Here is a 446549-nt window from a genome sequence, read left to right as displayed (position 1 = left end):
GCAGACGCAGGCCGATGTGGTGGATGTCTTGGTTGGGACGGCTTTGGATCAGGGCGTCTGTGGGCAGTTCGCACAAGCTTTGGTAAGGCGAATCGGCCGCCACCGCCACCAATACTTCGTCGTAGCGGTTGATTGGGCGCACCAGCGGCAGCCAGCCTTGCTCGCGGATGAGGCGGGCGGCCAAAAAGGCATTGGCATACAGCAAGCCGATATTGCCTTCGGCCAGCAGGGAGTTCATTTCGGAGTGGGCGGCGGGCAGCTCCAAGGAGAGGGTGCAGCCGCTTTCGCGTTGGAGGTGGCTGCTGAGCAGATACCAGTGGCTGAAGTGGTCGGGCAGATAATCGGGCGCGATCAGAAAGGGGATGGATGATTTGTCAGGCATGGTTTTCCCGGCTTGATGAATAATGTGTGTGGCGTACGTTATATCTAAAGCAGCTAGAGAATGCAAGTGGCGAACCGCTTGTTTTGCAGAGTAAAACAGGCTACCTGAAAGCGGCGATTCCGTTGGATGCCGTGTTCAGGTAGCCTGTTTGGCCGGCCGGTGCGGATTATTGGCTGATGACGTCCACCCCTTGCGGCGGGGTGAAGCGGAAATGGTTGCGCGAGAGATTCGGGCGGGTGTTGAGGTTGGAGAAGCGGATGGTGGTTTGGTTGCCGAAGCTGTCTTTCAGGCGCATTTCGGCCAGTGCGTCGCCTTTGAAGCCGATGCGGATGTATTGGTAGCCGGCGTTGGAGCGCTTGGGGGTGGCCAATACATAGTCGATGCCGCCGGTCGAGCCGTCTTCTTTCAAAGTGTAGCTGGCTTCCAGTGCGTCTTTGTTCGACAAAATGGCGGCCGGGCTGTCGCCGATGGCTTGGTTTTGTGCGGTTTTGGTGATTTGGGCCAAGTCGATGTCGTACAGCCAAATGTGTTGGCCGTCGCCGACGATGGTTTGTTTGTAGGGCTGGTTGTATTCCCATTTGAACAGGCCGGGGCGCAGAATACTGAAACTGCCGCGCGCGCTTTGTGTTTTGTTGCGGCTCTGTACGCTTTGGCTGAAGCTGCCGCTGATGCCGTCGGTGTCGGCGTTGAACTTTTGCAGCGCTTCAATGCCGCCGGCTTGGGCGAGGGTGAGGCTGCCGGATAATACGGCGGCGGCCGCCAGTTTGATGAGCCATTTATTTTTCATCGGTTTGCCTTTGCTGGTGTCGGAAACAATGCGGCGCATTGTACCACCCTGCCGTACGGCGGCCAGCGGGGTGGCGGAATGTAAAGAAAACCGGCGTCGGTTTTTTTCAGCAAGCGCAAGCGCTTAGTTTGAAAACACGGCTGCACTTTTACCCCGATTTAATCTGCCGGCCGATAAATGCTGGTGCCTGTGAGGCCGGATGTGGGCAGGGCAGGGCGGTTTTCAGGTAGCCTCAGGGGGAGAGACGGCTGCTCGGCTTGCGGCTGCTGCTATATAATCCGCCCCCATGCAAGCCGTTTCTTATGCCGATATCGAGGCCGCCCTGTTAAGTAGCGAGCCGGAAGACAAAGCCGCCCGCGCGATGGCGCTTTACGACCGTGCCCGCGCGGCGGGTGTGGAGGCTTCTGTGCCTTTGCCGCATGATTTGAGGCGGGCGGGTTGTCCGCCGCGCCCCGAGTTGGTGCCGCCCGAAGCGGTGACCACCCGCAAAATGACCACGCCCGAAGGCTATGCCGCATTATTGCACTCGGTGTGCCACATTGAGTTCAACGCCATCAATTTGGCTTTGGACGCCGCTTGGCGCTTCCGTTCGCTGCCGCCCGCATTTACTTTGGATTGGCTTCAGGTAGCCTCGGAAGAGGCCCTGCATTTCCGCCTGATGCGCCAACGCTTACAGGCGCACGGTTTTGATTACGGCAGTTTCCCCGCCCACGGGCATTTATGGGAAATGGCCGACAAAACCGCCTACGATCCTTTGCTGCGCATGGCGTTGGTGCCGCGCGTGCTGGAAGCGCGCGGTTTGGACGTCACCCCCGCCATCCGCGCCAAAATCGAGCAGAAGGGCGATATCGAAACCTGCGCCGTGCTCGACATCATCTACCGCGACGAAGTGGGCCATGTGGCGGTGGGCAACCGCTGGTATGCCTATTTGTGCGCACAGCGCGGCCTAGAGCCGGTCGCCCTGTTCCGCCGCCTGCTGCAACGCTACGACCTGTTTATTTTCCGCGGTCATGTGAACCTCGAAGCCCGGCAGCAGGCCGGTTTCAGCGAATTCGAGCTGGCCATGCTGGAAAGTTTCGAGCGCGACCGCAAGGTTACCTGAAAACAAATTGGATTGAAAAACAAGGAACCCAGATGATTCAAGCCGTATTGTTCGACCTCGACGGCACTTTGGCCGACACCGCCCTCGATTTGGGCGGCGCACTCAATCGCCTGTTGGCCAAAAAAGGCCTGCCCGCCATGCCGATGAGCGCCATCCGGCCGATTGCCAGCCACGGCGCCAACGGCCTGATCCGCCTCGGCGCCGGCATCACTCTCGACCACCCCGAACATCCGCAGTGGCGCCGCGCCTATTTGGATGAATATGAGCAATGCTTCTGCCAAGACACCGTGCTGTTCGGCGGCATCAACGACATGATCGAAGGCCTACACCGTAAAGGCCTGGCTTGGGGCATCATTACCAACAAACCGCATACCTTCACCCACCGCCTGGTGCCCACTCTCGGCTTCAGCATTCCGCCTGCCGTGGTGGTGAGCGGCGACACCTGCGCCGCGCCCAAGCCCAGCGTGCTGCCGATGCACCACGCCTGCGACCAAATCGGCATTGCGCCGCAGCACTGCCTGTATGTGGGCGACGCCGAGCGCGATATGCAGGCCGGCCGCGATGCCGGCATGACCACGGTATTGGTGAACTGGGGCTATATCGCCGCCGACGATGCGGTGGACACCTGGCCGGCCGATTACCGCGTGGACCAACCGGCCGATATTTTGAACTTGGTTTGAGCGCCGCACGGGCTACCTGAAAACAGACAACGCTGTTCAGGTAGCCCGAATCCGGCCGGCTTGCTGTGCCGGCATTTTGAATGTAAGGAACTTATTATGTCTTTCGGCCTGATCATCATCGGCGACGAAATCTTGCACGGCGGCCGTATCGACCGGCATTTCGCTTTTTTCAAACAAGCGCTTGAGCAACGCGGCCTGCAACTGGCTTGGGTGCAGTATCTGCCTGACGAACGCCCTTTATTGGTGCGCAAACTGGCGCAGAGTTTTGCCGAGGGCCTGCCGGTATTCGTGACCGGCGGCATCGGTGGCACGCCCGACGACCATACCCGCCAGGCCGCCGCCGAAGCGCTGGGCCTGCCGATTGAGCGCCATGCCGAAGCGGCGGCGTTGATTGAGGGCGTGTCCTTGCAGCGCGGCGACGCTTTGGACAGCGAAGCGCACCAAATCCGCCTGCGCATGGCCGACTTCCCGCAAGGCAGCGCCTTGGTGCCCAACCCCTACAACCGGATTGCCGGCTTCGCCATCCGCGAACATTACTTCCTGCCCGGCTTCCCGGTGATGGCACACCCGATGGCCGAATGGGTATTGGACACGCTGTATCCGCAGCTGCACCACCAAGCCCGCCGCAGCCAGCGCGGCGTGCGTCTTTACGGCTTGCCGGAGTCGGCCATTACCGAGCTGATGGAGCAGATTGAGCAACAGCACGCCGGCATCCGCACCTTCAGCCTGCCCACACTGGCCGCCGAAGGCGAACGCTATTGCATTCTGTTCGGCCTCAAAGCCGAAGGTGCCGATGCCTGCGCCAAATTGCCTGCGGTGTGGGCTGATACTTTGGCGGCGCTGGCCGACTTGGGCGCGGAGATTGGCGAAGAACAGGCTGTCTGAAGAGCCTTTCAGGTAGCCTGTGTGCTGCTGGCAAATTAAAGATGAACGAATCGAGAAAGTAATCGGCGATGTGGTCCCTTCCTTTACGCATGATATGGTTTGCCTTGGCGGCTTTTGTTTTATTGCGCTTGGGCTTGTTGTGGGCTTATCCCGAACATTTTGCCGATTTGTCCCTTTGGCAAAAGGCCGGAGCGTTTGCCCAAGGCCTGCGCTTTGACGGCCAGTTGGCGGTATTGGCGTTTGCGCCATTTTTATTGCTGCTGATGATTCCGTGGCCGCGGTTGCAGCGGCGCGGCTTCCGCAAAACGGTGTCTTGGCTGGCGGCGGCGGTGTTGGCCGTATTATTGGGCATCGGGGTGGCCGATTTGGCCTACTTCGGCGAAGTGGGCCGCCATCTGGGCGGAGAGTTGTTTAGTCTGGGCGGCGACTGGGGCTTTGTCTGGCGGGCGGCGGTTTCTTCCCGTTTGGGCCACACCTTGGGCGGACTGGCTATGCTGTTGCTGGCTGGCTGGCTGTGGCAGCGTCTGGTGGCCGGCAAAGCAGTGGCTTGGAACGGAACATGGCAGCGCGGCGCGGCGCAATCATGTCTATTGCTGGTGTGTTTGGTGTTGGCGGCGAGGGGGACTTTGGGGGGCGGCAAGCCCTTGAGTACCATTGACGCATTCAAAGGCCAAACGCTGGCGCAAGCCAATTTGGCGATCAACGGGCCGCTGGCTGCGCTGAAAGCCGGTGACCAACAGGCCGCTCCTTTGGATCTGCTGTCTGCCGAAGAGATGGCGGCGGTGGCGCACACCCAGCCGGCACAGCCCTTTCTTTACCGGCCTGCGTCCAACGCGCCCAGCGGTAAAAACGTGGTGTTTATTTTGTTGGAAAGCTGGAGCAGCCGCTACATCGACGGTTTGGCCGGCAGTGCCTATGGCGCCACGCCTTATCTGGACAGCCTGATTCCGCGTGCGCAGGTATGGGATCGTTTTTACGCCGCCGGCCAGCGCAGCATCGTCGGTATCCAGGCGGCGCTCACCGCCGTGCCGGCGCTGCCCGGTCAGCCGAATCTCGGTTTCGGTTTGGAAGTCAACCGCATGAGCCGTATCGCCGCCTTGGCCGACGCACACGGCTACCGAACCCTGATGGCGCAGTCGTCTAAGCGCCGCTCCTTCTACATGGACGGCATCGCCCATGCGCTCGGCTTCCGCGAATATTACGGGATGGAAGACGTGCCGCTTTTGCGCAGTTATGCCGAGCAGGCGCCGTATGGCTGGGATTACGACACCCTGCAGTTTGTCGGCCGCAAGCTCAGCGAAGGCCGGCAGCCGTTTTTTGCCTTTGTGTTTACCGGCACTACCCACGAACCGTTTGCCGACCCCGGCCGCGAATTTCATCTGGCGCCCCATCAATCCAGCGGCGAACAGGGCTTTCTGAATACCTTGCGTTACAGCGACTGGGCTTTGCAAGAATTTATGACGTATGCCGAACAGCAGAGTTGGTACCGCAACACCGTATTTGTGATCAGTGCCGACCACACCCTCAATGCGGGCCCGGGCGGCCAAGGTGCGGAAGCCTTCCATATTCCGCTGTTGATTTTCGCGCCCGACGGCAGTTTGCCGCTGCAGCGCCACAGCCGCTTGGCCAGCCAATACGATTTATTGCCTACCTTCATCGACCTGTTGGGCTGGAATGAGCCCGTGTCCGCCTTCGGCCACAGCCTGCTGCGGCCCGATTCGCAACAACCGCTGATGATGACCAAGGGCGACATCAGTGTGATGCTGGCCGAAGGGGCCTACGCCGAGTTCAACCGCCGCCACCTGCTCACCGAAGAAGGCGGCGATGCCGAACCTCAACGGCGTTTACTGCAATGGCGTATGCAGACGGCAGATACTCTGCTGAGGCAAAACCGTTGGGCGGAGGAGTGAAGCATATTGTATTCAGTTGGCCGGACGGCTTTAATCAGGGAAAATCACCTCTACAAGAAGTATTTGAAAAGAGCGACCGAATATACTTTTCCAGCTTTCGCCGGCCTTGATTATGATATGGAAATCTCCTTGACCACTCATTTTCTCAGCGGCGGTTTGGCTACCTGAAGCTGCCATTGCCCAGCCGATTCTTTCATTTCTCTCAATTCTCATAAATCCTTCCCGCAGCCATTACGCCTAACCCCAAGTTAGACGCAATGCTTGAACATACCATGCCGCGCAAAGCGGCTTTCCTTAAGGCTCCGGTCTGATTTTCCTGCCAACCGCCCTGCCTTTTTCTTTTTTCTTCAAACAATAAGCAAAATAACCCGGATGGGTAGCCTATTTCAGCACATTGTCTTTTCAGGTAGCCTTCAGGTTACCTGAAAAGACAATTCACAATGGACACAACCAAGGAGCCATCATGTTGACATCTCGCCATTATGCACTCTGCCTGGCCGCCACGCTGTGGCTGGCGGGCTGTTTCGAATTGGAGCCGCTCACCCACCAAAGCTGGAAAGAGGAGGTGGAGCTGAGCGACGGCACGGTAATTTTGGTGGAGCGGCGGCTGGCATATAAAGAAGGCGGCTTCCTGCCGGACAGCAGCGCTAAGATTTTTAAAAATGAAGTGGAGGTGCTGGATGCCAAAGGCTTGCCCCCTCCGCCCGTATGGTCGGACAAATGGGAACCGATGGTCTTGGATCGGGATAAGGACGGGGTTTGGTTTATGGTGGTGATTCCCATTCATTGTTTCGACTGGAACAGCAGTTTCGCCTATCGCCAATACAAGGCTTATAACGGGGTTTGGCAACAGGTGGAATTCGATATGGGCTTGAATCTGCGCCGGCCGAATATCGAGTGGTATACCAAAAAAGAAATGCCGGAAATGCTGCGCTTGCGCGACAAACCGGAATGGGAGAAAGGGGGAGAAGCACATCCCAAATATCGAATTATCGATACTTCATACTATGTTTCTTGCTAGCTTATTAGATATAAACTTAACCAATCATTCAGCGTAGAAAACCCATGCTTACTGCAAAAGAATACGCCCAATTGGCCGTCCGAGCCAATGAGCGTACCCATGCCAATAAAATTGCGGTTAATCTACTTCAGCTTCTTTCTGTTGGTCCGTCTATCTGAGCAGTACGCTATCTAGAGGCAGGTGAAAAGCCATAAGGCTGGCGGGCGGAGAGGCATCAGCGCAGCTGCGGCATTACGGCGAGAATGGCGCTGAGCATGGCTTCGCCCAGGCGCAGGGAGCGCTGGCCGTTCCAGCCGAAATCGTCGTCGGGCAGGTTGTGGTTGTCTTTAAACGGCATTTCCAGGGTGTAGGCCAGGCAGCGGAAGGTTTCGCCCACGTAGGCGGTGGCCATGCCGAGGTTGGCTTGGCCGGGTGCGTCTTTTTCATAGCCGTGCTCGTCTTGGAAATCGGGGCTGGCTTGCAGCAGGGCGGTTTTGAAGGCGCTTTCCAAGTCGGCGATGCGTTCGTTGTAGGAAGGCACGCCCTCGGTGCCGGCCACGAAAACATAGGGCAGTTCTTCGTCGCCGTGGATGTCGAGGAACATATCGACGCCGGTTTCGTGCATTTTCTCGCGCACGTAATACACTTCGGGGCTGTGGGCTAAGGTAGGCTCGGCCCATTCGCGGTTGAGGTTGGCACCGGCGGCATTGGTGCGCAGGTTGCCGAGTACGGAGCCGTCGGGGTTCATATTGGGCACCACATAGAAAGTGGCGCGGTCGAGCAGGGCGCGGGCGGTGGGGTCTTGGTGGTCGAGCAGGCGGGCGAGGAAACCTTCGATAAACCATTCGGCCATGCTTTCGCCGGGGTGCTGGCGGGCGATGACCCAGATTTTCAGGTCGCTGGCTGCTTGGTTGCCGATGGTGAGCAGGTTGAGGTCGCGGCCCTGTACGGTGCTGCCCAAGTCGTCGATTTGGCACAGGCCGCTGCCTTGTGCTTCGCCGAGCAGGTTGAGGTGCTGCTCGTGGGAGTAGGGCTCGAAATAGGCGTAATACACGCTGTTGGCCAGCGGGGTGTGTTCGATGATGAGCTCGCCGTTTTCATAGCGGGTGGGCACGCGGAACCAGTTGCTGCGGTCGTAAGAAGCCACGGCTTGGTAGTCGGGCCAGGCATAGTGGTAGGTGGCGGTGCCGGCGTCTTCGATGCGCAGGGTACAGGGCTGGTAGGCCGCGCCTTGCAGGCGGAAGTAAAACCATTGTTTGAATTCGGAGGCGTTGTCGCCGCGCAGATTGAGGCGGATGTTGCTGCTGTCGGCGGCGTCGATCACGGTGATGGCGCCGGCATCGAAGTTGCTGCTGATTTTGGGCATGTCGGTTTCCAGCTTGTTAACTTGTTAAGAGGAAGAAAGGGGAACGGCGGCATTGTATAGCATCGGGCAGGCGGGGAAAATGCTTTTCCCGCCCCGGTGGGGCAGGATGTCTGGCTTATGTTGCGGGGCAAAAAAGCTGGATTTTTTCCGGCAGGGGTTCTAAACTGTGCAGCGCACAAAACAAACCGCTGGTCGGAACAAGGAGAAACGCCATGTCAGCCAAACACGTGATCAAAAAATACCCCAACCGCCGTCTGTACGACACCGCCATCAGCGGCTACATCACCTTATCCGATGTGAAACAGATGATTTTGGAAGGCGAAGACATCGAAGTGCGCGATGCCAAAAGCGACGAAGACCTGACCCGCCAAGTGCTGCTGCAGATTCTGCTGGAAGAAGAAACCGGCGGCCGCCCGATTTTGAGCAACGACATGCTGCGCCAATTCATCCGCATCTACGGCCACACTTCGCAATCCATGCTCACCCCGTTTTTAGAACAAAACATGCGCATTTTTGCCGACTGGCAGCAGGGCATGCAGAAACAGATGCAGGGCGGCGGCCAAAACTGGCTGCAACCCTTCGCCTTCCCGCCCGCCGCCGCTTCGCTGGCCGAATGGCAACAGCAGCTTCAAAAACAGTCGCTGCAGTTTTGGCAGACCATCGGCTGGTTGCCCAAAGAATAAGCGCGTACCGGCGGCCGTTTCGGCTGCCCGCCACGCAGGGTTCAGGCTACCTGAAACCCTTTCTGTCACCCACTACAACAGGAAATCCCCAATGAAAGTATTGTTACTCGGCGCGCCCGGCGCAGGCAAAGGCACTCAGGCGCAATTCATTACCGCCGCCTTCAATATTCCGCAAATCTCCACCGGCGATATGTTGCGCGCCGCCATCAAAGCCGGCACCCCGCTGGGCTTGGAAGCCAAGAAAATCATGGACGAAGGCGGTTTGGTGCGTGACGACATCATCATCGGTATGGTGAAAGAGCGCATTGCGCAAGACGACTGCAAAAACGGCTTTTTGTTCGACGGCTTTCCGCGCACGCTGGCGCAGGCCGAAGCCATGCGCGAAGCCGGGGTGGATTTGGATGCCGTGGTGGAAATCGACGTGCCCGACGACGTGATTTTGGAGCGCATGAGCGGCCGCCGCGTGCACCTGGCTTCCGGCCGTACCTACCACACCAAATTCAACCCGCCGAAAACCGAAGGCAAAGACGACGTAACCGGCGAAGACTTGGTGCAGCGCGATGACGACAAAGAAGAAACCGTGAAAAACCGTTTGGCGGTTTATCATGAACAAACCGCCGTCCTGATCGGCTTTTACAGCGGCTTAAGCGGCAGCAACGCGCCCAAATACATTAAGGTGGACGGCACCCGTCCGGTAGAAACGGTGAAAGCCGAAGTATTGGGTGCCTTGGGCCAATAATGTTTGCCTAGACAAGCTTTCAGGTAGCCTTTGCGCCTATTAAAAAAGGCTGCCTGAGTCATCAATATTCAATCGACAATTAAGACAAAGCCGATGCCGCATTACCCCATCCGCATCATCGATGCCTTTACCGACACTTTGTTTGGCGGCAACCAGGCTGCGGTGATGATATTGCCGCATTGGCTACCTGAAACGTTGATGCAGGCGGTAGCGGCGGAAAACAATCTGGCGGAAACCGCCTTTGTCGTTGCCGAAGGCGAAGCATGGCATTACCGCATCCGATGGTTTTCGCCGTTAACGGAAATCGACTTTTGCGGCCATGCCACCCTGGCGGCGGCTTGGGCATTGTTTGACGACCATCCGCAGGCGGAAACGCTGTATTTTCACGCCGAGGCGGTGGGCGAATTGGCGGTGACGCGCTATGCCGACGGTTTGCAGATGCGCTTCCCTCCGCGCCTTGCCGAAGCGGTGGATTCCGTCCCGGAAGCGCTGGGCAAGGGCTTGAGCATTGCGCCCCGCGAAGTGTTGCGCAGCCCGCAAGCCTATTTTGTTGTCTATCCGCATGCCGCTGATGTGTTGAATGTGCGCGCCGATGACCACATCCTGAAGCAGCTTGCCCCTTACGATGTGGTGGTGACAGCGGCGGCCGAGCCGGGTAGCGGGCATGATTTTGTTTCACGCTATTTTTGGCCGGCCAACGGCGGCAGCGAGGATGCCGTGACCGGCTCGATTCACGCCGGGCTGGCGCCGTTTTGGGCGCACCGATTGGGCAAAACCGAACTGACCGCCTATCAGGCCTCGGCACGTGGCGGCCGCCTGCATTGCCGTGTTACCGATGATGCCGTGTATATTACAGGCCGCTGCGTGGTTTATCTGGAAGGCAGGATAGATCTGCCCGCATCGTCCCCGCCTTTGGGTGCGTAACGCAAAGATTTGAGGCTAGCTGAAACCAGATTGAGAGTGACTGTGATGGATTTGAAAACATACCTGTTGCCGGCCGTACTCTGTCTGCCTTTGGCCGCTGCCGGGCAGGGCGTTTACCCGCAATGCCTGAGGCTGGTGCAAGACACGTGGCAGCTGATGGCTTTTATCCAAGTGTGCGATGAAAAAAGCCTGCCGTCGGATGCGGTGCTGGAAAATGTGGCCGAACAAATGGGCAAACAGATCGAAATCTGCGACCGGCAGCTGGATGAGTCGGCACAAAAACGGCTGCAACATGACTTGAGCACCTATCTTGAGCGGCAGCAGAGCCGCGGCATTGATGAAAACGCCGTGCGCCGCCAATGCAGCAACATCGACCGCACCTTGGACGATATGCTGAAGCGCTATCAAAGCCAAACCCAAGGCCGTCCGTAACAGCACGGGCCGGCTGTGAGGCTACCTGAAACCGCATCGATAGTTGCTGTAATGGGCTTAAAACATACCTACTTCCGGCCTTACTCTGCCTGCCCTTGGCCGCTGCCGTGTGAATGAAATTTTGAAACGCTACCAGCCTTGAGGATAATCTTGTGAACAGAAAACTGATTGTGATGCTGGCGCTGCTGGCTGCGCTGCCCGCTGCCGCCGAAGACTATATGCCGTTTACCGAGCGTTACGGCCACCAATTCGAAAACGAGCGGGCTTGGAACGAAGCGGCGGTTACCCTGCCCGACTATCCCGAGGCCGGGCGCGGCAACTGGTTTCAATTATATGTGAACCCAACCTATGCCAATCAGGCCGAAGTGCTGCTGCCTTTGGAAAAAGCCGCCGACGGCAGCCTGCGTTATGTGCTGGCCATCCGTTCGCCGGGCGGCCAGCCGAACTACACTTACGAAGGCATCCGCTGCCATGACCTGCATCAGCGCCCGTTTGCCTTTGGCGACAACAGCAACCGCCGCTGGATCGCCCCGCGCAACACGCAATGGCGGCTTTATGACAACTACCGCACCGCTGCCGACCCCGTGCGCGGCCGCCTGATGCGCATCTTGTGCGAAGACGGCATCCCGCGCAGTGCCGAAGAGGCCGAGCAGCTTTTGCACCGCTTCGGCAAACGCTCTTAAACCCCTGCCCATCAGGCTACCTGAAAACCAATCACGCGCATTTCTGCGCAGGTGGTTTTCAGGTAGCCTGAGACCTTTGCAACACCCCCGTCTGCGGCGCATTTCTGCGTTGTGCGTTTATGCCCTATGGGTACTGCTCGCTCGCTTAGAGCAATTTCGATTTAATTCATTACATACCCAGCTGATTTGAAGTAATTGGCACACTCTTGAGCCGAGAACAAATCAACCAGCTGCCCCATGCGCTGCCACAGCGCACCCACCGTGCGCTCGCCCGCCCTGCGCAGCAGCGCCTTGAACTTGGCAAACAGCTTCTCGATGGGGTTCAAATCCGGCGAGTACGGCGGCAGATAGCGAATGCTGGCGCCCACGCCTTCGATGGCTTCTCGCACGCCCGCCACTTTGTGGCTGGAGAGGTTGTCGGCAATGACGATGTCGCCAGGGCGAAGTGTCGGGCACCGAAAGGTTTTGACCCACGCCAGAAACACGGCGCCATTGATGGGGCCATCGGTCACCATGGGGGCCGTCAGTGCATCACAGCGCAAGGCGGCAATGAAGGTGCTGGTCTTCCAGTGCCCATGCGGGGCGCTGGCCACGCAGCGTTGACCGCGCGGGGCGCGCCCGCGCAGCGGCGTCATGCAGGTGCTGCTCCAGGTCTCGTCCAGAAATACCAGGCGCCTGGCATCGAGCCGGGCCTGCTGCTGTATCCAGCTCGCCCGTGCCTGCTGCACGTCTTCACGCTCCTGCTCGCTGGCGTGCAGCGTTTTTTTTGAAGCTCAGCCGCCATTTGTTGAGCTGGTGCCACAAGGCCGAGGGTTTGATGCTGATGCCATGCTCGCCCAAACGCTCGCACATTTGCACCAAGGTCAGATCGGGATCGGCCTTGATCCAGTCGCGGATCATGCCCTCTACTGGCGCCAGCCGGGAGATGCGCTTGCCGCCTTGCTGCCTGCTGCTGCGCTCGCCTTCTTTTTCGAAGCGATCACGCACCCGATATACCCACATGCGGCTGACTTCATAACGACGGGCAATGGCGCTGGGTCGCTCTCCGCGCTCCAGCGCTCCCAGTACTCGATCTCGCAGGTCTTGCGAATAGGCGCGCATCTCATGCTCCGGCTGCCAGAAAAAACCTATTATGTAACGTTTTTAGTCGAAGTTGCTCTAGCCTTGTAGATGATATGTCTGTCCCATAGGGATTCCTGGCGTTCACGTTCGCTGTGCTGCTACGCCTTGAACTGCATCCACATCTGGAGGTTTTGCAAAGGTCTCAGCCTGATTTTTAGGGTCGTTTTAGGTGTTTAGCTCTGGGCACCGCGTCGGCGTTCAATCACAATACCCACTTCGCGAACATCGGGCAAGATGCCCGGTTTGACCACGCGCAGGCGCACGCGTTCGCAGCGGAAATTGTTCAAAATCAGCGTGGCTACATATTCGGCCAAGGCTTCGAGCAGGAAGAACTGTTGCGCTTTGACGCCGGCGCGCACGGTGTCGGCCACTTCGCCGTAATGCACGGTGTCGTCCACTTCGTCGCTGGCGCCGGCGGCGGAGAGGTCGGTATGGATGTCGATGTCGAACAGGATGGTTTGGGGGCGGGTACGCTCCCAGTCGTACACGCCGATCAGGGTATCTACTTTCAAACCGTGTAGGAAAACGGTGTCGTTCATGGCTTGGCCCTCGTGATAGAATCCGCTTCCCATTTTATGCAAAGTAATAGCGCTATGTTGGATTTATTTTCTGCGGCCGATTGGGTGGCCGTGGCGGCGGCCTATTTGTTGGGTTCGCTTTCGTTTGCGGTGCTGGTGTCGAAATATTACGGTATGGACGATCCGCGCACCTACGGCTCGGGCAATCCGGGCGCCACCAATGTGCTGCGCAGCGGCCGCAAAAAGGCAGCGGCGCTCACGCTGTTGGGCGATGCACTCAAAGGCCTGGTGGCGGTGCTGCTGGCACGTTGGCTGCAAGATGCGGCGGGATTGAGCGATGCCGGCATTGCCGCGGTGGCGGTGGCGGCTCTGGTGGGCCATATGTGGCCGGTGTTTTTCGGTTTCAAAGGCGGCAAAGGCGTGGCCACCGCCCTGGGCGTGTTGTTGGCGCTGTGTTGGCCGGTGGCGCTGATTTGTGCCGCGGTGTGGTTGATATTGGCTTTCGGCTTGAAGATTTCTTCCTTGGCCGCGTTGGCGGCCACCGCCATCAGCCCGCTGGCGGCCTATTGGCTGGTGGACAAGCCCTCGTGGGTGTGGGCCGTGGTCATCATTGCCGTGTTGGTGCTGGTGCGCCACCACAGCAATATCCGCAATTTGTTGAGCGGCCGAGAAGGAAAAATCGGCGAAAAAGCGGAATAGAAACCATGCCTTTATTATTTTTACATCGCACAAACACATCACGGCGTATATGAGGGAGCTTGGGGCGGGAAGAAAAACAAGAAGAATAGTGACCAGGAGAAAATCATGATGAGCCGTAAAATTTTCGCCATCCTACACAAGCGTCTGTGGCCGCATTTGCAGGCGCAGGGCTTTCAGCACCATATCGGCCGCAGCTATTACCGTCTCGCTGACGGACAGGTGTGGTATGCCGCCAGCCGCGCATTGAATGCACATTTGCAGCATATCGGGCGGCCAAGCGCCGACAGCACCTTTGATTGCGTGGCTGGCATTTACCATTTCGATGCCGATGAGCAGGCCATTGTCGAGCGTTATTTGCAGGCGCGAGAGCCTTATTGGGGCACGCAATATCTGATGAGCGTGCAATGCGATGGCGCGCCAAGCCAGACCGGCGGCGGGCGCAAAAAGGATATGAGCCTCTGGCGTGTGGCGGCCGACGGCAGCAACCTTGATGCGGTGATGGACGATTTTGAAGCCGCCTTCGTGCAACAGGCCTTGCCGTTCTGGGTACGCATGAGCAGCGATGCAAACGCTGCCGCCGCTCGGCGCTACAACGCGGAAAAACGTGCGCAAGCCCAAGAGTTTCGCGAGGGCTATTTTGATGCCTTGGACAGCGGAAAAGCCAAGGAAGCCGAAGAATGCCTGCGCTACTGGCTGCTGCGCGATGCGCCCGATTATGTTGCCTATTGGGACGCTCACGGCGGCGACCCGCTGCGCAAAACCCAAAGGAGCACGCCATGACCCTGCCACTGCTTGCCAACCTTCTTGCACGTTTGAAGCATACACCGTCATTCTTCTCCAATACAATCCAGTTCGCACGGATATTGTTCTGGAGTTCAGCGACAGCCTCGCCGGGTATGCGCATCATTAAGACATGAAAGATACGGTGAGACAGGCGCAAATGGAAGGCCGCATTTGGCTTTTGGTAGCGGCTGCGGCGTCGGTGCTGATGATCACCATGGGCATACGTATGTCGCTCGGGCTGTTTGTGCAGCCGATTGTGAGCGACACCGCGCTCAGTATTTCTGCGGTGAGTTTCGCCATGGCGGTGACCCAGCTGATGTGGGGGGTGTCGCAGCCGGTAACCGGTGCGCTGGCCGACCGTTACGGTGCGTGGCAAGTGATGTTGTGGGGCACATTGCTGCTGGCCTTGGGCTGCGCTTTGGTGCCCTGGCTGCCCGGCACCTGGGGGCTGACGCTAACGGTGGGCGTGATGGTGGCCTTGGGTGCGGGCGCGGGCAGTTTTTCGATTCTGATGAGCCAGGTGGCCAACAAGGTGCCGCCGCATTGGCGCGGAACGGCCTCCGGCATGGTGAATGCGGGCGGCTCCTTCGGCCAGTTTTTGTTTGCGCCGCTGGTGCAGGGGCTGATTCTGCTGCCGGCGGCGGGCTGGCGCGGTGCAATGTATGTGTTGGCCGGCATCAGCCTGCTGGCGATTCCGGTGTCGCGCTTCCTGACCCGCGGCGATGCATCGCCCGAGCGGCTGCCCGCCGGCGCGGCGGCCGACGGCCAAACTCTGAGGCAGGCGCTGGCGCAGGCGTTCCGCGACCGCAGTTATATTCTGCTGCATCTGGGTTTTTTCACCTGCGGTTTCCATATTGCGTTTTTGGTGACCCATTTGCCGACAGAAGTGGCCTTGTGCGGGCTGCCGCCGGCGGTGGCGTCTTGGTCGCTGGCCATCATCGGCATGGCGAACGTGGTGGGCAGCGTGTTGGCCGGCTGGTGTGTCGGCCGCTGGCGCAGCAAATACATTCTGTTTTGGATGTACGCCTCGCGTGCGGCTTTGGTGGCGGCCTATTTGATGATGCCGCGCACTGATACCGTGTTTTACCTGTTTGCCGCCGGGCTGGGCTTGACTTGGCTGGCCACCGTGCCGCCAACGGCGGCGATTGTGGGCAAGTTGTTCGGCTTGCGTTATCTGGCCACTCTGTTTGGTCTCACCTTGCTGTCGCACCAAATCGGCGGCTTTTTCGGGGCTTATCTCGGTGGCTGGGCGATTACCCGCTTCGGCGATTACGGCTGGATGTGGTATGCCGATATGGCGCTGGCCGCGGCCGCAGCTTTGCTAAACCTGCCGATTCGGGAGCAGAAAGTCGCGCGCCAGCAGACGGCGGGCGGCTAAAGTGGTGGCGCCTGATGAGGAGTAGAGGCTACCTGAAAGCCTTGTTTTAGTGGAAATCCGAGTGATGCGTTTTCAGGTAGCCTGTTGTTTCTGTAATCTGTTTCGGCAAACCCACTTAGCAAGCGCCGCCATGCCCTGTTAAGGGAATGGCGGCGGTTTGCTTACTGCGTCCCAATACATACCCAAAATGCCACAGGCTACCTGAAAGTGTCTGCCGGCCGCAAACCGGCCCGCATGCTTTCAGGTAGCCTGTTGTGCCGGGTAGGCCTTATTGGTTGCGCAGTTTCCAGCCGGAATGCAGCACGGCGAAGGAAAACATGGCGGTGGCGGCGGTGAAGGCGGCTACTACGCCTAAGGAGAGCCAGGGCGAGATGTCGCTGGTGCCGAAGAAGCCGTAGCGGAAGCCGTCGATCAGGTAGAACACGGGGTTGGCGTGGCTCACGGCCTGCCAAAACGGCGGCAGGCTGTGGATGGAGTAGAACACGCCGGAGAGGAAGGTGAGCGGCATGATGAGGAAGTTTTGGAAGGCGGCGAGCTGGTCGAACTTTTCTGCCCAAATGCCGGCCAGCAGCCCCAAAGAGGCCATAAAGCCGCAGCCGCACAGGGCGAAGGCGAGCACGAACAGCGGCTGCTGCGGCCAAGGCAGGCCGAACCAGGCGGTGGCGAGCAACACGCCGCCGCCCACAACCAAGCCGCGCACTATGGCGGCGCCGGTGTAGGCGGCAAACAGGGTGAGCGAGGAGAGCGGCGGCAGCAGGATGTACACCAAATTGCCGGTGATCCGCGACTGCATCAGACTGGAGGAGGTATTGGCAAAAGCGTTTTGTGTCATGCTCATCATCGCCAGGCCGGGAATCAGAAAGGCGTTGTAGGCCACGCCGGGCAGGGCTTCGATGTGGCGGCCGACGGCGTGGGCGAAAATCAGCTGGTAGAGCAGGGCGGTGAGGATGGGCGCGCCCAGGGTTTGCAGCCACACTTTGGCAAAGCGCATGATTTCTTTACGCAGCAGGGTGTAAAAGCCGATGACGTTCATGCTTGCTCCTCCCCAGCGGTGAGGCTGATGAAAACCTGTTCCAAATCTTTTTCCAATACGGCGAGGTGTTCGACGGTGATCTGCTCTACTTTCAGGTAGCCTAAAATGTCGGCAATCTGGTTGTAGTCTTTCAAGAGCAGGGTGTATTCCGGTGCGGCGTCGTGGATGCAGGTGTCGCGCAGGCGCGGCGGCAGCGGGGCGGATAGGCGCAGCTGTACGCGCACGCCTTGGTCGTTGCGCAGCAGGCGTTCGGTTTTGTCCAAGGCCACCAACTCGCCGCGCCGCATGACGGCGATGCGGTTGCAGTATTGCTCGGCTTCTTCCAGGTAGTGGGTGGTGAGGATGATGGTGTGGCCTTGGCGGTTGAGGGTTTGCATAAAGGCCCACAGGCTGTGGCGCAGCTCCACGTCCACGCCGGCGGTGGGTTCGTCGAGGATGATCACCGGCGGGCGGTGCACCAGCGCCTGCGCCACCATCACCCGCCGTTTCATGCCGCCGGAGAGGTTGCGCGTGTTGGTGTCGGCTTTGTCGGCCAGCCCCAAATGGTGCAGCAGTTCGTCGATCCAGGCATCGTTTTTGCGGATGCCGAAATAGCCCGACTGAATCCGCAGGGCTTCGCGCACGGTGAAAAAGGGGTCGAACACCAATTCCTGCGGCACCACGCCGAGCAGGCGGCGGGCGGCATCGCTTTGTTTGACGACGTCGCGATCCATCACGCGGATGCTGCCGCCGCTCAGGCGGCTGAGGCCGGCAATGGCGGAAATCAAAGTGGTTTTGCCCGCGCCGTTGGGGCCGAGCAGGGCGAAGAATTCGCCCGCTTCCACGTCGAACGACACGCCTTTTAAGGCGGTGAAGCCGTTGGCATAGGTTTTGCGGGCATCGCGTATCTGTAATGCAGACATAAAGGCTACCTGAAAGCCGCTTCGGGGCGGCAAAACGGGGCATTATAACGGATGGGCGGCCGGGAAAACAGGCGGCGGCGCCGTCCATAAAAACAGCATGGCGGGCCGGCCATGCTGCGGAACAAACACTTGGGATGCTTATTTATTTTTCTTTTTGCCGCCTTTTTTCGTATCGGGCGCTTCTAAGCGGCCGAGCACGAAGTCGTGCAGCAGGTCTTTCTTTTCCCAGAAAAAAGTTTGCATTTTATTCAGCGAATAGATTTTTTGCACCATGGCGGGCAGGCCGGCGTGGATGATGGCGGCCACTTCGCGGTTGCTGTCTTCGTGATCCATGGCGGCTTTCAGGCTGAGGTTTTTGTCTTCCAGATAAGCCTGCAGCTGTTTTTTGACGTAGGCGTTGATTTCAAACTGTTTGATCATGTGGTGTTTCCGTTTTAGTAGATGGGTATTGGAAGGGCGCAAGGATAGTGGAAAAGGCCTCAGCCCGTCCACAACCGCCAGAGGGCGGATGCGCCGAATACGGCAAGCACAATCCATGCCAAATGACGGATGTGCCGCTGCCAGCGGCGGCGGAAGGCGGCCGGCAGCAGCGGGCGCAGCAGCCAAACGGCGGCGGCACACAGAGCAATCAGTTTCCAGAGCGTGGCAGACATGGGCGCTGAAGGCTTATTCTTTTGCCGCTTCTTTGGCCGACAGTAAATCGAGCATGTCGCGGAAACGCGCTTTGCCTTCTTCTTGGCTGACGATGGGCTCGCCGCCTTTGCGGCCGAGGAATTTCAAATCCTGCTGCGGCATTTCGTCGATGAAGCGGCTGGGTTCGGGAAAGTGCCAGTTGCCCTGTTTTTTGCGTTTGATGCAGTGGGTGAGGGTGAGGCGGTATTGGGCGCGGGTGATGCCTACATACATCAGGCGGCGTTCCTCTTCCAGATTGCCTTCCTCCACGCTGTCGGCATGCGGAAACAGCCCTTCTTCGCAGCCCACCAGAAACACATTCGGATACTCCAAGCCTTTCGAGGCGTGCAGGGTGGACATTTTTACCGCGTCGGTTTCTTCCCCGTCTTTGCCTTCCAATAAGGTCATCAGGGCGATGGTTTGGGCGATTTCGATGATGGTTTTGCCGTCCTGTTCGCCTTTTTTGGCCAGCCAGGCAGCCAAATCCTGTACGTTGCGCCATTTGATGTCGCCGCTTTTGCCTTCTTCCTGGGCATACAGGTAGCCTTCGTATTGGATGTCGGCCAGCAGGCCCTGTATCCATTCGCCGGCCGCTTCACTGTCGGCGCGCCGGCGGTAGTCGGCCATCAAGGCCATGAACTGCTGCAGGGCGTCTCGGCTTTTGGCGGGCAGTTCGGCCAGGGCGTCCATGCTTTCGGCGGCGTGATACAGGCTGCAGCCGTAGCGGCGCGCGTAGTCGTTCAGGTAGCCCAAGGTGGCGTCGCCGATGCCGCGTTTGGGCGTGGTGGCGGCGCGCAGAAAGGCGGGATCGTCGTCGGGGTTGGCGCACAGGCGGATGTAGGCGAGCACGTCTTTGATTTCGGCTTTGTCGAAAAAGCTCTGGCCGCCGGAGAGGCGGTAGGGAATGCGGGCGCTGCGCAGGGCTTCTTCAAACAGACGGGCTTGGTGGTTGCCGCGGTAGAGGATGGCGAAGTCGGCATAGGCTGCTTTGCCGCCGCTTTGCGCGTGCAGGCGGGCAATGGTGCCGGCCACCACTTCGGCTTCGTGCTGTTCGTTTTGGCAGGCCATCACGCGGATTTCTTCGCCCAGGCCGTATTCGCTCCACAGGGTTTTCGGAAACAGTTTGGGGTTGTTGGCGATCACGCGGTTGGCCACGCGCAGGATGCGGGCGGTGGAGCGGTAGTTTTGCTCCAGTTTGATCACCTTCAGGCGCGGGTAGTCGGTTTGCAGCAGACGCAGGTTTTCCATATTGGCGCCGCGCCAGGCGTAAATGCTTTGGTCGTCGTCGCCCACGGCGGTAAAGAGGCCGTCGCGGCCGGTGAGCAGCTTCATCAGGGTGTATTGGCAGGTGTTGGTGTCTTGGCATTCGTCCACCAGCAGGTAGCGCAGGCGCAGCTGCCATTTGTGGCGCACCGGGCTGTGGGTTTGCAGCAGCAACACGGGCAGGCGGATGAGGTCGTCGAAATCCACCGCCTGATAGCTTTCCAGCGTGGCTTGGTAGGCGGCGTAGAGTTGGGCGGTTTGCCGCTCCCATTCGTTGGCGGCGTTTTGCAGGGTTTGATCGGGTGTGAGCAGGTCGTTTTTCCACAGCGAAATCTGGTGTTGTGCGCGGAATACGGCGTCGCGGCCGCTGCTGCCCAAGAGTTCGGCGATGATTTTGCCGCTGTCGGAGGCGTCGAAAATGGAGAAGTGTTTTTTGTAGCCCAGCTGCTCGGCTTCCTCGCGCAGCATGCGCATGCCCAGCGAGTGGAAGGTGCACACGGTCAGCCCGCGGGTCTGCTTTTTGCCCAACAGGCCGTGGATGCGCTCCTGCATTTCTTTGGCGGCTTTGTTGGTGAAGGTGATGGCGGCGATGTTGTGCGGGGCATAGCCGGCCTCGCGGATCAAATAGGCGATTTTTTCGGTGATCACGCGGGTTTTGCCGCTGCCTGCGCCGGCCAGCACAAACAGCGGGCCGTCGAGATAACGCACGGCTTCGAGTTGTTGGGGGTTGAGCTGGGTCATGACAGGCTACCTGAAAGCGGAAACAAGGGCGCGATTATACGCAGCGGTGCGCGGTTTCAGGTAGCCTGATGAAGTGGTTTACGCTTGGGGCGGGCGGCAGCTAGAATGACCGCTCTGAATGGAAAAACAAGGGAGAACAAGATGAAATGGATGGATGTGTTGATACTGCCTTTGTCTGTTTTGGCCGGGTGGTGGATGAAGGCGGCGGGCTATTCCTGGGTGTGGGCGGTTTTGGTGTGTGCGGGCATGGGGCAGCTGCTTATGTGGCTGTATGTTTTTGTGTTGCTGTGGTGGTTTTATACCTTGCCGCAGCGGCCTCAGGCGGTGGCCTTGGCGGAAACGCGCTTGGTGAGGCTCAAACATTTCGACGCCCTGCAGGCGGATTTGGATGCGCTGGGCTACCGTTTCCGCACGGTGTTCCGCATGGGCGGCAGTTTTGACGGCGAGGCGGCCTGTTGGTTTCACGAGCGGGAACGGATTTTGGCCGTGGCGCAGGGCAACCGCTTGAGCAAACGGCCGGAATACCGCCTGATCCGCTATTTCGACGACGGCCATCCAATCAGCATGAATGCTGTGTTTGCCCCCGTGCCCGAGGTGTTTTGGGAGCCGGGCGGCGAGACCTATCTGTTTTTCAATTTCCCGCCGCCGGCGCTGCTGCACAAAGCCTTGCTGCAACAAAGCGGCGGCCGGCGCAGCGAGCGGTTTTGGCTGGCCGATGAGGCAGCGGTGTTGGCTTCGGAAGCGCGGGATGTGCGCTTGCTGGTAGAAAGACTGGCAGCGCAAGGCATGCTGCGCCCCGTGCAGGCAGACGGCCGGCAGCGGCTGAACCTGCGCGGGGTGTGGACGGTGTTCCGCCACCAAGTGTTTCCGTTTAGTTTGCCGGCCACGTTTCGCAGCGATGACAAAAGCCGCCCGGTGTTGGAGCGGGCGGCTAGGCCGTGAATTAAGTTTTTGCCGAGATATGAAGACAAAGGCTACCTGAAAGCGGGTTTCAGGTAGCCTGAGTGCATTGCTGTTATTGGCCGGCCTGCTTGGCGGCCACCCTGCGGCGGCGGTTTTCTTTGGGGTCGATGAGCAGCGGGCGGTACACTTCCACCCGGTCGTGCTGCCGCAACGGGGTGTCGTTGGCCACTTTTTTGCCGAAGATGCCGATAGGGGCGGCGGCAAAATCGACATCGGGAAACTCCGCCGCCAACGCGGACTGCAACACGGCTTGGCGGGCGGTGGTGCCGCAGGCTACCTGAAACGCCAGCAGGCGTTGTTTGCCGGGCGCGGCATAGGCCACTTCGATGTCAAGCATAGCGTTTGTCGGCTTCTTTGATGAAGGCGTCCACCAGCGTGCCGCTGATGTGGCTGAACACGGGGCTGATCAGGGCGGAGAGCACGCTGCTGGAAAATTCGTATTGCAGGCGGAATTCGATTTTGCAGGCGTCGTCGCCCAGCGGGATGAATGTCCAAGTGCCGCGCAGGGTTTTGAACGGGCCTTCGAGCAGGTTCATGCGGATTTCGCGGCCGGGGATATTGTGGTTGTGGGTGGCGAAAGACTGGCGCACTTTCATGTAGTCCATAAACAGCCGCGCCTGCAGCTCGTTTCCGCTGCGCGAGATGATTTCGGTTTTGCTGTACCACGGCAGAAATTGCGGGTAATCCTCCACTCGGTCCACCAGCTCGAACATCTGCTCGGCGGTGTGCAGCACCAGCACGTTTTTTTCTATGGTTTTGAGCGACATCACGCGATTCCGGCAACAGAAAAGGCGGCATTATATCGCCCGTCCGGTAAGGAATCCACCGCCACCGACTAAGGCTTTCAGGTAGCTTGAAAGGCGGCCGGACTTGGCGTGGGCCGGCTTTTAACAAAACTTAATCTGTCTTTGCTCGGCAGAATGGCAGGGGTGGCGGTTTTTCCCTATAATCCGAAACCTTTCGTTTGTTTTGCCGCCAGTTTCCCCGCCATGACCCACCCTTTCATCGAGATGCAAGACGTCGCTTTCGCTTACGGCGAGCGGCCGATTCTGAAAAATGTGAATTTTCAGATTGCACGCGGCGCGTTTGCCGCCGTGATGGGCGGCTCCGGTAGCGGCAAAACCACTTTGCTGCGCCTGATTACCGGCCAGGTAACGCCGACGGAAGGCCGGGTGTTGGTGAACGGACGCGATTTGGCCGCTTTTTCGGCGGGTGAGCTGTTTCAGCACCGCAAAAACATGGGCGTGCTGTTTCAGTTTGGTGCGCTGTTTACCGATTTGACGGTGTTCGACAATGTGGCTTTCCCTTTGCGCGAGCAAACGCGCCTGCCGGAAGAAGTGATCCGCGATTTGGTGTTGCTCAAACTCAATGCGGTGGGCCTGCACGGCACGGCCGAGCTGATGCCCAGCGAATTGTCGGGCGGCATGGCGCGGCGGGTGGCCTTGGCGCGCACCATCGCGCTCGACCCAGCGCTGCTGCTGTATGACGAGCCGTTTACCGGCCTGGACCCGATCTCGCTGGGCGTGATTGCCGAATTGGTGAGCAAAATCAACCGCGCCCTGCAGTCCACCAGCGTGATGGTGACCCACGACATCCGCCAATCTTTGGATATTGTGGATCAGGTGATTTTCGTGGCGCACGGCGAGGTGGTGTTTTCAGGTAGCCCTCAAGAAATGCGGCACATGGATTCGCCCTGGGTACACCAGTTTGTCAACGGTTTGCCCAACGGCCCGGTGGCGTTCCGTTATCCGGCGGAAAACAGTTTGCAACACACATTGCTGAAACGGTAGGGCATGGATTTCTTTCGTACAATCGGCCGCAAGGTCTTGGCTTTTCTACAGGAGTTGGGCAGCACCACGCTGTTTCTGTTCTCGGTGCTGGCCCGCTCCGGCACCTTGTTGCCGCGCTTGCGCTTGGGCATCCGCCAAATGTATTTCTCCGGCGTGCTCTCCATCGTCATTATTGCGGTGTCCGGCCTGTTTGTGGGCATGGTGCTCGGTTTGCAGGGCTATACCCAGCTGGCCAAATTCAAATCGGCCGACGTGCTCGGCTATATGGTGGCGGCTTCGCTGCTGCGCGAATTGGGGCCGGTGTTGGCGGCGATTCTGTTTGCCAGCTCGGCCGGCGGCGCGATGACTAGTGAAATCGGCTTGATGAAAACCACCGAGCAGCTGGAAGCGATGAAGGTGATGGCGGTGGATCCGGTGGCGCGGGTGGTGGTGCCGCGTTTTTGGGCCGGGGTATTGTCGATGCCGCTGTTGGCCTCCATCTTCAATGTGGCCGGGATTTACGGCGCCTATCTGATCGGCGTGAAATATTTGGGCCTGGATGCCGGGATTTTCTGGTCGCAGATGCAGGGCAATATCGATTGGACGTATGACGTGGCCAACGGCTTGATCAAATCGTTGGTGTTCGGCACGGCGGTGGCGCTGATCGCGGTGTATCAGGGCTTTCATTGCCAAAGTACGCCGGAAGGTATTTTGCGGGCCAGCACGCGCACCGTGGTCAGCTCCGCGCTGACGGTGTTGGCGCTCGACTTTGTTTTAACTGCCGTTATGTTTACCGGATAAACTGAAATGAAAAGAAGCACATTGGAATTGTGGGTGGGGTTGTTTGTGGCGCTGGGCATTGCGGCCGTGGTGTTTCTGTCTTTCCGCGTAGCCGGCGGGCAGGCTTTCGGCGGCAGCCGCTCGGCCTACACGGTTTCCGCCTATTTTTCCGACATTGGCGGCTTGAAAGTGAAAGCGCCGGTGAAGGCTTCCGGCGTGGTGGTCGGCCGGGTGTCCGGCATCCGTTTGGATCCGCAAAGCTATCAGGCACAAGTGATGCTGGAACTGAACAGCGAATACCGTTTCAGCAGCGATGTTTCGGCTGAAATCCTCACCTCCGGCCTGTTGGGCGAGCAGTATATCGGCCTGCAGCAGGGTGCCGACGAGGTGGAATTGAAAGACGGCGACACCATTGAAATCACCAGTTCCGCTTTGGTATTGGAGCAATTAATCGGCAAACTGATGACCAGTTTCGCCGAAAAAAATGCGGCGCCGAATCCGCCGGCCGCCGCTGAACAACCTTAACGCATCACAAGCCACGGCTGAGAACCGGCCCGCGCACATCCAAGAAGATCTGAGAAAAAAGAAGAAAGGACACCAAATGAAAAAATCCGCTTTTGTTTCCGCCCTGAGTATGGGCATTTTGAGCATCGGCTTAGCCTTTGCCACCCCGCAGCAGGCGGTGGACCAACTGAAGGAAAACAGCACTCAGGTGTTGAACATCCTCAGCCGCGCCAACGGCGGGAATGCCAACCAAGTACGCCGCCAGGCAGAAAATTACGCCATTCCTTATTTTGATTTTGCCCGCATGACCGAACTGGCGGTGGGCAGCCCGTGGCGCAATGCCAGCGCAGCACAGAAAACGGCCTTGACCGAGCAATTCAAAACCCTGCTGATCCGCACCTACTCCGGCACCATGTTGGAATACCGCAATGCGCGCGTGAACATCCGCCCCAATGCGGTGGTACGCGGCCGCAGCGTGATTGTGACGGCCGACATCACCCCTTCCGCCGGAGGGAAAGCAGTGGTGATGGATTACACCATGTACCAAAGCGGCAACAAATACCGTGTTTATAATGTGGCCGTGGACGGCGCGAGTTTGGTGACGGTGTACCGCCAGCAGTTCAACAACACCATCCGCCAAAAAGGCATCGATGGTTTGATTGAAGAATTGCGCAGCAAAAACGGCGCTTAAACCGATGCAGACGGAATGTCGTGATCATACGGTTTATGTGGGCGGCGAGGTAACGGTGAATACCGTGACCGCGCCGCTTTACCGCAATTACTGTCGCCAGCTGGCGGCGCTCGGTAACGAGGTCCGTGTGGATTTTTCCGGCGTCGTCAAAGCGGATTCGGCCTGCTTGTCGCTGTTGGCGGCTGCTTTGCGCTGTGGGGAGGAAAACGGCGCCGCTGTTTCGTTCCTCCGGTTGCCGGCCGCGGTGACCCTGCTGGCGGAACTGTACGAAGTGGATGATTGGATAAGAACATGATGAACAGGACTTTGACGCTGGCCGTGTTGTGCGGCAGTTTGTCTGCGTCGCCGGTGGTTTGGGCCGAAGGGGTGGCTTACGATCCGTATGAGGGCTATAACCGTTTTATGTTCGGCGTGAACGATGCGGTGGACCGCGCCGTGCTCTCGCCGGTGGCGCGCGGCTACCGTGCGGTGACGCCACAGCCCGTGCGCAGCGGCATCGGCAATTTTTTCAATAATCTGCGTGATTTGGTGAGTGCGGGCAACAATCTATTGCGCCTCGATATCGCCAAAGCCGGCACCGATTTGGTGCGCTTCGGTCTGAACAGTACGCTCGGTTTCGGCGGTTTGATCGACATCGCCGGAGCGGCGCAGATGCCGAACCACAAAACCACTCTCGGCGACACTTTTGCCTCTTGGGGTTGGAAAAATAGCAATTATTTTGTTTACCCGCTGCTGGGGCCGAGCACGGTACGCGATGCGGTCGGCACCACCATCAGCAATTTGTATCCGATCGAAGGCGTCGTGTTTACCCACGCGCCCACCCGCTGGACCGCCGTTGGCCTCAAAACCGTGGACACGCGCGCCAAGTTGTTGGAGCTGACGGATGGCGTGGAGCAGGCCGCCATCGACCGTTATGCTTATGTGCGTGATGCGTTTATGGCCGCCCGCGCCCGCCAAGTGGGCAGCGAATTGCCGGGCAGCGACGATTACGTACCGACCTTTGAAGAGGAAGGGGCGGCCGACTCTCAGCCCGTCGATTTCTCTGCTGCAGGCGCGGTCCAAAGCGAGGCGTTGCCGCAGGCTCAGGCCGGCGATGCCCCCTCTGTCGAAGCTCAGGCAGCAGAGTCCGCCGCCCCCGCCGAACCGGCAGACGGGCGGGACAGCGTCGTGATCCGCGATTTGCCGCCGAACACCATACACATCACCGTTTTGTCTGCAGAGTGAGTTTTCAGGTAGCCTGAGGCCGTTGCCAAACCTCCAGATGCGGGTGCAGTTCAAGGCGTAGCAGCGCAGCGAGCGAAGACATATCATCTAGATAGGCAAGCGAGCGAGCAGTACCCATAGGGCATAAACGCACAACGCAGAAATGCGCCGCAGATGGGGGTTTGGCGAAGGTCTCAGCCTGTACGGCTGCATCCGCCCCTTGCCCACATCTTGTTGAGGAGAACCTTCTATGTACGAAACCAACCGCAGTGTTTTCCTGCTGGTGCCCCAAGTTCCGTTTTGGAATTGGCTGACCAGCATTCCCGGTATCGATTTGGCTGATTTTACCTTGGAAGATTTGCAGGCCGATGCCAATGCCTATCTGGTGGACCCCTGCGACGATTTCGAGGAAGTGTGGGCCGAAATCGAGCCGAAGTTGGAAACCATTTTTGCGGCCGAATTGGCCGACTGGTGTGAAGACGAAAGCCTGTGGCCGGATCTGCACCCTGATATTTTTAACGAATGGTTCGATATCCAGCTTTCTTCCATCGTGACCGACCTTTCCAGCCAAGCGCTGGAGCGCGAAGCGTTCGTTCCGCTGCAAGTTCAATAAGCGAACAGCCGCTCTTCCCTCTGCTGCCGCCTGCCCATTTGCAGCGGCAGCATTTGAATCTCAGGCTACCTGAAACCGATTAAATCAAGGAATCCCATGCCCCATCACCTCTCTGTCAAAGTGCGCGGCTACCATCTCGATGTGTTCCAACACGTCAATAATGCCCGCTATCTCGAATTTCTTGAAGAGGCCCGCTGGTCTTATTTCGAGGATCGCGGCCTGACGCCGCTGTTCTTCGAAAACGGCTATGCCATGGCGGTGGTCAACATCAACATCCATTACCGCCGCGCCGCCCTATTGGATGATGTATTGGACATTGAAACCGCTTTTGCCGCCGTCAACCAGCGCAACGCCGTCATCCGTCAAACCGTGCGCAAGAGCGGCAGCCAAACCGTGGTGGCCGAGGCGGAAGTGGTATTCGTGGCGGTGGACACCGAAGCCAATAAGGCCATCGAATTTCCGCCCCAATTGCGCGAACGCTTGGAATCTCTGATTGTTGCGAAAGAAACCGCATGAAAAAATGGCTTCCTTTCATTCTGTTGGCCGCTTTGGCCGCCGCTGCGGCCTTTATTCTGTTTGCCCCCAAAGGCAAGCCGGCACCGGATTTTGCTTTGCAAAACCTGAGCGGCCAAACCGTTACCCAGGCACAGCTGAAAGGCAAAGTCAGCCTGGTGAATTTCTGGTTTCCTTCCTGCCCGGGCTGCGTCAGTGAAATGCCCAAGTTGATTCAAATGTCGCACGATTACCAAAGCCGCTCGCCGGATTTTCAAATCATCGGCATTTCCATGCAGATAAGGAGCGATCCGCTGCCGGTGGTCAAGCAATATGTGCAAACCCACCAAGTGCCCTTTACCGTGCTTTACGACGCCGAAGGCCGTGCCGGCCAAGCCTACAATATTGTGGCCGCGCCGACTTCGTTTCTGATAGACAAAAACGGCCACATCGTAAAAACCTTTGTCGGCGAACCGGATTTTCCGAGTCTGTACCGACAGGTGGATGGCTTGCTGGCCGAGTAAAGACAATATGGCTAACGGGCTGAAAGCTTTGCCAAACCCCAGATGCGGATGCCCTTCAAGGCGCAGCGGTCTAGCGAGTGTGAGTGTCAGGAATCCCGGTGGGGCAGACACATCAGATATAAGGCTAAGCGGGTGAGCCGTATCCCGAGGGCATCAACGTACAACACGGAAATGCGCCGCAGATGGGGGATTGGCAAAGGTTGCAGGCTAGCTGAAAACAGAAATGCATCTGTCCGCTAGAGTCTTGTTGCTGGCAGCGCATTGGTATGCGGCGGCTTTGCTCGGCTCTCTGACGGACATGACAAATAAAAACCGTGTCATGGCTGACACGGTTTTTTATTAGATTTGGCATCTAAATATTCATACACAGAACGGGCTGTCGCCGATTAGTTTTTGCTGAACCAATCATCCAGTTCTTTTTCGGCTTGCTCTTTGGTGTAGCCGTAGCGTTCTTGAATTCGACCGGCCAATTGGTCGCGTTTACCTTCTACGACTGTCCAGTCATCATCGGTCAGCTTGCCCCATTGTTCTTTGGCCTTGCCTTTTAATTGCTCCCATTTTCCTTCGATTTGATCCCAATTCATGGTGAATCCTTTCTTGATTGATGGTTATTGGTACTGCTAAATAAATTACATGAAAACACCGCTGGCGATTTCATGCCCCTTAGTTGGCGATAAAGGCGGATATTTAAAGCTTTATTCTGTTGTATTTACAAATGCAAGCAAATAATTTCCTTAATATAAGCGGGTTGGGATTTTATTTTTACGGAAAGCAACAAAAAAGCTTTTTCATGCCATTTTGTGAAATTTTTTAAATGTAGGAATATTGGGTTATATTCAGCTTAAGTTGAATGAAAAATAAGGAAATCATGTTAGTATGCACTGCATACGGGATGAATTCATTAAGAGTTTAATTGTTGGTTTTAACTCTGGTATGCATCAAACATTCTAAATTTTATACATCGCATAAGGAGCGAAAATCATGTTGCGTTATTCAGTTATCTTTTTTGTGATTGCCATTATTGCTGCCGTATTGGGTTTTGGCGGTATTGCCGGCAGCGCAGCCGGTATTGCCAAAATTCTGTTTATCGGCTTCTTGATTTTGGCGATTTTGTCTTTTATTTTCGGCCGCAAGCGCTAAATCATTGAGTCAGCTTTAAAGCCTAAAAGGCTACCTGAAAGTTTTCAGGTAGCCTTTTGTTTTGCCGGCTGTTGAATCAGGCGGTTTCCGCCATTTGCAGGGCTTGTTTGATGTCGACGGCCACGATGCGGGAAACGCCTTTTTCCTGCATGGTGACGCCGATTAACTGTTCGGCCATTTCCATGGTCAGGCGGTTGTGGGAGATGTAGAGGAATTGGGTGTGCGCCGACATTTCTTTGACCAGATTGCAGAAGCGCGCGGTGTTGGCGTCGTCCAGCGGGGCGTCCACTTCGTCGAGCAGGCAGAAGGGGGCGGGGTTGAGGCTGAACAGGGCGAACACCAGGCTCATGGCGGTGAGGGCTTTTTCGCCGCCGGAGAGCAGGTGGATGGTGCTGTTTTTCTTGCCGGGCGGGCGGGCCATGATGGAGACACCGGCCGACAGCAGGTCGTCGCCCACCATGTGCAGGGTGGCTTCGCCGCCACCGAACAGGGTAGGGAAGAAGGTTTGCACTTTTTCGTTGACGGCGTCGAAGGTGTCTTTGAAGCGGGCCTTGGTTTCGTCGTCGATTTGGGCGATGGCTTCTTCGAGCAGGGCGATGGCGGCTTGCACGTCTTCGCTTTGACTGCGGTAGTAGCCGTCGCGTTCGCGGGCTTCGGCCAGCTCTTCCAAGGCCGCTAGATTGACGGCGCCCAGCGCTTGGATTTTTTGCGCCAGCCGGCCGATGTCTTGGTTGAGTTCGCTTAAATTAGCCGAGGCTTGGGCTAAGGCGGCGAGGGCATCGAAATCGGCTTGGCGGCCCACCAGGTTTTCGTGGAAGCGTTTGGCGTTGAGCAGGGCTTCCTGTTGGCGCAGGAGGGCGTTTTGGGTGGCGTTTTGCAGGCGGGGCAGCGCTTGGGCAATTTCCTGCTGTTTCAGGTAGCTTGCACGGCCCTGCTCTTGGGTGTGTTGCAGCCGTTCTTGGGCGGCGTGGATTTGTTCTTGCAGGGTGAGGCTTTGTTCGCCGAGGATGTCGAGCTGTTCCTGCTGACCGTTGTCGTTTTGTTCGGTTTCGAAGGCCAGCGCCAACTCGGTTTGCCGCTCCTGCCAGTCTAGGGCTTGCTGTTCGAGTGCGCTGATTTGGTGTTGCAGGGTTTGGCGGCGTTGCTGCTGTTTGTGCAGGGCGACTTCCACCAAGCCGTATTGGCGGTTGGCCTCGAGCAGGGCCAACTGTGCCTGTTTGAGCGCGTATTGGCCTTGCTGGCGTTGGGCGCCGAGGTTTTGCTGTTGGCCGGCGAGGTCGGCAAGGGCGGCCTCCAGCGCGGCAATGTCGTCGTGCAGGCCGTCGCTGCCGTGTTCGAGCACCAGCTGTTCTTCTTCCAGCAGGGCCAATTCCTGCTCGATGTGCTGGCGGCGCAGCTGGCCCTGGTTGGTGCGGGCCAAGAGTTCGTTGGCTTGGGCTTGTGCGGTTTGCAGTTGGGCGGCGTGGTGGCGCTGCTGGTTTTGCTGGTGTTTGTATTGATGCTCTTGCTGTTGCAGGGCGGCCTGCAGGCGGCTGCGTTCGGCGTCGGCGGCGGCCAGGCGGGGGGCGAGGGCGTCGAGTTCGGCACTCAGTTCGTCGTGGCGGGCTTTGTGGTGGATCAGGTTTTGGCTGCTGTGGCGGTCGTAGAGGACGCCGCCGATGCGGTCGATGCGGTGGCCTTCGGGGGTGAGCCAGAGGTGGCCGGGCGGCAGTTCTTGTTGGCGTTCAAGCGCGTAATCGAGGTTGGGGGCGCACAGCACGCCGTCGAGCCAGTGTTGTAAGGCTACCTGAAAAGCGGGTTCGGCACGGATTTGGTGGATGAAGGCTTGGGCCGGCAGGGTTTTTTTGGCCGCTTGGCCGCCGGCGGTAAACCAGGCGGCGCGGCCTTCGGGCAGGGGCTGAGGCGGACGGAAGCCGGCCGGTACGGCACGGGCGTGCAGACGTTCGGCGAGGATGACGGAGAGGGCGTGCTGCCAGTCGTCGGGGGTGCTGAGGTGCTGCCAGAGCTCGCTGCCGGCATCGGTATCGGTGGCGGCCCAGAAGTCGCCGTCGCTTTGGCTGCTGTGCAGCAGTTGGGCCAGCGCCTGTTGTTGGGCTTGGGTGGTGAGGTGTTGCTGGTGCAGGTTTTGGTGGTGCTCGGCGGCTACCTGAAACTGCTGCCGGCCGACTTCCAAGGCGGCTTCGGCGTCTTGCAGGGCGGCTTCGCCGGCTTCGTACAGGCTTTGCCAGTATTCAGCCTGCTCGCGGGCGGTTTCGGTGTCGGCCTCGGGCGGCAGATTGAGGGCTTGGTTTTCCTGCAGCAGGCGGTCGCGGCGGTTTTGATGCTGGCGCCGGCTGTGGGCGGCGTGGGCGAGTTGCTGCTGTTTGAGCGCCAATTCGCGTTTGAGGCGGTTGCTTTCGTCCTGTTGGCTTTGGAAGGCGCTGTCTAAATCGTGTTGGGCGGTTTCCCGCTCGGGCAGGCCGTTTTCGTGTTCGGCTACCTGAAGCGCCCATTCTTCGAGTTCGGCTTGGGTGTCTTCGATTTCGCCGGCGAGGGCGGCCAGCTCGTGATGCAGGGTTTGCTGTTCTTGGTCGATTTTCTGCAGGGCGGCTTGGGCGGCCAGGCGTTCGCGTTCGCTGCGCTGAAGCAGGTTTTGGCGGGCGCGCAGCTGTTCTTCCAAACGGGCGGTTTGTTCGCGCAACACGGCGTGCTGTTTGTTGAGCTGGTGGACGTACTGTTGTTGTTCCTGTTCGGCTTCGCGCAGTTGGCGCACGGTGTCGGCTGCGGCTTCGCTTTCGGCGGCCAGCGCGTCTTGTTCGGCTTGGGCGGCCTGTTGCTGCTCGGTGGCGGCATCGGCTTGGGTCAAGGCTTCCTGCCACTGCACGTAGTCGAGCAGGTCTTGCTGTTGGGCGAGTTGGGCGCTGAGGGTTTGGTAGCGTTCGGCTTGGGCGGCCTGCTTTTCCAGCTTTTCCACTTGGCGGCCGAGTTCGCTTTGCAAGTCGGCCAACCGTTGCAGGTGTTCGCGGGTGTCTTTGAGGCGGTTTTCGGTTTCACGGCGGCGTTCTTTATATTTGGAGACGCCGGCGGCCTCTTCGATGTAGGCGCGCAACTCTTCCGGCCGCGCTTCGATGATGCGCGAAATCATGCCTTGTTCGATGACGGCGTAACCGCGTGCGCCCACGCCGGTGCCGAGGAAGAGGTCGGTGATGTCGCGGCGGCGCACCACTTGGTTGTTGATGTAGTAGCTGGATTCCCCTTGGCGCGTGAGCTGGCGTTTGATGCTGACTTCGGCATACTGGCCCCACGGCCCTTGCAGGCTGTGGTCGGCATTGCTGAACACCAGTTCCACCGAAGCGCGGGGCGCAGGGCGGCGGGTGGCCGCGCCGTTGAAGATGACGTCTTGCATGCTTTCGCCGCGCAGCTGTTTGGCCGAGGCTTCGCCCAATACCCAGCGCACGGCGTCGATTACATTGGATTTGCCGCAACCGTTGGGACCGATTACGGCCACCAGCTGGCCCGGCACGTGGATGGTGGTCGGGTCGGTAAACGATTTGAAGCCGGCAAGTTTGATGTGGGTGAGGCGCATGGGAACGGGCGGGGCGGAAAAAGGGGCGTATTTTACCCGAATCGGGGCAGGCGGGCATCGGCCGGCGGCTTTCAGGTAGCCTGTGCGGCTTGGCGGAATGCGGGATGGGGGTGTTGCAATCTTTCCAGTTTCCGCCGCGTGGGGGCGTTTTGTTTTGTCAGCCGGGGAGGTTTTATACTAAAATCGCAAGCTTTTGAATCCAATCACGAAGCGAATGAGTAAGCAGAAAAAAACCGTGACGGTGATGGTGCTGGACGAACAGCGCACCGAAACTTTTGTGATGAGTGCCGGCCGTTTGAAGGCCATCAAGCCCGCTTTGGTGGGCTTGTCGTTTGTTTCCGGCATCTTGTTTACCGGGCTGTTGGCCTTGGGCTGGCAGCATTATCAAAGTTATGATCGCCTCGCCGTACACGAACGGGAAAACGTGCGCCTGAGCCGACAAATCGAGGACTTGAAGCAGGCGCGCTCCGAAGAAATCACCGCCAGACTCGCCCAGTTGGCCCAATCCGAACAGGCGGTGCAACATCTGCAGCAGTATCTGCAGCAACGCGGCGTGAAAGTGGAGCTGCCCGACATTCCGGCTGCCCAGCCGGGTAAAGGCACGGCCCAGGCCGGCGGACCGGAAATCGTGCTGCCCTCGGCCGATACGCCCGAATTCAAACAAGCGTTGGACCGGCTGTTGCAAGCGGCTGAAACCGTGCCGCTGGGCCGCCCGGCCGCCGGCTCGATTTCTTCGGGCTTCGGCCCACGGCCCAATCCATTCAGCGGCCGCGGCAGCGAATTTCATAACGGTCTGGATTTCCGCGGCAGCATCGGCGATCCGATTATCGCCACGGCTAACGGCAAGGTGGAGTTTGCCGGTACCATGAACGGCTACGGCCAAGTGGTGCGCCTGCGCCACGGCCACGGCTACAGCACGGTGTACGGCCATCTTTCGGCGATTGACGTGCACGTGGGCCAGCAAATAGAAGCCGGCGATTTGGTGGGCAAGCTCGGCTCCACCGGCCGCTCCACCGGCCCGCACCTGCATTACGAAGTGCGTCTGAACGACGAGCCGCTTGATCCGGCCGGTTTTTTGAGCCTGGCCGCGCGTTAAAAACATGATTCGGAGAACATGATGTTTCACAGCAAAGGAAAAAAAGAGCTGCCGGTGGCGGTGGACGCCATCGACACCATTATCGGCGCGCAATGCCGGATTCAGGGCGATGTGCTCAGCCAGCAGTCGGTGAAGATTGACGGCGCGGTAGCGGGCAATGTGCAGGCCGGCGGCATGGTGATCATCGGCGAGGCCGGCGCGGTATGCGGCGACATCCGCTGCGGCGAGCTGATGGTATTCGGCCGGGTGGAAGGCTTGGTGGAGGTAAACAAACTGCAGCTGAAAGCCACCGCCCATGTGGCGGGCAACATCCGCACCCAAACCCTGCTGGTGGAAGAAGGCGCGGTGTATGCCGGCGACATCCGCATGGAGCAGGCCGCCTCGGGCGCGCCGCTGCCGCTGGAAAACAAATCGGACGCGGAAAGAGGAGCCGATCCGGTTTCTGCCTGAGAACCTGCTCACAGTCTCCGCTGACAAAATAAGGCTACCTGAAAACCAGCGACGCAGAAATGCGCGTGGCTGGTTTTCAGGTAGCCTTTTTGCCGGTTTGGCGCGGCGGATTAGCGTTTAGAGAAGTCAAGCAATTTGCCGTTTTGGTCGAAATCCAGGCTGTATTCGGCGCGGTCGGTTTCGATGTTGCTGGTTTCCCAAGAGCGTTTTTGGGTAGGGACAAACAGAGAGAAGTAAATGTGGTCGGCCTCGGTTTCTTTGGCCTGCACCTCTACGGCTTTTTCATGCCACACTTTGGCGATCTCGGCCACGGTGGCGAATTTGATTTGATCCAAGGGGGTCACGTTTGCCAACATATCGCCGTCGCCGGAAAGTTTTACCGGCTGCGGTTCGCTCCATTGGCCGTTTTTATAGATGTAGTGGTCGATGTTTTCCGGATTGTTCGGGTCTTGGATGTTGATTTTGATTTTCGAATCATAACTGCCGCCGTAGAAATGAACATTTTGGAACACATTCAGCGGTTTGCCGCCGAATTGGGGCAGGGCCTTGAGTGCGTCTTCCGCAGCCTGCAGGGCTTGGGCGTCCCGTAGCAGATTGACGGCCGGGGCTTCGGCTTGGGCGGACGCTTCGCTTGGTGCTGCTGCTTCGCTGCCGGATGTGCTTTGTGCAGGAGTTTGGGCATCGTTTTGGCTGCCGCAGGCCGCCAGGCCCAAAGCGGCAGAGATGCACAGTAACCACAGTTTTTGATTTATTTTCATCTTGTTGTCCTTTTCTTTTTTCGGTTGAGCGGCCGCGTGATGCCGCCGCGGGCGGTATTGTAAAGAAAAATAGAGTACTTAGCAAAAAGCAGTGTGCTGCGGTTTAAACGGCCACTTCCACGGTTTGCGGCTGCAGGCTGTGCAGGGCGGCGGCGGGAATGGCCACCAGAAAGCCGCGTTTGCCGCCGTTGATGTAAATGGTGTCGAGCGCCCAAATGCTGTGTTCCACATACACGGGCAGGGCGGTTTTGCTGCCGAAGGGGCTGGTGCCGCCCACCAGATAGCCCGTCCATTTGTTGGCCTGCTGGGGTGTGGCGGGCTCGATGTGTTTGGCACCGGTTTGGCGGGCCAGGTTGCGGGTGGAAATCTGGCGGTCGCCGTGCATCAGGGCAAACAGGCCGCGGCCGTTTTCGTCTTGCAGCACGATGGTTTTGATGACCTGGTGTTCGGCTACGCCGAGTGCGGCGGCGGAATGCGCGGTGCCGCCGTGTTCTTGATAGTCGTAAAGATGGGGCGTGAAGCCGATGCCGTGTTCGCGTAAAAAGCGGATGGCGGGGGTAACGGGGTATTTGCTGTTTTTCGACATGGGCGGTTTCAGGTAGCCTTTGGCTAGGCGCAAAAGCGGCATTATAGCGGCGCGGCTTTTCAGGCGGGGGCAAATCCGCTACGATGCGCGGCTGATTGATGTTGATTTAAGAAGGAGAAAAGCCATGACTGTGCAGCATTATCAGCCGACGCCGCGTTTGTCGGACGCCGTGGTGGCCAATGGTTTTGTGTTTCTGGCCGGCCAGGTGCCGACCAATCCCGAAGCGGATGTGACGGCGCAGACGGAAAACGTCTTGGCGCAGATCGACCGGATTTTGGCCGACTGCGGTTCCGACAAAGCCCATATCTGCGAGGCGGTGATCTACCTGCCCGATTTGGCCGACTACGACGGCATGAACCGGGCGTGGGATGCCTGGGTGACGCCCGGCAAAACGCCGGCCCGCGCTTGTGTGCAGGCCAAATTGGCGAATCCGGATTGGAAGGTGGAAATCAAGCTGACGGCGGTGCAGAAGTAAGCCGCGTTGTTTGAACAATGCCGAAAGGCTACCTGAAAGCCGCTGCCGTGTGGCGGAGCTTTCAGGTAGCCTTTTTCATTTTTGCGAGATGGGGTTCTTGGAGGCCTTAGTCTCTGTCTGTGTGTGCTATGCGGATGGCGGAGTTCCGCTTGGCCAATCAGAGTTTGGGCAGCAGGGCGCAGTCGAAAGGGTGGGCGAAAAAGGGGCGCAGCAGGCGTTGGTAATGGGGCAGTTGGCTGAGGTGCTGCGGGTCGCGGCAGTGGAAGGCGAGGTAGAAGCCGCTCAAGACTTCGGCCTGCTGTTCCATATTCAGGCTGCCGAAATCGGGCACGCCGGCTAAAGGCGGCAGGCGGTAGGCGCGGCGTTTCAGGTAGCCGCCGCTCAGGGCGATTTTGAGGCCGCCGAGCCAGACGGGAAAGCCGTTTTGGTATTGCCAGACGTGGGCCAGTTCGTGCATCAGCCAGCCGCGCAGGGCGGGTGTTTGGGCCGTAAAGTCGGCGCAGCTGCAGCGGGCGGGAAAGTGGATGTGCCCGGCGGGCGCCATGGCGGTGTGTCGGTCGGGCAGCCACCAGCTGCCGAAATGCAGGCGGATGCGGGCGTAGTCGAGGCCGTCGCCGTAAATCAGGCGGGCGGCGGCGGTTTCGGCGGCGGTCAGCGGGCGGGAGCAGGCGGGCATGGCGGGGTGGTCAATGGTTTCAGGTAGCTTGATGGGCGGGGTAAAAAAGAGCGGCACTGGGGTTCAGGGCGGTGTGCGAGTTGCTGCTCGGTCTTTAATTGTTTCAGGGTTTCAGTAGGTGTTAAGGGCGTGTTTTTCTGTTGCTTACAGGCTGAGACCTTTGCAAAAACCCCATCTGCGGCGCATTTCTGCGTTGTGCGTTTATGCCCTATGGGTACTGCTCGCTCACTTGCCTATCCGCATGATATGTCTGTCCCACAGGGATTCCTAGCGTTCACGTTCGCTGCGCTGCTACGCCTTGAACTGCATCCACATCTGAGGGTTTTGCAAAGGTCTCAGGCTACCTGAAAAGGTTTCAGGTAGCCTGTTTCCTGCGCTGCCAGCGGCGGATGGTGCGGTAGCGCCACAGCAGGCGCACGGCGGTGTAGCCGATGGCGGCCAGGCTGAGGCCGAGCACGGGCACGCCCACCAGCAGGGGTTTGCCGTATTCGGCCAGCCATTTGCCGATTTTGTGCCAATAGCCGGCCTGTTCCCAATCGGGCAGCGGCGGCAGGCCGGCGGCGGGCTGGCCGGTGAGCAGCAGGCTGCCGATTTGGTAGCCGGCGTAGTAGAGGGGCAGGTAGGTAAAGGGGTTGGAATAGAGGGTGGTGACCATGGCCAGGGGCAGGTGGGTGCGCAGCAGCCAGGCGATGACGAAGGCGGTGGCCATTTGGGTGGGGCCGGGCATCAGGCCGCCGAACAGGCCGATGGCCACGGAGAGGGCGGCGCGGCGGCGGTTGAGCGTCCAGAAGCAGGGGTGGTCGAACAGCGGGGCGAAAGGTTTGGCCCAGCGCGAGGCGAAGATTTCTTCGCGCTTGGGCAGCTTCCAGCCGAAAGGCAGTTTCATGCGTTTTTTCCGCAGCAGGCTTTGTATTTTTTGCCGCTGCCGCAGGGGCAGGGGTCGTTGCGGCCGGTTTTGTGGGCGCGGCGGGCGGGTTGCGGTTTGTTGATGACGGCCTGCCAGTAGCGGTAGGCGGCGGTGAAGACGTCGGGCAGCTCTTGGCGTAGCTCGGCCAGGTCTTGTTCGCTCAGCACCACTTCGCCTTCTTCGTAAACGTCGCTGAAGGCCATCACGGGAAAGAGCAGGTCTTCGAAGTTTTCGTCGTTGAGGGTGGCGAACCAGTCGGTGGGCAGGCAGTCGAGGGCGTAGAGGTAGGCGGCGCAGACGGGACCCCAGTCGGGCTGGCCGTTTTCGTCGGTAAAGAGGGTCAGTCGCGGCGATTCGTTTTGCTGCATGTCGTGGCGCATTTGGGCGGCGCAGGCATCCAAGAGGGCGGCGATTTCTTCGCGCTCTTGGGCGGTGAAGTCGTCGTCGCCCAAGATTTGGGGCAGCCAGAAAGCGGATCCGCTTGGATCGGGGCCGCTGATGCAGGCGATCAGGAAGCCTTGGGCTTCGTCTATCGGCATGGCTTCGCCGTGGTTGCCGTGTTTGTCGAGCAGGGCGCTCAGGCGTTCGGCCTGTTGCGGGGTGAAGAGGGACATGGCGGTACCTGTTATGGCGGTAGTAAGGAAAGGGGGATTGTCTGCCCAAATGGTGGCGGCCGGCGGAAAATCACGCGGCGGCCGTGTAATATTGTGTTCAGGCCGCAGTGTTGAGCAGGCGCAGGGCTTTCAGGTAGCCTGATTGTGCCTGAATCAGGCCGATAAAGCGGCCGCCGGGTGCGTAGGCGCGTAGGGGCGTGTGTTCGGGCGTGCCCTCGGCGGCGGGCGGGGTTTGGCCGTGGCACAGCCTTTGGGCGGCGGTGTCGTCCAGCGCTACGGCGGGCAGGTGTTGCACCAAGACGTCGCAGGGCAGCAGCAGGGCGTCGCGGGCGGCATCGTCGAGTTCGGCCAGTTGCGGCAGGGTGCGGCTGTCGGCGATGTCGAAGCCGGCGGTGGCGGTGCGGCGCAGGGCGGTGAGGTGGGCGAAGGTGCCCAGGTGTTTGGCCAGGTCTTCGGCCAGGGTGCGGATGTAGGTGCCTTTGCTGCAGCGCACGTCGATGACGGCGCGCGGCGGGGCGAATTCGCGGATGTCGATGGCGTAGAGGGTAACGTGGCGGGCGGGGCGCTCGATTTCGATGCCGCGGCGGGCGTATTCGTAGAGCGGGCGGCCTTCGTGTTTGAGGGCGGAAAACATCGGCGGCACCTGGCGGATGGGGCCGGTAAAGTGTGCGCAGGCGGCTTGGAATTCGGGCAGGGCGAGGGGCTGATCGGCGCGGGCGATGATCTCGCCTTCCGCGTCGCCCGTGGTGGTGGCTTCGCCCAGTTTGAGGGTGGCGGTATAGGCTTTGTCGGCGTCGAGCAGGTATTGGGCGAACTTGGTGGCCTCGCCGAAGCAGACGGGCAACAGGCCGGTAGCCAGCGGATCGAGCACGCCGGTGTGGCCGGCTTTGGCGGCGCGGTAAAGGCGGCGGGCCTGTTGCAGGGCGGTGTTGCTGGACACGCCTTGCGGTTTGTCGAGCAGCAGCACGCCGTTGAGCGGACGTTTGGCGGAAGACATGGGCAGAAACCGTTGTGGGAAAAGGGGGCGATTCTATTACATTTCCCCGTGCGGGGCGGGGAAATATCGGCGCCGGCTGTGGCGGCCGATTGGGGCCGGCGGGCCGGGCAGCAGCCTTTAGCGCGTTGATTTATTTCGGCCGTCCGACTAAACTGCGCGTTTTTTCGTCTGCCGGCGGTATCATGCCCGAATTGCCAGAAGTTGAAACCACCCGTTGCGGCATTGCGCCGCACATCGAAGGCAAAACCCTGCGTGCGGTGGCGGTGCGCCAGCCCAAGCTGCGCTGGCCGGTGCCGGACGATTTGGCGCGGCAGTTGGCGGGCAGCCGCATTCTGCGCATCCGCCGCCGCGCCAAATACCTGCTGTTTGAGTTTGCACACGGCGTGATGTTGCTGCATTTGGGCATGTCGGGCAGTTTGCGCGTTTACGCGCCCGAACACGCGCCGCCGCCGGGCAAGCACGACCATGCCGATTTCACCGCAGAAGATGGCACCGTGCTGCGCTTCCGCGACCCGCGCCGCTTCGGCGCGATTTTATGGTTTGCCGGCGCGGCCGAACACCATCCGCTATTGCAGAATCTGGGCCCCGAGCCGCTGGAGGAGACGTTTGACGCAGGCTACCTGAAAGCCGCGCTCGAGCGCCGCAAAAGCCCGATCAAAACTGCTTTGATGGACAATGCCGTGGTGGTGGGCGTGGGCAATATTTATGCCAACGAGGCTTTGTTTGCCGCCGGCATCTCGCCCTTCCGAGCGGCCTGCAGCCTCAGCCAAGCGGATTGCCGCCGCCTGTGCGAAGAAGTGCGCATGGTGCTGCGCCGGGCCTTGGCCGCCGGTGGCAGCACGCTGCGCGACTTTGTGAACAGCGACGGCAAAAGCGGCTATTTCCAACAGCAATACCAAGTGTACGGCCGCGCAGGCGAAGCCTGCCGCGTGTGCGGCACGCCGGTGGCCAAAGCGGTTTTGGGCCAGCGCAGCAGTTTCTATTGCCCGGTTTGCCAGCATTGACTTTTGTCTTTTCTTCCCCTGATTGATGAACGACTATTCCACTTCCCTGCCCGTGCGCTTTTGGCGCATTTTCCGTGTGTTGCTGTGGTTTTTTGCCGCATCGCTGCGCCTGTTTTTTTTGCCCGCCGACTACAGCGAAAGAAGCCGGGCCATATTGCAGCACACCGCCCGCCGCCTGTTGGCGATTCTGCACATCGAAGTGGACGGGCCGTCGCAGTTGTCGCTGCCGCCGGTGTTTCTGGGGGTGGCCAACCATGTGTCTTGGCTGGACGTATTCGCCATGATGGCGCTCTATCCCACCGTGTTTATCGGCAAACGCCAAATCCGCTCTTGGCCGCTGATCGGCTCGGTGGCGGCGCGGGCCGGCACGGTGTTCATCAACCGCGACAGCCGCAACGATGTGCGTCCGATCAACGAAGCCATCCGCCGGGCGCTGGCCGAAGGGCGCACCGTGTCTTTTTTCCCCGAAGCCAAAACCAGCCACGGCCTGAGCACCCTGCCGTTTAAGGCCGCACTGTTCCAGCCGGCGGCGGAAAGCGGTACGCCGGTGATGGCGCTGGGCCTGCGTTATTACGACCAGCTGGGCAACCGCAGCACCAAGCCCGCTTATGTGGGCGACATGAATTTGTTGGTATCGCTGTGGCGCATCGTGTCGGTGCCGGCCATCACCATCCGCGCCGATTTTTCCGAGCCGCTGCTGCTGGACGACGAAGACCGGATGGCGGAAAACGGCCGTTTCCTGCTGAAAGACCGGGCGGAAAGCTTTATCCGCGATACCGTGGCACAGCATTGATTTTATGTGTTTGAGTGACCTTGATTTGAAGAAAGGAAGTAACATGAATCTCCCTGCCCTGAACTTTCCGGATAAGAATTTAAAATTAAATAAAATTACGCAGAAATTTTCTTTTTTGGCGTGTATGGGGCTGCTGTGCGTGCTGATTTTTTTGGGCATGGCTTGGTGGCTGAAGGGAATGGCGCAGGAAATCTACGCTGACTACCGTATCGGCCAAAACCCGCAGGTATTGGCCGATGCCCGCATAGACGGCGAGTGCAAAACGCGTAAATTCGCCTTTACCGACTGCGCCGTGACCATTCAAGCTCAAGGCCGCACTTGGCAGAAATCTTTTGCCTTTTTCGATTTTTCCAATGAGGGTTACCAAGTGGAAGCCGTAGTCGCCGCAGACAATCCGGATTTGGTGAGCATTGATTTGGCGGTGGAAACTTTGGGCAACCGTGCCCTGTTTTTCGCTTTTTTTGCCGCGGTTTCCCTCTTCGCTTTGTGGGCGGCTTATTTCATGCTCTTCATCAGCCTGCCGCGCCAACGCCGGGTGGTGGCCGCTTTCAATCAAGCCGATGCCCGGCCTTGGCAAGTTGTGCCGGTGACCACGTTTAAGCAAGGCCAAAAATACCGAGTAACGCTGGACGGCGTGCAGCGGGATGTTGTGCTGCAATTCAATAAAGTCCAACCTTGGGTGCTGGAAGAAGGCGCGGAAGGGCCGGTTTTGCTCGGTATCGCGCCGCAAGGCGGCGGCAACCCCGTGCCGCTGGATCAAAAACTCTCCGCCATTGAAGGTTTGAGTAAAGCCGAACGGCAGCATCTGATTGCACAAATCCGGCAGCAGTTGGGCGGATAAACCGCTTTCAGGCCGCTTGCAGATTTCCGATACCGATTGACTCACGAGGTCTTGCTATGAACCGCAACGAACAGCTTTTTGAACGCGCCAAAGCCGTGATTCCCGGCGGCGTCAATTCTCCCGTCCGTGCCTTCGGCAGCGTGGGCGGCGTGCCGCGCTTTATCCGCAAAGCCGAAGGGGCGTATGTGTGGGACGAAGCCGATACCCGTTATATCGATTATGTCGGTTCGTGGGGGCCGGCCATTGTCGGCCATGCCCATCCCGAAGTGATCGACGCGGTGCGCGAAGCAGCGCTGGGCGGCTTGTCGTTCGGCGCGCCCACCGAAGGCGAAATCGTCATCGCCGAAACCATTGCCGAGCTGCTGCCCAGCGTGGAGCAGGTGCGGCTGGTGAGTTCCGGCACCGAAGCCACCATGTCGGCCATCCGCTTGGCGCGCGGCTTTACCGGCCGTGACGCCATCATCAAATTCGAAGGCTGCTACCACGGCCATTCCGACAGCCTGCTGGTGAAGGCCGGCAGCGGCCTGCTCACTTTCGGCAACCCCAGTTCCGCCGGCGTGCCCGCCGACTTTACCCGCCATACCCTGGTGCTGCCCTATAACGACGTGGCCGCCCTGCAGCAAACCTTTGCCGAGCTGGGCGACAGCATCGCCTGCGTGATTTTGGAGCCGATTGCCGGCAATATGAATCTGGTGCGCGCCACGCCCGAATTTGTGCGCGAACTGCGCCGCTTAACCGCCGAGCACGGCAGCGTGCTGATTTACGACGAAGTGATGACCGGTTTCCGCGTGGCCTTGGGCGGCGCCCAATCGCTGCACGGCATCACGCCCGACCTTACCACCATGGGTAAGGTCATCGGCGGCGGCATGCCGCTGGCGGCCTTCGGCGGCCGCCAAGACATCATGGCCTGCATCTCGCCCTTGGGCGGCGTGTATCAGGCCGGCACGCTGTCGGGCAATCCGGTGGCGGTGGCGGCCGGGCTGAAAACGCTGGAAATCATCCGCCGCGACGGTTTCTATGAACAGCTCGCCGAAAACACCCGCCGCCTGACGGCCGGTTTCCAGGCCGCCGCCGATGCGGCCGGCGTGCCGTTCAGAACCGACTGCGAAGGCGGTATGTTCGGCCTCTATTTCGCCGACTTCCTGCCTAATAACTACAAAGACATGGCGCGCACCGACACCGATGCCTTCAAGCGTTTCTTCCACGGCATGCTGGCGCGGCGGGTGGCCTTCGGCCCGTCCGCCTTCGAGGCCTGCTTTATGTCGGCCGCCCACACGCCCGAATTGATCGACGAAACCGTGGCTGCGGCGCGGGCGGTGTTTGCCGATATGGCCGCTTAAGCCGCATTGTCCGACAGGCTACCTGAACCGCCCGGCAGGCGTTCAGGTAGCCTGATACCTTTGCAAAACCCCATCTGCGGTGCATTCCTGCGTTGTGCGTTTATGCCCACGGATACTGCTCGCTCGCTTGCTTATCGTCTGATATGTCTGTCCCACGGGGATTCCCGGCGTTCACACTCGCTGCGCTGTTACGTCTTGAACTGCATCCACATCTGAGGGTTTTGCAAAGGTCTCAGCCTTTCCTTTTTCCGGCCCGCTTCCGTATAATCCGCCTGTTTTTGCCCCGTCCGATGGAGAATGCCGATGACGCCCGCCCCGCTCCCCGATGCAGACAGCCGCCCGCTCACGCCCGGCTTTCCGCCTCCAGTCCGTCCGCTGAAATTTTATGCCGTGGTGCCCGATGCCGATTGGGTGGCGCGCATGGTGGCGGCCGGCGCCGATACCGTGCAGTTGCGCAACAAAACCCTGAGCGGCGAGGCTTTGCGGCAGGAAGTCCGCCGTGCGGTGGCCGCCGCGGCCGGCAGCGGCAGCCAGCTGTTTATCAACGATTATTGGCGGCTGGCGCTGGAGGAAGGCGCTTACGGCGTGCACTTGGGGCAGGAAGATTTGGATGCCGCCGATTTGCCCACTTTGCGAGATGCCCGCATCCGCCTGGGCATCAGCACCCATTCCGATGCCGAGTTGGCCCGCGCCTTGGCGGTGCGGCCCAGCTATGTGGCCTGCGGCGCGATTTTCCCCACCACCACCAAAACCATGCCCACCGCCCCGCAGGGCTTGGACAATCTGCGCCGCTATGTGGCCCAGGCGGGCAACACGCCTACGGTGGCCATCGGCGGTATCGATTTGCACAATGCCGCCGACGTGCTGGCCACCGGCGTGTCTTCGCTGGCGGTGGTGCGCGCGGTGACCGAAGCGGCCGATCCGGCCGCAGTGGTGAAGGCGTTTCAGGCCTTGTGGCCGCAGTAGGGCCGGCAGCGTTTCAGGTAGCCCGCTTCAGCCGGGCGGTTCGGACATTGCTTAGCCGGAGCCGTTATCTGAGCGGGTTATGCCGGAGGGAAAATAAGCAAGACGGTTTCAGGTAGCCCGATGCTGCGTCGGCAGGCTACCTGAAAACATAAGAACCTGTTCATGGTCTCCGTTGCGGCGGTATTTTCGGTCAAAATTCCGCATCTGCCACGTTGAAAATACTTGCAAGATGTTCAATCTTTAGCGCATTTTCGCCTTGCATCTGCGGTTTTTTCCTCGAAAAACCGCTGCGCAAGAAGACTATGAACAGGTTCTAAGGGGCGACTGCCCTGTTGATTGGATCAGTTGAACAAAACGAAAGGAAAAACCATGCAAAGCAAAGCGATTTTGGGCGAACAGGAAGTGCAGGCCATTTTGGCCGCCGCCACCGCCGAGGCGAAGAAAAACGGTTGGAATGTGGCCATCAGCGTGGTGGACGACGGCGGCTTTCTGCTGGGCATGACCCGTTTGGACGGCTGCGCGCCGATGGGCAGCCTAGTGTCTTTGGAAAAAGCCCGCAGTGCCGCCATCAGCCGCAAAGAAACCAAAGTGTTTGAAGACATGGTCAACGGCGGCCGCTATGCGTTTCTGACTGCGCCGCTCTCGGGCTGCATGGAAGGCGGCGTGCCGGTGGTGGTGGACGGCCATACCGTCGGTGCGGTAGGCGTATCCGGCGTGGCCAAAGAGCAGGACGCACAAATCGCCAAAGCCGGCGTGGCCGCCGTTGCCTAAGCGTTTGGCCGTGGGCGAGCGCCACCGGTTTTATCGTCCGCCTGAGCTGCCGGGTTGGGAAATCCGCTGCGGTTCGGGCGGCGGTATCGTTTACGGCCTGCATACCCACGTTACTTGGTCGCTGGGTTTGGTATTGCACGGCCGCACGGTGTACCGTTGCGGCAGACACCATTATGCCGCCCGCACGGGCAGCGTGATGCTGATGCCGCCGGATACCCCGCATGCCTGCAACCCCTACGGCGGGCAGCCTTGGCATTATATGATGTGCTATATCCCGCCCGAAGCTTTCCGGCAGGCTGTCGGTAGTGGCATTCCGGTTTTGGCCGACGGCGCTCCTTGGCGCAGCCGTCGCTTGGTTGCGGCGATGCTGGCCTTGTTGCGTTCGGTCAGGCAGGCCGACGGCCGTGCCGAAGTATGCTGGCAGGCACTGGCTGCGGCGCTGAAGCGTGAGGCGGCTCAGGCAAGGCCGCAGTGTGCGCCTTGGCGCGGCTTAATCGACATTTTGGAGGCATCGAATCCGGCGATTCAAGATGCGGATGCTTGGGCGCAAGCGGCGGGCTTGAGCCGGCGCCAGTTGTCGCGCCGTCTTGAGACAAGCGGCATGAGTCCGCACCAATGGCTGCTCAGCCGCCGCATTGCCCAAGCCCAAGCAGCCATTGCGCGGGGCGCGCCGCTGGCGCAGGCGGCTCAAGATTTCGGCTTTGCCGACCAGGCGCATTTCCAGCGCCGCTTCAAACGCTCGCTGGCCGTGACGCCGGGGCGCTATTCACAGCATCAGCCCGATGCCCAACAGCAAGAGCACACTTAATAAACGGTTGAGGGCCCGCATCCGCCGTGGCGACTGCGCATGGCGGCGCAGCAGACAGCCCAAACCGATCCAAGCCGCCAAAGAAAGCCAACACACCGCGCCGTAGGCCGCCGTCAGCCAATACAGATGCTGCGGGTTGCCGCCGGCATACAGCCCCACTGCCGCCGCAGCGGCCAGATAGGCTTTGGGATTGAGCCATTGCAGCGCCAGACCGGTGTGCCAATCGGCCGGCCGACGGCGGGCATCGTCTAATTGCCCGCTGTCGCGCCACAGCAGCCAGGCCAGCCACAGCAAAAACAGCACGCCGCCGATGTGCAGCGCGGTCTCCAGCCACGGCCAGGCGCGCAGCAGCGGCTGCAGGGCGGTGCCGAGTATCAGCAGTTGCAGCATAAAGCCGACGGTGGCGCCGGTGATGAAGCGGAAGCTGCTGTTCAGGTAGCCCGATAAGGTATTGCTCAGGGTGAGTAGGTTCACCGGTCCGGGCGAAATGGAAGAAGCGAGGGCGAAGCTCAAAACCGAGGCCCACCATGTCCATGCGGGCATATCCGTCTCCTGTGTGGATTGTGCGGAATACGGATGGTGGCGCAAGAACAGGCGGGCGTATTGAAGAAAACGGCCGTACCGGTGCGGTGGTTTAGTCAGCCAATCAGGCGACCTGAAAGTATTCAGGTAGCCTGATTTTGGGTGAAAAGGTTTATCGGGCAGAGGGCGTGGCGGTTTGGTAGCGTCCGCCCATGGCTTTGTAGATCATCGCTTCATGTTTGAGCGTGGTATAGCGGGCTTGAAGCAGGCTGTGTTCGGCGGCGTATTCGCTGTTGAGTGCTTGCAGCCAGTCGCGCAGGCTACTACGGCCGTGCTGGTAGCGCACTTGGTGGTAGCGGCTGTTTTCCCGTGCCAGGCGCAGGGCCTCGCGTGCGTTTTCTTGTTGCTGCAGGCTGTGGCGGTAGAGGCGGTATTGGTTGTGGACTTCGTGCAGGCCGGTGAGCAAGGCTTTTTCAAAAGCCAGTTTGGCCTGCTCGAATTCGGTTTCGGCAATGCGGTTTTGCCAGCGCAGGGTGGGCCAGTTGAGAAAGGGCAGGCTGATGCCGATGCCGCCGCCGAGCACGGGCACTTCAAACAGATTGGCGGCGCGGTTGGCGCTGTGGCTCAGGGCGGCGTTGAGGGTGATGCGGGGATACCAGCTGCGGTATTGGGCGGTTTGGTTTTTGAGTGCGGCTTGCAAACGCGCTTCGGCGGCGAGCAAATCGGGGCGGTGGGTGAGGGCGGTAATGGGAATGTCCAGATTGGGGTCGCCGTTTTTGATTTCCGGCAGCTGGAAGTGTTCCGGATCGGGCCCGAACGACCAATTTTGTTCGGGGTCGCTGTTGAAGATTTGCGCCAACATACTGCGCGCGGCGTGGCGGTTTTCCTGTAGTTGGCGCAGTTGGTCTTGGGCGGAGAGCAGGGCCTGACGCGCCTGTACCGGCTCGTTGGCCGACACTTTGCCGTGACGGTGGCGGCTTTCGGCAATACGCAGGATGTTTTGGTAGTTGTCCACTGCCTGCTCTTGCAGACGGATGGCGCGGTTGAGGTAGGCAATGTGGAAATAGCCGTCCACCACATTGTTGATGACGGCCAGCCGCGTGGCGGCCAGGTCTTCGGCGGTGGCGCGCTGCACCCAGATTTGCGCCGAGGCGGCGGCATTGAGGCGGTGCCACAAATCCAGCTCGTAGCTCAAGCCGAGCTGGCTGCTGTAGCTTTTCGGGGTGTTGTTGCCGGTTTGCAGGTTGCGGCTTTGCGATACGCCCAGGTTGGCGTTGACATCCGGCACCAGATTGGCGCCGAGGATATTGGCCTGATAAAGCGCTTTGTTGACGTTGAGGGCGGCCTGTTTCAAGTCGGTATTGTGTTCGAGCGCCCGTTTGACCAAAGCGTCCAGTTTCGGGTCGCCGTAGGTTTGCCACCAATCGTGCTGCATATGCGCCCGATAGAATTCGGCGAGGGTGTCGTCGGCCACGACTGCATTGGGTCGTTCGCGCATGGCTTGGTGCAGGCCGATGCCGGTGTCGGGCGTGGTGTCGATGGCGCAGCCTGCCAAGCATAAGGCGGCGAGGCAGGCGGCGGAAAAGCGGGCGGAAGTCAAAGTCATGATGGATTACCGTTGGCGGTTTTCAGGTAGCCTTGGGTTGTGTGCGTGGCGGAGCGCTATTGGGCAACAGGCTACCTGAAAAGTTCAATCGCGCGACAAGGCCGCGATGGGGTTGAGTTTGGAGGCGTTTTTGGCCGGAATAAAGCCGAACAGAATGCCGATGGCGGAAGAGCAGAGCACCGCGGCGATGATCGACAGGGTGGAAAACGACATCGAAAATTCGGCGGCAAACAGATTGAACAGCAGACCCACCAGATAAGAGAGGGTGATGCCGATCAGGCCGCCGATCAGGCAGATGAGCACCGACTCGATGAGAAACTGTTGCAGGATATTGGCCTGCCGGGCGCCGATGGCCATGCGGATGCCGATTTCGCGGGTGCGCTCGGTGACCGATACCAGCATGATGTTCATCACGCCGATGCCGCCCACCACCAGTGAAATTAAGGCGATGCTGGAAATCAGCAGCGTCATGGCGCGCATGGTGCTTTCCACGGTTTTTTTCACGCTGTCGCTGTTGCTGGTGAAGAAGTCTTCCTTGCCGTGGCGCACGATGAGCAGCTCTTTCAGGCCCTGCTCGGCCACCGAGCTGCTGACGTGGTCTTTGATTTTGACGATCACCGAGTTGATGTGGCTGGAGCCGGTGATGCGCTGCATCACGGTGGTGTAGGGCGACCACATTTGCAGGTTTTCGCCCGCACCGAAGCTGTTGGGGTCTTCGATGGTGAGGCCGATGATGTGCAGCGGGCGTTTGTTGAACAAAATGGTCTGCCCCAGCGGGTTGCGGCCGTCGGGAAAGAGCTGCTTGCGGGTGTTGGGGTCGATCACCACCACTTGGGCGCGCTGATCGACATCGCTTTGGTCGAAAAACCGCCCTTCGGCCAGCTTGATGCCGCGCACGCTGAAAAATTGTTCGCCTGCGCCGATGATTTGGGCGCTCACGTTGATGTTGCGGTAGGTGGCGGTGCCGTTGCTGGCCGTCATCGGGGTGACGCTGTCCACATAGCCTTGTTTGCCGATGGCTTCGGCATCGCCCACCGACAGCGTGCGGATGCGGTGGCGCGTGCGGTCGCCGAAGCCTTTGCCGGGATAAACCGCGATGGTGTTGGTGCCGATGGCGCTGATGTCGGCCAAGATTTTGTCTTGCGTGCCGCGTCCGAGCGCCACCACCGAAATCACCGAAGCGATGCCGATGATGATGCCGAGCATGGTGAGCAGGGAGCGCATTTTGTGCGACATGATGGCCTGCACCGACATGCGGAAGGCTTCGGCAAATTGGTCTTGGTAAAAGCGCCAGGACGACTGTTCGCCGCGGCTCTCGATGCGGTGAACGGCCTGATGCGGCTGTTTGCTGGTGTCGGCCACGATGCGGCCGTCGTGGATTTCGATCACGCGGTTGGCGAAAGCGGCGATGTTGGGGTCGTGGGTGACCAAAATAATAGTATGGCCTTTTTGGTGCAGCTCCTGCAGGATTTCCATCACCATCACGCCGCTGGCCGAATCCAGCGCGCCGGTGGGTTCGTCGGCCAAAATGATTTCGCCGCCGTTCATCAGCGCACGGGCAATCGATACCCGCTGCTGCTGACCGCCGGAAAGCTGGTTGGGGCGGTTGTGTTCTTTACCGGCCAAACCGAGGTCGGCCAGCAATTGGGTGGCGCGCGCTTCACGCTCTTTCTGCGCCATGCCGGCGTATACGGCGGGCAGGGCCACATTGTCGCGCGCGGAAAGGGCGCCCAAGAGGTTGTAGCGCTGGAAAATAAAACCGAATTTGCGCCGCCGCAGTGCCGCCAGCTCGTCGGCGCTCATTTGGGCGGTTTCCACACCGTCTATGGTGTAGGAGCCGGAAGAGGCGCTGTCAAGGCAGCCCAGAATGTTCATCAGGGTGGACTTGCCGGAGCCGGACTGGCCGATGATGGCGATGAAGTCGCCTTTCTCAATGGTAAGACTGACGTCTTTCAACACGTGTACCCGGCTGTCGCCTTCGCCGAAAGAACGGTTGATGTTGCGGCATTCGATAAGACTCATGGGGGATTCTTTTGTTTTTCGATCAGAGGAAAAATCTATAAATCAGTGCGTTACAATATTGGCAATGGAGGCAGTGGTTATCGGTTTGATGTGGTTTTTCATCTCAAATAAAATCCGCATAAATAACGATATTCATGATTTCTAGAAAATGCAAGCGCATCTTTTTTTGAAACTAAGCATGGCCATCATTGATCAATAGGCCATAGAGGCAAGAAAAAGAGCGAATCCATGTCATGGATAGATGGTATGGTTTTCTATTAATCAATCAGACTGCGTTTATCTATTATGGGTAAAGAAACGGTGAATGAAATAAACCCCAGATTTGGAAAGTATAGTCTATCGGCTTTATGGATAAGTTCATTAATTCTTTTTATTTTACTGCTTGCCGCAGTGCTCTCAGATTCTTTATCCGATTTTTTGGGTAAAAAAAGCATATTGGCTATCATCGCTATGCTATTTATCTGGATCAATATGCATTTTACCAAAGTCGTCTCAATTCAAATAAGCGGAGATTGGATAAAAATAATTGATGAAAAATCCAATAAGGTTACGGTATTTTTAGAGAATAATATTGACAATTATCATTTCAGTATCTCGAAAAAAGGGTGGTTGGATGTTTTGAGAGTAAAAGTAGATGGAAAGAACAAATATTTCTGGTTGGGCGGCGTGGGTTTTAATGAGGCAGGTCAGGATGCGGTATTAAAAAATAAGAGATATTTATTAGAAAGGTTGGAACAAGCGCTGCCAACCAAGCATAAGGTTGAAACCATAGATTCCATCATATTGTTTTCAGGAACCAAGCTGCCGTATATATTGGCTGCTATTGCTATTGGAATGGTATTGTCTTTTTTGGTTTATGTTTTCTTTTATATGGAATAAAAAAATTTTTGACTTTGATAATATGAAGATATTGCGCAGTCCAAGATGAAAATCAATTTACATGAATCAAACAAAAAATATACCGGCGGATAAGCTCATAAAAAGGCTTCGTAAGGTGGCGAATCCAATGCGAGGCAATACGGTTTTCATAAAACGCTGTACGCATATCATTTACCCCAAAATCTGACCGGAAAAATGCGGTTCAAGCGTTTTCAGGTAGCCTGCAAGAGGTATCGGTGGCAGGGCGGTGTCGGAAGCCAACCCTGCCTGCTGTTGTTCTGCTATTCGCTGCTCAGCCAATGAATGGCAATGCGGCCGTTTTCCCGCCGCAGCGTGGCTTTGTTGAGGCCGAGGTTGCCGCCGCGGCCTTCTTGCGCCACCACTACTTCATTGGCCGAAACCCATTTGACATAGCGGAAGAAGGCATCATCGTTGGGGCGGATAATGCGGTTGCCGGCCGGCAATGCCGGCGGCCATTCGGCTGCCTGGGCATCCAGCTTGTGCCGCAGCGCCGCGTAGGCGGCTGGCAAGTCGTCCGCGGCGTATTCGCATTCCCATACTTGCATATCGGCTTCTTCTACTTTGGTGGTACAGGCCAGTTGGTTGTCGGCCGCTGCGGCGCTTAGGGCGGCTGTCAGTAGCAGGGGCAGGAGTAAAGGGCGGTAAGACATGGAGGCTCCTTTGTGGTTGCGGTTAGGGGCGGTGGTGGGGTTTCAGGTAGCCTCTGCGCAGGCTGAGACCTGTGCAAAATCCCCATCTGCGGCGCATTTCTGCGTTGTGCGCTGCTCGCTCGCTGTGCTGCTACGCCTTGAACTGCATCCACATCTGGATGTTTTGCAAAGGCCTCAGGCTACCTGAAGCGCTTACATCATCGGGCCGCCTTTCCAGGCTTTGATGTCGCCGTCGCTTTCGGACACGATTACTTCTTCGCCTTCTTTCAGGCCGGAGGTGATTTCGGTGCGCACGCCGTCGCTGATGCCCACGCTCACGCGGCGTTCTTCAGGCCGGCGTTCGGCGGTGAGGATGCGCACGAAGCGTTCGCTGCCACGCTGTTTGACGGCCATCGCCGGCACGGAAAGCACGTTCTGGGCTTGGTTGATGACGATGTTGTTTTGCGTGGTCATGCCGATGGCGAGTTTGCCGTCGTCGTTGGGCACCAGGGCGCGGGCGTAGTAGTAGATGGCGGTGTTGGTGGTGTCGGTGCTGGTGGTGTAGCCGCCCTGCGACATGGTGGTGAGGCCGGGATCCACGCTGTCCAGCTCGGCTTCGCGTTCGTGCTCGGGATCGGCCAGGGTGGTGAACAAGAGGCGTTGGCCGGCCTGCACTTTGGTAACGTCGCCTTCGGCAATCTGCATTTTATTGAGCATGCGGCTGAGGTCGGCAATCTGCACGATGGTGGGCGTGGTTTGGTTGGCATTGACGGTTTGGCCTTCTTCCACGCGTACGGACACCACGGTGCCACTGATGGGCGCGGTGATGCGGGTGTAGCCCAAGTCGGCCTCGGCAGTGTTGATGGCGATGCGGGTTTGGCGGATCAGCGATTGCAGCTCGGCCACCCGGGCTTTGGCCGCGGCATGGGCGTCTTGGGCGTTTTCCAGCTCTTGGCGCGAGGTGGCGTTTTCGGCCATCAGGGCTTGTTCGCGGTTGAGCTGGCGGCCGGCGGTTTGCAGGGCGATTTGGGCGGAAGCGAGCTGGGCGCGGTAGGTATCGAGCTTGGCGCGGTGGGTGTTGAGGGCGTTGGCCTGGGTGGTGGCGTCGATTTCGGCAATCAGGTCGCCTTGTTTTACCTGCTGGCCGATTTTAACGTGCATTACTTTGATTTGGCCGGAAGCTTGCGCGCCGACGTCCACCAGTTGGGCGGCGGAAATTTCGCCGGTGGCGGCCACGGTTTGGCGCAGGTTGTCGCGGCGGGCGGCTTCGGTCAGGTAATCGATTTGCGGCTCTTGGTTGCGGTTCATCCAAAAAAAGAGGCCGACAATCAGGGCCAGCAGAATAACGGCGCCTGCAATCCATTTGGTGCTTTTTTTCATGTTGCCAAAATACTTTCCGGCAGATGCCCGAGGAAAAGCGGTATTGTAGGCAAACTGCACATGGCGTTAAACCGCCTTAACATAGGATTACCCGCCATTGGCGCAATTGCCCGCCACAGCGGCCTCCAGTAAACTGCCGCCCGTTTTGGTGTTTCAGGTAGCCTGAAAATGTTTGATGAGCGACCCCTGCTGCGCGTGGTGGCAGGCATTGTGTATAACCATGAAGGCGAACTGCTGCTCACTTCGCGCCCGGCCGGCAAAGCTTACGCCGGCTATTGGGAATTTGCCGGCGGTAAGGTGGAGGCGGGCGAAACCGAATTCGCTGCCTTGCAACGTGAATTGGCCGAGGAGTTGGGCATCATGGTCCATCGGGCGCGGCCGTGGCTGGTGAAAATCCACAGTTACGAGCACGCCCGCGTGCATCTGCGTTTTTTCCGCATTCCCGCCGACGGCTGGCAGGGCGAGCTGCAGGCGAAAGAGGGCCAAGAATGGGCCTGGCAGCAGCCGGGGCGCTACACCGTGTCGCCCATGCTGCCGGCCAATGCCGCTTTATTGGCCGCTTTGGCGGTGCCTGATGCGCTTTCAGGTAGCCTGAGTGCCGGGCTGGGCGACGGTGCGGCTTATCGGGTGGTTCCTTATGCTTTGAGCGAACCCGGCCATGCGCGGGTGTTGCTGACGCGGGAAGAGGCGGCCAAACTCGGCCGTTTGCCCGCAGCCGACAGCGTGTGGCTGGCGGTGGCCGATGAAGCCGGTTTCGCGGCGGCGCAGGATGCCGATGTGGTGGTGTGGACGGTGGGCGACGATGCGGTGGCGGAAACGCTTTGCCGGGTAGTGTTGGCCGGTGTGGCGCTGCCGGTGGTGGCTTTGGCCGATGCTGTGCTGGCTGAGCGTTACCGCGAGTGCTGGTTGGCCGCCGGCGTGCACGGCGTGGCGGTGGCGCAAGAGCGTGCTGATTGTTGAGGAGCAGAGATGTCCCGTTTGGGTTTGAATCAGAAGAAAGCTTTGGCGGTGGCGGTATTACTGTTGGCGTTTGCCGCCGCCAAACTGTTGGCGCTGCAATGGTTTACCCAACAGAAACCCGCTGTCAGCCAAACCGCCGCGCCGTGCGTGCCGGCACAGGGCTGTACCTTGCCCGACGGCAGCCGCCTGCATTTTGCCGCCCTGCTCAAAGGGCCGTTCGACATCGAATTGCGCCAAGTGCCGAACGGGGTGGACAAGGTGTCGGTAAGCTTTTCCATGCGCGATATGGACATGGGCTTCAACCGCTATGATTTGCAGCCCCAAGCCGACGGCAGCTGGCGCGCCAAAGCCGTCCGCCTGCCGCTGTGCACCGACCAGCGCCGCGATTATTTGGCCGACATCACCGTAGGCCGACAAACGTTTCAGGTAGCCTTTGAGGCGCGATAGCGTGCTTAAACGGCAGTTTGAAACGGCCGCCTCCGTCAATCGCCTGCAACCGCTGTTCCTCCATACCCTGCATCTTCCACATCCCCGCTCGGGCCATGTAGAGAATGCAGGGAAATTTTATCCATACATAAATATAAGGAATTGAACTCAGTTCTGGAGGTTTTCAGGTAGCCTGAGACCTTTGCAAAACCCCCAGATGTGGATGCAGTTCAAGGCGTAGCAGCGCAGCGAGCGTGAACGCCAGGAATCCCTGTGGGACAGACATATCATACAGATAGGCAAGTGAGCGAGCAGTACCCATAGGGCATAAACGCACAACGCAGAAATGCGCTGCAGATGGGGGTTTTGCAAAGGTCTCAGCCTGCCAGCAAAACAGAGAGGGCGGCCAACACACAGGAAGGCCGGGTGAGGGCGCGGCGGATAAAAGCCGGTGACAGAAGGGCGCGCATCATCTTGAATTTCCTTGCTACAAAGTGGTTCAAAACAAGTATGCTACTGCTTTTGCGCCACCGCCGCCACATCGGCCTTGCCATTCTGCTTCAGGCTTGGAATAATCCGCCCGCTTGATTTTCAGGCGGGTAGCCGGCCGATATGCATAAGAGAAACGTCAAGATGCAGGCTGGGCGCCCCCCATACCAATAACACAGATACAGGAGAAATTTGATGAGCGCCATCAGCAGCGTGATCGTCTTGTCCAAAGACGGCATGAGCCCCCTCAAAGACCAAATGCACATCACCGGCAGCATGACGCTGGTGTTTGACAATTATCCCTTCGACGATTGGGAAACCGCCCTCAACGATCCGCGCGTGCAGGCCGTGGTGCTGGACGCCGCCAAACTCACGCAAAAGCAGCTCAAAACCATCGGCGATGCCCGCCAAAGCCTGAGCTGGCGCGCCGAAGTGCCGCTGTATCTGTGGAGCGACGACGAAGGCAAAGCCGCCCATTGCCCAGCCGCCCGCCGCCTGCCGCTGTCGCGCCGCGACGGCAACGCCGTGCGCGACGCCGTGGCCGCCGACCTGCAAAAACAAAGTGCCACCCCGTTTTATTCCGCCCTGCAAAGCTACGTCAACCGCAAGCCCGATTCCTGGCACACCCCCGGCCATTCCGGCGGCGATTCGCTGCGCCACAGCGCTTGGGGCAGCGATTTCTACCATTTTGTCGGCCAAAGCATGTGGCAGGCCGACTTGTCGGTTTCCGTGCAGAGCCTCGACTCCCTGCTGCACCCCGAAGGCGTCATCGAAGAAGCGCAAAATCTGGCTGCCCAAGCCTTCGGCGCCCGCCGCACCTATTTCGCCACCAACGGCTCCTCCACCGCCAATAAGGTGATTCTGCAAACCCTGCTCACCCCCGGCGACACCCTGCTGCTCGACCGCAACTGCCACAAATCGGTGCACCACGGCGTGATTTTGTCGGGCGCGCGGCCGGTGTATCTGGACAGCAGCACCAACGAAGCCCTCGGCCTGTTCGGCCTGGTGCCCAAGCAGACCATTCTGCGCGCCATCGAAGAACACCCCTACGCCACCGCGCTCATTCTCACCAGCAGCACCTACGACGGCCTCTGCTACGACCTCAAACCGATTATCGAAGCCGCCCACGCCAAGGGCATGAAGGTCATCATCGACGAAGCCTGGTACGGCTTTGCCCGTTTCCACCCCGCCTTCCGCCCCACCGCGCTGGAGCTGGGTGCCGACTACGTGACCCAAAGCACCCACAAAACCATGTCCGCCTTTTCGCAGGCCAGCATGGTGCATGTGAACGACCCGGCGCACGACCCGCACCTGCTGCGCGAAACCTTCAATATGCACGCTTCCACCAGCCCGCAATACAGCATCATCGCCAGCCTCGACGTGGCCCGCCAGCAAATGGTGATGGAAGGCTACGGTTTGTTGTCGCAAGCGCTGGGCATCGCCGCCATGCTGCGCGAACGGATCAACGCCCTGCATCATTTTCAGGTAGCCTCCATCGACGAACTGATGCCCGACAGCATCCGCCGCGACAATGTGCGCCTCGATCCCACCAAGATCACCATCGACACCCGCGCCAGCGGCTTCTCCGGCAACCAAATCCAACACATCCTGTTCGAGCGTTTCAATATTCAGGTGGAAAAAGCCACCTTCGCCACCGTCAGCGTGTTGGTGACCATCGGCACCACCGCCGAAAAAGCCATGCGCCTCATCCATGCCCTCAACACCCTGGATCAGGAGCAGCCGAAACGCAAAGCCAGCCTGAAAGGGCCGCCGCTCAAAGTGCCGCATTTCAGCCGCTTGGCCTGCCTGCCGCGCGACGCCTTCTACAGTGACGGCGAACGCCTGCCGCTGTTGAACGGCAAAAAAGCCAATCCCGCCCTGATCGGCCGCATCTGTTGCGACCAAATCGTGCCCTATCCGCCCGGCATTCCCGTGTTGGTGCCCGGCCAGGAAATCAGCGCCGACATCCTCGATTTCCTCGCCCGCATGCAGGCCGGCAGCGACGACAAAGAAATCCACGGCCTCACACCGGACGGCAGCATCCGCGTGTTGAGCACCGCCGAGCAGGCCGAACTTTCGGCCGAATAGGCCGTCCGGCTTGCCGCCTGACAATCACCTATCGGGCTACCTGAACAGCATTTTCAGGTAGCCCGATGTCGTTGCCGGCCCCGTCCGGCGGGCTTTGGTGTATGATGCCGCCGTAGCCCGCCCATTCTGAACACAAGGAGACCAACATGGCCACCCAAGACGATTTGAAACGCATTGCCGCCCAAAAAGCCGTCGATTTCGTGCCGGAAAACGAATACATCGGCATCGGCACCGGCAGCACCGTCAATTGCTTCATCGAGGCACTGGCCGCCAGCGGCAAGCGCATCAAAGGCGCGGTATCCACCTCGCAAGCCACCAGCGAGCTGCTGGCCAAGTTTGAGATTCCCGAAATCCGCCTCAGCGACGTGCTGGGCCTGCCCGTGTATATCGACGGCGCCGACGAAGTGAACCACACCCTGCAAATGATCAAAGGCGGCGGCGGCGCCCTGTTGGCCGAGAAAATCGTCGCCAGCGCGTCCGAGCGGTTTATCTGCATCGCCGATGAAAGCAAATACGTTTCGCGCCTGGGCAAATTTCCTTTGCCGGTGGAGGTGATTCCCCACGCCCGCTCGCTGGTGTCGCGCCAATTGCTCAAACTCGGCGGCGAACCCGAGCTGCGCATCGGCTTCACCACCGCCAGCGGCCACGAAATCGTGGATGTGCACGGACTGACCATTAACGAACCGCTCACCCTCGAAGACACCATCAACAAGATCCCCGGCGTGGTGGAAAACGGTCTCTTCGCCCGCCACCCTGCGCATGTTTTGGTGCTGGGCAAAACCGGCGGCGCGGAAGTGATCCAAATCGGCAGCTGGTAAACCGTTCTCCATTCTGTTTTTGGCAGACGCCATATCGTAAAACAGGCTACCTGAAGTTTTCAGGTAGCCTGTTTGTGTATTTAAAGAGGGAAGCGGGCTTCCCTGTTGGTTTATAGCAGCTCTGTCGGCACGGCCAGCAGGGCTTCGCCGCCGCGGGCGATTTGGGCGGCGTAGGTGTGGATTTGCGGCAGCACATAGGCGAAGTAGGCCTGCGCAGTGTGGCGGCGGGCATCGGCAAAGGCTTCGCCGAAGCCGCTGTCGCCGGCGACCAGGTATTCTTTGGCCAGTGCGGCGGCGCCGAGGGTGCAGCCCATTTGGTGCAGATAGGCGTGGGCGTTGGCGGCGGCCAGCTCGGGGTTGGCGGCGTATTGGGTAAGAATGGTGTCCACGCTGCTGCGGGCGGCGGCGAGGGCTTGGCGCAGGGTGTCGGCCAGGCCGGCGTCGGCAGCGGCCAGCTGCTCGGCCGTGCCTTGGGCTTCGTCCAGCAGGGCGTAGGCGGTGCGGCCTTGGTCGGCGGCGGTTTTGCGGCCCATCAGGTCAAGCGCCTGGATGCCGTTGGTGCCTTCGTAGATGGCGGTGATGCGTACGTCGCGCACCAGCTGGGCGGCGCCGGTTTCTTCGATGTAGCCCATGCCGCCGAATACCTGCATGGCCTGATTGGTGAGCGTGGTGCCGTTGTCGGTGCTCCAGGCTTTGACGATGGGAATCAGGTAGCCCAGGCGCGCTTGGGCGGCTTGGCGGGCGGTTTCATCGGGGTGGTGGTGGGCGAAGTCGATGGCGGCGGCGGCCTGCAGATAGAGAGCGCGTTGGGCGGCAAGGGTGGCTTTTTGCACCAGCAGCATGCGGCGCACGTCGGGGTGGTGGATGATGGTCACCGCGCCGCTGCCGCCGGCAATGCTGCGGCTTTGCACGCGCTCTTTGGCGTAGGCCAGGGCGTGCTGGTAGGCGCGTTCGGCCACGGCATGGCCTTCGATGCCCACGCCGAGGCGGGCGTGGTTCATCATGGTGAACATATAGGCCAAGCCTTGGCCGGCTTCGCCCACGAGGTAGCCTTCGGCTTCTTCAAACTGCATCACGCAGGTGGGGCTGGCGTGGATGCCGAGTTTGTGTTCGAGCATCACGGCGTGGGCGTTGTTGCGCGCGCCGAGGCTGCCGTCTTCGTTTACCAAATATTTGGGCACGATAAAGAGGGAAATGCCTTTCACGCCGGCGGGGGCGTCGGGCAGGCGGGCGAGCACCAGATGGACGATGTTTTCGGTCAGCTCGTGGTCGCCCCAGGTGATGAAGATTTTTTGGCCGCTGATGCGGTAGGCGCCGTTGCCGTTGGGCACGGCTTTGGCGGCCACTTGGGCCAGATCGGTGCCGGCTTGGGGCTCGGTCAGGTTCATGGTGCCGCTCCAGCGGCACTCGCACATTGGCGGCAGGAAGCGTTGTTTTTGCTCTTCGGAGGCGTGGGTGGCGATGGCTTCGACCGCGCCCAAGGTGAGCATGGGCAGCAGGGAGAAGGCCAGGTTGGCCGAACACCACATTTCTTCACAGGCGGCGGCCACGGCTGCGGGCAGTCCTTGTCCGCCGTATTCGGCAGGGGCGCGCACGCCGGCCCAGCCGGCTTCGCGGTAGGCTTGGAAGGCAGCGGCCAAGTCGGGATGCACGGTTACTTGGCCGTCTTTCAAAACGGCGCCGTTCAAATCGCCGGTGCGGTTGGTGGGCGCCAGCACTTCTTCGGCAAATTTGGCGGCTTCTTCCAGCACGGCGGCGGCGGTGTCTTCATCCAGGCCGCTGTTGCCATGGGCCAGCACATCGGCCAGCTGGCCGTGGGTGCGCAGGGCAAACAGCAGCTCGTTAACGGGGGCGCGGTAGTTCATGCTTTCTCCTTTGCGGATTTGTGATTGTTTGTGGGTTTGAGACTGGGCAGCATAGCAAAGGGCGCGGTGCTTGCAAAGGCAAAAAGCCGATGATCTACTCCAGTTTCCCGGTGCGACAAGGCTACCTGAAACTACGGTTTGCGGGGGCGGCGGCAAAGCGGGAATCGGCTTATAATCCGCCCTTTGTTTTTGCGTGTGGAATGATATGGACGACCGCCAGCTGCTGCGTTACAGCCGCCACATTTTGTTGGACCCAATCGGCATTGAAGGCCAGCAGAAACTTTTGGACGCCACGGTGCTGGTACTCGGTTGCGGCGGCTTGGGTGCGGCCGCGCTGCCGTATCTGGCCGCCGCCGGCGTGGGCCGTCTGCTGATTGCCGACCACGATACGGTGGACGACACCAATCTGCAGCGCCAGATTACCTACACCGAAGCCGACATCGGCCAAGCCAAAGCCGCCACCATGGCAGGCTACCTGAAACGGCTGAATGCCGACTGCCGCGTGGAAACCTACGGCCGCCTGGACGAAGACGGCCTGCGCCGTCTGCTGCCGCAATGCGATGTGGCCTTGGATTGCAGCGACAATTTCGCCGCCCGCCACGCCCTGAATGCCGCCGCCTGGGCCACCCGCACGCCGCTGGTGTCCGGCGCGGCGGTGCGTTTTGAAGGGCAGGTGGCGGTGTATCGGCCCGACCGGGACGGCCAGCCCTGCTATGCTTGTCTGTTCGACGGCAAACAGGCGGACGACGGCGCCTGCGCCACCTTCGGCGTGTTCTCGCCCTTGGTCGGCATCATCGGCACCACGCAGGCAGCAGAAGCCTTAAAAATACTGATGGGCCTGCCGGTTGAAAGCGGTGTGCTGCGTTGCTACCAAGCTTTGAGCGGAGCGTGGCAGCATTTCCGTTTGCAGCAAAATCCCGAGTGCCGGGTGTGCGGCGGGCGGTGAAAGCAATGCAAACAGGCTACCTGAAAACTTTCAGGTAGCCTGTTTGGTATCGTCATTAAAATAAGGACGGGACAGGGTTGTTTGCGCCTTGCCGTACGGTCTGCACCGTCTTCGGCTGGCCGCCTTGTTTCATGCAGTGTTATTCGACTGTAAAAGCGGTTTAGAAATCAAAATCCATCTGTTCCGGCAATTCGATTTGCGGGGCATTTTTTTCCGCCGCCAGCTGCAACAGTTTACGCTTGCGCATACGGCACAGGCGCAGCACGTTTTGTTTTTGCGCATCCGTCAGCTTCAGCCAGTACAACCGTTCCTCCCGGCTGCGCAAACAGCCTTTGCAGTAGCCTTTGTTGTTCACCTGGCAGACGCCGATGCAGGGGCTGGGGATGCTGAAAAATTCGAGTTGTTCCATGATGGCGTGGCAAGCAGGCGGCGGAAGACCGTATTGTAAGCGAAACCGCGCGCTGCGGCAGCGGTGGCGGCATATACAGCGGCTTTTATCCGGCCAAGGGAAAGTGATAAAATCCGCCCCCTGAAAAACCACACCCACAGGATAAAGATTATGGCCGGCCACAGTAAATGGGCGAACATCCAGCACAAGAAAGCCCGCGTTGATGCCAAACGCGGCAAAATTTTTACCCGACTGATCAAAGAAATCACCGTTGCCGCGCGTTTGGGTGGCGGCGACCCCGCCTCCAACCCGCGCCTGCGTTTGGCGATGGATAAAGCGTGGGACGCCAATATGCCCAAAGACAACGTGCAGCGCGCCATCGACAAAGGCACCGGCAATCTGGAAGGCGTGGACTACATCGAGCTGCGCTACGAAGGTTACGGCATCGGCGGCGCCGCGCTGATGGTGGACTGCATGACCGACAACAAAACCCGCACCGTGGCCGATGTGCGCCATGCCTTCAACAAATACGGCGGCAATTTGGGCACCGACGGCTGCGTGGCCTTCAATTTCGCCCACCAAGGCTATCTGGTGTATGCCGACGCCGATGAAGACGCACTGATGGAGGCCGCATTGGAAGCGGGTGCGGAAGACGTGATTGTGGACGAAGACGGCATCATCGAAGTGGTGACCGCGCCGGCCGACTGGGCTCAGGTAAAAGCTGCCTTGGAAACCGCCGGTTTTGAGTCGCAAGACGGCGACGTCACCATGCGGGCGCAAAACGAAACCGTGCTCAGCGGCGAAGAGGCGGTGAAAATGCAGAAGCTGATTGATGCCTTGGAAGATTTGGACGATGTGCAAAACGTTTACACTTCCGCCGTTTTGCAGTTTGAAGCATAAAGCGGAAACAGGCTACCTGAAGGCTTTTAGGTAGCCTGTTTCGCATGCTTGCCCGCTCTTTTGTTTTGCTTGGCGAAACCTTTGTTGCGCTGGCGGAATTTTGATTGACACCGCTGCACGGGAAGCGTACCTTACACCCGTTTCATTCCTATTGCCCGCCGCCGCTTTTCAGGCAGCCTGAAAAGCGGCGGTTCAAGCGTAATCCATCTGTTGTTACGATTTTAATGAAAAGGAGACCCTGATGACTTCAACAGCCGAACTGAACCAACAACGCAAAGCCGTTTTGCCCAACGGCTTGGGCGTAATGTGCGACTTTTTCGTGGAAAAAGCGCGTAACGCCGAGCTGTGGACCACTGAAGGCAAGCGCTACATCGATTTTGCCGGCGGCATCGGCGTATTGAATACAGGCCATCTGCATCCCAAAGTACAGAAAGCCGTAGCCGAGCAGTTGGAGCAATTCAGCCACACCTGCTACCAAGTGATTCCTTACGCCCTGTACGGCAAAGTGGCCGAGCGCATCGCCAAGGCCGCTCCGGTAGGCGGCAACGCCAAAACCTTCTTCGTGACCACCGGTGCCGAAGCCGTAGAGAACGCCATTAAAATCGCGCGCGCCAAAACCGGCCGCCGCGCCGTGATCGCCTTCCAAGGCGCCTTCCACGGCCGTACCAACTTTACCTTGGGCCTGACCGGCAAAGTGGCCCCCTACAAATTGAACTTCGGCCCCTTCCCCGGCGATATCTATCACATCCCGTTCCCGAACAAATTGCACAACATCAGCGAAGAAGAATCCCTGAACGCGCTGCACAAGCTGTTGAAAGTGGACGTGGCTCCCAGCGATGTAGCGGCCATCATCATCGAGCCGGTACAAGGCGAGGGCGGTTTCAATGTGGCCCCGTTCAGCTTCCTGAAAGAATTGCGCAAACTGTGTGACGAGCACGGCATCACCCTGATTTTCGACGAAGTGCAATCCGGTTTCGCCCGCACCGGCAAACTGTTTGCCACCGAACACACCGGCGTGGCGCCCGATCTGATTACCTTGGCCAAATCCCTGGCCGGCGGTTTCCCGCTGTCTGCCGTGGTGGGCAAAGCCGAGTTTATGGATGCCCCGCTGCCGGGCGGCCTGGGCGGCACTTACGCCGGCAACCCCTTGGCCTTGGCTGCCGCCGATGCGGTGATGGACGTGATTGAAGAAGAAAAACTCAATGAGCGCGCCACCGTATTGGGCGACAAAGTGAAAGCCAAATTCGAACAATTGAAAGCCGACATCCCGCAAATCGCCGATATCCGCGGCTTGGGCGGCATGGTGGCCGTAGAGTTCATGAACAACGGCCAGCCTGATGCCGATTTGCCGAAAAAAGCGCAAGCCATCGCTTTGGAAAACGGTCTCATCATCCTGACCACCGGCATGTACTACAACGTGATCCGCTTCCTGTTCCCGCTGACCATCGAAGATCAGGTATTCGAAGAAGCCATGGGCATTTTGGAAAACGCCCTGCGTCAAGCCGCCAAGGCCTGAGTATAGGCAGAAAAGGCTACCTGAAAGATTCACGGCTTTGCCGCGGCGCTGCTTTCAGGTAGCCTTTCTTGATGATGAATAAGGGCGCAAGGGATTCGGCTTTTGCCGGTGTTTTGCCGGTCGGTTGCGGCCGAAGCCCGAAGCGCGTTGAATTGTTCCGATGCCGAGGAAACCCACATGATTACCCAACTTAAAGACCCTTCCCTGTTCAAAACCCAATGCTATATCGACGGTCAGTGGTGCGACGCCGATAACGGCGCCACCATCGAAGTGACCAACCCCGCCACCGGCGAAGTGCTGGGCAGCGTGCCGAAAATGGGCCGCGCCGAAGCCAAACGTGCGGTGGACGCCGCGCAAAAAGCGCTGAAAGCCTGGCAAAACAAACCGGCCAAAGAGCGCAGCAATATTCTGCGTAAATGGTTTAACCTGATGATGGAAGCCCAAGAAGATTTGGGCATCCTGCTCACTTTGGAGCAAGGCAAACCCTTGGCCGAAGCCAAAGGCGAAATCGCCTACGGCGCTTCTTATTTCGAATGGTATGCCGAAGAAGCCAAGCGCATTTACGGCGACACCATCCCCGGCCCTTCGCCCGATAAGCGCGTGCTGGTGCTCAAGCAGCCCATCGGCGTGTGCGCGGCGATTACCCCCTGGAACTTCCCCAACGCCATGATCACCCGCAAAGCCGCGCCCGCTTTGGCTGCCGGCTGTACTTTCGTGGTGCGCCCCGCATCGCAAACCCCGTTCTCAGCCTTGGCGATTGCCGTGCTGGCCGAGCGTGCCGGCGTGCCGGCCGGCGTGTTCAGCGTACTCACCGGCAGCTCCACCGAAATCGGCGAAGTGTTCACCAAAGACGACATCGTGAAGAAATTCAGCTTCACCGGCTCCACCGAAGTGGGCCGTTTGCTGCAAGAACAGTGTGCCTCCACCATCAAGAAAACCTCGATGGAGTTGGGCGGCAATGCGCCGTTTATCGTGTTCAACGATGCCGACATCGACGCCGCGGTGGCCGGTGCAATGGCATCCAAATTCCGCAACGCCGGCCAAACCTGCGTCTGCGCCAACCGCATCTACGCCCAAAGCGGCATTTACGACGAATTCGTGGCCAAATTGACGGCTGCGGTGAACGGCTTGAAAGTCGGTAACGGCCTGGACGAAGGCGTGAACTTCGGCCCGGTGATCGACCAAAACGCGGTGGCCAAAGTGGAAGAACACATTGCCGACGCGGTGGCCAAAGGCGGCGAAGTGGTGGTCGGCGGCAAACGTCATGCGGCAGGCGGCCTGTTCTTCGAACCCACCATCGTACGCAACGCTACGCCCGACATGAAAGTGGCGCGCGAAGAAACTTTCGGCCCGCTGGCGCCGGTATTCAAATTTGAAACCGAAGAAGAAGTGCTGGCTTATGCCAACGACACCGAATTCGGCTTGGCTTCCTACTTCTATGCCCGCGACATCGGCACCATCACCCGCGTGTCCGAAGGTTTGGAATACGGCATGGTGGGCGTGAATACCGGCATCCTCTCCAACGAAGCCGCGCCTTTCGGCGGCGTGAAACAGTCCGGCCTCGGCCGTGAAGGCTCGAAATACGGCATGGACGATTATGTGGAGCTGAAATACGTATTGCTCACCATCTGATGTGTGGCTGTTCGGCAGCAGGCCGCTTGTGCCGGGGCGGATGATTCCGCCACGACAAACCCATCGGGATTTTTCCTGACCGCGGCAAAATGCCCATCAAAAAAGCAGGCTGGTACGCCTGCTTTTTCTTGTCTGCGGTCTCAGCCTGTTGGCAGGAAAGTGCGGCTCAGCCCAATTGCGGAAACAGATTTTTCAGGCCGGCGAGGATGATTTCGATGGCCAGGGCGGCCAACAGCAAACCCATCACGCGGTTGACGATTTTCATGCCGGTGTCGCCGAGCAAGCGGCTGACCTTGGTGGCGGCTTCTAGGCTGAAATAGCAGATGAGGGTAATCAGGAAGCCGGCGGCGAGAATGGCGCCGGTTTCATACCAGTTGCGCGCCTGGCTGCTGTAAATGATGACGGTGGAAATGCCGCCGGGGCCGATGATCATGGGCATGGCCAAGGGCACCACGGCGAAGGCGTTTTTGGTTTCCGGCGGCGCGATGCCGTCGGCCGAGGGTTTGGCCGGGTTGTCGTTGCCGTTCATCATGGCCAAGGCGATCAGGAACACCAAAATGCCGCCGGCGATGCGGAAGGAGCCGATGCTGATGCCCAGGATGCCGAGCAGGCGGTCGCCGGCCAGCGCAGCGATGCAAATGATGATGAAGACGCTCAACGAGGTGATGCGGGCGGTGTTGCGCCGTTCCTGGCGGCTGTGCTGGGCGGTGGCGCTGACAAAATAGCCCAGGGCGGCAAAGGGGTTGATCAGGACGAGAAAGGCGAGAAAGATTTTGATGATTTCGGCGCTCATGAAGTTTGGTCGCTAGGGCCGCCGGCAGGCGGTTTGGGTGGTGGATGGGAAGGGAAGGCAGGCTACCTGAAAGGCTTTCAGGTAGCCTGAGACCTTTGCAAAACCCGCAGATGTGGATGCAGTTCAAGGCGTAGCAGCGCAGCGAGCGTGAACGTCAGGAATCCCTGTGGGACAGACATATCAGACAGATAAGCAAGCGAGTGAGCAGCACACAACGCGGAAATGCGCTGCAGATGGGGGTTTTGCAAAGGTCTCAGCCTGTTTGTGGTATTGCCTGGTTATCAGTTACGTTTTTGGTTGGCAATCCCCATCAGCATGGCGATGATGATCATGATGGAGAGGGTGGCGGTACCGCCGTAGCTCACCAGCGGCAGGGGCACGCCGACCACCGGCAGGATGCCGCTCACCATGCCCATATTGACGAAAATATAGCAGAACAGGGTCATGGTGAGTGCGCCGGCGAGGGTGCGGCTGTAAAGGGTGGGGGCTTGGGCGGCGATGTAGAGGCCGCGGGCGAGAATAACGGTGTAAACGCCCAACAACAGGATGTTGCCGATGAGGCCGAATTCTTCGCCGTAAACCGCGAAAATAAAGTCGGTGGTGGCTTCGGGGATGTAGTCGAGATGGGTTTGCGTACCGTTGAGCCAGCCTTTGCCCCACACGCCGCCGGAGCCGATGGCGGTCATGGACTGCAAAATGTGGTAGCCGGCGCCGAGCGGGTCTTTGGTGGGGTCGAGCAGGGTCAGCACGCGGGTGCGCTGATAATCGTGCATGCCGTACAGCCAAATCAGGGGCAGGGCGGCGCAGAAACCGATAACGGCGGCGAACAGCGCTTTCCACGGCAGGCCGGCGAAGAAGATGACGAACAGGCCGGAGGCCATGATCAGGGTGGCGGTGCCCAGATCGGGCTGCTTCAAAATCAGAAAACCGGGCAGGCCCACCAACACCAAGGCGATGAGGTAGTGTTTCCAGCCCAAATGCGCCTCGTGCTTTTGCAGATACCACGCCACCATCATCGGTAGGGCGATTTTCATGATTTCGGAGGGCTGGGGGCGGATAAAGCCGAGATTGAGCCAGCGTTGGGAGCCGTTGACCGTGACGCCGAAAAAGTGGACCGCAATCAGCATCAGCAGGGCGAGCACATACAGCGGCGGGGCGAAGTTGCCCAACAGTTGCGGCCGGGTGCGGGCAATCAGCCACAGCAGGCCGAAGCCGATGACGGTGTGCACGGTTTTGCTTTCCAGCTGGCGCAGGCTTTGGCCGTCGGCGGAGTAGAGCAAAAACAGGCTCATCACGTAAATGGCCAGCATGCTGTAAAACAGCCAGAGATCCATGGGATCCCAGATTTTCTGCCAATAACGGCGGATGGGGTGTTCGGATTCGCGGTTCATGGTGCGATGCTTTCTGGAGCGGCAGGACGCGCGGGCGGGCTACCTGAAACCGTGCGGTAGGCCGCTTCGATGCGTGCGGCTTCGACAGTGGGGCCGCCGCCGTTGTTTTGGCTCATCGGTTCTACCAAGGCCACCGAGGGCTTGGGCAGCGGCAGCTCGCGGCCCGCCTCGCCGCGCAGTTGGAGCAGATAGAAGTCGCTCAATTGGCGCGCAATCGGGGCGGCGGTGGCGCCCCAGCCGCCATTCTCGAGCAGCACAGCGATGGCGATCTGCGGTTTGTTCACCGGAGCGAAGGAAATAAACCAGGCGTGGTCGCGGTGTTGTTCGGCCAGGGCGGCGGCATTATAGGTGGCGCCCTGCTTGATCTGCACCACTTGGGCGGTGCCGGTTTTGCCACCCATGCTGTAGCGCAGGCCGCTGCCCAAACGCCAGGCGGTGCCGCCGGGGCGCAGCACGCGCTCCATGCTGTGTTTGACGTATTCGAAATATTCGCGCTTGAAGGGCAGGGTAGCGCTGGGGCGCGGCTCAACCAAGGTGCGGGTTTGGTTTTGGTGGTCGAGCAGTTCCTTGACCAAATGGGGGCGGTACATCACGCCGTCGTTGGCCAGCACGGCGGTGGCATGCGCCAGCTGCAGGGGGGTGTAGGTGTTGTAGCCTTGGCCGATGCTGATGGTCACCATGTCGGCGGCTTTCCAGCGGCGGGTGGCTTCGTTGGCGTTGGCAAAACGCCGCGCTTTCCATTCGGGGCTGGGCAGAATGCCTTTGTATTCGTTGGGCAGGTCGATGCCGGTGGGCTGGCCGAAGCCGAATTGGGCCAGGTAGGGGTAGGTTTTTTCTATTCCCATCTCATAGCCCAAGCGGTAGAAAAAGGTGTCGGACGACACTTGGATGGCTTTGCTCAAATTGGCCGAACCGTGACCGCGACGCACCGAATCGCGGAACAGGTGGCTGCTGCCGGGAATGCTCCAGGCGCCGGGAGAGGGCAGCACGGTGTCCATGGTGATGTGTCCGCTTTGCAGGGCGGCCATGCCCATAAAGGGTTTGAAGGTGGAACCGGGAGGATAGAGGCCTTGGGTCACGCGGTTGATCAGGGGGCGCTGCCAGTCTTCGTTGAGTGCTTTCCAAGTATCGCTGTCGATGCCGTCGATAAACAGATTGGCGTCGTAAGTGGGCTTGGATACCAGAGCCAAAATACCGCCGGTTTGCGGATCGATGGCCACCAAGGCGCCGCGGCGGTTGCCCAACAGGTCGCTGGCTTTCTGCTGCATGCGGATATCGAGCGACAGGCGCAGGGTTTGGCCGCTGGCGGGCGGCACGCTTTTGAGGGTGCGCACGATGTTGCCTTGGGCGTCTTTTTCCACTTCCCGATAGCCGGGCAGGCCGTGCAATTGGCGCTCGTAGAAATTTTCCAGCCCCATTTTGCCGATGTGGGTGGAGCCTCGGTAGAGTTCGCTGCGCGCTTCTTCTTCCAGCTTCTGCATGTCGCGGTCGCTGATGCGGCCGATGTAGCCGAGGATGTGGGTGGTCAGCTCGCCGTAGGGGTATTCGCGGAAGGTGCGGGCGTTGACTTCGACGCCTTTGAAACGGAACAGAACGGCGGCCAGGCGGGCGGCTTCCTCGGTGCTGAGTTTCAGTTTCAGCGGTATGCGTTCGTAGGAGCGGGATTCGGCGCGGAAACGGCGGAAACGGCGCAGGTCGCCTTCGCTGATGTCGGCATAGGGACGCAGCGCTTCCACCAGCTCTTCGATTTTCATCTCCAGCTCGTTGGGGATCACCTCAAGCGAATAAGCCGGGTAGTTGTGGGCCAAAACCACGCCGTTGACATCGGTGATTTCTCCGCGTATCGGCGGGGTGGGGATCAGGGAAATGCGGTTGGTGGCCGCTTTGGCCACAAACTCTTCATGTTTGGCTACCTGAAGATAGACGAAACGGGCAATCAAGACGGCAAACAGCAGCAGAATCAGGGTAAAAGCCGCCATCAGACGGATGATGTGGTCTTGCTGCCGCCGGCGCGGCTGCTTGGAAGTAAAGTGGCGCGAAGCGTTCATGAGCGGGTACGGCGGTAATGGGCCAAGGCCAGCATCATTTTATTCAACAAGGGCCAGATCAGGCCGGCAAACAGCGGCGGCAAGCCAATCGCCAGCCAATCGGGCTGTTGCTGTTGGAACAGGGTCACCAAGGTGCTGACCGATTGGCAGACCAAAAGCGCCAAAGCCACGGCCACGGCCTGCAGGCCGAAAGAATACAGCACGATTTGGCGCTGTTTGTGTTGGATCAGAAAAGCGGTCACCGTATAGGCTAGCGCATGCTGGCCTAAGGCGGAGTTGGTGCCGATGTCCATCAGCAGGCCGAGCAGGAAAGCAGCACCGATGCCGATAAACTGGGGCCGGTGCAGCAGCCAGTAAATCAAGAAGATGGCCGAGGCCTCCGGCAAGATATAGGCCAAGGGGGCGGGCAGGGGGATAAAATCCAACAGCAAGGTCAGAAAAAAGCTGAGGACGACCAACCGTTTCGGGGTGGCGCCGCGGAATTCGTCCATTTCGGTCATGACTACTCTTGCGGGCTGCTGGCCGGGGCGGCGGGAAGAGCGGCCTCAGCGGAGGTTTTTTGCGGAATAACCAATACATAGCGGCTGCTGTGCAAGCCTGCGGCGGCTTCGATGGCGGCACGGTAGTAAGGGGTGCCGGAATTGCGCTCTGCTTGGGTGACCCTGGCAACCGGAATGCCGGGCGGATAAATGCTGTCGATGCCGGAGGTGACCAATAAATCGCCGGCCGCCAGCTCGGCGGAAACCGGGAAATAGCGCAAATCCAAGCCGCCGCCGCGGCCGTAAACCAAGGTGCGGATGCCGCTTCGGGCAAGCATGGCCGGAATCACAGCTTGGTTGTGGCTGATCAGGGTGACTTCCGCCGCTGCGGGCTGGACGGAAGTGATTTGGCCGAGCAGGCCGTGCTCATCGCTGACCGGATCGCCTACCCTTACGCCGTCGCGGCTGCCGCGGTTGATCAGGAAACGGCCGGATTGTGCGCTGCTGGCCTTGGAGACGATTTCGGCCACCATCACGTTGGGCATCAGCAGCGGTTGCAGGCGGTGTACGCTTTTCAATTCGCCCAATTCGCGCACGGCAGGTTGCTGCAATTGCAACTGCATACTCAAACGGATGTTTTCGCTGCGCAGTCGGGCGTTTTCCCGCAGCAGATTGTGCTTGTCGCCCAACATATCCGTACCGTAGCGCACCCATTCCACCGGCTGGTTGGCCGCCCATTGCAGGGGATAGAGCGCGGTGGCTACATAGGCTTTGGCCTGTTGCAATGCGGCGTAACGGCTGTCGAGCACCAAGAGGGCGATCGACAGCATGCTCAGCAAAACCAATTTGCCGGCCGGGCCGACGGCGGGTTTGACGAAATGGAGTTCTTGCGACATAAGGGCAGGCTACCTGAAAGGCATCAGGGATTGGCCACGAAAACGGAATTCATTTTGCCGATCATGTCTAAGGCTTTGCCGCTGCCGCGCACCACGCAGGTGAGCGGGTCTTCGGCGATGGTCACGGGCAGGCCGGTTTCCTCGGCCAGCAGGCGGTCTAAGCCGCACAGCAGGGCGCCGCCGCCGGTGAGCACCAGACCGCGGTCGGCAATATCGGCGCCCAATTCCGGCGGTGTTTGCTCCAGGGCGTTTTTCACCGCCTGTACGATTTGGTTGAGCGGCTCGGCCAAGGCTTCCAACACTTCGTTGGAGCTGATGGTGAAGGCGCGGGGGATGCCTTCGGCCAAGTTGCGGCCTTTGGCTTCGATTTCGCGCATGGTGTGGCCCGGGAAGGCGGAGCCGATGGCTTTTTTGATTTCCTCGGCGGTGGCCTCGCCGATCAACATGCCGTAATTGCGGCGTACATAGTTGATGATGGCTTCGTCAAACGCATCGCCGCCCACACGCACGGAATGGGAATACACCACGCCGGACAGGGAAATGACGCCCACTTCGGTGGTGCCGCCACCGATGTCCACCACCATGGAGCCGGTGGGTTCTTCAATCGGCAGGCCGGCACCGATGGCGGCGGCCATCGGTTCTTCAATCAAATACACGGCCGAGGCGCCGGCTCTTTCGGCTGAGTCGTGGATGGCTTTGCGTTCTACTTGGGTGGAGCCGCAGGGCACGCAGATGACGATGCGCGGCGCGGCGGCAAAACGGCTGTTGTTCACTTTGCGGATAAAGTGCTTCAGCATTTTCTCAGTGACATTGAAATCGGCAATCACGCCGTCTTTCATCGGGCGGATGGCTTGGATGCTGCCCGGTGTGCGGCCCAACATGCGTTTGGCTTCCACGCCAACGGCCACGGCAGCATTTTTATTGTGAAAGTCGTTGGGCATGGCCACCACGGAAGGTTCGTCCAGCACGATGCCGCGGCCCTTAATGTAAATCAGGGTGTTGGCGGTGCCTAAATCAATGGCCAGATCGTTGGAAAAATATTGGGTGAGAAAACGGAACATGGGAGGATTCCTAAATAGGGTGTTTTTCAGATTTGGGCGCACGACCGCGCGGCACGCTTTCAGGTAGCCTGCTCGGGCCGCCATGTTTTGAATTGGGTTTTGGGCTATAATCCGCAGCCGTCTTAGGCTGTCGGCCTTGTCAAAAAACGCGCAATGATACCCGAGATTGGGTGTTTTGCTAAAGATAATTTAAGGAAATTTTATGTCGCTTACACTTTCCGATGTGGAAAAAATCGCCCGCCTGTCGCGCCTGAGTTTGAGCGATGCGGAACAGCAGCAGAGCCTGCAGGAATTGAACGATATTTTTGCCTTGGTGGAAAAGATGCAGGCGGTCGATACCGACGGCATCGAGCCGATGGCCCACCCGCACGAAGTCGCCCAGCGCCTGCGCGACGATGTGGTTACCGAAACCGACCATGCCGCCGAATATCAGGCGGTGGCGCCCGAGGTGCGCAACCGCCTGTATATTGTGCCGCAAGTGATTGAAGAGTAATCTGCCGGCCAAAACCAGCTGCCGGGCGGCGATGAGGCCAACGCCGTTCGCTCGCTTGAGGCCGTTGCGGTGGCGCTTAACTTAAAGTGTGGCAGGCACACCGCGCAGCGCACAAAACTGGCACTTCGATATGGTTGCAGGCGGCGCGGCCGCAACGGCGACGGCGCACCGGCCTGGCTCGTCGGCTTGGCATTCACGATATTGCACACCAACTGAGCCATGGTTAAGCGGCAAGCCTATTTGCTTTTCAGGTAGCCCGTTTACAGCATGAGGCTACCTGAAACATCTCATTACATCCAAATCATCCAGAAACTATTGACATTATGGTTCATTACACCCTGAAACAAGCCAGCGAATTGCTGCAAGCTAAAAAAATTTCCGCCACCGAGCTGGCGCAAGAATACCTCAACGCCATCGACACCCGAAACCCCGCCATCAACGGCTACACCACTCTGAATAAAGAACTAACGCTTGCCGAAGCCAAGGCCGCAGACGAACGCTTGGCCGCCGGAAACGCAGGCATCCTCACCGGCGTACCCATTGCCTTTAAAGACATCTTCTGCCAACAAGGTTGGAGAAGCGCGTGTTCCAGCAAAATGCTCGATAACTTCGTTTCCCCCTACACTGCCACCGTCGTACAAAACCTGCTCGACGAAGGCATGGTAACGCTCGGCCGCACCAATATGGACGAATTTGCCATGGGTTCGACCAACGAAACTTCGTTCTACGGAGCCACCAAAAACCCGTGGAACGTGGAAAACGTGCCCGGCGGCTCTTCCGGCGGTTCCGCAGCCGTGGTAGCGGCCCGTTTGGCACCGGCGGCATTAGGTTCCGACACCGGCGGCTCCATCCGCCAACCCGCTTCGCATTGCGGCATTACCGGCATCAAACCCACCTACGGCATCGTTTCCCGTTTCGGCATGGTGGCTTACGCCTCCAGCTTCGACCAAGCCGGCCCGATGGCACAAACCGCCGAAGACTGCGCCATTCTGCTGAATGCCATGGCAAGCTTCGACGAACGCGATTCCACCAGCTTGGAACGCGCCAAAGAAGACTACACCCGCAACTTAAACCAACCCCTCAAAGGCTTGAAAGTCGGCCTGCCCAAAGAATACTTCGGCGAAGGCATGAGCGCAGACGTACAAAAAGCCATTCAAGCAGCCATCGACCTGCTCAAAGCACAAGGCGCAGAAATGGTAGAAGTGAGCCTGCCGCAAACCGAGCTTTCCATCCCCGCATATTATGTTTTGACCTCGGCCGAAGCCAGCACCAACCTATCCCGCTACGACGGCGTACGCTACGGCCACCGCGCCGCCCAATTCGGCGACTTGGAAGAAATGTACAGCAACACCCGCGCCGAAGGCTTCGGCAGCGAAGTCAAACGCCGCATCATGATCGGCACCTACGTTTTGAGCCACGGCTATTACGATGCCTACTACCTCAAAGCCCAAAAACTGCGCCGTTTAGTCACCAACGATTTTCAGACGGCCTTACAGCAATGCGACATCATCCTCGCGCCTACCGCCCCCACCGCCGCGCCCAAACTGAACAGCAACATTAACGACCCTGTGCAGATGTACCTTTCCGACATCTACACCATCGCCGTCAACCTCGCCGGCCTCCCCGCCATGACCCTGCCCGCAGGCTTCTCTTCAGACGGCCTGCCTATTGGCGTACAGTTAATTGGCAATTATTTCGCCGAAGCGAAATTGCTGGGCGTGGCGCATCAGATGCAGTTGGAAAGTGATTGGCATATGCAGTCTCCGGTTTGAGCTTTCAGGTAGCCTGAGACCTTTGCAAAACCCCCATCTGCGGCGCATTTCTGCGTTGTGCGTTTATGCCCTATGGGTACTGCTCGCTCGCTTGCCTATCTAGATGATATGTCTTCGCTCGCTGCGCTGCTACGCCTTGAACTGCATCCACATCTGGCGGTTTTGCAAAGGTCTCAGCCTTTAAATATACTGAATAGCGAAAGAATTATTGGAAAAGCTTAATTAGCAAGAAAGATCTCCTATGACCTGGGAAACCGTAATCGGACTGGAAATCCACGTCCAATTGAATACCAAATCCAAAATTTTCAGCGGTGCTTCCACCGCTTTCGGTGCCGAGCCGAACGCTCACGCCAGTGTGGTGGAATGTGCTTTGCCGGGCGTGTTGCCGGTGATGAACCGCGAGGTGGTGGAAAAAGCCATCAAACTCGGTTTGGCTTTGGATGCAACAATCAACCAAAAAAACGTGTTTGACCGTAAAAACTATTTCTACCCCGACTTGCCCAAAGGCTATCAAATCAGCCAATTGGATTTGCCGATTGTGGAACACGGCAAGTTGGAAATTGTGGTGAGCGACGAAGTCAAAACCATCAATGTAACCCGTGCGCACATGGAAGAAGATGCGGGTAAATCGGTGCATGAAGGCTTGAGCGGTGCAACGGGCATCGATCTCAACCGCGCCGGTACGCCTCTGCTGGAAGTGGTTTCCGAGCCGGAAATGCGTTCCGCAGCCGAGGCTGTGGCTTATGCCAAAGCTTTGCACGGCTTGGTAACGTGGCTGGATATTTGCGACGGCAATATGGCGGAAGGCTCGTTCCGTATCGATGCCAACGTATCGGTGCGCCCGAAAGGCCAACAGGAATTCGGTACGCGCCGCGAAATCAAAAACTTAAACTCTTTCCGCTTTTTAGAGCAGGCGATTAATTATGAAGTGGAAAGCCAAATCGAGATTATCGAAGACGGCGGCAAAGTGCAGCAGGCAACGATGCTGTTCGACCCCGATAAGGGCGAAACCCGCGTGATGCGCCTGAAAGAAGACGCGCACGACTACCGCTATTTCCCCGACCCCGATTTATTGCCGGTAATGATTTCAGACGGCCAGCTTCAAAAAGCGAAAGACGAAATGCCTGAGCTGCCGTCTGAAATGGCACAGCGTTTCGTAGCCGATTTCGGCGTAAGCGACTACGATGCCCGCTTGTTAACCGCCAGCCGCTCTCAAGCCGCTTTCTTTGAAACCGCCGCCCAAGCCAGCGGACAAGGTAAATTGGTAGCGAACTGGATGAACGGCGAATTGGCCGCTACATTGAATAAAGAAGCTTTAAGCCTGTCTGAAAGCCCGATTCAAGCCGACCGCTTGGCCGGATTGGTGGCGAAAATCGCCGACGGCACCTTAAGCAACAAACTCGCCAAACAGGTGTTTGAAGCGATGTGGGGCAGCGATTTGGATGCTGAAGCCATTATCGAACGCGACGGTTTGAAACAGATGACCGACACCGGCGCGATTGAAAAAATCATCGACGAAGTGTTGGCCAACAACGCCAAATCGGTGGAAGAATTCAAAGCCGGTAAAGAAAAAGCCTTTAACGCGCTGGTGGGTCAAGTGATGAAAGCCAGCAAAGGCAAAGCCAATCCGCAACAGGTGCAGGAATTGCTGAAAGCGAAACTGGCTTGAGCAAAATCGGCTTGCAGAGACGGAGCCGAGCCATTAGGCTACCTGAAAGCTGCTTTCAGGTAGCCTGAGACCTTTGCAAAACCCCCATCTGCGGCGCATTTCTGCGTTGTGCGTTTATGCCCTATGGGTACTGCTCGCTCACTTGCCTATCTATATGATATGTCTGTCCCACGGGGATTCCTGCGTTCACGTTCGCTGCGCTGCTACGCCTTGAACTGCATCCACATCTGGGGATTTTGCAAAGGTCTCAGCCTGATTCTATGCGGCACACAATGGAAGGACGAATCCGAAATGAACAAATACATTCCTCTGGCCTTGGCGGTATTGCTTTCCGCTTGCGGTTTCCGCTTGGCCGGTAGCGATCCGGCGGTGTCGGCCGAGCTGTCGCAGCGCGTGTGGGCGGTGCAGGGCGGGGCCATGCAGCAGGTGTTGGAAACCGAGCTGCTGCGCCGCCATGCGCGGGTGGACAATGCGTTTGCCGGTGCGCTGCTGCAAGTGAAAGATGTACAAACGCGGCGTGATATCCACAGCATCAATTTGTCCGGCACGGTGAAGGAATATATGCTGGTGTTGCGGGTGAAGGCGGAAGTGCGTTTTGAAGGCCGCGAGACCGTGCACCCGTTGGATGTGACCGTGCGCCGCCCATTGGACTATCACGACCGCGATATTTTGGGCAAACAGGAAGAAGAAGCGCTGTTGTGGGCGGAAATGCGGGTGGATGCCGCCGAGCAGCTGGTGCGCCGTTTGGGCTACCTGAAAGCCGAATAATGGCTGCTTTGGACATTAGCCGTCTGGAAGAAAGCTTGGCCGCGCCGCTGCATCCGCTGTATGTGATTCACGGCGAAGAAGATTTGCTGCGGGTGGAGGCGCTGGATGCTTTGCGGGCCGCCGCCAAGGCGCAGGGCTACCTGAACCGCGAAGTCTATACCGCCGACAGCGGATTCGATTGGCAGGAACTGTTGGCCTCGGCCGGCAGCATGGGTCTGTTTGCCGATTTGAAACTGATTGAGGTACACATCCCCAACGGCAAGCCGGGCAAACCCGGCGGCGAGGCTTTGGAGCGGCTGGCCGCCGATCTGCCGCCGGATACGGTGCTGCTTGTGATGCTGCCCAAGCTGGAGCGGGCGCAGCTGCAAAGCAAATGGTTTACCGCGCTGGCCAAAGCGGGCACCGTGGCGGAAGCCAAGCCCGTGGCCGGCAACGCTTTGCCGGCTTGGTTGCGCGGCCGTTTGCGGCAGGCCGGTTTGGCTATCGAAAACGAAGCGTTGGCCTTGTTTGCCGCCAAGGTAGAGGGCAATTTGTTGGCCGCCAAACAGGAGGTGGACAAACTAGCCTTACTTTATCCGGCCGGGCATTTGCTCACTGCCGAGGAAACCGAGCGCACGGTGGCCGATGTGGCCCGCTTCGATGCCTTCCAGCTCACCGAGGCTTGGATGTCGGGCGAGGCCGAGCGCGTGTTGCGCCTGCTCGAAGGGCTGCAGGCGGAAGGCGAAGAGCCGGTGTTGCTGTTGTGGTCGGTGGCGGAAGACGTGCGCACCCTGATTCGTTTGGCTGCCGCCTTCAAGCAAGGGCAAACCGTGGCACAGGTGCGCAACAGCCTGCGCTTGTGGGGCAGCAAACAGCAGTTGGCTCCGCAGGCGGTGCGCCGCATTGCCCCCGCCCGCCTGGTGGCCGCCCTGCAGCAATGCGCGGCGATTGACCGCATGATCAAAGGTGCGGAAGAGGGCGATGCTTGGTCGGCGATGCGCACTTTGTTGGTGGAACTGGCGGCGTAGGCTCCGCCGGTTAAGGCCTACGGCAAGCTACCTGAAACCTCAGGGCGGTCTGCCGTTTGCCCGGCCACGACAAAACGCGAAAGTGTGGTACACTCGCGCTTTTCATTTTTTGCCGCCGGCCGAGATCGGCGGCCAACTGAATCTCCCGTACGGGCGCAGCCCCGGCGGAATCTTTCATTTCATTAAGGATTAACCATGAGTATCACCGTAGAAAAATTGGAAGGTCTCGAGCGCAAGCTGGTGCTGGATTTGGCATGGAGCGACGTAGAAGCCGCCGTACAGAAAAAACTGCAAGCCACCCAACGCCGCGCCCGCGTGGACGGCTTCCGTCCGGGCAAAGCGCCGCTGCGTATGATCGAGTCCATGTACGGTGCCGGTATCCGCGATGAAGTGTTGAACGAACAACTGCGCCAAAAATTTGCGCAAACCGTTTCCGAAGAAGGCATCAAACTGGCCGGCCTGCTGGCGTTTGACGCTTTGGAACAGCAAGACGACGAGAAAAGCTTTAAAGTGGCCGCCACTTTCGAAGTGTTCCCCGAAGTTAAGCTGGGCGATTTGAGCGGCAAAGAAATCGAAAAAGTTACCACCGAAGTGGGCGAAGCCGAAGTGGAAAAAACCATCGACATCCTGCGCCAGCAGCGCACCCGCTTCAACCGCGTGGAGCGCGAAGCGCGCGACGGCGACCGCGTGATCATCGATTTTGCCGGCAAAATCGACGGCGTGCCTTTTGACGGCGGTTCTTCGCAAAACTACCCCTTCATTCTTGGCCAAGGCCGCATGCTGCCGGAATTCGAGTCCGGCATTTTGGGCATGAAAGAGAATGATGTGAAAGAAGTGGAAGTGAACTTCCCCGAAGACTACCACGGCGCCGATGTGGCCGGTAAAACCGCGGTATTCGTGATCACCCTGAAAAACGTGGCCGAAGCCGAATTGCCGCCGGTTGACGAGCAATTCGCCAAATCTTTGGGCATCGCCGACGGCGACGTGGTCAAAATGCGCGAAGAAGTGAAGAAAAACGTGCAGCGCGAAGTGAGCCGCCGCGTAGAAAACCAAACCAAAGAAAACGTGATGCAGGCACTGCTGGACGTGACCGAAATCGAAGTGCCCAAAGTGTTGGTGCGCGAAGAGGCCGCCCGCTTGGCCGACGATATGCGTCAAAACTTTGCCAACCAAGGCATGGACACCAAAAACCTGGATCTGCCGGCCGATATGTTCAACGAGCAGGCCGAGCGCCGCGTGGCCTTGGGCCTGATTTTGGCCGAGCTGGTGAGCAGCCAGAAGCTGGAACCCAGCGAGGAGCAGATCAAAGCAGTGGTGGCTGATTTCTCCGAAAGCTACGAAGACCCGCAAGAAGTGGTGGAATGGTATTTTGCCGACCGCAGCCGCCTGCAAGGCCCCACTTCTTTGGCCGTAGAAGTCAATGTGGTGAAGTATGTGTTGGAGCAGGCCAAAGTGAACGAAAAGGCTTTGGCTTTCGACGAGGTGATGGGCCAGCAGGCTTAAGCAGCCGTCCCGAATCGGGCTACCTAAAATCTTTTGCTGCGCAGAAATCCGCGCGTCTCGTTTTCAGGTAGCCTCACAACCTGCTCACCATCTTCTGTGCAGCGTTGCCGAATCCGCACGGCTGTCGAACAGAAGAGGGTGACAGGTTTTTAACCATTATGGAGAAGCCCATTATGTTGCCCGAAATCACCAATAGCTATCTGGTGCCCACCGTCATCGAGCAGAGCGGCCGCGGCGAGCGCGCCTTCGATATTTATTCGCGCCTGCTCAAAGAGCGCATTATTTTTCTGGTCGGCCCGGTCAACGACCAAACCGCCAATCTGGTGGTGGCGCAGCTGCTGTTTTTGGAAAGCGAAAACCCGGATAAGGAAATTTTCCTCTACATCAACAGCCCCGGCGGCTCGGTGACTGCCGGCATGTCGATTTACGACACCATGAATTTCATCAAGCCTGACGTGTCTACTTTGTGCCTAGGCCAGGCGGCCAGCATGGGCGCGTTTTTGTTGTCGGCCGGTGCCAAAGGCAAGCGTTTCGCCCTGCCCAACAGCCGCATCATGATCCACCAGCCGTTGATCAGCGGCGGCTTGGGCGGTCAGGCTTCCGACATCGAAATCCATGCCAAAGAGCTGCTCAAGCTGAAAGCCAAGTTGAACGAATTGATGGCGCAACACTGCGGCCGCACCTTGGAAGAGCTGGAGCGCGACACCGACCGCGACCACTTTATGTCGGCCGATGAAGCCAAACAATACGGCCTGATCGACCAAGTATTGAGCAACCGCAGCGAAGTGAAGTAAACGGAATAGGGCGGTTGTCAGAGAGTATTGCCGCTTGCAGGCTACCTGAAAGCAACAACGTTTGTTGCTGCGATTGCCCGCCATCGGCCAGTCAGGCGGCCGCCCGCTGTGAAGCCGCCGCTTTTGTAACGGAAATTGTCTATGTCAGCCGTTTTGATCCGCGATTATCTACGCACTCAGGGCCTGAAGCTGCCGCTGGAAGCCGTTCAGGTAGCCTTGCTGACCGCCCAAACCGTGATGGCGGGCGGCCAGGCCTCGATTGAACCGCAGCTGCTGTGGTATCGGCACGCCGATGCCGGTTTGACCGAGCATTTGCCGGAAACGCCCGAGCACACCGATTTGTTGCGCCGCGTGTTTATGGCGCTGGATTCTTTCCACGAGGCCGCGCCGGCCAGCCTGGCTGCGGTTTATTGGCTGGCGGCACCGGACAAATTGGTGCGCTTGTGCAGCCGGGGTGAAGAGGCGGAAGACGTGGTGGCGGCCGAGCAGGATTTGGCCGCAGAGGCCGTCCGCCATTTGGCGGCGCGCAGTGCGCAAACCGGCTGGCTGAACCAAATCGACGACGTGGCTGCTTGGCTGCGCAGCGGCGATTTGGCCGGTGCCAGACATCAAGACGGCAGCCAACTGGCCGTGCCCGTGTGCCAAAGCAGCGGGCGGGTGTTGGGCGTCGTGTATTTGGAAAGCCGTCGTCTCTCGGGTTTTGACGACCAGGCCCTCAGCCATTGGAGCGGTTTGGCGCTGGCCTTGGCCGAGCCTTTGGCCGGATTATCGTCGCCCGCAACTTCAGCACAAGAAACAGAATGAATCACTCCGACACACACACACAAGGCCTGCGCTTTGTTGCCGCCTGCCGCTTGCCTACCGAATACGGCCTGTTTTCGCTGCACGGTTTTGAAGAAATCGCGAGCGGGCAGGAGCATGTGGCTTTGGTCATGGGCGATGTGGCGCAAGGCGGGCCGGTATTGTCGCGCATCCATTCCGAATGCCTGACCGGCGATGCGCTGTTTTCGCAGAAATGCGACTGCGGCCCCCAACTGCAGGCCGCGATGCGGGCGGTGCAGGCCGAAGGACGGGGGGTGATTGTGTATCTGCGTCAGGAAGGGCGCGGCATCGGCTTGATCAATAAAATCCGCGCCTACAAGCTGCAGGATGCCGGCATGGATACGGTGGAAGCCAATTTGGCTTTGGGGCTGCCGATTGATGCGCGCGATTTCACCCTGGCCCGCGATATTTACCGCCACCTCGGCGTAGAAGAAGTGCGCCTGCTGACCAACAATCCGGAAAAGCTGGCCACCATGCGCCGCAACGGGATTAATGTGGTGGAGCGGGTGCCGCTGCAGGTGGGGGTGAATCCGGAGAATGAAGGCTACCTGAATACCAAGGCCGAAAAGCTGGGCCATTTGCTCAAGATTGCCGAGTAAGGTCACGGCAGGGCGTGCAGGCACACCTTGAGACCTTTGCAAAACCGCCATCTGCGGCGCATTTCTGCGTTGTGCGTTTATGCCCTATGGGTACTGCTCGCTCACTTGCCTATCTATGTGATATGTCTGTCCCACGGGGATTCTTGGCGTTTACGTTCGCTGCGCTGCTACGCCTTGAACTGCATCCACATCTGGGGGTTTTGCAAAGGTCTCACCTTGCTCATACCGGCCGCCCATTTGTTAAACAGCATCCGCAGCCGCCATGCCTTGTGAGGCTTGGCGGCTGTTGATTTCGGGCCAAGATTACGATTGGGGCGGAGGTTCTTTGGGGTCTTTCCCGTAAACTTGATTGAAAAAACGGCATTCATCCGTTTCATCCTGCCATTTTTGCCGGCGCAGTTGGCGGGAGTAGAGAAACAGCAAGACGAGCAGCAGCAAGACGAGCAGCAGCAAGATCAGAAGCAGAGCATACATCATGATTTTCCCACACAGATATTGTTATTGATTTTCGGCTGTCGTGCAGCTTGTTGCCGATTATAGCGGCATGTTTTCTGACCCGTCCACGCCGTCGGGCGGGAAGAGGGGAATCCGTGTTGCGCATAAAAACGAGAAGGGGTGCCGGAGTCAGGCCTGCCATGGCGCAAAGGCAGTGTAGAGCTGCCACAGCGCCCAAGCGGCCACGCACAAACCGGCGCCTAAACGGAACAGGCGGTTTTGCAACAAGGAGCGCAATTGGCCGGCAAACCAGCCCATCAGCAGCAGATTGGGCAGCGTGCCCAAGCCGAAAGCCAGCATCAGCAAGCCGCCGTCGATCAGATGGCCGCTGCCCAAGGCGTAGAGCGAGGCGCTGTACACCAAGCCGCAGGGCAGCCAGCCCCACAGGATGCCGACAGCCAGGCAGCCGGCATGGCTTTTGATGGGCAGTAGGCGGTTGAGCAGCGGGTTGAGCCGCCGCCAAACGGGGCGGCCCAGGCGTTCGATGTGCACAGCGGCGTGGTTGAGGCCGGCCAAATACAGGCCCAGCAAGAGCAGCAGCACATTAGCGGCGGCAAACAGGACTGTTTGCAGGCTGCGGGTGTGGTCGAGCGAAATACCGAATTGACCGAGGCCGCCGAGCAGCATGCCGATCAGCACATAGCTGCCGATGCGGCCGATATTCGTCAGCAAAATCAGCCGCCAGCGCGGCAGATGCGGCGGCAATTGCAGGGCGAAGGCGCTGCTGAGGCTGCCGCACATGCCGGCGCAGTGGCCGCCGCCGAGAAAGCCGACGGCGGCAAGGGAAAGCAGGGTAGCGGTTTGCATGGCGGGTATGGGGGATGGCGGGGAGGCGATTATATAGCGGGATGCGGGCAGGCGCACGGATGGCTTATAATGCACTGCCTGCAGGCAGCCTGCACGGTTGGCGGCCGGATGTGCCGGCCTGTTGCCGTGATTGGATCTAAGGAAACCGACATAAAACATAAAAAAGGAGAGGGACATGAAAGCGGTGATTCGTATTTTTACCTGTGCCGTATTGCTGTTTTTATCCAATGTCGCGCTGGCGCAACAACCGGCAGGGGCGGCAATACAGGAAATCCACCGACGCAGCAACCCCAGTCATCCCGGTTATGATGGTGATACTGCACCAGTCCAGCCTAGGGAGGTCTGGCAAAATAAATATGGTGCATTGGCTGCTGATTTTGAAGCAGGTCGCTCTGGTACATCAGAAGATGAGGACAGCATTCAGGCTGCTCGTAGAAATGCCTTGCAGCGCTGTGGGACGAGAAATTGCAAGATAGTTGGTTCAATTACAAATGGCTGTCTAGCTGTTGTTCACGGTAATGGAATTACGGGGATAGTGGGAGGAGAGACAGCTAGACAAGCAGTGAGTGAGGCGATGCGAAAATGTCAATCAGATGGTCGTTCTTGTGAAGTCCAATACTCTCATTGTAACTTTCCTGTCCTTATCAGAGTCAGATAAAAGCCAATGCTCATGAAGATGCTTGGGTGGTAAGGCAAAAGGCATCAAGGAAACCGATAGGAAGATGATTGTTCGTATTGCTCTGCGTTTGGGTTTGGGTATGGGCATCTAGAGCCCGGCGCAGCAACAAGTCGGCCTGAGACCTTTGCAATAGAAGACGGTTCCGGCCGGTGCTGTATGATGCCCGGCCGCTATCTGATGAAGCCGCCATTTTGACCGTTTGTTTTTCAGGTAGCCTCAGCCGCTGCCCAATCCGCCTAAATACACCATGACCCGTTTAGACAATATCCTCCCTTTTGCCCACCGCCTGTGGGCGGCTTGGCTGCCGGAAGGCGGCTGTGCGGTGGATGCCACCGCCGGCAACGGCCACGATACGCTGCGTTTGGCGCAATTGGCTGGGACAAACGGCTTGGTATATGCGTTTGATGTGCAGGCCGCGGCTTTAGAAGCCACCCGGGCGCGTTTGCAGGCCGCGGGGCTGGACGACGGGCGGGTTTGTCTGGTTGAGGCAGGCCACCAGACCTTGGCTGATTATGTGGCGCGGCCGGCCGATGTGGCCGTTTTCAACTGCGGCTATCTGCCCGGCGGCGACAAAAGCCGCACCACCCAAACCGACACCACCCTGCAGGCCGTGGCACAGGCCTTGGCGGTGCTGAAGCCCAGCGGTTTGCTGACCGTGGCGCTGTATCCCGGTCACGAAGAAGGCGCCCGCGAGGCGGAGGCGGTGCGGCAATGGCTGTCGGCGTTGCCGCAGCAGGCGTATGCGGTGCTGCATTACGGCTTTCTCAACCGCCGCAACCGACCGCCGTATCTGTTGGCGGTGGAAAAACTGGCGGCGGCGCATCCGGCGACCTTGCGGTCGCTTGACACTTAGGGCGTGGCATCAGGCGCGTTACGGCGGTATGGGCGCTGAAAAATCATGCCTGCGGTATTGCCGATGTTGGCCGGGTGTCCGGCTGTTTGGCGCCCATTTCGTGCGGCATACGCGGTTTTTAGCGCGAAACCGCTTCCTCAAGCATGCCGTTGCGCTGCCGACAGAGCCAAAACCGTTTATCCGGCACAAGCGGGCTGCTTTCAGGTAGCCTCAAAAACAATCAGGAGTAGGAATCATGATGTATGTAGCGGCCAAACACAGCCATTTATTGTTTGTCGTCATCACGGCGTTGCTGTTTAATTTGCGTTTCTGGCTGCGCTTTTTCCGGCCGCAGCGGCCGCTGCCCAAAGCACTGCGGATTTTGCCGCATGTGAACGACACCCTGCTGCTGCTCACCGGCCTACTGCTGATGTTGGCCGCCGGCTGGGTGCCGTTCGGCAATGCGGTGTGGCTGGGCGTGAAGTTGGTCTTGGTATTGGTGTATATCGGTTTCGGTTTTCTCTGCATTAAAAACCCGCCGCGTTCGGCCAAATCGAATGCCGGCTATGTGTTGGCCATGTTGTGCTTGGCCGTCATTTATTATCTGGCGCGTTACAAACCCTTGTGGTTTTAATGCGGTATCCTTTATAAGGAGCAGGCCGTGCGTTTGTTGTTGGCGGAAGACGACCGCATGATTGCGGAGGCGGTTTCAGGTAGCCTGCAGGATGCCGGCTATGTGGTGGACCGGGTGGCAAGCGGCACGGAGGCAGTGGCGGCGCTGGCCGGCCAGCCTTATGATTTGATGCTGCTGGATTTGGGTCTGCCGGGGCAGGACGGCCTGCAGGTGCTGCAGGCTGTTCGCGGCGGGCGCAACCCGGTGCCGGTGCTGATTGTGACGGCGCGCGACGATTTGGGCAGCCGCCTGGCCGGCTTGGACGGCGGCGCCGACGATTACATTGTGAAACCTTTCGATATGGCCGAACTGCTGGCCCGCATCCGTGCGGTATTGCGCCGCCACGGCGGCCAAACGGCGCGGCAGCCCGGCAACGGCGTGCTCACGCTGGACCCGGCCACTTATCAGGTGTGCATTCTCGGCCGGCCGGATGCCGTGTTGTTGAGCAATAAAGAATTTGCCGTGCTGCAGGCCCTGCTGATGCGCCCCGGCACCATTCATTCGCGCAGCGATTTGGAAGACAAGATTTACGGCTGGGGCGAAGAGGTGGAAAGCAATGCCATCGATTACCTGATCCACGCCCTGCGTAAAAAAATCGGCAAAGAACACATCAAAAACATCCGCGGCGTCGGCTGGATGGTGGCGAAAGAAGGGCAATCGGCTACCTGAAAACATTCTGAAAATATTTGTTTTGCCCTGACTGCCGCCGTTTCGTTTTCCCGCCCGTCCCTCTCTCTTTTCTTTATGACCGCTCCCCTTGCCCCGCCCTCGCGTTGGTTGCCGATTTTGCTGGCGGTGTCCATCTTTATGCAGATGCTGGACGCCACCATTCTCAATACCGCGCTCCCCGCCATGGCGGCCGATCTCGACGAATCGCCGTTGCGGATGCAGTCGGCGGTGGTGTCTTATGCGCTGACGCTGGCCTTGCTGATGCCGATGAGCGGTTATTTGTGCGACCGCTACGGCACCAAAAAAGTGTTTGCCGCCGCCATGCTGCTGTTTGTGGTCGGCTCGCTGCTCTGCGCCGCTGCGCCCAGTCTCAACCTGTTGGTGGCGGCGCGGGTGGTGCAAGGCATGGGCGGGGCGATGCTGGCACCGGTGCCGCGCCTGGTGATGCTGCGCAGTTACGACAAAACCCGCCTCTTGGGGGTGATGAATTTCGTCATCATGCCTGCCTTGCTGGGGCCGATTTTAGGCCCGCTGGTGGGCGGCTATCTGGTGGACTATGCCAGCTGGCATTGGATTTTTTTGATCAATGTGCCGGTGGGGCTGGCGGGCTTGTGGATGATCAGCCGCCTGATGCCGGATTTTTACGCGCCCAACGGGCAGGTACCGCGTTTCGATGTGCACGGGTTTCTGCTGTTCGGCAGCGGCGCGGTGAGTTTGAGCCTGGCGGTGGAACTGCTCACCCATCCGCAGCGCGGGCCGTTTGCCGTGTGCTGTGCGGTTTTCGGGGGAGTGGTTTTGTGGCTGTATTGGCAGCACGCACGCGAAGGCGGGGAACAGGCGCTGTATCCCTTGCAGCTTCGGTTGGTACGCACCTTTCGTTTGGGTATTTTGGGCAATTTGTTTTGCCGCTTGGGCATGGCGGCGGTGCCGTTTCTGCTGCCTTTGCTGTTACAGGTAGCCTTCGGCCGCAGCGCCAGCGTGGCGGGTTGGCTGCTGGCGCCGGTGGCCTTGGCGGCCTTGGTGAGCAAGCCGTTTATCCAGGCCTTTATCCGCCGCTTCGGCTACCGGGCGGTGCTGGTGTGGAATACGCGCCTGATCGGACTGATGATTATGGCCTTGGCGCTGCCCACCGCCCAAACGCCGCTGTGGCTGCTGGTGCCGCTGCTGTTTGCGCTGGGCATGTGCAATTCGCTGCAGTATTCGGCCATGAACACGCTGACCATTGCCGATTTGCGCCCGCAGCAGGCCGGCAGCGGCAGCAGCCTGATGGCGGTAAACCAACAGTTGGCCATCGGTTTCGGCATTGCCTTGGGCGCTTTGTTGTTGAATGTGATCGGCAGCCGTTTGCCGGCGGATGCGGGCATCCATATTGCGTTCCGCCTCACCTTTCTGTTGATCGGCGGCATCACGTTTTGCGCCAGCTGGGTGTTTGCCCGCCTGCATCCGAGCGACGGCGACAATCTGGTGCGCCAAAATTGAGCGGGCCGGTCCCAAATTTTCCTTGCGGGGTGTCCGGTTAATCTCTTGAGCCTATTTCCGCCTTGCCCTGAGGTTGTGCATTGAAAACCGTTGCGCACGAACATGATGAACAGCTTCTGAGGGAAAGCCGATGAAGATGCTGCCCTTCCTTTCAGGCTACCTGAAAGCCGCTTTGCTGCTCTGCTGCTGCCTGCCGGTATGGGCGCAGGCGGCGGAACAGGGCGAGGTGGTGCGGGTGTGGGACGGCGACACGCTGCACCTTCGCGATGCCGACGGCCGCCGACGCAAAATCCGCCTGGCCGACATCGACGCCCCCGAAATCAAGCAAGCCGAAGGCCGTGCCTGCCGCGACCGTTTGGCCGGCCATTTGCTTTACCGGCAGGTGCGCTTCGAAGTGGTGGCGCAAGACCGCTACGGCCGCGAGGTGGCACGCATTTGGCAAGGCGGGGACGATGCCAATCTGCGCCAGATTGCGGAAGGCTGTGCCTGGCACGACCGCCGCCGCGCCGCCCGACGGCAGCCACCCGAGCAATATGCCCGCTATGCCGCCGCAGAGCAGGAAGCCAGATGGCAGCGCAGCGGTTTGTGGCAGCGCCCGCGTCCGCAAGCGCCTTGGCAATACCGCCGCCGTCAGGCGCAGAGGAGGGCAGACAGCCCCTAAATGCCGGGCTTTATCTGAACAGCGGCGGTTTGTGTCCCGCTGCAGGCTACCTGAAAACGCGGTGCGGCAAAATCCGCTATAATCCGCCGCCTTGTTTCCGTAAAGAACCGCCCGCCATGCTTCAATTTACCCTGCACAAAAAAGACGGCCACGCCCGCCGGGGCACGCTCACGCTCAACCACGGCAGCATCGAGACGCCGGTATTTATGCCGGTGGGTACCTACGGCTCGGTGAAGGCGATGACGCCGCAGAATCTGCACGACATCCAAGCGCAGATTATCTTGGGCAACACCTATCACTTGTGGTTGCGCCCGGGTTTGGACGTGATCGAACAATTCGGCGGTCTGCATCAATTTATCGGCTGGAACAAGCCGATTCTCACCGATTCGGGCGGTTTTCAGGTGTTTTCGCTGTCCGATATGCGTCAGCTCACCGAAGAGGGCTGCACCTTCAAAAGCCCGATCAACGGCGACAAACTGTTTCTGTCGCCCGAAATCTCGATGAAAATCCAAACCGTGCTCAATTCCGACATCGCCATGCAGCTCGACGAATGCACGCCCGGCGAAGCCACGCACGAGCAGGCGAGACAATCGCTGCAAATGAGCCTGCGCTGGGCGGAGCGTTCTAAAAAAGCGTTTGAAGATTTGAACAACCCCAATGCCCTGTTCGGCATCGTGCAGGGCGCGATGTATGAAGACTTGCGCGAAGAGTCTTTGCGCGGTTTGGAAGAGTTGGATTTCCCCGGCTTGGCCATCGGCGGCCTTTCTGTGGGCGAACCCAAGCCCGAGATGTACCGCATGTTGCGCGCGGTCGGCCCGATTTTGCCCGAGCATAAACCGCACTACCTGATGGGCGTGGGTACGCCCGAAGATTTAGTGTACGGCGTGGCGCACGGCATCGATATGTTCGACTGCGTCATGCCCACCCGCAACGCCCGCAACGGCTGGCTGTTTACCCGCTTCGGCGACATCAAAATCAAAAACGCCAAGCACAAGCACGACACCCGCCCGCTGGACGAAAGCTGCAGCTGCTACACCTGCCGAAACTTCAGCCGCGCCTATCTTTACCATCTGCACAAAGCCGGTGAAATCTTGGGTGCGCAATTGAACACCATCCACAATCTGCATTTCTACCAAGTGATCATGGAAGAAATGCGCGAGGCCATCGAGCAGGGCAAATTTGCCGATTGGCAGGCGCAATTCCATGAAAACCGGGCAAGAGGGAGCGATTAAAAAGGCGGCTGTGTATGCCGCCAAGAAGTGTTTAGCATCACTAAAATGTAAAAATTTGTTTTGTTTTGTTTTGTTTTGTTTTGTTTTGTTTTGTTTTGTTTTGTTTTGTTTTGGTAAAATTTTGTCTTTTAAAAATAATATATGTTTAACAAAGAGTTATTTCGATTAAAAACTTTCTGCCAGCAATGAGTTAACGTTTGGTTTACAGTATAATGCTCTACGTTTGCTTTGCTTCCCATTGCAAGGACAGACATTTTCCCCTTCGCCGCTGCTTCCTCCCTGAGCAGCGGCATTTTTATTGATTTCGGATAGTCAACAGCCCTATGGATTCGCCCGCATGGCGGCCAGTACGGGGGCGGTGTCGGGGCGGAAGCCGCGCCACAGATAGTAAGATTCGGCGGCCTGTTCCACCAGCATGCCCAAGCCGTCGGCGCCGCGGCGGGCACCGGCCTGTCCGGCGAAGCGCAGAAAGGCGGTGGGTTCGGCGGCGTACACCATGTCGTAAGCCAGCTCGCAGGCCGACAGTACGGCGGGGGCAATTGCCGGCAGCTCGCCGCTGAGGCCGCCGGAAGTGGCGTTGATCACCACGTCGAAGCCGCCGGCGGGCAGGTCGGCCAGTGGGCAGGCTTGGGCACCGAACGCTTCGGCCAATTCCTGCGCTTTGCCGGCGGTGCGGTTGGCCACCGTCAGCGAAGCCGGGCCGGCCTGCAGCAGCGGCAGCATCACGCCGCGGGCGGCGCCGCCCGCGCCGAGCAGCAGTAGGCGTTTGCCGGCCAAGGCTACCTGAAGATTGGCAGTGATGTCGCGCAACAGGCCGGCGCCGTCGGTATTGTCGCCCGTGATGCGGCCGTCGGCCTGTTTGATCAGGGTATTGACCGCGCCGGCGGCGCGGGCGCGTTCGGAAAGGCTGTCGGCCCAATGGCAGGCATCGGTTTTGAACGGCACGGTAACGTTTGCGCCCTGCCCGCCGGTGGCAAAAAAGTCGGCGGCGGCCTGCCCGAACGCACCGGGTTCGGCCAGAATGCGTTCGTAACGGATGGCGGTGCCTTCCTGACGGGCAAACATTTGGTGGATCAGCGGCGAGCGGCTGTGGGCAACGGGGTTGCCGAAAACGGCGTAAAGAGGGGCGGACATGGCGGTTCCGAAGGCTGGCAAAGCGCGGATTATGCGCCATTGCCGGCCGGGAGGCTACCTGAAAAAACAACACGGGCGGCTTGCAAAAAGCGCAAGCGCCACCATTTGCCGGTCTGTTGCGGTTTTTCACGCAAGTGGCGGATTTGCTGTTACAATCCCATCCCTGTTTAGAGCTTGCTCTCATCAAAACTGTTTCATTCCAATAACTCTGTAACCACATATTAAAAGGAGCCTTTATGCAACCGCGTAATGCTTACGACTACACCGAAGCCGGCCGCAGTGTTTCCGCACAAAACACCGTGCTGCGCAAAACCTACGGTCTGCTCGGTTTGTCTTTCATTCCTGCCGCCGCCGGCGCGTTTACCGCCATGAGCACCGGCCTGAGCATTTACAGCTTTGTCGGCAACCGCTGGATTGCCTTGGCTGTTTTCTTTGCTTTCTTCTACGGCATGAGTTTTCTGATTGAGAAAAACCGTTACAGCAATGTGGGCGCTGCCCTGCTGATGGTGCTCACCTTCGGTCTGGGCTTTACCCTCGGCCCGATTCTCAACTACAGCCTCGCTTTGAGCAACGGCATCGAGTTGGTGGGCATCGCCGCCGTGATGACCGCGGCCGTGTTCCTGACCATGGCGGCGCTGGCGAAAACTTCCGCCATCCAAACCAGCAGCCTGGCCCGTTTTGTGACCATCGGCTTTGTGGTGGCCGTCATTGCCATGGTGGCCGGTTTCTTCGTGCAAGTGCCGGCACTGGCGCTGACCGTATCCGCTTTGTTTGTGCTGGTGAGCTCGGCTTTGATCATGCTGCAGGTACGCATGGTGATTGAAGGCGGCGAAGACAGCCACATCAGCGCGGCGCTGACTTTGTTTGTGGCCATTTACAACATCTTCAGCAGCTTGCTCAACATTCTGTTGTCTTTTGCCGGCGAGGATTAATTTGCCGCTTTAGCCATCGCCAATAGGCCCGCAGGCTACCTGAAAGGTTTCAGGTAGCCTGCGGTTTTTTTATCCCCTTTATCGGCGGCGGACTAAGGCAACAGCTTGCCCAGTTCGGCCACAATGGCGGCGGCGGTGTCGGGCTTGCTCATTTCGGGCAGGGCGGTTTCCCGATGTTCGCTGATGAGGGTCACTTGGTTGACGGTTTTGCCCATGGTTTGGGCCACTTGGTTGGCGATAATCAGCGGGATGCCTTTTTTCAGCCGTTTGGCGCGTGCGTATTCCACCACGCGTTCGCTTTCGGCGGCAAAGCCGACGCAGTAGGGGGCGTGGGGCAGGGCGGCCACGCTGGCCAGAATGTCGGGGTTTTCGGTCAGCTCGATCACCGGCGGCCGGCCGGAGCCGTCTTTTTTCAGTTTTTGCGCGCTGCGGTTGCCGACCTTATAGTCGGCCACTGCGGCCACGCTGATGAAGACGTCGCAGCCGGCAATCCGTTGGTGCACGGCGGCAAACATGTCGTCGGCGCTGTCGGCGCGCACGGTTTCGGCCAAGCCGGCGGGTAAGGCTACCTGAAGCTGGCCGTGTATCAGGGTAACTTCGGCGCCGGCGGCGCGGCAGGCGCGGGCCAGTGCCACGCCCATTTGGCCGCTGGAGAGGTTGGTGATGCCGCGCACGGGGTCGATGGCTTCGAAGGTGGCGCCGGCGGTCAGCAACACGCGCTTGCCGGCCAGGGTTTTCGGCGTCCACAGATCGGGAATCAGCTCGGCCAGTTCGGCCGCCTCGGGCATACGGCCCACGCCGGTTTCGCCGCAAGCCTGTTCGCCGTATTGCGGTTGGATCACGGTGATGCCGTCTTGTTGCAGCCGGGCGATGTTTCTTTGGTTGGCCGGGTTGTGCCACATTTCCACGTTCATGGCGGGAGCGACCGCCAGCGGGCAGTTGCGGGCGGCGGCCAAATTGGTCAGCAGATTGTCGGCAATGCCGTGGGCGATTTTGGCCAGGGTATTGGCGCTGGCCGGCGCGATCAGCATCAGGTCGGCGCGGCGGCTGAGGTTGATGTGGGCCATGCCGTTGCCTTCGTGGCGGTTGTCGTGGGTGTCGGTGAGCACGGGTTGGCCGCTCAAGGCCTGGAAGGTGAGCGGAGAAACGAATTCGGCTGCGGCGCGGCTCATGGCCACGCTGACGGTGTGGCCCTGTTTTTTCAGCAGGCGCACGAGTTCGCAGGATTTGTAGGCGGCGATGCCGCCGCTGATGCCGAGCAGAATGTGTTTGGCGGTCATGGGCGTGGGGGAATGAGATGAAGAAAGGCGGCATGGTATCACTAAGGTGCTTGGGATGCAGCCGCCTTGTCGGGCGCGGTATTCGGGCTACCTGAAAAGAGATGTCATTGCCGCAAGGGCGGATTTCGGTCATTTAATGTCCATGCCTGGGCGGAATGAGCTGCTGGAGCGGCAGAAAAAAGCAGTCAGATGGCTTCTGGGCATTGCCCTGAGGGGGCGGCTCTAATACAATCCCTTCTTTGTTATGCAATGTAAAGGCGGAACGTGCCGCCGTTTGCTGTTTGCGTTCACCGACTTCACCCACAATGGAGCCCATGCCACCATGACCGAAAAACATTCCGGTGCTACCCAAGCCGCCCCGTATCTGCAGATTCAGGGCTTGGTGAAAACCTTTGGCGACCAATACGCGGTCGATCACGTGGATTTGAGTATCGACAAGCATGAAATTTTTGCGTTGTTGGGCAGCTCGGGCAGCGGCAAATCTACGCTACTGCGCATGCTGGCCGGCATGGAAACCCCGACTCAGGGCAAAATCATTCTCGACGAACAAGACATCACCCATCTCGCGCCTTACGAGCGCCCCATCAATATGATGTTCCAAAGCTACGCACTGTTCCCGCACATGACGGTGGAGCAGAACATCGCCTTCGGCTTGAAGCAGGACAAAATGCCGAAAGAGGAAATTGCCGCCCGGGTGGAAGAAATGCTGCGCTTGGTGCAGATGAGCAAATACGCCAAGCGCAAGCCGCATCAATTGTCGGGTGGCCAACAGCAGCGCGTGGCGCTGGCCCGTTCGCTGGCCAAACGGCCCAAGCTGCTGCTGCTCGACGAGCCTTTGGGCGCATTGGACAAAAAACTGCGTCAGCAAACCCAGCTCGAATTGGTGAACACGCTGGAAGAAGTGGGCGTGACCTGCATCATGGTGACCCACGATCAGGAAGAGGCGATGACCATGGCCACCCGCATTGCGATCATGTCGGAAGGCCAGTTGCAGCAGGTGGGCACGCCCAGCGAAATTTACGATTTCCCCAACAGCCGCTTCACCGCGGAATTCATCGGCGAAACCAATATTTTCGAAGGCAAGGTGGTGGTGGACGAAGCCGACCACGCCGAGATTGCCTGCGGCGAATTGGAGCACCGCATCCTGCTCAACCACGGCATCACCGGCCCGGAAGACCAAACCGTGTGGGTGAGCATCCGTCCCGAAGACATCAATATGCACAAAGCGCCGCCGGCCGGCTTGGGCGAGCACAACCGCGCCGCCGGCACGGTGGAAGAGATCGCCTATCTGGGCAGTTTTGCCATCTACCACGTGCGCCTGCCCAGCGGCCGCATCATCAAGAGCCAGGTGCCGTCTTCGCGCTGGTATCTGCAAAACGAAACCCCGCCCACTTGGGAAGAAACCGTGTACCTGAGCTGGCCGGCCAACCAGCCCGTACCGCTCACCCGCTAACCGATAAGGCTACCTGAACATGAAGTGGAACGATTTGAAAACCAAGTTCAAGCCCGGTCAGGGGCTGGTAATCGGCATTCCCTATCTGTGGCTGCTGGTGCTGTTTCTGATCCCGTTTTTCATTGTGCTGAAAATCAGCGTGGCCGAGCAGGCAATCGCCATTCCGCCCTATACGCCGCTTTATACGGTGGACGAAGATTTCGGCCGGGTGAACGTGGCGCTCAGCTACATGAACTATGCCGATATTTTCGACAATTTCTGGTCTTCGCTGTGGCTGGAGCTGAACCCGTTTACCGAGGAAAAAGGCAGCAATCTGTATGTGCGGATTTATCTGTCTTCCATCATGACCGCGCTCACCACCACCCTGATCTGTCTTTTGGTGGGTTATCCGGTGGCCTATGCAATTGCGCGCTCCGGCGAAAAATGGCGCAATGTGCTGCTGCTGGCGATCATGTTGCCGTTTTGGACTTCGCTGCTGCTGCGGGTGTACGCCTGGATGGGCCTGCTCGGCCAAAACGGCATCATCAACAATATGCTGCTGCAGGCCGGCATCATCAGCCAGCCCTTGGATATGTTTTACAACGCCTTCTCGCTGAATCTGGTGATGGTGTACACCTATCTGCCGTTTATGATTCTGCCGCTCTACACCCAGCTGCTGAAAATGGATTTGCGCCTATTGGAAGCCTCTGCCGATTTGGGCGCGGGCCCCATCAAATCTTTCCTCACCATCACGCTGCCTTTGTCGAAAAGCGGCATCATCGCCGGCTCGATGCTGGTGTTTATTCCCGCAGTGGGCGAATTTGTGATTCCCGAGCTGGTGGGCGGGCCGGAAAACCTCATGATCGGCAAAGTGTTGTGGCAGGCATTCTTCGCCCAAAACAACTGGCCGCTGGCTTCCGCGCTGGCCGTGATCATGGTCTTGCTGCTGGTGGTACCGATTGCGCTGTTCCACCATTATGAAACCCGTCAGTTGGAAGGAGTGGGCCGTGGCTAAAAGGCTGTCTTTCTCATCGCTGTTTTTGAAAGCCTCGCTGTTGTTGGGTTTGGCTTTCCTGTATATCCCGCTCGTGATGCTGGTGGTGTATTCTTTTAACGAATCGCGCTTGGTAACCGTGTGGGGCGGTTTCTCCACCCAATGGTACGGCCGCCTGTTGGCCAACCGCGAAATTCTGGATGCGGTGTGGCTCTCGGTGCGTATCGCCCTGATTTCCGCCTTCGCCGCCGTGGTGCTGGGCACCATGGCCGGCTATGCCTTGGCCCGCATCAAGCATTTCAAAGGCAGCACTCTGTTTGCCGGCATGGTGTCGGCGCCGATGGTGATGCCCGACATCATCACCGGCCTCTCGGTGGTGATGCTGATTTACCAAGTGCAATCGCTGTTGCAGGGTGCAGCCGTTTCCTGGCTGCAGTTCGAGCGCGGCTGGTTTACCATCTGGCTGGGCCACACCACGCTGTGCATGGCCTATGTAACGGTGGTGATCCGCGCCCGTCTGGCCGAGTTGGACCAGTCGCTGGAAGAAGCGGCCAAAGATTTGGGCGCCAAGCCGTGGAAGATTTTCTGGGTGATTACCCTACCGCTGATTGCGCCGGCCATCGCCTCGGGCTTTCTGCTGTCGGTTACCCTGTCGATGGACGACTTGGTGATTACCTCCTTCCTTTCCGGCCCCGGTTACACCACCCTGCCGCAGTTGATTTTTTCGAAAATCCGCTTAGGTTTGGACCCGCAGATGAACGTATTGGCCACCATCTTGATTGCCGTGGTCGGCACCTTGGTGGTCGCCGGCAATTATCTGATGATGCGCCAGATCACCAAGCGTGAGCGCGAAACCGCCCAAGCCTACCGGCAAGCGGCTGCCGAAGCCGCTGCGCAAACCCGTTCTTGATTCAGCCTGCAACGCCGCTGTGTGCGGCGTTGTGTTTTTTCAGGTAGCCCGATAGGCTACCTGAAACCCACAGATTGCCATTCAGGAGGACGTCCATGAAGCCCGCCGATTCCTATTACGCCGCCAGCTGCGTCTATCCCGACCGCTATCCGCCGCTTATGGACGACATCGAAACCGACACCTGCATCATCGGCGGCGGTTTGGCCGGCGTGTGTACCGCGCTGTCATTGGCTGAAGCCGACACCCGCGCCGTGTTGCTCGAAGCCAAACACATCGGCTTCGGCGCTTCCGGCCGCAACGGCGGCCAGGTGATTCAGGATTACGCCTGCGGCATGGACAAGCTGGAACGGCTGCTGGGTGCCGAGCGGGCGGGCGATTTGTGGCAGTGGAGCGGCGAAGCGGTGGATTTGGTCGAGCAGCGCGTCCGCCGCTACGCCATCGACTGCGATTGGCAGCGCGGCTATGCCACGGTGGCCGTGAAACCGCAGCACATGGCGGCCCTGCAGCAGTGGCGCGACACCGCCGCGCAACGCTACGGCTATCACGGCTATACCGAATGGGACCATGGCGAAGTGTGCCGCCACATCGGCAGCAACCGCTATTGCGGCGCCCTTTACGACACCGATTCCGGCCACCTGCATCCGCTCAACTACACCCTCGGCCTGGCCAAAGCCGCCGCCGGGCAGGGCGCGCTGCTATTCGAGCAAACGCCCGCCGTCAAGCTGAGGCGGCAGGAAGGCCTGTGGCGGGTGGAAACCCCGCAAGGCAGCGTGGTGGCGCAGCATGTGGTGTTGGCGGTGAACACCTTCCCGGTCCGTTTCGGTTTTGCCGCGGCCGACCAATACCGCAGCCGTTATATATTGCCGGTGGGCACTTATGTGATCGCCACCGAGCCTTTGGGCGAGTGGAACGGCGATATTCTGCCCGGCAACATCGCCGCCTGCGACACCCGCTACGTGCTCGACTATTACCGCAAAAGTGCCGATGGCCGCTTGCTGTTCGGCGGCAAAGTGAACTACCGTCAGGCCGAGCCGGACGCCGAAACCCTGCGCCGCAGCATGAGGCAGGACATGCTGAAAGTGTTTCCGCAGCTGGCCGAGGTGAACATCGATTTTGTGTGGGGCGGGCGGGTGGACATCAGCATGAACCGCGCCCCCGATTTCCGCCGCATCGGGCCGGAGCTGTATCTGTTGCAGGGCTTTTCCGGCCACGGTGTGGCGCTGACCGGCTTGGCCGGCCAAGTGTGCAGCGAGGCCATTCTCGGGCGGGAGCAGCGCTGGCAGGTATTTGAATCCATCGCCCACCGCGCCTTTCCCGGCGGCATATTGCGACAGCCTGCGCAAATGGCCGGTTTGGCTTGGCATCGGTTTTTGGATTTGTTATGACCGTTTGGCAAGCCGACTCATGATTCTAGAGCCAATAAAAATCGCTGAAAGCGCCATAAATAGGCGCTTTCAGCGATTTGCTTACCCAAGCATGCCGGATATAGGCAACAACAGGCCCCTGCCTCCCGCTGCCCGCAGCGCCGCCTCTGCGGGATAAGGGAAATGCCGCCGGCCGGTTTGATAGGCTTAGAGCAACTTCGACTAAAAACGTTACATAATAGGTTTTTTCTGGCAGCCGGAGCATGAGATGCGCGCCTATTCGCAAGACCTGCGAGATCGAGTACTGGGAGCGCTGGAGCGCGGAGAGCGCCCCAGCGCCATTGCCCGTCGTTATGAAGTCAGCCGCATGTGGGTATATCGGGTGCGTGATCGCTTCGAAAAAGAAGGCGAGCGCAGCAGCAGGCAGCAAGGCGGCAAGCGCATCTCCCGGCTGGCGCCAGTAGAGGGCATGATCCGCGACTGGATCAAGGCCGATCCCGATCTGACCTTGGTGCAAATGTGCGAGCGTTTGGGCGAGCATGGCATCAGCATCAAACCCTCGGCCTTGTGGCACCAGCTCAACAAATGGCGGCTGAGCTTCAAAAAAAACGCTGCACGCCAGCGAGCAGGAGCGTGAAGACGTGCAGCAGGCACGGGCGAGCTGGATACAGCAGCAGGCCCGGCTCGATGCCAGGCGCCTGGTATTTCTGGACGAGACCTGGAGCAGCACCTGCATGACGCCGCTGCGCGGGCGCGCCCCGCGCGGTCAACGCTGCGTGGCCAGCGCCCCGCATGGGCACTGGAAGACCAGCACCTTCATTGCCGCCTTGCGCTGTGATGCACTGACGGCCCCCATGGTGACCGATGGCCCCATCAATGGCGCCGTGTTTCTGGCGTGGGTCAAAACCTTTCGGTGCCCGACACTTCGCCCTGGCGACATCGTCATTGCCGACAACCTCTCCAGCCACAAAGTGGCGGGCGTGCGAGAAGCCATCGAAGGCGTGGGCGCCAGCATTCGCTATCTGCCGCCGTACTCGCCGGATTTGAACCCCATCGAGAAGCTGTTTGCCAAGTTCAAGGCGCTGCTGCGCAGGGCGGGCGAGCGCACGGTGGGTGCGCTGTGGCAGCGCATGGGGCAGCTGGTTGATTTGTTCTCGGCTCAAGAGTGTGCCAATTACTTCAAATCAGCTGGGTATGTAATGAATTAAATCGAAATTGCTCTAGCGCGTCAAAACACCTTTTCGAGTCTACCCGGCATCTGCGGATGATTCCTCAGAAAACCGCTGCGCAAGCCTGCTGACCACAGCGCTTAGCGCAAACCGAGCCGGTCTAAGGCCTGTAGCAGATCGGCCGGTTGCCAGCGGTTGGCGGCGGCCAGCATCATCAGCACGGTGGCGGTTTCGGTGTTGCAGCGGCCGCCGGCCAAAGCGCCGGCGGCCGTTAGCGGACTGCTTTGGGCATAGCTGCTGTCGGCACGGCCGTGCGGAACCTGGCTGATGTTGAGCAGCAGGTGTTCACGGGTGAAGCGGCGGACGGCGGCGAGCAGGGCTTCGTCGGCAGGGGCGTTGCCGTGTCCGTAGCTGTGCAGCACGGCGGCCTGTTGCGGGAAGTGGCTGAGGCTGTGGGCGGTCATGGCGCTGTTGCAGCCGGGCACCAGCCAGTGGTGGCCGACGCAGATGTTCGGATCAAACTGCCTCGGCAGCGGGCCGAGCGAGACGGCAGACCGGCCGGGTTGCCAGCTGCCGAAGTGCGGGTTATGGAAGCCGGCGGCGGTTTCGGTGCTGCATTTGCTGCTGCCGACGGCGGGAAAAAGTTGGCCGTTGAAGGCGATCAGGGTTTCGTGCACGTCTGGGCGCAGGAGGGTGGACACGGCGGTGTGCAGATTGTGCGGGGCGTCGCTGCCGGTTTGGCTGTAGGGCTGTTGCGAGCCGGTGAGAACGACGGGTTTGTGTTGGTTGTCGAAAGCGAGTGCCAACAGGTTGGCGGTATAGGCCAGGGTGTCGGTGCCGTGCAAGAGCAGGATGCCGTCGCAGCGGGGCAGGGCATGCTCGAGAATCTGCAGCCATTCTATCCAGTGTGCGGGGGAGAGGGCGGAGCTGTCGATAAGCGGCTGGCAAACGTGCCAGTGGAAGCGGGCGTGGCGGCCGAAGGGCGTCAGCGCGGTTTCGACCAGGGCGGTGTCGGGGGTAAGGCCGTTGGGTGTTTGCCGCATGCCGATGGTGCCGCCGGTATATAAAACGAAGATGCGTTTCATGTCGGGAACAGGGGAGATGATGAAGAATCAAGCTGAGACCTTTGCAAAACCCCCAGATGTGGATGCAGTTCAAGGCGTAGCAGCGCAGCGAATGTGAACGCCAGGAATCCCCGTGGGAAAGACATATCATCTGGATAGGCAAGTGAGCGAGCAGTACCCATAGGGCATAAACGCACAACGCAGAAATGCGCCGCAGATGGGGGGTTTGCAAAGGTCTCAGGCTACCTGAAAATGTTCAGGTAGCCTGATGGCGTGGGGCGGCTTATTGGCCGACTTTGATCAGCTGTACGTCGAAAATCAATACGGAGTTAGGCGGAATGCTGGGGTTGCCCTGTTCGCCGTAGGCCAGCTCGGCGGGGATGTAGAAGGTGTATTCGCCGCCTTCTTTCATCAGCTGCAGGCCTTCGGTCCAGCCTTTGATGACTTGGTTGAGGGCGAAGCTGGCGGGCTGTCCGCGTTTGATGGAGCTGTCGAATACGGTGCCGTCGATCAGGCGGCCTTCGTAGTGAACGGTTACGGTGTCGGTGGCTTTGGGTTGTTTGCCGCTGCCTTCGGTTTTTACGCTGTACTGCAGGCCGGAGGCGGTGGTTTTCACGCCTTCTTTGGCTTTGTTTTCATTCAGGAAGGCTTGGCCTTTGGTCACGTTGTCTTTGGCGGCTTCCTGCTGGCGGTTTTGCAGTTTGGCCATTTGGTCTTCTTGGAATTTTTGCATGATGGCCAGTGCTTCTTCTTCGGAGAATGCCATCGGTTCGCTGGCCAAGGCGGCGTTCAGGCCGGTGATGAAGGCGCTTTGTTCCACTTCCAAGCCGTTTTTCTTCATTTCTTGAACGGAAGCGCCGATTTCGTAGCCCATCAGGTAGCTGGCTTTTTGTGCATCGGTATCCAAACCGGCGGCCGGCGCGGAAGCGGCGGGTGCGGAGGCGGTAGCCGGTGCGGAAGCGCCGGTGGGGGTGGAAGCTGGTTGGTTGCAGGCGCTCAGGGCCAGCAGGGCGGCGGCCAGCAGGCCGAGACGGGCGGTGTGTTTCATGAACTGTCCTGTAGAGGCTGAAATGTAAAGATCGCGATTACAGCACAGTTGCCGCGGCTTTTTCAAACGGTTTTACCCGAATTAAGGTTTTGCCTGCATGGCGAGGCCGGGCGGATTTTCAGGTAGCCTGCAGCGGGCGCGGCGGGCTTGTCAAATCTTCGGCTTTGGTGCAAAGTGCACGCCGTTTGCCCGCTTTGTTTTGCCACTGTGTTGACGAAAAACGCGCCCCATGTCTGAATTTTCTTCCCATCACCGTTTGGATACTTTGCTGAAGGTGGAAACGCCGGAGGCGGTGGACATCTATCTGCGGCCGGCATCTGTGTTTGCCCGCGCCCGCGCCTATGCGGTGGATTTGCTGATCCGTGTGCTGTGGTTTGTGGTTTCCACTTCTTTTTTGGTTTCGATGTTGGGCTTCACCGAGACAGGACAGCATATGTTTATTTTTTTTATGCTGCTGAACCTGTTTTTTGTAACCTGGCTGTATTCCGTGTTGTTTGAAGTGATGTGGAACGGGCAGACGCCGGGTAAAAAAATCTTCGGTTTGAAAGTGGTCAACGACAACGGCACCCAAGTGAGCTGGTCGGCTTCGCTGTTGCGCAATCTGTTGCGTCTGTTTGACGCGCTGCCTTTTTTCTACGGCGTGGGCATGACGGTGGCGCTGAGCAATCCGTACGGCCGCCGTTTGGGCGATTTATTGGCTTCCACCGTGGTGGTGTATGTGGACAAAACCCGCGGCAAAATCGAGCGGCTGGATTTGGGCGAAGTAGAGGCGTTACCGCCGCCGGTGGCGCTGACCCGCGAAGAGCAGCAGGCGGTGTTGAGCTTTGTGGAGCGCCGCCGTTTCCTTACCCGTGCGCGCACCGAGGAGTTGGCACAGATGATGGCCCTGTCGATTTTCGGCCGCGAAGAGGCCAATGCCGAGCGCCTGCTGTTGGGTTTGGCCAAATATTATGCCGGTGAAGAAAGAAAGGATGCGGTGTGAGACAGTTGTTTTTCGAAGAGCAACACCGTCCGTTTTGGCAGGCTTTCGAGCAGGATTTGCAGCAATTCGAGAGCAAACGCGTTACCCCGGCACCGGACAAAATCACAGCTTTTATGCAGGATTACCGCACCGTCTGCCACCATCTGGCGCTGGCGAACGACCGCCATTATTCGGGCGGCTTGACCGACTATTTGCAATATTTGTGCGAACGGGCGCACCAGATTTTATACAGCAGCCAGAAAACGTCGCTGGCCGCCCGTTTTACCGCTTTTGTACGGCGCGATTTCCCGCGGGCGGTGCGGACCGAGAAAAAGCTGGTGTGGCTGGCGCATGCTTTGTTTTATGTGCCGCTGATGGCGGCGTTTCTGCTGGTGGCCTTTCTGCCCGAGAGCAGCGATAAAGTGGCCGGCTTGGGAGGCGGCGAAGGTTTGGCCGAAGCTTATGAAGAAATGCGCCAGCAGTATGAGGACCGCACCAACCGCGAGGCTTGGCAAAATTGGGTGATGTTTGCCTATTATGTGTGGAACAACATCAGCATTGCCTTTCAGAGCTTCGGCAGCGGCATTTTGTTCGGTTTGGGCACGGTGTATGTAACGGTATTCAACGGCTGGGTGATCGGCGGGGCGATGGGCTATATGGTGCATCAGCCCGCCGGGCCGGCCTTTTTTTCGTTTGTCGGCGCCCACGGCGCGTTTGAGCTAACCGGTATTGTGCTGGCCGCTGCCGGCGGTTTGCGCTTGGGTGCGGCCTTGTTGAGGCCGCAAGGCTTGTCGCGCCGCGATGCCTTGCGTATTCAGGGTAAACAGGCGGTGATGCTGATGAACGGAGCGTTTCTGATGCTGTTTATTGCGGCCTTGATTGAAGGATTCTGGTCGCCGCTCACCAGTATTCCGATGTGGCTGAAATATGCGGTGGCAGCCGTTTTGTGGCTCTTGGTGTATGCTTACCTGCTGTTTGCCGGCCGCAAAGGTGCGGGAGGTGCGGCATGAATATTTGGGAAGCCCGCCTCAATTTCCGCCCGCGCAGCAATTGGGAAGCCTTGGATTTGGGCACGCGCCTGTTTCAGGAACGTCCGTTTCTGTATATGGGTTTGTGGGCCACCTTTTCTCTGCCGCTTTATTTGGTGTTGACGGCCGTGTTGTGGCAAAACCCGTTCCTGGCCGGTGTGCTGATTTGGTGGCTGAAGCCGCTGTTTGAAGGGCCGATTTTGGCCGTGATGTCGCAGCAGGTGTTTGAGGCGCCGCCGTCTTACCGCGAATGCGTGCGCTTGGGTTGGAAACGGCTGTTCCGCCCGCGACTGTTGGGCGATCTGACTTGGCGGCGGCTCAGTTTCCGCCGTACGCTGGTGCTGCCGGTGACCATGTTGGAGGGTTTGAGCGGTAAGGCGCACCAGCGGCGCTGCAATGAATTGTCGCGCCAGAGCGGGGCGTCTGCGGCCTGGCTGGGCTTTTTCGGCATCCATTTCGAAATGATTGTGGCCTACGGGCTGTTGGTGGCGGTGTTTTGGCTGTGGTTCGACAACCCGGCTGAAAACGTGGTGGGCCATCCTTTCAGCAATCTGCGCGCCATGGCCACTTTGGAGGAGTTGGAGCGGATGTTTGATCAGGACGAAGGCCGCCTGTTCGCCCATGTGCTCAACGCGGCTTATGCGCTGTTGCTCTGCTTTTGGGGCCCGCTGTTTACCGCCTGCGGCTTTACGCTGTATCTGAACACCCGTACCCGTGCCGAAGGCTGGGACATCCGCTTGGCGGCGCGCAAAATCCAAGAGCGGCTGGCCGGATCGCGTTCGGCTTTGTGGGGCGTGTTGCTGGCGGTGCTGTTGGGCATCGGCTTTTCAGGTAGCCTGGAAGCGAAAAACCTGCCCGACCGGCAGCAGGTGGAGCAGGTGCGCGAGCAGGTGTTGAACCGGCCGCCGTTTCCGCATATCGGCGAGGAAACCGAATATTGCTGGCGCAGTTGCGATAAAAGCAGCGGCCGTCCGCCGTCTTTGTCTTGGGACAAGCAGCCGGTCCGGCAAGCGCCGGCCTGGTTTAATGCGGTGATGTATGCCTTGGTGGGGTTGTTGTTGGCCGTGGTGCTGTGGTTGCTGCTGCGCTGGTATCGCGAAAACGGCGGTTTCTCTCGGCACGGCGGCGAGGAAGTGCCGGAAACCCTGTTCGGCATGAAGATTACGCCGGAAAGCCTGCCGGACGATGTGGCTGCGGCGGTGTTGGCCGAATACGAGCGCGACCCGCGTGCGGCGTTGAGCCTGCTGTATCGCGCCAGCCTCTCCCAAGTGGGTCACCGCTACGGCCTGCCGCTGCGGGCCAGCGACACCGAAGGCCAGGTACTCAAAAGGGTGCGCCAGCGCCAGCCGCAGTTGCTGGATTACTGGCGGCTGCTCACCGATAATTGGGTGGCGCTGGCTTATGCCCACCGTCAGCCGGGGCGTGAAACCGTGCACGAATTGTGCCGGCAATACCGCGCAGTATTGGGGCGCGTGCCGCTTTCAGGTAGCCTGCCGGCGGCAGGGAAGGGGGGCGCATGAGCCGGGCGAAAAAAATAGGATTGGGGCTGTTGTTGGTTTTGCTGGCCGGCGCGGTGTTGGTGGCGGCCAATCTGGTGACCGAAAGCCGGCGCGACTGGAAGGAAATGGATCAACAGGCGGCGGTGAAAGAGGGCTCGTTTTACGGCCTCAAGCGGCTGTTGCAGGCTTACGATTCCGAGCTGGAGGTGGAGTCGGCCAGGGTGCTGACCGGCTGGAGCAAAGCCTACGGCGACAACCAGCTGATGGTGGTGGCACAGCACGATTTGGGCACCCGCGAAGATGCGCAAGACCTGCTGGCTTGGGTGGCGCGCGGCAACCACGTGGTCTTGCGCCTGCGCCACTACGAAACCGATACCGGGGATGCCGACCATTTCGTCCGCGTGCTGACCGACAGCCTGCGCGTGAAAGCGCAAGCCGGGCAGGAGCTGGAGCAGGAAGACAGCGACAAACAGCGGGTGGCGATCGAGCCGGCCTGCCGTGCCGATATGCAGCGGCGCTTGGAAGCAGCCCGCGCGGTGGCGCGCGATGCCATGGATGAGCAAACCCAGCGCCTCGAAATCCGCTCCTGCAGTTACCGCCTTAACCGCATCCGCCTGCCCGAGGGCGGCACGCTGCACGTTTTGCCGAGTGAAAACGATTGGGACGGCACCCGCTATGTGCCGCAGCAAAACAGCTCGGTTTGGTTTCGGGGAGAGTCGCAAAACGGTTCGCAGCTGGTGGCTTTGCGCCACGGTAACGGCAGTGTGGTACTGAGCAGTGACTTGGATTGGCTGGAAAACCCGCAAGTGCCGATGTGGGACGAAGCCAGCCTCAATCTGTATGACCACGCTTATTTGGCGGCGTATCTGGCAGAGGGTGTGGATAAAGTGTGGCTGGTGCAGCGTTTGCGCAGCGCCCAGCCGCCGCTGCACCAGCCGATATGGCTGAAGCTGTTGGTGGCGCAGCCGGCAGCGGTATTGCTGCTGTTGCTGATGGGCGGCGTGCTGTTGTGGCGGATTGCGGCCCGCGTCGGCGTGGTGCGCATCTTGCCGCCGGCGCCGGAACGCTACCTGAATCAGCATCTGTTGGCACAAGGCCGCTTCCTCAGCCGCCATTTGTCGCGCGAGGCGATTTTGAAAGACTTGCAGCGTGAGCTGCTTACCCAGCTCCACCGCCGCCACCCCGGCTGGCAGAAGATGCCGCTGCACAGCCAAGTGGCGCTGTTGTGCCGCCAAACTCAGCTGCCGCCGAAAGTGGTGGAACCGTGGCTGAAAAAACTGCCCGAGCGCGTCAGCCGTGCCGAATGGCTGGCCATGCTCGACAGCCACCAACGGATCATGCGCCATCTGCCGCAGTCTTGGTATTAACGAGCCGATAAACGCTTTTCAGGTAGCCTGCAGGCTACCTGAAAGCCCGCAGCCATTGTGATGAATGTGATGATTGGATTTTCAAAAAGGATGACTCGATGACGGACATCAATCTTTCCCGGCCGGCCCAGGCCCCCGCCTCGCCCGCCATGCAGCAGGGCGTCCGTGCCGTTCAAGTGCTGCGCCAGCGCCTCAATGACGTGCTGATCGGCCAGGCGCGGGTGGTGGACGAAGTGCTGACCGTGTTTCTGGCCGGCGGCCACGTGCTGCTCGAAGGCGTGCCCGGCGTGGGCAAAACCCTGCTGGTGCGCTCCTTGGCGCAAACCTTTGCCGGCGAATTCCGCCGCATCCAGTTCACGCCCGACCTGATGCCTTCCGACGTTACTGGCCACTACCGCTACGATGCCCACAACAACCGTTTCGAGTTGCGTCAAGGCCCGGTGTTCACCCACCTGTTGCTGGCCGACGAAATCAACCGCGCACCGGCGAAAACCCAATCCGCGTTGTTGGAAGTGATGCAGGAGCGCAGCGTGACGCTGGACGGCCACACCCATCCGCTGCCGCGCCCGTTTATGGTGTTGGCCACCCAAAACCCGATTGAGCAGGAAGGCACTTATCCGCTGCCCGAAGCCCAGCTCGACCGCTTTATGTTCAAGGTGCTGATCGGCTACCCGAACCCGCAAGACGAAGCGCGCATGGTGTCGGCCGTGATCAACAGCCAGGGCAACGATATTCTGAAAGACAACCGGCCGCGCCATGTGTTCCAGCCCGGTCAAATCGAGCAGCTGCAGAAGCTGGTGACCCAAGTGGCGGTGGACCCGCAAATCATCGACTACGCCGTGCGCTTGGTCACCGCCACCCGCGATTGGCCGGCGCTGTCGGTTGGCGCGGGGCCGCGCGCCGGCATTGCCCTGATCAGCTGCGCCCGCGCCTACGCCCTGATTGCTGACCGCGACTATGTGACGCCCGACGACATCAAAGCCATCTGGCTGCCCGCCATGCGCCACCGCGTGCGCCTTTCCACCCAGATGGAGATGGAGGGCATCGAAGTGGAGCAGGTGCTGAACGAGTTGGCCGCTTCCGTGCCCGCGCCGAGACTGTAAGGCCCGCCGATGAGACCTTCCAAACTGCTGGTGGCGCTGGCGGCCGCCTTGGCGGCGGTGGCCGTGGCCGGCGTGATTTTAGGCTACCTGAACCAAGACGCGGGCCGCTGGCTGGCCCGCGGCTGCGGCATCGGCGGCGGGTTGTTGGCCTTGGCCGCGCTGGCCGACGCTTTCATGGGCCGCCGCCATCCCGCCCCCGTGATTGAGCGCCAGCTGCCGCACCAGTTTATCCAAGGCCGTCCGCACACGGTGGAAATCAGCTTCATTCCGCCGGAAAAAGGGCTGTGGCGGCGGCCGCAAAACCTGCTGCTGGCCGATCTGTTTCCGCCCGATTGGGACACCGATACGCCTGAATTGGTGTTGGATACGCTGCCCGGCCGCATCAGCACCGTGCGTTACCATCTCACCCCGCGCCGGCGCGGCCATGCCGTTTTTCAGGGCGTGGAGTATTGGCTGAACAGCCCATTGGGTTTGTGGCAGCGCAAATACCGCCGGCAGGTGGCCGATCCCGAATCGGCCAAAGCCGCCGTGTTGCCTGATTTCAGCCGTATTCTCGGCGCCGATTTGATCGGCCTGCAGCGCTGGCTGAATCTGGTGGGGGTGAAAAAACTGCCGCGCCGCGGCTTGGGGCAGGACTTCCACCAACTGCGCGATTACCAAGACGGCGACGACATCCGTAACATCGACTGGAAAGCCACCTCCCGCATGAGCCGGCCGATTGTGCGCACTTATCAGGACGAACAAGACCAGCAGCTGATTTTCTTGCTCGATTGCGGGCGCAATATGCGCCTGCAGATGGAAGGCAAAAGCCATTTCGACCATGCCCTGCAGGCCATGCTGCTGCTCTCCTACACAGCGCTGAAGCACGGCGATGCGGTCGGCCTGCTCACTTTTGCCCATGCCGAGAGCCGTTTTGTGCCGCCGCACAAAGGCATGGAGCAGCTGGGGCGTTTGGTGCAGGGCGTGTTCGACATCGAGCCTTCCCAGCAGGCGGCCGATTTTGAAAACGCGGTCAATCTGTTGCTGCAAAAGCAGAAGCGCCGTGCTTTGGTGGTGGTGCTTTCCCACCTCAACCATGATGACGACCGGCATTTGATGCAGCACATCCAACGCCTGCGCAAACACCATATGGTGTTGTTCGGCGGTTTGCGCCCGCAGGCGCCGGAGCAGGTCCGCCGCACCCCGTTGCGGGTTGAAGAAGACGCTTTGTCTTATCTGGGAGCCTTGCAGTATGAGCGGCACACGGCCGAAGCAATCCGAAAATTCGACATCGCCCGCATCCACGCCGTGCATGTGCTGCCCAGCCAGCTGAGCACCGAGCTGATCAACCGCTATTTGCAGTTGAAACGGCGTCAGGCCTGGTAGCCTGCTGCTGTGTTTTGGCGATATAGAAAACCGCTTATCTGACCGTTTCAGATAAGCGGTTTTTGTCGTATCGGGTTTAAACCGAGAATGAGGAGCCGCAGCCGCAGGTGGTGGCGGCATTCGGGTTGCGGATGACAAATTGCGAGCCGTGCAGGCTTTCGGTGTAGTCGATTTCCGCGCCCACCAGATATTGATAGCTCATGGGGTCGATGAGAAAGACCAGGCCGTTTTTTTCAATTTGGAAGTCGTCGTCGTTGGTGATTTCGTCGAAAGTGAAACCGTATTGGAAACCCGAACAGCCGCCGCCGTTCACAAAAACGCGCAGTTTCAGATCGGGATTGTTTTCTTCCGCAATCAAATCGGCCACTTTGGTGCAGCAGCTTTCGGTAAAGATGATGGGGCTTTCGTCTGGGGTGGACATGGTGATTCCTTTTCAGTGTGTGGGTGCAGAATTGTCGCCCAAACCGAAGGCGGGGGCAAGTCTGCGGGGATGCCGGCCAGATAAGGGCGGTTTGTGTTTCTTAAAGGGGCCAGCCATGGGCGGTGTTGAAGGTTGAAACAGGCTACCTGAAAGCGTGAGCTCGCTTTCAGGTAGCCTGTTGCTGCGTTGGATGGTTTTCAGCGTTGCTGGCGTTTGGGGTCGTTGGGACGCCATTGGGCGGCCAGCTTGTCGAGGATGCCGTTGATGAATTTGTGGCTGTCGGTGCCGCCGAAGGTTTTGGTGACTTCGATGGCTTCGTTGATGATCACCGGATAAGGCGTTTCCGGCATCTCGCGCAGCTCGTAGGCGGCCATCAGCAGCACGGCGCGCTCGATGGGGTTGAGGTCTTTTTCGTCGCGGTCGAGCAGGGGACGCATGGTCTGCATCAGTTCGCGCTGTGCCTGATGGGCGCCGAAGAAGACGTTGGTAAACAAGGCATCGTCGGCTTTGGCGAAGTGTTCGTTTTCGCGAATGTTTTTGGCCGCTTCGGGCGCGGGGCTGCTGTTGAGCGCGGTTTGGTACAGCGCCTGCACCACGTATTCGCGGGCGCGGCGGCGCGGGGTTTTATTGGTTTTCATGACGTGTCCTCGGCAGGGCGGGCATCAGGCGGGGAAGTTTTGGCTCAGGCGGTTGACCAGATTGGCGCATTCCACCGCCACCACCGCGGCATCGTCGGCTTTTTCGCGGATGCGTGCGTGGGCCTGCTCGTCGTTTTCGGTGGTGAGAATGGCGTTGGCAATCGGGATGTTGAAGTCGAGGCCGACCCGGCTCACGCCGGCGCCCGATTCGTTGGAAACCAGCTCGAAGTGGTAGGTTTCGCCGCGGATGACGGCGCCCAAGGCAATGAGGGCGTCGTAATCGCCGCAAGCGGCCATGTTTTGCAGCACCAAAGGCACTTCTAAGGCGCCGGGCACGGTGGCCACGGTGATGTCGGCTTCGGCCACGCCGAGAGCGATGAGTTTTTCGGTGCACACGGTCAGCATGGCGCTGCCGATTTCATTGGAGAAGCGGGCTTGTACGATGCCGATGCGCAGGCTGGTGCCGTCGTGGTCGGGAGAAATGATGTTCATGCGGGTTCCTTGCAAATGGAAATGGGGTGGATGGCTCGTGCCGGACTCGAGACGCCCGGCATCGCCGCCGTTTGTCGGATGGATGAAAGGGAGGGCGGTGAGGCTACCTGAAAGCCTATGGGCGGGAGGATTGCGGTTGCCAGTCGGGGGCGGGAACAAAGCCGTTTTCGGCTTCGCTCCATTCCCAAGCGCCTTCTGCTTCCTGCAGCAAGGGCTGGATGTCCGGATGGCGTTCGCTGATGTCGGCCATGCTGCAGACGGCGAAATTATCGGGGTCGGCGGCGTATTCGTCGCTTTCGTCGCCGGCGAAAAAGCGCCAGCCGCTGTCTTGCTCGAACACCGGCGTTTCGCGGTAGAGAAAGCCGATGCGGCGGCCGTGTTCGCTGATTTCTTTGCTGGCGATGCAGCGGCCGAGGGCGGCGGAAAGGGCTTGGGCAAAGGGATTCATGAGAAGGGAGCAGCGGGAAGCAGTTTGAACAGACAAGGGGCCGAATTCTACACCAAACGGCGGGTGAGAGGTGTTTAACCTTGTTTTGTTCATATTCCCGCCTGAACTGTGCAGTTTTGTCGTCAGGGTGCAGTATCGGTTCGTTATCAATATCAATATCAATATCAATAGATACCGGCTGAGTCTGATATTGGGCTTCTTAATGGGTCGGCGTAACCGGCAGCGGCGGGTTGGCGATAAAAATCCGCAGATACACCGGCAGGTAGAGCATGAATGCCAGCAAAAGCAAAACGGCCGGCAGATAAAAAGCCAGCCATTCATAATATTGCAGCCAGTAGGCGGCAGCGGCGCTGCGGCTGAAGGCAGCCCCCGTAATCAGCAGCAAGCCTGTGCGGCTGGTAAACAGATAATGCAGTTTGAGGTTGCTGTGTACGGCTCCGTTGATGCTGAACACCTGCATCAGCATTGCGCAGATATCCGATAATGCAACAAGCGAAAGGAGCGGCGCAAAAAGGGCAACAGGCGCATCAACCATAATCCTAAGCGGCCGATCCGTTTCCATTCGGGAAAATCGGTAAGCATATATTTGGCAGAAACCAAATGCAGATTCGGTGCCCAAGTTTCCATTTCGCGATCATCGTCGCAACCGAACAGAAAACGGGCGCGGGTGTGTTTGACGGTATCGTGGCGGTCGGAATGACGTGCTGCCCAGTTACTGCAAACATCAAACAGGATTTCGCTTTTTGGGAAGCGCTGTGCCAAATCCACCATCAGTTGCCGCACGGTTGCTTCGGGAAAATACATCAGTACGCCCTCAATTACGAATAAGAACGGAGATTGCGGATATTGACAACGCAATTCATCCATCCACGCCGTATCAAATGCCGATGCAGCCAACAGGGTTTCATTGCTTCGCGGCGGCAACAGGTGCTCTCGTAAAGCGATCACCTCAGGCAAATCGAGCTGGTAAAAGGGGGAGTGCTGTGCAACATCACCGATTCGCTGGCAACGCCCGTCCAACCCGCAACCGAGTATGACCACCACGCCGTTAGGATGGCGACAGATGAAATCGGCCGTGCATTGGTCAAAATAGCGGGCGCGAATGGCCGTGCCGATAATGCTGCCTTTTGCTTGATCGAATTTAGTAAAGTCATAATCCAGCTGCGGTACCAGTCGCATAGCGGTTTCGTCGTACAGAATCGGGTCGGGCTGCTGCGCGGCGAGATATTTCATATACAGCGGAATCAGTAGGGTTTCACTGACGGTATTGTTTATTTTCAACATCGTTATTCCTTTCTTACTGCTTTCGGTTAAGGCATTGGGTAAAACAGACGGGCTACCGAGGCGGCCAACAAGTTGAGACGGAACATACGGTGCCGGGGCATGATTCACTCCTTATTACTTTCGTCAGAATATGTAAAATATACTATCTATAATAATGATTATCAATAAATATTAAGTATAAAAATTTTTCTAACTAACAGATTTAACAATATTTTAATTTATCTATTCCTGCATCGGTTACAGATGTATGAACAATACAGTGCGGTAGATTTGGACAAACAGTGCATCGCGACAAGGCCTTGGTTTAAAGAACCTACGTATTGGTACAAAAATAACCGGCAAATGCCTTAATCTTGACCACTTAGTTGGCTTGACTGCCAAAGTTGTCGGCCGGTCTTTTGCGAAGCAGGGGAGCGCTATCTAAAAGAAAGCTTTTCTTTTGTATGCAGGGCCTATCGGAGCAGCCGCAGTCACGTATAATGCACCTTTCCGAATTTCGTTCCGAGGAAGACCGATGAGCCTGCCGCAAATGTCGCCGCAATACCAGCAGCACCTGCTGGATTTCGAAACCCTGCTGCTGAGCAAACAAACTGCCATCGAAGCGTGGTTCCGCGCCCAGTGGCGGCGCCACAAGCCGCCGTTTTATGGTTCGGTGGACATCCGCAACAGCGGCTACAAAATGTCTTCCATCGACATGAACCTCTTTCCCGGCGGCTTCAACAATCTCAATCCGCGCTTCAGTCCGCTGGCCGCTGCCGCGGCCACCGATGCTGTGGAGCGCGCCTGCGAAACCGCCCGTTCGGTGCTGATCGTGCCGGAAAACCATACCCGCAACACCTTCTATTTGGAAAACGTGTATGCGCTGAGCAATATTCTGCGCCAAGCTGGTTTCGAAGTGCGTTTGGGCAGCCTCAATCCCGACATCACCGAGCCCACCGAATACCAAACCGCATTGGGCAATACCATTGTGCTGGAGCCGCTGCAGCGCACCCGCGGCCGCGTGCATTTGGCCGACGGCTTTTCGCCCTGCTTGGTGTTGCTGAACAACGATTTGTCCGGCGGCGTGCCCGAAATCCTGCAGGACTTGGCGCAAACCGTGTTGCCGCCCCTGCACGGGGGCTGGACCACCCGCCGCAAAACCGCCCATTTTGCTGCTTATAATCAGGTGGCTGCCGAGTTTGCCGAGCTGGCCGGCATCGACGAATGGCAGATCAATCCCTATTTCGAGCGCATCAGCGGCCTGGATTTCCACGAGCGCGAAGGCGAGGACGCATTGGCCGAGGCGGTGGAACGTATTTTGGCCAAGATTCAGGCCAAGTACGACGAAAAAGGCATTCCCGATGCGCCGTTTGTGATTGTGAAAGCCGATGCCGGCACCTACGGCATGGGCGTGATGAGCGTGAAATCGGCCGACGAAGTGCGCGGCCTCAACCGCAAAAACCGCAACAAAATGGCCACGGTGAAAGAAGGGCTGGCGGTGAGCGAAGTGATTGTGCAGGAAGGTATTTACACCTACGAAACCTTGGGCGGCGCGGTGGCCGAGCCGGTGGTGTACATGATCGACCGTTTCGTGGTGGGCGGTTTTTTCCGTGTGCACGAAGGGCGCGGCGCCGATGAAAACCTGAACGCCAGCGGCATGCGTTTCGTGCCGCTGGGCCAGAATATGCCGCAAACCGACAGCAGCGCGGACGACCCCGACGCGCTGGCCGGCAGCAAGCGCGTGTTCGAGCAGTGGGAAACCCTGGGTGCGCCCGACGGCAAACAGACGGGCGATTGCGAAAGCAACCGCCTGTATGTGTACGGCGTGATGGCGCGGCTGTCGCTGTTGGCGGCGGCGATTGAGCTGGAGCAGACTGCTCCTTAATCCGCAACAGGCTACCTGAACAGGCGAAACCGTGTGGAACGGCCTTTCAGGTAGCCTGAACACCATGTTTTTTATTGTTTTCTTTGATTGATTCCAGCATGAGTTTTTCTTCCGAACAGCGGCAGGCGGTGGCCGATTTTTTGTCTGAGCTGCAAACGCGCATCTGCACGGCCTTGGCCGAGGTGGACGGCACACAGGATTTTCTGGCCGACGAATGGCAGAGCCGGCTCGGCCGCGGCTGCAGCCGGGTGTTGAAAGCGGGCGCGGTGTTCGAGCAGGCCGGGGTGAATTTTTCCCATGTGCGCGCAGACGCCATGCCGGCGGCCGCCACCGAGCGCCGCCCCGAGTTGGCGGGAGCGCCGTTTGAAGCGATGGGCGTTTCGCTGGTGGTGCATCCGCGCAATCCCTATGTGCCCACCAGCCATGCCAATGTGCGCCTGTTTGCCGCTTATCCCGAAGGGCGCGAGCCGGTGTGGTGGTTCGGCGGCGGCTTTGATTTGACGCCGTTTTATCCGTTTGAAGAAGACGTCCGCCATTGGCATGCCTGCGCGCGCGCAGCCTGTTTGCCTTTCGGCGAGGCGGTGTATCGGCGCTACAAGCAGTGGTGCGACGAGTATTTCTACCTGCCGCACCGCCGGGAAGCGCGCGGCGTGGGCGGCCTGTTTTTCGACGATTTGAACGAATGGGGCTTCGATGCCTGCTTCGATTTTGTGCGCGCAGTGGGCGAGGGCTACCTGAAAGCCTATCTGCCGATTGTCGAACGGCGCAAACACACGCCTTACGGCGAGCGCGAGCGGCAGTTCCAGCTCTACCGGCGCGGCCGTTATGTGGAATTCAATCTGGTGTGGGACCGCGGCACCCATTTCGGCCTGCAAAGCGGCGGCCGCACCGAAAGCATTTTGATGTCGATGCCGCCGGCCGTGCGTTTCGAATACGGCTACCAACCGGAGCCGGGCAGCCCGGAAGCGGCCTTGGCAGGCTACCTGAAAGCCCGCGATTGGTTGGCCGAAAGCGATAAACAAGAGGAGCAATAAAGATGCAAACCGAAGCCGTGATTCAACATATTGTCGGCTGGCTGGCCGATTATGCCCGCCAAGCCGGCGCGCGCGGGTATGTGGTGGGCGTCTCCGGCGGCATCGATTCCGCCGTGGTGTCCGCCCTGTGCGCCCGCACCGGTTTGGAAGTGTTGTGTTTGGCGCTGCCCATCCGCCAAAAGGCGGATCAAGTCAGCCGCGCCGACATCCACATGGCCGATTTGCAGGCGCAGTTTGCCCAAGTGCGCGCCCTTAATGTGGATTTGACGCCTACTTTTGAAGCCTTTGAAGCCACGGTGGCTAACACCGAAGCCGGCAACAAGGCGCTGGCGCTGGCCAACACCCGCTCCCGCCTGCGCATGGCGGCCCTGTATTATTACGGCCAGATCAACGGCCTCTTGGTGGCCGGCACCGGCAATAAGGTGGAAGATTTCGGCGTCGGTTTTTTCACCAAATACGGCGATGGCGGCGTGGACGTCAGCCCGATCGGCGATTTGCTGAAAACCCAGGTTTACCGTTTGGCCGATGCGCTGGGCGTGCACGAAACCATCCGCCGCGCGGTGCCCACCGACGGTTTGTGGGACGTGGAGCGCACCGACGAAGAGCAGATGGGCGCCAGCTATCCCGAATTGGAATGGGCGATGGAGCAGGCGGAAGCGGGGCGGACGGCGGCCGAGTTTACTGGCCGCGAGCGCGAGGTGTTGGAGATTTACACCCGCCTCAACCGCGCCACCCAGCATAAAATCCGACCGATTCCGGTGTGCGCCATTCCGCCGGCGCTGTTGGCTTAAGCGGCTGTTTCAGGCTACCTGAAAACAGGCAGCCAAGATTTAAATCATGATAAGCCGCAGCAAAAACCCGCTTTCAGGCTACCTGAAAGCGGGTTTTTGATACCGCAAAGGGTTTATTGTGCGGCAGAAGCAGCGGAGGCTTCGGAAGCCGGTGCAGCGGCTTGGGCCTGCTCACCCCAGGCAGCGGGGTATTTGTAGCCGGCGAAGCGTTGGCGGGCATAGGCTTTGAACTCGTCGGAGTTGTAGGCGGCTTCCACGTCTTTCAGCCATTGGGCGTCTTTGTCGGCAGTGCGTACGGCAGACCAGTTTACATAGGCGAAGCTGGGTTCTTGGAACAGGGCTTCGGTCAGTTTCATGCCGGAAGACATGGCGTAGTTGCCGTTGACGATGGCGAAGTCAACGTCTTGGCGGCTGCGCGGCAGGTTGGCGGCTTCCATTTCCACCAGTTGGATGTTTTTCAGGTTTTCGGCGATGTCGGCTTTGGAGGCTTTCAAGGGGTCGATGCCGTCTTTCAGTTTGATCCAGCCCAATTCGTTCATCATCACCAGGGCGCGGGCGAAGTTGGAAGGATCGTTGGGCACGGACACGGTGCTGCCGTCTTTCACTTGCTCCAGCGCGCTCAGTTTGCCCGGATACAGGCCCAGCGGTGCGGTGGGCACTTGGAAGATTTCGGTCAGGTCCAGATTGTGTTCGGCTTTAAAGCCGTCCAGATAGGGCTTGTGCTGGAACACATTGATGTCGATGGCGCCTTCGGACAAAGCTTGGTTGGGGGTGACGTAGTCGGGGAACTCGGTCAGCTTAACGGTGTAGCCCTGTTTTTCCAGCATGGGCTGGATGGATTCTTTCACCATGTCGGCAAAATCGCCCGGGGTGGTGCCGAAGCGGATTTCTTTTTTCGCTTCGGCGGCGGCCGGCTGGCTACCTGAAGAAGCGGCAGGGGCTTCGCTGCTTTGGTTTTGGCCGCCGCAGGCCGCCAGGCCGAGGCCGACCACGGCGGAAAGGGTGAATTTCAATAAAGCGTTCATAAAATCAAGTCTCCTGAAATGAGAGTGTGGTGAAAAAATCAGCGTTTGTCCAAACGGGCGGAAAGGTAGTTGCCGGTGGCTTGGATGATGATGACCAAAGCGGAGAGCAGCGCCACCACGGCGGCCATCACCTCGGGCATATAGCGTTGATGGCCGTAGCGGATGCCCAAGTCGCCGATGCCGCCGCCGCCGATCAGGCCGGCGGCCGCACTTTCGCCCAAAATGGCGATCATCAGAATGGTGATGCTCAATACCAGGCCGGAACGCGCTTCGTTGAGCAGCACTTTGGTGATCACGGTGAAGGGGGAAGCGCCCATGGCCAAAGCGGCCTCCACCACGCCGCGTGGAACTTCGTTCAAATTTTGCTCCACCAGGCGGGCAAAATAAAAGCTGGCGGCAATGCTGAGCGATACCGAAGCGGCCAGCGGGCCGAAGGACGTGCCCACAATCAGGCGGGTGAGCGGCATCAGCACGATCATCAGAATCACAAACGGGAAGGCGCGCATAAAGCTCACCACCCAGCTTAAGGCGCGGTTGAGCGGCGCGTTGGCGAAAATCTGCCCGCGGGCGCTGGTAAACAGCCACACACCGAGCAAGCCGCCGACCAAGATGCTGACCACGGAAGACACGCCCACCATCACCAAAGTTTGCCAGATGGCTTCGTAAAAATCGGGTTGCAGGCGTTTCAGGTTTTCCCAAGCAGTGGTTTGGTTCATCTCAATCCTCCCTCACCAGTTCGCAGCCGATGGCCGACTGCGCCAGAATTTCGCGGTTGCGCACTTCGGCCACTTCCAGCAGCCGGCCTTGGTGCAGCAGGGCGGTGCGCTGGCACAGGCGGCGGATGACGCTCATTTCGTGGGTGACGATGACGATGGTGACATGGAAGCGCTGGTTGATGTCTTGCAGGCAGTTGAGCACGCTGCGCGTGGTGGCCGGATCGAGGGCGGATGTCGGCTCGTCGGCCAGCATCACGGTGGGGCGGGGCGCCAGCGCGCGGGCGATGCCGACACGCTGTTTTTGGCCGCCCGAGAGCTGGGCGGGGTAGTGGCCGGCACGCTCCGAGAGGCCGACGATTTCCAAACATTCGGCCACGCGGGGGGCGATGTCGGCGGTCGACCAGCCGGCAATTTCCAAAGGAAAGGCCACATTGCCGGCCACGGTGCGGTTGGCCAGCAGGTTGAACTGTTGGAACACCATGCCGATGTTTTGCCGTTCGCGGCGCAGTTGGGGCGCGTTCATGGCGGTGAGGTCGTGGCCGTTCACCACCACGCGGCCGCTGTCGGGGCGCTCCAGCAGGTTGATCAGGCGCAGCAGGGTGGATTTGCCGGCGCCGGAATAGCCCATCAGGCCGAAAATCTCGCCTTGGGCGATTTCCAGGCTCAGGGGGTGCACGGCGGTAAAACGGCCTTGCCGCGCCGTGGTGTAGCTTTTGCTGACGGAGTCTAAAATAATCATGGAAAAAAACTAAATAAAGCCCATTGCATCAGCAATGGGCTAACAGATTCGGGCATCGGCGCGGCGTTGATCCGTGCGGCCGGCTACGCTTTAGCTGTTTTAACGCCCGCAAGCTGTGTCAAATCGGCGTAAATCAAAGGAGGCGCACTATAGCGGTACAGGGCTGTTTTGTCAAGCATATGGCAGGCTGTTCGGCCCGCTTTCGGGCTACCTGAAAGCCGGTTTGCCGTTATAATGGCCGCGTTTTTGCTTTCAGGTAGCCTGATTATGCCGCCCAAAATCACCCTGATTGCCGCTGTGGCGCAAAACCGCTGCATCGGCGCCGACAACGCCATGCCGTGGCATCTTCCCGAAGATTTTGCTTTTTTCAAGGCCTGCACCCTGGGCAAACCGGTGGTGATGGGGCGCAAAACCTGGGATTCGCTGCCGCGGAAACCGCTGCCCGGACGGCGCAATTTGGTGGTCAGCCGCCAGCCGGGCTGGCAGGCGGCGGGCGCGGAATGCTTTGCCAGCTTAGACGAAGCCTTGGCGGCATTGGCGGGCGAGGCCGAAATCATGATCATCGGCGGCGCGCAGATTTATGCGCAGGCGCTGCCTCTGGCTACCGATTTGCGGCTCACCGAAGTGGCCTTAACCGTGGACGGCGACGCTTTTTTCCCCGATTTTTCCCCTGTGGAATGGCGGGAAGTGGCGCGGGAGCCGCAGACCGGCGCCAACGGCACGGCCTTCGATTTCGTGCATTACCGCCGCATCGGGCTACCTGAAACGCCGTCGGCATAAGAAGGTGCGTTCTGTATGGCTGTGCACCACCTGATCGAACGGCATTGGCAGCGCCCGCGCGCTTGGCTCAGCGTGCTGCTGTGGCCGTGGGCCCGGCTGTTTGCCGCAGTGGCGCGTTGGCGTCGGCAGCGTTACTTGAATGGGCGCAGCGCGGCGGAGCGCCTGCCCGTGCCGGTGGCGGTGGTGGGCAATATCCATGCCGGCGGCACCGGCAAAACGCCGGTGGTGCAGGCGTTGGTGCGCCAGTTGCAGCAACGGGGTGTCCGCGTCGGCATCATCAGCCGCGGTTACGGCCGCACAGGGCAGGGCGTGGCGGTGCTGCGGCCGGACAGCACGGCGGCAGAGGCGGGCGACGAACCTTTGCTGCTGTACCGCACCACGGGCGCACCCACGGCGGTGGCCGCCCGCCGTGCCGATGCCGGCCACGCTTTGCTGGCGGCCCACCCCGAGTTGGAGTTGTTGATTGCCGACGACGGCTTGCAGCATTATGCCTTGGCGCGCGATTTTGAAATCGCGGTGTTTCCCGCCGCCGATGTCGGCCGCCGCTTGGACAGCCTGCCCAACGGCCCGCTGCGCGAACCGCTGAGCCGTTTGGATCAGGTGGATGCGGTGGTGTACAGCGGCGGCGGCGCGGAGACAGCGGTTTTGCCGCTGCCGGATGCGGTTTACAGCTGCCGCAGCGTGATGGAAAACGGCCGCCCTTACCGCTTGGGTGCGCCGGAGGACGTTTTGCCGGCAGGCTACCTGAACGGTCGTCAAGTGGTGGCGGTGGCGGCGATTGCCCGGCCGGAGCGTTTCTTCCACACCTTGCAGGCCGCCGGCATCGAATTGGCCGCCACCGTGGCCTTGCCCGACCACGCAGCGTGGTCGTTCGAGGGTTTGCCGGGCGCCGATGCGTATTTGGTTACCGAAAAAGACGCGGTCAAGCTGGCGCCGACCGGCACGGCGGAAGTATGGGTGTGGCCGGTGCGGGCGCAACTGCCGGAGGCTTTGGCCGAACGGCTGCTGCAACGCTGCCTGCCGCAACATCCGCGCGCCTAAGCCGCCCGTTACGCGGTACAATGCGCCCTGTTTGCAACGCGGCCGCCCGCCGCCAAAGGATTCCGACCATGGACAAAAAATACCTCGACATTCTCGTCTGCCCGCTGACCAAGGGCGCGCTTGAATACCACGCCGACAAACAAGAGCTGTGGAGCCGTCAGGCCAAGCTGGCCTATCCCATCCGCGACGGCATTCCCACCATGCTGGAAAACGAAGCCCGTCCCTTGAGCGAAGAAGAGCTGCAGGCATGAGCGGCTTCAGCGTCATCATTCCCGCCCGCCTGGCTTCCTCCAGGCTACCTGAAAAGGCGTTGGCCGATTTGGGCGGCAAACCCATGGTGGTGCGGGTGGCCGAACGGGCGCAGTTAAGCGCCGCCGGCCGCATTTGGGTGGCCACCGACCACCCCGATATTGCCGCTGCCTGCGAACGCCACGGCGTGGCGGCGGTGATGACCGATGCCCGACACGACAGCGGCACCACCCGCTTGGCCGAAGCGGTGCAGTTATTAGGCCTGCCCGATGACGAAATCGTGGTCAATGTGCAGGGCGACGAGCCGCTGATCGATCCCGAACTGATTAACCGCACGGCCGATCTGCTGGCGGCATCCTCCGCACCGATGGCCACCGCCGCGCACCCGATTGCCGAGGTGGCCGAGTTTCTGAACCCCAATTGCGTGAAAGTGGTGCTCAATCGACAGCAGCAGGCGCTGTATTTCAGCCGTGCGCCGATTGCCTATCCGCGCGATGCCTTTGCCGGCGGCCAAAAGGCGCTGCCCGCAGGATATGCACCGCTGCGCCACATCGGCCTGTATGCTTACCGCACCGCTTTTCTCAAGCAGTATGCCGCGTTGGCGCCTTCGCCGCTGGAGGGCATCGAGTCTTTGGAGCAACTGCGCGTGTTGTGGCACGGCCATGCCATTGCGGTGGCGATCACCGAACAGGCACCGGCGGCCGGGGTCGACACGCCGGAGGATTTGCAGCGGGTGGCGGCTTATTTTGCTTGATCAGATTCAGGCTACCTGACAAGCGTGCTGCTGAGTGCTTATCTGGCACAAACAGCCGAAACTTGGCCAAGTTTCGGCTGTTTTGTTTGGCTTAATCGCTTGGTTTGCAGAACGATAGAATAAAGCGGAATATGTGTTGGCAGGCAGGGTCAATCGGCGGCATGGGCGTAGAGGCTACCTGAAAAAGTTTCAGGCTACCTGAAATGAGGCGGGTGTTTTCAGGTAGCCTTGGATGCAAAAAAACGCCCCGCAGATCATTGCGGGGCGTTTGCTGTGTCAGCTTATTTACCGCCGACGGAAATTTCCTGCCACAGGCGCACGCTCAGGCGTTTGGCGTTGTCGCTCATTTGCGGCATCACGAAGCCGTTTTTCATGTCTTCGCTGTTGGGGAAGATGGAGCGGGTGGCCACGATGGCGGGGTCCATTTTCTCGCGCGCCGGTTTGCTGGCGGGGGCAAAGGTAACGAAGTTGCCGTTTTTGGCCGCCACTTCGGGGTCCAGCGTCCAGTTAATGTATTTGTGGGCGTTTTCCAGGTTGCGGGCGTCTTTCGGAATCAGCCAGGATTCGATCCAGAAGCCCATGCCAGGAGGCGTCAGCACTTCGATGTTGACGCCGTTTTTGGCTTCTTCGGCACGGGTTTTGGCGATGTTCAGGTCGCCGCCGTTGCCGGCGGTCAGGCACACTTCGCCGCGGGCCAGCTCGTCGATGACGGCGGGGCTGAAGCGTTTCACGTCGGGACGGATGGCGCGCAGCACGTCGGCGGCGGCTTTGATGTCGTCGGCGGAGGCGCCGGCCGGGTCTTTACCCAGGTAGTTCAGCACGATGGGGAACATTTCGCTGGGGGTGTCCCACAGGGAGATGCCGCATTGTTTGAGCTGGTTGGTGTATTCGGGTTTGAACAGCAGGTCCCATTCGTTTTCTGGCAGCTGGCCGCCGAGGATTTCGCGGGCTTTGTCGGTGATCGCCAAGGTGTTGATGCCGGAGAAGTAGGGCACGGCGTATTTATTGCCCGGGTCGGCGGTTTCCATCATTTTCAGGAGTTCGGGGTCGATGTTGGCGTAGTTGGGAATGAGGTCTTTATTGACGGGCTGATAGGCGCCGGCCTGGATTTGGCGTGGCAGGAACGCGATGCCGGGCACCACCAGGTCGTAGCCGGTGCTGCCGGAAAGCACTTTGCCTTCCAAGGTTTCGTTGTTTTCGTAGTAGTCGTAATTGACTTTGATGCGGTTTTGCTCGGCAAAGTCTTTTACCGTGCTTTCATCTACGTAGTTCGACCAGTTGTAGATGTTGAGGGTGCCGCCGGCGGTGTCATCGGCGGCTGCCGTTTCGGATGCGGCGGGCGTGGGGACGGATGCGGCGGATGCGGCATCGCTGTTTTGCGGGGCCTGATTGCTCTGGCCGCCGCAGGCGCTTAAAAACAGACCGAATAAGGCGCTGAATAAAAGGCTTTTTTTCATTATGTTTGCAGTTCCTGTCAAGACATGGGTCGGTTGGCAAAAACGGCAGGGTTTCCCCGGCCGCAAAAAAGTCGCGCATTTTAAAGAATCGCGCTTTAATTGGCAATGTCGGCTGGACAAGGGGGGGCGATGCGGGCACAATAAGCGCCGCTGTCTGCGGCCTGGGCGCCGGCATTACCGGGCCGGTGCGGTGTAAGGGGCGGGCGGCGGATTCCCGATATGCAAGTTTTATTAAGCGATTCCGAAAAACGATAAGGCGACGGCACCACTGCGTCTTAAAAACCCGTTTTTTAATTTTAGGAGGACAGTATGCCGCAAATGTTGATTCAGGTAGCCGGCATGGCGAACAAAACCGATGCCGACCGTTTGGTGGCCAAGGGTGAAACCGTAGCCGGCGTGAAAATGGTGAATGCCAACCATGAAGACGGCCGCGTGGTGATTACCCATGGCGAGGGTTTCGATGTGGAAGCCTTTAAAGCCGCGTTGAACGGGGAAGGTTTTTCTGCCTGAACCGCCGTTCGTTAGATGATGCCACAGCCCCTGCGGGGGCTGTTTTTATTGGTTTGGGAAAGTTTGAGAAATCGGTTCGTGGTGTTCAGGTAGCCTGAGATTTTGCTGCGGCTTGATCATTGCTTGCCGGTGTCAGTCGAATAAATCCGCTTGTCCGGCTGCCTGCGGCGCCACCCGGGCTTCGGTTGCGCCGTGTGCGAAGCGGATGTGCAGCATTTGCCCGGGGCGCAGGCGGTGGGCGTCGCGCACCACTTTGCCGTGGCGGTCGCTGACCACGCTGTAGCCGCGGGCCAAAATGTGTTGCGGCGAGAGGGCGCTTAAGAGCGCCTGCTGTTCCTGCAAGCTGGCGAGTCGTTGTTGCAGCAGGGTGGCAAACTGGTGTTTCAGCTGCTGCTGTTGGCGGACTAGCTGTTGGTGGGCAGATTCGGGGGCGGGGCGGTACAGTCGGTGCACATTCGCCAAATAGGCAAGTTTTTCCTGTCGGCCCTGCCAATGGCGGCGGGCGGCCTGCTGCAGCTGGTTGCGGCAATTTTGCAGCCAGATGCGCTGCTCCTGAATTTGCTGCCGCGGATGGCGCAGGCGTTGCGCGGCCCAATCCAGTTTTTGCGCGGCATCGGCATAGCGACGCAGCAGCATCTGCTGCTGTTGGCGGCGGATGTGGGCGAGCCGGTTGATGAGCTCCAAACGGTTGGGGCTGACCAGTTCGGCGGCGGCGGTGGGCGTGGGGGCGCGCAGGTCGGCGGCGAAATCGGTGAGGGTGAAGTCGGTTTCGTGGCCGACGCCGCTGACAATCGGAATCGGGCTGGCGGCCACGGCGCGCACGGCAGCTTCTTCGTTAAACGCCCACAAGTCTTCGATGCTGCCGCCGCCGCGGCAAACAATCAACACATCCGCCGCGCCGTGGCGGGCGGCCGCTTCGATGGCTGCGGCTACCTGAAACTCGCTGCCCGCGCCCTGCACGGCGGTGGGGTACACCACCACGGGAATGGCGGGGGCGCGCCGCCGCAGAGTGGAGACCACGTCGCGCAAAGCGGCGGCGGCCAGGCTGGTCACGATGCCGATGCACTGCGGATGGGCGGGCAGCGGCCGTTTTTTGGCGGGGTCAAACAGCCCTTCGGCTTGCAGGCGCTGTTTCAGCCGCTCGTAGGCTTCAAACAGCTGCCCCAAGCCTTTGTGGCGCACGTCGCTGACGTTGATTTGAAATTCGCCGCGCGCTTCGTAAAGCGTGATGCGGCCGCTCAACTCGATGTGGTCGCCTTCTTTTAAAGGCGCGGCCAGGCGTTGGGCGGCGTATTTGAACAGGGTGCAGCGCACCTGCGCCTGCTGGTCTTTGAGCGAGAAATAATAATGGCCGCTGGCCGCTTTGGTGAGGTTGGACACTTCACCGGCAATCCACAGCCCGAACAGGTGTTGTTCCAGCAGATTTTTGGCCAGGGCATTGAGTTCGGAAACCGAGAGGGCGGCGGGGGCGGACAGTTCGGGCATGGCGGGCGGGGTAGGGCAAAAAGCCGGCATTATAGCCGAGCTTGGGCGGGTGCAAAGATTTGCGCTGCCACTGTTCGCTACCGCGGCTTTCAGGTAGCCTGAGGCGTCGGCTTTGCGTTAGAATACACCCCTTTCCATCATACGGCCGCCCGCTTGCCTAAGCCGGGCGGCAAGCTTTCATTCCAGCCAGAGCCGATCATGAGCGAAACCCGCCAAAACCTGATTGAATTTCCTACTGATTTCCCGATTAAAGTCATGGGCGCGCAGCATCCCGAATTTGCCGCCACTATTTTGAATGTGGTGCGCGAACACGCCCCCGACACCGAGGAAAAACACCTCAACACCCGCGACAGCAGCAAGGGCAACTACCTCAGCTGCACCGTGACCATCCGCGCCGAAAGCCAGGAGCAGCTCGACAATCTCTACCGCGCTCTCACTGCCCATCCGATGGTGAAAGTGGTGCTGTAGTGAAAACCGTCACTCTGGGCCTGGCCGACTACGAGCCGGTCTTCCACGCCATGGAAGCGTTTACCGCGGCGCGCACCGCAGCCACCGAAGACGAATTGTGGGTGGTGGAGCACCCGCCGGTGTTCACCCAAGGCATGGCCGGCAAGGCTGAGCACCTCTTGGCCGCCAGCGAGATTCCGGTGGTCAAAGTGGACCGCGGCGGCCAGATTACCTACCACGGCCCCGGCCAGCTGGTGGTGTATACGCTTATCGACTTCAAACGCCGCCGCATCAGCGTGCGCGATTTGGTGAGCCGTTTGGAAAACGCCATCATCGCCACCCTCGCCGACTACGGCATCGCCGCTGCCGCCGACCCGCAACGCCCCGGCGTGTATGTGGCCGGCCGCAAAATCGCCTCTCTCGGGCTGCGCATCAAACACGGCGCGGTGTATCACGGCTTGGCGCTGAATGTGAACATGGATTTGGCGCCGTTTCGCCAAATCAACCCCTGCGGCTATGCCGGCATGGAAATGGTGCAGATGGCCGACTTGTTGCCCGCCGCCCCCGCTCTTGACGAAGTGGCGGCCAAGCTGACCGCGCACCTGACACAACAATTACAGGCTACCTGAAACGCCGTGCGATGGCGTTCAGGTAGCCTATTTGAGAAACCTGTTTGAGAAAGCCGAGCCATGCGTTTTGCCCTGATTTCCGATATCCACGGCAATTTGCCCGCCTTGGAGGCGGTGTGTGCCGATATCCGCAGCCAAGGCTGCGATGTGATTGCCAATTTGGGCGACTGTCTGTCCGGCCCCTTGTGGCCCTTGGAAACCGCCCGTTTCCTGATGGCGCAGGACTGGCCGACCATTGCCGGCAATCACGAACGGCAACTGTTGACCCTGCCGCCGCAGCGGCAGAATCTGTCCGACCGCTTTGCCGCCGCTGCCCTGGGCGAAGCCGAGCGTGCCTGGCTGGCCGCCTTGCCGCCGCAGCGGTATTTGCGTGATGACGTACTGCTGTGCCACGGCACGCCGCACAGCGATGTGCACTATCTGACGGAAGACATCTGCGACGGCCAAACGGTATTGGCGGCCGCCGGCGTGATTCGCGAGCGCCTAGCCGGTGTGCGGGTGTCCCTGCTGGCCTGCGGCCATACCCATATTCCGCGCAGCCTGCATGTGGACGGCTGCCAAATAGTGAATCCCGGCAGCGTCGGTTTGCCCGCTTATGACGACGACCATCCGCCGCACCGGGTGGAAAACGGCTCGCCGCACGCCCGCTATGCGCTGGTGGCGCAGTCGGCACAGGGTTGGACGGTGGCGCTCCACAGCGTGCCCTACGACCATCGGGCCGCAGCGGCCAAAGCGCAACAAGAAAACCGCCCCGATTGGGCGCACGCCCTGCAATACGGCTATTTGCCGGCTGCCTGAGCCATACCGCCACACACATGAATCCACACCATCCAACGAGACTGTTATGAGCACCGAACCCGCCAAGCCCCTCGACAACGCCCAAGGCGTGAAGCACAAAGGCGCCGCCAAAACCGCGCGCATTCCGATTAAGGTGGTGCCGCTGGAAGAAAAGCTGAAAAAGCCCGAGTGGATCCGCGCCAAGCTGCCCACCGGCAAGAAGTTTTTCGAAATCAAAAACATCTTGCGCGACCAAAAAATGCACACCGTGTGCGAAGAGGCCAGCTGCCCCAATATCGGCGAGTGTTTCAGCAAGGGCACGGCCACCTTTATGATCATGGGCGACATCTGCACCCGCCGCTGCCCCTTCTGCGACGTCGGCCACGGCCGCCCCAATCCGCTGGATCCCGACGAGCCGAAAAACCTGGCCGAGAGCGTGGCGGCGATGAAGCTGCGCTATGTGGTGATCACGTCGGTGGACCGCGACGATTTGCGCGACGGCGGCGCCCAGCATTTTGCCGACTGCATCAACGCCATCCGCGAACGCAGCCCCGATACCAAAATCGAGATTCTGGTGCCCGATTTCCGCGGCCGCCTCGATATTGCCTTGGACATCCTGGCCAAAAACCCGCCCGATGTGATGAACCACAATCTGGAAACCCACCCGCGCCTCTACAAACAGGCGCGCCCCGGCTCCGACTACCAACATTCGCTGGATTTGCTTAAGCGCTACAAAGCCATGGTGCCGCAGGTGCCGACCAAGTCCGGCATCATGGTGGGGCTGGGCGAAACCGATGAGGAAGTGCGCGAAATCATGCGCGATATGCGCGCGCACGACATCGAAATGATTACCGTCGGCCAGTATCTGCAGCCGTCCAACGGCCATTTGCCGGTGCTGCGCTATGTGACGCCGGCGCAGTTTAAGGAATTCGAACAGGAAGCCTACGCCATGGGCTTTACCAACGCCGCCATCGGCGCCATGGTGCGCAGCTCCTACCATGCCGACGTGCAGGCGGAAGAAGCGTTGAAAGAAAGTGTGAATTTCAACGATAAATGAAACTGTACATTGCTATCTGGTATTCTACCTGTATAGCCCCAGACTTTGAGGGTTCAATTTTCTTCCCTGAATATGTTTCAAATTTTGGTACAGGAATAGGTACATACGGCCAATTAACAGCAGCTTCTGACTCTATCATTTTGGAAGCTAAAAACCCAAAGTGTAAAAAATAAACAGAGAAAAACACCTTCTGTTTCATTTGAAATAATGAGAGCTGCTATAGTCTATTTTACTGAAAAATAATAAGATAAAAATCTGAAAGCAAAAAATATTAAACATACCAGTATATTACTTCTCTAACTACAGGTCAAAGTTGTCAATAGTCGTATTTGGATTCAAAAAATAAATAGAATAAAAGGTTCTAATTGCACAAATTGAAATTCAACAAGATTTTTCTGGTTGATTGAATTTGAAATGAGAGAGAACAAGTTTTTAACATTGGTTATGATATATATTTTAGATTCAATATCTAATGCTGCCATGAAAAAATTCATCTCAGGCCTGTGAAGCACAGTTGCCTAGTATTGAAGAGATATGCTTTATCCATCAAATCTGCTCAAAAATTTCCAGTTAAAATATTCTGGAGCCATTTTTGTCAAAATTAAGTTATAAATACTAAAATGAAACTCAAAAAAATATCTTTTGATGAAAAAGGATTTCGTAAGTTAAAAAATATTGAAATTCCCATTGCTCCGTATATTACTGCGATTGCAGGGCATAATGGTATTGGAAAATCTACTATATTAGGTCTGATTGCTAACTGCTCTGGGCTTTCTAAAGGGGAGAAAAGTTTTTTCGGGAAAGTATTTCAATCTAATTTTCAAGAAGCTTTCCATTTGGATTATTTTCAAGATTATGAAAATTATACGAATGGGACTAGAAAAGCAGATACGCCTAAGGTTACTGTTCAATATTACGTCGAGACAAATCAAAATGGTAGTTTTATTGAACTCAATAAGATATGTACAGTAAGTATACAAAAACATGCCATCAAAGATAGGCTATATAAAAATCATATGATTAAGGTATCAGAAGATAAGCATACCGATCCAAATCATGCTCTTGATTTAGAAGACATTGATGATAATTCGCTATCTTCAACTTCTGAGTCAATGATTAATATTTGGCGGTTACGTATTATTCCACGAACGCAGCTACTATTTAGCAACCCAGAAATTGAAGCGTTGGATGAAAAGCTTAAAGGAGCTGGTAAAATGCCAATTCCTACCCTGTACTTGGGAATGAGTAGAATGACGCCCATCGGTGAGTTTGATGCAGAACTTATCGATAAAAAAACCATTAGAAAAATGGATGAAGAAGACAAAAAATTTATTGTTAATTCTTTTAAAGATGTGTTATATTTCGATGAATCTGATAATGAAATTACATCTCACTCATTTGCGAGCTCCAAAAAAAGCTCATATCTTCCTTCTTTTCAACATCACTCTTTTACAGTTTCGCTGGGGCAAGATTCGCTGAGTTCAATAGTGACTGCCTTAGCTTCATTCAATTATTTGAAAAGAACTTCCCCTCAAACTTACAGTGGAGGTATTTTGGTAATTGATGAGGTTGATGCTGGATTGCACCCTAGAGCACAAGAAAAATTGATAAATTTACTTCATGTACAAGCTAGGAAGCTTAATCTTCAAATTATCTTAACCACGCATTCGTTAACCGTTATTAAGACTATCTTATCCAAAAATGAACATCCAGGAGATAAGGTGAATGATGTTGTGTACTTGCAAGACTCAAGCTTTCCTAGGCTTATGGAAAATCCTACATATACAAAAATTAAAAATGATATGCTTGTGTTAGCTCCTTTTGAAGATAAGCTAGAAAAAATAAAGCTTTATTTTGAGGATGATGAAGCATTATTTTTCTTTAAACAAATATTAAAATACAAAAATATCATTCATAATACAGACTACTTTGGGAAAGAGCTGGAGCTGATTAGTTTAAGTGTTGGATGTGATATTTTATTAAAGCTGCATAAGGGAGATCCATATTTTCAAAGTGTTATTTTAATTCCAGATAATGATGTTTTCTCTGGCGAAGCCAATCGAAAAATAATTGAAGATAATCCAAATATATGTCCATTACCGAATGACTCCATCTTTACTGACAATACAAAATCTACTGAGCGCAGCCCAGAGATGATTCTGTATCATTTCTTGCAAAGAAAACTTGAGGGGCGTGACGATGACTTCTGGAAACGAATGCCTGGAGTCTATACAAGCGATTATGTCAGAGATAGAGTCATGACTTTGGCGTTGAATTCTAATCGGGATCAAAATAAGAAGTGGTTTAAAGATAATGTGAATTTTATTGAAAAAAGTGGCATCATCGTAAAGTGGTGTGAAGAAAATGTAATACAAGTGGATATATTTTTAGAGAAGCTTATTGAAGCAGTAAATATTGTTTCATGTTCTAAAAGCTACCATCAAAATCAGCTGGCTAAATAGATCGGTTTATTTTATACTTAACAAGTAAGTAGATAGTAAATAAAGGTTTTTCGGTGGCTGGACATTCAAATCCTCTTACCCCTCTACGTTACCCTGGAGGAAAAGGAGCTTTTGCACCTTTCGTAAGGGCTGTAATGGATGTCAACAATCTAACGGGAGGGCATTATCTTGAGCCTTTCGCTGGTGGATGTGGTGTGGCTTTAGATTTACTTTTCAATGGATATTGCTCTGATATCCATATTAATGATTTGGATTTAGCTATTTATAACTTTTGGGACTCTATTACGAACGATTCAGAAAATTTTCTAGCACTTTTGTATGATGTGCCACTATCTATTGAAGAATGGGAAAAACAAAAAATCATATTGAAGTATCCAGAAGAACATTCTTCATTGGCTCATGGGTTTGCTGCTTTTTATCTAAATAGAACCAACCGATCAGGTATTTTAAAAGCTGGGGTAATTGGAGGAAAAAGTCAAAATGGAACTTATAAATTAGATGCCCGATTCAATAAAGAACGATTGTCCAAATTAATTATTCGCATTGCGCAATATGCAAACCATATCCACATATACAATGAAGATGCTTTATCATTGCTGAAAAAAGTAAATACTTTATTGCCAGAGAAATCACTTATTTATCTGGATCCGCCATATTATGTAAAGGGGCAAGGGCTATATAGGAACTTTTATAATCATAATGACCATGTAAATATTTGTGATGCTTTAGGTTCTGTAGATCGAAAATGGATAGTCTCTTATGATAATTGCTCCGAAATAAAAAAAATCTATAAGAAATACAGGCAAGATGATTACTTCTTGACCTATTGTGCATACAATAAGGTAAAAGGGTCGGAGGTCATGATTTATGGAGATAATATAAATATTCCAGAAAAGAGATTATTAATTAAAAAGTAAATCTCAGAAATTATTAAGAAATATATTATTGGGGCTGAAGTAGATTAGCAGTCATGCTAGGCGCCAAAATGAAGATAACATACTGTAAGTTAAAGAATATTCTCTAAAAATTGCTTGAATATTTTGTATTGGAAGGCACCACACGTTCTGCTGCCGATATCTTGAGTATTCAGCCCAATACGGCCATTCTCTATTTACCGCAAAATCAGTCTTGTTATCAGCCATCATTTGGCTTTGGAAGCAGATCAGGTTTATGAGCACGCCATGGAATTGGATGAAAGCTATTTCGGCGGTAAACGTAAAGGAAGGCGTGGTAGGGAGCAGCAGGTCAAGTGGTGGGTTTCGGTATCTTTAAACGTGGGGGGCAAGGTTTATACAGTTGTAGTGAATTAATGCCAAAAAGGAAAGCTTATTTCCTTTTATTAAAAGGAAATCACTCCTGATAGCGTGGTTTATACGAACTGTTAGAGTAGTTACGATGTGTTGGATATCAGCGGTTTTACCATCATTTGCTGACCGGCAAAACCATATCAACAGTATTGAGAATTTTTGGAATCAGGCAAAATGTGTCTTGCTTAAATACAACGGAGCCGACCGAAAATCTTTCCCTCTGCTCTTGAAAGAATGCGAGTTTCGCTTTAACTTCGGGATCAAAGCAGCAGTTAAAAATTCTGCGGTTTTGGTGTGATATTTAGGGCTAATCTATTTTAGCCCTTTTACCAATGTAATTCACAGAAAGCCAAACTGCTTGATGCGGTGTTTTCAGGTAGCCCGAGACCTTTGCAAACCCCCAGATGTGGATGCAGTTCAAGGCGTAGCAGCGCAGCGAACGCAGACATATCATCTAGATAGGCAAGCGAACAAGCAGCGCACAACGCAGAAATGCGCCGCAGATGGGGGTTTGCAAAGGTCTCAGGCTACCTGAACGTATTTTCCCATTTAGGTAACCCGTATGCCCGATCACGCCTTGCTGCACAAGCTGTCGGCTTTTTTATCGCCGCACGAAATCGCTGCCGATGCCGAAGCGCTGCTCACCGACCAACGCCGCCGCTATACCGGCCAGGCCGCGGCGGTGCTGCTGCCCGACAGCGTGGCGCAGGTGCAGCGCATTGTGCGTTTCTGCGCCGAACACCGCATTCCCATCACCCCGCAGGGCGGCAACACCGGCCTGTGCGGCGGGGCGGTGCCGCAGGGCGGGGTGCTACTCAACCTGAGCCGCTTAAACCGCATCCGCCGCGTGAATGTGGCCGATAACGCCATCACGGTGGAGGCCGGCGCGGTGCTGCAGACGGTGCAGCAAGCGGCGGCGGCGGCCGGGCGGCTGTTTCCGCTCAGTCTGGCCAGCGAAGGCTCCTGCCAAATCGGCGGCAACATCGCCACCAATGCCGGCGGCCTGAATGTGCTGCGCTACGGCAGCATGCGCGATTTGGTGTTGGGCTTGGAAGTGGTGCTGCCTGACGGCGAATTGGTGTCGCATTTGGCGCCGCTGCACAAAAACACCACCGGCTACGATCTGCGCCATCTGTTTATCGGCAGCGAAGGCACGCTGGGCGTGATTACCGCGGCCACGCTGAAGCTGTTTGCCCGTCCGCAAAGCACGGCCACGGCCTGGGTGGGCGTGGACAGTATCGAAGCGGCGGTGGCGCTCTTAACCCTGATGCAAGGGCAGTTTGCCGAGCGCCTGTGCAGTTTTGAGCTGCTCAGCGCGTGGGCGCTGGAGTTGTCGGCCTGTTACAGCGGTATGCAGACGCCCTTGGCCGCCGAATGGCATGTGCTGCTGGAGTTGAACGACAGCCTGCCGGCGCGGGACTTGGACGGCAGCCTGGCCGAATGCCTGATGCAGAACGGATTTGACAATGCGGTGCTGGCGCAGTCGGGCAGCGAACGGCAGATGCTGTGGCGGTTGCGGGAAAACGTGTCGGCCGCGCAGCGCGATTTGGGCGCCAGCATCAAGCACGACATTGCGGTGCCGATTGCGCGGGTGGCCGAATGGGTGCGCCAAACCGGCGCAGCGCTGGAAGCGGCCTTCCCCGGCATCCAAATCGTGGTGTTCGGCCATCTGGGCGACGGCAGCCTGCATTACAACATCTTCCTGCCCAGTGTGCTGGATCAAGAAGTGTACCGTTACGAGGCGGCGGTGAACGAAGTGGTGTACCGCCACACGCTGGCCTGCGAGGGCACGATTGCCGCCGAACACGGCATCGGCCAGGTGAAAAACCACTGGCTGCCGCAGGTGCGTACGCCGGCCGAAATCGCCCTGATGCGGGCGGTGAAGGCGCAGCTGGATCCGCACCAATTGATGAATCCGGGCAAGTTGTTGCCGCCGATGTAAGCCGGGCTACCTGAACAGGCGCATGGTGCGTTTCAGGTAGCCTGTATCAACTGAGGAATCGAATGAAAACACTGCAAGACTGGCTGGGCCATCTGGAAAACGCCTACACCGGCGGGGTGGCGCACAGCAACGGCGTCATCGACATGGGGCTGGAGCGGGTAGGCGCGGTGAAAGAGAAAATGGGGCTCAAGCCCGCCTGCCCGGTGGTGGTGGTGGCCGGCACCAACGGCAAAGGCTCGGTGTGCGCTTTTCTCGCCCGCATTTATACCGAAGCCGGCTTCAAAACCGGCGTGCTCACCAGCCCGCACATTTTGCGTTACAACGAGCGCATCCGCATCGATACCCGGCCCGTGGCCGACGAGGCGATTACCGCCGCTTTCGAGCGCATCGAAGCGGCGCGCGGCGACATCCCGCTCACTTATTTCGAGTTCAACACGCTGGCGGCGGTGGATATTTTCTGCCGCGAACAGGTGGAGGTGATGATTTTGGAAGTCGGCCTCGGCGGGCGTTTGGACGCGGTTAACGTGTTCGATGCCGATGTGGCGGCGGTGACTTCGGTGGATTTGGATCACCAGGCTTTTTTGGGCGACACGGTGGAGCAGGTGGCGTTTGAGAAAGCCGGCGTGTTCCGTGCCGGTAAACCCGCCGTGTGCGCCCAGCATCCGCCGCCCGAATCGCTGCGCCGCCACGCCGAAGACATCGGCGCCGATCTGCTGCTGGTGGGGCGCGACTATGGTTTTAGCCGCTTGGAGCAGCAACAATGGTCATTTCACTGGCATCCGCAACAGAGTGCCTGGTTTTCAGGTAGCCGCAACCGCAACGCCCTGCCGCTGCCGGCGTTGCGCGGCGCCTATCAGCTCAACAACGCGGCCTGTGCGCTGGCGGTGTTGGAATGCCTCAACAGCCGGCTGCCGGTGGACATCGGCGCCATCAAGCGCGGCTTGCTGACGGTGGTGAACCCCGGCCGCTTCCAAGTGCTGCCCGGCCGCCCGCTGACCATCCTGGACGTCGGCCACAACCCCCATGCTGCGCGGGCGATGCGGCAGAGTCTGATGGCGCTGCCGTTTGCCGAAAAACGGCTGGCGGTGTTCAGCATGCTGGGCGATAAAGATTTGGCCGGCGTGGTGTCGCTCTTGAAAGACCAGTTCGACGAATGGCTGGTGGCCCCTTTGGCCATGCCGCGCGGCCTCAGCGCCGAAGCGCTGCAGGAAAGGCTGGCGGCTGCCGGTGTGGAGAATGTGCGCCGGTTTCCCGATGTGGCTTCGGCCTACCGCGCGGCTTTATCCGAGGCCGGGGAAAATGATAGAATCGCCGCATTTGGTTCGTTTCACACGGTAGCGGAAATCATGGCCCTGCTGCCGCCACAGGAATAGCTTATGCCGCCCCAATACAACCCCCGCCTGCGCCGCTTGGAAGAATACGAGCAGATGAAGCGCAAAAACCGCCGCCGCTTGGTGGGCGCTTTGCTGATGGCCGGCATTGCCGCCCTGCTGCTGGCCAAAGTGTTGGGCGGCAGTGAAAACACCGATGCGCCGGGCAGCATTACAGTGAGCGACGGGGGCACAGAAGTGTCTCCGCCGGCTGTTCAGGTGGCCCCGGCGGATGCCGAAGAAGCGGCGGCGCGTTCCGAAAGCGAAACCGTCGGGGAAGCGACCGAAGCCGCCGTGCCGGTGCCGCCTGCGGACAGCGAAGAGCAAGACGAAGGCAAACAGACCCGGGTAACCGTGTTGCCCAATCCGCTGACCAGCAAAACAGCGCCGGTTCCGCCGGAAAGCAAACCGGCGCCCGCCCCGCGCGAAGCGGCCAAGCCGGCCGATGCACCGCCTGCCAAAGCGCCTGTTTCGCGCGAGGAAAGCGCGGCGGCGCCGGCCAAAACGGAACCGCCGAAGTCCGAATCTCCCCAACCTGCCGCCCAGCCAACGCCCAAGCCGGCCGAAAGCCGTGCCGCCCGCCCGCCGAGCCCGCAGCAGGGGGAAGAAGGCCGCCGTCAGAATGCCGCCAAACCGGCGGGTGAGCGCGAGCGCCGTCAACAGGCGGAGTCTCCCGCCCGCCGTCCGGCGCCAACCGCTTCAGGTAGCCCCGATCGCCGCGAACCGTCGAAGAACAGCCGGTCCGGTTTGAGCCCGGAAGAAATTTTGAACAACCGCGCCGCCCGCCAAGCCGAATCCGGCCGTTCGGACCCGCAAGACATCCTCAACGGCCGCAGCGAGCCGCGCCGCACCGTGATCCAAGTGGGCGCCTACACCAGCGAAGAGCAGGCGCGGGCGGTGCAGAAACGCTTGGCCGATGCCGGCGTGAGCGCCTATGTGGCGCCTTCCGAAAGCAACGGCAACCGGCTTTACCGCGTGCGCACCGGCTCTTACCCTTCTGCCGTCGCCGCCAATCAGGCCTTGGGCAAGATTAAAGCGCAGGGCTTGGACGGCATGCTGTTGGAACGCTGATGACGCTGTTTGACTATTTGGCCTTGGGTACGGTGGCCGCTTTCACCCTGATTTCCCTGTTTCGCGGCGTGTTGCACGAATTGGTGGGGCTGCTGTCTTGGGTGGCGGCCTTTATTGCGGCCCGCTTCTTGGCCGTGCCGGTGGCCGATACCGGGTTGCGCAGCATCGAGCCGCCTGCGCTGGCGGTGGTGGCTGCTTTTATTTTGGTCTTTTTGGCGGTCCGCCTCGGCATGATGCTGTTGCAGTCGGTGCTGTCTGCCGCCGTGCGGGCAGTCGGCCTGGACGGTGCCAACCGCCTGCTGGGCGCGGCGTTCGGCGCGCTAAAAGGTGTGTTGGCGGTAACCGTGGCGGTGTTGGCCTGTGCTTTCACCGAGCTGCCGCAAAGCCCTGAATGGCGCGATTCGCAAACCGCCTTTGTTTTTGAAGGTTTGGCCAGCTTGGCCGTGCCTTATCTGCCGCCTTTCGTGGCCGAGCAGATCCACTATCAGCCTTTATCGACGGAGTAAGTTTATTATGTGTGGTGTTTTGGGTATGGTGGCTTTCGAGCCGGTCAACCAGTTGCTCTACGACGGTCTGCAGGTGCTGCAGCACCGCGGGCAGGATGCGGCCGGCATCGTAACCGCCGAGGGCAGCATGTTCCATATGCATAAAGGCAAGGGGATGGTGCGCGACGTATTCCGCACCCGCAATATGCGCGACCTCACCGGCCATGCCGGCATCGCCCATGTGCGTTATCCCACCGCCGGCAATGCCGGTAACGATGCCGAAGCGCAGCCGTTTTACGTGAGCTCGCCCTTCGGCATTGTTTTGGCCCACAACGGCAACCTCACCAACACCGAAGAGCTGTATCAAAACCTGTGCCACCGTCACCTGCGCCACATCAACACCGGCTCCGATTCCGAAGTGCTGCTCAATGTGCTGGCGCACGAGCTGCGCCAAGCGGTGCAGGGTCGTGCCACCTTGAGCGTGGACAATATTTTCGACGCCGTCGCCAGCCTGCACCGCCAAGTGCGCGGCGCTTACGGCGTGGTGGCGCTGATTGCGGGCTACGGCATGCTGGCCTTCCGCGACCCCAACGGCATCCGCCCCTTGGTGTTGGGCAAACACACCGATGCCGACCAGCGCACCGCCTATGTGGTGTCGTCCGAGTCGGTGGCTTTCCCCAGCTTGGGTTTCGAGCTGGAGCGCGACATTGCGCCCGGCGAAGCGGTGTTTGTCGGCTTCGACGGCAGTTTCCACAGCCGCCAATGCGCCGAGCGCCCGTGCTTACTGCCCTGTTTGTTTGAATACGTGTATTTCGCCCGCCCCGATTCGGTGGTGGACGGCGTATCGGTGTACCAGTCGCGTTTGAATATGGGCGTGACGCTGGCGGAAAAAGTCAAGCGCAGCCTGAATTTGGATGAAATCGACGTGGTGATGCCGATTCCGGATACTAGCCGCCCCAGCGCCATGCAGCTGGCCCACCATTTGGGCAAACCTTATCGCGAAGGCCTGATCAAAAACCGCTACATCGGCCGCACCTTCATCATGCCGGGCCAGGCCACGCGCAAAAAGTCTGTGCGTCAGAAACTCAACCCCATGGAATACGAATTTGCCGGCAAATCGGTGCTGTTGGTGGACGATTCCATTGTGCGCGGCACCACCAGTCGCGAGATTGTGGAAATGGTGCGGGCGGCCGGCGCGAAAAAAGTCTATTTCGCCTCCGCCGCGCCCGAGGTGCGGTACCCCAATGTGTACGGCATCGACATGCCCACCCGTGCCGAACTGATTGCTAATGGCCGCACCGCCGAGCAGATCGCCGCCGAAATCGAAGCCGACGGCGTGGTGTTTCAGGATTTGGCCGATTTGGAAAACGTGATCCGCGAATTGAACCCCGCCATCGAAGGATTCGATTCTTCCTGCTTCAACGGCTGCTACGCCACCGGCGACATCGATGAAGCCTATCTGCAACGCCTCTCCAACGGCAAAAACCAAACCGGCATCCGCGCCGGCTTGGTGGAGCACAGCGTGTTGGGCCAAAGCCGCGGCGAGGAATAAACGCTGCCCGTATCCACAGGCTACCTGAAAGCGGTTTACCGCTTTCAGGTCGAGGCCTTTGCAAAACCTCCAGATGTGGATGCAGTTCAAGGCGTAGCAGCGCAGCGAGTGTGAACGTCAGGAATCCCTGTGGGACAGACATATCATCTAGATAGGCAAGCGAGCGAGCAGTACCCATAGGGCATAAACGCACAACGCAGAAATGCGCCGCAGATGGGGGTTTTGCAAAGGTCTCAGGCCGGCAAAGCCGGCCTTGATATATGTTTTCGCTCAGCCTGCTTTTTTCACGGATATTATGACGCCTTACCAATACTGCGAAGACAAAGCCGCCGCCAGCGGCTCCAGTTTTCTGGCCGGCTTCCGCTTCCTCAATGCCGACAAACGCTGCGCGATGACGGTGCTCTATGCCTATTGCCGCGAGCTGGATGACGTGGCCGACGATTGCTCTGATGCCCATGTGGCGGCGCAGACGCTGGCTTGGTGGCGGCAGGATCTGGCCAAAGCCTTTCATGCGGATGGCGTGCCCGAACACCCCGTGCATCAGGCTTTGCGGATGGAAGCGCCGAAATACGGGCTACCTGAAAGCGAATTGGCCGCCGTCATCGACGGCATGGAAATGGATGTGCAGCCGCGCCGTTACGCCGATTTTGCCGCGCTCGCGGAATACTGCCACTGCGTGGCGGGCGTGGTCGGCCGGCTGATTGCGCGCATTTTGGGTTTCCGCGATCCGGCGGTATTGGCCTATGCCGACAAAATGGGCCTGGCCCTGCAGCTGACCAACATCATCCGCGACGTGGGCGAAGACGCCGCCATGGGTCGGCTGTATCTGCCGGTGGAAGATTTGCAGCGCTTCAAAGTGCCGGCGGCCGACATCCTGCAGCGCCGCGCGGGCCCTCAGTTTGCCGAACTGATGGCTTTTCAGGTAGCCCGTGCGCGGGAAACGTACCGCGAAGCCGTGCGCCTGCTGCCGGCGGCAGAACGCAAAAACCAGCGTGCCGGCCTCATTATGGCGGCGATTTATTACGCGCTGCTGAACGAAATCGAGCGCGACGGCGCCGCCAATGTGCTGCGCTACAAGCTGGCGATTCCCAAACCGCGCAAAATCCGTTTGGCATTGAAAACCTGGCTCATGGGGTTCCAACCGTGAAACGCAAACCGAATATCGCCGTTATCGGTGCCGGCTGGGCCGGTTTGGCGGCGGCCGAGCAGTTGTGCGGCCGCGCCGAAGTCACCGTATTCGAAGCCGGCAAAACCGCCGGCGGCCGCGCCCGTGCGCTGGCCGGCGAAGGCAGCGGCTTTGCCCGCCTGGACAACGGGCAGCATATTTTGCTCGGTGCCTACCGTCAGGTGCTAGCCCTGCTGGCGCGCTGCGGCGTGGCTGAAGAAGATGCTTTTCTGCGTTTGCCGATGCAGTGGCGGATGCACGGCGGCCTCTCTTTCGCCGCCAAAAACCTGCCGGCTCCGTTTCATCTCTTGGCCGGCGTGCTGACGGCCAAAGGCGCGGGGCAGGGCGGCCGGTTGGCTTTGCTGCGCCAGATGCGTGCGCTGCAAAGTTATTCGGCGCCGCCCGACATGAGCGTGGCGGCCTGGCTGCGACAGCAGCAGGTGTCGCGCCATTTGTGGCAGATGTTCTGGCAGCCCTTGGTTTGGGGCGCGATGAACACCGATTTGGAGCAGGCCGCTTTGTGGCGTTTGCAGAATGTGCTGCGCGACGGCGTGTGGCACAGTAAAACCGGCAGCGATATGCTGCTGCCGCGGCGCGATTTGGGCAGCCTTTTGGTGGCACCCTTGTGCCGCCGTTTGGCCAAACACGGCGTGCGCCTGCGGCTGCAAACCCGGGTCGGTGCGCCGGAAATCGGCCTTTCAGGTAGCCTGAAGCTGGCCGGCGAAACCTTTGATGCGGTGGTGGTGGCGGCTGCGCCTTATCATGCGCCTGCCCTGCTGCCCGCAGGTACGCCGGCCGAGGTGCATGATGCCTTGTCGCAGCTGCGCTATCACGCCATCACCACCGTTTATCTGCGTTATGCGCAGGCGCCGAAGCTGCCCGCGCCGATGACCGGCTTGGCCGAGGGTACCGCGCAATGGCTGATCGACCGCCACGCCCTGGGCATGGGTTGGCACGAGTTGTCGGCGGTGATTTCGTTGTCGGAACAGCACGGCGCGCTCAGCCGCGAACAATGGATAGAACGGGTGCACCGCGATGTGCTGCGCGTTTGTCCCGATTTGGGCGAACCGCTGGCCGGCTTTGCGCTGACCGAAAAACGCGCCACGTCCGCCGCCGTTGTCTCCGCACTCGCCGTTCCGCAGGCCTGGTTGCGGCAGCAGCGCGTTTATCTGGCCGGCGATTATCTGCACCCGCGCTATCCGGCCACGCTGGAAGCGGCCGTGCAAAGCGGCGAACAGGCCGCGGCCCTGTTGATGGCCGATTGGGCGCGTTTGGGCCCGGCAATGTTATGATGCTGCCCTAAGGTCTCAGCCTGTCCGGCACCACCCTGTTTTCACTGAATTCCCTACCGTAGCGAGAAAACCCGTTTATGAAACTGCAAAACAAAGTGATTCTGGTCACCGGCGCTTCGCAAGGCATCGGCGCCGAAGCCGCCCGTGCTTGCGCCGCCGAAGGCGCCACCGTGGTGCTGGTGGCCCGCCATCAGAAAAAGCTGGAAAAAGTTTACGACGAAATCGTGGCCGCCGGCTGGCCGGAGCCTTATGCCGTGGTGTTCGACCTGCTGACTGCGGAAGAAAAAGAATTTGCCCAGCTGGCCGCCACCGTAGCCGAAGCCACCGGCCGCCGCTTGGACGGCATCATCCACAGTGCCGCCTATTTTTACGCCCTCTCGCCGCTGGATTTCCAAACCGTGGCCGAATGGGTCAACCAATACCGCATCAACACCGTTGCGCCCATGGGCCTGACCCGCGCCTTCCTGCCGCTTTTGCAGGCTTCCGAAGACGCTTCCGTGGTGTTTGTGGGCGAGAGCCACAGTGAAACCCCACAGGCTTATTGGGGCGGCTTCGGCGCCTCCAAAGCGGCATTGAATTATTTGTGCAAAGTGGTGGCCGACGAATGGTCGCGCTTTCCCAATATGCGCGCCAATGTGCTGATTCCCGGCGCCGTCAACTCCCCGCAGCGCCTGAAAACCCATCCCGGCGAAGCCAACAGCGAACGCCGCAAACTCAGCGACATCGCGCCGGCTTTCGTGTATTGGCAGAGCGCGGAAAGCAAAGGCCGCAGCGGCGAAATCGTGTATCTGTAAGCGGTTTTCCGGCCACAAAAAACTTCAAGCAAGCTGTGCCTGCAGCTTGCTTGAAGTTTTTTTTGCGTTTCGGCTTGTCCGCAGCCGCTGCTTCAATGACTTTCAGCAATGTTTTTGCCGAATTGGAGCGGAGCGGTTGGCCGTGCCTCCGGCATGGGGTTAAACCGGATCAGGCCGCCGCCGCAGCACCCATTTGATGTCGTCGCCGAGAGTCTCGACGCTGCGGGTTTGCCATTGGGGCGCACGGCTGAGCACGTCCGGGTTTTCAGGTAGCCCGAACAGGCCGCGGGCGCTGTGGCCGAGGATTTTGGGGGCCTGGTAGCAGACGATTTCGTCCACCAGGTCTGCGGCCAGAAAAGCGGTGTGGAGGGTGTGGCCGGCTTCGAGCATCAACTCGCCGATGCCTTGTTCGGCCAGGTAGGCGAGCAGGGCGGGAAGGGAAGGCCGGCCGTCGGCATCTGTGGGGAGGCGGTGCAGGCGAACGGCGGGGAAGGCGGCAAAGCGGCCGTCGGTATCGGCGGCGGTGAGGATGAGGGTGGCTTGGCCGTCTTGGATGAGGTGGCTGTGTACGGGCGTGCGCAGGCGGCTGTCGAGCACGATGCGCAGGGGCTGGCGCAGGGTGGGGAAGCTGCGCACATTGAGGCGCGGGTTATCGGCCAGCACGGTGCCGACACCGGTGAGCACGGCGCAGCTTTCTGCACGCAGGGTTTGCACGTCTTGGCGGGCGGCCGGGCCGGTGATCCATTGGCTGCGGCCGTCGGCCAGCGCGGTTTTGCCGTCGAGGCTGGCGGCGGTTTTCAGTTTCACGAAGGGGCGGCCGCGTTCGATGCGGGAGAGAAAACCGCGGTTGAGCTCGCGGGCTTCGGCTTCGTACAAACCGCAGGCTACCTGAATACCGGCTTCGCGCAGCATGGCCAAGCCTTTGCCGGCCACCAGGGGGTTGGGGTCGCGCATGGCGGCCACCACGCGGGCCACGCCGGTTTGGATGAGGGCGGCGGCGCAGGGCGGGGTGCGGCCGTGGTGGGCGCAGGGTTCGAGGGTGACGTAGGCGGTGGCACCGCGGGCGGCGTTACCGGCTTGGCGCAGGGCGTGCACTTCGGCGTGCGGTTCTCCCGCGCGCAGATGGAAGCCCTGGCCGATGATTTGCCCGCCGAGGGCGATTACGCAGCCGACGCGGGGATTGGGCGAGGTGGAAAAACGCCCTTGTTCGGCGAGGGCGAGGGCGTGCCGCATATGGGCGTGGTCTTGCGGGGAGAAATTGTTTGGGGTCATGGGCGGTGGTAAAAGGGGAAGGGCTATTCGGAGCGTGTTGTCAGAAAGCGTGGAGACGGTATGGGAGAACTTCCCCACCGGGGGCATCGCCCTCTGCGGAGCAATGGAAATGCCCGCAAGATCGGGCATCTTGCGAGCATTTTCGTGGTTCACTAGGACCAAATCTCAGTTTGGCTAGCAGGAACATGCTGCAATGCTTAGCGTTTCATCATGGTGAAACCACGATTTCAGCGTATTTTTTGGCAATTGCCCATTTTGCACTCCCACACATCGCCATCGGCACCCACTTGATGCATGGGATTCAGGCGCACATGGTCGGGGCTGCTGTGGCCGACCGTCGCGGCGCAGCCGGAAAGGGCGAATACGCTCAACGCTGTCAATAAACCGATAAACCATTTCTTTTTCATTGATACACTCCCGTGGCGCCACGCGCCACACTGTCTATGCCGCACATGGCCCACACTTCTTTCAGCGGTTGGCACTCATGCACGGGGTGGGCGCGATCCGCCTGGCACATCTGCCGCGCGCGGGCGGCCAGCATCTGCCGCCAGGCCGTTACTTGCGCATCACTCACTGCGCTTTGCGGATTGCCGCGCTCCTCCGCGCTTAAGTGTGCAACGTAGAAGCGGCGGTAGAGTTCGCCGTCGGCACGGTAGCGGTTGATCTGATTGCCTGAGGGATGGGCAAAACCTTCCGCCACCGCCACGCAGCTGTTGCCCGCTTCGGCAATGATGCGGCAGCGGCTGTTTGCATCGTCTGCGCAGCGTTGCAAGGTTTCGTGCCGCACCCGTTCGAGATTGGGTTCGCCGCGTGCGGCATTGGTGCCGTAGCTAGCCGCGCGGCTGTCGATGATGCGGTGGCCTGCACGATGCCGCTCTTCGCGGTGCGGCTGTGCGCCAATGGCAAAGGCGACATGGCGGGCGTCGTTGAAATAATAATAGCCGGTAATGCGTACGCCGCCCTGATTGGTGCCGTTTTGAGCAGGGGTTTGCAGGCCGGGTCGAATGTGGTGATGATAAATATCTTGCCGGAGTCTCTCTTGTGCTGCCCGGTTCATCTGCTGCTGGGCAGCGTTTTGAGCCTGCACGCTACCTGCAATCAGCAGGGCGGCCAATATGGGTATTTTGTGCATCACGGTGCTTTCTCCTTGTAGACGTTTGGGAGCCTTCATTCTACTGTAATAAGCGTTTTATGGTAGTAAAAACCTTAATATTTTAGCAATCTCAATCAAAGGATGGGTTTCAGGTAGCCTGTGCGGTCAGGATTAAACAGAGGGGGCGGTTTCGCCGGCGGTTTTGGCCGGGGCGGGAGCGTGGCTGATAGTGAGGGTTACGCTGTCGCGTTCGGCATCGTAGCCAATCAGCACTTCGCCGCCGCCGCTGAGGCGGCCGAACAGCAGCTCGTCGGCCAGGGCGCGGCGGATTTTGTCCTGAATCAGGCGCTGCATCGGACGGGCGCCCATTTGCGGATCAAAGCCTTTGTCGGCCAGATAGGCGCGCAGCTCGGGCGTGAAACGGGCTTCCACCTGTTTGTCGAGCAATTGCTGTTCCAGCGCCAGCAGGAATTTGTCGGTTACTTTGGCGATGATCTCGCTATCCAGCGGGGCAAAGGCAATCACGGCGTCTAGGCGGTTGCGGAATTCGGGGCTGAAGGTGCGCTTGAGGGCTTCGCCTTCGTCGCCGGCCTGCCGTTTGGCGGTGAAGCCCAGGGTGGGACGGCTGAGGCTGTCGGCGCCGGCATTGGTGGTCATGATGATGATGACGTTGCGGAAATCGGCTTTGCGGCCGTTGTTGTCGGTGAGCGTGCCGTAGTCCATCACCTGCAGGAGGATGTTGTAGATGTCGGGATGGGCTTTTTCCAATTCGTCGATCAGGAGCACGCAGAAGGGCTGTTTGCTGACGGCTTCGGTGAGCAGGCCGCCCTGTTCGAAGCCGACGTAGCCGGGCGGTGCGCCGATGAGGCGGGCCACGGCGTGCGGTTCCATGTATTCCGACATATCGAAGCGGTGCAGCGGCACGCCTAGGGTGTAGGCCAGCTGGCGTGCCACTTCGGTTTTGCCCACGCCGGTGGGGCCGGAAAACAGGAAACTGCCGATGGGTTTGTCGCTGTGGCCCAAGCCGGCGCGCGACATTTTGATGGCGGCGGCAAGCGCTTCGATGGCGGCGTCTTGGCCGAATACCATGCTCTTGAGGTTGCGTTCCAAGTGGCGCAGGGTTTCTTTGTCGTCTTGGGAAACGGTTTTTTCGGGAATGCGGGCGATTTTGGCCACCACGGCTTCAATCTGGGCGCTGTCTATGGTTTTGCGCTGCTTGGATTTGGGCAGGATGCGCTGGGCGGCGGCGGCTTCATCGATGAGGTCGATGGCTTTGTCGGGCAGGAAGCGGTCGTTCAGGTAGCGTGCCGACAGCTCGGCCGCAGCCTGCAGGGCGTTGGGGCTGAAGCGGATTTGGTGGAAGGCTTCGAAGGCGGGTTTGAGGCCTTTGAGGATTTGTACGGTTTCCTGCACGCTGGGTTCGTTGATGTCGATTTTCTGGAAGCGGCGGCTGAGGGCGTGGTCTTTTTCGAAAATGGTGCGGTATTCGCTGTAGGTGGTGGCGCCGATGCAGCGCAGCTGGCCTTTGGCCAAAGCCGGTTTGAGCAGGTTGGAGGCATCCAGCGTGCCGCCGGAAGTGCTGCCGGCGCCGATGATGGTGTGGATTTCGTCGATAAACAAAATGGCGTTTTCGGTGTCGGCCAGTTGTTTGAGTACGGCTTTGATGCGGGCTTCGAAGTCGCCGCGGTATTTGGTGCCGGCCAAAAGGGCGCCCATGTCGAGGGCGAAAACGGTGCTGCCGGCCAGGGCTTCGGGGATGTCGCCGTGAACCAGCCGGTAGGCCAAGCCTTCGGCGAGCGCGGTTTTGCCCACGCCGGCTTCGCCCACCAGCAGCGGGTTGTTTTTGCGGCGGCGGCACAGGGTTTGCAGCAGGCGCTCCATTTCGGCTTGACGGCCGATGAGGGGATCAATGCGGCCGGCGCGGACTTCTTCGTTGAGATTGACGGTGTATTTGCCCAAGGCGTTTTGCGTGTCTTCGGCCGGCTCGCCCGCTTCGTTTTTGGGCGATTCCTGCTTGTCCTGTTCCGAATCGGGGCGGATGCCGTGGGCGATGTAGTTGAGCACTTCGCTGCGGCCAACGCCTTGCAGATCAAGGAAATACACGGCATGGCTGCTTTTTTCAGACAATATGGCCACCAAAACGTCCACCGGCCGCACCAGGCGTTGGTCGGCCGATTGGGCGTGCAGAATGGCGCGCTGCATCACGCGCTGGAAGCCTAAGGTGGGTTCGGTTTCGGTGCGCGGCAGCGCGGCTTCGGGCAGCAGCGGGGTGTTTTCCTCAATGCTTTCGGCCAGTTGTTTGCCGAGTAGGGTCAGATTGACACCGCAGCCTTGCAGCACGGCTTCCGTATCACGGTCTTCGCGGATCAGCGAAAGCAGCAAGTGTTCGATGCCGATGAATTCGTGATGCCGGGCGCGGGCTTCGGCATAGGTGATTTGCAGGATGTGTTCGAGTTGTTCGGAAAGCACGGTTTAAACCTCCTCGACGGTGCTGAGCAGCGGATGGCCGGCCTGCTTGGCCCGGCTGTGCACTTGATGGCTTTTGGTTTCGGCAATGTCTTTCTGATAAATGCCGCACAGGCCCTTGCCTTCGTGGTGTACTTGCAGCATCACGGCCACGGCCCGTTCTTCGGGCAGTCGGAAAATGTCTTGCAGGATGCCGACCACGAAATCCATGGGGGTGTAGTCGTCGTTAATCAGAAAAACGCCGTATTGTTTGGGCGGCGGCGTGTGTTGTTCGAGCCGGTCTTGCTGCCGGGTGGTGTCGGTATGGGGGGCAAACATATTGATATTATTTAGAGTAATGCGGGTGTTGGGTGAAAATATAAAAGAAACGGTGGAAGGCTACCTGAAAACGGCGGTCGGCAACACGCCGATGAAGGCAATATATGGGAAGAAAATCATCTTTCTGTGTTTTTTTTGCTATTTTTAACTTTTCATTCAAACATTGCTTGACTAGAGTTAGGAAGCTAGGTAAAAAGTCTTCCGCAAACCAGGCAGCTTGAAAGTTTTTTCAGAACAAGCAGCTTAAGCCACCTTACGGATATTGTCGTTTACCTGCTCTGCCGCTTTGCTTTTTTGTTTTTGTTTTATTCAGAATAGGATTTTTTCTATGGCAACAGGTACTGTTAAATGGTTTAACGATGCCAAAGGTTTCGGTTTCATCACTCCCGACGAAGGCGGCGAAGATTTGTTCGCCCACTTCTCAGCCATCAATATGAACGGCTTCAAAACTCTGAAAGAAGGCCAAAAAGTTTCTTTCGATGTGACCACCGGCCCGAAAGGCAAACAGGCCGCCAATATTCAAGCGGTTTAATCTCCGCTGAGGGAAAAGCAGGCACGGCCTGCTTTTTTTACGGCCGTGCTTCGCGCATTCGGCGGGGCGCCTGATTGTAAACCAAGGAAGGAAAAACGTGCAGAGCAAAATAAGGCGGGGCATTTACTGGCATTATAAAGGGAAGCGGTACGAAGTATTGGACGTGGCCCGCCACTCGGAAAGCGAGGAATGGCTGGTGGTGTATCGCGCCTTGTATGGCGATTACGGTTTGTGGGTGCGGCCTGTGACCCTGTTTCTCGAGCCGGTGGCCACGCCTGAGGGCGAGGCGCCCCGTTTTGCTTTGGAAAAGGCTTTTTAGGCTACCTGAAAGCCATCTAAGCATTTGGTATCACTGGCGGTTTTTTAAAAATTTCGTTACAATCCGCTCCCTTTTTATTTTCATCATACACTGCCGAAATTGCCATGAAATTTGTTTTTCCTTATTCCGCACTGGCTTTAGCCGCCGTTTTTCTGCTGCACGGTTGCGGCGGCGGTCATGATGAGCAGGCTGCGTCCGAGGTATTGGTGCAAACCGTTGCCGTGCCCGACGGACAAGGCGGCACCGCCACCATGCTGCTGCCGGACTTTATCAAACTGGTGGAGCAGGAGGGGGGCGCAGTCGTCAGTATTCAAGCTTCCCGCGACGAACAGGCCATGGCCGACACCGGAATGCCTCTGGACGGCCTGCCGGAGAACGATCCGTTTTACGAGTTTTTCAAGCGGCTGCAGCCGCATGCCGATCCTGCCGAGCAAGAAGACAATCACAATTTCGGTTCCGGCTTCATCATCAGCCCCGACGGCTATATTCTCACCAACACCCATGTGCTGAGCGGCATGGACAACATCAAAGTGGTGCTGAACGACCGGCGCGAGTACCGGGCCGTGTTGGTGGGGTCGGATACCCAATCCGACGTGGCTTTGCTGAAAATCGACGCGCAGAATCTGCAGGTGGTGAAAATCGGCGATGTGAAAGCGTTGCGCGTGGGCGAATGGGTGGCGGCGATCGGTGCGCCTTTCGGTTTCGACAACAGCGTGACGGCAGGTATTGTGTCGGCCAAGGGCCGCAGCCTGCCGAACGAGAGCCATATGACACCGTTTATCCAAACCGATGTGGCGATCAACCCCGGCAACTCAGGCGGTCCGCTGTTTAATCTGAAAGGGCAGGTGGTCGGCATCAATTCGCAGATTTACAGCCAGTCCGGCGGTTTTATGGGCATTTCGTTTGCGATCCCGATTGATGTGGCGATGAGTGTGGCCGAACAGCTGCGCACCACCGGCAAGGTACAGCGTGCGCGCATCGGCGTGGTGATTCAGGAAGTCAGCTACGATTTGGCCAAATCGTTCGGCCTGCAGTCGGCCAACGGTGCGCTGATTGCCGAAGTGATGCCGGACGGGCCGGCGGCCCAAGTCGGCTTGAAGCCCGGTGACATTGTGTTGAGCGTGAACGGCGAAGCCGTGAAGTCGTCCAATGATTTGCCGGTGTTGGTGGGCATGATGCCGCCCGGCACCACGCTGACTTTGGGCATTTGGCGCGACGGCAAACAGCAGGATGTGGCTGTGGTGTTGGCCGCGAGCCAGGAGAATCATACCCTGTCTGCGCGTGAAAGCCTGCCGGAATATATCGTAGGCGAGGGCGGCGGCTTTGCCGTTGAGCAGGCCGGTTTGCAGTTGCTGCCCACGGCACAGGGTTTGGCGGTGATTCATGCCGGCGGACCGGCCCAGCGCGCCGGCTTGCGTCGCGGCGATGTGGTGTTGATGGTGGACCGCCAGCCGGTGCACGATAAGGAAAGCTTCCTCCGGGCTTTGGGCGAGGCGCATGACACCGTGGCCTTGCTGGTGCGCCGCGGCGACAGCAAAGTTTTTGTGGCTTTGGATTTGCGCGGTTAAACCGGGCTTTTACGGCAAACAGGCTGAGACCTTTGCAAAACCCCCAGATGTGGATGCAGTTCAAGGCGTAGCAGCGCAGCGAACGTGAACGCCAGGAATCCCCGCGGGACAGACATAATCATATAGATAGGCAAGCGAGCGAGCAGTACCCATAGGGCATAAACGCACAACGCAGAAATGCGCCGCAGATAGGGGTTTTGCAAAGGTCTCAGGCTACCTGAAGCGCTTTAGCTACGCAGAAACTCGCGCAGCTCGTTTTCAGGTAGCCTGTTGGTATTGAGGTGTCATGAGCGAAGGTTGTGGGCGGAGTTTTGCACTACATCCGGCTCAATTCGCGCTGCAAGGCTTGGATGTTTTGTTGGCGGTCGAGCACATCGCTTTGTAGGCTGTTGATGCGGGCCTGGTGGGCGGCGTAGGCGGCACCGTTGCCGCGTGGCAGGGTGCGGCTTTCGGTGAGCGCTTTTTGTGCATCGGCCAGTGCCCGGCGTTCGTTGGCCAGCTCTTGTTCGAGAATCATGCGGCGGCCGCTGTTGGTGCGCGTGGTGGGTGGGGCGACCACGGGTGCGGCAGGCGCCTGATAAGCGGCGCGTTGCGAAGCGGCAGGTGTGCGCACCGGTGCGGCGGCGCGCTGCGGGGCGGGTGCGGCAGCGGTTTCGGCCTGCGGCTGTCTTGCCGGGCGCGGGCGTTCGCTGCTGTAGGAGCCGATTTTCGGCAGATCGGCAGACCGGCAGCCGGGGCCGGGTTTGTTGCTGTAGCGGCCGTCGCCGCATTCGTACACAGCTGCGGTTGCAGGCAGGCTGAGCAACACACACAAGGCCAGCAAAACAGGTGTTTTCATTTTGTTTTCCCTTTTATTTTAAGCCGGTGGCGGCAAATTCCTGCTCAACCGCCAGCCGGGTCTGCTCCAGTTCTTCCTGCCAGAGCAGCCAGTTTTCTTCCAAGCCGTTTAATTGTACTTTGAGCGCGGCCAGCTTGGCTAAGTGTTCTTGCAATTTGGCTTTATTGTGTTCCGTATAGGCATCTTCCTGCGCCAGAAAGGCTTCGCTTTCCTGACGTTGCCGGTCGAGCTCGGCTATTTCGCGCTCGGCCCGCTCGATTTTCTGTTGCAGCGGTTTGCAGCGGCGGGTGCGTTCTTGGCGCAGCTGGGCTTCCAGCCGTTTGTTGTCTTTGCGGCTTTGTCCGGCGGCGGAAGCGGCGGGTTGTTCGGCGGCCTGCTCTTGGGCCAAACGCCATTGGCGGTAGTCGTTGAGGTCGCCGTCGAAGGTTTGTAGGCGGCCTTGGTGGATGAGGAGGAATTGGTCGGTGGTGGCTTCGAGCAGGTTGCGGTCGTGCGACACCACGATTAGGGCGCCTTGGAAGCTTTGTAAGGCCAGCGTTAAGGCGTGGCGCATGTCTAAGTCGAGGTGGTTGGTGGGTTCGTCGAGCAGCAGCAGGTTGGGCTTCTGCCACACGATCATGGCCAAGGCCAGACGGGCTTTTTCGCCGCCGGAAAACGGGGCGATGGGCTGCATGGCCATGTCGCCGACAAAATTGAACCCGCCGAGGAAGTTGCGGATGTCCTGCTCGCGCACGTCGGGCGAGAGCTGTTGGATATGCCAGACGGGGCTTTGGTCTTCGCGCAGGATGTCGAGCTGGTGTTGGGCGAAATAGCCGATGTTCAGTTTGTCGGCGCGGATGATCTGCCCGGCTTGCGGGGTGAGGCTACCTGAAAGGGCTTTGATCAGGGTGGATTTGCCGCTGCCATTGACGCCGAGCAGGCCGTAGCGGGCGCCGCTTTCCAGCGACAGGCTGGTGTTGTGCAGCACGGTTTCGCCGCCGTAGCCCAAATCGACCTGATCCAGCTTGAGCAGGGGATTGGGCAGGTGTTCGGGCTGCTCGAAAGAGAAGGAGAAACTGCTGTCTAAATGGGCGGGTGCGATGCGCTCCAGTTTGGCCAGGGCTTTCATGCGGCTTTGGGCCTGTACCGCTTTGGTGGCTTTGGCTTTGAAGCGGTCGATGAAGGATTGCAGGTGTTTGATGTGGGCTTGCTGCTTGCTGTAGGCCGCCTGCTGTTGTGCCAGCCTTTGGGCGCGTTCCTGCTGGTAGAAATCGTAGTTGCCGCCGTAGCTTTCCAGCTTCTGCCCGGCCAGCTCGATGGTGTGGGTGGTGACGGCGTTGAGGAAGTCGCGATCGTGCGAGATGATGATTTGGGTGCAGGGCAGGGCGGCCAGATGGTTCTCCAGCCACAATACGGTTTCCAAATCCAAGTGGTTGGTGGGTTCGTCGAGCAGCAGCAGATCGGCGCGGCACATCAAGGCCTGGGCGAGGTTCAGGCGCATCCGCCAGCCGCCGGAAAAAGCGCTGACCGGTTTGCCGTGTTCTTCCTGGCTGAAGCCCAAGCCGCTGAGCAGTTTGGCTGCGCGGGCGGCGGCGGTATAGGCGCCGATTTCTTCGAGACGGGCATGGCATTCGGCCATGCGGATGCCTTCGCCGCTTTGTTCTGCGCTTTGCAAGGCCGATTGCCAGTGTTGCAGTTCGGCGTCGCCCTGCAATACATAATCGAGGGCGGATGTTTCCAGAGCGGGTGTTTCTTGGGCAACGGAGGCCAAACGCCAGCCGGCTGGCAGGCGGATGTCTCCGCCATCGGCCACGATTTCGCCTTTGATGAGGGCGAACAGGCTGGATTTGCCGCTGCCGTTTTTGCCGATTAGGCCGACACGGCGGCCGGGCGTGATTTGGGCTTGAGCTTGTTGGAGCAAAACTTTCAAGCCGCGTTGCAGGGTGAGGTTTTTGATTTCGATCATGAGGAATACGGGCTACCTGAAACGGGGTTCGGGCAGCTTGGGCAAGCTGTAATAAAGGTTGGTGTGCCGGATGCGGTGTCGGGATAGCAAACCGTAGCGGCTGAAGTTTGAGGCTACCTGAAACAGGATTTCAGGTAGCCTTTGTTGTGTTGCGGCCGCAGATCAGGCAGTGAGCGTGCCTTTGGTGGAAGGCATTTTGCCGGCCATGCGGGGGTCGTGTTCTACCGCCATGCGTAGGGCGCGGCCGAAGGCTTTGAATACGGTTTCGGCTTGGTGGTGGGCATTGACGCCGCGCAGATTGTCGATGTGTAGGGTCATCATGCTGTGGTTCACCAGACCGTGGAAAAATTCGCTGAACAAATCCACATCGAAGCGGCCGATCATGGCGCGGGTGAATTCGATGTTGTAGGTGAGACCGGGGCGGCCGGACAAATCCAACACCACGCGGCTTAAGGCTTCATCCAGCGGCACATAGCTCATGCCGTAGCGGCGGATGCCGGTTTTGTCGCCAAGCGCCTGCTTTAAGGCTTGGCCGAGGGTGATGCCAATGTCTTCCACGCTGTGGTGGTCGTCAATATGCAGATCGCCTTTGCAGTGGATGTCCAAATCAATCAGGCCGTGGCGGGCGATTTGGTCCAGCATGTGCTCCAAAAACGGAATGCCGGTATCGAATTTGGCACGGCCGGAGCCGTCGAGATTGAGGGAAACGGTAATCTGGGTTTCGCTGGTGTTGCGGGTAACGGTGGCGGTGCGCATATCGTGATCCTGATGAGGCTGTGTCGGAAGCGGAGGCTACCTGAAAACGAAAAACGTTTATTTTAGCGGATTTTTGTGATCCGGCCTATTTGCTTGAAATTCCATCTTTCAGAAGAAGTAGAAGGAGGCAGTGAGAAAAATTGGGCATTTGAAAGATAGAAGCCACACTTACTGATAATGTTATGATATATTTACTCCACATAAATTTTCTTAACTTAAAATAACGAAAATAAAATTATTCTACAAGGGATATTTCATCATGGTTGTTCAGCCTATCCGAATTTACTACGCCCATTCCGCTGAAAACCGGCCTGAACAAAAACGGCAAACCTTGCAAAGCCTTTTCTCTAAATATGAAAAGATAGCTTCAAGGTTTGCCGTTTTTTTATGTAAATTTAACTTAACTAGGAAGAAGATGAATGGCTGAACATTTTATTGCCCACGTCCGCCGTTCCGATAATGCGCCTCAATCTGTGGCCACCCATCTTACCGAAACCGCTGCGATTGCCAAGCTGTTGGCTGGGAAACTGGGCTTGGATCTGTCTGGTGAACTGTTGGGATTAATGCATGATTTCGGTAAGTATTCATTGAAATTCCAAAAATACATTCACGATGCAACTGGCTTGATTAATCCGGACTTGGACGAAGAAGAAAGTATGCCGGATGGTACGAAAGTCGATCACTCCACAGCCGGTGCGCAATGGGTTTATCGAAGCTTGAAGCAGTTTGGCGTTCGTCAGGGTGGAGGGGAGTTATGCGGGCAGATGCTGGGACTATGTATTGCTTCTCATTATGGTATCGCTTTGGTAGCAAGTAAGGAATATGGTGAATGCCGATGAAAGTATTTATGGCGCATGTGCGCGTTAGCGATATCGACAAGTTTCAAGTTCATGATGTCAGAAAACATTTGCAAAAAGTAGCCAAGCTTGCCGCTCAATTTGCTGGTGCGCGAGGGAGAGTCTTTGCTTACTATGCAGGTCTGCTGCATGATTTAGGCAAGTTTCAAGCGGCCTTTCAGGATTATATTGAAAGAGTCAGTGGCTTTAAGAAAGAAGATGCTCATCTAGAAAACTTGGAGGAAAGGGGAGTAGCAGCCAAGATTTCGCACTCGACAGCGGGTGCCAAGTATGTGGTGGGGGCTTTTGATCCATTTTTTGGGCACTTATTGGCGTATTTGATTGCCGGACATCATGCGGGTTTGGCAGATTGGAATGATAAAGGGAGCTTAAAGCATCGTTTACAACAGGCGGATCAGGAATTAGAGAGTGCGTTGCTGGGAGTAAGAGAAGGTGGATTTGATGAGCAAATCCAAAATCTTTCCGATGATGATCTGTTGGCAGATTTTCAGTCGTTTTTTGCGGAAAACGACAAAATTTTAGCCGAACTTCATGTCTGGATTCGGTTTTTGTTTTCTTGTTTGGTGGATGCCGATTTCTTGGATACCGAAGCGTTTATGAATGGCTATGCGGATGCGGAGATGGCAAGGCAAGCCGGCCTGCGACCAAGTTTTCCTGAGTTGTCGGAGTTGCATAGTCGCTATCAGGCGTATATGGAAGCATTGGCAGCAACGACTGATAAGACTTCTGTACTCAACCAGGAACGCAATCAAATTTTGATGCAATGTTTTCAGGCGGCTGAATGGAATGAGTCATTTTTTGGTTTGACGGTGCCAACTGGTGGCGGCAAGACTTTGGCCAGCCTCGGTTTTGCACTCAAGCATGCATTGAGGTTTAATAAAAGACGCATTATTTATGCGATTCCGTTTACCAGTATTATTGAACAAAATGCCAATGTATTTCGCAAGGTGTTGGGTGATGAGGTGGTGCTGGAGCATCACAGCAATCTGGAGGTGGATGAAAAAAAGGAAACGGCACGCAATCGTCTTGCTGTTGAAAATTGGGATGCGCCACTGATTGTGACCACCAATGTGCAATTGTTTGAAAGCCTTTTTGCTGCTCGTCCCAGTCGTTGCCGGAAAATCCATAATATTGCTGACAGTGTGGTGATTTTAGATGAGGCGCAGCAAATTCCACGGCCATTCCAAAAACCGATTACAGATGTGATGCGAGTGTTGGCGCGTGATTATGGCGTGACGTTTGTGCTGTGTACCGCTACACCGCCCGAGTTAGGTAAGGACGTCGATGTTTTTGGAAGAGTTTTATTGGAGGGGTTGCCGCAGGTTTACGAAATCATTGCGGATAAAGCTGCATTGGCAAAGCGTTTGCAGCGTGTTCGCATTAGGCTACCTGAAAAAGATGATCCCAAGAAAAGCTGGCAACAGGTTGGTGATGAAATTGCCGAGCGCAATTGCGTGCTGGCTGTGGTCAATACGCGCAAACATGCTCGTAAGTTGTTTGCCGCCCTGCCTGCAGATGGCATCAAGCTGCATTTGTCTGCCAATATGTGTGCCGCACATCGGGCGGAAGTAATTGCTCTGATTCGCCGCTATTTGCAGCTTTATAGCGATGGCAAACTTGCGCAACCGCTTTGGGTGGTCAGTACGCAGCTGATTGAGGCGGGTGTCGACTTGGACTTTTCGGTGGTTTATCGCGCCATGGCAGGTTTGGATAGCATTGCGCAGGCGGCTGGGCGCTGCAATCGCGAAGGAAAGCTGCCGGGTTTGGGAGAGGTGGTGGTGTTCCGAGCAGAGGAGGGTGCGCCCAGTGGCAGTTTGAAACAAGGACAGGACATTACCGAGGAAATGCTGGCGGCAGGTTTGTTGAACGATCCCTTATCGCCCGATGCATTTGCAGAATATTTTCGACGTTTCAATAAGAAAGGGGAGCGTGATCAGCACGGAATTTCCACATATCTGATGATGGAGCAACCCAGCGAACAAAATCCATTGGCTATTAAATTCCGTACCGCCGCAGAAAAATTCCGTTTGATTGATGGTCAAGGCGTGGCTCTGATTGTGCCGTTTATTCCTTTAGTTTGGGAGGAAAGAGAAAACCTTCCTAACATCGTTAAGACATATGAACTGACTGAATTTTTTAAACATTGTCTGGACGGGGTGCCGGTTGAGGAGTGGGAAGGCATATTAAAAAAACGGCGCTATCCGTCTACTCTCGATGAACACTTCGGAAAAACGGATAAACCACCTTTACCCGAGCCGTTTGAGACATGGTTATCGTATTTGGAAAGTGATCCACTAAAGTACAAATGGGTATACCGCAAGTTGCAGCGCCACACGATTACCGTACATGAAAACGAGTTGAAAAAGCTGCCGGTAAATGCTGTGGTGGAACGGGCAGGGTTATTGGTGCTGGACGTCGGATATTATGATGAGGTGCTTGGAGCAAGTATGGATGACAATTGGCTGATGTCTCCTGAGTGTTCTGTTATGTAAAGGAAACGCCCCTAATTGGGAAGGGGCGTTTTTTATCATGGAATATTCCAAAATACGTTCATGGTTTCAACACACATTTTCACGCAAGGAAAATGAATCAACATTGTACAGGTGACATCAATAAGCCACAAATTGTGTTTGACAGGTATGTTTACGTTTGAATAATATACGTTCATGGAATTAAAAGGAGAAGGGTAATGAGCTTTATTCTAGAAGTTAGCGGTGATTTTGCCTGCTTCACCAGGCCGGAGCTCAAGGTAGAGCGTGTCAGCTATCCGGTGATTACGCCTTCGGCTGCGCGCAATATTCTAATGGCCATCTTATGGAAACCGGCTATCCGTTGGCGGGTGTTGAAGATTGAAATATTGAAGCCGATTCAGTGGGTCAATATTCGCCGTAACGAAGTGGGCAGTAAAATGAGCGAGCGTAGTCAGGGTTTGTATATCGAAGATAGCAGGCAACAGCGTGCATCAATGCTGTTGCGCGATGTGGCCTACCGCATTCATGCCGATTTCGATATGACCGATGAAGCGGGGCAGGGTGATAATCGCAAAAAGTTTGTAGAAATGTTCGAACGCCGTGCAATAAAAGGACAATATTTTCATCAGCCTTATCTCGGATGTCGGGAGTTTCCTTGTAATTTTAGATTATTGGAAAAAGCGGAAGACGGACTGCCACGTGAAGACATTACCCAGGATTTCGGCTTTATGCTGTATGACATGGATTACAGTAAATCCGATCCGCGCGACTCCAATCGCGCCGAGCCAATGTTTTATCAATGCAAGGCCGAGCATGGCGTCATTATTGTGCCGCCTGCCGGTAGTGAGGAGGTGAAGCGATGATGCTTCATGCCTTGACTCGCTATTATCAGCGTAAAGCCGTTTCAGAAGGTGGAGTGGCTCCGGAAGGATTTGAGAAAAAAGAGATTCCCTTTGTAATTGTTCTCGATAGGCATGGACGCTTCATCCAGTTGGAAGATACTCGTGAAGCGAGAGGTAAAAAAAAGGTTGGCCGTGCTTACTTGGTGCCCAAGGCTTCTGCGCGCAGTGGCTCCAAATCCTACGAAACCAGCAATGTTTTGTGGGATCACTATGGGTATGTGTTGGCTGCAGCCAAGGAAGTTGACGGCATAGCCAAAAAAATGCCGGATGCGGCGGCGGCTGAGGCTGAAAAAAACCGTATATTGGCAGATAACCAGCATGCAAGTTTTGTGGCCAAGGTTGATGAGCTGAAAGAAGCGTTGCCGGATGATTTTGGTATTGCGGCAGTGGCTACGTTTTTGGCATCGACGGAAGAAAAAACAAAGGTTTTCCAATCGAAAAATTGGGCTGAGTGCTTGAAAATCAAAGGCTGTAATTTGAGTTTCCGTCTAGTTGATGAGGTTTCGGCTTTGGTTTGCCAATCAAAAGCCTTGCAAAATTACTTGGCGGCAGAGAAGGAAGGAGAGGAGAGTGACCAGCAGGAAGGAATCTGCTTGGTTACTGGTCAGAAGGCGCCGATTGCTCGCCTGCATTCGTCCATCAAGGGGGTAAATGCCAAGCCGTCTCCTTTTGCTTCGGTTAATTTGGCGGCTTTTGAGTCGTACGGTAAGGCGCAGGGATTTATTTTTCCTGTCGGCGAGCAGGCGATGTTTGAATACACCACTGCGCTCAATATGCTGCTCGCCAGTGATAACCGCTTTCGTATTGGTGATGTGACCGCCGTGTGCTGGAGCGAAAAACCCACGCTTTTGGAGAGTCGGGTTGCTCTCATGATTAATGGCGGCGGCAAAGACAATCCCGACGCGCATATCGACGAAGTGAAGTCGCTTTATAAGAGCTTGCACAACGGAAAATATGCTGAGCCGAATGCCAAGGACAAGTTTTACCTGTTGGGTTTGTCGCCGAACGCGGCGCGGATTGTAGTACGTTTCTGGCATGAGACCACGGTAGCAGCATTGTCGGAAAATATTGTCCGCTGGTATGACGATTTGCAGATGGTGCGCGGCGAAAAATCACTTTATCCCGAGTTTATGCCGTTGATGCGCTTGCTGTGCAATTTGGTATTGGAAGGCAAGGCGGAAAATTTGCCGCCGGATTTGATTTCACAGGTTACCCAAAGCGCTTTAAGTAATCGTCCGTTGCCAGTTAGCCTGTTGCAAATCGCTTTGCGCCGTAACAAGGCCGAGCAAAAAGTAACTTATGGACGGGCATCATTGATTAAGGCTTATTTAAACCGCGCTGTCCGGGCGGGTAGTTTGAAAAACATGAAGGAGTTGACAATGAGTTTAGACCGAGAAAGAGGGGATATTGGTTATGTACTTGGGCGGTTGTTTGCCGTACTGGAGAAAGCTCAGGGGGAGGCCAATCCAAATTTGAATGCCACCATTGGCGACCGCTATTTTGGTTCGGCCAGTAGCACGCCTGTCGCAGTATTCGGCACATTGATGCGCTTGGTGCCGCACCATTTGAGCAAGCTCGAACATGAAGGCCGTGCTGTGCAGCTGAAATGGGAAATTCGGCAGATTTTAGATCAATGTCAACACTTTCCCAGCCATCTCAATCTCGAACAACAAGGTTTGTTCGCTATTGGTTATTACCATGAAACCCAATTTTTATTTACCAAAGATGCTTTGAAAGATCTGTTCAACCAAGCCAAATCTGCTAAGGAGTGATTCAAATGACTATTGAAAAACGTTACGACTTTGTTTTTTTGTTTGATGTACAAGACGGTAATCCCAATGGAGACCCCGATGCAGGAAATTTGCCGCGCATCGATCCTGAAACTGGCATGGGTTTGGTTACTGATGTTTGCCTGAAACGCAAAGTGAGAAATTTTGTGCAAATGACACAAAGCCCGGAGCAGCACGATATTTTTATCCGCGAAAAAGGGATTTTGAATAACCTGATTGACGAAGCGCATGAGCAAGATAACGTTAAAAGCAAAGAAAAAGGCGAAAAAACCGAGGCTGCCCGTCAATATATGTGCAAGCGTTACTACGATATCCGTACCTTTGGCGCGGTAATGACCACCGGCAAAAATGCTGGCCAGGTGCGCGGCCCTGTGCAGCTTACCTTCTCGCGCTCCATTGATCCTATTATCACGCTGGAGCATAGCATCACCCGCATGGCTGTGACCAACGAAAAGGATGCCAGCGCAACCGGTGATAACCGCACCATGGGACGCAAATTCACCGTGCCTTATGGCCTCTATCGTTGTCACGGCTTCGTCTCTGCCCATTTTGCCAAGCAAACTAGCTTCAGCGAAGCAGACCTAAACCTGTTTTGGGATGCGCTGATCAATATGTTTGATCATGATCATTCCGCCGCGCGCGGGCAAATGAACGCACGCGGTCTGTATGTCTTCGAGCATAGCAGCAGCTTGGGTGATGCGCCTGCCGATAGCCTCTTCAAGCGTATTCAAGTAGCCAAAAAAGAAGGTGTCGACGTTGCCCGCAGTTTTGATGACTACACAGTAAGCGTCAATGAGCAAGACCTGGCTGCCACCAAGTTACACCGCAAACTAGGTTAACCATGCGCTCCATCCCGCTCTCCGCCCTGCAACACTACGCCTTTTGTCCGCGCCAGTGTGCCTTGATTCATAACGAGCAAGCATGGGCGGAGAACTACTTGACCGCACAAGGCCGTGCGTTGCATGAGCGGGTGGACGGCGGCGAGCCGGAAACGCGCAAGGGCGTGCGCTTCGAGCGCAGCGTGCATGTGGCGGCGGAAAAATTGGGTGTGCACGGCGTGCTGGATATGGTCGAGCGCGATATGCAAACAGGCCGCCTGAAACCCGTCGAATACAAACGCGGCAGACCCAAGCCCGAGCCGTCCGACGAAATCCAGCTCTGCGCCCAAGCCCTGTGCTTGGAGGAAATGACCGGGCAAACAGTGGCAGAGGGCGCATTGTGGTATATGCAAACCCGCCACCGCGTGCCGGTGGTATTTTCAGACGGCCTCAGGGCGGAAACGCTGCATACCATCGCACAAGTGCGCGGGCTTTTGGAAAGCGGCATCACCCCGCGACCCGAATACGGCAAACGCTGTAAAGCCTGTTCGTTGATTGAGGTTTGTCAGCCGAAGTTGATGGAGAAGGATAGGTCGGTGGGGTATGTGAAGGGGGTGTTTGGAGATAATGATTTAGTTTAAAAAGAAGGATGAATTATGGAAATTAAAAATCTTAGAGATTTGATTGATGCTTTGAATAAGTTGGGTGAGCCTGAACTTGGATATACTCGTTTTTTTCGTGGACACTCAAGGTCTTCTTATAGATTGGAACCTGGCATTTATCGTTCTGATAATATTAAAAGCCCTAGTGATCCGTTATATCTGATAAAAAATGAAGATAAAATTATTCGAGATGCTCTGACTAACTGCCCAGATGCTTTCAGTTCAAGTGATACTCTTTTTGAAAAACTGGTAAAAATTCAACATTATGGATATGCGACACGTTTATTAGATTTAACATCCAATGCGTTAGTTGCACTTTATTTTGCTGTGCAAGAAGGTAATAATGAAGCCAGTGATGGCGAATTGATTATTTTAGATATCCCTGATGCTGAAATAAAATATAATGATAGTGATGTTGTGGCAATTTTATCTGCGATTAGTTTAAGAAATAATTCATTCTCTATTGAGAATTATATAAAAATAGCTAAATTGCAAGCTATTATTACGTCTATAACATATATTTTAACAAATAAAAGGGAATCTATTTCAAGTGAAATGGAATCTAGGTTAGGAAAAATTGATTTTACGAATTATCAAAATATTACAAGAGGGAAAAATGTAGAAGAATTATCTAAAATCTACAGAGATTTGATTTCAGATAATTCAATAGAAAATGATGTATTGTTTGTGAAAAGTGTTGAAGAGAAATATGATAAAGAATTTAAGGAGTTTTTTAATAAGCAATCGGAAATAGCTAGATTGTTACATGATATTAGGAATGATAAGCCTAGTTTTGCTCCTATTATTAATCAGAAAGATTTGGCTCGAGTGGTATGTGTTAGGGCTAAATTAAATAATCCAAGAATTGTAAGGCAACAAGGAAGTTTTTTATTGTTTGGAATGAATAATAAAAAAGAAATCCAAGCTGAGGTTAGTAGTGATTGGAAGCGCTTATCAAAGGATGGTGAATGTTTCATTATTAAAAGCGAAGCAAAGCAAAGGATTTTAAGAGAGTTAAAGGCATTTGGCATCAGCCGACAGAATTTGTTTCCGGAATTAGATTCACAAGCTAAAGATATCATGGAGAAATATATTGTTTATGAGCAGTCAGCGTAGGGCGCGTAGCCTTAGACACGCACATGTTGATAGATTGTGTGTTTTTGATTCCATGCCGTCTGAAAACCTAATTTTTTTCAGACGGTCTTAGAAGTTGTCAATGGAGAAAGTGTGTCTTGCGCTACACGTATGGAGTAGGTCGGGCATAAATGCCCGACCTACGGAAGCTACGGTAAAACCCTTTTCAGGCAGGCATTTATCAACCCAATGCCTGTCTGAAAACAATAAATACGTTATTTTTCAGCCAGCGTAGGTCGGATACTCGTATCCGACAAATGTTTGATATTTTCGTTGTCTCAAATTATTGCGATAAATTTGAAAATGTCGGATTCAAGAATCCGACCTACCTTGTTTCAGGTAGCCTAAGCACCAACCTCAAAAAGTGCGGTCAAAATTCAAGGAGTTTTTCAGGCCATGCGCAAGCTGCAAAACACGCTCTATATCACTACCCAAGGCAGTTATCTGCATAAGGAGCGGGAAACGCTGGTGGTGGAGCAGGAGCGCAAGAAGGTGGCGCAGTTGCCGGTGCATGCGATCGGGCATATTTTTTGTTTCGGCAATGTGCTGGTGTCGCCGTTTTTGATGGGGTTTTGCGGTGAAAACAATGTGAATCTGGCGTTTTTTACCGAAAACGGACGGTTTTTGGGGCGTTTGCAGGGGAGGCAGAGTGGTAATGTGTTGCTGCGGCGGGCGCAGTATCGGCTGTCGGAGCAGAATCCCGTGCCGATTGCGCGACATATTATTGCGGCGAAGATTCAGTCTGCCAAGCGGGTGTTGCAGCGGCGTTTGCGCAATCATGGCGAGCATGCGGAGGTGTTGGCGGCGGTAACGGCGTTGAATTTTAGTTTGCAGCAGTTGAAGCGGGCGGAGTGTTTGGACAAGGTGCGCGGGATTGAGGGCGATGCGGCGGCGCGTTATTTCGGGGTGTTCCGGCATTTGCTTGCGGAGAAAAGCGGTTTTGATTTTGACGGTCGCAACCGCCGTCCGCCGCGCGATGGGGTGAATGCGCTGTTGTCTTTTCTGTATGCGGTGCTGGGCAAGGATATCAGCGGGGCGTTGCAGGGCGTGGGCTTGGATCCGCAGGTGGGTTTTCTGCATGCCGACCGGCCGGGGCGCGACAGTTTGGCGCAGGATATTTTGGAAGAGTTCCGCGCGTGGTGGGTGGACAGGTTGGTGCTTTCCCTGATTAACCGCGGGCAAATCAAGCCGCAGGATTTTGTGCATGAGGCCAGCGGCGCGGTGAATATCAAACCCGAGGCGCGCAAGCTGGTTTTTCAGGCCTTGCAGGCGAAAAAGCAGGAGAAGATTATCCATCCGTTTTTGCAGGAAGAAGTGGAAATCGGCCTGTTGCCGTATATTCAGGCGATGCTGCTGGCACGCCATCTGCGCGGGGATTTGGCGGAATATCCGCCGTTTTTGATGCGTTGAGTTTTTCAGACAGGAATTTTCAGACGGCCTTTCAGGTAGACTATTGAGGCCCTCTGAACATTTATTGGTTTTTGGTTCATGCGGATAAATAAGGAGATGACGATATGATAAAGCTTGACCCGATAATTGCGGTAAAAGATGTTGCAGCCAGCGCAGATTGGTATGGCAATGTTTTTGGTTTTAATAATGTGCACGACGGCGACAATTATTTTGCGATATTGGCCACGCCGGAAAACGATATTGTTCTTTGTCTGCACGCTTGGGAAGCGGACGGCCATCCGACCATGATCAATCGGAATATCACGGCAGGTAACGGTTTACTGCTTTATTTCAGAACGGCTGATTGGCAAATCATTAGGAATAATCTTGAAAAAATCGGCTGGGCGATTGAAGAAGATATTCATCAAAACCCCAATTCCCGCAAGCAGGAATTTTCTTTCCGCGACCCTGACGGCTATTTTATTACGGTAACGGAATGGCATGTTTACGAAGGATAGTTTGGATAAGGAAGGGGTGGGATTTTCAGGTAGCCTGTAATGCCGGTCTGAAAAATAAAAGGGAAATACCATGCTGATGTTGATTACTTATGATATTTCGCTGGAAGACGCAGATGGGCAGGCGAGGCTGCGACGCATAGCCAAGCATTGCTTGGACTACGGCGTGCGCGTGCAATATTCAGTATTCGAGTGCGACGTAACGCCGGATCAGTGGGTAAAACTGAAAGCCAAATTATTGGACACTTACCAGCCCGAAACCGACAGCCTGCGCTTTTACCATCTGGGCAGCAAATGGCGGGGCAAGGTGGAGCATCATGGCGCGAAGGCGGCGGTGGATGTGTTTCAAGATACGCTGATTGTGTGATCGCTGACCCGTGGTTCTCATGAAAATGCGGGGAGGTTAGCGATGCGGGATTGTTTTTTAACAATCAGGAAATTAGGAAAGCGGGTGTGGCGGAATAAGGCTGTGTTATACTGCTTTTCGCGTTTTCGGGAGGCTTTAGCGAATCAGGGCTAAGCAAGCCTTGATGGATAAAGGTTTCTGAGAACGAATCAGCCGCCTTCGGGCGGCTGTGTGTTGAAACGATTGCCCAACACAATGCCCGCAACACCCCGCAGTCAGCCGCCTTCGGGCGGCTGTGTGTTGAAACTGTCCCGAGTAGTCATTAAAGGTTTCAAACATATCAGCCGCCTTCGGGCGGCTGTGTGTTGAAACAAAAAATTCAGCACCCATGCCAGCTGCGTGTGGAAATAACGAGGCAGATAAAAGCAAAACGGTGTACCCAAGTCCGGTGGAGCGGATGCAGAACATACCTGTAGAATATGCCTTGCTCGACAAAGCTTGTGATACAAAGAACATTGGATTGTTGGCAGTTGACGGCTATCTGTACCGTATCACTTGCGGTATTCTGCCAAAGTTTGCAGGCAAGGTTTGCTTTGCGGATGGATATTGCCGATACCGGCGATACACGATTAATCCGCTTTTTGTTGCAATAACCAATCGTACAAATCTTTTTTGTGCGTACCGCTGATTTCGGCGGCTAGGGCGGCGGCCTTTTTGGGTGGCAGTTCGGCGGCCAGCAGCTGCATGATGTGCTTGGCCTGCGGCGTGAGCGCCTGTTCGGTGCGCTCAAGCGGCGGGTGTAGCACCAACACCATTTCGCCGCGGCTTTGGTTGGCATCGGCGGCTACTTGCGCCTGCACATCGGCCACGCTGCCGCTGAGGAAGGTTTCAAATGTTTTGCTGATTTCGCGGCCGAGCACCAGTTGGCGCTCCGGAAAAGCGGCGGCCATCTCGGCCAAAGTGGCTTCGATGCGGTGCGGCGTTTCAAACATGACCACGGCATAGGGCACTTCCCGCCATTCGGCCAAGCGCCGCTGGCGCTCGCTGCTTTTGGGCGGCAGAAAACCGGCGAAATAGAAATCCGGCCGGGTCACGCCGGCCACGCTGAGAGCAGCCATCACTGCGCTGGCGCCGGCCACCGGCACGGCGGAAAAACCTGCGGCGCGTACCCCCTGCACCAGCTTCGCGCCCGGATCGCACACCGCCGGCGTGCCGGCATCGGAAATCTGCGCCACCACCAGCCCTTCAGCCAGCGCGGCGATCACCCGTTCCGTCATCTGCCGCTCGTTGTGTTCGCGCACGCTCAGCAGCTTGGCCTGAATGCCGTAGGCGCCCAAGAGCTGTTGGCTGACGCGCGTGTCTTCTGCGCAGATGAGGTCTGCCCGCCGCAATACCGCCAGTGCGCGCAGGCTGATGTCGGCCAGATTGCCGATGGGGGTGGCGGTCACATACAGGGTGCCGGGCGCGATTTGGCCGGCCGCCTTATCCAGAATTTTTTGCCACATGGTTTTGCAGAATGGTGAAAACGGTGCGGACTATATCATGAAAGGAGGGCTGATGCGGCTCAACCATCCCCGTGCGCAAGCAGCGGAAGAAGCGGCTTGCGGCTACCTGAAACGCTGCGGCTGCCGCATTCTGGCGCGCAACTGGCATTGCCGCTACGGCGAGATCGACATCATCGCGCAGGAAGGGCAGACGGTGCTGTTTGTCGAAGTGCGGCAGCGCAGCGGCCAAGCCTTTGGCGGGGCGGCGGCCAGCATCACGCCGGCCAAGCTGGCCAAACTGTCGCGCAGCGCAGAAGCCTGGCTGCAACAGCACGCACCGCATGCCGATTGCCGCTTGGACGCGGTGCTGTTAGACGGCAACGGCCCGCCTCAATGGCTGAAAAACATCGGTGTCTGAACAGATGCCATGTGCAAGAATCGGCAAAATCGGGCGAGGCAAGCTTGCTGATGACACGCTTCAAGGCAAAAAGCTTTATAATTCCGCCCTTTTCGTCCCTTTAAAATCTTCCCCGCCGCACGATGACAGACAAACTCCCGCCCGACGCCCTGATCGAAGCCGCGCTGCTCACCCAGGCCGAGCCGCTCGGCGAAAAAGCCATGCGCGAATTGTGCGAGCCGCCGTTGTCGGCCGATAAGCTGATTGATGTGTTGGCCGTGCTGAAAACCCGCTGGCAAAGCCGCGCTTTGGCATTGGTGCATACCCATGAAGGTTGGCGTTTTCAGGTAGCCCCTGCCGCGTTTGAGCGTTTGGGCAGCCTGCAGGAGCAGCGCACGCCGCGCTATTCGCGGGCGGTGATGGAAACCCTGGCCATTATTGCCTATCAGCAGCCGGTTACCCGTGGCGACATCGAAGCTATCCGCGGGGTGGCGGTGTCGCAAAATGTGATGCAAACCCTGCAGGAGCGCGGCTGGATCGAAGTCATCGGCCACCGCGATTCCATCGGCCGGCCGGCTTTGTGGGCCACCACTGCGGTGTTTCTCAGCGATTTGCGTTTGGAAAGCCTCAACGAGCTGCCGCCCTTAACCGAATTGGGCGAATTGGTGTTGCCCGAGCTGGCCGAACTGCCTGCGGGAGAAGCAGAAAAAGAGGCGGAAGAGAGCGTATCCGATGCCGGCCCAGAGGCTACCTGAAAACCGCTTGGGCCGAAAAATCAGTTTGATGTCGGTTGCGGGCGGGCGTTGCATCAAAAACCCGCCCGCAGCCGCTTTTTATCCTGCCGCAAACAGCCGCAGAAGAACCGTTGATCACGAGTTAGGAGTTCCACCATGAAAAAAACGTCCCCCACCAGCAAGCGCGAATGGCGCGACGGCGGCCGAAGCAAGCCGGCCGGCCGGCCGGCGGCCAAGAAAAACCTTTCAGGTAGCCCGAAAGGCAAGCCTGCGCGCCAAGCCGCACAGCAAGAAGCAGTGGCGGCGCCGAAAACCCGGGTGGCCAAGGCGAAAAAGTTGGTGGTGCGCAATCCGAACCAAAAAATCATGGAGCGTGCCCGCGATTTGAAAGAGCAGCGCAGCAATTTGGACAGCATCGAGCCGGTGCGTCTGCAAAAAGCGCTGGCGGCTTCCGGCGTCGGCTCGCGCCGCGAGATGGAGGCTTGGATCGAGCAGGGTTTGGTGACGGTAAACGGCAAAACCGCCCAATTGGGCGACAAAGTATCGCCCGAAGACCAAGTGGTGGTGAAAGGCAATGTGATCAAACTGAAATGGCCCGACCGCCTGCCGCGCATCATTCTCTATTACAAGCAGGAAGGCGAGATTGTGTCGCGCGACGACCCGCAGGGGCGCGTGAGCGTGTTCGACCGTTTGCCGCAGGCCGCGAGCAGCCGCTGGGTGGCCATCGGCCGTTTGGATATCAACACCAGCGGCCTCTTGATTCTCACGACTTCCGGCGAGTTGGTAAACCGCTTCGCCCACCCCAGTTTCGAGGTGGAGCGCGAATATGCGGTGCGCGTGCTCGGAGAATTGAGCGTGGAGCAGATGCGCATGCTGACCGGCGAGGGCGTGATGTTGGACGACGGTTTGGCGGTGCTGGAGCGCATTCAGGAACAGGGCGGCGAAGGTGCGAACAAGTGGTACAACGTGGTCATCAAAGAGGGCCGCAACCGCGAAGTGCGCCGCATCTTCGAGAGCCAGGGTCTTACCGTGAGCCGCTTGGTGCGCGTGGGTTTCGGCCCCATCGGCCTGCCCAACCGCCTGAAGCGCGGCCAGTTTTACGAGCTCAATCCGGCGGAAGTGGCCGGCGTGATGCGCTGGGCCGATATGCGTTTGCCGGGCGACAAACGGCGCCGTTGAGTATGAAAAGAGAGTTTGATGATTAAAGTTTATGGCTTGGCCGAGCAGCTGAATCCGGTCAAAGCGCGTATGTCGGATGTGCTCCACGACTGCCTGACAGCGGTATTACAGTTGCCGGACGATAAGCGTTTCCAGCGCTTTTTTCCTCTGCCGAGCGAAGATTTCATCTTTCCTGCAGACCGTTCCGCACGGTTCACCCAGATTGAAATCCATCTGATGGAGGGGCGCAGTACGGAAACGATCAAACGGCTGATCCATGAAATTTTCCGGCGTTTTGAGCAAGAGCTGGCGTTGAGTCCGCAGGACGTGGAAATCACCGTATTGGTACAGCCAAAAACCTGTTGGGGATTTCGCGGCATGACTGGAGATGAAGTAAAACTGAATTACCGTTTGGATCTTTAAGATGACTGAAAGGGCTTGTTTCAGGTAGCCTAAATACAGAAATTAGACACATTGTCTATAAATTTACTCCTTACTCTGATATAAGGCGAGCTGCTTGGCGATTTTTAGACAAAACAGCTTGCCCTTTGTCTAAAGCGCAAGCATAATAGCCGCCGTTTTCCCGTTTCACACGACGATTGTTTAGAAGCAACACAACCATGAGCGCACAAACCCTTTACGACAAACTCTGGAACAGCCATGTGGTCCGCGAAGAAGAAGACGGCACCGTATTGCTGTATATCGACCGCCATCTGGTGCACGAAGTCACCAGCCCGCAGGCCTTCGAAGGCCTGAAAATGGCCGGGCGCAAGCTGTGGCGGGTGGACAGCGTGGTGTCCACCGCCGACCACAACACCCCCACCGACCATTGGGACGAAGGCATCAAAGACCCGATTTCCAAACTGCAAGTGGACACCTTAGACGCCAACATCAAAGAATTCGGCGCCCTGGCGTACTTCCCGTTTAAAGACCAAGGGCAAGGCATTGTGCATGTGATGGGGCCGGAGCAGGGCGCCACCCTGCCGGGCATGACCGTGGTGTGCGGCGACTCGCACACCTCCACCCACGGCGCGTTCGGCGCACTGGCGCACGGCATCGGTACTTCCGAAGTGGAACATGTGATGGCCACCCAGTGCATCACCGCCAAAAAGTCCCAATCCATGCTAATCGAGGTTTCAGGTAGCCTCAAGCCCGGCATCACCGCCAAAGACGTGGCGTTATACATCATCGGCCAAATCGGCACCGCCGGCGGCACCGGCTACGCCATCGAGTTTGGCGGCGAGGCCATTCGGAGCCTGTCGATGGAAGGGCGCATGACGCTGTGCAATATGGCCATCGAAGCCGGCGCCCGCTCCGGCATGGTGGCGGTGGACGACAAAACCATTGATTATGTGAAAGACAAACCCTTCGCCCCTAAAGGCGAACAATGGGAGGCCGCCGTGGCCTACTGGCGCACCTTGGTGTCCGATCCCGGCGCCGAATTCGATAAAGTGGTGCGCCTCAAAGGCGAAGACATCGAACCGCAGGTGACCTGGGGCACATCGCCGGAGATGGTGCTGGACGTCAACGGCAAGGTGCCGAACCCGGCCTTGGAAAGCGATCCGGTCAAACGCGAAGGCATGGAGCGCGCCCTGAAATACATGGGCTTGAGCGCCGACACGCCGGTGCAGGACATTGCCGTGGACGTGGTGTTTATCGGTTCCTGCACCAACAGCCGCATCGAAGATTTGCGCGAAGCCGCCGCCGTGGCGAAAGGCCGCAAAAAAGCCGCCAATGTCAACCGCGTGCTGGTGGTGCCCGGTTCCGGTCTGGTGAAAGCGCAGGCGGAACAAGAAGGCCTGGACAAAATCTTCACCGAAGCCGGTTTCGAATGGCGCGAGCCGGGCTGCTCCATGTGTTTGGCCATGAACGCCGACCGCCTGGCCCCGCAGGAGCGCTGTGCCTCCACGTCCAATCGCAACTTCGAGGGCCGGCAAGGCAATGGCGGCCGCACCCATTTGGTGAGCCCGGCCATGGCCGCCGCCGCCGCCGTGGCCGGCCACTTTACCGACGTGCGCACCCTGATGTGATTGGCCGCCGGTCGGAATGACCGGAGCGGTTTTCAGGTAGCCCGATGTGGCGGGCAGACCGTAAAGTTCCGCTAAATGGGGCTGCCTGACCGCCGTTTTCAACGATAATGAGCCGCGCATGATGGTTGTCATGTGTTGTTTGTTGATACCGACCGAAAGGAGTCAAGATGAAAAAATATCTGATGTTTGTTGCCGCCGCCTTCGCTTTGGCCGCCTGTTCCAGCACTTGGCACGGCGTGAAAGAAGACACTTCGCGCAACGTAGAGAAAACCGGTGATGCGGTTAAAGCCGGCGGTCGCGCCGTAGGCGAAGGCCTGAGCAACACCGGCGACAAACTGCAGGAAATCAGCCAATAAACTTTGCATGAGGCCGTTCGGTCTGGTGCGCGAAGCGCCCCGAACGGCTTCCCCGATTCAGCGGCTGTCTCATTTCAGGCAGCCTTTTTTCCATTTTTCCCGCAACCATACAACCACTATGAAAGCTTTCACTACCCTCAACGGCCTGGTGGCGCCGCTCGACCGCGCCAATGTGGACACCGACGCCATCATTCCCAAGCAGTTTCTGAAATCGATCAAACGCGCCGGCTTCGGCCCGAACGCTTTTGACGAATGGCGCTATCTGGATCACGGCGAGCCGGGCATGGACAATAGCAAACGTCCGCTGAATCCCGATTTTTCGCTTAACCAACCGCGCTACCAAGGTGCGCAAATCCTGCTCACCCGCAAAAATTTCGGCTGCGGCTCCTCGCGCGAACACGCCCCGTGGGCCTTGGACGACTACGGCTTCCGCGCCGTGATTGCGCCTTCTTTCGCCGATATTTTCTTCAACAACTGCTATAAAAACGGCCTGCTGCCCATTGTTTTGAGCGAAGAAACCGTCGAACAGCTCTTCCGTGAAACCGAAGCCCAAGAAGGCTACCGCCTACAAGTGGATTTGGCGCAGCAAACCGTGACCACGCCTAGCGGCGAATCCTTCCCCTTCGACATCACCGAGCACCGCAAACACTGCCTGCTCAACGGCTTGGACGAAATCGGCCTCACCCTGCAGCATGCAGACGAGATCCGGGCCTTCGAGGCAAACCGCCGCCAAAGCCAGCCTTGGCTGTTTCAGGCCTGACAGCCGCGCTGGCCCTGCATCACAAAGGCTACCTGAAACTTGGCTTCAGGTAGCCTTTGGTCGGCAATCTATGCTGATTTTCCATTATTCAAAACAATAATTTGTCTATGTACCCCATCCACTATATCGAACCGGTGTTCCGTCCGCCCAGCGAGGCGCGTTCGCTGATTTTGCCGGTGACCAACGGCTGCTCGTGGAACCGGTGCACCTTTTGCGAGATGTACACCGCGCCGCAGAAAAAATTCCGCGTGCGCAGCCAAGACGAAATCGAAGCCGATTTGTTGCGCGTGGCCGAGGCCAGGCTGCCGGTGCGGCGCGTGTTTCTGGCCGACGGCGACGCCATGGCGCTCTCGCCGCGCCGCCTGCTGGCAGTGCTCGAAGCGGTCAAGCGCCATCTGCCGCAGGTCGAGCGCATTTCCGCCTACTGCCTGCCGCGCAACACGCACAACAAAAGCGCCGACGATTTGGCGGTGCTGGCGGCGGCGGGCCTGAAAATGGTGTATGTGGGCTGCGAATCGGGCGACGACGAAGTATTGCGCTTGGTGAACAAGGGCGAGACTTATGCCTCGTCACGCGAAGCCTTGCTGAAACTCGGCGCCGCCGGCATCACCCGCTCGGTGATGATCCTCAACGGCCTGGGCGGCACCCGTTTGAGCGAGCAGCACGCGCTGAACTCGGCCCGTTTGATGAATGATACCCAGCCCGAGTACCTCTCCACCTTGGTGGTGTCTTTTCCCATGGGCGAAGCGCGCTTGCGCAGCGGCTACCCCGATTTCGAACTGCCGGATACCGTGGGGCTGATGAAAGAAATGGCGTTGTTTTTGTCGCAGCTACAACTGCACAATACCGTGTTCCGCAGCGACCACGCTTCCAATTATCTGGTGCTCAAAGGCCGGCTCAACCGCGACAAAGAAGCCCTGCTGGCCCAAGTACACGCCGCCATCGCCGCGCCCGAACAGGCCGGTTTGCGGCCGGAATGGCTGCGGGGATTGTAAGCTTTTAGGCCGGTGTTTGAAGCGCAAGACAGGCTACCTGAAAATTTTCAGGTAGCCTGCTGTCAAATTAGCTTTTGGATATGGGGGAGGAAATTGTTCAAGTTGACAAATGTGATGTCATACATGCTGCTCAAAGCATTGCATTGATTGTCTTCCAAATCGATGGCCAAAACGATGAATTGTGCGGCCGGCAAGTCTAAACGTTGTTTGAGGCGAATGTATTTGTCGATATCGCGGCGGAACTCGCCCGATTTGCATTCCACCACCACAGGTTGCTTGCCTTTGGTGAGCCAGACAACATCCAGCTCGTGAACATCGGCGTTGCCAAATTCGATTTTCACACCGCGGGCACACGAAAAAGTGTGAGATTCACATTTTTTCATTTCATTCAACAGACTGCCAAGTGCCCACCATTCGAGCCATGCGCCATTGAAGAATTTTTCAATGGCCGAGGCTTTTTGCAACTTGAGGCGGATGATTTTGTCTTGCTTTTGATAAAAGTAACTGCCAAACAGGCTGTGGCTGTAAAATTCCCGGCAGAGTTTGTTGAGTGATTGGGCTGCTTTTTGCGGCATTTTGGATAAGTCGATGTTCAAGCCGGCATGTTTGTTGCGGTAAGCCCAGTTGATTCGGCCCAGCAGGTCTTTATGGTCGGCATAAGGGTTGGCCAGTGCTTGAGCCGCCTCATCGAAGTAGCCGCTCATGTCTACTGCGGCATAGTCAAACACAGGCTTGATATTTTTCGAAGAGAACCAAGAGGCCAGCGGAAAATGTTGCTCGGGCGTGGCCAACATGCTGGTATTGTGGATATCGACGTTTAACAAAGCCGTGTTTTCCGGTGCTTCGGAATTGGATTCTTCAGCTTCTGATTCTTGCAAGGCTGAGACCTTTGCAAAACCTCCAGATGTGGATGCAGTTCAAGGCGTAGCAGCGCAGTGAACGTGAACGCCAGGAATCCCTGTGGGACAGACATATCATATAGATAGGCAAGTGAGCGAGCAGCGCACAACGCAGAAATGCGCCGCAGATGGGGGTTTTGCAAAGGTCTCAGGCTTTGAGTTCGCGGGCAGTTGCCAAATAGCGCTCTAATAGTTTCTGCACAAAAAAGACGGTATCGTAAACGGAAACTGGATGCTGGCAACGGGCGCAGGCAATTTGCCCCATGCCTTGCTGGTAGGGATGTTCGGCTACGGTTCCGCATTGGTTGCAGCGGTAAATACCCATGTGATGATTCTTTTCGGTTTCGGTGTTTTGATGGGGCGAATAATTCAGGGCTACCTGAAAACGCACGGTTTTCAGGTAGCCCTGAATGGTATTTTAGGCGGCGATGTTTTGATTACGCAGCAGGCAGATGAGTTTGGCGATGCGGGCCTTCATTTCTCGGCGATCCACGATTTGGTCGATGGCGCCTTTTTCCAGCAGAAACTCGGCGCGCTGGAAGCCTTCGGGCAATGTTTCGCGCACGGTCTGCTCGATCACGCGCGGGCCGGCAAAACCGATCAGAGCATTGGGTTCGGCCAGCACCACGTCGCCAAGGAAGGCAAAGCTGGCGGAGACGCCGCCCATGGTGGGATCGGTGAGCACGGAGATAAAGGGCAGCTGCTTGTCGGCCAAAAGGTGTAGGGCGGCGCTGGTTTTGCTCATCTGCATCAGTGAGTTGAGGCCTTCTTGCATGCGGGCGCCGCCGGATGCGGCCACGCAGATGAAGGCGGCGTTGTTATCTGCCGCTGCGCGCACGCCGCGCACGAAGCGCTCGCCCACTACCGAGCCCATCGAGCCGCCGATAAAGCGGAATTCGAAGGCGGCCACCACGGCGGCTTGACCGTGGATTTCGCCTTTCATCACCACCAAGGCATCGTCTTCGCCGGTGTCTTTGCGGGCGGCGCTCAGGCGGTCGGGGTATTTTTTGCTGTCTTTAAATTTCAGGATGTCGCTGGGTTTGACGCCGGCGCCGATTTCTTCACGGCCGTGTTCGTCGAGCAGCAGGTTGAGGCGTTCGCGTGCGCTCAGCGGGGTATGGTGGCTGCATTTGGGGCACACTTGGTGGTTTTGCTGCAGGTCGGTGGCGTAGAGCACTTCGCCGCAGGCGGGGCATTTGCGCCACAGGCCTTCGGGAATGCCGGATTTGCCGTTGTCGTCGCGTTTGATTTTTGGGGGGAGGATTTTGTCTAGCCAACTCATGGCTTGCTCCTTAAGGATGCGGATGGGTAGGGCACGGCCGTTGCACAGTGTCTGGCCGGGCTGCCTGTTGTGATGGTTTGGGCGTGTTGCCGAGCGCTTCGGCCGTCGCTGACGTTGGCAGCCACAGGCAGCAAGAAACGCCATACTGGCTGAGACCTTTGCAAAATCCCCATCTGCGGCGCATTTCTGCGTTGTGCGCTGCTCGCTCGCTTGCCTATCTTCATGATATGTCTGCGTTCGCTGTGCTGCTACGCCTTGAACTGCATCCACATCTGAGGGTTTTGCAAAGGTCTCAGGCTACCTGAAAGCGGACGCAAAAGCGTTATGATAGTCTGCTTGGGCACTTTACTCAATCTTTGCGTACAGATTGCTTCGGTAAAGATGGGGGGTGGAGGCTGGCCATGATGGCGGTATCGGGGGAGCTTGCTGCCTGCTGCCGCCCCATCGCTGCGCTGCTGTCAGTCATCCGGCGGCGGGCAGGTTTGGAGGCCGTTTTCCAAAATGTCACGGCCCATGGCTTCCACTTCCTGGGTATGGCGCTTGGCATCGGGCGGAGAATTGTGTGGCACACTCTTGCACGAAAGACGGGCGTAAGCGCGCTTGCTCTTCGGCCGGCTAAGCGTTGGGCGTAGCGGCACCGTTCTGCCTGTAGGTGGCCAACAGTAATGTCATCAGCGAGGGCAAGGTGATTCGATGTGTCATTCGGCATCTCTTGCGGATGCGCGGGAATCGGCCTTGGGAGGCAGAGCGCCGGCTATGGCGGCCTTCAAACCGTGCACCAAAGCACCGACGGCTGCGGCTTCTCGGCCGGGATGGGTTTCGATTTCTTTGACGATGCGGCTGCCGATGATGACGGCATCGGCCACGGCGGCGATTTGGCGGGCGCTGTCGGCGTCGTTGATGCCGAAGCCCACGCCGATGGGGATATGGATGTGGCGGCGCAGTACGGCCAATTTGGCGGCCACGTCTGCGGTATCCAGTGCGGCGGAGCCGGTAACGCCTTTGAGAGAAACGTAATACACGAAGCCGCCGGCCAGCCGGCCGATTTCGGCCATGCGCGCCTCGCCGGTGGTGGGCGCGACGAGGAAAATGGTGTCGAGGTCTTGGGCGCGCAGTTCGCGGTGAAGCGGGGCGATGGTTTCGATGGGGCTGTCTACGGTGAGCACGCCGTTGACGCCGGCTTCGGCGGCGGCTCGGGCGAAGTCGGCATAACCCATTTTGTGGATGGGATTCAGGTAGCCCATCAGCACCACGGGGGTGTGGCGGTTGCGTTCGCGGAAGCGGGCGGTGAGGGCAAGCACGTCGCGTAGGGACACGCCTTGCGCCAAAGCACGCTCGGCGGCGCGCTGGATGGTGGGGCCGTCGGCCATCGGGTCGGAGAAGGGAACGCCCAATTCGATGATGTCGGCACCGTTATCGGCCAGGCTGTGCATCAGCTGCAGGGTGGTGTCTAGATCGGGGTCGCCGGCGGTGATGTAGGTAATCAGTGCTGGGCGGCCGTTGAGTTGTTGGAAAGTGTGTTGGATAGTGGTCATGGTGCTATGGGTGTTGTTAGGCGGGAGGCTGTCAAGAGATCAGTTTGGCGGGATGGCAGCTGTCTGCATGGCGCGCCACTGACGGAAAGTGTCCAGTAGTTTGGCGGCCAGGGCATTGTCTCCCGATACGGTGATCATCAGATAGGCTTGGGCGCGTGTCATGGCGACGTACAGCAGGCGGGTGCTTTCGGTTTGGTCGCGGGTGGTTTTGTCTTTCAGGTAGCCTGCGCCCATCAGCATCACGCGTTGGAATTCCAAGCCTTTGCTGCTGTGCATGGTGCACACGGTCACGGCTTCTTGATCCGGCTGGTAGCGGCGACGGGCAGATGGGTTCTGTAAGGCTTGGCAGGGGATGTTTTTGGATTTTAACAAGGCGCACACATCGTTGCATTGGGCAGAGGTGTGGCAGAGAATGGCGATGTTGCTTAAGGGATAGGCTTCGGCGCGCCATTTATCCAGCCGTTCGCCTAAGAATGCCAGTTCTCCCTGCCAAGAGTCGCAGGCGCGGACGAAGGGGGACAGGCCGTTGTCGCCGGCGGCTTCGGGCTCGAGCAATGGAATGCCGTCTTCTCCGCCGTCACGGGGCTGTATTTTGTTTTGGGAAAATAGATAGGCAAAGCCGATGATTTCTTTGGTGTTACGGTAATTCAGGCGCAGGATGCTGGTGCGGCCGCGGGCTTGGATGCCGACGCTTTTCAGGCTGAAGCCGAGGCGGTTGCCGTTTTGATAAATGGCTTGGGCATCGTCATAAAGCAGCAGCAGGTTTTGTTGCTCGTCGGTCATGCGGACGGCCGTTTGCAGCCAATCGGCATCAAAATCGTGCCCTTCATCGATTAACACGGCGCCGTAGCGGTGGTCGGCGGTAATTAGATCGTCACGCACGGCGCGGATGGCAGCCAATTCCGTGCCTTTGTAGTAAGGCAGTTTTCGTTCTTCAGGTAGCAGGTTGATGCCGTGCTGTTTGACCAAGGCGCTGCACCAACTGTGGAAGGTGTGTACTTGAACCTGGTCGGCCACGCCTTTTTCCGCCATCACGGCACGCAGTTTGGCGCATAAGGCGGCGTTGTAACACAAAATCAAAATCGGCTTGTCGGTTTGCTCGGCCAAATAAGCAGCACGAACGCCCAAGATCAGGGTTTTGCCGGAACCGGCCACGCCGTGGATGACTCGGTGACCGCCCCCCATGCTGCGGGCGAGCTGTTCTTGTTGCACATCCATGATTTTGATCATGTCGGCGGTGACGGTAATCGGTTTGGCGGCGGGCTCAAGCTGCGTGGCAGGGGGCGTATCGTCTGTGCCGTCCAACAGACTGAGCTGCTGCGGGGTATTGATGCGGATTTCGGGGAACAGATACCAGCGAATCAGGTTGATTTCTTTCTGGCTCAAGGAGCAGGGAAAGGGGTGTTCAAACATGCCGTGCAGGCGCTTGAGTACGCTGGCACGGTTTTTTTCTTTCAAATCGTCTTGGTAAAGGGCGAGGTGGCGGGGCAGAACGGCATTCAGGCTGTCGGCTTGGATGCGTTGGCAGATATCGGGATAGGAAAAGCCGGTAAATACGGCGCCATAGGCGTAGGGAAAGCGCAGATTGCCGATGTGGCGGCCTTCGTCTTGTTGCAGGCGTTCGTCTTTCTTAAGCAGGTTCACAATATTGTGGACATAGCTGCGGGCTTGTTCTAAAGGGGCTTTGAAGACAATTTGTTTCAAACTGCCTTCGATCAGCACTTTCCATGTGTCCCGGTTCAGCTCGGCCAGCTTGAGCTTGAAAATATTCCAATCTTTCACTTCCAAGCACAGCAAGCCTTTATCGGGCATCAGAATGATGAAGTCGGCGTACAGCCGTTGTTTTCCTGCGGGTGTGTTGTACCAGACCAGGCAGTTGTCGTCCAAATGGGTTTGTAAAAATCTGGCCACCCGCCTTTCTCCTGCGGTGTCCATGTTTTTGAGTGTTGTTTCGTTCAGTGGGGGAATGAATTGGGCCATTTGGATGTGTGGTTAGGACGAGGGGGACGGTGGTTTGCGGTGTCGGATGAGTCGCTGTGCCGGGAAAAGCATCCGGTTTGCGAGGGGCGTAGGATACGCTTTCCGGCAGCGAAAGGCTACCTGAAAAGGGGTTTCAGGTAGCCTTTGGCGTGCTTAGGGCGTGTCGTCACCAAGCGTTGCGGCGGTATTTTTGGTCAAAACCCGCATCTGCGGCGTTATCCTCCAAGGGGACGCAGAAAATGCTCGCAAGATGTCCCATCTTGCTGCGCTGGCTGGTTTGACTAGCGAAGCGTGCCAAACCGCCTTCTTCGAGTAAGCCTGGCAGCTGCAGATTTTGCCTCGGTAGCGTAGCGGACTTGCGAAGCTAAAAAACCGCTTCGCTAGCATGATAACGACACGCCCTAGGCCGAATCGACATTCATCTGGTATCTTTGGCGGATGACCAAGACCAAGCATCCGCGGCCCCGCCGCTACGAATTAACCCAAACCCAATGGGAGCGGATCGAAGATCTGCTCCCAGGCAAGGCCGGTGACCCCGGGCGTACGGCAGCGGACAACCGCAGCTTCGTCAATGGCGTGCTGTGGGTGTTGCGCTCCGGGGCGCGCTGGAGCGATCTGCCCACGCGCTACGGAGCCTACAAGAGCGTGCACAAGCGCTTCACCCGCTGGGCGGCCAAGGGTATCTGGGAGCTGGTGTTCCAGTCCCTGATTCAGGATCGAAGCAACGAGTATCTGATGATCGACAGCAGCATTGTCCGGGCGCACGCACAGGCGGCGACCGGAAAAGGGGGGCGGCACACCCGGCTCTGGGGCGTTGCCGAGGAGGTCTGAGCACGAAGATCCACATGGCGACAGATGGCCAGGGCCGACCGGTGCGATTCATCCTCACTGGCGGCCAGCGTAACGACATCACGCAAGCCCCAGCGCTGCTGGCCGGGTTCAAGCCCAAGTACGTCTTGGCCGACAAAGGCTATGACAGCCGGCAACTGGTGGCGCTGATCCAGTCGCTCGGCGCCCAGGCGGTGATCCCGCCTCGCAGCTGCCAGCAGCCGCGTGCCTACGACAAAGCACGCTACCGGCTACGCAATCGCATCGAGCGTTGCTTTGCCAGGCTCAAGCAGTTCCGCCGCATCGCCACTCGTTTTGACCGCAAGCCCTCTCACTTCCTGGCTTTCCTCTATCTCGCATCAATTACCTTGTGGGTGGGTTGAATGTCGATTCGGCCTAGCAGGGATGCCGGCTTAAGGCCGGATGGCGTCGGCCGCGCGTTCGATGCCTTGCGAGAGTGATTCGACCATGGCGGGGTAGCCGTCGCCCTGCTGCGGGGTGCGGATGTCGAAGGGGCGAGTGCGGCCGTCGGGCCATTGGGCGTAGCCGCTGACGACGGTGTGGCCGTGGTAAGTGCCTTGGAATTGCTCGATGTAGATTTTCAGCACTTGTGCGCCGTGCTGGCGGGTGTGTGGGGCATAGAGGCCGCTGCCGCTGCGGTTGAGGCGGTTGCTGAAGGCGGCGGCGAGGCTTTGCTCCAGCGGGGCGGCCCACAGGTTTTGACGGGCGAAATTGAGCTGCAGGGCGTCGGTTTGATAGACCAATCCGCCCTGATCCAAGGGGGCGGCTAAGATGATTTGTACGGCGGTGGCGGGGCCGTTGCGGCCGGCAGGCGGGAGATAGGCGCTGTCGGGCAGGGTGTAGTAGTGAGCTGGCGGAGTGGCGGCGCAGGCGGCCAGTAGGGCGGCGGTCAGGCAGGCGGCGAGTAGGGGAGGGCGCGGCATCAGCGGCTTCCTTTCGGGGTGGGATCAACGGTGTCTGAATTGAAAATCAGGGCGTTGGGTTGTTCTTTCAGGGTGTTGAGTATCGGCGAGGCGTCGCGCAGGGTGCGGTCGATTTGGCGCAGGGTGTTTTGCACATCGCCGTAAACGGGCGATTGCGGGGAGATGCCCTGCAGGGTGGTGCGCAGTTCGGCCAGGGTGCGGTTGAGCTCGGCCGGAATCTGCTGGGTTTGCGGTTTGCCGAGCAGTTGGTTGGCTTGGCGCAGGGTGGCTTTCAACTCGGCCAGGCTGCCGTTGAGTTCACCCACGGTTTTTTCGAGCGGCAGACGGTTGAATTTGTCGAGCAGGGCGGAGAGCTGTTGTTGCAACTCGCCGAGGCCGCCGCCGGTGCGGCTGGCGATGACGGTGTCGCCGCGGTAGCTGGCGGCGGGTTTGAGGGTGTTTTGTGCGCCGGGGGCGTCGGCCAGTTCCACATACAGGCTGCCGGTGAGCAGATTGTTGCTGGAGAGGGTGGCGGTGAGGCCGCGCCTCAGGGCGCGGTCGATTTGGTCGCGCCAGGCTTCTTGGCTTTGGCTGTCGGCGTTCATTTCGAGGCGGGCGGGGTCGATGCGGATGCGCACGGGAATCCAGCCTTTGTCGAACAGGCTGAGGCTGTCGTTGCGCTCGAAATACGGCACTTCGCTGACGGTGCCGATGGGGATGCCTTTGTATTCGACGGGGGCATCAATGCTGAGGCCGCGGATGCTGTCTTTGAAGAAGACCACGTAATAGAGGGAGCGTGCTTCGGGCAGATTGTCCACTTCGGCGCGGCTGGGGTAGAGGGTGAACAGGGTGTTGTTGCCGACCGGGCTGCCTTTGCCGCCGCCGGCGGGCTCTTCAAAGGCGATGGCGCCGGAAATCAGGGCGGGCAGGGAAGGGGTGTCGATTTTGACGCCGCTGCCGCCGAGTTCGACATTGATGCCGCTTTGCAGCCAGAAGCGGACGTTGTTGCCGATCAGCGCTTCGTTGGGGCTGTGGATGTAAATTTGGTAGGCAACGGTTTTGCTTACCGGGTCGAAATCGGCGCTTTCCACGCTGCCCACGCTGATGTTGCGGTAGGTGACGGGACTGCCGCTGCTGAGGATTTTGTCGCTGCTGCCTTTGAGGCGCAGGCGCAGGCCGCTTTTGCCGAAGGCCGCTACCGGCGGGAAATCGGCTACCTGAAAAGTGTCTGCGGTTTCTTCGCTTTTGCCGGGCACGAAGGCGATGTAGGAGCCGGAAACCAAGGTGCCCAAGCCGGTGATGCCACCGGAATCGACACGCGGTTTGACAATCCAAAACTGGGTGTCTTTGCGCATCATGTCTTTGGCATCGGCATTGAGGCGGGCGGTGAGTTCCACGCCTTGGCCGTCTGGGCGCAGGTGGATGGCGGTGATGCGGCCGACGTTGACGTTGAGCACTTTGATGACGGTGTTGTCCACTTCGATGCCGTCGGCGTCGGCCAGATGCAGCGTGATCTCGGGGCCGGTTTGGCGCAGGTGCTGCATATACAGCCAGGCGCCGGTGAGCAGGGCGATGAGGGGGATCAGCCACACCATAAAGGAAAAGGTGCTGTTGCGGCGGATGCGGGCTTGGGGAGGTGTGTGGTTCATGTTCGGAAACTCGTGAGGCGGGCGCGGTTTCAGGTAGCCTGTTCGGCGGTCTCGGACGGATGCTGGGAGGCCGCTTGGGCGGGCTTGTGTGCGTGGCGGGCTTTGTCCCACAACAGGCGGGGGTCGAAAAAGTGAGCCGACAGCATGGTTAACAGCACCACCAGGCAGAAAAAGACGGCGGCTTCGCCGGGCACGACGCGGGCCAGATGGGTGCGGAAAGTGGACATCAGCATCACGATGACGAAAATATCGATCATCGACCAGCGGCCGACGGCTTCGGTGATGCGGTAGAGCGCGGCCAGTTTCTGCGGCGGCATCAGCAGCCGGTAGCGGGCCGACACGATCAACACCGCCATGGCCAGGATTTTCAATACCGGCACCATGATGCTGGCGCTGAAAATGATGGCGGCAATCACGCGGTCGCCTTTGTCCCACATATAAATGATGCCGCTCAAGATGGTGCTGATCTCCACCGCGGTGGGGTTGGAGGATACCATCATCACCATCAGATTGGCCGGAAAGTAGAGAATCACGGCGGCCAGCAGGAAGGCGGTGCTCAAACCGAGGCTGTAAGGACGGCGGCGGTAGAGCGCAGAGCCGCAGATGCCGCAATGCTCTTCATTTGCCGGCCGGTCGTACAGGCATTTGCTGCAATTGAGCGATTCGCCTTCGATCTGCGGCGGCATCCGCTGGCCGTTGAGGCGGCGGATTTGGTAGTACACCCAATGTTCGGGCACCGATTGGGCGGTGCGGATCAGCAGCACGGAGAGCACGAACATCAGCCAAAAAGCGGGGCCGAAATGCACGGTGGCGATGCTGCTCAATTTGATGTAGGCCACCAGCGCGGAAATAAAAAACACGTCCACCATCATCCAGCCGCGCAGGCGCACCAGCGCACGGGTGGCGGCGAGCAGAAAGGGCAGCGGGCGGTTGAGCAGCAGCGCGCCGTACACATAAAGACACAGCAGGCAGAAAACCAACGGAGAACCGAAGGTGAGGGCAAACATCACTTCGGCCAGAAAGCCGAATTCCTGCACCACCAACACCCGCATCATTTCGGGCAGGGTGAGATAAATGCTGCTGCGCGGCATGGTCAGGTGCATAAACAGCTGGCTGAACACCAAATACAGCACGGTGAGCGAAGCGAGCGCCAGCGCCGGCGGCAGCATAAAGGGGTTGGCTTCCACGCGCGCCAAGGGATGGCCGCAGCGCGGGCAAAACGCGGCTTTGCCCTGCGTGAGCGGCGGAATATCCAAACGCAGGCCGCAGGAGTGGCAGTTGAGCGGGTGCGCGCGCATGGTGGCCCGGGGCAGCGGTCGGTAGCGGCTGCGGATCCAGCGCCGGCGCAGTTTGGCGGTATTCAAAGCAGTGAACGGAGTAGAAAACCGAGCGAAAAACGAAAGTGGATTATAGCGGAAACTGTGAACCGGGCGTGATTGGGAAAAGTAAAGACGGGCGGGCGGCTGACGGTTTTCAGGTAGCCTGAGACCTTTGCAAAATCAGATGCACTCGATATTCTGAAGTTATATGCTACGGTCTCAGATCTTGGGTAATAGCGAGTTTGGGAAGGACCTAAATTTCAAGTCTTAGTTAGCTCATTTTTCCAAAATAGGTAATCCTGTCGCTTGACGCAATTTATTTAATGCCCGCATTGCTAGGTAGCGGAAATTTGATCGATCAATATGTTCAAAGTTTAAGTCAGGCTTATTGAGTTTGCCGACAAGTAATACGTCAGCAGAATGCTCACGCTCTATTTTCGTAATGCCGGAGAAATCATGCAGAGCATATTGATCCGTTTTCTTCCACCAAAACCAGCCAAAGCGACAGATTGCAATCTTTTCTGCCGCATAATCAATATACAAAATATGTTCATTATGTAAACGATAACGGAAAAAAGCAAAACAGCCCCACAAAGGTAGGGCCATTAAGAAGTCTGCTACTGTGCCAAACACGGTAATAACTAAAGCAGCTAAAGCTATGGGAAAGCACAAAAAATAAGCTGTAGCACCATCTGTCCATAGGTATTTACTGCCAGTCGTCGGGCGTTTTTTTTCTTCTCCGGGGTGATCTAATATTGCCTTGGCAGCGCGATACCACTCTTCTAGCCACACCGAAAAACCAGTGATTATGCCAGCTAACCATATGGTATTTTCCATATGTATCAAAGCATCAAAATGCCACTGCCACACTTGTTGCTTATAAGTAATCCAAACGGTAACGCATAAGGAAATTATGCCAAACAGAAAGTGGCGTGCAACTAGGTGCCATGGTGCACGCTTTGCTAGACGATAATTCTGTGGTTGCATTTTTGCTCCAAGAACAAGAGTATGCTTCAACATTCAGAACGATATTTCTAAGCGAGTTTACGCTGCCTATTGCTATGTATTTGCTTTGTTGGAAGAGATACATCACAGGTAAGTAACCAAGCGAGACATTTCCCGGGCATAAGCGCATAAGATAGAAATACGTTGTAGATAGGGTTCAGGCTACCTGAAAGCGCGAATGGCGTTTCAGGTGGCCTGAGACCTTTGCAAAATTCGGTCTCACCCAGCATCCGAAACCGTAGCCTATGGTTTCGGATATTTTCATCGCTTTTTAGCCAAACTTCCCTGTTCTCCTCTACGGATTGCCTGTTTTTCAGGCAATCCGCTGCCCTTTAGGCAGCAACAGGCACACTGAGCCTGTTGGCTGCTTTCAACAGGTTCACACACATCGCCTTCAGGTGGCTTTGTGCACTCACTTTGCGCAAACCAAAATAGGCTGCCCGGGCATGGCGGAATTTGCGGTGCAACGTACCAAAGCTTTGTTCCACCACATAGCGCACTTTCGCCAGCCGGCCGTTGCGGATTTTCTGCTCTTGGCTTAATGGGCAGCCATGGTGTGCTTTTTGCATGATGCCGTCTTTCAAGCCGCACGCTACCAAATGTTGTCGGCTCTCCCGGCTGTCGTAGCCTTTATCCGCATAAATGGTGCTGCCTTCTGCGATGTCCGCCAGTAATGGCAGCAGGTGTTTGCACTCATGAGCATTGGCCGGGGTGATGTGCAGTTTCTCGATATAGCCGTCCGCATCGGTGCGGGTGTGTTGTTTGTAGCCCAGATGGAAGCGGCCGTCTTTTTTGATCCACTTGGCATCCGGGTCTTTGCTGGGGGTGGTTTCGCCACAGACAACGCCTTCGTCATCCACTTCTATGGCCTGACGCTGTTTGCCGCCGGCCGTCTGAATAATGGTGGCGTCAACGATGGCGGCGGATGCTTTCTCTACTTTTAAGCCCTGGTCAGTCAGTTGGCGGTTAATCAGATCCAGCAGTCCGGCCAGGGTGTTGTCTTGTGCCAGCCAGTTGCGGAAACGGCAGAGGGTGCTGTGGTCGGGAATGCGGAAGTCGTCGAAGCGGCAGAAGAGTTGGAAATCGATGCGGGTGATGAGGCTGTATTCGAGTTCGGGGTCGGAAAGGCTGAGACCTTTGCAAAACCCCCATCTGCGGCGCATTTCTGCGTTGTGCGCTGCTCGCTCGCTTGCCTATCTAAATGATATGTCTGCGCTCGCTGTGCTGCTACGCCTGGAACTGCATCCACATCTGGGGGTTTTGCAAAGGTCTCAGGCTGTGCCATTGGCCGAGTAGAACGGCTTTGAACATGGATAACAGGGGATAAGCTGGACGACCACGGTGGTCTCTAAGGTAGCGGGTTCTTTGACGGTTGAGGTAATGCTCGATTGGTTGCCAATCAATCACCTGCTCGAATTTCAATAGGGGAAAGCGGTCGATGTGTTTGGCAATCATGGCTTGGGCGGTTTGCTGAAAGAAGGTGCTCATGAAAAATCCCCTAAATGTCCTGAGAGGAAATTTAGGGGATTGGGAGATATTTTGCAAAGGTCTCAGCCTGTGGGGGCAAAGGGGCAGATCACACCACCGCTTCTTCTTTTTGCTTGGGCGGCTTGATGATGTTTTCGCGGGTGAGACCGAAGAACAGCAGCAGCGGGCTGGCCACCAGCACCGACGAGTAAATGCCGAACACAATGCCGATGGTGAGCGCGATGGCAAAGCCTTCCAGCGCGGGGCCGCCGAACAACAGCATGGCGATCACCATGGCTTCGGTTGAACCGTGGGTAATGATGGTGCGGCTCATGGTGGCGGTGATGGCATTGTCGATGATGTAGGGAATCGGTTTGCCGCGCATGGCCGGTTTGCGGATGTTTTCGCGGATGCGGTCGAACACCACCACCGATTCGTTTACCGAGTAGCCGAGCACGGCCAAAATACCGGCCAGCACGGTGAGCGAAAATTCCCATTGGAACAGGGCGAAACAGCCCAGAATCACCACCACGTCGTGCATATTGGCGATGATGGCCGACAGTGCGAAACGCCATTCGAAACGCACCGACAGATAGATGATGATGCCCACCACCACCATCAGCAGCGCCAGCAGGCCGTGGTTGACCAGCTCTTCGCCGACTTGCGGGCCGATGAATTCCACTTTGCGCAGGCTCACATCGGGGTGATCCTGTTTCAGCAGCTCCAATACTTGGTTGGAGAGCTGGGCGGAGCTGACGCCTTCTTTGTTGGGCAGGCGGATCATCAGCTGTTTGTTGGTGCCCAGCGTTTGCACTTGGGCCTCGCCCATTTTCAATTCGGCCAAGCGGCTGCGCACCCGGTTGGGATCGGCGCCTTCGTTTTCATATTGCACTTCGATCACGGTACCGCCGGTAAATTCCACAGAGAAATTCAAGCCTTTGGTAAACAGAAAGAAAACGGCGGCAATAAAGGTGATGAGGGAAATCAGGGTGGTGATTTTCCCGTAGCTCATAAAGGGAATATCGCGTTTGAAACGGAACAGATCCATAAGGGTTTACTCCTTGGCGGCGCGGGGTTGGGGGCGGATGCCGATGGAGAGGCTTTCCAGTTTGCGGCGGCGGCCGTACCACAGATTGGCAAAGGCGCGCGACACCACCACGGAGGAGTACATGGAGGTGAGGATGCCGATACAGTGCACCACGGCGAAGCCGCGTACCGGGCCGGAGCCGAAAATCAAGAGGGCGATGCCGGCAATCAGCGAAGTGATGTTGGAATCCACAATGGTGGCCCAGGCATGGCGGTAGCCCTCGTTGATGGCTTTCTGCGGCGTGGCACCAGCGCGCCATTCTTCGCGGATACGCTCGTTAATCAACACGTTGGAGTCGATGGCCATGCCCAAGGTGAGCGCGATGGCGGCGATGCCGGGCAGGGTGAGGGTGGCCTGCAGCATAGAAAGAATCGCAATCAGAAACAGCAGGTTGGCACTCAGCGCCAGCACGGAGAACACGCCGAACAGGCGGTAGTAGAACACCATAAACAGCGCCACCGCCAAAAAGCCCCACAAGGTGGATTGGAAGCCTTTTTCGATGTTTTCCTTACCCATAGACGGGCCGATGGTGCGTTCTTCAATGATTTCCATTGGAGCGGCCAACGATCCGGCGCGCAGCAGCAGGGCCACATCGCGCGCTTCGTCCGAACTCATGCTACCTGAAATCTGCACGCGGCCGCCGGGAATCGGCTCGTTGATGCGCGGGGCGGTGATGATTTCGGCACGGCCTTGGTCGATCAGAATCATGGCGGTGCTGCGGCCGATGTTGTTGCGGGTGATGTCGGCAAAAATGGCGGCGCCGGCGCTGTCCAGATTCAGGTTGACCGAAGGCAGGTTTTGCTCGGTAAAGCCCGGTTGGGCGTCGTTGATGTTGTCGCCGGTCAGCTCTACCTGTTTGCTCACCAGCAACTGGCCGCCGCCCTGCACCGGCAGCAGTTCGTAGCCCGCCGGCACATTGCCGGCAGCGGCCTGCTGGTTGAGCGCGGGGTCGTCGGACACCATGCGCACTTCCAAGGTGGCGGTGCGGCCGATGATGTCTTTCGCTTTGGCGGTATCTTGCACGCCGGGCAGCTGCACCACGATGCGGTCGGGGCCGGCCTGTTGGATCACCGGCTCGGCCACGCCCAGTTCGTTAACGCGGTTGTGCAGGGTGTTGATGTTTTGCTTGACGGCGGCGCTTTGGATGTCGGCCAGCGTCTGCTCGGGCAGGCGCACCACGATGTTGTTGCCTTCCGTGGTCAGTTCGGCATCAGGCGCCTGCTGGCGCAGTTTGGGCAGAGCGGCCTGCAGGGTGGCTTCGTCTTGGAAGGGCACCACCAGTGTCTGACCTTGTTTGCGGATGCTGCCGCTGCGGATTTTGTCTTGGCGCAGCTGGCGGCGGAAATCGCCGGCGATGCGGTCGAGCGTTTTCTCGATGGCGGCTTTCATGTCCACCTGCATGGTGAAGTGCACGCCGCCGCGCAGGTCGAGGCCGAGGAACATGGGGTTGGCGCCCAAACGGCTCATCCACTCGGGCGTGTTGGCAATCAGGTTGAGCGCGATGATGTGGCCGTTGCCCAGTTTGCGCTCGATGGCGTCGCGGGCTTTGCTCTGCTCTTCTTCGTTGGCCAGGCGCACCCGCAGGCTGCCGTCGGCGATAAACATGCCTTGATGGCGGATGCCGGCTTCTTCCAACGCTTGGGCCACGGCCTGCTCGGTGGTTTCATTGACCGGCTGCGACTGGCGGCTGCTCGATACCTGCACGGCAGGCGTTTCGCCGTAGAGGTTGGGCAGGGCGTAGAGGCCGGCCACCACGATGGTGAGTGCGATCAGGAGGTATTTCCAAATCGGATAACGGTTCATATGCGTGCTTTCGGAAGCGTTCGGAAACGGAAACGGGCAGCGCAAAGCATGCGCTGCCGCAGGGGCTGCGGACAGACCCCAATCAGCCTTCGATTTTGACGGTGATGGCTTGGCGGTGGAACTCTACCGGCACGCCGGGGGCGATTTCGAGGGTCACATACTGTTCGCCCACTTTGCTTACTTTGCCGGTCATGCCGGAAGTGGTCATCACTTTATCGCCTTTTTTCAGTTCGGCCAGCATTTGCTGGCGGCGTTTTTCTTCCTGTCTCGGGCGCAGAATCATGAAATAAAACAGCGCCAGCAGGAAGATCCAAGGCAGGGAGCTCAGCAGCAGGCTGGGTTGCTGGGCGGCAGCGGCGCCGTCGGCAAAGGCGAAGGAAATCATGGGAAAAACTCCGTAAAGCGTGAGGGAAAAACGCGCTATTGTAAACGGCATTCGGGCTTTTTCCAACACTTGTGCCGGCGGGCAGGCTGAGACCTTTGCAAAACCCCCAGATGTGGATGCAGTTCAAGGCGTAGCAGCGCAGCGAACGTGAACATCAGGAATCCCCGTGGGACAGACATATCATCTAGATAGGCAAGTGAGTGAGCAGCGCACAACGCAGAAATGCGCCGCAGATGGGGGTTTTGCAAAGGTCTCAGGCTACCTGAAAGCCGCTGGTGCGCGTTGTGAATGAGCCGTCAGCGCTTGGGGGCGAAAACCTGCCCTAGGTGAACAAACGCTGCAAAAAGGCTTCGATTTCGCCACGCACGGCGGCTTTGTCGCGGTTGCTGTCGATCACGGCATAGCGTTCCGGCGCGGCGGCAGCGCGTTTCAGGTAGCCTTCGCGCACGCGGGTGAAGAAGGCGGCCTGTTCCTGCTCGAAACGGTCTTTTTCGCGGTTTTCTTCGATGCGTTGCATGGAAACGGCCAAGGGCACGTCGAGCAGGAAAGTGAGGTCGGGGCGCAGGCTGCCCTGTACCCAGTGTTCCAGGGCGGCCACGTCGTCGGCGGGCAGGCCGCGGCCGGCGCCTTGATAGGCGAAGGTGGCGTCGGTGAAGCGGTCGGACACCACGGAAATGTCGTCGCGCAGGGCGGGCAGGATCACGTCTTCCAAATGCTGGGCGCGGGCGGCGAACATCAGCAGGGTTTCGGCGCGCAGACCGATGCGGGTGTCGGGGCTGAGCAGCAGTTGGCGCAGGGCTTCGCCCACGGGCGTGCCGCCGGGCTCGCGGGTGAAGCGGACGGGCAGACCCTGGCGGGCGAACCAGTCGCGGATGACCTTAAGCTGGGTGGTTTTGCCGGCACCGTCGATGCCGTCTAGGGTAATGAATTTGGCGTTCATGGCGAGGTTTTCAGGTAGCCTTTACATGGACATTGACACCGATATCTACACCGGCTTCACCCAAGCCGAAGGATGGGGCTGAAAGCCGATGTGCGGATAATAATCGACGGCCTGCGGAGCGGAAAGCAGCACGATCTTGCAGCCAGAGGGCAAGCGGCCGGCGGTGTGGTCCAGCAAGGCGCGGCCGATGCCGGCGCGTTGGTGGCTGTCGGCCACGGCAAGATCGGAGAGGTAGCAGCAGTAGGCAAAGTCGGTAAGCGAGCGGGCGATGCCGACCAATTCCGTTGCGTCCCAGGCGCTTACGGTCAGATCGGCCTGTTCGAGCATGTTGCGCAGCACCGCCAAATCAGTAGGGCGGCGCCCGCCGAGGCTGCAACGTGAGAGTAGGCCGGCAAATTGTTCGGCGCTGACGGGAGCATTGATGCGGTAGTCGATGGACATGGCGCGGATTCCTTTAGGGTGTGTCTAGGGTGTGTCGTCTTGTACGGCCGCTTCGGCGTCGGTGTTCAGGTAGCCTCTGAGTACGATGCCTTGGGCGAGCATAAAGACAATCATCAAAATCAGCTGGCCGTAGCTTTTGAAATTGATAAACAGGTTTTTCGAGCTTTCCGAAGTTTCGTCGTAAGCGTAAAGGCCGATCCAGTAGTGCAGGGCGGCCAGGAGCAGGAAGAAGGCGGCCCATACCCAGGTGAGGCGTAGCCAGCCGCGCGGGCTGAGGCGGAAGATGTCTTTGGCCACGGCCTGAATCAGCGGTTTGCCGATGAGGGCGCTGATGCCGAGCGCCAGGGCGAACAGCAGGTTGATGACGGGGGTTTTCCAGCGCAGGTAGAGGTCGTCCTGCAAGAGGATGCTGGCGCCGCAAAACACAATGGTGAGCAGCAGCACCGTCCATTGCTGTTTGGTGAGTTTGCCTTTCTGGCGGGCAAGGTGGACGCCGTACACGGCCAGCGTGCTGACGAGGACGGCGGCGGCGCCGGCAATCAGGCCGAATTTTTTCGAGGCGAAGAAAAAGGCAATCAGGGGCAAAAGGTCGAGCAGGGCGGTCATCTTATTCTTTCTTCAGGATGTAGCGGCGCACGGCGGCATTGTGTTCGGCCAGGGTGTGGCTGAATTGGCTTTTGCCGGTGTTGTCCATGCGGGAAACGAAATACAGGTAGCCTGCTTGGCTGGGTTGGGCGGCGGCTTCGAGCGCGGCGCGGCCGGGCAGGGCGATGGGGGTGGGTGGCAGGCCGTGGCGGGTGTAGGTGTTGTAGGGGGTGTCGCGCCGCAGGTCGGCCCGGCGGATGCGGCCCTGATAGGCGTTGCCCATGCCGTAAATCACGGTGGGGTCGGTTTGCAGGCGCATGCCGATGTTGAGGCGGTTGACGAATACGGCGGACACGTCGGCGCGGTCTTCGGGGTGGGCGGTTTCTTTTTCGATGATGCTGGCCATGGTCAGCAGCTCGTAGGGGGTTTCGTAGGGCAGTTTCTCAGCACGGCGGTTCCAGGCGCGGTCGAGCTCGCTCTGCATTTTAGCGTAGGCGGTGCGGTAGATTTGCAGGTCGCTGCTGTCGCTGTCGATTTCGTAGGTGTCGGGGAAAAACAGGCCTTCGGGCAACTTGGATGCGGCGTCGGGGGCGATTTCGGCCAGCAGTTTCTGGTCGCTCCAGCCGGCAGTGTCGTGGCGGATGTCGGCGGTTCGGTTGATGATGCGGCGCATGTGGGCGAAGGTCATGCCTTCGATGATGCGGACGGTTACGGTGTCGGGTTTGCCGTTTTTCAGGTGTTGCAGAATCTGCCAGCTGGAAGCGCGCGGCTGTAGGCGGTAGTTGCCCGGAGTGAGGTGTTTGTGAGCGCCGTTGAGGTAGGCGCCGAGCAGGAAGACGTAGCGGCTGTAAACGGCGTCTTGTGCGGCCAAGGTGCGCGAAACGCCGGCGATGCCGCTGCCGCGTTCGATTTTAATCCGTTGCGATTGGGTGTCTTTGGGCAGAAACAGCAGCAAGGCAAAGGCGGTAAGGGCGGCCGCCGCCAGTGCGGTGAGGAAATAGACGGCTTTTTTCAACATGTTTGATTGATGCGGATGTGGTGTGTGCGAAAAAGGCGGCAGTATAGCGGAGGGCGCGGCGCAGCGGCTACCTGAAACCCCTCGCCAGCGATGTAAAAAACCGTGTACGAGACACGCCGGATTTAAGGGATAATGGGCATTCCGTGCCACCGCTTTTTTCTGCTTATGGAATCCATCATCGAACTGCGCCATCTGAAAACCCTGCTGGCTTTGGAAGAAACCGGCAGCGTGTCGCTGGCGGCCAAGCGGGTATTCCTCACCCAGTCGGCCTTGTCGCACCAGATCCGTGCGCTGGAAAACTATTACGCCACCCCGCTGTTTGAGCGCAAATCCAATCCGGTACGCTTCACGCCGGCCGGCGAGCGGTTGCTGCAACTGGCGCGCGAGATTCTGCCGCAGGTGGCCGCCGCCGAGCGCGAGCTGGTGCAGATTGTGGAAGGCGGCGCGGGCGAGCTGCGTCTGGCGGTGGAGTGCCACACCTGTTTCGACTGGCTGATGCCGGCGATGAGCGATTTCCGCCCGCTGTGGCCGCAGGTGGAGCTGGACATTGTGTCGGGTTTTCAGGCCGACCCCGTGGGCCTGCTGCTGCAGCACCGCGCCGACTTGGCGATTGTCTCGGAAGCGCTGCCGCAGGCCGGCATCAGCTATCAGGCGCTGTTTGCCTACGAAATGGTGGGCATTTGCGCCAAAGACCATCCGTTGGCCGATAAAACGGTGTGGCAGGCGGAAGACTTTGCCGACGAAACCCTGATCACCTACCCCGTGCCCGACGATATGCTCGACCTTTTGCGCAAAGTGCTGCTGCCCGCCGGCATCAACCCGCCGCGCCGCCACAGCGAACTGACGATTGCCATCGTGCAGTTGGTGGCCAGCCGGCGCGGCATTGCGGCGCTGCCGTATTGGACGGTGATGCCGTATCTGGAAAAAGGCTATATCGTGGCCCGCCCCATCGGCAGTACGCCGCTCACCAGCGAGCTGTACGCGGCCATGCGCAGCGACGATGCCGACAAAATCTACCTCGACAATTTCTGCCAAATCGTGCGCGACCGCGGCTTTGCCGATCTGCCTGGTTTGAGCGTGTTGGCATTGGCCGGCTGAAAGCGTCGCGGCACAGACGCCGCTTGAAATTTTTCAGGCTACCTGAAGGTATTAAGGCTATCTGCATGGCCGGACTATGTTTGCTGATTGGGAAATTGCAGTAACTTCGGGCTGTCCGGGTGCATTTGGGTTTTAAAAATACAGGCGCGGCCGCTGTAGAAATCCGGGTTGAACAAATCGATGCCGAAATGGCTGCAATAGCGCTCCACCATTGCAGGCGTCAGGCGGTCTTTGATGCGCTGGGCCTGGTATTGCTCTACTTCTTCGAACGGAAACGGGTCGCCCCATTCTTCGAATTCCCAACGGTTTTCGCGATGGGCTGCAATATAGCGACCAGGAGCCTCATAGTGCCAGCCTGTTTCAGAAACTATTTTTGTAGCTTGAGTACCATCGCCATACATAAATTGAGTTGAACCAGGCTTGACCTTAGGGATATCCCGTACCATAACGACTGATATTTCACGGACACCTAATTCCTTATACAAAAAATATGGATCGGAGTTGAGATCGGTACCTTGTCTACTGTTATCAACATAAACACACCATTGGGATTGTGTTTCGGAAATCATCACTTTCGAACGATCAAGCGGCAGCAGGCTGTTCAACCTCTGCCCCCATGTACCGTCAATATCGATTTTTTGCGCGGGCACTTCGCGATATTTATCCCGCTTACGCTCCCACTGAGCGATAGAGTCAACCAGCTTGTCATAGGGAACTTCCAAAAAAGCCATGATATTGGTGGTGGGAGCATAGCGATGCAGGAAGAATTCAGGGTCGCGCATCATGTTTTTCTAGAGCATTTTTGATTGAGAATGTTACATAATAGGGTTTTCTACCAGCCGGAGCATGAGATGCGCGCCTATTCGCAAGACCTGCGAGATCGAGTACTGAGAGCGCTGGAGCGCGGAGAGCGACCCAGCGCCATTGCCCGTCGTTATGAAGTCAGCCGCATGTGGGTATATCGCGTGCGTGATCGCTTCGAAAAAGAAGGCGAGCGCAGCAGCAGGCAGCAAGGCGGCAAGCGCATCTCCCGGCTGGCGCCAGTAGAGGGCATGATCCGCGACTGGATCAAGGCCGATCCCGATCTGACCTTGGTGCAAATGTGCGAGCGTTTGGGCGAGCATGGCATCAGCATCAAACCCTCGGCCTTGTGGCACCAGCTCAACAAATGGCGGCTGAGCTTCAAAAAAAACGCTGCACGCCAGCGAGCAGGAGCGTGAAGACGTGCAGCAGGCACGGGCGAGCTGGATACAGCAGCAGGCCCGGCTCGATGCCAGGCGCCTGGTATTTCTGGACGAGACCTGGAGCAGCACCTGCATGACGCCGCTGCGCGGGCGCGCCCCGCGCGGTCAACGCTGCGTGGCCAGCGCCCCGCATGGGCACTGGAAGACCAGCACCTTCATTGCCGCCTTGCGCTGTGATGCACTGACGGCCCCCATGGTGACCGATGGCCCCATCAATGGCGCCGTGTTTCTGGCGTGGGTCAAAACCTTTCGGTGCCCGACACTTCGCCCTGGCGACATCGTCATTGCCGACAACCTCTCCAGCCACAAAGTGGCGGGCGTGCGAGAAGCCATCGAAGGCGTGGGCGCCAGCATTCGCTATCTGCCGCCGTACTCGCCGGATTTGAACCCCATCGAGAAGCTGTTTGCCAAGTTCAAGGCGCTGCTGCGCAGGGCGGGCGAGCGCACGGTGGGTGCGCTGTGGCAGCGCATGGGGCAGCTGGTTGATTTGTTCTCGGCTCAAGAGTGTGCCAATTACTTCAAATCAGCTGGGTATGTAATGAATTAAATCGAAACAGCTCTAAAATCAATGAAGGAGTAGGCCGGTTTGGAAACCGTTTGCTTGAGTCGGAACCGGCATAAAAATAGCTGGGCAACGATATGGGCTACCTGAAAAGAGCGTTCAGGTAGCCTGATGATTATTGGAAGCCGCCAGCACGCGCTTGGGCTGCGTCAACCGGCTAGGGTTTGCTGCAGGATTTCGTCGCTGGTGGGGCTGAACACATTGAGAGCGGCGGCCAGCAGCAGGGTGTCCGGGGCGAGTGTGCTGCCGGGGGCGGCTTGGCGGCAGCTGAGGCTGCAGTCGAACACGCCCATGCCGCTGCTGTCTTGCCAGGAGAGGGTGGTGCGCACGTCAAGCACGGTGCCGACCGGAATGTCGGGCACGCCGAACTGCAGTTTGCGGGTGCCGAGCAGAAAGCCCAGGCGAACGGGCTGGCCTTGGTCGAAGGCGCGGGCGCCGGCCCAGGCGCCGATGCCCTGTGCCATGATTTCCATGCCCATCCAGGCGGGCAGGCGGTCGCTGCCGGGCCGGAGCAGCAGGCAGTCGGGGCGCAGGGTGGCGGTGGCGTGCAGGCTGTGCTCGTCGTAAGACAATACTTGGTCGAGCAGCACCATGCGGCCGCTGTGGGGTAATAGGTCGGCGGGGCGGGTGATGGGGCATTCAGGCATGCTCGGCTCCGATGATCAACACGCTGTTGTTGCCGCCGAAGGCGAAGGAGGAGCTGGCGCCGATGCGGCGTCCGGCCGGCCAGCGGCTGTTGGCCGTGGTGAGGGCGATGGCGGGCAGTTCGGGGTCGGTCTCGCCGTCCCAGTATTGGGCGGGCAGGCGGCCTTCGGGATTATGAACGGGGCTGACTATGCCCCACAGCAGGGCGGCTTCCAGCGCGCCGGCCGCGCCCAAGGTGTGGCCGGTAAAAGGTTTGGTAGAGGTGGCGGCGGTGTGCGGGCCGAAGACTTCGGCCACGGCGCGGCTTTCCATGCTGTCGTTGTGGTGGGTGCCGGTGCCGTGCAGATTGATCCAGCCTACGGCGTCGGGCGTGAGGCCGGCGTGGCGCAAGGCGGCTTGGAAGGCCTGAACCGCACCTAAGCCGTCGGGGCGGGGGGAAGACATATGGTAGGCGTCGCTGCTGGCGCCGTAGCCCATGAGCGGCAGATCGCTGCCGGCCTCGCGGCTCATCACGAAGGCGGCGGCGGCTTCGCCGATGTTGATGCCGTTGCGGTGGCGGGAAAAGGGGTTGGCCAGGCCGTCGGAGAGGACGTCTAGGGCATCGAAGCCGTTGATGGTCAGTGGGGAGAGGGTGTCCACGCCGCCGCACACCACGGCGTCGCACACGCCCAGCCGCAGCAGGCGGGCGGCGCTGATCAGGGCGCGGGCGCCGGAGGTGCAGGCGGTAGACACGCCGTAGCAGGGACCGGCGAGGCCGTAAACGGCGGCGGTGAAGTCGGCGGGGGCGGAATGGATTTGCTGCTGCTGTTTGAAGGGCACTTCGTGCCAGGCACAGCCGGCGGCCACATGGCGGAACAGGGGCAGGTTTTCATCCACGCCGCTAGTGGAGGTGCCCATCACCACGCCGATGCGTTCGGCGCCGTAGCGTGCGCGTGCCGCTTCGATTTGCGGCTCGATTTGCGCCAGCGCGTGCCACAGCAGCTGGTTGTTGCGGCTGCGGTGCGCTTCGGGCAGGGAGGCGGGAAAATCGCGCAGCGCCTCGTTCACTGCGCCGAAGGCGCGGCTTTTGCCGGCAATCCATTCGCTGCTGAAAGTGAGCGGCGGGCGGGCATCACTGCGTAACAATTGGTGCAGGTGCTGGGGCAAACCGCTGCCCAGCGCGGAAACCAGCGCCGGTTCGCCCAGATAGACGGCTGTATTCATGGTGGGGTAATCGGGGTGATGCGCCAGCGGCCGTCGGGGCGGGCCGGCAGGGTTTCAGGTAGCCTGTGCGGTTCGTTGATGTAGGGGAACAGGTTTTGGAATAATTCACCGGCTTCGCGGTTGGGCCAGATAAAGCCGTCGCGCTGCCAGCCTTCGGGTGTGGCGAGCAGGCGGGCCTGCGGGGCGCCGAAGGCATCGGTTTGGATCCAGCGGCTGCGGCCGCCGCCTTCGCCCTGCACCGCCAAGAGCGAGGTTTGCTCCACTTCGCCTTGCGGATTGAGCCGCTCCAATTTGAACCAGCGGCTGTCGCCCGCGGCCAACTGAGGCAGCGATTGCGCGGGGAAAGGCGCGGCGCAGGCGGCCAGCAGCAGGGTAGATAGAACGGAGAAACGGGAAAACTGCATTTCAGGTAGCCTTTGGGGGAATGGGGCGAAAGGCTACCTGAAAACGGCGCGGCCGTCTAATGCCGTGTCTCTTTGCGGTTTGCCTGACGATACGCCCTAAAAGCAGGGAAAGGAAAACGGTGCGGTGCCGGGGAATTGATTGGTTTTGGTTTCCGCTGCCGGCGGCGGTTCGGCCGCTTCGGTTGCGGCTGCCGCTTTTTTGCCGGCGACTTTGTGCAGGGCGGCCAAGCCGCGTTCGGGTTGGGCCACAAAAGGATTGTCGCCGTCCCAGGCGTAACCGGCCAGAATCGAGTTGATCAGGCGGCGCACTTTGGGCTGGCTGCGGCCGGAAAACACCACGTCTTGGAAGCGGCCGTCGTACCAGCCTTCCACCAAGGTGCGGAAAGCGTTCACGCCCACCGCCAGCGGTTCGGCAAATTCGGTCTGCCAGTTTGCATTGCCGCCGAGCAGCTGTTTGCCCAAAAGGTCGGCCGCCAGCTTGGCGGAATGGACGGCGGTGGTGACGCCGGAGGAAAACACGGGGTCGAGGAATTCGGCGGCATTGCCCAAGAGAGCGAAATGTTTGCCGTACAGCGCTTTCACGCTGGCGGAATAACCGGGCAGATAGAGAAAGGGGAAGCCGTTGTCCCAGCGGGCGTCGGCCAGAAAACGCGCGAACATCGGCACTTCGTCGGCAAAGGCTTTCAGAATCGAGGCCGAGCTGCCGAATCGGGCAAAGCGCTCGGGCAGGCCGACCACGCCGACGGAGCTGCGCCCGTTGCTGAAGGGTATCAGCCACAGCCACACGTCGCGGTGCTCGGGGTGGACCGCCACCCAGGTTTTGTTGCGGTCGAAAGCAGGGTCGGTGATGTGGTCGTCGATGTGGGTGAAATGCACTTGGCGGGTGGGCAGGTCGGAGGGGATGTCCCAGCCCAAGAGGCGGGGCAGCACGCGGTGGTAGCCGCTGGCGTCCAGCACAAATGCCGCTTCCAGCGTGTAGCTGCTGCCGTCTTCACGCCGTACGCTCAGTTGCGCGTGGCTGCCGCTGTTGTCGAAGGCGGTCACTTCTTCGCCGAAGCACACGGTTACGCCCTGCTTGGCCGCTTCTTCAATCAGAATCTGGTCGAAGCGTTCGCGCTGCACATTGAAGGCGGTATTGGGGCCGGGGCTGGATTTGTCGGTAAATTCGAAACGGCTGCACTGCTCGCCGAAGGTAAAGACGGCGCCGTTTTTGTATTGGAAGCCGAGGCCGGCCTGCACGGCGGGCAGAAAACCGGCTTCTTCGATGATTTCCAGGCAGTGCGGCAGCAAGCTCTCGCCGATCACGAAACGCGGAAAATGCTGTTTCTCCAACACGCAAACGCTGAAACCCTGTTTATTGAGTAGGGCGGCAGCCACCGCCCCGGAGGGGCCGGCGCCGATCACGGCGACATCGTAGCTGTGGTGCATAAGGGCTCCTGAGGTCAGGAATAGGGAAATGGGTTGTGGGGGAATGAGGATAATCCTTTTCAGGTATCCGGGTTTTGCGTTAAGGCAAAACCTTGTTCGATGCCGGCCGCTTTTTTAAAACCTAGGCGGGCCGACAAGCGGCGAATGCGCGTTCCTATGTCTATTGCCGAATGGCGGCCGGGCCCACCGTTTCGGCCAGCGCGGCCAGGCGGCGGCGCGATTTTTCCACATACGGGTTGGCGGTGTCCCAAGCATAGCCCGCCAGAATCGAGCTGATCATGCGGCTGATCTCGGGGCTGCGGTTGTCGGCGTAGATCACGTCTTGGAAACTGCCGTCATACCAGCCTTCCACATAAGTGCGGAAAGCGTTGACGCCCACCATCAGCGGCTCGGCAAACTCCGCCTGCCAATCCACTTCGCCGCCTTTGAGCTGCCTGCCCAGCAGATCGGCCGCCAGCTTGGCCGAGTGCATGGCAATGGTGACGCCGGAGGAAAACACGGGGTCGAGAAACTCGGCGGCGTTGCCCAAGAGGGCGAAATGCCTGCCGTGCAGGGCCTTCACATTGGCCGAATAGCCTTGGATGTGGCGGAAGGGAAATTCATTGTCCCACTCGGCATCGGCCAGAATACGCGAAAGCATGGGCACTTCCGCCGCAAATTTTTTCAGCACCGCTTCCGAATCGCCGAGGCCGGCAAAGCGTTCGGGCAGGCCGACCACGCCGATGGAGCTGCGGCCGTCGCCGAAGGGAATCAGCCACAGCCACACATCGCGGTGCACGGGATGGGTGGAAATCAGGATTTTGTTGCGGTCGAAATCGGGCGCGGTAATGCGGTCGTCAATATGGGTGAAATGCGCTTCGCGCACCGGCAGATGGGAGGGGGTGTCCAAGTCCAGCAGGCGCGGCAGCACGCGGCCGTAGCCGCTGGCATCCAGCACAAAGCGTGCCGCCAGAAGATAGGCGCTGCCGTTCTCGCGCTGCACGGAAAGCAGGGCGTTGTCGCCGTGGTTGTCGAAAGCGGTGAGGGCTTCGCCGAAACGCACGTCCACGCCCTGCTTGGCGGCTTCGTCGATCAGGATTTTGTCGAACACTGCGCGGCGCACCTGAAACGTGGTGCCGGGGCCGGGACTGAATTTGTCGGTGAAGTCGAAATGGGTGTAGCGGCTGCCCCAGCTGAAAGCGGCGCCGTTTTTAAACTGAAAGCCGGGTTCGGCCTCGATGGCGGGCAGAAAACCGGCTTCTTGCAGAAACTCCATGCAGTGCGGCAGCAGGCTTTCGCCGATCACGAAGCGCGGAAAATGCTGTTTTTCCAACACGCAAACAGAAAAGCCCTGTTTGTTGAGCAGGGCGGCGGCCACCGAGCCGGCGGGGCCGGCACCGATTACAACCACATCGAATTGTTCCGTCATCACGGGCTCCTGAAGATGCCGTCTGCGGCAGAGAAGCCCTATCAAATCACGATTCGGCAGGCTTGGCAAGCATGGCGGGCTGTTTGCTGTTGGCCAAGGCAGAGACTTTTGCCAAGCCCCCGGATAGGGATGCGGCTCAAGGCGTGGCAGCGCAGACCCATCACACGATAGGCAAGCGAGCGAGCAGCATCCCTAAGGGATAAACGTACAACGCAGAAATGCGTCGCAGATGGGGGTGAAAAGGTCTCCGCTTTACGGTGCGGCCGTCAAAAATTCAGGCTACCTGAAAGCCTGTTCAGGTAGCCTGTTGTATCACAGCCCCGCGCTTACTTCTTCTTGCGTTGCGGCGGCAAATCGGTGCACACGCCCAGCGCCACTTCGGCGGCCATGCCGATGCTCTCGCCCAAGGTGGGGTGCGGGTGGATGGTTTTGCCGATATCTTCGGCATCGCAACCCATTTCGATGGCCAAACAGATTTCGCCGATCATGTCGCCGGCGTGGGTGCCGACGATGCCGCCGCCGATGATGCGGCCCGAATCGGCGTCGAAAATCAGCTTGGTAAAGCCTTCGTCGCGGCCGTTGGCGATGGCGCGGCCGCTGGCGGCCCAGGGGAAGACCGATTTGGTGATCTTGATGCCGTCGCGTTTGGCGATTTCTTCGGTCACGCCCACCCAAGCCACTTCGGGGTCGGTATAGGCCACGCCGGGAATCACGCGCGCGTCGAAATAGGCTTTGTGGCCGGCGCAGTTTTCCGCCGCCACATGGCCTTCGTGCACCGCTTTGTGCGCCAGCATGGGTTGGCCGACCACGTCGCCGATGGCGTAAATGTGCGGCACATTCGTGCGCTGCTGTTTGTCCACTTCGATAAAGCCGCGCTCGGTGACGGCCACGCCGGCGTTTTCGGCGCCGCACAGTTTGCCGTTGGGGGCGCGGCCGGCGGCCACCAGCACCAAGTCGTAACGCTGCGGCTCGGCCGGGGCTTTCTCGCCTTCAAAGGTGACGTAAATGCCGTCGTCGCGGGCTTCCACGGCCACGGTTTTGGTATTGGTCATGATGTTGTCGAAACGGTGGGCGTTCATTTTTTCCCACACTTTCACCAAGTCGCGGTCAGCCCCCTGCATCAGGCCGTCCATCATTTCCACCACATCCAGGCGCGCGCCCAGGGTGCTGTACACGGTGCCCATTTCCAGACCAATGATGCCGCCGCCGATGACCAGCATTTTTTCAGGTAGCCTGCCGCCGTGCTGGCGCAATTCCAGCGCGCCGGTGGAATCGACAATGCGCGGGTCTTGGGGGATAAACGGCAGGTTCACCACGCGGCTGCCCACGGCGATGATGGCGTTTTTAAAGGCGATGGTTTTGCTTTCGCCGGTTTCCACCGCCGTTTCGTATTGTGCTGATTCGGTGAGGGCTACCTGAAGGTGGTTGGGGCCGGCAAAGCTGCCGCGGCCTTGGATAACGTCCACTTTGCGCGCCTTGGCCATGCCGGCCAAACCGCCGGTGAGCTTGCCGATGACCTTGTCTTTGTAGCCGCGCAGCATATCGACGTCGATTTCCGGCGCGGAATATTTGATGCCGTTGGCGGCCAGGTGTTTCACTTCATCGATTACCGCCGCATTGTGCAGCAAGGCTTTGGAGGGGATGCAGCCCACGTTCAGGCACACGCCGCCCAAGGTTTGGTATTGCTCGACAATCGCCGTTTTCAGGCCGGCGTCGGCGGCGGCAAAGGCGGCGGAATAACCGCCGGGGCCGCCGCCCAACACCACCACATCGTATTCGGCGTCGGCGCTGCCGGAAAATGCCGCCGCCTGTGGTGCGGGCGTGGGCGCTGCCGCAGCGGCGGCCGGCTCGGCTTTGGCCGCAGGGGCTTCGGCCGCAGCCGTGGCCGCTTCAATGACGGCAATCACGCCGCCTTCGGAAATTTTGTCGCCCATTTTGACGCGCACTTCCTTGACCACGCCCGCGGCTTCTGCCGGCACGTCCATGGTAGCTTTGTCGGTTTCGAGGGTAATCAGCGTGTCTTCCAGCGCCACGCTGTCGCCGGCTTGGATTTCCACGGCGATGATGTCTACGTTTTCGTGTCCGCCGATGTCGGGGACTTTCAGTTCGATGATGCTCATACACTTGCTTTCTGTGATGTGGGTTGAAAATACATGGGTTGGGTTCGCGTGGTGCCGGGTTCGGGTATCGGTATCCGGTTGACGCCTTTCAGGTAGCCTAAACCGCTTCGTCGTCGTTTTGCCCGTATTCGCCGAATGCCTGTTTAATGATGCGGTATTGGTTTTTCCGCTGCAGCTGGTGCGGGATATGGGCGGTTTTCAGCATTTTTTGCGAGCGGCGGCGGCTCATCACTGCTACGGTTTGCGGGCTGCCGTCGTCGTTTAGCCGCCCGTTGAAACGCTCGGAAGTGCTGTAAACGCCCACCCGCCAATGGCGGATGTCTTTTCCGGCCAAGCGCTTTTCGGCAACCCGCCTCAGCTGTTCGAGATATTGCCTCTCCTGCGCTTCGCTGAGGGGCGCTTGGCCCAAGCGGGAGAGCCGGGCATAAGTGGGTAGGTCTTTGACCACCAGAAAATCGTAAAACTTCTGAAAATAGCGGTTGGCCAGCGCCAGCACTTCCTGCTGTCCGGCGGTGTCTAAGGCGGGGTTTTCCAGTATCGAGCGGTACAGCCCCAGCGGGTTGAAGTCGGTATAACGGGCATGGCGGGCAATGTAATGGCGGTATTCGGCCAGGCTCATGCTGCGGAAGGGTTTGTCTATCTTCATCTGTTGGCCTGTTGCGGTTTCAGGTAGCCCGGTGGGGTCGGTTAAGAGAAAAACACATATTTGGCCACCATGGCAAAGCACATCATCACCATCATGGGGCGGATCAGGCGTGTGCCGCCTTTTACCACCATCCGCGCGCCAAAGAAAGCGCCCAGTGCCTGCCCGGCCATCATGGCCAAGCCGGCTAGCCAAACAATGTGGCCGCCCAACAGGAAGAAAATCAGGGAAGCCAAATTGGTGGCGAAGTTTAGCAGCTTGGCATCGGCGGTGGCACGCACTAAATCTGTGCCGCGCAGCACGGCTTGGCTCAGGGAGAAAAACGTGCCGGTGGCCGGGCCGAAATAGCCGTCGTAAAAGCCGATAGACGGCACAATATAGCGCTGCCAGCTTTGCCGGCTGATTTTGGGCGGGCGGGCGGTTTGCCCCAAAGAAGGGGCAAACAGGGTGTATAGGCCGATGCCGGCAATCAAAAACGGAATCAGCACGGTGAGCATTTGGGCCGGCGACAGCTGCACCAATACCGTACCGATGGCGGAGCCGATAAAGGCCAGCACCAGCGCCCGCCGAATGGCGCCGGGGTGTGCCACGCCTTTTTTCACCAGGGTCAGCGAGGCGGAGAACGAGCCGGCGCAGGCTTGCAATTTGTTGGTGGCCAAGGCCGACACCGGCGGCAGGCCGCTGAGCAGCAAGGCGGGTATGGTCAGCAGCCCGCCGCCGCCGGCCAAGGCATCGACAAAACCGGCCGCCGCCGCCACCAAAAACAAAGCGGCTATGGTTTCCCAACTTAAGATGATGTCCATATCTATGCAGGCTACCTGAAAATGGTGGAGCCATGAGCGCTCGGTTTATGTGTTTGGGGCGGGCAGAGCCGTTCTCGCGTGGGGGTGGAAAGTGCATAACATGCTCCAAAACCCTTGCGACTTGCCTGAAAGGCTTTCAGGCAGCCTTACAAATACTTTTCCGCTTCGCGGATACTCAAAGCCGCCATGAGGCTTCGGTGGCGGGCGATGAATGCACGTACCCATGCGGGGTTGGTTTTGCTGTAGTCGCGCAATGCCCAGCCGATGGCTTTGTTGATAAAAAATTCTTTTTGCGCCAGGTTGTTGCAGATAATTTGCTCTAAGAGCTCGGTATCGGTTTTTTCCTTGCGTAAAAGCTGGTGATCGATGGCGACGCGCCGCAGCCAGATATTATCGCTGCGGCTCCAGTCCAGCAGCACGGCGTTCACTTCCGAGTAATTCAAGGCAATGCCGCCGACAATGCGGTCGAGCACGTCAGACGTATCCCACCACGATTTTTCGGTAATCAGTTTTTCAAGGCGGGGGATGTCTTGTGGCGTGAGCTGTTTTTGCACGGCTTTCAAATAATTCAGTGCGCAATATTGCAGCTCGCGATACGGGTTTTTCCAGCATTCTCTGACAAATGGCCAGTCAATCTCTTGCGAAGCCGATTGTTTGAAAAACGGCTTGCAAATTTGGCCGATGTGGGGCTTGGTAACTCCCAGAAACTCAAAGCGATTTTTCATATAGGCCTTCATTGGTGCGGTGCATTCGGGGTCGGCTGCGTCGCGCAAGGCGGCCAGTAATGCTTTGTTGTCGATCATGGTCTTATGCTCATTGGGCCGGCGGCTTCAGGCTACCTGAAAGCCGGTGTTTCAGGTAGCCCAAAATGCCTGCAAGGCCGCCCACAAGATATCGGGCTGCTCGCGGATCACTTCGTGCGCGGCCAAGGGCACATTGAGCAAATGTGCGGCGGGCAGAACGTTTTTCAGCGCCGCCCAGTCGGCCAGGTGGTAGAGAAAATCGGCATCGCCGCGCACCGCCAGCACCGGCGCGCGAATTTGGCCCATGCGCTCGTTGGGATAACCCTGCTCGCTCTCGTCCAGCCACATGGTTTTGAGGGCGGCAATCCAGCGTTCGACATCCGGCTCCGGGTTGTCGGCCAAATAGGCGGCCAGCTGCGTCGGCATATGCTCGCGCACCGCATGGATATCCAGCGATGCATACATCGGCCGTACCCGGTGCAGGTGGTCGCGGTGCCAGTCGGCGCCGACGGTGACCACGCTGTCGATAAGGCCATTGTCTTCGGCCGCCAGCCGGTAGGCGGTGATGCCGCCGTCGCTAAAACCGAACAAATGGCAGCGTTCAATTCCCTCGTGGCGCAGGATGTGGCGCACATCGTCGGCCGCTTGCGCATAGCTCAGCGGTGCGTCGCCGAGGGTGCTGCCGCCGTGGCCGCGGGTGTCGATGGCCAGCAGCCGAAACTGCGCCTGCAGGCGCGGCAGCAGCGCAGCGAAATCGGCCATCGACCCGAATCCGCCGTGCAGCAGCACCAGCACCGGCGCGTTCTCCTGACCGCCCAGGCGGTAATGCAGGCGGGCGCCGAGGTGGTTGAGGTAATGGGAATTCATCATGTGCTGAGGATTTTTCTAAACATCATACTGTTGAATTTTGGATGGTTTTGGTTTTCATCCGATTGATTGTTCATTAGATTCCTATCTATTTGCCCAGCTGCCAGATGCGCCGCGCACCGTTGGCCACCAGCACGAACACTAAAGCGCCCACCAGCAAATCGGGATATTTGGATTGTGTTACCGAGGTGAGCACAGCGGCGGCAATCACCCCCAGATTTACCCAAACATCGTTAGCGGTAAAAATCATGCTGGCCTGCATATGGGCTTCATGGTTCTGGCTTTTGTGTAGTAAATACAGACACAAAGCATTGCCCAGCAAGGCCAGGAAAGCTACCGCCATCATGATGTGATAAGCAGGTGCGCCTTCCCAGCCGAAAAAACGCCGTAACACTTCCACCAAGCCCCATACGGCTAGCGCTGCCTGCAATAGCCCGGCTGTGCGTGCAACCCGCCGCTTGTGCAACAACGTATTGCCTACCGCCATCAGTGCCAAGGCATAAACCGCACTATCGGCAAGCATATCCAAACTGTCGGCCAGCAGCCCCATGGAGTGTGACAGCCAGCCGGCAATGCCTTCCATCAAGAAAAACAGCAGGTTGATCAGCAGTACTTGCCACAATATCCGCCGCTGGTCGGCTTGGTCTGCTGCTGAGGACATTACTGTGATGCCATCTCGGCTGCTATGCATATGTCGGCTGTCTAAGTTCAGGGTTTCCAGCAGTGTCAAAATGGGTAACCAATCGCCTTGATGAATGACGGTCAGCTCCCGTTGTGCAATATCAAACTGCATATCGGCAATCTGGCGTTGATCTGCCAGTTTCATGCGGATCAGCTGTATCTCGGAAGGACAGTCCATTTTAGCGATGTGGAAAACAGAACGGTGCAACATGGTGTGGTCTCCATTTCAGTAAGTGAGGGGTAAGGGGGGACACATTCAAAGCCATATAAACCATGGGGCATGACCGACTCATGCCGCTCATACTGCCTGAATGAACCGCCGTCAGGCTGAGACCTTTGCAAAACCCCCATCTGCGACGCATTTCTGCGTTGTGCGTTTATGCCCTATGGGTACTGCTCGCTCACTTGCCTATCTGTATGATATGTCTGTCCCACAGGGATTCCTGACGTTCACACTCGCTGCGCTGCTACGCCTTGAACTGCATCCACATCTGAGAGTTTTGCAAAGGTCTCAGGCTACCTGAAAGCCGGTGTTTACCGATAACCCAATTCAGCCGCGCATTGGTCGAGCAGGCTGAAGAAGCATTCGATTTCGGCGTGGCTGGTGTAGTGCAGGCAGCCGATGCGCAAAAAGCCCTCGTCGCCCAAGCCCAAATGCCGGGAAACGGCCAGTGCGTAGAAATTACCGTTGCCCAAGGCTACGTTGCGACGGCCGAACCACTGGCTGACCGGCGCGGCGGGCTGCACCTTGCCGTTTTTCACGATGTTGAAGGCAAAAGTGGGGCTGCGGCCTTCGGCTGCGGACAGGCCGTACAGCTGCAGATAGGGGCGCTCGGCAAAGCCTTGCAGCAGGATGCGGTTGAGGTCTTGCTCGTAGGCGGCCACTTGCCGATAGGCCACCTGCAGGCGTTCGCGGCGGCTGCCTTCGCTGCCGCCCAAGCCGGCCCAGTAGTCCACCATGGCGATAAAGCCGGCCTGCGCTTCAAACGATTGGGTGCCTTGTTCCCAGCGGTTGGGCACGGTTTCGGCCGCCGGTTCCACTTTATACGGGTGCAGGTTTTGCCAATGCTGCCGTTTGCCGTAGCACATGCCCAGATGCGGGCCGCCCAGTTTGTAGGAGGAGGCAAACAGAAAATCGCAATCCAGCGCTTGGACGTCGGGCAGGCGGTGGACGGCGGCGTGTACGGCATCCACGCTCACCCAGGCGCCGACGGCGCGGGCGGCCTGCACCAAGGTTTGCGCTTGGCTGAAGGTGCCGAGCACATTGGAGGCGAGGGTGAACGCCAGCAGACGGGTGCGCGCATCCAGCAGGCGGGGCAGGGCGGCGTAGTCCAAATCGCTGCCTTCGTCATTCAGCGGCAATAGGCGTACCTCCACGCCCATGTCTTCGGCAGCACGCTGCCAGGAGGAGACGTGGGAATAGTGGTCGAGGCTGCTGAGCAGGATGTTGTCGCCCGGCTGCCAAGTTTGGGCAACGGCGCGGCTGAGGTTGAACATCAGGCTGGTGGAGTTGAGGCCGAACACGATTTCGTCGGACTCGCAGCTCAGCCAGTCGGCCGCGGCGGCGCGGGCCTGTTCGTTGGTGGCCTGAGTACGGCGGCCGGCCTCGGCATGGCCGCCGAGATTGCTGTTGTAGCGCCCCAGATAGCCGAGCAGTGCGTCTAAAACGCATTGCGGCACTTGGCTGCCGCCGGGGCCGTCGAGCAAGACGGGCAATTGGCCGTGTTCGTCGGCCTGGTGCAGGGCGGGGAAGCGGCTGCGGATGGTGTCGATGGGGTAGTTCATGATTGGTTGGCGGTTAAAACAAATAAATCCCAATAGCCGGCTTCGGCATCGGAGCAGGTGTTGACGGGCGAGGCGCTGTGCCAGAGCAGGCTGTCGTTCAAAACGCAGAAGTCGCCGGCTTGCGGCAGGCAGGCGGCCAGCGGTGCGGCGTCGTCTGGCTGGCGCCACAAATAGAGTTCGCCGCCCTCGGCATTGTGGCGGGCAACGGTAAATACGCCAATGCGGTCAAAGCCGTCTTGATGGATGCCTTCGGGCGTGGATTCGGCTGCTTGACCGGCGCTTTTGGCGATGATGCGCATTTGGTGCACTTCGATTTCGGCTGGCTCAGGCAGGCCGGCGGTTTCGGCAAAACGACGGAACATGGCGGCGAAACCGGCGGAGGCGATGGTGTCGGCGGTGAGGTCGTCGTAGGTGCGGGCAACATTGCCTTGGAAGCGGTTTAGCTCGTCGCCCTGTACGAATTGGCTGTTGGCTTGCAGTTCGATGCAACCGTCGCTTTGGCGGTAGCGGAATTTGGAATAGCGGCGCAAGCGGTAGGCGCCGTCTTTGTAGGCGCTGGGGGTGAGGGTGTGGAAAGACGGTTGTAAGTCTGCCGTTTCCGGGGCGCTGAGGCAGCCGGTGGTGTATTCGAAAGGATGGTTCATGTTTTCTCTCTCTATTCCATTGTGTGGAAGGTTTTGCCGCGGCATGGGCGGATGGCCCTGCCGTGGCCGCGTTTTCAGGTAGCCAGGGGATAAGGCGGGCTACCTGAAATCAGGGCGGGCCGGATGATGATCAGCCGGCAAATATGGCGAAAAATGCCAAGCCGCCGAAAAACAAGAAAATCGCTAAAAAGGCCAATAGGCTGAAAATCAGGCAGCTGTAGCCGAGAATCAGGCCGGCCAGGGCCAAGCCGTCGCCGCTTAGCGCGGGATTATGGCGGATGTCCCGCCGCGCCATGTGGCCGGTGATGACGGCGGCGATGCTGCCCGCGAGCGGCAGCAGGGTCCAGCCCAACAGGCCGCAGATCAGGCTGACGATTGCCAAATGGCTTTGGTATTGTACGGGGTGCATGATGCGGGTGCTCAATCCGGTGGGTTGCTGGATACTTGGTGCGGTAAGGGGCTGAGAATTTTATAACCTCCCATCTGCGGTGCGTTTCGGCGTTGTAGGTTGATGCCTAGGAGCAAGGCTCGCTTGCTTATCCGCACGAGATGTCTTTGCTCGTTGCGCTGCTACGCCTTGAACCGCATCCGGGTCTGGAGGGTGTGCAAAGGTCTCGGGCTACCTGAAAACAAATGCTCAAGTTCGATTCAACATCTGTAACAGCCCGCCTTCCCAGTGCAGGCCGGTATGGCACAGCGGCACAAACAGCAGGGTGGTGGCCGCCAATTGGATGCGGTCGAAGGCTTGCAGGGTGGGTTCGCCGCGGATGGTGCTGCCGTTGAGCATGGGCAGGTTGCGGCTGTTGCCGCGCTCGATGAAGAATTCTTTGGCGTGGTGGTCGAACACCACCACTGCATGCGCTTCGCGGCTGATGCCGGCATCGCTGTGGGCGCCGAAATCCAAACACACTTCCAAACCGGCTTGGCGGCCGATGCGGTTTTCGCCCTGAATCAGGCGGAAGTCGCGGCCCAAGCCGGGGCCGTCTACCACCACCAGCCAGCCCACCACCGGCAAGGTGCCGATGTCGCCCGCGCCGGTATCCGCGCCCATCACCACGGTTTTGGCGGCTGCGGCGCCGGCCAAGGCCGCTACCGGCTGGGTTTTGGCCCAATCGGCACCAGCAGGGGCGGCGGGGGCTACCTGGGTTTTGGGCGTGCCCGCCGCAGCGGTTTGGCCGGTACCGCAATACGGGCAGTCGGCATGCACTTCGGGATCGTAGTAATGCTTGCTGGCGGCACACAGGGTCATGGCCATGTTTCGCTCCTTCACAATATCGGAAAACTTTAACCGCTCACTTGGTAGGCCACTTCTTGGCTGGCCAGATACACGGTTTGGCCGGCCTGTAGCTGTACGCGCTCAATGCGGCGCTCGAAGTGGTCCACAAAGGTGCCGTTGGTGGACTGTTTGTCTTCCAGCCACAAGCGGCCTTCGGCGTCCAGACTGAAGCGGCAATGGTGGCCGGACACTTGCGGATGTTGGATGCACACGTCGTTGTCGGCGGCCCGCCCCACGCGTACGCTTTGGCCCGGCTGCAGGCGGATGCCGGGCAGTCCGGCCACCAGGGGCTGCAATTGCACGGGTGCGGCCGCTACGGTTGCCGATGCGGCGGCTTGCAGTGTGAAGGTGGGGCTGCGTTCGTCCGGGCCCAGACGCAACACGTCGCCGGCCTGCAAACGGGCGTTGTCCACGCGCCGGCCGTTGACAAAGCTGCCGTTGCGGCTGCCCAAATCTTCCACCGCCAATGCGGTGCCGTCATAGCGCAAGCGCACATGGCGTGCGGAAACCTCGGGCAGGGCCAGCACCACATCGGCATCCCGGCTGCGGCCGACCACGATGGCCTTGCCCAGCGGCAGGGCAATATCGACCGCTCCGCCGCCCTGAGCGGCCAAGCGTGCGGATTTGCCCGTCTCAGCCGGAGTAGCGGCGGCGGCCACACGCTGCGCCTCGGCCCCCACCATTTTGCGGATCAGCTGTGAGTTGATGGGCGGATTGCGTCCTGCCTGGACCAAGCCGCGCAGGCGCCACAAATACGCCGCCCCGCCCAAAGCGGCCAGCAACAGCAGCGCCATCACGCCGTAGAGCAGCTGCATCTGCCGGCCGGCGGCCGCCGCCGCAGCATCCACGCACTCTCCCTCGGCTTGCACCGGGCTGATTTGGCGGGTTTGCAGCAAAGACAACAACTCGCTATTGGCCACCGCCAATAAGGTGCTTTGTACCTGACGGTGGCCGGCGGCATTGGTGCCCACCACTTGGCCGCAACGGTTGATCAGGGGGCCGCCGCTATTACCGCCGCTGATGGGCGCGTGGTGCTCCCACACATCTTGGCCGGCATGGCCTTTGTAGGTGTGTTTGAGGGTGCCTTCGCCGATGCTGGGACGCACGTAACCTGCGGGGTCGTCAAAGCCGCCGCCGGCCATCAAATCGTCGGACGCGCCCGGAAAACCCACCGAAAACACCGGCAGGGTCGGTTGCACAAAGCGGCTGTCTGCCAAGGGCAGCGGGCGTCCTTGCAAACGGGGGGCCTGCAACAGGGCCAAATCTTTTTTGTTGTCGCTGGCCAGGGTTTGGGTGGGCAGCAGGCTGAGTTTGGGCGCCAGCGACTCCACCACGAATATTTGTGCGCCTTCCTGCATATTGGCCACATGGTCGTTGGTCACCAAATAACCGCCGTCGGCAATCAGGTAGCCCGAACCGTGGCCGATAAACACATACAGTTTGCCGCTCTGCTTGAACAACACCAGTATTTTGCCTTCTTGGTTGGTGAGGCGCACATAGCCCTTACCGTTGATTTCGTTCAATAGGGCCGGCGTCACAATTTGTGCCGACACCTCCGGCGGTACCGGCATGCCGCCCCACAGGCGGTAAACCGATTCTCCGGCCTCTACCACCGGATTTTGCAGCGTATGATCGGCGGCAGCGGGTGCTGTAAAAAGTCCTGCCAAGAATAGGGCGGCACAAAGCTTGCGGCAAGCAACGGCTAGCGGTTGGCGGAAACCATCGGCGGAGGCTTTCATATCCGTTCTCCCATTTGTAGGTGTGTAGGTAAAGTTATGTCTGTAGGCCGGTCAGTGTTCCGTTTGGGGTTGGCTTGCCGTGTCGGAACCGGGTTGCGGGGTGGTGCCGACGGCTTCTGATGCCGGCGGCAAGGCCGCTGAAGCCGGCAAGGACGGCAAGGTCGGTAAGGCGGGAGCCGAGGCCGGCGCTTCGTCAGCTGCGGGTGCGGTCGGTGAAGGCGTCGGACGCAGCCACAGCCACCACCCGGCGGCAAGGAGCAAGCCGGCCGCAGCCAGTCCGCCCAAGAATCGCCCAGGCCGGCGGTTCTCTTCGGTTTTGGCCGCCGTGACAGGCGGTGGCAATACTTGGGTAGGGGCCGCATCCGCCTTGCCGTCTGCCATGCCTGCCTGGATCAGCACTACGGAAGTGTTGTCTTGCTGCGGCAGGGCTTTGTTTTTTACCGCCGCCAATAAACGGCTTACCTGTTTTTCGGCCGTGCCGCCGGCCGCCAGTAAGGCTTCAATCTCGCCGCCGGCTGCGTCGCTGAGGGTCTGCACGCCATCGCTGGCCAGCAGCAGCCAATCTCCCGCACCCAACTCGCCGCTGCCGTCATCGGTCAGCGGAATGTCTTTTCCCATCACCGCGCTGGTTACCGCGTGGCGCGCCGGATGTTGCGCCGCCTGTTCGGCGCTGATTTCTCCGGCATCCTGCCATTTTTTCAGATCTTCGGCAAAAGCATGGTTGGCGTTGATGCGCGCCAAACGGCCTGCTTGAAAACCATATAGCGGGCTGTCGCCGACACTGATGTAATGGTAGCGGCCGGCTGCTTCGTCCACCACCACGGCGATGACGGTGGTGCCCATGCCGGACAGCTCCGGCCGTGTGCGCAAATGTTCGGCCAATGCGAAGTTCGCTGCGTCCAGAGCTTGGCGCAAGGCGTTTGCCCAATCGCCTTCGGTATTTCGGTTTTGAAAAAAAGCCAAAAAAGCGTCCACCACCGTGGTGCTGGCGAGTTGGCCGCCCTGATGGCCGCCCATGCCGTCGGCCAGCACATAGAGTTTGGTGTGGGCGTTGAGCACCAGATTGCCCAGCGCATCCTGTTGTTCGTCGCGGCGGCCGATGTACTGGCCTTGGTGAAAGTTGATGGGCATGATCAGACTCCTTTCGGACAAGGCCACCGGCTTACAGACAATCCTGACGCGATACCGCGGTGTCGATCAGGTGTTTGCCGTTTTTATCGTTGAAAACAAACAGCACCGTGCTGGCTGTTTCCACAATCCAACTGCGCATATTCGGATCTTGGCAGGTGGTGTCGCGCATCATCTCGCCCAAGCGGTCCAGCTCGCTGCGGTTGAGCTTGCCGGCGGCGAAATTGACGAAGCGCACTTGATAAACCAGGGTGCGGCTGTTTTCGGCATAGTAAATCCGCTCCAGCATGGCTTGCGAATCAATCATTTTGGGCAGGTCTTCGTTCATCGCCGCCACGGTTTCTGCCGTAATCTGTATGCCTGTCACTTCGCCTTGGCCGGTGCTGCCCGGCAGTTGCAGAGGCGGGTCGGTGTGCTCGTCAGAAGATGGTTGGCCGTCGTTTTGGCGCACAACGACTTCGCTTGCTTGGGCAGGCGCTGCTTCTTGTCGGAAACGGCTGAACGCGAATGCCAAAATACACAGCAGGACGACGAATGCACCGGCTGCCAACCAGCCGGTTTTCTTGCCGCCTGCTGCCGGTTTTGCGGTTTTTTTCCTGACCAAAACCGGTCTGGCTGACGTAGCTGCCCGTTTGCCGGCATGGGCGGCGGGCGAGGGGAGAGCTACGGTTTGTCCGTTGTTTGCGGCCTGCACGGGGGCGGGCGAAGGGCTCAAACCGAGTAAGGCCTGCTGCATTTCCATGGCGCTTTGGAAGCGGTGTTCGGCACGCACGTTGAGGGCGTAATCGACGGCGGCCAGAAAATGGGGGCTGTAATGGCGTTCGTATGCACTACCGGCCAATTTGGGCTGGGTGTCTTCGCCGGCAATACGCGCGGGAGCCTCTTCAATCAGCTTGCCGGTAACGGCTTGATAGATACAGGCGGCGAGGCTGTATAAGTCCAGCGCCGGCAAAAAGACGTCGCGCGATTGGTATTGTTCGATGGGGGCAAACGGCGGGGTGAGGATTTGGGTGAGCGGACGGCTTTTCTGGCCGATGGCCTGGCGGGCGGCGCCGAAGTCGATCAGCACCGGCGTGCCTCCGGCCGTCATCAGAATGTTTTCCGGTTTGATGTCGCGGTGGAGCAGTTGGCGCTCGTGTATGTATTTCAAGCCTTCCAGCAAGGGAATGAAAATCTGTCCGAGCGCGGCCTCGTCGGGTTTCGGGTGTTCCTTCAACCATTGGTGCAGGGTATTGCCCTGCAGATAGGGCATCACAAAATAGGCGGTGCCGTTGGCTTCGAACAGATCGGTCACTTTGACGATATTGGGGTGGCTCAAGCCGTAAAGCAGTTTGGCTTCGCTGAAAAAACTGCTCAAGCCCCAGTCGAACAGGTCTTGGTCGCTGCTGCTTTTGGCCGCCACGTTTACCCCGTCGAGGCGCACGCCGCTATCGGGGAAATACTCTTTGATCACATGCAGAGAGCTTAAGTGCACATGTTCGGCCAGATAGGTGATGCCGAAGGCGCCCGAACCAATCACCTTCTGAATGGTGTAACTTTGCAGGCGGCTGCCGGCAGGCAGCGCATCGGCGCGTTGGACTTGGGGTGTCATCGGCGTGTTCCTTATTGCGATTGCGGAAGGTGGATGAAAAAATCAGAACTCGAATCGGCCCGGGCGCTTATCTGCCGGTCCATTGGGGCGTGTTTTACCACAATCTGAACCGGTATGGACAGGGGCTTGCGCTTGTTTTCAGGTAGCCTGAGACCTTTGCAAAACCTCCATCTGCGGTGCATTTCTGCGTTGTGCGTTTATGCCCTATGGGTACTGCTCGCTCGCTTGCCTATCGTGTGATATGTCTCTCCCACAGGGATTCCTGGCGTTCACGCTCGCTGTGCTGCTACGCCTTGAACTGCATCCACATCTGAGGGTTTTGCAAAGGTCTCAGCCTGTGTCCGTTGGCAAGGATGCTGAAATCCGGGTACGCCAAGCGAGGCCGGCAAGTTAACCCAAAAATGCCAAGCCGCCGAAAAACAGAAAGATTATGATGAAGGCCAACATGATGACGGCCAGATTGCTGTAGCCGAGTACCAAGCCGATCACGGCCAAGCCGTCGCCTTGTAAAGCAGGATTGCGGCGGATTTCCTTGCGCGCCATGTGGCCGGTGATGACGGCGGCGGCGCTGCCGACCAGCGGCAAAATGGTCCAGCCCAAAATGCCGCAAACCAGGCTGACGGTGGCCAAAGTGCTGTTCGTGTAGGGAGAGGTCGGCATAATGTGCCTCCGATATTGTTCTGAATCACAGGAACGATACAGGCTACCTGAAAAGTTTTCAGGTAGCCTGTCTCTGCTTTATACCGCCACGCGGCGGAAATCGGCCAACAGATCGGACAGGAACACCAGGAAGCGCATGGCGCCGGCGCCGTCGATCACGCGGTGGTCGAAAGAGAGCGACAGCGGACACATCAGGCGCGGGGCAAACTGGCTGCCGTCCCACACCGGTTTGATTTGCGATTTGCACACGCCCAAAATCGCCACTTCCGGTGCGTTCACAATCGGAGTAAAACCGGTGCCGCCGATGCCGCCGAGGCTGGAAATGGTGAAGCAGGCGCCCTGCATCTCTTGCGGTTTGAGCTTGCCTTCACGCGCTTTTTTGCTCAACTCGGCCAATTCGATGCTGATTTGTTTCAAGCCTTTTTGATCCACGTCGCGGATCACCGGCACCACCAGGCCGTTGGGTGTGTCGGCGGCAAAGCCGATGTGGAAATATTTTTTCAACACCAGATTTTCGCCGTCTAAAGACGAATTGAACTCGGGGAATTGCTGCAAAGCTTTGGCCGCCGCCTTGATGATAAAGGCCAAAGGCGACATTTTCACCCCTTCGCGCTCCCATTCTTTGTTGAGCTGCTTGCGCAAGTCTTCCAAATCGGTCATGTCGGCGTCGTTGTGGTGGGTCACATGCGGGATCATCACCCAGTTGCGCGCCAGATTTTGGCCGGAAATTTTCTTGATGCGGCTCAACTCCTGCACTTCGACGGGGCCGAATTTGGCGAAATCCACTTTCGGCCACGGCAGCAGATCCAAACCGCCGCCCAGCGAAGCGGTGGCCGCCACCGGGGCGCCTTTGCCGGCGCCGCCCTGCATGGCGGCTTTGACAAAGGCTTTGATGTCGTCGCCCACGATGCGGCCTTTCAAGCCGCTGCCGCGCACCAGGCTTAAATCCACGCCCAATTCGCGTGCCAGTTTGCGCGCGGAGGGGCCGGCATGGGCTTTGGCGAAACCGGCTTCGTTTACCGGCGTATTGCCGAAGGCGGCCACCGGTTTGGCCGCTTCGGCGGCGGGCGCGGGCGTTGTCGGCGCGGCAGTCGCCGGGGCGGGAGACGGTGCGGCAGCGGGAGCAGAGGCAGTATGCGGCGCAGCTGCCGGTGCAGCGGCGGTTTCCACATCAATAATGACCGTGCCTTCGGAAACTTTGTCGCCCACTTTGACATAGACGGCTTTGACTACGCCGGCGGCGGTGCTGGGCACGTCCATGGTGGCTTTGTCGGTTTCCAAGGTAATCAGGGTATCGTCCAACGCCACGGTGTCGCCGGCTTTGACTTCCACCGCAATCACGTCCACATCGCTGTGGCCGCCGATGTCGGGCACGGCTACCTGAACGCTGGCCGTTGCCGCAGGCGCACTGGCTGCGGGAGCGGTTTCGGTTTGCGGTGCGGCCGGTGCGGCTGCGGGAGCGGGGGCGGGGGCGGGGGCGGGGGCGGTTTCTGCCGCCGCGCCGCTGTCCACCACCACAATCACGCTGCCTTCGGAAACTTTGTCGCCTACCTGTACGCGTACTTCTTTGACCACGCCGGCGGCATCGGCCGGCACGTCCATGGTGGCTTTGTCGGTTTCCAGGGTAATCAGGGTGTCGTCCACCGCCACGGTGTCGCCGGCTTTCACTTCTACGGCAATCACGTCCACGTTTTCATGGCCGCCGATGTCGGGGACTTTGATCTCTACGATGCTCATTGTTTTTCCTTTTCGGTAAAACGGTTTTCTGGTTGTCGGATAAGGCGCCGCCGATGCGGGCGGCGCTTCGGAATCGGGAAGGATGTCAGCGTCTGCGGCAGCGGAAAGCGTCCTGTAAAGCCACCGCTTGGGTGGAGCCGTCGGCCGCCACCTCAAATACGGCCACGCCGCAAGCACGGCCCGTCGCCCCTACTACCTCATAATCGCGTCCGGCTTGCGGCACAAAAGAAGCCAACTGACTGTGGCAGCTGCCTTCCTTCATCACCAAATAGCTTTCTGCCATCGGGTTGGCCGGCCTGTTGCTGTGGGTGAGGCCGATGTAGGAGGATTGCACATTGGCCGGTTTGCCTGCCGCTACCACATACTCGCGGAATACGGCACGCGACATCAGGCCGTTGCGTTCGCTGATGTGGCGGCTGATTTCGGTTTCGGGTATGCCGATGCTGCTGCTTTGGGCGGTGCCGGCAAAAGAGCTGAAGGCGTCGCCCAAGCTGCGGCCCACGCTGACGGCGGTGCCGCGCCGGTTGTGTTCGCAGTCGATGCCGCTGACCAGGCGTGCCGGTTTTTGGTTTTGGCCGTACAGGCGCACGCGGGCTTGGGTGGCCGGATCGTAGCGGGTTTCGGTTTGCACCACGGGGGCGTTGGCCGCGCAGGCGGTTAAGCGCGTACACACAGATAGGGCCAGAAAGGGTTTCATCGCGTTTATCTGCCTTAGAAAGGGTTGGCGTACAAGTTTGTTGGATTCATCGGCCGACACAGGCTACCTGAAAGCGGCTTGATTGGGTTTATGCGGATTGGCCGTCTTCAAACTCCTGCCGGATGCGTACGGCCTCGGGGCATTGCGCGTCCAGCGAGGCGCGGTAGGCCACGCAGCCGCGCATAAACTGCGGCCAATCGGGCACTTGCGGCGTTTTGCCGGCTTCTTCGGGCAGCAGCGCCCATAAGTCGGGATGGTACCAGCACAAATCGTGGCCGGAGCTGTCGCGGTGGGCGCGGATGCCGGCGCGCAGTTTGCGGACTTCTGCCAGCAGTTCGTCGCGGCTCATTTTGTCGAGATCGGTGTCCATACAGTTTCCTCTTGTGTGGTCGGGCAGGCTACCTGAAAACGGTGGGATACCGGAATCCTGCTTAATTTCAGCCCTGTTTGCCGGTGTGCCGCAAAACCGACTCAGCACGGGTCAGACCGCCAGCGCCCGGATGCCGGCCGCCGCCGCATACAAACCGAGCACCACAAACAACAGGCCGCTGCAGGCATAGGCGATGCGTTCGCGTTTGGGCGTCAGCAGTTTGGCCAAACCCATGCCGTAAGCGGTGAGGATCAGGTAGTCAAGCAGGCACCACACCGCAGTCAGCGCCAGCAGGCCGGGCAGCAGCCCCATGTCCAGCCTGCCGATAAAGGGCGGCAAGAAGGTCATGAAAAACAGAATGTCTTTCGGACTGGCCAAGCCCACCCAAAACGCTGAGCCCGCCATTTTGCCGAGGCTTTGCGGCGGCGGCGCGAGTTCGGCCGCCTGTTGCAGTTTGAGCGCTTGCCGCTGCCGCGCGTCCAGCCACAAACGGATGCCGTAATACACCAGATACAGGCCGCCGATGCCGGTGAGCACCGTGAGCAGGGTTTCGCTGATGCTGCCGATGCCGGCCAGCATCAGCCCCGCGCAGGCAATCCAAACCAGTGAGGCGGCATTGGTGGCCGCCACCGACAACAGCGCCCCTTTGAAACCGTAACGGTTGGCACCGTTCATCACCACCAAACTCAAAGGGCCGGGCAAAATCAAAAACACGGCCACCGTGGCCGCATAGGCCGCCAATACAGACATCATGCTGAGTCTCCTTAGGTATTGCAAAAAAGATGTTCAGCCGTCGTATCGGCCGCTTTCGGCAGCCTGTGGCGTGGGACGGACAGACCCCGCCGGAATGGGTGTCGGGTGTGTCTGATCAGGTGTGGTCCGGTTCCTTTCTGTTTGATGTTCTGGCAGGGGCGGTTTCAGGTAGCCCTTTGCCGGGTTCGGGTCGGGCTTGCGCGGTGCGGCAATCCAGTCTGCGTGTCAAGCCTTAAGGCAGATAAGGCTTCAGGATGCGCTCGGCGTGTTCCGCCGCCCGGGCGCAATAGGCTTGCCGCGCTTGGGTGTTGTCGGGGCGTTCGGGGTTGAGCGGATGGTTTTGGAAGCGCTGCTTGAGCGCGGGCAGCATACGCTCGGCATCGCGGCCGCTGTCGCAGGCATTGATGCGACGGTTCAGTTCGGCAAAGCCCGGTTGCAGGGTGTCTTTGTCGCCCATTTGCTCGGGCGCGCAACTCCCGGCCATCAGAAGCAGTTCCATAATATCGGCCGAAGCCTGCATGCAGCGGGCGTCGTTGTGGTTTTGTGCGGCGGCGGGCAGGGCGGTCAGGCAGGCGGCCAGCGCCAGCGCTTGGTGGTGGCGGATGATCCGTTTCATGATTTTCCCTCGAAGTGTTTGCTCAGCCGGGCTACCTGAAAACCGCCGGTCAGCGGATTTTGCGACAGCCTTGCGGGGTGCATTCCCATACGCTGCCGGCGCCTTCTATAGCAGAAGGATTGGCTTCGGGGCGCGGCGGCAGTTCGGATCCGCCGATAGAGCCGCAGGCGTTGAGCAGCAGGGCGGCCAGCGCCAGGGCAAGGGGGGCGAGGCGTTTCATATCCGGTTTCCTTTCAATGCGGCACCGGCCGGGGCGCGGATGCCGGGGTTAAGGGTTTTGGGCTTGTCCGCCGGGCGGCAGTCAGTCAGGTCGGTTTGTGTGTCTATGCTCGGCACACAAGCTGTTGCGCCTCAGTAGCCGGGCGAAATACTGTCTCGGGCGCAAAACACTTCTGTGTCGTAGCAAAGGCCGCGGTAGCCCGTAGAGCGGTTGCGCGGGTCGGCGGTGCAGGCGGCGTCTGCGGCGTCCCGGATATGATGATGGAAGCCAACGTTCTTGCGGGCTCCTGTGTCGCCCAAGCCTTCGGCCAGCATGCGGCGGGCTTCGGCATCCAGCGGCGCCACGTAAAAACGCTCGGTGTAGCGGTTGTTGCGGTCGATATCAATGGCATGGGATACGGCCACGCAGGCGTTGCTGGTGCGGGCGATGATGTGGCATTTGTCGCGGCCGCATTTTTTGCGCACGTTTTGCTCGGCCTCCTGCGGGCTGCCGCCCATGGCGTGTTCCAAAAAGCTGTGTCGGCCGACGTCGTCTTCTTCATGGCGGATGGCCACTACGCCGAAGCCGCGCTGGATGTGCCAACGGGTGTAAGGGGGCGGGTTTAGAAAAAGCGTGTCGCGGGGTTGACTGCCACTGCCGGATGCACCCGCACAAGAGGCGCTGCCGCAGGTATGGATATTATGCCGCACGGCTTGCGGCACATGTTGCGCCGCCGCAGGCCAAGCCAACAGGCTGCCGAGCAGCAGCATCAGGGTTTTCTTCCGATAATACATGGCGTTTCTCCTCTGGTTCTCTTGGGGGTGCCAGGCTACCTGAAAGGCTTTCAGGTAGCCTGAGGACGGCAGCAGATTAACGTTTCCAGCTGGGCGCGGTGTCGGTTTGGATGCCGTATTTTTCGATGGCTTGCTGTACGGTGGCGGCGTCCACTTTGCCTTGTTTGGCCAAAGCGCCCAGCGCGGCCACGGCCACGTGGTAGCGGTCCACTTCGAAGAAGTCGCGCAGGTTGGCACGGGAGTCGCTGCGGCCGAAACCGTCGGTACCGAGCACCACATAGCCGCCGTTTTCGGCCGGAATGGCATGGCGGATGCGCTCGGCGAAGCTGCGGATGTAGTCGGTGGCGGCCACCACGGGGCCGGCGTGGCCTTGCAGCTGTTGCGCCACGAAAGCGGTTTTCTGTTCGGCGGTGGGGTGCAGGCGGTTGTGACGTTCCGCTTCGATGGCGTCGCGGTGCAGCTGGTTGAAGCTGGGGCAGGACCACACGTCGGCTTCTACGCCGAAGTCGGCTTTCAGCAGATCGGCGGCGGCCAGCACTTCGTTGAAGATGGTGCCGGAACCCATGAGCTGCACTTTTTTGTCGCCTGCGCTGCCTTCGCGGAACAAATACATGCCTTTGAGAATCTGTTCTTCAATGCCTTCGCGTTGCGGCAGGGCGGGATGGACGTAGTTTTCGTTCATCAGGGTGATGTAGTAGTACACGTCCTGTTGCTCCACATACATGCGGCGCAAGCCGTCGTGGATGATGACCGCCAGTTCGTATTGGAAGGTGGGGTCGTAGCTGATGCAGTTGGGGATGAGGTCGGCCTGCAGCTGGCTGTGGCCGTCTTCGTGTTGCAGGCCTTCGCCGTTAAGCGTGGTGCGGCCGGCGGTGCCGCCCAAGAGAAAGCCTCGGGTGCGCATGTCGCCGGCGGCCCAAGCCAAATCGCCCACGCGCTGGAAGCCGAACATGGAGTAGTAAATGTAGAACGGAATCATGGCGTAGCGGCTGTTGGCATAGCTGGTGCCGGCGGCAATCCAGTCGGCCATGGCGCCCGGTTCGTTGATGCCTTCCTGCAGAATCTGGCCGTCCACCGATTCTTTGTAGAACATCAGTTGGTCTTTGTCCTGCGGGGTGTATTGCTGGCCTTTGGGGTTCCAGATGCCGTATTGGCGGAACATGCCTTCCATGCCGAAGGTGCGGCTCTCGTCGGGCACGATGGGCACGATGCGTTTGCCGATCTGTTTGTCTTTCAACAGGGTGGAGAGGATGCGCACAAAGGCCATGGTGGTGGAGAACTCGCGCTCGCCGCTGGATTGCAGCTGGGCGTCGAAGGCTTCCAGCGCGGGCACCGGCAGGGCTTCGTTATTCGGGTTGCGCTGCGGCAGATAGCCGCCCAAGGCATTGCGGCGCTCGCGCAGGTAGCGCATTTCTTCGCTGTCTTCGGGGAAACGGAAATAGGGCAGGTCGCCGCTGTCGATTTGCTCGTCGCTCACTTGGATGCCGAAGCGGTCGCGGAACTGCTTGAGCGATTTGACGTCCATTTTCTTGGCTTGGTGGGCGATGTTTTGGCCTTCGCCCGCTTCGCCCATGCCGTAGCCTTTGATGGTTTTGGCCAGAATCACGGTGGGGCGGCCGTCGGCTTTGTTCACCGCTTCGTGGTAGGCGGCATACACTTTGTGCGGATCATGGCCGCCGCGGTTGAGCGCCCAGATTTCTTCGTCCGACATATTGGCCACCATGGCTTTGAGTTCGGGCGTGTTGAAGAAATGCTCGCGCACATAGGCGCCGTCTTTGGATTTGAAGGTTTGGTAGTCGCCGTCCAGGCACTCTTCCATGCGCTGCTTGAGGGCGTTGTTGGTGTCGCGCGCCAGCAGGGCGTCCCAGCGGCTGCCCCAGATCACTTTCAGCACGTTCCAGCCGGCACCGCGGAAGTTGCCTTCCAGTTCTTGGATGATTTTGCCGTTGCCGCGCACCGGGCCGTCGAGGCGTTGCAGGTTGCAGTTGATGACGAAGACCAGATTGTCCAAGCCTTCGCGGGCGGCCAGGGAAATGGCGCCTTGGCTTTCCGGCTCGTCCATTTCGCCGTCGCCGCAGAAGCACCACACTTTGCGGCCTTTGGTTTTGGAGAGGCCGCGCGAATCCAGATATTTGAGGAAGCGCGCCTGGTAAATCGCCATCAGCGGACCCAAACCCATGGATACGGTGGGGAACTGCCAGAAATCGGGCATCAGATAGGGGTGGGGATAGGAAGACAGGCCTTTGCCGTCCACTTCCTGACGGAAGTTGTCCAGCTGCTCTTCACTGAGCCGGCCTTCCACATAGGCGCGGGCGTAAATGCCGGGCGCCACGTGGCCTTGGATGAAAATCAAATCGCCTTCTTCGCCTTCGCCTTTGGCTTTCCAGAAGTGGTTGAAGCCGACATCGTAAAGGGTGGCGGAAGATTGGAAGGAGGCGATGTGGCCGCCGAGCTCCAGGTCTTTTTTACCGGCACGCAGCACCATGGCGGCGGCGTTCCAGCGAATGGCGGAACGGATGCGGTGTTCGAGTTCGTGATTGCCGGGCGATTTCTGCTCTTGGCCCACGGGAATGGTGTTCAGGTAGGCGGTGGTAGCGTCGAACGGCAGGTGCACGCCGCGGCGGCGGGTGTATTTCACCAGGTTTTCCAACAGAAAATGCGCCCGCTCCGAGCCTTCGTTTTCCAGCACAGAGCCCAGCGCATCCAGCCATTCCTGGGTTTCAACCGGGTCGATATCTTTGTATTCGGTGGACATACTCAATCCTTTAATCACAAATCAAACTGGGTTATTTTCATTTTTTCGTTTTTAATCACGAAAAAGAACGATATAAAGCAAATGCTTAAAAGAAAATGCGGCAGCAAACCGGCAAGAAATGATATTTAAGGGAGGTTTGCTGCATTGCAACATGCTGTATTTTCGTGAAATCGTATCAGTAAATATTCCAAAGGGCAATAGATTCCGCATGGCAAAATTTATACGAAAGAAACGGCACGGTTTTTTGTTGTCAGGCTACCTGAAAAAATAAGAACGCCTGATGAATTAAAATGTGCGGAAAGCAACAAAATGGAAAGAAAGGGAAAATTCGAGGTGAAGGTGTCGTTGCCGGGCGGGCATTGCCGCAATGGTACGCAGACCCGTCATCATAGTGGGCATGTCCGGCGGCAGGCAGTACCGTCGGGTACGCCGAATGGGTGATTCGGAAATTTGCTGCCGGAAACCTCAAATCTCTGCAAAACCGCCCTCTGCGGTGCATGTCTGTTTGTGGGCGCTCGCTGAGTTTGGTAATGGTATACCTTTGTTACAGAAGTTCTTTGCGTTCACATTCGCTATGCTGTTGGGTCTTGAGCGGCATTTATGTTGGGGGTGAACCCCAGGTCTTTGCCGGACTATGGAAATAATCTGGGACCTTCGCAAGCGGGCCAAGCAAACAGGCTACCTGAAAAGCGTTTGCATGCTTTCAGGTAGCCTGTGGGGCTGTGGGTTTATTGTACGGAGAATACCGGTTTGATGCTGCGCAGCGCCGGTTGGTTGTTGAGGAAATCGTCGGGATAGTAAGCCAGGTTTTGGATGCCGGCTTGCTTCAGCTTGCCCACCCACGCAGTCAATTCCGAGTCGGGTATCGGTTGTTTGCGCCGCCAGTCGGTGGTTTGCAGTTCGAAGATGATTTTATTCATCGGCAGGCCCTGCTGTTTGACCCGGGCGGCCAATTGTTGCAGCCAATCGGCGGCCTGTTGGTGGGAAATGGCGTGTCCGTGTTCCAGATAAGGCATGGCCATGATGGCGGTGTAATCGTAGGAGCGGGTAAATTGGGCGAGGCTTTGGGCAAACCATTGCTGGGCATCCGGCTGCATGACCACGCCGGCATAAAGGTTGCGCGCGGTTTTCAGCTCGTGGCGGGCTTTGAAGCTGTAACGCAGGGCGGCCTGTTTCAATTCTTCGGAATAGCGGATCAGGTCGTCGGTTTTTTGGCGGGCTTCCTGCCAGTATTGGGCGTTGCTGCGCGCACCTTTGGCGATGTGTCCTTCAAAGTCGGTCAGGAAACCGTCGTCGTGGAAGAGGATGCCGCTGAAGCGGCTGTGGAAGGCGAGGTCTTCGTAGATCTCGCGCACGGTTTGGCGGTTGCGCGCGCTGTAAGGCGACAGGCGCAGATAATGTTCGCGGTTGGGGCGGCCGGAACGGCTGTCGGTGACGTAGTCGTATTGCGGGCCGAGATCGAAAGCCATCATCGGCATCCAAGCGTAAACCTTCACATTGGCGCGGGTGGCCAGCTGCCAGGCCACGCGGCTGAACAGGTCGGCCTTCATGCGCAGGTGGCGGTTGGGGAAGTAAAGCGCTTCGGCCACGCCGTTGCCGTCGTCGTCGGCAAAAGCCTGCAGATAAACGGTGCTCACGCCCAATAAATAAATGCGTTCGATCAGGCGGTCGAGATTGCGGTTTTGTTGGACGGGGTTGGGGTCGTAAACGTAATCGAGGTCCACATGGACCACGCGCTGGGTCTGCGGCTCGAACATGCGCTCGTTCAGATAGGCATTGATTACGCGCAAGTCGGTTTCGTGGTCGATGAGCAGGCGGCCGACGTGGCGTTCGGTCGGTTCGTTCAGTTGGTGGTCGAACAGGGTGAAGTCGCTGTCCAGGCCGACTTGGCGGGCGATTTCGATGCCGGCTTCGTTCATTTGACCGTAGGGCCACACCAAAATGCGCGGGCGCCGGCCGGTGTGGCGGGCGATGATGTCGGACGACAGTTGCAGGTCGTGGCGGATGCGTTGTGCGTATTCGGCGTGGGTTTCGTAGCGGCCGCCGGCATATTTGCCGGGCAGGGCGGCGGCAAACAGGGAGCCGAGCGGATTGCCGATGTTGCTGCGGTGCAGGTCGTGGGTGTGGGAGGCCACTTCGATCAGGCCGCTGGCCTGCATTTCGCGTACCTGCTCCCAAGTAACGAAGGCGCTGCGCGGCAGCTGTTGTTCGCCGTAGGCAATGCTGCCGTGCGCAGGCGTTTCCATCCACGAAGTGACCAGGGCGAGAACGGCGGGATAGTTGTAGGCTTTGAGCAGGGGATAGACGCGGTTGTAGAAACTGAGGTAGCCGTCGTCGAAGGTGAGCAGTACCGGTTTGGCCGGCAGACGGCCGCGGCCGAGGCGGGCGTCTTCAATCTGTTGCCAGCTGACCGGTGTGTAACCATTGTCGCGCAGCAAATTGAAATGGCTCACCAGACGGCTGACGGTAATGGTTTGGGGGAAATACTGCCGTTGCAGTTTTCCCTGCATATCGGTTGATGCGGGTAGGGTGAAGTGGTTTTCTTCTACCACGTCGTGGTAGCACATCACGCCGTAGCGTTCAGCCGCTTGGGCGCGGATGCAAAAGAAGGCGAGCAGAAAGAAAATGAGGTAACGGTAGCGCATAAGTTTCCCCGGCTGAAGGTTTAAGAGAGTATGCGGCAGGCATATTGGTTTTCAGGTAGCCTGAGACCTTGGTTACGCTCTTGGAGAACATGGTTTTGCAAAGGTCTAAGCCTGACTGAAATGTTTGACCGTCCCCCGGACAGGGATGCGGTTCAAGGCGTGGCACAGCACAGCGATGTGAATGCACCAGCGCCCCCGGGAGTAGGCATCTCCTATGGTGTAAGACCGTCATTTGGCCCGCATGGACCAATAAAAAAGTCAGCTAGTAACTAGCTGACTTTATGAAATTTTTTGGTCGGAGTGAAAGGATTCGAACCTTCGACCCCTTGCACCCCATGCAAGTGCGCTACCAGACTGCGCCACACTCCGACTCAAGGAAAGCGGGTATTATAGTGGCACTTGGTCTATTTGGCAAGCGTTGTTTCGATTTTTCTTAACACTTCCTGCAGGCCGAAGCGTATTTCTTCTGCGTCGGCTGCCGGCTGCCCTTGCTGGTCCAAGCCGTTCAGGTTGAAGCGGTCCACGTAGGCGGGGAAACTGCCGCTGAATTGGCGGGCTTTGATGACGTCGCGGCGGGTATAGGTTTCCCCGCCGTAGCCCAAAACGGTGCCGTTGTCCTGCTGCCATTGGCGGAACTGCTCGGGGCAGATGTCGGCCAGGCGGCACAATTCGTCCAAGCTGAAGTAGCGTTGTGCAGGGATCGGCGGCAGATTAGCGTTGTTTGTCATAGTAGTGCTCCACCATGCCTTTGAGCTTTTGGCTGGCGTGGAAGGTCACCACGCGGCGGGCGGTAATCGGCACTTCTTCGCCGGTTTTGGGGTTGCGGCCCGGACGTTGCGGTTTGTCGCGCAGCTGGAAGTTGCCGAAGCCGGAAATTTTGATTTCTTCGCCGCTTTCCAAAGTGGCGCGGATTTCTTCAAAAAAGAGCTCGACGATTTCTTTGGCATCGTTTTTGCCCACATTGGCCACTTTGTCTACCAAAATATCGGCTAATTCTGCTTTGGTCAGGGTCATGATCATTCCTTGTATTTTCTAAGGCGCGGATTATCGCTAATTGTTATTTCAAAATCAAGTGAATAGTGTCGGAATTCTCTGTAGGGTGTTCAGCTAGCCTGCCTAAGGCCAGACAGGCTACCTGAAAAGCGGATGTAAGCGTGATTCAGCGCAGTTTGGCACCGACTCGGGCGGCGGCTTCCAGCAGTTGGGCGGTTAGCGGCTCGATTTTGTCGTCGGTGAGGGTGCCGTCTTGATCCTGCAGAATGACTTTAATCGCCATGCTCTTCATGCCTTCGGGCAGACCGGTGCCGCGGTAGAGGTCGAACAGCTCGATGGCTTGAATCAGCGGGCTATCGACTTGGCGCAGGGCGGCTTCGAGCTCGGCATAGGAAACGCTTTCCGGCAGCACAAAAGCCAAATCGCGGCGGGCGGGCTGGAATTTCGACACACTGCGGTAGCGGACTTTTTCATGCTCGCAAACGGCGGCCATGTCCAATTCAAACAGCAGCGGTGCCTGCGGCAAATCGTATTTTTGCAGCCATTTCGGATGCAATTCGCCGATAAAGCCGATGTGGTCGCCGTTCAGGCTGATCACGGCGCTGCGGCCGGGGTGCAGGGCCGGGTGGGCGGCGGGGGTGAAGACGGCGTTTTTGCCGGCCAGCAGGCTTTCCACATCGGCTTTGAGGTCGTAGAAATCCACCGCGCGGCTTTTCTCGCCCCATTGTTCGGGCAGGGCGCTGCCGTAGGCCAAGCCGCCGATGCGTTCGTGTTGCAGGAAGCTGCCGTCGGCACGCCGGCTGAAAACGCGGGCGATTTCAAACAGGCGCACGCGGCTTTGTTTGCGGTTGAGGTTGTTTTGCAGGATTTCCACTAAGCTGCCGATCAGGGTGGAACGCATCACGGAGAACTGCGCCGCCAGCGGGTTTTGCAAGCGCACGGGCTGGCTGTTGCCGGCGAAATCCTGTTCCCATTGCTCATCCACAAAGGCGTAGCTGACCACTTCCTGAAAGCCGCGCTCGGCCATTTGGCGGTAGATGTCGAAGCGCGGGCGGCGGTTTTCAGGTAGCCTCAACATGGCCAGTTTGCCGCCGGTGTAGTCGTCGGGAATGTTTTCGTAGCCGTACACGCGGGCGACTTCTTCAATCAGGTCGGCTTCGATGGCGAGGTCGAAGCGGAAGGGCGGCACTTGGACTTGAAAGCCTTCTGTTACGGCTTCGGGTTGCAGCCCCAAGTCCTGCAAAATGGCGGAAACCCTGTCTAAGGGAATGTCTACGCCCAGCAGACGGTTTACGCGCTCGGGGCGGAGGATGACTTGGCGGTTTTCCGGCAAGTAGCCGATGGCTTCTTCCACTTCACCGGCCCGGCCGCCGCAAACGGACAGCACTAAGGCGGTGGCGCGTTCGATGGCGTCGCGCTGCAAAGTGAAGTCCACGCCGCGTTCGAAGCGGAAGGAAGAATCGGAGCCGAAGCCGTATTGGCGCGATTTGCCGGCGATGATGTCGGGCGCAAACCAGGCGGATTCCAATACGATGTTTTGCGTGTCGCCGCTTACCGCGCTGCCCTCGCCGCCCATCAGGCCGGCCATGCTCAAGGCTTGCTGCTCGTCGGCAACCACTAAGGTGTTGTCGGATAAAGTAACGGTTTTTTCGTTGAGGCAGGCCAGGGTTTCGCCCTCGACGGCGCGGCGCACAATCAGGCTACCTGAAAGCCGGTCGGCATCGAAAACGTGCATCGGCTGGCCCAGCTCCAGCATCACATAATTGCCGATGTCCACCAATGCGGAAATGCTGCGGATGCCGCTGCGCTCCAAGCGGTCGGTGAGCCAGGCGGGCGATTCGGCTTGGGCGTTGACGCCTTCGATCACACGGCTGAGGAAGCGGCCGCAGTCTTGCGGGGCCTCGATGCGCACCGGCTGGCGGCGGTCGGATTCGGCGGCGACGGCTTGAATCTCGGGCAGGTTCAGTTCGCAGCCGCTCAAAGCCGCCACTTCGCGCGCCAAGCCTTTGAGGCTGAGACAGTCGGTGCGGTTGGGCGTGATTTTGAGGGTGAAAACGGTGTCGTCCAGATTCAAATGGGCGCGGATGTCGCTGCCTACCGGCGCGGTGTCGGCCAGAATCAGCAAGCCGTCGATTTTTTCAGGTAGCCCCAGCTCTTTGGCCGAGCACAGCATGCCGTTGGAGACTTGGCCGCGCATTTTGGTGGGCTTGATATGAAACTCGCCGGGCAACACCGCGCCGGGCAGGGCACAAGGCACTTTGATGCCGGGCGCCACATTGGGCGCACCGCAGACGATTTGGATCAGATCGCCGGTGCCGGCATCCACTTGGGTGACGTTCAGACGGTCGGCATCGGGGTGTTTTTCCACCGATTTCACTTCGGCCACCACCACGCCTTGAAACGGCGGCGCGGCGGGTTGGGTGTCTTCTACTTCCAAACCGGCCATGGTGAGCAAGTGGGCCAGTTGGTCGGGGGCAAGATCGGTGCGGGCCAGGGTTTTCAGCCAGGAATAGGGGAATTGCATGCTTGGTTTCCAGTATATTCAATGATGTTGGTGTTTCAGTTACCGGGTTTCAGGTAGCTTGTTTGGTTGAGTGTTTGCCTCACTGGGTGTTTTCGGCGTGGTCGTCAGTATGGCTGGTTCGGCTGGGCATATCACGGTATTGCTTCCAATCAGTCCAATCGGCCGGCAATGAGTCTTGCTTGTTGGCAGCGTGGATGAGGTCTTGAAGCGTTATTTGGCCGAATTTGCGTGTCGCGGATATTTTGTTGGCAGTATTGCCAGCCTTTGCTTAAGCGAGCTACAACATTGGCCGGGATTGGTTGGACAATGTTTGCTGTGATGCTGATCAAGCCGGCTAAAAAAATGCCCAATTTTTCCTTGCCCTTAACTTCTGCCTAGGCCTGATTTTTCCAGTTACTGATTTAAAATCAAAATATTGAAAATATTGTTAATGGTCGTAATATGGTGTGGTCGGAGAGGTAACGGCGGAAAAATAAAAGATCCAAAGCGGTGGGTGCGTTTCACGTTTCAGGTAGCCTGGGACCTTTGCAAAACCCCCATCTGTGGTGCATTTCTGCGTTGTGCGTTGATGCCCTGTGGGTACTGCCCGTTCGCTTGCCTATCTGTATGATATGTCTGTCCCGCGGGGATTCCTGACGTTCACGTTCGCTGCGCTGCTACGCTTTGAACGGCATCCACATCTGAGGGTTTTGCAAAGGTCTCAGCCTCGCATATTCATGTTTGAAACCGATTTAAAAGCATGCTTTCCGACCATGCGTGTAAGTTGGCGTTTCCGCTTTTATTTATCAAAGGTTTGCTGCATCAAATAAACCGCCTGAATTTGGCTTCTTGCCACCTTCATGCTCCAGCAGCCATTGTTTGCGCTGCAATCCGCCGCCATAGCCTGTCAGGCTGCCGTCCGCACCGATAACGCGGTGGCACGGGATAATAATCGACACACGGTTTTGGCCGTTGGCATTGGCTACCGCACGCACCGCAGAAGGTTTGCCTATGCGTTCAGCCTGCTCTTGATAGCTGATGGTTTCGCCATACTGAACCTGTTGCAGCGCCGTCCAAACGATTGCCTGAAACGGTGTAGATGGCGTGTGCAATGGCACATTAAACTGTCGTCGTTCTCCTGCAAAATATTCGCGTAATTCGGCTTCTGCCTGCTCCAAGTGCCGGTTTTTTCCTGCCATCAAACGCTGTTTGAGGAGCCGCTGTAAATCTTGCTGTTCGCGTTCAATACGTTTGCTGCCGACAAATTCCAGCAAGCATAAGCCCTGCTCCGTGGCGCAGGCAATCATATCGCCCAAGGGGCTGTGGAAACAGTGGGTATAAATCATCTTGCAAGCTTACCGAAATTGCTTCAACACATTCAAATCGTTATCAAAGAACAGGCGTAAGTCGTTGACGCCGTAGCGCAGCATGGCGAAGCGGTCGAGGCCGATGCCGAAGGCGAAGCCGGTGTATTTTTCGGGGTCGATGTTGACGTTGTTCAGCACATTGGGGTGTACCATGCCGCAGCCGCCCACTTCCAGCCAACGCCCGTTGTCGCCCATGATGTCGATTTCGGCGGAGGGTTCGGTGAAGGGGAAGAAGGAGGGGCGGAAGCGTACCTGCAAATCATCGCGCTCGAAAAAGCGGCGGATGAAGTCGGTGAATACGGCTTTGAGGTCGGCGAAGGTGACGCCTTCTTCTACCCATAAGCCTTCGGCTTGGTGGAACATGGGCGAGTGGGTGGCGTCGCTGTCCACCCGATACACGCGGCCGGGGGCGATGATGCGGATGGGCGGGTGTTGCTTGTCCAGCATGTAGCGGATTTGGATGGGCGAGGTGTGGGTGCGCAATACGTCGCCGTTTTCTACATAGAAGGTGTCCTGCATGGCGCGGGCCGGGTGGTTTTGCGGGATGTTCAGCGCTTGGAAGTTGTGAAAATCGTCTTCTATTTCCGGGCCGTCGGCGACTTCGAAACCCATGCCGTGGAAGAGTTCGACCACGCGTTGCAGGGTGAGGGTGACGGGGTGCAGGCCGCCGGCGGATTGGTGGCGGCCGGGCAGGGTAATGTCGAGCGCTTCGGCGGCCAGTTGGGCTTCCAGCTTCGCTGCGGCCAGCGCGTCGCGTTTGGCGTTGTAGGCTTCTTGGAAGCGGTTTTTGCATTCGTTGATGTGGGCGCCGACGGTTTTGCGCTCTTCGGGCGACATGCTGCCGAGCTGTTTCAAAAGGGCGTTCAGTTCGCCGCTTTTGCCCAGGTATTGGGCTTTTACGAGTTCGAGGGCTTGCTGGTCGGCGGCGGCTTGCAGGGCTTGGATGCCGTTGGCGGTGATTTGGTCTACGTTGTGCATGGTGTCGGGAAGAGGAATTTGGTGTTCAGGTAGCCTGAAGCGTTAGGGGCTACCTGAAAGGCAGGTGCCCGGAAAAGGCGCTATTTTAGCGGCATGGGGATGTTTTTTAAACCGAACGGCGGGATATTTTTGCGTTTGGCCGACGGCGGTGCGGCGGATTCAGGCTTTGCCCTGCATATCGTGGTGGGTGAGGGTGAAGCCGTGCCGTTGGTAGTGGGCGAAGCGTTGACGGGCGGCGCTCAATTCGTGGGCTTGGGTGCCGATGATCTCAAGGATGCGCGCCGGCGGTGCGGGGGCTTGGCTCCAGAAATCGGGCGATAAATTCAACACCGTCCAGCCGGGAGGCAAGGCGGGGAGTTCGGCGTCGCCGGCCAGCAGCAGACGGGTGTCGGCAGGCAGGGAGCTGCTTGCCGGCCAGATTTGATGGGGCAGGAAACTCTCCGGCTCGAAGGTCCACAGGGCCTGATCCAAGCGCTCGATTTGCTGATCGTCGTCGGACCACAGCAGGACGCGGCTGCCGGCCTCCAGAGCACGTTTGCTCAGGCGGCAGGCGAAGTGTTCGATGTTGCTGACGTGGGTGTAGAAGGTGACGGCGGTCATGGCGGCATGAGGGTGGAAACAGGCTACCTGAAAACCGGTGGTAACGGTTTCAGGTAGCCTGCATGGCCGTGGGGCGGTTTATGCTTGGCTGTCGAGCCAGCGTTCGGCGTCCAAGGCGGCTTGGCAGCCGGAGGCGGCGCTGGTGATGGCTTGGCGGTAGGTGTGGTCTTTGACGTCGCCGGCCGCCCACACGCCTTCGATATTGGTGGCGCCTACGTTGTCGCCGCTGCCGCCTCGGGTTTTCAGGTAGCCGGTTTCGTCCATATCGAGCTGGCCTTTGAAAATATCGGTGTTGGGCTGGTGGCCGATGGCAATGAAAACGCCTTGTACGGCAATGTCTTCGCTGCTGCCGTCTTGGTAGCGCAGGCGGGCGCCGGTGACGCCGCTGTCGTCGCCGAGCACTTCGTCGAGGGTGGCATTGAGTTTGAGGGTGATTTTGCCTTCTTCCACACGCTTCATCAGTTTATCGACCATGATTTTTTCGGCGCGGAAAGTGTCGCGGCGGTGGATGAGGGTAACGTTGGCGGCGATATTAGCCAAATACAGGGCCTCTTCTACCGCGGTGTTGCCGCCGCCGACCACGGCGACGTTTTGGTTTTTATAGAAAAAGCCGTCGCAGGTGGCGCAGGCGGATACGCCGCGGCCGGAGAAGCTTGCTTCGCTGGGCAGGCCGAGGTATTTGGCGGAGGCGCCGGTGGCGATGATGAGGGCGTCGCAGGTGTATTCGCCGGCGTCGCCCTTGAGGGTGAAGGGGCGGTTTTGCAGATCGACGGTGTGGATTTGGTCGAAAATCATTTCGGTGCCGAAACGTTCGGCATGGGCTTGGAAGCGGGCCATCAGTTCGGGGCCTTGTACGCCTTCGGCGTCGGCCGGCCAGTTGTCCACTTCGGTGGTGGTCATCAGCTGGCCGCCTTGGGCGAGGCCGGTGATGATGACCGGCTGCAGATTGGCGCGGGCGGCATAAACGGCGGCGGTGTAGCCGGCGGGGCCGGAGCCGAGAATAATCAGTTTGCTGTGTTTGGCAGACATGGGAAAACTCCTCATCAAAACGGTGGACATTGTACCTGTTGCCGCAGCCGGGGAAAAGGCGGGGCGGCCGATCGGCAACGGGCTACCTGAAAGGGGAAGGGGGGATTGATTCAAATCAAACACGGCGCGTCTGTTTGTAGCCGGCGGCTTTATCTTTCCCGTCCGTGCGATTAAACTGCTTCGGTTTTTCTGTATCCTTTATTTAGTGGTTATATGGGTTTCGAACTGACGCCGATTGATGTGGTGGAGCACATCAGCCGCGAAGATTTCCACCGCCTGTATCTGTTGCCGCGCCGTCCGCTGGTGATCAAAAACCTCAGCCACGGCTGGCCGGGCTACGGCAAATGGTCGCTCGACTATATGAAGGAAGTGGTGGGCGACATCACCGTGCCGCTGTACGACAGCAGCAAGGCCGACCCGGCCGCGCCGATCAATGCCGCCAGCACCGAGATGAAGTTTGGCGACTATATTGATCTGATTCAGCGCGAGCCCACCGATTTGCGGATTTTTCTGTTCGATCCCATCAAACACGCACCGGCGCTGTTGGCCGATTATGCGTTGCCCAAAGCGCTGATGGGCGGTTTTCTCGATAAATACCCCACGCTGTTTTTCGGCGGAGCGGGTTCGGAAACCTTTCTGCATTACGATATCGACATGGCGCATATTTTCCACACCCATTTCGGCCGCAAACATGTGATTCTGTTCGACTACAAATGGAAAGAGCGCCTCTACCGCATGCCGTATGCCACTTACGCGCTGGAAGATTACAGCGTGGAGCATCCGGATACGCAGCGCTTCCCCGCCTTGGAAGGAGTGGAGGGCATCGAGTGCTTTTTGGAATACGGCGATACTTTGTTTATGCCGACCGGTTGGTGGCACTGGATGAAATACTTAGACGGCTCTTTTTCGATTTCCTTACGCGCTTGGGACGAAAGTTGGGCGGTGAAGGCGCACAGTCTGTGGAATCTGACCGTGCAGCGCCAGTTTGACAATTGGATGAAGGCGCGTTTCCACCAGCGCTATATGACGTGGAAGGAGCAGCTGGCGGTGAAGCGCGCCCATCACGCGCTCAGCCGCGGGCTGCCGCGTTAGCCGGAGACGGGCGGCGGCGCATTTTGCAGACGGTTGCGGCGGCCGGTGTCCGGCTGTTCAGCCAGTCTCTTGCACGCCGAGGTTGGCCAGTTGGTCGGCACGTTCGTTCTCGGGGTGGCCGGCATGGCCTTTCACCCAAGTCCAGCTGACTTGGTGGCGGGCCACCAGTTCGTCGAGCTGCTGCCACAGCTCGGCGTTTTTAACGGCTTGTTTGGCGGCGGTTTTCCAGCCGTTTTTTTTCCAGCCGTGTATCCAGCTCTCCATGCCGTTTTTCACGTATTGCGAGTCGGTATAAATGGTTACGCGGCAGGGGCGGGTGAGGGCGGCGAGGCCGCGGATGACGGCGGTGAGCTCCATGCGGTTGTTGGTGGTGTGGGCTTCGCCGCCGTAAAGCTCTTTTTCGTGCCGGCCGTAGCGCATCAGCACGCCCCAGCCGCCGGGGCCGGGGTTGCCTTTGCAGGCGCCGTCGGTAAAGAGGTGGACGGTGGTGGTGTCGTTCATCGGTGTCGGCCTGTTTGAAATCGGATAGAAGCGAAAAGGCTACCTGAAAGCCCTTGGCGGTTTTCAGGTAGCCTTATTGGATGGGATTAGATATCCAAAATCAGGCGGGCCGGGTCTTCCAAGGCCTCTTTGATGGTAACCAGGGTGAGCACGGCTTCGCGGCCGTCGATGATGCGGTGGTCGTAAGAGAGGGCCAGATACATCATCGGGCGCACCACGATTTCGCCGTTCTCCACCACAGCGCGCTCTTTGGTGGCGTGCATGCCGAGAATGGCGGATTGCGGCGGGTTGATGATGGGGGTGGACATCATGGAGCCGAAGGTGCCGCCGTTGGTGATGCTGAAGGTGCCGCCGGTGAGGTCTTCCAGCGCCAGTTTGCCGTCTTTGGCTTTGACGGCGAAGTCAGCGATGGTTTTTTCAATCTCGGCAATGCTCATTTGGTCGGCATCGCGCAAGATGGGCACCACCAGGCCGCGCGGGCTGCCAACGGCGATGCCGATGTCGAAGTAGCCGTGGTAAACGATGTCGTTGCCGTCCACGGAGGCGTTGACCACCGGGAATTTTTTCAGTGCGGCCACGGCGGCTTTGACGAAGAAGGACATGAAGCCCAGCTTCACGCCGTGTTCTTTTTCAAACTTCTCTTTGTATTTGTTGCGCAGGTCCATCACCGGTTTCATATTGACTTCGTTGAAGGTGGTGAGGATGGCGTTTTCGGCTTGCGATTGCAGCAGGCGCTCGGCCACGCGGGCGCGCAGGCGGCTCATCGGCACGCGCTGTTCGATGCGCTCGCCGGCGGGTACGGCAGCGGCGGCCGGTGCGGCGGCTTTGGGTGCAGCGGCGTTTTGTACGTCTTCTTTCAGCACGCGGCCGTCACGACCGGAACCGGCCACGTTGCTGATGTCCACGCCTTTTTCGGCGGCCAGTTTGGCGGCAGCGGGCATGGCCACGCCGGCTTGGGCGTTGCTGGACGCGGTCGGGGCGGCGGCACTTGCTTGGGCCGGAGCGGCAGCGGCGGCCGGAGCGGCTTCGCTCTTGGTGGCGGCGGTGTCGATTTTGGCGATCAGCTGGTTGGCGGTCACCACGGCGCCGTCTTGCTCGATGATTTCCACGATGACGCCGGCTTGTTGGGCGGGCAGCTCCAGCACGACTTTGTCGGTTTCCAAGTCGATCAGGTTTTCGTCGCGCTCGACGAAATCACCGACTTTTTTGTGCCAGGTCATCAGGGTGGCTTCGGTCACGCTTTCGGGCAGCATGGGAACGGTTACTTCGATAATCATGATGTTTCCTTGGTGTTATGAATGTGGCGGGGTGTTCGGGAGGCTACCTGAACAGGTTTTCAGGTAGCCTCGTGGCTTTAAGACAGCTTCATGGCATCTTCTACCAAGGCCTGCAGCTGGGCAATGTGTTTGCTCATGTAGCCGACGGCGGGCGAAGCGCTGGCCGGACGGCCGGCGAAGGTAACGCGCTGTTTGTCGGTGCTCAGGCTTTCGATGCGGTGGCGGATTTGGTACCACGCACCTTGGTTTTTCGGCTCTTCCTGTGCCCACATGATTTCGGTGGCGTTCGGATAGCGGCTCAATTCGGCAGCCACTTCTTCATAGGGGAAGGGATAGAGCTGTTCCACGCGCACGATGGCGATGTCTTGCTCCAAACCGCGCTCCTCACGGCCTTTTTTCAGGTCGTAATACACTTGGCCGGCGCACAGGATCACGCGTTTGACTTGTTCGTCGCGGCCGCTGACGGTATCGCCGATGACCGGACGGAAGCTGCCTTCGGTGAAGTCGCTCAAGGGGCTCATGGCGTCTTTGAAGCGCAGTAGGCGTTTGGAGAGGAAAATCACCAGCGGTTTGCGGTAGGGGCGCAAAACCTGACGGCGCAGCACGTGGAACATTTGCGAGGCTTCGGACATCATCACGATCTGCATATTGTGCTCGGAGCACAGTTGCAGCCAGCGTTCGAGGCGGGCGGAGGAGTGTTCCGGGCCTTGGCCGTCGTAGCCGTGCGGCAGAATGACGGTCAGGCCGCACAGCCGGCCCCATTTGGTTTCGCCGGAAGCGATGAATTGGTCGATCGCCACTTGTGCGCCGTTGGCGAAGTCGCCGAACTGGGCCTCCCAGATCACCAACTGGTCGGGGGCCGAGCAGGCAAAACCGTACTCGTAAGCCAGCACCGCTTCTTCATTCAGAATGGAGTCGATCACCATAAAGGACGCTTGGTGGTCGCTCATATTGCGCAGCGGCACATAGGCGCCGTCGTCGCTTTTCTCGCGGTTTTGGTCGTGCAGCACGGCATGGCGGTGTGAGAAGGTGCCGCGGCCGGAGTCTTCGCCGGAAATGCGTACGCCGTGGCCGTTGGTGACCAAGCTGGCGTAGGCCAAGGTTTCGGCCATGCCCCAGTCGGCAGGCTGCTCGCCGGCGGCCATGGCGCGGCGCGCCTCCAGCAGTTTTTTCACCGTGTTGTGGGCGGTGAAGCCTTCGGGCAGGGCGGTGAAGGTGGCGGTGAGGCGTTTGATGTCGGCGGCGGGCAGGGCGGTGTCCACCGGTTGGTTCCAATGGGAGCCTTGGTATTGGGTCCAGTCCACCGCGTGTTTGCGTTTGTAGTCGGTGAGCAGGGTTTGCTCGACGTGTTCGCCTTTGTCCAAGGCGGCGCGGTAGTCGGCGATGTAGCCTTCGGCATCGGCGGCGGTGATCACGCCTTCTTTTATGAGGCGGTCGGCGTACAGGGCGCGGGCGCCGGGATGCTTGGCGATTTGTTTGTACATCATGGGCTGGGTCAGGAAGGGGTCGTCGCCTTCGTTGTGGCCCAGTTTGCGGTAGCACACCAAGTCGATCACCACGTCTTTGCCGAATTTCATGCGGTAGTCCAGGGCTACCTGAATCACGTAGCAGACGGCTTCAGGGTCATCGCCGTTGACGTGGAAAATCGGCGCGTCGATCATTTTGGCGATGTCGGTGCAATACAGGGTAGAGCGCGTATCGCGGGTGTCGGACGTGGTGAAGCCGATTTGGTTGTTGATGACGATGTGGACGGTGCCGCCGGTGGAGTAGCCGCGGGTTTGCGACAGGTTGAAGGTGGCTTGGTTTACGCCCAGGCCGATGAAAGCGGAGTCGCCGTGAATCAGCACGGGCATCACTTGGCGGCGGCCTTCGGGGCCGCGGCGGCGTTGGCGCGCACGCACGGAACCTTCCACCACCGGGTTGACGATTTCGAGGTGGGAGGGATTGAAGGCCAGGGAAATGTGCACCGGGCCGTTGTCGGTGGGGATGTCGGAGCTGAAGCCCATGTGGTATTTGACGTCGCCGCTGGCCAGCTGGGTGGCGATTTTGCCTTCGAATTCGCTGAACAGTACGCGCGGTTCTTTGCCTAAGGTGTTCACCAACACATTGAGGCGACCGCGGTGGGCCATGCCGATCACAATTTCTTCCACGCCTTGGGCGGTGGAGGCATGGATCAGGTGGTTCAGGCCGGCGATGGTGCTTTCTCCGCCTTCCAGCGAGAAGCGTTTTTGGCCGACGTATTTGGTGTGCAGGTAGCGCTCCAAGGTTTCGGCGGCGGTGATCTGCTTCAGGATGCGGCGTTTGGTGTCGGCATTGAAACGGGGCGTGGAGAGGTCGCCCTCGATACGGTTTTGCACCCAGTGCTTCTCTTCGGAGCGGGTGATGTGCATGTATTCCACGGCCACGGTGCCGCAGTAGGTTTGCTGCAGTTTGCTGATGATTTCGGACAAGGGCAGTTTGTCACTGGCGGAAAAATTGCCGCCCACGCTGAACTGCACCGCCATATCGGCATCGTTCAAGCCGTGCGTTTTGGGGTCGAGTTCAGGCAGGTATTCGCGGCCTTTGCGCTGCAGCGGGTCGAGCTTGGCGGCGCGGGAACCGAGCACGCGGTAGGCAGACATCAGACGCAGTACGGATACCTGTTTCTGCATCAGGTTGAAATCCACCCCGCCTTTGGCGGCCACGCTTTGTTTTTGTTTGCTCAGGTTGGCGAACGATTCCTGAATCGGGCGGTGGGCGATGTCTTTGGCGGCATAACCTGCTTGGGCGGCCAGTTGGTCAAAGTATGTTTTCCAGTGGCTGTCTATCGAATCGGGTGCATTCAGGTAGGCTTCGTACAATTCTTCGATGTATGAAGCATTGGAGCCGAATAGATACGACAGGTCAGCTTTGTCTTTCATCATGGCTGATAAACCTTTATGGTGGTTAGCAAAAAAGGGCAATGCGCTGCCTGGTGTCGGAATTTGGCATTCTGACTGCCTGCAAACATAACCCTCTCTCTGTGATGCTTTATTGTTGTGTTCTTTCAGGTAGCCTCCCGGCGGATGAAGAGGCTACCTGAAACGCCTGACGGCGTGTTTAGCGTTGATCTACCGGAACGTAGTCGCGGCGGGTGGCGCCGGTGTAGAGTTGACGCGGACGGCCGATTTTTTGGTTCGGGTCGGCAATCATCTCGTGCCAGTGGGAGATCCAGCCCACGGTGCGCGCCAAGGCGAAGATAACGGTAAACATGGAGACCGGAATGCCCAAAGCGGAGAGAACGATGCCGGAGTAGAAATCTACGTTGGGGTACAGCTTGCGCTCTACGAAATAAGGGTCGTTGAGGGCAATTTTTTCCAGCTCCATGGCCAGTTTGAATTTCGGGCTGTCTTGCAGGCCGAGTTCGCCCAGCACTTCGTCGCAGGTTTGCTTCATGATGGCGGCGCGCGGGTCCATGTTTTTGTACACGCGGTGGCCGAAGCCCATCAGGCGGTATTTGCGCTCTTTCACGCCTTCCATGAATTCGGCTACGCGGGAAACGTCGCCGATTTCGTCGAGCATTTTCAGCACGGCTTCATTGGCGCCGCCGTGGGCCGGGCCCCACAGGCAGGCGATGCCGGCGGCGATACAGGCGAAGGGGTTGGCGCCGGAAGAGCCGGCCAGACGCACGGTGGAGGTGGAGGCGTTTTGTTCGTGGTCGGCGTGCAGGATGAAGATGCGGTCCAAGGCGCGCACCAGCACCGGGTTCGGCTCGTAATCTTCGCACGGGGTGGCGAACATCATGTGCATGAAGTTGGCGGTGTAGGAAAGATCGTTACGCGGGAAGTTGAAGGGTAGGCCGTTGGAGTAACGGTAGCACATGGCTGCGATGGTCGGAATCTTGGAGATCAGACGGTATTCGGCGATGCGGCGGTGGTTGGGATCGTTGATGTCCAGGCTGTCTTGGTAGAACGCGGCCAGCGCGCCCACCACGCCGACCATCATGGCCATCGGGTGGGCGTCGCGGCGGAAGCCGCGGAAGAACCAGGTCAGCTGTTCGTGAACCATGGTGTGTTTGGAAACGGTGTGTTCGAATTCCGCTTTTTGCTGGGCGCTGGGCAGTTCGCCGTTGAGCAGCAGATAGCAGGTTTCCAGATAGTCGCTGTGTTCGGCCAGCTGTTCGATGGGGTAGCCGCGGTAGTAAAGCTGGCCTTTGTCGCCATCAATAAAGGTAATTTTCGATTCGCAGCTGGCGGTGGACACGAAGCCGGGGTCGAAGGTAAACATGCCGGTGCCTTTGGTGAAGGTGCGGATGTCTACGACGTCGGGTCCCAGCGTACCTTCCAGTACGGGCAGTTCCAGTGTTTCTTTGCCCTCGGCTTGCAAGGTAATGTGATTCGACATCTCTGGTTACTCCTTATTTAATTTATGCTTGATGGGTTGGTTTTGGGCTACCTGAAAGGCAGCGTGGAAACGGGAGCCGTGGAAGCCTGTTAACAGGCTCAGCCGCTTCGGCTTTAGGCTTGGCGGATTTTTTCCAGCAGCGGCAGAAAAGCCGGGTTGTCGGGCTGCTCTTTGCCGTTGACCAAGGCGAGAAACACTTGGTCGGGCAGATCTAAAATATCGACAAAAACGGCCAGCTCCGCGTCGCTCAAGTGTGCAAATTCTGTGGCCATGAACCGCCCGAGCACAATATCCAACTCAAGCAGCCCGCGGCGGGTCAGAAAACGGATACGGCGTTTGGCGGTGTCGTCAAAAGCACTCATACGGCACGTTTTAGCATGATTTCTTTGATCTTGCCAATTGCGCGGGTGGGGTTGAGGTGTTTGGGGCACACGTCCACGCAGTTCATGATGGTGTGGCAGCGGAACAGACGGTAGGGGTCGTTCAAGTTGTCCAAACGCTCGTTGGTGATGGTGTCGCGGCTGTCGGCAATGAAGCGGTAAGCGTTCAACAAGCCGGAGGGGCCGACGAATTTATCGGGGTTCCACCAGAATGAGGGGCAGGCCGTCGAGCAGCAGGCGCACAAAATACACTCGTACAAACCGTCCAGCTCTTTGCGCTCTTCCTGAGTTTGCAGGCGTTCGCGCTCGGGCGCGGGGGTGTCGTTCACCACATACGGTTTGATGGAGTGGTACTGTTTGAAGAACTGGGTCATGTCCACGATCAGGTCGCGGATGACCGGCAGGCCGGGCAGGGGGCGCAGCACGATGGGCTGCTTGAGGCTGCGGATGTCGGTCAGGCAGGCCAAGCCGTTTTTACCGTTGATGTTCATGCCGTCGGAGCCGCAGATGCCTTCGCGGCAGGAGCGGCGGAACGACAAACTGTCGTCTTGCGCTTTGAGTTTGACGATGGCATCCAACAGTTTGACGTCGGTAGGCTCGATTTCCAGTTCATAGTCTTTCATGTACGGCTTGGCATCCACATCGGGATTGTAGCGGTACACTTTGAAACGTACTTTTTCCATGGTGTTGTGTTCCTTTGCGCCTTAATAAACCCGTTTGGCCGGCTCGATGTACTCTACTGTGAGCGGTTTGGTATGAACCGGTTTATAGGACAGGCTGTTGTTTTCGGGATGGAACAGGGTGTGTTTCATCCAGTTGTCGTCGTCGCGGTCGGGGTGGTCGTCGGAAGCATGGGCGCCGCGCGATTCTTTGCGGGCTTCGGCGGAAATCAGGGTGGCTTTGGCCACTTCCATCAGGTTGTCCAGCTCCAGCGCTTCGATGCGGGCGGTGTTCCAAACTTGGCTCTTGTCTTGAATTTCGGTGCGCTTGGCACGCTCGGCCAAAGCCAGCACTTTTTCTACGCCCTCTTTCAAGATGGCATCGGTACGGAATACACCGGCATGCAGCTGTACGGTGCGCTGCAACTCATTGCGCAGGGCATCGACGTTCTCGCCGCCGCTTTGGTTGTTCAGGCGATCCAAGCGTTGGCGGGTCAGTTCGCCTGCGTTGGCGGGCAGGTCTTTCCAGTTTTCTTGGCTGCGGACGTATGCCACCATGCTGTCGCCGGCCGATTTGCCGAATACGACCAAGTCGAGCAAAGAGTTGGTGCCCAAGCGGTTGGCGCCGTGTACGGAGGCGCAGGCGCATTCGCCGGCGGCGTACAGGCCGTTTACCACCACTTCGGGGTTGTCTCCTTGGGGCACCACCACTTCGCCTAAGTAGTTGGTGGGAATGCCGCCCATCATGTAGTGGGTGGTGGGCACCACCGGAATCGGGTCTTTAATCGGATCGATGCCGGCAAACTGGATGGAAATCTCGCGGATGCCCGGCAGTTTTTCCATGATTTTCTCGGCGCCGATGTGGTCGATTTTCAGCAGAACGTGGTCTTTTTTCGGACCACAGCCGCGGCCTTCGTAAATTTCCATTGCCATGGCGCGCGACACCACGTCGCGGGAAGCCAAGTCCTTCACCGTTGGCGCGTAACGCTCCATAAAGCGCTCGCCGTTGGCGTTGAGCAGAATGCCGCCTTCGCCGCGCACGCCTTCGGTAATCAAGACGCCGGCACCGGCCACGCCGGTGGGATGGAATTGCCAGAATTCCATGTCTTCCAAGGGGATGCCGGCCCGGGCGCAAATGCCCAAACCGTCACCGGTGTTCATGAAGGCATTGGTAGAGGATGCATAAATACGGCCGGCACCGCCGGTGGCGAACAATACGGCTTTGGCGTGGAAGATGTAAACATCGCCGGTTTCCATTTCCATGGCGGTAACGCCGACGACGTCGCCTTGCTCGTCACGGATCAGGTCGAGTGCGGTCCATTCCACAAAGAATTGGGTGTTGGCGCGCACGTTTTGTTGATAGAGCGTATGCAGCATGGCGTGGCCGGTACGGTCGGCCACCGCGCAAGCGCGTTCCACTGCGCGTTTGCCGTGTTCGGCGGTGTGGCCGCCGAACGGGCGTTGGTAGATTTTGCCGCTTTCCACGCGGTCGAAAGGCATGCCCATGTGCTCCAGCTCAATCACGGCTTCCGGTGCGCGGCGGCACATGAATTCGATGGCGTCTTGGTCGCCCAGCCAGTCGGAGCCTTTGACGGTGTCGTACATGTGCCAGTCCCAGCGGTCTTCCTGCACATTGCCCAAAGAGGCGGAGATGCCGCCTTGGGCCGCAACGGTGTGCGAGCGGGTGGGAAATACTTTAGACAAAACGGCGGTATTCAAGCCGGCTTTAGAGGCCTGCAGGGCGGCACGCAGACCTGCCCCGCCGCCGCCTACGATTACGGCGTCAAACTTGCGAACAGGAAAACTCATACCAACCCCCAAATCACTTTAACAGAATAAATCAAGGCCACAACCAGCCACACGATGGTGGCCACATGAAGAAACAGACGCAGCCCGAACGGTTTGATGTAGTCCATCCACAAATCGCGAATGCCCACCCAGGCATGCAGGAGCAAGGCAATCAGCGTGGTTTGGGTGAAAATTTTCACCCAAGTTTGGGCAAAGAACGCCTGCCAGGCGAGATGGCCGCTTTCCCCTTTGGGCAGGCAAAGCAGGAACACCACGAAGGCAACGGTATAAATCAGCATGAGCACAGCGGTAATGCGCTGCATAGCCCAGTCGCGCAGGCCGTAATGGGCGCCGGCCAGTTTACGGTTTACCATAACACCACCCCCAAAATCACAGTCAATACCAAGGCGGTGACAAACACCAGTTTGGCGGTCAAGCGGGCGGTTTGCAGCGCCAAACCTTTATGGGCGTCCAGCAGCAGGAAGCGGATGCCGGCCAAGGCGTGGTGCAGATAGGCCCACAGCAAAACGATCAGGCCGAGTTTCACCAGCGGGTGGCCGACGAAGGCGCGGTAGGTTTCATAAGCTTCGGCATTGCCCAGCGTGCCGGCGAATAGCCACAATAATAGCGGCAGGCTGACAAAAAGCAGCACGCCGCTGATGCGGTGCAAAATAGACACTATCCCAGGTATCGGCAGGCGGATACTGGGCAGATCCAAGAACACAGGTCTGTTTGTCTGCATGACAACATAATCCTTTAAAACATCGAAAAAAACCGGAAAAACCGGCACCCAAAACCAAAATAGGCGGCCCGCAGGCCGAACATCATCCAAGGCCGTACTTTAACTGTTTTACACGGCATTGAACAGTTTTTATCGATCGCGCAAACAAACGATAAGATTTATTTTTTAAATGTTAAGCGATAGAGGATAAAGGAGGTTATCCGTCTGTGCTTTCAGGTAGCCTGCTGCTTTGCAGGCCAATAACAACTAGGTAGAAGCAGGCAAAATCAGTGCCGTATGTTCCAACAGCATAAAACGGCGGCGCCATTCCAAAATGCGTTTACCACTCTGGCTGATGCGTTCGCAGCGGATGGCAGGTGTATAGGGCGTACTTTTCAATTTGGCGGCGGTTTCCGCATCCAGGCTACCTGAAAAGAGCAGGGTGGGGGCGGGATCCAGCATAAAACCGTATTCGGCCGCCAATAATTGGTAAATGCCCATCCGGCTTTCCAACTGCAAGCGGTTGAGGTCGGGTAAAAGCGGCAGGGGCAGCCAGGCTTCGTCGTAAGCAACGGTTTGGTGGCCGTTGCGCCAAAGCGACTGCACATACCAAATCCGCTCGCCCGCAGCCAGCTGCAAATTGTGGCGGACGGCAGGCGGCGTATTGGCCGCGGCAATGCTGAGGATTTCCTGTTTCGGCCACAGATTGCGACGGCGGGTATGCTCGTCGTGCAGGGGGAAGGCGCCCCACTCGGGGTTGAGGCCGGTCACAAAAGTGCCCACGCCCTGTTGGCGTTGCAATTCACCGCGTGCAGTCATATTGGATAGGGCTTTGCGCACCGTGCCTTGGCTGACGCCGATTTCTGCGGCCAAATCCCACTCGCTGGGGAGGGTGGTGCCGGTTTCCCAGCGGCCCGAGCGGATGTGACCGCTGATGTAAAGCTCCGCCTGTTTGTAAAGCGGCAAGGTGTCTGCTGGGGATTTCGGCATGCGCGGCATTGTACAAGCTTCGTTTGTAAAGTAAAACCCAGTCTTATATAAGACTGGCGGAAAAATATGGTTTTTCATTTTTTTGATACTTATCAATCTGTTCGGATTGTTTTCTAGGAAAGGTTCTGCGGCAGTTTGTACAAAAATCACGGTTTCCGGGGAAATATGTGAAAATATTTGATATGATGCCCCGTCCTCGGCATTGTTCTGATGCCCGACAGTTCTCTGCCCGGCAGCCGGATGCGGCAAGCTGTATGTCGGCCGGCCGTGTTCCCGTTTTCGGGCGGCGCTCACTCTATTTATTTTCTTCAGGAGAAAAACATGAAAGCACCTGTTCGCGTAGCCGTTACCGGCGCGGCCGGCCAAATCGGCTATGCCCTGTTGTTCCGTATCGCCAGCGGCGAAATGCTGGGCAAAGACCAGCCGGTGATTTTGCAACTGCTCGACCTGCCGCAAGCGCAAAACGCAGTAAAAGGCGTGATGATGGAATTGCAGGACTGCGCCTTCCCGTTGTTGGCCGGCATGGTGGCCACCGATGATCCCGAAGTGGCTTTCAAAGATGCGCAAGTGGCGATTTTGGTGGGTGCCCGTCCGCGCGGGCCGGGCATGGAGCGTGCCGATTTGCTGCAGGCCAATGCGCAAATCTTTACCGTACAAGGTGCTGCCCTAAACAAAGTGGCCGACCGCAATGTGAAAGTATTGGTGGTGGGCAATCCGGCCAATACCAATGCCTACATCGCCATGAAGTCTGCGCCCGATCTGCCGGCGAAAAACTTCACCGCCATGCTGCGTCTTGACCACAACCGTGCCGCCAGCCAGATTGCCGAGAAAACTGGCAAAGCCGTGGGCGACATCGAAAAACTGTGCGTGTGGGGCAACCACTCGCCCACCATGTATGCCGATTACCGCTTCGCCACCATCAACGGCGAGAGCGTGAAAGACATGATCAACGACCAAGAATGGAACGCCAATGTGTTCCTGCCCACCGTGGGCAAACGCGGTGCCGCCATTATTGAAGCGCGCGGCCTGTCTTCCGCCGCTTCTGCCGCCAACGCCGCCATCGACCACATCCGCGACTGGTGGTTGGGCAGCAACGGTAAATGGGTCACCATGGGCGTGCCTTCCGACGGCTCTTACGGCATCCCCGAAGGTGTGATGTTCGGTTTTCCGGTTACTTGCGAGAACGGCGAATACCAAATCGTGCAAGGTTTGGAAATCGACGGCTTCAGTCAAGAGCGCATCAATCTGACGCTGAAAGAGCTGGAAGAAGAGCGCGACGGCGTGAAAGATTTGCTGTAATCGCGGCATTGAACTGAATGAAGGCTACCTGAAAACGGGCTGTGCAGAAACTGGCGCAGCTTGTTTTCAGGTAGCCTTTTGTTTTGTTTCGGTATGCTGAACGGCTTGTATGGAAAATGCTTCAGGTAACCTGAAGTATTTGTCTAATCGGCATGGCGGCTTAAGTTGACTGCGTTTAAAGGCACTTTGCGGGTGCGGTAACGCAGCTTGTGGTAGAGATAGAAGCCGAAGAATACGGGCAGGCCCATATAGGTGATCAGCAGGCGGCCGGCATCGAATTCGCCGCGCAGCAGCCATTGGGTGTCTTGGCCGAGGATGACCAGCACGCACAGTGCCAAGGCCAGTAGCGGGCCGAAGGGAAACCATTTGGCGCGGTATGCCAACTCTTCCAGTTTGCCGCCTTGGGCCAAGTAGGCGCGGCGGAAGCGGTAGTGGCTGAGGGCAATGCCCAGCCAGGCGATAAAGCCGGTGAGGCCGGAAGCGGCCACAATGTATTCGTAAGCGCCGTCGCTCACCATCTGCACCAGAAAAATCAGCAGGGCCACGGCGCCGGTGGCGAATAGGGCGCTCATCGGTACGCCGTATCCGTTGACCCGGCCGAAGGCGGAATAGGCCATGCCGCTGTTGCCCATGGCATACAGCATGCGGGTGGAGGCGTACATACCCGAATTGCCGGCCGATAAAATCGACGACAAAATTACCGCATTCATCACCGCGGCGGCAAAAGCCAGGCCGGCCCGTTCGAAAACCAAGGTGAAGGGCGATTTGGCGATTTCGTCCACATCGGCGCCCAAAAGATCGGGGCTGGTATAGGGAATCAGCAGGCCGATCACCAGAATGGCCAGCACATAGAAAATCAGGATGCGCCAGAAAACCTGTTTGACGGCTTTGGGAATGCTGTGCTGCGGGTTTTCCGATTCGCCGGCGGTGATGCCGATCAGCTCGGTGCCTTGGAAGGAGAAGCCGGCAATCAGAAACACGCCCAGTGCGGTAAAGAAGCCGCCGGAAAAACCCTCGCCCAAAAACGGCGCATCGCCGGCGGTAAAGTTGCTCAGGCCCACATATTGGCCGCCCAAAATGCCGAGAATGGTGAGCACGCCCACGGCCAGAAACACCACCACGGTGATCACTTTGATTAAGGCAAACCAGTATTCGGATTCGCCGTAAGCTTTTACAGATAGGGTGTTGAGCAGGAAAATCAGACCGAAAAACAGCAGGCTCCAGCCCCAAGGCGGCAGAAAGCGCATCGGTTCCCAATAGGTGATCACCAGCGCGGCAATCGAAATATCGGCCGCCACCGTGATTACCCAGTTGAACCAGTAATTCCAGCCCAAAGCAAAGCCGAGTGAGGGATCGACAAAGCGGGCGGCATAGGTGGCAAATGAGCCGGAGGTGGGCAGATAGGTGGCCATTTCGCCCAATGAAGTCATCAGGAAATACACCATCAGGCCGATGGCGGCGTAGGCCAGTAGCGCGCCGCCGGGGCCGGCTTCGTGAATGGCGCTGCCGCTGGCCATAAACAGGCCGGTGCCGATGCTGCCGCCGATGGCAATCATCGAAAGATGGCGGGTTTTGAGATGGCGGCGGACGCCGGCGGCGGGCGGGGTGTCTTTCATGCGTAAACTCGGCAGTAAAATGAATGGGGAAGGGCGGCGGATTATATCTTTGAAACGGCGTGGCCGGTATCGGATTTCAGGCTACCTGAAAGGTGTTCAGGTAGCCTGATGGTTTCGCAAGCAGCCGATTCGCCCTGCGCGTTTCTGCCCAAGAAGACCATCCGCTTGCTTAGCCGGTATGAGAGTTGCCTGCCCAACGAGGATGTCCGGCGGTGATGTTGATTGTACTGCCTCTTAAACAGTCTCTACATCTGGGGGACAAGGGTTTTAGCCTGTGTAGATGGAGGCCCGAGCAAGGGCTGTCGGCGCAGCGGGCAGCCTGAAAGTTACACGATGCGGGCTTTCAGCAGGTCGTGCATATTGAGTGCGCCGATGAGTTTGCCTTCGGTGTCGGTGACCAACAGGCCGTTGACGCGGTTTTGCTGCATGGTTTTCACCGCCTCGGTGGCCAGCTTGTCGGCGGTGATGGTTTTGGGGCGGGTGCCCATGACGTCGGCTGCGGTCAGGCCGTGCAATTCGCGGCCGAGTTGGAATTGGCGGCGCAGGTCGCCGTCGGTGAAAATGCCTTTCAGGTAGCCTGCTTGGTCGGTCACCGCCACCATGCCCAAGCCTTTTTCGCTCATGCGCACAATCAGGTCGGCAAACGGGGTGTCGGGCCGCACCACGGGCAGTGCTTCACCGTGGTGCATCACGTCGGAGACGTGCAGCAGCAGGCGTTTGCCCAAGCTGCCGGCCGGGTGGCTGAGGGCGAAGTCGTCGGGCGTGAAGGCGCGGGCGCGCAGCAGGGCCACCGCCAGCGCGTCGCCCAAGGCGAGCACCGCCGTGGTGCTGCTGGTGGGGGCGAGGCCGTGCGGGCAGGCTTCCTGCGGCACGGCCACGGTTAAATGGATGTCGGCATGGCGCGCCAGTGTGGATTCGGGGCGGGCGGTAAGGGCAATCAGGGTGGCGTTTTTACGTTTGAGCGCCGGCATGATGGCCAAGAGTTCGTCGCTTTCGCCGGAATTGGAAATCGCCAGCACCACGTCGCCGTCCACAATCATGCCCAAGTCGCCGTGTGCGGCTTCAGCCGGGTGGACGAAAAAGGCGGGTGTGCCGGTGGAAGCTAGGGTGGCGGCGATTTTGCGGCCGATGTGGCCGCTTTTGCCCATACCGCTCACCACTACGCGCCCGGGGCAGTCTAAAATGGCGCGGCAGGCGAGGGGAAAGTTGTGGTCGAGGTCATCGGCAAGGGCGCGGAGGGCGTCGGCTTCAATGGCGAGCACTTCGCGCGCCCAGGCGAGAAAAGATTGCGGATCGGTGGTCATGACGGGCTTTCGGCATCCGGCTTGCGGCGGCAGCCGGAATCGGGTAAGTTGTTTGCGCTTTGAAAACGCTTTACGGAGGTCAGGATTTTATGGGCATTTTGCAGGAAGTCAAACAGCACGGCCAACAAATCTGGTTGGATAATTTGTCGCGCTCGCTGATCCGCAGCGGCGGCTTGGCCGAGATGCTGCGCCAAGGCGTAAGCGGCGTGACCTCCAATCCGGCTATTTTCGAGAAAGCGTTTGCTTCGGACGTTTGCTATGCGGAGGAGGTGGCGCAGCTCAAACAGCGAGATGTGAGCCCGAAAGCGCGTTATGAGACCCTGGCGGTGGCCGATGTGCAGGCTGCTTGCGATGTCTGCCTGGCCGAATATGAGGCTTCCGGCGGCAGCGGCGGCTTGGTCAGCTTGGAAGTGGCGCCGGAGTTGGCCCACGACGCTGCGGCCACGGTGGCCGAGGCAAAACGGCTGTGGGCCCTGATCAAGCGTCCGAACGCCATGATTAAGGTGCCGGCCACCGATGCCGGTTTGACCGCCTTAACCTTTTTGGTGGCCGAGGGCATCCAGGTGAATCTGACCCTGCTGTTTTCACGCCGCCAAGTACAGGCGGCTTATGCGGCCTATGTGGAAGGCATACTCGCGCGGTTGAGTGCCGGCGGCGAAGTGGGCGGCATTCAGGTGGTGGCCAGCTTTTTTATTTCGCGTATTGATGCCGCGCTGGATGCCACCTTGCCGACACACTTACAGGGCCAAACCGCGATTGCGCTGGCCAAAGCGGCTTACCGCGACTGGCAGCAGTATTTTTCCGCCCCCGACTGGCTGGCTTTGCAACAGCAAGGCGCGCAAGCGCCGCGTCTGCTGTGGGCCAGCACCGGCGTGAAAAATCCGGCTTATCCGGCCACCTTGTATGTGGACAGCCTCATCGGCATGCAGACGGTAAACACCGTACCGGAAGCCACCCTAAACGCTTTCTTGGCGCACGGCAAGGCAGAAGCGAGTTTGGTCCGCGCTGTTGCCGAGGCCGAGACGGTGTTGGCTGAGGTGGCCGCGCTGGGCGTGGACCTTGAAGTGTTGGCCGCCCGTTTGCAGGACGACGGCTTGAAACAGTTTGAGGCCGCTTTTGAACGGCTGTTGGCCCCCTTGGCTTAGCTGCTTGCTTTACAGGCTGAAACCTTTGCAAACCCCCATCTGCGGCGCATTTCTGCGTTGTGTGCTGCTCGCTCGCTTGCCTATCGTGTGATATGTCTGTCCCACAGGGATTCCTGGCGTTCACACTCGCTGCGCTGCTACGCCTTGAACTGCATCCACATCTGGGTGGTTGCAAAGGTCTCAGGCTACCTGAAAACCTTTCAGGTAGCCTGTGGGGTGCCGAAGCCGTTAAACGACGGCCAAATTTCTTCAGGCTGCTTGAAAAATATTCAGGTAGCCTGATTTTATGGCCTTGCCCTTGATAAAAGCAGCAGCAAGGCTGCCTGTTATTTTCTACACAACATACAGACACAACACACAGAAAGACCGCATGTCATTCAAAAAATCGTTTCAGCGCTTCGGCCGCAGCCGTTCTTGGGCTTTTGCCCGTTTTCTTTACGACCGCTTCAACGAAGTCAACGTACCGCAGGTGTCCTCCAGCCTTACCTTTACTACCTTGCTGGCCTTGGTGCCGCTGATTACGGTGATGCTGGTGGTGGTGTCGGCGTTTCCCATGTTTGCCGACGTTTCCGCGCAGTTCAATCAGCTGATCACGCAAACGCTGATGCCGGCCGGCGCCGATGCGGTGAGCGAATACCTGTTTCAGTTCCGCGACCAAGCCAGCAAGCTGACCGCCATCGGTATCATCATGATGATGGTGACCTCGCTGATGCTGATCCAAACCATCGAACGCACCTTCAATCAGATTTGGCGGGTCAACAGCACGCGCAATGTGCTCACCCGTTTTTTGGTGTATTGGGCTTTGCTCAGTCTCGGCCCCTTGGTGTTGGGCATCGGCATGTCCGCCTGGGGCGTGGTGTGGGCGCGTACCAGCTTCTATCTCAATTATCCGCTGTTGGCCAATACCGTGCAGTTGCTGGTGTCGCTGGTGGGTTCGGCCGCCGCTTTGTGGCTGCTGTATAAACTGGTGCCGGCGCGTTTTGTTCCCGCCCGCCATGCCCTGATCGGCGCCGTATTCGCGGCCGTGGGTTTGGAATTGTTGCGCCGCGGTTTCGCCTTTTATGTGGGCAACTTCAACAGCTACCAGCTGGTGTACGGCACCTTCGCCGCGATTCCGATTTTCCTGCTGTGGTTGAACCTGATGTGGATGGTGATCCTCACCGGTGCGGTGTTGACGGCTTCGCTGTCTTACTGGGAAGGCGATGCCTTCCGCCGCGAGTTCGGCAACGGCGGCCGTTTCGACGATGTGTTGAAAGTATTGCTGTTGCTCAGCCAGGCGCAAGACAAAGGCCAGAGCATCAAAATCCAGGAGTTCCGCAGCCACATCAATATGGGTTACGACGAATTGGGCGATTTGCTGGAAAAACTGGCGCTCAAAGGCTACATCACGCAAAGCCGGCACGGCAACTGGCTCTTGAAAACCGCGCCGGAGCACATCCGCGTGGGCGAGTTGTTCAGCCTGTTTGTTTACCGCAGCAGCGACAACGAAAAGGACGATGTCGGCCGCGCCGTGCAGCAGGTGATGGAGCCGGCCTTGGCCGCCACCGACATGACGCTGGCGGAATTTATCTGCCGCGCAGAGTCAGCTCCCGATGTTGATCTGCCTGTTTTTGTGGCCGAAGGCGACAAAAAATAAGCCGCTTATTTCGCATTTACATATTTTTTCAGGTAGCCTGGTTTCGCGGTGCAGGCTACCTGAAGTCTTTGTTAACACGAATTTCATGCGCATTTACCTGCCTGTTTGATACGTAAAATGCCGCAAAATCAGCAAGGTTGGCTCTGGTTTTTGGCTTAAAATGGCACCATTATTGCTACTGGTGCCGGATTCCCGCTGTAAGCAGCAAGAGATAAGTCCGGCCAGCAGTTGCCCGTCCGTTTTGATGATGTTTGAGCGGGACGAGTCCCGGCCACAGGAATACGCATGACCGATTCACCATCTATCTGGCGCCGCCGCCGAGTCCGTTTGGCTCTGTTGGCAGCCGTTCTGCCTTTTAGCGGCATCGTTGCCGCTTATGCCCTCAGCGAACCGCCCGCCGCGGTACCGGCTCATGAAAGCAAGCGGGTATTGGAAACCCTGCCTTCCGTTTATGTCCGCGGCACCCCGCCCGCCGCCAGCTACTGGCGCGACGAGGTGGTGCAAGCGGGCGACAACCTCAGCCTGGTATTGGGCCGCTTCGGCATTGACGAGCGCCACATTCAAAACATTCTGCGCGAGAGCCCCATCGACACCAAACTGCTGCAGTTGCGCCCCGATCAGGTGATCAGCATGCAGATTGATACGCGCGGCAATCCCACCCACGTTCAGTTTTTTAATGATGACGACAACGGCGAGCGCAATTTGATTGCGCTGGAGCTGGCCGACGGCCATTGGCGCGCCCAAGTGGGCGAGGTGCAAACCGAAACCATGCCCAGCCTGAAAGCGGTGGTCATCAAATCTTCGCTCACCGGCTCGTTGGCGCAGGCCGGCATTCCGGTGGAAGTGCGTGAATCGCTGAAAGAGATTTTCAGCGACAGTTTGGATCTGAGCAAATTGGAGCGCGGTGATACCGTGCGCGTGCTGTATGACAGCATGTATTTCCGCGGCCAGGAGCTGGCCACCGGCGATATTTTGAGCGCGGAAATCACCCATAAAGGCGAGTTGTACCGCGCCTATTATTTCGGTGAAGACGGTGGCGGCCAGTATTACGATGCCAAGGGCCAGCCTTTGAAAAAAGGTTTTGAAACCCAGCCGGTGGCGGGCAGCCGCATCAGTTCGCCTTACGGCTTGCGCATCCATCCCGTCTTGGGTGGCTTGCGTATGCACACCGGTATCGACTATGCTGCCCCCACCGGTACGCCGATTCGTGCGCCTTCCGCAGGCGTGGTGGAGTTCCGCGGGTGGAAAGGCGGTTACGGCAACACCGTGGTTTTGCGCCACAACAGCAGCATGGAAACCCTGTATGCCCACATGAGCGCCTTTTCCACCACTGCTGCGCCGGGAATGCGCGTAGCGGCGGGAGAAATCATCGGCTACGTGGGCAGTACCGGCCGTTCCACCGGTCCGCACCTGCATTACGAGGTGCGCCTCAACGGCCAGCCAGTGAACCCGGTGGCGGTTGCGTTGCCGGCGAAAAAGCTGAATGCGCAAGAGTTGGCCAAATTCCGCCAAACCCAGGCGCATTTGGAAGCCACCTTGTCGCCGCTGCGCCATGTCGGGCAGACCATCGCCCAAGTGGATTGATGCTGCTTGGGTCTGTTCGGCCAGTACCGCATAACAATATCCGTCCACAGCCCGCCTGCCAGGCCAGCTGAACAGCCATCTTCTCGTCTCCGGGCAGTTGGCGCGGAATTTTTCACACACAACCCGGCCACCGGCCGCTACCGAAATTTAGATACCGTGAAACGCATTTTTCTTTTTATGGCCACCAATCTGGCCGTTCTGTTCGTTCTCAGCCTGATCTTGGGCTTATTGGGCATTAATCCGCAAGAAATGTACGGCATGCTGTTGATGTCGGCCGTGATCGGTTTTTCCGGTTCGCTGATTTCCCTGTTTACCTCAAAAAGCAGTGCCAAGCGTGCGGTAGGCGCTTATGTGATTACCCAGCCGCGCAGCGAAACCGAGGCTTGGCTGCTGGCGGTGGTGGAGGCGCAGGCCAAACAATGGAATCTGCAAATGCCCGAAGTGGCCGTGTATGCTTCGCCCGAGCCGAACGCCTTCGCCACCGGCGCCAGCCGCAACAAATCTTTGGTGGCGGTGAGTACCGGCCTGCTGGAGCGCATGAGCCGCGACGAAGTGGAAGCCGTGTTGGCGCATGAAATGGCGCACGTCGGCAACGGCGACATGGTCACGCTCACCCTGATTCAAGGCGTGGTGAATACTTTTGTGATCTTCTTATCCCGCCTGATTGCCAATGTGGTGGCCGCCGGCCGCACTCGGGATGGACGTGGGCACCAGCAGGGCAATTATGGCGTTTATATTTTGGTGAATTCGGTGTTGCAGCTGGTGTTCGGTTTTCTGGCCAGCCTGATTGTGATGTGGTTCAGCCGCCAGCGCGAATACCGTGCCGATGCCGGCGCCGCCAAGCTGGTGGGCGCGCCGAAAATGATTGCCGCGCTGCAACGCCTGAAAGGCAGCGAAAGCCGTTTGCCGCAAGAGATGACCGCGATGGGCATCGCCGGCGACAAATTCAAATCGCTGCTCAGCACCCATCCTTCGCTGGATGATCGGATTGCCCGTTTGCAGCAAGGCGGGATGTAAACGGAACCCCGGAGCAGGATAAATCGTCTCGGCTTACAACCATTGGATTGTGTGATGGAGCGCCAGAATAAGCATCAGGCTACCTGAAAAAGTTTCAGGTAGCCTGATGCTTTTGCAAAACTATTCCTACTCTACTTATCTGATGTGTCTGCCTTACGAGACTTCTGCGACCGCACGTGCCGCACTGTTGCGATGGGGCTGGGCAAAGGGCATTGGTGTGACTTGATGGCGGCTGCTTTCAATACATCAATGCACCTAGCCTTGGTTTATTGGCCGGCACCGCTTCTTGAGGTAAGCAAACAGAATCAGGACTCTTGAATGACGGCAGAAGCTATTTATTGTTGCGGGAAATAAAATGCGGCTATCCCGAGTAGGTTGTTGAGGGCATGAACGAGAACCGGGTAGCGCAGCTGGCGGGTGTGCAGATAAGCGCCGCCGAGCACGCAGCCCATGCAGAAATACAGCAGAAAGCCGGGTTCGGTGGGCAGGGCGTGGACCGCGGCGAACAGCAGCGCAGAAAATGCCAGCAGGGCATAGCGTTTGCCGCGCTGCTCCAGCCGGCCGAAGCCGCTGAAGAAAATGCCGCGGAACAGCAACTCTTCGGCCACTGGCGCAAACAGCACCGAATGGACAGCTAGCAACAGCGGCATTTGCCTGAATAAGGCTTCCAGCGCCTGCTGGTTGGCCAGGTTTTCCCAGCCGGGCAGGCCGAGTGCCGAGCAGACGGCTTCATACACCGGAGATAAAGCCAGTAGCAGGCCGAGATAGACCGCTGACCAAAGCAGTTGGCGCCCGACCGATGGCGTTTGCGCGGGGGCGGCGAAGTGCTCCGGCTGGGTGCGGCGGCGGTAAATGCGCCAAAACCAGAATGCCATGCCCGCTGCGCTCAGGGCATAAACCAGGCTGCCGCACACAATCAGCGCGGTGCGGAAACCGCCTTCCTGCAAGGCGCTGCTGAACTGGATCAGAAAAGACAGCAGAATAATCGGCAGATTGATCAGCAACAGGAGGCCGATAAAGGCGAAAGGCGGGGCAAGACGGTGCATAGCGGTGTTATTTCGGTTTGCTGGCCAGAATATTGATGACTTTGCGCGGGTGGGGTTCGGCTGTGCTGCCGTTTTCCGGGCTACCTGAAAATTGCACGGGCACGTTTTCGCGGTCGAAAGCCAAGTCGCCGCCGTGTTTGAGGGTTTGCCCGCGGGTAAGGCCGGCAAAATCGAACAGTTCGGTATCGGCCAGGTGGGAAGGCACCACGTTTTGCAGGGCGGAGAACATGGATTCGATGCGGCCGGGGAAGCGTTTGTCCCAGTCGTTGAGCATTTCTTTGATGACTTGGCGCTGCAGATTGGGCTGGGAGCCGCACAGATTGCAGGGAATAATCGGAAACTGCTTGAGTTCGGCGTAGCGCTCCAAGTCTTTTTCCTTCACATACGCCAGCGGGCGGATCACGATGTGTTCGCCGTTGTCGGATACCAGTTTCGGCGGCATGGCTTTCAGTTTGCCGCCGTAAAACATATTCAGAAACAGGGTTTGCAAAATGTCGTCGCGGTGGTGGCCGAGCGCGATTTTGGTGCAGCCCAGCTCTTTGGCCACGCGGTAGAGCACGCCGCGGCGCAGGCGGCTGCATAGCGAACAGGTGGTTTTGCCCTCTTCAATCACGCGCTTGACCACCGAATAAGTGTCTTCTTCCACAATCCGGTAAGGCACGCCGATGCTGTCCAGATAAGCGGGCAGCACATGTTCGGGGAAGCCGGGCTGTTTCTGGTCGAGGTTAACCGCCACCAGCTCGAAATCAATCGGGGCGCTGGCCTGCAGCTGGCGCAGAATGTCCAATAAGGCGTAGCTGTCTTTGCCGCCGGAGAGGCAGACCATGATTTTGTCGCCGGCCTCAATCATATTGAAATCGTTGATGGCGTCGCCGACGGCATGGCGCAGACGTTTGTTTAATTTGTTGTTTTCGAGTTCGTGTTTCGGCTTTTTCGACATGGCGGCAGCGGCGGAAAAGAAAGGCGGCGATTGTACCGCAAACTGCTATTTCCCTGAAGTCTGCGCCCAAATGCGGTACACTGGCGGGCGTTTCCATTTTCCGGCAGAAAGGCGTCTATCGTGTTTTTCAGTAAGCTCTTGGTTTTTCTGATGTGTTTGTGGTTTGGTGCGTATATTTTGGCCGGCTACGGCGTGGCGCCGCTGTTGTTTCAACAGCTGCCGCAACAGCAGGCGGGTTATCTGGCCGGCGTGTTGTTCGATGTGGTCAATTACGCCGGGCTGCTGGTGTGGGGCTTGGTTTATCTGGCCGGCCGTTCTGCGCAAGGCCACCGATACGAACGCAGCCACACCGGCAAAATCGTGGCCTTTACCTGGCTGCTGCTGGCCGCTTCCCAGTTTTTGATTACTCCGGTAATCAAAGCCCTGCGGGAAAAACAAACCTACTGGCTGCACGATTGGGTGGGCGGCAGCTTCGCCGCCTGGCACGGCACCTCCAGCAGCATTTACCTGCTGGTAAGCCTGATTACCCTGTTTTTGCTGCTGCGGCTGTTGAAGTTTGAATGGCGTTGAGCGGGGTATCTGGACCGTGTAGCCACACTTTTCCGCAGACAAAAGGCACTTCATTTTCGATGAAGTGCCTTTTGTTTATGCGTGCCTTGCTTTCAGGTAGCCGTTGTGGGCTTCAGGCTGAGACCTTTGCAAAACCCCCATCTGCGGCGCATTTCTGCGTTGTGCATTTATGCCCTATGGGTACTGCTCGCTCACTTGCCTATCTAGATGATATGTCTGTCCCACGGGGATTCCTAGCGTTCACGTTCGTTGCGCTGCTACGCCTTGAACTGCATCCACATCTGAGGGTTTCGCAAAGGTCTCAGGCTACCTGAAAAGCGGATTGGGTCAGCGGATATCGGGTAAGTAGTCGCCATAGCCCTGTTGCCGCATTTGTGCCTCGGGAATGAAGCGCAGGCTGGCGCCGTTGATGCAGTAGCGCAGGCCGCCGCGGTCTTTGGGGCCGTCGTCGAAGACGTGGCCGAGGTGGGAATCGGCGGCACTGCTGCGTACTTCGATGCGGTGCATGTGGTAGCTGAAGTCGTCGCGGCGGGTTACGGCGTCGGGGCGGATGGGACGGGTGAAGCTGGGCCAGCCGCATTGGGAATCGTATTTGTCGCGGCTGCTGAACAGGGGCTGGCCGCTGACGATGTCAACGTAGATGCCGGGGTCGAACAGGTGGTCGTACTCGTGGCTGAAGGCGTATTCGGTGCCGGCTTCTTGGGTAACGTGATACTGCTCGGGGGTGAGGATGCGGCGCAGAGTGGCATCGTCGGGTTTGCGATAGGTGGCGGGGTTAAAGCCTTGGCCGCTGGGGGCGGGTGTGCTGCCCGCTTCCTCTAAGGGCACGTCGGCCAGTTTGATGTCGATGTGGCAGTAGCCGTTGGGGTTTTTCACCAGGTAGTCTTGGTGGTAATCCTCTGCGGGGTAGAAGTGGCGCAGTTTTTCGGCTTCCACGGCCAAGGGGCGGCCGTATTTCTGCTGTTCGGCGGCCAAGGCGGCGCGGATCACGGGCACGTCGGCTTCGTCGGTGTGGTAGATGCCGGTGCGGTATTGGATGCCGACGTCGTTGCCTTGCTTGTTGTGCGAGAGCGGGTCGATCACGCGGAAGTAGTAGCGCAGCAGGTCGTTGAGGCTGAGGCGGGCGGGGTCGTAATCGACGCGCACGGTTTCGGCGTGGCCGCTGCCGCGGATCACTTCTTCATAGCTGGGTTGTTCGGTTTGGCCGTTGGCATAGCCGGATACGGCGTCCACCACGCCGGGAATGCGTTGCAGATAGGCTTCGAGGCCCCAGAAGCAGCCGCCGGCCAGATAAACGGTTTTGACGTTTGCCGGCCGGCTTTGGCCTTGGGCATTGGGAAAATAGGGCTTGCCGACGGTGGCGAGGTCGATATCGGGTTGGGTGAGCAGGGCTTGCGCTTGGGTTTGGTTGAGGCTGCCTTTGTGCACGCGCAGGATGTCGCCTTGGGGCGAGAGCAACACCCAGCTGGGGTACACGCCGATGCCGGCCTGTTTGGCCAGGGTGCCGTCGTCTAAGGCTACCTGAAGGCCGGGGTAATCGAGTTTGCCGAACCATTGGCCGAAGTCGGGCTGGGGTTTTTCGCCGAGAAAGCCGGGTGAGGCGACGGTGATCAGGTTGGCTTGGGCGAATTCGGGTGACTGCTGCCAGCGGGCGGTGTGTTCCAGCTCGGCTAGGCACAAGGGGCACCAGCTGGCCCAAAATTTTACCAGGGTGGGTTTGTCTGCCTGGAGCAGTGCGGAAACGGGTTTGCCTTCGGCGGTTTGCAGGGTGTGCAGGCGGTTGGCAAAGCCGGCTTCGGGCGCGGGGGCGGGGCGGCCGCCGGTGCCGGAGCAGGCGGAAAGTATGCCGCACAGCAACAGGGCAGACAGGCTGCGGATGGTTTGGTTCAACATGGTCAACCTCGCATGGGAAGAAATGGATGTGCCTGAATAGACGGACGGCGGGCGGTTTTCTGACAGAGCCAGGTAAAATCAGGCTACCTGAAACGGTTTCCGAAGGGCGGAAGTGTTTCAGGTAGCCTGTCGGCGGATTGAAGGTGTGTGCTCAGGTCAGGTGAGTGGACGACAAGTATTAAGCCAAATGGATTTCCAAGTTGTCGATCAGGCGGGTATGGCCGAGGCGGGCGGCGGCCAGCACCACCAAGGCTTTGTCGCCGACATGGGCTACCTGAAGGGTGTCGGCGTGGCGTATTTCCACATAATCCACCTGCCAGCCTTGCTGCTGCAGGCGCTGTATGGCTTGTTGTTCCAACGCGGCGTAATCGCGTTCGCCGGCGGCAATGGCGGCGGCAACGGCCTGCAGCTCACGGTAGAGCTGGGGGGCGGTTTGCCGCTCTTCGGCGCTGAGGTATTGGTTGCGGCTGGAGAGGGCGAGGCCGTCTTCGGCGCGGCCGGTGTCCACCGGCACGATTTCCACCGGCATATTGAGGTCGGCGGCCATGCCGCGGATGATGGCCAGCTGTTGGTAGTCTTTTTTGCCAAAGCAGGCCACATCGGGCTGGACGATGTTGAAGAGTTTGGTGACCACGGTGGCGACGCCGCGAAAATGGCCGGGGCGGAAGGCGCCGCACAGTTCGTTTTGCAGATGGGGCGGCTCCACATTGTATTGTTGGCTGACGTTGGGATACAGTTCGGTTTCGTCGGGCGCGAACACCACCGCCACGCCAGCGCCGGCCAGCTTTTCCGCATCTTGCGCCAGGGTGCGCGGATAGCGGTCGAAATCTTCGCCTTGGCCGAATTGCAGGCGGTTGACGAAAATGCTCACTACCACATGGTCGGCACGGCGGGCGGCTTCGCGCACCAGGGCCAGATGGCCTGCGTGCAGATTGCCCATGGTGGGCACAAAGGCCACGTTGGAAACCTGTTTGCGCCATTCGCGCAGCTCGTTAATGGTATGCAGGATGCGCATGGTAAAAATTCCGGAAACTGATGTTGCAGCGCAGTATATCGGCGCAAGGCAGGGCAGACAAGGGCGGGCTGCGGCCTTGCATCTTGCCGGCCAATCGGCCACAATGACCCAATTCTGATGACCTTCCGAACAAGGAGCGTGTTATGCCTGCTTTACTGCCGCATCCCGATGCCGACGGCCTGCTTGAATATTCCGTGGTTTATACCGACCGTGCGGTAAACCATATGTCGCAACAGTTTCAAACCGCGTTGCGCGAGCTGGCGGCCGGCTTGAAAGAAGTGTATGCCGCCCAAGCCGCCGTGGTGGTGCCCGGCAGCGGCACGGCGGGCATGGAGGCGGTGGCGCGCCAATTGGCACGCGGCAAACGCTGCCTGATTGTGCGCAACGGCTTTTTCAGTTTCCGTTGGACGCAGATTTTGGAAAAAGGCGCGCTGGCGGCCGAATCCTGCGTGTTGGCGGCCCGTCCTACTGCCGCAGGAAAAGCCCAGCCCTTTGCGCCGGCGCCGATTGAAGAAGTGGAAGCGGCGATTGCCGAGTTCCGCCCCGAGATTGTGTTTGCCCCGCATGTGGAAACCGCATCCGGCATGATGCTGCCCGACGACTACCTGCGCCGCCTCAGCCGCGCCGCGCATGAAGTGGGCGCATTGTTGGTGGTGGACTGCATCGCTTCGGGCTGTATGTGGCTGGACATGCGCGATTTGGGCATCGACGTGCTGTTAAGCGCGCCGCAGAAAGGCTGGAGCAGCCCGCCGTGCGCCGGTTTGGTGATGCTGAGCGCCGAAGGCGTGGCGGCGGTGGAAAACAGCGAATCCGACAGTTTCGATTTGGATTTGAAAAAATGGCTGAACATCATGCAGGCGTTTGAGAACGGCGGCCATGCGTATCACGCCACCATGCCCACCGACGGCTTGATCCGCCTGCGCGACACTTTGCAGGAAGCGCGTGCCGTCGGTTTTGCCGAATTAAAAGCGGCGCAGGCCGAATTGGGCCGCCAAGTGCGCGCCATGTTGGCGGAAAAAGGTTTTGCCAGCGTGGCGGCGCCGGGGTTTGAAGCGCCGGGCGTGGTGGTGTGCTATACCGACCGCGCCGATATTCAGAGCGGCAAAGCGTTTGTGGAGCAGGGGGTGCAGATTGCCGCCGGCGTGCCGCTGCAATGCGGCGAAAGCGATTTCCAAACCTTCCGCATCGGCCTGTTCGGTTTGGATAAACTGCAAAACATTCCGCGCACGGTTGCCTTGTTGGCCGAGGCCGTGGATAAAGTGCAGCAGGGCGCGGCGTAAGCGCCTGCCGCTGCGGCACCGGTTCAGGCTACCTGAAAGCGTTTCAGGTAGCCTGAATGCTTGTTGGCGCCCGCCGAAAGCGCGTGGCGGGATTGGCTTTTTTCCGCTACAATGCGCGGCTATTTTCGTTCCCGTTTTCCGATGGCGGCGCACGGTTTTGCCGGGCGGCGCGCATCAGCGTACTGTTTGAATATTGCATGAAAAATATCCGTAACTTCTCCATCATCGCCCACATCGACCACGGCAAATCCACCTTGGCCGACCGCTTTATCCAATATTGCGGCGGCTTGGAAATGCGCGAAATGAGCACCCAGGTGCTCGATTCGATGGACATCGAAAAAGAGCGCGGCATCACCATCAAAGCGCAAACCGCCGCCTTGAACTATACCGCGCGCAACGGCGAAACCTATCGGCTCAACCTCATCGACACCCCCGGACACGTGGACTTTTCCTACGAAGTGTCGCGCTCGCTGTCGGCCTGCGAGGGTGCGCTGCTGGTGGTGGACGCTTCGCAAGGGGTGGAGGCGCAAACCGTGGCCAACTGCTACACCGCCATCGATTTGGGCGTGGAAGTGGTGCCGGTGTTGAACAAAATCGACCTGCCCGCGGCCGACCCCGACCGCGTGGCGCAGGAAATCGAAGACATCATCGGCATCGATGCCGTGGGCGCGGTTACCTGTTCGGCCAAAAGCGGCTTGGGCGTGGAAGACGTGCTGGAAGAAATCGTCAACAAAGTGCCGCCGCCCGAGGGTGACCCCGACGCGCCGCTGCAGGCGATGATCATCGATTCGTGGTTCGACAATTATGTGGGCGTGGTGATGCTGATCCGCGTCAAAAACGGCACGCTGAAGCTGAAAGACAAAGTGCGTTTTATGTCCACCAAGGCCGAAACGCAGGTGGAGCAGCTGGGTGTGTTCACACCCAAGTCGGTGGCCAAACCGCAGCTGAGCGCCGGCGAGGTGGGCTTTCTGATTACCGGCGTCAAAGAATTGGGGCAGGCCAAGGTGGGCGACACCGTGACCCTGGTGCAAAACCCGGCCACCGAGCCGCTGCCCGGCTTTAAAGAAGTACAGAGCCAGGTGTTTGCCGGCCTGTATCCGGTGGAAAGCCACGATTACGAAGCGCTGCGCGAAGCGTTGGAAAAACTGCAGCTGAACGACGCTTCGCTGAAATTCGAGCCGGAGGTATCGCAGGCTTTGGGCTTCGGCTTCCGCTGCGGCTTTCTGGGTTTGTTGCACTTGGAAATCGTGCAGGAGCGGCTGGAGCGCGAATTCGATATGGACTTGATCACCACCGCGCCGACGGTGGTGTATGAGGTGATTCTCAAAAACGGCGACAAAATCGAGGTGGAGAATCCCTCCAAGCTGCCCGACATCGGCACGATTGAAACCATTTTGGAGCCCATCATCACCGCCACCATTCTGGTGCCGCAGGAGTATGTGGGCAATGTGATGACGCTGTGCAACCAGAAGCGCGGCATCCAGAAAAACATGCAGTATCTCGGCCGCCAAGTGATGCTCACTTATGATCTGCCGATGAACGAAGTGGTGATGGATTTCTTCGACAAACTCAAATCCACCTCGCGCGGTTACGCCTCTTTGGATTACGAATTTAAAGAATTCCAGCCCTCCGATTTGATCAAGCTCGACATCATGGTCAACGGCGAAAAAGTGGACGCTTTGAGCCTGATTGTGCACCGCCAAAACTCGGTGCACCGCGGCCGCGAACTGGCGGCCAAAATGCGCGAGCTGATTCCGCGGCAGATGTTCGATATTGCGGTGCAGGCATCCATCGGCAGCCAAATCATCGCCCGCGAAAACGTGAAAGCGCTGCGCAAAAACGTGCTGGCCAAATGTTACGGCGGCGACATCACGCGCAAGAAAAAACTGTTGGAGAAGCAGAAAGCCGGCAAACGCCGCATGAAGCAGGTGGGCAATGTGGAGATTCCGCAATCGGCCTTCTTGGCGATTTTGCAGGTGGGAGACAAATAAATGGGACAAAACATGATTATCGCCGCCGCCGGTGCGCTGATGGTGGGTTTGGTGCTGTTTTTCAGCAGCAACAAACAGCGGCAGGACGACGGCGAGTGGAGCAGCGGCCTGCAATGGGGCTATTTGCTGATGATGGTGGGTGCTTTCGGCTTATTGGCTACTGTGATGAGTCTGACGGCGGTTTTGCTGTTGTTTGTGGTGGCCACCGGCTTGGTATGGGGCTGGCAGAAACTGAGCGCCAAACGGGCGCGCCCGCAAAGCGAAGAGCAAGAAAAAGCAGCCGACAACAACCATTTTCGCGATTATATCGGCGGTTTTTTTCCGCTGATTCTGGTGGTGTTCGTGCTGCGTACCTTTGTGGCCGAGCCGTTTCAGATTCCGTCCAGCTCCATGCGTCCGGGCTTGGTGGCCGGCGATTTTATTTTGGTGAATAAATTCGCTTACGGCATCCGCACGCCGGTGCTCAACAATGTGCTGATTCCGGTGGGACAGATTGAGCGCGGCGATGTGGTGGTGTTCAATTATCCGCCCGAGCCGAGCATGAACTACGTCAAGCGCATTGTCGGCCTGCCGGGTGATGAGGTGGTGTACCGCGACAAAGTGTTAACCGTCAACGGCAAAACCGAGCAAGATACGCCGCAGGGTTTGCACGGCTATCCCGACGACCTCACGCCGGGTGCATTGCGCGAAGCGGAGCGTTTCCAAGCCGATTTGGACGGCAGGCGTTTTGAGGTATTGAAAGACGAAGGGGTGCCGGCGGTACACATGCCGACTTTGGCGCGTTTCCGCCAAGAAATGGCGGCCAAAGGTTTCGACAGCGGTCTGGGCGACCATTGCCGCTATGAAGCCGACGGCAGCGGTTTTGCCTGCACGGTGCCGCCCGGCAAATACTTTGCTTTGGGCGACAACCGCGACAACAGCGCCGACTCCCGCTATTGGGGCTTTGTGGACGACAAGTTGGTGGTGGGCAAAGCCTTTTTTGTGTGGATGAATATCAGCCAAATGTCGCGCATCGGCAGCGGCATTCGTTAACCCAACAGCGGACGGCGGGGTTTCAGGTAGCCCTTGATGAGGCTACCTGAAACCCTGATATTTGTTTGTCCTCCCGATCCCGGCCTGCTGGTGTGTTTGGCGGGCCGGCCATACTTTTTAAGAAACGGTGTCCGATATGTATCGATTGATTGCCGATGCCTGGGGGCTGATGCGGCTGAATTTCAAACCGGCGACCGAGTATGCTTATCCGCTGCCCGTGATTGTGGGCGCGTTGTTGGTGATTGGCGCGGTGAATGCGGCCGGCGTGGCGCCTTGGTTTCAGCAGGAATACGGCATTGCCGCTCTGATGTTTGCGGTGCATGTGTTGAAATGGCCGGTATTCAGCTGGGCGGCGAATGTGGTGCTCGGTTATTACGGCAAGCAGAAGCACAATTTTGCCGGCTATATTCTGGCTTCTGAAATGCTGGTGGTGCCCGGCCTGCTGCTGCTGTATCTGCCCGAGTTGGGCTGGTTGGTGATGCTGTGGCAAATGTGGGCGTTTGCGGTGACCGTTTTGGGCTTGGTGAAGCTTAGCGAAACCAGTGTCTGGAAAGTGTTGCTGGCGCATGTGGCCGGTTTTGTACTGATGCTGCCGGTGCTCTTGGTGGTGCTTTTGTTGTTCGCCCAAGCCGGCTGGTTGGATTTGGAGCGTTTCAACAGCATTGTGCTGGAGATGATGCAGCAGCCGAAACCTTAACTGCTTGCGTCACCACCAGAGACCTTTGCAAACCCCTCATCTGCGGTGCATTTCTGCGTTGTGCGCTGCTCGCTCACTTGCCTATCTATGTGATATGTCTGTCCCACGGGGATTCCTGGCGTTCACGTTCGCTGCGCTGCTACGCTTTGAACTGCATCCACATCTAAGGGTTTTGCAAAGGTCTCCACCAGCCAAATAAATAAGAAGCAGGCTACCTGAAACCGGCTACGCAGAAAGTTGTGTAGCCGGTTTCAGGTAGCCTGTTGCGCTGTTAGCGGTTTGAATGGCGCCATGCACGCCATGCAGTGTGCATGGGCAAACCCTTATCAGCCGTGCAGGGCGCGTTTGTCGGCGGCCAAGGCGGCTTCGTGCAGCACTTCCGACAGGGTCGGGTGGGCGTGGACGATGCGGGCGATGTCTTCGCTGCTGGCTTTGAATTCCATGCCCATCACGCCTTCAGCCACCAACTCGCTCACCATCGGGCCGATCATGTGCACGCCCAAAATGCGGTCGGTTTTGGCATCGGCCAACACTTTTACCGTGCCTTTGGCTTTGCCCAGGCCCAGTGCGCGGCCGTTGGCGGCGAAGCCGGAAGTGCCTTTTTTATAGGCCACGCCTTCGGCTTTCAGCTGCTCTTCGGTTTTGCCCACCCAGGCAATTTCGGGGTCGGTATAGATTACCCACGGGATGGTGTTGAAATCCAAGTGCGGCTGTTGGCCGGCAATGCGTTCGGCCACGGCCACGCCTTCGTCGCTGGCTTTGTGGGCCAGCATCGGGCCGCGCACCACGTCGCCGATGGCCCAAACATTGGGCAGATTGGTTTGGCACACCTCGTTCACTTGAATAAAGCCGCGCTCGTCTTTGGCCAGGCCGACGGCTTCGGCGTTCAGGCCTTCGGTATTGGGCACGCGGCCGATGGCCACGATCAGTTTGTCGAAGGTTTCGGTTTTGGCTTCGCCGCCCAGCTCGTATTTCACCGTGACGCCGTCGGCGTTGTTGTTGATTTCGTTGATTTTCACGCCCAATTCAATGTTCAGGCCCTGTTCTTTGGTGAAAATCTTAAACGCTTCTTTGGCGATTTGCTGGTCGGCCGCGCCCATGAAGACCGGAGCGGCTTCCAGAATGGTGACTTCGGCGCCCACGCGCTTCCACACCGAACCCATTTCCAAACCGATGACGCCGGAGCCGATGACGCCGAGTTTTTTCGGCACTTCGGTGAGGTTGAGTGCGCCTTCGTTGTCCAATACGTTCACATTGTCCACTTCAACCAGCGGCAGCGGACGGGGCACGGAACCGGTGGCCACGATCACGTGCTTGGCTTCCACCATGCTTTTTTCGCCGCGGTTGTCCACTTCGATCTGCCACAAATCGCCGTTTTTGCCTTTGAACGAACCTTTGCCGTGCAGGCTTTCCACTTTGTTTTTCTTAAACAGGAAGGTGATGCCGCCGGTCAGTTTGCTGACGATACCGTCTTTGCGCTCGATCATCTTGGCCGCATCAAAAGACACGCCGGCTACCTGAACGCCGTGCTCGGCAAAATCGTGTTGGGCGGCATGGAAATGCTCGGAAGACTGCAACAGGGCTTTGGAGGGAATGCAGCCGACATTCAGGCAGGTGCCGCCCAAAGCCGGGGCATCGCCCGCTTTGTTGACGCCCGCGTCGATACAGGCGGTTTTGAAACCCAGCTGGGCGGCGCGGATGGCGGCGATATAACCGCCGGGGCCGGCGCCGATGACAACAACGTCGAATTGGGACATGATGTTTCCTTTATATAACGGACTGAAATAACAGATTTAGCGGGCCGATGAAGCGGCTTCGGGCTCGCCCATCACAAAGTTGACGGTATGGACGAAGTTGGTTTGCAGTTCCTCCACCCGATCCAGCAGCGGCGTGCCTTCCATGCGGGTGGCTTCCATGGGTGCGGCTTGGCCGGCGGCATCCCACGCTTCGGTGGCAACGGTTGCACTGCCGCGGGTGACGGCGCGCAGGATGGCGCTGCCGTCGGTGCGGAACAGGGTGAGGGTTTGCTCCATGTCTGCCGATTCGGGGTTTTGCACCCGCAACTCGGCCATCAGCTTGCCGTCGTGGTAGAAAAACAGGCTGCGCAGGCCCATGTCGTGGGTCTGCATCAGCGGCAGGTCGTCTTCGTAATAGGTGGCGGGGCCGGTTTCTTTGCCGTTGCGGTAGTCCTGCAGATAAAACAGCGAGCCGTCGGGGCGGTACCACACGCCTTTGCTGTCCATGACATCAGTGGAGAAGTCTTTCAGCTCGGCACCGGCGGTCAAAACAAAGGGAGCGGTTTGCCGCTTGGCAATGTCTTGGTAAAAGTCTTGCACCACCAAGCGGCCGTCGGCGGTTTGGCCGAGGATTTCACGGTAGAAGCCGCCGGCTGAAGCCTGTTCGGCGGGCTGGCCGCCGGCGGTAAAATACAGGGCTGGTTTGGCGGATGCGGGGGTGTATTCGAAGGCGGCTTGCTCTGCTTCGGCGGCCGAGGGGGCGGAGAACTCGGGCAGGCTCGGCGCGGCTTGGCCCGAGCGGGCCGTTTGGGCGGCCGAATCCGGCTTGCTGACCTCTGGCGAGCAGGCACCGAGCAGGGCGGCGGCCAGCAGCAGGGGTATCCAAGATTTCATGGTTGTCTCCGCATCATAAAAAGCCGCAGTTTGCGGCGGCGTTATTCTAAAGCCTTAGCGGGGAAAAAGCTACCGCCCGCTGTGCGGAAACGGCCCAGCGAAACAGGCTACCTGAAAGCGTTCAGGTAGCCTGTCGGGCAGGAGGATGCGGGGTCAGCTTTGATGCAGGCGGGTGAGGTAATCCACTTCTTCGCGGCTGCCCAAGACCACGGCCACGCGCTGGTGCAGGCTGTCGGGCTGGATGTCGAGCATGGGCTGGCGGGCATCGGTGGCGGCGCCGCCGGCCTGCTCGATGATTAGGCTCAAAGGGTTGGCTTCGTACATCAGGCGCAGCTTGCCCGGTTTGGCCGGATCGCGGGCGTCTTGCGGGTAGGTAAACAGGCCGCCGCGCATCAGGATGCGGTGTACTTCGGCCACCATGCTGGCCACCCAGCGCATATTGTAGTTTTTGCCGCGCACGCCGGTGTCGCCGGCCAAAAGTTCGGCGATGTATTGCTGTACCGGCGGCTGCCAATGGCGCTGATTCGACATATTGATGGCGAATTCTTTGGTTTGCGCGGGCACTTGGGGCAGGGATTGGGTGGCGATGAATTCGCCTTCGGCATTCAGGGTGAACACAAACACGCCGTGCTTCAGACACAGCACCAGCAGCGTTTGCGGGCCGTACAGCGCATAGCCGCTGGCTACCTGAAAGCGGCCGCTTTGCAGGAAGGATTGGGTGCTCAGCGCACCGGCCGGTTTTTCCAATACGGAGAAAATGGTGCCGACCGAAATATTGACATCAATATTGGAGGAGCCGTCTAACGGGTCGAACAGCACCAGATAGCGGCCGTTTTCATCAGCCGGCACGAAATCGTCTTCTTCTTCGCTGGCGAGGCCGGCCACGGCGGGGTTGGCGCGTAGAGCCTGAATCAGCATATCGTTGGCGATGACGTCCAGTTTTTTCTGTGCTTCGCCTTGGATGTTGCCGCTGCCGGCTTCGCCCAACACGCCGGCCAGCGCGCCGAGCCTTACTTGGCCGCTGATGCTGCGGCAGGCTTCGGCGAGGGTGGCGACCACGCTGCCCAAGCTTTCAGGTAGCCTGTGTTCGGCCAAGTGCTGTTGGAGGAAAGAGGAAAGATTGGACATGACGGGGCTCCGTATCAGAAGGGGAAAACGGGCGTGATTCTACTCAAAAAGGCGTTTTGCCGCCACGCAAAAAGCCCCGCCGCGGCGGGCGGGGCGGGAAGGCGGGCATGGGGTTTTGCTCAGACCACGCCTTGTTCCAACATGGCTTCGGCCACTTTTTTGAAGCCGGCGATGTTGGCGCCGTTGACATAGTTGATGAAGCCGTCGGCTTGGCCGTTGGCCACGCAGTTTTCATGGATGTTGGCCATGATGTCGAACAGGCGGCGGTCCACTTTTTCGCGGTCCCAAGACAGGCGCAGGGCGTTTTGGCTCATTTCCAGGCCGGAAGTGGCCACGCCGCCGGCATTGCTGGCTTTGCCCGGCGCATACAGAATCTTGGCTTGGATAAAGGCTTCCACCGCGCCCAAGGTGGAAGGCATATTCGCGCCTTCGGCCACACAGAAGCAGCCGTTGCCGAGCAGGGCTTTGGCGTCGTTTTCATCCAATTCGTTTTGGGTGGCGCAGGGCAGGGCGATGTCGCAGGGTACTTGCCAGGGTTTTTGGTTGGCAAAGTATTCCAGGCCTTGTTCTTGGGCATAAACCGACAAACGTTCGCGGCGGCGTTCTTTCAGCTCGATCAAGGCGGCCAGTTGGGCTTCGCTCATGCCGCTGTCGGCAAATTTGACGAAGCCGTTGGAATCGGAAACAGTCAGTACTTTGGCGCCGAGCTGGATGGCTTTTTCGGCGGCGTATTGGGCCACGTTGCCGGAGCCGGAAATCACCACTTTTTTGCCGCCGAAGCTTTGGCCGCGGGTTTTCAGCATGCTGTCGGCAAAATAGACGGTGCCGTAGCCGGTGGCCTCGGGGCGGATCAGGCTGCCGCCGTAAGTAAGGCCTTTGCCGGTGAGCACGGAGGCGAATTCGTTGCGGATGCGTTTGTATTGGCCGTACAGGTAGCCGATTTCGCGGCCGCCCACGCCGATGTCGCCTGCCGGCACGTCCAAATCGGCGCCGATGTGGCGGGAAAGTTCGGTCATGAAGGCTTGGCAGAAGCGCATCACTTCGCCGTCGCTTTTGCCTTTGGGGTCGAAGTCGGAGCCGCCTTTGCCGCCGCCCATGGGCAGGGTGGTGAGGGCGTTTTTAAAGACTTGTTCGAAAGCGAGGAATTTCAATACGCCTAAATCTACGGTGGGGTGGAAGCGCAGGCCGCCTTTATAGGGGCCGATGGCGGAGTTCATCTGCACGCGGTAGCCGCGGTTGACTTGCACTTGGCCTCGGTCGTCCACCCAAGACACGCGGAACATGATGACGCGCTCGGGCTCAACAATGCGCTCCAGCAGATTGTGTTGGGTGTAACGCGGGTTCTTGGCCAGAAAGGGCGCCAGGCTGGAAAACACTTCTTCTACGGCTTGGTGGAAGGGCGCCTGGTTGGGGTCGCGTTGTTTGATTTTTTGGAACAGGGCGTCTAAGTCGCTCATGGTTGGACTCCTCAATGGATCGGCGGTGGGTCTGTGTCCGCTGCGGTGCAGCAATCGGAGCCAAGTCTAACAAGGCTTGCTTTTGTTTGGCTAGTGTTTGCATAAAATTAAAAGTTGTCAAAACCGCATTTTTTCATTTTTTAATTGCTCATTTTTGAAAAATTTTAAATTTAAATTCTTCTATTAATGTTTAATTGAAATATAATTTCATCGTATGGCTGATTTTTACTCATATCTGCTTAAATTTTGCTGTTTTGTTTCGGTGTGCGAAACATTGGCGGCGGATTTGCGCAGTGCAGCAGAAAGGGATACAGTGGCGGCCTAACTTTGTCGCCTTCGCCGTCTGCCGCGCTAAGTGCTTCAGCAGGCTAGCTGAAAAGCTTGCGGTCACGGTGCGATAAGATATTGAAAACAAAACAGTGAATGAAACAAAGGAAGTGTATGCAGACGTGGCAGCAAGCCATCGGTGCGGAAAAGCAGGCGCCGTATTTTCAGCAGATTCTGGATACCGTACGCCGCGAACGCGAGCAAGGCATGACGGTGTATCCGCCGGCGGCCGAGGTGTTCAATGCTTTCCGCGCCACCGAATTTGCCGGCGTGAAAGTGGTGATTTTGGGCCAAGACCCGTATCACGGTGCCGGGCAGGCGCACGGTTTGGCGTTTTCCGTGCGTCCGGGCGTGGCGGTGCCGCCTTCCTTGCTCAATATTTATAAAGAGTTGGCACAGGATATCGCAGGTTTTCGCATACCCCAGCACGGCTGCCTGCAGTCGTGGGCCGATCAGGGCGTCTTGCTGCTGAATACGGTGCTGACCGTGCGGGCCGGGCAGGCCCATTCGCATGCGCCTTTGGGCTGGGAACAGTTTACTGATCGGGTGGTGGCGGTGTTGAACGAGGCGCGCGAACATTTGGTGTTCATGCTGTGGGGCAGCCATGCGCAGAAAAAAGGCGCCATCATCGACCGCAGCCGGCATTTGGTGCTCACCGCGCCGCATCCTTCGCCTTTGTCGGCCCACCGCGGTTTTTTCGGCTGCCGCCATTTTTCCCAAGCCAACGGCTACCTGAAGCAGCATGGTTTGGGCGAAATCGATTGGCAGGTGTGAATGAAGTGTGAACAAGCGCTGAACGGGGCAGGGTGAGATGAATTTTCCTGCTGTTTGGTTCGCGCCGTCCGCGCAGTGGGCGGCGGCTTTTGTTTGGCTGGCAATACTGGGCATGGTTGCGCCGAGGGCTTGGCCGGCTTTGAAACGGCACAGCCGCTTGGCCGGCATCGCGATGCTGGCACTGGCTTTGTGCTGGAGCCTGCGCGCCGCTCCTTTGGCGGGCCAGATGGGCGGCTTGGTGTACCACCTGCTCGGCGTTTCTTTGCTGACGCTGATGTTGGGCGGTTCGGCGGCTTTGTGGCTGGCTTCCTTAGTGATGTTGCTGTATACCCTGATATGGCAAGGTTGGTCGGGGCTGCCGGCCGCAGGCATTGCCGCCTTGAGCACGCTGGTGCCGCCGGTGCTGGTGACCACGGCGGCCCGTTCGTTCAGCCGACGGCTGCCGCGTAATGTGTTTGTCTATATTTTCATCAACGGCTTTTTGGCCGCCGCGGCAGGCATTTTTCTGGCGGCTGTTGCCGTCGGCACGCTTTTGTATGCCGCAGGCGTGTTTGATGCGGACACCCTGCTTGAATCCGTGCTGCCGGTGTTTTTCTTTATTGCCTGGGGAGAAGCGTTTCTCACCGGCTTGTTGAGTGCGATTTTTATTGCGCTGGCACCGCAGCTGCTGACGACGTTTGCCGATCGGGAATATTTGCAGCATTCGCCCCCCGAAATTTGGAAGCAATAAGGCTTTGACCGTGTGCTGGTAACCGCCTGCTTAGGTTTTCAGGCACAATACGGCCTGATCTGGAAGACGTGTTTTCAGGTAGCCCTCGAAATAAACACGTCGGGGTCTCGCATATGCCTGATGATGCCGGCCGTATTGGACCACATGCACTGAGAATAAATAATGAATCCTTGATTCAGGTAGCCCGTGACGGCCCGGCCTGATTGCGTTTTGATTTAAGACACCTGCGGCCATAGGCAGCGGGTGCGAGGAGTATTGAAGTGAATCCTTTTGCCAGTTTGGGCTTGTCCCCAGAAATTACCGAAGCTTTAAGCGAGCAGGGCTACGAGCAGCCGACCGCCATTCAGTCTGCCGCCATTCCGAAAATATTGGCCGGCCACGATTTGCTGGCCGCCGCGCAAACCGGCACCGGCAAAACGGCGGCTTTTATGCTGCCCGGTTTGGAACGCTTGAAGCGTTACGCCAATGCCAGCACGTCGCCGGCCATGCACCCCGTGCGTATGCTGGTGCTGACGCCCACGCGCGAATTGGCCGATCAAATCGACCAAAATACCTCGGCTTACATCAAAAACCTGCCTTTGCGGCATACGGTTTTGTTTGGCGGCGTCAATATGGACAAGCAAACCCAAAGCCTGCGCAGCGGTTGCGAAATCGTGGTGGCCACCGTGGGACGGCTGTTGGATCATGTGCAGCAGAAAAACATCCGTTTGGACAAAGTGGAAATCGTGGTATTGGACGAGGCCGACCGCATGCTGGACATGGGCTTTATCGACGACATCCGCCGCATCATGCAGATGCTGCCGAAACAGCGCCAGACCCTGCTGTTTTCCGCCACTTTCTCGCCGCCTATCCGCAAATTGGCGCAAGACTTTATGACCCAGCCCGAGCAGGTGGAAACCGCGCCGCAAAACACCACTAATGCCAACGTGGAGCAGCACATTATCGCCATCGATACCATGCAGAAACGCAATCTCTTGGAACGCTTGATTGTGGATTTGAACATGAATCAAGTGATTGTGTTTTGCAAAACCAAGCAGAGCGTGGATCAGGTGGCGCGCGATTTGGTGCGGCGTCAGTTGAGTGCGGCGGCTTTGCACGGGGATAAATCCCAGCAGAGCCGTTTGGAAACTTTAAGCGACTTCAAAGCCGGTCAGCTCCGTGTGTTGGTGGCCACCGATGTGGCCGCGCGCGGTTTGGACATTGCTGAGCTGCCTTTCGTCATCAATTACGAGATGCCCTCCCAAGCGGAAGATTATGTGCACCGTATCGGCCGTACCGGCCGGGCCGGCGCGGAAGGGGTGGCGATTTCCTTGATGGACGAAGACGAGCAGAAAATGTTCGAGTCGATCAAAGAATTGATCGGCAAAGATTTGGCGGTGGAGCGGATTGAAGGATTCGAGCCGCGTTGGTGGCAAAAACAGCCCGCTCAAGCGGCAGAACCGGCCGTCGATCAGCAACGCCGTGCAACGCGCGAGGGCGGCCGCCGCTCGGCAGAAGGCGGTCGCGGAGGCAAGAACAAAGACACAGTCGAGCCGGCGCAAGCCTGTCACAAAATTCCGGGGCGCCAACGCCGCAGCCGCCGCGAACGTTCGGTTTGTGCTTTGGTGCAGCCGAATTACGGGGTGAGGTAAAACTTAAAACCGAAATGCCAGCTTGGTGTAAAGAAATGTAGGGCAGCGATTGTGACAATCTTTGTCAATCTGCTCTAATGCCAGGCGGTTTGCGGTCATATCAACGGCTGCAATCAAACAGGCTACCTGAAAATGTTTCAGGTAGCCTGTTTGATTGGGCGCTTCAGGCGCGGCTCAATCGTGGAGGTTTAGCCGTTGAAGCGCTCGGCCACTACGTCCCAGTTGACGATTTCCCAAAAGCCTTTCAGGTAGTTCGGGCGGCTGTTGCGGTAGTCGATGTAGTAGGCGTGTTCCCAAACGTCGCATGTCAGCAGGGGAGTGCTGTCGGTGGTCAGGGGGGTGGCGGCATTAGAGGTGGAAACCAGATCCAGGCTGCCGTCGGCGGTTTTCACCAGCCAAGCCCAACCGGAGCCGAAGGTGCCGGCCGCGCAAGCGTTGAAGGCTTCTTGGAAGGCTTCGAAGCTGCCCCATTTGGCGTCAATAGCCGCAGCCAGTTCACCGGCGGGCTTGCCTTGGCCTTCTGGGGTAAAGCCCAGCCAGTAGAAGGTGTGGTTCCAAGTTTGGGCTGCGTTGTTGAATACGCCGCCGGATGATTTTTTCACAATCTCTTCCAAAGACAGGTTTTCAAATTCGGTGCCTTTGATTTGGTTGTTCAGATTGGTGATGTAGGTTTGGTGGTGTTTGCCGTAGTGGTATTCCAAAGTTTCTTTGGAAAGATGGGGTTCCAGTGCGTCTAAAGCGTAAGGCAGGGTAGGCAATTTGTGTTCCATGATATGTCCTTTGGTGTTGAAAGTGGCGTAAGGCTACCTGAAAGCAGCCTGTGGCGGTGTGGTGTATATCGTCATTAAAAACAGCGGAGTTTCCGCTGTGGGGAAGAGTATATGGGTTTTTGAAGCGGTAATTCAATAGCTGTAATGTTAGAATTGTTTTTTATTGTTTGCTGCAGCGTATAAATTATATGGACACGGATACCTTGGATCAAACCAACGAGCATCTTGCTCTGCCGCCGCACTCCGTAGAGGCGGAACAGGCGGTTTTGGGCGGTTTGATGGTGGATACTTCTGCTTGGGATCGGGTGGCGGGCGTGGTGCGGGAGGATGATTTCTACCGTTACGAACACCGCCTGATTTTTCGCGCCATCGCCCAGCTGGCCGAGCACTCGAGGCCTGCCGATACGATTACGGTAGAAGAGGTGCTGCAGCGGGAAGAAGTGCTGGAAGAGGCGGGCGGTTTCGGTTATTTGGTGGATTTGGCGCAAAACATAGCCTCTGCCATTAATATTGCGCGTTACGCCGAAATCGTGCGCGACCGTTCCGTCATGCGCCAGCTGGCTCAGGTTGGCACAGAGATTGCTAGGAATGCATACAATCCGCAAGGCAGGGATGTTAAACAAATGCTGGACGAGGCGGAAAGCAAAGTTTTTCAAATCGCCGAAAGCACCAGCCGCGGCCGGAGCGAATTTCTGGAAATGCCTGCCATGCTGAAAGAAGCCGTCAGCAATATCGATAAAGCTTATTCGCGTGAGAATAAGGATGATGTAACCGGAATTCCCACTGGCTTTATTGATTTGGATAAAAAAATTGCCGGTTTGCACGGAGGCGATCTCATCATCGTTGCCGGTAGGCCGGCAATGGGCAAAACGGCTTTTTCACTGAATATTGCGGAAAACGTCGCTATCAGCACGCACCTGCCCGTAGCCATTTTCTCCATGGAAATGGGCGGGGTGCAGCTGGTAATGAGGATGCTCGGTTCGGTTGGGAGGCTGGACCAGCATCTGCTTAAAACCGGTCAGTTGCAGGACGAGCATTGGGAGAGGTTGGGTGATGCTGTCCGCAAACTGGCGGATGCCCCGATCTTTATTGATGAAACGCCCGGCTTAAACGCATTGGAAGTCCGTGCTCGCGTGCGCAGGTTGGCTCGTAGGCATAAGGGTCGGCTCGGCTTGGTGGTGATTGACTACCTGCAATTGATGAGCGGAAACAGCAACCATTCCGGCAATCGGGCAGCCGAACTGGGGGAGATTTCCCGTTCTCTGAAATCTTTGGCCCGTGAACTGAATATCCCCATTATTGCCTTATCCCAGTTGTCTCGCACGGTAGAGTCCAGGACAGATAAACGCCCGATGATGTCGGATCTGCGTGAGTCAGGTGCGATCGAACAAGATGCCGATTTGATTATGTTCATGTATCGGGATGAGTATTACCATCCTGATACCGAATTAAAAGGCATGGCTGAGTGCATTATTGGCAAACACCGTAACGGGCCTACCGGCAAAATTCCTTTGGTGTTTATGGGGCAGTTCAGTAAGTTTGACAATGCGGTCAGATCGGAGCATGTTTATTTTTCAGGCGAAGAATAGCCGGAGTGATGGGCTACCTGAAAGCGGTATATTGCATCCTTTCCTTCAAAGTTTCAAATTTGATTTGAATCATTCAAAGAATATAAGGCCATGAATAAAGAATTAAAAAAACAAAGCGGTTTTACCTTGATTGAGCTGATGATTGTGGTCACTCTGATCGGCATTATGGCGGCCATTGCTTTTCCCAGTATGCAGAGTTTTATTGCCGGGCAGAGATTGGCTAATAGGATTGACCGAGTGACAACCCTTTTTCAATTTGCTCGTGCTGAGGCTGTCCGCTTGAATAAACCGGTTGTTGTATGTGGCGGGGTTACTTTGAAGAGTGACGGAAAACCCAATAATGGTTGCGATCAGTCGGGAGGGCAATCGATCTTGGCTTTCGTAGACAGTAATGGTAATTCTGATTATGAAAGCAGCATCACGACAGCCAATCAGGATATTGATTTACGTTCAGTATTGATTGACGGTGATACCAGTATTGAAATAAGAGGTTTAGGTTTGGATTTACAAAATCCACAAGAGATGGATCGTTTTATTTTCTTGCCTAATGGTAGTTTCGGTGTTGGTAAAAAAAATGGTACCCATGTTCCATATCAATTCTTTCAGAATTACGTAAGGATTGTAGCTTCTGACAATACTCAGGCAAGAATGACTTTGTTGGCTCCTGGCGGTAGAGCAGTAACATGTAAGGGTAATGTGGAAAAGTCCAGGTTATCTAATTTGACTTCTTCCGACTATGGTCAGAGCTGTGCTTTTTCAAAAAATTAATAGAGATAAATTGTTATTCACATATAAACATTGCATAGGTGCTGGAGATGAAAAAGAACAAGAAAAATATTCTGAATAATAAGAGAGTTCAAGGTGCGACCTTATTAGAAGTATTGGTGTCTGTATTTATCATGGCTTTTGGCATCATGGCTTTAATGCTGGCTCAATTGAAGTCGGTGGGTACTGTTAGGGAGGCAGAGATGCAAACCAGAGTTGCTCAGGCAGTGCAAAATTTAGCGGAAGGGATGCTTTCCAATCCAGATATTAGAACACAACCGCAAGATGTGACCAGATATACCGGTTATGAGAAAAGTGGCAATCTAAATTTATCTGGTTCTACGAATATCACAAAGTGCAGTGGAGCACGTGCGTCGGTTATTAATTGTCATCGAGATAATTTTGAAGCCGACTTAAGAAGAGCTTTGCCAGGTGCGAGCACCATTACTTACACTATTGGCAAGGATGGTACGGTTACTGTTGCTTGGAAAGAAGTAAACGACAACGATACGTTTGATTTTTCTTATAGCTTACAAGTGGGGAGCTAATAATGCTGCTTCGTCATAAAAGGGTTAATAAAAGTATTGCAGCCTGCAAGCTAGGTTTCAATTCGAACAAAGGTTTTACCTTAATTGAATTTTTGGTAGCCAGCTCTTTGGGGATCATTGTTTTGTTAGCAATCGGTACTACCTACACTATTACCAATACTATGAAGCGTACTTCAGAGAATCGTCTGGCCGCACAACAAGATTTGCGTGCAGCAGCAGAAATGATTATTCGAGATGCTCGGATGGCAGGTTCATTTGGTTGCTTCAATCTGGGAAACTTAGAGCAAAAGTCTTTTCCTGGTATCAATGATTCTGCTAAAGGTTTGCAACTGCAGCTGGGAGATGAAAAATTTTCTGGTGTAAGCGTTTTTAATATCAACAATGTTCGTTCGGCTTTCAATCAAAATAGTTTTGAGCTGTTAGGAGATCCGCTGGTCTTTTCGTATGGTATTAATCCGGAACCTGTAAGCGGTTCGGCTACCGTTTCAACAAGTAGTAATGTGGCTGCTTGGGCGGCAGCGGGAGGTAGGGTTGCATTAGCTTCATGTTTTAAAATGGAAATTGATGGCGTAACTGTGAGTAACGGTGATGTGAGAGTGAACGGAGCCTTACCAAGGCAAGATACGCTGACTAACGACGATTTGATTTTTTATACGCCGCAAACAACACTTTCTCAATTACATGTAAACGCTTATGCCATAGGTAGGGTTGCTGGTGTTGATGACACGGGTTCGATGGGGCTATATCGATTTACTCTGGCTCCAAACGGTGAGTGGCAAGGCCCACAGCTTTTGGTAGCGAATATTCATGGTATGGATATTACAACTACTTATGCGGGGTGTGGTACTAATACTGAAGCTACATTTAGTGATAGTTATATTAATTTAAAAAATAATCCGGCCATAGGACGGGTATCTTCTATGCCTGCAATATTAGAATTGCGCTTGCAATTGTCAAATAATGATCAAACCCACGGTCGTTTTAACGAATATCTAATCAGAGCCAATGTGCGGGGAGGCAATGTATGTGCCGGGTTGTAAAAAATAAACCTCAAGGGTTTACCTTATTTATTGTTCTGATCATGATGCTTGTCATCGCATTTATTGTTATCGCCAGCATGCAATCTACCAATACAGAAATGCGTATCAGTTCAAATGATGCGGACAGGAAGTTTGCATTCTCTAAAGCAGAGGCGGCTTTAGCAGATGGGGAACACTTTATTGTTAACCATACGCATGCTGATTTTGATGTAAGCGGCGGCACTCCGAGTTGTGTTAACGGTCTATGTAAAGGTAATGTGGCTGAGCAGCGCGGCAAGCCAATCTGGGACCAAGGTATTTTGGTTCCAGGGGGAGCGGAAGTTGAATGCTCCAATGGCTCATCGAAAACTAATAATTCTTGTTATGTGGTCGAGCGTTTGGGTAGTCCTCTGGAGAGTAAAGCAATTTACCGGATTACAGCACGAGCTTGGGGACAAAATGCAAATACGGTGGTGACTTTAGAATCTTATGTTGAATATACGAATAATCGGTAGGCTTTGGAATAGGCAGATTGAGCATGAAAGACAATATCTTTAAGACCAGGAAAAATATTGCTGTCGGTTTCACTATTGCTGCCGGTTTCACTTTAGTTGAAATGATGATAGTAGTGGCAATTATCGGTATCCTCGCCGCTATTGCCGTACCCTCTTATTCTCATTACGTCGAGCGAACAAATTTGGCAACTGCTAAAAATGAATTAGTTGAATTGGTAGCTGAGATGAGACAGCGTAAGGTAAAAAATTTACCGACTTATAGCGTTACTGGATTAAACAGTTTAGTAAACGGAAAACGCACGGTTGCTGATGGAAATTATCAATTACAAGCCGTAGTGACTGGCGGTGACATTAATACCTTTTACATTTATTTAAAACCAAATAGATCAGGATTTACGAAGTCCTTGTATATTACAGCGGCAGGGCAGGTGTTTGAGTGCCCAAGCATGGCAGCCGCTAGTAATAAATCCGGTTGTACGAGAATCAATTCATAACTTTGAACATGTTCGAGAACCTTGTGCTTCAAGTTCCTTCATGTGCCTAAAAATTCTTCGCGCTTGCTTAGCCAGCGTGACAAATGGTCAGTTACGGTTAGGGAGTCATGGCGGATAAGTTTGGGAGCCAGCTGACGTGCAGTTTCTAATAAATTGATGTCTTCTTCCAAGCTTGCAAAACGCAACATGGGTACACCACTCTGTCGGGCGCCCAGTAACTCACCCGGTCCGCGGATATTCAAGTCTTGACGGGCGATTTCAAAGCCGTCTTGGTGTTCGTAGATCACTTTTAACCGGGCTTTGGCTAATTCATTCAATGGTTCGCTGAATAACAATACGCAACTGCTGGTGTCTTTACCACGGCCCACTCGGCCGCGCAGTTGGTGAAGTTGTGCCAAGCCCATGCGCTCAGCATGTTCGATGACCATTAAAACGGCATTGGGCACATCTACGCCCACCTCGATGACAGTCGTGGCTACCAGTACGTCTATTTTGCCTGAGGCAAAATTTCCCATTACTGCCGCCTTTTCTCCAGATTTCATTTTTCCATGCAACAAACCGATTTTTAATTGCGGCAGTGCTGTTTGTAGCTCGGCTTGGGTTTCTGTGGCAGTTTGTAATTGTAATATTTCACTTTCTTCAATCAGCGGGCAGACCCAATATGCCTGTTTCCCTTTTTGGCAGGCAGCTAAAACGAGGCCTTCCACTTCATGCCGTCGGGCGCTGTTAACCAGGCGGGTTTGAATGGGGGTGCGTCCAGGAGGCAGTTCGTCAATGACGGAAACATCCAAGTCGGCAAAAAAACTCATCGCCAAAGTGCGCGGTATTGGCGTGGCAGACATCATTAATTGATGGACGTCGCGCCCTTTGTTTTTGAGAGCTAAGCGTTGTTCGACCCCGAAGCGGTGTTGCTCGTCCACGATAACCAGCCCCAGCTGTCGAAAAGCCACGTCTTCTTGAAATAAGGCATGGGTACCGATGGCCAAATGAACATGGCCATCTGCCAAAGCAGTTTTGACTTGATCTTTTTCTTTTTTCTTCAGGTTACCTGAAAGCCAAGAAACCGTTATCCCAAGAGGCTCCAGCCATTGCTTAAATTTCATATAGTGCTGCTCGGCTAAGATTTCGGTAGGTGCCATGACGGCAACTTGTGCTCCTGCTTCCAATGCGCTCAGGGCAGAGAGTGCTGCCACAATGGTTTTGCCGCTGCCAACATCGCCTTGTAATAGGCGGTGCATCGGATGAGGCTGGGATAAATCATTTTGAATTTCTGTTAAGACACGCTGTTGGGCAGGCGTCAGGGTAAAAGGCAAGCTATTGATTAAACAGTGGTACAGACGACCGTTTCCGCGTAGCGGTATGGCATTGCCGGAAAGTCGCTTTTTGCGAGCCAGTTGCATGGAAAGTTGTTGAGCCAATAGTTCGTCAAATTTGAGGCGTTGCCAAGCAGGCAATGCGCGGTTATGAAGTTGGTGCGGACTGTATTCGGGTGGTGGTGTGTGGAGTAGGCGCAGACTGTCGGCAAGAGGCGGAAGATGCAATGCAGTGCGCAGGTTTTCTGGCAGAGTGTCGCTTAAGGGCAAGATTTCCAGGGCCTTGCGGATGATGCGGCGTAAAGTGGATTGACTGAGACCGTTTACGGTGGGATAGATGGGCGTGAGGCTTTCGGCGAGACTATGTGTGGCCTCGCGAATTTTCGGATGCACTATTTCATCGCCGAAAAAACCGTGTCGGATTTCACCGATGGCGCGGATGGTTTTGCCTACTGCCATTTGCTTTTGTTGGCTGGGGTAGAAATGCAGGAAGCGCAGATGCAGTACGCTCCCGGATGCATCGCGTATCTGCACGATCAGTTGTCGGCGCGGCCTGAATTGGAGGTTTTGGTGCAGCACCATGCCTTCTACTTGGCAGGATGTCCCGATGGGGGCGTCTCGTATGGGGGTCAGGTGGGTTTCGTCTTCGTAGCGCAAAGGCAGATGCAAAACTGCATCCCAAGCCGTGTGAATATGTAGTTTGGCCAGTTTTTTTACTGTGGCATCGGTGATGTTGAGTTGCTTTTGCAGATCGGCATTCATAAAGAAGGCACTGAAGATTAACGGGTTGTGGCAGACTATCTGAGAGAGTCGCTTTTGTTTTCAGGTAGCCTAGATGACTGAGCAGCTGTGTTTTATCTAGGGACGTGTATCGCTTAAAAATATCAACTTATATGTCAACTAAGGCGATAGATGAAATGATGGCTACCTGAAAACTAGACTAGTCGTCCTGCAACAGCGCTTGCATGGTTTCCCGGTTCAAGCCTGCTTCTACGGTGGCTTGTCCCAGTTTTTGCAAAATCACCAGCCGGATTTGTCCGGCTTGGTTTTTTTTATCGTGCTGCATGTGGGCCAGCCAAGTGCCGGCATCAAATTTAGGCGAGCAGACGGGCAGGGCGGCGGTTTGCAGCAAACGGATAACGCGCTGGGTATCTGATGTTTTCAGGTAGCCTTTGTGCTCCGACAAACGGCAGGCCAACACCATGCCGGCCGCTACAGCTTCGCCATGCAGCCAGTTGCCGTAGCCCATTTGGGCTTCGATGGCATGACCGAATGTATGTCCAAGGTTGAGATGGGCGCGGATGCCTTTTTCTTTTTCGTCTTGGCCGACAATGTCGGCTTTCATTTGGCAGCAACGGTAAATGGTTTGGGCCAGCAAGTCGGTCTGCTGCTGCATGATGGCCGGCGTGTGCTCTTCCAACCAAGACAAGAATTCTGCATCGCCCAACAAGGCGTATTTGATCACTTCTGCCATGCCGGCGGAAAACTCTCGTGCCGGCAAGGTGCGCAAGCAGTCTGTGTCGGCGATGACGGCTTGCGGTTGATAAAAGGCGCCAATCATGTTCTTGCCCAGCGGATGGTTGATACCGGTTTTACCGCCGACAGAGGAATCGACCTGACTCAGCAGGGTAGTGGGAATTTGAACAAAGGGGATGCCACGTTGATATGTGGCGGCAGCATAACCTGCCATGTCGCCGATGACTCCGCCGCCCAAAGCCAGAATGGTGGTTTGACGGTCGGCATGGTTCTCTAAAAGACTGGTGTAAATATGGTTGAGTGATTCTGCGGTTTTGTATGCTTCGCCATCCGGCAAAATGATGCTGAAACAGTCTGTGTCGAGTTGGCGGCAGGCGGTTTCGATTGCTTGCAGGTAGAGAGGAGCGACAGTGGTGTTGGTGATGATGGCGGCGCGACTACCCAGATGGGGGCGGAGATAATCTGCCGCATGACTGATCAAACCGGATCCGATATAAATGGGATAGCTGTGCGCCGGGGTGTGTACGTCGAGTGTTTGTATCATATCTTTGAGGCAAAATATTGTTTCAGTTGTAGAAGCAAATCGCGGGTGGCCTGTTGGCAGGGTTGTTGGGCCGTCACATTGACTACGATGTGGGCGGTGTCGCGGTACAGAGGGTCGCGCTGCCGATATAGCTCGCTTAATTTACCTAAGGGGTCTGTCACTTGAAGCAAAGGCCGGCTTTTGTCTGTTTTCACCCGTTGGTAGAGTACTTCGGGCACGGCGTGCAGATAGACAACGGTACCCCGGGATTTCAGGTAGCCTCTGTTTTCTTCGCGTAATACCGCACCGCCTCCGGTAGCTAGAACGACGGGGAGACGGCGGCTTAATTCATCGATTACCGCTGTTTCTCTGTTGCGGAAGCCGTTTTCTCCTTCTAGTTCGAAAATGGTGGCAATGCTGACACCGGTGCGTTGCACTATTTCTTGATCGCTGTCGATAAAGGGATAATGCAATAAAGACGCCAAGCGTTTCCCTTGGGTGGTTTTGCCTGCCCCCATTAAGCCGATTAAAAAAATATTGCCTGCTATGTGTTTCATAGCAGGCATTGTAACCGAATCACTCAATAAAAAGCGACCTCAGTTATTAATAACGCAAAACATTGCCTTCCCCACCCATAATGCGGGGGGTCAAGAAAATCAGCAACTCGCGTTTGGTATTGGAACGGGTTGTGCTTTTGAACAGGTTGCCGATTACCGGAATGTCACCCAACAAAGGCACTTTGTACTCGCCGGTTGAATTTTCTTCTTCGTAAATACCACCTAAGATGATGGTGCCTCCGTCTTCTACCATAGCTTTGGTATTCAGCTCTTTGGTGCTGATACAGGGGGTGCCTTGTACACTACAGTTCCTGTCAACCGAATCTTTATTCAGCTGGATGTCCATGATTACATTGCCATCAGGTGTGATTTGCGGTGTCACAATCATGGACAATACGGCTTCTTTAAAGCTCACGCTGGTGGCTCCGCTAGAAGTGGCTTCTTGATACGGAATTTCCGTACCTGATTTGATCGTAGCCTGTTTGCGGTCTTGGGTCAGCACACGAGGGCTGGAAATAATTTTGCCGCGATTTTGTTCCTGCATTGCTTGGAGTTCTAAACCCAAAGCGCCTGTTGCATAACTTTTGATGACAGAAATAGCGGAAGTCGGACTGCTAATGGGCAAATTGACATTGGGAATGCCCCAGCGGCTGCTACCGAAATCTCCCAGTGATCCTGAAGCACGTCCTCCTATTTTGGTGCCTCCGTTTTCGCTACCGAATCCGAAACGCACGCCCAGTGCGCGGGAAAAGCCGTCATCAGCTTCCACAATACGTGCTTCAATCATCACTTGGCGGGCGGGCACGTCCAATTGGGCAATCAAATCTTCAAACTGTTTGATTACATTGGCATTGTCCTTGATGATGAGCGTGTTGGTTGCCGGATCGATAACAGCGCTGCCCCGGCTGCTTAAAAGAGAATTACGGTCATTCGAGTTCGACGATCCTCCGGCGTCGCTGATGTTCAAAATTTTGCGGAATTCGTTGACATCTTTGTAGCGTAATTGGAAGGTTCGGGAGTGGAGTGCTCCCAGTTCGTCAATTGCTTTGCGTCCCTCTAGAACGGCTCTTTCTTTATCAACCAATTCTTGTCGTGGCGCAACATTGATAATATTACCATTGCGACGGTAGTCTAAGTCTCGCGCTTGCATGACCAAATCTAAAGCCTGATCCCAGGGTACTTCTTTCAAAGATAGAGTCATTTTGCCAGAAACGCTGTCGCTGGCAACGATATTCATACCAGATTCTTTGGCCAAAATTTGCAGGATGGTTCGCACCTCAACATCTTGAAAATCTAGAGAAATACGTTTTCCATTGAAGTTTCGCTGACGGCGATCGCTGCCGGACTCGGCTACAACGGTTTTGGGTGAGATGGTCAGCATATAGCGTCCCGCACTTTGGCTGGTTTTGTATTCCCAGTTGCCCTGTGTACGGATGGTGATTTCCGTATCGTTACCCAGGCGGCGTAAACTTACCGTGCGGACAGGAGTACTGAAATCCGTTACATCAAAATTTCGCTGGGCAGCAATAGGGATTTGGTTGTTTTTGAAAAGAATAACCAAGCGATCGTTGTGTTGTTTAATGTCGGGATTGCCACGGTATCCAGCCGGATTGATTTCAACAATCCCCGTATTATTGGCACCCTTTCTAAAATCTACATTGATATTGGCGATGTTGCTGCTTTCTGAGGAAGCAGAAGAGTTTGCTTTTGAGGCCGATTCAGTGATGGTTACTGTTTCTTGACGCAAAGCAGGGGCTGCTGTTTGATGTCTGGTGGGTGTTTGGGCAGTAGTATGCGTGGATTCGTTAATGTATACCCATACTTCATTGCCTTTTATTTCTGCATTGTATTGGCCTGGTTTGTTCAGACTCAGTAAGACACGGGTTTTAGTGTTGTCTTGGGCAACAGCAATTTGACTTAATAAATCGTCATTGTATTGCAAAACAGGTTGATTGAGATTGGATCCCGTGCCTGCGAAATCTAATGCAATGCGCGAAGGAGCGGTAGTGATGAAGCCATTCGGTTTGATCATATCGCGATCAAAACGAATTTTGATGACTTTTTGGTTATTGGGTAAGGCGGATACATTAATATCTGTAATATTTCCGGCAAAAACGCTTTGAATTGCCAAGCCCAACCCTAAAGTGCTTAGATATTTCAACTTTTTAATTTTCATAACGTTAATCCCTTAAAGTTTAGTTGGTTTTTGATTGGTTACCAGTTGAGTCTTCAGTTTTTTCATTTAAACCCAGTTCGGCCGGGCGATTTTCCCATTCACCATAACTGTTTTCAACCAATTCATTGACGATGATTTTATCAGGCGTGATGGCGGTAATTCTTCCATGGTTCTGACCGATATAGTTACCGATGCGAACTGTGTAAGTATGATTATTGGCTTCTATAAATGCAGATACCTGATTTCCTCGTTTGATTGATCCTACATAACGGACACTTTCTAAACTGAAATTTTCTAGAATCTCTTTGACCCTATTGGGGTTAGGGGCGTTTACTCCAGTTTGTTGGTTGGCTCTGATACGTTTAGGGTCAAAAACATTTAATCCATTGATGACAGGATCAATATACTGGGCCGGCTTAGACAGCGTTGGGACCTCTACTGGACGAACACTGTTCTCAGCTTGACGTTGCGTTTCTTGCATCCAATCATCTAAATCGCTTCCGGGCATAGAGCAGGCAGCTAAGCAGCATACTATGGGAAACGAAAGTAAATTTGCTTTCATAGCGTAATCCTTTAATATATTACTTTCACTTACTCGGCAGCAGAAGCACTACTAGCAGCTGCTTCATCAATCTCTAAGGCTTTATAAGTATTGGCATTGGCACTTAAAGTGAGCATACCCGTGTTTTCGTCTTTTTCATTTGCTGGAGACAAAGTAATTTTATCTAAAGTAACGATTCTGGACAAACGGCCAACATCGCGAGTAAATTGTGCAATCTGCTCATAACTTCCTGAGATGGAAATCTCGTGAGGTAGCTGCTGAACGCTATCATCGTTAATGGGCTGCAAAGGTTTTACGCTGTTCATACGCATGCTGTTTTTTGCACCTGCCTGATGGAGCTCCTGAATTAAATTTGGGATTTCTGCATCAGTAGGCAATTGCTTTAACAGGACATTAAAAGCTGTGCGAATCTGTTTCAATTCCTCTTCTAGAACAGGAAGGTTAGCTGCTTGGGCAGCTTTATTTGCGTAATCCTGTTTCAATTGCTCTTCTTGCCCTTGTAAAGTTTCAATTTCAGACCATTGGTCTTTAAATATTGCTATGTAGCCTATGCCTAAGGTGATCAAGATAATAAGTGCTGCAACTCCGATTTGTGTAGCTTTCCCTTGCTTGTATAAAGTATTTAAGTCGATATTTGTAGCCATGACGTTTTACTCCCTAAAAAATCATTGGACCGTATCAGTTGATGTTTCTGCTTGTTTGCTAACAGATGTGGCTGATAAGGCAACGGTCAATTCGAACTCTTGTACGGCATCTACCTTTTTAATACTGGACAGCGCAGGTTGCTCAAATACATGAGTTGTGGGAATAACGCGCATAAAGTCAGCAATCTTGCTATCGCTTGTTGCTTTACCAGACAAAGTATAGTTTTTGTGATCAGTCGCTTTGATGCTGGTTAAATATACTCCTTCCGGTGCAACTGCATTCAGCATATCAATAATACGTGCTGCTTCAAAGCGCTTATTTTCTAATTCTTCTACTTTTTGTTTACGAGTTAAGAAGGCTGCTTTTTCCTTTTCTAAGCTGGCTACTTCCTGAATTTTTTCATCCAAAAGAGCAATCCCGGTGGTGAGTTGCTGATTTCTTGACTCTTGATTAAGTTTCATGCCGCTCAGGGTCATATAAGTGAATGCACACAGCCCAATTCCTGCTAGTAAAGATAAAAGCATCAAACGATTGAATTGGGACTTTTTCTTTTGATCCAGCTGCTCACGGTAAGGCAGCATATTGATTTTGATTAAGGGCGTCATGTTTATAATCCTCGCGCAGCCAAACCGAAGGCAACCGCCAATTGTCCGGCTTCTAAGTTAAAGTGTGGATTTTCTGTCTGGGCGTTAGCCTGTACGCTATAGACCGGTTCAGCCTGTTGCGTCGGAATATTAGTTTGTGAATAAACATTTTCAGCCAACCCGAAAGGTTGCATAAATGGGCATCCTGCAATGAGAATATGCTTGATATTTTCCTGATAGTCACTGCTGACTGTGGTGTAATAAAACTGCAAAACCCGTTGGATTTCCTGGGTCAATTGATTATTGAAGTGATTCGCGACTGTTGATTGGAAGTCTGCCGGTTTCGTATTTTTGAATCGGAGATGCCAAGCGTCGTCTTCAGTCAGCTTATATTGGCGCTGGATATTAAGCGTCAACTGTTTATTGCCGAAATTGGTTTCCTGTTTGTATAGAATTTGGCCATTTTGCAGGATGAATGCTTTCATTTGCTCTTCATCGACGTAGAAGACAGCTAATTTCTGATTTTCCAAATCAGACGAAAACTGATCAATCCAGATAGAGAATGCGTTCACAACGGCGAAAGTATCTACATCCATTTGTGACAAAGCAATGCCAGCAGCTTCAAATGCATCAACCCGCAAATTAACATCATCACGTTTTGCAGCAGCCAGAACGATTTCTTGTACATTGCCATCATGGGAGTCGGCAGTAATCTGATAATCAAAGCTCAGATCGCTTGAGCCTATGGTTTGGCTGGCCTCAAGCTCAGCGAACTCCTCCAATGATAAATCGGAGGTTCGAGAGTCAAAATGCAAAGTTTGAGTATTGGTTAGGGACTGAGGAAGGGCGGCTGTGATATTTTTGCAACTGGTGCCGAGCTGTTCGTAAGTTTGTTGTAAATATGATACGAGTTGGTCATAATCCTCAATATTGCCGTTTATAATAATGCCTTTCGGAAGAGGCTGGATGGCATATTTTTCCAGTTTCAGCCGGTCAGGGGTGCTACCTGAAAGGTGTACCATGCTGATGGTATTCGGTGTAACATCTATCCCCAAGCTGCCTTTGCTGCTGAAATTTTTTTTGATTTATTATTTGATTTATTTGAATTTTTTGATATTTTCATACTTGGAACTCCCTTTGAAAAATCATCTTACGGCCATTGCTGAATGAATACAAGGTTTAGCATTTCCTTGCAGAAATTTGAGTATAGTTTACTTTAGCCAAAGTCTTTATAGATAGAAATATTTTTCATTATGGTTAGAAAATTTTTTACTACTGTATTTGGGTTGTTGATCGGATTGCTGCTGTTCGGTATCGGCTTGCTTGCGATTGCGGTTATGGTGACCTACCCCAAGCTGCCTACCTTGGAGGCGGTTACCCACTATCAGCCCCGTATGCCTTTGATGATTTATTCTTCAGACGGCAAACTGATCGGCCAATATGGCGAAGAGCGCCGAGCATTCACGAAAATTGACCAGTTTCCGAAAGTGTTGAAGGATGCTGTGTTGGCAGCGGAAGATAAGCGTTTTTATCAGCATTGGGGTGTGGATACCACTGGAGTGATGCGCGCGGTGATCGGAAACTTTCAAGCCGGCGGTGTGCAGTCCGGCGCCAGCACCATTACCCAACAAGTGGCGCGCAATTTTTATTTGACCAATGAGCGGACTTATACGCGCAAATTCAATGAAGCCTTGCTGGCATATAAAATCGAACAGTCTTTGACTAAAGATCAGATTTTAGAGCTTTATTTCAATCAGATTTACTTGGGCCAACGCGCTTACGGGTTTGCTGCGGCCTCTCAAATTTATTTTAACAAACCGGTGCAAGAGTTGAGTTTGGCCGAAGCGGCCATGCTGGCCGGCCTGCCCAAAGCTCCCTCTTCTTATAACCCGATTGTGAATCCTGAGCGGGCTCGTTTGCGGCAAGAATATATTCTGAACAATATGGTTCAGGAGGGGATGATTACACCGCAGCAACGTGAACAGGCTTTGGCTGAGAAGTTGGTGTACGAGCGGCAGCAGGTTGATATTGACCAGAACTCCTTGTATGTGGCGGAGATGGCGCGTCAGGAGATGTATGATAAATACGGAGAAGAGGCCTATACCAGCGGTTTCCGTGTGTACACCACGGTTGACACAGAAAGCCAGCGTGTAGCCACCACCGCTTTGCGTCGCGCTTTGAAAGGGTTTGGCGTGGGTGCCTACCGTGGTGCAGAGGGTTACTTGGACCTGGGTAAAATCGAAGCCGATGTGTTGGATGAAAACCTGGACCAATATTTGAACGGTTTTTACACGGTTGACGGTTTGGTTCCTGCTGTTGTGTTGAAAGCCAGCCGTTCGCAAATAGAGGTTTATTTGCAAGGCGGAGAGCGTATTAAATTGGGCGGTAATACGGTGAGCAATATTGCCCGCACCATCAATAATCAGAATATGGGGGACGCTTCCGTGCGTCCGGGCGCCCTCATTCGAGTGCGCAAGCTGGATCGCGGTTGGCAAATCAGCCAAGTGCCTGAGTTGCAGGGTGCCATTGTGGCCTTGGACAGTAAAACAGGGGCCATCCGTGCATTGGTGGGTGGGTTTGACTTCCACAGTAAAAGTTTTAACCGGGCCACTCAAGCAGAGCGCCAGCCGGGTTCTACTTTCAAACCGTTTGTCTATTCTGCTGCTTTGGCCAAAGGCATGACAGCGGCCACCACCATTAACGATGCTCCTTTGGAGTTGCCGGGTATGGGTGCCGGCGGTCGTCCATGGCGTCCGAAAAACTCCGACGGCCGATATTCTGGTTTTATTACCTTGCGCCAGGCTTTAACTGCTTCGAAAAACATGGTTTCCATTCGTATTGTCATGGCCATGGGTATTGATGAAGCGCACAAATACGTACAACGTTTCGGCTTTAACGCCCAGCAAGTTCCGGCTGCTTTGTCTATGGCTTTGGGCAGTGGTTCGGCAACGCCGCTGCAGATGGCAGAAGCTTATGCGGTATTTGCCAACGGCGGCTACAAAATCTCTTCTTATGTGATTGACCGTATCGAAGATGGAGAGGGCCGCTTGCGGGCACAAATGAAACCGTTGGTGGCCGGCGAAAATGCGCCCCAAGTGATTGATCCGCGTAACGCTTATATCATGTATAGCATGATGCGGGACGTCATTCGCCGCGGTACGGCTACCCGGGCCAATGCTTTGGGCCGTAGCGACTTGGCCGGCAAAACCGGTACCACCAATGCCAATAAAGACGCTTGGTTTGCAGGTTTCAACCCGGATTTGGTTGCGGTGGTTTATATCGGTTTCGATAAGCCTAGAAGCATGGGACGCGCTGCTTTCGGCGGTACCATCGCGCTGCCTGTGTGGATCGACTATATGCGCCATGCGCTGAAAGGCGTGCCGGTAAAAGAGATGCCGGTGCCGCAAGGTTTGGTGCGCAAAGGCAGTGAATACTTCCTGCAAGAGCAGCAAACCACCAGCCCGCGTTTGGCGATTGATAACCGTGGTGCCGCTCCGGATGCAGACGATATTGCTGCAGCGGGCAACAACCCTGTGGTGCCTGAAGTGGTGATTCCGCCGGTTAATAACGGAGGCGGCAGCAACAGGGGCAGCGGCGGCGGCTCTTCTGAAGAAATTGATGCACTCTTCTGATGATTACCGTTAAAGTAAACGCATAGAGGGCTGAGGCTGTCAGATAGGAAAACGGCCTCAGCCTTTATTTATTGTTTGGCTCAATCGAGCTGAGCAGCTTAGATGCTATCCACAAATTGGCACGCTGAGACCTTTGCAAAACCCCCAGATGTGGATGCAGTTCAAGGCGTAGCAGCGCAGCGAACGCAGACATATCATAGAGATAGGCAAGTGAGCGAGCAGCGCACAACGCAGAAATGCGCCGCAGATGGGGGTTTTGCAAAGGTCTCACGCTGTCGTTTTATGCTGGCCAACCGTGTATGGCTTTGAAAACAATCGGAATAAACCTGAGTATTGGAATGGCAGCGGAAGCTCAGCACTGAGTGTGTTCACAGTTCAGCCGGCAATCGTTTAAGGATTGCCGGCTGTTTTGCTGGATCAGGGTAATCTGCTGCTTAAATCGCCACAGCCGTTTCTTCCAGGCGCACAATTTCTCGGCGCAGATGTTTGAGCGCAGGCGTAACAATTGCCACAAAAACAGCCTCCCGCATGATGCGCTGTGCAGCGTGGTTTTTCAGGTAGCCTTTGGCGCCGGCATGCAGCACGGCCGATTGGGCGGCGCGTAAGGCCAACTCGCTGGCTTCGGCACGGCTTTTCAATACCGGTAAGGCAGGTTGGCGGCCTTGCTGAGCCGCAGCGTAGAGCGGGGTGCTGTCGCTAAGCCAATGCTCGAAATCATTTTGCAGGCTTTGTCCGCTGTCAGGCAAATAGGCATTGGCGGGATTGCCCGAACGGCAGCTGTCTTGGATAACCGACAGAGCGGCGTCGATAATCCCGGCGGCAAAACCGTTTTGCAGCAGCAGGAAGCCGGGTTTGATGCGAGCGAGATAGTCGGGAAACTCATCGGGCGTGGCCAAGATGTCGGCAGGAGTGATTTCCATGTCTTTAAAGCGCACGCTCAAGGTGCGAGTGCCTTCCAGGGCGCAAAATTCGGGACTGCGCTTCAGGCTGACGCCGTCGCGCCAACCCTCCACCATAAACATCACATAGCCGCCGTCTGTGGTTTGTGCCGTGCACGCCCATACGTGTTCGTCGCCGATATTCGATACCCAAGGCAAGCCGCCGTTGATCAGGTAGCCGTTTCCGTTCGGCTCGGCTTTCAACAAATGTTTTTCGATGCCGTCCAAATGCTTGACCGTATTTGACATGCCGGTGCCGGCCAGCAGACGGCCTTCGGAAACGGCGCGGAAATAACGCTTGCGCACATCACGGTTGCTACTCATGGCCAGATACCAAGCACAAGTGGCTTGGCACCACGCGGTAAAGCCGGTAGAGCCGCATTCGGCGGCTACCGAGCGCAGAATATCCACTTGTTCGGCCAAGGCGTCGCTTTGGCCGTTTTCTTCGGTTCGCAAGAAGGCGGCAAAACCGCCCAAACGGCCCAATTCGTGCAGGTAGTCTTTCGGATAAAGCCCTTCGCGGTCGATGCGTTCGACCAAGGGGCGCAAGTGTTGGCGGGCGTGTTCATGGATGGTTTCGCTGCGTGTCGGCATGATGTGGTTTCGGTATCGGATAAAAAGGTGATGATAGAGCAGCAGCGAAGGGAGACAAATATTGATTGGCTATATGCTTATGCCAAGGTGGGAAGCAGGGGGAAACCATTCAAACGGGCAACAGGCTACCTGAAAAATTTTCAGGTAGCCTGTTGCCCGTTTGATGGCGGTCTGAGACCTTTGCAAAGGCCCCAGATGTGGATGCAGTTCAAGGCGTAGCAGCGCAGCGAGTGTGAACGTGAGAAATCCCTGTAGGACAGACATATCACACGATAGGCAAGCGAGTGAGCAGTACCCATAGGGCATAAACGCACAACGCAGAAATGCGCCGCAGATGGGGCTTTTGCAAAGGTCTCAAGCTGGCGGGTTATGCGTTTCAGTTGATGGGGCTTGTACAGTCAAAATATTTCTGCACCACCATCAGGCCAGTTAAGAGTTCCAGTTTGCGGTCGAAAAAGGGCTGCATATAAGCATTGGCTTGGCGGATGATGCGTTCGGCAGCGGCCGGGCGGGCATGATAAAAGGCCAGCTTTTCGTCTAGATCGGCGTAGTCGTCCTGCAGATGCACATAGTGCACATCGGCTTGCAGGCGGCCTTCCATCAGCCAGGTTTCGTAACGCGGTGCGGCCATGAAACACAGGGATTGCGAAGCCATGATCCATTTGAGGTTGGAGGCGACGTCGTTGCCTTCGATGCTGAGGATGTATTTGTGGCGTAACTGTTCTTCCACGGTGAGAAAGCTGCGGTGGTAGGGTTGGCCGGCGGATTTTGGGTGGACGCAGCCAACGTCGCAGAGCGGATGGTTGTGATACTGTTCGAGAAAACGCAGGCGCTGGCATTGGTGGGCGGCACCGCGCCAAACCAAGCTGTCTTGCTTGTGGGTAAAACAGTGCGGATCGGGGTAGATATAGAAATGGCGCACGCTGTCGAGCTTGAGCAGCACGCTGTTTTGATTGTTATCGGCAATTGGGCGGCTTTTCACAAACGCGGGTTGCTCGGGAATGTGGGTCACATCGCCGAATTCGTATAAGAAGCGTTTGTCGGCCGGGAAATAGCGCAGCAGGGCGGCCAGATCATAGAAATAAGCGGAATGGCCGCATTTTTTGAAGCTGCCGACGGCAGTGCTTGCCCCATGCAGTGTGTGTGTGCCGCTGAGCCGGTTGTAGTAGTCCACCCGGCTGTGCAAGGCTTGCTGTTGTTCGCGGTTGAGGCGGGAAAATTCGCGCAGGACGTCTTGCCCGTTGCGTGCCAGCCATGTATGCGGCAACACGCCGAGCAGGCTGTGGCGGGTGTAATAGCTGAGTTTGTGCAGGCGTTTGTGGTAAATGCCGGCGGTTTGGTTCATGAGATGCTCGGTATCGGAAAAGAGGCTACCTGAAACGCAAACAGCGGTTTCAGGTAGCCTGTTTGGGGGAGGATTAAACGATTTCGGCTTTGGTGATGACCACGGGATCGACCGGTACGTCATCGTGGTAGCCGTGACGCTTGGTGGCCACGTTTTCGATTTCGTCCACCACGTTTTGGCCTTCCACTACTTTGCCGAATACGGCATAGCCCCAGCCGTGCAGGCTCGGTTCGGTGTGGTTGAGGAAGCTGTTGTCTTTGGTGTTGATGAAGAACTGGGCGGAGGCGCTGTGCGGCGCTTGGGTGCGGGCCATGGCAATGGTGTATTTGTCGTTTTTCAGGCCGTTCTGGGCTTCGTTTTGGATCGGCTCGCGGGTGGCTTTTTCGTTCATGTTTTCGTCCATGCCGCCGCCTTGGATCATGAAGCCTTTGATCACGCGGTGGAAAATCAGGCCGTCGTAAAAGCCGTCTTTGACATATTGCTCGAAGTTGGCGGCGGTAACGGGGGCTTTTTCGTGGTCGAGCTCGATGCCGATGGTGCCGAAATTGGTGTGCAGTTTGATCATGATGTGCTTTCTTGAAAAAAGGTTGGGGAATCGGGCAAATGGTGGTGCGGCGGCTGATTTCAAGCGGGGAGAATGTATTCAGCGTGTGCCGTCACGGCGTTCGGAAAAGGCGCCGGGTTTGCCTTGTTTGACGGCTTCGATTTGGATGTCGAGGCGCACCTCATCGGGCATGATGCCGCTCAGGTAGTTCATGCCCCAGCGGCTGCGTTGGAGGGTGGCGCTGAAGTCGCCGCCGCACACTTGGGCCAATTTCACCGGGCTGATGTAGCAGTTGAAGCGTTGGGCGGTGAGGGTGAGCGGGTGGGTTTGGCCGAGCAGGGTCAGCCGGCCTTCAACGGCGCTGAGCCGGCCGTTGTCGAAACGGAAACGGGTGGATTCGAAAACCATTTCGGGATGGCGCGCAACATTGAATAAGTCGGCTGCTTTCAGATGGTGGTCGAATTCGGGGTTGCCGCTGCTCACCGAAGCGGTGGGAATGCGGATGTGCACGCTGCCGGTTTCGGCTTCGGGGCGGTAGTCTATGGTGCCGGTGAGCCGGTAAAAGCCGCCGGTGTTGGTGCTGGTGCCGAAGTGGTCGATGGCAAAGCGCACATTGGCGTGGTCGGGATCGATGCGGTAGGTGTCGGCCACGGCCGGCAGGCAGGCGGTCAAGGCGAGCAGGGCAAAACAGGTTTTCATGATGATGCGCTTCGCGGCGGTTGTTTGGGCATGGCATCAAGCAAAGAGGCTACCTGAACACAAGGGCAGCCGTTTGCTTGGTTTTGAAGAGGCGGCCGCTTAATCCAAAATCCGTACGCGGCGGATGAGCACCGGCGTGCGCGGCACGTTTTCGTGCGGTGTACGGGTGGTGGTGGGTTCGGCGGCGATTTTGTCCACCACTTCGAAGCCGCCGGTGACTTTGCCGAAAACGGCATAGCCGTAGCCGCGGGCATCGGGGCTGCTGTGGTTGAGGAAATCGTTGTCTTTCAGGTTGATGAAAAACTGGCTGGTGGCCGAGTGGGGCAGGGCGGTGCGCGCCATGGCGATGGTGTAGCGCCGGTTTTGCAGGCCGTTGGCCGCTTCGTTGGCGATGGGGCGCTCGGTGGCTTTTTCGGCCATGTCGGCGGTGAGGCCGCCGCCTTGGATCATGAAACCGGGGATCACACGGTGGAAAATGGTGCCGTTGTAAAAGCCTTTGCGGGCATAGGCGGCGAAGTTGGCCACGGTTTTCGGGGCGCGGGTTTCATCCAGGCTCAGTTCGATGCTGCCGTGGTTGGTGTCGATGACGGCACGGGTTTCGGCTTGGGCGGCAGCGGCGGCAAGGCCGAGAAGGAGGGCGCAGCTTAAGTAACGGATATTCATCGGGCAATTTGGTAAAAAAAACAAAACAGACGGTAGGGTAACGGCAGGCCGCCGAATTGGCAAGAGGCGGGTAGGTTACCTGAAATCTCTCTCCGGCCGGTAGCGCTTGAGGCGCATGGCATTGCCCAACACGGAAACCGAGCTGAGGGCCATGGCGGCGCCGGCCAAAACGGGGGTGAGTAGGCCGAAGGCGGCCAGCGGGATGCCGAGGCTGTTGTAGAAAAAGGCGAAAAACAGGTTTTGCCGGATATTGCGCAAAGTGGCGCGGGCGATCAGCAGGGCGTCGGCCACCTGTTGCACGGAGTGCTGCATCAGGGTGGCGGATGCGGCGTGTTCGGCAGCATCGGCGCCGCCGCGCATGGCGAAACCGGCATCGGCGGCGGCCAAGGCGGGGGCGTCGTTGATGCCGTCGCCCGCCATGGCCACGCGTCGTCCTTCTTGTTGCAGGGCTTGGATGGCGGCGGCTTTGTCGCGCGGCGAGCAGCGGCCTTGGGCGTGTTGGATGCCGAGTTGGGCGGCGATGTAATCCACCGTGCTTTGGCGGTCGCCGCTCATGATGCGCACTTCGATGCTGTGTTGCTGCAAACGCTGTACGGCGGCGAGGCTGTCGGGTTTGAGTTCGTCGGCCAAGGCAAAGGCGCCGGCGGCCAGGCCGTTTACCGACACTGCCGCTACGCTGGCGATTTGCCATACGCCGTCCAGTGTTTCAGGTAGCCTGAAGCCGCAGTATTCGGGCGTGCCCACCCGCACGTCGCCGATACTGGCTACTTGGGCGGACATGCCTTGCCCGGCTTCGGTGTGCACCTGTTCGGCAGCAGGCAGGACGGATACTTTTTCGGCGGCGGCCGCCACGATGGCCTGGGCCAGCGGGTGCAGCGACAGCTGTTCGACTGCGGCGGCGGCTTGCCACAGCAGGGTTTCGTTGCCGTTTTCAGGTAGCCAGACGGCGGCAATTTGCGGGCGGCCTTGGGTGAGGGTGCCGGTTTTGTCGAGAATCACGGTATCGATGCCGGCGGCCTGCTCCAAGGCGGCAGCGTCGCGGAACCAAATGCCGTGCCGCACCGCTACGCCCATGCCGGCCATGATGGCGGCGGGCGTGGCCAAGCCCAGCGCGCAGGGGCAGGCGATCACCAATACCGCCACTGAGTGAATCAGCGCGGTGGCGGCGCTGCCGGCCAGCCACCAGGTGAGGAAAAAGGTGGCCAGCGCAATCAGGCCGACCACGGGCACGAATACGGCCGCTACTTGGTCGGCAATCCGCGCAATCGGCGCCTTGCTGCCTTGTGCTTCGGCCAGGGCGTGCATCATGTCGCCGAGCAGGGTTTGGCTGCCGAGCTGCTCGGCGCGGTATTCCAAGTGGCCGTTGAGCACCGAGCCGGCCAGCACGCGGCTGCCGGGCAGTTTGTGCTGCGGCTCGCTCTCGCCGGTGAGGTGGCTTTCGTCGGCCCAGCCTTCGCCGGCCAGCACCACGCCGTCGGCGGCAATCCGCTCGCCGTGTTTGGCCTGCAATTCGTCGCCGGGGCGCACGTCGGCCAGCGCAGCGGCCTGCCATTGGCCTTCACGGCGGCAGACCACCTGCTTGGGCGTGAGCTGCAGCAGCAGGCCGAGGCTGTTGAGGCTGTGGCGCTTGGTGCGCTCCTCCCAATATTTGCCGAGGCTCACAAAAGCCGCCACCATCACGCCGGCTTCAAAATACACCATGCCGTGCGCGTGGCTGCCGTGCAGCAGCCACATGGCGGTGGAGTAGAGATAAATGGCTGAGGTGCCGGCCGACACCAACACATCCATATTGGCCAAGCCGCCACGTATGCTGTGCCAGGCGCTGCGGTAAAACGGCATCATCAGCCAACACTGCACCACGCTGGCGAGAACAAACTGTATCCACACCGGCGGCATCCAGGCGTGGGTGCCGAACAGCATGCCGGCCATGCCCACGGCAAACGGCGCGCACAAAGCCAGCAGCAGCCACACCCGCCAATGGCTTTTATCGGCGTTTTCAACCGTGCCGTCGGTGTTGAGGCTGGCTTGGAAGCCGGCTTTGCCGATTAAGGCGGCAATCTGTGCCGCATCGGTGCGTGCGGCATCGAAGCTGACTTGCGCTTCTTCATTGGCAAAATTGACGGTGGCTTCGCTGATGAAGTCTTTTTTATTGAGGACTTTTTCAATCCGGTTGGCGCAGGCCTGACAGGTCATGCCTTCGATGCGGAAGCGGGCTTTTTCCAACATGGCGGGCTTTCAAAAAGATTCGGATGAAGAGGAAGAAATAAGGACGTGTTGCCGCAATGCTAACCGACAACACGCCCTAAGGCTACCTGAAAGCAGCACGGGCAATCAATGTTTCGGCACAATGGTTTTGCCGATGGGCGAGAGGGCGAGCAGGGCGAACTTGAGGTGTTGCACGCCGAAGGGGATGCCGATGATGGTAACAAAATAGCCGACGGCGGTGGTGAGGTGGCCGATGGCCAGCCACCAGCCGGCCAGCACAAACCAAATCACGTTGCCCAGCATACCGGCCGCGCCGGTGCCGAGGTCTTCGCGGCCGGTCAGCAGGCTGCGGCTGACCGCTTCATGGCCGAACGGCCACAGCGTGAAGTTGCCAATGACGAAACAGGCGCGCGCCCACGGCAGGCCGATGACGGTCAGTGCCATCAGCAAGCCGGCCAACCACCAGCCCAAAGCCATCAGCAGGCCGCCGAACACAATCCAGATAATGTTTAAAATGGTATTCAATGGGTCTGCCTTTCTTGCAAAGCGGTTTGTAGGGAAAAAGATAGAGATGAAGCGAAGTTTCCGGATGCCTGAAAATTGGGGATGGGGCAGCGAAAAACAATAGAAGAAAAACAATGGGAAAAGGCTACCTGAAAACGCATTCGGTATTTTCAGGTAGCCCGGTTGGGATGGGCGCGCACGCAGCGGCGTTCAGCGCGGCTGTTGGCTGCGCCACCACTGCCAAGCCATCAGGGCGCCGCCCAGCAGCAGTTTGTGTTTCCAACGCGATGGCCACAAGGCCAGTTTCCACAGCAACGGTTGGGCATACAGTTTTTCCGCACCGCTGATCAGGGGCGCCAAGGGAAGGGCGGAGCTGACTTGGCGGGCATCTTCCATTTGTTGTTGGCGCTTGGCCAGCGCGATTTTCAGGCGTACCAAGTCGGCTTTCAATGCCAATAACTCGCGCTGTTCCTTTAAGTCCAAATCAGATTTGCTCATGCTCTGCTCCTGAAGAGGGGGCGGTGGGGCGCGGGTCGCGCAAACGCTCAAGGTCGCCGGCAATTTGGCGGAAAGTATCGCTGGTGAAATGTCCCTGCATCCGCCACAAACGGATGACCTGCCACAGCATGATCAAGGCAATCAGGCTCAGCAGACCGAAAGTGCCGAAGAACACCCATAATTTGGCTTCCGGGGTGAGAGCGGCGTTGAGGCCGAACAAGAGGCTGATGAGGCCGGCCAGCAGGCAGACGCCGCAGATCATCAGCGCCACACCGATTTTCACCCACGACAATACCTGTTCGGTGAGGTCGATTTTGAGCATGTGCAGGCGCAGTACGGCCAGCTCACTGCCGTGTTCCAACCAGAGGCGGAATTGTTTGAATTGGCGGATCAGGCTCAATAGAAACTCCATTTCGAAAAAACCGTTTCGGGTGGTGAAACGGTTGTGGTCAGGCAGTCGGGCTACCTGAAAAAGGCGGCAGAGGCAGGAGATGCTCTGCCGCCGCGCTTTGCCGGATTAACGGCGGGTCAGCAGGGCGCCGATGACAACGCCGGCCAAGGCAGCAATGCCCATGGCGTAGTAGGGTTGCTCGTGAATCAGGGCGTCGGTTTGACGGGCGGTTTCTTTAACGCGCTCGGTGGCTTGCGATTCCAAGTTCAACAGTTGGTTTTTGGCGCGGCCCAGGCTGCTTTGCACTTTTTCTTTCAGTGCGCGGGCTTCTTGGGAGCCGTCGTCTTTGGCGGTTTCATACAGGCTTTCCAATTCGCCCAATACAGAACGTACTTCTTTCATCAGGTCTTCTTTTTGGCGCTCATACTTGCTCATGCGGATATTCCTTTCTTAAAGGGCTGGAGAAAACATACCTTCACGGTATGCCGGCATTCACCTTGAATGCCGTGCACTTGCGTGGGGCATTAACTGGCGCTGTTTGATTCAAATTCAATCAACCGGAATGTAGAATTCCGTTAAAATAAAGTTTTTTTCCGCAAAGCAAAAGAAAGCCCGACATGACCCCCAGCCTGAAAAAAATCTATTCCGGCAAAGTACGCGACCTTTATGAAATCGACGACAAACGGATGCTGATGGTGGCCTCCGACCGGCTCTCCGCCTTCGATGTCATCCTCGACGACCCCATTCCCGGCAAAGGCGAAATCCTTACCCAGATTTCCAATTTCTGGTTTGAAAAACTGCGGCACATCATGCCCAACCACTTTACCGGCGACACCGTGGCCGATGTGCTGCCCGCCGCCGAAGCGCAGGCGCTGGAAAAACGCGCGGTGGTGGCGAAGAAGCTGAGGCCGGTAAAAGTGGAGGCCATCGTGCGCGGCTATTTGGCCGGCAGCGGCTGGAAAGACTATCAAAAAACCGGCAGCGTGTGCGGCATCCGCCTGCCCGAAGGCATGCAGGAGGCCCAGCAGTTGCCCGAAGTCATCTTTACCCCGTCCACCAAGGCCGAAGTGGGCGACCACGACGAAAACATCAGCTATGAAGCGTGCGAGCGCATCATCGGCAAAGAGCTGGCCGCCGAAGTGCGCGCCAAAGCCATTGCGCTCTACACCGAAGCCGCCGCCTATGCCAAAACGCGCGGCATCATCATCTGCGACACCAAATTCGAATTCGGCCTCGACGAAAACGGCACCCTCACCCTGATGGACGAAGTGCTCACGCCCGATTCCAGCCGTTTCTGGCCTGCCGATCAATACCAAGTGGGCACCAATCCGCCTTCTTTCGACAAGCAGTTTATCCGCGACTGGCTGGAAGCAAGCGGCTGGAACAAACAACCGCCCGCCCCGCGCGTGCCGGCCGAGGTGATCGAGAAAACCGTGGACAAATACCGCGAAGCGTTAACTTTGTTGACCGCTAATTAAGGCCACTGCGTTCAGGTAGCCTGAATGCCTGTGGCAACCGTTTTGCCAAAGGAGCCGTCTTCTCGTGAGCGCACAAATCAGCGTGATTCGCGCCGACATCACCACGCTGGCGGTGGATGCGGTGGTGAATGCCGCCAACAACAGCCTGCTCGGCGGCGGCGGGGTGGACGGCGCGATACACCGAGCCGCCGGGCCGCAGCTTTTGGCCGAGTGCCGCGGCTTAAACGGCTGCCGCACCGGTGAGGCCAAAATTACTCGCGGCTACGGCCTGCCCGCCCGCCATGTGATTCACACTGTGGGGCCGATTTGGTACGGCGGCGGCCAAGGCGAAGCCGAGCTGTTGGCCTCGGCTTATGCCCAATCGTTGCGGCTGGCCCAGCAGCACGGTTTGCGCAGCATCGCCTTTCCGTGCATCAGCACCGGCGTCTATGGCTATCCGCCTGCGGCGGCGGCCGAGGTAGCGCTGGAAAGCATCCGCCGCACGCTGCCGGTGTGCCCGGCACTGGAGCAGGTGTGGCTGTGCTGTTTTTCGGCAGAGGACGAAGCGATTTACCGCCGTTTGTTGGCCGCCACGGATTCGGCTTTCAGGTAGCCTGGGCTTGAGGCTACCTGAAAGCCGTTTGGCCCACCCGGTACAGCCATGCCAATCCCATCTAGTAGACACCATCAGGAGTACAGCATGCCGCATATTGTGTTAAACGGCGAACGCCGCGAAGTGAGCAATATTTTCTGCATCGGCCGCAATTACCGAGAACACGCCAAGGAGCTGGGCAATGCGGTGCCGGAGGAGCCTTTGGCGTTTTTAAAGCCCACCGGCGCCCTGCTGCGGGCGGGCAGCCCGATTGTGCTGCCGCCGTACAGCGAATCGGTGCATTATGAATGCGAGCTGGTGTTGTATATCGGCCGCACGGCGGAATATGTGTCGGCGGCCGACGCAATGGATTATGTGGCCGGCGTGGGCATCGGCTTGGACCTGACCGCCCGCGACGTGCAGAGCGCGGCCAAAAGCCAGGGGCTGCCGTGGCTGAAGGCCAAGGGTTTCCGCGGCAGCGCCTGCGTGTCGCACTTGGTGTCGCCCGAAGTGCTGCCCGCGCCCGACTGCCTCGGTTTCAGTCTGCATATCAACGGCCGCCTGCGCCAGCAGGGCGACAGCGGGCAGATGATGTTTTCCGTGCCGCAGCTGATTGCGTTTTTGTCCGCCACCTACGGCCTGCCCGCCGGCAGCCTGATTTACACCGGCACACCGGAGGGTGTGGGCGAGCTGCACCACGGTGACAGCGTGCAGCTTTCCTTGCACGGGCATATCGATTGTGGCTTTCAGGTAGCCTGAGGCTTTCGCAAAATCCGTACCCGCGGCGCATTTCTGCGCTGTGCGGTTCTGCCCTTGGCGCAGGGCTCGCTTAGCTTGCCTATTGTGTGATCTGTCTTTCCTAAGGCATTCTTTGTGTCCATGCCCATTGCGCCGTTGCGCCTTGAACGGCATCCATATTTGAGGCTTTTACAAAGCGCTCAGGCTACCTGAAAGGCTGGCCCGAAACAGGATGGAAATGGAAACGGAATAAGCAAAACAATTAATTATAATTAAAGATGGCTGCAGACATCAGCCATCTTCGGCGGTATAACAGGCCTCATACAAAGGCTGTAGCGCGCGTATGGATTCGATGATCCAGGGCGCGCTTTTTGTTTGCTGCAAGGCATCGCGTTCAAGATGGCGCCCGATACGCAGAAAATCCGCGCCGTCGGGTTCGGCCGATGCGGCGGCCAGATACTGTGCCAAGCCGGGATGGTCGGCGTATTCGCTGTCGCTGCCGTGCCAGACTTCAAAACCGGCATGTTCGGGATGGCGGCAGAAGACGGGCAATGCGCTCGTCCAACGCCGGTATTGCGCCAGCGTCAGCATTGAGACGGCGGCTTTGTGGCTGTGCCAATCGAGACTTACGCTCAAGCGACGGCGATTCAGCAGCACGGAGAAAATAGCGGCCGAATCGCGGTGTTGTGCGTATTTGAAATAGGCGAAGAAATGGGCGCGTACCTGCCAGCCGTTGCACCAGCGTTCGATATGCGGCTCGGCAAACGGCATTCCCAAGCCGGCAGAGACTTCGCGGATTAAGGCCTGCCACACGAGCCAGACGGCACGGTAGTCGGCCTTGATTTGCGGAATGCGCTCCGGGCAGTGTTGTTTGAGTTGGGCAAACTGGAAAAACGGTTGCCGGAACAGGTCGCAGCTTTCGGGCGTCAGCATGTGGCAGCGGGTACGAGCAGGCGGCGGATGATGTTTTCATACACGGCGGAGAGTTGTGATACGGCGGCCAGCTCGATGTGTTCGTCGATTTGGTGGATGCTGGCGTTTACCGGCCCCAGTTCGATCAGCTCGCGGGCAATGGCTTTGATAAAGCGGCCGTCTGAGGTGCCGCCGCTGGTGGAAAGCTCGGCTTGCAGGCCGCATTCTTCGCCGATGGCGGCCTGTGCCACTTCGGTAAGGCGGCCGGCCTCAGTGAGGAAGGGTTGGCCGGAGAGCGACCAATCCAGTTCGTAAACCAGGCCGTGTTTGTCGAGAATGTGGTGTACGCGCTGTTTGAGGCTGGTGTCGGTGGATTCGGTAGAGAAGCGGAAGTTGAATGTCACTTCCAATACGCCGGGAATCACATTGGTGGCGCCGGTGCCGGCGTGGATATTGGAGATTTGGAAGCCGGTGGGCGGGAAATAGGCATTGCCGCGGTCCCATTCGGTAGCGGCCAGCTCTGCCAGCGCGGGGGCGGCCAGGTGGATGGGGTTCACGGCCAGATGCGGGTAGGCGATGTGGCCCTGTTTGCCTTTTACGGTGAGCTTGCCGGAGAGCGAGCCGCGGCGGCCGTTTTTGATGGTGTCGCCCAAGGTCGCTACTGCGGTGGGTTCGCCGACGATGCAGTAATCGATCCATTCGCCGCGCGCGCTCAACACATCTACCACGCGGGTGGTGCCGTCGTGCGCATCGCCTTCTTCATCGGAGGTAATCAGCAGCGCCAGGCTGCCGGGATGGTCGGGATGGGCGGCGACAAAGCGCTCGCAGGCGGTCACAAAGCAGGCGATGCTGGTTTTCATGTCGGCCGCGCCGCGGGCATAGAGACGGCCGTCCCGCTCGGTGGGCGTGAAGGGCGGGGAGGTCCATTTGTCCAAGGGGCCGGGCGGCACCACATCGGTGTGGCCGGCAAAGCACAACAACGGCCCGCTGTTGCCGCGGCGTGCCCAAAAGTTTTGCGTGTCGCCGAAGGGCAGCGTTTCCACGCTAAAGCCGATGGCGCGCAGGCGCTCGGCCAAAATGGCCTGGCAGCGGGCATCGTCGGGGGTAACGGAAGGCTCGGCCAGCAGCTGTTTGCTCAAGGCCAGAGAGGCGGTGTCGCGGTTCATGGCGGATTCCCGTGGGCAAAGGCGCGGTTATAGCGCGTTTGCCGGCCTTTGCCAAGCCGGGGTGGCAGAGAATGTGGGCCACCTGAAAACGGGGCAGTTTGAGCCGGCAGCCGAGATATGTTGCCTGAATGCGAAAACAGAGCGGGCATTCTATTCCGCCGCCGTTTCTTTTCAGGTAGCCTTCAGGCTACCTGAAAATAATGGACACAACCAAGGAGCCATCATGTTGACATCTCGCCATTACGGACTCTGCCTGGCCACCACGCTGTGGCTGGCGGGCTGTTTTGAATTGGAGCCGCTCACCCATCAAAGCTGGAAAGAGGAAGTGGAGCTGAGCGACGGTACGGTAATTTTGGTGGAACGGCGGCTGGTTGTGCAGGAAGGTGGCTTCTTACCGGATAGCTATGAAGAAATCTTAAAAGAAGAAGTGGAAGTGCTGGATGCCAAGGGTTTACCCCCGCCGCCCGTATGGTCGGATAAATGGCGAACCATGGTGCTGGATCGGGACAATAATGGGGTTTGGTTTATGGTGGTCATCCCAATCCATTGTCATGACTGGAATAGCAGTTTTGCCTATCGCCAATACAAGGCTTATAACGGGGTTTGGCAACAGGTGGAATTCGATACGGGCTTAAATCTGCGCCGGCCGAATATTGAGTGGCGAATCAAAAAAGAAATGCCGGAAATGCTGCGCTTACGTGACAAACCGGAATGGGAGAAAGGGGGAGAGGCACATCCAAAGTATCGAATTATTAATACTAAATATTATGTAGCTTGTTAAAAATTATTACATATAAACTTAACCAATCATTCAGCGGAGAAAAACCATGCTTGCTGAGAAAGAATACGCCCAATTGGCCGCCCGTGCTTATGACTGTACTGGGGCGAATAAAATCACTCTGCCTACCGAGATAGAAGAAATCCACTGGCAAGACGACGACCGGAAAATCGGTCTTTCATCATCATGCCGTCTTTTCAGGTAGCCTTCAGGTTACCTGAAAATGCAATTCACAATGGGCACAACCAAGGAGCCATCATGTTGACATCTCGCCGGTACGGACTCTGCCTGGCCGCCGCGCTGTGGCTGGCGGGCTGTTTTGAATTGGAGCCGCTCACCCACCAAAGCTGGAAAGAGGAGGTGGAGCTGAGCGACGGCACGGTGATTTTGGTGGAGCGGCGGCTGGTTGTGCAGGAAGGTGGCTTGCTGCCGGAAAGTATCGATAAGATTTTAAAAAATGAAGTGGAGGTGCTGGATGCCAAGGGTTTACCCCCTCCGCCCGTATGGTCGGACAAATGGAAACCGATGGTCTTGGATCGGGATGAACACGGCGTTTGGTTTATGGTGGTGATTCCCAGACATTGCTTCGACTGGAACAGCAGTTTCGCCTATCGCCAATACAAGGCCTATAACGGCGGTTGGCAACAAGTGGAATTCGATATGGGCTTAAATCTGCGCCGGCCGAATATCGAGTGGTATATCAAAAAAGAAATGCCGGAGATTCTGCGTTTGCGGGACAAACCGGAATGGGAGAAAGGAGGTGGTGGAACAGCACCAGAATATCGAATCATTGATACTTCTTATCGCTCAGGATGTTAATCCAAAAATCAACTAAAAACGGAGAAAAACCATGCTTGCTGAGAAAGAATACGCCCAATTGGCCGTTTGTCCTGATGATTGCTTTCGAGAAATAAAAGCGCGCCCAACCGCCTTTTTCAAGCACGCTCGGTATGGGTAACTTGTATCGGTAGCGAAGTGGATTTACGCAGCAAAAATGTGGCTTTACAAGATTTTTGATGCCTGTAAGAACATCCCTTGTTGTTCGTTGGCGTTGCCAAAAAATCTGGCAAAACGGGGTATGGTAAAGCGCCTGGTGACTTTTATCCTATCCGATGTTCTTCAAGCTGAAAAAAACGCCGCTGATTTACAGCGGCGTTTTGGCGGGGAAACGGTTATTTAGCAACCGATTGATCCACCCGTTCACGCAATTCTTTACCGGGTTTGAAATGGGGAACGTATTTTTCCGGTACGTTCACTTTTTCGCCGGTTTTGGGATTGCGTCCGACACGGGCCGGACGGTGGTTGAGATCGAAGCTGCCAAACCCACGAATTTCGATGCGCTGGCCGCGGGCCAGGGAGCGGGTCATGGTGTCCACCAAAACTTTAACGCTCTGCTCGACATCTTTGGCGGCCAGCTGGGTATTGCTGTTGGCAGCAATATATTTTTCAGCTAAACGAACCATCAACTCTGATTTGGTCATTGCCGCATCCTTATTATTCGTTGTCGCCGCCCAGCTTGGCTTTCAGCAGGTCGCCCAGGCTGGTGGTGCCGGCGCTGGCAGAAGAGGCCGCGTTCACGGTGTTCAGTGCGTCGCGGTTTTCTTTGGCGTGTTTGGCTTTCACAGACAGTTTGATGCTGCGGTTTTTGCGGTCTACGGTCACGATGACGGCTTCTACTTCGTCGCCTTCCTTCAGCTTGGTGGTCAGGTCTTCCACGCGCTCGCTGTCGAACTCGGAGGCCGGCAGGTAGGCGGTTACTTCATCGGCCAGGGCGATTTCGGCGCCTTTGGCTTCAACAGACTTCACGGTGCCTTTCACCAGGGAGCCTTTGTCGTTCACGCTGATGTAGTTGCCGAAGGGGTCGCCTTCCAGCTGTTTGATGCCCAAAGAGATGCGTTCTTTTTCCACATCGATGGACAGGACCACGGCTTCCACTTCTTCGCCTTTTTTGTATTTGCGTACGGCTTCTTCGCCGCTTTCGCTCCAAGAGAGGTCGGAGAGGTGTACCAAGCCGTCGATGTTGCCCGGCAGGCCCACGAATACGCCGAAATCGGTGATGGATTTCACGGCGCCTTTGATTTTGTCGCCTTTGTTAAAGCCGGCTTCAAACTCTTCCCACGGATTGGCTTGGCATTGTTTCATGCCCAAGCTGATGCGGCGGCGGTCTTCGTCGATGTCCAGAATCATCACTTCTACTTCGTCGCCCAGTTGCACGACTTTGCTCGGGTGGACGTTTTTGTTGGTCCAATCCATTTCGGAAACGTGTACCAAGCCTTCGATGCCTTGTTCGATTTCTACGAACGCACCGTAGTCGGTCAGGTTGGTGACTTTGCCGAACAGGCGGGTGCGTGCCGGATAACGACGGGCCAGACCGTTCCAAGGATCTTCGCCCAGCTGTTTCATGCCCAAAGACACGCGGCTGCGTTCTTGGTCGAATTTCAGTACTTTGGCTTCTACTTCTTGGCCGACTTCCAGCACTTCGCTCGGGTGTTTCACGCGGCGCCATGCCAGGTCGGTGATGTGCAGCAGGCCGTCGATGCCGCCCAAGTCCACGAACGCGCCGTAGTCGGTAATGTTTTTCACGATGCCTTTGACAACGGTACCCTCCTGCAGGTTTTCCAGCAGGGCTTGGCGCTCTTCGCCCAGGGTTTCTTCGAGCACGGCACGACGGGAAACCACCACGTTGTTGCGTTTTTTGTCCAGTTTGATGACTTTGAACTCAACTTCTTTGCCTTCGAAGTGGGAAGTGTCTTTGACCGGACGCACGTCCACCAAAGAGCCCGGCAGGAAGGCGCGGATGCTGTTGATCATCACGGTCAGGCCGCCTTTGACTTTGCCGTTGATCACGCCGGAGAGGATGTCGCCGTTTTCCATGGCTTCTTCCAAAGTGATCCAATCGGCTGCGCGTTTGGCTTTTTCGCGGGACAGTTTGGTTTCGCCGAAACCGTTTTCTACAGACTCGATGGTCACGGTCACGAAATCGCCGACTTTAACTTCCAGTTCGCCTTGGGCGTTTTTGAATTCGCTCAGATCGATCAGGGATTCGGATTTCAAACCGGCGTTCACAATCACGTATTTGTCGGTGATGTCCACCACTTCGGCCGTGATGACTTCGCCTTGGTTCATTTCCTGTACGGCTGAGTACTCTTCCAATAACTGGGCAAAATTTTCCATGTTATGCATTTCTTTCATACACCGCCAAGGGGTGCGGGGTTGGGGTGGAGAAAAGTCTGCCGCCCTTGGCACGGCAGACGGAAAATCTGGGCGCTTTCCCTGCCGTTTGGCAACGGCAGGCGCACAAAACGCGGCATTGTACCTTAATTTGTCTTTTGTCGATACCAATCAAGCACTTTTTTTACTGCTTCTTCAATGCCCATGGCGGAGGTGTCCAACCATTCGGCTTCAGGTAGCCTGTGCAGCGGTGCGGCGGCGCGGTTGCGGTCGGCTTCGTCGCGGGCTTCGATGTCGGCCAGAATGCGGGCGAAAGCTTCGCCTTCTGTGGGCACGCCGAGTTGGCGGGCGCGCCGTTCTGCGCGTACCGGTGCGGAAGCGGTGAGAAACACTTTGAGCACGGCATCGGGAAACACTACCGAAGCCATGTCGCGGCCGTCTGCCACCAGACCGGGGCCGGTGAGGAAATCGCGCTGGCGTTGCAGCAGGGCGGTACGCACGGCAGGCAGTTTTGCCACGGCGGAGGCGCCCATGCCGATGGCTTCGCTGCGGATGGTGTCGGAAACGTCTTCCTGATTCAGCCAGATGCGGCCGTTGTCAAAGCTTGCGGGCAGGGCTTGCGCCAAGGCGGCGACGGCTTCTTCGTCGGCCCAATCGGTGTTTTGCTGTTGGGCATGCAAAGCGGTCAGGCGGTAAAGAGCGCCGGAATCGAGGTAGTGCCAGCCTAAGGCTTCGGCCACCCGCGCGGCGACGGTGCCTTTGCCGGAGGCGCTGGGGCCGTCGATGGCAATCACATTTTGTACCATATTGTGTCCTTGAATCAGGGTGGCCGATGCGGCGCTTGGGCATCGGCAAACAAAAGAAACAGGCCGCAATGGGTGCGGCCTGTATGTGGATGTGGTGGGCCCGGTGGGGTTCGAACCCACGACCAAGGGATTATGAGTCCCCTGCTCTAACCCCTGAGCTACAGGCCCGGTCAGAAGCGAAGGCGGCATTCTACCGATTCGCCGAAGGGCTGACAAGCAATGGCGGCTTTCAGGTAGCCCGAAGCCTTGGTAAGAGGCTGAGAACGGGCATTGCGGCTCCGTGCGTTGTGCCCGAAGGGCACTGTTTGCACAAGGATTGGAGACGTTTACCCCGTTGCGCCGCTATGCCTTGAACAGTATCCGCAGCGGGGTGGCAAAGGCCTCAGCCTGGGTTTTAAGGGACTGGGGATTGCTCAGACAGGCAGAGAAGGGGGTTACGGTTTTTGTTCTTCGCTGTCGAGGAAGCTCTTCAGGCGGTCGCTGCGGGAGGGATGACGCAGTTTGCGCAGGGCTTTGGCTTCGATCTGGCGGATGCGTTCGCGGGTAACGTCGAACTGTTTGCCCACTTCTTCCAGAGTGTGGTCGGTGTTCATGTCGATACCGAAGCGCATGCGCAGCACTTTGGCTTCGCGTGGCGTGAGGCTTTCCAGGATGTCCCGGGTGACGTCGCGCAGGCTGGAATACATGGCGGCGTCGGCCGGTGCCACATTGTTGACGTCTTCGATGAAGTCGCCCAAATGGCTGTCGTCGTCGTCGCCGATAGGGGTTTCCATGGAAATCGGTTCTTTGGCGATTTTCATGATTTTGCGGATTTTGTCTTCCGGCATTTCCATCAGTTCGGCCAGTTTGGCGGCATCCGGATCTTCGCCGGTTTCCTGCAGGTATTGGCGCGAGATGCGGTTCATTTTGTTGATGGTTTCGATCATGTGCACCGGAATGCGGATGGTGCGCGCTTGGTCGGCAATCGAGCGGGTGATGGCTTGGCGGATCCACCAGGTGGCGTAAGTAGAGAATTTATAGCCGCGGCGGTATTCGAATTTGTCCACCGCCTTCATCAGGCCGATGTTGCCCTCCTGAATCAAATCGAGGAATTGCAGGCCGCGGTTGGTGTATTTTTTGGCGATGGAAATCACCAAACGCAGGTTGGCCTGAATCATTTCCTGTTTGGCAGCGGCGGTTTCTTTTTCGCTCACCACCATGTTTTTGCTGATTTCTTTCAGTTCTTCAATCGAAATTTGCGCCTGTTTTTCCAAGTCGGCCAATTCGGTTTGTTTTTCGATGATGGCGTATTGGAAACGGGCCAGCGCTTCGCTCCACACGCGCTTTTTGGCGATTTCTTCTTCCACCCACGCCAAATTGGTGGGCTGGGGCAGGAAGCTGGTGATGAAATAATCGCGGTCCATGTGTACGCGGTCGAGACAGATGTCGCGGATTTCGCGTTCCAGACGGCGGATGTTGTCCACCCGTTTGCGCAGGCTGCTGCTTAAGGATTCAATCTGGCGGGTGGCGAAACGGACGTTTTGCAGTTGGTCGGCAATTTCGCTGCGCAGGGCCAGATAGTTGGCATGGCGGCTGTCGTGCTTCTTCAGCACGGCCACCATTTTTTTGTAAGAGCCGGCGATGCCTTCAAAATGGTTGAGCACTTTTTGCTTGAGTTCTTCCAGATTGGCGGCGCTAATGGCGCTGCTGTCGCTTTCCTCTTCGTCGTCGTCACCGTCTTCATCGCTGTCTTCGTCGAGATCGGCCGATTCGCTGCTGTCTTCTTTGGCGGCCACGCCGATACCCAGTTCGTCGAGCAATTCTTCGTGCGGGTCGATGATGTCTTCCACCACTTCATCTACGCGCACTTCGTCTTTGCGGATTTTTTCCACCAGTTCGAGAATTTCGGCCACTGAGCCGGGGCAGGCGGAAATGGCCTGAATCATATTGCGCAGGGCGGTTTCGATTTTTTTGGCGATGACGATTTCGTCTTCGCGTGTCAGCAGATCCACCTGGCCCATTTCGCGCATATACATACGCACGGGGTCGGTGGTGCGGCCGAATTCGGAATCGGCCTGCGACAGCGCGGCCTCGGCTTCCGCCACCGCGTCATCGTCGGTCATGTTGGCGGTGTTGTCGCCCATCAGCAGGCTTTCGGCGTCTGGCGCTTCTTCGGTTACCTGGATGCCGAGGCCGGAGATCATATTGATGATGTTGTCGATCTGTTCGGCATCGGCCGACATTTCGTCGGGCAGGGCGTCGTTGATTTCGGCGTAGGTGATGTAGCCGCGCTCTTTGCCAAGCAGAATCAGCTGCCGCAAACGCGCCCGCTGTTCTTCGGGCGTCAGCGGGCGGTTACCGTCTTGTTCGTCTTCGGAGACGTGGTTGTTCAGTTCGGACATAAGGCTCTCGTGTTTCTCTTGAAAAGGGTTGGGGAACGGCGCGAGGCCGTTTACCGGCAGGGCTACCTGAAAGCGGTTTGGTTTCAGGTAGCGCCTGCTTGGGGGGGATGCCTCAACAGACCCAGCAGCAGTTTTTTTTCGTCTTCGCTCAAGCCTTGCGTGCTGTGTTTGCGCTTTAACGCTTCGATTTGCCGGTGTCGCAGTGAGTGCATCAGTTTTTCCATCCCCAAGCGGAAATGGTGCAGTTCGCGGTCGCTGCCGTGGTCGAACTGGGCGCTGTCGCCGCCGGCCTGCACCACTTTGTGCAGGCTGTCCGCATAGGGGCTGCGCCGTATGGCTTCCATGATTTGGGCGCTCGAAGGCGTGTGTTTGCTGTGCCTGATATAAGCGGCCATGGCAGCCAGGCAGGAAAGGTCTTCGCCCAAATCCAGGTGGTCGGGCAGGTCGATATATGCAGCCCATTGCGGATTTATCAATAGGCTGCGAATCTGTTTTTGCGCCAGCGTGAGCATTTCCGGCTGGCGGAAGGTTTGCCGCGGCAGAGTGTAGCGCTGTTGGGCCACATGCCGCTTGGGGGCTTCCTGGCCCATCAGGTGGGCGAGGTTGGCGGGGTCGATGCCCACCATGCCGCTCAATTCCTGCTTGAGCAGAAAAGCCAATGCCGGAGCGGTGATTTGGTTCAGCAGCGGCGCGGCGCGTTTGACCAGCTCGGCCTTGCCTTCTTGGGTGTGCAAATCGAGCGGTTCGGTGAGCGCTTCCCAAAAATAGGCCGATAAGGGCTTGCTCTGGTTGAGCAGGGCGTCTTCGAAACGCTGTTTGCCGAATTCGCGCACATAGCTGTCGGGGTCGTGCGTTTCCGGCAGAAACAGGAAATGCAGCGATTTGCCGTCTTTCAGTTGCGGCAGGGCGTTTTCCAGGGCGCGCCAAGCGGCTTGGCGGCCGGCGCGGTCGCCGTCGAAGCAGAAATAAATGCTGTCGGTTTGGCGCATCAGAATTTTGATGTGCTCGGCGGTGGTGGCGGTGCCCAAGGCGGCGACGCAGTAGCCGATGCCGAATTGGGCCAGCGCCACCACGTCCATATAGCCTTCCACCACCAAAATCCGCCCGGCGTCTTTGATGGCGGCGCGCGCTTCGTAGAGGCCGTAGAGGTTTTTGCCTTTGTCGAACAAAGGCGTGTCGGGCGAATTGAGGTATTTGGGTTTGCTGTCGTCCAACACGCGGCCGCCGAAGCCGATGACCTGCCCGCCGGTATTGCGGATGGGGAACATGATGCGGTGGCGGAAACGGTCGTAATGTTTGCCGTCTTTTTCCAGCACCATGCCGCTTTCCACCAGTTCGACGGACGGATAGGGCTGAATCTGACGCGCCAGCGGCTGCCAACCTTCGGGCGCGTAGCCCAAGCCGTAGTGGGCGATGATCTCGTCGGAGAGGCCGCGGCCTTTCAGGTAGCCTTGGGCGGCGCTGCTGTCGGCCAGTTCGCGGGCATAAAAGCCGGCTGCTTGGGCGGTAACGTCTTCCAGCGTCTGCTGCTTTTTTTTGCGCTGCGCCCGCACTTCTGGGCGCTCCTGATGTTTGCTGCGCGGCACTGCCAAGCCGACGCGGTCGGCCAGATACTGCACGGCTTCGGTAAACGACAAGCCCTGGTATTCCATCACAAAGCCGATGGCCGAGCCGTGGGCGCCGCAGCCGAAGCAGTGGTAAAACTGTTTGCTCGGACTGACTGAAAACGACGGCGACTTTTCTTTGTGAAAAGGGCAGCAGGCCATGTAGTTGGCGCCGCCTTTTTTCAGCGGCACCTGTTCGTCGATGATGTCGACAATATCTATTTTGGCCAACAGTTCGTCGATGAATTCGCTGGGTATCATAATCGGGCGGAAGATAAGCAGGCAGGCTACCTGAACGGTTTCAGGTAGCCTGATTCGGGCAAAACGGCTTTATTCGCTGGGCGGCACGTATCCCTGAACGGCGTCGGCGCCTTCGCCGAAGAAGTAGTTTTCCATCTGCTGGGCCAGGTATTGGCGCGCGCGCGGATCGGCCAGGCTGAGGCGGTTTTCGTTGATCAGCATGGTTTGGTGGCGCGTCCAAGCGTCCCACGCTTCTTGCGATACGTTGTCGAAAATGCGTTTGCCCAACTCGTTGGGCAGCGGGGCGAATTTCATGCCGGGGGCTTCTTTGCCCAGCTTGATGCAGTGAACCATGCGGGTCATGAGGTTTCCTTTTCGAATGAATCAGGGCTTGAGGCCGAGTACGTCCTGCATGTCGAACAGGCCGCGGGGGTGGTGTTGCAGCCAGACGGCGGCGCGGACGGCGCCGGCGGCGAAGGTCATGCGGCTGGAGGCTTTGTGGGTGATTTCCACCCGTTCGCCGTCGGCGGCGAACAGGGCGGTATGGTCGCCGACGATGTCGCCGCCGCGCACGGTGGCGAAACCGATGGTGCGCTCGTCGCGCGCGCCGGTTTGGCCTTCGCGGCCGTACACGGCGCAGTCTTTCAAGTCGCGGCCGAGGGCGTGGGCGATCACCTCGCCCATGCGCAGGGCGGTGCCGCTGGGGGCGTCGATTTTGTGGCGGTGGTGGGCTTCGATGATTTCGATGTCGTAGCCTTCGTTCAAAACGCGGGCCACGGTGTCGAGCAGGTGGAAGGTGAGGTTGACGCCGACGCTGTAATTGGCGGCGAACACGATGGCAGTCTGCTCGGCGGCGCGGGCGATGGCGGCTTTGCCGGCCTCGTCGAAGCCGGTGGTGCCGATGATCATTTTCACCCCTCGTTCGGCGCAGCGGGCAATCAGGCCGGCGGAAACGTCGGGGCGGGTGAAGTCGATCAACACATCGCTGGCGGCCAAAACGGCGTCGGTGTCGCTGCTGATCACGATGCCGGTGTTCAGGCCGACGGCGTGGCCGGCATCTTGACCGAGGGCGGGCGAACAGCTGTGCTCGAGGGCGCCGCTGAGACGGGTGTGCGGATGGCGGCAGACCGCCTCCACCAGCATTTTACCCATGCGGCCGTTGGCGCCGGCCACGGCGATGTTTAAGGGTTGGGTCATGGTGTTTTACGGAAGTGTGTGCGCTGGCTCAGGCTACCTGAAAGCGGCATCGGGCGGATGCCGCAACCGCGTAGGGATGCCGGAGCGCTTTATTGGGCGGCTTCGCCGGCGGGGGCGTTTTGCTCTGCGGCCTGCTGGCGGATGTGTTCCAGCACATCGCCTTCGGCACGCGCCAAGCCGCCGTTTTCGTCGAAATACAGGGTCAGGTTTTTACGGTCGCGCACCACGCCGTTGCGGCTGATGTTGAAGGTGTAGTCCCAGCGGTTGGCATGCAGGGGATCGCGCAGCAGCGGGGTGCCGAGCAGGTGCTGTACTTGTTCTTTGCTCAAGCCGGGGCGGAGCATGGAAACGGCCTGCGCATCCAGTTCGTTGCCTTGGATGATGGTCAGTTTGTAGGAAGGGAAATGGGAAATGCGTTCAGAGCCGCAAGCGGCCAAGCCCAGGCAGGCAGCCAACATCAGGCAGACGGATTTATTCACGGAATCACCTTTCGGTCAGTCGGACAAGGCGCACCGGCAAGCAAGGCCGGGTGCCGCAGGCAAACGCCGCCGTTGAAATTTGCTATGGCGTCCGCAGACGGTGCGGCCATAGTGGGCAAGCGCGCGGAAAGTGCGTATTATAGCGGCTATTCGCCAACTGTGAACCGAGATTGATTAAGGCTTATGGAAAATAACAATATCGCCCAATTGAAAGACAGCGGCCTGAAGGTCACCGGCCCGCGTTTGAAAATCCTCGATCTGTTTGAAACTTATCCCGAAGAGCATTTGAGCGCGGAAGACGTTTACCGCTTGCTGCTGGAAGAAAAAATCGAAATCGGCGTGGCCACGATTTACCGCGTGCTGACGCAGTTTGAGCAGGCCGGCATTTTGCTGCGCCACCATTTCGAAACCGGCAAGGCGGTGTACGAGCTGAATACCGGCGGCCACCACGACCACATTGTCTGCATCAAGTGCGGCAAGGTGACCGAATTCCACAACGAAACCATCGAGAAGCTGCAGGATCAGATTGCGCAGGAAAACGGCTACCGCATCGTGGACCATGCCTTATATATGTATGGCGTGTGTACCGATTGCCAGAAAAAAGAAAAGCGTTGAGTTGGCCGCTTGGCAGACAGCCCTTGTGAAACAGGGCTGTCTGCCGTTTTATCGCACGGTAAAGCCGGGTTGTTCCAGCTATGCCGCGCGCGGTTTTCAGGTGTCAAGAATGGCAGGCGAGCGGAGTTGTTGATGGCAGATTTGGTCTATGTCTTATTTGTGATTGGTGGTGTCGCCGTTCAGGTTTTCCACCTTTATACTTTTTTCTCCGAAGCAGGGCATCTCAACCGTTGGCCGGGTTGGCAAGTCATTTTATGCCTAGTGTTCACCGGTACCTTGTTTATCTATTTTGTGAGTCCGTCGGCCCGGCTCAAAGGGGTGTTACAGCTGGCGCTGATACTGGCCTGCTTCGCCCTTGTTTTTGTCCGATCCCGCCTGGTCTGAGCAATGGACGTGCCTGTTTTGTTGCCGGGAGATTTCAATTATTTGGATCCCGAATTGGCCGTGCAGATGAGTGACGGTTTGGTGGGGATCAGCGGCGATTTGCAAGCCGAGCGTTTATTGGCCGCCTATCGGCAGGGCATTTTCCCGTGGTTTGCCGAGCAGGGTTATTTTTTCTGGTTTGCGGTGGCGCCGCGCACGGTTTTGCTGCCGCCGCATCTGCACATCGGCCGTTCGCTGGCGAAAACCCTGCGCCACAAAGCCTATCGGGTAACGGTGAATCACGATTTCGAGGCGGTCATCGCCGCCTGTGCCGCCGTGCCGCGCCCCGGCCAAGACGGCACTTGGATTACGCCCGAGTTTCAGGCCGCTTATACCGCGCTGCATCATCTCGGCCACGCCCATTCGTTTGAATGCTGGTATCCCGACCGGCAGGGCAGCTGGCAGTTGGCCGGCGGTTTTTACGGCGTGCAGATCGGGCGGTTGTTTTACGGCGAATCGATGTTTGCTGCGGCGGCCGATGCTTCCAAAATCGCCTTTGCTTGCGCGGTGCCGTTTCTGGCCGGTTGCGGCATTGAATTGATCGACTGCCAGCAGGACACCCGCCATTTGGCGCGCTTCGGCTCGGAGCCCATGGATTTTTCTGCTTTCCAAGCCGCTTTGCGGCGCCTGAATGCTTTGCCTTTGGAAACGGCTATTTTGCCCGGCACGGTGCGGGAAAACCCCTGTGCAGCCGGGCAGGCTACCTGAAAGTCATTTTTTATTGATCCATCTGTTGAAGGAAAACCGTATGTCATTACAAAACATTATTGAAACCGCTTTCGAGCAGCGTGCCGACATCACGCCGAAAACCGTCACTGCTGAAGTGAAAGAGGCGGTAGAGGAAACCCTGCGCCGGCTGGATTCCGGCGCCTTGCGGGTGGCCGAGCGTTTGGGCGTCGGTCAATGGCAGGTAAACGAATGGGCGAAAAAAGCGGTGTTGTTGTCGTTCCGCATTGCCGACAACGAAGTGCAGGACGACGGCGTGAACCGCTATTTCGACAAAGTGCCGACCAAGTTTGCCGCTTGGGACGAGGCGCAGTTTCAGGCGGCCGGTTTCCGCGCGGTGCCGGGTGCGGTGGCGCGCCGCGGCAGCTTTGTCGGCAAAAACGTGGTGCTGATGCCTTCTTATGTGAACATCGGCGCTTATGTGGACGAAGGCACCATGGTGGACACTTGGGCCACGGTGGGTTCTTGCGCACAAATCGGCAAAAATGTGCACTTGAGCGGCGGCGTGGGCATCGGCGGGGTGTTGGAGCCCTTGCAGGCCAGCCCGACCATTATTGAAGACAACTGCTTTATCGGTGCGCGTTCCGAGATTGTGGAAGGCGTGATTGTGGAAGAAGGCAGCGTGATTTCGATGGGCGTGTACATCGGCCAATCCACCAAAATTTACGACCGCGAAACCGGCGAAATCCATTACGGCCGCGTGCCCGCCGGCTCGGTGGTGGTGTCCGGCAGCCTGCCGGCCAAGGACGGCAGCCACAGCCTGTATTGCGCGGTGATCGTGAAAAAAGTGGACGCGCAAACCCGCGCCAAAACCAGCGTGAATGAATTGCTGCGCGGGGTTTAAGGCCAAGGCAGATTCGCTAAAAGGTCTCAGGGCTACCTGAAAGCCTGATCATTCAAAACAACCGGATATCCCGTTCAAATAGGATATCCGGTTGTTTTATCCACGTCGTATAGACGGAGACCTTTGCAAGCCCTCCAGATGTGGATGCAGTTCAAGGCGTAGCAGCGCAGCGAACGTGAACGCCAGGAATCCCTGTGGGACAGACATATCATGAAGATGGCAAGCGAGCGAGCCGTACCCATAGGGCATAAACGCACAACGCAGAAATGCGCCGCAGATGGGGGTTCTGCAAAGATCTCAGACGGTAAAACCCGTATCCGGCTTTTAGGTAGCCTCAAGCGCTTATTGCTGTTCCTGGCGCAGGGTGCGTTGGCGGCGGCTTTCGCTCAAGACCATGCCGGCGCTCACGGAAACGTTCAGGCTTTCCACCATGCCCAGCATCGGAATCGACACCAAGGCATCGCAGTGTTCGCGGGTGAGGCGGCGCATGCCTTCGCCTTCGCTGCCCATCACCCAGGCCACGCTGTCGGGCACGCTGTAGTGGTAGAGGTCGGCTTCGCCGCCCATGTCGGTGCCGACAATCCAGATGCCGTATTCTTTCAGTTCGCGCAGGGTGCGGGCCAGATTGGTGACGGTGATGTAGGGCACGGTTTCGGCGGCGCCGCAGGCCACTTTGCTAACTGTGGCGTTGAGGCCGGCGCTTTTGTCTTTCGGCGCAATCACCGCGTGCACGCCCATGGCATCGGCCACGCGCAGGCAGGCGCCGAGATTGTGCGGGTCGGTGATGCCGTCGAGCACGAGCAGAAAGGGCGGCTCGTTCAGGTTTTCCAGCACGTCTTCCAGGTGCACATGGTGGCGGGAAGCGTCGATGAAACCGACTACGCCTTGGTGGCGGGCGTTTTTGCACAGGCTGTTGAGCCGTGCCGCATCGGCAAAATGCACGCGCACGCCTTCGGCGGCGGCTTTTTCCAAAACGTCGCGGGTGCGGGCGTCTTGGCGGCCTTCTTGAATGTAAAGCTCGGTCAGGCTTTTGGGGTTTTGCCACAAACGGGCGTTGACGGCGTGAAAACCGTAGATCAGTCGTTGGTTGGCCATGCTGGGCTCGGGGAAACGTCAAAGAGACGCATTATACGCGATACGCGGCACGGTGCAGGTTTCGGGCTACCTGAAAAGCGGGGTTTCGGCCAGCGGTTTGCGCTGCCAAAAGCGTCGCGGCAGCAGGCTTGGCTGCAAACGGCCGTTGCCGAGCAGGAAGTCGATGCGGCCGCTGCGGGCGCTGGTGTGGAGGCGGATGCTGCGCGCGCTCAGGCTGTGGCGCACTTCGGCGGCGGGATGGCGGTAGGGATTGGCAAAGCCGTTGGTGGCCACCGCTGTGTGCGGCGCCACGGCTTCCAAAAATTCGACGGCAGTGGAAGAGCGGCTGCCATGGTGGCCGAGCAGCAGGATTTGGCTGTGCAGGCCGCTGCCGTAGCGGCGCACCAATTCGCGCTCGCCGGCTTTGCCCAAATCGCCGGTAATCAGCACGGCTTCGCCGTTGGCCACTACGCGCAACACGCAGCTTTGTTCGTTGTCGGCCAGCTGTGCTTGCGGCGGCGGGGTAAGGAATTCAAACCAGACGCCGTCCCAAGTCCAGTTGAGGCCGCCGCGGCAATGGTGTGCCGCTTGGCCGGGATAAGCAGCCGGCTGGCCGGCATACAGCCGGGCGGGCGGAAAGGCTACCTGAACGGCCGCCAAGCCGCCGTCGTGGTCGGCATCGTGATGCGACGCCACCAGCACATCGGGCGGCGGCAGGCCTTGTGCCCACAGGGCGGGCAGCAGCTGTAACTTGGCGGCGTTCTCCGTGCCGGTGTCGAACAGCAGCCAATGGTTTCGGGTTCGGATTTGCACGGCCAAACCCTGGCTGACATCGTGAATGCGTATCGCAGCCGTGCCGTCATCCGGTGCAGGCGTACGGTAACAGCAGGACAGCAGCAACACGGCTGCCGCCCACGGCCGCAAACCCAAGCCGCGCGGCAGCAGGAGCACGGCCAAGGCCGCCAGCACCGCCAGCCAAAAAGCGGGCGGCAGATGGGGCAGGCTGCCCACCGGCATCTGAGTGCCCGCCCACACAACGGCCTCGAGCGTGTATTCCCCCAAGGCCGCCGCCAAGCGGAGCAGACCATCGCCGGGCAGCAGCACCGCCAACAAGGCCAAGGGCACCAACAGCCAGGAAAACCACGGAATCAGCAGCAGATTGGCCAAGGGCGCCGCCAGCGGCACCACGCCGAAAGCCTGGCTGGCCGCCCAAAAACCGAAAACAGTAACCGCAGCCTGCCCGCGCCAGAGTGCACGCCATTTGCCGTGGCGCAGACGCTTGTCGGCGGCCCAAATCAATACCGCCACCATGCCGAAAGACAGCCAAAACCCCACGCCCAGAGCCGACAGCGGCTGCCACAGCAACACCGCGCTGAGGGCGAACCACCAGCTTTGCCAAGGCGAAGCGCCGCTGCGCCGCCACCAATGCCACACAAATACCGACAACATCAAGAGGCTGCGTTGAACCGGCACGCCGAAACCGGCCAAAGCGCCGTACGCCACGGCGGCGGCCAAACCCGCGGCCAATACCCAGCGCCTCGGCTCGGCCAAGGGCAGCGGCCACAGCAGCAAGCGTGCCAACAGGCCGGCCGCCAAAGCCGTCATGCCCACATGCAGGCCGGAAATGCTCACCAAATGGTTGATGCCCAAATGGCGGAACGCCTGCCAATGTTCGTCTTCCAAACCGCCGTAGCCGCCGGTGCCCAAAGCCCGCATCAGCGCCGCACCTTGCGGATACGCGGCCGCCACGCCCTGCCAGCGCTGCTGCGCCCGATAACGCCATTGCTGCCAACGGGTGTGCCAGCCGCGGTTCGGCATCAGTTCGGTGCGTTCCACACCTGCCGAGGCCAAGCCGTGCAGGCCGCGTGACAGCGCCCATGCTTCGCGGTCGAAGCCGTTGTCGTTGCGTTCGCCGATGGTGGGGCGGACGCGCGCTTCTATCCGCCAGCGGCTGCCGGGCAGCCATTCGCGTTTGAGGCGGTCGCTCAGCAACAGGCGGTAGCGTCGGTCGTCTGCCGTTTCGGCAAGGGCTTCGAAACGTACTGCGTAAGGCGTTTCTTCCGCCACCGAGGCTACCTGAAACACTATTTCCACCCGTTGGGCTTCCGGCTCGGCCGGCCATTGCGCCGACACGGCGGCTTCAATCCGCCACACGCCGTAGAGCAGGCCGGCCAGCAGCCACCAGGCGGCGCGGAAACGGCGCAGGCCGCCCGCAGTAAATAACAGCAGGCAGGTAGCTGAGAGCAGGACAGTCAAATGCGCCGCCGGCAATAAAAATGCCGCCAGCACGCCGACCGCCCAAAAACGCCATCCGCTGCCTGCCATGTTCTGCCCGCTGTTGGAGAGTGATTGCTCGGCGGCAGTGTAAGGGAAACATGGGATGAGGGGCAAGGCATTGAAGCGGCATCGGAAGTTGGAAGCGGCGATGCAGGCTTTTCAGGTAGCCTCAAAACAAAACCACCGGCTCTAGGCCGAATCGACATTCATCTGGTATCTTTGGCGGATGACCAAGACCAAGCATCCGCGGCCCCGCCGCTACGAATTAACCCAAACCCAATGGGAGCGGATCGAAGATCTGCTCCCAGGCAAGGCCGGTGACCCCGGGCGTACGGCAGCGGACAACCGCAGCTTCGTCAATGGCGTGCTGTGGGTGTTGCGCTCCGGGGCGCGCTGGAGCGATCTGCCCACGCGCTACGGAGCCTACAAGAGCGTGCACAAGCGCTTCACCCGCTGGGCGGCCAAGGGTATCTGGGAGCTGGTGTTCCAGTCCCTGATTCAGGATCGAAGCAACGAGTATCTGATGATCGACAGCAGCATTGTCCGGGCGCACGCACAGGCGGCGACCGGAAAAGGGGGGCGGCACACCCGGCTCTGGGGCGTTGCCGAGGAGGTCTGAGCACGAAGATCCACATGGCGACAGATGGCCAGGGCCGACCGGTGCGATTCATCCTCACTGGCGGCCAGCGTAACGACATCACGCAAGCCCCAGCGCTGCTGGCCGGGTTCAAGCCCAAGTACGTCTTGGCCGACAAAGGCTATGACAGCCGGCAACTGGTGGCGCTGATCCACTCGCTCGGCGCCCAGGCGGTGATCCCGCCTCGCAGCTGCCAGCAGCCGCGTGCCTACGACAAAGCACGCTACCGGCTACGCAATCGCATCGAGCGTTGCTTTGCCAGGCTCAAGCAGTTCCGCCGCATCGCCACTCGTTTTGACCGCAAGCCCTCTCACTTCCTGGCTTTCCTCTATCTCGCATCAATTACCTTGTGGGTGGGTTGAATGTCGATTCGGCCTAGAGCCGGTGGCATTGGTGTCAAGAAGAGGAACTTACACGCCCAAAAACCAGAATTTGGCGGCCCAAGCCACGGCCACAATCCACACCATTACCGGCACTTCTTTGGCGCGGCCGCACAAGAGCTTGATCAGCGCATAGCTGATGAAGCCCATGGCGATGCCGTCGGCAATCGAGTAGGTGAAAGGCATAAAGGCGATGGTGAGGAAGGCCGGTGCGGCTTCGGTCATGTCTTCCCAGTCGATTTCCAGGGTGCTGCGCAACATATGGATGCCGATGTAGAGCAGGGCCGGCGCGGTGGCGAAGGCGGGTACGGCCTGCGCCAGCGGCGAGAACCACAAGCAGGCCAGCATCAGCACGCCCACGGTGATGGCGGTGAGGCCGGTGCGGCCGCCGGCAGCCACGCCGGAAGCGCTTTCCACATAAGGGGTAATCGAGGATGTGCCCAAGCTGGCGCCGGCGATGATGGCGGTGGAGTCGGCAAACAGGGCGCGTTTCAGGCGCGGCAGTTTGCCGTCCACCAACAGGCCGGCGCGGTGCGACACGCCCACCAGGGTGCCGGTGCTGTCAAACAGATCCACCAGGAAAAACACGAAAATCACCGCAATCATGCTGCCGTTAAACAGCTGATTGAAATCCATCTGCATAAAGGTGGGCGCCACGCTGGGAATCGGCGCCACAATGCCTTTGAATTCGGTCAGCCCCATGCCGGCGGCAATCGCGGTCACCGCCAGAATGCTGATGATGATGGCGCCGCGGACGCGGAAATAATCCAGCACCACAATCAGGAAAAAGCCGAGCAGGGCCAGCAACACCGGCCAGTTGGGCAGTTTCACGCCTTCGTTCAGCACATACAGATCGCCCATTTTCACCAAGGTGGCGTCGCTGGCCACCACCAGGCCGGCGTTTTTCAGCGCAATCAGGGCCAAAAACAGGCCGATGCCGGCGGCAATCGCCATTTTCAAGCTCATGGGCAGGGCGTTGACCAGCATTTCGCGGATTTTGAAGAAGCTGAACACGAAAATGATCACCCCCGACACAAACACCGCCGCCAGCGCCACCTGCCAGGGCACACCCATGCCTTTGACCACGGCAAAGGTGAAATAAGCGTTCAGGCCCATGCCCGGCGCCAGCGCCACCGGATAATTGGCCAGCGCGCCCATGATGAAGCAGCCGATGGCGGCCGAAATACAGGTGGCCACAAACACCGCGCCGAAATCCATGCCGGTAATCGACAGAATGCCGGGGTTGACGATGACGATGTAGCACATGGTGAGGAAGGTGGTGACGCCGGCCATGATTTCGGTGCGCACCGTGGTGTTGTGCTCGGAGAGCTTGAAATGGCGGTCAAGCCAGGAAGTGTGTGTGCTCATGAATATTCCCAATTGAATCAAAATGTAGCGAAGCGCCGGCTGCCGGCGTGTGAGCGGGTTTGGCGGCGGGCGGCCAAAAGAGCGGCATTATAAACTTTCGGGCGGCAAAGTGCAGCGGAAACAGGCTGAGACCGTTGCAACACCCCCATCTGCGGCGCATTTCTGCGTTGTGCGTTTATGCCCTATGGGTACTGCTCGCTCGCTTAGCCTTGTAGATGATATGTCTTTCCCACAGGGATTTCTGACGTTCACGCTCGCTGCGCTGCCACGCCTTGCACTGCATCCACATCTGGGCGTCTTGCAAAGGTCTCAGGCTACCTGAAAGCCGTTTGTGGCTTTCAGGTAGCCTGTGTGCCATGGTGTCAGCCGCCGTGTTCGCGCAACAACACTTCCTGCAGGTCAATCTGCTGCTCGGCCTGTTCCGGCAATTCGGCGCGCACATAGCTGCCGTCGGGCTGCATCAGCCAGGCTTTGCGGTTGTCTTGCAGCGCCAAGGTCAGCCCTTCGCGGATGACGCGGGCTTTGAGCTTGGGCGGTTCGATGGGGGTGCAGGTTTCGATGCGGCGGAAGAAGTTGCGGCCCATCCAGTCGGCGCTGGAGATGAAGGTGTCTTCGGCGCCGTTGTCGTAGAAATAGAAGATGCGCGAGTGTTCCAACAGGCGGCCGATGATGGAGCGCACGCGGATGTTTTCCGACAGGCCGGGCACGCCGGGGCGCAGGGTGCACATGCCGCGCACGATCAAATCAATCTGTACGCCGGCGGCGCTGGCTTCGTAGAGGGCGCGGATGATGCCCGGCTCGATGAGCGAATTCATTTTCGCCATGATGCGGGCGGGTCTGCCGGCTTTGGCGTGTTCGGCTTCGCGGGCAATGCGCTCGAGCAGCATTTGGTTGAGGGTGAAGGGGCTGTGGTAGAGCTTGTTTAAGCGGCTGGGCTGGCCGAGGCCGGTGATTTCCATAAACAGGGTGTTCACATCGGCGGTGATGGCTTCGTCGGCGGTTAAGAGGCCGAAGTCGGTATAGATGCGGGAGGTGCCTTGGTGGTAGTTGCCGGTGCCGAGGTGGGCGTAGCGCTTGAGGCGGCCGTTTTCTTCGCGGCGGATCACCAAAGCCATTTTGGCGTGCACTTTGTAGCCGAACACGCCGTACACCACGTGGGCACCCACGCTTTCGAGCTTGTTGGCCCATTTCACATTGTTTTCTTCATCGAAGCGCGCCATCAATTCCACTACCACGGTAACCTGTTTGCCGGCGGCGGCGGCGTTCATCAGTGCCCGGGCCAGTTCGGAATCGGTGCCGGTGCGGTAAATCGTCATCTTGATGGCCACTACGTCGGGATCGACGGCAGCCTCCTGGATAAAGCGTACGGTGGGGCTGAAGGATTGGTAGGGGTGGTGCAGCAGCACATCTTGCTCGCGCAGCACGTCGGTGATGCGGCGTTCTTTACGCAGCACTTTGGGAATGCTGGGTCGGAAGGGGCGGAACTTCAAATCGTCGCGGTTCACCATATCGGGCACCGCCATCAGGCGCACCAGATTCACCGGGCCGGTTACCTGATACAGCTCGTGGCGGCTGAGATTGCATTGCTGCAGCAGGAAGTCGATCACGTTGTCGGGGCAGTTGTCGGCCACTTCCAGCCGCACCTCGTCGCCAAACTGGCGGCCGCGCAATTCGCCCTGAATCGCCGTGCGCAGATTGGTGAGGTCGTCTTCGTCCACCGTCAGCTCGCTGTTGCGGGTGAGGCGGAATTGGTAGCAGCCTTTTACCGTCATGCCGATAAACAGTTTGTGCACATAGGCATGCAGAATGGACGACAGCAGCACGAAGCCGTGGTGGCCTTCGCATAGCTCTGCGGGCAGCTTGAGAATGCGCGGCAGAATGCGCGGCGCCTGCACAATCGCCATATCGGAAGCGCGGCCGAAGGCGTCTTTGCCTTCCAGCTCCACCGCGAAATTGAGCGATTTGTTCAGCAGACGCGGGAAGGGGTGGGAAGGGTCGATACCGATGGGGGTGAGGATGGGCAAGAGCTCGCGGTGGAAATAGTCTTCGATCCATTCGCGCTGCTCGGGCGTCCAGCTGCGGCGCGGGTAGAAATAAATGCCTTCTTCGCGCAGGGCGGGAATCAGGGTTTGGTTGAACAGCGCGTATTGCTCTTGAATCAGGGTGCGCGCTTCGCGGCTGACGGCGGCAATGGTTTCGGCCGGCGTGGAGCCGTTGTCCAAGGGGGTGTCGGGGTTGAGCTGCTCGGCTTTTTTCAGCCAAGCCATGCGGACTTCGAAAAATTCGTCTAGGTTGGAGGAGACGATGCACAAAAAGCGCAGCCGCTCCAGCAACGGAATGCTGCTGTCTTGCGCTTGGGCCAGCACGCGGCGGTTGAAGGCGAGCAGGCTGAGCTCGCGGCAAAGAATGGTATCGGTTTCCTGCATGGTGTCACCTGTATTTTTGGCGTGCGATCGGGCGGGCAAACGGAGCAAGGAAGGCAGTTTGCACCGGCGCTTATTCTAGCATTTCCCCGGCAGGCTTTCGACCGCTGCGGCACGGCAGGAAAGGCTACCTGAAATGCTTTCAGGTAGTCTGTAGGGTGGGTTTAATCCGAACAGGCCAGCAACACCCCCAAGCCGGCCAGCAGGCAGCCGATGACGCGGTTTACCGCCACCTGCCGCGCCAGCAGCGCTTGGCGCAAATGGGGCGCAGAAAGGGCGGCGGCGACAAAGGCAAACCAGATCCCATGCGCGGCCGACATCCAGGCGCCGTAGCCGATCTGCTGCCACAGCGGCGTGTGCGGGCTGACAATTTGGCTGAAGGTGCTGAGCACAAACAGCGTGGTTTTCGGATTCAGCGCATTGGTGGCCAAGCCGGTGCGGAAAGCGGCCGCCGCGCCCAAAGTAGCGGCCGTGCCATCGGCCTGTGCGGTCACCGGCCGGTGGCGGAAGGTTTGGATGCCCATATAAATCAGATACAGCGCGCCCAATATTTTGGCGGCGAAAAACGCGGCGGGCCAACGCTGCAGCAGCAGGCCGACGCCGAGCAGGGTGTAGGCCACATGAATCCACACCCCGCAGGCAATGCCCGCCGCCGTGAGCAGGCCGGCGCGGCGGCCGTAAAGATAGCTGTTGCGGCTGACCATGGCAAAGTCGCCGCCGGGGCTGATGACGGCTAAAACGGTGATGGCGGCAACGGCGAGTAATTCTTGCATATCGGTTCCTTTTCTTCCGTAATTGGATTTTTGTACAATCCATTCTGCTCTTATCAGGCAGAGAAAAAAACCGATTTAATTTCTGAGAAAGTGTGAGATTTTGGAATATATCAAACGCCTGCCGCTGCAGGCATTGAAGTATTTTTATTATATCGGCAGCTGCGGCAGCCTGCAGGCGGCGGCCGACACCCTGTGCCTGACCCACGGCGCACTCAGCAAGCAGCTCAAACTGCTGGAGCAGGCAGTGGGCGTGCCCTTACTAATCAAACAGGGGCGGCAGCTGGTGCTGACCGAGGCGGGCAGCCGCTTATGGGCCGCTTGCCGCAGCGCGTTTGCCGGCTTGAACGAAACGGTGGCCGCCTTGGCCGCACCGCACCGGCTGGTGTTGTCTTGCGAACCCACGATTGCAATGAAATGGCTGATTCCGCGCCTGCCGCGTTTTCAGCTGGCCTGTCCGGAAACGGAGTTGGTGATTTATGCGGCCGGCGGGGCGGTGGATTTTGCCCGTGGGCAGGTGGATGCGGCTTTGCGGCGCAACGATTTTGCCTGGCCACCGGACTTGCCGGCCGAATACATTGCCGCCGAGCGCACCGGCCTGTTGTGGCGGCAGCCGGGCGCAACGGTTTATCTGACCAGCCGCAGCCGGCCGCAGGCCTATGCCGATTGGCTGCGTGCCGCCGCGCTGCAAGCGCCACCGCAGTTTGAGCATAGTCGGGCATTCGAACATTTTTATCTGTGCATCCAAGCGGCTTGTGCCGGCGTGGGGGCGACGGTGGCTTCATCGTGGATGGTGGAGGAGGAATTGGCGGCGGACTTGCTACAGGCGCCCTATGGTTTTGTGCCCGACGGTTCGGCGTATTACCTGCTGTCGGCCAAAGGTTTTGCCGAAGGCAGCCCGCAGGCGCGGCTGCTGGCTTGGCTGCGTTCGGAAATGGCGGAACAGGAGGCATAAAAGGCAACAGGCTACCTGAAGGGTTTCAGCTAGCCTGAGACCTTTGCAAACCCCCCATCTGCGGCGCATTTCTGCGTTGTGCGTTTATGCCCTATGGGTACTGCTCGCTCGCTTGCCTATCTAGATGATATGTCTGTCCCACAGGGATTCCTGACGTTCACACTCGCTGCGCTGCTACGCCTTGAACTGCATCCACATCTGAGGGTTTTGCAAAGGTCTCAGCCTGAGGATGCTGGTTTGACTGCGTTTTCGCATAACAGGCTACCTGAAAAGGTTTCAGGTAGCCTGTTTGGCCGGGCGGGATTTATTTGCCGCGCATCAGTTCGAAAAAGTCGTTGTTGTCTTTCGAAGCCTTGAGTTTGCCGACCAAAAATTCGGTGGCTTCGATGTCGTCCATCGGGTGCAGGAATTTGCGCAGCAGCCACATGCGCTGGAGTTGGTCGTTGGGCACCAGCAATTCTTCGCGTCGGGTGCCGGATTTGTTGATGTTGATGGCGGGGAACACGCGCTTCTCGGCCAGGCGGCGCTCCAGGTGCAGCTCCATATTGCCGGTGCCTTTGAATTCTTCGAAGATCACGTCATCCATGCGGCTGCCGGTGTCCACCAGGGCGGTGGCGATGATGGTGAGCGAGCCGCCTTCTTCCACGTTGCGGGCGGCGCCGAAGAAGCGTTTGGGGCGGTGCAGGGCGTTGGCGTCCACGCCGCCGGTGAGGATTTTGCCGGAGGCGGGCACCACGGTGTTGTAGGCGCGGGCCAGGCGGGTGATGGAGTCGAGCAGGATGACCACGTCTTTTTTGTGCTCCACCATGCGCTTGGCTTTTTCAATCACCATTTCGGCTACCTGAACGTGGCGGGCGGCCGGTTCGTCGAAGGTGGAGGCCACCACTTCGCCGCGCACGCTGCGGGTCATTTCGGTGACTTCTTCGGGGCGCTCGTCGATGAGCAGCACGATCAGTTCGGCTTCGGGGTAGTTGGCGGTGATGGCGTGGGCGATGTTTTGCAGCATCACGGTTTTGCCCGATTTGGGCGGGGCCACCAGGAGGGCGCGCTGGCCTTTGCCGATGGGGGAAACCAGGTCGATGGCGCGGCTGGTGAGGTTTTCTTCGGCCTTGATGTCGCGCTCGAGTTTGAATTGCTGGGTGGGAAACAGCGGGGTGAGGTTTTCAAACAGGATTTTGTGTTTGCAGACTTCGGGGTGGTCGCCGTTGATGCTGTCGAGGCGGACGAGGGCGAAGTAGCGCTCGTCGTTTTTCGGCACGCGCACGGTGCCTTCGATGGTGTCGCCGGTATGCAGGTTGAAACGGCGGATTTGGTTGGGGGAAACGTAGATGTCGTCGGGGCTGGCGAGGTAGGAGGTATCGGTGCTGCGCAGGAAGCCGAAGCCGTCGGGCAGGATTTCGAGGGTGCCGGAGCAGTTGAAGCTTTGTCCCTGCTTCATCAGGTGGCGGACGATGGCGAAAACGAGGTCTTGTTTGCGCAGGCGGTTGGCATTTTCGATGCCGTGCTCTTCGGCGATTTCCAGCAGTTTGGAAATATGCTGGTTTTGTAGTTCGGAAACGTGCATAGAGAAACAGATGTGGTGTTGGAGAATGAATGAGGGTGTCGTGGTTTGACGGGGGAGGCGGGAATGGTGTTTGAATCGGCCGAATGGCGGAGGAAGTCATTCCGGAGCAGAACGCTGCTTTGAACGGTTCGGGGCAGCAAAGGCGCGGCATTCTAGCGGCGGCCGGTACGCCTGTCAAGAATCTGGGCAAAGAGAAGCCGCTGCCGGAAACGGCAGCGGCGGATGGCTTTACAGAGAGGCGTTGAGGAAGTCGGCCAGCTGGCTTTTCGACAGGGCGCCCACTTTGGTGGCCACGCGTTGGCCGTCTTTGAACACCATCAGGGTGGGGATGCCGCGCACGCCGAATTGGGCGGGGGTTTGCTCGTTGTCGTCAATGTTCATTTTGACTACTTTCAGCTTGCCTTGGTATTCGGCGGCAATGTCGTCCAAGATGGGGGCGATCATTTTGCAGGGGCCGCACCAAGGGGCCCAGAAGTCGAGCAATACGGGTTCGGCGGCTTGCAGCACGTCTTTTTCGAAATCGGCGTCGGTGGTGTGGAGGACTAAATCGCTCATCGGTTTTCCTTTCGATAGGGTGTGGGTGGAGATGTCGGCAAAGATAAGGGGCCGGGGGCAAAATATCAAGCCGGCGGCAGGCAGATAGTTTTCGGCAATCGGCCGCATTGGCCGGACAGGCTACCTGAAAGCGTACGGGCGTTTATTTGCCCATCACAAAGCCGATCAGAAATTCTTTGAACAGAAAACCCATCACGCCCAAGCCGAGCACCAAAAAGAGGATGAAGGTGCCGAACTTGCCGGCTTTGGATTTTTTGCCCAGATCCCAAACGATAAAGCCGAGAAAAACCACCAATACGGTCAGGCAGATTTTCAGGGACCAAGCGGCGAATTCTGCTTCAGTCATGCCGTGTTACTCCTTAGAAAACGGAAAGGACAGGCCGTTGGGCGCTGTCCGGCAGGCCGCATTATAGCGTGTTTCCGCCTGCCCCGCGTTTTCAGGTAGCCTGAAACAGGCTGAGACCTTTGCAAAACCTCCAGATGTGGATGCAGTTCAAGGCGTAGCAGCGCAGCGAGCGTGAACGCCAGGAATCCCTGTGGGACAGACATATCATATAGATAGGCAAGCGAGCGAGCAGTACCCATAGGGCATAAACGCACAACGCAGAAATGCGCCGCAGATGGGGGTTTTGTAAAGGTCTCAGGCAGCTGTTTCAAGCGGAAACGGTTGGGGCGCCTGGATGAAGAACTTGTTCCGTCGTGTTTCCTGCCATTCGGAAGAGAAAACCGCACCCTCAAAGTTTGGGGCGGTCCGCCTAATGTCCGGCAGGCTGTTTGCTCAGCACCACGGGGCGGGCGGCGTACCAGCCGCAGACGGCGGCCAGCAGCAGTGCTGCCGACAGCAAGCCGTAAACGGCATCCCAGCTGCCGCTGCGCTCAAACAGCCAGCCGGCGCCCAAAGGGCCGGCCGCCGCCACCAAATAGCCGGTGCACTGCGCCATGCCGGAAAGCCGGGCGGCATCGGCGGTGTGGGCGGTGCGCAGGCCGATGAACATCAGACTCATCAAAAACATGCCCGAAATGCCCACCGTGGTCACGGCAATGCTCCAGCCGGCCCAAGCGGCGGGCAGCAGCCACAGGCCCAGCAGGCCGGCAATCACCAAAGCCACCATGCCCAAGGCAGGAAAGCGGTGGGCATCGGTCTTACCCAACAGCCAACCCAGCAGCAGGAAAGTGGGGAAGCCCACCCATTGCGATAAAGACGCCACCCAGCCCGCCTGCAAAGCGTCCATGCCCTTGGCGGCCAGCATACTGGGCAGCCAGGCGGCGAAAGTGTAAAACACCAAAGACTGCAAACCCATAAACAGGCTGACCTGCCAGGCCAGCGGGGTGCGCCAGATGCGCACGCTAGAGGCGTTATGTTCGAGCTTGGGCGGCAGATCGCGGCCGATGCGCCGCGCCAGCGGCGGCCACAGCAGCAGGGCGCCCAAGGCCGGCAGCAGCCAAATGCCGAGCGATACCTGCCAGCCCCATGCGTCGGCCAGCGGCACCGCCGCTACCGTGGCCAAGCCGCCGCTGATGCTCATGGTGGCGGTGTAAAGCCCGGTCATCAGGCCGGTGCGCAGCGCGAAATAGCGGCGGATCAGCACCGGCAGCAGCACATTGGCCACCGCAATGCCGGCCGACAAAACCAAGGTGCCGGCCAGCAGAACCGCGCCGGCAGGCCATGCCGAACGCAGCAAGAGGCCGGCAAAGATGCAGGCGGACACCGCGGCCAGAGTGGTGCATAAACCGAACCGGCGCGATAAGGGGGCGGCGGCCAGCGACAAGACACCGAAGGCCAACACCGGCACCGCACCGATCAGGCCCAAGGCGGTGGCGCTGATGTTCAGCTGCGTGCCGATGACGTCCACCACCGGGCCGAAGGCCACCAAGGGCGCCCGCATCACCGCCGCCAACAATAAGACGGCGGCGGCCAAGGCGAGCAGGCAGCGCGGGTGTTGCAGGGCGCGGGGCAGGGTCATGATGGTTTTCCTTATGCGGCCAGCAGCCAAAGATAGAGCCGGTGCGCCAGCCAGCCCAAGGCGGCGCCGGCCGGCAGATCGATCAGATAATGCTGCTTGGTAAACAGGCAGGACAGGGCAATCAGCAGCGGAAAGGCAAACGCCGCCGGACCCAGAGACGGGGCAGCGTGCAGGGCGGTGAGCATGGCCACGGAAACGTGCATGCTGGGGAAGCAGTTGCTGGATTGGTCGAATTTCTGCACAAACAGCAGGAATTTTTCCGAAGCCGTTTTGCCGGTGTTGATGCTGCGCCAATGCGCCGGCGTGGACACCGGCAGAAGCCAGAAAAACAGCATTTGCATAAACAGCAGCATCAGAAAGCTGAACGCCAGCAGGGTAAATTGCCGCGCATCCGATACCAACCAGTTGAGATACAGAATGGCCGGATAATACAGAAAGCTGTAAATCCAAGACCACCACGGCACAAAGGGAATGCGCTCGTCCCAAGCAGAGTGGAATTGCCGGGCCGCCCGCACGGGGTGGCGTTGGGTAAAGAAGTAAAATTGGTAGGCGCCCACAATCAAAATGCCGCTGAGCACCAGATTCACCATATAATCGATGGCCGTCATGTTGCGTAATGGTTATGTTTTGTAAAAGCCGCGCAATCTATCAGCCGTGCGAATCCCTGTCAAACTGTCGAATCGAGAACCGCCATGCCCTTGCAGATTGTCCCCATTCCCGCCTTTGAAGATAACTACATCTGGCTGTTGGCCTCCGGCAGCCAAGCCGTGTGCGTGGATCCGGGCGAAGCCGCTCCGGTGGCGGGCTACCTGAAACGCCACGGTCTCACGCTGACACAGATTTGGGTCACCCACCACCACCGCGACCACACCGGCGGCATCGAAGCCTTGCTGCGCGATGCGCCCGGTTGCGCCGTTTACGGCAACCGCGACATCCGGGCGGCCACCCATACCGTAGGAGAAGGCAGCCGCTTGGCGGCATTCGGCTGCAGGGTGAAGGTGTGGCAGCTGCCCGGCCACACCGATGCCCATCTGGCCTATCTGCTGGACGACGGCGGCCGGCGGCATGTTTTCTGCGGCGACACCCTGTTCAGCGCCGGTTGCGGCCGCGTGTTCACCGGCACGCCAGAACAGTTGTTTCACAGCCTGCAACGGCTCAACAGCCTGCCGGACGACACGCTGTTTTACCCGGCGCACGAATACACCGCGGCCAATCTGCGCTTCGCCGCCCATATCGAGCCCGCTAACCCCGATGTTCTCGAAGCCCAAGCCGGGCTGGCCGTGCCCAGCCTGCCGGTGAGTCTGGCGCATGAGCGGCGCATCAACCCTTTTCTGCGTACCCATCTGCCTCAAGTGGCGCAGCGCACAGCGGCTTTGAGCGGACAAGCGCCGACAGACGAATGTGCCGTTTTTACCGCCATGCGCGAATTGAAAAACGGGTTTTAAATACTCATGGCAAACTGAACAACAGGCTACCTGAAGGGTTTCAGGTAGCCTGTTTACTTGTGGGAAAGGCAGATACCGAGGTGGGGTTCAGTATGGTTTGGACGAATCTTTTGTGTTCAATCTACACGGTGGGCGCGTATGAAAACAGGTTTTAAACGCCGGAAGGTTACCTGAGCGGCAACCGGATAGATTGGAGGCTGAGACCTTTGCAAAACCCCCATCTGCGGCGCATTTCTGCGTTGTGTGCTGCTCGCTCGCTTGCCTATCTGTATGATATGTCTTCGCTCGCTGCGCTGCTACGCCTTGAACTGCATCCACATCTGGAGGTTTTGCAAAGGTCTCAGGCTACCTGAAAGCCATGGTTTGTTCGGGATCGGGCTTTCAGGTAGCCTGGATGCTGCCGGCTTAGCGCAGGCGGTTCAGTGGAATCGCTTGCGCGGGCTGGTTCAGCAGCGCAAACATCCAGTAGGCGCGGCGGTTGGGGTCTTGGCTGTGAGTGACCCGGCAAAAAGCCATGCTTTGGTTTTTGATGCAGCTGAAGGCAAGCGGCTGCCAATGCCAGGGCAGGACGGCTTTCCAAGCAAGAATGTCGTTTTCGTCTGCATCGATCAGGCGGCACGGCCCCTCGGCTCGGCAGACCGGCCGCCATGCCTGCGGCGCTTGGCGGCCATCCATCATCCATTGCGCTCCGGACAGGAAAAAGCGCATCTGCATCGCCGTCGGGCGCTCTTCGGTATTCAGCACGACATATTCGCCTTGGTCGCGCTCGTCTAAGGCGTGGGCCAACGGGGTGGTACAACACAATAAGACAGTGGACAATACGGCTTGGCGGTTCATGGCGCGCTCCTAAGAACGATTTATTTAGACGGGGTGAAGATTAGGGTTGCGGCTGGCTGGCTTTTGCTGCGGGGGCCGGCTCGGGCAGCTTCTGTATCCATTGCCACTGTTGGTTGAACACCTCTTGCAGGGCTTGGCGCTTTTGCTCGGGGGTTTGCAGGCCGCCGGTAATGCGCTCGTAATCGAGGGCGAAGCTGGGCCGGTTGATGCTGCCGCCGATTTTAAACGGCAGCCACAGGTTGCGGCCGGCGCTGGCCAACAGGGCGTAGTTTAAGGTTTGTGTGCGCGTATCGAAACTGCCTTGGCCGCTGAGGTTGAGGCTGCTGCTGTTCAGGCTGAGCGCCGGGGTGTGGCCGATGCCGTTTTTCAGGTCGGCTTCGATGCGGAAACGGTCAAACGGGGTACGGCTTTCGGCATTGTAGAAAAACAGGCTTTGTTCGGGGCTGCCCTCGGGGCGGTCTAAGAGCTTGCCCAAATTGATGCCCTGCCAGGCACCGTGTTCGAGGCTGAGTTCGGCGCGGCCGCCCAAGCCGGCCAGCCATTCTTGCGAGTTCAAGCCGGCGGAACTGAGGCTGAAGCGGGCTTCGCCGCGGCCGCTGAGGTGGTTGAAACGGAAGGCATCTTGCAGCAGGGGTTTGATTTGGATGTCGGAGAAGTGGATTTCTCCGGCCCACTCGGGAACGGGGCGGTTGTGCAAGACGGCATGGCCGAGTGCACGCCCTTCGTACAGCGCCATCTCCACCGCCTCGGCCCGGATGTGTTCGGCGTCGGCACTCAAGCGTGCTTGGAAGTCTTGGATGTGCAGGCCGGAGGTTTCCAACACGCCGATGTCGGCGGCCAGCTGCAGCCGGCGGCGGCCCATCAGTTGGCGCCAAGATTGGAAGGTGTCGGCAGAAAGGCTCACGGCGCGGGTGTTTTCAGGCAAATAGGGGGTGAGCGCCAATTTGTCCAGTTGCAGCCTGCCGTCGAAGACCGGTAGGCCTGCTTGCTGGCGTGCGTGCAATTGGAATTGGGCGGGTTGGTGGTCGAAACTACCCTGCAGCTGCAGCTGCCAGACGTCGGCTGCCGGCCCCTCTATCTGCCCCTGCCAATGGCCGACGAAAGCGGGCAGGCTGCCGGGGCCTGCGGTGTGGCGGGTGTCGATGTGCAGATTGCCGATGCGGAAACGGCCTTCGGGGTAGCGGGTGAAGCTGCCGCTCAGATTGAGTGCGGTTTGGCTGTCGTGCTGGCTGAGGGCGGTTTCGGCTTGGAAACTGTCGATGTGGAGAATGTCGTTGTGGTAGGCGGCGCGGCGGATTTTGCCGCTGCCGTTGTGTTCCAGCGCTCCGTAGGCGGTGTGGAAGACGAAGCGGGTTTCGGGCAGCTCGGCGCCGGCGGCGGAAAGTTGCCAGCCTTGGGTTTGGGCATCCAAGTTGAAACCGGTGTCGGGAAGGTGAAAATTGAGGCTGCCGTTGCGGCTGGTCAGGCGGCCTGCTTCCGCCTCAATGTCGGCCGTTCCCTGCCAACGGAGGGTAAAGGGGTGGCCGTTGGGCAGGAAAGAAGCGGCTTGGAACACCACTTCTGCGCTTTGATCCACCAAGCGCCCGGACAGACTGAGGTGGGCTTCTTGCGGTGAAAACAGGCCGGCCTCCCAATGGAAGCTGCCGTCGGAGCGGTCGAAATGGCCTTCGGTTTGCAGCAGGCTGAAGCGTTGGCGTTGGGTTTGCAGGTGTAGCGTAGATTGGATCAGTTCGATGCGCTGCGGCAGGAAGGTTTCGGTATCGTCGGCACTCAGCGGACGGTCGGCGATTTGCCAAGCGCCTTGCTCGGTTTGGCGCAGATAAAGGTCGGCATCTTCGGCCCGTATGCGGCGGATGCTTGGATCGCCCCAAAGCGAGGACCAACTGAAGGCTACCTGAAGGGAATCGGCACGGAAGGCGGTTTCGTTTGGCTGGTGCGGGCGGCTGAGGCGCACGTCGTGCAGGGTAAAGAAAGGATAGGGGAACCAGCCGCGTGTGATGTGCGTGCCGTTGAAGCTGAGTTCTTGGCCCTTGTCGGCAAAGGCTGCGGCGGCGGCTTCGCGAATGCGGGTTTCGCTGAAGAAGTAGTGCAGGCCGGAGTGCATGCCGGCGATGAGGAGCAGCGGCAGCAACAGGCCCCAAGTCAGGCTTTTTAGCCAAAATTTACCGGATTGCAGCAGTCGGGTCATGGACGATGGCACATGGTGAAAACAGTAAACTAGGGTAACGGCCTTGAAGGTGTCTGGCAAGGTATTTGGTGTTTTTTGGCCGCTTTGGCTGGCTGATCCGGCTTTCAGGTAGCCTGAGGACTTTGCAAAACCCCTGCGGCGGATTTGTGCCTTGTGCCTTGATGCCCTCGGGATACTGCTCGCTCTCTTGCCCATCTATGTGATGATATGTCTGTTTCACCGGGATTTCTGGCGTTCACGCTCATTGTGCCGTTACGCCTTGAACGGCATTCCTATCTGGGGGTTGTAAAGCCCGCCGCCTGCGCGGTTGTGCGGCGGCGAAATTCTGCTTGCCGAATTAAATGATAAAAATTATCATTTATATATTTAAGCAGGATGTATTTTATGGGCGATTTTTCTTCCGTGCAATTGGCGACGGCTTTCGGCATCACGCTGGCGGCGGGTTTGGCCACTGTGCTGGGCAGTATTTGGGTGTTTTTGTCGCGCGGGCCGAATCCGCGCCTTTTGGCTTTCGGTTTGGCGTTTGCCGGCGGCGCGATGGTGTATGTGTCGCTGACGGAGATTTTCGGCAAGTCGGTGAAGGCGTTTGCCGAGGCCTACGGGCAGCAGTCGGGCTTGGCCTATGCCACGCTTGCTTTCTTGGCCGGCTTGGCGGCGGTGGCGCTGATCGACAGGCTGATACCCAATCCGCACGCCAGCCTGGATGCCGGAGATCCGGCCTTTATGCAGCAGAGCCGCGGACATGTGGGCCGGGTGGGCATGATGGCGGCGCTGGCGATCACGGCACACAATTTTCCGGAAGGCTTGGCCACGTTTTTTGCCACGCTGGAAAATCCGGCCGTGGGCCTGCCTTTGGCTTTGGCGATTGCGGTGCACAATATTCCGGAGGGCATTTCGATTGCGGCGCCGGTGTATTTTGCCACCCGCAACCGTCTGCTCACGGTGTCGCTGTGTTTGCTGTCGGGCTTGGCCGAGCCCTTGGGCGCGCTGCTGGGCTATGCGGTTTTGCAGCCGTATTTGTCGCCGGCGGTGTTCGGCAGCGTATTCGGCATGATTGCGGGGGTGATGGTGTTTCTGGCCTTGGACGAGTTGTTGCCGGCAGCCAAGCAATATGCGGACGGCCATGAAACGGTGTACGGTCTCACCACCGGCATGGCGGTGATTGCGGTGAGCTTGGTGTTGTTTCAGTTTTGAGCAACGGCTTTCAGGTAGCCTAAACGGCAGAAAATGGTGGCTCGGCAGGGGATGCGGTAAAATGCGCCCCTTTTTTGCGTCTCCCCGATAAGGCTACCTGAAAACATGACCGCGCCCCTGTATATCCCGTTGCGACAGCACACCGAATTTTCGATTACCGACGGCACTTTGCGCATCAAAGAGCTGGTGAAAAAAGCAGCGGCTTTCGGTTTGCCGGCTTTGGGCATCAGCGATTTGATGAACACTTTCGGCCTGGTCAAGTTTTACAAAGCCTGCCGCGGCGCCGGCATCAAGCCGGTGATGGGGGCGGATGTGTGGCTGGCGAACGCGGCGCAGCCGGAGCAGCCTTTCCGCGCCCTGCTGCTGGTAAAAAACGAAGCGGGCTACCGCCGTCTGTGCGAACTGCTGACCCGCGCCTATGTGGGCGAAGACCGTAACCGCAGCCATGCCGAGCTGGAGCCGGCCTGGCTGGCAGAGGGCGACAACAGCGGCCTGATTTGTTTGTCCGGCGCGCATTTGGGCGAAGTCGGCCGGCTGCTGCTCAACGGCCATGCGGCCGAAGCGAAGGCGGCGGCGCAAAAATACGCGGCTTGGTTTCCCGATGCGTTTTATCTGGAGCTGCAGCGGTTGCCGGAGCGGCCGGAATGGGAAGCGGCGGTGTCGGGCAGCGTGGCATTGGCGGCGGAATTGAATTTGCCGGTGGTGGCCACCCATCCGGCGCAGTTTCTCAACTCCGATGACTTCAAGGCCCACGATGCGCGGGTGTGCATTGCCGGCGGCTGGGTGCTGTCCGACAAAAAAAGGCCGCGCGATTTCGCGCCCGGCCAGTATTTCGCTTCGCCGGAAGAAGTAACCGCCCGTTTTGCCGATTTGCCCGAGGCGTTGCAGAACACGGTGGAGATTGCCAAACGCTGCAACCTCACGCTCACTTTGGGCAAAAACTTCCTGCCCCAGTTTCCCACGCCCGACGGCATGAGCTTGGACGATTATCTGATCCAGCTGGCCAACGAGGGCCTGCAGCAGCGCATGGCGCAGCTGTATCCTGATGAGCAGGAGCGCGCCGACAGGCTGCCTGAATACCAACAGCGCCTTGATTTCGAGCTGAAAACCATTATCCAGATGGGTTTTCCGGGCTATTTCCTCATCGTGCAGGACTTCATCAACTGGGCCAAGCAAAACGGCTGCCCGGTGGGCCCCGGCCGCGGTTCGGGTGCCGGCTCGCTGGTGGCTTATGCCCTGAACATCACCGATTTGGATCCGCTCAAATACGCGCTGCTGTTCGAGCGCTTTCTCAATCCGGAGCGGGTGTCGATGCCCGACTTCGATATTGACTTCTGCCAGAGCAACCGCGGGCGGGTGATCGAGTATGTGCGCGACAAATACGGTTTTGCCGCGGTGAGCCAGATTGTGACTTTCGGCACGCTGTCGTCGAAAGCGGTGATCCGCGACGTTGGCCGGGTGTTGGAGCTGCCTTTCGGCCTGTGCGACAAACTCTCGAAACTGATTCCTTTGGAGGCCAACAAACCGCTGAGTTTGGAAAAGGCGATGGCAGCCGAGCCGGAAATCGCCCAGCTGATTGAGGAAGAAGAAGCCGAAGAGCTGATGGAGCTGGCGAAAAAGCTGGAAGACCTCACGCGCGGGCTGGGCATGCACGCGGGCGGGGTGCTGATTGCGCCGGGCAAAATCGCCGATTTCTGCCCGGTGTATCAGGCCGACGAATCCGCCTCGCCGGTGTCGATGTATGACAAGGGCGACGTGGAAGACATCGGCTTGGTGAAGTTCGACTTCCTCGGCCTGCGCAACCTCACCATCATCGAGATGGCGCAGGAATTCATCCGCAGCACCACCGGCGAGGAGGTGGACGTCAACCGCATTTCGCTGGAAGACCAAACCGCTTACGAGGTATTCCGCAAAGCCAATACCACCGCCGTGTTTCAGTTTGAATCCACCGGCATGAAAAAAATGCTGAAAACGGCGCGCACCACCAAGTTTGAAGAGCTGATTGCCTTTGTGTCGCTCTACCGCCCCGGCCCGATGGACAATATCCCCGACTTTGTCGCCCGCATGAAGGGCGGGAAATTCGAATACCTGCACCCGCTGTTGGAGCCGGTGTTGGCGCCCACTTACGGCATTATGGTGTATCAGGAACAGGTGATGCAGGCCGCGCAGGTGATCGGCGGCTATTCGCTCGGCGGCGCCGACCTGTTGCGCCGCGCGATGGGCAAGAAAAAGCCGGAAGAAATGGCCAAGCACCGCGAAATCTTTGCCGAAGGCGCGGCCAAACAGGGCATCGACCGCGCAAAGGCCGACGAAATTTTCGACTACATGGAAAAGTTCGCCGGCTACGGCTTCAATAAATCGCATGCCGCCGCCTACGCGCTGATTTCCTACCAAACCGCCTGGCTGAAAGCGCATTATCCGGCCGAGTTTATGGCGGCCACCATGTCGAGCGAATTGGACAATACCGACCAGCTCAAGCATTTCTACGACGATGCCTGCGCCAACGGCATCCGCTTCCTGCCGCCGGACGTCAACGCTTCCGGCTACCGCTTTATCCCCAACAACCGCCGTGAAATCCGCTATGCGCTCGGTGCCATCAAAGGCACGGGCGAGGCGGCGGTGGAGGCGATTGTGGCGGCGCGCGACAGCGGCGGGCCGTTTGCCGGCCTGTTCGATTTCTGCGAGCGGGTGGGCAAGCAGCACATCAACCGCCGCACCATCGAAGCTTTGGTGCGCGCCGGCGCATTCGACCGTTTGGAGCCCAACCGCGCCAAGCTGCTGGCCAATATCGATCTGGCGATGACGCAGGCCGAGCAGAAAGCCGACAATGCCAACCAAGGCGGCCTGTTCGATTTCATCGAAGACGCGATTGCACCGGTGGAAATGGCGGAGGTACCGGCTTGGAGCGAGGCCACCCAGCTGATGGAAGAAAAGCAGGCCATGGGCTTTTATTTTTCCGGCCACCCCTTCGGGCCCTTTGCCGCCGAAGTCCGCCAGTTGGCGCCCACGCCCTTGGCCAAGCTCGAACCGAAAGACGGCGTGCGGGTGGCCGGTTTCGCCACTGCGGTGCGCAGCATGATGGGCAAGCGCGGCAAGATCACTTTTGTGACTTTGGAAGACGAAGGCGGCAGGGTGGAAGTGATGGTAACCGGCGAAACCTTGGAGCAAATCGGCCGCGACACCTTACGCGCCGACCAAGTGCTGATTGCCGAATGCCGGGTGAGCAAAGACGACTACGGCGGCGAAGACGGGCTGCGCATCGTGGCGAACCAAGTGCACACCCTGCAGGAAGCCCGCAGCCGCTACGCCCGCGTGTTGACATTGAAGCTGGAGCCGCAGCACGACATCCGCCGGTTGGCCGGCCTGTTGCGCGAACATCAGGGCGGCGAAGGCAAGCGCGTGCCGCTGCGTTTGCAATACCGTAACGCCACCGCCCGCGGCGAACTGATCCCGCAGGTGGAATGGCAGCCGGCGCTGACGCCCGAATTATTGGCGGCCCTCAGCGGCCTGTTGGGCGAACGGCAGGTAGGCGTGGGCTGGTAGCGGTTTTCAGGTAGCCCCAACATCGCAGTAAGCAATACAAACGGCGTGGTTCCCTTATATCAGGAGCCACGTCGTTTTATGAATGTGACTGAGGCTGGCCCTGCGGCTTTCAGGTCTCAGGCTACCTGAAAGCCGCAGGGCCAATCTTATAAACTGATTTTGGTTTCCACCTTGTTGAAATTCATCACAAACTGGCTTTTGAAGCTGCGCACATTGTTTTCGGATACCAACACGCGGCGGGTGAAGCGGTGGTAGTCGGCCATGTCGCGGGCGTGCACCAAAAGCATATAGTCGTGCTCGCCGGAGATTTCGTAGCAGCTCACCACATCGGCTTCTTTTTCCATGCTGCGCACAAAAGCGTCTTGGCGCGCCGCGCTTTGGCTGTCCATTTCCACCGCCACAAACACGCTCAGGCTGCGGCCGACTGCGGCGGGGTTCACCAACACCACCTGTTTGGTGATCACGCCGTCGGCCTGCATGCGGCTGATGCGGCGCTGGCAGGTGGCCACGGAAGAATTGAGCTGTTCGGCCAACACCTTCAGCGGCACGGTGGCATCGCTTTGCAGGGCGTTGAGAATCTGGCGGTCGAGTTTGTCTAATTCGTATTGGCTCATTTTCGGTAAATTTTTTCATCAGGTTTGAAAGATGGGGAAATTATTTCATAAATTGTCAGAATGAGAAAAATTTTCTCTGTTGTCCGCTTCTATAATGCCGCCTTTCCTAAGCAGCAGTTGCAGGCTACCTGAAAGCACACGGCTGCGGCATTGAAGATTGAGAAAACATGGATGTAATCAAACAAGGCGTTTGGGCGGCTTTATTGTCCAATATTCTGTTCGGCGTGCTGTATCTCTACAGCGGCTGGATGGCTCCGATGAACGGCACCGATGTGTTTGCCTGGCGTATGCTGGCCATGCTCGGCGCTTTGTGGCTGCTGCTGTTTGCCACCCGTTCGCAGGGTGACTTTTTCCGCTTTATCCGTCAAACCGGCCGCAATTGGCGCAAATGGCTGTTGATTGTGTTGCCCACGCCGATTATTGCCAGCCAGCTGTGGCTGTTTATGTGGGGGCCGGTAAACGGTTACGGTGTGGACGTAGCGATGGGCTATTTTCTGTTTCCGCTGATGATGGTGTTGTGCGGCTGGCTGTTTTTGCGCCAACAGGTGACGCCGGTGCAGTGGTTGGCGGTGGCCTTGGCCGGCGCGGGGGTGGCGCACGAATTGTGGCAGACCCATGCGTTTTCTTGGGCCACGTTGTGGGTGTGCCTCACCTATCCGGTGTATTACCTGTTGCGCCGCCAGCAGGGCGTGCCGGCCTTAACCGGCCTGTTGATTGATTTGAGCCTGATTGCGCCGTTTGCCTTGGTTTATCTGGTTCAGCAGGGCAGCTTGGGGCAGTTGGCCGCGCCGTCGAAATATTGGCTGTTGGTGCCGCTGCTGGGCCTGATCAGCGCCGCTTCCATGCAGTTGAACCTGCACGCCAGCCGGCTGCTGCCGGTGCCGCTGTTCGGCATGCTGAGCTATTTGGAGCCGGCGCTGCTGTTTGCCTTGTCGGTGACCTTGCTGAAAGTGCCGGTGGCCGAGCAGTCGCTGCTGACTTACGGTCTGATTTGGCTGGCCTTGTGCGTGAGCCTGTTTGACGGCTGGTTGAAAATGCGCCGGCCGCTGTGGCAGGCTACCTGAAGTCGGGCTATAATCGCTGCGTTTTTTAGTGCCTGTTTAAAGTCTGCATTGCGGCGGCGGTGTTGGGTATAAAACCCTGCCTGCGGCGTCGGATTCACAAGAAGACTGTGAACAAGCCCTTAGATTGTTATGGGCAGGCTACCTGAAACTTTCAGGTAGCCTTTGCCGTTTTTCCAGAGTTTGTTATGACGCTTTCCGTCCGCCACACACCGCAATTGGCCGCCTTGCCGCCTTTGTCTCTGTATGTCCACATTCCTTGGTGCATCCAAAAATGCCCATATTGCGACTTCAATTCGCACCAAATCCGCCAAGGCGTGGATGAGGCCGCCTATGTGCAGGCCCTGCTGACCGATTTGCAGTATGAGCTGCCGTATATCTGGGGCCGGGCGGTGGAGACGGTGTTTATCGGCGGCGGCACGCCCAGCGTGTTTTCCGCTGCGGCCATCGAGCACCTGCTCAACGGCATCCGTGCCTTGCTTAGGTTGCAGCCGGACGCGGAAATCACCATGGAGGCCAACCCCGGTACCTTCGAACGCGAGAAGTTCCGCGGTTTTGCAGACGCCGGCGTGACGCGGTTGTCCATCGGCGTGCAGAGTTTCGATTCCGCCAAGCTCGCCGCCCTAGGCCGCATCCACAACGGCGGCGAAGCGCTGGCGGCGGTTGAAGCGGCTTTGGGCATTTTCCCTCAGGTCAACGCCGATTTGATGTATGCGCTGCCGGGGCAGAGCGTGGCCGAGGCGGTGCGTGACGTGGAAACGGCGGTGGCCACCGGCGTACGCCACATCAGCGCCTATCACCTGACCATGGAGCCGAATACCGCTTTCGGCCACCGGCCGCCGGCCAATCTGCCCGCCGACGATGCCGCTTTGGACATTGAAGAAGCCGTACACCGCACCTTGCTGCAGGCGGGTTTCGAACACTACGAAACCAGCGCCTTCGCCCGCGACGGCCAATACGGCCGCCACAATCTGAACTACTGGCAGTTCGGCGATTATGTGGGCATCGGTGCCGGTGCACACGGCAAAATCAGCAGCCATGCCGGCATCGAACGCACCACCCGCAGCCGCCACCCGAAAGATTATCTAGCCGCCATGCAGGGCCGCCCCGAAGCAGCGGTGGAGCGGTTTCAGGTAGCCGCCGACGAGCTGCCGTTTGAGTTCATGATGAACGCTTTGCGTCTGAAGCAAGGTGTGCCCGCCGCTCTGTTTGCCGAGCGCACCGGCCTGCCGTTGGCGGTGGTGGCGCACGCTTTGGGCACCGCCACCAGCCGCAGCCTGTTGGATGCCGACCCGACCGTATTGAGGCCGACTGCTTTGGGGCGGCGGTTTTTAAACGATTTGTTGGCCTTGTTTTTGTAGGCTGTGGCGGCACGGGTATGGAGGCTGATGAATCAAAATGAAAGATCAAGAAATTAGAATTGACAGTTTTGATGTGAAATATTCTTTTTGGGCAAGTGCGTTCACTATTTGTATGCTTTTTCCGATTGCATTATCCATATTGAAATGGATCAATATTGAAGACACGGTCAGTCAAACACGATTCATTATTTTATTGCTTTCTATAATATTCGGTTTTTTGATCATCGTTATGAAAAGTACGATGAAGAAAGTTTGTTTTCTAAAATCCGATGAAAATATTTTGATCAGAGATGGGAATAATATTGAAGTAAAGTTAGGCAAACAATTCAATTATAATTTATATCAATATAACTCTAGAAAAGTATTCATGATAAGAATTTCGGATAAGCATAAATCATATTTTTATTTGTCTCCCGACATGCACTTAAAAAATGATGTAGAAGCTTTTTTCCCTGAATCCAATAAACATCAAAATTACTGGGATTTTTATGCCCAAATTTTTCCGCCAGTGCTTTGCTTGGCCTATTTTATGATGTCTGTTGTTTTTATTATTTTAAAATAAATACAGTCGTTCCCTATATGCTAAAGAATAAGGATTTGTTTTTTTATCAGAATGAACGGCCATGATGAAAATATAGACGATAAAAACATAACGGAATGATTTTTATCGCAGACACAGCAGCATAACTCCCTAAAAGAACCAGCTACAGCATAGACAGACCTTAGCGTAGGCCTGAAGAATTGAAGGTCAAAATGCTCTCTTGTGGCATGAGTGTGGAGTCAAAGGGCTGTTGAAAGGTTTCAGGTCATTTCTTTTCTTTGGGCTGAGTAGGCAAAGAAGAGGAAGCAAGCAAAATCCGAATTAAGCCGTTAATCAAGCAGGGGCTACCTGAAAAAGATGTTTTCAGGTAGCCCCTGCTTGATTGCGATGGCGTGTGGCAGGTTTATTCGTCTCGGGTGACGATTTTGCCGCGCAGGGAGAAGGTGAAGGCTTCGGTGATTTCCAGGTCCACCATTTGGTTGATCAGGCGCGGGTGGCCGGTGAAGTTCACCACGCGGTTGTTGGCGGTGCGTGCTTGCAGTTGGTCGGGGTCTTTTTTGGAAATACCTTCCACCAAACAGCGTTGCACCGTGCCGAGCATGCTTTGGTTGATGCGGGCGGTTTCGGCTTCGATCACTTCGTTTAAGGCTTCCAGACGGCGCACTTTTTCTTCATGCGGGGTGTCGTCGGGCAGATTGGCGGCCGGCGTGCCGGGGCGCGGGCTGTAAATGAAGACGAAGCTCAAATCGAAGGCCACATCTTTCACCAGCTTCAGCGTTTGCTCGAATTCGCGTTCGGTTTCACCAGGGAAGCCGACGATAAAGTCGGAGCTTAAGCACAAATCGGGGCGGATGGCGCGCAGTTTGCGGATGATGGATTTGTATTCCAGCGCGGTATAGCCGCGTTTCATCGCGCTCAACACGCGGTCGGAACCGCTTTGCACCGGCAAATGCAGGTGCGATACCAGCTTGGGCAGGTCGCGGTAGCACTCGATAATCGCATCGGAAAACTCGCGCGGGTGGCTGGTGGTGAAACGCATGCGCTCGATGCCGGGGATTTCATGCACGATGCGCAGCAGGGTGGCGAAGTCGCAAATGCCGCCGTCGTCCATTGCGCCTCGGTAGGCGTTCACGTTTTGCCCCAGCAGATTGATTTCTTTCACGCCTTGTTGGGCAAGGTTGGCGATTTCGGTGAGCACGTCGTTTAAAGGGCGCGAAAACTCTTCGCCGCGGGTATAGGGTACCACGCAGAAGCTGCAATATTTCGAGCAGCCTTCCATAATCGAGACGAATGCGGAACCGCCTTCCACGCGGGCCGGCGGCAGGTGGTCGAATTTTTCGATTTCGGGGAAAGAAATATCCACTTGCGAGAGGCCGGTGGTTTCCTTGTCCACAATCATCTGCGGCAGGCGGTGCAGGGTTTGCGGGCCGAACACCACGTCCACATAAGGTGCGCGTTTCACAATCGCTTCGCCTTCCTGAGAAGCCACGCAGCCGCCCACGCCGATGATGAGGTTGGGGTTTTTGGCTTTCAGCGGTTTGATGCGGCCTAGGTCGGAAAACACTTTTTCCTGCGCTTTTTCGCGCACGGAGCAGGTGTTGAACAGAATGATGTCGGCTTCTTCGGCTTCGCTCACTTGCACGAGGTCGTCGCCTTCGGCCAGCACCGACAGCATTTTTTCGCTGTCGTATTCGTTCATTTGGCAGCCGAAGGTGCGGATAAATACTTTTTTCATGGTGTGGTTTTCTTTCAGGTAACCCGTAATTGCGGGGCTGATGTGGACAAAAAATGGCGGATTATACGCAGTATTGTTTTGCCTGAACAGGCGCTTAGACGGTCGGGAAGGCGGGTAAAGCTTGCGGGCGCCATGCAGCGGCTGCTTGGCTTGCGGACGGGCGCATAAGATAGGGCCGCAAGCCGCCGTTGGCGGGGAATCAGACTGCCCAAAAGGTTTTCAAGCGAAAACATTGTTTTGCTTTTGCGGCCGGCCTCCGAGAGGGAAAGCCGTACCGATTCGGGCGTGAAATCGCCCGCTTTTTGGTCTATACTGCGCCGTGCAGTGAAAGATTATGTCTTGTATCAGATTGGCGTGGCCGCCGCACGACGGCTGCGCATTTGTGTTTAACCGAAACCTTTGATGAGGAAGCTCTGATGAATTTACATGAGTATCAGGCAAAAGAACTGCTGGCCAGCTACGGCCTGCCGGTTCAGGGCGGTATTTTGGCGGCCAACGGCGACGAGGCGGCGGCGGCTTACGATAAATTGGGCGGCAAATTCGCCGTGATCAAAGCCCAGGTGCATGCCGGCGGCCGCGGCAAAGCCGGCGGCGTGAAAGTGGTGAAAAGCCGCGAAGAGGCCAAAGAAGTGGCCGACAGCCTGATCGGCACCCACTTGGTGACCTACCAAACCGACGCCAACGGCCAGCCGGTGAACAGCGTTTTGGTGTGCGAAGACATGTATCCGGTACAAACCGAGCTCTATTTGGGCGCGGTGGTGGACCGCTCTACCCGCCGCGTGACCTTTATGGCTTCCACCGAAGGCGGCGTGGAAATTGAGAAAGTGGCCGAAGAAACCCCGGAAAAAATCTTTAAAGTCACCGTGGACCCGCTGGTGGGCCTGCAACCCTGCCAAGCGCGCGAAGTGGCGTTCCAACTCGGCCTGAAAGACAAACAAATTAACGCCTTTGTGAAGCTGATGACCGGCGCTTACCAAGCCTTTATCGAAAACGACTTCGCCCTGTTTGAAGTCAACCCGCTGGCGGTGCGCGAAAACGGCGAGCTGGCCTGCGTGGACGGCAAAATCGGCATCGACAGCAATGCGCTGTACCGCCTGCCGAAAATCGCCGCCCTGCGCGACAAATCGCAAGAAAACGAGCGCGAGCTGAAAGCCTCCGAATTCGACCTCAACTATGTGGCCCTGGAAGGCAATATCGGCTGTATGGTGAACGGCGCCGGCTTGGCGATGGCCACCATGGACATCATCAAACTGAAAGGCGGCCAGCCGGCCAACTTCCTCGACGTGGGCGGCGGCGCTACCAAAGAGCGCGTGGTGGAAGCCTTCAAACTGATTTTGGAAGACAAATCGGTACAAGGCGTGCTGATCAACATCTTCGGCGGCATCGTGCGTTGCGACATGATTGCCGAGGCCATTGTGGCGGCGGTGAAAGAAGTGAACGTCACCGTGCCGGTGGTGGTGCGCCTGGAAGGCAACAATGCCGAATTGGGCGCCCAAATTCTGAACGAATCCGGTTTGAAACTGACTTCTGCCGACGGCTTGAATGACGCCGCCGAAAAAATCGTGGCAGCCGTAACAGCCTAAGGAGAACACAATGAGCGTATTGATTAATAAAGACACCAAAGTACTGGTACAGGGCTTTACCGGCAAAAACGGTACCTTCCACTCCGAGCAGGCGATTGCCTACGGCACCAAAGTGGTGGGCGGCGTGACCCCGGGCAAAGGCGGCCAAACCCATCTCAACCTGCCGGTGTTCAACACCATGAAAGAAGCGGTGAAAGAAACCGGCGCCGATGCTTCGGTGATTTACGTGCCGGCGCCGTTTGTGCTCGATTCCATCGTGGAAGCGGTGGATGCCGGCGTGCAACTGGTGGTGGTGATTACCGAGGGCGTGCCCACGCTGGACATGCTCAAAGCCAAACGCTACCTGGAAACCAACGGCAACGGCACCCGTCTGGTAGGCCCGAACTGCCCCGGCGTGATTACCCCCGGCGAATGCAAAATCGGCATCATGCCCGGCCACATCCACCAACCCGGCCGCATCGGCATCATCTCCCGCTCCGGCACCCTGACTTACGAAGCCGTGGCGCAAACCACCAAGCTGGGCTTGGGCCAATCGACCTGTATCGGCATCGGCGGCGACCCGATTCCGGGCATGAACCAAATCGACGCCCTCAAACTGTTCCAAGACGATCCGGACACCGACGCCATCATCATGATCGGTGAAATCGGCGGCACCGCCGAAGAAGAAGCAGCCGAGTTCATCCAAAGCAACGTCAGCAAACCGGTGGTAGGCTACATCGCCGGCGTAACCGCGCCCAAAGGCAAACGCATGGGCCACGCCGGCGCCATCATTTCCGGCGGCAAAGGCACGGCCGAAGAGAAATTCCGCGCTTTTGAAAAAGCCGGCATGGCCTACACCCGCAGCCCCGCCGAATTGGGCAGCACCATGCTGGAAGTGTTGAAAGCCAAAGGCATGCTGTAAAGCGGAAAGGTGAACGGCAAAGGCTACCTGAAAGGTTTCAGGTAGCCTTTATTTTTGCTGGCGGGTTTAGCGGGCGGTTTCGGCCGCTTGGGTATCGGGCGAGGAGAAGCCGCCGCCGAAGGCGGTATGCAGGCTGACCCAGGCCAGGCGCTGCTGCAAACGGCTTTGTTCGAGCTGGCTGCGCGTGTTGAGCACTTCATCCTGTGCGCTGAGCCAGGCCAGTTTGGTGTCCAGGCCGCCGCGGAAACGGTCGCGCGCGGCGGCGGCGCTGCGTTCGGCCAGGCGGACGGTATCTTGTTGGAGCCGGCCGGCGGTTTGGGCGGCTTGGTAATGGCTGAGTGCATCGGCCGCTTCGCGCAGGGCTTGGTAAACGGTTTTGTTGTAGCGGGCCACCTGTTCGTCGAATTCCGCCTGTTTTTGGGCCAGATTGGCCCGCAGGGCGCCGGAAGTGAAAATGGGCAGGCTGATGCTGGGCAGCAGGCCGGCAATCAGCGAGCGGGAGGAGGGCAGTTCGCCGATTTTGATGGTGGACCAGCCGGCCAGCGCGCTGATTTTGATGTCGGGGTAAAAACGGGCGCGGGCGGCATCCACCAAATGGCCGCGCGCCAAAATGGCCTCGCGTTGCGCGGCGATGTCCGGCCGTTTGCCCAATAAATCGGCGCTGAGGGTGTGGGCCGGAGGCGGCGGCAGCGGACGCGGCGATTCGGCGGTCAGCTCGGCCAGCGCAGTCGGGCTTTGGCCGCTGAGGGCGGCGAGGGCATGGCGGATTTGGGCTGCTTTGTGATCCAGATCGTGGATGGCTACCTGAAACTGCCGTTGTGCGGACTGCAGCGGGTAAAGCTGGCTGGCGGGCAGATAGCCGGCACGGATGCGGTCGCGCAACAGCGGCTCTTGTTCGTTTTTCACGGCTAGCCGCTGTTGCAGCAGCGCTTGCTGCGTTTGCAGAGCCTGCAGTTGCAGGTATTGCGCGGTCACGGCTTGGGCCAGCAGCAGGCGGGCATGGGCGGTTTCGTAAGCGGTGGCCCGCTCTTTGCCCAGGGCGGCTGCCGATTCGCTGCGGTGCTGCCCCCACAAATCGAGCGACCATTGGCCTTTCAGCTGCAGACTGCCGCGCGAGATGGTTTCGCCGAACAGTTGGGAGACGATGGAGGAGCGCTGGGAGAGCAAGTCGTGGTAGATGGCGTTGCCGTCGGCGGCCAAAGCCGCTTGCGGCCCGAGTTGCGAATCGGCCAGTTCAATCGCGGCTTGTGCCTGCCGCAAACGGGCGGCGGCTACGTCCAAATCGGGCGACTGCTGCAGCGTGGTTTCCAGCAGGCGGTTGAGGGTGGGGTCGTTCAGACCGCGCCACCAGTCGGCGGGAATCGGTGCCAGCGGCTGCCGGCTGAGGCCGAGCGATTCGGCGGCGACAGGTTGGCGCAGCGCGGGCTGTTCGCCGGTGGCGGCACAGCCGGCCAGCAACAGAAGGGCGGCGGCAAGGGGGAGGAGACGGGGTGGCGGCATCATGGGCATCCGGTGTGGTAAGCAGGCTACCTGAAAGTAGGAACAGCAGGCTTTCAGGTAGCCCGACAGGGGAAAATAGGGGCGGATCAGCGGGTGTCCACTTCGGCTTCTACCGACATACCGGGCAGCAGGCGTTCGAAATCCGGCTGGCCGGCATCCAGCTCGATTTTGACGGCAATGCGTTGGGCGACTTTGACGAAATTGCCGTTGCCGCTGTCGGCGCGGATGATGCTGAATTCGGCGGCGGTGGCGGGCGCCAGGTGGCTGACTTTGCCTTTGAAGGTGCGCCCGCCGAGGGCATCGACGCGGATGACGGCGGTTTGGCCGACGCGGATGTGTTCGGTGTCGGCTTCTTTAAAGTTGGCCACCACCCAGCGCTGCGGCGGCACCAGGAACATCAGTTGGTTGCCGGCCGACACCAGCTGGCCGGGCTTCACGCCCAATTCGCCGAGTTTGCCGTCGGCCGGGGCGCGCACCACGGTGTGCGACAACTCTTGCTCGGCCAACGCCAACAGCGCGCGGGCGTTGTCCACACCGGCTTTCAGGCCGGATTGGCCGTTGTTCACGCTGAGGCTGTCTTGTTGCGCCACGGTGTATTGGGCGCGGGCCTGAGCCAGGGCGGCTTCGGCCTGCTGCAGGTTGCGGGCGGCCGCATCGTATTCGCGTTCGGCGATGCCTTCGCTGCCACGCACGCGGTTGAGGCGCTGCACATCGGCCTGAGCCAGGCGCAGCTGGTTTTCCGCATTGGCCAGGGCGGCCTGCCTGGCTTGAATTTGTGCTTGGGCGGAGCGGCGGGTTTGGCCGACATTCGACAGGCTGGCTTCTTGCGCCGCCAGCCCGGCTTGGGCCTGCGCCACTTTGGCCTGATAGGGGGCGTCATCGATGCGCACCAGCGGCTGGCCCTGCTTCACTTCGGCAAAATCGCTGACCAGCACTTCACTCACATAGCCGTTGACCCGCGGGCTGATGACGGTGGTTTGGCCGCGCACATAGGCGTTTTCGGTGGAAACGGTGCTGCTGGTAAAAGGCGGCAGTTTCCAGGCGTACAGGGCGCCGGCCACGCCGGCCAAAATGGCGGCGCTGAAGGCGAGCGTGCCGAACAAGCCGTGTTTTTTCGGCTGCCACTGCTCGGGCGGCAGCTCGGTTTCCTTTTCGGCGGCGGGGGGAGTGGGGTCGGGTTTCATCGGCTATCCAATCGGTATCCATGAATCGGGTTTGGGGGCGGGCGCTGTTTGCAGGCTACCTGAAAAGCTATTTTTGCGGCAGCAGCATGCTTTCCAAACGCTGGATTTCGTCTGCCAGCAGGTTGATGCCGCGCCGGCGGCGGTCAAGCCACAGCAGGCCGGTGCACACAAATGCGGCGGCGGCCAAAAGGCCGATTAAGGCGAACAAGTCGTTGTAGGCCATCACCATGGCCTGCGTAGCCGCTTGCTGCACCAAGGTGCCGACGGCCTGCTGTTGCAGTACGGCGGCATTGTTGCTAAGCGGCGCCAAGCTGAGGGCGAGGCCGTGCAGATGCAGGGCGACGTTGGGGTCGGTTAGGGTAAGGTGGGGCGTGATGTCGGCCAGATGCGTGCGGGTGCGGACGGTGAGAAAGGCCGTGCACAGCGCCGCACCGGCCAAGCCGCCCAAGGTTTGCGACAGGCCGAAGACGGCGGAAAAACTCATGATGTAGTTCGGCCCGCGGGCCAAAGCGCGGATCATGCCTTCCAGCATCATCGGGCCGAGAAAATACATGGCCGAAAACGCAATCAGCGCCTGGCTGAAATACAGCTGTTCGGGCCGCGTGTCCACGCCGGAATGCATGTCGAGCCAAGCGCCGACGGCAATGCCGAGCAGCGCCACCACCACCGGGCGGCGGATGTCGTTCACGTCCAGCCGCACCAAGCTGAGTACCAAGCCGAAAACGGTAGCGGCCAACACCACGCCGTAAAACGCCACCATTTGGCGGCTGCCCACGCCCAAACCCGCCATCAGGCCGGCTGCGCCCACGGTTTGCTCGGAGGTCAGCAGGCGCACCACGGCGCCGGTGAGGCCGAAAGCCAGAATCTGCGGCGCACCGATCCAGCGCAAGTCCAACATGGGTTTGCTGCGCCGCCATTCGATCAACAGCGCCGTGCCGGTGAGCGCGATGCCGCCGGCCAGCAGATAGCCCAGCCAGGAAGTGGTCCACCAGACAATGCGGCCCTGCACCAAAAACGCGCACAACAAAGCGATGCCGGAGGCAAACAGGGCAAAGCTGAACCAATCCAGCCAGCTCATTACCCGGGCGGTGGGGGCGGGCGGCAGCGGCAGGCGGATGACCAGGCCGATGCAGAGCAGGGTGAGGGCCAGCTGCAGCGCGAACACCGCCGGCATGCCGCCGGCGGCAAACAGAAAGGGCACCCACACTTGCGCCAGCGGGGTGCCGAACTGCATCACGCCCAAAGCCAGCGCCAAGCCGGCCAGCTTGGCTTGGCCGGTGAAGGCCTGCATCAGATAAAACACCGCCAATACCAACAGTCCGCTGGCCGCAATCCCCGAGGCCGAGCGCGCGAGCAGTTCGACCAAATAGCTTTCAAACACCACCTGCAACAGATTGCCGGCCAAAAGCAGCAGCAGGGTAAGCCGCACAAAACGCTGCAGGCCGTAATGCTGGCGCACCCTAAACAGCAAAATGCTCATGCAGGCATAAGTCATGTAATAGGCTACCTGAATCCAGCCGCCTTCCTGCGGCGACAAGCCGAGCAGCCCGCGCAACTGCGGCAGGGCGGCCATCAGCAAACCGTTTTGCAGGCCGGCCGTGGCGGCCAGCAAAAGGCCGATCAAGAGATACGCCAAACGCCGCCGCGCTGGATGGTCGGGCGAGGCGGGCGAGCCGGCCATGATGGGCTGCTCGTGCGGTTTGAACAGATAACCGTCGGCTTGGAAATTCATGGGAGCGCTTTCTCGGGGGCGGCAGGATCAGTCGATTTTGACGTAAGCCACCGACAGGATTTCGATGTCTTCCCGTCCATCCGGGCCGTGGAACACCACTTCGTCGCCTTCGCGCGCCTTGAGCAGGGTGCGCGCCAGCGGCGAAATCCAGGAAATTTTGTTGCGGGCGGTGTCGATTTCGTCCACGCCTACAATGCGTACGGTTTGTTCTTGGCCGTCGCCGCGCAGAATCTCCACCGTGGCGCCAAAGAAAATCTGGTCGGTCGGTTCGCGGTTTTCGGGGTCCACCACTTGCGCGGCTTCCAAGCGTTTGGTGAGGAAACGGATGCGGCGGTCGATTTCGCGCATCCGCCGTTTGCCGTAAAGATAATCGCCGTTTTCGCTGCGGTCGCCGTTGCCGGCCGCCCAGTTGACGATTTGCACAATCTCAGGACGTTCTTTATTGACCAGCTGATACAGCTCGTCTTTCAGGGCCTGCCAACCGACAGGCGTGAGGTAGTTGGGGGTGTGTTCCATACAGTTAGGCTAAAAACGGGGTAATCAGCGCACGATTGTAACGCCTACGGCCGGTGCAGAGAAAGGCTTCAGGCTACCTGAAAGCGGCCGGCAGCATGGGGCAGAGACCTTTGCAAAACCCTCAGATGTGGATGCAGTTCAAGGCGTAGCAGCACAGCGAACGCAGACATATCATTAAGATAGGCAAGCGAGCGAGCAGCGCACAACGCAGAAATGCGCCGCAGATGGGGGTTTTGCAAAGGTCTCGGGCTGTGGATTGGGCCAAGACAGGCGGAAGCCGGCAGGTATGCCGTATTTGGGCTGAAATTTCATATATTATCGATTGAAAAAAATCCGCGTTGGCCGGGCAGGCAAATCCATTGAAAAATTATTGAAAAAAATCGTTTGATTTTGATGATTCCGCCAGGCAGTACGTTTGGCGTTGACAGCCATCGGTAAAGTCGCTTTAATTTGTGTTGTAGAGTGAAAAAACCATTCTAAAAATAATAAAAACAAACACACATTACTTCAGATATCGACCATCCAGCCTGTGCCGGCAGTTTTGCCGGCATTGAAGTAAACATCTGCACAAGGAGAAACCGCATTATGGCTTTGCCCACCCCGATTGCACGCTACGGCGACAAATCTGCCAATGCCCCCCTGAAACTCAGCTACGACAAAGGCCCGACCGATACGCCGCTGATCGAACAGACCATCGGCGAATTGTTTGACGAACTGGTGCAAACCTATCCCGACCGCGAAGCCTTGGTCAGCGTTCATCAAAACAAGCGGTTTACCTTCAAACAATTGCAGGCGGAAGCGAACCGTTTGGCCAGCGCCTTCATCAAAAGCGGCCTGCAAAAAGGCGACCGCATCGGCATTTGGTCGCACAACAACTACCAGTGGGTGGTGATGCTGCTGGCCTGCGCCAAAACCGGCGTGATTCTGGTCAACATCAACCCCGCCTACCGCCTGTTTGAGTTGGAATACGCGCTGAACAAAGTGGGCTGTAAAGCCATTGTGGCCATGCGCCGCTTCAAAACCAGCGATTATGTGGGCATGCTGCAGGAATTGGTGCCGGAAACCGCCAGCCAGCCTTCAGGTAGCCTGAAGCCGGAAAAAGCGCCGATGCTGGAGCGCATTGTGTGGTTTGACGAAGCGGGCGACAGCGAAACTTTCGCCGGCATCGACAAATTCTCCGACTGGATGGCCACCGGCGATGCCGACGATCCGGCCGTGGCCGAACGCATGGCCACGCTCGACCGCCACGACCCCATTAACATCCAATTCACCAGCGGCACCACCGGCGCACCCAAAGGGGCCACGCTGACCCACCGCAACATTCTGAACAACGGTTTCTTCATCGGCGAGGCCATGTACCTCACCCACGAAGACCGCCTGTGCATTCCCGTGCCGATGTACCACTGCTTCGGCATGGTGTTGGGCGTACTCGCCATCATGACCCACGGCGGCTGCATCGTGTACCCGAACGATGGTTTCGACCCGCTGACCGTGTTGGAAACGGTGGAGCAAGAAAAGTGTACCGGCCTGCACGGCGTGCCCACCATGTTTATCGCCGAATTCAACCATCCGCGTTTCAAAGAATTTGACTTGAGCAGCCTGCGCACCGGCATCATGGCCGGTTCCAGCTGCCCGATTGAAGTAATGAAGCGCGTGAATCAGGAAATGCACCTGGACGAAATCACCATTGCCTACGGCATGACCGAAACCAGCCCGGTGTCCTGCCAAAGTTCGCCGGCCACCCCCATCGACAAGCGCGTGTCCACCGTGGGCTTGGTGCAGCCGCATCTGGAAGTGAAAATCGTCGATGTGATCACCGGCGAGATCGTGCCCTGCGGCGAATCCGGCGAACTGTGCACCAAAGGCTATTCCGTGATGCAGGGCTATTGGGGCAGCGAGGCGCAAACCCGTGACGCCATCCGCGACGGCTGGATGCACACCGGCGATTTGGCCACCATGGATGAAGACGGCTACGTGAAAATCGTCGGCCGCATCAAAGACATGGTGATCCGCGGCGGCGAAAACATCTACCCCACCGAAATCGAAGGCTTCCTCTACCGCCATGAATCCATTCAAGACGTACAAATCGTCGGCGTGCCCGATGCCCACTTCGGCGAAGTGCTGGCCGCTTGGATCATCGTGAAGGAAGGCCATACGCTCGACGAAGAAGGCGTGCGCGAATTCTGCAAAGGCAATATTGCCCACTACAAAGTGCCGCAATACATCCGTTTCGTGAAAGAGTTTCCGATGACGGTTTCCGGCAAAATCCAAAAATTCAAGATTGTTCAAGCCATGAAAGAGGAACTGGGGCTGGAGTAGGCTTCAGGTAGCCTGCCGTTTCCGAGCGAAACGGCAGGCCGTCTTTTTCCGCCGTCTCCACCGGCTGAAGGCTACCTGAAACCTCTGATTTCCGATAAGATGTAAACGAGTCCGGCCGCTCCGGTTGATACCATCATAAAAAAGAGAGAAACACAGCAATTATGAGCCATTCCATTGTCAGCAAACTCAATCCCCGTTCCGCCGATTTCCAACAAAACGCCGCCGCCATGCAGGCATTGGTGGACGACCTCCACGCCCATCTGAGCCGCATCGCCCTGGGCGGCAGCGAAGCATCCCGCCAAAAACATTTGTCTCGCGGCAAACTGCTGCCGCGCGAGCGTGTGGAACGCCTGCTGGACCCGGGCACACCCTTTCTCGAACTGTCGCCGCTGGCCGCTTTCGGCATGTACGGCGCCGACATTCCCGCCGCCGGCGTGATTGCCGGCATCGGCCGCATCAATGGCATAGAGTGCATGATTGTCTGCAACGACGCCACCGTGAAAGGCGGCACCTACTACCCGATGACGGTGAAAAAACACCTGCGCGCACAGGAAATCGCCCGTGAAAACCGCTTGCCCTGCGTGTATCTGGTGGATTCCGGCGGCGCCAACCTGCCCAATCAAGACGACGTGTTTCCGGATAAAGAACACTTCGGCCGTATTTTCTACAACCAGGCCAATATGAGTGCCGACGGCATTGCCCAAATCGCCGTGGTGATGGGCAGCTGTACCGCCGGCGGCGCCTATGTGCCGGCCATGAGCGACGAATCCATTATTGTGAAAGAGCAGGGCACCATTTTCCTCGGCGGCCCGCCCTTGGTAAAAGCCGCCACCGGCGAAGAAGTGAGCGCCGAAGATTTGGGCGGCGGCGATGTGCACACCCGTCTCTCCGGCGTGGCCGACCATCTGGCGCAAAACGATTTGCATGCGTTGGCTTTGGCGCGCCAAGTGGTGGGCAACCTGAACAAACAGAAAGCCCCGCTGCCGAACCAGGCCGAGCCGGTGCCGCCGAAATACGACGCCAAAGAGCTGTACGGCATTATCCCCACCGACACCCGCAAGCCGTTTGACGTGCGCGAAATCATCGCCCGCATTGTGGACAACAGCGAATTGGACGAGTTCAAAGCCCGTTTCGGCACCACGCTGGTGTGCGGTTTTGCCCGCATCGAGGGCATGAAGGTGGGCATCATCGCCAACAACGGCATTCTGTTCAGCGAATCGGCGCAGAAAGGCACCCACTTCATCGAGCTGTGCTGCCAACGCAAGATTCCGCTGGTGTTCCTGCAAAACATCACCGGCTTTATGGTGGGCCGCAAATACGAAAACGAAGGCATTGCCCGCCACGGCGCCAAAATGGTGATGGCGGTGGCCAACGCCAATGTGCCGAAATTCACCGTGATTGTGGGCGGCAGCTTCGGCGCCGGCAACTACGGCATGTGCGGCCGCGCCTATTCGCCCCGCTTCCTGTGGATGTGGCCCAACGCCCGCATTTCCGTGATGGGCGGCGAACAGGCGGCTTCCGTGTTGGCCACCGTGAAGCGCGACAACATTGAGCGCAGCGGCGGCACCTGGAGCGCCGAGGAAGAGGAAGCCTTCAAAGCCCCGGTGCGCGAGCAATACGAGAAACAGGGCCATCCCTATTACGCCAGCGCCCGCTTGTGGGACGACGGCGTCATCGACCCGGCCGACACCCGCCGCGTGCTGGCGCTTGGCTTGAGCGCGGCCTACAACGCGCCCATCGGCGAGCCGAAATTCGGCGTCTTCCGTATGTAAACGGCTTTCAGGTAGCCTGCCGATGCATCGTGCAGGCTACCTGAAATACTGCCGTCAAACCGCAACCACCATACGCTAGGGAGTGTTATGTCTTACCAAACCCTGTTGCTCGACATCAGCCGCCATGTGGCCACCATCACCCTCAACCGCCCCGACAAACGCAATGCCTTCAACGACGAAGTGATTGCCGAGCTCACCCGAGCCTTCACCGAATGCGGCCAAAACCCCGACGTGCGCGCCGTGGTGCTGGCGGCCGAAGGCAAAGCCTTCTGTGCCGGTGCCGACCTCAACTGGATGCGCCGCATGGCCGATTACACCCGCGAAGAAAACCTGGCCGACGCCGGCGCGCTGGCGGAAATGCTGCGCGTCATCTACACCTGCCCCAAACCCACGGTTGCCGCCGTTCAGGGCGACGTGTACGCCGGCGGCATGGGCTTGGTGTCCGCCTGCGACATCGCCATTGCGGTGGAAGAAGCCCATTTCTGTCTGAGCGAAGTGAAGCTCGGTCTGGTGCCCGCTACCATCAGCCCCTATGTGATCCGCGCCATGGGGCCGCGCGCTGCTCATCGTTATTTCCTGACCGCCGAAGTGTTTGACGCCGCCAAAGCCGAACAAATCGGCTTCGCCCACCAAACCGTGCCCGCCGCCGAGCTGGCCGATGCCGTGGCCGCGGTCACCCAAGCGCTGGTCAACGCCGGCCCAGAAGCGGTGAAAACCTGCAAACAGCTGGTGCTGGACGTGGCCCATGCCGACATCACGCCCGATCTGATCGCGCAAACCGTGGCCGGTATTGCCGATATCCGCGCTTCCGACGAAGGCAAAGAAGGCGTGCAGTCTTTCTTGCAAAAGCGCAAGCCCAACTGGCTGCCCGAAAAGCCGGCCGAGTAAAACAACAGGCTACCTGAACGCCGCCCCAGCAAACCACCACGGGCTTTTCAGGTAGCCTGCCCGACCGAACGGACACAAGAAAAATCACCGACAAAGGAAAACCATGTTTAAAAAAATCCTGATTGCCAACCGCGGCGAAATCGCCTGCCGCGTGGCCGCCACTGCCCGCAAACTCGGGGTGCGCACCGTTGCCGTGTATTCCGATGCCGATGCGGAGGCCAAACACGTGGCCGCCTGCGACGAAGCCGTGCACATCGGCGGCAGCGCGCCCAAAGAAAGCTATTTGTTGTGGGAGCGCGTGATTCAGGCCGCCAAAGACACCGGCGCCGAAGCCATCCACCCCGGCTACGGCTTCCTCAGCGAAAACGAACAGTTTGCCCAGGCCTGTGCCGATGCCGGTTTGGTCTTCATCGGCCCGCCCGCATCCGCCATCAAAGCCATGGGTTTGAAAGCCGAATCCAAACAGCTGATGCAGCAGGCCGGCGTGCCGCTGGTGCCGGGCTACCACGAAAGCAATCAGGATGCGGATTTCCTCAAACAGCAGGCCGACGCCATCGGCTATCCGGTGCTGATCAAAGCCAGCTCCGGCGGCGGCGGCAAAGGCATGCGCATGGTGGAGCGCAGCGAAGACTTCCTCGCCAATCTCGAATCCTGCCGCCGCGAAGCGCAAAACAGCTTCGGCAACGATGCCGTGCTGGTAGAAAAATACGTGCTCAAACCGCGCCACATCGAAATCCAGATTTTCGGCGACACCCACGGCAACTACGTGCATCTTTTCGAGCGCGACTGCTCGGTGCAGCGCCGCCACCAAAAAGTGTTGGAAGAAGCGCCGGCGCCCGGCGTTTCCGAGCAGATGCGCGCCGAAATGGGCGCCGCCGCCGTGGCGGCAGCCAAAGCCGTGAATTATGTGGGCGCCGGCACGGTGGAGTTCATCGTGGAGCAGCGCGACGGCCAGATGACTTTCTACTTCATGGAAATGAACACCCGCCTGCAGGTGGAACACCCGGTTACCGAAGCCATCACCGGCACCGATCTGGTGGAATGGCAGCTGCGGGTGGCGGCCGGCGAAAAACTGCCGAAAACCCAAGACGAGCTGAGCATCACCGGCCACGCCATCGAAGCGCGTATCTGCGCCGAAAACCCGGACAACCAATTCCTGCCGGCCACCGGCACGCTGGTGACCTACCGCAAACCCGAGCACGAGGCTTTTCAGGTAGCCTCCGTGCGGGTGGACGACGGCGTGCGGGAAGGCGACACCATCAGCCAGTATTACGATTCGATGATTGCCAAGCTCATCGTGCACGCGCCCAGCCGCGGCGAAGCGCTGGCCAAGCTCGACAATGCGCTGGCCGACACCCGCATTGTCGGTCTGCCCAACAACGTGGCCTTCCTGCGCCATATTCTCGTCACCGAGTCTTTCAGCGGCGCCAATCTCGATACCGCCCTGATCGAGCGCGAAAAAGCGGCGCTGTTCGACCAGCCCGGCCTCGACACCGAATGGGCGGTAGCCGCCGCGCTGACCCAGGCGCTCAGCCACGAGCATGCCGCACAAGGCCAAGACCCCTTCACCCACACCGACGGCTGGCGTCCGTACACCGATTATCTGCGCGGCTTCAGCTTAGACTACAACGGCGAAGCGCTGAAAGCCCAAGTCTGCTTCAACCACGACGGCAGCCAAAACCTGAGCATCAGCCGCAACGGCGAAACCGTGTTTGAAGGCCGTTATGCCTTCCGCGCCGGCAACGACCACACCGCCACCATCACCCTCAACAAGGCCCAGCGCCGCCTGCAATACTGGACGCACGGCGAAGACGTGCATGTGTTCAGCATGTACGGCAGCAGCCGCATCCGCCTCATCGACGACATGGCGCACACCGGCGAAGAAGCGCAAGACGGCGGCCGTCTCACCTCGCCGATGCCGGGCAAAGTGGTGTCGTTTGCCGTGCAGCCGGGCGACAAAGTGAGCAAAGGCCAGCCGCTTGCCGTCATCGAAGCCATGAAAATCGAGCACACCATTTCCGCGCCGGCCGACGGCGTGGTGGCCGAAATCCTGTTTGCCGCCGGCGATTTGGTGGCCGACGGCGACGAATTGCTGAAACTGAGCCAGGCCGAATAAAGGCTACCTGAAAGCCGGCGGCGCCTTACAGCAAACGCCTGCCGCCGGCCCCATAAGGAACACCCGTATGAACTACCCGAAAACAGTCCAACTCATCGACGTCGGCCCGCGCGACGGCCTGCAAAACGAAAAACAGACCGTGCCCGCCGACATCAAAATCCGCCTGATCGAGATGCTGGAAGCGGCCGGCATCCGCAAGCTGGAAGCCACCAGTTTCGTGTCGCCCAAATGGGTGCCGCAAATGGGCGACAACGCCGAAGTGATGGGCGGCCTCAAACGCCGTTCAGACGTGTGTTACTCGGTACTGACGCCGAATATGAAAGGCTTTGAAGCCGCGTTGCCGTTCCGCCCCGACGAAGTGGTGATTTTCGGCGCCGCCAGCGAAGCGTTCAGCCAGAAAAACATCAATTGCAGCATTGCCGAGAGCATCGAGCGTTTTGCGCCGGTGGCCGCAGCGGCCAAGCAGCACGGCATCAAGGTGCGCGGCGTGATTTCCTGCACCGTCGGCTGCCCTTATGAAGGCGACATCGCGCCGGAAAAAGTGGCCTATGTTACCAAGCTGATGCGCGACATCGGCGCCGAGCACATCGGCATTGCCGACACCATCGGCGTGGGTACGCCGCTGAAAATCCAACGCGCCTTGGAGGCGGCGCTGCAATATGTTGACCTCGACAATCTTTCCGGTCACTTCCACGATACTTACGGCCAGGCGCTGGCCAACACGCTGGCCGCCCTGCAGCTGGGAGTGTGGCAGTTCGATACTTCGGTGGCCGGTTTGGGCGGCTGCCCCTACGCCAAAGGCGCCACCGGCAACGTGGCCACCGAGGACGTGGTCTATATGCTGCACGGCATGGGCATCGACACCGGCATCGATTTGGACAAACTGATCGACGCCGGCCAGATGATCAGCGACTTCTTAGGCCGCCCCAGCCCATCCCGCGTGGCCCGTGCGGTGCTCAACAAGCGTCAGGCTACCTGAAACCCCGTTTTTGCCCCTTTATCCCCTACAAACTTGACCACTGATTCAAGGAGAAACCTATGCAACACATTCCCGGCTTAGACTTCCAATTAGGCGACGACATCAATGCCCTGCGCGAAGCCGTGCGCGATTTTGCCCAAGCGGAAATCGCTCCCCGCGCCACCGAAATCGACCATTCCGACCAATTCCCGATGGATTTGTGGCAGAAATTCGGCGAGCTGGGCGTGCTCGGCATCACCGTGCCCGAAGCCTACGGCGGCGTGGACATGGGCTATTTGGCCCACATGGTGGCGATGGAGGAAATCACCCGCGCTTCCGCCTCGGTAGGCCTGAGCTACGGCGCACATTCCAATCTGTGCGTGAACCAAATCAAACGCAACGGCAGCGAAGAGCAGAAACAGAAATTCCTGCCCAAGCTGATCAGCGGCGAATTCGTCGGCGCCTTGGCGATGAGCGAAACCGGCTCCGGCTCCGACGTCACCTCCATGAGCCTGCGCGCCGAAGACAAAGGCGGCTACTACCTGCTCAATGGCAGCAAAATGTGGATCACCAACGGCCCGGATGCCGACGTGATGGTGGTGTACGCCAAAACCAACCCTGAACTGGGCGCCAAAGGCATCACCGCTTTCTTGGTGGAAAAAGGCATGAAAGGCTTCTCCACCGCGCAAAAACTCGACAAATTGGGCATGCGCGGCAGCCACACCGGCGAGATGGTGTTTGAAAACGTGGAAGTGCCCGCCGAAAACATCATGGGCGGCCTGAACAAAGGCGTGCAGGTGTTGATGAGCGGTTTGGACTACGAACGCGCCGTGTTGGCAGCCGGCCCCATCGGCATCATGCAGGCGGTCATGGACAATGTGGTGCCCTATATCCACGACCGCAAACAGTTCGGCCAATCCATCGGCGAATTTCAGCTGATTCAGGGAAAAGTGGCCGATATGTACACCGTATTGCAGGCCGGCCGCAGCTTTTTGTACACCATCGGCAAAAACCTCGACCTCTTGGGCGCCGACCATGTTCGCCAAGTGCGCAAAGACTGCGCCAGCGTGATTTTGTGGTGTGCGGAAAAAGCCACTTGGATGGCCGGCGAAGGCATTCAGATTTTCGGCGGCAACGGCTATACCAACGAATACCCGCTGGGCCGTTTGTGGCGCGATGCGAAATTGTATGAAATCGGCGCCGGCACCAGCGAAATCCGCCGCATGCTGATCGGCCGCGAGCTGTTTAACGAAACCAAATAAGCGGATTGCGCTAAGGGCGTTGCCGTGACAGCCGATTGAAAAACCATCCTCTGCTTTGATGCCAAGGCAGAGGATTTTTTCTGCGCCCTCGGGCAGCACGGCGGATGGTGCGGGCAAAAGAAAACCGCCCCGTATCGAGAGCGGTTCTGCCTGTGGCCAAGATTATTGGCGGCGGCGGTTGTTGCGTTGCTGTCGGCCGCGTTGGCGGGCAGGGGCGGCGGTGCGTTCCACCGCACAGTCGCGCAGGAGCACGTTTTGCTGGCCGACCGGGGTGCCGTTGCTGTCGAGGCTTTGTGCCTGCAGCAGCACATTGGCGTTCACGCGGGCCACGTTTTCGGGAGAGGCTTTGCCGGTAATCCAGGTCAGGCCCTCGCCGTAGAAGCTGTTTTGGCTGTTGCCGTTGGCGTCATTCAATACGCGCCACAGGCCGGGAGAAGCTTGGTCGTTGACTTTGAGCTGCGCCACCACCAGGGTGCCGTCTTTCACGCCGTACATGGCAGACATTTTCTGTTCGCCGCTGGGAGAGGTGCATTTGTAAGATACTTCTACGGTTTTGTCGATGCTGTCCACTTGGGCTACCTGAATGGCCGGCGTGGTGGCCGGTGCGGGCCCGCCAGCACCTTGTTGTCCTTGGGCGGGGGTGCTGCTTTTCGGGGCGCTGCTGCTGGCGCAGCCGGCCAATGCCAACACCATCACGGCGGCAGGGATAAACACTTTTTTCATGAAGTACTCCTAAAATAAGGGGAAAAATCGGCACCGCCCGCAGGCGGCAGCAGCGGACATTGTAACAAAAGCCTTGCCGCGCCGCTGCCGGGTTTACGTTCCGCAACATTCGGCACGGGGGGTTAGAAAGCCATCAAACAGCCTCAAAACCGTTTCGCCTGCTTGGAGGCTACCTGAAACACTTCGCCGTTATCCAGATTGAGGGCGGTGAGTTGGCCGCCCCACAGCGCGCCGGTGTCGATGCCGCAGGTTTGGTTTTCGGCGTGCAGGCCCAAGGCTGACCAATGGCCGAACACAATGCGGTGGCTCAGGTGCTGCCGGTTCGGCGCGCGGAACCAGGGCAGCAGGTGCGCGGGCAGGTCGGCCAGGGTGGATTTGAAATCGAAGTCCATGCGGCCGTCGGCGGTGAGGGCGCGCATGCGGGTGAACACATTGGTGGCAAAGCGCAGGCGCTCGGTTGCGTCGGCGGGGTGGTCGCTGTACGGCCGGTTGCCGTACATATGGGCGAAATAGGCGGGCGCTTCGTGTTGCAGGGCGTAGGCCACTTCATCGGCGCGTTTTTGTGCTTCGGCCACCGTCCATTGCGGCCACAGGCCGGCATGCACCAGCACGAAGGTGTCGTCGTGCACCATCAGGGGCTGGCGGCGCAGCCAGTCGAGCAAGATTTGGCTGTCGGGCGCGGCGAGGATGTCGGATACGGTGTCCTGCCGCTTGAGCCGGCCGTGTCCGTGGGCGACGGCCAAGAGATGCAGGTCGTGGTTGCCCAAAACGATTTGGATGCTGTGCTCGTGCTGTTTGATGTAACGCAGGCAGGCCAGCGATTGCGGGCCGCGGTTGACGACGTCGCCCACCAGCCAAAGGGTGTCGCGGCCGTGGCAGAAACCGATGTGGGCGAGCAGTTCTTGAAACTCTTCGAAGCAACCTTGCAGGTCGCCGATGGCGTAGCGGGTCATGTTTGGGAGACGGATGAAACAGCGGTGAAGAAGGGTGAAGAAAAGGCTACCTGAAACGGTTTCAGGTAGCCTTTTAGTGATTAGGCGTTCAAGACCACCACGCCTTCCACTTCTACCAGTACGCCTTTGGGCAGGGCGGATACCTGTACGGCGGCGCGGGCGGGGAAGGGCTGGCTGCAGTATTCGCCCATGATTTGGTTGAAGGTGGCGAAGTTGCTCAGGTCGGTGAGGTAGGCATTCAGTTTCACCACATCGTCGAAGCTGCCGCCGGCCGCTTCGATCACGGCTTTCAGGTTTTTGAACACTTGGTGGGTCTGCTCGGCAAAACCGCCTTCTACCACTTCCATGGTTTCCGGATTCAGCGGAATCTGGCCGCTCAAGTAAACGGTGTCGCCGGCACGCACGGCTTGGGAATAGGCGCCGATGGCGGCAGGGGCTTTGTCGGTGTGGATGATGGTTTTGGCCATATGTTTTCTCCGTTGTGCGGTGGATAAAAGAAAGCGGGGATTATAGCGGAAGACGGCAGGGGATAACAGGCAGCCGCCGGAGCGGGGAGAGACGGCAACAGGGCAGAGGGAAGCTCTGCCCTGTTGGCAAGCACCTGTTTTCAGGCTGAGACCTTTGCAAACCCCCCATCTGCGGCGCATTTCTGCGTTGTGCGCTGCTCGCTCGCTTGCCTATCTTCATGATATGTCTGCGCTCGCTGCGCTGCTACGCCTTGAACTGCATCCACATCTGGGAGTTTTGCAAAGGTCTCAGGCTACCTGAAAACAGGTGTGGCTGGTGCGGATTTATTTTGAAGGTGCGGCCAGTTTGCCGGTGAGCAGATATTCGATGGTTTCTTGTACGCTTTTCATGGTTTTGCCGAATGGCAGCGGGTCTTTACCTCGGAAAAACAGGCCCTTGTCCACCTCGCCGCGGAAAGCGGCGGCCAGTTTGAGGTCGATGCAGAACTGGCCCACTTTTTCCAAACCGTCGCGCAAACCGCATACCGACAGGCAGTTGATGCCTTGGGTACAGCGGCGCGGGTCGGCTTTGGCGTTGGCCTGCAGAATGCTTTCGCGTTTCAGGTAGCCGTCGAGGAATTTGGTGCGCACGCCGCGGGCAGGCAGACCGGCCACCGACATGAATTCCACAATTTGCTCGCCTTCGGCGCCGGACAGGGTTTTTTTGAAATTGATGTGGGCGTCGCCCTCGTGGGTGACGGCGAAGGCGGTGCCGATTTGCACGGCGGAAGCGCCCCAGTCTTTCAGGGCGGTGGTGATTTTCTGGAAGTTGGCCATGCCGCCGGCCAATACCAGCGGGATTTTTTCACTTTCCAAGCCCAATTTTTTGAACACTTCGAAAGTTTCTTCAATCACGCGCTTGAATTCGAAACGCTCGTCTTGGATGCCGTCCACCGTGGCTGCGCCCAAGTGGCCGGCGGCGTGGGCGGGGTGCTCGATCACGATGGCATCGGGCAGAATGCCTTTTTTCATCCAGCGTTTCAGCACGATGCCGATGCCGCGCGATTCCGACAAAATCGGAAACAGCGCCACGTCTTTGAAGCCCTCGGTCATTTCGGGCAGATCTAAAGGCAAGCCCGCGCCCATCACAATCGCATCGGCGCCGGATTCGCAGGCTTGACGCACCAAGGCCGGATGGTCTTTCACTGCTTTCATCACGTTAACGGCAATCATGCCGCGCCCTTCGGCCCGCTGTTTGGCGGCTTGGATTTCGCGGTCGAGCGCAATCAGGTTGAGGCGGGTGTATTTTTCGTCGCTGGGATGGATTTTGGATTCGGCCAGCAAGTCTTCGTGCAGGTGGCGCAAATCCACGCTGGCGATGGTGCCGATGCCGTTTTCGCGGGCCACCGCGCTGGAGAGGCTGGAGGCGGAAATGCCCACACCCATGCCGCCTTGCACAATGGGAATCAGCTCGCGGCCACGAATGGTGAGGGGGGCGAATGGATGTTGCATGGGATGTCCTCTGCTGTGTTGTGTGTGTTTGAGCGGCCTGTTTGCTGGCGGGTAAAGCAAGTATGCAGGCTGGGTGTTTTATTGATTTTCTGATTATAGAATCAACTATATTTAGTGTCTAGATTCTATTTCATTCTTTACGTTTTCAGGAGAGGGCTTTACGTTGGTTTAGTGGTAACTATCTGTTTTTAATTTTCTTGTTAAGGAGTTATCGGCATTGGCGGATAAAACAACACCCCGCCTGTGCAGGGTGTTGTTGTGCATACCGAGCCGGATTATTTGCCGGCTTCGCTGGCGGCTTCGCTGATTTTGTCGGCAGCGCCTTGAACGGCTTCTTTGACTTCGGTGGCCGCGCCTTGAACGGCAGATTTCACTTCTGAAGCGGCATTTTCAACAGCAGGGGCAGCGTCTTGGGCGGCTTCTTTGACTTCGGAAGCGGCAGTATTAACCGCGCCTTTTACTTCAGACGCGGCATTGTCAACCGCATTGGCGACATCGGAAGCCGGGGTGTGGGCTTCGGAAGCGGCTACGGCAGACGCATCGGAAGCAGCCGGGGCTTGGGCGGCTTGGTTGCCGCAAGCGGCCAAGAACAGAGACAGGGCGGCAACAGCCATCAGATTGTGTTTCATGCGATTACCTCGTATGGATCATGATTGGATATGGATAAATGTTTCCGCCCTAACAGCTCAGCCGCTAAGGGGGCGGATATTCTCTCGGATTGCAGAATCGGCGCGGATTATGCGCCGATTGGCAGCCCTTGGCAATTGCACTTCAACCGCCGTCAACCGTTAATGGATGGTGGCGGACATTATTTTTGCGGCGGCGCAGCATTTTCAGGGCGGAATAGGACGAAATTAACTGCCGGATTCAGGTTTTGATTTTGAAATACTGATTGAATTAAATAACTTATATTATTTACACAGTCTTACCTGCTTTCAGGTAGCCTGTTAAAGAAATTTGTTGTGTTTTTGTCATATCCGCATCATTCGATGCCGGCCCATTTATGGGTTTGTACCGAAAGCTGCCAGTGCGGGAAAGCGGAGCCGCGGGCGTTGAGCCGGCCGAGTTGGCGGATGGTGTGGTGGATATTCATTTCTCCGTTGCGTTCGCAGGGCGACAGATAGTAGCGTTCGGCACGGATGCTTTGTTCGATTTGGCCGCAAAACGCCAACACGTCGCCGTCGGCCACGATGCGGACTTCGTCTGCCCGTGTGGTGCCGGCTGCGCTGTATTTCTCGGCGTAAGCGGCTTTGGGGCTGACGGCGGCGTAGTCGATTTGTTCGGGGATGGCTTGCAGGCCGTTGCTCTCCAGATGCAGGCGGTAGCCGCGCGCTTTGAGGGCGTCGAGCAGCTGGTTGAGGTGCGGTTGGATGGTGGGTTCGCCGCCGGTAATGATGATGTTGCGGCTGGCGTAGGCGGCAACGGTGCTCAGGATGTCGTGCAGGCTCATCGGTCGGAAGTTGAGGTAGTCGGTGTCGCACCAGGTGCAGGCCAGATTGCATTTGCCCAAGCGGATAAACACGGCGGGCATGCCGGTGTGGTAGCCCTCGCCTTGCAGGCTCTCGAAGATTTCGACAATCCGGTAGCTCGGGTTGTCGGGCAGCAGGGGAAATTTCATGCGCTGTCTCCCGTGTATTCCACGCAGGAAGACGGTGTTTCCCACAGTTTGACGGCAGACACCGGCAGCTTGTGCTGGCAGAGGTTCTCGAAAATGTGCACGGCCAGGTTTTCGGCGGTGGTTCGGCAGGGCAGGGCCAGGGTTTTGCGGCCCCAGCCTTCCAGCAGCCGGCCCAGCTCGGCTTCGTGCGGATTGCGGGAGTCGTAGAGGAAGGCGTGGTCGAATCGGCTCAGCACCCATTGCTGTACACTGCTTTTGAGGTCGGCAAAGTCGCATACCATGCCGTCTTTGGGGCCGCCTTGCAGCAGGCTACCTGAAAGGGTGACTTCCAAGCGGTAGGTGTGGCCGTGCAGATTGCAGCACTTGCCGTCGTGGGTGTCGAGCATGTGGGCGGCGTCGAATTCGAAAATTTTGCTGATCTTCATGGCTGCCGCTCTGCTTTCTGTGCCAGATATTCGGCTAAGCCGCGTTCGCGCAGGAGACAGGCGGGGCACTGGCCGCAGCCGCCGGCTACACCTTGATAGCAGGTGTGGGTGTGCTCGCGAACATAGTTCAGGTAGCCCAATTCGTCCGCCAGTGCCCAGGTTTGTGCTTTGGTCAGCCACATCAGCGGGGTATGAATTTCAAAGGGATAGTCCATGGCCAGATTCAGCGTGGTGTTCATGGATTGGACAAATACGTCGCGGCAGTCGGGATAACCGGAAAAATCGGTTTCGCACACGCCCAAAATGATGTGGCGGATGTTTTTCGACTTGGCAAAAATGGCGGCGTAGAGCAGAAACAGGGCATTGCGGCCGTCCACCAGCGTATTCGGCACGGCATCGGGTGCGGCCTGTTCGATGGGCAGGGAAGCATCGGTGAGGGCGTTGCGGCTCAGGGTGTTGAGCGGCGGCAGGGTGAATTCGGTGTGTGCCACGCCTAAATCTTGGGCGATCCAGCGGGCGCGTTCCAACTCGATGGCGTGGCGTTGACCGTACTGGAAAGTGAGGGCGTGGACGGCCGGACGCCCGTAGCGGGCAATGGCCTGGAGCAGGCAGGTGGTCGAATCTTGGCCGCCTGAGAAGATAACCAAGGCTTGTGCTTGAGACATGAGGGATTCCTAGTTTTGGTTCTGCGGCTGAAAAGCGGGGCATTTCGGCCGGCAGCGCGGGAGGTTTGCGAACCGCGCGGTGGAAAAAAAGGCGGCATTATACGCACAACGGCAGGCTTGGGGTATCGGGTAGGCGCTGGGCCTGTCTGCCGCTTGGTTGTTTGGATGATGAAAAAAGACTGAATCCGGCGGATGCGGGACTCAGTCTTTTGGCTTGGATCGCTGCTTTTAACGAAGCAGCGGCTTTTTCAGGTAGCCTGCCGTGCGGCTTAGCCTACCACCGGCACCAGCCAGCCGTGGCGGTCTTCGGCCAGGCCGTATTGGATGTCGGTGACCGCTTTGCGGATAGCGGTGCCGCGCTCTTGGCTGCGGACCGTGATTTCTTGGCCGTCGATGACAAAAGAGGTAACGGGCGAAATCACGGCGGCAGTGCCGGTGAGGATGGCTTCGGCGCCGTCTTCCACCGCGGCTTTCAGTTCGGTCACGCTAAACGGGCGTTCGCTGACGGTGTAGCCGAGGTCGCGGGCGATGGTGAGCACGGAATCGCGGGTCACGCCGTGCAGAAATTCGTCGGTCAGCGGCTTGGTGATGATTTCATTGCCGTGAATCAGGGCGAAGTTGGAAGCGCCGGTTTCCTGCACGTCGCCGTTGGGGCAGAACAGCACTTGATGTGCGCCGTGCTCGGCTTTGGCTTTTAATACCCACGGCAGGGCGGAGGCATAATTGCCGCCGCATTTGATGCGGCCCATGTGCGGGGCGCAGCGCATGTGTTCGGTTTCGACTAACAGTTTCATCGGCGAACCGGTTTGGAAATAGTCGCCCACCGGTGAGGCCAAAATATAGAGCAGGGCGCTTTCAGAAGGAGCGCCGGCTTTGCCGATGACCGGATCGGTGCCGATCAGGGTGGGGCGCAGGTAGAGGGAGGCCGGGGCGTCGGGTACTGATTCGGCCGCGCGGGCCACCAGTTCGGTCAGCGCCTGCAGGAAGGCATCGGTTTCCGGCACCGGCAGATGGAGCAGGCGCGCACTTTGCTGCATGCGGGCGATGTTGGCTTGGGGGCGGAACAGAACGATTTTGCCGTCGGCCTGACGGAAAGCTTTCAAGCCTTCGAAACATTCGCTGCCGTAATGTAAGGCGTGGGCGCCGGGCGCCAGAGACAAATCTTGTGCGGATTGCCAGCGCACAGCTTGCCAGGCTTGGTTTTCATAAGCCAATACCGGCATTTCGGGGTGGAAAACGCTGCCGAAAACGGCAGGAACGGCTCTTGCCATGGTGTTCACCTTGTGGGGAGTGGAGTGTGTAAAGAGGGCAAAGATACTCTCGCGTCGGGGGAATTGGCAAGTGTTTTGCCTGCCGTGCCAAAGTGCCTGTCTCGGCAGGCGGCAGCAGAATTATCCTTATGGGTGAGGAAGGGGGATGCTTTATGATTAACACTCGCTTGCATATTTTAACGCTTTGTGCTGAAATGCGGCCTGTCTTTGTTCGGAGAATGGCCGAGCATGTCAATTCAATCAACTGATTTTCATAAATAAAGGACGACAGAAATGGATGGACAAGAAATGACTTGGATCCAGTCTCTGGACAAGATTGTCGGCGACATCGGCGGTCTGGTCTGGGGGCCTTATATGCTGGCCCTGCTGGTGGGCACCGGCCTGCTGCTGACCGTGCGTTTGGGTTTGCTGCAGTTCCGTATGCTGCCTTATGCGCTCAAACAGGCGTTTATGCCGCACAAAAGAAATGCCGACGGCAGCGAGCCGGCCGGCGACGTGTCCCATTTCGGCGCGCTGATGACCGCGCTGTCTGCCACCATCGGTACCGGTAACATCGCCGGCGTGGCCACCGCTGTGGCTTTGGGCGGCCCGGGCGCGGTATTTTGGATGTGGATGACCGCTTTGGTCGGCATGGCCACCAAATACGGTGAGGGCGTCTTGGCGGTGAAATACCGTGAAGTGAACAGCAAAGGCGAAATGTCCGGCGGCCCGATGTATTACATCGAAAAAGGCCTGAAGCAAAAATGGCTGGCCGTGATGTTTGCCCTGTTTGCCGTGTTGGCTTCTTTCGGCATCGGCAGCTCTGTGCAGTCCAACTCGGTTGCCGACGCGGTCTATCACAGCTTTCAAGTCGATCCCTTGGTGACCGGCCTCATCCTGACCCTGCTGACCGGTATTGTGGTGTTGGGCGGCATCAAATGGATTTCCACCGCTTCTTCCTTGATTGTTCCTTTAATGGCCATTGGCTATGTGTTGGGCGGCCTGACTATCATCCTGCTCAATCTTGAGCTGGTGGTGCCGGCGGTGAAAATCATCCTGACCGATGCCTTCAGCGCCAGTGCTGTTGCCGGCGGTACCATCGGCTCGATGATCCGTTACGGCGTGGCCCGCGGCGTGTTCTCGAACGAAGCCGGTATGGGTTCGGCTCCGATTGCCGCTGCCGCTGCCAAAACCGACCACCCTGTACGTCAGGCGCTGGTGTCCATGACCGGCACTTTCCTCGATACCATCGTGGTGTGCAGCATCACTGGTATCGTATTGGTGATGGGCCTGTTGAAAATGAACGCCATCGATGCCAGCACCGGTGCGTATCTGACCGAAGTGGTGGGCGGCGCCCCGCTGACCGTCAACACCTTCAACAATATGTTGCCCGGCGAAGGGGGCATGATTGTGACCGTGGGCCTGATTTTCTTTGCCTACTCCACCATTTTGGGCTGGTGTTATTACGGTGAGAAATGCGCCTCCTATCTGATGGGCGACCGCATGGTGCCGTTCTACCGTTTCATTTATGTGATGACCGTATTGCTGGGCTGTTTGGCGGTGCAAACCGGTGATCAGGCCGGAGACCAAGCCGGTGTCAAACTGGTGTGGAACATTGCCGATACCTTCAACGGTTTGATGGCGGCGCCCAACTTGATTGCTTTGCTGTTGCTGTCCGGTGTGATTGTGGCGGAAACCAAAGATTTTATTGCTAAGCGCAAAGCGGGTGAGTTGGAGTAATTCCGTAGCCGGCTTCTGATTCGTGCCTCTCCGCTAGCAAACGGAGGGGCGCGATTTTGTTTATTGCTTGAGAATGTACAGTTTCGGTTTGGTATGAAAGCGCACTATTCGCCGCTATAATCCGTACCGTTTGCTTCTAGGAAAAATGCATCATGCAGACATTGAAAACCGCCGTTGCCGGCGCGCAGATTTTGTTTGTGGCTTTCGGCGCCATGGTGTGGTGCCCTTGCTGACCGGCCTCAATCCCGCCATGGCCCTGTTGGGAGCCGGCATCGGCACCCTGCTGTTTCAAGCCCTGACCGGATTTAAAGTGCCGATTTTCCTCGGCTCTTCTTTTGCTTTCATCGCGCCGATTATTTATGCCATGGGCGAATGGGGCATGGGCCCGACCATGTTCGGCCTGTTTGCCGCCGGTTTTATGTATTTCGTGTTCGCCGCCTTGGTGAAGTGGCGCGGATTGGGCGCAGTACACCGTTTGCTGCCGGCGGTGGTGATTGGGCCGGTCATCATGGTGATCGGTTTGTCGGTGGCGGTGGTGGCCAGCAATATGGCGATGGGCCGCGCCGGCGATGCGCAGGTGGTGGACTACGGCCAAGCCTTGCTGTTGTCGGGCTTCACTTTTGCGGTCACCGTGATGGTGGCGGTGTTCGGCAGCAAAATGATGAAGCTGATCCCCATTCTCATCGGTGTGGCGGCCGGTTATGTGGCGGCACTGGCCATGGGTTTGGTGGACACGGCAAAAATCGCGGCGGCGCCGTGGTTTGCGGTGCCTGACTTCCACGCGCCCGAAGTGCATTGGCAGGCCGCGCTGTTTATGCTGCCGGTGGCCATTGCGCCGGCCATCGAGCACATCGGCGGCGTAATGGCCATCGGTAAGGTGACCGGCAAAGATTACGCGGCCGACCCCGGCCTGCACCGCACGCTGGCGGGCGACGGCTTGGGCGTGTGCGCGGCCGGTTTGATCGGCGGCCCGCCGGTGACGACTTATGGCGAAGTAACCGGTGCGGTCATGCTCACCAAAAACAGCAATCCGTTCATCATGACTTGGGCGGCGGCGTTTGCCATCGGCATGGCGTTTTTCGGCAAATTCAATGCCTTTCTGGCTTCGATTCCGCTGCCGGTGATGGGCGGGGTGATGATTTTGCTGTTCGGCACCATCGCTTCTTTGGGCCTGAAAACCCTGATCGATGCCAAAGTGGATTTGATGCAGCCGAAGAATTTGGTGATTGTCAGTTCGGTGCTGACCATCGGCGTGGGCGGCATGGAAATGAAATTCGGCGGCCTCAGCTTTGCCGGCGTCGGTTTGTGCGCCATCTTGGCGATTGTGTTGAACCTGTTGTTGCCTGAGCGCACGTCGGTGCGGGAAACATAAGCGGCAGAGGCTACCTGAAAACCCTTCCGGCTTTCAGGTAGCCTGAGACCTTTGCAAAACCCCCATCTGCGGCGCATTTCTGCGTTGTGCGCTGCTCGCTCACTTGCCTATCTGTATGATATGTCTGCGTTCGCTGCGCTGCTACGCCTTGAACTGCATCCACATCTGGAGATTTTGCAAAGGTCTCAGTCTCTGCTTTTGATGACACCTGAGAAAGGAAAGGAATCAAGCGATGTTGAAACAATACTTGCCGGGTTTGGCTCTGTCTTTATTGGCGCTGTCCGGCCCGCTGCACGCCGATTCGGGGGCGTCTGGAAGAGAAATCGAATTTTTAAGCCCCAGCCGCAACATCTATTGCACGTCCTGGCAAAACCGCGCAGCGGTTTCCTGCCTGGCCGTGCAGCACAGCCAGGCGGCTTCCGGCCGCCCGGCAAGCTGTGATTTGGATTGGACGCCAACTGTTGAACTGGGCAGCAGGGGCGCGGCAAAACGAAGCGGTTTGTGCCATGGCGATTTGCCTTACAACCCGGATGCCGGTGTATTGGCGTACGGGCAAACCGTGCAGGGCAGAGACTGGCGCTGTCTGGTGGCGGAAAACGGCGTGCGCTGTGAAAACGCAAGCGGCCGCGGTTTCCATTTGAACCGCACAAGCAGACAATTATTCTGATGCCGTTGCGGCGGGTTTCAGGTAGCCTGAAGCCCGCCGCGCAAAGGCATGGCGGATGTGTTGATGAAAAAGCCTTCCCTTCTTTTTGTGTTGCTGGTCATGGTGGCCGGCGGCATTCTGAGCCAGCAGTTCGGCTGGCGCTCGGAGGAAATACAGCGTATTTCTCTGGGCCGGCCGCAGGCGCCGCTGTCTGCTGAAGCTGAAGCCGGTGCCGACATCATCGCGCGCGCCTTTGCCGAGCAGCAAAGCGATGTGCAGGTGGCCGGCAGCGGGCGGGTGAAACGCACGCTGCCGGACGACAACAAAGGTTCGCGCCACCAGCGTTTTATTCTGGAGCTGGATAACGGCCACACCGTCTTGGTGGCCCACAACATCGATCTCGCACCGCGGATTCCCCGTTTGCAGCGCGGCGAGCGCGTCGGCTTCTACGGCGAATACGAATACAACCCGCAGGGCGGGGTAATCCATTGGACCCACCGCGACCCGGCCGGCCGCCATGCCCACGGCTGGCTGGAACACCAAGGCAAACGCTACCAATAAGGCTACCTGAAATGTATGACGTGAACACCCAAGACGTGCGCCGCTTTTTTGCCCATGTCTGGCAACACCGCCTCTCACCGCTGCAGCTGGACGCCTTGCAGCAGAAAGCCCTGCGCATCATCGAAGCCCATCCCGAATACCATCATTATTTGGACAACATCGAGCGCTACCTCGACCACACTTGGACGCCGGAACAGGGCGAAACCAATCCCTTCTTGCATTTGTCGCTGCATCTTTCGATTCAGGAGCAAAGCGGCATCGACCAGCCGCAGGGCATCCGCGCCATCCATGAAAAATTGCAAGGCAAATACAGCGGCGATTGGGTCAAGGCCGAACACGATATGATGGACGCACTGGCGGAAACCATTTGGGAAGCCCAGCGCCACGGCCGAGGTTTGGACGTCAACCAATACATGACCCGCCTGCGCAAACTGGTGGACTTGGGGCAGGAAGACCATGCCCGCCTGAATCCGCACGAAGTGGCGCAACAGCATCCGCCCAAACTGACGGAGCGCTGAGCAGGGTGGGCGCCCGTTTGGTGTTTACTTACCGTTATTCTGACTGAGGCATTTCAGGGTTTGCTTGTGTCAGCACCATGAAAAACAGGCGTTTCCGCCAGGAGGAAACGCCTGTTTTGCCGTGTTGGCTTCAGCGCCAGCCGTGCAGGTTTTCGCCGGCCAGGGCCGCCAGCATTTCGGTACAGGCGGGGCTGTCGTTGAGACAGGGAATGAAGCGGTAGGTTTTGCCGCCGGCGGCGTGGAATTGCTCGCGGCCGGCAATGGCGATTTCTTCCAGGGTTTCCAAGCAGTCGCTCAGAAAACCGGGGCAGAAAACGTCGAGTTCGTCTGTCTGCTGTTTGGGCAGCTCGTCCAACAGCTGTTGGGTGGAGGGGCCGATCCAGCGGTTGCGGCCGAATTGGCTCTGGAAGGCCACCAGATAGTCCTCTTCGTTCAGTTGCAGGGCTTCGGCCAGCAGGCGGGCGGTGTGGCGGCATTCGTCGGGGTAGGGATCGCCCTGAATATGGGCGGACTCGGGAATGCCGTGGAAACTCAGCATCAATTTTTTCCCGCGCCCGTGTTGCCGCCAGTAGGCCTCGATATGGGTTTGCATCGCCCGGATGTAGGCGGGGTGGTCGTAGTAGCGGCTGACGGTGCGCAGGCTCAGTTGGTTGCGCTGTTTGAGCAAGACCTTCAATACTTTGTCCATGGCGGCACCGCTGCTGCTGGCGGCGTATTGCGGATAAAGCGGTAAGACCAGCAGGCGGCCGACGCCTTGCGCTTTCAGTTCGGCTAAGGTGTCGGCCACCGACGGGCGGCCGTAAGTCATGGCAAAGCGCACGCTCACGTCGGGCAGCGCTTGTTGCAGGGCTTGGGCTTGACGGGCGGTGAATACGGCCAGCGGCGAACCTTCCTGCTGCCAGATTTGGCGGTAGGCGTGGGCGCTTTTGCGCGGGCGGAAAGGCAAGACGAAACCGCGCAAAATCGGCTGCCACAACAGTTTGGGCAATTCGACCACACGTTGGTCGGACAGAAACTCGCGCAGATAGGGGCGCACGGCCTCGGCGGTGGGCGCTTCGGGAGTGCCGAGGTTGATCAGCAGTACGGCGGTGCCGTGTTGTTGTTTGGCAGACAAGGGCGGTTCGGGCAGGAAGGCGGGCATATTGTTTCCTTGGGAGTGGTCGCTGCAGGCTACCTGAAAGCGGTTTCAGGTAGCCTGTTTCGGATTTTATAGCCAGCGGCGGGTTTGCCGGCAGTAGGCGCGGTAGCTGTCGCCGAACTTTTCAGTAAGAAAGCGCTCTTCCGGGCGGATTTGGAAGCGGTTGAGATACAGCACAAACAGCGGAATGCCGGCCAGTGCGGGCAGGCTGCCCAGGTAAATACCCCAGCTGGCCAAGAGCAGCGCCATGCCCAAATACATGGGGTTGCGGCTGTAACGGAAGATGCCGTGGCTGACTAAGGCTTGGGTTTGCTGCGGTTGAAGCGGGCTGAGCGTGGTGCGCCGGCGGCGGAAGGTGGCAGCGGCGGTGCCCGCCACCGCCAAGCCGGCGGCCGCCGGCAGCAGGGGCAGCCACCACGATGCTTGCCAGGCATGACCGGCCGGCAGGCGGCTGAGGCCGTACATCAGGGCGGCGCTTAGCACCACCAGTAAAAGCGGGGGGATTTTGAGTTCCATGCGGTGTGATCCTTGGGCTGAGGGCTACCTGAAAAATGGTTTCTAAACGGTGGCTTATGCATGATCCTGTTGTGCCAGAATTTTGCGGCTGCCGCCGACGTCGGGCGGCGACACCACGCCGGCGTCTTCCAGCGCCTGCATCAGATTGGCGGCGCGGTTGTAGCCGATGCGCAGCTGGCGTTGCAGCGAGGAAATCGAGGTTTTGCGCGACTCGAGCACGAAGGCTACGGCCTGGTCGAACATTTCGTCGCTGTTGGCATTGGGGTTGACCGCATTCACGGTTTCCTGCGCCGCTTCGCCGCTGAGCAGGCCTTCGACATAATCGGCCGGCTGTTGGCGTTTGGCAAAAGCCGCCACTTCGTGCACTTCGTGGTCGCTGACAAAAGCGCCCTGCAGGCGGGTGGGGTCGGCATTGCCCGGCTGCAGGAAGAGCAGGTCGCCGTATTTGAGCAGGTCTTCCGCGCCCATTTGGTCGAGAATGGTGCGGCTGTCGATGCGGCTTTGCACGGTAAAGGCCATGCGGGTGGGAATATTGGCCTTGATGAGGCCGGTTACCACATCCACGCTGGGGCGTTGGGTGGCCACAATCAGGTGGATGCCGGCGGCGCGTGCTTTTTGCGCCAAGCGGGCGATTTGGGTTTCCACCGCTTTGCGCTCCACCATCATCAGGTCGGCCAATTCGTCGATTACCACCACGATATAGGGCAGTTTTTCCAAAGGTTCGGGTTGGTCCGGGTTGAGGCTGAAGGGGTTGGGCAGCGGTTTGCCCGCCTGCTTGGCTTCGGCCACCTGGGTATTGAAGCCCTCCAGATTGCGCACGCCGACATGGGCCAGCAGGCGGTAGCGCTTTTCCATTTCCGCCACGCACCAGTTCAGCGCCTGGCCGGCCTCGCGCATATCGGTCACCACCGGACAGAGCAGGTGGGGGATGTCGGCATACACCGACAATTCCAGCATTTTGGGGTCGATCATGATGAAGCGCACTTCGTCGGGCGCGGCTTTATAGAGGATGGACATGATCATGGCGTTGACGCCCACCGATTTGCCCGAGCCGGTCATGCCGCCCACCAGCAGGTGCGGCATTTTGGCCAGATCGGCCACCACCGGCTGGCCGGCGATGTCTTTGCCCAAGGCCACGGTAAGCTTGGATTGGGCTTCGCTAAACACGGGGGACGACAGGATTTCGCGCAGCAGCACTTCCTGCCGTTTTTCGTTCGGCACTTCGATGCCCATGGTGTTTTTGCCGGGAATGGTTTCCACCACGCGCACCGACTGCATCGACAAAGAGCGGGCCAAATCTTTGGCCAGGTTGGTAATCTGGCTGCCTTTTACGCCTTGCGCCGGCTCGATTTCGAAGCGGGTAATCACCGGGCCGGAAATGGCGCTTACCACTTCCACACGGATGCCGAACTCCGCCAATTTGGCTTCAATCCGTTCGGCCATGCGTTGCAGGGCTTCGGGATCAATTTCCGGTTTGCTGCCGACGGCTTGCGACAGCAGTTGGATGTCGGGCAGGCAGTAGCCGCCTTCTTCGGCGGCGGGTTTGTCGTCGAACAGGTCTTTCTGGCGTGCCGGTGCGGTGGTAGGCTCGCTGCTTGGCGGTGCAGAGACATCGTTGCCGAGCTGGACGGCAATCGATTTGCGGTTGCTGCTGGCGCCGGTTACGGTTTCCACTTTTTCCGCGGTGATGTTTTGCGCGTTACGCACCATGCGGCGGGTGAATTTGGCGTTGGGGATGTCTTTGATAAAGCGGTGCGGTTTACGGATTAAGCGGTACCACAGCCATTCCGCCTGCGCGCCGGCTTTTTCCAGCAGGGTCAGCCAGGAAACTTGCAGCAACAGCGACAGACCGGCCACAATCAGCGCCAGCAGCACCAACAGGCTACCTGAAACGCCCAGCAGGCGGGTGAATCCGCTGCCCAGCGATTGGCCCATCAGCCCGCCGGCACCCACCGGCAGGCTGTGTTTCAGCTCTGCCGACCAAACGGCGGCCTCCAAAAGCGGACTGCCGAACAGCAGCAGCGCGCTACCGGCCAGGCCGAGTAAGGGGTTGTAGGGTTTGTCGCTGTTTTGCTTGACCGTGCGGAAATTGCGGTAGAGCCAAACCAAGGCGGCGGGCAGCAGCCACCACACCGAAAGGCCGAACAGGTAATAGGCGATGTCGGCGGTATAGGCGCCGAGCAGCCCGGCCAGATTATGCGGGACGGCGGTTTCGGGAATGCTGCGCGACCAGGCCGGATCGCTCATGCTGAAGCTGGCCAAAGCCAGGGCGGTACAAACGGTGATGAGCAGCACCAACAGCCACATCACGTCGGCCAGCAGATTGACGGCATCGGAAGGCGCCACCACGGGTTTGGCTTTGCCGCCGGTGTCGAGTTTGGGTTTGGCCGGCGCGGCTTTGGCGGCACGCTTTTTGGCTGCGGCGGGGGAAGACGGTTTTCGGCTCATGTAGGCAGAGGCTGCGTTGGGCAGCGTTGGACAATCGGTGGCGTGCGGCAGCAGCGGCCGGCACGGCAAAGGGCGCATTATAGCACCGGACGGCCGGATATTTCGGTATTCGCTTGCTGAAAAAGGCTAGAGCAATTTCGATTTAATTCATTACATACCCAGCTGATTTGAAGTAATTGGCACACTCTTGAGCCGAGAACAAATCAACCAGCTGCCCCATGCGCTGCCACAGCGCACCCACCGTGCGCTCGCCCGCCCTGCGCAGCAGCGCCTTGAACTTGGCAAACAGCTTCTCGATGGGGTTCAAATCCGGCGAGTACGGCGGCAGATAGCGAATGCTGGCGCCCACGCCTTCGATGGCTTCTCGCACGCCCGCCACTTTGTGGCTGGAGAGGTTGTCGGCAATGACGATGTCGCCAGGGCGAAGTGTCGGGCACCGAAAGGTTTTGACCCACGCCAGAAACACGGCGCCATTGATGGGGCCATCGGTCACCATGGGGGCCGTCAGTGCATCACAGCGCAAGGCGGCAATGAAGGTGCTGGTCTTCCAGTGCCCATGCGGGGCGCTGGCCACGCAGCGTTGACCGCGCGGGGCGCGCCCGCGCAGCGGCGTCATGCAGGTGCTGCTCCAGGTCTCGTCCAGAAATACCAGGCGCCTGGCATCGAGCCGGGCCTGCTGCTGTATCCAGCTCGCCCGTGCCTGCTGCACGTCTTCACGTTCCTGCTCGCTGGCGTGCAGCGTTTTTTTTGAAGCTCAGCCGCCATTTGTTGAGCTGGTGCCACAAGGCCGAGGGTTTGATGCTGATGCCATGCTCGCCCAAACGCTCGCACATTTGCACCAAGGTCAGATCGGGATCGGCCTTGATCCAGTCGCGGATCATGCCCTCTACTGGCGCCAGTCGGGAGATGCGCTTGCCGCCTTGCTGCCTGCTGCTGCGCTCGCCTTCTTTTTCGAAGCGATCACGCACCCGATATACCCACATGCGGCTGACTTCATAACGACGGGCAATGGCGCTGGGGCGCTCTCCGCGCTCCAGCGCTCCCAGTACTCGATCTCGCAGGTCTTGCGAATAGGCGCGCATCTCATGCTCCGGCTGCCAGAAAAAACCTATTATGTAACGTTTTTAGTCGAAGTTGCTCTAAACAGCTGCCGAAGGAAAAGATGGCGCGCGGCGCATGCGCTGATATTGGGCTCCGTCATTGACGGTAGCCACATCAAGATGCACCAGTATGCCGATGTAACAGCCGGAGACCTTTGCAAAACCCCCATCTGCGGCGCATTTCTGCGTTGTGCGTTTATGCCCTCGGGGTACTGCTCGCTCGCTTGCCTATCGTGTGATATGTCTGTCCCACAGGGATTTCTGGCGTTCACACTCGCTGTGCTGCTACGCCTTGAACTGCATCCACATCTGAGGGTTTTGCAAAGGTCTCAGCCGGTGACGATGATGAAGGCACCGGGGCGGCATCGTTATTTGGCTGCCGTGATGAATGGCCAACAGTTTCCAAGAAGTTTTTGATGAACTTATATCAAACGAAAAAGCCTTTTGGGTGTGTACACATCCAAAAGGCTTTATCTTTCGTGAACGCTTATGTCATTCAGAACGGAATATCGTCGTCAATATCGTCTATCGGGGTGGGGACGGCAGGCGGGGCGGCTTGGCGGCGGGGAGCGGGCGGCGGTTCGTTGCCGTAGGCGGGCGGAGCGTCGTAAGCCGGAGCCGCGGGGGCGTGGTGGGCGGGCGGGGCATAATGGCCGCCTTGTGCCGGTGCGCCTTGGTAGCCGCCGTCATCGTATTGACTGCCGCCGCTGCCGCGGCTGCCCAGCATTTTCATTTCGTTGGCGATGATGTCGTAGGCGGTGCGTTCGATGCCGTCTTTGCCGGTGTATTTGCGGCTTTGGATGCGGCCTTCGATATACACTTGGCTGCCTTTTCTCAGATATTGACCGGCGATTTCGGCCAGACGGCGGTACATGGTGATGTTGTGCCATTCGGTGCGCTCTTGGCGCTGGCCGCTGTTGCGGTCGGTCCAGCTTTCGCTGGTGGCGATGGAGAAGTTGCAGACGGCTTCGCCGTTGGGCATGTAGCGCACTTCGGGGTCGCGGCCGAGGTTGCCGATGAGGGTGACTTTATTCAACATGGGAATCTGCTCCTGAAATCATTTGTTGGGCGGCGGCCTCATCGAAGCCTCGGCGCACTTTGAGATAGAGGGTGGTTTTGTCGGCGCTGAAGCTGGCGGCGGTGGCACCGTGTTGCTGCATGAGGATGTCGGCCAGCTCGTTTTCGCGGCCGCGCCAGCGCGAGTGGACGGCCATCATAACATTTTTCACCGCTTCGGGTGCGGGTGCGGTGGCGGCCACCAAGAGCCACAGCAGGGTCAGGCCCAGTGAAAAGGCAAACATGCCGCCGAAGCCGTAGTGCTGGTAGAGGCGGCCGCCGACCGCTCCGCCCACGAACACGCCGATGGATTGGGCGGTGTTGTACACGCCCATGGCGGTGCCTTTCAAATCGCCGGGTGCGATTTTCGACACGATGGAAGGCAGGCTGGCTTCCAGAATATTGAAGCCGATGAAGTACACCACCAGCGCCACGCCGATGGCCAACAGCGAATGGATGCCCCAATACAGGCCGCATAGGGCAAGGGCGATAAAGAGGATACCGAGCACAAACACGCTTTTCAGCTTGCCGCGGGTTTCGCCGATGATGATGGCCGGCACCATCAGCACCAAGCCCAGCAGCACGGCCGGCAGATACACCTGCCACTGGCTTTCTTTCGGCATGCCCAGTTGTTCCAGCGCGAAGGGCAGGCTGGCGAATACCGCCATCATCACGCCCTGCAGGGCGAAGATGCCGAAATTGAGGCGCATCAGCTGGCTGTTGGCCACCACTTCGCTGATGCGGGAAGGCTGGGCGTCGGCGTCTTCCCGCGTTTTGCTGTGCGTGGGGGTGGGCGTGACCCAAGCCACGACGGCAATCGCCACCAAGCTGAGAATGCCGGTGAGGGCAAACAGGCCGCCCACGCCGATGTAGCGGGTCAAAACCGGCGACAACACCATGCTGGCGGCAAAGGTCAGCCCGATGGTGAGGCCCACCGAGGCCATGGCGCGGGTGCGCACTTCTTCGCGGGTAAGGTCGGCCAATAGGGCGGTAACAGCGGCGCTCACGGCGCCGGCGCCTTGAATGGCGCGGCCGATGATGAGCAGGGTCACGTTGTCGGCCGCGGCGGCAATCAGGCTGCCGGCGGCGAATACGGCCAAACCGAGATAAATCACTTTCTTACGGCCGAAGCGGTCGGAAGCAATGCCCAGCGGCAGTTGCAGCAGGGCTTGGGTGAGACCGTAGGCGGCAATCGCCATGCCGCCGTCGGCTTTGCTGCCGCCGAGCGCCACGGCATGCAACGCCAATACGGGCAGCACCAAAAACATGCCCAGCATACGCAGGGCGTACACGCCGGCCAGGGAACTGCTGGCGCGCCATTCCAGCGGCAGCAGGTTGGTATGGGAAGAGCGGGACATAATCAACGGCTTTCGGAAAGTAAAGGAGTGTAAATGGGAAAGGTTCGCGATTATACCCGAAATTGGAGGCATCAGCCGAAGAAGCAGAAGGGCTGGGCGTGAGTGATGTCAGTGCTGTTGATTGACGGCTTTCAGGTAGCCGAACGCTGTGGCCGCATCAGGCCGCGGGATGGCGTGTCAGCCACACGGCCGCCAGGCAGTTGAAGGCACAGCCGGCGGCCACGGTGAGGCCGAAGGCGGCCACGGCGGGGGTGCTGCTGAAGGCGAGCAGGGTGAAGGAAAGGCCGGTGGTGAGGGCGGCGAGCACGATGCCGCCGATGCGGGCGGCGCGCGGTTCGCGGGCGGTGAGGGCATACACGGCATAATCCACACCGATGGCGGCGGTGAGCAGCAAGCCGAACATGGCAAACAGGCTGACGGGGACGCCGAGCCAGCCGAGCAGGCCCACGCAGGCGGCGGCGGCGGCCGAGGGCACGGCCAATATCAGGCTACTGCGCTTGAGGCCGAACAGCCGCCACAGCACCAGCCAGGCCAGCACAAAAGAGACCAGTTTGAGCCAGGCGGCCTGATTACGGGTGGCATGGAATTGCCGGTTGAGCTGTTGGCGTTGGTCGGCCCAACGGCGGCAGACGATCTTGCCATGGCAGTCGGTGTCGAGCGCGGCGCGCAGGGCGTCGGGATGGCGGATGCCGTTGAGCCGCATGACGGCGGCGTATTGATTGTCGACCTGCCCCAGATAGAGGGTGCGCCAGGCTTCGGCGCTGTCGTCTTGCAGGCTGTCGGCCAGGCTGACGGTTGGCTGTTCGGCGGCTTGCAGCAGGGCCTGGCGGATGAGGGCTTCCGGTACGCCCAGCGCTTGCAACGGGGCGTGGCTTTCAGGTAGCCCGGCCAGCTCGCGCAGGCGCTGTTTGAGCGCGCGCTGCTCGTTTTCGGGCAGCAGCCATTGGCTGAGCGATTGCACGGAGGCCAGGTCGCCACGCGCAAACACGCCTTGGCGCTCCCATTCGGCCAACAGGGTGCGGTCGGCTTCCAGCAGGCGGTCGGGCGAGTCGGCCTGAAGCAGCACAAACTGGCCGCTGCTTTCTATGCCGCTCAGTTCGGCCACGCGGCGGGTGTCTGCGAGCAGCTCGGGCGGGGCGGAGGTCCAATGGCGGATGTCGTCGGCCCAATTGCTGCGGGCGATGCCGGCGGCCAGGGCAAGCAGCAACAGCACGGCGGGCAGTTTGAGGCTACCTGAAACATTCGGCAGACGCTCGGCCAGCGCACGGATGATACGGGCGAAGGCGCCGGGTCGGGGCGTGTAGCGGCCAAACAGCGCGGGCAGCCACAGCACGGTGGCGGCGAAGGCGCCCAACAGGGCGGCGGCGGAGAACACGGCGGTTTGGCGCAACACCGGCAGCGGGGTAAACCACAGCAGCACATAGCCGGATACCGTGATGGCGAGACCGATGAGGAAGGTGGGCAGCACATGGCGCATGGCTGCGGCGGGCTGCCACGGCCGGCGGAACAGGGAAGGCGCCAGCCAATGGAGAGGGAAATCCACCAACACGCCCACCAGGCTGGTGCCGATGACCAAGGTGAGGATGTGTACTTGGCCGAATACGGCCAGCGCGGCGGCCAAGCCCGTGAGCAGGCCGGCGGCCAGCGGCAGAAACAGCAGCAGGATGCGGCCGCTGCGGAACACCCACCAAAGCAGCGCGAAGGTGAGCGTGAGGCCGAAGGCCGACATCAGGCTGCTTTCGCGCTCGGCCTTTGCTTTGGCTTCGGCGGCAAACAGGGCGCCGCCGGCGGCGATGAGCTCGGCTTGCTGCGCGGCGGCGGCGCGGCGGCTGTCGGCCAACAACGGCAGCAGGCCGGGCAGGCCGGCGGCGGCCTGCTGTTCGGGCAGTTTCGCCCGCAGCCACACCCAGGTTTTGCCCTCGTGCTCGGTGTAGAGCCAGCCGTTTTCCGGCTGCCATTGCAGCTTGGCCGCGCCTTGTTTTTCGTGCAGATAACGGCCGAAGCCCAGCCAGTCGTCTTCCAGCGGCAACAGGCTACCTGAAAACGGATTGGCCGCCGCTTCGGCACGCTGTTGGAAATACTGCTGCGGCGCGTGATACAGCTGCCGTACCTGTTCCGGCGGCAGGGTGGCCAAACCCAGGGTTTGCGCCGATTGGCGCAGGGCGGCCAAATCGGGTGTGACGGCGGCGTCGATGCGGCTGAACAGGCCGCTTCGCCGCCAGCGCTGCGCCGTCTCTTCGGCCGCGCGGAAAGCGGTGTCGGCCTCTTCCGCGCCCACCAGCAGCACAATCTGCCCGTTGAGCAGGCGGCGGTTGGCGGCATCGGCGGCTTGCCAAACGGCATCGGCCCCCGCCTCGGCCGGCAGCAGGGCGGAAAGGTCGGTTTGGATGCGCCCGCCCTGCGGCAGCTGCCAGCCGAGCACGGCCAGCAGGCACAGACAGAACAGGCTGTAAAGCAGGGAAAGGGGTTTCATGGCGGAAAAAGGTTTTCAGGTAGCCTGTGCATCGGTTTCGGGCGCCAACGCCACGCGGCCGGAGGCGCAGGCGCGCTCGCCCTGGTGCAGGGAAAAATGGATTTTGCGCTTGGCCGCGTCCCAGCGCAGCTGCAGCACGATTTCATCATGCGGGCGCACAAACTGCTGGTATTTCAGGTTTTCGATCTGGGTTACGGCGCCGCGGCCCCACGCGGAGCGGGCGGCCAAATCCATGGCCCATTGCACTTCCACCACGCCGGGCACCAGCGGGAAGGTGGCGAAGTGTCCGCCGAAATACACCAAATCCAGCGGCACGCGGCCGCCGAAGCGGTATTCGCAGGCGGCTTCGTCGCTGTGCAGCAGCCGCCATTCGGGAGCGGTTTGCGGCGTGCCGAAGGCTGCCTGAAAATCCTGCTCGCGGATTTTGGCTTGGGCGTTGCGCGGCAGTTCGGCGGCGAAACGCCAGTAGCGCGGCACGGCCACGGTGTCGATTTCGGCGGCCACACAGTTTTTTAATGCCTGCTGCACGGCGGCCTGCCCCTGTTCGCGCAGGGCTCGGATGCCGGCGGGGGTGAGCGCCGCCCAAGCAGCCAGGTGGCGGTGTTGCGGATGGCGGCCGCAATGGGCGTCGGCCACCCATTCGTGCGCTAGCAGGCGGTGTTCGATGTGCAGCAGCGACACCCGTTTGTCTTCGAATTTGATGATGCGGTCGCAGCGGCCGGCCAGATGCAGGCCGTCTTCGGCCAGCACGGCGGCATCGGCGGTTTGCTGGCGGCCGTCCGACCACGGCGATTCGGCCCACAAGGCGCCATCTTCGTTGAGGCCGGCACGGGTTTCGGGCAGCAGCGTCCAAGCGCCGCTGCCTTGGCGGCGGGCGATGACGCCGGTTTCGGTGCTGCCGTAAATATCGGTGGGGTAAAAGCCCAGCTCGCGGTGCAGCAGTTCGGCGGTGGCCTCGGGCAGGGCGCCGCCGGCGCTGAGAATGCCGCACACCCGGCCGCGCAGTGTGTGCCAGTTGCGGCCTTCGCCCAAGCGGTTGAGCAGGGCGGGGCTGGTAATCCAGATACAGGGTTCGCCCGCTGCGGCGAGCAGGTCTTCGGGGTAGGGGCAGGCGTGGCGGCCGATGCGCCAGCCGGCGGCCAGCGAGGCGAAGATGCGGAAGGTGAGGCCGTAGAGGTGTTGCGGGCTGACGCTGCCGACGGCGCGTATGCCCCGCCATGCCGGCGGCAGGCAGGCGGCCAGGGCTTGGGCTTCCCGCTGCATTTGGGCGGCGGTTTTGCGGATCACTTTGGCTTCGCCGGACGAGCCTGAAGTTTTCAGATACAGCGTGGCGCCGTCCGGCACCAAGAGGCTACCTGAACCGCCGGCGGGTTCGGCTGCCTCCTCCAAGGCGTCGTGATAATGCAGATGGGGGGCGGGGAAATCGGCCTGGTCGGTAAGCCACAACGCGGCGTGCTGTTCGGCCCAGCGGCGGTTGTCTGCGGCCAGATTGGGCGGCAGATACACTTCGGCGCCGGACTGCCAGGCGGCCAGCAGGGCGGAGGCGAAGCGGGCGGCGTCGTCAAACCATAAGGCGACGGCGGTAACTTGACGTGTCTGTAACTCGGCGGCCAGGGCGGCGGTGGCGCGGCGGAAGGCGGCGGCCGGCCAATGGTCGGCAATCAGGGCGTCGGGCGCGGTATCGGGCAGAAAAGCAATCGGCATGGCGGTCAGGGGGAAGGTTTCAGGTAGCCTGCTCGGCGGCAACGTGTGTTTAAGCCATTTCGCTGCGTTTGAAATGGCGGGGGCGGAAGCCGAGCAGGGCGAGGCTGGCGAAATACAGCAGCATGCCGGCCGCAATCAGAGCAGCCAGTTGGGCAGCGCGCTGCAGGCCGCCGGCGGCCACCCAGTCGGGCTGCCACCAGCTCTCCAGACCCCACAGGCCTAAGCCCATTACCAACAGGGCGGCGGTGAGCTTGAGCAGAAAGGCCGTCCAGCCGGGTTTGGGTTGGTAAAAGCCTTTCAGGCGCAGCAGCACGTAGAGCATGGCGGCGTTGATGCAGGCGCCCAAGCCGATGGCCAGCGCCAGGCCGGCGTGTTGCAGTTTCCAGACGAACATCAAATTCATCAGCTGGGTGCAGATTAGGGTGAACACCGCCACTTTCACCGGCGTTTTGATGTTTTTGCGCGCATAAAAACCGGGCGCCAAGACTTTAATCAGAATCAGGCCGAGCAGGCCGGCGGCGTAGGCGATCAGCGCCTGTTGCGTCATTTGCGCGTCGAACACGCCGATGCTGCCGTACATAAACAGGGTGGCCACCAGCGGGAAGGACAGCACCGCCAGCCCCACGGCGGCGGGGGCGGCCAAGAGCAGGCACAGGCGCAGGCCCCAATCGAGCAGGGCGGAATATTCTTGCGGATTTTGGTTGGCGGCGTGCTTGGAGAGGCCGGGCAGCAGAATGGTGCCCAAAGCCACGCCGAGCACGCCGGTGGGCAGCTCCATCAGGCGGTCGGCAAAATACATCCACGACACGCTGCCGCTTTGCAGATAGGAAGCGAAGTTGGTGTTGATCAAGAGCGAAATCTGCGCCACGGAAGTGCCCATGATGGCCGGCACCATCTGTTTCAACACACGGTTGACCGCCGCATCGCGGAATTTCAGCTTCGGCCGTTTCAACAGGCCGATCTGCCACAGCCACGGCAGTTGGAACACCAGTTGCAGCACGCCGCCGGCAAACACTGCCCACGCCAGCGCCATCACCGGCGGGTCGAAATACGGCAAAAGCCACAGCGAAAACACGATGAACGACACATTCAGCAGCACCGGCGTAAAAGCCGGAATCGAAAATTTGCCGTAGGTATTCAGAATGCTGCCGACAAAAGACGACAGCGAAATCAGCAGAATATAGGGAAAAATCACCGGCATCATCAGGGTGGCCAGCGCAAAGCGGTCGTCGCCGTCGCGCCAGCCGCTGGCGGTGGCCAACACCACCCAAGGCGCGGCAATCACGCCGATGGCGGTCACCATCATCAGCGCAAACAGAAGCATGCCGCCCACATGCTGCACAAAAGCCTGGGTGGCGGCGGGGGAGCGGTTCTGCTTGTATTCGGCCAGAATCGGCACAAAGGCCTGGGCAAACGCGCCTTCGGCAAAAATGCGCCGCAGAAGGTTGGGCAGGCGGAAGGCCACCACGAAGGCGTCCATCGCGTCGCCCGCGCCGAACACCCGCGCCAAAATGGCGTCGCGCACGAAGCCGAGCACCCGCGAAACCATGGTCAGACTGCCGAGTTTGGCCAGCGCACCGAGTAGATTCATTCTGTTGTGTACCGTGAAACCGAAAGGTGCGGAGTTTACCGTAAGCGGCGGTTTTCAGGTAGCCGTGCACTCAGGGGCGGTATTGCGGAAAAGGTTTCAGGCTACCTGAAAGGCGTTGCGGCGGGCAGGCGGCATCTGATGACACGCTCTAATCCGCGGTTTGCCCCAAGGCGATGCGGCGGGCGAGCACGCGGTTGGGGGCGAGGGCGGCGGCCAGATCGGGCGGCAGCGGCAGGGGAAGGCCGAGGATTTGCGCGGCCAGCAGCTCGCCGCACAAAGGGGCGGTGGCCAGCCCGCGGCTGCCGTGGGCGGTATTGAGGAATACGCCGGGCAGATAAGGGCAGGGCGTGCGGAAGGGATAGCGGCGGTCGGCGGTCAGTTTGGCATAACACGTTTGCATGGCGGCGTAGTCGCCGAGCGGGCCGACGGCGGGCAGGTGGTCGTGGCAGTCGGCGCGCAGGGCGGTGTGGCCGGGCAGGGTGTCGCCCAGGCTGCGGTGCAGCTCGGGGGCGAGGGCGGCCAGAGCCTGCCGGTTGGTTTGGTCTTCTTGCGGCCGCCAGGTTTGATTTCGGTCGTGCGGCACAAAGCTGGCGCCGAAGCAGTGGCGGCCGCGGTAGGCGGGGGCGACGTAGCTGTCGCCGCTGAGGGCGCAGCGCAGCGGCGGGCTGTGCGGGCCGGCGGCAGCGAGCGAGGTTTGGCCGCGGATGGCGTGCAGCGGGAAGGGGGCGATGCCTTGGGGCAGGGCGTCGGCGCCGGTGCAGAAGACAAGGTGGCTGGCCTCCAGGTTGCTGCGGTCGTTGGCGGTGGCACAGGCCAGCTGCCAGAGGCGGCCGTTGTGGTGCACGGCCTCGAGGCGATGGCCGGGCAGCAGGCGGATATTGGGGTGGGCCAGCAGGGCGGCTACCCAAGCAGGCGGATGGATCCAAGCGCCTTGCGGCCACAACAGGCCGTCGAGCCCGTTCAGATCGGTGCCGGCCAGCGCGGCGGCTTGTTCGGCGGAAACGGGGTAATACAGGTGGCGGTTGGCGGTTTGGGCGGCCAGCGCGGCGTTGCGTTTGCCTTCGGCAGCGTTGTGGTTGAGGTGCAGCACGCCGCAGGCCTGCCAATGTGCGGGATCCAGCGTGGCGGCCAACAGGCGCAGGCTGAAGCCGTAAGTGGCTAGCAGCAGGCGGGTTTGCGCGGTGGCGTGGGGGGAGATTTTGGCGTACAGCAGGCCCTGGTGGTTGCCGGAGGCGGCTTGGGCGGGCGCGGCCTGTTCGAGCACGGTTACCTGAACGCCGCGCCGGGCCAGTGCGTAGGCGGTGGCGGCTCCGGCGATGCCGGCGCCGACCACCACGATGTGTTCCGTCGGCAGTAGCGGGGCGGCTTGCAGCCAGGGTGGGCGCGGCTCCAGGTGCTGTTCCTGCGGCGGACCGTCTTGCCAATGCAGGGGGTGGAAGCCGTAGGCCGACAGCCGGGTGGCTTCTTGCGCAGGCAGTAGCCACAGGTCGCGGCCGTAGGGGTTGCCGGCGGCGGGCAGATAGTTGGCGGCGCCGGCGGCACAGCTTTGGATGAAGTGAAAACCCGGATGATCGGTTCTCAGGTAGCCTGTGGCGGCGGCCGGCTCGTCGCAAAAAACCACCCACGCTGCCTGCGGATGGGCTTGGCAGGCGGCTGCTGCGGTATCGGCATCGGGCAGGCGGTGCCAGATCAGGGCGGCGGTCATGGTAGGCGGCGGTTGGGAGCAGGCTTTTTAGGATTCAGGCCAAACCAAGCCGGGGCGGCTGTCGATGACGGCGCGGAATTGCGCCTGAATGCGCGCCAGCGCCGCTGCGTTATCGGCCTCGAAGCGCAGCACCAGCACCGGCGTGGTGTTGGAGGCGCGCATCAGGCCGAAGCCGTCGGCAAATTCCACCCGCAGGCCGTCGAGGGTGATGCGTTGCTGCTCGCCTGCAAAGCGGGCTTGCGCGGCCAATTCGGCGATGAGAGCGTGGCCGTTTTCGCCGGTGGGCACGTCAATATTGATTTCGGGGGTGGACACGCCTTCGGGCAGGGCGTCGAGCACGGCGCTGGGGTCGGGGCTACCTGAAAGGATTTCCAGCAGGCGGGCACCGGCGTAGAGGCCGTCGTCAAAGCCGAACCAGCGTTCTTTAAAAAACACGTGGCCGCTCATTTCGCCCGCCAGCAGCGCACCGTGCTGTTTCATCGCCGCTTTCATAAAGCTGTGGCCGGTTTTGCCCATGATGGCTTCGCCGCCGTGTTCGGTGATCCATGGCGTGAGCAGGCGGCTGGATTTGACGTCGAAAATAATCTTGGCGCCGGGGTGGCGCGAGAGCACGTCTTGGGCGAACAGCATCAGCTGGCGGTCGGGGTAGATGATGTGGCCGGCTTTGGTGACCACGCCCAGGCGGTCGCCGTCGCCGTCGAAGGCCAGGCCGATTTCGGCGTCGCTCTCGCGCAGGGCGCGCATCAGGTCTTGCAGATTTTCCGGTTTGGCCGGATCGGGATGGTGGTTGGGGAAGTGGCCGTCCACCTCGCAGAAGAGTTCGGTAACGTTGCAGCCCAAGGCGCGGTAAAGCTTGCCGGCAAAGGCGCCGGCCACGCCGTTGCCGGCGTCGATGACGAGTCTGAGCGGGCGGGCCAGGCGGATGTGGCCGCTGATGTGGTTTTGGTATTCGGCGGCGATGTCGTGTTGGCGCACATGGCCGTGCGGGCTACCTGAAACAAAATCTTCCGTTTCGATGCGGTGGCGTAGGGCCTGGATGTCGTCGCCGGCCAGGGTTTGCCCGCCGAGCATCATTTTGAAGCCGTTGTAGTCGGGCGGGTTGTGACTGCCAGTGATCATCACGCCGCTGCCGCCGCAATGCTGCACGGCAGCAAAATAGAGCATGGGGGTGGCCACCATGCCCACATCAAGCACGTTGAGACCGCTGTCGGTGATGCCGCGGGCCAGCGCGGCCATCAGGGCAGGGCCGCTGAGGCGGCTGTCGCGGCCGAGGGCGATTTCGCCGATGCCTTGCGCCGCGGCGCGGGCGGCGATCGCGCGGCCGATGAGGTAGGCGGTTTCTTCGGTGAGGCTGCGGCCGACGATGCCGCGGATGTCGTAGGCTTTGAAAATATCGGGGGCGATGGCGGGCATGGGGTCTCCGAGGCTTATTTTTTAATCAGGTTGATGAACAGCTCGCGCCCGGCCCGCGGGCCGACGGAGTTGTGGCAGGTTTCGAAGGTGGCGAAGTCGAAATAAGGTGCAAACAGGGTTTCGTATTCGGCGCGGCTGCCGGAAAACGGCGGGCCGTTTTTGAATTCGCAGTCGAACAGCAGGCCGACCAAGCGCCCGCCTGCTTTGAGCAGGCGGTGGGTTTTTTGGGCATATTCGGTGCGCCGGGCGGGATCGATGGCGCAGAAAAAGGTTTGTTCCACCACGAGGTCGAAGGGTTCGGCCTGCCAGGTGAAAAAGTCGGCACAAACAAGATGCTCGGTCGGGAAGTCGGCTTGCTGTTCGGCAAAGCGGCGCAGCGGTATTTCGGCGAAATCGAGCACATATACTTCGGAAAAGCCGGCTTGATGCAGATAGGCGGCTTCGTAGGCGTTGCCGGCGCCGGGAATCAGGATGCGCAGGTCGCGGCGGCCGAGTTGGTCGAAATAGGCTTGAAGCGGCGGGGAAACGCCGCGCATGTCCCAGCCGGTGTAGCCTTGTTCGTAGCGTTGTTGCCAGTATTCGGCGCGGCTGACTTCGTGGTTGGCGGTGTCGCTCATGCGGTGTTCCTGTGGCGTGGGGTTTGGCTTGGCTGAAATTTACGTTGTCGGTTTTCAGGTAGCCTTTGCTCTGGCGGGGCGGCGGTTTTGCGGCTGGATCGGGCCGGTTCAGTGGTGGAAGGTGTGGGTGAAGGCGGCCAGTTCGGCGCGTTTGGCCAGGGCTTTGCCGCTGTTGATGGCTTCGCCTGCCAAGGCCACGCCGTCTTCCAAGGTGGCGGCCACCTGGCCGGCGTACAGGGTGGCGGCGGCATTGAGCAGCACGATGTCGCGGTGCGGGCCGGCATCGCCTTGCAATACGCTGTCCATCATCTTCAGCGATTCGGCGGCGGAGGCTACCTGAATGTCGGACAAATCGCGTTGCAGCGGCAGGCCGAATTGTTCGGGATGGATATCGTATTCGGCAATGATGCCGTCTTTGAGTTCGGCCACGCGAGTGGGGCCGGTGAGGGTGATTTCGTCCAAGCCGTCGTGACCGTGCACCACCAGCACGTGGCGGCTGCCGAGTTGTTGCAGCACGCGGGAGAGGATGCCCACCAAGTCGATGTGGAACACGCCGAGCACTTGGTTGGGTGCGCCGGCGGGGTTGGTGAGCGGGCCGAGAATATTGAACATGGTGCGTACGCCCAAGGCGCGGCGTACGGGGGCGACGTATTTCATGCTGCTGTGGTGGTTGGGGGCGAACATGAAGCCGGCGCCCACTTGGTCGATGCAGGCGCCCACTTGTTCCGGAGACAGGGCCAGCGAAATGCCGGCCAGCTCCATCACGTCGGCCGAGCCGCTGGAAGAAGACACGCTGCGGCCGCCATGTTTGGCCACTTTGGCGCCGGCGGCGGCGGCCACAAACATGGCAGTGCTGGAGATGTTGAAGGTGTGGGCGTTGTCGCCGCCGGTGCCTACTACATCCACCAGATGCTCGGCTTGGCGCACGGGCACTTTGGCGGCGAACTCGCGCATCACGGCGGCGGCGGCGGCGATTTCGGAAACGGTTTCCACTTTGATGCGCAGGCCCACCAGCAAGGCGGCAATCAGCTCGGGTTGGACTTCGCCGCGCATGATTTGGCGCATCAGGCCGGCCATTTCGTCTTGGAAGAGTTCGTTTTGATCGATTAATCGGTTGAGCGCTTGTTGCGGGGTAATCATAGGGTCTTTCTGCTTAGGGCGGTTTCAGGTAGCCCGATTAGGAGGTGCGGTGTGTTGATGGATGGCACATCAGCGGCTTAAGGCGGCTTTCAACAGGCGGCTGACTTCGGCCATGTCGGCTTGGCCGGCCAAACGGGTTTTCAGCACCCCCATCACTTTGCCCATATCGGCCATGCCGGCGGCGCCGGTTTCGGCGATGGCGGCGGCAACGGCGGCTTCGGTTGCCTCAGCAGACAGCATCTCGGGCAGATAGCGCTGCAGAATGTCGATTTCGGCCAATTCTTGAGCGGCCATTTCCTGCCGGCCGGCCTGGCTGTATATGGCGGCGCTGTCTCTGCGCTGTTTGATCATTTTGCCCAGAATGGCGACGACTTTGGCATCGTCGGCTTCGCTGCGTTCGTCCACTTCAAAGCGTTTGATTTCGGCATTGGCCAGGCGGATGGTGGACAAAGCGGTTTGGTCTTTGGCTTTGAGGGCGGTTTTCATGTCTTCGTTGAGACGGGTTTTTAAGGACATTTCGGATTCCTTGAATAAAGTGTGTGCAGACCGTTTCAGGTAGCCTCGGCAACGGCGCGGGCTTGCGGCAGATACGGTTGCAAGGTGCGGCTGATGTCGATGGCTTCTTCTTCATTGAGGCATTGGCACAAGGTAATCAGCCTGCCTTGGTAGTCAAAGCGCAGCCAGGTGTGTATGGGCGTGAGCCATTCGACCATAAACGGCGGCGTTCAGATATCGTCTGGCGGTGTTTCGGTGTCATGATGCCAACGTTCGATGCCGGCACCGGTATAGCGGCGCCAAGGGCTGATCGGCAAACCGAACAGTTGGCGCTGAAAGCCAAGCTCGCCCGGCCTGACTTGCAAGACTTGGGCGCCGAAAAACAGCCAGGTCGCGCGACGCAGGGCGGCAAAGCAAATCAAGCACCATATCAGCAGCCAGATCAGGTTGAACAGCCCGTTGTTGGCGCTGAATGTTTGGACGGTGTGCAGATAATAGGGCAGAACCTTGACGGAGGAGATCAGGCAGATCAGCAATTCCGCAGCACAGAAGAGTATGTTTTGCCAGTGCTTCACCGGCGACAGAGACAGGGTCAGCATGCCGGTGCCTGGTTCCAAGCGGTATCGTTGGGAAGTGGGCATATCGGTTGGAGCAGCGTTTATCGGCGCGGAACGGAAAACAGATTCCGACGGCAAGAGCGGTAGGGGTGGCAGGAAACCGGTTGTTGCCGGCGGTTCAGCAGCCACACGCGCTCATCGTTTTCAATCTGCAGATAAGCCACACCGCCGGGCAGGTGAACCGGCAGCGGATTGCGGTAAGCGCCCCGATACAGGATTTTGGTTTCCGGATTGCTCTGCCAGGCGGCCAGTTCCGAGGAAATCAGGCGGCTGCCGACCTCGGCCAACAGGGCTTGCTGGCCGCTGCTGTCGGACTGTATCTGCAACACATAGTATCGTCCGCGATGCACAAAATAATGCGGGATGTCGAACGGCACGTTTGTAGTCTGGGCATTCAGCGCAGGCGGCAAAGCTTCGCGGCTGGCACGGCTGACATGCTCGTGCGTGCCGAAAGCGCAACCGCTAAGCGTTGAGCTGCCCAAGATGGTCAGTGTGAAACCAGTCAGTAAGCGTGAGGCAAACATGGCGGCTCCGAAACAGAAAAATCGGCGCATAGCTTACCTGAAAACCGCTGCGGCAGACAAATGGCTGCGGTGGGAGAGAGTAGCAAGCGCTGCTTTGGGCAGCATTTGCTCCAATCAAGCATGCTGTTGCAAGAAGTTGCGCAGCATATCGTGGCCGTGTTCGGTAAGCAGGGCTTCGGGGTGGAATTGAACGCCTTCAATGGGGAACTGCTTGTGGCGCACCCCCATGATTTCGCCGTCATCCGTCCACGCTGTAATTTCCAAGCATTCCGGCAGGCTGGCACGGTCAATCACTAGGCTGTGATAGCGGGTGCAGGTAACAGGGTTGGGCAAGCCTGCAAACATGCCGCTGCCTTGATGGTGTACCGGAGACACTTTGCCGTGCATCAGCGTTTTGGCCCGCACAATCTGCCCGCCGAAAGCTTCTCCTATGGTTTGATGTCCTAGGCAAACGCCCATAATCGGCAGTTTGCCGGCAAACTGCTGCATGGCGGCCACCGAAATACCGGCTTCCTTGGGCGAACATGGCCCGGGGCCGATGACCAAATATTGGGGATGGAGTGCTTCGATTTCCGATACAGAAATATCGTCGTTACGCCGCACCAATACTTCTTGGCCCAGTTCGGCGAAGTATTGCACGATGTTATAAGTGAAGCTGTCGTAGTTGTCGATGAAGAGGAGCATATTTTAAGTTAAATATAAGAATTATTTTTGATGATCAAAGTGTTGCAGTGTCAATTTTTCAAATAATTTAATCCATTGCGGAATTATATTGTCGATTAAGAGATATTTAACTGAGAGTTGTACTTCTTCTGAAATAGGGAAATCATTTATTCTTTTTAAAACATCAATAAATTGATCTGTATTATTTTGCTCAATTAAATACCCATTTATATTATTCTTAATTTGGTTTCTAGGCCCATAAGGACAGTCATATGAAAAGCATGGGATGCCAAATGAAAAAGCTTCTAAGATGTTTAAACTAAATCCTTCAACTTTAGAAGTTACTACTAAACATCTTGCATTTTCAAACATTACTTGTAAATTGTTTTCATTTTCGATAATAGTAACAAAATTTGATAAGTTGTTTTCTTTAATATAGTCGGATAAATGGTTTTTTAAATCTCCACTTCCATACATCTTGAAGTGGAAATTTTTTTTCCATAATCGGCTTTGATTAAATATTTTTAAAGCTTCTAATGGTTGTTTTTCTTTTGAGAATCGACCAATATACAGAATATTATTATTTACTTTAGGTATAGGATAAAACTTTTCAATAGGATTGGGAATAATGCAATAGTTAATATTTTTTGAATAAAAATAATCCCCATCTTCTTTTGTTAATGCGATATTTATATTAAGTCTTCTAATTAACTTATTTCGTAGCCATGAAAAAGGCTTATTATTTATATAGTAAGTGGAAGTATGATCGCAGCCTATAATTATATTTTTATTTTTACCAAAAAAAGAAAATATAATAGAAAGTAATGGAGAAGAAGTAATCCAAATTTCATTATGTTTGTTTTGAAAATAAGGCTTTATTCTTAAATAAGATTTGTATATCCATAAAAATTTTTGGATTAGTGAGAGTTTAGTTGTTTCATATATAGGCAATTTTAAGATAATTAATTTTACCTTTCTATTTAATTCAAAGGCAGGTTCAGAAACTGCAGATAGGCTATAAATAGAAACATTCATTCCCATTTTTATGAAAGCATTGGAAAGAAGAGAAATAACTCTTAGTACACCTCCGCGATAATTCTTATCGAAGCTGTGGACAATGAAATTTATATTATAGCTCATGATCCACTCCTAAATTTAATTGAAGCTAATAATAAAAGAGTTTGTATCGACATAATAGCAGGTATATATAATAAAGCTTCTCCTTTATAGTGCAGAGTTAAATAATATAAAAATGTGATTATACTTAATAATCGATATTCTTTTATTATGAAGATTCTAATATGAAATGACCACTGAATAATGATTATATAGACTAATCCAAAAAGACCATAAAAAAGTAAGTTTCGCATATAGCCTGAGTCAGTATGCATATAGTAAGATCCATCTATATTGGTATAACGTCCATCACCAAATAAAAGCGTATCAAAACTTAATTGAAAATACATTCTATTTAATAATACATCAGTAGATTGAGTTGATAGTTTTCCAGTTTCGGAATAATTATATAAAAACTCAAAGATGAAAGGTAAAAGGTTATTGTCAATTTTTATGCGAATAAAATCAGGGATAGCTACGTAAAATATTAATAAAAAAATAGTAATTAAAAGAATGATAATTATCAAATTTTTAATTTTGCTAAGAATATTTTTTTCAGATAATAAAAAATAAGATATCCCGAATATTAACCCGACAAATGCAGTTCTTCCAGAAAAGAATGAGCCTATTAAAATTAGAAGAAAAAGATAGATAAAATTTAGAGTTGCCCAATACTCTTTCTCTTTTGAATAGCTAAAAAATAGTAATATAAAAGTTAAGCCAAAAGCACTAGATAGAGAAAAGAAAGGATTTCCTGTTAATGCAAGTGCCCTCAAATTATTATATCCAATCCCTAAATTTATAACTATTTCTTTTTGGAAAAATCTAACTATGCTTAAAACTGTAGGTGATAAAAAAGCTAAAATTTCAATGGCTGATTGGATAGCCATTATATTTATAATAAATAAAGCCATTTCTTTTGTATTGTCTTGATTTTTAATGATATATTTATTTATTAATGGGAATAAAAAAATGGTTGTAACAATAGTAACAATAGTTAATGTATTACTTTTAAGAATGGAAAAGTCGAAAGTTTCATGAATTATAGCTATAGATATTCCAATAGGGATAAGTAAAAAAGTACCAAGTAAAGAACAAAATAAAAATTTATTTTTTAATAATTTAAAAATTTCCTTTTGGAAATCTTTGCTTATTAAGAAAATTGCCAATAATACAAAAATTGAAATAGCTAATGAGCTATGAATAAGCGGAATAGGAAAGTTGAATATTATAAAAAATGATAGAATGTAAGTAATAATTTTCATTTGAACTTATCTTTAATTATAGAATAGATACCAATATAAGTGATAAAAGAGGTAATAATTTTTTTAATTTCTATAATAGAAAAATTTTTGGTTCTAAACAAAAAATAGATCCAACGTTTTGCTAAATATTCTTTTATAAGCTTGTTTTCAGATTGATTAATTATTTTATTATATATATTTAATATGCAATTAAGTGATATGGTTTCATCAATCCAATTTTTGCTCATGGTTTTTGTATATAGGTAAATTTCATCTTTATTTAAACTTATATTATTGTTATGGAGAATAATTTCATATATTTTTGAATGGCTTTCAATTCGTTCGGCCAGATTTTTTTCTCCCAGTCGAGTTTCACTATTTGTTAAGAAACGGTAATCTAATAAAACATCTGGCAGGTTAGCAAATTTGACTTTTTCAGTACTTAATTTAACCCATAGGTGATAATCTTCTACTCTAAAAAAATTTTTATCATATTTAAATATACCATTATCTACTAATTCTTTTCTTATCATAATTGTTGGATGGAAAAGAGGAGATGCAACAAACATTTTTGCAATAATTCTTTCATGTTTAGTTGGATTAAGTAGTTCTTTTTCTTTTATGCCCTCTCCAAAAATTTGCATCGCACTACCTAAAATAGCAATATCAGGATTTTTCTCTAAAAATTCTACTTGTTTTTGAATTCTATCTATTCTTGATACATCATCTGCATCCATACGAGCAATGTATTTTCCATTACATAATAATAATCCTTTATTTAAAGTATCAACTAATTTTATATTTTTCTCATTTTCTATATAAATAATACGGCTATCCTCAGATGCTAATTTTTTTAAAATTTTGCCAGTATTGTCAGTAGATTGATCATTTAAAACAATAATTTCCATATTGGAATAACTTTGTTCCATAATTGATCGTATAGCTAGCTCAACAAAATCTTCAGCATTAAAGCACGGAATGATAATAGATACTAAAGGATTTAATAGATAATTATTCATATAGAATTAGTACTTAAAATTTTGGGGCTGAAGTAGAATAGCCCTAAGTACCACACCAAAGCCTCAGAGTTTTTAACTGCTGCTTTGGTGGGCCGAAGTTAAAACGAAATTCACATTCTTTCAAGAACAACGGGAACGATTTACGGTCGATACCGTTGTATTTGCGCACTACCCGTTTTGCCTGATTCCAAAAATTCTCAATACCGTTGATGTGGTTTTGACTGTCGGCAAACAGTCTGCTTTGGTTGATGCGGTGATGGGTAAAACCACTCACATCCAAAACATCATAAACTGCCAGACAATCTGTATAAACTATGCTGCCCAGCATGATTTTCTTTTTGATAACAATAAATAAGCTTTCCCGCTTAGAGTTTTCTACCACCACGGTATATACCTTGCTGCTGCGTTTGAGGATACCGAAAACTGCTACTATTCCTGTGGCACCGCGCCCACGCTTTCCTTTACGCTTACCGACGAAATAGCTCTCATCCAATTCTATGGTACCTTCAAAAACCTGATCTGCTTCCAAAGTCAAATGATGGTTGAAGGCGGGGCAGATTTTGCGGTAAAGCAGTATGGCGGTGTTAGGCTGGATATCCAAGATATCGGCAGCAGAGCGTGCGGTTACTTCCAGTACAAAATATTCAAGCAGCTTTCTTTGTATCGTCTTTTTTAATTTACAGTGGGTTATCTTCATTTTAGTAGATTAGCATGACTGCTAATCTACGTCAGCCCATAGTTTTTTTATTGGATACCGATATAAATAATATAATGAGAAAAAAAGTCTGGTGGTGCTAGCAATCATCAAGCTGATGGCAATACCAAATAAGTTGTGTTCTCTAAATATATAAATTGAAATTGAGAAAATAATAATTGAGGAAAATTGTCTAATTATTAACGGAATTTGCTTACCTATAACTATCATATTTTGTGATAAAATCCATGAAAATCCTGAGATCATAGAAGAGATAGCCAGCAAAATTAAGGCATCATTTATTTCACTATATTTTTGGCCAAATAGAAAATTAACTGCGTGGCTGCCAAATAATTGAATGGATATTAAAATGATAAGACAAATAATAATTAGAGTGGTTAATAAGGTTTTTGTTTTATCTAAGTTATTCCAAATATTTGAGTAATGATAATTGGCAGCTGATTGAAACAATCTACCAATAAGTCCATCTAAAGCTAAATAAACAGAGTAAATCCCTAAAATATAGTCACCTAAGAAAAAAGTGATTAAGTATTTATCCAAATTTATGGTTAATACACCAAAACATTGGAATAGGTATTGCTTTATCCAAATTTTAAAAAAAGATGAGAACTGAATTTTGCTTTTAATGGCTTTATATTTTTTTCCTAAATTTATTAAAAATAGTAGACTAAATATTGATAAAATTACATAAGACAAAGTTAAATATGTTAGTCCTGTTTTTAGATGAATTGTTCCCAGTGTTAAATATCCAAAACCAAATAGCATCAGATTGATACAAGGTTGAAGTATAGTTAAGAATTTATAAGCTGTTAATTGCTGATCAATATTGGACTTTTCAATTGTAATTAATGTAAGTGAATATAGAGCGACGCAAAACATTAATGTATTCGAGTATTGGCTAATGTTAGTTATAAATAAATGAAAGATAAAGGTAATTGGGAAGGTAATGGCTATGTATCCTAAAATAAATTTAGCCCATCCTTTATATTCGTTATTTTTTATACCTATACCTAAAGCATAACCCACTCCTCCGACTGAGATTGTTGAAATGACAATAATGTTAGTGAGGATGAATTGTAATGCGCCCCTATCTTCAACAGTTAATACCCTAGCTAGGGTAATAGATAGCAATATTGATAGAGCTGAGCTTGCTATTGTTGCTAAAAATAAGCCAGATGAATTCTTGTATTTTTTAAGATAACTTAATAAGTTCATATTCTTTTAAATTGACTAAATCTCACTTTATTTGTCCATAAGTCAAAATAACCTTTATTTTTTCCATATGAATTATCGTATACTGTATTAGGGATGTCTAATAAACAAGATAAAATATGCCCATGTAGGCGAGTGGTAACAACTTTTTGATATTCTGAAAATAATAAGGAGCTATTATGTATTAGTTGTAAGCTTTTATTGTGCCAATATGAATTCATACAGTTTTTGATATTACTCATTTCAAGATGCCGTATTGCTAAGAGAAATTTGACGTGAATGTTCCAAATTGTTTTATCAGAAATGCTAATAGTATCTGGCCAGTCAAGAATGGTAGCTTGTGCTCTTTTTGCTACTTGAGTTAGTACAGCTTCTGTATTTGTTTTTTCGATATCTTTTCTTAAAAAGAATAATGTTTCATTCTTGATGTGATTACTTTTTTTCAGTTTCCCATATAACTGGTGCGCCATATCTGGTGAAAGATAAACATTCTCTGAAAATTTTTCCATTAAGTAAAAAGTAGGTTCATCCCTTGCAAATAGGTGGCAGTCATTATGCTGCCTAAAGATCTCAGCTGAAGACTTTTCAGTTTGTTTATTTTTGAAAAATGCAGTTTGAGGAAAAACAATAATACGATTAGAGGGATAAGTTTGAATGACTGCTTCACGAAGCCTCTGGGTAACAGAGTATAAGTCACCAAAATTTCCTCCCCCGTGGCATAAAATCGTAGTATTGGGAGTGATAATATATCTTAGTTCTTTAATATTAAATGAAGTCCAAGGGCGCCTAAACTTTACCTGAATATTATTCTGCTTAAAAAACTCCTCAGTGCCATGATAGATTAATAAATCACCAACATTTAAATGGAATGGATAATCTAGATAAACAACATCGCTTTTATCTATAATCAAATCTGCGATAAAATTTAATTTTTGTTTTAATTCTTGCATAGCAGAGCATGGGGTTGTATTACGTGTCATGATTTTTAAATTTTAGGGTATAAGATTATTGGTTTTTCAGTATGTTCATATCGAATAAATTCAGATGTTTTAAAGCAAGTTGCCAATCTGAAGGTAGATAACCAAGTTGGCGAATTTTCTCGCAACTTAATACACTATACGGCGGTCGAGGTGTTTGTTCATCTATTTGTATAGAGACTGTTTCTTGAATCGTGGCTTTCACCGGGCGAATCTTTTCCAAAGCATGGAGAATGATTTGGGCAAATTCGTATCGGGTTACCGGAACATCGCCGCAGAAATGATATATCCCAGGTGTCATTTGTGGCTCTTGTGCGAATTGAATCATCAGCTTGGCTAGGTCGCCGGCGTAAGTGGGGCAACCGATTTTGTCGGTCACGACGGAGATTGTTTCTTGATCGGCCTGAGCGATAATGTCTTTCACAAAATTACTGCCGTATTCGGAAAACACCCACGAACTGCGGATGATGATGCTGTCCGGGTTGGCGGCTAGGGCCAGTAATTCACCAGCCAATTTAGACTTGGCATAGGTACTGAGCGGATTGGGGTAGTCCAATTCGGTGTAGGGGCTGTCTTTTTGGCCGTCAAACACATAGTCGCTGGAAATATGGATAAAGCGGACGTTATGTTTGGCCGCAGCAGCAGCCAAATTGCGTACGCCCTCTGCATTGACGGCGAAGACTTCGTCTTTGTTGTGTTCGGCTGCTTCAAGGTCGGTATAGCCTGCGGCATTGATGATGACATCAGGCTCGAAATTTTGCACCATATTATTGACGGCTTGGTCATGGGTAATGTCTAAGGTGGTGGAATCGGCGGCAATCATTTCCCAGTGTTCGGGCTTTTGCTGTTTCAGGTTTTGGCCGACTTGGCCTTTGGCACCGGTCAATAATATTCTCATCAATATACCTTTCGGCTGTTTTCAAATAGATTTTTTGTTTTTTTTCATCTTGTTAAATAAGATGATTAAAATCATTCGAGCTTGAAAATAAGAGATTTCAATTATAGCAGTTTATACTGTCTGCTGTATTGATTTGTTAATGTTTTAAATTGGATCAGATCACAACCTTGCTCTATGTCAATACTTGGCGCCCCAGATGCTATCTGCTACAATGCTACGTAGACAGATACTACAAAAGCCGCCGTTTTTTCGGGCGGCTTGCCTTTTTATTTATGGAAAAAACGGATTCGGGCAGCGCTTAAGGAGACACTGCCCGAATCCTACTTTATGTGGAGAGTGCAGTATGCAGAAAATCCCTTTAACCGTGCGTGGCGCCGAATTATTGAAGCAAGAGTTGCAGCAATTGAAAAGTGTCGCACGTCCTGCGATTATTGAGGCCATTGCCGAGGCGCGTTCTCATGGTGATTTATCGGAGAATGCCGAATATGAGGCGGCCAAGGAGAAGCAGGGTTTTATTGAAGGCCGTATTGCAGAAATCGAGAATAAGCTTTCTCAGGCCCATGTGATTGATCCGACAGAAATCCATGCCGAAGGTAAGGTTGTTTTTGGCAGCACCGTGGTGTTGGAGGATTTGGAAAACGAAACTCAAGTCCGTTACCAAATTGTTGGAGACGACGAAGCCGACATCAAAGAAAGCAAAATTTCTGTCAGCTCACCTATTGCCCGTGCCTTGATTGGTAAGGAGGAGGGTGATGTGGCTGAGGTGCAGGCTCCGGGTGGTTTACGGGAATACGAAGTGGTGGAAGTGCTGTATATTTAGTAGAGCTCTTCTTAAGTGAGGTCATATATGTGGCTGGGTATCATTCAGACCGTCTTATGAGTATAATTTAACATCTCTTCAAAACTCAACATCACCCAAAATCCAAAACTGTACATTGCAGTTTTGGATTTTGGGTGATGTTGAGTTTTGAAGAGATGTCTATTTCAGCTCTTAATAGAATTCAGCTTAAATCAGGCTGAAACTGGTATGGTCGAGCTGGTTCAAGCCGCTGCCCTGCAGAGTGGCGAAGTGGACAGCTGTGCTGTTGCCGTTGCCGTCAACGTCGTAATACAGTTTTCCGTCGGTTTGGTTGAACAGAATGCGCTGTCTGCTGTTGGTAGCGCTGCTGCCCAAACCAAACTCGGCCGCTTCGATACTGCTGTCCAAGCCACCACCGAAGATGGCTTTGCCTAGGGCGATTTTGTCCATGCCGACAGCAAAATCTTTCACGATATCTACATTGCCGCCGCCCAAAGCGCTGTCGAAGACGAAGGTGTCTTTGCCGGCACCGCCGTAGAGGATGTCTTTGCCGGCGCCGCCGTAGAGCACATCGTTGTTGTGCTCGCCGTAAAGGGTATCGTTGCCGTCGCCGCCCCACAGCCGGTCGTCGCCCCAGCCGCCACCGAGCAGGTCGTTGCCGCTGTTACCGTATAAACGGTCGTTGCCGCTGCCGCCGAAGAGGCGGTCGTTGTTATGCTCGCCGTAGAGGACGTCGTTGCCTTTGTCGCCCCACATGTGGTCGTCGCCCCAGCCGCCGGTGAGGACGTCGTTGCTGTCGCCGCCGTAGAGTTTGTCGTTGCCGCTGTTGCCGTAGAGTTTGTCGTTACCGGCTTCGCCGTAGAGCATATCTTCATTGTGCTCGCCGTAAAGGGTGTCGTTGCCATCTCCGCCCCACAGCTGGTCATAGCCCCAACCGCCACTGAGAAGGTCGTTGCCGGCGTTGCCGTAGAGCTTGTCGTTTCCGCTGTCGCCGTAGAGCCTATCATCGCCGTGCTCACCGTAGAGGGTGTCGTTGCCGTCTCCGCCTAACAGCTGGTCGTTGCCCCAACCGCCGCTGAGAAGGTCGTCTCCAAATAACCCAGTGATCGTATTGTCAAGTGAATTACCTGATATTCGATCATTAAAATTTGAACCAACAGCGTTTTCAATATAAGTACCGAATCCGATAAAAGCTTGGCCAGTTGCAGTAAGCAGACTGGCTTTGTTGCCGGTATAAATCCAGCCACCAGGTGCTAGGTTGATGAATACGTTTTGGCTTGCGTTGGCGGCAGTTAGGGTATCGTTGCCGGCGCCGTCCCAAATGTAGCGGTCGGTAAGTGTGTAGGTATTGTTGCCGCTGCGTGCGGTTTTGTTGGTACCGAAGAGGTAATGGACGGCGGCTAAATCAAATATTTTCAAACCTTGGTTTTGTGTATGGCCGTTGGTGTTGTAGGTCATCAGCGTATTGCCAAGGTGTTCTTCTTGAGTGCTGAGAAATGGGCCGTCGTCGGTGCCGTATTGGCCAGGGTGTTTTAATCCTAGACTGTGGCCGACTTCATGCAGCAGGGTATCGTAGCCATCTTGACCGTGAGCGAAGGCTTGATTATTGGTGCCGTATAAATTGGAATTTAAATGGACGTCGCCACCAAAGTATGCGTAGCCGCTGGTAATCCATTCTGAGGAATCAAAGGCTTGATGTTGGCCTTTACAACAAGGGCAGACATTTTTTCCGATGCGGTAGTTATTGCTGGCTTCTTTTAAGTCGTTTAGGTAAAAACGGAAATCGGCTTGACCATCGGCGACTTCTGTGAAGGTGATGTCGGCTACTTTGCTATAGGCTTCTAATGCTTTACGGACATTGGCTTTTTGCGCTGCACTATACTCCCTAAAGCCGGTGAAAGTTTCGCCGGTTGCAGCATCGTGGCTGTTTACGGCAAAGCTGTAACTTACTTTCAATGCTTTGCCGATGCCTTTCCATTTGTTTTGGCTGGCGGCCAGATAACCTGTGCGCTGCCCGCTGTAGACGGCGTCTATAAAATAAGGCAGTGCAGTTGCACCTTGAGTATAAATGACTTTTTCAAAACCGGCAGGTACTTTGTAGTTGCTGACGGAGACGTAGACTGTATCAATATCATTAAACCAAGGAGTAAAAAGGTCGCCTTTCAATGAAACATTGTTGCCGTTTATGGTGGCAGTAAAGGCAATTTTTTCATTGACTTCATCATCAATATGGTCTACGTAATAAGTGTCTGATCCCTTGCCGCCAAACATTTGGTCAGCGCCGCTGCCGCCGTTTAAGACATCGTTTCCAAAGTAACCAGCCAAAAAATCATTGCCCGTATCGCCATATAAATTTGTTTTTAAGGAATTATTGGTCAATACGGTATCGTTTCCCGTACCGCCATAAAGGTTATCGTTAAGCATGCCACCGGCGATGATGTCGTCTCCGCCTAGACCATAAATATTCTTTTTGAATATATTGTTACCATTAATGAGTTCTGGCCATTCGGTGCCATAGTAGCTGTCTGACTGGTTGATTTGAACAGGATACGCTTGGGTGGTAGGCGTAAAAATATTGGTCACATAATGGCTGCTAACTGGGCCGGCTGTTTTGTTGTTGGAGTGACTCATTGGCGATCCTTCACTTATATTTAAGAGATTTTAGGTGGACTTATAGGGAGTTGATTGTATCGTTCAATTCTGTGGCAGACTAGAGAAAATCAAAAAAGCAGGCTACCTGAAGCTTTCAGGTAGCCTGTTGCCGTTCAGCGGCTTAAGCTTCTTTAGGATTTTCTGTTGCTTTGGCGCGCAGGCGGAGATTGAGTTCGCGCAATTGTTTGTCGTCCACCGCGTTGGGGGCGTTGGTGAGCAAACATTGGGCGCGCTGGGTTTTGGGGAAGGCGATCACGTCGCGGATGGATTCGGCGCCGGCCATCAGCGTGACCAAGCGGTCGAGGCCGAATGCCAAGCCGCCGTGCGGGGGGGCGCCGAATTTGAGGTTGTCGAGCAGGAAGCCGAATTTTTCCTGTTGCTCTTCGGGGCTGATTTTCAGGGCGGCAAACACTTTTTCCTGAATGTCGGCGCGGTGGATACGGATGGAGCCGCCGCCGATTTCCCAGCCGTTGAGCACCATGTCGTAGGCGCGGGCCAAGCAGTTTTCCGGATCGCTTTCCATCCAGTCTTCATGGCCGGGCTTAGGCGAAGTAAACGGATGGTGCATGGCGGCATAGCGGTCGTTCTCTTCGTCGTATTCGAACATGGGGAAATCCACTACCCATAAGGGCCGCCATTCATCGACGAAATAGCCGTTCTCCGCGCCGTGTTCGTGGCCGATTTTGATGCGCAGGGCACCGATGGCTTCGTTGACCACCTTGGCTTTGTCGGCGCCAAAGAAAATGATGTCGCCGTTTTGCGCCTCGGTTTGGGCAATGATTTCTTTCAAGCAGTTTTCAGACAGGAATTTGACGATGGGCGATTGCAGGCTGCTGTCTTCGCCGTTGCTGATGTTGCTGACGTCGTTGACTTTAATGTAAGCCAAGCCTTTGGCGCCGTAGATGCCGACAAATTTGGTGTATTCGTCGATGTCTTTGCGGCTTAATTTCGCACCGTTCGGCACGCGCAAGGCCACCACGCGGCCGCCTTTCATGTCGGCAGCGGCGCGGAATACTTTGAATTCTTCGTTTTTCATTAAGTCGGTCAGCTCGGTGAATTTGAGCGACACGCGCATATCGGGCTTGTCGGAGCCGTAGTAGAACATGGCTTCGGAATAGGGCATGCGTGGGAAATCGCCCAAGTCCACACCCAGTGCGTCTTTGAACACCTGTTTGGCCATGCCTTCGGTGATGTCCATGATTTCATCCTCGCTCAGGAACGAGGTTTCCAAGTCGATTTGGGTGAATTCGGGTTGGCGGTCGGCGCGCAAATCTTCGTCGCGGAAGCATTTGGTGATTTGGTAATAACGGTCGAAACCGGCAACCATCAGCAGCTGTTTGAACAGCTGCGGTGATTGCGGCAGGGCGAAAAACTCGCCCGGATGCACGCGGCTGGGCACCAGATAATCGCGCGCGCCTTCGGGAGTGGAGCGGGTGAGCATCGGCGTTTCGATGTCGATAAAGCCTTGGGCGTCGAGATAACGGCGCACGCCCATGGCGACCTGATAACGCAGGCGCAGGTTGCGCTGCATTTGCGGGCGGCGCAGGTCGATCACGCGGTGGGTGAGGCGCACGTTTTCGCTGAGGTTGTCCTCGTCGATCATAAACGGCGGCGTGGCGGCGGCATTGAGCACCTCGATTTCCTTGGCCAGGATTTCGATTTTGCCGGATACCATTTTGTCGTTGGTGGTGCCCTCGGGGCGGTTGCGCACGCGTCCGGTGATGCTGAGCACGTATTCGTTGCGGGAAGCATCGGCTTTGGCAAAGGCTTCCGGGGTGTCGGGGTCGATCACCACCTGCACGATGCCTTCACGGTCGCGCAGGTCGATGAAAATCACCCCGCCGTGGTCGCGGCGGCGGTGTACCCAGCCTTTGACGGTGACGGTTTGGTCTAAATACTGTTCGTTAATCAAGCCGCAGTAGTTGGTGCGCATAGTGGATGGTCTTTCTTTCTTTTAAAACTGAGATTGAAACTGATGAGGTGATTGGGTTAAGTGATCGGCAGATGCAGTGCGCTCTTCTGCGCTGTTTTTCAGGTAGCCTGGTTGTTTTCCGGCAGGGGATTGTCGTCGGGCAAGACCATGCCCAGCGAAATCACGTATTTCAGGGCTTCGTCCACGCTCATGTCGAGCGGGCGGATGTCGCTTTGTTTGACCATGATGTAGTAGCCGCCGGTGGGGTTGGGCGTGGTGGGCACGTACACAGAGACGTATTCTTCCCGGCCTAAGGCGGTTTGTAGGGCGGGGGCGACGGAGCCGGACACGAAGGCGATGGTCCAGATGTCGGCTTGGGGGAAGGGCACCAGCACGGGGGTTTTGAAGGAGCGGCTGTTGTCGGACAACAGCGACTCGGACACTTTTTTCACGCTGGAGTAAATGGATTTCACCACCGGAATGCGGCCGAGCAGATTGTCCCAGGCTTGGATGATTTTGCGGCCGAGTACGTTGGCGGCGAAAATGCCGGTGAAAAACAGCACCAATACGGCCACGACAAAGCCGAGGCCGGGCAGCTTGAAACCGATGTATTGTTCGGGTTGCCAGCGCGCGGGCAGCAGGTTGACCAGTTGGTCGGTGGCGGAAATGATGTAGGTGACCACCCAGATGGTCACGGCCACGGGCAGCCAGACCAGAATGCCGGTGATCAGGTATTTTTTGATGGCTTTGCCGATGCCGCCGCTTTCTGACGGTTTGTGGTCCATGGGGTGCGCGAAAAAGACGGAAATAAAGGCGCGCATTATACGCGCTTGAAGGGGAGGAAACGAGCGTTTTTTACCCTTTGGCGGCGGAAGGGCGGCTGGGATTTTCAGGTAGCCTGTTGTTTGCCGGCTGAGACCTTTGCAAAACCTCCAGATGTGAATGCGGTTCAAGGTGTAACAGCGCAGCGAACGTGAACGCTAGGAATCCCCGTGGGACAGACATATCACACGATAGGCAAGCGAGCGAGCAGTACCCATAGGGCATAAACGCACAATGCAGAAATGCGCCGCAGATGGGGGTTTTGCAAAGGTCTCAGGCTACCTGAAACAGCAGGCGGCGGGGGTTTATAAGCCGTCCCAGTCGTTCAACATCACGCCGATGCCGATGCTGTTGTGTTTGTGGTTGTAGTCGAGCAGGCTTTCGCCGTAGCCGTGGAAGCCTTGCAGGTAGCCTTTGAGGCGGCCGGCCAATGGGAAGGTGTAGTCGAGCTGAACGCCGCCTTTGCCGCTGGCGGGGTTGTAGCGCATCAGGGCGCCGAGGGTTTGGCGGTCGTCGAAGCGGTAGTGCAGGCGCAAATCGCCGTAGCCCATATAGCGGTTGATGTTACTGTTGTCGTCTTCGCGGCGGCTTTCGGGAATGCGCCACCACAAGCGGGGCAATACGGTGAGTTTGCCCCATTCCATACCCCCCATCAGGTAGAGGCGGTTCCACGAACGGGAGAGGGGGTCGCTTTGGCCGTTGGATTGATGCACCGCGCCCACGCCGAGCATGCGCAGGCGGCCGCCGAAGGGCAGGTCGGCTTTCACCGGTTGGGTGAGGATGAATTCGGGCTCGTAATCGGTGTTGCGGAAGGGGGAGGACATGGAGCCGTTGTACACCTGCCAATGCGAAATTTGGGTGTAGCCGAACCACAAATCGGCATGGGTGCCGAATACGTCTTCCATCAGTTTGGTTTTGAAGGAAATCTGCATTTTGGTTTCGGCGTGGTTTTGGTCGCTTTGGTCGGCCCGGTGTTCCGGCGAGGAAGGGTAGCGGTTGGGCGAGCTGTTGAACCAGCCGGGGAGCAGATAGATGGGGCGGTGCGGCCGGGCGCTGAGAATGCCGGAATCGTGGTTGCGGTCCAGATCAAAGGCCAGGCTCAGCGGGGTGTAGGCGGTGGCGTCTGTGGCGGTGTCACCGGCGGCGGCAGTTTGGCCGGTGGGCGTGAATATCAGCTCGGCTTTGCCGTGCTCGAAGCTGGCGCGGGCGCTTTCGCTCAAGTCGATGGCGGCTTTTTCGGCGGGCGGCGTTTCGGTGCCGGTGGCGCGGTCGTAGCAGGCCAGGCGGGCGGCGGGATCGCCGATTTGAGTGCAGGCCAGGACGGCTTGCTGGGTGTCGGCGGCGGCGGGAGAACACCAGCCGGCTAGAGTAAGCAGGGTAAGCAGGGTGGTCGGGCGCATGGCGGTGAAGGAAAGCTAAGGTGAAAAAGTTGGAGAAAGAAAGTATCGGCCCGCACGGAGTGGTCGGGCGGCATTTGGGCTACCTGAAATGCGCAAACCGCACGGAAAGTGCGGTTGATGGTTTGGCCCGCTGTCAGCCGTAGCGGTTTTGGAATTCGCGCATGAATTCGGTCAGCGCCTCCACGCCTTGCAGCGGCATGGCATTGTAGATGCTGGCACGCATACCGCCCATGCTTTTGTAGCCGCGCAGGAGCTGTAGGCCGCGGGTAGTGGATTCTTGGGCGAACCGTTCGTCCAGCTCGGCATTGCCGGTGCTGAAGATCACATTCATTTTGGAGCGGGCGTCGGCTTGGACGGGGTTGCGGTAGAAACCGCCGCTGCCGTCGATGGCCTCATAAAGAGTTTTGGCTTTCAAGGTGTTGATGGTTTCCATCTGCGCCACGCCGCCTTGCGACTGCAGCCAGCGGAACACCAAGCCGGCGATGTAAATCGGATAGGTAGCCGGTGTGTTGTACATGCCCTGTTTGTTGACGTGCGAACGGTAATTCCACACGTCGGGAATGCGGTCGGAACAGCGGTCCAGCAGGTCTTCGCGGATGATGACGATGGTGGCGCCGGACGGGCCGATGTTTTTTTGCGCGCCGGCGTAAATCACGCCGAAATCGCGCACATTGATGCGGCGCGACAGGATTTCGCTCGACATATCGCACACCAGGGGCGGCATGCCGTCGGCCAGTTTGGGCACCTCGCGGTATTGCAGGCCGTGCACGGTTTCGTTGATCACGAAATGGACGAAAGCCGAATCGGGGCTGATGTCCCAGCTTGCCACCGGCGGCAGGTCGGTGTAACCATTGGCTTTGCCGTCGGCAGCCAGGTGGATGGCGGCGTCGGACAGTTTGCCCATTTGCTTGTGGGCGATGGCCGACCAGTTGCCGGTGACCACGGAATCCACGCGTTTGAAGCCGTTGGCGAAGTTCATCGCCACCATATTGAACTGCGCGCTGGCGCCGCCTTGCAGAAACAACACTTTGTAGTTGTCGGGGATGTCGAGCAGCTGGCGCAGGTCTTGTTCGGCGTGGTAGAGAATGCTCATGAACACGTCGGAGCGGTGGCTCATGGTCATCACGGAAAAACCGGTGCCGTTGTAGTCGAACATTTCGCTTTGCGCGGTGCGCAGCACGGATTCGGGCAGCACGGCGGGGCCGGCGGAGAAGTTGTAGATGGGCGTGTTCATGGGTGGCTTTCTGGCTGAAGCTGAGGGTGGAATGTTGCGGCGCAAAATATAAGGGGATTCTATGCTGCCCGCTGTCTTCCCGCAAGGGTGGCGGGCGGCTTGTGCGGAAGAAAGCAGGCATCCTTTGGCTGTGCTAAGTGCCCGGCAAAAAAAGCAGGCTACCTGAAAGACTGCTAAATACAGTTTTCAGGTAGCCTGCGCTTGCGTGTGGGCAAGCCGTTTGCTAACGGGCGGGGATGGTGCCCATGCGGCGGGTGAGCGAGGTTTGCGGCTCGTTAAAGAGGGCGGCGTAGTAGGTGGCATTGGCCATCACGCGCTTGACGTAATCGCGCGTTTCGTCGAAGGGGATGGTTTCCGCATACACGGCGCCTTCCAGCGGCACGGAAGCCTGCCAGCGGCGGGCACGGCCGGGGCCGGCGTTATAGCCGGCGGTGGCCAGCACTTCGTGGCCGAGGCGGTTGCGGGCGTCGCCCAAATACCAGGTGCCCATGCGGATATTGCCTTCGATGCTGTGTAATTCGGCGGGGTTCATGCCGATTTTGTTGGCGATTTCGCGCGCGGTGGCCGGCATTACCTGCATCAGGCCGGTGGCGCCGACGCGGGAGCGCACGCCGATCATGAAGCGGCTTTCCTGACGGATCAGGCCGTACACCCAGGCCGGGTCCACATTGGCTTGGGCGGCGTAGCGGGTGGTGATGTCGCGGAAGGGCGCGATGTAGCGCAGGCCGTAGTCGAGCAGGCGGTCGGTTTTGTCGGCAGACAGAATGCCCATTTCATAGAAGCCCTGATCGTGCGCCAGTTTGGAAGCGGCGAGCAGGGTGGGCTCGTTGAAGCCGGCGATGGCATAGCGCCATTCGGCCTGTGCTTGGCGGCGCATGGTCCAGTCGCCGCTGCTTTGCGAGGCGCGGAACAGGCTCAGGGCGCGGGAGATGGCGCCGTCGGCCGCCACGCGGTTTACTTCGGCGCTAGAGGCTTGGCCGGTGTTGTTGCGGGCATCCACTTGGCCGCCCAAGGCTTCGGTGGCGAGCAGGGCGTAGAAGTTGCGGCCGGATGCGGCGGCTTGGCGGTAGAGGTTTTGTGCGGCGGCCTGCTGGCCTTCGGCGGCCAAGCTGCGGCCCAGCCAGTATTGCCAGGCGGGGTCGGCCTGCAGTTTGGCCGGCATGGCTTGGATGATGTTTTTCAATTCGCCCCAGCGGCCCAGGCGCAAGGCGCTGCGGGCGTACCATTCCCAATGTTCGCGGCTGAATTGGCTGCTGTCAGCCTGTTGGAAGAACTGCAGGGCTTGGGCGAAGTTTTGGTTGAGCGCCTGCTGGTGGCCGAGCACCGCCCAGGCAAAGCCGATTTGTTCGGGGCGCAGGCTGGCGGAGAGGCTACGCAAGCGGCCGGCAGCGCCGGCTTCGCGGCGGGCGTTTTGGCCGATGACGCTGTGCAACAGGGCTTCCTGACCGCCTTGGCTGCTGCTGTTGCCGCTGGTGAGTGGGTTTGGCAGGGGCGAGCCGAGGGCGGCGGCGAGGTTGCGCGCGTCGGTAATCTGGTTGGCGGCCAAGAGGCCGCGCACGCGGCGCCAAGCGGCGGCACGGTCTAAGCCCGGGGCCAAATGGTTTAGCAAACGGTTGCAGCCTTCGGGCAGCCGGCCCAGCTCGTTCAGCAGGCGGCCGACCCATTCGCCCGGGGCTTCCAAACCGGCCATGGTGGCATAGCAGCGGGTTTCTTGGTCACGCGCATCGGCTTTCAAGAGGTCGTATTGCTCGGCGAACAAGGGCCATTCGCTGCGGCGGGCTAGGCTTTTCAGCCATTGGTTGCGCAGGGTGTCGGCCATGGCGCTGGTGGGAGCGTGGCCAAGGAAGCGGGCGGCGGGGGCGTCGTCGTTTTGTTTGAGGGCTTCTTGGGCGGCGAGGAAGGCTTGGTAGTCGGCCAGCACTTTGGCGTCGGCTTCGGCGCTGCGGCTGCCGGGCAGCTGCACGTGTCCGCTGCTGCCCGATTTAACCGGCTCGACTGGGGTTTCCACTTGGCTGGAGCAGGCGCTGAGGGCGGCGGCGAGGGCAAGCAGGCGGAGGCGGTGGGGGATGTGCATGGGGAATCCTTCCTTTGGGCGGCCGGGGTGCGGCGCGGGGGAGAGCGGTTTCAGGTAGCCCGAATCAATCGGGAGAGCCGTGCGGCCGGATCAGGCTACCTGAAAAACAGGAATGAGGGTTTATTTGCGCCAATAGGCAGGGGTAAACAGAATCAGGACGGTAAAAATTTCCAAGCGCCCCAGCAGCATCACTACGGTGCACAACCATTTCTGCACGTCGCTGAGGGCGGCGTAGTTGGAGGCGGGGCCGAGACTGCCCAAGGCGGGGCCGGCATTGGTGATGCAGGCAATGGTGCCGGAGAGGGCGGTCACGAAATCGAGGCCGGAGGCCATCAGGGCGAAGGTGAATAATACCACAGTCATGAAATAGACGAAGATGAAGGCCAACACGGTGAGCGCCATGCGTTCGGGAATCTGGCGGCCGTTGATTTTCACGGTGTGTACGGCTTTGGGGTGCAGCAGCAGCAGCATTTCGCGCAGGCTGAATTTAAACAGCACCACGGCGCGGATGGTTTTGATGCCGCCGCCCGCGCTGCCGGCGTTGGCCAACACGTTGGCGAGGAAATACATCCACAGTGCCGGCAGCAGCGGCCAGGCGGCGAAGTTGGCGTTGGCATAGCCGTTGGCCAGGCCGATGGAGATGAAGTTGAAGCTGACGAAGCGCAGCGATTCGCCAAGGCCGGCATAAAACTCTTTGTACCACAGGTATAAGGTAAATACGGCGATGCTGCCCAAGAGGGTAAACGCCATCACGCGCACTTCGGTGTCTTTCAGGTAAACCGCCATCGAGCGTTGGCGCAGGGCGTAGAAATGGTTGGTGAAATTGACGGCGGCGATGATGCTGGAAACCGACAGCACGGCTTCCACCGCCACAGAATCGAAATAGGCGATGCTGGCATCGTGGGTGGAGAAGCCGCCCAAAGAAAAGCACGACATGGCGTGGCAGACGGCGTCGAACCAGCTCATGCCGGCCAGCCGCAGCGCCAGGCAGGTGAGTGCGGTGAAAAACACGTAAATCGCCCACAGCGTTTTGGCGGTTTGCGAGATGCGCGGCGCCATTTTGCTGTCTTTATTGATGCCCGGGATTTCTGCTTTGAAGAGCTGGGTGCCGCCCACGCCGAGCATAGGCAGAATCGCCACCGCCAGCACGATGATGCCCATGCCGCCCAGCCAATTGAGCATGTGGCGCCAGAAATTCAGCGAGGCGGGCAGCGAGTCGAGATTGTTCATCACCGTGGCGCCGGTGGTGGTGAGGCCGGAGATGGCTTCGAAAAAAGCGTCGGTGTAGCTCATTTCAGGCAGGTGCCAGAAAAAGGGCAGGGACGCCACGGCGGCAAAGCCGAGCCAAAACAAAAACACCAGGGTGAAGCCGTCGCGGGTGCGCAGTTCGCGTTGGTGGCGGCGGGTCAGCAGCCAGGCGGCCAGCGAGCCGAACAGGGTAACCAGCGCGGTGTCGGCGAACACCCAAAACACACCGTCGTCGTAAAACCAAGACACACCGGCCGGCGCCAACAGCAGCAGGGAGAATACCAAGCCGAGCTTGGAGAGGGCGTGAACAATGGGCGCGAGTTTGTACATAGCGGGGCGCGTACGGCGGAAGGGGTGGACGGATATTCGGGGGCGAACGCCGGCGGCGTGCGGGCGCGATTGTACCGAAAAATGCGGCCTGCTGCTGAATGTCGGCAGAGGGGCGCAACGACTGAGGCTGGCTGAAGGAATGGTGTGGCAGCCTGAAAAGCAGCGAATTGAATAATGAATAATAAAGAGTGTGGTTTGGCGGCTGCTTGCTTTGCCGCAGGGCTTTCAGGTAGCCTGTGCCGCTTTGGGTTTCGGTTGGGGCGGTATCGTGTTTTCCCTTTCTTGGCGGCTGTGGTGGCAGGCGGCGCGGCCGCATACTTTGCCTTTGGCGGCGGCATCGGTTTTGTTGGCCGCTTTGCCGGCCTGGCAGCAACAGCGTTTTCAGTGGCCGCTGTTCGCCGCCATGCTGTGTACCGCCTTGCTGTTGCAGATTTTTGCCAATTTGGCCAACGATTACGGCGATGCCCGCCACGGCGCCGACCATGCCCGCAGCGACCGTTTGTGCGGCAGCGGACGGTTGGGCCGGCCGGCCATGCGGCGCGCTTTGCTGTGCTGCGGCGCCTTGTGTGTGGCAAGCGGGGCGATATTGCTGTTTGTGTCGGGCGTAGCAGGGTGGCAGGCGGGCTGGCCTTGGTGGTTGGCCGGTGCGCTGTCGCTGGCGGCGGCTTGGCACTACACCGCAGGCAGCCGCCCTTACGGCTACCGCGGTGGGGGCGAAGCGGCGGTGTGGCTGTTTTTCGGTTTGCTCGCGGTGTGCGGCGGCAGCCTGCTCTACGGCTGCCCCTTGTCTTGGCCGCTGTGGACGGCGGCCAATGCACAGGGGCTGTGGTGCGCGGCGGTGTTGAACATCAATAATCTGCGCGACTTGGACAGCGACCGTGCCGCCGGCAAATACACCGTGGCCGTGCATTTGGGAAGGCAGCGGGCGGTGGCTTACCATGCGGTTTTGCTGGGTGCGGCGGCGGTGTGCTGGACGGCGTGGCTGTTCCACAGCCTGCCGTTTGCGGCAGCGCTCATGGCAACGGCGCTGTTGTGGCCGGTGTCGGCCGGCGCATGGCTGGCGCTGCGGCGGGCAGCGCGGCAAGACGGACGTCCGGTTTTCCACCGTCTGCTTGCGGGTTTCGGCCGCTGGATTCTGCTGTGGGCGACAGGCCTGGCCGGCGTGGTTTGGCTTGTGAGTTGAATGGGCAAGCGGTAAGGCTACCTGAAAGCATTTCAGGTAGCCTGAGACCTTTGCAAAACCTCCAGATGTGGATGCGGTTCAAGGCAAGCGAGCGAGCAGTACCCATAGGGCATAAACGCATAACGCAGAAATGTGCCGCAGATGGGGGTTTCAAAGGTTTCAGCCTGTTGCGATCAGCGCTAAGATGCGTCGCTTGGCTTAGGCCTAAGCCGTAACCCGACCATCATGCAATAGTGGTTCGGCTTGGCCGTGTCGGGTTGGCGCTGCGTTTCAAGCCAAGCGGCGCTTGCTGCCTCAATCCGCTGCGTGGCGGCACACCTCTACCGCCTCCTGCAAACTGCTCACGCCGTGAATCTGCAGGCCGGGAAAGTCTTTGGGGTGGCGCGGCAGATTGGCCTGCGGCACGATGGCGCGCTTGAAGCCGAGTTTTTCCGCTTCTTTCAAGCGTTCCTGCCCGCGGGCCACGGGGCGGACTTCGCCGCTCAAGCCAATTTCGCCAAAGGCCACCATTTTTTCAGGCAGCGGACGGTTGCGGAAGCTGGAGAGCATGGCGAGGATGATGGCGAGGTCGGCGGCGGGTTCGTTGATTTTCACGCCGCCGACCGCGTTGAGGAATACGTCTTGGTCGAAGCAGGCGATGCCGGCATGGCGGTTTAATACGGCCAGCAGCATGGCGAGGCGGTTTTGTTCGAGGCCGACGGTGAGGCGTTTGGGCGTGAAGCCGTGCGCGTCGTCCACCAAAGCCTGAATTTCCACCAACAGCGGGCGGCTGCCTTCTTGTGTCACCAATACGCACGAGCCGGGCACGTCGTCGCGGTAGCTGGCAAGGAAAATCGCCGAAGGGTTGGACACGCCTTTCAAGCCGTGTTCGGTCATGGCGAACACGCCCAGCTCGTTGGCTGCGCCGAAGCGGTTTTTGATGGCGCGGATCATGCGGTAGTTGGAATGCTGGTCGCCCTCGAAATAGAGCACGGTATCCACCATGTGCTCGAGTACGCGCGGGCCGGCGATGGCACCGTCTTTGGTGACGTGGCCGACCAAAATCATGGCCATGCCCATTTGTTTGGCCATGCGGGTGAGCTGGGCGGCACACTCGCGCACTTGCGATACCGAGCCGGGCGCGGAAGTGATTTGGTCGGAGTACATGGTTTGGATGGAGTCGATTACCACCACGGCCGGTTCGTGCTGTTTCAAGGCTACCTGAATTGCTTCCATGCGGATTTCCGCCAGCAGGTTGACGCCTTCGCTGTGTAAGCCCAAGCGCTGCGCGCGCAAGGCGACTTGTTGGGCGGATTCCTCGCCGGATACATACAGCACTTTGCGGCTTTTCGCCATCATCGCCACGGTTTGCAAGAGCAGCGTCGATTTGCCGATGCCGGGGTCGCCGCCGAGCAGAATCACCGCGCCGTTTACCAAACCGCCGCCCAATACGCGGTCGAGTTCGCCCATGCCGGTGGGTTCGCGCGGCACTTCGGTGGCGGTTACTTGGGAAAGCTCCTGCACCAGTGCCGTGTCGGCCGCCCACGATTGGAAGCGCACGTTTTTCGGCTCGGGCGCAGCAAGGCTTTCCTGCAGGGTGTTCCATTCGCCGCAATGCGGGCATTTGCCCTGCCATTTGGGCGTGGTGCCGCCGCATTCGCTGCATTGGTAAACGGTTTTCGGTGCTTTTGCCATGGCGTAGAGGGGAAGAAAATCGGAAGGCCGGCAGTGTAGCACAGCCGGCCAACGGAAAAAGCCGCCGCACCGCTTGTTTTTGCTGTGCAAAATAGGAATAATACCGCCTTTTTCCGCCGGTACCCGTGCCGGTTGGAAAAGGCTGAGACCTTTGCAAAACCCCCAGATGTGGATGCAGTTCAAGGCGTAGCAGCGCAGCGAGCGCAGACATATCATGGAGATAGGCAAGCGAGCGAGCAGCGCACAACGCAGAAATGCGCCGCAGATGGGGGTTTTGCAAAAGTCTCAGGCTACCTGAAACCTTTTGCAACCCTTCCCAGCTTATCAAGAAAGCATAGAAATCCATGGCTTTAATCGTACAGAAATACGGCGGCACCTCGGTCGGCTCCGCCGAACGCATCAAAAATGTGGCCCGCCGGGTGGCGGCCACCCGCGCCCAAGGCCACGATGTGGTGGTGGTGGTGTCGGCCATGAGCGGCGAAACCAACCGCTTGGTGGCATTGGCGCACGAAATGCAGGAGTTCCCCGATCCGCGCGAGATGGACGTGGTGTTGGCCACCGGCGAGCAAGTGACCATCGGCCTGCTGGCCATGGCGTTGAAAGACATCGGCGTAGATGCCAAAAGCTACACCGGTTGGCAGGTGGCGGTGCGCACCGACCGTGCGCACACCAAAGCCCGCATTGAGGAAATCGACGACGGCAAAATGCGGGCCGATCTTGAGGCCGGCAGGGTGGTGATTGTGGCCGGTTTCCAAGGCATCACGGCCGACGGCGATATCAGCACTTTGGGCCGCGGCGGCTCCGATACCTCGGCCGTGGCACTAGCCGCCGCCTTGAAAGCGGACGAGTGCCAGATTTATACCGATGTGGACGGGGTGTACACCACCGATCCGCGCGTGGTGCCCGAAGCCCGCCGCATGGACACGGTAACCTTTGACGAAATGCTGGAGCTGGCGAGCCTGGGCTCGAAAGTTTTGCAAATCCGTTCGGTGGAGTTTGCCGGCAAATACAAAGTCCGCCTGCGCGTATTGAGCAGCCTGATCGAGGGCGGCGAAGGCACATTAATCACTTTTGAGGAAGACGAAAACATGGAAAGAGCCATCGTATCTGGCATCGCATTCGATAAAAACCAGGCCCGTATCAATGTGCGCGGGGTGCCCGACAAGCCCGGCATTGCCTATCAGATTTTGGGCGCCGTGGCCGACGCCAATATCGAAGTGGACATGATCATTCAAAACGTGGGCGAGCAGGGCACCACCGATTTTTCCTTCACCGTGCCGCGCAGCGACTACAAAGCCACGCTGGAGCTGCTGCACAACAGCCAAAGCAGCTTGGGCGCCGCCGCCATCGACGGCGACGACACCGTGTGCAAAGTATCCATCGTGGGCTTGGGCATGCGCTCGCATGTGGGCGTGGCTTCCACCATGTTCCGCACCCTGGCAGAAGAGGGCATCAATATCCAAATGATTTCTACTTCGGAAATCAAAGTATCGGTGCTGATCGACGAGAAATACATGGAGCTGGCCACCCGTGTGTTGCATAAAGCCTTTGGTTTGGATCAAAACCAAGCGGGCTGATCAAGCGGAATACGCAAAAAGCGCCGGGCAACATCCGGCGCTTTTCTGTTTTAGGCTACCTGAAAACAGGCAAAACCAGCAACCATCGGTATGAATATGCTGCACTGCAGCATAAAAAAGCGCCGCTTGGCGATATATATTAATGGTTACTTACTCTATTTTTTTAAAAGGAAAAAGTGCCTACTCTCTAAATTGCTTAACATGTTAAAAATAAACCGGCAAAAAATCGTTGATTCCATTATTTTTTTACGCCTAAAATGCAGCCGCATCGGTTCTGGGTGCCGTGGAAAGTATGCGGCACCAGGCCGATGTCTGATTTGACAAGTACAATAATAGTGGAGAGAGCCCATGAGACATTCTTCTATCGACATCCAGTCGGTTATCGACCACGCCAAACTCACCCCCACCCATTGGCGGGTTTTGTTTTGGTGTACCCTGATCATTCTGTTTGACGGCTATGATCTGGTGATTTACGGCGTGGTGTTGCCCCGCCTGATGGAGGCTTGGCAGCTGAGTGCCGAAACCGCCGGTTATTTGGGCAGTTCGGCCTTGGTCGGCATGATGTTCGGCGGCACGATATTGGGTTCTCTGGCAGATAAATTCGGCCGCAAACGCATGATTATTATCTGCATGTTTATTTTTAGTTTCTTTACTGTAGTCAACGGCTTCGCCCGCACGCCCACCGAATTTGCCGTGCTGCGATTTTTGGCCGGCTTGGGTATCGGCGGCGTGATGCCAAATGCGGTGGCGCTGATGAGCGAATATTCGCCGAAAAAAATCCGCAGCAGCATGGTGGCGATCATGTTCAGCGGCTATGCCGTAGGCGGCATGCTCTCTGCGGTGCTGGGCATTTGGGTGGTGCCCAAATTCGGTTGGGAAGTGATGTTCTACATCGGCGGCCTGCCTTTACTGCTGTTGCCCTTGGTGGCACTCTACCTGCCCGATTCCTTGGCTTTCCTGCTGCAACGCGGCGACCACGCTCAGGTGCGTGATCTGATCCGCCGCATGGAGCCGCGCGAGCAGTTTGCTGACGATGCCGATCTGGTGTTGGATATTGCCAAGAAAGAAAAAGCACCGGTGATCGAGCTCTACCGCGAAAAACGGGCGCTGAGCACCACCATGTTCTGCACCTGCTTTTTCATGAGTCTCTTGATGTCTTACGGCTTAAGCTCCTGGCTGCCCAAGCTGATGCACATGGCCGGCTATGGCTTTGGTAACAGCCTGATGTTCCTGTTTGCCCTGAATGTGGGCGCCATTTTGGGTGCACTCAGCGGCGGTTGGCTGGCCGACCGTTTCCAACTGAAACCCGTGCTGTCTGCCTTCTTCTTCCTCGGTGCTGTGGCGCTGTTTATGCTCGGCTTTCCCAATCCGCAGCCGGTGCTGTATCTCTTGGTCACCATTGCCGGCGCGGCCAGTATTGGTGCCTCCATTCTGCTATACGCCTACGTGGCCCAATACTATCCGACCATGATCCGTTCCACCGGCATCGGTTGGGCCGCCGGCATCGGCCGCATCGGCGCCATTGTCGGCCCCATCATGGGCGGCACCCTGCTTTCCATGCAGTTGTCGCACCAAGTCAACTTCCTGGCGTTCTCAATCCCGGCCGTGATTGCCGCAATCGCCGTGTTGTTGGTGCAAACCCGTTACCAGTATGTCCATCAAGCGGTGGTGCAGCGTAAGGCTACCTGAAAACGCTTGGATACATTGTTTGTTGCCTACTTCCGCTCCTGTCCGCCAACGGGCGCGGAAGTTTTACTTGTTAAGCGCGCACGGGCTGCAAAACAGGATGCTCCAGTCTTGTAAAACGCTTACTTGCCGGGCTGTAAAGAAGGTGTAAAAGCGTTTCCGCCCCGTCAAACAGCTTTGCTAGAATACGCCACCGTTTTTACCCGATTTCCTGTCTTATGCAAAAAAACCACGGCAAAGGCCTGACTGGCTTTATTTTCGGGCTGTTGTTGGCCACGCTGATCATCGGCGCGGTTTTGTTTTTCCTGAACCACACCCCTTCAGGTTTCCGCCAGCCCGATCCGCCGCCGGAGGTGGTGTCTCAGCCGGAAGAGTTGACACCGAGAGGCTCAAGAGTGCGTCCCCAAGTGCCTGTGTCGGCACCGAAAGACGGCGGCTTGGCCGACCCTTGGGGTGAGGTTGCCGAACACGATGCTTCCGAAGCGGCTACCCTGCCGGCCGTGCCGTCGCAAGCGGAAGACGAGCCCAAGCCCGAAGCACAGCCGGTGCCGGCGCCTAAGCCCGACCATCGCGGCACGGCCGAATCGAAGCCGCGCCAGCCTGCAGAACCCAAGCCGCCAGCCCGTGAGCCGCGGCCGGATCCCAAGCCCACTCCGGAGCAGATTCTCAACAGCGGCAGCGTGGAAAAAGCACGCGAACAGGTGCGCCGCGAGCAGCAGGGCAGCCGTGCCGAAAGCCGTCCTGCCGAAGCGGCACCCAGCGGTCGGGTGGTGGTGCAGATGGGTTCCTTCAACAATGCCGAAGCGGCCGATGCACAACGCGCCAAACTGGCCATGCTCGGTGTGAATGCCCGCCTCAGCCGCGCCACAGGCAAAGACGGTCAAACCGTTTACCGCATTCAAAGCGGCCGCCTCAGCAGGGAAGAAGCGCAACGGCTGACCGAGAAGCTGCGCCAAAACAATATCGACAGCCTGACCCGCAGCGCCGAATAAACCGTGCCGCCGCAAGGTCCGCTATAATGTGGCGGCTTTCAGGTAGCTTGAAGCCAGGCTGAGACCTTTGCAAACCCCCCCCAGATGTGGATGCAGTTCAAGGCGTAGCAGCGCAGCGAGTGCAGACATATCATATAGATAGGCAAGCGAGTGAGCAGCACACAACGCAGAAATGCGCCACAGATGGGGGTTTTGCAAAGTTCTCAGGCTACCTGAAACATTGTCCGGCTTACCCTGCCCACTTTCCCACATTTTTCAAACCCCCAGTCTTCTAGAGAACCATCATGAAAAAACTGAAAACCGTTTTGTTTGCCGTCTGCACGGCCTTAAGCGCTGCCGTGGTGCAGGCTGAAGCCGTGGAGGGCAAAGACTATATTGTGCGCAGCAATGTGATTGAAGCCGTACAGCCCGATAAAATCGAAGTGGTGGAGTTTTTCGGTTATTTCTGTCCGCACTGCCAGCGTTTAGACCCCATTATCCTGCGGCATGTCCGCACCTTGCCTGCAGACACGGTATACCGCACCGAGCATGTGGTGTGGCAGCCCCAGCATTTGCCGTTTGCCCGTCTGCTGGCGGCGGTGAACCAAGCCGGCGTGAAACGCCAAGCCAATCCGGCCATTTTCCAAGCGGTAATCAATGAAGGCAAAAATCTGGGCGACGAGGCCACTTTCCGCGCTTGGGCGCAGCAGCAGGCATTCGGCAGCAAGCTGTTGGCCGCTTATGACGACCCGAAATCGTCTGCCGCCGCACACAATATGCAGCAGCTGACCGAACGCTATCAAATCCAAAGCACTCCGCAAGTGATTGTGGGCGGCAAATACGAGCTGACTTTTGCCAACGGTTTTGAAGCGGGCATGAAAACCTTGGACGAACTGGTGGCGAAAGTGCGCACCGAGCGCGGTATGCCGGCTGCCGCGCCCAAAGCCGTTTTGCCAAGTCGCGGCGGCTCCTTTGCCCGTCAGGCCAACCAATAATTGTTTTTCTTTTTCAGGTAGCCTTGGTGCAAATCAAGGCTACCTGAAAACGTTTGAAAGCCTGTTTTATGGATGTGATGCTTGCTTTGAAAGCCCTGCTGCTCGGTATCTTGGAAGGGCTCACCGAATTTCTGCCGATTTCCAGTACCGGCCATTTGATTGTGGCCGGCAATCTGATCGGTTTCGACAGCGAATACACCGCCTTCAAAATCGCCATTCAGTTGGGTGCGGTGTTGGCCGTGGTATTCGAATACCGCCGCCGCTTCGCCCATGTGCTCACCCACATCGGCAAAGACCGTCAGGTCAACCGTTTTGTGGGTAATTTGATGATTGCTTTTGTGCCTGCTGCGGTGGTGGGGTTGTTGTTTGACGATTTTATCGAACAGGTGTTGTTCAACCCCATCAGTGTGGCTGCGGCTTTGGTGGTTGGCGGTTTTCTGATTTTGTGGATTGAGAAACGCCAGCAAAACCGGGCGCCCAAAGTGGCGACGGTGGACGACATGCGGCCGCGCGATGCGCTGGTGGTCGGGCTGGCGCAGATTCTGGCGCTGATTCCCGGCACTTCCCGTTCCGGCAGCACCATCATGGGCGGCATGATGTGGGGTTTGGAGCGCAAGGCGGCCACCGAGTTTTCCTTTTTCTTGGCCGTGCCGGTGATGATTGCGGCCACCGGCTACAGCATGGTGAAAAACCTGCACGTTTTTACCTGGCAGGACATCGGCCTGATCGCCATCGGCTTTGCGGCGGCTTTTGCGGCGGGTTTGCTGGCGGTAAAAGCGCTGCTGCGTTTCGTGTCGAGCAAAAACTATGTGCCCTTCGCCTATTACCGCATTATCTTCGGCGGCATTATCTTGCTGACTTGGCAGCTGGGTTGGGTGGACTGGACGGTGAAATAAGCCGCGGTGCCGGTTTGGCTGCCGTGTCTGCCTTTGCCGAATGCGGCGTTTTATGGGAAAATCGCTGCCATTTTTATATTTCCGGGCGAAAGAATCATGCTGGACAGAGAAGGTTATCGCCCCAATGTCGGTATCATCATTACCAACCACCGCAACGAGGTGTTTTGGGGTAAGCGTGTGCGCGAGCATTCGTGGCAGTTTCCGCAGGGCGGCATCAAGCCCGGCGAAAGCCCCGAGGCCGCCATGTACCGCGAACTGCTGGAAGAAGTCGGCCTGTTGCCGCATCATGTGAAAATCCTCGGCCGCACCCGCGACTGGCTGCGCTACGATGTGCCGAGCAACTGGATCCGCCGCCAATGGCGCGGTTCTTACCGCGGCCAAAAACAGATTTGGTATCTGCTGCGCCTCACCGGCCGCGAAAGCGACGTGCATCTGCGTGCCAGCAGCCAGCCCGAGTTCGATGCCTGGCGCTGGCATGAGTATTGGGCGCCGATAGATGAAGTGATCGACTTCAAAAAAGACGTGTACCAAGGCGCTTTGCTCGAACTGTCGCGCTTCTTGCACGGTTTGGAAAGCTTGGAACATTTCCATGTCCGCCAACAGCGGCAGATCAGCCTGCCCGATTTGTGAGTGCCCATGAGCGATATTCTGAACCGGATTCTGAACACCAAACATCAGGAAGTGGCTGCCGCCCGTACGGCGCAGCCTTTGGCCCAAATGCGCGCCCAGGCGGCCGATATGCCGCCGGCGCGCGATTTTGTAGGCGCCATGCGCGCCAAACATGCCGCGGGCGAGGCTGCTTTGATTGCCGAAATCAAAAAAGCCAGTCCGAGCAAGGGGCTGATTCGTGCCGATTTCCATCCCGAAGCGCTGGCCCGCGCTTATGAGGCGGCTGGTGCGGCCTGTTTGTCGGTGCTGACCGACGAGCAGTATTTCCAAGGCCATGAAGGCTACCTGAAAGCCGCCCGCGCCGCCGTTGCCCTGCCGGTGTTGCGCAAAGACTTTATGGTGGATGAGTACCAAATCTACCAAGCCCGTGCTTGGGGCGCAGACGCGGTGCTGCTGATTGCCGCCGCTTTGAGCGCGGACCAGCTGGAAACCTTCGAGGGCATCGCCCACGAATTGGGCATGGCCGTGTTGTTGGAATTACACGAAGCGGCAGAGCTCGACAAATGCCGCCGCCTGAGTACGCCGCTGCGCGGGGTGAACAACCGCAATCTGCGCACCTTCGACGTGAGCCTACAACACACTTTGGACCTGCTGCCTGAATTGGCCGGACATATGGTGGTGGCCGAAAGCGGCATCCGCCACCGTGAAGACGTGCAGTATCTGCGCGGGCACGGTGTGCACAGTTTTCTCATCGGCGAAACCTTTATGCGCGCCGATGACGTGGGCGCAGAAGTGCGCCAGCTGTTTGCCTGACGGCCCGGATGGCGCTTTTTAGGTAGCCTGCCGAGGCTTTGATCTTTAGGGGATGTTCATGAAACACAAACTGTTTTCCTTGCTGCTACTGCCTTTGGCTGCATTCGCCCCAGCCGAAGCCATACCTTGCGGCTCTGCGTCTGCTGATATCGATGCGGCGTTTATCTTTGCGGCTCGGTGTGTGGAAGTCATGAGCCCGGCCGAACGGCAGGAAGTCATGGATGTGATGGAAGCCATTCAGCGGCAAACCGACCGTTGTGTGCGGGATAAGCAGCAGATTAATACCGTGCCTTCGCCTGAGGGCATGAACGAAGCGTTAAAAATGGTGCTGGGCAATCCTGTGCCGCGCCAGCGCGACACGGTGCTTGCCGAATGCCGCCAATCCACCCCGATGCCGGTTTTGCGGCAACGCTACCGCAGCTTGATGCCGACTCCCTAAGTTTTTGCTTGTTTCTTTATTTGATTGATTTCTGATTCCTTTATCATGACCCCAGACAAAATCCTCATTCTCGATTTCGGCTCGCAAGTCACCCAACTCATCGCCCGCCGCGTGCGCGAAGCCCATGTGTATTGCGAACTGCACTCTTACGACATGCCTTTGGAAGACATTAAAGCCTTCAATCCCAAAGGCATTATTCTTTCCGGCGGCCCCAATTCCGTTTACAACTCCGACTATCAGGCCGACACCGGCATCTTCGAGCTGGGCATTCCCGTGCTCGGCATCTGCTACGGCATGCAGTTTATGGCGCACCACCTCGGCGGCGAAGTGTCGCCCGGCGACCAACGCGAATTCGGTTACGCCCAAGTGAAAACCATCGACAGCGAACTGACCCGCGGCCTTGCAGACGGCCAGCCCAACACGCTGGACGTGTGGATGAGCCACGGCGACAAAGTATCCAAGCTGCCCGAAGGCTTCTGCATCATCGGCGACACGCCGAGCTGCCCGGTGGCCATGATGGAGCACGCCGAAAAACAATTCTACGGCATCCAATTCCACCCCGAAGTGACCCACACCAAACAAGGCCGCGCCTTGCTCAACCGCTTCGTGCTCGACATCTGCCGTGCACAACCCAGCTGGACCATGCCCAACTACATCGACGAAGCCGTGGCCAAAATCCGCGAACAAGTCGGCAGCGACGAAGTGATTCTCGGCTTGTCCGGCGGCGTGGATTCTTCCGTAGCCGCCGCTCTGATCCACCGCGCCATCGGCGACCAACTCACCTGCGTATTTGTCGATCACGGCCTCTTGCGCTTGAACGAAGGCCAAATGGTGATGGACATGTTCGCTCGCAATTTAGGCGTCAACGTGATTCACGTGGATGCCAGCGACGACTTCATGGGCAAGCTCGCCGGCGTCACCGATCCCGAGCAAAAACGTAAAATCATCGGTGCCGAATTCGTCGAAGTGTTCCAAACCGAAGCCGGCAAACGCCAAAACGCCAAATGGCTGGCGCAAGGCACGATTTACCCCGACGTGATCGAAAGCGCCGGTGCCAAAACCAAAAAAGCCCATGCCATCAAGAGCCACCACAACGTAGGCGGCCTGCCCGAAACCCTCAATCTCAAGCTGCTCGAGCCCTTGCGTGACCTGTTTAAAGACGAAGTACGCGAACTCGGCGTGGCGCTGGGCCTGCCGCGCGAAATGGTGTACCGCCACCCCTTCCCCGGCCCCGGCTTGGGTGTGCGCATTCTCGGCGAAGTGAAAAAGGAATACGCCGACCTCCTGCGCCGTGCCGACGATATTTTCATCCAAGAGCTGCGCAACACCACCGACGAAAACGGCACTTCCTGGTACGACCTCACCAGCCAAGCCTTTGCCGTGTTCCTGCCGGTCAAATCCGTCGGCGTGATGGGCGACGGCCGCACTTACGAATATGTGGTGGCGCTGCGCGCCGTCGTCACCAGCGACTTCATGACCGCCCATTGGGCCGAACTGCCTTATTCGCTGCTGGGTAAAGTGTCCAACCGCATCATCAACGAAGTACGCGGCATCAACCGCGTGGTGTACGACGTCAGCGGCAAACCGCCGGCCACGATTGAGTGGGAGTAATGCCAGTTGAGCCGGCTTGTGTCCGGTGTTGAACGGCATCCGTCGGGGCTGATGCGCATCAGCGGCCGACGGATGCTTTTTTATCGGGCTGGAATGAGGCTTGCCGCTGAGCCGTTTGCCAATAGTTTCAGGTAGCCTGACTTAAAGAATGGGCGGATAGATGTTTGATTGATACATCTGCATCAGCTTTCCCCTTATCCCGGCATCTGCCTTTTGTCTGCTTGCTGATGATGGCATACCTTAAGATTCAGGCTACCTGAAAGCCACCCTAGGAGAATGATATGCCGCTGACCCGTATTCTGCCGCCCGCCCGCTTGCAAAGCGTCCGCCAGCGTTTTCCCCGCTTGGTGCGGCCGCGTGCCGCCGACAGCCATAAGGGCAGCTACGGCACGGTGGCGGTGATCGGTGGCAGCGAGGGCATGAGCGGAGCCGGGGTATTGGCGGCGGTGGCGGCTTTGAAGGGCGGGGCGGGCAAGGTGTGGCTAGGTTTTGCCCAGGAACAGCTGCCGGTGCCTTATCTGCCTGTCCATCCCGAAATCATGCTGGCGACGGCGGCGGCTTTGTTGCAGCGGCAGGATGCGAGCGTGTACGCGGTCGGCTGCGGTTTGGGTCAGAGCGAAGCCGGACAAAGCCTATTGCATGCTGCTGTGGCCAAAGCGGCAGAGAGCAGTGCCCCTTTGCTATTGGATGCGGATGCCTTGAATCTGCTGGCCGTTGCTCCGCAAACCTTGCCGGAGAATACGATTTTGACGCCGCATCCTTTGGAAGCGGCCCGTTTATTGGGCTGCGGCACTGCCGAGGTGCAGCACAACCGCCGCCGTGCGGCGATGGCCTTGGCCGAGCGCTACGGCTGCCATATCGTGCTGAAGGGGCATGCCAGTTTGGTGGCCAATCCGCAGGGGCGGATTGAGGAGAACGACAGCGGCAATGCGGGCTTGGCCACGGCCGGCAGCGGCGATGTGTTGAGCGGTTTGATTGCGGCGCTGCTGGCGCAGGGTTTGCCGCCCTATGAGGCGGCGGTGGCCGGTGTTTGGCTGCACGGCGCGGCGGCCGAGTTGTTGGCGGTACAGAGCTGCGGCCCGATCGGCCTGACCGCGGGCGAGCTGCCCGATGCGGTGCGTGCAGTGCGCAATTTTGTGGTGGCGGGGTAATCGCGGTTTCGCCGGCAGCCAGATGGCTGACTGCATGGCGGGATGGCAAGGTATGCGCTGGCGTTGGTAAACAGCCGAAACCTGAGCAGGTTTCGGCTGTTTCATTGGCTTAAGCAGTCAGGCGGCAGCGGAACAGATGTTTTGCTGCCCTCTGTTGTCGCTTGGGAAAGGGTGTTGCCGATGATATGGGGCAAACAGCATTTCAGGTAGCCTGCTCTGCTGAACAGGCTACCTGAAAGCGTTTCAACAATCGGCTTATTCGCCGGTGTCTGCCGCAGGAGCGACGGTTTCGGCCGGCGCAGTCGGCTCGGCTGCGGCTTCGGCGTTTTGTTCGGCCTGTTTGGCGGCCTGCTTTTCCAGCATTTCTTTCACTGCCGGATGCTGTTGGGCAATGGCTTGCTCTTCGGGGCTGACTTCGCCTTTGAAGCGGTTGTTCAGGTCGAAGCGTTTGCCGCCGCGGGCGAGGGATTTGAGGTAGCGCGGGCGGCGGCAATGGTTGGCCAGCACGCGGGCGATCAAGGCGGGGTCGTATTGCGGCAGGGCGGCCACCAAATCTTGGTCGATGCCCAATGCCAGCGGTTTGAAGCGTTTGAAGACATCGTATTTGCCGTAAATGTGGTCGGCAATCATGTCGGTTTGTTTCTTTTTGCTCATGGTTTGCACGGCTGATTTCAGCGCGGCGCCCAAAGCGGTTTCCTGCGTCATTCGGAACGGTCCTTGTGTGGGTTGCGGTTATAACGGGGCGGATTTTCGCACAGCGGCATCGCTTTGGCGAACAAATCGACGATGCAGCGGGCGGTTTGTTGGTAGGATGGCACGCCCGGCGGCGAAGATGGACCTGTGGGGAGTTATGCCTGCGGCGGCAGGCTCATGCCCAATACGGTTTGCTTTTGCTGTTCGCGGAATTCGGCCAACTGGCGGGCCAGTTTGGGCGATTGGTTGGCCAGCAGGGAGACGGCAAACAGGGCGGCGTTGGCGGCGCCGGCTTCGCCGATGGCAAAGGTGGCCACCGGCACGCCTTTGGGCATTTGGACGATGGAGAGCAGGGAGTCTTCGCCGCGCAGATATTTGCTGGGCACGGGCACGCCGAGTACGGGGACGGTGGTTTTGGCGGCCACCATGCCGGGTAGGTGGGCGGCGCCGCCGGCACCGGCGATGATGGCTTGCAGGCCGCGTTCGCGGGCGGTTTCGGCGTATTCGAACATCAAATCGGGGGTGCGGTGGGCGGAAACGACGAGGGCTTCGTAGGCGATGCCGAAGCGGTCGAGGAATTCGGCGGCGTGCTGCATCACCGGCCAGTCGCTGTTGCTGCCCATGATAATGCCGATTTGGGTCATGGCGGGGTCCTTTGTGAAACGTTGGGAAGTGAAGAGGCTACCTGAAAACACGGCCCAAGCCGGTTTCAGGTAGCCTCGGTGTTTAGCGGTTGTTTTGGATGCGTTGGTGGGCGCGGCGGGCGGCCGGGCTGTTGGGATAAGTCTGCATCAGTTTGCGCCAGGTGTCGCGTGCGATGTCGCGCTGTTGCATATTCCATTGGCAGCTGCCCACGCTGTACAGGGCTTCGGCCGCTTTCGGATTGGCGGCGAAGCGGGTGGCGAAGCGCTGGCCGCTGATGATGACGGATTCGCAATTGCGCAGTTTTTCGTGGCTTTGCATCATCAGAAAGAGGGCGTTTTGCTCGGTTTGGCTGCCGCTGCCGTTGCGCTCGGCAAAGCTGAGGTGGTGCAGGGCTTGGCGGTAGAGGCCGTTTTGGTAAAGGCTGCGTGCCTGGCGGTAGGCTTGGTCGTGGCTGTTTTGTGCCGCAGCGGCCGGGACGGGGGCAGCCGGCGTGGCGGTGCTGCCGCGGACGGGGCGGCTGTCGGCGGCGGGCGCTGCTTGCTGTTTGTTTTGCAGTTCGGCGATTTGTTGGCGCAATTCGCTGATTTGCTGCTGAAGTTGGCCGATTTGCTCAGTGTGGGCGTTGAGTTGGATGTCGATGCGCTGGTCGGCCGGGGCGTGTTCCGTTGCTGGCGGATGGGGCACGGGGGTGAGGCTGCCGCAGGCGCTGAGGCCCAGTAAGGCGGCGAAAACGGCGGTCAGGCGCATGGGGTTTCCTCCGAATGGCGTTTGCGTAGCAGGGTGAGGCCGTCGCCCAAGGGCAGGGTGAGGGCGTCAATGCGCCCATCGTTTTGCAGTGCGCGGTTAAAGCGGCGGACGGCTTCGAGTGAGGGCGGTTCGCCGGGGGCGGGATCGTGGCAGACGCGGCCGCCCAGCAGCAGGTTGTCGATGGCGATGAGGCTGCCGGGACGAACCAGTTGCAGACAGCGTTCGTAATAGTGGGCGGTCGGCGGTTTGTCGGCGTCGATGAAGGCGAAGTCGTAGCTGCCGGCTTCGCCGTTGGCGATCAGCTGGTCGAGGGTGATCAGGGCCGGTTGCAGATGGAGGGTGATTTTATGGGCCACACCGGCCTGCTGCCAGTAGCGGCGGGCGATGTCGGTGAAGGTGACGTTGATGTCGCAGGCGGTGAGGCGGCCGTCTTCCGGCAGCGCCAGCGCCAGCGCGGTGCTGCTGTAGCCGGTGAACACGCCGACCTCTAGGCAGCGTTTGGCGCCGGTGATTTTGACCAGAAACGCCAGCAGTTGCGCCTGCTCGGGGGCGATGTGCATCTTGCCCAGACGGTGCTTGGCGGTGGTGCGCCGCAAATCGGCCAATACATCGGCTTCGGCGGGGTTGATGCGCTGCAGGTAGCCGGCCAGATCGGCAGGCAGGTGGCGGGTGGCGGCGGTCATGGCGCGACGGGGCGGGTGTTTCAGTCGGGCTGGTAGGCGTAGGGTTTTTTCGGCAGCTTGGCGGCTTCGAAATCGGCCTGCTCTTCGGGGTCGAGTTCGACATCCCACAGCAGGGCGCGATTTTTCAGGCGGCGGGCGGATTCTTCGGGATGCTCTTCCAGATATTGGTTGAGAAATTGGGTGGCTTCGGATTGATAGTGGTACATGCTGTGCTCCGGATAGGGCGGCGCGGCTGCGCCTTTTATTGAATATGATGTGGCGGCGCGATTATAACGGAACGCGGCGCGGAAAGGCTACCTGAAAGCGGGGTAGGGCGGGCAAGGATGAGGATTTCGCCGCAGGCTTTAGGCCGAATCGACATTCATCTGGTATCTTTGGCGGATGACCAAGACCAAGCATCCGCGGCCCCGCCGCTACGAATTAACCCAAACCTAATGGGAGCGGATCGAAGATCTGCTCCCAGGCAAGGCCGGTGACCCCGGGCGTACGGCAGCGGACAACCGCAGCTTCGTCAATGGCGTGCTGTGGGTGTTGCGCTCCGGGGCGCGCTGGAGCGATCTGCCCACGCGCTACGGAGCCTACAAGAGCGTGCACAAGCGCTTCACCCGCTGGGCGGCCAAGGGTATCTGGGAGCTGGTGTTCCAGTCCCTGATTCAGGATCGAAGCAACGAGTATCTGATGATCGACAGCAGCATTGTCCGGGCGCACGCACAGGCGGCGACCGGAAAAGGGGGGCGGCACACCCGGCTCTGGGGCGTTGCCGAGGAGGTCTGAGCACGAAGATCCACATGGCGACAGATGGCCAGGGCCGACCGGTGCGATTCATCCTCACTGGCGGCCAGCGTAACGACATCACGCAAGCCCCAGCGCTGCTGGCCGGGTTCAAGCCCAAGTACGTCTTGGCCGACAAAGGCTATGACAGCCGGCAACTGGTGGCGCTGATCCACTCGCTCGGCGCCCAGGCGGTGATCCCGCCTCGCAGCTGCCAGCAGCCGCGTGCCTACGACAAAGCACGCTACCGGCTACGCAATCGCATCGAGCGTTGCTTTGCCAGGCTCAAGCAGTTCCGCCGCATCGCCACTCGTTTTGACCGCAAGCCCTCTCACTTCCTGGCTTTCCTCTATCTCGCATCAATTACCTTGTGGGTGGGTTGAATGTCGATTCGGCCTAGGGCCACAGCCAGGCCCAGATGCGGCGGCCTTCGCTTTGCAGCAGCATATGGGTGCGGCAGGCCGCTTCGGTGCTCATGCACTCCACGCCTACGCCGGCCGCCGCGGCGCGGGCGGTGAGGCGGGGGTGGATAAATTGCTGTTTCGGTCCAGTGCCGATGAGGATGATTTCGGGTTTGGCAGCAAGGGCGGCATCGAAATGTTCGGCCTGCAGATCGGCCGGGGCGGCGAGGCCGGCAGGGCGCAGGGTGTGGCCGGTGTCGATGAGGACGGCTTCGTTGTGGGTGTGGCCGTTGACCGTCAGTTGGCCGGGGCGGTAGGCCTCGATCTGCAGGGTGCCGTCGGCCTGGTGTTCTTGTATCAGCATATGGGGGCTTTCTATGGCGGTTGGATGGGGCTACCTGAAGGGCGAAAACCGCTGCGGCAGGCTGCCGGGCGCAAGCGGCTTGGGCAGATACAGCGAGCTTGATATTGGTGATGACGGATCGCGACCGCCGTTTGGCTGCGTTGCCGCATTTTCAGGTTCTACAAACCGTTTTTTTCGGCTAAGATAGCAGCCTTTTGTTATTCGGAGTCGGCGGGCAGGCGCCCGAGCGCAGCATCATACACAAGGAGCAATCATGCAGCCAGTGAGAATCGGCATTTTGGGAATGGGTACCGTCGGCGGCGGTACGGTGAAACTGTTGGCGGCCAATACTGCCGAAATCGCCCGCCGCTTGGGCCGGGAAGTGGTGGTCACCGCCGCCGCCAGCCGCAATGCCGAGCGCGCCGAGCGTTTGTGTCCGCCCGGTACCGCTGTGGGCACCGATGTGTTTCAGGTAGCCGCCCATCCGGAAGTGGACATTGTGGTGGAGTTGATCGGCGGCACCGATGTGGCCCGCGAAGCGGTGATCTGCGCCATTGAAAACGGCAAACATGTGGTGACTGCCAACAAAAAACTGCTGGCCGAGCACGGCAACGAAATTTTCGCCCTGGCTGATAAGCACAATGTGATGGTGATGTTTGAAGCGGCGGTGGCCGGCGGCATTCCCATCATCAAGGCGTTGCGTGAGGGCTTGGCGGCCAACCAAATCCAATCGGTGGCTGGCATCATCAACGGCACCAGCAATTTCATTCTCAGCGAAATGCGCGATCACGGCAGCGCGTTTTCCGATGTGCTGAAAGAGGCGCAGCAGCTCGGTTATGCCGAGGCCGACCCGACCTTCGACATCGAAGGCCACGATGCGGCGCACAAATTGAGCATCATGTCGGCGCTGGCCTTCGGCACCCCCATCCATTTTGACGCCTGCTATCTGGAAGGCATCAGCAAGTTGGAAAGCCAAGACATCCGCTACGCCGAAGAGCTGGGCTACCGCATCAAGCTCTTGGGCATCACCCGCAAAACCGATCAGGGCATCGAATTGCGCGTGCATCCGACCCTGATTCCCGAATGCCGCCTGCTGGCGAAAGTGGAAGGCGTGATGAACGCGGTATTGGTGCAGTCGAATATGGTGGGCGAAACCCTGTATTACGGCGCTGGCGCCGGCGCTTCGCCCACCGCCAGCGCGGTGGTGGCCGACATCATCGACATCGCCCGCCTGCTGAATGCCGACAGCGCCCACCGCGTGCCGCCGTTGGCCTTCCGCCAAAGCGGCGAAACCCTGCGCGTGCTGCCCATCGAAGAAATCATCAGCAGCTATTATCTGCGCGTGTCCGCCGAAGACGAGCCGGGCGTGTTGTCCGACATTGCCGGTATTCTGGCGGCGCAAGGCGTATCGATTGAAGCGCTGATCCAAAAAGGCGTGATCAACCATCAAACCGCGGAAATCGTGATTCTTACCCACCGTGCGCAGGAGAAGCGCATCCAATCCGCCATCGCACAAATCGAAGCGCTGCCGCGCGTGACTGCACCGGTGACCATGATCCGCATGGAGAGCCTGCATGGCTGAGGAAAAATCTCCGCGCACGCCCGAGCAGCAGGCCGAATATCAGCGTTCGCGCAAAAAAATCCGCACCATCCGCATCTGGCTATGGGTGATTGCCTTGCTGTTTCTCGGTTTCGGCCTGCTGTCGCGCTGTGCGCTGAGCCCCTCCCAGGCCGCCGTGCGCATTGTGGAGTCGTGCGTGAAAAACATGCCGTTCTCGCCGCAATGGGAAAGCGATTTGGCCAAACACGGACTGCAGGGACAAACCGAGCGCGTGATTGAGCCGTTCTGCCGCTGCGTGTGGGAAGCGCCTTTGTCCAAGCTGAGCGATGATGATTTGCGCAATTTCTCCAAGCTTGACACCGAAGCCCAGCTGGACAAGCTCGGCGGGGCGCAGGCATTCCTGCAACGTCAGGAACAGTGTTTGGCGGCGCAAAAGCCATAAGTTTTCGGCTTTCAGGTAGCCTGAAAATTGTGGCGGGCAGTTCCGGCCAGTCAGTGTTTGATACCGGTTTCCGGCTTGCTTCGGCGGCCGGTTTTTGTTTCTTGCCGTTGCCGCGCAGACCGTGCCCAAAGTAAGCGGGCAATCGGGTACAATGCGGCTTTCCCGTTTGCCGGTACCGCCGCCATGAATACTCTTTCCCCCATCACCATCGGCCTGATTGCCACCAGCGACCGCGCCAGCAGCGGCGTGTATGCCGACGAAGGCATACCCGCGCTTAAAAATTGGCTGGATCGGGCTGTGCGCAACCCCGTCCGTTATGTGGAAGCCCTGATTCCCGACGACCAAGATGAAATCGAAAGCATGCTCATCCACATGGCCGACCAAGAGCATTGCGATGTGATTTTCACCACCGGCGGCACCGGCCCCGCGCCGCGCGACGTCACGCCGGAAGCCACCTTGGCGGTATTGGACAAAGAGCTGCCCGGCTTCGGCGAGCAGATGCGCCGCATCAGCCTGCACTATGTGCCCACCGCCATTTTGTCCCGCCAAACCGCCGGCATCCGCGGCAGCAGCTTAATCGTGAATCTGCCCGGCCGGCCGAGGGCCATCGCCGAAACTTTGGGCGGCGTATGCGCAGAAGACGGCAGCGTGGTGGTGCCGGGCCTGTTCGGCGCCATTCCCTACTGCGTGGATTTGATCGGCGGCGGCTTTATCGAAACCGATGCCGCCGTTTGCCCTGCTTTCCGTCCCAAGCAAAAATAAACCCTTTCCTGTTTTCAGGCTACCTGAAAGCCGTTTCCGCTTCCCCACCGTTGCCACAGAAGCCATGCAGCCGACCTACCGAATTTTTTATTCTTTCTACGAAGACGACGCCCACATCGACAGCGAGTCTCCGCTGCCCGTGGCCGCCGCCGAGTTGCCCGCCTATTTGGCCCGGTTGCGGCTGCACGGCGATTTTCTCGGCCTGGTGGACGAAGACGAGCAGACTTTCCAAATCATGTACGAGGAATTCAGCGGCTATTATTGGGGCGAGGTTCCCGACGGTGCGCGCGAAGGTTCGCACGGCCGTTTTTATACCGAAGAGGAGCTGGAAACCCTGCTGGCCGACTTGCCCGACCGCTTTTGCCCTAAACATTTCGACGGCTTGGTTTTCGAGCGTTGGTATGACGACTTCCGCCACAGCCCTTACGGCATTGAAGCCGAAACCCTTTACCAGCAAAGCAACGAAGGCGGAGAATTGGTGCGCATTGCCGAGGATTTGTGCGAATCTTGCCAGCTCGGCGAGTGGGACGGTTTGTGCGACGAAGGTTTGGCCCGTCTGCAGCGCGAGCTGCCGGCCATGCCGGCGGCGTACACGCCCGTCAATTTGCAACGCCTGGTTCGCGCCCTCAATTGGTTGGACGACTTGGTGGAAAACAACGATTTGTTCGACGAAAACTGTTTGGACGATTGGTGCGATATGGTGTTGGCCCGCATCGTCGATTACCACAACCACCGCCAGCCCCGCCATTGAAAGGCTGAGACCTTTGCAAAACCCCCAGATGTGGATGCAGTTCAAGGCGTAGCAGCGCAGCGAACGTGAACATCAGGAATCCCCGTGGGACAGACATATCATCTAGATAGGCAAGTGAGCGAGCAGCGCACAACGCAGAAATGCGCCGCAGATGGGGTTTTGCAAAGGTCTCAGGCTACCTGAAAGCCCGCCCGATGACCCCCCTCGCCGCCGAACTTGCCCGCCGCAAGGCCGACATCATTGCCGACTACCGCCGCCACCGTAATCCGCAGGTTTTTTTCCGCGAATATGGGGCGGCGTTGGCACAACTGCTGGCCGGTTTATGGCAAGCCCTGCCAGATACCGAGGGCTTGTGTCTGTTGGCCACCGGCGGGTTTGGGCGCGGCGAAATTTATCCTTTCTCCGATATCGACCTGGCCTTGGCCGCCGATGCGGCCCTGACGCCGGCCCAACAGTCGGCGGCGGAAATGCTGGTGCAGCAGTTATGGGATTGCGGTTTGGCGCCGGCCTTGAAAAGTGGCAGCATTGCCGAATTGTGTGCCAGCGCGGCGGCAGACCTCACCGGCGACACCGCTTTGCTGGAGTCGCGCCTATTATGCGGGGATGCGGGGGTGGCGCAGCGCTTGGCGCGTGCTTTAGACTTGCAACGCGACGTGGTGGGCTTTATCGAAGGCAAACTGTTGGAGATGCAGCAGCGCCATGCCAAGGCGCAGGCTGGCAGTTTGCTGGAGCCGAATGTCAAAACCTGCCCCGGCGGCCTGCGCGACATCCATACCATGTTGTGGCTGGCCCAAGTGCAGGGCATGGCGCCGCAAAGCGGCAGCTTGGTGCAGCGGCGCATTCTCAGCCGTACCGAATGGGGGGTGCTGATGAACAGCCACCGCCGCCTGGCCCGCATCCGCATCGAGCTGCATTTGGCCGCCGGGCGGGCGGAAGAGCGGCTGATTTTCGATTTGCAGCTTCAGGTAGCCGCTGCGCTGGGCCATCACGACGCGGAGGCCCACCGGCGCAGCGAACAGCTGATGCGTACGCTTTACCGTGCCACCAAGGCGGTCAAACAGCTCAACGGGATTTTGCTGCCCATGCTGCGCGGCCGGGTATATTCGGTGTTGCCGCGGGTGGTGCGCGACATCGACGCCGATTATTACCAGGTGGGTAATCTGTTGGCGGTAAAAGACAAAACCATTTTCCGCCGCCAGCCCAGCCATATTTTCAAAATCTTATCCCTCTGGCAGCAGCACAGCGATGTGTCCGGCCTCGCGCCGCAAACCTTGCGCGCTTGGTGGCAAGCGGCGCAGAAGCAGGTGAATGCCGCTTTTTACGCCAATCCGGTCAACCGGGGCCGCTTTGTCGGCTTTTTCCGTCACGGCGGCGGCCTCACCCATCTGCTGCGCTTTCTCAATCTCTACGGCGTGCTTGGCCGCTATCTGCCAGAATGGTCGCGAATCGTCGGCCTGCTGCAGCACGATCTGTTTCACGTTTATCCGGTGGACGACCACATTCTGATGGTGGTGCGCAATATGCGCCGTTTGGCGCTGGATGCCCACAGCCACGAGTTGCCGTTTGCTTCCGGCTTGATGGCGGCGTTTGGGCAGCCGCACATTCTTTATCTGGCCGCCTTGTTCCACGACATTGCCAAAGGCCGCGGCGGCGATCATGCACAGTTGGGCATAGCCGATGCCCGCCGTTTTGCCGCCGACCATTTTTTGTCGGCGGAGGAGGGCGATTTGTTGGCTTGGTTGGTGGAAGACCATTTGCTGATGTCGCTGGTGGCGCAGAAGGAAGATATTCACAATCCGGAGGTGGTGGCGCGTTTCTGCCGCCGCGTCGGCAGCCAGGAGCGGCTGAGTGCCTTGTATTTGCTGACGGTGGCCGATATCCGCGGCACCAACCCGAAAATCTGGAATTCTTGGAAGGCCGGCCTGTTGGAGAGCCTTTACCGTTTGGCCTTGGCGCATTTTCAGGGCAAAGCCGCCGATAGCAGGCTGGCGGTGAGCCGCCGGCAGGAGTCGGCAAGGGTGCAGCTTGAAGCGTCAGGCTTGGACGAGGCCGGCTGCCGCCGCTTGTGGCAGTTGCTCGGCCCGGCTTATTTTGTCCGCCATGACGAATCCGTGATCAATTGGCATATGTCGCTGATTGCCGGCAGTCCGGAGCAGCCGCAGGCCCATATGCGTTTCTTGCCGGATACCGGCGGTTTGCAGGTGTTGGTGCTGATGCCCAATCGAGAGCGGCTGTTCGCCGGCTTGTGCCGCCTGTTCGGCCACCACAACCTGAGCATTTTGTCCGCCCAGGCTTATGTGACGGATCACAATCACATTCTCGACACGTTTGTATTGCAGCTGCCGCCGGGCTGCGATGCCGCCGACCAAACCCGCATCCGCCGCCGTTTGCAGCAGGCACTCAACGGTTTCGTGTTGCTGAAGCCGCAGCCGCAGCGGGACGTTTCCCAAGCGGCCAGCCGCCGTTTGCGCCACCTGCCGATTGCGCCGCGCATTCTGCTGAGCGCGGAGGAGGCGCCAGGCGAATATGTGTTGGAAATCATTGCCGCCAACCGACGTTTTTTGCTGGCCGACATCGCCGATGTTTTGTCCGAGCTCAATATCAGTCTGCGGCACGCCAAAATCGCCACGCTGGACGAGCGGGTGGAGGACAGCTTTCTGATCCGTCATCCGCAATTGGATCAAACCGCTTTCCAATTGTTGCTGAAACAAAAGTTACTGGAAAAAATCGGCACGTAAACGGCAGCAAAGCGGGCACAGGCTACCTGAAAACGACTGCGCAGGCTTTCTGCCCTTAACCGATTGCTTGCCAACGGTTTCAGGTAGCCTGAGACCTTTGCAAAACCCCCATCTGCGGCGCATTTCTGCGTTGTGCGTTTATGCCCTATGGGTACTGCTCGTTCGCTTGCCTATCTGTATGATATGTCTGTCCCACGGGGATTCCTGACGTTCACGTTCGCTGCGCTGCTACGCCTTGAACTGCATCCACATCTGAGGGTTTTGCACAGGTCTCAGCCTGTCAATGGAATTTACCAAACAGTCATTTATTTTTCTGATTCTTTCAGTAGTGTGCGTCTAAATTATTTGCCATTTGGTAAATCCGATTTTAGAATCGCGCCAGTTGATTTTCTTGACATGTCATGAGCTCCACCGAATTGCGCCGCCACAATCTGCGCTGCTGGATCAACCGCTTGTACGGCGGCCGGCAGTCTGCTTTTGCCGATGCCGCCCGCATCAACCCGGGCGAGCTGTCAGGTTTGCTGAAAAGCAAATCCTTCGGAGAAAAGAAAGCCCGCAAAATCGAGCGGGACGCCGGCATGCCCGCCATGTGGCTGGACGCCGACCACGGCGACGGCCCGCCCTCTTTCCCTACCGCACACGAAACGAAACCCACCATGAGCCACATCTCCTCTATCCCCGAAATTCTGGCCGACATCAAAGCCGGCAAAATGGTCATCATCACCGATGCCGAAGACCGCGAAAACGAAGGCGATATCTTGATGGCCGCCCAATTTGTGACCCCGGAAGCCATCAATTTTATGATCAAACACGCCCGCGGCCTGGTGTGCCTGCCGATGGACGAAAATATGGTGGAAAATCTCGGTCTGCCGATGATGACGCAGAAAAACGGTGCCCAGTACGGCACCAATTTCACCGTGTCGATTGAGGCGGCCAACGGCATTTCCACCGGCATTTCCGCCGCCGACCGCGCGCTCACCATCCAAACCGCGGTGTCGCCCCAGGCGCGGCCCGAAGACATTGTGCAGCCCGGCCATATTTTTCCGCTGCGGGCGCAGAAAGGCGGTGTGTTGGTGCGGGCAGGCCACACCGAAGCCGGTGTCGATCTGGCACAGATGTGCGGCCTGATCCCGGCTGCCGTGATTTGCGAAATCATCAATGACGACGGCACCATGGCGCGCATGCCCGAGTTGATTGAATTTGCCAAGCAGCATCAGCTGAAAATCGGCACCATCGCCGATCTGATCGAGTACCGCAGCCGCACCGAGAGCCTGCTCGAAGAAATGGGCGATACGCCGGTACAGACCCCGTGGGGCGATTTCCAGCAGCATGTGTATGTGGACAAACTCTCCGGCGAAACCCATTTGGCTCTGGTGAAAGGCAAGCCGGAGGCGTGCAGAGAAACCCTGGTGCGCGTGCACGAGCCGTTTAGCGTGATGGATTTCCTCCAGGCCAATCCGCGCCATTCTTGGCCTTTGCCTGAAGCCTTGGCGCGCATCCAGCAGGCCGAGAGCGGCGTGATTATTCTGATGCACCGGACCGAAACTGGCGCCACCTTGCTCGACCGCACCTTGCCCAAAGGCATGAATCAAGCGCGGCATTGGGACAGCAAAACCTACGGCATCGGCGCCCAAATTCTGGCCAATCTGAACGTGAAGAAAATGCGGGTGATGGGCAAGCCATCCTCCTTTACCGGCCTCACCGGATTCGGCTTGGAAGTGGTGGGCTTCGAAGAGGCGCCGAGCCATTCGGGCTGACCGCCGCAGCGCCCGCCGAATCAAGCTGGCGCGCTTGCCAGCGGCCTTCGGATATCGGTATAATGCCCGCTTTTCGCAGGCACGTAGCTCAGTTGGTTAGAGCACCACCTTGACATGGTGGGGGTCGTTGGTTCGAATCCGATCGTGCCTACCAGTTTCCCAAACAACAAAAGCCGCTCCGTGCGCTTTTGTTGTTTGTCTATTTACCGCCGCCCGCAGCATGCTTTCAGGTAGCCTGCCGTTTGGGTTTTGGAGCACCGGATGATCAATATTACCCTGCCAGACGGCTCCGTCCGTCAGTTTGAAGCCCCCGTTACTGTTGCCGAAGTGGCCGCCTCCATCGGAGCCGGCCTGGCCAAAGCAACGGTGGCCGGCAAGGTGGACGGCGTTTTGGTGGATGCCTGTGATGTGATCAGCCGCGATGCCGCCCTGCAAATCATCACGCCGAAAGACCCGGAAGGCGTGGAAATCATCCGCCACTCCTGCGCCCACCTGGTCGGCCATGCGGTCAAACAGCTGTATCCCGAAGCCAAAATGGTCATCGGCCCGGTGATCGAAGACGGCTTTTATTACGATATTGCTACCGACAAACCGTTTACCCCCGAAGACGTGGCTGCGATTGAAGCGCGTATGAAGGAGTTGATTGCTCAGGATTACGATGTCATCAAGGTGATGACTCCGCGCGCGCAAACCATCCAAACCTTCGCCGAGCGCGCCGAAGACTACAAATTGCGCCTGATCGAAGACATGCCCGAGGTGGAAGCCATGGGCTTGTACCACCATCAGGAATATGTGGACATGTGCCGCGGCCCGCATGTGCCCAATACCCGTTTCCTCAAGCATTTCAAGCTCACCAAGCTGGCTGGGGCTTATTGGCGCGGCGACAGCAACAATGAAATGTTGCAACGCATTTACGGCACCGCTTGGGCCAGCAAAGAAGATCTGAAAGCCTACATCACGCGCATGGAAGAAGCGGAAAAACGCGACCACCGCCGCCTGGGCAAACAGCTTGACCTTTTCCATCTACAAGACGAAGCGCCCGGCATGGTGTTTTGGCATCCGCGCGGCTGGACGCTGTGGCAAACCATCGAACAGCACATGCGCCGCGAGCTGGACGCTGCCGGCTATCGCGAAGTCAAAACCCCGCAGATTCTGGATAAAACTTTCTGGGAGCAGTCCGGCCACTGGGAAAACTATAAAGACAATATGTTCACCACCCAGTCGGAAAAGCGCGAATACGCGGTTAAACCGATGAACTGTCCCGGCCACGTACAGATTTTCAACCACGGCCTGCGCTCTTACCGCGATCTGCCCATGCGTTTGGCCGAGTTCGGCTCCTGCCACCGCAACGAGCCCTCCGGCGCCTTGCACGGCCTGATGCGGGTAAGGGGTTTCGTGCAAGATGATGCCCATATCTTCTGTACCGAAGAACAGATTACCGCTGAGGCCAAAGCGTTCAACGAATTGGTGATGAAAGTGTACCGCCAGTTCGGTTTCGAGCAGGTGGCCGTGAAACTGTCGCTGCGCCCGGAAAAACGCGCCGGTTCCGACGAAACCTGGGACAAGGCCGAGCAGGGCTTGCGCGATGCGCTCACTGCCTGCGGCATCGCTTGGGAAGAGTTGCCCGGCGAGGGCGCGTTTTACGGCCCGAAAGTGGAATACCACATTAAAGACGCCATCGGCCGCTCTTGGCAATGCGGCACCATCCAGCTTGATTTCGTATTGCCGGAGCGCTTGGGTGCCGAATACGTGACCGAGAACAACGGCCGCGCCCGTCCGGTCATGTTGCACCGCGCCATTCTGGGTTCGATGGAGCGCTTCATCGGCATCCTCATCGAAAACCATGCCGGCTCCTTCCCCTTGTGGCTGGCCCCGGTGCAGATGGTGGTGATGAACATCACCGAAAAACAGGCCGCGTACTGCGAAGAAGTGGTAGAAAAACTACGCCAAGCCGGTTTCCGTGCCGAAACAGACTTGCGCAACGAGAAAATCGGCTACAAAATCCGCGACAACAGCCAATACCGTTATCCCTACCAAATCGTGGTGGGCGACAAGGAAAAAGAAAACAGCCAAGTGGCGGTGCGCCGCAAGGGCGAGGATTTGGGCAGCATGACGCTGGCCGACTTCATTACCCATCTGCAAACAGAATTGGCGGTTGTCCATTCCGCCTAAACTTTTCAGGTAGCCTGTTCCCGGCGGATAGGCTACCTGAAACACGACAGCGCTTGCCGGCCTTGAGAAAGGGCACGGGCACCGCATAAGGTAGGCTGCTTTGGGCAGTGTACCCGTACCGAAAAACTTTTATAGGAGACCTCATCATCGCACAAGAACGCGAAGCACGAATCAACGGCGAAATTACCGCCAAAGAAGTGCGTTTAATCAGCAGCACAGGCGAGCAGCTTGGTATCGTAACCGTTAAAGAAGCCTTGGCCATGGCCGAAGAGCAGGATGTGGATTTGGTGGAGATTTCCCCCACCGCCAAACCGCCGGTCTGCAAGCTGATGGATTACGGCAAGTATAAATACGAGCAGTCCAAAAAGCGCGACGAAGCCAAGAAAAAGCAAAAAATGGTGCAAATCAAGGAAATCAAATTCCGCCCGGGCACCGATGAAGGCGATTACCAGATCAAAATGCGCAACATCAACCGCTTTCTTGCCGACGGCGACAAAGTGAAAGTCACCCTGCGCTTCCGCGGCCGGGAAATGGCGCATCAGGAATTCGGCGCCCAATTGCTCGAACGCGTGAAAAACGACCTGGCCGAAGTGGCCACTGTGGAGCAGTTCCCGAAAATGGAAGGCCGTCAGATGGTGATGATGATTGCACCTAAGAAGAAATAAACGTATAATTCCGCGTTTTTCAAGCCCGCCGCCGCTTGGGAAAAAAAACGGCCTTTCGGCCAAATCTGAGGCGGTCAAAAACCGTGGTGTTTGGGTTCAAGCATTGCCATGCAATCCCCTGATGCCTTATCCGATAAATGAATGGAGTTTTCCCATGCCAAAAATGAAAACCAAGTCGAGCGCCAAAAAACGCTTCAAAGTACTGGGTAACGGCGGTGTGAAGCGCGCCCATGCGTTCAAGCGTCACATCCTGACCAAAAAAACCACCAAAAACAAACGCCAACTGCGCGGCACCTCTATGGTGAACGAGCGCGATTTGGCTGCCGTTGCTAAAATGTTGCCCTACGCTTAAGGAGTTTGAACCATGCCACGCGTAAAACGCGGTGTAACCGCTCGTGCCCGTCATAAAAAAGTATTAGCGTTAGCCAAAGGCTACCGCGGCCGTCGTAAAAACGTCTATCGCGTTGCCAAACAGGCGGTGATGAAAGCAGGCCAATACGCCTACCGCGACCGTCGTCAGCGCAAACGCCAATTCCGCCAGTTGTGGATTACCCGTATCAATGCCGGTGCCCGCCAACACGGTTTGTCTTACAGCAAATTCATGAACGGCCTGAAAAAAGCCGCTATTGAGCTGGACCGCAAAGTATTGGCCGATTTGGCCGTATTCGACAAAGCGGCTTTTGCCCAATTGGTTGAAAAAGCCAAAGCCGCTCTGGCTTAAATTGGAAATTTTAAAAAAGGAAGCTTCGGCTTCCTTTTTTCTGTTTTTATTACCGATGGGGGAAACGGAATGAAGTGGTTAATTGAAGGCGAGGCACCGATCGAGAAGCTGAAGCGTGGACGGGTGTCCGGCTTTGTTTGGCAGGTGTTCAGGCTACCTGAAAGCCTTGGCAGATTGCGCTGGGGTGGATAACCCTCAATCGCTTAGCGGACGGAATTACAGTGAGTTGAAAGAGAAGGGGGAGAAATGGATAAATCCCCTGAATGCGTGAAAACCGCTTCAGATATCAACAAAGCCGAAGCGGCCAATTAGTGGTGTGAGTTGATTCGTGGTGCGGGCAACACTTGTTGTTACGGCATCAGTAACCGGCCCGGTTTTACGCTGGGCGGAAGGGCGAATTTCTTCATGGTGTACTTATGCTCGCTTGCTTGTTTATTGATATTTTATTTTTAAGAATAGATGGTTAATGAATATTCGCTGCACTGCTCTAGTTTAGAATCATTCCAATATGCGGTCAGCTTATAAAAATTCTGGTTTTTTCGGTTTCAAGCCGTTTCAAATCCGGCCTGCGGCCTAAGCACGGAAAGCAAAACACAATCTTGTTCACCCGTGTTGCGCAAACCGTGGCGGCAACCGGTATTGATAACCACGCTGTCACCCGCCGCTACCGCCTGTCGGCTGTTATCGTCGCCCCATATTTCGGCACATCCTTTCAGCACCACCCAAATATCTTCCCCGGCCGGATGGCGGTGGGGCGGCAAGATACCCCCGGGCGGAAGCTGCCACAGCACCAGATTCATATCACTTCCCTGATGAAGCACAGTTCGGATGGATTCTGCGGGATTATCCTTTAAATGTTCTGCAATATGCAGAATATCGAGCCGGTTTATTTTGATTCGCCTTTCTCGTATGGATCGTAAAAACGCCTGCCTGAAACAGTTTTCGGGCAGGCGTTGTTCAGACGGCCTGATGAGTTACACAGGTGTATCCATCCAATCCACTTTGTTCATCTTGCGCACAATCACCCATTCGTCGCGGTTGGAGCCTACCGTGCCGTAGTAGTTGAAACCGTAGGCCAGTTGGGCGTAGCCGCCGATCATGTGGGTGGGTTTCAGAATGGCGCGGGTGACGGAGTTGTGGATACCGCCGCGTTTTTTAGAAACCTCGCCCGCCGGAGTGTGGACGATTTTTTCCTGTGCGTGGTACATCAGGATCATGGTTTCGGGAATACGCTGGCTGACAACGGCGCGGCAGGCAATCGTGCCGTTGGCGTTGAACACTTCCACCCAGTCGTTATCGACAATGCCGGCTTTCTTGGCATCGATTTCGGAAATCCACACATGCGGGCCACCGCGCGAGAGGGTAAGCATACGCAGGTTTTCCGAATAGGTGCTGTGGATGCCCCATTTTTGGTGCGGCGTGAGGAAGTTAAGGGTAATTTCCTTATTGCCGTTGGGGTATTTGCCCAAAAGTTTCTTGGTGGTTTTAAAATCCACGGCAGGTTTGTACACGCACAGGTGTTCGCCGAAATCGCGCATCCATTTGTGGTCTTGGTAGAACTGCTGGCGGCCGGTGATGGTGCGCCACGGGATGAGTTCGTGCACGTTGGTATAGCCGGCGTTGTAGCATACTTCTTCGCTTTCCACGCCCGACCAAATCGGTGAGGTAACGATTTTGCGCGGCTGGGCGACGATGTCGCGGAAACGGATAGCGGTATGCTCGCTGGCGTTAATCAAATGGGTATGATCGCGACCGGTGGCTTTACCCAAGGCTTGCCATGCTTTTTTGGCAACGTGGCCGTTGGTTTCGGGTGCGAGGGTCAACACCATTTCGCAGGCATCAATAGCGGTTTCGATTTTCGGCTGGCCTTTGCCCACGCCGGTTGATTGTACGCCGTTGAGTTTGCGCAGGAATTCGACTTCGTGCTTGGTGTCCCAAGCCATGCCTTTGCCGTTGTTGTTGATTTTTTCCAGCAACGGGCCAACCGAAGTGAATTTTTCGTAAATCGCGCCGTAATCACGCTCGACAACGGTAATTGCGGGCATGGTTTTGCCGGGAATCGGGTCGCATTCGCCGTGTTTCCAGTCTTTCGGGTCAAACGGCTGGCCGAGTTCCTGCGGGCTGTCGTGCATCAGCGGGGTAAGCACGATGTCTTTGCGCACGCCGATGTAATCTTTGGCCAACTCGCTGAATTTTTTGGCGAAACCTTTGTAAATTTCCCAGTCGGTTTTACTTTGCCACAGCGGCTGCACGGCCTCGGTGAGCGGGTGGATAAACGGGTGCATATCCGAGGTGTTGAGGTCGTCTTTTTCGTACCATGTGGCGGTCGGCAATACGATATCGCCGTACAGGCAGGTGGTGGACATGCGGAAATCGAGTACGGTCAGCAGGTCGAGTTTGCCTTCTGCGGCGGGGCGCACGGTAATTTCAGACGGCTTGATGCACTCTTCGTCGTTTTCGTCGCTCAACACGGCGTTTTGCGTGCCCAGCAGGTATTTCAGGAAATACTCATGGCCTTTGCCCGAAGAACCGAGCAGGTTTGAACGCCACACAAACAGGTTGCGCGGGAAGTTTTGCGGGTTGTCCGGGTCGTTACACGCCATATCCAGCGAACCGTCTTTCAGACGGCCTGCCACATATTGGGCGGGATCGACACCCGCAGCCTCGGCTTGATCGACAATATCCAAGGGGTTTGCGCCCAATTGCGGCGCGCTCGGCAGCCAGCCCATACGTTCGGCTTTGGCGTTGTAATCGATCATCGAGAGCTTGCCCATACTGCCGTCGGCATTAGGCGCGAGAATTTCATCTACGGCTACTTTTTCATGCCGCCATTGGCTGGTATGGGCGTAGAAGAACGAGGTGCTGTTCATTTGGCGCGGCGGGCGGTGCCAGTCGGTTGCGAAGGTCAGCGGAATCCAGCCGCTTTGCGGACGTAGTTTTTCTTGGCCGACATAGTGGCACCAGCCACCGCCGGATTTACCGATAGAGCCGCACATCATCAGCATATTGATGATGCCGCGGTAGGCCATATCCATGTGATACCAGTGGTTCAAACCGGCACCGACAATCACCATGCTGCGACCTTCGGTATCGTGGGCGTTTTGAGCGAACTCGCGGGCTACCTGAATCACCAATTCCGGTTTCACACCGGTATGTTTTTCCTGCCATACAGGGGTATAAGGCTTGTCGTCGAAATAATCTTTGGCACAATTTTCGCAGCCCAAGCCGTTGTCCACGCCGTAGTTGGCCACCATCAGATCGAATACGGTTGCCACCAATGCGCTTTTGCCGTCGGCCAAAGGAATGCGTTTGGCGGGCACTTTGCGGTAAATCATGTCGTCGCACTCGCCGCCGAAGTAGGTAAAGCCTACGTTTACCACTTCATCGGCGCGCTCTTTCAGCGACAGGGCGGCATGAACTTCTTTATCTTGTGCGCGGGTTTCCAAGTTCCATTTTTGACTGCCGTCCCAGCGGAAACCGATAGAACCGTTGGGCAGGCAGAGGCCGTCTGAAAGCTCGTCCCACACCAAAGTTTTCCAATCGGCATTTTGTTCTTCGCCGAATGCGGCCAATTCGGACGCGCGCAAGAAATATTTAGGCGCATAGCCTTTGCCGTCGGCATCCAAGCGCACCAATACGGGCATATCGGTTAAGCGGCGCACATAATCGGTGAAATAAGGAGAAGGATTGTCGATGTGGAACTCTTTCAGAATCACATGACCCATCGCCATCGCCAAAGCTGCGTCGGTACCTTGTTTCGGCGCCAGCCAAATATCGCCGAACTTCGCCATTTCGCCGAAGTCGGAAGACACAGCCACTGTTTTGGTGCCTTTGTAGCGCACTTCGGTGTAGAAGTGGGCATCGGGCGTGCGCGTCATCGGCACGTTGGAACCCCACACCATCAGATAGTTGGCGTTATACCAGTCGGCAGATTCGGCAACGTCGGTTTGCTCGCCCCAAATTTGCGGGCTGGCAGGCGGCAAGTCGCAATACCAGTCGTAAAACGACAGCGGCACACCGCCGATTAAGCCCAAATAACGCGCACCGGCAGCGTAGCTTACCATTGACATAGCGGGAATCGGCGAGAAACCGAACACGCGGTCGGGGCCGTAGTTTTTAATAGTGTAAGCATTGGCCGCAGCCACCAGTTCATTGGCTTCGTCCCAAGACGTACGCACGAAGCCGCCCAAACCGCGTTGGGTTTTGTACGATTTGGCGCGGTTTTCGTCTTCTACAATCCATGCCCAAGCTTCAATCGGCGACATGGTTTTTCGCGCTTCACGCCACATTTCCGCCAACACCCCGCGCATCATCGGGTATTTCACACGTTGGGCGGAATACACATACCAGCTGTAAGAAGCACCGCGCGGGCAACCTCGCGGCTCGTGGTTGGGCAAATCGGGGCGGGTGCGCGGATAGTCGGTCTGCTGGGTTTCCCAAGTAATCAGGCCGTTTTTCACATAAACTTTCCAACTGCACGAACCGGTACAGTTCACACCGTGGGTGGAGCGCACCACTTTATCGTGCTGCCAGCGGCTGCGGTAGGCATCTTCCCATTTGCGGTCTTCTTCGGTGAGCACACCGTGCCCATCGGCAAAGGGTTCGTGTTTTTGGCTGAAAAATTTCAGGCGGTCTAAAAAGTGGCTCATGGCGGGTTCCTTGTGGTTGTCATTCCGATCGGCAGATGCAAGCGGAATAGTTTTCTACGCCTGCAATATAAAATAGCCGGAGGCCAGAGAACATGCTTCGAAAGGGTTTGCCGGAAAGAAAAAAGAAGGAAAGGAATAAGACTTTTGATGCCGGCAATTAGTTATTTCGACTGATGGCGTTGGCCGGCTGCGGCAATGTCTGACGGCTCGGACGGCTCAAACCGTAACAACGGCCAGTTTTGCTGCTCTGCGGCCGGCACAGGCTACCTGAAAAGAAAAGCCCGTCGCTTTTCATCATAAGCCCATCAAAAACCTGCTGGATTCAACCGTTCAGACGGCCGTTTTCCATGCGCAGCACTTCGTCTGCCAAGGCCTGGGTGTCGGCTGTGTCGTGGCTGATGATGAGCATGGGCACCGACAGTTCGCTTTGCAATTCGCCCACCAGCTGACGCATTTGCTGGCGTAAATCTGCATCAAGGGCGGAGAACGGTTCGTCCAGCAACAGCCACTGCGGGCGGGTGATGCAGGCGCGGGCCAGTGCGGTGCGCTGCTTTTGGCCGCCGGAAATCTGGTGCGGGTAATGGCCGGCAATATGTTGCAGCTGCATCCGATCCAACCACAGACGCACCGATTCTGCTGGGCGGCGGGATGAAGGATTGTGCCAGCCGTGTTGTAGGCCGAAAGCAATGTTTTGCGCCACGGTCAGATGCGGAAACAGGGCGTAGTCTTGAAACACCAGTCCGACGCGGCGCTGTTGCGGGGGCAGCCAGATTTGCTGTGCCGTATCGCCGTAAGTCTGCCCGCCGATGCGGACGTAACCTTGCGCCGGCGGCAGCAGGCCGGCCAGTAGTTGCAGGGTCAGGCTTTTGCCGGAGCCGGACGGGCCGATGATGGCCAGCCGGCGGGCACGGCTTTGGCAGCCAACATCCAAGTCGAAAGATCTTTTACCGGCGCTCACCCGTGCCTGCAGAGAAAAATCGAATATCCAGTCTGCGCGGCTCATGTGCGCTCCTTGGGCTTGGCCAAACGGGAAGTGGTCCACAAAACCGCAATACAGACGGCGGAGATCAGCAGCACCAATTGGTTGGCCAATTGGTCGTTGCCGGACTGGACCGCTTCATAAACGGCAATGGATAGGGTTTGGGTTTGGCCGGGAATGCTGCCGGCAATCATCAGCGTGGCGCCGAATTC

433 protein-coding genes, 3 tRNA genes and 27 pseudogenes (2 of these 463 cut by a window edge) are annotated in these 446549 nt (G+C 57.8%); 214 read left to right on the top strand and 249 right to left on the bottom strand.

Annotation, left to right across the window (positions count from 1 at the left end; translation table 11 throughout):
- Both H3L94_RS07985 and lolA read right to left on the bottom strand, forming a co-directional pair.
- Positions 1–382: the beginning of a PhnD/SsuA/transferrin family substrate-binding protein gene (locus H3L94_RS07985; RefSeq protein ID WP_182121587.1), read on the bottom strand. Its footprint begins 497 nt before the window's first position; the window shows 382 of its 879 coding nt (coding positions 1–382); its start codon is at positions 380–382; its stop codon lies beyond the left edge, outside the window.
- 166 nt (positions 383–548) lie between these two features.
- On the bottom strand, positions 549–1169 hold the full coding sequence (lolA, locus tag H3L94_RS07980; protein ID WP_182121586.1) for an outer membrane lipoprotein periplasmic chaperone LolA: 621 nt from the start codon (positions 1167–1169) through the stop codon (positions 549–551).
- A gap of 286 nt (positions 1170–1455) precedes the next feature.
- Here lolA and H3L94_RS07975 point away from each other — a divergent pair, with 286 nt between their 5' ends.
- The 4 genes from H3L94_RS07975 (at position 1456) to H3L94_RS07960 (ending at position 5746) form a co-directional block, all read left to right on the top strand.
- Positions 1456–2271 carry a ferritin-like domain-containing protein gene (locus tag H3L94_RS07975; protein WP_182121585.1) on the top strand — a complete coding sequence of 272 codons (816 nt, stop codon included), beginning with the start codon at positions 1456–1458 and terminating at the stop codon, positions 2269–2271.
- A 32-nt stretch (positions 2272–2303) separates the two neighbouring features.
- Positions 2304–2951, top strand: coding sequence for an HAD family hydrolase (locus tag H3L94_RS07970; RefSeq protein ID WP_182121584.1), 648 nt, complete (start codon positions 2304–2306; stop codon positions 2949–2951).
- 96 nt (positions 2952–3047) lie between these two features.
- Positions 3048–3836, top strand: a complete 789-nt coding sequence (locus H3L94_RS07965) for a competence/damage-inducible protein A (protein WP_182121583.1) — start codon at positions 3048–3050, stop codon at positions 3834–3836.
- Positions 3837–3904: 68 nt separating this feature from the next.
- Entirely contained in the window at positions 3905–5746 is a 1842-nt protein-coding gene (locus H3L94_RS07960; protein ID WP_244958737.1) for an LTA synthase family protein, read from the top strand.
- Between the two features lie 30 nt (positions 5747–5776).
- On the opposite strand, the gene H3L94_RS07955 is transcribed toward H3L94_RS07960, so the two are convergent.
- Positions 5777–5959: a hypothetical protein gene (locus H3L94_RS07955; protein ID WP_182121582.1), complete on the bottom strand. Its 183-nt coding sequence runs from the start codon at positions 5957–5959 to the stop codon at positions 5777–5779.
- A gap of 250 nt (positions 5960–6209) precedes the next feature.
- Here H3L94_RS07955 and H3L94_RS07950 point away from each other — a divergent pair, with 250 nt between their 5' ends.
- On the top strand, positions 6210–6767 hold the full coding sequence (locus tag H3L94_RS07950; protein WP_182121581.1) for a hypothetical protein: 558 nt from the start codon (positions 6210–6212) through the stop codon (positions 6765–6767).
- A 214-nt stretch (positions 6768–6981) separates the two neighbouring features.
- Here the strand turns inward: H3L94_RS07950 and H3L94_RS07945 are convergent, their stop codons facing one another.
- Positions 6982–8112, bottom strand: a complete 1131-nt coding sequence (locus tag H3L94_RS07945; RefSeq protein WP_182121580.1) for a M14 family metallopeptidase — start codon at positions 8110–8112, stop codon at positions 6982–6984.
- A gap of 212 nt (positions 8113–8324) precedes the next feature.
- Between H3L94_RS07945 and phaR the strand changes: the two genes are divergently transcribed.
- The 5 genes from phaR to H3L94_RS07920 all read left to right on the top strand — a co-directional run bounded on the left by phaR (position 8325) and on the right by H3L94_RS07920 (position 11573).
- A complete protein-coding gene (phaR, locus tag H3L94_RS07940) occupies positions 8325–8795 on the top strand; it encodes a polyhydroxyalkanoate synthesis repressor PhaR (RefSeq protein ID WP_182121579.1) in 471 nt (156 codons plus the stop codon).
- A 91-nt stretch (positions 8796–8886) separates the two neighbouring features.
- The gene (adk, locus tag H3L94_RS07935; RefSeq protein ID WP_182121578.1) at positions 8887–9534 is read left to right on the top strand and encodes an adenylate kinase; all 648 of its coding nucleotides are present in this window, start codon (positions 8887–8889) and stop codon (positions 9532–9534) included.
- Between the two features lie 93 nt (positions 9535–9627).
- Positions 9628–10458: a PhzF family phenazine biosynthesis protein gene (locus tag H3L94_RS07930; protein ID WP_182121577.1), complete on the top strand. Its 831-nt coding sequence runs from the start codon at positions 9628–9630 to the stop codon at positions 10456–10458.
- A gap of 45 nt (positions 10459–10503) precedes the next feature.
- Positions 10504–10890: a hypothetical protein gene (locus H3L94_RS07925; RefSeq protein ID WP_182121576.1), complete on the top strand. Its 387-nt coding sequence runs from the start codon at positions 10504–10506 to the stop codon at positions 10888–10890.
- Positions 10891–11042: 152 nt separating this feature from the next.
- Positions 11043–11573, top strand: coding sequence for a CNP1-like family protein (locus H3L94_RS07920; RefSeq protein ID WP_244958736.1), 531 nt, complete (start codon positions 11043–11045; stop codon positions 11571–11573).
- A gap of 161 nt (positions 11574–11734) precedes the next feature.
- Here H3L94_RS07920 and H3L94_RS13030 read toward each other — a convergent pair.
- Positions 11735–12674, bottom strand: a protein-coding gene (locus tag H3L94_RS13030) for an IS630 family transposase (RefSeq protein ID WP_182121299.1) whose coding sequence is annotated in 2 segments (ribosomal slippage) — positions 11735–12340 and positions 12342–12674 — 939 coding nt in all. Because the reading frame shifts where the segments join, the coding sequence is not laid out codon by codon here.
- Between the two features lie 194 nt (positions 12675–12868).
- A complete protein-coding gene (gene folB, locus H3L94_RS07910) occupies positions 12869–13234 on the bottom strand; it encodes a dihydroneopterin aldolase (RefSeq protein ID WP_182121575.1) in 366 nt (121 codons plus the stop codon).
- Positions 13235–13288: 54 nt separating this feature from the next.
- On the opposite strand from folB, the gene plsY reads away from it, so the two are divergent.
- The 4 genes from plsY to H3L94_RS07890 all read left to right on the top strand — a co-directional run bounded on the left by plsY (position 13289) and on the right by H3L94_RS07890 (position 16073).
- The gene (gene plsY / locus H3L94_RS07905; protein WP_182121574.1) at positions 13289–13912 is read left to right on the top strand and encodes a glycerol-3-phosphate 1-O-acyltransferase PlsY; all 624 of its coding nucleotides are present in this window, start codon (positions 13289–13291) and stop codon (positions 13910–13912) included.
- Positions 13913–14017: 105 nt separating this feature from the next.
- A complete protein-coding gene (locus H3L94_RS07900) occupies positions 14018–14692 on the top strand; it encodes a hypothetical protein (protein WP_182121573.1) in 675 nt (224 codons plus the stop codon).
- Positions 14689–14829: a hypothetical protein gene (locus H3L94_RS07895; RefSeq protein ID WP_182121572.1), complete on the top strand. Its 141-nt coding sequence runs from the start codon at positions 14689–14691 to the stop codon at positions 14827–14829. Before H3L94_RS07900 ends, H3L94_RS07895 begins: the two co-directional genes overlap by 4 nt.
- Positions 14826–16073 carry an MFS transporter gene (locus H3L94_RS07890; protein ID WP_182121571.1) on the top strand — a complete coding sequence of 416 codons (1248 nt, stop codon included), beginning with the start codon at positions 14826–14828 and terminating at the stop codon, positions 16071–16073. The genes H3L94_RS07895 and H3L94_RS07890 overlap by 4 nt, the downstream gene beginning before the upstream one ends.
- A gap of 268 nt (positions 16074–16341) precedes the next feature.
- Here H3L94_RS07890 and H3L94_RS07885 read toward each other — a convergent pair whose 3' ends face one another.
- The 5 genes from H3L94_RS07885 to rep all read right to left on the bottom strand — a co-directional run bounded on the left by H3L94_RS07885 (position 16342) and on the right by rep (position 20684).
- Positions 16342–17106, bottom strand: a complete 765-nt coding sequence (locus H3L94_RS07885; protein ID WP_182121570.1) for an ABC transporter permease — start codon at positions 17104–17106, stop codon at positions 16342–16344.
- The gene (locus H3L94_RS07880; RefSeq protein WP_040660075.1) at positions 17103–18008 is read right to left on the bottom strand and encodes an ABC transporter ATP-binding protein; all 906 of its coding nucleotides are present in this window, start codon (positions 18006–18008) and stop codon (positions 17103–17105) included. The genes H3L94_RS07885 and H3L94_RS07880 overlap by 4 nt, the downstream gene beginning before the upstream one ends.
- A 138-nt stretch (positions 18009–18146) precedes the next feature.
- On the bottom strand, positions 18147–18428 hold the full coding sequence (locus tag H3L94_RS07875) for a hypothetical protein (protein WP_182121569.1): 282 nt from the start codon (positions 18426–18428) through the stop codon (positions 18147–18149).
- A gap of 59 nt (positions 18429–18487) precedes the next feature.
- Positions 18488–18661, bottom strand: a complete 174-nt coding sequence (locus H3L94_RS07870) for a protein MIGRI (RefSeq protein WP_009118419.1) — start codon at positions 18659–18661, stop codon at positions 18488–18490.
- Between the two features lie 13 nt (positions 18662–18674).
- On the bottom strand, positions 18675–20684 hold the full coding sequence (gene rep / locus H3L94_RS07865; protein ID WP_182121568.1) for a DNA helicase Rep: 2010 nt from the start codon (positions 20682–20684) through the stop codon (positions 18675–18677).
- A 141-nt stretch (positions 20685–20825) separates the two neighbouring features.
- Between rep and H3L94_RS07860 the strand changes: the two genes are divergently transcribed.
- The gene (locus H3L94_RS07860; protein ID WP_182121567.1) at positions 20826–21626 is read left to right on the top strand and encodes a hypothetical protein; all 801 of its coding nucleotides are present in this window, start codon (positions 20826–20828) and stop codon (positions 21624–21626) included.
- Between the two features lie 73 nt (positions 21627–21699).
- On the opposite strand, the gene H3L94_RS07855 is transcribed toward H3L94_RS07860, so the two are convergent.
- Positions 21700–21984, bottom strand: a complete 285-nt coding sequence (locus tag H3L94_RS07855) for an RnfH family protein (protein WP_182121566.1) — start codon at positions 21982–21984, stop codon at positions 21700–21702.
- Positions 21977–22414, bottom strand: coding sequence for a type II toxin-antitoxin system RatA family toxin (locus H3L94_RS07850; protein ID WP_182121565.1), 438 nt, complete (start codon positions 22412–22414; stop codon positions 21977–21979). Before H3L94_RS07850 ends, H3L94_RS07855 begins: the two co-directional genes overlap by 8 nt.
- Positions 22415–22636: 222 nt before the next feature.
- Here H3L94_RS07850 and H3L94_RS07845 point away from each other — a divergent pair, with 222 nt between their 5' ends.
- From H3L94_RS07845 to H3L94_RS07820, 6 genes are all read left to right on the top strand, one after another.
- Positions 22637–23437 (top strand): ABC transporter ATP-binding protein, encoded by an 801-nt coding sequence (locus H3L94_RS07845; protein ID WP_182121564.1) that lies wholly within the window; start codon positions 22637–22639, stop codon positions 23435–23437.
- 3 nt (positions 23438–23440) lie between these two features.
- The gene (mlaE, locus tag H3L94_RS07840; RefSeq protein ID WP_182121563.1) at positions 23441–24217 is read left to right on the top strand and encodes a lipid asymmetry maintenance ABC transporter permease subunit MlaE; all 777 of its coding nucleotides are present in this window, start codon (positions 23441–23443) and stop codon (positions 24215–24217) included.
- Positions 24218–24223: 6 nt separating this feature from the next.
- Entirely contained in the window at positions 24224–24721 is a 498-nt protein-coding gene (gene mlaD / locus H3L94_RS07835; RefSeq protein WP_009117748.1) for an outer membrane lipid asymmetry maintenance protein MlaD, read from the top strand.
- Between the two features lie 76 nt (positions 24722–24797).
- Positions 24798–25391: an MlaC/ttg2D family ABC transporter substrate-binding protein gene (locus tag H3L94_RS07830; RefSeq protein ID WP_040659871.1), complete on the top strand. Its 594-nt coding sequence runs from the start codon at positions 24798–24800 to the stop codon at positions 25389–25391.
- Positions 25392–25395: 4 nt separating this feature from the next.
- Positions 25396–25686 carry an STAS domain-containing protein gene (locus H3L94_RS07825; protein WP_182121562.1) on the top strand — a complete coding sequence of 97 codons (291 nt, stop codon included), beginning with the start codon at positions 25396–25398 and terminating at the stop codon, positions 25684–25686.
- A complete protein-coding gene (locus H3L94_RS07820) occupies positions 25686–26615 on the top strand; it encodes an MlaA family lipoprotein (RefSeq protein WP_425325939.1) in 930 nt (309 codons plus the stop codon). Before H3L94_RS07825 ends, H3L94_RS07820 begins: the two co-directional genes overlap by 1 nt.
- Positions 26616–26619: 4 nt before the next feature.
- Here the strand turns inward: H3L94_RS07820 and H3L94_RS12550 are convergent.
- A pseudogene (locus H3L94_RS12550) lies at positions 26620–26807 on the bottom strand (lipoprotein signal peptidase).
- A 37-nt stretch (positions 26808–26844) separates the two neighbouring features.
- On the opposite strand from H3L94_RS12550, the gene H3L94_RS07815 reads away from it, so the two are divergent.
- The 3 genes from H3L94_RS07815 (at position 26845) to H3L94_RS07805 (ending at position 28223) form a co-directional block, all read left to right on the top strand.
- Positions 26845–27207 (top strand): VacJ, encoded by a 363-nt coding sequence (locus H3L94_RS07815; RefSeq protein ID WP_182121560.1) that lies wholly within the window; start codon positions 26845–26847, stop codon positions 27205–27207.
- Positions 27208–27303: 96 nt separating this feature from the next.
- Complete coding sequence (locus H3L94_RS07810; RefSeq protein ID WP_182121559.1) at positions 27304–27723, top strand: acyl-CoA thioesterase; 420 nt, start codon at positions 27304–27306, stop codon at positions 27721–27723.
- Positions 27720–28223, top strand: coding sequence for a TlpA family protein disulfide reductase (locus tag H3L94_RS07805; protein WP_182121558.1), 504 nt, complete (start codon positions 27720–27722; stop codon positions 28221–28223). Before H3L94_RS07810 ends, H3L94_RS07805 begins: the two co-directional genes overlap by 4 nt.
- Before the next feature lie 386 nt (positions 28224–28609).
- Here the strand turns inward: H3L94_RS07805 and H3L94_RS07800 are convergent, their stop codons facing one another.
- Positions 28610–28807, bottom strand: coding sequence for a CsbD family protein (locus H3L94_RS07800; RefSeq protein WP_009117755.1), 198 nt, complete (start codon positions 28805–28807; stop codon positions 28610–28612).
- A gap of 397 nt (positions 28808–29204) precedes the next feature.
- Here H3L94_RS07800 and H3L94_RS07795 point away from each other — a divergent pair, with 397 nt between their 5' ends.
- Positions 29205–29363 (top strand): DUF1328 domain-containing protein, encoded by a 159-nt coding sequence (locus tag H3L94_RS07795; RefSeq protein WP_182121557.1) that lies wholly within the window; start codon positions 29205–29207, stop codon positions 29361–29363.
- Between the two features lie 76 nt (positions 29364–29439).
- Here the strand turns inward: H3L94_RS07795 and smc are convergent, their stop codons facing one another.
- Positions 29440–32928, bottom strand: coding sequence for a chromosome segregation protein SMC (gene smc, locus H3L94_RS07790; RefSeq protein ID WP_182121556.1), 3489 nt, complete (start codon positions 32926–32928; stop codon positions 29440–29442).
- A gap of 214 nt (positions 32929–33142) precedes the next feature.
- Here smc and H3L94_RS07785 point away from each other — a divergent pair, with 214 nt between their 5' ends.
- Together H3L94_RS07785 and H3L94_RS07780 are read left to right on the top strand one after the other, a co-directional pair.
- Positions 33143–34024 (top strand): M23 family metallopeptidase, encoded by an 882-nt coding sequence (locus tag H3L94_RS07785; protein WP_182121555.1) that lies wholly within the window; start codon positions 33143–33145, stop codon positions 34022–34024.
- 18 nt (positions 34025–34042) lie between these two features.
- The gene (locus tag H3L94_RS07780; protein ID WP_182121554.1) at positions 34043–34474 is read left to right on the top strand and encodes a bactofilin family protein; all 432 of its coding nucleotides are present in this window, start codon (positions 34043–34045) and stop codon (positions 34472–34474) included.
- A gap of 110 nt (positions 34475–34584) precedes the next feature.
- Here H3L94_RS07780 and H3L94_RS07775 read toward each other — a convergent pair whose 3' ends face one another.
- Together H3L94_RS07775 and ybaK are read right to left on the bottom strand one after the other, a co-directional pair.
- Entirely contained in the window at positions 34585–35232 is a 648-nt protein-coding gene (locus tag H3L94_RS07775; RefSeq protein WP_182121553.1) for a hypothetical protein, read from the bottom strand.
- Positions 35233–35335: 103 nt separating this feature from the next.
- Positions 35336–35818: a Cys-tRNA(Pro) deacylase gene (ybaK, locus tag H3L94_RS07770; RefSeq protein ID WP_182123135.1), complete on the bottom strand. Its 483-nt coding sequence runs from the start codon at positions 35816–35818 to the stop codon at positions 35336–35338.
- Between the two features lie 124 nt (positions 35819–35942).
- Here ybaK and H3L94_RS07765 point away from each other — a divergent pair, with 124 nt between their 5' ends.
- Positions 35943–36293 carry a RidA family protein gene (locus tag H3L94_RS07765; protein WP_182121552.1) on the top strand — a complete coding sequence of 117 codons (351 nt, stop codon included), beginning with the start codon at positions 35943–35945 and terminating at the stop codon, positions 36291–36293.
- A gap of 157 nt (positions 36294–36450) precedes the next feature.
- Here H3L94_RS07765 and H3L94_RS07760 read toward each other — a convergent pair whose 3' ends face one another.
- Positions 36451–37026: a type IV secretion protein Rhs gene (locus H3L94_RS07760; RefSeq protein WP_182121551.1), complete on the bottom strand. Its 576-nt coding sequence runs from the start codon at positions 37024–37026 to the stop codon at positions 36451–36453.
- 103 nt (positions 37027–37129) lie between these two features.
- On the opposite strand from H3L94_RS07760, the pseudogene H3L94_RS12545 reads away from it, so the two are divergent.
- A pseudogene (locus H3L94_RS12545) lies at positions 37130–37317 on the top strand (ATP-dependent exonuclease).
- Between the two features lie 7 nt (positions 37318–37324).
- On the opposite strand, the gene H3L94_RS07755 reads toward H3L94_RS12545, so the two are convergent.
- From H3L94_RS07755 to truB, 3 genes are all read right to left on the bottom strand, one after another.
- Complete coding sequence (locus H3L94_RS07755; protein ID WP_182121550.1) at positions 37325–37855, bottom strand: DUF2062 domain-containing protein; 531 nt, start codon at positions 37853–37855, stop codon at positions 37325–37327.
- The gene (locus tag H3L94_RS07750; protein WP_182123134.1) at positions 37852–38490 is read right to left on the bottom strand and encodes a YecA/YgfB family protein; all 639 of its coding nucleotides are present in this window, start codon (positions 38488–38490) and stop codon (positions 37852–37854) included. Before H3L94_RS07750 ends, H3L94_RS07755 begins: the two co-directional genes overlap by 4 nt.
- 97 nt (positions 38491–38587) lie before the next feature.
- Positions 38588–39487: a tRNA pseudouridine(55) synthase TruB gene (gene truB, locus H3L94_RS07745; protein WP_182121549.1), complete on the bottom strand. Its 900-nt coding sequence runs from the start codon at positions 39485–39487 to the stop codon at positions 38588–38590.
- Positions 39488–39669: 182 nt separating this feature from the next.
- Here truB and mutM point away from each other — a divergent pair, with 182 nt between their 5' ends.
- The 7 genes from mutM (at position 39670) to H3L94_RS07710 (ending at position 46010) form a co-directional block, all read left to right on the top strand.
- A complete protein-coding gene (gene mutM, locus H3L94_RS07740; protein WP_182121548.1) occupies positions 39670–40491 on the top strand; it encodes a bifunctional DNA-formamidopyrimidine glycosylase/DNA-(apurinic or apyrimidinic site) lyase in 822 nt (273 codons plus the stop codon).
- Positions 40492–40516: 25 nt separating this feature from the next.
- Positions 40517–41284, top strand: coding sequence for a 1-acyl-sn-glycerol-3-phosphate acyltransferase (locus H3L94_RS07735; protein ID WP_182121547.1), 768 nt, complete (start codon positions 40517–40519; stop codon positions 41282–41284).
- Between the two features lie 43 nt (positions 41285–41327).
- A complete protein-coding gene (locus H3L94_RS07730) occupies positions 41328–42125 on the top strand; it encodes a hypothetical protein (protein ID WP_182121546.1) in 798 nt (265 codons plus the stop codon).
- A 56-nt stretch (positions 42126–42181) separates the two neighbouring features.
- Positions 42182–43465, top strand: a complete 1284-nt coding sequence (gene hemL, locus H3L94_RS07725) for a glutamate-1-semialdehyde 2,1-aminomutase (protein WP_182121545.1) — start codon at positions 42182–42184, stop codon at positions 43463–43465.
- A 303-nt stretch (positions 43466–43768) separates the two neighbouring features.
- Positions 43769–44431, top strand: coding sequence for a thiamine phosphate synthase (thiE, locus tag H3L94_RS07720; protein ID WP_182121544.1), 663 nt, complete (start codon positions 43769–43771; stop codon positions 44429–44431).
- Positions 44432–44800: 369 nt separating this feature from the next.
- Complete coding sequence (locus H3L94_RS07715; RefSeq protein WP_009117771.1) at positions 44801–45202, top strand: heme-binding protein; 402 nt, start codon at positions 44801–44803, stop codon at positions 45200–45202.
- Complete coding sequence (locus H3L94_RS07710; protein WP_182121543.1) at positions 45195–46010, top strand: AraC family transcriptional regulator; 816 nt, start codon at positions 45195–45197, stop codon at positions 46008–46010. The genes H3L94_RS07715 and H3L94_RS07710 overlap by 8 nt, the downstream gene beginning before the upstream one ends.
- Here H3L94_RS07710 and H3L94_RS07705 read toward each other — a convergent pair.
- The 3 genes from H3L94_RS07705 to H3L94_RS07695 all read right to left on the bottom strand — a co-directional run bounded on the left by H3L94_RS07705 (position 45969) and on the right by H3L94_RS07695 (position 50160).
- Positions 45969–46553 carry a LysE family translocator gene (locus H3L94_RS07705; protein ID WP_182121542.1) on the bottom strand — a complete coding sequence of 195 codons (585 nt, stop codon included), beginning with the start codon at positions 46551–46553 and terminating at the stop codon, positions 45969–45971. The two genes, H3L94_RS07710 and H3L94_RS07705, sit on opposite strands and share 42 nt — an antisense overlap.
- Before the next feature lie 151 nt (positions 46554–46704).
- Positions 46705–48138, bottom strand: a complete 1434-nt coding sequence (locus H3L94_RS07700; protein ID WP_182121541.1) for a TolC family protein — start codon at positions 48136–48138, stop codon at positions 46705–46707.
- Positions 48139–48222: 84 nt separating this feature from the next.
- Positions 48223–50160 (bottom strand): MacB family efflux pump subunit, encoded by a 1938-nt coding sequence (locus H3L94_RS07695; RefSeq protein WP_182121540.1) that lies wholly within the window; start codon positions 50158–50160, stop codon positions 48223–48225.
- A 285-nt stretch (positions 50161–50445) separates the two neighbouring features.
- On the opposite strand from H3L94_RS07695, the gene H3L94_RS07690 reads away from it, so the two are divergent.
- A complete protein-coding gene (locus H3L94_RS07690) occupies positions 50446–51039 on the top strand; it encodes a hypothetical protein (protein ID WP_182121539.1) in 594 nt (197 codons plus the stop codon).
- Positions 51040–51320: 281 nt separating this feature from the next.
- Here H3L94_RS07690 and H3L94_RS07685 read toward each other — a convergent pair whose 3' ends face one another.
- Positions 51321–51710: a hypothetical protein gene (locus tag H3L94_RS07685; protein ID WP_182121538.1), complete on the bottom strand. Its 390-nt coding sequence runs from the start codon at positions 51708–51710 to the stop codon at positions 51321–51323.
- A gap of 71 nt (positions 51711–51781) precedes the next feature.
- On the opposite strand from H3L94_RS07685, the pseudogene H3L94_RS07680 reads away from it, so the two are divergent.
- Positions 51782–51897, top strand: a pseudogene (locus H3L94_RS07680) (lipoprotein signal peptidase).
- A 5-nt stretch (positions 51898–51902) separates the two neighbouring features.
- Here the strand turns inward: H3L94_RS07680 and H3L94_RS07675 are convergent.
- Positions 51903–53069 (bottom strand): efflux RND transporter periplasmic adaptor subunit, encoded by a 1167-nt coding sequence (locus H3L94_RS07675; protein WP_182121537.1) that lies wholly within the window; start codon positions 53067–53069, stop codon positions 51903–51905.
- Positions 53070–53237: 168 nt separating this feature from the next.
- Here H3L94_RS07675 and H3L94_RS07670 point away from each other — a divergent pair, with 168 nt between their 5' ends.
- Positions 53238–54029, top strand: a complete 792-nt coding sequence (locus H3L94_RS07670; RefSeq protein WP_182121536.1) for an NUDIX domain-containing protein — start codon at positions 53238–53240, stop codon at positions 54027–54029.
- A gap of 9 nt (positions 54030–54038) precedes the next feature.
- On the top strand, positions 54039–54476 hold the full coding sequence (locus H3L94_RS07665) for a hypothetical protein (RefSeq protein WP_425325912.1): 438 nt from the start codon (positions 54039–54041) through the stop codon (positions 54474–54476).
- 163 nt (positions 54477–54639) lie between these two features.
- Here the strand turns inward: H3L94_RS07665 and H3L94_RS12540 are convergent.
- Positions 54640–54827 (bottom strand): annotated as a pseudogene (locus tag H3L94_RS12540) (ATP-dependent exonuclease).
- Positions 54828–55139: 312 nt separating this feature from the next.
- On the opposite strand from H3L94_RS12540, the gene H3L94_RS07660 reads away from it, so the two are divergent.
- Together H3L94_RS07660 and rpiA are read left to right on the top strand one after the other, a co-directional pair.
- Positions 55140–57032, top strand: a complete 1893-nt coding sequence (locus H3L94_RS07660) for an aminotransferase class I/II-fold pyridoxal phosphate-dependent enzyme (protein ID WP_182121535.1) — start codon at positions 55140–55142, stop codon at positions 57030–57032.
- A 146-nt stretch (positions 57033–57178) separates the two neighbouring features.
- Positions 57179–57850 carry a ribose-5-phosphate isomerase RpiA gene (gene rpiA, locus H3L94_RS07655; RefSeq protein ID WP_182121534.1) on the top strand — a complete coding sequence of 224 codons (672 nt, stop codon included), beginning with the start codon at positions 57179–57181 and terminating at the stop codon, positions 57848–57850.
- 110 nt (positions 57851–57960) lie between these two features.
- Here rpiA and H3L94_RS07650 read toward each other — a convergent pair whose 3' ends face one another.
- Positions 57961–59715 (bottom strand): acyl-CoA dehydrogenase family protein, encoded by a 1755-nt coding sequence (locus H3L94_RS07650; protein ID WP_182121533.1) that lies wholly within the window; start codon positions 59713–59715, stop codon positions 57961–57963.
- Positions 59716–59920: 205 nt separating this feature from the next.
- Here H3L94_RS07650 and H3L94_RS07645 point away from each other — a divergent pair, with 205 nt between their 5' ends.
- Positions 59921–60661, top strand: a complete 741-nt coding sequence (locus H3L94_RS07645; protein WP_182121532.1) for a HesA/MoeB/ThiF family protein — start codon at positions 59921–59923, stop codon at positions 60659–60661.
- Between the two features lie 160 nt (positions 60662–60821).
- Here the strand turns inward: H3L94_RS07645 and H3L94_RS07640 are convergent, their stop codons facing one another.
- Positions 60822–61070, bottom strand: a complete 249-nt coding sequence (locus H3L94_RS07640; RefSeq protein ID WP_182121531.1) for a DUF1289 domain-containing protein — start codon at positions 61068–61070, stop codon at positions 60822–60824.
- A 150-nt stretch (positions 61071–61220) separates the two neighbouring features.
- Here H3L94_RS07640 and H3L94_RS07635 point away from each other — a divergent pair, with 150 nt between their 5' ends.
- The 3 genes from H3L94_RS07635 (at position 61221) to H3L94_RS07625 (ending at position 65097) form a co-directional block, all read left to right on the top strand.
- The gene (locus H3L94_RS07635; RefSeq protein WP_182121530.1) at positions 61221–61949 is read left to right on the top strand and encodes a YebC/PmpR family DNA-binding transcriptional regulator; all 729 of its coding nucleotides are present in this window, start codon (positions 61221–61223) and stop codon (positions 61947–61949) included.
- Positions 61950–62190: 241 nt separating this feature from the next.
- Positions 62191–63465: a 4-aminobutyrate--2-oxoglutarate transaminase gene (gabT, locus tag H3L94_RS07630; protein ID WP_182121529.1), complete on the top strand. Its 1275-nt coding sequence runs from the start codon at positions 62191–62193 to the stop codon at positions 63463–63465.
- Between the two features lie 177 nt (positions 63466–63642).
- Complete coding sequence (locus H3L94_RS07625) at positions 63643–65097, top strand: NAD-dependent succinate-semialdehyde dehydrogenase (protein WP_220457291.1); 1455 nt, start codon at positions 63643–63645, stop codon at positions 65095–65097.
- A 166-nt stretch (positions 65098–65263) separates the two neighbouring features.
- Here H3L94_RS07625 and H3L94_RS07620 read toward each other — a convergent pair whose 3' ends face one another.
- The 7 genes from H3L94_RS07620 to H3L94_RS07595 all read right to left on the bottom strand — a co-directional run bounded on the left by H3L94_RS07620 (position 65264) and on the right by H3L94_RS07595 (position 71765).
- On the bottom strand, positions 65264–65890 hold the full coding sequence (locus H3L94_RS07620) for a MarC family protein (RefSeq protein WP_009118581.1): 627 nt from the start codon (positions 65888–65890) through the stop codon (positions 65264–65266).
- A gap of 77 nt (positions 65891–65967) precedes the next feature.
- Entirely contained in the window at positions 65968–66147 is a 180-nt protein-coding gene (locus tag H3L94_RS12535) for an ATP-dependent exonuclease (protein ID WP_244958884.1), read from the bottom strand.
- A gap of 24 nt (positions 66148–66171) precedes the next feature.
- A complete protein-coding gene (gene rodA, locus H3L94_RS07615) occupies positions 66172–67281 on the bottom strand; it encodes a rod shape-determining protein RodA (RefSeq protein ID WP_182121528.1) in 1110 nt (369 codons plus the stop codon).
- Positions 67278–69329 (bottom strand): penicillin-binding protein 2, encoded by a 2052-nt coding sequence (mrdA, locus tag H3L94_RS07610; protein ID WP_182121527.1) that lies wholly within the window; start codon positions 69327–69329, stop codon positions 67278–67280. The genes rodA and mrdA overlap by 4 nt, the downstream gene beginning before the upstream one ends.
- Positions 69326–69829 (bottom strand): rod shape-determining protein MreD, encoded by a 504-nt coding sequence (gene mreD / locus H3L94_RS07605; protein WP_182121526.1) that lies wholly within the window; start codon positions 69827–69829, stop codon positions 69326–69328. The genes mrdA and mreD overlap by 4 nt, the downstream gene beginning before the upstream one ends.
- A gap of 2 nt (positions 69830–69831) precedes the next feature.
- On the bottom strand, positions 69832–70704 hold the full coding sequence (gene mreC, locus H3L94_RS07600) for a rod shape-determining protein MreC (protein ID WP_182121525.1): 873 nt from the start codon (positions 70702–70704) through the stop codon (positions 69832–69834).
- 23 nt (positions 70705–70727) lie between these two features.
- The gene (locus H3L94_RS07595; RefSeq protein ID WP_040660119.1) at positions 70728–71765 is read right to left on the bottom strand and encodes a rod shape-determining protein; all 1038 of its coding nucleotides are present in this window, start codon (positions 71763–71765) and stop codon (positions 70728–70730) included.
- A 202-nt stretch (positions 71766–71967) separates the two neighbouring features.
- Between H3L94_RS07595 and gatC the strand changes: the two genes are divergently transcribed.
- The 12 genes and pseudogenes from gatC to H3L94_RS12520 all read left to right on the top strand — a co-directional run bounded on the left by gatC (position 71968) and on the right by H3L94_RS12520 (position 81482).
- Positions 71968–72258 carry an Asp-tRNA(Asn)/Glu-tRNA(Gln) amidotransferase subunit GatC gene (gene gatC, locus H3L94_RS07590; protein ID WP_182121524.1) on the top strand — a complete coding sequence of 97 codons (291 nt, stop codon included), beginning with the start codon at positions 71968–71970 and terminating at the stop codon, positions 72256–72258.
- 323 nt (positions 72259–72581) lie between these two features.
- Positions 72582–74030, top strand: coding sequence for an Asp-tRNA(Asn)/Glu-tRNA(Gln) amidotransferase subunit GatA (gene gatA / locus H3L94_RS07585; protein ID WP_182121523.1), 1449 nt, complete (start codon positions 72582–72584; stop codon positions 74028–74030).
- Between the two features lie 22 nt (positions 74031–74052).
- Positions 74053–74252 (top strand): annotated as a pseudogene (locus H3L94_RS12530) (lipoprotein signal peptidase).
- Between the two features lie 19 nt (positions 74253–74271).
- Entirely contained in the window at positions 74272–75699 is a 1428-nt protein-coding gene (gene gatB / locus H3L94_RS07580; protein ID WP_182121522.1) for an Asp-tRNA(Asn)/Glu-tRNA(Gln) amidotransferase subunit GatB, read from the top strand.
- 49 nt (positions 75700–75748) lie between these two features.
- A pseudogene (locus H3L94_RS12525) lies at positions 75749–75953 on the top strand (ATP-dependent exonuclease); the annotation flags it as partial.
- Between the two features lie 37 nt (positions 75954–75990).
- On the top strand, positions 75991–76467 hold the full coding sequence (locus H3L94_RS07575; RefSeq protein WP_182121521.1) for an LPS-assembly lipoprotein LptE: 477 nt from the start codon (positions 75991–75993) through the stop codon (positions 76465–76467).
- Positions 76467–77474 (top strand): DNA polymerase III subunit delta, encoded by a 1008-nt coding sequence (gene holA, locus H3L94_RS07570; RefSeq protein ID WP_182121520.1) that lies wholly within the window; start codon positions 76467–76469, stop codon positions 77472–77474. Before H3L94_RS07575 ends, holA begins: the two co-directional genes overlap by 1 nt.
- A 195-nt stretch (positions 77475–77669) precedes the next feature.
- Positions 77670–78977 carry a trigger factor gene (gene tig, locus H3L94_RS07565; RefSeq protein WP_182121519.1) on the top strand — a complete coding sequence of 436 codons (1308 nt, stop codon included), beginning with the start codon at positions 77670–77672 and terminating at the stop codon, positions 78975–78977.
- Between the two features lie 173 nt (positions 78978–79150).
- On the top strand, positions 79151–79771 hold the full coding sequence (gene clpP / locus H3L94_RS07560; RefSeq protein ID WP_040660118.1) for an ATP-dependent Clp endopeptidase proteolytic subunit ClpP: 621 nt from the start codon (positions 79151–79153) through the stop codon (positions 79769–79771).
- Between the two features lie 141 nt (positions 79772–79912).
- A complete protein-coding gene (locus H3L94_RS07555; protein ID WP_182121518.1) occupies positions 79913–80575 on the top strand; it encodes a GAF domain-containing protein in 663 nt (220 codons plus the stop codon).
- Positions 80572–81192, top strand: a complete 621-nt coding sequence (gene ribA, locus H3L94_RS07550; protein WP_009118565.1) for a GTP cyclohydrolase II — start codon at positions 80572–80574, stop codon at positions 81190–81192. The genes H3L94_RS07555 and ribA overlap by 4 nt, the downstream gene beginning before the upstream one ends.
- 36 nt (positions 81193–81228) lie before the next feature.
- Positions 81229–81482, top strand: a pseudogene (locus H3L94_RS12520) (ATP-dependent exonuclease).
- Positions 81483–81495: 13 nt separating this feature from the next.
- Here H3L94_RS12520 and H3L94_RS07545 read toward each other — a convergent pair.
- Both H3L94_RS07545 and H3L94_RS07540 read right to left on the bottom strand, forming a co-directional pair.
- Positions 81496–81666 carry a hypothetical protein gene (locus H3L94_RS07545; RefSeq protein ID WP_182121517.1) on the bottom strand — a complete coding sequence of 57 codons (171 nt, stop codon included), beginning with the start codon at positions 81664–81666 and terminating at the stop codon, positions 81496–81498.
- 150 nt (positions 81667–81816) lie between these two features.
- Entirely contained in the window at positions 81817–82494 is a 678-nt protein-coding gene (locus tag H3L94_RS07540) for a sulfite exporter TauE/SafE family protein (RefSeq protein WP_182121516.1), read from the bottom strand.
- A gap of 175 nt (positions 82495–82669) precedes the next feature.
- On the opposite strand from H3L94_RS07540, the gene H3L94_RS07535 reads away from it, so the two are divergent.
- From H3L94_RS07535 to tgt, 7 genes are all read left to right on the top strand, one after another.
- Positions 82670–83152 (top strand): DUF4189 domain-containing protein, encoded by a 483-nt coding sequence (locus tag H3L94_RS07535; RefSeq protein WP_182121515.1) that lies wholly within the window; start codon positions 82670–82672, stop codon positions 83150–83152.
- Positions 83153–83420: 268 nt separating this feature from the next.
- Entirely contained in the window at positions 83421–84026 is a 606-nt protein-coding gene (gene mnmM / locus H3L94_RS07530; protein WP_182121514.1) for a tRNA 5-(aminomethyl)-2-thiouridylate-methyltransferase MnmM, read from the top strand.
- A gap of 235 nt (positions 84027–84261) precedes the next feature.
- Positions 84262–84639, top strand: coding sequence for a SirB2 family protein (locus H3L94_RS07525; protein ID WP_182121513.1), 378 nt, complete (start codon positions 84262–84264; stop codon positions 84637–84639).
- 27 nt (positions 84640–84666) lie between these two features.
- Complete coding sequence (locus H3L94_RS07520) at positions 84667–85347, top strand: response regulator transcription factor (RefSeq protein ID WP_182121512.1); 681 nt, start codon at positions 84667–84669, stop codon at positions 85345–85347.
- 75 nt (positions 85348–85422) lie between these two features.
- Positions 85423–86826, top strand: a complete 1404-nt coding sequence (locus H3L94_RS07515; protein ID WP_182121511.1) for an MFS transporter — start codon at positions 85423–85425, stop codon at positions 86824–86826.
- Between the two features lie 130 nt (positions 86827–86956).
- Entirely contained in the window at positions 86957–87487 is a 531-nt protein-coding gene (locus tag H3L94_RS07510) for a thermonuclease family protein (protein WP_182121510.1), read from the top strand.
- A 116-nt stretch (positions 87488–87603) separates the two neighbouring features.
- Positions 87604–88719: a tRNA guanosine(34) transglycosylase Tgt gene (gene tgt, locus H3L94_RS07505; RefSeq protein WP_182121509.1), complete on the top strand. Its 1116-nt coding sequence runs from the start codon at positions 87604–87606 to the stop codon at positions 88717–88719.
- 321 nt (positions 88720–89040) lie between these two features.
- Here tgt and aroE read toward each other — a convergent pair whose 3' ends face one another.
- Positions 89041–89853, bottom strand: coding sequence for a shikimate dehydrogenase (gene aroE, locus H3L94_RS07500; RefSeq protein WP_182121508.1), 813 nt, complete (start codon positions 89851–89853; stop codon positions 89041–89043).
- Between the two features lie 236 nt (positions 89854–90089).
- On the opposite strand from aroE, the gene H3L94_RS07495 reads away from it, so the two are divergent.
- Positions 90090–90785 carry a Bax inhibitor-1 family protein gene (locus tag H3L94_RS07495; RefSeq protein ID WP_182121507.1) on the top strand — a complete coding sequence of 232 codons (696 nt, stop codon included), beginning with the start codon at positions 90090–90092 and terminating at the stop codon, positions 90783–90785.
- Positions 90786–90877: 92 nt separating this feature from the next.
- Here the strand turns inward: H3L94_RS07495 and coaBC are convergent, their stop codons facing one another.
- Positions 90878–92065, bottom strand: coding sequence for a bifunctional phosphopantothenoylcysteine decarboxylase/phosphopantothenate--cysteine ligase CoaBC (gene coaBC, locus H3L94_RS07490; RefSeq protein ID WP_182121506.1), 1188 nt, complete (start codon positions 92063–92065; stop codon positions 90878–90880).
- A 322-nt stretch (positions 92066–92387) separates the two neighbouring features.
- Between coaBC and H3L94_RS07485 the strand changes: the two genes are divergently transcribed.
- The 5 genes from H3L94_RS07485 to H3L94_RS13025 all read left to right on the top strand — a co-directional run bounded on the left by H3L94_RS07485 (position 92388) and on the right by H3L94_RS13025 (position 97973).
- Entirely contained in the window at positions 92388–93518 is a 1131-nt protein-coding gene (locus tag H3L94_RS07485; RefSeq protein WP_182121505.1) for an ABC transporter ATP-binding protein, read from the top strand.
- A gap of 19 nt (positions 93519–93537) precedes the next feature.
- The gene (locus H3L94_RS07480) at positions 93538–94512 is read left to right on the top strand and encodes an ABC transporter permease subunit (RefSeq protein ID WP_009118550.1); all 975 of its coding nucleotides are present in this window, start codon (positions 93538–93540) and stop codon (positions 94510–94512) included.
- Positions 94475–95401 carry an ABC transporter permease gene (locus H3L94_RS07475; protein ID WP_009118549.1) on the top strand — a complete coding sequence of 309 codons (927 nt, stop codon included), beginning with the start codon at positions 94475–94477 and terminating at the stop codon, positions 95399–95401. Before H3L94_RS07480 ends, H3L94_RS07475 begins: the two co-directional genes overlap by 38 nt.
- 95 nt (positions 95402–95496) lie before the next feature.
- Positions 95497–96786, top strand: a complete 1290-nt coding sequence (locus H3L94_RS07470; protein WP_182121504.1) for an NAD(P)/FAD-dependent oxidoreductase — start codon at positions 95497–95499, stop codon at positions 96784–96786.
- Positions 96787–97033: 247 nt separating this feature from the next.
- Positions 97034–97973 (top strand): IS630 family transposase gene (locus H3L94_RS13025; protein WP_182121299.1). Its coding sequence is split into 2 segments (ribosomal slippage): positions 97034–97366 and positions 97368–97973, totalling 939 coding nucleotides; the frame shifts between segments, so codons are not numbered across the junction.
- Positions 97974–98074: 101 nt separating this feature from the next.
- On the opposite strand, the gene H3L94_RS07460 is transcribed toward H3L94_RS13025, so the two are convergent.
- The 3 genes and pseudogenes from H3L94_RS07460 to bamJ all read right to left on the bottom strand — a co-directional run bounded on the left by H3L94_RS07460 (position 98075) and on the right by bamJ (position 100046).
- Entirely contained in the window at positions 98075–99019 is a 945-nt protein-coding gene (locus H3L94_RS07460) for an asparaginase (protein WP_182121502.1), read from the bottom strand.
- Positions 99016–99230 (bottom strand): annotated as a pseudogene (locus H3L94_RS12515) (ATP-dependent exonuclease). Before H3L94_RS12515 ends, H3L94_RS07460 begins: the two are co-directional and overlap by 4 nt.
- A 51-nt stretch (positions 99231–99281) precedes the next feature.
- A complete protein-coding gene (gene bamJ, locus H3L94_RS07455) occupies positions 99282–100046 on the bottom strand; it encodes a BamJ family beta-barrel-assembly machinery protein (RefSeq protein ID WP_182121501.1) in 765 nt (254 codons plus the stop codon).
- 229 nt (positions 100047–100275) lie between these two features.
- On the opposite strand from bamJ, the gene H3L94_RS07450 reads away from it, so the two are divergent.
- The 6 genes from H3L94_RS07450 to H3L94_RS07425 all read left to right on the top strand — a co-directional run bounded on the left by H3L94_RS07450 (position 100276) and on the right by H3L94_RS07425 (position 107369).
- Positions 100276–101028, top strand: coding sequence for an RDD family protein (locus tag H3L94_RS07450; RefSeq protein WP_182121500.1), 753 nt, complete (start codon positions 100276–100278; stop codon positions 101026–101028).
- Positions 101025–102017 carry a stage II sporulation protein M gene (locus tag H3L94_RS07445; protein WP_182121499.1) on the top strand — a complete coding sequence of 331 codons (993 nt, stop codon included), beginning with the start codon at positions 101025–101027 and terminating at the stop codon, positions 102015–102017. Before H3L94_RS07450 ends, H3L94_RS07445 begins: the two co-directional genes overlap by 4 nt.
- Complete coding sequence (locus tag H3L94_RS07440) at positions 102014–103555, top strand: DUF4129 domain-containing protein (RefSeq protein ID WP_182121498.1); 1542 nt, start codon at positions 102014–102016, stop codon at positions 103553–103555. The genes H3L94_RS07445 and H3L94_RS07440 overlap by 4 nt, the downstream gene beginning before the upstream one ends.
- Positions 103552–104901 carry a DUF4350 domain-containing protein gene (locus H3L94_RS07435; RefSeq protein ID WP_182121497.1) on the top strand — a complete coding sequence of 450 codons (1350 nt, stop codon included), beginning with the start codon at positions 103552–103554 and terminating at the stop codon, positions 104899–104901. Before H3L94_RS07440 ends, H3L94_RS07435 begins: the two co-directional genes overlap by 4 nt.
- Positions 104902–104999: 98 nt before the next feature.
- Positions 105000–106004 (top strand): AAA family ATPase, encoded by a 1005-nt coding sequence (locus H3L94_RS07430; protein ID WP_182121496.1) that lies wholly within the window; start codon positions 105000–105002, stop codon positions 106002–106004.
- Between the two features lie 9 nt (positions 106005–106013).
- Positions 106014–107369: a DUF58 domain-containing protein gene (locus tag H3L94_RS07425; RefSeq protein WP_009118540.1), complete on the top strand. Its 1356-nt coding sequence runs from the start codon at positions 106014–106016 to the stop codon at positions 107367–107369.
- A gap of 76 nt (positions 107370–107445) precedes the next feature.
- Here the strand turns inward: H3L94_RS07425 and erpA are convergent, their stop codons facing one another.
- The 6 genes from erpA to H3L94_RS07395 all read right to left on the bottom strand — a co-directional run bounded on the left by erpA (position 107446) and on the right by H3L94_RS07395 (position 110652).
- Entirely contained in the window at positions 107446–107790 is a 345-nt protein-coding gene (gene erpA / locus H3L94_RS07420) for an iron-sulfur cluster insertion protein ErpA (RefSeq protein ID WP_009118539.1), read from the bottom strand.
- 197 nt (positions 107791–107987) lie between these two features.
- Positions 107988–108428, bottom strand: a complete 441-nt coding sequence (nusB, locus tag H3L94_RS07415) for a transcription antitermination factor NusB (RefSeq protein WP_009118538.1) — start codon at positions 108426–108428, stop codon at positions 107988–107990.
- Positions 108429–108452: 24 nt separating this feature from the next.
- Positions 108453–108920, bottom strand: coding sequence for a 6,7-dimethyl-8-ribityllumazine synthase (gene ribH / locus H3L94_RS07410; protein WP_182121495.1), 468 nt, complete (start codon positions 108918–108920; stop codon positions 108453–108455).
- Positions 108921–109035: 115 nt separating this feature from the next.
- Positions 109036–109368 (bottom strand): DUF2185 domain-containing protein, encoded by a 333-nt coding sequence (locus H3L94_RS07405; protein ID WP_009118536.1) that lies wholly within the window; start codon positions 109366–109368, stop codon positions 109036–109038.
- 199 nt (positions 109369–109567) lie between these two features.
- On the bottom strand, positions 109568–109834 hold the full coding sequence (locus H3L94_RS07400) for a hypothetical protein (protein ID WP_182121494.1): 267 nt from the start codon (positions 109832–109834) through the stop codon (positions 109568–109570).
- Positions 109828–110652 (bottom strand): class I SAM-dependent methyltransferase, encoded by an 825-nt coding sequence (locus tag H3L94_RS07395; protein WP_182121493.1) that lies wholly within the window; start codon positions 110650–110652, stop codon positions 109828–109830. The genes H3L94_RS07400 and H3L94_RS07395 overlap by 7 nt, the downstream gene beginning before the upstream one ends.
- Before the next feature lie 514 nt (positions 110653–111166).
- Between H3L94_RS07395 and gshA the strand changes: the two genes are divergently transcribed.
- The 3 genes from gshA (at position 111167) to nadE (ending at position 114341) form a co-directional block, all read left to right on the top strand.
- Positions 111167–112516, top strand: a complete 1350-nt coding sequence (gene gshA / locus H3L94_RS07390) for a glutamate--cysteine ligase (RefSeq protein ID WP_182121492.1) — start codon at positions 111167–111169, stop codon at positions 112514–112516.
- A gap of 98 nt (positions 112517–112614) precedes the next feature.
- Entirely contained in the window at positions 112615–113550 is a 936-nt protein-coding gene (gene hemF, locus H3L94_RS07385; RefSeq protein ID WP_182121491.1) for an oxygen-dependent coproporphyrinogen oxidase, read from the top strand.
- A gap of 2 nt (positions 113551–113552) precedes the next feature.
- Positions 113553–114341 (top strand): NAD(+) synthase, encoded by a 789-nt coding sequence (gene nadE / locus H3L94_RS07380; protein ID WP_182121490.1) that lies wholly within the window; start codon positions 113553–113555, stop codon positions 114339–114341.
- 113 nt (positions 114342–114454) lie between these two features.
- On the opposite strand, the gene H3L94_RS07375 is transcribed toward nadE, so the two are convergent.
- The 3 genes from H3L94_RS07375 to H3L94_RS07365 are packed head-to-tail and all read right to left on the bottom strand — an operon-like array spanning position 114455 to position 116821.
- Positions 114455–115366, bottom strand: coding sequence for a MetQ/NlpA family ABC transporter substrate-binding protein (locus H3L94_RS07375; RefSeq protein ID WP_182121489.1), 912 nt, complete (start codon positions 115364–115366; stop codon positions 114455–114457).
- A 38-nt stretch (positions 115367–115404) separates the two neighbouring features.
- Entirely contained in the window at positions 115405–116082 is a 678-nt protein-coding gene (locus tag H3L94_RS07370) for a methionine ABC transporter permease (RefSeq protein WP_009118528.1), read from the bottom strand.
- Position 116083: 1 nt separating this feature from the next.
- Positions 116084–116821, bottom strand: coding sequence for a methionine ABC transporter ATP-binding protein (locus H3L94_RS07365; protein WP_182121488.1), 738 nt, complete (start codon positions 116819–116821; stop codon positions 116084–116086).
- A 234-nt stretch (positions 116822–117055) separates the two neighbouring features.
- Between H3L94_RS07365 and H3L94_RS07360 the strand changes: the two genes are divergently transcribed.
- The 4 genes from H3L94_RS07360 to kdsB all read left to right on the top strand — a co-directional run bounded on the left by H3L94_RS07360 (position 117056) and on the right by kdsB (position 119645).
- Positions 117056–117601, top strand: coding sequence for a dihydrofolate reductase (locus tag H3L94_RS07360; RefSeq protein ID WP_244958735.1), 546 nt, complete (start codon positions 117056–117058; stop codon positions 117599–117601).
- 15 nt (positions 117602–117616) lie between these two features.
- The gene (gene lpxK, locus H3L94_RS07355; RefSeq protein WP_182121487.1) at positions 117617–118642 is read left to right on the top strand and encodes a tetraacyldisaccharide 4'-kinase; all 1026 of its coding nucleotides are present in this window, start codon (positions 117617–117619) and stop codon (positions 118640–118642) included.
- Between the two features lie 68 nt (positions 118643–118710).
- Positions 118711–118893, top strand: a complete 183-nt coding sequence (locus tag H3L94_RS07350) for a Trm112 family protein (RefSeq protein ID WP_040660107.1) — start codon at positions 118711–118713, stop codon at positions 118891–118893.
- Positions 118890–119645, top strand: a complete 756-nt coding sequence (kdsB, locus tag H3L94_RS07345) for a 3-deoxy-manno-octulosonate cytidylyltransferase (RefSeq protein WP_182121486.1) — start codon at positions 118890–118892, stop codon at positions 119643–119645. The genes H3L94_RS07350 and kdsB overlap by 4 nt, the downstream gene beginning before the upstream one ends.
- A 281-nt stretch (positions 119646–119926) precedes the next feature.
- Here the strand turns inward: kdsB and H3L94_RS07340 are convergent, their stop codons facing one another.
- The gene (locus H3L94_RS07340) at positions 119927–121102 is read right to left on the bottom strand and encodes an extracellular solute-binding protein (RefSeq protein ID WP_182121485.1); all 1176 of its coding nucleotides are present in this window, start codon (positions 121100–121102) and stop codon (positions 119927–119929) included.
- Positions 121103–121411: 309 nt separating this feature from the next.
- Between H3L94_RS07340 and H3L94_RS07335 the strand changes: the two genes are divergently transcribed.
- A complete protein-coding gene (locus H3L94_RS07335) occupies positions 121412–121612 on the top strand; it encodes a hypothetical protein (protein WP_009119303.1) in 201 nt (66 codons plus the stop codon).
- Between the two features lie 132 nt (positions 121613–121744).
- On the opposite strand, the gene xseA is transcribed toward H3L94_RS07335, so the two are convergent.
- A complete protein-coding gene (gene xseA / locus H3L94_RS07330; protein ID WP_182123130.1) occupies positions 121745–123097 on the bottom strand; it encodes an exodeoxyribonuclease VII large subunit in 1353 nt (450 codons plus the stop codon).
- A gap of 198 nt (positions 123098–123295) precedes the next feature.
- Between xseA and H3L94_RS07325 the strand changes: the two genes are divergently transcribed.
- The 12 genes and pseudogenes from H3L94_RS07325 (at position 123296) to purF (ending at position 136196) form a co-directional block, all read left to right on the top strand.
- Positions 123296–123565, top strand: coding sequence for an HP0495 family protein (locus tag H3L94_RS07325; RefSeq protein WP_182121484.1), 270 nt, complete (start codon positions 123296–123298; stop codon positions 123563–123565).
- Positions 123565–124173: a lipoyl(octanoyl) transferase LipB gene (gene lipB, locus H3L94_RS07320; protein ID WP_182121483.1), complete on the top strand. Its 609-nt coding sequence runs from the start codon at positions 123565–123567 to the stop codon at positions 124171–124173. The genes H3L94_RS07325 and lipB overlap by 1 nt, the downstream gene beginning before the upstream one ends.
- Positions 124174–124233: 60 nt before the next feature.
- Positions 124234–124971: a metallophosphoesterase family protein gene (locus tag H3L94_RS07315; RefSeq protein WP_182121482.1), complete on the top strand. Its 738-nt coding sequence runs from the start codon at positions 124234–124236 to the stop codon at positions 124969–124971.
- 46 nt (positions 124972–125017) lie between these two features.
- Positions 125018–126007 carry a lipoyl synthase gene (gene lipA / locus H3L94_RS07310; RefSeq protein WP_182121481.1) on the top strand — a complete coding sequence of 330 codons (990 nt, stop codon included), beginning with the start codon at positions 125018–125020 and terminating at the stop codon, positions 126005–126007.
- A gap of 620 nt (positions 126008–126627) precedes the next feature.
- Entirely contained in the window at positions 126628–128469 is a 1842-nt protein-coding gene (locus H3L94_RS07305; RefSeq protein WP_182121480.1) for an ATP-binding protein, read from the top strand.
- Between the two features lie 53 nt (positions 128470–128522).
- Positions 128523–129386 (top strand): DNA adenine methylase, encoded by an 864-nt coding sequence (locus H3L94_RS07300; protein ID WP_182121479.1) that lies wholly within the window; start codon positions 128523–128525, stop codon positions 129384–129386.
- Positions 129387–129496: 110 nt separating this feature from the next.
- Positions 129497–130081 (top strand): annotated as a pseudogene (locus tag H3L94_RS07295) (IS1595 family transposase).
- 257 nt (positions 130082–130338) lie between these two features.
- Entirely contained in the window at positions 130339–131718 is a 1380-nt protein-coding gene (locus tag H3L94_RS07290; RefSeq protein WP_182121478.1) for an FAD-binding oxidoreductase, read from the top strand.
- A gap of 62 nt (positions 131719–131780) precedes the next feature.
- Entirely contained in the window at positions 131781–133091 is a 1311-nt protein-coding gene (gene folC, locus H3L94_RS07285) for a bifunctional tetrahydrofolate synthase/dihydrofolate synthase (protein ID WP_182121477.1), read from the top strand.
- Positions 133092–133094: 3 nt separating this feature from the next.
- A complete protein-coding gene (locus H3L94_RS07280) occupies positions 133095–134159 on the top strand; it encodes an SPOR domain-containing protein (protein ID WP_182121476.1) in 1065 nt (354 codons plus the stop codon).
- On the top strand, positions 134159–134665 hold the full coding sequence (locus H3L94_RS07275) for a CvpA family protein (protein ID WP_182121475.1): 507 nt from the start codon (positions 134159–134161) through the stop codon (positions 134663–134665). The genes H3L94_RS07280 and H3L94_RS07275 overlap by 1 nt, the downstream gene beginning before the upstream one ends.
- A gap of 7 nt (positions 134666–134672) precedes the next feature.
- Positions 134673–136196, top strand: a complete 1524-nt coding sequence (gene purF / locus H3L94_RS07270) for an amidophosphoribosyltransferase (protein WP_182121474.1) — start codon at positions 134673–134675, stop codon at positions 136194–136196.
- 46 nt (positions 136197–136242) lie between these two features.
- Here the strand turns inward: purF and H3L94_RS12510 are convergent.
- Positions 136243–136424 (bottom strand): annotated as a pseudogene (locus H3L94_RS12510) (two-component sensor histidine kinase); the annotation flags it as partial.
- A 67-nt stretch (positions 136425–136491) separates the two neighbouring features.
- Here H3L94_RS12510 and hpnD point away from each other — a divergent pair.
- The 3 genes from hpnD to H3L94_RS07255 all read left to right on the top strand — a co-directional run bounded on the left by hpnD (position 136492) and on the right by H3L94_RS07255 (position 139447).
- The gene (gene hpnD, locus H3L94_RS07265) at positions 136492–137343 is read left to right on the top strand and encodes a presqualene diphosphate synthase HpnD (RefSeq protein ID WP_182121473.1); all 852 of its coding nucleotides are present in this window, start codon (positions 136492–136494) and stop codon (positions 137341–137343) included.
- Positions 137340–138653, top strand: coding sequence for a hydroxysqualene dehydroxylase HpnE (hpnE, locus tag H3L94_RS07260; protein WP_182121472.1), 1314 nt, complete (start codon positions 137340–137342; stop codon positions 138651–138653). The genes hpnD and hpnE overlap by 4 nt, the downstream gene beginning before the upstream one ends.
- 77 nt (positions 138654–138730) lie before the next feature.
- Positions 138731–139447, top strand: coding sequence for an SDR family oxidoreductase (locus H3L94_RS07255; RefSeq protein ID WP_009119288.1), 717 nt, complete (start codon positions 138731–138733; stop codon positions 139445–139447).
- 159 nt (positions 139448–139606) lie between these two features.
- Here the strand turns inward: H3L94_RS07255 and ribD are convergent, their stop codons facing one another.
- The 5 genes from ribD to clpS form a co-directional block, all read right to left on the bottom strand.
- Positions 139607–140719 carry a bifunctional diaminohydroxyphosphoribosylaminopyrimidine deaminase/5-amino-6-(5-phosphoribosylamino)uracil reductase RibD gene (gene ribD / locus H3L94_RS07250; RefSeq protein WP_182121471.1) on the bottom strand — a complete coding sequence of 371 codons (1113 nt, stop codon included), beginning with the start codon at positions 140717–140719 and terminating at the stop codon, positions 139607–139609.
- Positions 140720–140946: 227 nt separating this feature from the next.
- The gene (locus H3L94_RS07245; protein WP_009119285.1) at positions 140947–141126 is read right to left on the bottom strand and encodes a hypothetical protein; all 180 of its coding nucleotides are present in this window, start codon (positions 141124–141126) and stop codon (positions 140947–140949) included.
- The gene (locus H3L94_RS07240; protein WP_156787003.1) at positions 141123–141854 is read right to left on the bottom strand and encodes a hypothetical protein; all 732 of its coding nucleotides are present in this window, start codon (positions 141852–141854) and stop codon (positions 141123–141125) included. Before H3L94_RS07240 ends, H3L94_RS07245 begins: the two co-directional genes overlap by 4 nt.
- A gap of 129 nt (positions 141855–141983) precedes the next feature.
- On the bottom strand, positions 141984–144281 hold the full coding sequence (clpA, locus tag H3L94_RS07235; protein WP_182121470.1) for an ATP-dependent Clp protease ATP-binding subunit ClpA: 2298 nt from the start codon (positions 144279–144281) through the stop codon (positions 141984–141986).
- A gap of 3 nt (positions 144282–144284) precedes the next feature.
- On the bottom strand, positions 144285–144596 hold the full coding sequence (gene clpS, locus H3L94_RS07230) for an ATP-dependent Clp protease adapter ClpS (RefSeq protein ID WP_182121469.1): 312 nt from the start codon (positions 144594–144596) through the stop codon (positions 144285–144287).
- A gap of 328 nt (positions 144597–144924) precedes the next feature.
- On the opposite strand from clpS, the gene H3L94_RS07225 reads away from it, so the two are divergent.
- From H3L94_RS07225 to H3L94_RS07215, 3 genes are all read left to right on the top strand, one after another.
- A complete protein-coding gene (locus H3L94_RS07225; RefSeq protein WP_009119280.1) occupies positions 144925–145128 on the top strand; it encodes a cold-shock protein in 204 nt (67 codons plus the stop codon).
- Between the two features lie 97 nt (positions 145129–145225).
- Positions 145226–145447 carry a DUF1653 domain-containing protein gene (locus tag H3L94_RS07220; protein WP_182121468.1) on the top strand — a complete coding sequence of 74 codons (222 nt, stop codon included), beginning with the start codon at positions 145226–145228 and terminating at the stop codon, positions 145445–145447.
- A gap of 104 nt (positions 145448–145551) precedes the next feature.
- Positions 145552–147015 (top strand): DegQ family serine endoprotease, encoded by a 1464-nt coding sequence (locus tag H3L94_RS07215; protein WP_182121467.1) that lies wholly within the window; start codon positions 145552–145554, stop codon positions 147013–147015.
- Between the two features lie 316 nt (positions 147016–147331).
- Here H3L94_RS07215 and H3L94_RS07210 read toward each other — a convergent pair whose 3' ends face one another.
- The 3 genes and pseudogenes from H3L94_RS07210 to hisB form a co-directional block, all read right to left on the bottom strand.
- Positions 147332–147853: a hypothetical protein gene (locus H3L94_RS07210; RefSeq protein WP_182121466.1), complete on the bottom strand. Its 522-nt coding sequence runs from the start codon at positions 147851–147853 to the stop codon at positions 147332–147334.
- Positions 147854–147866: 13 nt separating this feature from the next.
- Entirely contained in the window at positions 147867–149798 is a 1932-nt protein-coding gene (locus H3L94_RS07205) for an ATP-binding cassette domain-containing protein (protein ID WP_182121465.1), read from the bottom strand.
- A 162-nt stretch (positions 149799–149960) separates the two neighbouring features.
- Positions 149961–150551 (bottom strand): annotated as a pseudogene (gene hisB / locus H3L94_RS07200) (imidazoleglycerol-phosphate dehydratase HisB); the annotation flags it as partial.
- A gap of 422 nt (positions 150552–150973) precedes the next feature.
- On the opposite strand from hisB, the gene H3L94_RS07195 reads away from it, so the two are divergent.
- From H3L94_RS07195 to cas2, 10 genes are all read left to right on the top strand, one after another.
- Positions 150974–151393 (top strand): CRISPR-associated endonuclease Cas3'', encoded by a 420-nt coding sequence (locus H3L94_RS07195; protein WP_182121463.1) that lies wholly within the window; start codon positions 150974–150976, stop codon positions 151391–151393.
- Positions 151384–153903 (top strand): CRISPR-associated helicase Cas3', encoded by a 2520-nt coding sequence (cas3, locus tag H3L94_RS07190; RefSeq protein ID WP_182121462.1) that lies wholly within the window; start codon positions 151384–151386, stop codon positions 153901–153903. The genes H3L94_RS07195 and cas3 overlap by 10 nt, the downstream gene beginning before the upstream one ends.
- A 197-nt stretch (positions 153904–154100) precedes the next feature.
- Complete coding sequence (gene cas5c / locus H3L94_RS07185; RefSeq protein WP_182121461.1) at positions 154101–154745, top strand: type I-C CRISPR-associated protein Cas5c; 645 nt, start codon at positions 154101–154103, stop codon at positions 154743–154745.
- Positions 154742–156556 (top strand): type I-C CRISPR-associated protein Cas8c/Csd1, encoded by a 1815-nt coding sequence (gene cas8c / locus H3L94_RS07180; RefSeq protein WP_182121460.1) that lies wholly within the window; start codon positions 154742–154744, stop codon positions 156554–156556. Before cas5c ends, cas8c begins: the two co-directional genes overlap by 4 nt.
- Before the next feature lie 5 nt (positions 156557–156561).
- On the top strand, positions 156562–157413 hold the full coding sequence (gene cas7c, locus H3L94_RS07175; protein WP_182121459.1) for a type I-C CRISPR-associated protein Cas7/Csd2: 852 nt from the start codon (positions 156562–156564) through the stop codon (positions 157411–157413).
- A gap of 2 nt (positions 157414–157415) precedes the next feature.
- Positions 157416–158033, top strand: a complete 618-nt coding sequence (gene cas4 / locus H3L94_RS07170) for a CRISPR-associated protein Cas4 (RefSeq protein ID WP_182121458.1) — start codon at positions 157416–157418, stop codon at positions 158031–158033.
- Between the two features lie 15 nt (positions 158034–158048).
- Complete coding sequence (locus H3L94_RS07165; protein WP_182121457.1) at positions 158049–159170, top strand: FRG domain-containing protein; 1122 nt, start codon at positions 158049–158051, stop codon at positions 159168–159170.
- 414 nt (positions 159171–159584) lie between these two features.
- Positions 159585–160598 (top strand): type I-C CRISPR-associated endonuclease Cas1c, encoded by a 1014-nt coding sequence (gene cas1c / locus H3L94_RS07160; protein WP_182121456.1) that lies wholly within the window; start codon positions 159585–159587, stop codon positions 160596–160598.
- 104 nt (positions 160599–160702) lie between these two features.
- Positions 160703–161095 (top strand): VOC family protein, encoded by a 393-nt coding sequence (locus H3L94_RS07155; RefSeq protein ID WP_182121455.1) that lies wholly within the window; start codon positions 160703–160705, stop codon positions 161093–161095.
- Between the two features lie 70 nt (positions 161096–161165).
- Positions 161166–161459, top strand: a complete 294-nt coding sequence (gene cas2, locus H3L94_RS07150; RefSeq protein WP_182121454.1) for a CRISPR-associated endonuclease Cas2 — start codon at positions 161166–161168, stop codon at positions 161457–161459.
- A gap of 608 nt (positions 161460–162067) precedes the next feature.
- Here cas2 and rsmI read toward each other — a convergent pair.
- On the bottom strand, positions 162068–162943 hold the full coding sequence (rsmI, locus tag H3L94_RS07145) for a 16S rRNA (cytidine(1402)-2'-O)-methyltransferase (RefSeq protein ID WP_182121453.1): 876 nt from the start codon (positions 162941–162943) through the stop codon (positions 162068–162070).
- A 52-nt stretch (positions 162944–162995) separates the two neighbouring features.
- On the opposite strand from rsmI, the gene H3L94_RS07140 reads away from it, so the two are divergent.
- The 8 genes from H3L94_RS07140 (at position 162996) to H3L94_RS07105 (ending at position 169352) form a co-directional block, all read left to right on the top strand.
- Positions 162996–163340, top strand: coding sequence for a YraN family protein (locus H3L94_RS07140; RefSeq protein WP_182121452.1), 345 nt, complete (start codon positions 162996–162998; stop codon positions 163338–163340).
- Between the two features lie 122 nt (positions 163341–163462).
- Entirely contained in the window at positions 163463–164074 is a 612-nt protein-coding gene (gene scpB / locus H3L94_RS07135) for an SMC-Scp complex subunit ScpB (RefSeq protein ID WP_182121451.1), read from the top strand.
- Between the two features lie 135 nt (positions 164075–164209).
- Positions 164210–165232: a pseudouridine synthase gene (locus H3L94_RS07130; protein WP_182121450.1), complete on the top strand. Its 1023-nt coding sequence runs from the start codon at positions 164210–164212 to the stop codon at positions 165230–165232.
- Positions 165233–165250: 18 nt separating this feature from the next.
- Positions 165251–165634, top strand: coding sequence for a tautomerase family protein (locus H3L94_RS07125; protein WP_182121449.1), 384 nt, complete (start codon positions 165251–165253; stop codon positions 165632–165634).
- A 197-nt stretch (positions 165635–165831) separates the two neighbouring features.
- Positions 165832–167241, top strand: a complete 1410-nt coding sequence (leuC, locus tag H3L94_RS07120) for a 3-isopropylmalate dehydratase large subunit (RefSeq protein WP_182121448.1) — start codon at positions 165832–165834, stop codon at positions 167239–167241.
- A gap of 167 nt (positions 167242–167408) precedes the next feature.
- Entirely contained in the window at positions 167409–167597 is a 189-nt protein-coding gene (locus tag H3L94_RS07115) for a hypothetical protein (RefSeq protein WP_182121447.1), read from the top strand.
- 118 nt (positions 167598–167715) lie between these two features.
- Complete coding sequence (leuD, locus tag H3L94_RS07110; RefSeq protein ID WP_040660092.1) at positions 167716–168357, top strand: 3-isopropylmalate dehydratase small subunit; 642 nt, start codon at positions 167716–167718, stop codon at positions 168355–168357.
- Positions 168358–168464: 107 nt separating this feature from the next.
- Positions 168465–169352 carry a radical SAM protein gene (locus H3L94_RS07105; protein ID WP_182121446.1) on the top strand — a complete coding sequence of 296 codons (888 nt, stop codon included), beginning with the start codon at positions 168465–168467 and terminating at the stop codon, positions 169350–169352.
- 62 nt (positions 169353–169414) lie between these two features.
- Here the strand turns inward: H3L94_RS07105 and H3L94_RS07100 are convergent, their stop codons facing one another.
- The 4 genes from H3L94_RS07100 to accD all read right to left on the bottom strand — a co-directional run bounded on the left by H3L94_RS07100 (position 169415) and on the right by accD (position 171533).
- Entirely contained in the window at positions 169415–170230 is an 816-nt protein-coding gene (locus H3L94_RS07100) for a PDDEXK family nuclease (RefSeq protein ID WP_182121445.1), read from the bottom strand.
- Complete coding sequence (locus H3L94_RS12505) at positions 170170–170394, bottom strand: ATP-dependent exonuclease (protein WP_425325911.1); 225 nt, start codon at positions 170392–170394, stop codon at positions 170170–170172. Before H3L94_RS12505 ends, H3L94_RS07100 begins: the two co-directional genes overlap by 61 nt.
- Positions 170395–170399: 5 nt before the next feature.
- Positions 170400–170576 (bottom strand): hypothetical protein, encoded by a 177-nt coding sequence (locus H3L94_RS07095; protein ID WP_182121444.1) that lies wholly within the window; start codon positions 170574–170576, stop codon positions 170400–170402.
- Between the two features lie 93 nt (positions 170577–170669).
- Positions 170670–171533, bottom strand: a complete 864-nt coding sequence (gene accD / locus H3L94_RS07090; RefSeq protein ID WP_009118484.1) for an acetyl-CoA carboxylase, carboxyltransferase subunit beta — start codon at positions 171531–171533, stop codon at positions 170670–170672.
- Positions 171534–171691: 158 nt separating this feature from the next.
- On the opposite strand from accD, the gene H3L94_RS12870 reads away from it, so the two are divergent.
- Complete coding sequence (locus tag H3L94_RS12870; RefSeq protein WP_342355405.1) at positions 171692–171838, top strand: lipoprotein signal peptidase; 147 nt, start codon at positions 171692–171694, stop codon at positions 171836–171838.
- A gap of 393 nt (positions 171839–172231) precedes the next feature.
- Here H3L94_RS12870 and trpA read toward each other — a convergent pair whose 3' ends face one another.
- Together trpA and H3L94_RS07080 are read right to left on the bottom strand one after the other, a co-directional pair.
- A complete protein-coding gene (trpA, locus tag H3L94_RS07085; protein WP_182121443.1) occupies positions 172232–173068 on the bottom strand; it encodes a tryptophan synthase subunit alpha in 837 nt (278 codons plus the stop codon).
- Between the two features lie 39 nt (positions 173069–173107).
- The gene (locus H3L94_RS07080) at positions 173108–175003 is read right to left on the bottom strand and encodes a 3'-5' exonuclease (protein WP_280525478.1); all 1896 of its coding nucleotides are present in this window, start codon (positions 175001–175003) and stop codon (positions 173108–173110) included.
- Positions 175004–175486: 483 nt separating this feature from the next.
- Here H3L94_RS07080 and H3L94_RS07075 point away from each other — a divergent pair.
- Positions 175487–176259 (top strand): IS5 family transposase gene (locus H3L94_RS07075; protein ID WP_182121441.1). Its coding sequence is split into 2 segments (ribosomal slippage): positions 175487–175841 and positions 175841–176259, totalling 774 coding nucleotides; the frame shifts between segments, so codons are not numbered across the junction.
- 30 nt (positions 176260–176289) lie between these two features.
- Here the strand turns inward: H3L94_RS07075 and H3L94_RS07070 are convergent.
- From H3L94_RS07070 to H3L94_RS07050, 5 genes and pseudogenes are all read right to left on the bottom strand, one after another.
- Positions 176290–176820, bottom strand: a complete 531-nt coding sequence (locus H3L94_RS07070; protein ID WP_182121440.1) for a PqiC family protein — start codon at positions 176818–176820, stop codon at positions 176290–176292.
- The gene (gene pqiB / locus H3L94_RS07065) at positions 176820–178448 is read right to left on the bottom strand and encodes an intermembrane transport protein PqiB (protein WP_182121439.1); all 1629 of its coding nucleotides are present in this window, start codon (positions 178446–178448) and stop codon (positions 176820–176822) included. Before pqiB ends, H3L94_RS07070 begins: the two co-directional genes overlap by 1 nt.
- Before the next feature lie 29 nt (positions 178449–178477).
- Positions 178478–179746 (bottom strand): paraquat-inducible protein A, encoded by a 1269-nt coding sequence (locus tag H3L94_RS07060; RefSeq protein ID WP_182123129.1) that lies wholly within the window; start codon positions 179744–179746, stop codon positions 178478–178480.
- A gap of 297 nt (positions 179747–180043) precedes the next feature.
- Positions 180044–180754, bottom strand: coding sequence for a hypothetical protein (locus H3L94_RS07055; RefSeq protein ID WP_182121438.1), 711 nt, complete (start codon positions 180752–180754; stop codon positions 180044–180046).
- Between the two features lie 350 nt (positions 180755–181104).
- A pseudogene (locus H3L94_RS07050) lies at positions 181105–181902 on the bottom strand (IS5 family transposase); the annotation flags it as partial.
- Here H3L94_RS07050 and H3L94_RS12500 point away from each other — a divergent pair.
- A complete protein-coding gene (locus tag H3L94_RS12500) occupies positions 181868–182068 on the top strand; it encodes a lipoprotein signal peptidase (protein WP_425325910.1) in 201 nt (66 codons plus the stop codon). The pseudogene H3L94_RS07050 and the gene H3L94_RS12500 sit on opposite strands and share 35 nt — an antisense overlap.
- On the opposite strand, the pseudogene H3L94_RS07045 reads toward H3L94_RS12500, so the two are convergent.
- From H3L94_RS07045 to mltG, 8 genes and pseudogenes are all read right to left on the bottom strand, one after another.
- Positions 182051–182260, bottom strand: a pseudogene (locus H3L94_RS07045) (transposase); the annotation flags it as partial. The gene H3L94_RS12500 and the pseudogene H3L94_RS07045 overlap by 18 nt on opposite strands.
- 88 nt (positions 182261–182348) lie before the next feature.
- Positions 182349–183287, bottom strand: a complete 939-nt coding sequence (gene secF, locus H3L94_RS07040) for a protein translocase subunit SecF (protein ID WP_182121437.1) — start codon at positions 183285–183287, stop codon at positions 182349–182351.
- A gap of 6 nt (positions 183288–183293) precedes the next feature.
- Positions 183294–185129 carry a protein translocase subunit SecD gene (secD, locus tag H3L94_RS07035; RefSeq protein WP_040660090.1) on the bottom strand — a complete coding sequence of 612 codons (1836 nt, stop codon included), beginning with the start codon at positions 185127–185129 and terminating at the stop codon, positions 183294–183296.
- A gap of 82 nt (positions 185130–185211) precedes the next feature.
- Positions 185212–185514 carry a preprotein translocase subunit YajC gene (gene yajC / locus H3L94_RS07030; RefSeq protein WP_040660088.1) on the bottom strand — a complete coding sequence of 101 codons (303 nt, stop codon included), beginning with the start codon at positions 185512–185514 and terminating at the stop codon, positions 185212–185214.
- A 322-nt stretch (positions 185515–185836) separates the two neighbouring features.
- A complete protein-coding gene (gene tmk, locus H3L94_RS07025; RefSeq protein WP_182121436.1) occupies positions 185837–186454 on the bottom strand; it encodes a dTMP kinase in 618 nt (205 codons plus the stop codon).
- A gap of 45 nt (positions 186455–186499) precedes the next feature.
- The gene (locus H3L94_RS07020) at positions 186500–186895 is read right to left on the bottom strand and encodes a GNAT family N-acetyltransferase (RefSeq protein ID WP_182121435.1); all 396 of its coding nucleotides are present in this window, start codon (positions 186893–186895) and stop codon (positions 186500–186502) included.
- Positions 186896–186919: 24 nt separating this feature from the next.
- A complete protein-coding gene (locus H3L94_RS07015) occupies positions 186920–187501 on the bottom strand; it encodes an inner membrane-spanning protein YciB (RefSeq protein ID WP_182121434.1) in 582 nt (193 codons plus the stop codon).
- Between the two features lies 1 nt (position 187502).
- Positions 187503–188498: an endolytic transglycosylase MltG gene (gene mltG, locus H3L94_RS07010; RefSeq protein WP_182121433.1), complete on the bottom strand. Its 996-nt coding sequence runs from the start codon at positions 188496–188498 to the stop codon at positions 187503–187505.
- 165 nt (positions 188499–188663) lie between these two features.
- Between mltG and H3L94_RS07005 the strand changes: the two genes are divergently transcribed.
- Positions 188664–189596, top strand: coding sequence for a LysR family transcriptional regulator (locus tag H3L94_RS07005; protein ID WP_182123128.1), 933 nt, complete (start codon positions 188664–188666; stop codon positions 189594–189596).
- Positions 189597–189670: 74 nt separating this feature from the next.
- On the opposite strand, the gene H3L94_RS07000 is transcribed toward H3L94_RS07005, so the two are convergent.
- Positions 189671–190378 carry a hypothetical protein gene (locus H3L94_RS07000; protein ID WP_244958728.1) on the bottom strand — a complete coding sequence of 236 codons (708 nt, stop codon included), beginning with the start codon at positions 190376–190378 and terminating at the stop codon, positions 189671–189673.
- 69 nt (positions 190379–190447) lie between these two features.
- On the opposite strand from H3L94_RS07000, the gene H3L94_RS13020 reads away from it, so the two are divergent.
- A protein-coding gene (locus H3L94_RS13020; protein WP_182122119.1) for an IS630 family transposase occupies positions 190448–191387 on the top strand; the annotation gives its coding sequence in 2 pieces (ribosomal slippage) (positions 190448–190780 and positions 190782–191387; 939 coding nt in all).
- 164 nt (positions 191388–191551) lie between these two features.
- Here the strand turns inward: H3L94_RS13020 and H3L94_RS06990 are convergent.
- From H3L94_RS06990 to H3L94_RS06940, 11 genes are all read right to left on the bottom strand, one after another.
- Complete coding sequence (locus H3L94_RS06990; RefSeq protein WP_182121430.1) at positions 191552–192049, bottom strand: hotdog family protein; 498 nt, start codon at positions 192047–192049, stop codon at positions 191552–191554.
- Complete coding sequence (locus H3L94_RS06985; RefSeq protein ID WP_182121429.1) at positions 192042–193250, bottom strand: beta-ketoacyl-ACP synthase; 1209 nt, start codon at positions 193248–193250, stop codon at positions 192042–192044. Before H3L94_RS06985 ends, H3L94_RS06990 begins: the two co-directional genes overlap by 8 nt.
- Complete coding sequence (locus H3L94_RS06980; RefSeq protein ID WP_182121428.1) at positions 193247–193654, bottom strand: hypothetical protein; 408 nt, start codon at positions 193652–193654, stop codon at positions 193247–193249. Before H3L94_RS06980 ends, H3L94_RS06985 begins: the two co-directional genes overlap by 4 nt.
- 96 nt (positions 193655–193750) lie before the next feature.
- On the bottom strand, positions 193751–195082 hold the full coding sequence (locus tag H3L94_RS06975; RefSeq protein WP_182121427.1) for an NAD(P)/FAD-dependent oxidoreductase: 1332 nt from the start codon (positions 195080–195082) through the stop codon (positions 193751–193753).
- Between the two features lie 160 nt (positions 195083–195242).
- Positions 195243–196490, bottom strand: a complete 1248-nt coding sequence (locus H3L94_RS06970) for an NAD(P)/FAD-dependent oxidoreductase (RefSeq protein WP_425325909.1) — start codon at positions 196488–196490, stop codon at positions 195243–195245.
- A 326-nt stretch (positions 196491–196816) separates the two neighbouring features.
- Positions 196817–198610: a dihydrolipoyl dehydrogenase gene (gene lpdA, locus H3L94_RS06965; protein WP_182121425.1), complete on the bottom strand. Its 1794-nt coding sequence runs from the start codon at positions 198608–198610 to the stop codon at positions 196817–196819.
- A gap of 97 nt (positions 198611–198707) precedes the next feature.
- Positions 198708–199256: a P-loop NTPase family protein gene (locus H3L94_RS06960; protein WP_182121424.1), complete on the bottom strand. Its 549-nt coding sequence runs from the start codon at positions 199254–199256 to the stop codon at positions 198708–198710.
- Positions 199257–199297: 41 nt separating this feature from the next.
- A complete protein-coding gene (locus H3L94_RS06955; RefSeq protein WP_009118376.1) occupies positions 199298–200056 on the bottom strand; it encodes a TSUP family transporter in 759 nt (252 codons plus the stop codon).
- Positions 200057–200202: 146 nt separating this feature from the next.
- Positions 200203–200859: a DNA alkylation repair protein gene (locus H3L94_RS06950; protein WP_244958726.1), complete on the bottom strand. Its 657-nt coding sequence runs from the start codon at positions 200857–200859 to the stop codon at positions 200203–200205.
- A gap of 51 nt (positions 200860–200910) precedes the next feature.
- Positions 200911–201666: an alpha/beta fold hydrolase gene (locus H3L94_RS06945; protein ID WP_182123126.1), complete on the bottom strand. Its 756-nt coding sequence runs from the start codon at positions 201664–201666 to the stop codon at positions 200911–200913.
- Between the two features lie 88 nt (positions 201667–201754).
- Positions 201755–202555, bottom strand: coding sequence for a cation efflux transmembrane domain-containing protein (locus H3L94_RS06940; RefSeq protein ID WP_040660700.1), 801 nt, complete (start codon positions 202553–202555; stop codon positions 201755–201757).
- Between the two features lie 128 nt (positions 202556–202683).
- Between H3L94_RS06940 and H3L94_RS06935 the strand changes: the two are divergent.
- A pseudogene (locus tag H3L94_RS06935) lies at positions 202684–202871 on the top strand (ATP-dependent exonuclease).
- Positions 202872–202881: 10 nt separating this feature from the next.
- On the opposite strand, the gene H3L94_RS06930 reads toward H3L94_RS06935, so the two are convergent.
- The 7 genes from H3L94_RS06930 to H3L94_RS06900 all read right to left on the bottom strand — a co-directional run bounded on the left by H3L94_RS06930 (position 202882) and on the right by H3L94_RS06900 (position 210510).
- Positions 202882–204132 (bottom strand): cysteine desulfurase-like protein, encoded by a 1251-nt coding sequence (locus H3L94_RS06930; RefSeq protein WP_182121423.1) that lies wholly within the window; start codon positions 204130–204132, stop codon positions 202882–202884.
- A complete protein-coding gene (locus tag H3L94_RS06925; RefSeq protein WP_182121422.1) occupies positions 204129–204776 on the bottom strand; it encodes a 2OG-Fe dioxygenase family protein in 648 nt (215 codons plus the stop codon). The genes H3L94_RS06930 and H3L94_RS06925 overlap by 4 nt, the downstream gene beginning before the upstream one ends.
- 130 nt (positions 204777–204906) lie before the next feature.
- Positions 204907–205200 carry a DUF4190 domain-containing protein gene (locus tag H3L94_RS06920; RefSeq protein ID WP_220457288.1) on the bottom strand — a complete coding sequence of 98 codons (294 nt, stop codon included), beginning with the start codon at positions 205198–205200 and terminating at the stop codon, positions 204907–204909.
- Positions 205201–205413: 213 nt separating this feature from the next.
- A complete protein-coding gene (locus tag H3L94_RS06915; RefSeq protein WP_182121421.1) occupies positions 205414–206031 on the bottom strand; it encodes an FHA domain-containing protein in 618 nt (205 codons plus the stop codon).
- Between the two features lie 29 nt (positions 206032–206060).
- A complete protein-coding gene (locus H3L94_RS06910; protein WP_182121420.1) occupies positions 206061–207791 on the bottom strand; it encodes an FHA domain-containing protein in 1731 nt (576 codons plus the stop codon).
- 51 nt (positions 207792–207842) lie between these two features.
- Entirely contained in the window at positions 207843–208922 is a 1080-nt protein-coding gene (locus H3L94_RS06905; protein WP_182121419.1) for a PP2C family protein-serine/threonine phosphatase, read from the bottom strand.
- Positions 208923–208953: 31 nt separating this feature from the next.
- Positions 208954–210510 (bottom strand): serine/threonine protein kinase, encoded by a 1557-nt coding sequence (locus tag H3L94_RS06900; RefSeq protein WP_182121418.1) that lies wholly within the window; start codon positions 210508–210510, stop codon positions 208954–208956.
- Between the two features lie 156 nt (positions 210511–210666).
- On the opposite strand from H3L94_RS06900, the pseudogene H3L94_RS13015 reads away from it, so the two are divergent.
- Positions 210667–210904: pseudogene (locus H3L94_RS13015) on the top strand (ATP-dependent exonuclease).
- Here the strand turns inward: H3L94_RS13015 and H3L94_RS06895 are convergent.
- From H3L94_RS06895 to trxB, 18 genes are all read right to left on the bottom strand, one after another.
- The gene (locus tag H3L94_RS06895) at positions 210901–211170 is read right to left on the bottom strand and encodes a DUF4190 domain-containing protein (protein WP_182121417.1); all 270 of its coding nucleotides are present in this window, start codon (positions 211168–211170) and stop codon (positions 210901–210903) included. The pseudogene H3L94_RS13015 and the gene H3L94_RS06895 overlap by 4 nt on opposite strands.
- A gap of 78 nt (positions 211171–211248) precedes the next feature.
- Positions 211249–212907 carry a dihydrolipoyllysine-residue acetyltransferase gene (gene aceF, locus H3L94_RS06890; protein ID WP_182121416.1) on the bottom strand — a complete coding sequence of 553 codons (1659 nt, stop codon included), beginning with the start codon at positions 212905–212907 and terminating at the stop codon, positions 211249–211251.
- An 85-nt stretch (positions 212908–212992) separates the two neighbouring features.
- The gene (locus H3L94_RS06885; RefSeq protein ID WP_182121415.1) at positions 212993–213604 is read right to left on the bottom strand and encodes a hypothetical protein; all 612 of its coding nucleotides are present in this window, start codon (positions 213602–213604) and stop codon (positions 212993–212995) included.
- 88 nt (positions 213605–213692) lie between these two features.
- Entirely contained in the window at positions 213693–213974 is a 282-nt protein-coding gene (locus H3L94_RS06880) for a hypothetical protein (protein WP_182121414.1), read from the bottom strand.
- Positions 213975–214085: 111 nt separating this feature from the next.
- Positions 214086–214727 (bottom strand): LysE family translocator, encoded by a 642-nt coding sequence (locus tag H3L94_RS06875; RefSeq protein WP_182121413.1) that lies wholly within the window; start codon positions 214725–214727, stop codon positions 214086–214088.
- Between the two features lie 232 nt (positions 214728–214959).
- On the bottom strand, positions 214960–215343 hold the full coding sequence (locus tag H3L94_RS06870; RefSeq protein ID WP_182121412.1) for a hypothetical protein: 384 nt from the start codon (positions 215341–215343) through the stop codon (positions 214960–214962).
- Positions 215344–215392: 49 nt separating this feature from the next.
- Positions 215393–215563 carry a hypothetical protein gene (locus tag H3L94_RS06865; RefSeq protein WP_182121411.1) on the bottom strand — a complete coding sequence of 57 codons (171 nt, stop codon included), beginning with the start codon at positions 215561–215563 and terminating at the stop codon, positions 215393–215395.
- Between the two features lie 131 nt (positions 215564–215694).
- Positions 215695–216336, bottom strand: coding sequence for a hypothetical protein (locus H3L94_RS06860; RefSeq protein WP_182121410.1), 642 nt, complete (start codon positions 216334–216336; stop codon positions 215695–215697).
- A gap of 76 nt (positions 216337–216412) precedes the next feature.
- Positions 216413–219091 carry a pyruvate dehydrogenase (acetyl-transferring), homodimeric type gene (gene aceE / locus H3L94_RS06855; protein ID WP_182121409.1) on the bottom strand — a complete coding sequence of 893 codons (2679 nt, stop codon included), beginning with the start codon at positions 219089–219091 and terminating at the stop codon, positions 216413–216415.
- 728 nt (positions 219092–219819) lie between these two features.
- A complete protein-coding gene (pgaB, locus tag H3L94_RS06850; protein WP_182121408.1) occupies positions 219820–221736 on the bottom strand; it encodes a poly-beta-1,6-N-acetyl-D-glucosamine N-deacetylase PgaB in 1917 nt (638 codons plus the stop codon).
- A gap of 292 nt (positions 221737–222028) precedes the next feature.
- Positions 222029–222105 (bottom strand) — tRNA-Pro (locus tag H3L94_RS06845).
- A 35-nt stretch (positions 222106–222140) separates the two neighbouring features.
- Positions 222141–222464 (bottom strand): hypothetical protein, encoded by a 324-nt coding sequence (locus tag H3L94_RS06840; protein WP_009118283.1) that lies wholly within the window; start codon positions 222462–222464, stop codon positions 222141–222143.
- The gene (locus tag H3L94_RS06835) at positions 222448–222750 is read right to left on the bottom strand and encodes an integration host factor subunit alpha (protein ID WP_040660029.1); all 303 of its coding nucleotides are present in this window, start codon (positions 222748–222750) and stop codon (positions 222448–222450) included. Before H3L94_RS06835 ends, H3L94_RS06840 begins: the two co-directional genes overlap by 17 nt.
- A 145-nt stretch (positions 222751–222895) precedes the next feature.
- Complete coding sequence (gene pheT / locus H3L94_RS06830; protein ID WP_182121407.1) at positions 222896–225253, bottom strand: phenylalanine--tRNA ligase subunit beta; 2358 nt, start codon at positions 225251–225253, stop codon at positions 222896–222898.
- A gap of 785 nt (positions 225254–226038) precedes the next feature.
- Positions 226039–226578 carry a methylated-DNA--[protein]-cysteine S-methyltransferase gene (locus H3L94_RS06825; protein WP_182121406.1) on the bottom strand — a complete coding sequence of 180 codons (540 nt, stop codon included), beginning with the start codon at positions 226576–226578 and terminating at the stop codon, positions 226039–226041.
- A 9-nt stretch (positions 226579–226587) separates the two neighbouring features.
- Positions 226588–227577, bottom strand: a complete 990-nt coding sequence (gene pheS, locus H3L94_RS06820) for a phenylalanine--tRNA ligase subunit alpha (protein WP_182121405.1) — start codon at positions 227575–227577, stop codon at positions 226588–226590.
- Between the two features lie 159 nt (positions 227578–227736).
- Positions 227737–228177, bottom strand: a complete 441-nt coding sequence (locus tag H3L94_RS06815; protein WP_182121404.1) for a DNA polymerase III subunit chi — start codon at positions 228175–228177, stop codon at positions 227737–227739.
- A gap of 78 nt (positions 228178–228255) precedes the next feature.
- Positions 228256–229206 (bottom strand): thioredoxin-disulfide reductase, encoded by a 951-nt coding sequence (trxB, locus tag H3L94_RS06810; RefSeq protein ID WP_182121403.1) that lies wholly within the window; start codon positions 229204–229206, stop codon positions 228256–228258.
- 213 nt (positions 229207–229419) lie between these two features.
- Between trxB and H3L94_RS06805 the strand changes: the two genes are divergently transcribed.
- Positions 229420–230298, top strand: coding sequence for a cupin-like domain-containing protein (locus H3L94_RS06805; RefSeq protein WP_182121402.1), 879 nt, complete (start codon positions 229420–229422; stop codon positions 230296–230298).
- Between the two features lie 57 nt (positions 230299–230355).
- On the opposite strand, the gene rnhA is transcribed toward H3L94_RS06805, so the two are convergent.
- The 10 genes from rnhA to H3L94_RS06755 form a co-directional block, all read right to left on the bottom strand.
- Positions 230356–230799 (bottom strand): ribonuclease HI, encoded by a 444-nt coding sequence (gene rnhA / locus H3L94_RS06800; protein WP_182121401.1) that lies wholly within the window; start codon positions 230797–230799, stop codon positions 230356–230358.
- 86 nt (positions 230800–230885) lie between these two features.
- The gene (gene odhB, locus H3L94_RS06795; protein WP_182121400.1) at positions 230886–232076 is read right to left on the bottom strand and encodes a 2-oxoglutarate dehydrogenase complex dihydrolipoyllysine-residue succinyltransferase; all 1191 of its coding nucleotides are present in this window, start codon (positions 232074–232076) and stop codon (positions 230886–230888) included.
- Positions 232077–232153: 77 nt separating this feature from the next.
- Positions 232154–234979 carry a 2-oxoglutarate dehydrogenase E1 component gene (locus H3L94_RS06790; protein WP_182121399.1) on the bottom strand — a complete coding sequence of 942 codons (2826 nt, stop codon included), beginning with the start codon at positions 234977–234979 and terminating at the stop codon, positions 232154–232156.
- A 175-nt stretch (positions 234980–235154) separates the two neighbouring features.
- Positions 235155–236438, bottom strand: a complete 1284-nt coding sequence (gene gltA, locus H3L94_RS06785; protein WP_182121398.1) for a citrate synthase — start codon at positions 236436–236438, stop codon at positions 235155–235157.
- A gap of 113 nt (positions 236439–236551) precedes the next feature.
- Positions 236552–236800 carry an FAD assembly factor SdhE gene (locus H3L94_RS06780; protein WP_009118269.1) on the bottom strand — a complete coding sequence of 83 codons (249 nt, stop codon included), beginning with the start codon at positions 236798–236800 and terminating at the stop codon, positions 236552–236554.
- Entirely contained in the window at positions 236797–237501 is a 705-nt protein-coding gene (locus H3L94_RS06775; RefSeq protein WP_009118268.1) for a succinate dehydrogenase iron-sulfur subunit, read from the bottom strand. The genes H3L94_RS06780 and H3L94_RS06775 overlap by 4 nt, the downstream gene beginning before the upstream one ends.
- Before the next feature lie 21 nt (positions 237502–237522).
- Positions 237523–239286: a succinate dehydrogenase flavoprotein subunit gene (gene sdhA / locus H3L94_RS06770; RefSeq protein WP_182121397.1), complete on the bottom strand. Its 1764-nt coding sequence runs from the start codon at positions 239284–239286 to the stop codon at positions 237523–237525.
- The gene (gene sdhD / locus H3L94_RS06765; RefSeq protein ID WP_009118266.1) at positions 239283–239639 is read right to left on the bottom strand and encodes a succinate dehydrogenase, hydrophobic membrane anchor protein; all 357 of its coding nucleotides are present in this window, start codon (positions 239637–239639) and stop codon (positions 239283–239285) included. Before sdhD ends, sdhA begins: the two co-directional genes overlap by 4 nt.
- A complete protein-coding gene (gene sdhC, locus H3L94_RS06760; RefSeq protein WP_040660024.1) occupies positions 239633–240007 on the bottom strand; it encodes a succinate dehydrogenase, cytochrome b556 subunit in 375 nt (124 codons plus the stop codon). The genes sdhD and sdhC overlap by 7 nt, the downstream gene beginning before the upstream one ends.
- 246 nt (positions 240008–240253) lie before the next feature.
- A complete protein-coding gene (locus tag H3L94_RS06755) occupies positions 240254–240976 on the bottom strand; it encodes a GntR family transcriptional regulator (protein ID WP_244958725.1) in 723 nt (240 codons plus the stop codon).
- A gap of 321 nt (positions 240977–241297) precedes the next feature.
- Here H3L94_RS06755 and H3L94_RS06750 point away from each other — a divergent pair, with 321 nt between their 5' ends.
- A complete protein-coding gene (locus tag H3L94_RS06750; RefSeq protein WP_182121395.1) occupies positions 241298–242275 on the top strand; it encodes a malate dehydrogenase in 978 nt (325 codons plus the stop codon).
- A gap of 143 nt (positions 242276–242418) precedes the next feature.
- Here H3L94_RS06750 and H3L94_RS06745 read toward each other — a convergent pair whose 3' ends face one another.
- Together H3L94_RS06745 and H3L94_RS06740 are read right to left on the bottom strand one after the other, a co-directional pair.
- Positions 242419–243891: an amino acid permease gene (locus tag H3L94_RS06745; RefSeq protein ID WP_182121394.1), complete on the bottom strand. Its 1473-nt coding sequence runs from the start codon at positions 243889–243891 to the stop codon at positions 242419–242421.
- A gap of 326 nt (positions 243892–244217) precedes the next feature.
- On the bottom strand, positions 244218–245195 hold the full coding sequence (locus H3L94_RS06740) for a KpsF/GutQ family sugar-phosphate isomerase (protein ID WP_182121393.1): 978 nt from the start codon (positions 245193–245195) through the stop codon (positions 244218–244220).
- Positions 245196–245284: 89 nt separating this feature from the next.
- On the opposite strand from H3L94_RS06740, the gene tal reads away from it, so the two are divergent.
- From tal to htpX, 4 genes are all read left to right on the top strand, one after another.
- A complete protein-coding gene (tal, locus tag H3L94_RS06735) occupies positions 245285–246340 on the top strand; it encodes a transaldolase (RefSeq protein WP_182121392.1) in 1056 nt (351 codons plus the stop codon).
- A 370-nt stretch (positions 246341–246710) separates the two neighbouring features.
- Positions 246711–247976 carry a YihY family inner membrane protein gene (locus H3L94_RS06730; protein WP_182121391.1) on the top strand — a complete coding sequence of 422 codons (1266 nt, stop codon included), beginning with the start codon at positions 246711–246713 and terminating at the stop codon, positions 247974–247976.
- Positions 247977–248261: 285 nt separating this feature from the next.
- Complete coding sequence (locus H3L94_RS06725) at positions 248262–249560, top strand: M23 family metallopeptidase (protein ID WP_182121390.1); 1299 nt, start codon at positions 248262–248264, stop codon at positions 249558–249560.
- A 156-nt stretch (positions 249561–249716) separates the two neighbouring features.
- A complete protein-coding gene (htpX, locus tag H3L94_RS06720) occupies positions 249717–250577 on the top strand; it encodes a protease HtpX (protein WP_182121389.1) in 861 nt (286 codons plus the stop codon).
- Between the two features lie 335 nt (positions 250578–250912).
- Here htpX and H3L94_RS06715 read toward each other — a convergent pair whose 3' ends face one another.
- Positions 250913–251623 carry a CPBP family intramembrane glutamic endopeptidase gene (locus tag H3L94_RS06715; protein ID WP_182121388.1) on the bottom strand — a complete coding sequence of 237 codons (711 nt, stop codon included), beginning with the start codon at positions 251621–251623 and terminating at the stop codon, positions 250913–250915.
- Positions 251624–251630: 7 nt separating this feature from the next.
- The gene (gene ttcA, locus H3L94_RS06710) at positions 251631–252563 is read right to left on the bottom strand and encodes a tRNA 2-thiocytidine(32) synthetase TtcA (protein ID WP_182121387.1); all 933 of its coding nucleotides are present in this window, start codon (positions 252561–252563) and stop codon (positions 251631–251633) included.
- Positions 252564–252683: 120 nt separating this feature from the next.
- Here ttcA and H3L94_RS06705 point away from each other — a divergent pair, with 120 nt between their 5' ends.
- Both H3L94_RS06705 and H3L94_RS12495 read left to right on the top strand, forming a co-directional pair.
- Positions 252684–253133 (top strand): DUF4149 domain-containing protein, encoded by a 450-nt coding sequence (locus tag H3L94_RS06705; RefSeq protein ID WP_182121386.1) that lies wholly within the window; start codon positions 252684–252686, stop codon positions 253131–253133.
- A 126-nt stretch (positions 253134–253259) separates the two neighbouring features.
- A pseudogene (locus H3L94_RS12495) lies at positions 253260–253447 on the top strand (ATP-dependent exonuclease).
- A 13-nt stretch (positions 253448–253460) separates the two neighbouring features.
- Here the strand turns inward: H3L94_RS12495 and msrAB are convergent.
- A complete protein-coding gene (gene msrAB / locus H3L94_RS06700) occupies positions 253461–255026 on the bottom strand; it encodes a bifunctional peptide-methionine (S)-S-oxide reductase MsrA/peptide-methionine (R)-S-oxide reductase MsrB (RefSeq protein WP_182121385.1) in 1566 nt (521 codons plus the stop codon).
- A gap of 178 nt (positions 255027–255204) precedes the next feature.
- A complete protein-coding gene (gene panC / locus H3L94_RS06695; RefSeq protein WP_182121384.1) occupies positions 255205–256041 on the bottom strand; it encodes a pantoate--beta-alanine ligase in 837 nt (278 codons plus the stop codon).
- 143 nt (positions 256042–256184) lie between these two features.
- On the opposite strand from panC, the gene H3L94_RS06690 reads away from it, so the two are divergent.
- The 5 genes from H3L94_RS06690 (at position 256185) to H3L94_RS12490 (ending at position 261240) form a co-directional block, all read left to right on the top strand.
- The gene (locus H3L94_RS06690; protein ID WP_182121383.1) at positions 256185–257321 is read left to right on the top strand and encodes an aminotransferase class V-fold PLP-dependent enzyme; all 1137 of its coding nucleotides are present in this window, start codon (positions 256185–256187) and stop codon (positions 257319–257321) included.
- Positions 257322–257518: 197 nt separating this feature from the next.
- Entirely contained in the window at positions 257519–259312 is a 1794-nt protein-coding gene (gene lepA, locus H3L94_RS06685) for a translation elongation factor 4 (protein ID WP_182121382.1), read from the top strand.
- A complete protein-coding gene (gene lepB / locus H3L94_RS06680; RefSeq protein ID WP_182121381.1) occupies positions 259313–260344 on the top strand; it encodes a signal peptidase I in 1032 nt (343 codons plus the stop codon). It begins immediately after the preceding gene.
- A gap of 136 nt (positions 260345–260480) precedes the next feature.
- Positions 260481–261041, top strand: a complete 561-nt coding sequence (locus tag H3L94_RS06675) for a hypothetical protein (protein WP_009117790.1) — start codon at positions 260481–260483, stop codon at positions 261039–261041.
- A 25-nt stretch (positions 261042–261066) separates the two neighbouring features.
- Entirely contained in the window at positions 261067–261240 is a 174-nt protein-coding gene (locus H3L94_RS12490; protein WP_244958724.1) for an ATP-dependent exonuclease, read from the top strand.
- Positions 261241–261367: 127 nt separating this feature from the next.
- On the opposite strand, the gene lpdA (H3L94_RS06670) is transcribed toward H3L94_RS12490, so the two are convergent.
- From lpdA (H3L94_RS06670) to gdhA, 4 genes are all read right to left on the bottom strand, one after another.
- Complete coding sequence (lpdA, locus tag H3L94_RS06670) at positions 261368–262798, bottom strand: dihydrolipoyl dehydrogenase (protein ID WP_182121380.1); 1431 nt, start codon at positions 262796–262798, stop codon at positions 261368–261370.
- Between the two features lie 36 nt (positions 262799–262834).
- Complete coding sequence (locus H3L94_RS06665; protein ID WP_182121379.1) at positions 262835–263671, bottom strand: toxin-antitoxin system YwqK family antitoxin; 837 nt, start codon at positions 263669–263671, stop codon at positions 262835–262837.
- Between the two features lie 153 nt (positions 263672–263824).
- Entirely contained in the window at positions 263825–264799 is a 975-nt protein-coding gene (locus tag H3L94_RS06660) for a class 1 fructose-bisphosphatase (RefSeq protein ID WP_182121378.1), read from the bottom strand.
- A 119-nt stretch (positions 264800–264918) separates the two neighbouring features.
- Positions 264919–266256 (bottom strand): NADP-specific glutamate dehydrogenase, encoded by a 1338-nt coding sequence (gene gdhA / locus H3L94_RS06655; protein ID WP_182121377.1) that lies wholly within the window; start codon positions 266254–266256, stop codon positions 264919–264921.
- A gap of 441 nt (positions 266257–266697) precedes the next feature.
- Here gdhA and ung point away from each other — a divergent pair, with 441 nt between their 5' ends.
- The 3 genes from ung (at position 266698) to H3L94_RS06640 (ending at position 269718) form a co-directional block, all read left to right on the top strand.
- Positions 266698–267357 (top strand): uracil-DNA glycosylase, encoded by a 660-nt coding sequence (gene ung, locus H3L94_RS06650; protein ID WP_182121376.1) that lies wholly within the window; start codon positions 266698–266700, stop codon positions 267355–267357.
- A gap of 37 nt (positions 267358–267394) precedes the next feature.
- Positions 267395–268087, top strand: a complete 693-nt coding sequence (locus H3L94_RS06645; RefSeq protein ID WP_182121375.1) for an energy-coupling factor ABC transporter permease — start codon at positions 267395–267397, stop codon at positions 268085–268087.
- Positions 268088–268347: 260 nt separating this feature from the next.
- Positions 268348–269718, top strand: coding sequence for a DEAD/DEAH box helicase (locus tag H3L94_RS06640; RefSeq protein WP_182121374.1), 1371 nt, complete (start codon positions 268348–268350; stop codon positions 269716–269718).
- Between the two features lie 188 nt (positions 269719–269906).
- On the opposite strand, the gene H3L94_RS06635 is transcribed toward H3L94_RS06640, so the two are convergent.
- Entirely contained in the window at positions 269907–270488 is a 582-nt protein-coding gene (locus H3L94_RS06635; protein ID WP_009117801.1) for a superoxide dismutase, read from the bottom strand.
- 188 nt (positions 270489–270676) lie between these two features.
- On the opposite strand from H3L94_RS06635, the gene dnaB reads away from it, so the two are divergent.
- The 6 genes from dnaB (at position 270677) to H3L94_RS06605 (ending at position 275418) form a co-directional block, all read left to right on the top strand.
- A complete protein-coding gene (gene dnaB, locus H3L94_RS06630; protein ID WP_050797895.1) occupies positions 270677–272077 on the top strand; it encodes a replicative DNA helicase in 1401 nt (466 codons plus the stop codon).
- Between the two features lie 90 nt (positions 272078–272167).
- Complete coding sequence (locus H3L94_RS06625) at positions 272168–272845, top strand: GspH/FimT family pseudopilin (protein WP_182121373.1); 678 nt, start codon at positions 272168–272170, stop codon at positions 272843–272845.
- Positions 272846–272892: 47 nt separating this feature from the next.
- The gene (gene pilV / locus H3L94_RS06620) at positions 272893–273390 is read left to right on the top strand and encodes a type IV pilus modification protein PilV (RefSeq protein ID WP_182121372.1); all 498 of its coding nucleotides are present in this window, start codon (positions 272893–272895) and stop codon (positions 273388–273390) included.
- A 2-nt stretch (positions 273391–273392) separates the two neighbouring features.
- Positions 273393–274430, top strand: coding sequence for a PilW family protein (locus tag H3L94_RS06615; RefSeq protein WP_182121371.1), 1038 nt, complete (start codon positions 273393–273395; stop codon positions 274428–274430).
- Entirely contained in the window at positions 274415–274924 is a 510-nt protein-coding gene (locus tag H3L94_RS06610; protein ID WP_182121370.1) for a pilus assembly PilX family protein, read from the top strand. The genes H3L94_RS06615 and H3L94_RS06610 overlap by 16 nt, the downstream gene beginning before the upstream one ends.
- 23 nt (positions 274925–274947) lie before the next feature.
- Complete coding sequence (locus tag H3L94_RS06605) at positions 274948–275418, top strand: type IV pilin protein (RefSeq protein WP_182121369.1); 471 nt, start codon at positions 274948–274950, stop codon at positions 275416–275418.
- 38 nt (positions 275419–275456) lie between these two features.
- Here H3L94_RS06605 and recG read toward each other — a convergent pair whose 3' ends face one another.
- From recG to pilM, 8 genes are all read right to left on the bottom strand, one after another.
- Complete coding sequence (recG, locus tag H3L94_RS06600) at positions 275457–277493, bottom strand: ATP-dependent DNA helicase RecG (protein WP_182121368.1); 2037 nt, start codon at positions 277491–277493, stop codon at positions 275457–275459.
- A gap of 178 nt (positions 277494–277671) precedes the next feature.
- Complete coding sequence (gene aroB / locus H3L94_RS06595) at positions 277672–278748, bottom strand: 3-dehydroquinate synthase (protein ID WP_182123124.1); 1077 nt, start codon at positions 278746–278748, stop codon at positions 277672–277674.
- Entirely contained in the window at positions 278748–279296 is a 549-nt protein-coding gene (locus H3L94_RS06590) for a shikimate kinase (protein WP_182121367.1), read from the bottom strand. Before H3L94_RS06590 ends, aroB begins: the two co-directional genes overlap by 1 nt.
- A gap of 37 nt (positions 279297–279333) precedes the next feature.
- Complete coding sequence (locus H3L94_RS06585; RefSeq protein WP_182121366.1) at positions 279334–281463, bottom strand: type IV pilus secretin PilQ; 2130 nt, start codon at positions 281461–281463, stop codon at positions 279334–279336.
- Between the two features lie 19 nt (positions 281464–281482).
- Positions 281483–282025 (bottom strand): pilus assembly protein PilP, encoded by a 543-nt coding sequence (locus H3L94_RS06580; RefSeq protein ID WP_182121365.1) that lies wholly within the window; start codon positions 282023–282025, stop codon positions 281483–281485.
- Between the two features lie 29 nt (positions 282026–282054).
- The gene (locus tag H3L94_RS06575) at positions 282055–282669 is read right to left on the bottom strand and encodes a type IV pilus inner membrane component PilO (protein WP_182121364.1); all 615 of its coding nucleotides are present in this window, start codon (positions 282667–282669) and stop codon (positions 282055–282057) included.
- A 21-nt stretch (positions 282670–282690) separates the two neighbouring features.
- Positions 282691–283275: a PilN domain-containing protein gene (locus H3L94_RS06570; protein WP_182121363.1), complete on the bottom strand. Its 585-nt coding sequence runs from the start codon at positions 283273–283275 to the stop codon at positions 282691–282693.
- Positions 283276–283277: 2 nt separating this feature from the next.
- The gene (pilM, locus tag H3L94_RS06565; protein WP_244958722.1) at positions 283278–284309 is read right to left on the bottom strand and encodes a type IV pilus assembly protein PilM; all 1032 of its coding nucleotides are present in this window, start codon (positions 284307–284309) and stop codon (positions 283278–283280) included.
- Between the two features lie 198 nt (positions 284310–284507).
- Between pilM and H3L94_RS06560 the strand changes: the two genes are divergently transcribed.
- Entirely contained in the window at positions 284508–286886 is a 2379-nt protein-coding gene (locus H3L94_RS06560) for a penicillin-binding protein 1A (protein ID WP_182121362.1), read from the top strand.
- Positions 286887–286950: 64 nt separating this feature from the next.
- Here the strand turns inward: H3L94_RS06560 and H3L94_RS12475 are convergent, their stop codons facing one another.
- The 12 genes and pseudogenes from H3L94_RS12475 to H3L94_RS06510 form a co-directional block, all read right to left on the bottom strand.
- The gene (locus H3L94_RS12475) at positions 286951–287148 is read right to left on the bottom strand and encodes a lipoprotein signal peptidase (protein ID WP_342355427.1); all 198 of its coding nucleotides are present in this window, start codon (positions 287146–287148) and stop codon (positions 286951–286953) included.
- A gap of 172 nt (positions 287149–287320) precedes the next feature.
- Positions 287321–288418 (bottom strand): acyl-CoA dehydrogenase family protein, encoded by a 1098-nt coding sequence (locus H3L94_RS06555; protein WP_182121361.1) that lies wholly within the window; start codon positions 288416–288418, stop codon positions 287321–287323.
- 171 nt (positions 288419–288589) lie between these two features.
- Positions 288590–288767 (bottom strand): annotated as a pseudogene (locus H3L94_RS13010) (two-component sensor histidine kinase); the annotation flags it as partial.
- A gap of 27 nt (positions 288768–288794) precedes the next feature.
- Complete coding sequence (locus H3L94_RS06550) at positions 288795–289763, bottom strand: glycosyl transferase family 90 (protein ID WP_182121360.1); 969 nt, start codon at positions 289761–289763, stop codon at positions 288795–288797.
- Positions 289764–289836: 73 nt separating this feature from the next.
- The gene (locus H3L94_RS06545; RefSeq protein ID WP_009117820.1) at positions 289837–290328 is read right to left on the bottom strand and encodes a peptidylprolyl isomerase; all 492 of its coding nucleotides are present in this window, start codon (positions 290326–290328) and stop codon (positions 289837–289839) included.
- 78 nt (positions 290329–290406) lie between these two features.
- Positions 290407–291006, bottom strand: a complete 600-nt coding sequence (locus tag H3L94_RS06540; RefSeq protein WP_182121359.1) for a YceI family protein — start codon at positions 291004–291006, stop codon at positions 290407–290409.
- Positions 291007–291105: 99 nt separating this feature from the next.
- Positions 291106–291669 (bottom strand): peptidylprolyl isomerase, encoded by a 564-nt coding sequence (locus H3L94_RS06535; protein ID WP_182121358.1) that lies wholly within the window; start codon positions 291667–291669, stop codon positions 291106–291108.
- A gap of 75 nt (positions 291670–291744) precedes the next feature.
- Entirely contained in the window at positions 291745–293895 is a 2151-nt protein-coding gene (locus tag H3L94_RS06530; RefSeq protein WP_182121357.1) for a heavy metal translocating P-type ATPase, read from the bottom strand.
- Positions 293896–294000: 105 nt separating this feature from the next.
- Entirely contained in the window at positions 294001–294399 is a 399-nt protein-coding gene (locus H3L94_RS06525) for a YccF domain-containing protein (protein ID WP_182121356.1), read from the bottom strand.
- A 189-nt stretch (positions 294400–294588) separates the two neighbouring features.
- A complete protein-coding gene (locus H3L94_RS06520) occupies positions 294589–294876 on the bottom strand; it encodes a hypothetical protein (RefSeq protein WP_009117826.1) in 288 nt (95 codons plus the stop codon).
- Positions 294863–295288, bottom strand: coding sequence for a phage holin family protein (locus H3L94_RS06515; RefSeq protein WP_009117827.1), 426 nt, complete (start codon positions 295286–295288; stop codon positions 294863–294865). The genes H3L94_RS06520 and H3L94_RS06515 overlap by 14 nt, the downstream gene beginning before the upstream one ends.
- A gap of 105 nt (positions 295289–295393) precedes the next feature.
- Positions 295394–295702, bottom strand: a complete 309-nt coding sequence (locus H3L94_RS06510; RefSeq protein WP_182121355.1) for an ElaB/YgaM/YqjD family protein — start codon at positions 295700–295702, stop codon at positions 295394–295396.
- Between the two features lie 182 nt (positions 295703–295884).
- On the opposite strand from H3L94_RS06510, the gene H3L94_RS06505 reads away from it, so the two are divergent.
- The 3 genes from H3L94_RS06505 (at position 295885) to H3L94_RS06495 (ending at position 298075) form a co-directional block, all read left to right on the top strand.
- Entirely contained in the window at positions 295885–296745 is an 861-nt protein-coding gene (locus H3L94_RS06505) for a phosphoribosylaminoimidazolesuccinocarboxamide synthase (protein ID WP_182121354.1), read from the top strand.
- 64 nt (positions 296746–296809) lie between these two features.
- Positions 296810–297337: an O-acetyl-ADP-ribose deacetylase gene (locus H3L94_RS06500; RefSeq protein ID WP_182121353.1), complete on the top strand. Its 528-nt coding sequence runs from the start codon at positions 296810–296812 to the stop codon at positions 297335–297337.
- Positions 297338–297424: 87 nt separating this feature from the next.
- Complete coding sequence (locus tag H3L94_RS06495) at positions 297425–298075, top strand: fumarylacetoacetate hydrolase family protein (protein WP_182121352.1); 651 nt, start codon at positions 297425–297427, stop codon at positions 298073–298075.
- Between the two features lie 270 nt (positions 298076–298345).
- Here the strand turns inward: H3L94_RS06495 and H3L94_RS06490 are convergent, their stop codons facing one another.
- Together H3L94_RS06490 and dapE are read right to left on the bottom strand one after the other, a co-directional pair.
- Positions 298346–298987: an HI_0552 family protein gene (locus H3L94_RS06490; protein WP_182121351.1), complete on the bottom strand. Its 642-nt coding sequence runs from the start codon at positions 298985–298987 to the stop codon at positions 298346–298348.
- On the bottom strand, positions 298981–300132 hold the full coding sequence (gene dapE / locus H3L94_RS06485; RefSeq protein ID WP_182121350.1) for a succinyl-diaminopimelate desuccinylase: 1152 nt from the start codon (positions 300130–300132) through the stop codon (positions 298981–298983). The genes H3L94_RS06490 and dapE overlap by 7 nt, the downstream gene beginning before the upstream one ends.
- On the opposite strand from dapE, the gene H3L94_RS06480 reads away from it, so the two are divergent.
- The 3 genes from H3L94_RS06480 to H3L94_RS06470 all read left to right on the top strand — a co-directional run bounded on the left by H3L94_RS06480 (position 300131) and on the right by H3L94_RS06470 (position 302090).
- A complete protein-coding gene (locus tag H3L94_RS06480; protein ID WP_182121349.1) occupies positions 300131–300913 on the top strand; it encodes a hypothetical protein in 783 nt (260 codons plus the stop codon). The two genes, dapE and H3L94_RS06480, sit on opposite strands and share 2 nt — an antisense overlap.
- Before the next feature lie 255 nt (positions 300914–301168).
- A complete protein-coding gene (locus tag H3L94_RS06475) occupies positions 301169–301729 on the top strand; it encodes a hypothetical protein (RefSeq protein ID WP_182121348.1) in 561 nt (186 codons plus the stop codon).
- Positions 301730–301904: 175 nt separating this feature from the next.
- Entirely contained in the window at positions 301905–302090 is a 186-nt protein-coding gene (locus tag H3L94_RS06470; protein WP_182121347.1) for a hypothetical protein, read from the top strand.
- Here the strand turns inward: H3L94_RS06470 and H3L94_RS06465 are convergent.
- The 9 genes from H3L94_RS06465 to H3L94_RS06425 all read right to left on the bottom strand — a co-directional run bounded on the left by H3L94_RS06465 (position 302083) and on the right by H3L94_RS06425 (position 310788).
- On the bottom strand, positions 302083–302391 hold the full coding sequence (locus tag H3L94_RS06465) for an integration host factor subunit beta (RefSeq protein ID WP_009117851.1): 309 nt from the start codon (positions 302389–302391) through the stop codon (positions 302083–302085). The genes H3L94_RS06470 and H3L94_RS06465 overlap by 8 nt on opposite strands.
- Positions 302392–302404: 13 nt before the next feature.
- Positions 302405–304084: a 30S ribosomal protein S1 gene (rpsA, locus tag H3L94_RS06460; RefSeq protein WP_040659897.1), complete on the bottom strand. Its 1680-nt coding sequence runs from the start codon at positions 304082–304084 to the stop codon at positions 302405–302407.
- A gap of 143 nt (positions 304085–304227) precedes the next feature.
- A complete protein-coding gene (gene cmk / locus H3L94_RS06455; RefSeq protein WP_182121346.1) occupies positions 304228–304887 on the bottom strand; it encodes a (d)CMP kinase in 660 nt (219 codons plus the stop codon).
- Positions 304888–304979: 92 nt separating this feature from the next.
- Positions 304980–305055: transfer RNA gene (locus tag H3L94_RS06450), tRNA-Ile, on the bottom strand.
- A gap of 266 nt (positions 305056–305321) precedes the next feature.
- Entirely contained in the window at positions 305322–307268 is a 1947-nt protein-coding gene (gene rpoD / locus H3L94_RS06445; RefSeq protein WP_182121345.1) for an RNA polymerase sigma factor RpoD, read from the bottom strand.
- Between the two features lie 83 nt (positions 307269–307351).
- Positions 307352–309133 carry a DNA primase gene (gene dnaG, locus H3L94_RS06440; protein WP_182121344.1) on the bottom strand — a complete coding sequence of 594 codons (1782 nt, stop codon included), beginning with the start codon at positions 309131–309133 and terminating at the stop codon, positions 307352–307354.
- A gap of 69 nt (positions 309134–309202) precedes the next feature.
- Entirely contained in the window at positions 309203–309475 is a 273-nt protein-coding gene (locus tag H3L94_RS06435) for an oxidative damage protection protein (RefSeq protein ID WP_009117857.1), read from the bottom strand.
- A gap of 21 nt (positions 309476–309496) precedes the next feature.
- Complete coding sequence (dapB, locus tag H3L94_RS06430) at positions 309497–310309, bottom strand: 4-hydroxy-tetrahydrodipicolinate reductase (protein ID WP_182121343.1); 813 nt, start codon at positions 310307–310309, stop codon at positions 309497–309499.
- A gap of 89 nt (positions 310310–310398) precedes the next feature.
- Positions 310399–310788 (bottom strand): outer membrane protein assembly factor BamE, encoded by a 390-nt coding sequence (locus H3L94_RS06425; protein ID WP_182121342.1) that lies wholly within the window; start codon positions 310786–310788, stop codon positions 310399–310401.
- A gap of 183 nt (positions 310789–310971) precedes the next feature.
- Between H3L94_RS06425 and fur the strand changes: the two genes are divergently transcribed.
- From fur to dapD, 4 genes are all read left to right on the top strand, one after another.
- A complete protein-coding gene (gene fur, locus H3L94_RS06420; protein WP_009117860.1) occupies positions 310972–311403 on the top strand; it encodes a ferric iron uptake transcriptional regulator in 432 nt (143 codons plus the stop codon).
- Positions 311404–311535: 132 nt separating this feature from the next.
- On the top strand, positions 311536–311787 hold the full coding sequence (locus H3L94_RS06415) for an enterochelin ABC transporter (protein WP_182121341.1): 252 nt from the start codon (positions 311536–311538) through the stop codon (positions 311785–311787).
- A gap of 3 nt (positions 311788–311790) precedes the next feature.
- Entirely contained in the window at positions 311791–312534 is a 744-nt protein-coding gene (gene aat, locus H3L94_RS06410) for a leucyl/phenylalanyl-tRNA--protein transferase (protein WP_182121340.1), read from the top strand.
- Positions 312535–312574: 40 nt separating this feature from the next.
- Positions 312575–313396 carry a 2,3,4,5-tetrahydropyridine-2,6-dicarboxylate N-succinyltransferase gene (gene dapD / locus H3L94_RS06405; RefSeq protein WP_182121339.1) on the top strand — a complete coding sequence of 274 codons (822 nt, stop codon included), beginning with the start codon at positions 312575–312577 and terminating at the stop codon, positions 313394–313396.
- 96 nt (positions 313397–313492) lie between these two features.
- Here dapD and H3L94_RS12865 read toward each other — a convergent pair.
- The 3 genes and pseudogenes from H3L94_RS12865 to H3L94_RS06395 all read right to left on the bottom strand — a co-directional run bounded on the left by H3L94_RS12865 (position 313493) and on the right by H3L94_RS06395 (position 316795).
- Positions 313493–313688, bottom strand: a pseudogene (locus tag H3L94_RS12865) (ATP-dependent exonuclease).
- 50 nt (positions 313689–313738) lie between these two features.
- The gene (gene rlmB, locus H3L94_RS06400) at positions 313739–314491 is read right to left on the bottom strand and encodes a 23S rRNA (guanosine(2251)-2'-O)-methyltransferase RlmB (protein WP_182121338.1); all 753 of its coding nucleotides are present in this window, start codon (positions 314489–314491) and stop codon (positions 313739–313741) included.
- Positions 314492–314557: 66 nt separating this feature from the next.
- A complete protein-coding gene (locus H3L94_RS06395; protein ID WP_182121337.1) occupies positions 314558–316795 on the bottom strand; it encodes a DNA internalization-related competence protein ComEC/Rec2 in 2238 nt (745 codons plus the stop codon).
- Between the two features lie 178 nt (positions 316796–316973).
- Between H3L94_RS06395 and H3L94_RS06390 the strand changes: the two genes are divergently transcribed.
- A protein-coding gene (locus H3L94_RS06390; protein ID WP_182121336.1) for an IS5 family transposase occupies positions 316974–317746 on the top strand; the annotation gives its coding sequence in 2 pieces (ribosomal slippage) (positions 316974–317328 and positions 317328–317746; 774 coding nt in all).
- 48 nt (positions 317747–317794) lie between these two features.
- Here the strand turns inward: H3L94_RS06390 and H3L94_RS06385 are convergent.
- On the bottom strand, positions 317795–319132 hold the full coding sequence (locus H3L94_RS06385; protein ID WP_182121335.1) for an NCS2 family permease: 1338 nt from the start codon (positions 319130–319132) through the stop codon (positions 317795–317797).
- Positions 319133–319266: 134 nt separating this feature from the next.
- On the opposite strand from H3L94_RS06385, the pseudogene H3L94_RS12465 reads away from it, so the two are divergent.
- A pseudogene (locus H3L94_RS12465) lies at positions 319267–319454 on the top strand (ATP-dependent exonuclease).
- A 40-nt stretch (positions 319455–319494) separates the two neighbouring features.
- On the opposite strand, the gene ppk1 reads toward H3L94_RS12465, so the two are convergent.
- Both ppk1 and H3L94_RS06375 read right to left on the bottom strand, forming a co-directional pair.
- Positions 319495–321558, bottom strand: a complete 2064-nt coding sequence (ppk1, locus tag H3L94_RS06380) for a polyphosphate kinase 1 (RefSeq protein ID WP_182121334.1) — start codon at positions 321556–321558, stop codon at positions 319495–319497.
- Positions 321559–321719: 161 nt separating this feature from the next.
- Positions 321720–322328 carry a LysE family translocator gene (locus tag H3L94_RS06375; RefSeq protein ID WP_182121333.1) on the bottom strand — a complete coding sequence of 203 codons (609 nt, stop codon included), beginning with the start codon at positions 322326–322328 and terminating at the stop codon, positions 321720–321722.
- A 100-nt stretch (positions 322329–322428) separates the two neighbouring features.
- Here H3L94_RS06375 and H3L94_RS06370 point away from each other — a divergent pair, with 100 nt between their 5' ends.
- Both H3L94_RS06370 and H3L94_RS12460 read left to right on the top strand, forming a co-directional pair.
- Entirely contained in the window at positions 322429–323280 is an 852-nt protein-coding gene (locus H3L94_RS06370) for a LysR family transcriptional regulator (RefSeq protein ID WP_182121332.1), read from the top strand.
- 43 nt (positions 323281–323323) lie between these two features.
- A pseudogene (locus tag H3L94_RS12460) lies at positions 323324–323505 on the top strand (two-component sensor histidine kinase); the annotation flags it as partial.
- Positions 323506–323584: 79 nt separating this feature from the next.
- Here the strand turns inward: H3L94_RS12460 and rho are convergent.
- From rho to H3L94_RS06345, 6 genes and pseudogenes are all read right to left on the bottom strand, one after another.
- Positions 323585–324844 (bottom strand): transcription termination factor Rho, encoded by a 1260-nt coding sequence (rho, locus tag H3L94_RS06365; RefSeq protein ID WP_182121331.1) that lies wholly within the window; start codon positions 324842–324844, stop codon positions 323585–323587.
- A 228-nt stretch (positions 324845–325072) separates the two neighbouring features.
- A complete protein-coding gene (trxA, locus tag H3L94_RS06360; RefSeq protein ID WP_040660570.1) occupies positions 325073–325399 on the bottom strand; it encodes a thioredoxin TrxA in 327 nt (108 codons plus the stop codon).
- 142 nt (positions 325400–325541) lie between these two features.
- Positions 325542–325745, bottom strand: a complete 204-nt coding sequence (locus H3L94_RS06355; RefSeq protein WP_009117873.1) for a DUF2788 domain-containing protein — start codon at positions 325743–325745, stop codon at positions 325542–325544.
- Positions 325746–325852: 107 nt separating this feature from the next.
- A pseudogene (locus tag H3L94_RS12455) lies at positions 325853–326043 on the bottom strand (ATP-dependent exonuclease); the annotation flags it as partial.
- Between the two features lie 111 nt (positions 326044–326154).
- Entirely contained in the window at positions 326155–327363 is a 1209-nt protein-coding gene (locus tag H3L94_RS06350) for an MFS transporter (protein ID WP_182121330.1), read from the bottom strand.
- Positions 327364–327374: 11 nt separating this feature from the next.
- Positions 327375–327971, bottom strand: a complete 597-nt coding sequence (locus H3L94_RS06345; RefSeq protein ID WP_182121329.1) for a phosphatase PAP2 family protein — start codon at positions 327969–327971, stop codon at positions 327375–327377.
- Between the two features lie 90 nt (positions 327972–328061).
- On the opposite strand from H3L94_RS06345, the gene gloB reads away from it, so the two are divergent.
- The gene (gene gloB / locus H3L94_RS06340) at positions 328062–328808 is read left to right on the top strand and encodes a hydroxyacylglutathione hydrolase (RefSeq protein ID WP_182123122.1); all 747 of its coding nucleotides are present in this window, start codon (positions 328062–328064) and stop codon (positions 328806–328808) included.
- A 206-nt stretch (positions 328809–329014) separates the two neighbouring features.
- A complete protein-coding gene (locus tag H3L94_RS12860) occupies positions 329015–329161 on the top strand; it encodes a hypothetical protein (protein ID WP_009117879.1) in 147 nt (48 codons plus the stop codon).
- A gap of 52 nt (positions 329162–329213) precedes the next feature.
- Here H3L94_RS12860 and H3L94_RS06335 read toward each other — a convergent pair whose 3' ends face one another.
- Both H3L94_RS06335 and H3L94_RS06330 read right to left on the bottom strand, forming a co-directional pair.
- Positions 329214–329645 carry a hypothetical protein gene (locus H3L94_RS06335; protein WP_182121328.1) on the bottom strand — a complete coding sequence of 144 codons (432 nt, stop codon included), beginning with the start codon at positions 329643–329645 and terminating at the stop codon, positions 329214–329216.
- A 40-nt stretch (positions 329646–329685) separates the two neighbouring features.
- Complete coding sequence (locus H3L94_RS06330) at positions 329686–331833, bottom strand: AsmA family protein (RefSeq protein WP_182121327.1); 2148 nt, start codon at positions 331831–331833, stop codon at positions 329686–329688.
- Positions 331834–332217: 384 nt separating this feature from the next.
- Between H3L94_RS06330 and zupT the strand changes: the two genes are divergently transcribed.
- Together zupT and dnaE are read left to right on the top strand one after the other, a co-directional pair.
- The gene (zupT, locus tag H3L94_RS06325; RefSeq protein ID WP_182121326.1) at positions 332218–333027 is read left to right on the top strand and encodes a zinc transporter ZupT; all 810 of its coding nucleotides are present in this window, start codon (positions 332218–332220) and stop codon (positions 333025–333027) included.
- A 105-nt stretch (positions 333028–333132) separates the two neighbouring features.
- Complete coding sequence (gene dnaE, locus H3L94_RS06320) at positions 333133–336570, top strand: DNA polymerase III subunit alpha (RefSeq protein WP_182121325.1); 3438 nt, start codon at positions 333133–333135, stop codon at positions 336568–336570.
- Positions 336571–336716: 146 nt separating this feature from the next.
- On the opposite strand, the gene H3L94_RS06315 is transcribed toward dnaE, so the two are convergent.
- Positions 336717–337184 (bottom strand): Lrp/AsnC family transcriptional regulator, encoded by a 468-nt coding sequence (locus H3L94_RS06315; RefSeq protein ID WP_009117884.1) that lies wholly within the window; start codon positions 337182–337184, stop codon positions 336717–336719.
- A gap of 167 nt (positions 337185–337351) precedes the next feature.
- Here H3L94_RS06315 and rarD point away from each other — a divergent pair, with 167 nt between their 5' ends.
- The 3 genes from rarD to H3L94_RS06300 all read left to right on the top strand — a co-directional run bounded on the left by rarD (position 337352) and on the right by H3L94_RS06300 (position 340168).
- Positions 337352–338248, top strand: a complete 897-nt coding sequence (gene rarD / locus H3L94_RS06310) for an EamA family transporter RarD (protein WP_182121324.1) — start codon at positions 337352–337354, stop codon at positions 338246–338248.
- 185 nt (positions 338249–338433) lie between these two features.
- The gene (gene hemW / locus H3L94_RS06305; protein WP_182121323.1) at positions 338434–339606 is read left to right on the top strand and encodes a radical SAM family heme chaperone HemW; all 1173 of its coding nucleotides are present in this window, start codon (positions 338434–338436) and stop codon (positions 339604–339606) included.
- Between the two features lie 37 nt (positions 339607–339643).
- Positions 339644–340168, top strand: coding sequence for a hypothetical protein (locus tag H3L94_RS06300; RefSeq protein ID WP_182121322.1), 525 nt, complete (start codon positions 339644–339646; stop codon positions 340166–340168).
- Between the two features lie 382 nt (positions 340169–340550).
- On the opposite strand, the gene miaB is transcribed toward H3L94_RS06300, so the two are convergent.
- Complete coding sequence (gene miaB / locus H3L94_RS06295; protein WP_009117890.1) at positions 340551–341882, bottom strand: tRNA (N6-isopentenyl adenosine(37)-C2)-methylthiotransferase MiaB; 1332 nt, start codon at positions 341880–341882, stop codon at positions 340551–340553.
- 416 nt (positions 341883–342298) lie between these two features.
- Between miaB and sucC the strand changes: the two genes are divergently transcribed.
- Both sucC and sucD read left to right on the top strand, forming a co-directional pair.
- Positions 342299–343465, top strand: coding sequence for an ADP-forming succinate--CoA ligase subunit beta (gene sucC / locus H3L94_RS06290; protein WP_182121321.1), 1167 nt, complete (start codon positions 342299–342301; stop codon positions 343463–343465).
- A gap of 10 nt (positions 343466–343475) precedes the next feature.
- On the top strand, positions 343476–344366 hold the full coding sequence (sucD, locus tag H3L94_RS06285) for a succinate--CoA ligase subunit alpha (protein WP_009117893.1): 891 nt from the start codon (positions 343476–343478) through the stop codon (positions 344364–344366).
- A 66-nt stretch (positions 344367–344432) separates the two neighbouring features.
- Here sucD and H3L94_RS06280 read toward each other — a convergent pair whose 3' ends face one another.
- From H3L94_RS06280 to H3L94_RS12450, 5 genes are all read right to left on the bottom strand, one after another.
- The gene (locus H3L94_RS06280) at positions 344433–345869 is read right to left on the bottom strand and encodes an efflux transporter outer membrane subunit (protein ID WP_244958720.1); all 1437 of its coding nucleotides are present in this window, start codon (positions 345867–345869) and stop codon (positions 344433–344435) included.
- A gap of 83 nt (positions 345870–345952) precedes the next feature.
- Positions 345953–347050, bottom strand: coding sequence for an HlyD family secretion protein (locus H3L94_RS06275; RefSeq protein WP_182121319.1), 1098 nt, complete (start codon positions 347048–347050; stop codon positions 345953–345955).
- A gap of 67 nt (positions 347051–347117) precedes the next feature.
- Positions 347118–348782, bottom strand: coding sequence for an MFS transporter (locus tag H3L94_RS06270; protein WP_182121318.1), 1665 nt, complete (start codon positions 348780–348782; stop codon positions 347118–347120).
- Positions 348783–348809: 27 nt separating this feature from the next.
- Complete coding sequence (gene greB, locus H3L94_RS06265) at positions 348810–349298, bottom strand: transcription elongation factor GreB (protein ID WP_009117897.1); 489 nt, start codon at positions 349296–349298, stop codon at positions 348810–348812.
- Between the two features lie 68 nt (positions 349299–349366).
- Positions 349367–349537 carry a lipoprotein signal peptidase gene (locus tag H3L94_RS12450; RefSeq protein ID WP_244958719.1) on the bottom strand — a complete coding sequence of 57 codons (171 nt, stop codon included), beginning with the start codon at positions 349535–349537 and terminating at the stop codon, positions 349367–349369.
- A 346-nt stretch (positions 349538–349883) separates the two neighbouring features.
- On the opposite strand from H3L94_RS12450, the gene H3L94_RS06260 reads away from it, so the two are divergent.
- The 6 genes from H3L94_RS06260 to H3L94_RS06235 all read left to right on the top strand — a co-directional run bounded on the left by H3L94_RS06260 (position 349884) and on the right by H3L94_RS06235 (position 358613).
- Complete coding sequence (locus H3L94_RS06260) at positions 349884–351617, top strand: AMP-binding protein (RefSeq protein ID WP_009117899.1); 1734 nt, start codon at positions 349884–349886, stop codon at positions 351615–351617.
- A 161-nt stretch (positions 351618–351778) separates the two neighbouring features.
- Complete coding sequence (locus H3L94_RS06255; protein WP_009117900.1) at positions 351779–353389, top strand: carboxyl transferase domain-containing protein; 1611 nt, start codon at positions 351779–351781, stop codon at positions 353387–353389.
- An 87-nt stretch (positions 353390–353476) separates the two neighbouring features.
- Positions 353477–354277, top strand: coding sequence for an enoyl-CoA hydratase/isomerase family protein (locus tag H3L94_RS06250; RefSeq protein ID WP_182121317.1), 801 nt, complete (start codon positions 353477–353479; stop codon positions 354275–354277).
- A gap of 103 nt (positions 354278–354380) precedes the next feature.
- On the top strand, positions 354381–356393 hold the full coding sequence (locus H3L94_RS06245; RefSeq protein WP_182121316.1) for an acetyl/propionyl/methylcrotonyl-CoA carboxylase subunit alpha: 2013 nt from the start codon (positions 354381–354383) through the stop codon (positions 356391–356393).
- A gap of 67 nt (positions 356394–356460) precedes the next feature.
- A complete protein-coding gene (locus H3L94_RS06240) occupies positions 356461–357372 on the top strand; it encodes a hydroxymethylglutaryl-CoA lyase (RefSeq protein ID WP_182121315.1) in 912 nt (303 codons plus the stop codon).
- A gap of 59 nt (positions 357373–357431) precedes the next feature.
- Complete coding sequence (locus tag H3L94_RS06235; protein WP_182121314.1) at positions 357432–358613, top strand: isovaleryl-CoA dehydrogenase; 1182 nt, start codon at positions 357432–357434, stop codon at positions 358611–358613.
- Positions 358614–358775: 162 nt separating this feature from the next.
- Here H3L94_RS06235 and H3L94_RS06230 read toward each other — a convergent pair whose 3' ends face one another.
- The 3 genes from H3L94_RS06230 to H3L94_RS06220 all read right to left on the bottom strand — a co-directional run bounded on the left by H3L94_RS06230 (position 358776) and on the right by H3L94_RS06220 (position 360756).
- A complete protein-coding gene (locus H3L94_RS06230; RefSeq protein ID WP_182121313.1) occupies positions 358776–359336 on the bottom strand; it encodes a hypothetical protein in 561 nt (186 codons plus the stop codon).
- 143 nt (positions 359337–359479) lie between these two features.
- Positions 359480–360289, bottom strand: coding sequence for a symmetrical bis(5'-nucleosyl)-tetraphosphatase (locus tag H3L94_RS06225; protein WP_182121312.1), 810 nt, complete (start codon positions 360287–360289; stop codon positions 359480–359482).
- A gap of 80 nt (positions 360290–360369) precedes the next feature.
- Positions 360370–360756, bottom strand: coding sequence for a RidA family protein (locus tag H3L94_RS06220; protein ID WP_182121311.1), 387 nt, complete (start codon positions 360754–360756; stop codon positions 360370–360372).
- A 115-nt stretch (positions 360757–360871) separates the two neighbouring features.
- Here H3L94_RS06220 and H3L94_RS12445 point away from each other — a divergent pair, with 115 nt between their 5' ends.
- Positions 360872–361057, top strand: a complete 186-nt coding sequence (locus H3L94_RS12445) for a lipoprotein signal peptidase (protein ID WP_244958878.1) — start codon at positions 360872–360874, stop codon at positions 361055–361057.
- A 23-nt stretch (positions 361058–361080) separates the two neighbouring features.
- Here the strand turns inward: H3L94_RS12445 and H3L94_RS06215 are convergent, their stop codons facing one another.
- The 6 genes from H3L94_RS06215 to ilvE form a co-directional block, all read right to left on the bottom strand.
- Positions 361081–362247 carry an NAD(P)H-dependent flavin oxidoreductase gene (locus H3L94_RS06215; protein ID WP_182121310.1) on the bottom strand — a complete coding sequence of 389 codons (1167 nt, stop codon included), beginning with the start codon at positions 362245–362247 and terminating at the stop codon, positions 361081–361083.
- A 275-nt stretch (positions 362248–362522) separates the two neighbouring features.
- Entirely contained in the window at positions 362523–362876 is a 354-nt protein-coding gene (locus H3L94_RS06210) for a hypothetical protein (protein ID WP_182121309.1), read from the bottom strand.
- A gap of 353 nt (positions 362877–363229) precedes the next feature.
- Positions 363230–363865 (bottom strand): 7-carboxy-7-deazaguanine synthase QueE, encoded by a 636-nt coding sequence (locus H3L94_RS06205; RefSeq protein WP_182121308.1) that lies wholly within the window; start codon positions 363863–363865, stop codon positions 363230–363232.
- On the bottom strand, positions 363862–364290 hold the full coding sequence (queD, locus tag H3L94_RS06200) for a 6-carboxytetrahydropterin synthase QueD (RefSeq protein WP_182121307.1): 429 nt from the start codon (positions 364288–364290) through the stop codon (positions 363862–363864). The genes H3L94_RS06205 and queD overlap by 4 nt, the downstream gene beginning before the upstream one ends.
- Positions 364287–364955 (bottom strand): 7-cyano-7-deazaguanine synthase QueC, encoded by a 669-nt coding sequence (queC, locus tag H3L94_RS06195; protein WP_182121306.1) that lies wholly within the window; start codon positions 364953–364955, stop codon positions 364287–364289. The genes queD and queC overlap by 4 nt, the downstream gene beginning before the upstream one ends.
- A 269-nt stretch (positions 364956–365224) precedes the next feature.
- Complete coding sequence (gene ilvE, locus H3L94_RS06190) at positions 365225–366226, bottom strand: branched-chain-amino-acid transaminase (protein WP_182121305.1); 1002 nt, start codon at positions 366224–366226, stop codon at positions 365225–365227.
- Between the two features lie 288 nt (positions 366227–366514).
- On the opposite strand from ilvE, the gene H3L94_RS06185 reads away from it, so the two are divergent.
- The 6 genes and pseudogenes from H3L94_RS06185 to H3L94_RS06165 all read left to right on the top strand — a co-directional run bounded on the left by H3L94_RS06185 (position 366515) and on the right by H3L94_RS06165 (position 371042).
- The gene (locus H3L94_RS06185) at positions 366515–367945 is read left to right on the top strand and encodes an alanine/glycine:cation symporter family protein (protein ID WP_483406971.1); all 1431 of its coding nucleotides are present in this window, start codon (positions 366515–366517) and stop codon (positions 367943–367945) included.
- 152 nt (positions 367946–368097) lie between these two features.
- A pseudogene (locus tag H3L94_RS06180) lies at positions 368098–369317 on the top strand (uracil-xanthine permease family protein).
- 51 nt (positions 369318–369368) lie between these two features.
- Positions 369369–369509: pseudogene (locus H3L94_RS12440) on the top strand (signal peptidase); the annotation flags it as partial.
- A gap of 40 nt (positions 369510–369549) precedes the next feature.
- Positions 369550–369984, top strand: a complete 435-nt coding sequence (locus H3L94_RS06175; RefSeq protein ID WP_182121303.1) for a DUF6636 domain-containing protein — start codon at positions 369550–369552, stop codon at positions 369982–369984.
- A 63-nt stretch (positions 369985–370047) separates the two neighbouring features.
- Positions 370048–370524 carry a DUF3465 domain-containing protein gene (locus H3L94_RS06170; protein ID WP_244958718.1) on the top strand — a complete coding sequence of 159 codons (477 nt, stop codon included), beginning with the start codon at positions 370048–370050 and terminating at the stop codon, positions 370522–370524.
- Between the two features lie 11 nt (positions 370525–370535).
- Complete coding sequence (locus H3L94_RS06165; protein ID WP_182121301.1) at positions 370536–371042, top strand: DUF1841 family protein; 507 nt, start codon at positions 370536–370538, stop codon at positions 371040–371042.
- Positions 371043–371172: 130 nt separating this feature from the next.
- Here H3L94_RS06165 and hemH read toward each other — a convergent pair whose 3' ends face one another.
- The 4 genes from hemH to H3L94_RS13005 all read right to left on the bottom strand — a co-directional run bounded on the left by hemH (position 371173) and on the right by H3L94_RS13005 (position 376226).
- Positions 371173–372183, bottom strand: coding sequence for a ferrochelatase (hemH, locus tag H3L94_RS06160; protein ID WP_182121300.1), 1011 nt, complete (start codon positions 372181–372183; stop codon positions 371173–371175).
- Between the two features lie 66 nt (positions 372184–372249).
- Positions 372250–372696, bottom strand: a complete 447-nt coding sequence (locus tag H3L94_RS06155; protein ID WP_009117924.1) for a methyltransferase family protein — start codon at positions 372694–372696, stop codon at positions 372250–372252.
- A 54-nt stretch (positions 372697–372750) separates the two neighbouring features.
- Positions 372751–375144, bottom strand: a complete 2394-nt coding sequence (locus H3L94_RS06150) for a DNA translocase FtsK (RefSeq protein WP_425325938.1) — start codon at positions 375142–375144, stop codon at positions 372751–372753.
- 142 nt (positions 375145–375286) lie between these two features.
- Positions 375287–376226 (bottom strand): IS630 family transposase gene (locus H3L94_RS13005; RefSeq protein ID WP_182121299.1). Its coding sequence is split into 2 segments (ribosomal slippage): positions 375287–375892 and positions 375894–376226, totalling 939 coding nucleotides; the frame shifts between segments, so codons are not numbered across the junction.
- 173 nt (positions 376227–376399) lie between these two features.
- Here H3L94_RS13005 and H3L94_RS12435 point away from each other — a divergent pair.
- A pseudogene (locus H3L94_RS12435) lies at positions 376400–376661 on the top strand (hypothetical protein).
- A 79-nt stretch (positions 376662–376740) separates the two neighbouring features.
- On the opposite strand, the gene H3L94_RS06140 reads toward H3L94_RS12435, so the two are convergent.
- From H3L94_RS06140 to rfbD, 21 genes are all read right to left on the bottom strand, one after another.
- Positions 376741–377283: a single-stranded DNA-binding protein gene (locus H3L94_RS06140; RefSeq protein WP_182121298.1), complete on the bottom strand. Its 543-nt coding sequence runs from the start codon at positions 377281–377283 to the stop codon at positions 376741–376743.
- Positions 377273–378730, bottom strand: a complete 1458-nt coding sequence (locus H3L94_RS06135) for an MFS transporter (protein WP_280525467.1) — start codon at positions 378728–378730, stop codon at positions 377273–377275. Before H3L94_RS06135 ends, H3L94_RS06140 begins: the two co-directional genes overlap by 11 nt.
- Positions 378731–378815: 85 nt before the next feature.
- Positions 378816–381131 (bottom strand): MMPL family transporter, encoded by a 2316-nt coding sequence (locus H3L94_RS06130; RefSeq protein WP_182121297.1) that lies wholly within the window; start codon positions 381129–381131, stop codon positions 378816–378818.
- A gap of 15 nt (positions 381132–381146) precedes the next feature.
- Positions 381147–382835 carry an ApeI family dehydratase gene (locus H3L94_RS06125; RefSeq protein WP_182123119.1) on the bottom strand — a complete coding sequence of 563 codons (1689 nt, stop codon included), beginning with the start codon at positions 382833–382835 and terminating at the stop codon, positions 381147–381149.
- 49 nt (positions 382836–382884) lie between these two features.
- Complete coding sequence (gene murJ, locus H3L94_RS06120; protein WP_182121296.1) at positions 382885–384426, bottom strand: murein biosynthesis integral membrane protein MurJ; 1542 nt, start codon at positions 384424–384426, stop codon at positions 382885–382887.
- A gap of 148 nt (positions 384427–384574) precedes the next feature.
- Positions 384575–386131, bottom strand: a complete 1557-nt coding sequence (gene mnmC1 / locus H3L94_RS06115) for an FAD-dependent 5-carboxymethylaminomethyl-2-thiouridine(34) oxidoreductase MnmC1 (protein WP_182121295.1) — start codon at positions 386129–386131, stop codon at positions 384575–384577.
- 27 nt (positions 386132–386158) lie between these two features.
- The gene (locus H3L94_RS06110) at positions 386159–387544 is read right to left on the bottom strand and encodes a phosphomannomutase/phosphoglucomutase (protein WP_182121294.1); all 1386 of its coding nucleotides are present in this window, start codon (positions 387542–387544) and stop codon (positions 386159–386161) included.
- A 14-nt stretch (positions 387545–387558) separates the two neighbouring features.
- Complete coding sequence (locus H3L94_RS06105) at positions 387559–388161, bottom strand: methyltransferase (protein WP_182121293.1); 603 nt, start codon at positions 388159–388161, stop codon at positions 387559–387561.
- Between the two features lie 108 nt (positions 388162–388269).
- Positions 388270–389301 carry an anthranilate phosphoribosyltransferase gene (gene trpD, locus H3L94_RS06100; protein WP_182121292.1) on the bottom strand — a complete coding sequence of 344 codons (1032 nt, stop codon included), beginning with the start codon at positions 389299–389301 and terminating at the stop codon, positions 388270–388272.
- Between the two features lie 69 nt (positions 389302–389370).
- On the bottom strand, positions 389371–389817 hold the full coding sequence (locus tag H3L94_RS06095; RefSeq protein ID WP_182121291.1) for a GatB/YqeY domain-containing protein: 447 nt from the start codon (positions 389815–389817) through the stop codon (positions 389371–389373).
- A gap of 35 nt (positions 389818–389852) precedes the next feature.
- Positions 389853–390014 (bottom strand): hypothetical protein, encoded by a 162-nt coding sequence (locus H3L94_RS06090; RefSeq protein WP_182121290.1) that lies wholly within the window; start codon positions 390012–390014, stop codon positions 389853–389855.
- A gap of 12 nt (positions 390015–390026) precedes the next feature.
- Positions 390027–390371, bottom strand: a complete 345-nt coding sequence (locus H3L94_RS06085; protein WP_182121289.1) for a hypothetical protein — start codon at positions 390369–390371, stop codon at positions 390027–390029.
- A gap of 83 nt (positions 390372–390454) precedes the next feature.
- A complete protein-coding gene (locus H3L94_RS06080; RefSeq protein ID WP_182121288.1) occupies positions 390455–390937 on the bottom strand; it encodes a hypothetical protein in 483 nt (160 codons plus the stop codon).
- Positions 390938–391051: 114 nt separating this feature from the next.
- Complete coding sequence (locus tag H3L94_RS06075; protein ID WP_182121287.1) at positions 391052–391621, bottom strand: aminodeoxychorismate/anthranilate synthase component II; 570 nt, start codon at positions 391619–391621, stop codon at positions 391052–391054.
- 21 nt (positions 391622–391642) lie between these two features.
- Positions 391643–392740, bottom strand: coding sequence for a glycosyltransferase (locus H3L94_RS06070; protein ID WP_182121286.1), 1098 nt, complete (start codon positions 392738–392740; stop codon positions 391643–391645).
- On the bottom strand, positions 392737–393981 hold the full coding sequence (locus tag H3L94_RS06065) for a hypothetical protein (RefSeq protein ID WP_182121285.1): 1245 nt from the start codon (positions 393979–393981) through the stop codon (positions 392737–392739). The genes H3L94_RS06070 and H3L94_RS06065 overlap by 4 nt, the downstream gene beginning before the upstream one ends.
- Positions 393978–394979 carry a glycosyltransferase family 2 protein gene (locus H3L94_RS06060; RefSeq protein WP_182121284.1) on the bottom strand — a complete coding sequence of 334 codons (1002 nt, stop codon included), beginning with the start codon at positions 394977–394979 and terminating at the stop codon, positions 393978–393980. The genes H3L94_RS06065 and H3L94_RS06060 overlap by 4 nt, the downstream gene beginning before the upstream one ends.
- 43 nt (positions 394980–395022) lie before the next feature.
- Positions 395023–395676, bottom strand: a complete 654-nt coding sequence (locus H3L94_RS06055) for an IS1595 family transposase (protein ID WP_182121283.1) — start codon at positions 395674–395676, stop codon at positions 395023–395025.
- A 21-nt stretch (positions 395677–395697) separates the two neighbouring features.
- Positions 395698–396909, bottom strand: a complete 1212-nt coding sequence (locus tag H3L94_RS06050; RefSeq protein WP_182121282.1) for an MATE family efflux transporter — start codon at positions 396907–396909, stop codon at positions 395698–395700.
- Complete coding sequence (locus H3L94_RS06045) at positions 396906–397856, bottom strand: polysaccharide pyruvyl transferase family protein (protein WP_182121281.1); 951 nt, start codon at positions 397854–397856, stop codon at positions 396906–396908. The genes H3L94_RS06050 and H3L94_RS06045 overlap by 4 nt, the downstream gene beginning before the upstream one ends.
- A gap of 55 nt (positions 397857–397911) precedes the next feature.
- The gene (gene rfbD / locus H3L94_RS06040; protein WP_182121280.1) at positions 397912–398781 is read right to left on the bottom strand and encodes a dTDP-4-dehydrorhamnose reductase; all 870 of its coding nucleotides are present in this window, start codon (positions 398779–398781) and stop codon (positions 397912–397914) included.
- A gap of 343 nt (positions 398782–399124) precedes the next feature.
- On the opposite strand from rfbD, the gene greA reads away from it, so the two are divergent.
- On the top strand, positions 399125–399601 hold the full coding sequence (gene greA, locus H3L94_RS06035) for a transcription elongation factor GreA (RefSeq protein WP_182121279.1): 477 nt from the start codon (positions 399125–399127) through the stop codon (positions 399599–399601).
- A gap of 186 nt (positions 399602–399787) precedes the next feature.
- Here greA and H3L94_RS06030 read toward each other — a convergent pair whose 3' ends face one another.
- The 8 genes and pseudogenes from H3L94_RS06030 to H3L94_RS06000 all read right to left on the bottom strand — a co-directional run bounded on the left by H3L94_RS06030 (position 399788) and on the right by H3L94_RS06000 (position 411252).
- Entirely contained in the window at positions 399788–402211 is a 2424-nt protein-coding gene (locus H3L94_RS06030; RefSeq protein ID WP_182121278.1) for a matrixin family metalloprotease, read from the bottom strand.
- Between the two features lie 142 nt (positions 402212–402353).
- Positions 402354–404165, bottom strand: coding sequence for an aspartate--tRNA ligase (aspS, locus tag H3L94_RS06025; RefSeq protein ID WP_182121277.1), 1812 nt, complete (start codon positions 404163–404165; stop codon positions 402354–402356).
- Between the two features lie 98 nt (positions 404166–404263).
- Positions 404264–404929: a DUF502 domain-containing protein gene (locus H3L94_RS06020; protein WP_244958877.1), complete on the bottom strand. Its 666-nt coding sequence runs from the start codon at positions 404927–404929 to the stop codon at positions 404264–404266.
- Between the two features lie 70 nt (positions 404930–404999).
- Positions 405000–405234: pseudogene (locus H3L94_RS13000) on the bottom strand (ATP-dependent exonuclease).
- Positions 405235–405271: 37 nt separating this feature from the next.
- Positions 405272–406366: a phospholipase A gene (locus H3L94_RS06015; RefSeq protein ID WP_182121275.1), complete on the bottom strand. Its 1095-nt coding sequence runs from the start codon at positions 406364–406366 to the stop codon at positions 405272–405274.
- Positions 406367–406499: 133 nt separating this feature from the next.
- Entirely contained in the window at positions 406500–407600 is a 1101-nt protein-coding gene (gene serC, locus H3L94_RS06010; protein ID WP_182121274.1) for a 3-phosphoserine/phosphohydroxythreonine transaminase, read from the bottom strand.
- Positions 407601–407823: 223 nt separating this feature from the next.
- Complete coding sequence (locus tag H3L94_RS06005) at positions 407824–409674, bottom strand: lytic transglycosylase domain-containing protein (RefSeq protein WP_182121273.1); 1851 nt, start codon at positions 409672–409674, stop codon at positions 407824–407826.
- Between the two features lie 120 nt (positions 409675–409794).
- Positions 409795–411252: a TrkH family potassium uptake protein gene (locus tag H3L94_RS06000; RefSeq protein WP_182121272.1), complete on the bottom strand. Its 1458-nt coding sequence runs from the start codon at positions 411250–411252 to the stop codon at positions 409795–409797.
- Between the two features lie 190 nt (positions 411253–411442).
- On the opposite strand from H3L94_RS06000, the gene menA reads away from it, so the two are divergent.
- Complete coding sequence (menA, locus tag H3L94_RS05995) at positions 411443–412435, top strand: 1,4-dihydroxy-2-naphthoate octaprenyltransferase (RefSeq protein ID WP_182121271.1); 993 nt, start codon at positions 411443–411445, stop codon at positions 412433–412435.
- Between the two features lie 294 nt (positions 412436–412729).
- Here the strand turns inward: menA and radA are convergent, their stop codons facing one another.
- Together radA and H3L94_RS12855 are read right to left on the bottom strand one after the other, a co-directional pair.
- On the bottom strand, positions 412730–414109 hold the full coding sequence (radA, locus tag H3L94_RS05990) for a DNA repair protein RadA (protein ID WP_182121270.1): 1380 nt from the start codon (positions 414107–414109) through the stop codon (positions 412730–412732).
- A gap of 139 nt (positions 414110–414248) precedes the next feature.
- A pseudogene (locus H3L94_RS12855) lies at positions 414249–414389 on the bottom strand (lipoprotein signal peptidase); the annotation flags it as partial.
- 64 nt (positions 414390–414453) lie between these two features.
- On the opposite strand from H3L94_RS12855, the gene H3L94_RS05985 reads away from it, so the two are divergent.
- The 3 genes from H3L94_RS05985 to H3L94_RS05975 all read left to right on the top strand — a co-directional run bounded on the left by H3L94_RS05985 (position 414454) and on the right by H3L94_RS05975 (position 418364).
- Positions 414454–415686, top strand: a complete 1233-nt coding sequence (locus H3L94_RS05985; protein WP_009118194.1) for an aspartate kinase — start codon at positions 414454–414456, stop codon at positions 415684–415686.
- A gap of 348 nt (positions 415687–416034) precedes the next feature.
- Positions 416035–417375, top strand: a complete 1341-nt coding sequence (locus H3L94_RS05980; protein ID WP_182121269.1) for an MFS transporter — start codon at positions 416035–416037, stop codon at positions 417373–417375.
- Between the two features lie 215 nt (positions 417376–417590).
- Complete coding sequence (locus tag H3L94_RS05975) at positions 417591–418364, top strand: SPOR domain-containing protein (RefSeq protein WP_182121268.1); 774 nt, start codon at positions 417591–417593, stop codon at positions 418362–418364.
- Between the two features lie 21 nt (positions 418365–418385).
- Here H3L94_RS05975 and H3L94_RS12850 read toward each other — a convergent pair whose 3' ends face one another.
- Positions 418386–418562 (bottom strand): lipoprotein signal peptidase, encoded by a 177-nt coding sequence (locus tag H3L94_RS12850; RefSeq protein ID WP_342355402.1) that lies wholly within the window; start codon positions 418560–418562, stop codon positions 418386–418388.
- Positions 418563–418648: 86 nt separating this feature from the next.
- Here H3L94_RS12850 and H3L94_RS05970 point away from each other — a divergent pair, with 86 nt between their 5' ends.
- From H3L94_RS05970 to H3L94_RS05940, 7 genes are all read left to right on the top strand, one after another.
- Complete coding sequence (locus H3L94_RS05970) at positions 418649–419338, top strand: thiol:disulfide interchange protein DsbA/DsbL (protein WP_009117980.1); 690 nt, start codon at positions 418649–418651, stop codon at positions 419336–419338.
- A gap of 68 nt (positions 419339–419406) precedes the next feature.
- Positions 419407–420234: an undecaprenyl-diphosphate phosphatase gene (locus H3L94_RS05965; RefSeq protein WP_182121267.1), complete on the top strand. Its 828-nt coding sequence runs from the start codon at positions 419407–419409 to the stop codon at positions 420232–420234.
- A gap of 96 nt (positions 420235–420330) precedes the next feature.
- On the top strand, positions 420331–420864 hold the full coding sequence (locus tag H3L94_RS05960; protein ID WP_040659919.1) for an RNA pyrophosphohydrolase: 534 nt from the start codon (positions 420331–420333) through the stop codon (positions 420862–420864).
- A 6-nt stretch (positions 420865–420870) separates the two neighbouring features.
- Positions 420871–421656 carry an indole-3-glycerol phosphate synthase TrpC gene (gene trpC, locus H3L94_RS05955; RefSeq protein WP_182121266.1) on the top strand — a complete coding sequence of 262 codons (786 nt, stop codon included), beginning with the start codon at positions 420871–420873 and terminating at the stop codon, positions 421654–421656.
- A 58-nt stretch (positions 421657–421714) separates the two neighbouring features.
- The gene (locus H3L94_RS05950; protein ID WP_182121265.1) at positions 421715–422095 is read left to right on the top strand and encodes a hypothetical protein; all 381 of its coding nucleotides are present in this window, start codon (positions 421715–421717) and stop codon (positions 422093–422095) included.
- A gap of 45 nt (positions 422096–422140) precedes the next feature.
- The gene (guaA, locus tag H3L94_RS05945; protein WP_182121264.1) at positions 422141–423706 is read left to right on the top strand and encodes a glutamine-hydrolyzing GMP synthase; all 1566 of its coding nucleotides are present in this window, start codon (positions 422141–422143) and stop codon (positions 423704–423706) included.
- Between the two features lie 281 nt (positions 423707–423987).
- Positions 423988–424857: an NAD(P)H-hydrate dehydratase gene (locus tag H3L94_RS05940; protein WP_182121263.1), complete on the top strand. Its 870-nt coding sequence runs from the start codon at positions 423988–423990 to the stop codon at positions 424855–424857.
- A gap of 255 nt (positions 424858–425112) precedes the next feature.
- Here the strand turns inward: H3L94_RS05940 and H3L94_RS05935 are convergent, their stop codons facing one another.
- The 5 genes from H3L94_RS05935 to H3L94_RS05915 all read right to left on the bottom strand — a co-directional run bounded on the left by H3L94_RS05935 (position 425113) and on the right by H3L94_RS05915 (position 427831).
- Complete coding sequence (locus tag H3L94_RS05935) at positions 425113–425562, bottom strand: ProQ/FINO family protein (RefSeq protein WP_182121262.1); 450 nt, start codon at positions 425560–425562, stop codon at positions 425113–425115.
- A 143-nt stretch (positions 425563–425705) separates the two neighbouring features.
- Entirely contained in the window at positions 425706–426194 is a 489-nt protein-coding gene (gene purE / locus H3L94_RS05930) for a 5-(carboxyamino)imidazole ribonucleotide mutase (protein WP_040659923.1), read from the bottom strand.
- 82 nt (positions 426195–426276) lie between these two features.
- Positions 426277–426942, bottom strand: coding sequence for a tetratricopeptide repeat protein (locus H3L94_RS05925; protein WP_182123066.1), 666 nt, complete (start codon positions 426940–426942; stop codon positions 426277–426279).
- Complete coding sequence (locus H3L94_RS05920) at positions 426933–427625, bottom strand: class I SAM-dependent methyltransferase (RefSeq protein WP_182123065.1); 693 nt, start codon at positions 427623–427625, stop codon at positions 426933–426935. Before H3L94_RS05920 ends, H3L94_RS05925 begins: the two co-directional genes overlap by 10 nt.
- 20 nt (positions 427626–427645) lie before the next feature.
- A complete protein-coding gene (locus tag H3L94_RS05915) occupies positions 427646–427831 on the bottom strand; it encodes a DUF3460 family protein (protein ID WP_182123064.1) in 186 nt (61 codons plus the stop codon).
- Between the two features lie 238 nt (positions 427832–428069).
- Here H3L94_RS05915 and H3L94_RS05910 point away from each other — a divergent pair.
- Positions 428070–428779, top strand: a protein-coding gene (locus H3L94_RS05910) for an IS5 family transposase (RefSeq protein WP_244958876.1) whose coding sequence is annotated in 2 segments (ribosomal slippage) — positions 428070–428361 and positions 428361–428779 — 711 coding nt in all. Because the reading frame shifts where the segments join, the coding sequence is not laid out codon by codon here.
- Positions 428780–428792: 13 nt separating this feature from the next.
- Here H3L94_RS05910 and H3L94_RS05905 read toward each other — a convergent pair.
- A complete protein-coding gene (locus H3L94_RS05905) occupies positions 428793–429161 on the bottom strand; it encodes an Mth938-like domain-containing protein (RefSeq protein WP_182123063.1) in 369 nt (122 codons plus the stop codon).
- Between the two features lie 253 nt (positions 429162–429414).
- Between H3L94_RS05905 and H3L94_RS05900 the strand changes: the two genes are divergently transcribed.
- The 13 genes and pseudogenes from H3L94_RS05900 (at position 429415) to H3L94_RS12785 (ending at position 440901) form a co-directional block, all read left to right on the top strand.
- Positions 429415–430722, top strand: coding sequence for a homoserine dehydrogenase (locus H3L94_RS05900; RefSeq protein ID WP_182123062.1), 1308 nt, complete (start codon positions 429415–429417; stop codon positions 430720–430722).
- Positions 430715–431143 carry a hypothetical protein gene (locus tag H3L94_RS05895; RefSeq protein ID WP_182123061.1) on the top strand — a complete coding sequence of 143 codons (429 nt, stop codon included), beginning with the start codon at positions 430715–430717 and terminating at the stop codon, positions 431141–431143. Before H3L94_RS05900 ends, H3L94_RS05895 begins: the two co-directional genes overlap by 8 nt.
- 183 nt (positions 431144–431326) lie before the next feature.
- Complete coding sequence (mog, locus tag H3L94_RS05890; protein WP_182123060.1) at positions 431327–431905, top strand: molybdopterin adenylyltransferase; 579 nt, start codon at positions 431327–431329, stop codon at positions 431903–431905.
- Positions 431865–432656, top strand: coding sequence for a hypothetical protein (locus H3L94_RS05885; protein WP_182123059.1), 792 nt, complete (start codon positions 431865–431867; stop codon positions 432654–432656). Before mog ends, H3L94_RS05885 begins: the two co-directional genes overlap by 41 nt.
- 194 nt (positions 432657–432850) lie before the next feature.
- Positions 432851–435394 carry a [protein-PII] uridylyltransferase gene (gene glnD / locus H3L94_RS05880; protein WP_182123058.1) on the top strand — a complete coding sequence of 848 codons (2544 nt, stop codon included), beginning with the start codon at positions 432851–432853 and terminating at the stop codon, positions 435392–435394.
- A gap of 97 nt (positions 435395–435491) precedes the next feature.
- Positions 435492–435673 (top strand): annotated as a pseudogene (locus tag H3L94_RS12430) (ATP-dependent exonuclease); the annotation flags it as partial.
- A 122-nt stretch (positions 435674–435795) separates the two neighbouring features.
- A complete protein-coding gene (gene ribBA, locus H3L94_RS05875) occupies positions 435796–437151 on the top strand; it encodes a bifunctional 3,4-dihydroxy-2-butanone-4-phosphate synthase/GTP cyclohydrolase II (RefSeq protein WP_182123057.1) in 1356 nt (451 codons plus the stop codon).
- 77 nt (positions 437152–437228) lie between these two features.
- Positions 437229–437305, top strand: a tRNA-Val gene (locus tag H3L94_RS05870).
- A 107-nt stretch (positions 437306–437412) separates the two neighbouring features.
- Entirely contained in the window at positions 437413–439323 is a 1911-nt protein-coding gene (thrS, locus tag H3L94_RS05865) for a threonine--tRNA ligase (RefSeq protein WP_182123056.1), read from the top strand.
- Positions 439324–439466: 143 nt separating this feature from the next.
- On the top strand, positions 439467–439988 hold the full coding sequence (infC, locus tag H3L94_RS05860) for a translation initiation factor IF-3 (protein ID WP_182123118.1): 522 nt from the start codon (positions 439467–439469) through the stop codon (positions 439986–439988).
- A 154-nt stretch (positions 439989–440142) separates the two neighbouring features.
- The gene (rpmI, locus tag H3L94_RS05855; RefSeq protein WP_040659925.1) at positions 440143–440340 is read left to right on the top strand and encodes a 50S ribosomal protein L35; all 198 of its coding nucleotides are present in this window, start codon (positions 440143–440145) and stop codon (positions 440338–440340) included.
- A gap of 12 nt (positions 440341–440352) precedes the next feature.
- Positions 440353–440709 (top strand): 50S ribosomal protein L20, encoded by a 357-nt coding sequence (gene rplT, locus H3L94_RS05850; RefSeq protein WP_009118009.1) that lies wholly within the window; start codon positions 440353–440355, stop codon positions 440707–440709.
- Positions 440710–440778: 69 nt separating this feature from the next.
- Positions 440779–440901 carry a hypothetical protein gene (locus tag H3L94_RS12785; RefSeq protein WP_280525475.1) on the top strand — a complete coding sequence of 41 codons (123 nt, stop codon included), beginning with the start codon at positions 440779–440781 and terminating at the stop codon, positions 440899–440901.
- Positions 440902–441254: 353 nt separating this feature from the next.
- Here the strand turns inward: H3L94_RS12785 and H3L94_RS05845 are convergent, their stop codons facing one another.
- The 4 genes from H3L94_RS05845 to modB form a co-directional block, all read right to left on the bottom strand.
- A complete protein-coding gene (locus H3L94_RS05845; protein ID WP_220457327.1) occupies positions 441255–441509 on the bottom strand; it encodes a cupin domain-containing protein in 255 nt (84 codons plus the stop codon).
- A 174-nt stretch (positions 441510–441683) separates the two neighbouring features.
- On the bottom strand, positions 441684–445358 hold the full coding sequence (locus tag H3L94_RS05840; protein WP_182123055.1) for a nitrate reductase subunit alpha: 3675 nt from the start codon (positions 445356–445358) through the stop codon (positions 441684–441686).
- A 322-nt stretch (positions 445359–445680) separates the two neighbouring features.
- Positions 445681–446361 carry an ATP-binding cassette domain-containing protein gene (locus H3L94_RS05835; RefSeq protein ID WP_182123054.1) on the bottom strand — a complete coding sequence of 227 codons (681 nt, stop codon included), beginning with the start codon at positions 446359–446361 and terminating at the stop codon, positions 445681–445683.
- Positions 446358–446549, bottom strand: the end of a protein-coding gene (modB, locus tag H3L94_RS05830) for a molybdate ABC transporter permease subunit (protein ID WP_182123053.1). 480 nt of this gene lie beyond the right edge of the window; the window shows 192 of its 672 coding nt (coding positions 481–672); its start codon lies off the right edge, out of view; its stop codon occupies positions 446358–446360. Before modB ends, H3L94_RS05835 begins: the two co-directional genes overlap by 4 nt.

The sequence above is a fragment of the Neisseria shayeganii genome, from assembly GCF_014054965.1.
GTDB classification, from domain to species: domain Bacteria; phylum Pseudomonadota; class Gammaproteobacteria; order Burkholderiales; family Neisseriaceae; genus Eikenella; species Eikenella shayeganii.
The sequence above is the reverse complement of the archived record's forward strand: the minus strand, read 5'-3'. Positions and strand labels throughout refer to the sequence as shown.

What these genes read in the sequence shown, in the direction of transcription:
- lolA (WP_182121586.1), bottom strand. Translation starts at nt 1,169, where the DNA reads ATGAAAAATAAATGGCTCATCAAACTGGCGGCCGCCGCCGTATTATCC.
- H3L94_RS07975 (WP_182121585.1), top strand. Translation starts at nt 1,456, where the DNA reads ATGCAAGCCGTTTCTTATGCCGATATCGAGGCCGCCCTGTTAAGTAGC.
- H3L94_RS07970 (WP_182121584.1), top strand. Translation starts at nt 2,304, where the DNA reads ATGATTCAAGCCGTATTGTTCGACCTCGACGGCACTTTGGCCGACACC.
- H3L94_RS07965 (WP_182121583.1), top strand. Translation starts at nt 3,048, where the DNA reads ATGTCTTTCGGCCTGATCATCATCGGCGACGAAATCTTGCACGGCGGC.
- H3L94_RS07960 (WP_244958737.1), top strand. Translation starts at nt 3,905, where the DNA reads ATGTGGTCCCTTCCTTTACGCATGATATGGTTTGCCTTGGCGGCTTTT.
- H3L94_RS07955 (WP_182121582.1), bottom strand. Translation starts at nt 5,959, where the DNA reads ATGAGAATTGAGAGAAATGAAAGAATCGGCTGGGCAATGGCAGCTTCA.
- H3L94_RS07950 (WP_182121581.1), top strand. Translation starts at nt 6,210, where the DNA reads ATGTTGACATCTCGCCATTATGCACTCTGCCTGGCCGCCACGCTGTGG.
- H3L94_RS07945 (WP_182121580.1), bottom strand. Translation starts at nt 8,112, where the DNA reads ATGCCCAAAATCAGCAGCAACTTCGATGCCGGCGCCATCACCGTGATC.
- phaR (WP_182121579.1), top strand. Translation starts at nt 8,325, where the DNA reads ATGTCAGCCAAACACGTGATCAAAAAATACCCCAACCGCCGTCTGTAC.
- adk (WP_182121578.1), top strand. Translation starts at nt 8,887, where the DNA reads ATGAAAGTATTGTTACTCGGCGCGCCCGGCGCAGGCAAAGGCACTCAG.
- H3L94_RS07930 (WP_182121577.1), top strand. Translation starts at nt 9,628, where the DNA reads ATGCCGCATTACCCCATCCGCATCATCGATGCCTTTACCGACACTTTG.
- H3L94_RS07925 (WP_182121576.1), top strand. Translation starts at nt 10,504, where the DNA reads ATGGATTTGAAAACATACCTGTTGCCGGCCGTACTCTGTCTGCCTTTG.
- folB (WP_182121575.1), bottom strand. Translation starts at nt 13,234, where the DNA reads ATGAACGACACCGTTTTCCTACACGGTTTGAAAGTAGATACCCTGATC.
- plsY (WP_182121574.1), top strand. Translation starts at nt 13,289, where the DNA reads ATGTTGGATTTATTTTCTGCGGCCGATTGGGTGGCCGTGGCGGCGGCC.
- H3L94_RS07900 (WP_182121573.1), top strand. Translation starts at nt 14,018, where the DNA reads ATGATGAGCCGTAAAATTTTCGCCATCCTACACAAGCGTCTGTGGCCG.
- H3L94_RS07895 (WP_182121572.1), top strand. Translation starts at nt 14,689, where the DNA reads ATGACCCTGCCACTGCTTGCCAACCTTCTTGCACGTTTGAAGCATACA.
- H3L94_RS07890 (WP_182121571.1), top strand. Translation starts at nt 14,826, where the DNA reads ATGAAAGATACGGTGAGACAGGCGCAAATGGAAGGCCGCATTTGGCTT.
- H3L94_RS07885 (WP_182121570.1), bottom strand. Translation starts at nt 17,106, where the DNA reads ATGAACGTCATCGGCTTTTACACCCTGCTGCGTAAAGAAATCATGCGC.
- H3L94_RS07880 (WP_040660075.1), bottom strand. Translation starts at nt 18,008, where the DNA reads ATGTCTGCATTACAGATACGCGATGCCCGCAAAACCTATGCCAACGGC.
- H3L94_RS07875 (WP_182121569.1), bottom strand. Translation starts at nt 18,428, where the DNA reads ATGATCAAACAGTTTGAAATCAACGCCTACGTCAAAAAACAGCTGCAG.
- H3L94_RS07870 (WP_009118419.1), bottom strand. Translation starts at nt 18,661, where the DNA reads ATGTCTGCCACGCTCTGGAAACTGATTGCTCTGTGTGCCGCCGCCGTT.
- rep (WP_182121568.1), bottom strand. Translation starts at nt 20,684, where the DNA reads ATGACCCAGCTCAACCCCCAACAACTCGAAGCCGTGCGTTATCTCGAC.
- H3L94_RS07860 (WP_182121567.1), top strand. Translation starts at nt 20,826, where the DNA reads ATGAAATGGATGGATGTGTTGATACTGCCTTTGTCTGTTTTGGCCGGG.
- H3L94_RS07855 (WP_182121566.1), bottom strand. Translation starts at nt 21,984, where the DNA reads ATGCTTGACATCGAAGTGGCCTATGCCGCGCCCGGCAAACAACGCCTG.
- H3L94_RS07850 (WP_182121565.1), bottom strand. Translation starts at nt 22,414, where the DNA reads ATGTCGCTCAAAACCATAGAAAAAAACGTGCTGGTGCTGCACACCGCC.
- H3L94_RS07845 (WP_182121564.1), top strand. Translation starts at nt 22,637, where the DNA reads ATGACCCACCCTTTCATCGAGATGCAAGACGTCGCTTTCGCTTACGGC.
- mlaE (WP_182121563.1), top strand. Translation starts at nt 23,441, where the DNA reads ATGGATTTCTTTCGTACAATCGGCCGCAAGGTCTTGGCTTTTCTACAG.
- mlaD (WP_009117748.1), top strand. Translation starts at nt 24,224, where the DNA reads ATGAAAAGAAGCACATTGGAATTGTGGGTGGGGTTGTTTGTGGCGCTG.
- H3L94_RS07830 (WP_040659871.1), top strand. Translation starts at nt 24,798, where the DNA reads ATGAAAAAATCCGCTTTTGTTTCCGCCCTGAGTATGGGCATTTTGAGC.
- H3L94_RS07825 (WP_182121562.1), top strand. Translation starts at nt 25,396, where the DNA reads ATGCAGACGGAATGTCGTGATCATACGGTTTATGTGGGCGGCGAGGTA.
- H3L94_RS07820 (WP_425325939.1), top strand. Translation starts at nt 25,686, where the DNA reads ATGAACAGGACTTTGACGCTGGCCGTGTTGTGCGGCAGTTTGTCTGCG.
- H3L94_RS07815 (WP_182121560.1), top strand. Translation starts at nt 26,845, where the DNA reads ATGTACGAAACCAACCGCAGTGTTTTCCTGCTGGTGCCCCAAGTTCCG.
- H3L94_RS07810 (WP_182121559.1), top strand. Translation starts at nt 27,304, where the DNA reads ATGCCCCATCACCTCTCTGTCAAAGTGCGCGGCTACCATCTCGATGTG.
- H3L94_RS07805 (WP_182121558.1), top strand. Translation starts at nt 27,720, where the DNA reads ATGAAAAAATGGCTTCCTTTCATTCTGTTGGCCGCTTTGGCCGCCGCT.
- H3L94_RS07800 (WP_009117755.1), bottom strand. Translation starts at nt 28,807, where the DNA reads ATGAATTGGGATCAAATCGAAGGAAAATGGGAGCAATTAAAAGGCAAG.
- H3L94_RS07795 (WP_182121557.1), top strand. Translation starts at nt 29,205, where the DNA reads ATGTTGCGTTATTCAGTTATCTTTTTTGTGATTGCCATTATTGCTGCC.
- smc (WP_182121556.1), bottom strand. Translation starts at nt 32,928, where the DNA reads ATGCGCCTCACCCACATCAAACTTGCCGGCTTCAAATCGTTTACCGAC.
- H3L94_RS07785 (WP_182121555.1), top strand. Translation starts at nt 33,143, where the DNA reads ATGAGTAAGCAGAAAAAAACCGTGACGGTGATGGTGCTGGACGAACAG.
- H3L94_RS07780 (WP_182121554.1), top strand. Translation starts at nt 34,043, where the DNA reads ATGATGTTTCACAGCAAAGGAAAAAAAGAGCTGCCGGTGGCGGTGGAC.
- H3L94_RS07775 (WP_182121553.1), bottom strand. Translation starts at nt 35,232, where the DNA reads ATGAAAATAAATCAAAAACTGTGGTTACTGTGCATCTCTGCCGCTTTG.
- ybaK (WP_182123135.1), bottom strand. Translation starts at nt 35,818, where the DNA reads ATGTCGAAAAACAGCAAATACCCCGTTACCCCCGCCATCCGCTTTTTA.
- H3L94_RS07765 (WP_182121552.1), top strand. Translation starts at nt 35,943, where the DNA reads ATGACTGTGCAGCATTATCAGCCGACGCCGCGTTTGTCGGACGCCGTG.
- H3L94_RS07755 (WP_182121550.1), bottom strand. Translation starts at nt 37,855, where the DNA reads ATGAAACTGCCTTTCGGCTGGAAGCTGCCCAAGCGCGAAGAAATCTTC.
- H3L94_RS07750 (WP_182123134.1), bottom strand. Translation starts at nt 38,490, where the DNA reads ATGTCCCTCTTCACCCCGCAACAGGCCGAACGCCTGAGCGCCCTGCTC.
- truB (WP_182121549.1), bottom strand. Translation starts at nt 39,487, where the DNA reads ATGTCTTCCGCCAAACGTCCGCTCAACGGCGTGCTGCTGCTCGACAAA.
- mutM (WP_182121548.1), top strand. Translation starts at nt 39,670, where the DNA reads ATGCCCGAATTGCCAGAAGTTGAAACCACCCGTTGCGGCATTGCGCCG.
- H3L94_RS07735 (WP_182121547.1), top strand. Translation starts at nt 40,517, where the DNA reads ATGAACGACTATTCCACTTCCCTGCCCGTGCGCTTTTGGCGCATTTTC.
- H3L94_RS07730 (WP_182121546.1), top strand. Translation starts at nt 41,328, where the DNA reads ATGAATCTCCCTGCCCTGAACTTTCCGGATAAGAATTTAAAATTAAAT.
- hemL (WP_182121545.1), top strand. Translation starts at nt 42,182, where the DNA reads ATGAACCGCAACGAACAGCTTTTTGAACGCGCCAAAGCCGTGATTCCC.
- thiE (WP_182121544.1), top strand. Translation starts at nt 43,769, where the DNA reads ATGACGCCCGCCCCGCTCCCCGATGCAGACAGCCGCCCGCTCACGCCC.
- H3L94_RS07715 (WP_009117771.1), top strand. Translation starts at nt 44,801, where the DNA reads ATGCAAAGCAAAGCGATTTTGGGCGAACAGGAAGTGCAGGCCATTTTG.
- H3L94_RS07705 (WP_182121542.1), bottom strand. Translation starts at nt 46,553, where the DNA reads ATGCCCGCATGGACATGGTGGGCCTCGGTTTTGAGCTTCGCCCTCGCT.
- H3L94_RS07700 (WP_182121541.1), bottom strand. Translation starts at nt 48,138, where the DNA reads ATGACTTTGACTTCCGCCCGCTTTTCCGCCGCCTGCCTCGCCGCCTTA.
- H3L94_RS07695 (WP_182121540.1), bottom strand. Translation starts at nt 50,160, where the DNA reads ATGAGTCTTATCGAATGCCGCAACATCAACCGTTCTTTCGGCGAAGGC.
- H3L94_RS07690 (WP_182121539.1), top strand. Translation starts at nt 50,446, where the DNA reads ATGGGTAAAGAAACGGTGAATGAAATAAACCCCAGATTTGGAAAGTAT.
- H3L94_RS07685 (WP_182121538.1), bottom strand. Translation starts at nt 51,710, where the DNA reads ATGTCTTACCGCCCTTTACTCCTGCCCCTGCTACTGACAGCCGCCCTA.
- H3L94_RS07675 (WP_182121537.1), bottom strand. Translation starts at nt 53,069, where the DNA reads ATGAAAAAAAGCACCAAATGGATTGCAGGCGCCGTTATTCTGCTGGCC.
- H3L94_RS07670 (WP_182121536.1), top strand. Translation starts at nt 53,238, where the DNA reads ATGTTTGATGAGCGACCCCTGCTGCGCGTGGTGGCAGGCATTGTGTAT.
- H3L94_RS07665 (WP_425325912.1), top strand. Translation starts at nt 54,039, where the DNA reads ATGTCCCGTTTGGGTTTGAATCAGAAGAAAGCTTTGGCGGTGGCGGTA.
- H3L94_RS07660 (WP_182121535.1), top strand. Translation starts at nt 55,140, where the DNA reads ATGAGCGCCATCAGCAGCGTGATCGTCTTGTCCAAAGACGGCATGAGC.
- rpiA (WP_182121534.1), top strand. Translation starts at nt 57,179, where the DNA reads ATGGCCACCCAAGACGATTTGAAACGCATTGCCGCCCAAAAAGCCGTC.
- H3L94_RS07650 (WP_182121533.1), bottom strand. Translation starts at nt 59,715, where the DNA reads ATGAACTACCGCGCCCCCGTTAACGAGCTGCTGTTTGCCCTGCGCACC.
- H3L94_RS07645 (WP_182121532.1), top strand. Translation starts at nt 59,921, where the DNA reads ATGGACGACCGCCAGCTGCTGCGTTACAGCCGCCACATTTTGTTGGAC.
- H3L94_RS07640 (WP_182121531.1), bottom strand. Translation starts at nt 61,070, where the DNA reads ATGGAACAACTCGAATTTTTCAGCATCCCCAGCCCCTGCATCGGCGTC.
- H3L94_RS07635 (WP_182121530.1), top strand. Translation starts at nt 61,221, where the DNA reads ATGGCCGGCCACAGTAAATGGGCGAACATCCAGCACAAGAAAGCCCGC.
- gabT (WP_182121529.1), top strand. Translation starts at nt 62,191, where the DNA reads ATGACTTCAACAGCCGAACTGAACCAACAACGCAAAGCCGTTTTGCCC.
- H3L94_RS07625 (WP_220457291.1), top strand. Translation starts at nt 63,643, where the DNA reads ATGATTACCCAACTTAAAGACCCTTCCCTGTTCAAAACCCAATGCTAT.
- H3L94_RS07620 (WP_009118581.1), bottom strand. Translation starts at nt 65,890, where the DNA reads ATGAGCGCCGAAATCATCAAAATCTTTCTCGCCTTTCTCGTCCTGATC.
- rodA (WP_182121528.1), bottom strand. Translation starts at nt 67,281, where the DNA reads ATGAACCGCGAATCCGAACACCCCATCCGCCGTTATTGGCAGAAAATC.
- mrdA (WP_182121527.1), bottom strand. Translation starts at nt 69,329, where the DNA reads ATGAACGCTTCGCGCCACTTTACTTCCAAGCAGCCGCGCCGGCGGCAG.
- mreD (WP_182121526.1), bottom strand. Translation starts at nt 69,829, where the DNA reads ATGACCGAAATGGACGAATTCCGCGGCGCCACCCCGAAACGGTTGGTC.
- mreC (WP_182121525.1), bottom strand. Translation starts at nt 70,704, where the DNA reads ATGTCGCAAGAACTCCATTTCGTCAAACCCGCCGTCGGCCCGGCCGGC.
- H3L94_RS07595 (WP_040660119.1), bottom strand. Translation starts at nt 71,765, where the DNA reads ATGTTCCGTTTTCTCACCCAATATTTTTCCAACGATCTGGCCATTGAT.
- gatC (WP_182121524.1), top strand. Translation starts at nt 71,968, where the DNA reads ATGTCGCTTACACTTTCCGATGTGGAAAAAATCGCCCGCCTGTCGCGC.
- gatA (WP_182121523.1), top strand. Translation starts at nt 72,582, where the DNA reads ATGGTTCATTACACCCTGAAACAAGCCAGCGAATTGCTGCAAGCTAAA.
- gatB (WP_182121522.1), top strand. Translation starts at nt 74,272, where the DNA reads ATGACCTGGGAAACCGTAATCGGACTGGAAATCCACGTCCAATTGAAT.
- H3L94_RS07575 (WP_182121521.1), top strand. Translation starts at nt 75,991, where the DNA reads ATGAACAAATACATTCCTCTGGCCTTGGCGGTATTGCTTTCCGCTTGC.
- holA (WP_182121520.1), top strand. Translation starts at nt 76,467, where the DNA reads ATGGCTGCTTTGGACATTAGCCGTCTGGAAGAAAGCTTGGCCGCGCCG.
- tig (WP_182121519.1), top strand. Translation starts at nt 77,670, where the DNA reads ATGAGTATCACCGTAGAAAAATTGGAAGGTCTCGAGCGCAAGCTGGTG.
- clpP (WP_040660118.1), top strand. Translation starts at nt 79,151, where the DNA reads ATGTTGCCCGAAATCACCAATAGCTATCTGGTGCCCACCGTCATCGAG.
- H3L94_RS07555 (WP_182121518.1), top strand. Translation starts at nt 79,913, where the DNA reads ATGTCAGCCGTTTTGATCCGCGATTATCTACGCACTCAGGGCCTGAAG.
- ribA (WP_009118565.1), top strand. Translation starts at nt 80,572, where the DNA reads ATGAATCACTCCGACACACACACACAAGGCCTGCGCTTTGTTGCCGCC.
- H3L94_RS07545 (WP_182121517.1), bottom strand. Translation starts at nt 81,666, where the DNA reads ATGTATGCTCTGCTTCTGATCTTGCTGCTGCTCGTCTTGCTGCTGCTC.
- H3L94_RS07540 (WP_182121516.1), bottom strand. Translation starts at nt 82,494, where the DNA reads ATGCAAACCGCTACCCTGCTTTCCCTTGCCGCCGTCGGCTTTCTCGGC.
- H3L94_RS07535 (WP_182121515.1), top strand. Translation starts at nt 82,670, where the DNA reads ATGAAAGCGGTGATTCGTATTTTTACCTGTGCCGTATTGCTGTTTTTA.
- mnmM (WP_182121514.1), top strand. Translation starts at nt 83,421, where the DNA reads ATGACCCGTTTAGACAATATCCTCCCTTTTGCCCACCGCCTGTGGGCG.
- H3L94_RS07525 (WP_182121513.1), top strand. Translation starts at nt 84,262, where the DNA reads ATGATGTATGTAGCGGCCAAACACAGCCATTTATTGTTTGTCGTCATC.
- H3L94_RS07515 (WP_182121511.1), top strand. Translation starts at nt 85,423, where the DNA reads ATGACCGCTCCCCTTGCCCCGCCCTCGCGTTGGTTGCCGATTTTGCTG.
- H3L94_RS07510 (WP_182121510.1), top strand. Translation starts at nt 86,957, where the DNA reads ATGAAGATGCTGCCCTTCCTTTCAGGCTACCTGAAAGCCGCTTTGCTG.
- tgt (WP_182121509.1), top strand. Translation starts at nt 87,604, where the DNA reads ATGCTTCAATTTACCCTGCACAAAAAAGACGGCCACGCCCGCCGGGGC.
- aroE (WP_182121508.1), bottom strand. Translation starts at nt 89,853, where the DNA reads ATGTCCGCCCCTCTTTACGCCGTTTTCGGCAACCCCGTTGCCCACAGC.
- H3L94_RS07495 (WP_182121507.1), top strand. Translation starts at nt 90,090, where the DNA reads ATGCAACCGCGTAATGCTTACGACTACACCGAAGCCGGCCGCAGTGTT.
- coaBC (WP_182121506.1), bottom strand. Translation starts at nt 92,065, where the DNA reads ATGACCGCCAAACACATTCTGCTCGGCATCAGCGGCGGCATCGCCGCC.
- H3L94_RS07485 (WP_182121505.1), top strand. Translation starts at nt 92,388, where the DNA reads ATGACCGAAAAACATTCCGGTGCTACCCAAGCCGCCCCGTATCTGCAG.
- H3L94_RS07480 (WP_009118550.1), top strand. Translation starts at nt 93,538, where the DNA reads ATGAAGTGGAACGATTTGAAAACCAAGTTCAAGCCCGGTCAGGGGCTG.
- H3L94_RS07475 (WP_009118549.1), top strand. Translation starts at nt 94,475, where the DNA reads ATGAAACCCGTCAGTTGGAAGGAGTGGGCCGTGGCTAAAAGGCTGTCT.
- H3L94_RS07470 (WP_182121504.1), top strand. Translation starts at nt 95,497, where the DNA reads ATGAAGCCCGCCGATTCCTATTACGCCGCCAGCTGCGTCTATCCCGAC.
- H3L94_RS07460 (WP_182121502.1), bottom strand. Translation starts at nt 99,019, where the DNA reads ATGAAACGCATCTTCGTTTTATATACCGGCGGCACCATCGGCATGCGG.
- bamJ (WP_182121501.1), bottom strand. Translation starts at nt 100,046, where the DNA reads ATGAAACACACCGCCCGTCTCGGCCTGCTGGCCGCCGCCCTGCTGGCC.
- H3L94_RS07450 (WP_182121500.1), top strand. Translation starts at nt 100,276, where the DNA reads ATGTCTGAATTTTCTTCCCATCACCGTTTGGATACTTTGCTGAAGGTG.
- H3L94_RS07440 (WP_182121498.1), top strand. Translation starts at nt 102,014, where the DNA reads ATGAATATTTGGGAAGCCCGCCTCAATTTCCGCCCGCGCAGCAATTGG.
- H3L94_RS07435 (WP_182121497.1), top strand. Translation starts at nt 103,552, where the DNA reads ATGAGCCGGGCGAAAAAAATAGGATTGGGGCTGTTGTTGGTTTTGCTG.
- H3L94_RS07430 (WP_182121496.1), top strand. Translation starts at nt 105,000, where the DNA reads ATGACGGACATCAATCTTTCCCGGCCGGCCCAGGCCCCCGCCTCGCCC.
- H3L94_RS07425 (WP_009118540.1), top strand. Translation starts at nt 106,014, where the DNA reads ATGAGACCTTCCAAACTGCTGGTGGCGCTGGCGGCCGCCTTGGCGGCG.
- erpA (WP_009118539.1), bottom strand. Translation starts at nt 107,790, where the DNA reads ATGTCCACCCCAGACGAAAGCCCCATCATCTTTACCGAAAGCTGCTGC.
- nusB (WP_009118538.1), bottom strand. Translation starts at nt 108,428, where the DNA reads ATGAAAACCAATAAAACCCCGCGCCGCCGCGCCCGCGAATACGTGGTG.
- ribH (WP_182121495.1), bottom strand. Translation starts at nt 108,920, where the DNA reads ATGAACATCATTTCTCCCGACCACGACGGCACCAGCCTGCGCATCGGC.
- H3L94_RS07405 (WP_009118536.1), bottom strand. Translation starts at nt 109,368, where the DNA reads ATGAATCCCTTTGCCCAAGCCCTTTCCGCCGCCCTCGGCCGCTGCATC.
- H3L94_RS07400 (WP_182121494.1), bottom strand. Translation starts at nt 109,834, where the DNA reads ATGCTGATGCAGGTGTTCAGCATCAACGGAGCCGTACACAGCAACCTC.
- H3L94_RS07395 (WP_182121493.1), bottom strand. Translation starts at nt 110,652, where the DNA reads ATGTTGAAAATAAACAATACCGTCAGTGAAACCCTACTGATTCCGCTG.
- gshA (WP_182121492.1), top strand. Translation starts at nt 111,167, where the DNA reads ATGAGCCTGCCGCAAATGTCGCCGCAATACCAGCAGCACCTGCTGGAT.
- hemF (WP_182121491.1), top strand. Translation starts at nt 112,615, where the DNA reads ATGAGTTTTTCTTCCGAACAGCGGCAGGCGGTGGCCGATTTTTTGTCT.
- nadE (WP_182121490.1), top strand. Translation starts at nt 113,553, where the DNA reads ATGCAAACCGAAGCCGTGATTCAACATATTGTCGGCTGGCTGGCCGAT.
- H3L94_RS07375 (WP_182121489.1), bottom strand. Translation starts at nt 115,366, where the DNA reads ATGAACGCTTTATTGAAATTCACCCTTTCCGCCGTGGTCGGCCTCGGC.
- H3L94_RS07370 (WP_009118528.1), bottom strand. Translation starts at nt 116,082, where the DNA reads ATGAACCAAACCACTGCTTGGGAAAACCTGAAACGCCTGCAACCCGAT.
- H3L94_RS07365 (WP_182121488.1), bottom strand. Translation starts at nt 116,821, where the DNA reads ATGATTATTTTAGACTCCGTCAGCAAAAGCTACACCACGGCGCGGCAA.
- H3L94_RS07360 (WP_244958735.1), top strand. Translation starts at nt 117,056, where the DNA reads ATGGCCGCGTTTTTGCTTTCAGGTAGCCTGATTATGCCGCCCAAAATC.
- lpxK (WP_182121487.1), top strand. Translation starts at nt 117,617, where the DNA reads ATGGCTGTGCACCACCTGATCGAACGGCATTGGCAGCGCCCGCGCGCT.
- H3L94_RS07350 (WP_040660107.1), top strand. Translation starts at nt 118,711, where the DNA reads ATGGACAAAAAATACCTCGACATTCTCGTCTGCCCGCTGACCAAGGGC.
- kdsB (WP_182121486.1), top strand. Translation starts at nt 118,890, where the DNA reads ATGAGCGGCTTCAGCGTCATCATTCCCGCCCGCCTGGCTTCCTCCAGG.
- H3L94_RS07340 (WP_182121485.1), bottom strand. Translation starts at nt 121,102, where the DNA reads ATGAAAAAAAGCCTTTTATTCAGCGCCTTATTCGGTCTGTTTTTAAGC.
- H3L94_RS07335 (WP_009119303.1), top strand. Translation starts at nt 121,412, where the DNA reads ATGCCGCAAATGTTGATTCAGGTAGCCGGCATGGCGAACAAAACCGAT.
- xseA (WP_182123130.1), bottom strand. Translation starts at nt 123,097, where the DNA reads ATGCCCGAACTGTCCGCCCCCGCCGCCCTCTCGGTTTCCGAACTCAAT.
- H3L94_RS07325 (WP_182121484.1), top strand. Translation starts at nt 123,296, where the DNA reads ATGAGCGAAACCCGCCAAAACCTGATTGAATTTCCTACTGATTTCCCG.
- H3L94_RS07315 (WP_182121482.1), top strand. Translation starts at nt 124,234, where the DNA reads ATGCGTTTTGCCCTGATTTCCGATATCCACGGCAATTTGCCCGCCTTG.
- lipA (WP_182121481.1), top strand. Translation starts at nt 125,018, where the DNA reads ATGAGCACCGAACCCGCCAAGCCCCTCGACAACGCCCAAGGCGTGAAG.
- H3L94_RS07305 (WP_182121480.1), top strand. Translation starts at nt 126,628, where the DNA reads ATGAAACTCAAAAAAATATCTTTTGATGAAAAAGGATTTCGTAAGTTA.
- H3L94_RS07290 (WP_182121478.1), top strand. Translation starts at nt 130,339, where the DNA reads ATGCCCGATCACGCCTTGCTGCACAAGCTGTCGGCTTTTTTATCGCCG.
- folC (WP_182121477.1), top strand. Translation starts at nt 131,781, where the DNA reads ATGAAAACACTGCAAGACTGGCTGGGCCATCTGGAAAACGCCTACACC.
- H3L94_RS07280 (WP_182121476.1), top strand. Translation starts at nt 133,095, where the DNA reads ATGCCGCCCCAATACAACCCCCGCCTGCGCCGCTTGGAAGAATACGAG.
- H3L94_RS07275 (WP_182121475.1), top strand. Translation starts at nt 134,159, where the DNA reads ATGACGCTGTTTGACTATTTGGCCTTGGGTACGGTGGCCGCTTTCACC.
- purF (WP_182121474.1), top strand. Translation starts at nt 134,673, where the DNA reads ATGTGTGGTGTTTTGGGTATGGTGGCTTTCGAGCCGGTCAACCAGTTG.
- hpnD (WP_182121473.1), top strand. Translation starts at nt 136,492, where the DNA reads ATGACGCCTTACCAATACTGCGAAGACAAAGCCGCCGCCAGCGGCTCC.
- H3L94_RS07255 (WP_009119288.1), top strand. Translation starts at nt 138,731, where the DNA reads ATGAAACTGCAAAACAAAGTGATTCTGGTCACCGGCGCTTCGCAAGGC.
- ribD (WP_182121471.1), bottom strand. Translation starts at nt 140,719, where the DNA reads ATGACCCCAAACAATTTCTCCCCGCAAGACCACGCCCATATGCGGCAC.
- H3L94_RS07245 (WP_009119285.1), bottom strand. Translation starts at nt 141,126, where the DNA reads ATGAAAAAGAAATGGTTTATCGGTTTATTGACAGCGTTGAGCGTATTC.
- clpS (WP_182121469.1), bottom strand. Translation starts at nt 144,596, where the DNA reads ATGTTTGCCCCCCATACCGACACCACCCGGCAGCAAGACCGGCTCGAA.
- H3L94_RS07225 (WP_009119280.1), top strand. Translation starts at nt 144,925, where the DNA reads ATGGCAACAGGTACTGTTAAATGGTTTAACGATGCCAAAGGTTTCGGT.
- H3L94_RS07215 (WP_182121467.1), top strand. Translation starts at nt 145,552, where the DNA reads ATGAAATTTGTTTTTCCTTATTCCGCACTGGCTTTAGCCGCCGTTTTT.
- H3L94_RS07210 (WP_182121466.1), bottom strand. Translation starts at nt 147,853, where the DNA reads ATGAAAACACCTGTTTTGCTGGCCTTGTGTGTGTTGCTCAGCCTGCCT.
- H3L94_RS07205 (WP_182121465.1), bottom strand. Translation starts at nt 149,798, where the DNA reads ATGATCGAAATCAAAAACCTCACCCTGCAACGCGGCTTGAAAGTTTTG.
- H3L94_RS07195 (WP_182121463.1), top strand. Translation starts at nt 150,974, where the DNA reads ATGGCTGAACATTTTATTGCCCACGTCCGCCGTTCCGATAATGCGCCT.
- cas3 (WP_182121462.1), top strand. Translation starts at nt 151,384, where the DNA reads ATGCCGATGAAAGTATTTATGGCGCATGTGCGCGTTAGCGATATCGAC.
- cas5c (WP_182121461.1), top strand. Translation starts at nt 154,101, where the DNA reads ATGAGCTTTATTCTAGAAGTTAGCGGTGATTTTGCCTGCTTCACCAGG.
- cas8c (WP_182121460.1), top strand. Translation starts at nt 154,742, where the DNA reads ATGATGCTTCATGCCTTGACTCGCTATTATCAGCGTAAAGCCGTTTCA.
- cas7c (WP_182121459.1), top strand. Translation starts at nt 156,562, where the DNA reads ATGACTATTGAAAAACGTTACGACTTTGTTTTTTTGTTTGATGTACAA.
- cas4 (WP_182121458.1), top strand. Translation starts at nt 157,416, where the DNA reads ATGCGCTCCATCCCGCTCTCCGCCCTGCAACACTACGCCTTTTGTCCG.
- H3L94_RS07165 (WP_182121457.1), top strand. Translation starts at nt 158,049, where the DNA reads ATGGAAATTAAAAATCTTAGAGATTTGATTGATGCTTTGAATAAGTTG.
- cas1c (WP_182121456.1), top strand. Translation starts at nt 159,585, where the DNA reads ATGCGCAAGCTGCAAAACACGCTCTATATCACTACCCAAGGCAGTTAT.
- H3L94_RS07155 (WP_182121455.1), top strand. Translation starts at nt 160,703, where the DNA reads ATGATAAAGCTTGACCCGATAATTGCGGTAAAAGATGTTGCAGCCAGC.
- cas2 (WP_182121454.1), top strand. Translation starts at nt 161,166, where the DNA reads ATGCTGATGTTGATTACTTATGATATTTCGCTGGAAGACGCAGATGGG.
- rsmI (WP_182121453.1), bottom strand. Translation starts at nt 162,943, where the DNA reads ATGTGGCAAAAAATTCTGGATAAGGCGGCCGGCCAAATCGCGCCCGGC.
- H3L94_RS07140 (WP_182121452.1), top strand. Translation starts at nt 162,996, where the DNA reads ATGCGGCTCAACCATCCCCGTGCGCAAGCAGCGGAAGAAGCGGCTTGC.
- scpB (WP_182121451.1), top strand. Translation starts at nt 163,463, where the DNA reads ATGACAGACAAACTCCCGCCCGACGCCCTGATCGAAGCCGCGCTGCTC.
- H3L94_RS07130 (WP_182121450.1), top strand. Translation starts at nt 164,210, where the DNA reads ATGAAAAAAACGTCCCCCACCAGCAAGCGCGAATGGCGCGACGGCGGC.
- H3L94_RS07125 (WP_182121449.1), top strand. Translation starts at nt 165,251, where the DNA reads ATGATTAAAGTTTATGGCTTGGCCGAGCAGCTGAATCCGGTCAAAGCG.
- leuC (WP_182121448.1), top strand. Translation starts at nt 165,832, where the DNA reads ATGAGCGCACAAACCCTTTACGACAAACTCTGGAACAGCCATGTGGTC.
- H3L94_RS07115 (WP_182121447.1), top strand. Translation starts at nt 167,409, where the DNA reads ATGAAAAAATATCTGATGTTTGTTGCCGCCGCCTTCGCTTTGGCCGCC.
- leuD (WP_040660092.1), top strand. Translation starts at nt 167,716, where the DNA reads ATGAAAGCTTTCACTACCCTCAACGGCCTGGTGGCGCCGCTCGACCGC.
- H3L94_RS07105 (WP_182121446.1), top strand. Translation starts at nt 168,465, where the DNA reads ATGTACCCCATCCACTATATCGAACCGGTGTTCCGTCCGCCCAGCGAG.
- H3L94_RS07095 (WP_182121444.1), bottom strand. Translation starts at nt 170,576, where the DNA reads ATGGGTATTTACCGCTGCAACCAATGCGGAACCGTAGCCGAACATCCC.
- accD (WP_009118484.1), bottom strand. Translation starts at nt 171,533, where the DNA reads ATGAGTTGGCTAGACAAAATCCTCCCCCCAAAAATCAAACGCGACGAC.
- trpA (WP_182121443.1), bottom strand. Translation starts at nt 173,068, where the DNA reads ATGACCACTATCCAACACACTTTCCAACAACTCAACGGCCGCCCAGCA.
- H3L94_RS07080 (WP_280525478.1), bottom strand. Translation starts at nt 175,003, where the DNA reads ATGGACACCGCAGGAGAAAGGCGGGTGGCCAGATTTTTACAAACCCAT.
- H3L94_RS07070 (WP_182121440.1), bottom strand. Translation starts at nt 176,820, where the DNA reads ATGCCGCGCCCTCCCCTACTCGCCGCCTGCCTGACCGCCGCCCTACTG.
- pqiB (WP_182121439.1), bottom strand. Translation starts at nt 178,448, where the DNA reads ATGAACCACACACCTCCCCAAGCCCGCATCCGCCGCAACAGCACCTTT.
- H3L94_RS07060 (WP_182123129.1), bottom strand. Translation starts at nt 179,746, where the DNA reads ATGCGCGCGCACCCGCTCAACTGCCACTCCTGCGGCCTGCGTTTGGAT.
- H3L94_RS07055 (WP_182121438.1), bottom strand. Translation starts at nt 180,754, where the DNA reads ATGCAACCACAGAATTATCGTCTAGCAAAGCGTGCACCATGGCACCTA.
- H3L94_RS12500 (WP_425325910.1), top strand. Translation starts at nt 181,868, where the DNA reads ATGAGGCTGTATTCGAGTTCGGGGTCGGAAAGGCTGAGACCTTTGCAA.
- secF (WP_182121437.1), bottom strand. Translation starts at nt 183,287, where the DNA reads ATGGATCTGTTCCGTTTCAAACGCGATATTCCCTTTATGAGCTACGGG.
- secD (WP_040660090.1), bottom strand. Translation starts at nt 185,129, where the DNA reads ATGAACCGTTATCCGATTTGGAAATACCTCCTGATCGCACTCACCATC.
- yajC (WP_040660088.1), bottom strand. Translation starts at nt 185,514, where the DNA reads ATGATTTCCTTCGCCTTTGCCGACGGCGCCGCTGCCGCCCAGCAACCC.
- tmk (WP_182121436.1), bottom strand. Translation starts at nt 186,454, where the DNA reads ATGAACGCCAAATTCATTACCCTAGACGGCATCGACGGTGCCGGCAAA.
- H3L94_RS07020 (WP_182121435.1), bottom strand. Translation starts at nt 186,895, where the DNA reads ATGTCCATCGACTACCGCATCAATGCTCCCGTCAGCGCCGAACAATTT.
- H3L94_RS07015 (WP_182121434.1), bottom strand. Translation starts at nt 187,501, where the DNA reads ATGACCGCCCTGCTCGACCTTTTGCCCCTGATTGCCTTTTTCTTCGCC.
- mltG (WP_182121433.1), bottom strand. Translation starts at nt 188,498, where the DNA reads ATGTTGAAAAAAGCCGTCTATTTCCTCACCGCACTGGCGGCGGCCGCC.
- H3L94_RS07005 (WP_182123128.1), top strand. Translation starts at nt 188,664, where the DNA reads ATGGAATCCATCATCGAACTGCGCCATCTGAAAACCCTGCTGGCTTTG.
- H3L94_RS07000 (WP_244958728.1), bottom strand. Translation starts at nt 190,378, where the DNA reads ATGCGCGACCCTGAATTCTTCCTGCATCGCTATGCTCCCACCACCAAT.
- H3L94_RS06990 (WP_182121430.1), bottom strand. Translation starts at nt 192,049, where the DNA reads ATGCCTGAATGCCCCATCACCCGCCCCGCCGACCTATTACCCCACAGC.
- H3L94_RS06985 (WP_182121429.1), bottom strand. Translation starts at nt 193,250, where the DNA reads ATGAATACAGCCGTCTATCTGGGCGAACCGGCGCTGGTTTCCGCGCTG.
- H3L94_RS06980 (WP_182121428.1), bottom strand. Translation starts at nt 193,654, where the DNA reads ATGCAGTTTTCCCGTTTCTCCGTTCTATCTACCCTGCTGCTGGCCGCC.
- H3L94_RS06975 (WP_182121427.1), bottom strand. Translation starts at nt 195,082, where the DNA reads ATGCACCACAGCTACGATGTCGCCGTGATCGGCGCCGGCCCCTCCGGG.
- H3L94_RS06970 (WP_425325909.1), bottom strand. Translation starts at nt 196,490, where the DNA reads ATGACGGAACAATTCGATGTGGTTGTAATCGGTGCCGGCCCCGCCGGC.
- lpdA (WP_182121425.1), bottom strand. Translation starts at nt 198,610, where the DNA reads ATGAGCATCATCGAACTGAAAGTCCCCGACATCGGCGGACACGAAAAC.
- H3L94_RS06960 (WP_182121424.1), bottom strand. Translation starts at nt 199,256, where the DNA reads ATGAAGATAGACAAACCCTTCCGCAGCATGAGCCTGGCCGAATACCGC.
- H3L94_RS06955 (WP_009118376.1), bottom strand. Translation starts at nt 200,056, where the DNA reads ATGGACATCATCTTAAGTTGGGAAACCATAGCCGCTTTGTTTTTGGTG.
- H3L94_RS06950 (WP_244958726.1), bottom strand. Translation starts at nt 200,859, where the DNA reads ATGATCGACAACAAAGCATTACTGGCCGCCTTGCGCGACGCAGCCGAC.
- H3L94_RS06945 (WP_182123126.1), bottom strand. Translation starts at nt 201,666, where the DNA reads ATGAATTCCCATTACCTCAACCACCTCGGCGCCCGCCTGCATTACCGC.
- H3L94_RS06930 (WP_182121423.1), bottom strand. Translation starts at nt 204,132, where the DNA reads ATGAACTACCCCATCGACACCATCCGCAGCCGCTTCCCCGCCCTGCAC.
- H3L94_RS06925 (WP_182121422.1), bottom strand. Translation starts at nt 204,776, where the DNA reads ATGAACCATCCTTTCGAATACACCACCGGCTGCCTCAGCGCCCCGGAA.
- H3L94_RS06915 (WP_182121421.1), bottom strand. Translation starts at nt 206,031, where the DNA reads ATGGCCATGACCCTGTGTGCCGCCAGCAAGCATTACTACGATCCCGAA.
- H3L94_RS06910 (WP_182121420.1), bottom strand. Translation starts at nt 207,791, where the DNA reads ATGAAAGCCTCCGCCGATGGTTTCCGCCAACCGCTAGCCGTTGCTTGC.
- H3L94_RS06905 (WP_182121419.1), bottom strand. Translation starts at nt 208,922, where the DNA reads ATGCCCATCAACTTTCACCAAGGCCAGTACATCGGCCGCCGCGACGAA.
- H3L94_RS06900 (WP_182121418.1), bottom strand. Translation starts at nt 210,510, where the DNA reads ATGACACCCCAAGTCCAACGCGCCGATGCGCTGCCTGCCGGCAGCCGC.
- H3L94_RS06895 (WP_182121417.1), bottom strand. Translation starts at nt 211,170, where the DNA reads ATGCCGACCTCTCCCTACACGAACAGCACTTTGGCCACCGTCAGCCTG.
- aceF (WP_182121416.1), bottom strand. Translation starts at nt 212,907, where the DNA reads ATGAGCATCGTAGAGATCAAAGTCCCCGACATCGGCGGCCATGAAAAC.
- H3L94_RS06885 (WP_182121415.1), bottom strand. Translation starts at nt 213,604, where the DNA reads ATGAAACCCTTTCTGGCCCTATCTGTGTGTACGCGCTTAACCGCCTGC.
- H3L94_RS06880 (WP_182121414.1), bottom strand. Translation starts at nt 213,974, where the DNA reads ATGGACACCGATCTCGACAAAATGAGCCGCGACGAACTGCTGGCAGAA.
- H3L94_RS06875 (WP_182121413.1), bottom strand. Translation starts at nt 214,727, where the DNA reads ATGATGTCTGTATTGGCGGCCTATGCGGCCACGGTGGCCGTGTTTTTG.
- H3L94_RS06870 (WP_182121412.1), bottom strand. Translation starts at nt 215,343, where the DNA reads ATGAAACGGATCATCCGCCACCACCAAGCGCTGGCGCTGGCCGCCTGC.
- H3L94_RS06865 (WP_182121411.1), bottom strand. Translation starts at nt 215,563, where the DNA reads ATGAAACGCCTCGCCCCCCTTGCCCTGGCGCTGGCCGCCCTGCTGCTC.
- H3L94_RS06860 (WP_182121410.1), bottom strand. Translation starts at nt 216,336, where the DNA reads ATGTATTATCGGAAGAAAACCCTGATGCTGCTGCTCGGCAGCCTGTTG.
- aceE (WP_182121409.1), bottom strand. Translation starts at nt 219,091, where the DNA reads ATGTCCACCGAATACAAAGATATCGACCCGGTTGAAACCCAGGAATGG.
- pgaB (WP_182121408.1), bottom strand. Translation starts at nt 221,736, where the DNA reads ATGCGCTACCGTTACCTCATTTTCTTTCTGCTCGCCTTCTTTTGCATC.
- H3L94_RS06840 (WP_009118283.1), bottom strand. Translation starts at nt 222,464, where the DNA reads ATGACAAACAACGCTAATCTGCCGCCGATCCCTGCACAACGCTACTTC.
- H3L94_RS06835 (WP_040660029.1), bottom strand. Translation starts at nt 222,750, where the DNA reads ATGACCCTGACCAAAGCAGAATTAGCCGATATTTTGGTAGACAAAGTG.
- pheT (WP_182121407.1), bottom strand. Translation starts at nt 225,253, where the DNA reads ATGCAATTCCCCTATTCCTGGCTGAAAACCCTGGCCCGCACCGATCTT.
- H3L94_RS06825 (WP_182121406.1), bottom strand. Translation starts at nt 226,578, where the DNA reads ATGATTTATACCCACTGTTTCCACAGCCCCTTGGGCGATATGATTGCC.
- pheS (WP_182121405.1), bottom strand. Translation starts at nt 227,577, where the DNA reads ATGCACAACGTAGACCAAATCACCGCCAACGGCATCCAAGCCCTGCAA.
- H3L94_RS06815 (WP_182121404.1), bottom strand. Translation starts at nt 228,177, where the DNA reads ATGACCGCCGTCACCTTCTACACCCACGTCAGCAACATCGAACACTTC.
- trxB (WP_182121403.1), bottom strand. Translation starts at nt 229,206, where the DNA reads ATGTCTGCCAAACACAGCAAACTGATTATTCTCGGCTCCGGCCCCGCC.
- H3L94_RS06805 (WP_182121402.1), top strand. Translation starts at nt 229,420, where the DNA reads ATGGGTTTCGAACTGACGCCGATTGATGTGGTGGAGCACATCAGCCGC.
- rnhA (WP_182121401.1), bottom strand. Translation starts at nt 230,799, where the DNA reads ATGAACGACACCACCACCGTCCACCTCTTTACCGACGGCGCCTGCAAA.
- odhB (WP_182121400.1), bottom strand. Translation starts at nt 232,076, where the DNA reads ATGATTATCGAAGTAACCGTTCCCATGCTGCCCGAAAGCGTGACCGAA.
- H3L94_RS06790 (WP_182121399.1), bottom strand. Translation starts at nt 234,979, where the DNA reads ATGATGAAAGACAAAGCTGACCTGTCGTATCTATTCGGCTCCAATGCT.
- gltA (WP_182121398.1), bottom strand. Translation starts at nt 236,438, where the DNA reads ATGTCGAATCACATTACCTTGCAAGCCGAGGGCAAAGAAACACTGGAA.
- H3L94_RS06780 (WP_009118269.1), bottom strand. Translation starts at nt 236,800, where the DNA reads ATGAGTGCTTTTGACGACACCGCCAAACGCCGTATCCGTTTTCTGACC.
- H3L94_RS06775 (WP_009118268.1), bottom strand. Translation starts at nt 237,501, where the DNA reads ATGGAAAAAGTACGTTTCAAAGTGTACCGCTACAATCCCGATGTGGAT.
- sdhA (WP_182121397.1), bottom strand. Translation starts at nt 239,286, where the DNA reads ATGAGTTTTCCTGTTCGCAAGTTTGACGCCGTAATCGTAGGCGGCGGC.
- sdhD (WP_009118266.1), bottom strand. Translation starts at nt 239,639, where the DNA reads ATGGTAAACCGTAAACTGGCCGGCGCCCATTACGGCCTGCGCGACTGG.
- sdhC (WP_040660024.1), bottom strand. Translation starts at nt 240,007, where the DNA reads ATGCAGACAAACAGACCTGTGTTCTTGGATCTGCCCAGTATCCGCCTG.
- H3L94_RS06755 (WP_244958725.1), bottom strand. Translation starts at nt 240,976, where the DNA reads ATGCCGAAATCCCCAGCAGACACCTTGCCGCTTTACAAACAGGCGGAG.
- H3L94_RS06750 (WP_182121395.1), top strand. Translation starts at nt 241,298, where the DNA reads ATGAAAGCACCTGTTCGCGTAGCCGTTACCGGCGCGGCCGGCCAAATC.
- H3L94_RS06745 (WP_182121394.1), bottom strand. Translation starts at nt 243,891, where the DNA reads ATGAAAGACACCCCGCCCGCCGCCGGCGTCCGCCGCCATCTCAAAACC.
- H3L94_RS06740 (WP_182121393.1), bottom strand. Translation starts at nt 245,195, where the DNA reads ATGACCACCGATCCGCAATCTTTTCTCGCCTGGGCGCGCGAAGTGCTC.
- tal (WP_182121392.1), top strand. Translation starts at nt 245,285, where the DNA reads ATGGGCATTTTGCAGGAAGTCAAACAGCACGGCCAACAAATCTGGTTG.
- H3L94_RS06730 (WP_182121391.1), top strand. Translation starts at nt 246,711, where the DNA reads ATGTCATTCAAAAAATCGTTTCAGCGCTTCGGCCGCAGCCGTTCTTGG.
- H3L94_RS06725 (WP_182121390.1), top strand. Translation starts at nt 248,262, where the DNA reads ATGACCGATTCACCATCTATCTGGCGCCGCCGCCGAGTCCGTTTGGCT.
- H3L94_RS06715 (WP_182121388.1), bottom strand. Translation starts at nt 251,623, where the DNA reads ATGCACCGTCTTGCCCCGCCTTTCGCCTTTATCGGCCTCCTGTTGCTG.
- ttcA (WP_182121387.1), bottom strand. Translation starts at nt 252,563, where the DNA reads ATGTCGAAAAAGCCGAAACACGAACTCGAAAACAACAAATTAAACAAA.
- msrAB (WP_182121385.1), bottom strand. Translation starts at nt 255,026, where the DNA reads ATGTTGAACCAAACCATCCGCAGCCTGTCTGCCCTGTTGCTGTGCGGC.
- panC (WP_182121384.1), bottom strand. Translation starts at nt 256,041, where the DNA reads ATGCGCATCCTGCATACCATTAACGAGCTGCGCGAATGGCGCAAACAG.
- H3L94_RS06690 (WP_182121383.1), top strand. Translation starts at nt 256,185, where the DNA reads ATGCCTGCTTTACTGCCGCATCCCGATGCCGACGGCCTGCTTGAATAT.
- lepA (WP_182121382.1), top strand. Translation starts at nt 257,519, where the DNA reads ATGAAAAATATCCGTAACTTCTCCATCATCGCCCACATCGACCACGGC.
- lepB (WP_182121381.1), top strand. Translation starts at nt 259,313, where the DNA reads ATGGGACAAAACATGATTATCGCCGCCGCCGGTGCGCTGATGGTGGGT.
- H3L94_RS06675 (WP_009117790.1), top strand. Translation starts at nt 260,481, where the DNA reads ATGTATCGATTGATTGCCGATGCCTGGGGGCTGATGCGGCTGAATTTC.
- lpdA (WP_182121380.1), bottom strand. Translation starts at nt 262,798, where the DNA reads ATGTCCCAATTCGACGTTGTTGTCATCGGCGCCGGCCCCGGCGGTTAT.
- H3L94_RS06665 (WP_182121379.1), bottom strand. Translation starts at nt 263,671, where the DNA reads ATGAAATCTTGGATACCCCTGCTGCTGGCCGCCGCCCTGCTCGGTGCC.
- H3L94_RS06660 (WP_182121378.1), bottom strand. Translation starts at nt 264,799, where the DNA reads ATGTCCAATCTTTCCTCTTTCCTCCAACAGCACTTGGCCGAACACAGG.
- gdhA (WP_182121377.1), bottom strand. Translation starts at nt 266,256, where the DNA reads ATGAGCGACTTAGACGCCCTGTTCCAAAAAATCAAACAACGCGACCCC.
- ung (WP_182121376.1), top strand. Translation starts at nt 266,698, where the DNA reads ATGCAGACGTGGCAGCAAGCCATCGGTGCGGAAAAGCAGGCGCCGTAT.
- H3L94_RS06645 (WP_182121375.1), top strand. Translation starts at nt 267,395, where the DNA reads ATGAATTTTCCTGCTGTTTGGTTCGCGCCGTCCGCGCAGTGGGCGGCG.
- H3L94_RS06635 (WP_009117801.1), bottom strand. Translation starts at nt 270,488, where the DNA reads ATGGAACACAAATTGCCTACCCTGCCTTACGCTTTAGACGCACTGGAA.
- dnaB (WP_050797895.1), top strand. Translation starts at nt 270,677, where the DNA reads ATGGACACGGATACCTTGGATCAAACCAACGAGCATCTTGCTCTGCCG.
- H3L94_RS06625 (WP_182121373.1), top strand. Translation starts at nt 272,168, where the DNA reads ATGAATAAAGAATTAAAAAAACAAAGCGGTTTTACCTTGATTGAGCTG.
- pilV (WP_182121372.1), top strand. Translation starts at nt 272,893, where the DNA reads ATGAAAAAGAACAAGAAAAATATTCTGAATAATAAGAGAGTTCAAGGT.
- H3L94_RS06615 (WP_182121371.1), top strand. Translation starts at nt 273,393, where the DNA reads ATGCTGCTTCGTCATAAAAGGGTTAATAAAAGTATTGCAGCCTGCAAG.
- H3L94_RS06610 (WP_182121370.1), top strand. Translation starts at nt 274,415, where the DNA reads ATGTGCCGGGTTGTAAAAAATAAACCTCAAGGGTTTACCTTATTTATT.
- H3L94_RS06605 (WP_182121369.1), top strand. Translation starts at nt 274,948, where the DNA reads ATGAAAGACAATATCTTTAAGACCAGGAAAAATATTGCTGTCGGTTTC.
- recG (WP_182121368.1), bottom strand. Translation starts at nt 277,493, where the DNA reads ATGAATGCCGATCTGCAAAAGCAACTCAACATCACCGATGCCACAGTA.
- H3L94_RS06590 (WP_182121367.1), bottom strand. Translation starts at nt 279,296, where the DNA reads ATGCCTGCTATGAAACACATAGCAGGCAATATTTTTTTAATCGGCTTA.
- H3L94_RS06585 (WP_182121366.1), bottom strand. Translation starts at nt 281,463, where the DNA reads ATGAAAATTAAAAAGTTGAAATATCTAAGCACTTTAGGGTTGGGCTTG.
- H3L94_RS06580 (WP_182121365.1), bottom strand. Translation starts at nt 282,025, where the DNA reads ATGAAAGCAAATTTACTTTCGTTTCCCATAGTATGCTGCTTAGCTGCC.
- H3L94_RS06575 (WP_182121364.1), bottom strand. Translation starts at nt 282,669, where the DNA reads ATGGCTACAAATATCGACTTAAATACTTTATACAAGCAAGGGAAAGCT.
- H3L94_RS06570 (WP_182121363.1), bottom strand. Translation starts at nt 283,275, where the DNA reads ATGACGCCCTTAATCAAAATCAATATGCTGCCTTACCGTGAGCAGCTG.
- H3L94_RS06560 (WP_182121362.1), top strand. Translation starts at nt 284,508, where the DNA reads ATGGTTAGAAAATTTTTTACTACTGTATTTGGGTTGTTGATCGGATTG.
- H3L94_RS06555 (WP_182121361.1), bottom strand. Translation starts at nt 288,418, where the DNA reads ATGCCGACACGCAGCGAAACCATCCATGAACACGCCCGCCAACACTTG.
- H3L94_RS06550 (WP_182121360.1), bottom strand. Translation starts at nt 289,763, where the DNA reads ATGAACCAAACCGCCGGCATTTACCACAAACGCCTGCACAAACTCAGC.
- H3L94_RS06545 (WP_009117820.1), bottom strand. Translation starts at nt 290,328, where the DNA reads ATGATCAAACTGCACACCAATTTCGGCACCATCGGCATCGAGCTCGAC.
- H3L94_RS06540 (WP_182121359.1), bottom strand. Translation starts at nt 291,006, where the DNA reads ATGAAAACCTGTTTTGCCCTGCTCGCCTTGACCGCCTGCCTGCCGGCC.
- H3L94_RS06535 (WP_182121358.1), bottom strand. Translation starts at nt 291,669, where the DNA reads ATGAATATCCGTTACTTAAGCTGCGCCCTCCTTCTCGGCCTTGCCGCC.
- H3L94_RS06530 (WP_182121357.1), bottom strand. Translation starts at nt 293,895, where the DNA reads ATGTTGGAAAAAGCCCGCTTCCGCATCGAAGGCATGACCTGTCAGGCC.
- H3L94_RS06520 (WP_009117826.1), bottom strand. Translation starts at nt 294,876, where the DNA reads ATGAGCAAATCTGATTTGGACTTAAAGGAACAGCGCGAGTTATTGGCA.
- H3L94_RS06515 (WP_009117827.1), bottom strand. Translation starts at nt 295,288, where the DNA reads ATGGAGTTTCTATTGAGCCTGATCCGCCAATTCAAACAATTCCGCCTC.
- H3L94_RS06510 (WP_182121355.1), bottom strand. Translation starts at nt 295,702, where the DNA reads ATGAGCAAGTATGAGCGCCAAAAAGAAGACCTGATGAAAGAAGTACGT.
- H3L94_RS06505 (WP_182121354.1), top strand. Translation starts at nt 295,885, where the DNA reads ATGACCCCCAGCCTGAAAAAAATCTATTCCGGCAAAGTACGCGACCTT.
- H3L94_RS06495 (WP_182121352.1), top strand. Translation starts at nt 297,425, where the DNA reads ATGCCGCATATTGTGTTAAACGGCGAACGCCGCGAAGTGAGCAATATT.
- H3L94_RS06490 (WP_182121351.1), bottom strand. Translation starts at nt 298,987, where the DNA reads ATGCTGACGCCCGAAAGCTGCGACCTGTTCCGGCAACCGTTTTTCCAG.
- H3L94_RS06480 (WP_182121349.1), top strand. Translation starts at nt 300,131, where the DNA reads ATGGCGGATTCCCGTGGGCAAAGGCGCGGTTATAGCGCGTTTGCCGGC.
- dapE (WP_182121350.1), bottom strand. Translation starts at nt 300,132, where the DNA reads ATGAACCGCGACACCGCCTCTCTGGCCTTGAGCAAACAGCTGCTGGCC.
- H3L94_RS06475 (WP_182121348.1), top strand. Translation starts at nt 301,169, where the DNA reads ATGTTGACATCTCGCCGGTACGGACTCTGCCTGGCCGCCGCGCTGTGG.
- H3L94_RS06470 (WP_182121347.1), top strand. Translation starts at nt 301,905, where the DNA reads ATGTGGCTTTACAAGATTTTTGATGCCTGTAAGAACATCCCTTGTTGT.
- H3L94_RS06465 (WP_009117851.1), bottom strand. Translation starts at nt 302,391, where the DNA reads ATGACCAAATCAGAGTTGATGGTTCGTTTAGCTGAAAAATATATTGCT.
- rpsA (WP_040659897.1), bottom strand. Translation starts at nt 304,084, where the DNA reads ATGGAAAATTTTGCCCAGTTATTGGAAGAGTACTCAGCCGTACAGGAA.
- cmk (WP_182121346.1), bottom strand. Translation starts at nt 304,887, where the DNA reads ATGGTACAAAATGTGATTGCCATCGACGGCCCCAGCGCCTCCGGCAAA.
- rpoD (WP_182121345.1), bottom strand. Translation starts at nt 307,268, where the DNA reads ATGTCCGAACTGAACAACCACGTCTCCGAAGACGAACAAGACGGTAAC.
- dnaG (WP_182121344.1), bottom strand. Translation starts at nt 309,133, where the DNA reads ATGATACCCAGCGAATTCATCGACGAACTGTTGGCCAAAATAGATATT.
- H3L94_RS06435 (WP_009117857.1), bottom strand. Translation starts at nt 309,475, where the DNA reads ATGACCCGCATGGTTCACTGCATCAAGCTGGGCAAAGAAGCCCCCGGC.
- dapB (WP_182121343.1), bottom strand. Translation starts at nt 310,309, where the DNA reads ATGACCCAACCCTTAAACATCGCCGTGGCCGGCGCCAACGGCCGCATG.
- fur (WP_009117860.1), top strand. Translation starts at nt 310,972, where the DNA reads ATGGAAAATAACAATATCGCCCAATTGAAAGACAGCGGCCTGAAGGTC.
- H3L94_RS06415 (WP_182121341.1), top strand. Translation starts at nt 311,536, where the DNA reads ATGGCAGATTTGGTCTATGTCTTATTTGTGATTGGTGGTGTCGCCGTT.
- aat (WP_182121340.1), top strand. Translation starts at nt 311,791, where the DNA reads ATGGACGTGCCTGTTTTGTTGCCGGGAGATTTCAATTATTTGGATCCC.
- dapD (WP_182121339.1), top strand. Translation starts at nt 312,575, where the DNA reads ATGTCATTACAAAACATTATTGAAACCGCTTTCGAGCAGCGTGCCGAC.
- rlmB (WP_182121338.1), bottom strand. Translation starts at nt 314,491, where the DNA reads ATGGCCAACCAACGACTGATCTACGGTTTTCACGCCGTCAACGCCCGT.
- H3L94_RS06395 (WP_182121337.1), bottom strand. Translation starts at nt 316,795, where the DNA reads ATGGCAGGCAGCGGATGGCGTTTTTGGGCGGTCGGCGTGCTGGCGGCA.
- H3L94_RS06385 (WP_182121335.1), bottom strand. Translation starts at nt 319,132, where the DNA reads ATGAGCACACACACTTCCTGGCTTGACCGCCATTTCAAGCTCTCCGAG.
- ppk1 (WP_182121334.1), bottom strand. Translation starts at nt 321,558, where the DNA reads ATGCAGGAAACCGATACCATTCTTTGCCGCGAGCTCAGCCTGCTCGCC.
- H3L94_RS06375 (WP_182121333.1), bottom strand. Translation starts at nt 322,328, where the DNA reads ATGCAAGAATTACTCGCCGTTGCCGCCATCACCGTTTTAGCCGTCATC.
- rho (WP_182121331.1), bottom strand. Translation starts at nt 324,844, where the DNA reads ATGCACGTTTCCGAACTACAAAACCAGCATATTTCCAAACTGCTGGAA.
- trxA (WP_040660570.1), bottom strand. Translation starts at nt 325,399, where the DNA reads ATGAGCGATTTAGTCCTCCACACCACCGACGCCGATTTCGAAAAAGAC.
- H3L94_RS06355 (WP_009117873.1), bottom strand. Translation starts at nt 325,745, where the DNA reads ATGACTGAAGCAGAATTCGCCGCTTGGTCCCTGAAAATCTGCCTGACC.
- H3L94_RS06350 (WP_182121330.1), bottom strand. Translation starts at nt 327,363, where the DNA reads ATGACCCTGCCCCGCGCCCTGCAACACCCGCGCTGCCTGCTCGCCTTG.
- H3L94_RS06345 (WP_182121329.1), bottom strand. Translation starts at nt 327,971, where the DNA reads ATGACGGCCATCGATTATATGGTGAATCTGGTGCTCAGCGGCATTTTG.
- H3L94_RS06335 (WP_182121328.1), bottom strand. Translation starts at nt 329,645, where the DNA reads ATGAACCGCCAAGCCGTATTGTCCACTGTCTTATTGTGTTGTACCACC.
- H3L94_RS06330 (WP_182121327.1), bottom strand. Translation starts at nt 331,833, where the DNA reads ATGACCCGACTGCTGCAATCCGGTAAATTTTGGCTAAAAAGCCTGACT.
- zupT (WP_182121326.1), top strand. Translation starts at nt 332,218, where the DNA reads ATGGGCGATTTTTCTTCCGTGCAATTGGCGACGGCTTTCGGCATCACG.
- dnaE (WP_182121325.1), top strand. Translation starts at nt 333,133, where the DNA reads ATGACCGCGCCCCTGTATATCCCGTTGCGACAGCACACCGAATTTTCG.
- H3L94_RS06315 (WP_009117884.1), bottom strand. Translation starts at nt 337,184, where the DNA reads ATGAGCCAATACGAATTAGACAAACTCGACCGCCAGATTCTCAACGCC.
- rarD (WP_182121324.1), top strand. Translation starts at nt 337,352, where the DNA reads ATGGATGTAATCAAACAAGGCGTTTGGGCGGCTTTATTGTCCAATATT.
- hemW (WP_182121323.1), top strand. Translation starts at nt 338,434, where the DNA reads ATGACGCTTTCCGTCCGCCACACACCGCAATTGGCCGCCTTGCCGCCT.
- H3L94_RS06300 (WP_182121322.1), top strand. Translation starts at nt 339,644, where the DNA reads ATGAAAGATCAAGAAATTAGAATTGACAGTTTTGATGTGAAATATTCT.
- miaB (WP_009117890.1), bottom strand. Translation starts at nt 341,882, where the DNA reads ATGAAAAAAGTATTTATCCGCACCTTCGGCTGCCAAATGAACGAATAC.
- sucC (WP_182121321.1), top strand. Translation starts at nt 342,299, where the DNA reads ATGAATTTACATGAGTATCAGGCAAAAGAACTGCTGGCCAGCTACGGC.
- sucD (WP_009117893.1), top strand. Translation starts at nt 343,476, where the DNA reads ATGAGCGTATTGATTAATAAAGACACCAAAGTACTGGTACAGGGCTTT.
- H3L94_RS06280 (WP_244958720.1), bottom strand. Translation starts at nt 345,869, where the DNA reads ATGATGCCGCCACCCCGTCTCCTCCCCCTTGCCGCCGCCCTTCTGTTG.
- H3L94_RS06275 (WP_182121319.1), bottom strand. Translation starts at nt 347,050, where the DNA reads ATGAAACCCGACCCCACTCCCCCCGCCGCCGAAAAGGAAACCGAGCTG.
- H3L94_RS06270 (WP_182121318.1), bottom strand. Translation starts at nt 348,782, where the DNA reads ATGAATTTCCAAGCCGACGGTTATCTGTTCAAACCGCACGAGCAGCCC.
- greB (WP_009117897.1), bottom strand. Translation starts at nt 349,298, where the DNA reads ATGGAACACACCCCCAACTACCTCACGCCTGTCGGTTGGCAGGCCCTG.
- H3L94_RS06260 (WP_009117899.1), top strand. Translation starts at nt 349,884, where the DNA reads ATGGCTTTGCCCACCCCGATTGCACGCTACGGCGACAAATCTGCCAAT.
- H3L94_RS06255 (WP_009117900.1), top strand. Translation starts at nt 351,779, where the DNA reads ATGAGCCATTCCATTGTCAGCAAACTCAATCCCCGTTCCGCCGATTTC.
- H3L94_RS06250 (WP_182121317.1), top strand. Translation starts at nt 353,477, where the DNA reads ATGTCTTACCAAACCCTGTTGCTCGACATCAGCCGCCATGTGGCCACC.
- H3L94_RS06245 (WP_182121316.1), top strand. Translation starts at nt 354,381, where the DNA reads ATGTTTAAAAAAATCCTGATTGCCAACCGCGGCGAAATCGCCTGCCGC.
- H3L94_RS06240 (WP_182121315.1), top strand. Translation starts at nt 356,461, where the DNA reads ATGAACTACCCGAAAACAGTCCAACTCATCGACGTCGGCCCGCGCGAC.
- H3L94_RS06235 (WP_182121314.1), top strand. Translation starts at nt 357,432, where the DNA reads ATGCAACACATTCCCGGCTTAGACTTCCAATTAGGCGACGACATCAAT.
- H3L94_RS06230 (WP_182121313.1), bottom strand. Translation starts at nt 359,336, where the DNA reads ATGAAAAAAGTGTTTATCCCTGCCGCCGTGATGGTGTTGGCATTGGCC.
- H3L94_RS06225 (WP_182121312.1), bottom strand. Translation starts at nt 360,289, where the DNA reads ATGACCCGCTACGCCATCGGCGACCTGCAAGGTTGCTTCGAAGAGTTT.
- H3L94_RS06220 (WP_182121311.1), bottom strand. Translation starts at nt 360,756, where the DNA reads ATGGCCAAAACCATCATCCACACCGACAAAGCCCCTGCCGCCATCGGC.
- H3L94_RS06215 (WP_182121310.1), bottom strand. Translation starts at nt 362,247, where the DNA reads ATGCAACATCCATTCGCCCCCCTCACCATTCGTGGCCGCGAGCTGATT.
- H3L94_RS06210 (WP_182121309.1), bottom strand. Translation starts at nt 362,876, where the DNA reads ATGAAACACAATCTGATGGCTGTTGCCGCCCTGTCTCTGTTCTTGGCC.
- H3L94_RS06205 (WP_182121308.1), bottom strand. Translation starts at nt 363,865, where the DNA reads ATGAAATTTCCCCTGCTGCCCGACAACCCGAGCTACCGGATTGTCGAA.
- queD (WP_182121307.1), bottom strand. Translation starts at nt 364,290, where the DNA reads ATGAAGATCAGCAAAATTTTCGAATTCGACGCCGCCCACATGCTCGAC.
- queC (WP_182121306.1), bottom strand. Translation starts at nt 364,955, where the DNA reads ATGTCTCAAGCACAAGCCTTGGTTATCTTCTCAGGCGGCCAAGATTCG.
- ilvE (WP_182121305.1), bottom strand. Translation starts at nt 366,226, where the DNA reads ATGGCAAGAGCCGTTCCTGCCGTTTTCGGCAGCGTTTTCCACCCCGAA.
- H3L94_RS06185 (WP_483406971.1), top strand. Translation starts at nt 366,515, where the DNA reads ATGACTTGGATCCAGTCTCTGGACAAGATTGTCGGCGACATCGGCGGT.
- H3L94_RS06175 (WP_182121303.1), top strand. Translation starts at nt 369,550, where the DNA reads ATGTTGAAACAATACTTGCCGGGTTTGGCTCTGTCTTTATTGGCGCTG.
- H3L94_RS06170 (WP_244958718.1), top strand. Translation starts at nt 370,048, where the DNA reads ATGAAAAAGCCTTCCCTTCTTTTTGTGTTGCTGGTCATGGTGGCCGGC.
- H3L94_RS06165 (WP_182121301.1), top strand. Translation starts at nt 370,536, where the DNA reads ATGTATGACGTGAACACCCAAGACGTGCGCCGCTTTTTTGCCCATGTC.
- hemH (WP_182121300.1), bottom strand. Translation starts at nt 372,183, where the DNA reads ATGCCCGCCTTCCTGCCCGAACCGCCCTTGTCTGCCAAACAACAACAC.
- H3L94_RS06155 (WP_009117924.1), bottom strand. Translation starts at nt 372,696, where the DNA reads ATGGAACTCAAAATCCCCCCGCTTTTACTGGTGGTGCTAAGCGCCGCC.
- H3L94_RS06150 (WP_425325938.1), bottom strand. Translation starts at nt 375,144, where the DNA reads ATGAGCCGAAAACCGTCTTCCCCCGCCGCAGCCAAAAAGCGTGCCGCC.
- H3L94_RS06140 (WP_182121298.1), bottom strand. Translation starts at nt 377,283, where the DNA reads ATGTTGAATAAAGTCACCCTCATCGGCAACCTCGGCCGCGACCCCGAA.
- H3L94_RS06135 (WP_280525467.1), bottom strand. Translation starts at nt 378,730, where the DNA reads ATGCCTCCAATTTCGGGTATAATCGCGAACCTTTCCCATTTACACTCC.
- H3L94_RS06130 (WP_182121297.1), bottom strand. Translation starts at nt 381,131, where the DNA reads ATGAAACCCCTTTCCCTGCTTTACAGCCTGTTCTGTCTGTGCCTGCTG.
- H3L94_RS06125 (WP_182123119.1), bottom strand. Translation starts at nt 382,835, where the DNA reads ATGCCGATTGCTTTTCTGCCCGATACCGCGCCCGACGCCCTGATTGCC.
- murJ (WP_182121296.1), bottom strand. Translation starts at nt 384,426, where the DNA reads ATGAATCTACTCGGTGCGCTGGCCAAACTCGGCAGTCTGACCATGGTT.
- mnmC1 (WP_182121295.1), bottom strand. Translation starts at nt 386,131, where the DNA reads ATGACCGCCGCCCTGATCTGGCACCGCCTGCCCGATGCCGATACCGCA.
- H3L94_RS06110 (WP_182121294.1), bottom strand. Translation starts at nt 387,544, where the DNA reads ATGCCCGCCATCGCCCCCGATATTTTCAAAGCCTACGACATCCGCGGC.
- H3L94_RS06105 (WP_182121293.1), bottom strand. Translation starts at nt 388,161, where the DNA reads ATGAGCGACACCGCCAACCACGAAGTCAGCCGCGCCGAATACTGGCAA.
- trpD (WP_182121292.1), bottom strand. Translation starts at nt 389,301, where the DNA reads ATGATTACCCCGCAACAAGCGCTCAACCGATTAATCGATCAAAACGAA.
- H3L94_RS06095 (WP_182121291.1), bottom strand. Translation starts at nt 389,817, where the DNA reads ATGTCCTTAAAAACCCGTCTCAACGAAGACATGAAAACCGCCCTCAAA.
- H3L94_RS06090 (WP_182121290.1), bottom strand. Translation starts at nt 390,014, where the DNA reads ATGGTCGAATGGCTCACGCCCATACACACCTGGCTGCGCTTTGACTAC.
- H3L94_RS06080 (WP_182121288.1), bottom strand. Translation starts at nt 390,937, where the DNA reads ATGTTTGCCTCACGCTTACTGACTGGTTTCACACTGACCATCTTGGGC.
- H3L94_RS06075 (WP_182121287.1), bottom strand. Translation starts at nt 391,621, where the DNA reads ATGCTCCTCTTCATCGACAACTACGACAGCTTCACTTATAACATCGTG.
- H3L94_RS06070 (WP_182121286.1), bottom strand. Translation starts at nt 392,740, where the DNA reads ATGAGCTATAATATAAATTTCATTGTCCACAGCTTCGATAAGAATTAT.
- H3L94_RS06065 (WP_182121285.1), bottom strand. Translation starts at nt 393,981, where the DNA reads ATGAAAATTATTACTTACATTCTATCATTTTTTATAATATTCAACTTT.
- H3L94_RS06060 (WP_182121284.1), bottom strand. Translation starts at nt 394,979, where the DNA reads ATGAATAATTATCTATTAAATCCTTTAGTATCTATTATCATTCCGTGC.
- H3L94_RS06055 (WP_182121283.1), bottom strand. Translation starts at nt 395,676, where the DNA reads ATGAAGATAACCCACTGTAAATTAAAAAAGACGATACAAAGAAAGCTG.
- H3L94_RS06050 (WP_182121282.1), bottom strand. Translation starts at nt 396,909, where the DNA reads ATGAACTTATTAAGTTATCTTAAAAAATACAAGAATTCATCTGGCTTA.
- H3L94_RS06045 (WP_182121281.1), bottom strand. Translation starts at nt 397,856, where the DNA reads ATGCAAGAATTAAAACAAAAATTAAATTTTATCGCAGATTTGATTATA.
- rfbD (WP_182121280.1), bottom strand. Translation starts at nt 398,781, where the DNA reads ATGAGAATATTATTGACCGGTGCCAAAGGCCAAGTCGGCCAAAACCTG.
- greA (WP_182121279.1), top strand. Translation starts at nt 399,125, where the DNA reads ATGCAGAAAATCCCTTTAACCGTGCGTGGCGCCGAATTATTGAAGCAA.
- H3L94_RS06030 (WP_182121278.1), bottom strand. Translation starts at nt 402,211, where the DNA reads ATGAGTCACTCCAACAACAAAACAGCCGGCCCAGTTAGCAGCCATTAT.
- aspS (WP_182121277.1), bottom strand. Translation starts at nt 404,165, where the DNA reads ATGCGCACCAACTACTGCGGCTTGATTAACGAACAGTATTTAGACCAA.
- H3L94_RS06020 (WP_244958877.1), bottom strand. Translation starts at nt 404,929, where the DNA reads ATGGACCACAAACCGTCAGAAAGCGGCGGCATCGGCAAAGCCATCAAA.
- H3L94_RS06015 (WP_182121275.1), bottom strand. Translation starts at nt 406,366, where the DNA reads ATGCGCCCGACCACCCTGCTTACCCTGCTTACTCTAGCCGGCTGGTGT.
- serC (WP_182121274.1), bottom strand. Translation starts at nt 407,600, where the DNA reads ATGAACACGCCCATCTACAACTTCTCCGCCGGCCCCGCCGTGCTGCCC.
- H3L94_RS06005 (WP_182121273.1), bottom strand. Translation starts at nt 409,674, where the DNA reads ATGCACATCCCCCACCGCCTCCGCCTGCTTGCCCTCGCCGCCGCCCTC.
- H3L94_RS06000 (WP_182121272.1), bottom strand. Translation starts at nt 411,252, where the DNA reads ATGTACAAACTCGCGCCCATTGTTCACGCCCTCTCCAAGCTCGGCTTG.
- radA (WP_182121270.1), bottom strand. Translation starts at nt 414,109, where the DNA reads ATGGCAAAAGCACCGAAAACCGTTTACCAATGCAGCGAATGCGGCGGC.
- H3L94_RS05985 (WP_009118194.1), top strand. Translation starts at nt 414,454, where the DNA reads ATGGCTTTAATCGTACAGAAATACGGCGGCACCTCGGTCGGCTCCGCC.
- H3L94_RS05980 (WP_182121269.1), top strand. Translation starts at nt 416,035, where the DNA reads ATGAGACATTCTTCTATCGACATCCAGTCGGTTATCGACCACGCCAAA.
- H3L94_RS05975 (WP_182121268.1), top strand. Translation starts at nt 417,591, where the DNA reads ATGCAAAAAAACCACGGCAAAGGCCTGACTGGCTTTATTTTCGGGCTG.
- H3L94_RS05970 (WP_009117980.1), top strand. Translation starts at nt 418,649, where the DNA reads ATGAAAAAACTGAAAACCGTTTTGTTTGCCGTCTGCACGGCCTTAAGC.
- H3L94_RS05965 (WP_182121267.1), top strand. Translation starts at nt 419,407, where the DNA reads ATGGATGTGATGCTTGCTTTGAAAGCCCTGCTGCTCGGTATCTTGGAA.
- H3L94_RS05960 (WP_040659919.1), top strand. Translation starts at nt 420,331, where the DNA reads ATGCTGGACAGAGAAGGTTATCGCCCCAATGTCGGTATCATCATTACC.
- trpC (WP_182121266.1), top strand. Translation starts at nt 420,871, where the DNA reads ATGAGCGATATTCTGAACCGGATTCTGAACACCAAACATCAGGAAGTG.
- H3L94_RS05950 (WP_182121265.1), top strand. Translation starts at nt 421,715, where the DNA reads ATGAAACACAAACTGTTTTCCTTGCTGCTACTGCCTTTGGCTGCATTC.
- guaA (WP_182121264.1), top strand. Translation starts at nt 422,141, where the DNA reads ATGACCCCAGACAAAATCCTCATTCTCGATTTCGGCTCGCAAGTCACC.
- H3L94_RS05940 (WP_182121263.1), top strand. Translation starts at nt 423,988, where the DNA reads ATGCCGCTGACCCGTATTCTGCCGCCCGCCCGCTTGCAAAGCGTCCGC.
- H3L94_RS05935 (WP_182121262.1), bottom strand. Translation starts at nt 425,562, where the DNA reads ATGACGCAGGAAACCGCTTTGGGCGCCGCGCTGAAATCAGCCGTGCAA.
- purE (WP_040659923.1), bottom strand. Translation starts at nt 426,194, where the DNA reads ATGACCCAAATCGGCATTATCATGGGCAGCAACAGCGACTGGCCGGTG.
- H3L94_RS05925 (WP_182123066.1), bottom strand. Translation starts at nt 426,942, where the DNA reads ATGCGCCTGACCGCCGTTTTCGCCGCCTTACTGGGCCTCAGCGCCTGC.
- H3L94_RS05920 (WP_182123065.1), bottom strand. Translation starts at nt 427,625, where the DNA reads ATGACCGCCGCCACCCGCCACCTGCCTGCCGATCTGGCCGGCTACCTG.
- H3L94_RS05915 (WP_182123064.1), bottom strand. Translation starts at nt 427,831, where the DNA reads ATGTACCACTATCAATCCGAAGCCACCCAATTTCTCAACCAATATCTG.
- H3L94_RS05905 (WP_182123063.1), bottom strand. Translation starts at nt 429,161, where the DNA reads ATGCTGATACAAGAACACCAGGCCGACGGCACCCTGCAGATCGAGGCC.
- H3L94_RS05900 (WP_182123062.1), top strand. Translation starts at nt 429,415, where the DNA reads ATGCAGCCAGTGAGAATCGGCATTTTGGGAATGGGTACCGTCGGCGGC.
- H3L94_RS05895 (WP_182123061.1), top strand. Translation starts at nt 430,715, where the DNA reads ATGGCTGAGGAAAAATCTCCGCGCACGCCCGAGCAGCAGGCCGAATAT.
- mog (WP_182123060.1), top strand. Translation starts at nt 431,327, where the DNA reads ATGAATACTCTTTCCCCCATCACCATCGGCCTGATTGCCACCAGCGAC.
- H3L94_RS05885 (WP_182123059.1), top strand. Translation starts at nt 431,865, where the DNA reads ATGCCGCCGTTTGCCCTGCTTTCCGTCCCAAGCAAAAATAAACCCTTT.
- glnD (WP_182123058.1), top strand. Translation starts at nt 432,851, where the DNA reads ATGACCCCCCTCGCCGCCGAACTTGCCCGCCGCAAGGCCGACATCATT.
- ribBA (WP_182123057.1), top strand. Translation starts at nt 435,796, where the DNA reads ATGAGCTCCACCGAATTGCGCCGCCACAATCTGCGCTGCTGGATCAAC.
- thrS (WP_182123056.1), top strand. Translation starts at nt 437,413, where the DNA reads ATGATCAATATTACCCTGCCAGACGGCTCCGTCCGTCAGTTTGAAGCC.
- rpmI (WP_040659925.1), top strand. Translation starts at nt 440,143, where the DNA reads ATGCCAAAAATGAAAACCAAGTCGAGCGCCAAAAAACGCTTCAAAGTA.
- rplT (WP_009118009.1), top strand. Translation starts at nt 440,353, where the DNA reads ATGCCACGCGTAAAACGCGGTGTAACCGCTCGTGCCCGTCATAAAAAA.
- H3L94_RS12785 (WP_280525475.1), top strand. Translation starts at nt 440,779, where the DNA reads ATGAAGTGGTTAATTGAAGGCGAGGCACCGATCGAGAAGCTGAAGCGT.
- H3L94_RS05845 (WP_220457327.1), bottom strand. Translation starts at nt 441,509, where the DNA reads ATGAATCTGGTGCTGTGGCAGCTTCCGCCCGGGGGTATCTTGCCGCCC.
- H3L94_RS05840 (WP_182123055.1), bottom strand. Translation starts at nt 445,358, where the DNA reads ATGAGCCACTTTTTAGACCGCCTGAAATTTTTCAGCCAAAAACACGAA.
- H3L94_RS05835 (WP_182123054.1), bottom strand. Translation starts at nt 446,361, where the DNA reads ATGAGCCGCGCAGACTGGATATTCGATTTTTCTCTGCAGGCACGGGTG.